Consider the following 461,373-nt stretch of genomic DNA (forward strand, 5'->3'; position numbering starts at 1 on the left):
AGCTGAACCTGATCCACTGCCACCGTTCGATGAACTATATGGTAACAACGATGGAGAAGGAATATGGTATTCCTTGGATGGAGTACAACTTCTTCGGACCTACGAAAACGGCTGAAAGTCTGCGGGCCATTGCTGCCCTGTTTGATGAGCATATTCAGGAAAACTGCGAGAAATTGATCGCTAAATATACGCCGCAAATGGATGCGATTATCTCCAAATTCAAACCGCGTCTGGAAGGCAAGAAGGTCATGCTGCTGGTCGGCGGTCTGCGCGCCCGTCATACTCTCGGTGCTTACGAGGATCTGGGTATGGAAGTTGTGGCTACAGGTTATGAGTTCGCCCATAAGGATGATTATGAGAAGACTTTCCCTGAACTTCCGGAAGGAACGATCATTTACGACGATCCAACGGCCTACGAGCTGGAAGAGCTTGCTCAAAGACTCGACATTGATTTGATGGGCTCGGGCGTAAAAGAAAAGTATGTGTACCATAAGATGGGTATCCCTTTCCGCCAGATGCATTCATGGGATTATAGCGGTCCGTATCATGGGTATGACGGCTTCAAGATTTTTGCCAAGGATATGGATATGACGATTAACAGCCCTGTGTGGAATTTGATTAAGCCGGGCAAAACAGAATCACTCCATAAAGAGGAGGCGGGCGTATGAAAGACAAACTAGAAATCCCTGACCATAATTCGTTATTTAAGTCCGAACCCTATGTTAAGCAACGCGAAGGAAAAAAAGCATTCGAGGCTCCATGCAGCGAGCAGGAAACTGCGGAAGCCCTGGCATATTCGAAATCGTCAGAATACAAGGACAAGAACTTTGCCCGCCAATCATTGGTTGTTAATCCGCATAAGGCCTGTCAGCCGCTAGGAGCACTTATGGCTGCGCTCGGATTTGAGAAAACATTGCCGTTTATTCACGGATCCCAAGGCTGTACCGCCTATTTCCGCAGTCATTTGAGCCGTCACTTCAAGGAGCCGGCACCGGCTGTCTCCTCCTCCATGACTGAGGATGGTGCCGTGTTCGGCGGAATGAGCAACCTCATTGACGGTCTTGAGAATAGTGTTGCTCTCTATAAACCGGAGATGGTTGCTGTATCGACAACCTGTATGGCTGAGGTTATCGGGGATGATCTGCAGGCTTTTATCTCCAATGCCCGCCAGAAAGGCGCCGTCTCGGAAGAGCTGCCTATACCGTATGCGAATACACCAAGCTTTTCGGGCTCCCATATTACAGGTTATGATTCTATGCTGAAGTCAATCATCAGCACACTTTATAACCGTTCCGGCATTCAGGCTGCTCCTGGCAGCGGGGAAACCACTGGAGAAAAGCTGAATGTAATATTAGGCTTTGAGCCTTATACCGGAAATTTTGCGGAGGTTCGCAAAATCCTGGCCGCTTTTGACACGGAGTACACCTTCCTGGGTGACCATAGCGGTAACTTTGATTCACCAGCTACAGGAGAATACTCCTATTATTACGGTGGTACGAAGCTTGAGGATGTACCGAAAGCGGCAAATGCCCTGGGTACACTTTCGTTGCAGAAATATTCAGTCAAGAAGACGATGGAATATATCAAAGGCACGTGGAAGCAGCAGACGGTATCCATGTCGACACCCATTGGGATCACCGCGACCGACCGATTGGTCGAAGCAATTAGCGAGCTTACAGGACTTCCAGTTCCCGCCGAGCTCGTTGATGAGCGTGGCCGTATAGTAGATGCTTTGACAGACAGCCATCCTTACCTGCACGGTAAACGTGTTGCTTTGGTAGGGGACCCGGATTTGTTGATGGGTCTGATTGAGTTCTGTCTGGAAACCGGAATGGAGCCTGTTCATATCATTTGCTCTAACGGAGATAATGGTTTTAAAGAAGAAGCAGAGGCTTTGCTTGCGGCCAGCCCATATGGCGCTGAAGCAACGGTCTATATCGGCAACGATTTGTGGCATATGCGTTCCTTGCTGATTGATAATCCTGTGGATCTCGCTGTCGGAAGCTCCCATCTGAAATACGCCGCCAAAGACGCCGGTGTACCGCTGATTCGAGTAGGCTTCCCAGTTTTTGACCGCCATCATTTGCACCGTTATCCTATCATTGGTTACCAAGGCGCTTTGAATCTGCTAACAACCATAGTTAACACTATCCTGCAAAATTTGGACGAGGACTCTTCCGGCTTCAACCATGATCTTGTGCGTTAGTAAAAAAGCGGTGTGAGCGGCTTAAAACTCTGGTGTACTCATAGGGTTGAGTGAGCCGTAAGGGTTGGTCGTTATGTTGAGAAACGAGTGATTCATTGAGCGAAGCGGGCGGAATTGTCTTGGAGGAGCGGTAGCGTCCGCCTTTGTTCCCGGATTTCAACCGTGTAACGGTTAGATCAGGAAATCTGGGAACAACAGCGGCCGGAAGGACAATCCGCCAGTGAAGCGTGACATGAATCACCTTTATCTAGGTAAGGAGCATTCAGTTACAGCGAGGGAGGTAGTGCCGATGGAGCCCATTCGAAAAGATGAGTTTGAAGCGAAAGATTGCGGGAGCCTGACTCCCAAATCCAAGCCCTGTCCTAGGCCCAAGCCGGGCGAGGCGGCTGGAGGCTGCTCCTTCGACGGAGCCCAGATTACCCTGCTTCCGATTATGGATGCCGCACATCTTGTACACGGCCCCATCGCCTGTGCCGGCAACAGCTGGGAGAGCCGGGGTACCCTTACAAGCGGTCCTTCACTCTCTCAATACGGCTTTGCTACGGACCTGAACGATACCGACATTATTTTTGGCGGAGAAAGAAAATTGAAAGAAAGTATTGACTATATTGCCGGGCGCTTTGCGCCTCCGGCAATATTTGTATATTCGACGTGTGTAACAGCGCTGATCGGTGAGGACATGGATGCGGTATGCAAAGAGGCGTCCGGACGTCTTGGCATTCCGGTTATTCCTGTCAACAGCCCCGGCTTTGTGGGCAGCAAGAATCTGGGCAACCGGCTTGCGGGAGAAGCGTTGCTTCAATATGTAATTGGAACAGGGGAGCCGGAACAGGAAATTCCGCTAGGTGTGAATCTGATCGGAGAGTACAACATCGCCGGTGAGATGTGGGATATCGAGAAGCTGATGAACGGTGCAGGGATTACACTCATGTCACGAATAACAGGTGATGCCAGATACAAGGAGATCACGTGGGCGCATCGGGCCAAGGTGAACATGGTTGTATGCAGCCGCGCACTGCTGGGTTTGGCCAAGGAAATGGAGTCCCGATACAATATCCCCTATTTTGAAGGCTCATTCTATGGGGCTAAGGAAACGACTTATTCCTTGCGCCAAATGGCGTTTCTGCTGAACGACCGGGAGATGGAGCGCAGGGTAGACCGATTGACTGAGCGTGAAGAGAGCCGGCTGCTTCATGATTTGCGGCCTTACCGCAAAATCCTGAAAGGGAAAAAGGCGGTGCTCTATACCGGTGGCGTCAAAAGCTGGTCGATTATATCCGCACTCAAGGAGCTGGGTATCCAGGTAGTGGGTGTCGGAACGAATAAAAGCACAGATGATGATGTAGCGAGAATTGCCGAACGAGTAGGCGACGATACCGAATATATTCCGGAGGGCGGAGCCAGCCGTATTCTCAAAACTGTAAAAGAGCGTAAAGCCGATATTATGATTGCCGGCGGGCGAAACATGTATGTGGCCATGAAAGAACAGATTCCATTCGTGGATATCAATCAGGAACGGCATAGAGCTTATGCAGGATATGAAGGTTTGCTGCGGCTTGCAAAAGAATTAACCTATTCGCTTGCAAACCCGATCTGGAAGCTTGCTTCAAGTCCTGCCCCTTGGGATAAGGAGGTGCCTTATGACCGTTAACAAAAGGATCAAGCCCACCTCTGTCAATCCGCTCAAAATTGGGCAATCACTTGGTGGTGTGCTGGCGCTGCAGGGCTGTTACCGGTCAATGCCGGTTATTCACGGCTCGCAGGGCTGTTCTGCTTTTCCCAAAGCATTATTAACTCGTCATTTCCGGGAACCGATCGCGGTACAGACCTCAGCTCTGCAGGAGATGGATGTCATTTTTGACGCCAATCGCAATTTGGAAGAGGCGCTGAACTCCGTACTGACTAAGCACCGTCCCGACATTATTGGGATTATCGGCACGGAACTGACGGATGTTGCCGGGGTCGATTATCAGTCGATGCTGAAAACCTACAAAAGGGAGCGGAACATGCGCGGCGGTCTCGCCTTTGCGGTGACACTGCCCGATTTCCGCGGGTCCCTGGAATCAGGCTTTAGCGGGACAGTGGAGGCGATGGTGGATGAATTGATTCAGCAGGCTGGAAACCGGGGCTCAAGAAGTGTGAACTCCCGTCAGATTACACTGCTGCCTGGATCATTTCTAACACCTGGCGATGTGATGGAACTGAAGGAAATGATCGCCGCCTTTGGGTTTGAAGTTATAGCTGTACCGGACATTTCAACCTCGCTATCGGGTCATTTGTTGACCGGATTCTCACCGCTGACAAGGGGTGGTGTGCCACTGGATTCCATGCTGCAAAGTCTGCAATCCGGGCTTACCATTGCTATTGGCGGAAGTATGGAGCGTCCGGCAAGAAGGCTGCATAATGCACTGGGCACACCCTATAAAGTGTTTCAGGGAGCCATGGGGCTTAAGGCTTCTGATGAACTGCTGCATTTTCTGCATCAAATTAGTGGTGAACCCGTGCCGCTTCGTTATTGCTGGCATCGTGAGAACCTGCTGGACAGTATGCTGGACGCCCATTTTCAGTTCGCGGGGATGTCCGTATTGGCTGCGCTGGAGCCAGACCATTTGTACTCTGTTTCTCAGTGGCTGGATGAGCTCGGTGTGGAGCAGAAGGCGCTGCTCACTTCCTGTGACACTCCGGTAGTATCGGGAATGGAGCGGGAGGTCTGGATAGGCGACCTCGATGATGCGGAAGTGTTGGGGAAAGGCGCGGATTTATGGATCGGCAGCTCCCATGGTATGGCCGGAGCGGAGCGAATCGAAGCTGCATTTATGCCGGCGGGTTTTCCGGTGTGGAACGAACTTGGAGCCTACATGTCAACCTCGGTGGGTTACCGGGGGGCAATGGAATGGACAAATAAAGCAGGTAATTTGTTAATGCGAAGGGAGGCGGAGCGTCGTGAAAGTAGCGTTCGCAACAGATGATGGAATCAGAGTGAATGCCCATTTCGGGCAAAGTCCGATGTTCGCTGTTTATAATGTCACAAAAAGTGGGGGGGAGCTTCTGGAACTGCGTAAGCTGCCGGAAATTCTAAACCAGGATGAAGCAGGCAGGATTGACAGCCGTCTGGAGGCGGTTAGCGATTGCACACTTATTTTTATCATGCAGATTGGCGCTTCTGCTGCCGCTCGGGTGACTCGTCGCAAGATTATGCCTGTGAAGGTGCAGTTTGGCAGCCCGATAGATGATCAGGTGAAGCGGCTCGTTGAAATGCTCCAGGGTAAGCCGCCGTTATGGCTGGCCAAGGTACTTCGTGCAGAAGAAGACGAAGGGGGAGAGTCGGATGGAACCCATGGCTAAAGAAGATATTGCGCCGGTGGGAAGGATTGTTCCGGAAGGGGCGGCGATTAAACGTCGCACCCGCACGGCGGGCAATGAGCCGGAGCTGGATAAAGAGATGGTAGAGGCCTTTACTCGCCGCTTATGTAATCTTTTGGATACCGAAGATTTCTTTGGGCGATACGCTACTCTTTCCTCGCAGGAGAAGATAGCAACCTTATTTCTGGCTTCTCCGGAAGACAAAAATCAATCCGATTTCAACTGCGCCGTCTCTCCTAAGGTAAGGCTGCAGGTACCGTTGTTATTTCAGGCAGTAGCAGGAGTCATGGAGGAAAAAAGCGGAGCGATTATCCAGAGTGCGGCCGAGATCAATGGTGAAGGGTTTGGCCGGGCGTTGCTGTACACTGGACGGATTATTCTAGTCTTGAAGAGCCTGCGGGCAGGCTTTCCCTTCCCATTCACTTCGGAGGATAAGGCCATTCGGTATGGTGTGGCCTGCGTGGAGGAAGGGCTTGCCTTTTTGGATAAATATAATGCCATGACAGCTCTTCATGGCTCGTTTAGCCTGGAGGGTTAAATTCGGATTCATCATATCAGTCACAGGGGGAAAACGGGATGGAGCAGCAGCTTGCCGGAGGTTTGGAACTGGAACGGTATGCCCGGCAGTTGAAGCTGCTCGGAGAGAGCGGACAGAAGGCACTGAAGGAAGCGACGGTCATGATTGCCGGAATTGGCGGTCTGGGCGGAACGGCTGCATTATATTTGGCAGCTGCAGGAATTGGTAAGCTTATTTTGGCCCATGAGGGTATTATCCTCCCGCCGGATCTGAACCGGCAAATTTTAATGGATAGTGATCATTTAGGCATGGAGCGGATGAGTACGGCGGTTCAGCAGCTTAAACGTCTGAATCCAAATGTTGAAATTGAAGGCTATAACTCTAAAATTGAATATAAAAAAGCAAGACCTTGGATAGAGAAAGCCGATATCGTTATCGACGCACGTTATGATTTTCCGGAGAGATACGAGTTAAACCGTCTTTGTGTAGAAACCGGAACGCCTATGGTAGAGGCGGCGATGTATGGCTTTGAAATCTCTCTTACGACAATGATTCCCGGGTTAACTCCCTGTCTGGAATGCCTTTATCCGGACAATCAGCCCGAGTGGGAGCCGTTTGGATTTCCAGTTTTGGGTGCTACCTCCGGTATTGCGGGTTGTCTGGCAGCTCTGGAAGCCGTAAAATGGATTACAAGGGTAGGGACGACTTATGCGGGCGTAATGCATCGCTTCAACTCACTCGATTTCGCCTGTTATAGCGTCCGAATTACCCGTAATCCGAATTGCGCTTGCTGCGGAGAAGGAGGTAAACCGTGAAAAGTCTCAAGCTATGTGACACGACACTCAGGGATGGTGAACAGGCGGCTGGAGTTTCATTCACGAGGGCAGAAAAGCTGGAAATCGCAAAGTTGCTGTCGGAGAGCGGAGTAGAGCAAGCAGAGGTAGGCATTCCTGCCATGGGCAGGAGGGAACAGGAGGATATCGCGGCGATTGCCGAGCTGGGTCTGCCCATGAAGATGATGACCTGGAATCGTGCTATGGTAAGCGATATCGACAAAGCCTGGAATACCGGGGTGAACTGGAGTCATGTGTCCATTCCGGTCTCGGAAATTCAGCTGCGCGGCAAGCTGGGGCTCTCCCCGGCAGAAGGTCTGACCAAATTGCAGCGTGCGGCCGAATATGCTTTGCGGCTGGGCATGACGGTGTCGGTAGGAATGGAGGATTCGTCCCGTGCAAGCATGGAGTTCCTGGTGGAATTGGTCAACTCGTTGTATAAGGAAGGCATCCGCTGGTTTCGTTATGCGGATACCGTATCTGCCCATCATCCGGGCCAAATGGCTGAGCGGGTCAGTACCCTGCTTGGAGCTGTACCTGCGGACGTAGAACTGGAGGTACACTGCCATAATGATTTTGGGCTGGCTGTTGCCAATACGCTGAGCGGAATTGCCGCCGGGGCGACCTGGGCAAGTACTACGATTGCAGGTATAGGTGAGCGTACCGGTAATGCGGCGATGGAGGAAGTGGCACTGGCCTGGCGTTATCTCTACGGTGGACAATGTGCGGTCCGTCCGGAAATGCTGAAGAGGCTGGCCGATAAGGTCATTGCGGCCTCCGGGCGCAATGTAGGCGACGCCAAGCCTATTGTAGGCCAGCTGGCTTTTACGCATGAGTCGGGCATTCATGTAGATGGGCTGATGAAAGATACGGCGACTTACCAAACCTTCGATCCGTCTGAAGTCGGGAGGGAGCACCGTTTCGTTCTCGGCAAGCATTCCGGAAGCGGTAGTGTAGCCCATGTACTGGGTAAGCTGGGTCTGGAGGCCAACCCCGATACGGTAGCACGACTGCTTGATCGCGTCCGGGAATATGCCGAGGTCTATAAGGATAACGTTCCGGAATCATTGTTAGTAGAATGGTTAATGGAGGAGAATGCGCAGACCCGGGATGTTGTGTAGATCTCGCGGAACGTATACAATGGATATTTGATTGAATATACAGGGACCGGTTGCAGGAGAAGTATGACTCCTGCGAACCGGTCCCTTTTTTAATGGACAGATTGCAGGAATCACAAATAGTGTTTGACAAAATGTTGCATGCGGGTTTACGCGGATTCGAGCCGTTGGGCGGACTGAGTGAATTAGACTAATAAGTGGACACGGTAAATAGAACCCATGGATAATAGAATAAATCCCAGAAGAGGTGGTAACCGTGGCCGAACGTCAACGTTACAATAAAGAATTTATAGAACAAACGGTAAAATACATCCAAGAGCAGCAGAAGTCCATGGCGGACATTGCAGAAGAACTGAACACCGTAAAGGTACAAAAGCGGCACCAGCAAAAAAGCGGGGAATAAAGCAAGCTGCAATGTCACGGTAATGGGTGATTTCAGGCGAGAGCCACAAAGTTTGCAACTCTAAAAACAGAAGTGGGGCAAAGAAAGGCCATTTGTTATCCCTTTGGTTCTGTGTGGTTAAGATATATTTATGTGTCCTATACAGCACACAAGGAGGCAGCGAAAATGAACCCGAAATGGTGGAAAGAAAGCGTCGTGTACCAGATTTACCCGATCAGCTTCAAGGACAGCAACGGAGACGGGATCGGAGATCTGAGAGGGATTATTTCCAAGCTGGACTATCTGCAGGATCTTGGTGTGGATGTAATCTGGGTATGTCCTATATACAAATCGCCGAATCATGATAACGGCTACGATATTAGCGATTACTGCGACATTATGAAGGAATTCGGGACGATGGATGATTTTGACCGGCTGCTGCGCGATATGCACTCACGCGGTATGAAGCTGATGATGGACCTGGTGCTGAATCATACCTCCCACCAGCATCCCTGGTTTATCGAGTCCAGACGTTCCAAGGACAATCCGAAGCGCGACTATTATATTTGGAAAAAAGGCAAAAACGGAGGGCCGCCCAACAATTGGGAATCTTATTTCAGCGGCTCGGTGTGGGAGCTGGATCCGGAAACAGATGAGTACTATCTGCATCTTTATTCCAAATTTCAGCCGGACCTGAACTGGGAGAACCCGGTTGTGATTGATAAGCTGCACGAAATGGTACAGTGGTGGCTGAAAAAAGGCGTGGACGGCTTCCGCTTCGACGCCATTGCCCATATCGTTAAAACCGTGGGATATCCCGATGCGCATAATCCGGGGGGAACACAAACTGTGAGGGCTTATGAAATGTTTTCTAATCTGGAAAACGTTCATACGCTGCTGCAAAATCTGCATGATCAGGTGCTGTACTATTATGACATTATGACGGTCGGGGAAACCTCTGGACTTGGGCCGGAGCAGGCACTCGATTATGTCGGGGATGGACGCCGGGAGCTGAATATGACCTTCCAGTTCGAGCATATGTTTCTGGATGCAGCATCAGCGGGCAGCGGGAAGTGGGATGTCGTACCATGGAGTCTCTTGGACCTGAAAAAAATCATCAGCAACTGGCAGATCGTCCTCCACAATCGAGGCTGGAATGCCAACTATTTATGCAACCATGATCAACCGCGGTCGGTATCCCGGTTCTGCAACGATCTCTTTTACCGGATCCCTTCGGCTAAAATGCTGGCGACCTTTATTCATATGCTGGAAGGCACCCCCTATATTTATCAGGGAGAAGAAATCGGAATGACCAACGTTGCCTTTGAGTCCATAGATGATTACCGGGACGTAGAGACGCTGAATTACTATGAAGAGAAGCGCCGAAACGAAATTCCTGAAGAGGAAATCATGGCGGCGATCCATAAAAAAAGCAGGGACAACGCCCGCACGCCGATGCAGTGGGATAATGGCGACGAAGGCGGGTTCACAAGCGGTGTTCCGTGGATCAAGGTAAACTCTAATTATATGGAAGTCAACGCAGCCCATGCGATAAAAGATCCGGATTCAATTTATCATTATTATAAAAAGCTGATTTCCCTTAGAAAAAAACACAAGGTGATCGTCTATGGCGAATATGGGCTCCTGCTGCCGGAGGATCCGGAAATTTATGCTTTTACCCGGACGCTTGAGGACCAGCGGCTGCTGGTGATCCTGAATTTTTTTGACCGGGAACCTGTGTGCGAATTGCCCCGGGAGATCCTAACGAGCGGTATGGAACTGTTAATTTCCAATTATGAGCCGCAAAAAGAAGAGGATGTAGGCCAATTGAAGCTGCGTCCTTACGAAGCGCGGGTATATTTACAGCAATTGACCTAAAGACTCGGCAAAAGGGTTGTCATAAAGTCTAAAATATGGCGGAATGGCAACTCTTTTTTGAGTTTGTCCGTAAAAGGCGGTACAATTAGCGTTACATTTATATACATAGAGAAGTGTGACAGGGAGCGGCCTGCGGAGGGAGAAAAGAACATGAGTGAATGGTATGAAGAGAGTTTTGGAGAAGATTACCTGGTCGTATACAGACACCGGGATTTCGGGGGAGCCAGACGCGAGGTAGAGCGGATGATCGGCTGGCTGGATTTACCTCCGGGTGCCAAGGTGCTGGATCTATGCTGCGGCATGGGGCGCCATTCGCTGGCGCTCTCGGAATCGGGCTACGAGGTAACCGGTGTGGATTTGTCGGAGGCGCTTCTCCGGGAGGCGCGTGCACAAGAGGGATCGGGACAGGTGACCTGGCTGCGATCCGACATGAGAAAACTGCCGTTAACCGGAGACTTCAACGCAGTGGTGAACCTGTTCACCTCCTTCGGGTATTTCGAGGAAGATGAGGAGCAAATCAAGGTGCTGCGTGAAATCGGGCGCATGCTGAAGCCAGGCGGGAAATTCATCATTGATTTCCTGAATCCTGCACATGTGATCCGGCATTTGGTGCCTCATTCCACCCGCGAAGATGCAGACAATCTGATTGACGAACAACGGCGGATTGAGGATGGGTATGTGAAGAAGGATATCATCCTTACCTCCAAAGCGGACGGAACACCCCGTCATTACCATGAGCGTGTGAAGCTGTATTCCCTAGAGCAATTTCAGGCCATGATTGCAGAAGCGGGTCTTCGCCTGGAAGCGGTGCACGGCAGCTACGATGAGGGTCCCTATATCTCGGAATCATCAACCCGAATGATATTCAGAGGAATCAAGCCCGCATGACCGCAGGTAAAAGAGAGCAGGATGTGGGTGTCCTGAGGATGGCTGATATCACTTCATGGGAGGGGAATATTCTTCAGGTTTCGATTCCTATGATGCCTCCGCTGCGCCGGGTGAACAGCTATGTCCTGCCGGATAAGACCGGCAAGTTGACCATCATTGATCCCGGGCCCCGGACGTTGGAATCGGAGAAGGCATGGGAGGGCGTACTTCAGGAGCTTGGAATATCCTGGAGCAGGGTGCGGAATATCGTCGTGACTCATCACCATCCCGACCATTACGGACTCGCAGGCTGGATGCAGACTCGCTGTGGCTGCACGGTATGGATGTCGGAGCGGTCGCATGTTGAAGCGAGGCTGATGTGGGGTGAGGGAGCAGGGATGGATGAAGCTCTGCCTGTTTTCTTTGCCCGGCACGGGATGCCGGAACGTTGGACAAGCCAAATCAGGGAGCATCTGGACAGCTTTCTCCCTCAAGTGTCTCCCCAACCGGAAGTTAGCTTTATCGATGTTAACGTTCCCTTTCACATGGGGGACCGGGAATGGCTGCCGCTGGAAACCGGCGGTCATGCGCCGGGACACCTGTCCTTTTATCACAAGGATAGCGGGCAAATGTTATGCGGCGATGCCGTATTGCCGCTAATTTCACCGAACGTCAGCCTCCTGCCGGGCAGTGACCCCCAGCCGCTTCTAACCTTTATGGAGGATCTCCGGAAGCTGCTACATTATAGTGTCAGCCTGGCGTTTCCTGGACACCGGGAGCCTTTTAGCGGATTTACTGCCCGTATCGAGGCTCTGCTACGGCATCATGAAGAGCGATTAGAAACAGTGGAGGCCTTGCTGTCCGAAGGACCGCTTACCGGTTATGAGCTATGTGAAGTGCTCTTCCGCGGCCGGGTAGACGGCATTCACCAGCTTCGCTTCGCAATGAGTGAAACACTGGCACATGCGGCGGAGCTGGTGCGTCGGGGTCATGTCAAAGAACTGGAGTCCGGCGGGATAATCCGGTATCATAACCTTGATTAAGATATTAAAATGTCCAGACTGATTCCAAGACTATGACCAAAGAACAATTGATTGAAGCGCCAAGAGCTTGTTATAGGCATTTAGAAAAAGAACGGCTGACTCCATGAATAATGGCGTCAGCCGTTCTATGTTTAGAATTACCAACTTGGCTCCTGGTTGCCGAAAGTATCCATTAACTTGTTTTACAATCTCACTTAAATGCCAAACTTAAATTCTTGGTTAACTGAAGAGGCAATGAATAGTCTTTTCATTAAATTAGGAAAACAAAAAATATTGAACATATGACAAAGAAGTTAGAATTTAAAGCGTTTTCAATTTCTTTTATAATCAAGTTAACATAAAAGAAAGGGGTTACAAACATTGACTAACTTGTTTTACAAGCCGGTTGGGGCTTGGGTGGGAGACCTCATCCCCTTTTACAAAGACGGTACCTTCCGTTTGTTCTATCTTCATGATTGGAGGGAGAACAAGAAAATTCATGGAGAAGGAACCTCTTGGTTCGAGCTCCGCACAAGCGATTTCGTGCACTACGAAGAAAAAGGCGAAATGCTGATGCATGGAAGCGTGAGTGAGCAAGACATGAACTGTTATACCGGCTCCATCATCGAAGCCGAAGGAGAATACCATCTGTTCTACACTGGCCTCAATCCGCACCCGGAATTCGTGGAAGACGGCGTACCGCTCCAATGCATCATGCACGCCGTGAGCACGGATATGGAATCGTGGCGGAAAATTCCCGAAGACACCTTCTATTCGGACGGAATTCAATACGAAAGACATGACTGGCGGGATCCCTTCGTGTTCTGGAACGAAGAGGCGGGAGAGTATTGGATGCTTCTCGCAGCAAGGAACAAAGAGGGTACGTCCCGGCGTCGGGGGAGCATCGGATTGTGCGCTTCCAAGGATCTTAAGAAATGGGAAATCCGTAAACCTTTCTGGGATCCGAAAATGTACGTGACACACGAATGCCCGGACTTGTTCCGGATCGGAGAATGGTGGTATCTGGTTTACTCTACGTTCTCGGACCGGTTCGTCACCCATTACCGCATGAGCAAATCGCTCAGCGGACCTTGGACGGCGCCGAGAAACGACGCGTTTGACGCCAGAGCTTTCTATGCCGCAAAAACATGGAGTGACGGAAACAAGCGGTACGCTTTCGGCTGGGATCCCAGCAAGGAAAACGAGGACGATTACGCAGATTGGGAATGGGCCGGTAATTTGGTCGTACACGAAGTCGTTCAAGAACCGGATGGAACGTTAACGGTTCGCATACCTGAGACCGTTTCCCATCATTTCGCTAAAAAGCAGGCTGCCGAGTGGGGTTCACGGCTTGGGGATTGGAAGGAGTCAGAGGGACGCATAACTACGGCGGCTAACGAAACATTCTCTTGCATATCAGCCGGCTCCATGCCCGAAACTTGCAAAATTTCGGCCCGGCTGTCCTTCTCCGAAGGGACCAGAAGCTGCGGCATCATGCTTCGCGTAAGCGAGGATCTAGATGAAGCCTATTACATTCGCCTTGAACCGATTCATAACCGTCTCGTATTCGACATGTGGCCCCGTCGGGTGAAGGGCGAGGCGCAATGGCACATCGAAGGAGACCGTCCACATGCGGTAGAGTTGGAAGTGCCGATAGAATTACAAGCTGGTACGGCTTACGATATCAAGATCGTTGTGGAGAATTCCGTTTGCGTCGTATACTTGGCCGATCAGGTCGCCATGACGACACGTCTGTATAATTTGAAAACCGGCAACTGGGGTTGCTTTGTCCAGGAAGGCCGAGCGCAATTCGAACAGGCATCCATTTCAATTCCCAACTAACAGGAGGTCTTATAAATGAAACGTTACGTCAAATGGTTGAGTCTCGCGTTATCGCTTGTTGTCCTGATAACACTAACGAGCGCATGCGGGGACGATAACAAATCTAATAACAACGCTGCAGAAACGGCGAACAAGGGTCAAAAGGCGAACAAGAAAACGTATAAATGGTTCGTTGCCCGCGGAGTAGACGGCCCTCAGGCCGTTACCGTAAAGGAAATTGCGGACGAATTTTCCAAAACGCATCCGGAATTCGAACTGGTAATGGAAGGCACGGGCGATCGCCCGTCCTATTTGCAGAAACTGCGGACATTGATCGCAAGCAACGAGATGCCCGCTATGTTTGATACCGATCCAGATGCCTATGCTTCCAAGCTAGTGGAGCAAGGAAAGCTGGTGGACATGAAGAAAGTGCTGCAAGACCTTGGAAAATATGAAGATTTCCGTCCGATTGCTTTGCAATATCAGCAGTTCGCAGACGGTTCCATGTATACGCTCCCGCTCGAATTCGGGATCGAGGTATTCTGGTACAACATCAAGATGTTTAAGGATCTTGGCCTTGAACCGCCGAAGACGTTCGATGAGTTCATGAAAGTTTCCGAGACGCTGAAGCAGAACGGGATTACGCCGATAGCCGTCGACGGTAAGGACAAATGGCCGGTTCTCCGGTACCTGGCTTACAAACCTTTCCGCATGACCGGCAATGATTTTATCGAGAACGTAAAGCAAGGTAAGGCATCGTTCAAGGATCCGGCCGGCATGGCAGGCATTAAGTTTGTTCACGAACTGGGCACCAAAGGGTACTTCCAACAAGGGTTCACTGCTACGGATTACACCGCGGCGCGCGACCTGTTCCTCGCGGGCAAAACCGGTATCTATTACATGGGTTCATGGGAAACGATGAATTTCGCAAATGAAAAAATCAGCTCTGAAATGAAGGACAACATCGGATTTTTCCGGCTTCCCATGACGGAAGGGGCCAAGACGGCGGACAACGATTATTTCATCAACTCGGGAATCGGCGTTGCATTCAACCAAGAGACTTTCGATGATACGATGAAGGAATTCGTCAAATTCCTCCTGGAGAAATATCCGGAAGCCTATACGAAAAAAGGCCAATTCTCCCCTTTCAATTATTCGGTTGATCAAGGACAAGGAATGCCGGAAATTTTCTATAAAATTCAAGACGAAATCGCGAAATCCGGAAGCGTATTCGCGGTGCCGTGGGATACGCGCCTCGACCCGGCAACAAATGAGCTGCTTGGTAACGAGCTCAATGCCTTGGCTCTCGGTGCCCTCTCCCCGGATGAATTTGCGGAATTAATGGATCAAACCATTAAAGAAAACGCTCCGAAATATTTCAAATAACCTTGCTGATCAAACTGGCCAACCGAATTCGATTGGCCAGTTATGTAAGTAAAAAACAATATTAGAATGGGGAATGAGGAAGGTATGGATAAAGTCCTACGCAATCACAAAGCCGTTCTCGTCTTCCTGCTGCCGGCTTTGCTCGTGTATTTATTCACCGTTCTAGCGCCAATCCTTTGGTCGATCTATTTCAGCTTCTTCTCCTGGGACGGGGTTTCCGATATGGTCTATATCGGCTTTGACAATTATGCCAAGATGTTCGGCGGCGATAAGACGTTCTGGAAGGCATTCAGCAACAACCTGATCTATGTGTTCATTATTGTGGTGATGCAAGTGTTTCTCGGTTTATTGGTTGCCATCTTGCTGACCAGCATCACCAAAGGCAGAGAATTGTTTAAAACGTTGTATTTCGCTCCCGCTATTATCACGTCGGTAGCCATAGCACAGTTGTTCCAAAACGTATACTCGTTCGAACCGGCCGGAATATTGAACTTTTGTCTGCAGCAGATCGGTCTCGGAGACTGGAGCAGGCCTTGGCTTTCCGACTTGAAGTGGGCTTTGACTGCGGTATCGATACCCGAAGGTTGGCGTTATATTGGTCTTTATATGATCATTTTATATACTGCGCTCATTTCCATTCCTTCCGATATCGAGGAAGCCGCCAGAATTGACGGAGCTTCTTCCTGGAACCTGTTTCGTTCGATCAAAATGCCGATGATCAAGCCGGTACTGATGGTTTCTATCATTATGGCCACTACGGGAGCTTTAAAAGGGTTCGACATCCCGTATCTCATGACGAACGGGGGACCGGGCCGCGTGACGGAGTTATTGCCGACTTATATGTACAAAACCGCATTCTCCAGTCTGAACTTCGGCTACGGCAGCGCTATGGCCGTATTTATTGTCATTGAAAGCCTCATTGCAGTCGCCTTTATTCGACGGATGATGGACAGTAAGGAGACCTGAAAATGAAACCTTCCAGCTATTCCAAGGCGATTCTTGTGATTATTTCCTTTGCTCTGCTTGTCATTCAAGTTTATCCGCTTATTTGGGTTTTCATCTCCAGTTTTAAGGCGCCCACCGATTTTTCCGGCAACAACCCGCTTAGCCTGCCCAGCACATTCACAGTCGAAAATTATCTCAGGGTTTGGAACAAAGGGAATTTGGGTACTTATTTTTTCAATAGTATCATCGTCGCCGTGACGACCATCGTTTTAGTGATCCTGTTCAGCGCCATGGCCGCTTTCGTTATTGAGAAGATGCGTTTTAAATGGAGCCAAAGCGTGTTGTTCTTATTCCTGTGCGGCATCATGATCCCGATCCAAGTCGTGCTCATACCGCTTTTCATTATTTATAACAAAACGGGACTTATCAATACGCTTACTTCCCTTATTTTGCCCCAAGTTGGTTTTGCACTGCCGATCTCGATTTATCTGTTCGTCAGCTTCTACAAATACATCTCGAACGAGATTATGGAGGCCGCCGTTATGGACGGCTGCGGTGTTTACCAGGTTTTTTGGCGGATGATTTTCCCTCTATCCCGCAATACGATCGTCACGGTTGTCGTCATGAATCTGATTTTTGTCTGGAATGAGTTTATCTTCGCAAATACGTTTATTCACGACCTGAAATCGCGGACCATTCCGGTTGGCTTAATGGATTATATCGGCCAGTACGGATTGACGGATTGGGGAGCGACCTATGCTGCAATCAGCATCACGACAATCCCGACCATGATTGTGTACTTCATTTTCAACAAGAGCGTTATTTCCGGCATGACCGCAGGAGCGACTAAAGGTTGATCTCCCAAATAGCTTTGACAGAAGTTATACTGAAAGTATCAGGCTTTACACTTTTCTCAGCCAGAGGGAGATCATGAAAATTAACCGGCCATTCCTGTCGATCAGCATCCGAAGCAAGATTATCATATTGTCTATCGCCTGTTCCTTACTGCCGCTTGTCCTTATCGCCTCCTTAACCTTTGTCTATTTGAGCAAGGTGGTAGAGAACAAGGTGTCCGATACCACCTCCAATTTGCTGGGCTCCATCAATTGGAACATCCAAACATTCGTGAATGACGTTGAAACGATCTCTAAACTCATGTTGTCTTCACGTGACGTTCAAACCTTCCTATCCTATAACAAGGATGATTTTAAGGAAATTTATGACCTTCAAAATGCCACTCGTAATCTGGTTGTCAATATTACCAACAACAAATCGTATATACGTTACGTCTACGTAGGCAGCGGGAAAAGGGAACTGATTGTCACGAACCAATGGGACAGATTCACTTACGACAATATTTATCAGGCTGTCTCCCGGTCGAAATGGTATCAGCAAGTGGGAGGCATGGGGGGCCGGGGATTGTGGCTGAACAGCGATGAAGTCCGGCTCGTCAAGAACAGTCCGGACTTGCTGCTGTTCGGCAAACGATTAAATAACCTCGAAACGCTTGAACCGATCGGCATGTTGATCATTTCAATCGATAGACGGGTCTTCGATGAAATGTTCAAAGACATTACCAATGCGGAAAACGGGCATTTAATGATCCTGGAGCAAAACAAAGTCATCTATCATAATTCCCGTACCGCCAATTTGAAACAGATTTCTCAAAAGGAATTGAATCTGCTCTATGATTTGCCTGGACAAGGCACCCGCATTGAAACGATGGGCGGAGAACGATATGTCATCACCTTCGATACGAATCCGGGGACCCAGTGGAAAGTGGTCAGCATGATCCCCTATTCGAACATCAATTCGGAAATCGTCTTCATTCGTAATGTAACGTTCTCGTTGACGCTGGTGGCTTTCCTGCTTGCCGCCTATGGTTCGTATTTGATCTCGAACCGGATCACCAAGCAATTGACCTTGCTCTCTTCCGTCGCCCGAAAAGTGGCCAAACGGGATGATATCGAAGGAATCCTCTTTGAGGAGGAAGACGAAATCGGAAAAATCGGCAATCAATTCTTGCGGACCTTCCGCACCAACACCGAATTGTCGGACAAATTGATCGAAGCCAAGCTTAAGGAGAAGGAAGCGGAGCTGCATGCGCTGCAGAGTCAAATCAACCCTCATTTCCTATACAATACGCTGAATTCCATCTATCTGATGGCGGAACGAGTCGGTGCCAAAAACATTTCCAAAATGGTCATGTCTCTTTCCAATATTTTTAAATTAAGCTTGAACAACGGGGACTACATTACGACTGTCGGCAATGAAATCGACCAAGTGAAAAATTATTTGGAGATTCAAAACATCCGCTATATGGGGAAATTCGAGGTGACAATCGAACTCGAACCGGGAATCGAGCCTATCCGCATGCTGAAGCTTCTTATTCAGCCGTTGGTGGAAAATGCGATTTTTCATGGAATCGAGTTGAAAGAGGACAAAGGGAGCATTGCCATTCGGGGCCGAAGAGAAGGGGAAACGCTTGTATTCGAAGTCGAGGATGACGGAGTGGGTTTTGATTCTGCTGTTATGCAGCCGAGGGGATATGCCTTAAGGAACATACAGGAAAGGATCCAACTGCATTACGGCCAAAACCGTGGGATCCGCATAGACAGCGTTCCGGGCGCCGGAACCAAAGTTACCCTTGAGATCGGCATAATGGATTGAGGTCGGGCTATGAAGGTGGGAACACATCATGTATAAACTTTTTATAGCGGATGATGAACAGCTTGTGGTGGAAACGTTATCGGCCATGATCGATTGGAACGCATCAGGGGTACGGATCGTGGGGACGGCAAACAACGGCAAACAAGCGTTGGAACGGATTCTTCAGTCGGATCCGGACGTTGTCCTGACAGATATTCGAATGCCCGGCCTGAACGGGCTCGAGCTGATCCGTGCCCTGAAGGAGAAAGGCCGCAAAGCGGAATGCATCATCGTGAGCGGATATTCCGAGTTTGAATACGCCAAAGAAGCCATTGAGCTGGAGGCAGTGGATTATCTGATCAAGCCGGCAGAGCTCGAGGAAGTGGCCAAGACCGTCTCGAGGGCGATCGAGCGTCTGGAGCGTAAAGCGGATCAAACGGGGAATCGTCCTGAGCTTCGAAATGCAAAAGCATTAGATCGGGCGGTGTTTACGGATCTAATCGTCCATGGGAAACGTCCATCGTTCGATCAGACGCCATACGAACCATATGACCAGTTTGCGGCCATCCTTATCGGAAGCTCGGCGACGCTTTGGCTCGAACGAATGAAGAACAATGGCGTTACGGATGCTCTCCTGAGTTTTTTGGCGAATCGCGGAATCGTCGTGGATCTGCTCTATGAGCAGCAGAAAATCATCTTATTATGCATGGCGACCCTAGAGGAATGCGCACCATTAACGGAAATTCTGATGGCTGCAGCCGCAACATTTTCGAATGACGGCTCATCGGACGATATTTCATTGTCGTTTGGAATCGGTCCGGTTGTAACCGATATCATGCATGCGCATATCTCTTTTTTGGCAGCCGACAAGGCATGTCAAATGGGTTTGTTCTTCGGCGTTCCGGTAATGGATGGGAATAGTTGGCCGGAGATCATCCGCGTTTCCGAGAGATTGCTCTCCGATTGGTCTGACCAAATACAATCCTTCGTCCGTTACGAACAGACAGAGTTCGAAGAGATACTCAATCGTTGGACGGAATGGGGGACGGGGCGATTGATCACTCCCGTTACCCTGAAGAAGGCCGGTACTCAGTGGGTGAACCGGTTGCTCGATTTGATCGAGCAGGACTATGGAATCAAGATCGAGAGCGTGATTGGAGACCGCACGCGGCTGATTGACGGGATACTGGAAGCGCCGGATTGGGCGTCTTTGCAGAAACAGTGCCAGGATTGTGCGCAGGGTGTGCAATTTTATTTGAACGTAACAAAAACCACCCTGAAAGAAAAGGTGGTTCAAGAAATCAAAGCTTATCTGGAATCCCATTACCATGAAAATATTGGGCTCGATCAATTGGCGGAGCGATTCGATCTGAACTCTTCCTATGTAAGCAACTTATATTCCAAATCAACCGGGCAGACGATTCTGGAATATGTCACTTTGCTACGCATTCAGAAAGCGAAACAGATGCTGAGGGAAACCAGCTTCAAAATTTCCAAAATATCACAAAACGTTGGATATGATAACCAACGGTATTTCTGCCAAGTTTTCAAGAAGCATGTGGGCGTAAGTCCCGGACATTACAGAGAAGAGCATATGATAAAAAGCGAAGGAGACCGTTCGTCATGAAGGATTTATTCCTGCGTAAGAAATGTACAAAATAATAGGAACTCAGACAGTACTGGTTACAGGGGAATATGTGCTTCAAATCGCTACTTTGTTCTAATTTCTAAAGGCACCTCATGACGAGGTGCCTATTAACTTGCCGTTACAGACAGCACGGTGAACCGTATCATAAATAGTGGTAAAGCGGAAAGTTGAAATAGCAATAAGTTCAAAAGAAATAACCCGCGCACTATAAACGGGGGTTATTTTGTCCAGACGTATCTAACTTTCAGTTCATTCAGAACAGTTCTAAATGAAACTCGCTCATCATGCTGCAATCTGCCTAAAACTATACCTGGTGATACACCAATCTTTTCAGCGAACTTAACTATATGTGTCTTTGTAATAAAAGGTGTTTGACAAAAATGCACATATTCGTCATAAGGTATAAGTGTATCAGCAGAAAATTTATTTGCTTCTTGTTCTTCTTTATCAAGAGGATTGTGTCCGTACTCCAAAAAGGTTTCTCGTTTTCCATGAAGAACGATATGACCTGCCTCATGAAAGAAATTGAACCATAAATGGTCATCTGAACGATATCTTAAACTTAGCTGAATAACAGCTTTCTCTGGATTCAACCAATAGGTGGCTCCGTTAACGGAACAGCCAGGTAACTCTTTGACAATAACAACAGCGACACCAACACTGGAGCATATTTCCGTGAGTTTAGGCAAGAAAACTTGGGGGTCTTGTATTCTGGTTAAATTTCTTATCTCATTTTGTAAAAGGGACTTAAACTCAGATTTGTTATAGGGATTGCAAGGTATATTAGCTTCTATTTCGCCTTTGTTTAACCATGCAGATAAAGAAAAAGGGTCACTTTTATTTGCTACAGCTTTTCTAAAGGCAACTCGACTTTCTAAATTTCCTCCCCAAATAGCTTCCCAAGCTTCAACTGTTGATATTCTAAAAAAAGACAAGACTTCATGGAGCTGGTCTATTTTATCAGCTTTTTTTTCTATCCAGCCCATTTTTGTCATTGGAAGAAGGGGGATTTTCCGAAGAAAGTCCGTTTGATTTTCAAGGCGAGCTCTTTCTTTAAGAAGAGCTAATTTTTCTCTATAGTTCTTTTCAAGATTATTCCATAATGTTGCTGGAACCCCGGTGGCTCTTTCTAATTCAATGGCTGTAGTCGGTGTAATCTCAGCTTTGCCCTTTATAATTTCGTTGATGGTTTTTATGGGTCTTCCCATTCGCCTAGATAGTTCAGCCTGAGTCATACCGATTTCTTCAAGAGTATCAAGTAGAGTTTGTCCGGGTGGAATGGCGTAATTAGGATTACCTTTCAAATCCTGCTTATTCGCCATGATAATTCACCACCTCAATAATTTTTATGTCAGTAACTTGTGTTTTGTCTATTCCTCCGTTGGATGTAGTTGGAATAGGTTCATGTTCGGGGACAAAAATAATACGGAAGGGCTCTTTTACGGTAACACTGAATTGCCCATTCCTATTGTTACTCAATTCGTGAAGCCGAGCAGGAGGGACATGGGGGATTTCACTTAAATTCGTAGCAGCAAGTAGTTCCGCGTACCTTGTCTGGATTTTTCGAGCATTATCTTTACCGTATACCTTGAAACATTCCCGTTCATCATCAAAAGATTTCTTCAGCTTCTTGTCTTTAAAGTATACATTCATCACTTTCCCCCGTCAATAAGTATTAACCCAAAAGGTTAATAATATTCAATGGGCTTGTCACCCTTTTAGTTGCTCTATAACTGCATAATGAAAGGATAAAAGCTTTTTAGGCGATAGTCAATGGCTTGTGGATAACTATTCCAAGGGAAGCATTGTTCCGATATTAACAAACTCTGTGTAGTCGATAAAAAGAAAAGACCGGAAGAGTATGCCCTCTATCCGGTCTAAATGGCAAACCAAATTTCAATGTAATTATGCTGACGTAAAATTCTAAGGTAATCGAGGGTTAACCAACCTTGCCATTCTATTTTTGCAATTTGCCATGTATCTTCAAACTGTCCCCATGCCCAAGCAGGATTCCAGCAGCCTTCTTCTGTTTGTTTTGCGATAAGGTAGTCAAGATTAGCAGGTAAAACTTTTTCAAACATCTTGTAATACGGAGAATTAGGGGATTGAACAACTTGTATTGGTTGTAGGCAATACTTTTGCCATAACTCCGGTTGAATAGTAACACACTTTTCAACCATCATGGCTAATTTTTCAGACAGATGTTCCGTCAAGCTTGATGGCAATCGTTCCGACATCCTTAAGAAACACAACAACTCATGAAATTCTGGTTCTTGCAGTTTATCTATATAATTCAATAAGTATTGTGTGAGTTCATCTAACAAGTCCTGCGATACAAGACCCTTAAATTCATGAAGGTATCCCAAAATTTCCGCATTTGGGTTGCCCGTAAATGGACTTGATTCTACAGCTTGTTTTACCATATCGGTATTTTCATCTGCATGGATTCTTGAAAGGTATTGGAATGCAACGGTTGTACCTAAAGCAGATGATTCGTTACATCGGAAATCAGGCTCAATGGCTTTTCCAAAGCCACCATCACTATTTTGATACGCTTTAAGTTCAGCCAGTACGCTTTCCGTAGTGCCGTTTTCAAACTCGAATTCGAACATAGCTTGGTCGAGTTTCCTTGATTTTTCCATAATGAAGCTTCTTGCTTTATTAAACTGGTCTCTTGAAAGTTTAGGCATTGATTATCCCTCCCAATAATAATTCGTTATGCTTCAAGATAGGACCTTTACTTGTTAACTACCTTGCATTATGGAAATTGATAAGAGGTGTTAAAAGGATACATCGAAACAGTACTACTCAGTCTTCTAAGAGAAAAACCGGTTTATGGGTATGAATTGGCTAGGACTGCCCTAGATCGGAGTGATGGTACTTTTGAATTAAAAGAAGCAACTCTCTATTTAGGCTTAAAACGATTGGAGAAAAACGGACTATTAACGTCGTTTTGGGGGGATTCGAACAATGGCGGCGGTAGAAGAAAATATTACGAGCTTACAGAAGCCGGTGATGAGCGTTTAAGACAAAAGAAAAGGGAATGGGAATTTGTTAAGAAAATGATGGACCAATTTTTGGGAGGGATTGAAGAATGACGGAACAGCCATTTGATGCCAAAACTATGGAGATCGTACATAAATACATAGACAGACTTTGTAACAGAATGAATGAATCTCCAAAAGAAGTTGAAGAATTTCGGGAAGAGATGTCAACCAATTTACTGAGTAGTGTAAACGACTGGGCAACGAGGGGGTATTCAGAGTCGGACGCATTGGATAAGGCATTGGAGAACTTTGGAGAACCAAGCCAGATTGAAACAGAGCTAAAGGCGCTTTATCGAATTAAAAAAGTATTTTCGGGTAGTATTCTGAAAGCAGCTATCGTCCTATTTTTGTTAGGTGCTCTTATTGTGGGTTGGTTCTTTATGTGGAATGAAATGCTCCATTATGAGGTAGCCAAGAAAACATTTGATATAGTGAAACAGGAAATGGGGACAATGGAACAACCGGTCAGCAATGAAATGGGAGAGAAGTTAGAGAAAAGTATTGCGGGCAGTGACACAAATAAGGCAGTAAGCATTGACTTAGGAATGAAGTTACTTAGTAATGTCACGTTTATGGTTGGAATCACACTGCTGTTTGGTTATTGGGTACTATTCGCAGTATGGGCGAGTATGAATGTATACTATTCAGGTCATGGAAAATCACTTTGGGTAATTTTGTTCCTGTTGTTAAATGTACTAGGATATGGGCTTTACATTTTTGTAGGTAAAATGAACAAGCAACATAGACGGTTACATAGATTTGCTTGAAATACGGTTTAAACAGACAGAGCTGAAATCCCCGTGTTATCTTTAAAACAGCCAGGCAGAGAAGTTCTCTGCCTGGCTGTTTTTGAATTAATCATCGTATAGGCTCTTATGTTCGGCATGTGTGCTTATTCTGGTTCTTCGCCTGCGATAGTCCTTTTCTTTGCGGCCTCTTCTACATCCTCTGGTGCATGCGGAAGGCCGAGTTCCTGCTCCCGTTCCGCCTGCTTGCGGTGTGCAATCCGGCTGCTGGCTGCGGCGGCGACGGCTCCGACAATATCGTCAAGGAAGGTGTGGATTTCCCCTGTATTTTTATTGTTCAACCGCTCCAGCACACCGGGCTTCAGCTTGTCGACGTAGCCGTAGTTGGTAAACCCGATGCTCCCATAGACGTTTACTATGGAAAAGGCTAATATCTCATCCACTCCGTACAGCCCCTCATCATGCTCAATCATATCCTGAAGTTGGGGAAACAGCTTCCGCTCTTCTGCCAGCACATCCAGCTGGATACCTGTCAAAACCGCGTTCTGCACTTCCCGCTTGCTTAATACCATTTCTACATTGTGGACACATTCATCCATGGTTAAATTCGGATAATAACGCTGCTGCAGCAGCATAACAAGCTCCGCAATCTCCAGTATCGTTACTCCCCGTTTGTGCAGCCAGCTTCTTGTCGCCTCAGCGACCGCCTTGCTGTTAAGACTGTAAGGCATTTTTGCGTCAGCCATGTTCAGTCACCCCGTTAGTGAGTCGTTAGTTTTATACCTAGTGAATTTGTAAAGAGATCTAAACTTTAATGAAATTGTACTTTTCCGGATGGCATTTGTCTAGTGTAAGCGTTTCCGGACCCTTAATCCTGCTGCTTGACTTAAACTTTTAGGATAAGCTGTTGTTATTTTTTGAGGAAAGGGCTCGTATACATAGCAGTACAAATGATATTTAATCTCTGAAAGGGGCAATAAACATGACACATATGCAAAAGATTCGCGGGATTTCCGCAGCCTGCCTGCTGGCAGTTCCGCTGGCTCTGTCCGGCTGTAACTGGTTCGGATTGGAGGAGTCCGCCGCTGTTGATCCGCCGCCTACTGAAGTGGAAGCGCAAATGCTGGAGATGAGCGGGGACACGCTGGATTCCGGTGTGTTTGGCCCAGTTACAATCGGTGACACGGACACAGCCAAAGACGGTGCCTCAGCCTCCACAGACGGCAGTTCTTCCTCACCACGGACAACTGTATTTCTGGAGGATGGCAATGGATTGCTTGCTCCGGTTTCTCTCAGCTTACCGTCCGGGGACGGTGCAGCAGTCCTGAAGGATTCGCTTACTGCACTGGTCAGTAAAGGTGCCTATTCGGCATCCCTGCCCTCAGGCTTCCAAGGTATCCTCCCGGCCGGCACTGCCGTGCAAAATGTTACCGTCGATAAAGGCCTCGCTGTCGTCGAATTTAACGCCAAGTTCAACGACTATGATCCTGCAGACGAGCGTAAAATGCTGGAAGCCATCACTTGGACACTTACCGGACAGGAGGGAATTCAGGGTGTACAGCTGTGGGTCGACGGCAAAAAGCTGACGGAGATGCCGTTAAAAGGTACTCCGCTGGATCGTCCGCTGTCACGCACTATGGGTATTAATTTGCCTAAGAGCAGTACCCTTGCCATGAATTCCAGTGCCGTTACCCTTTATTTCTCGGCTTCTTCTTCGGACGGTGTACAATATTATGTCCCGGTTACACGATTTGTACCAGCAGGACAGGAGCCCTTGAAGGCAGCACTGAATGAATTGATATCCGGACCGGAGTCGGGAGACGGACTGGAAATGGTCATGACCGACGGGACAGTACTTGAATCCGTGGAGGAGGGGCAAAACGGTGTGGTAACCGTATCGCTGACAGATGATATGTTCGTTGACGGTGATAAGGTGCCTGCGGAAATGCTGGAGTCTGTGGTGCTGACGGTTGCACAGAACAGCGGGGACTCCCTGGTCCAGATTCGTCTCAACGGCAAGGAAGCTGTTACGGGAACCAATGAAGTGAACTACGGCAAGCCGGTCTCGGCACCGCAGTATTTGAATGAGATGCCGATGTAGAGATAAACGGATTGGCCAAAAAGATGCTTTTGTGCCTGCTCTTTGGTAGAATAAAGGTTGCTTTTAATGAGCTGATGTAGGAGGCAGAAAAGATGAGATCAAACGGGCGGAATGACGACCAGCTGCGGTCATTGACGATAACAACCCAAACGAATAAATATGCTGAGGGCTCCGTGATTATTGAAATGGGAGACACCAAGGTCATTTGCACGGCTACTGTAGAAGAGAAGGTTCCACCTTTCCTTAAAGGACAGGGAAAAGGCTGGGTTACTGCCGAATATTCCATGCTTCCACGGGCAACTGGAACACGCAACCAACGAGAGGCGGCACGGGGCAAGCTAACCGGACGCACCATGGAAATTCAGCGGCTCATCGGCCGGGCGCTGCGCTCGGTAGTGAACTTGCAGGCGCTGGGCGAACGCAGCATCACGCTGGATTGTGATGTCATTCAGGCGGACGGCGGTACGCGGACGGCTTCGATAACCGGTGCTTTTGTAGCTATGGCCTTTGCCATTAACAAAATCGCGCTGCAGCACAAGCTCAGCGTATTTCCAATCACCGACTATCTGGCGGCAATCAGTGTCGGCGTAGTTGGGGACAAGGCGCTGCTTGATTTGAATTATGATGAGGATTCCAAAGCCAAAGTAGACATGAACGTAGTAATGACAGGCGGCGGTGCATTCGTTGAGGTTCAAGGAACCGGCGAGGACAGACCGTTCACTCGTCAAGAGCTGGATCAGCTGCTTGGCCTTGGTGAAAAAGGGATAACCGAGCTAATTGCCGTGCAAAAAGAAGTCCTGGGTGCTATAGCGCTCAAAATCCCTACCGGCCAGCCGGGCCTAGAGGTCTAAGTGAAGTCCACGGGCGGTATTCTTATTGTTGCGACGAAGAATCAAGGCAAGGTACGGGAGTTCCAGCACGCCTTCTCTCCGCTTGGACTGACGGTGAAGAGCATGTTCGACTATCCCGATCTTCCGGACGTAGTAGAGGATGGGGCTACCTTTGCCGAGAACGCGCTGAAAAAAGCAAAGACTGTAGGCGATGCGCTCGGGCTCCCTGTTCTTGCTGATGACTCCGGCCTTTGCGTGGATGTGCTTGACGGCAGACCGGGGGTTTACTCCGCACGTTATGCAGGTGAAGGGGCCGAAGATGGAGATAATAATCTGAAGCTGCTCGGCGAGCTGGAGGAGCTGAAGCAGGGTGAAGATACCGGACAGCCCTTGCTTAGTACCGCAAGATTCGTATGCGCGTTATCGCTCTACGACCCGGCCTCTGGCCGTGAGCTGTCGGCTGAAGGCCATGTGGAAGGCTGGATTACCTCCGAGCCTGCGGGCGGCGGCGGATTCGGGTATGATCCGCTCTTTTACCTGCCGGATTACGGGAAGACCATGGCGGAGCTGACACTCGAAGAAAAGCAGGGCATCAGCCATCGCGGCATTGCGCTGCGGCTGCTGACGGAGAAGCTGTCTGCGGAAGGACGCTGAAAGTTAATGAAGAAGAAGCTTGCAGAGAAGGCGTGTGCCTTGTTCTGCAAGCTTTTTTGGTGACCCGAATAACATCGCACACGATGAAATATAATGAATATACATGCCTGCGTCTGTATTTCTCAAACTTCTGCAACGCTGCGCTGTTTTTTTCGTTATAGTAGTATATAGCGGAAGGTGGTGGGTTCACCGATGATCTGGATGTTTTGGTTAATTGCAGCCGGTGTCCTGTTTGTAGTTGAAATGATGACGCTGACGTTTTACCTGCTGTGGCTCTGTATCGGCGCTTTTGCTGCCGGTCTGCTCTCGCTTGTATGGCCGGATGCCATTTTGCTTCAAGTGGTGCTCGGCTCGCTGGTCGCACTCGGTTTAACCTTGTTCTCGAAGCCGCTGGTGGCGAGGTTCCGCAGCTCCCGCGGGTTCCAGGATACCGGCACGGAAATCGTAGGTCGACAAGGAATTGTGATGGAGCCGATCGAGCAGGGGCGTTACGGGCAGGTTAAGGTTGGCGGAGATACCTGGAGCGCAACATCGGTTCAAAGTCTTGGCAAGGATGAGGTTGTCAGAGTAGTCAAGAGAGGTACCACTATTATTGAAGTAGAACGATGGGGGGAAACGTACTAATGGAATGGGTATTTATTGTAGTAGTACTTGCTGTGGTTGTGGTATTTATTGCATTAACGGTCAAAATCGTACCGCAGCAGCGTGTAGGGGTTGTGGAGCGTCTCGGTAGATTTCACCGGCTGCTTACGCCAGGTCTGAACATTCTGATTCCGGTTATTGATCAGGTGCGCACCTATCATGATCTGCGGATTCAACAGGCCAATGTGCCGCCGCAAACGGTTATTACAAAGGATAACGTGCAGGTGCAGATTGACACGATTATTTTCTATCAGGTTGTTGGACCGGAAGAAGCGACTTACGGCATTTCTGATTATGTATATGGTGTACGGAACATCTCGACGGCAACGATGCGGCAAATTATCGGCAAGCTGGAGCTGGATGAAACACTGTCCGGACGGGAAAAAATATCGACCGAAATCCGTATTGCCCTCGATGAAGCCACGGAGAAGTGGGGCGTGCGGATCGAGCGCGTGGAAGTCATCGACATCAAGCCGCCGCTTGATATTCAGGAAGCGATGGATAAGCAAATGAAAGCCGAGCGGAGCAAGCGGGCAATTGTCCTGGAAGCTGAAGCAGCCAAGCAGGACATGATTCTGCGTGCGGAAGGCGACAAACAAGGTAAGATCCTGAAGGCGGAGGGCGACAAGGAAGCTCGTATCCGCCAGGCGGAAGGCTTGCGGCAGGCGCAGGAGCTGGAGGCACTCGGTCAGGCCAAAGCGATTCAAGCTATCGCTGAAGCAGAGAAAGTCAGAATCCAGCTGCTCAGTACCGCTGGGCTTGATGAGCAGGTGCTCGCTTACCGTTCCTTCGAAGCGCTGAGTGAAATCGCCAAAGGGCCGGCCAACAAAGTCTTCCTGCCAACCAGCGCAGTGGAGACACTCGGAAGTCTGGGCGCGATTGCCGAAGTGTTCAAGGCCGGTAAGGACGGCAAGTAACAGAGCGTAATTTACAATTGCGGCGTATTCCGTTAAAGTAAAAAGCAAAACGAAGGCTAAGCTTACGAAGCCATGCTTCGCAAAACTAAGTCCATGCTTACGAAGCCATGCTTCGCAAAACTAAGCCCATGCTTACGAAGCCAGTTTTGCTACGCAAAACTTTAAAGGAGAGAAAATACGTGACGCAAAAAGAAATTTCGCCGCTTGTTGAAGCGCTGGGACTGCAGCCGCACATTGAAGGCGGCTGGTACAAACGGCTCTGGAACGCCTCATTTGAAATTCCGCAGGAGGTGCTGGGCGGAAGCTATTCCGGCTCGCGCCATTCGGCATCTTCTATTTATTTTCTGCTTCATAGTGACGAAGCCTCCGAATGGCACACGGTGCTCTCGGATGAAATATGGCTATGGCATTCCGGCAGTCCGATCGTGTTAAGTCTGGGAGGCCGTGGAGACAAACCGGAAGATGTGAAGGAGTACATCCTGGGTCTGGATGTCGCTGCCGGTCAGCAGCCGCAGCTGGTTGTTCCTGCTGGAGTATGGCAGGCAGCACGCCCGCTCGGTGACGAACCGGTGCTGGTTTCCTGTATTGTGTCTCCGGAATTTCACTTTGACGACTTCAGAATGATCGAGAAGTAAAAAAGAACGGGGGCAGATACCAGCCTCCGTTCTTTTGATTTTTGGTAACGCAGACATGATCTGATATACTTATTTTTGGTAAGTTAACCAAACTATATTGGGCTTGGAGGGTTATACTATGAGTCAATTGAACGGACCATTTTCAGGGGGACCCACGTTAAATGACGGAGTTACAATGCCGTGGCTGGGGCTGGGTGTATGGCAGACTAAGGACGGAGATGAGGTTATCCATGCCGTCAAGTCGGCGGTGGAGACCGGGTATCGCAGTATTGATACAGCTGCAGGCTATAACAACGAGGATGGTGTTGGACAAGCGATCCGTGAATGCGGCGTTTCCCGGGATGAGTTGTTTATTACGACCAAAGTACGCAATCCGGATCAAGGCTACGAATCCACACTGAAGGCGTTCGAGGTTAGCCGGCGCAAGCTGGGACTGGATGTTATTGATTTATATTTGATTCATTGGCCAGTCGCGGGCAAATATCGTGATACCTGGAAAGCTTTAATTCATCTGCAAAAGGAAGGCCTCATTAAATCCATCGGTGTGAGCAACTTTCAGATTCACCATCTGAAGGATATCATTGAAGATACCGGAGTCGTACCCGTGGTCAATCAGGTGGAATTCCATCCGCTGCTGACACAACGCGAGCTGCTGAAGTACTGCCGCGAGCAAGGCGTTCAACTGGAGGCCTGGAGCCCGCTGATGCAGGGGAATCTCGATCTGCCGCTTCTCCAGGATCTAGCCGGGAAGTACGGCAAAACTCCAGCCCAAATTGTCCTGCGTTGGGATTTGCAGCAGGGTGTGATCACAATTCCGAAATCGGTGCATGCAGAGCGAATTACGGAAAATGCCGGATTCTTTGACTTCACACTCAGCGATGAGGATGTAAAAGCGATTGAAAACCTCAACCAGAATCACCGTTTTGGTCCGGACCCGGATAACTTCAACTTTTAAAAGTAGTTAAAAGCTGATGCCGAAATGTTGTATAAATTGCAGAATTCAGCGTGATTCTGGTCTAGCTGGTGCTGATTTGTTGTAAAAAGTGCAGAATTAGCTTCATCATGGTCTAGCTGATGCCGAAATATTGTATAAAGTGCAGGAATCGGCATGTATTTCGGTAGTACTGGCGATGAGTTAGCCTTAAAAAGGCAGTCCAAGATATCATCCTTGGACTGCCTTTTTATATATGGGCTAGAAAAGCTCGTTAATGAATAGTTACTTTATAGGTACGCAGCCAGAGATTAACTTGGGCCAGATAAGCGAACAGCTGCGGACCGGACATCAGCTGCCCGAACCAGGGCAGATTGCTGGAAGACTCCGGTGATGAGGCAATTTTGCGGATTTTGGCTGCATCGATTAAAGGAAGTATGGGAGAGCTGGAATCATCGAGAATATTCAGCATCTGCTCCCGCACAGCATTTAAATAGGCCGGGTTATGCGTTTTGGGATAGGGACTTTTTTTGCGGTAGAGCACATCATCCGGCAGTACACCTTCAAGCGCCTTGCGCAGGATGCCCTTTTCCCGGTTGCCCACCATCTTGATTTCCCAAGGAATGTTCCATACATATTGGACAAGGCGGTGATCACAATAAGGAACGCGGACCTCAAGCCCTACACCCATGCTCATCCGGTCCTTGCGGTCCAAAAGAGTGGGCATGAAGCGGGTAATATTGAGATAGGACATCACGCGCATTTGAGCCTGTTTTCCGGTCTCCCCTTCAAGCCTTGGTACCTCCGCGACGGCATCGCTGTATCTGTCAGCCAGATACTCCAGCGGCCGAATCCATTCATTAATTTCCGGGGATAGCAGTCCTGCCCGCATTTTGGGAGCAACCGACCATGGAAAAGTGCCTGAGGAGAGCATCTCCTCACGATGGAACCAGGGATATCCGCCAAAGATTTCATCGGCAGCTTCGCCGGAAATGGCGACGGTGGCTTCTTTTTTAATCTCCCGGCAAAATAAATACAGAGAAGAGTCCACATCGGTCATACCCGGCAAATCGCGGGAGTACAAAGCGTTATCCAGCGCTGCTACAAGCTCCGGCGTATCGAATGCAACATAGTGGTGATTCGTATTCAGCTCATCGACCATCCGTTTAATCCATGGGCCGTCTGCGCCAGGCTGAAAGGAATGGCTTTTGAAATGTTTATCGTTGTCGACATAGTCTACGGAAAAGGTATTCACTTGCCCCTGACCGGTCCGGTTGTAGTAATTAACCGCGAGCGCCGTAAGTGCGCTGGAGTCAAGTCCTCCGGACAGCAGGGAGCAGACAGGAACGTCTGATACCAGCTGCCGCTCCAGAGTATCCTGAAGCAGCTCACGTACTTTAGCCGCCGTTTCTGCTACGCTGTCGGTATGGGTAAAGCTATCCAGCTTCCAGTATGCATAGCTCCGCAGTCCTTCGCGGCTGTAGATCATCGCATGGCCCGGGCGCAGCTCCAACATATCCTTATATACCCCGTGTCCCGGTGTCCGTGCCGGACCGACGATGAAGACCTCCGCCAGACCCTCGGGTCCGACAGCCGGTTGAACTTTTGGATGCTGCAGCAGTGCCTTTGGTTCGGAGCCGAATACAAAGACATCATCGACCTGACTGTAAAATAACGGTTTTACCCCCAGCCGGTCACGTGCAAAAAAGACCTGCTCCTGCAAACCGTCCCACACAGCAATGGCAAAGATACCATTCAGCTTCTCCACGCAGTTCGGTCCCCACTCGATGTAGGCATGAAGCAGCACCTCTGTATCACATTCCGTACGGAAGTGATGTCCGCGCTGTATTAATTCTTTTTTAAGTTCCGGGGCATTATATAATTCGCCGTTATATACGATTGCGTACATGTTCTCCTCATGGCGGGCAATCATGGGCTGAGCACCGTGTTCGGGATCGATAACGCTAAGTCTGCGATGTCCAAAGGCGCAAGGTCCTGATATCCAGGTGCCTGCTGCATCCGGTCCGCGGTTGGCCAGGGTTTCGGTCATTCTCACCAGCAGCTGTGAGTGCTGTGTCAGATCCCCGCGCCACTGGATAAATCCGGTTATTCCGCACATGATGGTTCATCCTCTCTTTTTGTGCGATTGTTGTCCTTTCTTTTTTGCCAAGTAATACAGATATATGCCGAAGGAAGGGATAAAATGTATGTCCTTATCCGAACACTAGGGGAGAGGGAAATTTGCCAGGAAGGATGGATGACAGGTGTATTACATAAAAGACGCCAAAATTCGCAGAATGACGGAGTATGACGGTGCACCCTGTGCAGAGGTAGGCGTATTGCCCGGGGCTGTAGAAGATTCTGCGCTTTTGGTGTATATCGTAGAGGATCGGCGTGAAGAGGGCTATGAGATTGTCCGTATCCTTACTAATGATGCTGACCTGTCTGCGGACTGGTTTGACAATAATATGCACGATGCTTTTGAAGATGTGACGGTCAGCGCCTTTGAGGGCAGTGCAGTTATGGAGCCTGAGGAGGAGCGTTCCAAGTTCCAGCGTGAGCTGCTCATCTTCGGGGATTTGAAAAAACAGCTGGAAGAGCATTTCGGGCAGTATCCCTGAATCGTTGGATGTCTGCCGGGACACCCTTCGCTTTGTGGAGTAGGATTGGGCGGACTGTATAGCCCTGATATGAACGAAACTGTCAAGCGCCGCTGTAGCAACTCCGTTTTTGGCGCACTTAAACAAACCTATCAATAGACGTCTTTTAAAGAGAGCCCCCTTTTTCCAAAGGGGTTGACTCTGAGTGTGACTTCTTTCCTTACACATTAGGGAGGGAGCATGTCCTTAGCTTGGAGGCAAAAATCATTCGCTGGTCGGCATCCTGATATTCGTGGGTTTACACATGGTATTAATCCATCTGAAGAGCCTGCCGCTAACTATTTTCGTCCATCGTTCGCAAGCAAACGGGCACAAAGGGCTTCCGCGGCGTTTCTCTTCACCTTGCTCGATTTTGCCTCCAAGGTAAGTCATGCTCCGGCTTCCTGGCATTCATCTCCTTTCCTTTAGGGAGTGATTTTTCAGTGGTATACAGCGTCACATTGCAGTAGACGGACGGAGAGGGTTACCCGGCAAGCTTGGACTCCGGGACGGGGTTTCGGTCGTCCATCTCCAAAGCTCGGGCAATCGCCCATACAAATCCGGCAAGCTCCCGGGCAATGGCGGCTACGATCTTCGATTTGTGCTTCCCTTTTCCCAGCATGTTCATATATTTGCGGTGCAACCGGTTCTGTGCCTCCCAGGCCATCCGCTGCACCTCCGGCGGCAGTCCGGTGATCCGCTCGCGCAGTTTGCGGCGCACTCCCGGCGAGTGCCGGTAATGGTGGGCAGCTTCGACCAGCACCCGTCGCAAATGCGCATTACCGGCCTTGGTCAGCTTCCCCTGACTGCGGCTCACGCCGCTGGAGTGCTCGCTGGGCACCAGACCACAGTAACTCATGAATGAGGGGGCGCTGGCAAACCGCGTCACGCTGACCATCTCCGACACCAGCGTCGTGGCGGTGAGTGTAGCCACCCCTCGCAGCGCCTGAAGCGCTTCAATAAGCGGCGCCTGCGCATGGGTGTGGGAGAGAAGCTCGATCTCTTTTTCGTAACGCCGGAGTCGTTCTGCCGTTTCTCGAATGCTCTCCCGGTATTCCTGAAACACCATACGGTGGCAGGGACTCTCGAAGCGGAGGGTGTCCAGCCACTCTTCGTAGGCGAAGGTCCATGCCTTGACCTTGCTTGGGGGAGCGAGCTGCAAGCGTAGCAGAAACTTGCCCATGCGCTGCTTGTGGCGGTTCATATCTTCTTTTGCGTCCTCCCGGGCTCGAACGAGATCCCGGAGAGCTTCCTCCTCAGGGGATGGGATGTAAACACCGGTCAGCTCGCCGGCACGAAACAGCTGAGCCAAACGCAGCGCATCCCGCTTGTCGGTCTTGATTCGGTCGCCGGCCCGCTGAGGGATGAGGGAGGGAGCGACAACCGTACAGGAAATGCCGGATTCCAGCAGCCAGCGGTGAAGCATGTACCCGGTGGGCCCGGCTTCGTAGCAGACTTCCAGTTCCGCTCTGGATTCTCCGGAACCTTGCAACTGCTGCAAAAGCCTTAGAACACGTTCCCTGGTATGTTCGATAATCCCCCAGAAGCGGGGTTCGCTTCGGCCCTCGTCCGCGATGGCTACAGCAATTTTGGCTTTGGATACGTCTAATCCAATATACTTTTTGGCGATACTCATTAGTAAACCGACTCCTTTTTGTTTGTTAGCTCTGAATTGGAATCTTTGAGCCATTCACTCTTAGGATTTCCATTTCAACCTACGAGATAAACAAATTGCGATGTCGGTTTCGTTCATGATAACTATTATCGTGCTGATGTACTAAAAGAGAACAGAAGCGGACTGAGGTGACGCTAATTGTGGATTCAACGCCTTTTTTAGCCCGCTTTCAGCTAAATAAGGGCTTCTCTGACCGCCAAATACGAAATCGGGGGTATTTCAAGTCGGGTAGCGTCTCCTGGGTCCGCCAAAACGGTCTTGTGGATTTGACTTCCCCCCCACAAAACATAGTCGCTGCTCTATATCTTTACTGATCCAGCCTTGAAAAATCTGCAGCATGCGTTATAATAAATAACGTTGCCTTTAATACATAACTGTGTCCCGGTAGCTCAGCTGGATAGAGCATGCGCCTTCTAAGCGCACGGTCAGGGGTTCGAATCCCTTCCGGGACGTAAACAAAGGGGCTGTCCCATAAGTAGACTTCTCTACGAATGAAAACAACCCTTTAAAACGGTAAAAACTAGCCAGTCTCCGGATTATTGGAGACTGGCTAGTTTTTGTTTTTGAACTGTATGCCACCCGACTCCGAGGGTACGATAGCGTAGAAACGATAACCGCGGAGCGTCCGCCCAAAACGCCAACCTACCTACATCCGGCTCGGCGCGGGCAGCCCAAGCACCTGAAGCACATCCCCTAAAGTGTCTCTGAATCTCGAGGTCAGCCAGAGACGGAATGTTATGGAATCCTTATCACTCTTCAGGATCGGGCAAGCGGAATAGAAGTTGTTGAACAGCGCAGCCAAGGTGTGCGCGTAGTTGCAGATCGAATTCGGCGTCAACTCTTGGCTTGCCGAGTATAAGGTATCCTGCCAAGAGCTGAGATGTCTCAGCAGCGCAGCCTCCGCTTTTTCCAGATCAGCAGGGAATGGGAGAAGGGAAGCATCCGTTACAACCGGTAACGCGGCTTTACTCAAAACACTGCTCGCACGGGCATAGGTGTACATCAAGTACACCCCGGTATTGCCGGATATTTCTGTAGCCTGCCTGTAATCAAAAATAATCTCAGTCCCCAGATTGAAACGCAGCAGGTAATAGCGGATGGCGGCTGTGGCGATGATCCGGCTGGAAAGGCCGCTTTTATCCGAACGTGTATGTTCAATAGAGTTCTCCATGAGTTGAACCAGCTCGGTCACCTTAATGCCGACTCCTTGGCGGCCGGACATGGCGTATGAGGCTCTGCCGTCTGAGGTATCCATTCCCAGCTCGGCAGCAGAAGCCGGACTTAGTGAAACTACGCCATAGCTTACGTGATGAAGCTTATCAGCCTGATCCGCATACCCCAGTGCTTGCAAGGCCTGCTTCACCATCTGCTGCGGATATTCCTGTCTGTAGTCGATCACATTAATGACGATATCCCCATGTCCATAGGGCCGTTGGCTTCCAGTTAAGCCTGTAGTCCATAATCCTGCTGAAAACTCCTTGTACGAGAAGTCTTTTTCGAGCAATCCGAATTTCCAGAGATGATAGGCGATGTCTTTGGCGGTATACGTCAAAATGCCATTGGAGCGCACCAGCACCTTATCCATGCTATATTCTTCCGAATTCGCTTCGGCACCCTCCACAGTGGATTGCTTAAGCACCCAGCAGCCTGCCAGCTTGCCTTCGTTCTCCTGAATAAAAACCGGAGTCTGTGCCAGCAGCTGAAAAGCGGAAGACCAGAAGCCCTCCCTTACGATGCTGCTTTCCCATACAAGCAGGTCATGCTCAATTCCGAAACCTCGCATTTCTTCCACATGCTCTCTCACGATACGCTCAGCAGCCAGATTGCCCAGCCAGCCCTCATTGCTGCTGCCTTTTTCAAGGGCATGGAGTATCTCCGTGCGTTTATGTGTCATCTCCGGGTTCAGTGAATACTCCTTGTTTACCTGGGAATAAATGTCCCAGCAGTAATCGCCAAAGCGGACATGTTCACCTTCAAAAGGTACATTCAATAGTCCAACCACCGTGTCCGCCAGCTGATTCCCCAGGTCATCTATGTAGTTATGGATCTCCACCTGGTATCCCGTTCTTCTCAAGATTCTTACCAGCGCATCTCCGATACAGGAGTTTCTCAGGTGCCCGATATGCATCGATTTATTAGGGTTGACAGAGGTATGCTCAATGACGACCTTTTCCCGGGAGCCTTGCGGCAGCTCGAAGGAGCGTCCGGCCCACTCCTGCCAATGGATGTGCAAATTAATAAACCCGGGGGCGGCTACCTCTATCCGGTAGATAAGCCCATCTATAAGGCCTTGTAGTTGAAGCTCTCCCTTTACAAGCTCTGCAATGGCCATAGGGGGTTTGCGTAGAATCTTGGCAAGCTGCATAGCAATACTGCAGGAATAATCGCCATGCTCCAGGTTGACCGGCTGCTCAATCTGAATATTGATATCTTGGGGGCAAGCCACAAGCAAGCTGTCAAATACACTTCTTACGCTTTGTTCGAGGCTGTTCTTGATCATTTGACTTAACATTGGATAACCTCCCTTTTAAAATACAAAAAGCCCTCGTCTCAAAAGAGACGAGGGCTTCAGTGCGCTCGCGGTACCACTCTCGTTGCTAAACGGCAAAGTTTAGCCACCTTACAGGTTAACGGCCTTCCGCCGGGGCTTCCTACTATCCTTTCAGAAGTCCATCTCACGGGTGCGCTTCATTATGGGATCTGTACCGGCTTTCACTCTCCCGGCTCGCTAATAGACTAGATCCCGATAATTACTCTCCCGATCATCGATTCAATATTGATTTTTATCAGTATAACGAATTTAACGAAGAAAGCAATAGCTGTCATAAGCTAAGCCACTCATCTATTGCCGTCAAAGAGATTCTTAAGGAGTAGTAACGAAATTCCAATCACCAAACGGGAAAGCATGGTCGGGCACCAAGAGTCCGGCAGCATCTCTTCCTGCAGCGTAAATTGAAATGTCATTGATGAAAGTAGCGGCAGCCGGAGAGGAAACGGTAATAATAAAGCTCTGTACCGTTGTTGGGATATTGAAAGTTACTACACCGTCAGCTGCAGCAATAGCAAATGTGGTTGTGAAATACAATACTGCAGGCGAGCCTTCAGGTCCTGCGGCAACATTGCTATAAACATTGACAACGATCGGCTCGAGTCTAGCGGCAGTTGTATTAGAGATGCGCAGCTCGACGGATCGCGAATGGAAAGTAAGATCCGGGTTCAGGTTTACAACAGGTCCTAATGAATAAATAGCCATGTTCAGTCACCTCCTTCGTTCTTGATAATGTCAATTTATGAAATTTGCTACTATTTGATTGGATTAATAGTACGGTGTACGAAAAAGGGCGATTCTATTAAATCATCAAGATCTCCCGGATATCCTGCTCAGTTAAGGTGGACAGAGCTTCCTGCCCCGGCTGAATGACCTCATCGATCAGGTTTTTCTTCTTCTGCTGAAGCTCATACATTTTGTCCTCCACGGTACCCTGAGTGACGAGCCGGATGACCTGCACCACGTTCTTCTGCCCGATCCGGTGGGCCCGGTCTGCAGCCTGCTGCTCCACGGCGGGATTCCACCACAAATCATAAAGGATAACCGTGTCCGCTCCTGTCAGGTTGAGGCCAGTGCCGCCTGCCTTCAAAGAGATGAGGAACAAGTCACGTTCCCCCTCATTAAATTGATTACATAGCTCGACCCGCCGAGAAGCCGGCGTCTGTCCATCCAGGTAGAAATAAGGCACACCCTGAAGTCCCAGCTCCCTTCCAATCAGACCCAGCATCTCTGTAAATTGCGAGAAGACGAGCAGTCTTTTGCCAGAACTGCGGCATTCCTCAATAATCTCCAGCAGCTGCTCGAACTTGGCCGAGCTTCCGGTATACCCTTCGACGAATAAAGAGGGATGACAGCAGAGCTGGCGCAGGCGGGTCAGTCCGGCTAGAATTTTGATCCGGTTGGTGCGGAAATCGTCTCCGTTCAAATGCCTGAGCGCTTCCTTCTGCAGCTTGGCGAGATAAGCGACATATAGTTTCTTTTGCTCCGGCAGCAGCTCGGAGGCATGCAGCGATTCAATTTTATCAGGCAGCTCTTTCAAGACATCGCTCTTAAGCCGACGCAGCAGAAAAGGACGCGCGCGTTTGGCTATCGTCTCGCGGGGCATATCGTGAAAAGTTTTCTTCCCCGGGAACAGCTCAGGAAATACTGTGCCGAAGATAGACCACAAATCCTCCAGTGCATTTTCCACAGGCGTACCGGTAAGAGCAAAACGATAGCGGGCTTGCAGCGATTTTACAGCTTGGGCCGTTTGCGTAGCATGATTCTTAATGACCTGGGCTTCGTCCAGAATGAGTGTGTGGAAAGAGTGTACGGCATATAGCTCAATATCTCTGCGGAGCAGCGGATAAGAGGTAATGATTACATCCGCTCCCGCTGCATTCTTCAGCGCCCGGTTTCTCTCTGTCAAGCTCCCGTCCGCAATGACCGCCTTAATCTCCGGCGCGAATTTCTTGAGTTCATTATGCCAGTTGTAGATGAGAGAAGCGGGGGCGACAATAAGCGCAGGAATCCCGCCGTTCCGGATACCCGGCAGTTCGGAGAGCAGGAACGCAATGCTTTGCAGCGTTTTGCCAAGCCCCATATCATCGGCCAGAATACCGCCGAATCGGTAGTAGGCCAGTGTCTTAAGCCACTGGAATCCATACTGCTGATAATCCCGAAGCACAGGGACCAGACTTTCCGGCACAGGGAAATCCAGATTCTCGGGATTCCGCATGTTAGCCAGAAGCCTGCGGAACCCTTTGCCAAGCTTTACGGCATCCCTCTTCTCATGGGCTGAGGTCAAATGTAATCCGTGGACAACGGGCAGAGAAAATTGTGCTCCTGTGATATCATCCTTCCGGATACCCAGTTCGTTCATAAAAGTGATGATTTCCTGGAATTCTCCGCTCTCAAGCGGCAGCAGCGCCCCGTCCGGCAGCCGGTAGTACCTGCGCTTCTCCTCCAGCGATTTCAGTAACATAACAATCTCCGACTCGGGAATACCTCCCATATCGAACTTGAAATCAAGCCAGTCGGTCTTCTCGTTCCAATTCATAGTGACTTTGGGAGGCATCGTTCCCCTGAACAATCTTACTTTCACTGCAGAGGTAGCATAGATCGTAAGCAACTGTTCCAGCAGAGGAACCCTATGGTACAGGAAATCGTATTCGCCATCCTCATCGCTCATCATATATCCGCTTTCCGTTTTGGCGAAGGATTCATGATCCATCAGCTCCAGAATCCTGCGCTCCCCTTCACCGTCCCGCATAAGAATAATGTCTGTTGCGCGCTTCTGCCCTTTTTCGTCTAGTGGATTTATGACAATATCCCCATATTGAAACTCCAGTCCGGCGAGCAGCCGGTCTCTTAACCGGTCCAGATAGAGCCGGGCCTTAAGCCGGCCGTGAACCATACGATCGGCGATGGCATCAGCGATATGCACATGTCCCAGCTTTTTCAGCCCGGGAATCACCTTGTCCATAAAAGGCTCCATTTGCTCTGGCGCGATGTCGATCCCTTCCTGGCGGGAAGCTTCCAGCATCGTTTTCATCTCCACAAGACGCCTGCATTCCTGGAATGGCAGCTTCAGAAGCTTGCCTTCAGACACGACAAGACCATAGTCCTCTATGACCATAATCTTCTCCAGTCCTTGAACCTCAAAGAGGTAGCCTTCCCCCTCCGCCTGATCGAACTGAAAGCTTAGCGGCGGTGCTTCACTAGACAAGTGAATGCCTTCAAACAGCTGATCCCCCTGCTGAAAATAAACCGAGGGAGCAGCTGCAAGAGAGGGGAGGAGCGTTTCCCAGAAAAAAGGAGGGACAGGCAGCAGCCGGTCCCCGCCCATGCTTCCTCCATAAGTCGAGCTTACGATCATGCTGTCCCGGTACATGATTTCATTTAAAAAGATTTCAATGAGCTTCTGAAGTACCGCGTTGTCTTCCTTCTGAAAGCTGTGCTGAGCTGGATCATAGATGAAATGCTTCGAGAATTCAAAGGTTTCCCCGCGGTGTACACGGCCCAGAAAATCTCTTATTGTGTGAATAACATAAGGGCGTTTCAGGCCCACCTTCATTTCTATTCCCAGCATATGCCTGCCATTTCGGTGGGAGAGCGGCTTGCATATGAATTCCACACAAAGGGGCATCCTTGTATCCACAAAAGCTCCGGTACCGCTCGGCCGCAGCCGGCTGTTTCCGAACATCCCCAGCATGCTTTTGACGAGGTGCTGATTCCGTGCTGCCCCCCCGGTCCGCCCATGGCCATGCTCAAGGTCAACAATATTTATCAGCACAGCGGCAATATGCTTGCAGAAAGGTCCACCGTGATCATAAGCGGTACAGGAACAGTCCGCATGAACATCGCCGTCGCTATCGATTTCAACCCTCATATTATATTTTCTGCCCCTGCTCCCCTGAACAACAGCTGCGTACACAGACGGATTATTGGCGGGATTCACTTCATCTTTTTGCTCCTCATAGATCAAATCCACTTTTCCGGAACGGTAGTATGCTTGTCCCTCTTCAAAAGCGGACTTCCCGCAGAGCAGCTTGATGACCCGTTCAGACACACTAAAGCCCATAGTATGGTCCCTTCTGTGCCTCAACCGCACTTACGCCGTGCATAATAAACTTGATGGTCAGCTCAATTTCTTCCTCGTCATTCCATTCTTGATCAGGCATCAGCAGCAGCCGGGCCAGCAGAAAACCAACGACTGCAGAGACTGAGAACCGTATGATGGCAGGTGTCGGGACCTCAATAAGATCTCCCTTTTGCTTGAAGTGCTCCACAATGGATTCTATACGTTCCAGCACCTTGCTAGTAATATGTTCGATGAATTGTTCCCTGAGCGCAGGCTGGAAGGGGATTTCCTGAATCAGTATTTTGATGATTTTAAAGTTCTTGCGGGCGAACTCCAGCCGGTTTATAATAAATGCCCGCAGAAATTCGTCATAACTGCCGAAAGGCAAATCCAGGACGCCGTTAAAGTTCTTGATCACAAAAGGGGCGATCATCCGGCTCATCGCAGGGTCTACAATAGACAGCAGCAGGTCCTTCTTGGTCTTGTAATACCGGAAAATCGTTCCTTCCGCCACGCCAGCCTTTTGGGCAATTTCACTGGTAGCGGCAGCCGAATATCCCTTATCGGAAAATACCTCAATCGCCGCCTGCAAAATCGAGAGTTGCTTCGGTGTCATTTTTTCTTCTTTGCCGAGGCTGAGCAGCTCCTGAATCCACTGCTCACCCGTATCTTGAACCGTGGAATTCTTCTCCACATCGTTATTCTCTGTCATTGCGGCAGTCCCCCAAACATCATCCTGTCCGTACATATTAGCATAATGCTGGCAAGTTTACATTTTACGGTGCTTGCGGAGAGCGAGCACATTTAACACCATGAACAGCACCGAGAATCCAATCAGCACGTAGACGTCCAGAGCAATCTCGCTCCATCCTTTGCCGCGGATCATAATATTCATCATAGCATCGGCACCGTAGTAGAGGGGGGTAACAAGACCGACCCGCTGCAGCCACAAGGGCAGGGTGTCCAGAGGGAATAACCCGCTGAGGAAAATTTGCGGCACAACAATCAGTGGAATGAATTGGATCATTTGCAGCTCATTGGCCGCAAAAGCCGACAGCAATGTGCCAAGTGTCAGTGCCGTCATCGATAGAAGCAGCGTCATCAGCATGACATAGCCGAAGCTGCCTGTCATCAGGATGCCTAATACCTGAATGGAGAACCAGGAGATAAGCAGGGCCTGAAGCACAGTAAATATTCCGAAGCCGCATACATACCCGATGACGATTTCCCAGCGTTTCAGCGGAGTGGAAAGCAGGCGCTCAAGCGTACCCGTGGTCCGCTCCCGCAGGAAAGAGACACCGGCAATCAGGAAGACGAAGAAGAATACGAATACACCAATCATAATGGGGCCAAAACGGTCAATGGTCTTCATATCGGCCGATCCATACAGATAGCTGACAACCGGCTTCCCTTTGTCTTCCAAAGCGGGCAGTAGATCCCGGGAGGTCTGCTCAAGCACCATCATCACCGCCCGGTTCGCAGTAGGATTGCTTCCTTCCAGAACTACCTGAGTTGAGGCGCCTTCCAGCGTAATCAGGGCATCAAGGGTGCCCTCTTTTAACGCGGCCGTTCCCAGCTCTGCGGTGGAATACTTCTTTACCTCTACATCATGACCTTCAAGTGAAGCAGAGAGGTTAACCGCTTCGCCCGAAACGCCGATAACCGGCTGATAAGCATCCCCGTTAAACACCAGGCTCATCAAGCTCAGCACGATCAGGGGAGCGATGAACATGAGGGCCATCGTTCTTTTATCATGAATAAATTGCTGCAGGATACGCAGAGTTATTGCCCGGATTCTCATGGCCGCACACCTCCGTAGTATAGGAAAGCTTCCTCTATTGAAGCAGACCCTGTGGCGTGGAGGAGTCCATCAGGAGTGTCCACCGCCAGCAGCTTCCCGTCCCGGATCATGGCCAGCCGGCCGCATTTTTCTGCTTCATCCATAACATGCGTAGTCAGCACAATCGTAGTTCCCTTTTGATTCAGCGCTCTTAGCTCGTTCCAGATCGACAGGCGCAGCACCGGATCAATGCCGACGGTCGGTTCGTCCAGAATCAGCACCGGAGGCTCATGCAGCAATGCAATAGCCAGCGACAAGCGGCGCTTCATGCCGCCCGAGTATTGACCGACATTTTTGCGCATATGCTCCTGGAGATTAACCAGTTCCATAACCGCATCCATCCGGCGTTTGCGTTGTTCCCCCTTCAAACCATACAGGGAGGCGAAAAACTCCAGATTCTCTTTGGCGCTAAGCTCGGTGTAAAGTGCATCGGACTGGGCCATATACCCGATCTGCTGCAGCATGGCCAGCTTGGGCATTTTAACTCCCAATACATGGATCTCACCGGAGGTCGTTTCATCGATACCTGTGAGCAGCTTGACCAGTGTTGTTTTGCCGGAGCCGGAAGGACCCAGAATACCGAAGGTTTCCGCTTTTCCCACCTCAAGAGATATGCGGTCCAACACCAGCTTGCTGCCAAAAGCCTTCGCGACGTTGCTTACCTTAATGATTGGAGCATCTTTATCCATCAATGATCTCCTCGATTCCTAATTAATGAGTGAGCACTCACTCATTATTATAAATAAAACTTTACCCGTTGTAAATTAATATTTCCATAACATTCCTCTGCAACGCCATTTACAATTGGAGGCGACAATAACATTAGCAGTTACCTAGAGGAAAAGGGTGAATCGATTTGAAAAACAGTAAATGGGTAAGCGCAGCTTTAGCCTCTGCACTTCTTATCACAGCAGGAGTGGGCAGCGTTTCGGCAGCAAGTGTGAACAGCAGTGGGAAAACTTCAACTAACAAAAAAACTGCTATTCAAGCAACTGTCAAAGTAAAAGAAGGTACGGCTACATGGACAGTAAATGGTACGCCGGTTGCTTTCAAGACCATTGACAGCAACGGTTATAAGCTGTATTCGCTAAGCCAGGTGGCGGGGGAAATGGGCGCCGCATTAACATGGGGAGCAAACGGTATTGAACTGAACGACAGCCAAGGATTACATACGATTCAACTAAAAGCAGGCTCCAAAAGCTATCAGGTTGATGGGTCCCAGCAAACCTTTACCGTGGCACCTGTGGCTTATAAAGGTAAAATTTATGTGCAGCTTACGAAGTTTGTGCTTGGACTTGGCGGAGAATTGCAGACTAACCCCAACATTATTCTGAGCCCAGCACGCCCGGCAGGCGAATTTGAAACCATGCATTGGACCGCGGACGGAAGAATTATAGCCAATCAGGGTGATGCTGAATTTACTCAAATTTTCAAGTTCAGCACGGTTCAAGGAAATTATGAAACTTTCTCTTCCGACGAAAGAGCAACGGATTTCTCCGTTTCCCCGGACCAGACATGGGGTGCTTTTACGGATGATAAAGGCCAGATGAACCTGATCAATCTGTTAAATGGTGTGGTCAAGACACTGGGTACGGACACTTCCGTGAAGACGGATCTTACCTGGTCTCAAGACGGCAAGAAGATTTACTTCATCCAGGGAGACAAGCAAGAGAAGATCTCGCAAATCTCGGTAGAGACCGGTGTCGTTACGGAAGTACTGGCGGATAAAGTGGAGAACAAATCCGAGCTGCGCATTTCCGCAGACGAGAAGACGGCTGTATACATCGTTAACTTAACGGGTGTAGCCAAAAATGATGCCGACAGCACCGAGGATTCCCTTACCGTCGATTTCAGCAAAGCAGGAGAGCAGCTGTACAAGCTGGCGCTTGGAACCAAGGATGCGAAGCCGGTAGCTTTAACAACTACGCCGGATAACAAGCTCTACCCGGAAATTCTGGCTGACGGAAGCATCACCTACCTGAGTGCAGATCCGGATGGCAACACAATCAATACAATCAAAACGATAAAGGCTGATGCGGCGGTCTCCGACCTCACGCTTGATATCGAGGTTACCTGGTCGGCGAAGGTGAGCAGCGGATTGATTGTGGCAGGTACAGCCACAGACGGAAGCACACGCATCTATTCCACAACCCCGGCAGGATCCAAAACGGAGCTGTACCGCACAACCAAAGACGTAGCGGAAATCGCCGTATCGGATGACGGAAGCAAGCTCGCTATCATCATTGATGGCAAAATCCTGGTTATTCAGAATGGCAAAGCCTTGCAACTGACGAAATAATAAATTAACGGCGCAGAGCCGGGAGGAGAAACAACACATGAAGGTTTTCAACAAAATTACAGTAACGGCGCTTACAGCCGTGATCGCAGTATCAGCATCTTTTGCAGGAATAGCGGCAGCGGCAGATTCTTTGAAGGGTAAAATCACAGTGAACGGCTCCACGGCGTTATTGCCGTTGACGCTTCAGGCAGCGAAGGAATTTCAAAAGCTCCATCCAAAGGTGAGAATTGCCGCTTCCGGTAAAGGTTCGGTGACCGGGCCGCAAGCCGTGAAAAAAGGCATCGCCGATATCGGCGCCTGCGATTGGGACGCGAGCATCGACGTACCGGGCTTTAAAGCCTTCGACGGACAGGTAGCGAACAAGGTGGCCGTCATTCCTTTTGCTACGATTGTTAACAAAAATGTGGGTGTGGACAACCTTACAACAGAACAGCTTAAAGGCATTTATTCCGGCAAAATCACGAACTGGAAGGAAGTCGGCGGATCGGATGCGGATATCGTAGTCATTACCCGCGCCTTTGGCTCCGGAACACGTGTTAACTATCAAATGAAGGCTCTTGCCGGCGGCGACATCGTCAAGAAAGCAAAAAACTATAAAGAAACAGGCTCCAGCGGCGATATGAAGACCGCTGTAGGAACAACTCCCAACTCCATCGGGTATATCGATCTTGTCTATGTAAGCGGCGATGTTAAAGCTGTGAAATATAACGGCGTAGCAGCTACTACGGACAATGTAATCAACGGTTCTTACAAGATTTGGGCTTACGGTTACTTTATGACGAAAGGCCAGCCTACCGGTGCAACCAAAGAATTCATTGCTTATATTCAAAGCAAGAAGTTCCAACAAGGCTCACTGAAAAAGCTTAAATTCATTCCGATTTCGGCCATGAAGTAATAATAGTACATCCTAAAAGACTATATTGAACGGTAACAGCGGCCAGTCCCGGACAACATTGGGAGTGGCCGCTTACAGGAGGGAAAGTATGGGGTCACCAGTACACAACCTGGCAACCAAGATAAACGGCTCATTAAAAGAAGATCGCTCAGCCCGCAAACGTCACAGCAGGCATATGATAAGCAACGTGTTTTTCCGGTATTATTTTTTATTCAGCATTTTGGCGCTTTGCTTTGTTCTTGGACTGGTTACTATATTTATCGGAAAAACGGCGCTGCTTCTGTTCGGTCCGGTCTCTCCGGCGGATTTTTTCCTCTCCTTCAATTGGACACCGGAAGAAGAAGCCTTTGGAGCCGCTGCCTTTATTGTAAATACATTGTCGTTAACCGCGCTTACATTGCTGATAGCGGTTCCGGTATCCGTGGGCATGGCGGTGCTCTGCGCCGAAATTGCTCCCCAGTGGATGAAAACCTTTATTCGCCCGGTATTGGATCTGCTCGTAGGCATTCCTTCTATAGTATATGGCTACTTGGGCTTGACTGTACTTCTGCCCTTTCTGCGCAGAGTCAGCGGAGAAAGTCTGGGTGATGGTCTGCTGGCGGCTGCCCTTGTGCTGGCCTTAATGGTGCTCCCAACCATAACCCGGATCAGTGATGATGCAATTGTTGCCGTTCCGCGCAAATACCGCGATGCAGCCTATGCACTTGGCTCTACCAGGCTGCAGGTGATTATGCGTGTAGTGCTGCCTGCGGCAAGCCGGGGAGTTATTTCAGCAGTCATTCTGGGCATGACACGGGCGGTAGGCGAGACGATGGCTGTTGTAATGGTTATTGGGAATACGCCGCAGCTGGCGAAGACGCTGTTTACACCTGCTTCCGTATTGACCAGTAACATCGTGATGCAAATCTCCAATGTGGAGTTTGATTCCACCTGGAACTATGCGCTGCACATGATGGCTTTCCTGCTGCTTATGATCTCGTTTGTACTCATATTGATCATTCGGATATTAGGCAGAAAGAGGAGGGACAGCATATGAGCAGCTTTACACGTACCCGTCATACCGCGCGTGCGCAAAGGCGCGATAAGATCGCGACTATCGGATTCTATTGTCTCGGGGCTTTGGTGATGCTGCTTATTTTATGGCTGCTTTTTACCATCCTGGGCAAAGGCCTGCCAGGACTCAGACCTGATTTCCTGATTAAGCAGCCGGAAGAGATTGATGCAGGCGGGGGTATTGGCCCTGTACTGTTCAACTCCTTTTATATTCTGTTCATTTCGCTCATCATCTCTGTACCTCTTGGAGTCGGAGCGGGAATTTATATGGCGGAATATGCGCCTGACAATGGTTTTACCAGCGCTCTCCGGATGACTGTGGAGGCTTTGTCATCGGTGCCTTCTATTGTGTTCGGGATGCTCGGCTTGGCGATTTTTGCCGAGTATTTCCAGGTAGGACTGACTATTCTCGGCGGTGGAGTCAGCCTGGCGCTGCTTAATTTGCCGATGTTGGCCCGGGTGACGGAGGAAGCGGTGCGTGCAGTTCCGGGTGAACTGCGGGAGGCCGGATACGCACTCGGTACGACCCAATTTTATGTCATCAGCAAGGTTGTGCTGCCGGTGGCGCTGCCCGCAATTATTACAGGGGTATGTCTAGTAGCCGGACGTGCGTTCGGGGAATCGGCGGTTATTATTTTGACGGCCGGTCTCAGTACCTCCGGGGAAATGTGGGACTTCAATCTCTTCTCGCCTGGAGAGACACTCGCTGTGCATTTGTGGTACGTGCAATCGGAAGCAATCGTTGAAGATGCGCGGCAGATCGCCGATAAGTCGGCAGCCGTGCTCGTCATTGTTGTTTTACTCATTAATATGGTCTTCCGTTTGCCTTTGTGGTGGGGAAAACGGAGTCAGGGACGCTAATGTAACAGAAACGCCAAACGGGGGTGTCCCAGCAACCATTTGTATGGCTTTTGGGACACCCCTCTCTTTTGAGTAAAACTTAAGTAAGTGTTTAGATGGACGCTCCGCGAACGGACCGTTGCTCCAATCGCTGTGCTCTCCAGATTTTATTTATTTTTCTTAACGGTAAAAATCCGGAGACAGCATATGCTTTCGAAGAGAGCTTTCCTTCGGAAAGCTTTTGGGCGACCGCTGCCGCTTTTCCGCAATCGTTCCGTCCTCTCCGCTGCTTTTAGCGGAAACCCTTCCTCCCAAATCTTCTTTAAAATCACAAAAAGAAATCGCGCTCCTTTTAAAATGGAAGTGTCGAAGCCACCATTTTAAAAGGAGCGATTTCTTTGTACATCCAATATACCATGGACCACTTTTACCTGCCAATGGATTTAGAAAAAGATATTCCGTCAAATCACCTCGTTCGTGTCGTTAATACGGCCGTGAATCGGCTGGACGATTCTATCTTTGCCGTAGCCTATCCCGGTGGCGGCCGTGACAGCTATCACCCCCGGAAGCCCTGCGGTTTAGAAAACAGGCAAGGGAATTATTGCGGAGCGAAAATGGATATGCCCTAGCGGTTCGAAGAATGACAGAACCGGAGAGTGTGTTCGGGCAACTAAAGAATAACCGGGGATTCCGACGATTTCTGCTTCGAGGCATGGACAAAGTGACGCTCGAAGTCGGGTGGCTTTCCCTTGCCCATAACCTGCTGAAGCAGGCCGCTACAAATCGAAAACAAAAACTAGCCAGTCTCCAATAACCCGGAGACTGGCTAGTTTTTACCTTTTTACAGCTTTAAGTGCGAGATCCTGTCTCATTCGTAAATATATCTACTTTCAAGAAAATTGTATCCAAAATTGAAGGCCATTCAGTCGAACAAGTGAATTCCGTTACAATTTCAGATGCAATCCTAAACCTTGTGGGACAGCCTCGTTTTTATAATCGGTACAACTATAGATTTACATTCTTTATACCACAGCCATAAACTGTTCCATATCCGCATCCACTGTAGTAATGCCGCCGATGCCGAAATTATCAACCAGCACCTTGGCTACGTTAGGGGACAGGAAGGCCGGAAGCGTCGGGCCGAGATGAATATTTTTCACGCCGAGATACAGGAGCGCCAGCAGAACGATGACCGCTTTTTGCTCGTACCAGGCAATATTGTAGGAAATCGGCAGCTCGTTGATATCCTCTAGCCCGAATACTTCCTTCAGCTTCATTGCGATTACAACGAGAGAGTAGGAGTCGTTGCATTGGCCTGCGTCGAGCACGCGGGGAATGCCGCCGATGGCTCCCAGATCCAGCTTATTGTATTTGTATTTCGCACAGCCTGCTGTTAGGATAACCGCATCATTCGGCAGCGCAGAGGCGAAATCGGTATAATAATCCCGGCTCTTCATCCTTCCGTCACAGCCTGCCATTACGAAGAATCGTTTGATAGCTCCCGTCTGAACGGCTTCCACCACTTGATCCGCTACTCCCATAACGGCAGCATGGGCGAACCCGCCGATAATCTCGCCGGTTTCAATCTCTTCAGGGGCAGCGCATGACTTGGCCTGCTCAATAATCGCGGAGAAATCCTTCACTTTGCCGTCCGTTCCGGCCGGAATATGTTTCACACCGGGGAAGCCGGTATTGCCGGTGGTGTACAGTCGGTCTTTATAGCTGTCTTTCGGAGGCACAATGCAGTTCGTAGTCATCAGAATAGGGCCGTTGAAGCTGGCGAATTCCTCTGTCTGCTTCCACCACGCGTTGCCGTAATTGCCTACAAAATGGCTGTATTTCTTGAAGGCCGGATAGTAATGCGCCGGCAGCATTTCGCTATGGGTGTACACATCAACGCCTGTTCCTTCCGTTTGCTTGAGCAGTTCTTCCATATCCTTCAGATCGTGTCCGCTGATCAGAATGCCAGGACGGCTGCCAACACCGATATTCACTTTTGTAATCTCCGGATTGCCGTAAGTGGAAGTATTTGCCCGGTCCAGCAGCGCCATCACATCTACTCCGTATTTACCGCATTCCATGACAAGAGCAACCAGTTCATCCGCACCCAGATCATCGCTCAGAGTGGCTACCAGTCCTTTCTCCATAAAGGCATGTACAGTATCCTCGCGGTAGCCGAGAACGGAGGCATGCTCCATATAAGCCGCCATCCCTTTCAGGCCGTAAGTCAGCAGTTCGCGCAGGGAACGGATATCTTCATTGGCTGTGGAAAGAACGCCGACAGTAGCAGCCTTCTCATCCATTTCTTCATCGGTTCCGGGTACCCACAATGCTGCATCGTGGTTAGCGAAGGGTACCACCGCTCCCGAAGCGTTTAATCTGGCGTTCCATTGATTCCGCAGCACAATTCCTTCTCTTACTCTTGCAAGGAAACCGTCACGGTCAAAGTTGGCGTTAGTTATAGTAGCGAACATACTCTCTACAATGAACTTCTCCGAGGCTGCATCTGTGAGTCCCAGCTCCCGCCCCTTTACGGCAAAGATGGAGATGCCCTTCAGTGTGAACAGCAGAAGATCCTGAAGATTGGCTACATCGCTTGTCTTGCCGCAGACTCCCTGAATCGTACAGCCCGTTCCTTTAGCTGCTTCCTGACATTGAAAACAAAACATGCTGCTCATATAATCTCGCCCCTTTAAGGTTTTAGTGAAGCTTCCGCTTCCTTTACAGTTTAAATTGATTGTAGTAGACTATCTTCTAACAATCGGTAACCAATGTTACCAAATAGTATGAATTTGGAGGATATTTGATGAAAGCGAATCCCGTCGTGCTGCAGTCCTGTCTGTTTTTTCGTGGCAAGAGCGCCGAAGATATAACGGCTTTACTTCAAACCATGATCTATTCGGTCAACCTCTTCCATAAGAAAGAGCTTATTGTTAACGAAGGCGAGACCGCCGACCGGATCGGGATTGTCCTCTCCGGCCGGGTAGAGGTTCAGAAAATCCACCCTAACGGCAATAGCGTAACGATAGCCCGGCTGGAACAAGGCCAAACCTTTGGAGAAGCGGTTTTGTTCCGTAAAGAGAATATTTTCCCGGCTACCGTTGTTGCTCCCGATACCTGTTACGTTATGTTCATCAGCAAGCAGGAGCTACTGCGCCTGTTCGCCGCCGATATCGACATGCTGTCCCGTTATATGGAGAATCTGTCCGAGCGTCTTGTAATGGTGAACCAGAAAATCGAGATTCTATCAGCCGGAACGTTGCGCAACCGGATTGTATTTTATTTGCTGAAGCAGTCCGAAAAGCAGGATACAGGTATTATCAAACTTCCTTTTAGCCGAAAAGTCTGGGCCGAGCTCCTCAATACCACGCGTCCCTCGCTTTCCAGGGAACTCGCTTATCTCCGTGACCATGGATGGATCGACTTCGATGGCAGCGTATTGACCCTGCTCGAGCGGGACCGGATAGAAAGCTTGCTGCAAAGAAATCCAATCCAGAAACGATCATCAAAAAAGGCCAACCAGTAATTTCTGGTTGACCTAATAAAACGAAAGGGCGCCCCAGCCATTTACATGGCTAACAGGACACCTCTTATACAAAACTCCCCGCACTAGCCATGACCTGTAATTTCTCCTCTGGCTCCAATCGAATAGAACGGTCACTAATCGCATCCACATCCTGCTGATCATGCGTGACAAACATACAACTCATCTTTTCCTTCTTCAATATTCGGCACAATTCAGCCCGGATGGCACCTCTCAGATCCGCATCCAGGTTGCTGAAGGGCTCATCCATCAACAGAACGTCCGGCTTCGGCGCCAGCGCCCGGGCCAGCGCAACCCGCTGCTGCTGTCCTCCGCTCAGCTCGTGGGGATAGCGCTCCTGAAATTCGCTGAGCTGAACAAGCTCAAGCATCTCCTTCAGCCGCTTGCCCCGTTCTTTTCCAGGCATGCGGTGCAATGCGAATTCAATATTTTTTCGGACATTCATATGGGGAAACAAGGCGTAATCCTGAAATACCATGCCGACGCCGCGCCGTTCGGGTTGGATGAATGTTTTAGGGTCAACAACCGTGGCCCCTTTAATGCGGATCTCCCCCTCCGAGGGAGCCTCCAAGCCCGCAATCAGGCGAAGCAGCGTACTTTTCCCGTTTCCGCTGGCCCCGAGAACACCGATTATCTCACCTTTTTTCATACTAAAAGAAAACCGGTCGATTACAGGAGCCTGCCGCCGTCCATAAGAGAATGTAAGATTGCGAATTTCAACTATACTCATCTTTATTCACTTCCTGTCCAAATATTGAAGTACATAGACCGAGATAAAGCTGATGCCAATAATCAGAAGCGACGGAATCGATGCCTCATAAATTTGTTCATTGTTGGCATATTGATACGTTTTGGTCGCAAGCGTTTCGAAATTGAAAGGCCTAAGCAGCAAAGCAAGCGGAAGCTCCTTGCATATTTCCACAAAAGTTAGAATGAAGCCGCTGATGACCGCTCCTTTTATTAAAGGAAAGTCGATCCTGAAAAAGGTCCTTGTCATGCCCATCCCGAGCACCCGGGAGGCCTCCGTATATTTCCGTCCTGTTTTTTCAAAGCCGATGTCAACCGCATTATACCCTGTGGCCATAAACCGGACAACATAGCCGGATATGAGCATAACCAACGTTAGACTGAGAACTACAGGCGTACCGCCGAATCCGAATCCATGGTATATAGCAGCCCATTCACGATCGAATTGAATAAACACGGACAACACGCCAATGGCAATAATCGCCCCCGGCATCGAATATCCGGCAGTTACCCCTTTGGATAGTAGAAAAGCAAACAGGGAACGCGACCGGTTGACGGCTCCGACAATAAGGGAAAAGATCATAATAATACTTGTTGCAATTGCAGCCACATATACGGTCCGATAAAAAAAGGAGATAAAATCATCTTTCCAGACACTTTCATAGGTCCATGAAGCCCATACTATCAACTGCAGGAGCGGAATGGCAAAAGAGATACTCCAGACGATAAAACAAACGGCTGATACCAACCATCCCCCAGGCCCTGAAAGGCGTCTTGGCACAAGCGGCCTCGATTTGCTGGTAGTTGAGCTGTAAGCCCTGTGGCTGCGCAAAAGTCTCTCTAGCAGAAACAGGCCCATAACGATAATCATCAGCCAAGCGGCCAGGCGCATCGCGGACTCTACATCGTACATCCCGAACCAGGTTTGAAAAATGGCGGTCGAGATGGTATGCAGTCCGAAATAACTGGTCACGCCATAGTCGCTCAGCACTTCAAACATAACAAGGCTTACACCCCCGGCGATTGCAGGGCGGGACAGGGGCAGTGCGACCCGGAGAAAAATGGATAGAGGATTCCTCCCGAGCAGCCGTGCATTTTCAATATAAGAAGCGCTTTGATTCTCCAGATAAGCTCTTGTGATCAGATAAACATAAGGAAATAGAAATAGTGTAAAAATCATCACCGCGCCGCGCATCGACGAGAGGGTAATCCAGTCCTGGTTGGGGAGTATTCCCCACTGGTTCCGCAGCGTCTTCTGAACGATTCCCGTATAGCTGAACATCGTACTGTACGTATAAGCGGCAATGTACGGAGGAATCGCAAGAGGCAGAACGAGCGCCCACCTGAAAAATCGCTTCCCCGGAAAATCGAACACCGCCACCAGCCAAGCCAGTGTAACGCCCAGCAGGGCCGTAAGCACTCCCGTTAAGACCGTCAGCCACACCGTCTGAACCATATAATCTTTCACCAGATAGCGTTTGATTTGCAGCCAGTTGTCGTTTGGAATGTCGAAGATCGAGAGGAATACTAGCAAAATAGGCAGCAAAATAGCTGCTGCCCCCAGGAGGCTGACGATTCGCCAGCCGTTAAATGTTCTCTTGATTTGAACCCTCGCGTTTTTCAAATGCATGGATTATTTCCAGCCCGTCTTATTCATGATTTCCAGTGCCGCTGCATTATTCACTCCCAGTTTCCCGAGATCGATTTGCTGTGTCTTGAATTCGCCCCACGACTTCAGCAGCTCCGGAATTTCGGCATCTTTATTTACCGGGAACTCGAAGTTTTCCTTGGAAACCATGTTCTGGGCTTCCACACCAGTCAGGAACTCAAGCAACTTGACGGCATTCTCTTTATTTTTACTATACTTCGTTACACCGGCGCCGCTGACATTAATATGAGTGCCTGTAGTTTCCTGGTTCGGGAAAAAGACGCCTATACTCTGTCCTACTTTTACCTCTTCCGGATCTGTGGAATTTATCAGCAATCCCACATAGTAAGTGTTCATCAACGCCACATCTCCTACGCCTGCAACAATAGCCTTCGCTTGATCGCGGTCATTGCCTTCCGGTGTCCGAGCCAGATTGGCAACCAATCCTTTCGACCATTCCTCAGCTTTCTGCTGACCATTCAGTTCAATGAACGAAGAGAGGAGGGACTGGTTATACAAACTGGAGGAAGGGCGAACAAGTACTTTCCCTTTCCATGCTGCGCTTGTCAAATCTTCATATGTAGACAGCTGTTCAGGTTTTACCCGGTCTTTGGAATATACGATCACACGGGCCCGGGTGGAGAGTCCGATCCACTGGTTTTCCGAATCCCGAAGCTGCTTGGGCACATTTTGTTCTATCGTATCAGAGGATACGGGCTGCAAAATCCCCGCTTGCTTGGCATTATTCAGTACGCCGCCGTCCACGGTCATGAAAAGATCCGCCTGCGTGCTTTCCCCTTCACGCTTGAGGCGCTCGATCAATTCCTCCGCTTTACCGTCTACAGTGTTTACTTTAATACCGGTTTCTTTCGTGAACTGTTCGTAGAGGACTTTGTCCACATCATAGCTTCTGGCGGAATAAACATTGACAACCTGTTCTTCTTTCGTTTCTACTTTGGCGGCATTCGTGCTGCTGGTCTCATTTCCTTTGTCTGTTCCACAACCAGCCAATAATCCTGCTGTTAATACGGTAGTAAGCAACGGGGCAAATAATGTACGATAATTCATTTCAACACTCCTCGTAGATAATGATTATTATTCTCAATAACTTATTAATATGCATCATATAGGCTCTTTCAAATCTTGTCAACCCTAAAACTAAGAAAGCAAATTCGACATAATGGAACAAGCGGCCCCCATATACTATTGTACAGAGTTATGGAGCCATAATTCGGTTGATCACAAATTGAATTGGAGGGATATCATTGTCGGATGCTTTTGTCGCCCGTTCGTTAGACGAGATTCGTTTCTGGTCCCGTATTATGAAGGAACATTCCTTTTTCCTTCGGCTGGGATTTAGATGCGAGGACACCCAATTGATCCAGGAGGCTAATCATTTTCATGCCGTTTTTGAAGATATTGAAAGAAGGTCTTATTCTTTTGATATGAATGCAGATCCCCATACGATTAAGGAGTTTAATTCCGAGGTTCATACGGCGACATCTCACATTTGGGTATTTAAACGAAAGATACTTGGCCTCATCTTGCAATGTAAATTGCCGGGACAGACGAATTTCCCGTTACTGGTAGACCATGTGAGCCGGGAAGCCAATTATTTCAGAAACCGGTTGGAGGAGCTTAACTGCGGGAGGCTTGAGCCATTACCGGATGCAATCATAGATGAAAATGTCTTTTTCTTAAAAATCATGGCCGACCATGCGAAATTTATCGGTCATCTGCTGGATCCCTCAGAACAGAAATTAGTAGAACAAGCACGGGAATTTAACCATGATTTTGAACAATTAATGTTTCAGGCGGTCGATTTGAGCTCCATGAGCCCTCAGTCCCATACCGTTCCTTTATTAAGCCAATTTGTCGATGAGAACCTTGTGTCCGTAAAAGCTCTCCGTGACTTCAAGAAGACTGCAAGCGATTTAATCAACGACTGCCGAATTAAAAGTATTATACATCCGTTATTGGCTGATCATGTTTTTCGCGAAGCGGAACGATTTCTGTTCATTCTTGATATGTTTGACCGTTCCCTTTCAGGCCATAAGGTAAATAAGAAGGAGTTAATTCATTGAAACAAAATCCTTTGTATATTATCAGGTCAACCGGCGTTTGCGGGTTGGCCTTTAAACGTTCATTTGGTATAATTTTAGTGTTCGAAATTTAAAATGTGACGATTTTCGAACAAAATGTCTAAGATGACTTACTGGAGGTACGAAGCTATGCCCGAACGAATGTCGGAAAAAGAGTTAAACCAGCTTATTAACATGCTGGAATGGGAACCTTCCAATAATGATATGCAGCTATCCGACGTTTTTTTGACAGATGAACAACCTGCGGATGATGATAAAGGACGTTTGCTTGTCCGTGCCGATAAAATATTTGTACAAGACCCTCTTCCCGGGGGTTCACCAGCCGTTATTTCAGCGGTTCTTCCGGTAGAGATTCATGTAAATGGTGAGAAAATATCCATTCCGACCGCGGTTACCTCCGAGGATATCATTGAGTGGGAAATTTCAGAGCCTCCGTTGTACAGTATAACGGTGTCGGAGGACAAGCTGTGGGCATTCTTTACTTTATATTCCACCAAGCAATATGCCTGGAATCTGAACGACCATACTTCGGCGTCCTACCTGGAAATTGATGCTACCATCAACACGGAAGTAATTGTCGGACAGCTCAGCCTGAACCATGTGATTTCTGACTTTGAGAATAAGTCCATTACACAGAACCTTAATATATCCGGAATTCATGCCGAGCTGCAGAATCCCAGCTATCAGCCGATTCCCGTGGCGAACGGAAGGGCTGCGGTGCCGGGTGAGAACGCTCGACTGGAACTGTTCTTTTCAGAAAAAATAACGGATGGTGAATTCAGTGAAGTGGGGGGTCAGGTCGATTATCGCAGTCATCTTCGAATCCCGTCTGTACTGAGGGGAGAAGTCATTGCCCGCAAGATCCCTCTGGTTGAAGGGATGCCCGGGTACGATGTTCACGGAGAGATTCTGTATCCCCAGCAGCCCAGTGATATTATCGTCATTGCCAAAGATCATACGGTGCTGCTCGTCAACAACGAGATTCGCGCCCTCCGTGAAGGCAGACCGCGTATGACGGGCGATAAGATCAAATATTTTGACATTTGCACTTCATATATTGTTCCAGGGAACGTTAATATTAAGACCGGAAACATTTTGTTTTCCGGAGATATCATTGTCCAGGGTGATGTGGAGGATAACATGATCATAGAATCCCTCGGCAATGTATATGTAGCCGGCAGCGTATACAACTCCACCATTACGGCTACAGGCAGTATCCTTGTCAAAGGGAACGTAGCCAACAGCAAGCTCTACTCCGGTTATTTCGGCGTAATGTACAACCGAATCTATAATGCCTCCCAACTCCTTCTTGAAGAGGTAAAGGGCCTGCAAAAGGCCATCAAAATACTGACGCAAGCCGTGGAGAGCCGCAAGCAGTCGGTTAAATACGGTCAGGCCATTCTGCTTCTGCTGGAGAGCAAGTTTAAGAAAATCCCGCAGGTTATCCGGGAGCTTTTAACCGTTCTCACCCATGTAAAGTCTACATATCACCATGATCTGGAGCAGGTCATGCACTTTTTAAATGTGTTTTTGAACCCGCCACAGCTTGTAGATTTCATGAATGAGGCCTCTCTTGGCGGTTTTCTGAATTCGCTGGTGCAGCTGCATACAGGGGTGGCGCGGATGCAGGAGACCAAGGTTGAGGTTAATATGGGCCAATGCCAGAACACTATAATTAAATCCAACGGCGATATTATCATTCATAGAGACGGAATTGTGCAGAGTGACCTGTTCTCTTCGGGTAATATTTCTTTTCTCAAATCGACTTCTGTGTGCCGGGGCTCCAAACTGGAGGCAGGGGGAATGATTTCAGCCTATCTTGTAGGCGGCGAGAGCGGCGCGCAGTCCTTCCTCAAGGCGAAGAGAAGCGTCACTGTCCGCAAAATGTATTTAGGCAAGGTTACCATTGACCGCTATACGGCTGACATTACAGAGCCCGTGGAGAACATGGTGTTCAACAGCGAAACGGTTCGGATGATTCGATGAACAGCTGAATACAAATAAACCTCTCTACTTGGAATGGTTATGTGGTACATCCATTTTCCAAAGAGAGGTTTCTTTTTGTTCTTATATAAGCTAAAGAATACCGGCTCAAAACCGAAAACAGCGGTTGACCGATCGTTGAATCAAGCCACTCCGGGTTCGGAGGGATCTTCCGATCGCTGTTAAAGGCGAAAACTATCGTTTCTCCAGAATCCCGTAGGGCCCTCCGCTGTGTTGGCGCGTAATGAATTAACGTAGCACCCCCACGCTAGGAATTAACGGGAATTTCCTCCCCTTAATGGAGCCGTAACACTCTCACGATGTGAATTAAGGGGAATTTCTCCGCTTAATGGAGCCGTAACACCCTCACGAGAGGAATTAAGGGGAATTTCTCCGCTTAATGGAGACGTAACACCCCCACGATGTGAATTAAGGGGAATTTCTCCGCTTAATGGAGACGTAACACCCCCACGCTAGGAATTAAGGGGAATTTCTCCGCTTAATGGAGACGTAACACCCCCAAGACAGGAATTAAGGGGAATTTCTCCTCTTAATGGAGACGCAACACCCCCACGTTATGAGTTAAAGGGAATTTCCCCTGCTAATGCTCATACGCCAAGCCAAGGCCATAAACCAAAGAACAAAGCTCGAGATGGACCTGGAGGATTACGCTGAACCTAGCAGGAAGGGCGGAACGATTGCCAAAAGCGGCAACGGCAGCGGTCGCCTCCCTCCGCATTTACTCCACTCTAGGTAATTCAATAAATCTGGAGAGCACAAGCTACTTAAGCAACGTTTCGTTCGTGGAGCGTCCATACAGAGCATCTATGTAAGTCTTCCTTTAAAGCAAAATGTCTTACTGTGGTGCATAGTTTGGGTAAATACTGAATGCCGGGTAAGATGTTCCTTAGTGGGTAAATGTAGATAATAAATAAAAAAAATCCTTCCCGAAGGAAGGATTTACTTCCAAAGGAAGGATTTACTTCCAAAGGAAGGATTTACTGTGACGTCCCGGAAGGGATTCGAACCCCCGACCGTGCGCTTAGAAGGCGCATGCTCTATCCGGCTGAGCTACCGGGACATAGGATAAAGACTGAAAAGCAAGCAAAAATTATGTTATCATACATGGAGAGCTTTTACAACCTGTTTTTTTCAATCCGGTTCAAGGGTATGCTATACTCTACAATGGATCTGCAAAAAGAACCGGATTATTTTTCAAGGAGGTGCCCTCATTAAGGATTCGAATTCCCCCGCCAAAGATAATATCGTGCTGTTTCCGAAAACGTTGGACTATTATCAGATCCAATTGACGGTGATGCTGGAAAGTGAACGTTACGGGGAAGCGATGGAGCTCCTGCGGTTTTTACTGCAATGTCAAGGACAGGAAGAGCGGTGCTATGAGGAATGGCAGTCGCTGCTGGAATGGCTGGAAACGGCTTTTCCTTATGCCGCCCGCAACGGGGACGGGGAAGGAACAGACTCCGGTCATGAACAAGACCTAGGCGAAGAGGATATGGCCCGGATTTTGGCCCAGTCGAAGCATGAGGAAGATCCGGACTATCCCAACAAGCTGTTGCTGAAGATCATGAATGAGCCGCTCTCGGAAGGCACTGTTCTGGCTGTTGAACAGCTAACTTATGTTAACGGTGAAGGTATAGATGAAGCGCTTATCGCTTGGCTGCAGACAGGCGAGGTCCATCCGCTGCTGCAATTCCGGACGCTGCAGACCCTTCGCCGCCGTGGAGTTGAGGGAGTCATTGAGCTGACGCGCGGACTCGAAACCGCTCTTTTCGAGATTGAAGATGTACCGCTGATCATCGAGGATTTTCCGCCCCAGGTGAGTCTGGTTCTCGAGAGAGTAGCCCAGCAGGCTGAGGTGCATGAGCCGACGCTGTATTATTTTGCACAGGAGCTTTGGGGCCAGTTCATTATGTCTATTTACGGCACTGCCGATTACCGCGCTTTATTATCCGGAGAAGATGTGCTGCTTGATATATGGGCAGGGGCGCTCCACCAGATCATTTCGGAAAGTCTGAACGGCTCCCGGAATGAGGAAGAGACCCGGACGATGTATGGAATTACGGGAACCATGCGCTTCCAATTTGAGCAGGCGTACCGTTCCCTTAAGGGATTCGTAAAGACGGAGCTGTAGCGCCAAAGTTGTCGGCTTGATCATGCTAGTATCGCTACTTGAAAAAAAAAGTTCTGTTGTATATAATATAATGGTTATTCTGTGCGTGGATTTTGAAAGAAACATGTTAACCTATCTTGGAGGGGAAAGTAAATTATGAAAGCAACTTGGGAGAAAATAGAGAAGAACCTTGGCGTTCTTGAAGTCGAAGTCGAAGTTGAACGTGTAACTGCAGCACTCGACAAAGCTTTTAATAAAGTGGTTAAGAAAGCAAACGTACCTGGATTCCGTAAAGGCAAAGTGCCGCGGGCGATTTTTGAATCCCGTTTTGGCGTGGAAAGCCTGTATCAAGATGCAATCGACATCCTGCTTCCGGAAGCTTACGGGAAAGCTGTTGAAGAAACAGATATCTTCCCTGTAGACCGTCCTGAAGTTGATGTTGAACAATTCGCTAAAGGCCAGCCTTTTATTTTCAAGGCAAAGATCACTGTAAAGCCTGAAGTAACATTGGGCGAGTACAAGGGCCTAGAAGTTCCTGTACAAAAAGCTGAAGTTACCGAAGAAGAATTGACTGCAGAGCTTACCCGTTTGCAAGAGCGTCATGCTGAACTCGTTGTTATTGAAGACGAAGTAGCGGCTAACGGTGATATCGCAGTGATCGACTTTGACGGATCGGTTGACGGTGAGCAGTTCGAAGGCGGACAAGCTGAGCGTCATTCGCTGGAGCTGGGCAGCAACTCCTTCATCCCTGGCTTTGAGGAGCAGGTTGTAGGCATGGGCACCGGAGATCTTAAAGATGTTGAAGTAACCTTCCCTGAAACTTACCATGCGGAGAACCTTGCAGGTAAAGCAGCGGTATTCAAAGTGAAATTGCATGAAATCAAACGCAAACAGCTTCCGGCTCTTGATGATGAATTTGCTAAAGATGTAAGCGAATTTGACACTTTGGACGAGTACAAAGCAGACCTTAAGCAACAATTGGAATCCCGTAAACAGGATGAGCTGAAAGGCGTTCGTGAGAATGCTGTTGTTGATAAAGCGGCTGCAAACGCAGAAGTTGAAATTCCTGAAGCTATGATCGACAGCGAAGTGCAAAACATGGTTCGCGATTTCGACAGCCGTCTGCGTCAGCAGGGCATGAACATGGATATGTTCCTTAGCTTCTCGGGCCAAACCCGTGAAGATCTGCAGAACCAAATGAAGGGCGATGCCGAGAAACGCGTTCGCAACAACCTGGTTCTTGAAGTTATCGCGAAACAAGAGAACATCGAAGTTTCCGATGAAGAGATTACACAGGAACTCGCTACTATGGCTGAAGCCTACAAACGCACTCCTGATGAAATCCGCAGCATTTTGGCAGCTAACGGTTCCCTGAACAGCCTGAATGAAGAAATTTCCCTTCGCAAGACTATTGATTTCCTTGTAGAGAACAGCAAGGAAGTTGAAGCAGTGGAAGAAGCCGCGGCTGAAAGCACTGAAGAAGTTAGTGCGGAGTAATTTTACACCCTGTAGTAACTAGAGTGACCAGTCAGGTCTCCATATACAGTCGATAAGGCACGTATTTTTGTACGTGCCTTATTTTTTATAGGGAGAGACGTTTTTAACCGGAGTTAAATTTAGGGAATTACATAGTTTACAGTTATGAATGGTTTGTTTTCGGGATATAATCAAGCTGTAAAGTGAAAAAATGACATCGCGCTTTGAACGTGTTAAAATATTTTTGAAACGGAAAGACTAACTTATATATGGAAAAGAGGTTGGTGGCATGAGTCTGGTACCAATGGTTGTGGAATCCACAAGTCGGGGAGAACGCTCATATGATATCTATTCCAGATTGTTGAAGGATCGTATCATCTTCCTGAGCAGTGCGATTGACGATGATGTCGCCAATCTGGTCATAGCCCAATTGTTGTTTCTGGCAGCCGATGATCCCGAAAAGGACATTCACTTGTATATCAACTCACCCGGTGGTTCTGTCACAGCCGGCATGGGTATATATGATACGATGCAATACATTAAACCGGATGTTTCCACGATTTGCGTGGGTATGGCAGCGAGTATGGGCTCTCTCCTGTTGACGGCCGGGGCTCCGGGCAAAAGATTCGCGCTTACGAACAGCGAAGTAATGATTCATCAGCCGCTCGGTGGCGTACAAGGTCAGGCGTCCGATATCTGGATTCATACCGACTGGATCCTCAAGACGAAAGAGAAGCTGAATCAGATTTATGTGGAACGCACAGGTCAGCCCCTTGATAAAATCGAACGGGATACAGACCGTGATAACTTCATGAGCGCGGAAGAAGCGAAGGCTTACGGCCTTATTGACCAGGTTCTCTCTTCACCGATCAAATCTTAAGGGGTGGTTACATGTTTAAATTTAATGATGAAAAAGGGCAACTGAAATGCTCCTTTTGCGGGAAATCACAGGAGCAGGTTCGCAAGCTTGTAGCGGGACCCGGCGTTTATATATGCGACGAATGCATCGAGCTGTGCACGGAAATTGTAGAGGAGGAGCTCGGTCATGAAGAAGAGCTCGATCTGAAGGATATTCCGAAACCCAAGGAAATCCGTGATATTTTGGACCAATATGTAATTGGCCAGGAGCAGGCTAAGAAATCGCTGTCCGTAGCGGTATACAATCACTACAAGCGGGTGAATAGCCAGAGCAAAATCGAAGACGTTGAGCTGACAAAGAGCAATATTCTTCTGCTCGGTCCAACCGGTTCCGGTAAGACTCTCTTGGCGCAGACCATGGCTAAGATCATCAACGTTCCTTTTGCCATTGCAGACGCTACTTCCCTGACGGAAGCCGGCTATGTGGGCGAGGATGTTGAGAATATTCTGCTGAAGCTGATCCAGGCTGCGGATTACGATGTAGAGAAAGCCGAGCGAGGTATTATCTATATTGATGAGATTGATAAAGTAGCACGCAAATCGGAAAATCCGTCCATTACCCGTGACGTATCGGGTGAAGGCGTGCAGCAGGCATTGCTGAAGATTCTGGAAGGAACGGTTGCTTCCGTACCACCGCAAGGCGGACGCAAGCATCCTCATCAGGAATTCATCCAGATCGATACTACGAACATCCTGTTCATCGTAGGTGGAGCATTTGATGGACTGGAGCAAATGATCAAACGCCGTATCGGCAAAAAGGTCATCGGCTTTAACTCCGCTGTAGAAGGTCAAAAGGATTTGAAAGTCGGCGAATATCTGTCTATGGTATTGCCGGAAGATTTGCTCAAATTCGGACTTATTCCTGAGTTTGTCGGCCGTCTGCCGATCATCTCCACCTTGGAGCCGCTTGATGAGAAAACACTGGTGCGCATTCTCTCCGAACCGAAGAACGCGCTCACAAAACAGTATATCAAGCTTCTGGAGATGGACAATGTGGCGCTGAAATTCGAGCCACTGGCACTTGAAGCGATCGCGAAGGAAGCGATCAAACGCAATACCGGAGCCCGTGGATTGCGCGCGATTATCGAGAGCATTATGCTTGATGTCATGTATGAGGTTCCCTCACGCGAAGATATCAAGGATTGTGTCATCACGGAGAAGGTTGTTCAGGAGAAGGCTTTGCCTGAGCTGAACCTTAAGAAAGACAAGAAACAAGAGGAAAGCGCGTAAGCCGGCGGTCCTTAACAATACAGGTCACAGTCTCCACCTTTCTTCCGCTTATCCCGTCTTAACCAGCGGGGGCGAAGGGGTGGAGCTTTGGCGTTATGGGGGAGAAAACCATGTTCTTGAGACACCAGACACGTCCCGTCAACGTTGGCGGGCTCATTATTGGGGGAAACAACGAGGTTGCTATTCAAAGCATGTGTACGACCAAAACCGCAGATGTAGAAGCAACAGTAGCTGAAATACTGCGGCTGGAAGAAGCGGGCTGTCAGCTGGTGCGTGTGACTGTTAATAATGAGGAAGCGGCAGCTGCCATTAAGGAAATTAAAAAGCGGATTCATATTCCACTCGTAGCAGATATTCATTTCAACTACAAACTGGCCCTGCTGGCTATCGAGAACGGTATTGATAAAGTACGTATCAATCCCGGAAACATCGGTCGCCGGGAGAAGGTTGAAGCGGTAGTAAAAGCCTGTAAGGACAAAGGGATACCGATCCGGATCGGTGTCAATGCCGGATCACTGGAGAATCATTTGCTGGAGAAATACGGTTATCCAACGCCGGAAGCGATGGTGGAAAGCGCGCTTTTCCATATTGGCATCCTGGAAGAATTGGATTTCCACGATATTATCGTCTCCTTGAAGGCATCGGATGTGCCGATGGCTATCGAGGCCTACCGTCAAGCGGCGGAAGTCATTCCTTATCCGCTTCATCTCGGCATCACCGAATCTGGCACCCTGTTCGCCGGTACGGTGAAGAGCTCGGCGGGGATCGGAGCCCTGTTGTCTATGGGGATTGGGAACACTGTGCGAATTTCTCTTAGTGCCGATCCTGTCGAAGAGGTTAAAGTGGCGCGTGAGCTGCTGAAAACCTTTGGCCTGATCTCTAATGCTGCCACACTTATATCCTGTCCGACCTGCGGAAGGCTGGATATTGACCTGTTCTCCATCGCTAATGAAGTAGAAGAGTACATTTCAAAGCTGAAGGTGCCGATCAAGGTATCTGTCTTGGGCTGTGCAGTTAACGGACCTGGGGAAGCGCGTGAGGCCGATATCGGTATCGCGGGTGCGCGGGGCGAAGGACTGCTGTTCCGTTACGGCCAAATGATTCGCAAGGTTCCGGAAGCTGACCTGGTCGACGAGCTGAAGAAAGAAATTGACGCCATTGTCGTCGCTTATGAAGCCACCGGTGAAATTCCGGGCCGAAGCCATGCTAATCTTGCACCACCGGTGCAAGTGGGTGTTTCCGGAAACGAAAGTTCCGTGCAATCATAATTGAAATCATGTGACGAAACAAACAGCATAGAAACCATGTGACGAAGAACGTCCCAGTACGCCCCGGATTATCCGGTGGTGAGCCGGGGCGTTTTTTAATTTGAAGAGGGGGAGAACGTATGAACTATGAGCAAGCACATGAGGAATTTATTCGACTGCACCTGGCTGGCAGAACCGGAGAGCGGAGGGGGAGGCTGGAGAGAGGGCATCGGCATGCCGAAGCATTGTTTTTGCGCAATGTGTGGTGGCCGCTCCGGGATGATTTTTGCGATTTGCATCCGGAATATGAAGTGCTTGACTGGCGCGGGCGCTCTTATTTTGCAGACTTTTCGTTTATGCCGGGGTCGGTCAGGCTCCTGTTGGAGATAAAAGGCTATGCTGCCCACGTAAAGGATATGGATAGACAAAAGTACAGTAACGAACTGAACCGTGAAACTTTTCTGTGCGCAATGGGCTACCAGGTCATTTCTTTTGCCTATGATGATGTGGAGCAACGTCCTGAACTGTGTATAACATTGCTGCGTATGGTGCTCAGCAGATGTATGACCGCAGATGTACCTGCAGGCAAAGTGCTGCTCGGCGAGAGAGAAATCATGCGTTTCGTTGTACGTCAGGGCGGATCGGTACGTCCACGGGATATTGCCGAGTATTTTCTGCTGGACCCCAAAACGGTGCGAAATATCCTGCACAAGCTATGCGAAAAAGGCTGGCTGAATCCTGTAAAACGTGGCGAAGGTGTCCGAAAGGTGCGCTATGAGCTGACGCGTAATGTGCTAGACTATTGGGGATGAATTGATGAGGAGTACATGGACAAAGCTAAAGGCGTAGTAGAGGGAAATTGTCCCTCTATAGTGGCAGGTGCCAGCTAGTTTGGGCAAGTAGAGGGAAATTGTCCCTCTATAGTGACAGGTGCCAGCTAGGTTGGACAGATAGAGGGAAATTGTCCCTCTAATTTCCGGGGTGAGCCTGCTTCAAGTGTATGCTAGGTTTTTATAGGGAGAAATTCCCTCTAATCACGCCGGATGGGGTCAGTTTGCTGATTTACAGGGAGAAATTCCCTCTAATCACGCCGGATGGGGTCAGTTTGCTGATTTACAGGGAGAAATTCCCTCTAATCACGCCGGATGAGGTCAGTTTGCTGATTTACAGGGAGAAATTCCCTCTAATCACGCCGGATGGGGTAAATTTGCTGATTTACAAGGAGAAAATCCCTCTAATCACGCCGGATGGGGTGAATTTGCTGATTTACAGGGAGGAATTCCCTCTAATCACGGCGGATGGGGTAAATTTGCTGATTTACAGGGAGAAATTCCCTCTAATCACGGCGGATGGGGTAAATTTGCTGATTTAAAGGGAGAAATTCCCTCTAATCACGCCGGATGGGGTCAGTTTGCTGATTTACAGGGAGAAATTCCCTCTAATCACGCCGGATGGGGTCAGTTTGCTGATTTACAGGGAGAAATTCCCTCTAATCACGCCGGATGAGGTAAATTTGCTGATTTACAAGGAGAAAATCCCTCTAATCACGCCGGATGGGGTGAATTTGCTGATTTACAGGGAGGAATTCCCTCTAATCACGGCGGATGGGGTAAATTTGCTGATTTACAGGGAGAAATTCCCTCTAATCACGGCGGATGGGGTAAATTTGCTGATTTAAAGGGAGAAATTCCCTCTAATCTCGCCGGATGGGGCGAATTTGCTGATTTAAAGGGAGAAATTCCCTCTAATCACGCCGGATGGGGAGTAATCACGCCGGATGAGGAAGAGCATACGATGGGTGTTTACAGTTATTTTTTCGTTGAGTAAACGGATGTTTGCTTAATCTCTCATAAATCCTCCCTCGGGCGTTTATTGATGACTGAAACGGCTATACTACCTAGTAGCAGTTAGTTGTCTTGGTGCAAGGGTCAATAGAAACAACGAAACAGGAGGATGACCTATGGAATTAAGCATAATGCTGATGCTCGTGCAGTTCTTTTTTGCGCTGGTTATCGGCGTTTATTTTTGGAATTTGCTGCGGGGTCAGAAGAGCAATAAAACGGCGGTGGAGCGGGAGTCACGCAAAGAGCTGGAGAAGCTGCGCAAAATGCGGATGATTTCTCTGACCAAGCCGTTATCGGAAAAAACACGCCCCGCTTCCATTGGTGATATTGTCGGGCAGAAGGACGGGCTCCGGGCGTTGAAGGCGGCACTTTGCAGCGCGAACCCGCAACATGTGATCATTTATGGTCCGCCTGGTGTGGGAAAGACTGCTGCTGCCCGCGTGGTCATGGAGGAAGCGAAGAAGAATCCTCTCTCCCCCTTCAAAAATGATGCCAAATTCACCGAAATTGATGCGACTACAGCACGCTTTGACGAGCGAGGGATCGCCGATCCGCTGATTGGTTCTGTTCATGATCCCATTTATCAGGGAGCCGGGGCGATGGGAGTGGCAGGTGTGCCTCAGCCAAAGCCGGGCGCGGTAACGAAGGCTCACGGCGGTATTTTGTTTCTGGATGAAATCGGGGAGCTGCATCCCATACAGATGAATAAGCTGCTTAAGGTGCTGGAGGACCGGAAGGTGCTGCTGGAGAGCGCTTATTATAATTCGGAGGATAGCAATACTCCCGCGTATATTCATGATATTTTTCAGAATGGCCTCCCGGCGGATTTCCGGCTGGTTGGTGCTACTACACGCTCTCCGGACGAGCTCTCGCCGGCACTGCGTTCGCGCTGCATGGAGATCTATTTCCGTCCGCTATTGCCGGATGAGATTGAAATCATCGCCCGTGATGCGATTCAAAAGATAGGCCTAAAGCCAAGTCAGGAAGCTGTTACCGTGGTGAAGCAATATGCCACAAATGGCCGGGAAGCAGTCAATATGATTCAGCTGGCAGCCGGTCTGGCTTTGACAGAACAGCGGGAGACCCTGAATGCAGCGGATGTGGAATGGGTAGCAGGCAGCAGCCAGCTTCCGCTGCGGACCGAGCGCCGAATCCCATCCGCTCCGCAGATAGGGTTGGTCAACGGCCTTGCGGTTTACGGCCCCGGCATGGGCACCCTGCTAGAAATTGAAGTATCGGCAGCGCCTGCCGTTAACGGTCAGGGCAGACTTAATGTGACCGGTGTGGTGGATGAAGAAGAAATTGGCGGCGGCTCACGCACGATCCGGCGCAAGAGCATGGCGAAAGGTTCCGTCGAGAATGTGCTAACGGTGCTGCGCACGATGAATCTGTCGCCGGATCGTTATGACCTTCATGTGAACTTTCCCGGCGGTACGCCGATAGACGGGCCATCCGCAGGAGTGGCAATGGCTGTTGCCATTGTCTCCGCGATCCGGGGGCTGCCTGTGGATAATACCGTCGCCATTACCGGTGAGATCGGTATCCATGGCCGCGTGAAGCCGGTCGGCGGTGTGATCGCCAAGGTGGAGGCGGCTTTTCAGGCAGGTGCAACCACGGTGCTCATTCCAAAAGAGAACTGGCAGTCGCTCTTTGCGGATCTTGCGCCGCTGCGGGTCATCCCGATGGATACCGTGGAGGAAGTTTTCCGCCACTTGTTCGGCGCTGAAACTGCCGATGTGAGAATGCCTGCAGTTTCCGGGGAGACTTATACAGCTTCGCCCTCGCTGCTTAAGGCAGATGCCTCAGGAGAGAGCGCAAATTTATAAGCTAGGGTTTGGTAAGCTAGGGTTTGGTAAGCTAGTTTGGTAGGCCGGTTTGGTAAGCTAGGGTTTGGTAAGCTAGTTTGGTCATCCCCGGCAGAAGCCATGTCAATCGAATCATAAAATCTTACACAACAGGCCGCGGTTAGCGGCCCGTTGGTGTTTTGATGCTGCATTTGTTAGAATGAATGAATATGACACTACTTGAGAGCCATTGGAGGTGCGAAAGCGATGATACAAAGCAAAACCAAAGGTCGTCGTTTTCCTTTATTACCGCTTAGAGGTCTTCTTGTATACCCTAGCATGGTTCTTCATTTGGATGTGGGACGTGAGAAGTCAGTTAGAGCGTTAGAGAAGGCTATGGTCGAAGACAATCTGATCCTCCTCTGTTCTCAGTCGGAAGTAAATATTGAGGAACCGGGACAAGAAGATATATTCAGGGTCGGCACAGTTGCGAATGTGCGGCAGATGCTTAAGCTGCCCAACGGCACGATTCGTGTATTGGTAGAAGGTGTCGAGCGGGCCGAAATCATTCATTATACCGACAATGAGGAGTTTTACGAGGTCGTAGCCCGTGAACTGCCGGAACAAGAGGATGGCGATCAGGAAAGTGACGCGCTGATGCGCACGGTCCTCACTCAGTTCGAGCACTATATTACCTTATCCAAGAAGGTTACCCCGGAGACGCTTGCTGCTGTATCCGATATTGAAGAGCCCGGCCGGCTTGCTGATGTGATTACGAGCCATCTGGCGCTGAAGATCAAGGATAAGCAGGAAATTCTGGAGACTATTGAAGTCCACAAGCGCCTGGAGAAGCTGCTCGACATTCTCAATAATGAGCGCGAGGTTCTGGAGCTGGAGCGCAAGATCAATCAGCGGGTCAAGAAACAGATGGAGAAGACGCAGAAGGAATACTATTTGCGCGAGCAAATGAAGGCGATTCAGAAGGAGCTGGGCGAGAAAGAAGGACGGATGGGAGAAGCTGAAGAGCTGCGTTCCCAATTGGAAGAAAAGGATCTGCCCGAACGGGTCAAAGAAAAGGTTGAGAAGGAGATTGACCGTCTGGAAAAAATGCCGGCGAGCTCGGCGGAAGGCGGCGTTATCCGCAACTATGTAGACTGGCTGCTGGGTCTTCCGTGGGATGAAGCGACGGCGGATGACCTGGATATCCTGAAGGCGGAGCAGGTGCTCGATGAGGATCATTATGGCCTGGAGAAGCCGAAGGAGCGGGTCCTTGAATACCTTGCTGTACAGAAGCTGGTCAAGAAATTAAAGGGACCAATTCTATGTCTTGTAGGACCTCCGGGTGTCGGCAAAACATCGCTCGCGCGTTCCATTGCCCGTTCTCTGAATCGCAAATTCGTCCGCATCTCCCTTGGCGGAGTGCGGGATGAAGCGGAAATCCGCGGTCACCGCCGGACCTATGTCGGCGCGATGCCTGGCCGGATTATACAGGGCATGAAGACCGCAGGGACCAGTAATCCCGTCTTTCTGCTCGACGAGATCGACAAGATGGCTGCGGATTTCCGCGGCGATCCTTCAGCAGCCTTGCTGGAGGTGCTTGATCCGGAGCAGAACAATACGTTCAGCGACCATTTTGTCGAGCTTCCGTATGACCTGTCAAACGTTATGTTCGTGACTACGGCTAACGCTGTCCATACGATTCCGCGTCCTCTGCTGGACCGGATGGAGATGCTCTATATTCCAGGTTACACGGAGCTGGAGAAGCTTCAGATCGCCAGCCGATATCTGCTGCCGAAGCAGAAGAAGAATCACGGACTGGAAGAGGAGCAGCTGAGCATTGGAGAGGGCGTCCTGTTGCGGATTATCCGGGAATATACGCGGGAATCCGGTGTGCGGAATCTGGAGCAGCAGATCGCTGCGCTGTGCCGCAAAGCTGCCAAGCAGATTGTATCGAAAGAAACAAGCAGTGTTAACCTTCAGCCGGATGATATCAAGGATTATCTGGGCACGTCGAAATACCGCTATGGTATGGCCGAACTGGAGGATCAGATCGGAACCGTAACCGGATTAGCCTGGACGGAAGTCGGAGGCGATACGCTGCTGATTGAAGTCACGGTTGTTTCGGGTACCGGAAAGCTGACGCTGACCGGACAGCTGGGCGATGTGATGAAGGAGTCGGCGCAGGCCGCCTTCAGCTATACACGCTCGAAGGCGGAGGAACTGGGATTACAGCCCGATTTTTACGAGAAGATCGATATTCACATTCATATTCCCGAAGGCGCGATTCCGAAGGATGGTCCGTCTGCGGGTATCACCATCGCTACAGCGCTAATCTCTGCGCTCACGAAACGGTATGTTTCCAAGGATGTTGCGATGACTGGCGAGATTACGCTTCGCGGCCGTGTTCTTCCTATCGGGGGCCTGAAGGAGAAGTCACTTGCCGCCCACCGGGCGGGTTACAAAAAAATCCTGCTCCCCAAGGATAATGAGCGGGACTTAAAGGAAATTCCGGAGAGCGTGAGGAACGATGTGGAATTTGTACCGGTATCCCATATGGATCAAGTACTGCTGCATGCCCTGGTGAACCCGAATCTTGAAATTAGCACTGAGCCACCTAGTAGTGTGCATTAGAAAGGAAGACCTATGAAAGTAACCAGTTCCGAATTTATTATCAGTGCCGTCGGCCCTGATCAATACCCTGATGATGCCTTGCCAGAGATTGCTCTGGCAGGGCGCTCCAATGTGGGGAAGTCATCCCTTATTAACCGCATGATTGACCGTAAGAACCTGGCCCGGACGAGTTCGACCCCGGGTAAGACGCAGCATATGAACTATTATCTTATTAATGAGAAGATGTATTTTGTCGATTTCCCGGGATACGGATATGCCAAGGTATCTAAGTCACAGCGGGCGACCTGGGGTAAAATGGTGGAGAAATATTTAGCCGAGAGAGAAACGCTGAAGCTTGTTCTGCTGATTGTGGATCTTCGCCATCCTCCTACAAGTAATGATAAAATGATGTTTGACTGGCTCAAGCATTATGATCTGCCGCTCTGTGTAGTAGCTACCAAAGCGGATAAAATTCCCAAGACCCGTTGGCCAAAGCACATTAAGATCATGAAGCAGGAGCTTGGGGTGCTGCCGGGGGATAACTTTATTCCTTTTTCATCTGAGATCGGATTGGGTAAGGACGAATTGTGGTCCTTGATTGAGGGTTACATATACTCTGCAGAAGCAAACGCCGAGGACTTAACAGAAGGCCAAGCTGAAGATATTGCAACAGATGACGGGGAATCCGAGGAGTCATAATTCTATAAGGCCTGCTTGTAAATGCTTAAGAAATAGTGTGATGTATGCTCGCGCTGGTTAAGCCCTTTATTGTATAATTGTATAATCATACTAAAGGCGTTTGAAGAATTGAGGAGATCTGTATGGCACAGCGGCGGTTAGCCACAGAATATGTGAATGCTACTATGCAGTTGACGGAATTCCAGATGAACCAGTTCCTGCTTTCGGCCGATACCTGTTATATCAGTCACCGTGTCAAAGTGCTTGGAGCCGGTGAACAAGAGGTTGTTCTTGAAGCGGCAGGAGGTGAGGAGGCTCACCTGCCTTTTGCTCTGATTGGTGGTTTTTATATTTGCGAGCTGTCCTGCAGGGTGGTAAATCCTCACTTGAATAATGCAATACGCAAGCTGTTTATCACTTATAAGGGCACCGGAACGGTGAATCGGATTTATAAAGGAATCACAATGGTATATTATTATGAGCAAGGTTCCGTCCGTCAAATCTCCGAGGTGACAGCCAGCGGAAACAAGCTGGTGTATCAGTATAAGTATAGTGCGGCTGAAATGCTGCGCCTGTATCAATCCGATGGGATAGAACGCGAGATTGAAGGCTTGCGCCGGAAGATTGATATCTTGCTTGATATGCGCAATAGGGCTGATAGTGAGAGTGACCTCAGAGAAATTGATTGTGATCTGGAAGCTGTAACTCAGCGGTTATTTCAGTTGGAAGCCTAGGCTGAAAAGGTATTTTAAATTATAGCAATCATTTCCAAGCGAAATGGTTGCATTTTTTTGTCGAAAAACCTAAAAATTTAAGCAGAAGGGACCGATAGAAAATATATGATAGATATTCATAGTCACATCTTACCGTTTATGGATGATGGAGCTGCTGACTGGGAAGCGGCTCTCGGCATGGCGCAGGACGCCATTAGGGATGGGATAACCACCATCATTGCCACACCACATCATGCAAATGGGCAGTATATGAATCCCGCTCCTAGTATAGAACAAGCCGTGAAAGTGATGAATGAGAGACTTCGTCAGCTTGGCAATCCGCTGCTTGTACTACCCGGTCAGGAGATTCGAGTCTATGGGGATCTGCTGAATGATTTGGAGCATGGGCAACTTCTGAGCCTTGCAGGGTCACGTTATATTTTACTGGAAATGCCCTCTTCACGTGTGCCTCGCAACATGGAAGAAGTGTGTCACGAGCTGACCATTCAGGGCTACGTTCCTGTTATCGCCCATCCGGAGCGTAACGCTGAAGTTGCCGCTGATCCTGCCCGATTGGAAAGATTGATTGAACAAGGGGCATTGGGCCAGGTAACCGCGCAAAGTGTTGCAGGGGTCTTCGGCAGTAAGCTTCAGAAGCTATCGCTGGAGTTATGTCGCAAAAAACTTGTGCATGTGGTAGCCTCAGATGCGCATGACAGCGGCCACCGGCCATTTGGCCTTTCTGAAGCCTATCGGGTTTTGGAGAAACAACTTGGAACGGAGGTTTCCGGTTTTTTTCGTGAAAATGCGGAAAAGATTGTCGGGAATAAAGAGATTCTAGTAAGAAATCAGGATGAGCCTAGAAAAAAGAGTCGTAAATTGTTTGATTTTCTCTTCCGGAATCATTGACCGGTTTTAAAAGAAGATGATAGAATGGATTTTATTGGGATAGACCAATATTTTTTCCTATGTGTTTTTGGTAGGATCATAAAACTAAGGTTTCAATGAATTATTTTAAAATACATATAAGAGGTGAATGGACAGTGACATTGAAGAAGAAACTGGCTGTATCAACGCTTGCCGTAAGCATGGCAGCGGCATCCATAGCGGGACTTCCGCTTAGCAGCAAAGGATTGGCCCAGCAATTGGGATTTGTAGGAGTAGCTTCAGCATTAACAGTGAATCAGACTACCGATTTGAAAGGTCGTGCTGCCGACCTTCACGCAGCAATTACAAATGAGACAGATAAAGCAAAACTGCGTGCATTGCGTACGGAAGTAAAAGCTCTTACCGCTGACGAATTGAAAGCTATTTTCACACCGGTTCGCGGCAAGCTCGGCTTAAGCCCAACCGAAGAGAACACATTGTTTACACTGTTTCAGGATGTAGCTTCCCTGTACTATGATCCTGAGTATACTGAGGCAAAGGACATTCGCAATAATCAGGAATACATCAACGTACTTAAAGCCATTGCAGTCAAAGGCGGTGTATCCAGTCTTACCGTTGATGATGTCTATGATGCTGTTTTTGGAACTAACGGTCTGGAAAAACAATTGGTTAGCCTGGTGAGTACTAAAACAACGGCTCAATTAATTGAACTTGCGACCAGTGACGCCGTACAGCAGCAACTGATTGATGATGCTATCGACATCGTTCTCGCTAAGACTGCCGGTTCGGAAGCCCTCAAAGTCAGCACAGTACTGAACAACCTCGGAGTTACCCCTACTGATGTGAAGACGATTTTTAATAATGCACGCACTAAGCTAACAACAGAGAAAGATGCAGTACAAGTACTTGCTGTAGCATACATTAATGCTTTTGACTTGGGAACGAACACTGGTTCTGGTACACCTGGTACTCCTGGTACTCCTGGTACTCCATTAACCCCTACGAAAGATGTACCTTCAATCTTCGACGCTTCCAAGCTGCTTCAAGTAGCTGACGGCAAAGCAACAGTGAAGCTGGTTGATGCCGACACAGTGAAAGCTCTCGAAGCTCTTGCTGCAGCTGCGAAAGCTGCAGGCAAACAAGGAACTGAACTTACTTTGACTGTAAGTCTTGGCACTCTGACTGCAGCAACTGTGGAAGCTCCAATTACCAAAGCAATCATTGAGGCGGCTAAAGCAAATGGTATTGCCAATATCGCGGTTACTTTCAACGGTGTAACCGTATCGATTCCCGTAGCACAGTTCAGTGCGCCGGTCACATTGACTGCAACAACAGCTAACCCTTCAACAGTAACTTCTATTACCAGCCTGAAGCTGGCTTCCGATGTATATGAATTCGGATTGAAAGTGGACGGTGTGGTAACGACTACATTTAAACAGCCGATCAAGATTAAACTTCCGCTCAAGAATGTATCAGGTTTGGACAAAGAGCTTCTTTCCGTAGCCAAGATTGTAAATGGCAGCCTTCAATTCCAGGGCGGCGTTATCGATGGAGATTTCATTGTTGAACCGCGTGACACCTTCTCTTCCTATGCAGTAGTTGAGAACAAGGTTGCCTTCACTGACATTGCCGGTGTACAAGCCTGGGCCGGTCGTCAAATTCAAGTCGTAGCTGCTAAAGGTGCGATTGAAGGTGTAGGAGCCGGTAAGTTTGCTCCGAAGAGCAATGTAACCCGCGCTGAATTCGCGAAGATGCTGATTCGTGCCTTGAACCTGGAGAACAACTCGGCAACACAAAGCTTTACCGATGTAAAGGCTAATGCTTGGTTCGCTCCATACGTAGCTGTTGCTGCCGAGAAGGGCATCATCACTGGACGCAATGCTTCCCAGTTCGATCCGACGGCTACGATCACTCGTGCCGAAATGGCAACAATGATCTCACGTGCACTGAAATCCATTAATCTTTCTGCGACATCGAACACAACAGCACTTAACAAGTTCTCTGATTCAACCAAGATTAGTGCTTCTCTAAGAGATGGCGTTGCATTCGCAGCAAGCAATAACCTGATTATCGGTAACGCTGGTAAGTTCAATCCGAACAATACGGCTACCCGTGCTGAAGCAGCAGTAATTATCTACCGTACGATTAACTTCAAGTAAGTAAATATACCAGTGGAGGGCCTCCTCTCATCATAGTGAGAGGGGGCGCTTTTTTGGGATTAGTATTGAAATATTACAGAAACAGCTTGGAGGGAATTACACGTGTCATCACAAGAATTGGATCTCCGCGACTATTTCCGCATTGTCAGAAAGAGACTGTGGTTGATTGTCAGTATTGTTGTAATAGTATGTCTCATTGCCGGGGTATACAGTCTATACATCAAGAATCCGGTCTATGAAGCCTCCACGAAGATTATCGTTAACCAGACACCTACACAGTCAACGGTCGCTCAGCTTGATTTGAACCAGATCAATACTAATATTCAACTCATTAATACGTACAAGGAAATCATTAAGACTCCCGCCATCCTGGACATCGTAACAAAGGACTATCCTCAATTTAATATTACTACTGAAGAGCTTATGAAGAAGGTAAATGTCAGCTCCGTAAACAATACGCAGGTGATGACACTTGTCGTTCTAGATAATTCGTACCAGCGAGCCGCCGAGATTGTTAACGCAATTTCTGTGGTATTCAAGCAGGAGATCCCTAGCCTGTTTAATGTGCAGAACGTATCCATTCTAAATGAAGCCAAGGTTAATCCTGTCACTGCACCGGGACCGGTAGAACCCAATGTCGTTCTGAATCTGGCTATCGCTTTTGTCGTCTCCTTGATGATTGGACTCGGAATCGCCTTCCTGCTGGAATATATGGACGATACCCTCAAGACGGAAGCGGATATTGAACAGGTTCTTGGTCTGCCGACCTTGGCCATGATCACAAGAGTTGGACAGGAAGAAGCCAAGCAAGCTGAAGACCGGTCACATGCGCCGCAATCGAGAAAGACAGGAGAGCTTGAACATGTCACAGCAGCAAAGTAAACGTCATCTGATCACGGTCACCAACCCGCGCTCCACCGTTTCTGAAGCTTTTCGGGCACTAAGAACCAATATTGATTTCTCATCCGTGGACGAGCAGATTCAAGTGATTATGGTAACTTCATCAGGCCCCGAGGAAGGGAAATCTACGGTTACGGCGAATCTCGCTGCTGCCTATGCTCAGGCTGAGAAGAAAGTTGTACTAATTGATGGGGATATGCGTAAGCCGACCGGACACAAAACATTTTCACTTAGTAACCGTTTCGGTCTTTCATCACTGCTGTCGCAGCAAGCCAGTATGGATGATGTAGTTCAGGATTCGGGAGTTCCGAATCTGTCAATCATCACTTCCGGCCCGATTCCACCTAATCCGGCGGAAATGATGGCCTCCAACCGGATGAACGCTACACTTCAGGAGCTTCGGACGCGTTTTGATATCATTTTAATTGATACCCCGCCTTTATTAGCAGTTACGGATGCCCAGATTGTAGCTTCAAAAAGCGATGGCGTCATCATGGTTGTGAGTTACGGCAAAGTGAAGCGGGACATCGCAGCCAAAGCGAAGGCCGGTCTGGACCGTGTAGGTGCCCGAATCTTGGGTGTTGTACTGAATAATGTCAAACGAAAAGCCAGTGAAGGCTACTACTATTACTACTACGGCAATTAATTTAATTTAGGGTTATCAACAGAAATATGTTATTTTTGGAGGCACCAAAATGACGGCGAAATCTAGAGTGGTATTGTTATTCATCATTGATCTTGCAATCATATGGTTCAGTATTGTTACATCCTATATGTTCCGGTTCTATAATGATATTCCTCCGGATTACTTCATTCAAATGCTTCAGTTTGGTGCCATATCAACCCTAACCTTCGGGGGAAGCCTGATCTATTTTGGTCTTTATCGCCGGATGTGGCAGTATGCGAGCATTGGAGAAATTATATCCGTTGTCAAAGCTATTGTAGTAGGAGCAGTACTCTCTTACAGCATAGCCTTCGTGTTTCTCCCGGAACGTGTCCCCTTTGGAGTAGAAGTCCGGGTGGTAGAAACCATTCTGCTGCTGGTGGGCGGAGTCCGTTTCTTATGGAGATTATTCCGCACCGACCGTATCAATTATAAGGATACTCAGACCCATACTCTCATTGTAGGTGCAGGTGACTGCGGTACGTTGATTGCCAGAGAAATGATGGGGCCGTCTTTTGCCCATACCAAGCTGATTGGCTTTATTGACGACAGTGCGGATAAATATCACTTGTCTATTTTGGGTATCCCAGTCCTAGGTAACCGTTATGCAATTCCCAGCATTGTTAAGGAACGGGATATTCAAGAGATTATTATTGCGATGCCATCTGTCTCCAGAACTGAAATTTCCGAGATTATTAAGCTTTCGAAGACAACAGGAGCCAAGCTGAAGATTATCCCGGCATTGAATGACCTGATCGCAGGCAAAATATCTGTTAAGAAGCTGCGGGATGTCAGTGTTGAGGATTTACTGGGACGTGAGCCGGTTGTAGCTGACTTGAACGGTATTCTTGGTTATGTTCATCATAAGACAGTGCTGGTGACTGGGGCAGGCGGATCTATTGGTTCGGAGCTGTGCCGTCAGATTTCTCCTTTTGCGCCGGATAAGCTGCTGCTGCTCGGACATGGAGAGAACAGCATTTATACCATTGAAATGGAGCTACGCAAGAATTTCCCTGATCTGAATATTGTTACTATTATTGCTGATATACAGGATCGTACCCGTATGATGGATGTATTCCGCAGCAACAAGCCGCAGGTTGTCTTTCATGCAGCAGCGCATAAACACGTTCCCTTGATGGAGCGAAATCCCTCTGAAGCTATCAAGAATAATGTATTCGGTACCCGGAATGTGGCGGATAGTGCGGATAAATTCGGTGCGGAAAGATTTGTGATGATCTCTTCAGACAAAGCGGTTAATCCAACCAGTGTGATGGGAGCAACGAAGCGGATCGCAGAAATGTATGTACAAAGCCTCAACACTTCAAGTCAAACCAAGTTCTCAGCGGTTCGATTCGGCAACGTACTCGGCAGCCGCGGCAGTGTAATTCCGGCCTTCAAGAAGCAAATTGCAGCCGGTGGTCCGGTAACCGTTACTCATCCTGAGATGGTACGTTACTTTATGACCATTCCTGAGGCTGTCCAGCTAGTAATCCAGTCCGGTTCGTTCGCTAATGGCGGTGAAGTCTTCGTGCTGGATATGGGGGAACCCGTAAAGATATTAACTCTGGCCGAGGATTTAATTACATTATCTGGTTATGAGCCTTACACGGACATCGATATTAAATTTTCTGGCATTCGTGAGGGTGAGAAGCTGTATGAAGAGCTGCTGACGGATGAAGAAAATTTAGGATCTACACAGCATAACAGGATCTTTATTGGGAGACCTAATGTGATTAGCCAGAACCAGATGGAGCTAGAGTTCAAACGCTTGGAACGCGTTCTCACTGAGGACGGAGAATCTATACGTGAAGTCATTAATCAGATTGTACCCATGCAGCCCGTCGCTCAAGCAGCAATTAGCTAACTAATTTATAACGGGGGATACATAATGTTCAATAAAAGATGGAAGAGAGTATTACTGTGGATTCTATCAGCCATTGTAGTACTAAGTGTTGGTGGGTTGTTTGCAGCTAACTATGCTGTAGATAAGCTTATGAATTCAATGGCTGGAGGCTTCGAGTTAGAGTCCGATAAAACGGATAACGGTAGCCAAGAAGAAGGTACGGTACCCACAGTTACTGTGGTAGTCCCGACCGCTACATCTTCACCTGCACCTGCACCTACAGAAGGTGGAGAAAATATTCAGGCTGAAGTTAGTCAAGAAAAGGCTGAGACTACTACCGGAGAACAAACAGCTTCTGCAACCAGCGAACCTACAAGTACTCCATCCACATCTTCGAATAAAGGGTATACCGCACAGATATCGACTGATAAAGCGAAAGAAATTCAAGGAAGTGTAACTGTAAAAGAAAAGGCAGATGTAGCCTCTATAGTCTTAGGTCAATTAAGTGTTGCAGACATCAAACGCCTGCAAGAACTAGCCAATGGCGGTTTATCTATTGAAGAGAAGCGAGAAGCACGGAGTATTGTTCTCGGCAAAGTATCCGAGGAGCAGTATAACGAGCTGTCTCAGATTGCCAAGAAATACGGAGTGAGTCGTGGTTTAACACACGAGCAGGTGATAGCAGAAGAAAAAGGGAGTGAGTAGGAATGTCTAGAATAAAGTTTCCAACCGCAGCACTACTGCTCGTAATGTTAATTGGTATAGCTCCACTAACGGCATCAGCGCCATTATCTGCATCAGCAGCGACGGCAGCCAAATCTACAAATACAATCAAAGCACAGAGCGTGGATGTGAGGATGGTATTTGATGGTGTAAGTTTGCAGCCTCCTGCGGGACAGAGTGTTTTCATCTACAATAATACAATTTATGTACCTTTGCGTTTTATGTCATACGCCTTGCAAAAGAGTGTTACATGGGATGCTAAAAATTCTAAAGTTGCAGTAGCTGAACCAAGCGGTACAGAACGGGTTGTAATCAAGGAATATTTAATGAATGCGACAAATGGAAATAACCTTTCAGGTTCAGCAAAAAGCGTAGAATTGAATGCTGTTAAGGCGAGCTATGTGTTTAGCGGTTCGGCTAAAAGTGTACCAAGCGGTCAATCCAGTTATATGTTGAACGGTTCATTATACGTGCCCCTTCGTTTCCTTTCAGAGTCCGTGGGAAATGGAATAATTTGGGATCAGAAATCGAAGACAATTAATGCAGCATCAGCGCCTTATAAAGAGCAAACTGCTGGCAAAACCACAGAAAACAACGGTAAGAAACCATCAGGAGCAGCCACACCTGCACCAACTGGCGGAGCAGCGGGCGGTAGTTCAGCAGGAGCAGGGACGGGAAAGGCTTCGTATGAAACCATTACTAGTGAGACTGAAGCCAAGCTTAGCGCTCTTCAATCTCAGAGTCAGTCAGCCTTAATGAGCATTGCTCTTGAGTATCTTGCAGCTAAAGATGATGCAAGCAAAGCAAGTATTAAAGCTAGAGGGGTGCAACAACTAGCCTCCTTTACTTCCAGCTTCAACAGTATTGTGTCTGATGCGGAATCCAAGCTTCAAGCTGGCAGTTATGACACGACTATTATTAACCAATATAAATCCGAGTTTGAAGCTCAGCTTCAAATGGGTCAGACGTTAGCGGAAGGCATGGCGGGACAATAATAAATTGAAGCGAGGTTATTGTCATGAGATTAAGAGAATTATTGACAGTGGTTGAAGCTAACATAACGCTTGAAATATCAGGTTCAATAGAAGAGTATTTTACGAAAAAGAGCATACCTGAAATCCGTATGAACTCTGAAGTTAAGGGAATTAAGGCGATTGAAAATGGATTGATAGTTAATCTGAGTGAGCCTAGGAAAATTCTTACGCTAGAAGAATTAGGCTATTCTTTTGAAGTTGGAGTGTAAACAAATATAATCGAAGTTTGAAGTTAATGTGAAGATGGCATCTGACGGTCCAGGCAAGATGACCTCTGGGACGGTACGCGTTTAGTTACAACAAATACAACTTACTTTCGTTTTTTTAGACTGTGTCTTATGAGATATAGTAGGGACTATATAAAGCATTATAAATGTAACTTACTACTAAAGAGGATGTCGACAAGTAAAGTATATAGGCTAAAGGAAAAAGCAATTGGCCTCTATTAGTACCAGTTTCAACTGTTTAGTAGCGGAAGCTGAACTGATGATATGGTGGGTTAATATGCAGAGAGGTGGGGAGTATGGAATATTTAAAAATTAAGAGAGTTATAGATATTATTTTTTCATTAGTAGGACTAATAGTATTATCACCTATATTTATTCTATTTATCTTAGCTATTAAGCTAGATTCAAGGGGTCCAGTATTGTTCAAACAAAAGCGTGTAGGGATTTATAAGACTCATTTTAATATATTAAAGTTTAGAACTATGAGAATTGATACACCAAAAGATACACCAACACACCTTTTGGAAAACCCCGACCAATACATTACAAAGATGGGGAAGTTCTTACGGAAGACAAGCCTCGACGAGTTACCACAGATCTGGATAATATTTGTTGGTCATATGAGTATTATTGGGCCAAGGCCTGCGCTGTGGAATCAATATGATTTAATTGAAGAAAGAGACATGTACGGTGCAAATAATGTATTACCTGGTCTGACTGGCTGGGCACAGATTAATGGTAGAGATGAACTTCCTATTGAGGTTAAGGCAAAGCTAGATGGAGAGTATGTTGAGAAGATAAGTTTTTGGATGGATGTTAAGTGCTTCTTCGGGACTATCGTGGCAGTTCTCAGGAGAGATGGGGTTGTTGAAGGTGGAACCGGAACGATAACTAAGAAAGAGGTAGTAAGTACTAAGGAGACTATATCAGGATGAGGAAAATACTTATAACAGGAGCTAACAGTTATATTGGTACAAGCCTTGAGAAATGGTTAGAGCAATATCCAGCTAAATATTTTATAGATACAGTAGATATAAGGGGTTGTTCATGGGAGGAAAAGGATTTCTCTGAGTACGATGTTGTTTTTCATGTGGCTGGGGTAGCGCACATAAAGGAAACAAAAGAAAATGAAGAGCTTTATTATAAGGTGAATCGTGATTTGGCTTATAAAGTTGCGGGAAAAGCAAAAGTTGATGGTGTTAAGCAATTTATATTTTTAAGTTCTATGAGCGTTTATGGAATTGAATGTGGTGTGATTAATAAAAGATCTCCTCTAAATCCTAAGAGTAGTTATGGGAAGTCTAAATTAGAAGCTGAGGAATTAATAAACCATCTTAGTGATGGCGCTTTTAAAGTTGTAATCCTTCGCCCCCCGATGATTTACGGCAAGGCATGTAAGGGCAATTATCCTAAATTAGCAAGACTAGCACTAAAAGCACCAGTATTTCCTGATATAAAAAATAAGCGTAGCATGCTTTATATAGAAAATCTAAGTGAGTTTTTAAGGATATTGATTGATAATTGTAGTAGCGGACTATTCTTTCCGCAAAATAAAGAATACATTTGTTCTTCTGAAATGGTTAAGTTAATTGGAGTAGCACATAGTAAGAGAATCTTTATGACAAAACTATTTAATCCACTATTAAACCTGATTAAGACACGTACAGTAAATAAGGTCTTTGGTGACTTGGTATATGAGAAAAATATGTCTGAGTATAAAGAACATTATTGTCTTTATGATTTTAGAGAATCAATATTTAAGACAGAGGTGTGAGATGACAGTAGAAAAACCACTAGTAAGTTTAATTACAGTTTCATTTAATAGTGAAAAAACGATAAAAGATACTATTGAATCTATACTAAAACAAACATATGAAAACATTGAATATATTATTGTAGATGGATTGTCTAAGGATGATACTGTATCAATAGCGAAAAACTATGAAAATAATTTTAGTGGGAGAGGATATCAATACAGGGTTATCTCTGAAAAAGATAAAGGTCTGTATGATGCTATGAATAAAGGGATAAAAATGGCTGGAGGCAAGATAATTGGGATATTGAATTCCGATGATTTTTATATAAACGAATATGTTATAGAGAAAGTAGTTAATAATATGGTTTCTGAAAGAGCAGATGTTCTATATGGGGATTTATTATATGTTGATGAAATGAATACTAATAAAGTAGTGAGAAAATGGAAATCAAAGAAGGGAGACTTTAGACTAGGGTGGAACCCTCCTCATCCAACTACTTTTATCACAAAATCAACATATGAAAAATTCGGACAATACAAAGTAGATTATAAAATTTCATCTGACTATGACATGCTATATAAAATTATTCATAAGGGGAAATCAAAAGTAGTTTACCTTTCAGAATACATTGTTAAGATGCGTAGTGGCGGTAGATCTACAAGTGGATTGAAGAGTAACATTATTGCAAGTAGAGAGATTTATACAACTCTTAAAGAAAATAACCAAAAGTTTAAATTGTCTATCGTTTTTCTTAGGATATTTTCTAAATTAAGTCAATTTGTATAAGAATAGAATATACGAGGAGAATTTTAAAGATGAGTAAAGTTGCATTAATTACTGGTATTACAGGACAAGATGGTTCTTTTTTAGCAGAGTTTTTGTTAGAAAAGGGTTATGAGGTACATGGGGTAATTAGAAGAAGTTCATCTTTTAATACAGGTCGAATTGAACATTTGTATATTGAGGAACTATTAAAAGACATGCATATAGAAAGAAAAGTTCAGTTGCATTATGGAGATATGACTGATTCAACAAATCTTATTAGATTAATTAGAGAAATTAGACCAGATGAAATTTATAACCTAGCTGCTATGTCTCATGTGAAAGTTTCTTTTGAAATACCAGAATATACTGCAGATACAGATGGTGTTGGTACTTTAAGATTACTTGAAGCAGTCAGATTTTTAGGGTATGAAAATAGAACAAAGATTTATCAAGCCTCTACTTCTGAATTATATGGTAAAGTACTTGAAGTGCCCCAAAGTGAAAAGACACCATTTTATCCAAGAAGTCCTTATGGTGTAGCTAAACTATATGGTTTCTGGATTACAAAAAACTATAGAGAAGCTTACAATATGTTTGCTGTTAATGGAATTTTGTTTAATCATGAGTCTGAAAGACGAGGAGAAACTTTTGTAACAAGAAAAATAACACTTGCTGCAGCAAGAATTAATAAAGGAACACAAGAGAAATTATATCTTGGTAATCTGGATGCGAAGCGTGATTGGGGTTATGCAAAAGATTATGTTGAATGTATGTGGTTAATGTTACAACATGATACCCCTGAAGACTTTGTAATAGCCACAGGTGAAATGCATACCGTAAGAGAATTTACTACCTTAGCTTTTGAAGAAGCTGGAGTTGAATTAGAATGGCAGGGTGAGGGTGTAAATGAGAAAGGCATTGATAAAGCAACAGGGAAGGTCATAGTGATAGTAGATCCGAAATATTTTAGGCCTGCAGAAGTGGAACAGTTATTAGGAGACCCCACTAAGGCGAAGACATTGTTGGGATGGAATCCAACTAATACTAGCTTTGAAGAACTGGTAAAAATCATGGTAAAAAGTGATATAAAGCTTGTAGAGCGGGAAGAAAGAATTAGAAGGGAATTTGATTAATCTAATTTTAGGGAGTTTTGAATATGCTCAAAGTTATTTATGATAATATCATTTTTAATCTACAGCGTTCAGGTGGAATATCTGTATATTGGAAAGAACTGATTGAACGACTTATGAGTGAATGCTCGATTGATGTGGATTTTATTGAATACTCAGGTGCTGAAAAAAACATATTTAGAAAACAAGTGAAAATAAGCAAGAATAATATACGGTTAAAAAGTAATTTTCCGAATATAAATTTCCTGAGATACATTAATTTAAGTAAGAATAACGATGAACAAACTATCTTTCACTCAAGTTATTATAGAACAATGAAGGGCAAGAATATTATAAATGTAGTTACAGTGCATGATTTTACATATGAAAAGAAAATTAATACTAATATTGGAAAAATCCACGTCCATCAAAAGAAAAAAGCGCTTAAAAATGCTGATGGAATAATATGTATTTCAGAAAATACAAAAAAAGATATGATCGAACTATATCCGGAGTTAAAAAATAAGAACATTAAAGTGATTTATAACGGTTTTAATGGGCATGATTATTATCCAATCCCAGAAATTGAATTTGAAAATAGCGTTATTTTTGTTGGGTCTCGAAAAGGATATAAAAATTTTAATGAAGTTGTTGAAATTATTTCAAATTTAGAAAACATATCTTTGAAAATTGTAGGAGCTCAACTAGATCAAGAAGAGGTTAGTTTATTAAAGCAGAAATTGCCTAATCGCTACACATTGTACAAACATATAAATAATGAATACTTAAATGTTCTATACAATAAGTCTATATGTTTAGTCTATCTTTCAGAATATGAAGGTTTTGGAATTCCTGTATTAGAGGCGATGTCAGCAGGTTGTCCAGTGATAGCACTAAATAAGTCTTCTATACCAGAGGTTGCTAGGGAAGCGGGATTACTGTTTGATAAAATTGATTATGAATCTATTAGAAATACTATTTTAGATTTAAGAGAAAATAAAGAATTTAGGGAAACACAGGTAAAAAACGGTCAAAAGAATTCAAAAAGGTTTTCATGGGACAAGTGTTACCACGAAGTCCTGGGTTATTACCAAGAATTGGCGAGATCATAATAGGGGTGCTAATGATGGAAAAAGATTCGAAAATCTATGTAGCTGGACATAGAGGTATGGTAGGGTCAGCAATCGTGAGAAATTTGGAAGAAAAAGGTTATACGAATATTGTTGGAAAAACATCAGAACAGCTTAACCTCATGAGACAAGAAGATGTTGAAAAATTCTTTGAAGAAGAAAATCCTGAATATGTGTTTCTAGCGGCAGCTAAAGTAGGTGGAATTAACGCAAATAATACTTATCCTGCAGAATTTATTTACAATAATTTGATGATAGAAGCAAACATTATTCATAGTGCTTATAAATATGATGTTAGAAAATTGCTTTTTCTAGGCTCCTCATGCATTTATCCTAAAATGGCACCACAGCCTCTTAAAGAGGAATATTTACTTACAGGTCCATTAGAACCCACAAATGAAGCATACGCAATAGCAAAAATTAGTGGAATAGAGTTATGTAAGTTCTATAGAAGACAATATGGATGTGATTTTATATCGGCAATGCCAACCAATCTCTATGGAATTAATGATAACTTTGACCTTGAAACGTCACACGTATTGCCAGCGTTAATTAGAAAATTTCACGAAGCTAAAGTTAATCGGGACAAAGATGTTGTTGTTTGGGGAACAGGTAAACCCAAAAGAGAGTTTCTATATGTAGATGATTTAGCAGATGCTTGTGTCCACCTTATCAATAATTATAGTGATGATATCCATATTAATGTAGGTACAGGAGTAGACATAGAAATTCGTGAACTTGCTGCAATTATTAAATCTGTCGTTGGATATGAGGGTGATATAATAAATGATCTTTCTAAGCCAGATGGCACACCTAAAAAAGTACTAGACGTTGGCCTCTTAGAGAGTACAGGTTGGAATTATAGTGTTGAATTAAAAGAAGGGATTTCTAAAGTTTATGAATGGTATTTAACAAGAAATTATAATGTAATTTAGATTTATCATTAACTTTAATTTGACAAAATTATTAATTGGCATTGTGTAACTTTCCTTCCACCATTGATAAAAGTTGGATTTTGATTTGTTTTTTATTATCTAGTTCAGGACATCTTCAACGCTTAGTTATGTTTATGGCGCTGTTTATGGTTGTTTTCATAGAGAGTAAGTATGATATTAAAAGAGCATTAGTTTTTTCAATATATACCAAACTATTGCGAGTGATGATCATTCTACTGGAATCTTATAACCTTTGCAAAAGAAAAAAGTAGTCAAATTCAAATAGTCATCCATGGACTTGAAACTCAAACGAAGAAAAAAAGATTTTTTTTGAGATTATATCACACTTGTTACCTATAAACTGGTAATTCTGAAATTAGAGCTTACATCAAACAAGTGAATTTTCCATATCGTAGGCGGCTTCTCCGAAAGCAGCAGTCGTGCAAACTGAACAAAGCTTAAAATAGCGTGAGCGAGAACCCTCTTGGCTGACTACTTATAGCTTCTTTTTTGAGTAGGACATACACCAAAATGCTGAAAACAGTTGACACCGCATTTTTCGTGGTTCCAAACAGTGCAGGCACATTCAAGTGCTTCTTGATCCATCGGAAAAAAGGTCGATTTGCCAGTGTTTTATTACAAGTAGGCAATCTGTAAGGCGGTGACATTCAACACATTGGTGATTACCCGGATTTCATGCCATGCCCGTCCTGAAATATCACAAGACGGTTTCCGAATGACACTGCGGCGCACCCAGCTAACAGATCATATCTTTGCAAATGTTGGAATCTTCGTTTTTCAGTCGGCGTAGGTTACATGCGATTACCATATAAACAATTTCTTTCAGTCGAATAACAAAGGCTTGCTCCTCACAGCGTAGCGGTCGAATCGTTCGATTTTGCCGTAGTCCGGTCTTGAACCAGGATATACGCTGAATTGGTAAGACGTTCTCCGACAGGAATGTCATGGCATATCCCAATCGTCATCTGAACTGAACGGGCTTTCCAGAGAAGGGTTTAAAGCCACTTGCAACTTAATACAGGCCCGTTCCCCGTGTGAAGAGGCCCCCAGTGCAACGTGTTTTTCCCAGTGAAATCGTTATGGAATCGATAAGCAATAGTTCTTTGGACCAGGACAAGTATCGCATACAGCGCGGTTGCAACGATCCAGAAGTCTCTGAAGCATTACTTTAAACAAAGCGAACGGCACTTCAGCCGCCATGTGCAAAACGTGGGAAATTGAACGGTGAATAGGCCGTTAAGCGAGGCACGGCCCGCGCCGGGTCATCGTAGCTAGGCTCTTTCGCAGTTTGCTTCACTTCTGTTTCACTTAGAATCGATTGAACTAGCTTCTGAAATGCAGTAGACTTATTTCATGAGGTCGCCTCTTTTCGGATCATTGTGTGGTAACAATTGATTACTCGAAAAGGTGGCTTTTTTATGCTATTTTTTGGTTAATAAACATGCATAGATATTATATTAAGTTACGAAAAACTTCTTTCTAGTGAGAAATTATAGCGAAAGCGAAATAGAGGTGAACACAATTCTAATATATTTCTTATTGATATATATACTGTTGAATATCTATATTTATCTTAAAGTTTCAAAGCTTAATAAAAGCTATGTAAATAGTTATTTAAACAGTACTGGTGTTTTAATATTTATTCAGACCATGCCTTTAGTATTATATATTTTAAGAAACGATATTGGTAGCGAATACTCGGATACAACTTTAATAACATTTATAATTACTCTCTTTGTTAGCTCAATATTTTCTTATATTGGATATAAAGTAGGCTTTTCCAAAAGTCTCAATATTGACGTATTAAAACTAAATCCTAGTAGTTTGGGGATAAGACTTATATTGGTATTTTCTTTTGTTTTTGCTTTAATTTCGTTTGGACTTTTGGGGTATAAAGGTGTAGGGATATATACCTGGATTACTAATAATAGATATGCATATATTATTGGTCGGAGTGGACTAGGAGTCTATTACGTAATATTTCAATTAATGATAATTGCTTTTGTAACAAGTGTTTTATTTATTAAAGCATCGAAGTCTTTTAAAATTATTTGTATTTTAATAATTATATTGTTTTCATATTTTACAGGGTCAAAGGGTTTTTTATTGGCTTTAATAATTTCTCTCTTATTTTTTTATGATATGTTTGTTAAAAAGTTGACATACAAAAAAATCCTTATTATTGCTTTATTATTTATCTTATCTTTTAAATTCTTATTATCTATTCAATCACAAATGAGTATTTTTGATTATGCAGGTAAAGATTTTTATCAAAACTATCTAATGTTATTAAATGCTTTCTTTTATGGGAATTTAGAACATTTTAACGGAAAATTATTATTGGAAGATTTTTTATGGTCGCTAGTTCCTAGGAATATATATAGTGAAAAACCATTCATATATGGACACTCTACTTTAGTTGCCTTTTTTTATGGAGAACAAACGGTAATAAATGGTTCGACTCCTTCATTTACAGCTTTAGGCGTTCCGTTTGCGGATTTCGGAACCATAGGGGTTTTAATAATTTCTATAACTCGTGGTTTTTTTCAAGGGATGGGTGAAAGATCTCTAAGGAACCTTCTTTGGGAAAATGGACCTTTATATATGCCTTATTTTCTATATATTATTTTGTTTGTTTTTTCAATCCCTAGCTTTTCAACTTTGTACTTATTATTTATTTCTATGATATTTATATTGTTTATTAGGTTATTTTATAGGAGAAGAAAATAAATCCTATTTATAAAGGTGGTTTGCAGGATGGAGAAATATCAAGTTGATGTATCTATAATTATTGTTAACTATAACACTAAGATTTTAACAACAAACACAATAGATTCAATACTTAAAAAAACAAAGGGTATAGAATATGAGATTATTGTAGTTGATAATAATTCTTCCGATGGTTCTGTTGAAATGTTTAAGGAACTATATGAGGGAGATATAATTCTTATTGAATCGAATGAAAATTTGGGGTTTGGAAAAGCAAATAATGTCGGAATAGAAACTTCCAAAGGGAAATATATTTTTTTATTAAATTCAGATACCTTATTAGTAAATAATGCAATAAAAATTCTTTTTTGTTTTATGGAGACAGACCAGAATATTGGAGTATCCGGTGCAAATCTCTATGATGAAAATAATAATCCTACCCATTCGTTTAGGTTGTTTCTGCCTTCCTTCAATTTAACCATTTCGCTTAAAGAAATAGTTATAAAACTATTCTTGAAATTTATTAAAAAAAGAAGACCTGATTTTAATTATTCCTTTACACCAAAGGAAGTTGGGTATATAACAGGTGCTGATATGATGATTAGGAAAGATGTATTAATTGTATGTGGGATGTTTGATCCTGATTTTTTTATGTATTATGAGGAAGCAGAGTTAACTCATAGGATTAAATCGAAGGGTTATGCAGTTATATCAGTGCCGAAGGCAAAAATAATTCACATAGAAGGTGCTTCAACAAAAGTCAATAAAGGATACCAAGACTTTAACCCAAAGAAGTATCGCATGGCTATTGAAAGTATGTATAAGTATTTTGAAAAGGTATATGGTAATAGTTCAGTAAATCGTATCTATGTAATAAGAAAGATAATTTTGATATTAGCATCTTTTTTTCGTGATAATAATCACCCTATTAATCATAAAAGAAGAATTAGTAATGAAGAGTTTATTAAATGGTGTAAAAAAATGAATATTCAGTAATATCTCGGAAAGAACTATTCATTCATACGAAGTAACCTCAAAGTAAAGAAGTTAATAATGTAAGTATTTTATAAATTAAAAGTATTTCTATTAGAGAATAAAGGGGAAGATATTTAATGATCTTTATTGCATGCCCGGAAAAATTTGCAACTGGTGGAACTGAATTACTTCATCAATTATATTTCAAGTTAACTAAATTTACAAATAAAGTGAAAATATTTTACTATGACTATTCGGGTAGTGGAAATCCAGTAAATAATAGATTTGAAAAATATAATGTGTCACATGTTACTGAAATAGAAGATAATCAAGCAAATATTCTTATAGTACCTGAAGTGGCCACGAACATACTTGGAAATTATTATAATATTAAAAAATGTGTTTGGTGGCTAAGTGTTGATAACTATTTTGCTGCACTAGGTATTAGGGATAACCCTATTAAGTCTGTAATATTAATCGTAAAGAAGGTTTTATCAGGAGAGTACTTCAAAAGAGTTGTGAATTTTAAAGATGATCAAATAATACACTTATATCAATCATTTTATGCAAAAGATTTTCTGGAAAATAAAGGTGTACAGAAGTTAGAATATCTATCAGATTATATTGGGAGTAATTTTCTGGATATGAAAGTAGATTTTACAGATAATAACAGATTAAATAGAGTATTATATAACCCCAAAAAGGGTTTTGAATTCACCCGAAAAATTATAGCTTTTGATGATAATATAGAATTCATACCATTGGTAAATATGAAGCAGGATCAAATCATTGAATTATGCAAGACGAGCAAAGTTTATATTGATTTCGGAAATCATCCCGGAAAAGATAGGTTTCCTAGAGAAGCAGCACACCTAGGTTGTATAGTAATTACAGGAAAAAAAGGATCTGCACGTTTTGAAAAAGATGTTAAAATTCCTCAAGATTATAAGTTTAATGATGTAAATCACTCTATTCATGAAATTATCAATAAAATTTTGTATATTTTTCATAATTATAACGAAGAAATTGATTTTTTAAATGAATATAGAAGTATGATTGCAAATGAAGAGCTAAGATTTGAAGATGATGTACAAAAAATATGGGATAATTATTTCGAAATTTATTCCTAATTTTTATTATAAAAAAATGAGGGGTGAGAAGGTATTAATTTATGGAAACACTAAAATCGATAAAGAACAATTTCATTTACAATACATTAAATAAAGTTTTCAACATTTTATTTCCTTTGATTACTTTTCCTTATGTAGCTAGAATTCTAACTGTTGACGGTATAGGTAAAATTGATTTTTCAATGTCAGTAATTCAATATTTTATTCTCCTTTCTCAAGTTGGAATTCCTATTTATGGAATAAGAGAATGCGCTAAATATAGAGATGATAAAGAAAAACTCGCAAAAACAGTACAAGAAATATTAGTAGTTAATTTAATAATGATTCTTGTTTCCTACATTTTGTTTATGGTTTCTATCCTTAGTATTGATAAGTTTCAAGATTATAAAAGTCTGCTAATATTAATGAGTTTTCTTATCTTAACCACGAATATTGGGTTTGAGTGGTTTTATCAAGCAATCGAAGAGTATCGCTATATTACTATCATAAACATTTTCGTTAAAATTGTTACTTTGATATTGGTATTTACTATGATAAGAACAGATAGTGATTATTTTATATATAGCTTAATTACTGTTCTTTCAATTTCACTTGGACATATTTATAACTTTTTTTATATAAATAAGCATATAAAATTATTTAAAATTCACAAAAATTACAATTTAAAAAGACATATGAAACCTATTATGTTTTTATTTTTTATGAGTCTTTCGGTAAGTATATATGTTAATCTGGACAGTATAATGTTAGGTTTTATGTCAGGAGATGAGTCCGTAGGATTGTATGTAGCGGCAAATAAAATGATCAAGGTAGTGTTGGCATTAGTCACTTCATTAGGTATGGTCTTATTACCAAGGATGTCATACTATATTGAAAATAATAAAATAAATGAAATTAATTTATTAACAAGAAAAAGTATTGATTTTACTTTAATGGTTTCTATACCTGCTACATTCGGGATAATTATGTTATCTAAAGCAATTATTATGTTATTTGCTGGCGAAGACTTCCTTGAGGCAATTATCACTATTAGGATATTAAGTCCGATTATAGTATTCATAGCGATAAGTAACCTAGTGGGAATACAAATTTTAGTTTCACATGGTAGAGAGAAAATCACTTTAATTTCAACAATTGTTGGGGCAATGGTGAATTTTTCATTAAATATTATTTTAATACCGAAGTTTCATCAGAACGGAGCAGCCTTAGGCTCATTAATTGCAGAAGTATCTGTTACCTTAATTCAGTTGTTTTTTGCGTTTTCATATATTAGAAGTAATATTAACTTCAAAAATATTTTTATTTATTTAATAGGCGGGATATTAATAACTATTACATGTGTTGGTATTGGAACATTTAATTTTGGTTTGATTATTAACACTTTATTATCAGTTTTTTCTTCAGTGATTATTTATTTTGGGTATTTGTATTTATTGAAAAATGATTTGCTTTTTGATTTTATAAGTAAAATGCCTCGGAAAATCAATTAAACAAAATAAAAAAATACATAATTATTATAAAAAGTGAGGTTATGGAATGTTTAAAAAATACGATTATCTTATTGTTGGGGCAGGCTTATTTGGAGCTACTTTTGCGTTTGAAGCAAATAAGAAAGGTAAGAAGTGTTTGGTAATTGATCGAAGAACTCATATTGGTGGTAATGTTTATTGCGAAAGTGTTGAAGGAATTAATGTTCATAAATATGGTGCACATATTTTTCATACAAGTAACAAAAAAATATGGGAATATGTAAATCAATTTACTGAGTTTAATAGATATACTAATTCACCTATTGCTAATTACAATGGAGAGATTTACAATCTACCTTTTAACATGAATACTTTTAATAAACTTTGGGGAGTAACCACCCCCCAAGAAGCAATGGATAAAATCAATGAACAAAAAGCTAGATATGGTATAGAGCAACCTAAAAACTTAGAGGAACAAGCTATTTCGTTAGTCGGTACAGATATTTATGAAAAGCTTATTAAGGGATATACTGAGAAACAATGGGGAAGAAGTGCTACCGAATTACCTTCTTTTATAATCAAAAGATTACCAGTTAGGTTTACATATGATAATAATTACTTTAATGATAAATATCAGGGTATTCCTGAAGGGGGATATAATGTAATCATTGAAAAAATGCTTGAAGGAACAGTAGTGAAATTAAATACGGATTTCTTTAAAAATAGAGATGAATTAGAAGCACAAACTGAAAAAATTGTCTTTACAGGTATGATTGATGAGTTTTATAATTACCAGTTTGGAAAGTTGGAGTACAGAAGTCTAAATTTTGAAAATGAGGTAATCGATTCAGAAAATTATCAAGGAAATGCAGTTGTTAATTTTACGGATCGTGAAACACCTTATACCAGAGTGATAGAGCATAAACACTTCGAGTTCGGTACTCAAGATAAAACAGTGATTACTAGAGAATATCCTGCTGAATGGTCTCCTGGTGATGAGCCTTATTATCCAATTAATAATGATGAAAATAATAAATTGTTTAAGAAATATAAGGAGCTAGCAGATAATGAAGGTAATGTAATTTTCGGGGGTAGACTCGCAGACTATAAATATTATGATATGCATCATGTAATTGCTCACGCATTGCACACAGTAACTAAATACATTTAATTATTTGAGAATTGTTGCTTTATTTCTAGAAGTTAAAGATCATTATAAAATAAGAATACAAGTAGTTAGGAGTTAATACAAATGCAATTAATTTTATTATCTGGCGGATCCGGTAAGCGTCTTTGGCCATTATCTAATGATTCTAGATCAAAGCAATTTTTAAAGGTCTTAGACAATGATTTTAATAATTTAGAATCTATGGTTCAAAGGGTTTGGGGTCAGTTAGCGAAGTTACAGTTAAATGAATCAACGGTAATAGCAACTAGTAAATCACAGGTGGATATGATTCATAGTCAATTAGGAGATCATATTCCATTAATAATTGAACCGGAACGTCGAGATACATTTCCAGCTATTGCTTTAGCAGCTACTTATCTTTACTCTGTAAAAGGTACTAGTTTAAATGAGGTAGTAGGAGTTTTACCTGTTGATCCTTATGTAGATATTAGTTTTTTTGAAAGAATAAAAGATTTAGAGGATGCATTGAACACTTCTGATGCTGACCTTGCATTAATGGGAGTAAGTCCTACTTATCCTTCAGAGAAGTATGGTTATATAGTTCCAGTTCAGAATAATAATAATAATTATTATGTTGAAGTTAGTCATTTTAAAGAAAAACCGTCTGAGGCTGAAGCAAGAGTATTAATGGATCAAAATGCTTTATGGAATTGTGGAGTCTTTGCTTTTAAGCTTGAATATATTATTTCTTTATTACAAGCAAAGGGGTTACCGATTCAATATGAAGTATTGTTAAAGCAGTATCAAAATCTAGAAAAGATTAGCTTTGATTACGCAGTAGTTGAGAAAGCGGAGAAAATTGTAGTTCTTCCATACAGTGGAAGTTGGAAAGACCTTGGTACATGGAATACGTTAACAGAAGAAATGGGTACAAATCAAATTGGAAAAGGTATTATAAGTGAAAATTCGACTAATACGCATTTAGTGAATGAGTTAGATATCCAAATAACCATATTAGGTATTAAAGATGCGGTTATTGCAGCAAGCCCTGATGGAATATTAATTTCTGATAAGGCTGAAAGTCCAAGAATAAAAGAGATACTGAAGGGTTTTGAGCAACGTCCAATGTATGAAGAACGTCGCTGGGGCTGGTATAAGGTTTTAGATCATACAAAATTCGATGAAGAAAATGAAGTCCTAACAAAAAAAATTGGTGTTAAAGCAGGAAGTAACTTAAGTTATCAAATGCATTATGCTAGAAGTGAAGTGTGGACAATCATAAAAGGCGTGGGTGAATTTGCTTTTAATGATGAAATACGCATTGTAAAACCTGGGGATGTTTTAGTTATTCCTATAGAGGCAAAACATGGTATAAAGGCTATTTCAGACATTGAATTTATTGAGGTGCAAACTGGTTCTCAGCTTATTGAAGAAGATATTATACGCATATTTATGTCTTGGGAAGAAGTGGAAGAAAAGTGTAAAGCCAAAGTGAATTAAAATTCTTTTTGAGTTCTTTCGTGTTAATTCCGAGTAACGGCTTTTTATCGCATTCTTTGTTCCGCAGTTCCTTTTGTAGCCTTGATCATCAACCCCTTAGTTGACTTGTATTCATGCGTTACCCCAGCCTTCGACTTATTCTACAACAGCCCTTTCGTTCGATTACTTTGAAAATTCTCGAATACTATTGACGCCGTGCTCGGGAAAACGGCTTTCCATCGGCACGGACTCAGTGGTCATCAATTGGCGGAATTTCGTTCGCGGTCTGCTTATCCTGCAAGACTCCAGCACCACCTTTGTTTTAAACTTTGGGGTGTAGCGGTAAAGTTTCTCCTTCGCATTATTATAGCTGTTTATCACACTCCTGTGTCTCAAGCTATTATTTATTACTTAGGAAGAAGTGATTATGAATGAAAGGCATTATCCTAGCAGGCGGCAGCGGAACGCGCCTTTACCCATTAACAATGGTCACGAGTAAACAGCTTCTACCCGTTTACGACAAGCCAATGATCTACTATCCTTTATCTACTTTAATGCTAGCCGGAATTAACGACATCCTGATTATTTCCACTCCTGAAGACACCCCAAGGTTCGAAAGCCTATTAGGTGACGGATCTCAATTCGGTATCACCCTACAATACGTAGTCCAACCAAGTCCTGACGGTTTAGCTCAGGCATTTATTTTAGGCGAATCATTTATTGGTAATGATTCTGTAGCCATGATTCTCGGTGATAACATTTACTATGGAAACGGCATTCGCAAGTTATTGCAAGCTGCTTCGTCCAAAGAACAAGGAGCAACGGTATTCGGTTATCACGTCCAAGATCCGGAACGCTTCGGTGTAGTTGAATTCAATGAAGACGGAAAAGTATTGAGCGTGGAAGAAAAACCAGCTCAGCCCAAGTCTAACTATGCGATCACAGGACTGTATTTCTACGATAACCGGGTTGTAGATATTGCTAAAGCTGTGAAGCCTTCATCACGCGGTGAGTTGGAGATAACCTCTATTAACGAGGCATATTTAAAGCTTGGTGAGCTGAATGTTGAACTTCTGGGGCGTGGATTCACCTGGTTAGATACAGGCACTCATCAAAGTCTGGCGGATGCATCTAACTTTGTTAGAACCATCGAAGATCATCAAGGTATTAAGATAGCAGCTCCTGAGGAAATTGCTTTTATTAATGGTTGGATTACCAAAGAGCATTTATGGGAATGTGGGAACAAGTTGAGTAAGAACGGGTATGGTCAATATCTGATGAAAGTTGCTACTGGCAAGATACAATATTAAAAACTGAAAGTGTGGAAAAGATGAAAATAACGGAAACCCACCTACATGGTGTATTAATCGTTGAACCTGCTGTCTTTGGTGACCATCGGGGCTGGTTCATGGAAACCTACAGCAAAGCGAAATTCAAGGAGAACGGCATTGAAATGGATTTCTTGCAAGATAATCAATCCTACTCTGCGACAAAAGGGACGCTACGCGGTCTACACTATCAATTACACCCTAAAGCGCAGACGAAGCTTGTTCGCTGCACACGAGGGGCTATTTATGATGTGGCTGTGGATATTCGCAAGGGGAGTCCTACTTACAGTAACTGGTTTGGACTTGAACTCAGTGCCGACAATAGGAAACAGCTGCTTATTCCTAAAGGTTTTGCCCATGGTTTCATGACGCTGACTGAAGATGTAGAAGTTCAATATAAGTGTGATGAGCTGTATGCACCGGAATGTGATGGAGGCATTCTGTGGAACGATCCTACCATTGGGGTTGAATGGCCTATTGATGTTACACCGATCCTGTCAGTCAAAGATGAGAAGGCGCCTTTATTAAAGGATGCCAATCTAAATTTTACTTACGTATAACTGATACTAAGTTAATAGATTTGGGGTGTATTCAATGAGTAAGCAAAAAGTATTGATTACGGGTGGTGCCGGTTTTATCGGGGGGAATTTTGTTCAATATATGGTTGAAAAATATCCGCATTACGATGTGGTTAATCTGGACTTATTAACCTATGCGGGTGATTTAACAAAGCATTCCCATATTGAGAACAAGGCAAATTATCGGTTTGTTCAAGCTGATATTGCGGATCGCGAAACAATCATGTCTCTTTTTGAATTAGAGAACTTTGATTATATTGTCCATTTCGCTGCGGAGAGTCATGTGGATCGCTCCATTACTGATCCTGCTATTTTCGTTCGTACGAATGTTATGGGAACTCAGGTGCTGCTGGACGCTGCTAGAACTTTTGGGATCACAAAATTTGTTCATGTATCCACTGATGAGGTGTATGGGGAGCTGGATTTTGATCCAACTGTATTTTTTACAGAGGATACTCCACTTCAGCCAAACAGTCCATACAGTGCGAGCAAGGCATCATCTGATCTGTTAGTGCGTGCTTATTATGAAACTTTTGGTTTACCCATGAATATTACACGCTGTTCTAATAATTACGGACCGTATCATTTCCCTGAAAAACTGATTCCTCTGACGATTTCAAAGGTATTGAACGAGGAGAAAGTTCCCGTGTACGGAGATGGCAAAAATATTCGTGACTGGCTGCACGTATGGGATCACTGCGCTGCGATAGATCTTGTATTGCATGAAGGTGTAAGTGGTGATGTGTATAATGTAGGCGGGCATAATGAACGGACAAATCTGGAGGTTGTTAAGACGATTATCAACACTCTAGGTAAATCTGAGGATTTAATAGAGTTCGTTACGGATCGTTTAGGACATGATAAACGTTATGCTATAGATCCGACAAAGCTGGAGAAATTGGGTTGGCAGCCTACCTTCACCTTTGAGACTGGCATTGCCCAGACGATCAAGTGGTATATTGACAATACTGAATGGTGGCAACAAATACTTAGTAATGAATTGCATAAATAACTTATGGATAGCAGAACCATTAAGAGAAGACCAGTTAAGTTTACTAAGAGAAGGTTTCTTGTTTGCTTGAGTGTGCTGTTATTGATCACTGTATTCCTCAGTGCAGGCCGTTTCCTCCTTCTATCCCAACTTCCTCGCCAAGCAGATGTTATCATCGTGCTTAGCGGAGGCCCGGGCAGGCTGGAGAAAGCGGCTGAACTATTTAAGGCGGATAACACTCCTTATATGATGTTGTCCAACTCCGAAGAACCAATCAGCGCTTCTGGTGACATGCTTCAAACCGCGATTGCTCTCGGCATCCCGCCCGATGCAATAATAACGGAGAACATAGCGCAAAGCACCTACCAGAACGCCGAGTTTACTCTTCCCATAATGAAAGAGTATGACTTCACCTCTGCAATCGTCGTTTCCTCAGATTTTCACATGCGACGGGTGAAATTTCTTTTTGACCGTGTGTATAAGAAGTCAGGGATTGAGCTTACGTATGTTTCTTCGAAAACGCCCTACAATTCTAAACGGTGGTGGAGTGACCCATACAGCAGAGAGACGACGTTAATTGAATATATTAAGATGATAGGCAATGTCTTCGGTTATAACGGACCAGAATCCAAAAAAGCCCTGGATCAAATCAAGAGCTGGTTCCGCTAACCCACCCCAATCTCATCCGTATTCACAATAGATTTGGATCTTTTTTCGGACGATTTACAGTATCGAAAATAGGGTATTTATGGTATACTTGAGACGCATCAATATTACCCTCGGTAATATTCCCTTTTTGTTTGGACAAAGGGTTAGATGTTTAAATGCTTAGTAGGGATGCTAAAACTTTGGATTCATGGTTATTAAAATTTGAGATGGGCATAACTTGTTCCAAGTGGAATAAATACTTGGAGGTGTATATGCTTGAGTAAAAATGAAGGGAAGATAAAACTTATGGCTAAACCAATTGAGGCCACACCTATTTTAAAGGGGATGGATTTAACTGAATTTGTTAATTCACTTAGCAGAAAAGATTCTCAAGCAAGTAAGCAAAGAAGACAATCTGCCCTATCTTTGTTAAATAAAGTCAAAAAGTAAAGATGAGATATCGTGAAACAGGAGAATACGAAGTTATATCAACTAAAGTCTCATTAGTTGACTATGATGAATCATGTGACCTTGAATCCTTTGATTGCGGTATCCCCGACTATAACTCATTTTTATTAAGCGATGCAAGAAAATACATAGAGATTGGCATCAGTTCTGTTCATTTACTGGTAGAAAACGAAACCAATTTCGTTTTAGGCTATGTCGCACTTTTAACAGACTCATTTTTGTTAGACAAAAGTGAAAAAGTAAAATTAGAGTTGGATATACCTTTTAGTTCGGTTCCTGCACTGAAAATCGGGAAATTAGCAACTGATAAAAGTCGAACAGAACATCATTATGGTTGTTATTTGCTTGAATTAGCATTAGGATTTGCAGATAACCTTCTCAACGAAGGAATTGCTTGTAGATTTCTAACGGTTGATGCCGATGCGGAATATAATCCTAATACTTTTCAATATTATGAGAAAAATGGCTTTATTAAAAATGAACATAGAACTGTAATAAATAGAAAGATAGTATAAGTATGAGATATGACCTTTTTACATAATAAAGCATGAACCACCGTACCTGACCACAAACTCGTCGGGTATTTCTATTTCCGGCAGGAAAAAAGCACCTAATGTAGGTGCCTCTTGTGCTTATGTATTCAGTTTACTTTGATGATATCCAATCTTATTAAATATCTTCAATCTCTTATTCTCACAAATACAACCTTCAAGTATAACTTCATTAAATCCGAGCCAAAATGAATGCCAATACTTTACCATCATCTTTCCTCCTATATTTCACATAAACCCACGGGAGGTACGGTTATTCGGAAGCTGGCTGACATACGGGTTACCCCATTTAGTCCCTTTAGCTTTGCGTCACTGATTTTCATCAGTTTTGCCTTTATCGTATGATTTATGTGACTTCGTATATATGGATATTTTAACATAAAAATGAATTGCTGCAACGGTCTTACGTCCTATCGTCCCCTGTCTCTATGCCTAAGCTGGATGCTCCTCATAAATCACTTCCAATTAGCCGAATCTAGACCATGGCCCCCCCATGGTTATTTATTTTTTACAATTATCATCTCATTTCATAAACCGTTCAAAATATTTGTAAAATGTCATATTTTCGTGTGATATACTTAACACAGTGTTTATGGATATTGTGAAAGTGATACTATTGGATATATGATGTGTTATAACAGTGCCTACAGCAGTGAAAATAGATTAGGATGGTGAACTTGCGATGCATATCATCGTTGTTGGCCTGAATTACCGTACGGCACCCGTAGAGGTGAGGGAACAGTTCGCTTTTGCGGAGAAGGATCTTCCGGCAGCGCTCCATCAGCTCATGCAGACGAAGAGTGTTCTGGAAGGGGTCGTAGTAGCTACCTGTAACCGTACGGAAATTTATGTGGTCGTGGACCGCCTGCATATGTGCGGATATTTCATCCGCAGTTTTATGGAGCAATGGTTCGGGGTGAAGAGTGAACAATTTACGCAACATATGTATATATATGAAGACGAGCAGGCGATTTCGCATTTATTTCGCGTGACCTGCGGTCTGGATTCGATGGTGATTGGCGAGACTCAGATCCTGGGACAGGTCCGCAGTTCTTTTTTGACTGCACAGGCTGAGGGTGTGACGGGAACGTGGTTCAATCAGCTGTTTAAACAGGCGGTGACGCTGGGCAAGCGTGCGCATACGGAGACGTCGATCGGCGAGAGTGCGGTTTCGGTCAGCTATGCGGCTGTGGAGCTGGGCAAGCGGATATTTGGCATGTTCACTGGCAAAAGAGCGCTGATTCTCGGCGCCGGCAAAATGAGCGAGCTTACGGTGAAGCATCTGTACAGCAGCGGTGCGGCAGAGGTGATCGTAGCCAACCGTACGCTGTCGCGTGCCATCGAATTGGCGGAGAAGTTCTCGGGCAAGCCGAGTACGATTGAAGAAGCTTTGAAGCATCTGGATGAGGTGGATATCGTGATCAGCTCCACGGGAGCGGATGGGTATGTGCTTACGGCCCAGCAGGTTGCTGAAGGGATGAAACGCCGCCCGAACCGGCCTCTTTTCATGATCGATATCGCCGTTCCGCGTGACATTGATCCTGCAGCTTCCAGTGTGCCGGATGTGTTCCTGTATGATATTGATGATCTGGAGGGCATTGTGGAGAATAATCTGGAGATGCGCCGGAGTGAGGCTGCGAAGATTGAGGTTATGATTGGTCAAGAATTGGATGAGTTTCAATTATGGCTGAAGACACTTGGGGTGAGACCGGTGATTCGGGCGCTTCAGGACAAGGCGAATGCCATACATGAAGAAACTTTGGAGAGCCTGTTCAATAAGCTGCCTGAGCTGGACGAGCATCAGCGCAAGGTCATTCGCCGCCTGACGAAGAGTATTGCGAACCAGATGATGCATGATCCGATCAATGTGATCAAGGAGATGTCCGGGGGTAAAAAAGGCAACGAAGCTTTGGACTATTTCACCAAAATATTCGCACTGCAGGAACAGCTTGAAGCCGGTTCGAAGGACGGCAGCACGGCTCCGGCTCCAGGCGCTAACGATAAAGTGCCAGCCGGCGGCGACTCGATTGCGCCAAAGACAACGCTTGCTCCGGCAGGCTTGTTAGGCGGGTGAGGATATGGTTTTACTTAACGGAATATATGATGCCGCTTTGCTGCTGTATGCCCTGAGCCTGCTGTTTTATTTCTCGGACTGCCTTCGCCGGAGTCCGGGTGGAAAGCGGCTTGGTACGGGGCTTCTTGTCGTTGTGGGCCTGCTGCAAATGACGGGGATTGGTATCCGCTTTGCTCAGGAGGGGGGTCTGCCGATCTTCACGCCGTATGATTTCTTGTTCTGGTTCGCTTTCAGTATTGTGCTGATATCGCTTTTACTGGCCTTTACGCGCAAGTCTGAGTTTACGATTCTGCTGCTTAGTGTAGCCGGATTCAGCGCGTTTTTGCTTAACCGGGTATGGCTGAAGGCAGCGGATCATTCGCTGGAGAGCTGGAGTGCGGTGCATGGCTGGCTGGCGATGCATATTATTTTGGCTAACCTGAGCTTTGCAGCCTTGACGCTTGGAACGGTGTTTGCGATTATGTACCTTTTCCTGCATAACAGGCTGAAGGGCAAGCTGTGGAATGACCGGGTCCGCCGTCTGCCGAGTCTGGAGACGCTGGATAAATATTCTTACATCTCTGTATTGGCGGGTACACCTCTTCTGTTCGTGTCGCTTGCTGTGGCGGGCCTCTCGATTATCATTGAAGGACGGTTGCCACTTCTGCAGGATTTAAAAGTATTGTCCACGCTTATCGGGCTCGGGATTTACATAAGCTATCTTATATTGAAACGGTCCGGACGGCGCAGTGGAGCTGTGATGGCCCGTTTTGCCGTAGCCGGTTATGCATTCATCATTCTGAATTTTCTGTTAAACTCGTGGTCGGAATTTCACCGCTGGACGGGGGAGTGACCCATATGACTGTGTACTTGCCTATTATGCTGGATTGTCATGGACAACGATGTCTGGTCGTCGGCGGCGGAATCATCGCCCAGCGAAAGGTGGAGGGATTGCTTGAAGCCGGAGCGGCAGTAACCGTTGTTAGTCCTTCACTGACATCTTTGCTAGCTGAGCTGGAAAAGAAGGACTTATTGATTTGGCACAATCGAGAGTTTGCTCCCGGAGATACCCGTGGAGCCTTTCTCGTATATGCAGCCAGCAATGATCACGCGGTGAACCTGGAAGTGGCGGGGGAAGCCCGCAGCCTGGGCATTCCCGTTAATGTGGCAAGTCAGGCGGAAGCGGGAAACTTCATCACGCCCGGGGTGCTTCGCCGTGGACGGCTGACGGTGGCGGTCTCTACGTCCGGTGCCGGTCCGGGAGTGACTGCCGGGATCAGGGACCTTTTGGCAGAAACGCTGGGCGAGGAATATGGTCCTTATTTGGAATTTTTGCACTTCATGCGTACGGAGATCAAGCGGCGGGAGAGTTCGCCGGAGATCCGAAGCAGGCTGCTAAGGAAACTTGGCGGACTGGACGTGTTGAATGAGATGAGAGAGGGTACCTTTATAGAGTGGGATTCGGAGTCTGTCGACTCCTGGATTGCACATCACCGGGAGGAATAAAGATGCGGACGATTATTGTAGGCAGCAGACAAAGCGCGCTGGCCTTAACTCAGACGGGCCAGGTCATTGCAGATTTGGAGGCGCTGAGCTTGAAGCATGGATTTCCGTTCAGGTTCGAGGTGCGCAAGATTATTACGAAAGGCGACCGGATTCTTGACGTTACACTGTCCAAGGTGGGCGGAAAAGGGCTGTTCGTCAAAGAGATTGAACAGGCCATGCTGGATAAGGAGATCGACATGGCTGTACACAGCATGAAGGATATGCCTTCCGAGCTGCCGGACGGTCTGATGAACGGCGCCGTACCTAGACGTGCCGATCCCCGGGACTGTCTTATTTCTGCCGGGGGTGTGACTCTTGCGGAGCTGCCGCTGGGATCGCGTGTCGGCACGAGCAGCCTGCGCCGCGCAAGCCAGCTCGCGGCGCTGCGTCCAGATCTGGTCATTGAGCCGGTGCGCGGCAATATTGACTCCCGGCTGCGGAAGCTGGAGAGCGGCGAGTACGACGCGATTCTGCTCGCGGCGGCGGGGCTTGCCCGCATGGGCTGGGAAGACCGGGTGAGCGACTATCTGACACCGGAGGCCTGTCTGCCTGCGGTAGGTCAGGGTGCGCTCGGCATAGAATGCCGTGAGGATGACAGTGAGCTGCGGAGCCTGCTGGCGTTGTATAATGATGAGGATACGTCGCTGACGGTAACGGCCGAGCGCACTTTTCTCGGTGTGCTGAACGGTGGGTGCCAGGTACCCATTGGGGCTTTTGCCGTATTGGATGAGGCCGGGACAACGTCTGAGGTTGAAGCTGTTGCTGGCAAGGGAACAACGCGGACAATCTCGTTAACCGGGATGGTGGGAACGCCGGACGGCAGAACGATTTTGAAAGAAACCTGTGTGGGTGAAGATCCGGTAGCCCTTGGCGAAGAGGTGGCGAAGAAACTGATCGCCAAGGGCGCGGAGAAGATTTTGGCAGATGTAAGGGGATGACGGAAATGACGGGGAAAGTATATTTGGTGGGTGCAGGTCCGGGAGATGCGAAGCTGATTACGGTGAAGGGTCTGGAATGCATTCAAAAAGGCGATGTGCTGGTATATGACCGGCTGGCGAGTCCGAGGCTTTTGAAATCGATGAAGCCCGGCGGGGAAAAAATATATGTAGGCAAACGGCCAGACCGCCACACGATGAAGCAGGAGGAAATTAACCAGCTGCTCGTGGATCTGGCCTTGCAGGGCAAAACGGTGGTGCGGTTAAAAGGCGGCGATCCGACCATCTTTGGCCGTGTAGGCGAGGAAGCGGAGCTTTTGCGGAGAAATGGGATTCCTTATGAGATTGTGCCGGGAATTACTTCCGCAATCAGTGTGCCGGCTTATGCAGGGATTCCTGTGACGCACCGCGAGTATGCCTCCTCTGTGTCGATTATTACCGGACATGAAAACCCGGAGAAGCTCGACCATTCGATTCACTGGGATAAGGTGACGAATGCAACGGGTACGCTGGTGTTTCTGATGGGCGTAGCCAAGATAGGCTATATCAGCGCCCAACTGATCAAGCACGGGCGGCCGCCGGAAACGCCGGTGGCGCTTGTGCGCTGGGGGACGCGTCCGGAGCAGGAGACGCTTACAGGAACGCTCGCCGACATTGAGGCGAAGGTTACGGCGGCGAACTTCCAGCCGCCTGCGGTCATCGTCGTCGGCGATGTGGTGCTGCAGCGTGAGCAGCTGATGTGGGCGGAGGCGCTGCCGCTGTTCGGCAAGCGCATCGTGGTTACACGGGCGCGGAGCCAGGCGAGCGAGCTTGTGGATGCTATTGACGGACTCGGAGGCGAGGCCTACGAGTTCCCGGTCATTGAGACGGTCATGCCGGAAGGCGAGGAAAAGAAGGCGGAGCTTGCCGCCGCTCTTTCCGTGCTGGAGAGCTATGATTGGGTGTTCTTCACGAGTGTGAACGGAGTGGAGTACTTCTTCCGCCATTTGATGGAGCTGGGCGTGGACATCCGCCAATTGTTCCATGCGCGGATTGCTGCTGTGGGTCCCGCTACCGCTGAAGCACTGGCGATGCGCGGACTGCTCTCGGAAGAGCTGCCGGCCCGCTTCCAGGCGGAAGGCCTTATTGATGCCTTTGGCACAGAGCTGCTGCCGGGGCAAAAGGTTCTGCTCCCGCGCGGTGATCTGGCACGCGACTGGCTGCCGGACAAGCTGAAGGAGCTGGGGCTTCAGGTGACCGAAGCGGACACTTACGAGACGGTAGTGACCGGCGAGGATGATGAGGAGCTGCTGAAGTTGCTGGAGGAGGGACGCATACATGCCGTCACCTTCACCAGCTCTTCGACGGTGCGCAATTTCCTGCAAATCCTCCAACGGATGGGGCTGGAAGATCCGCTCCCGCTGCTGGCAAACGTTAAGATTGCCTGCATCGGTCCGGTGACCGAGCAGACCGCCGTCGAAGCCGGGCTTGCCCCCGGGCTGCTTGCCGCCGAGGCGACTATCGACGGACTGGTGACGGAGCTGTGCCGCTGGAATGCGGAGACGAAGAATAAATAGAGCATGGGGAGATGGGCATAAGCCTAGTGCTGCACTCTCCAAGGCGGTATGCGCCTGGGTATAAAGCATAAGTAACTGGTTAGTTGGATGTATTATGAAGCTTGGTGTCAGCCGAATGTTCACGTTGAGTTTATTTATGCGGTAGATGCCGTTACAGTGGGATTGCGAACTGCCCAATCTTCGGTGATACGTTGGGGCTGGGCTGGGGTGAGGCAAGGATGAGGCAAGGATGAGGCAAGGATGAGGCAAGGATGGACCTTAGTTGTACTCTGTACATTTATTATCCGCCATTTTTGGCTAAGAAGACACTTAGTTGTATTTGGTGCAGCTATATGTTCCAATTTAGGCCCAGAACCCCTTCTTGGCGGTTTTTAGTTGTACAGAGTGCAGCTAGAACCCAACTATGGGGAAGAATGACTCAAATAGATGTACGAAGTACAATTATACTCGGCTCGCAGCTGCAGTCACTTGGGAAACAGCACAAGACCAGCTCGGCATTATAGTTACCTGATAACAGCGCAAGGGCAGCTCGGCATATTTAGATACTTTAATAGCCTCTCGGAATAAGAAACGATTTCAAGAGGTGACTACCGTAAAAACTGAGTAATCGAGCTGTAAAATGTGGAAAGTGAAAACCAGTTTCAAAAAAGGGCAGACTTCGCCCTTGGGATCAGATCATTTTTTAAAAAAAGTTAGGCCAGAAAAGGACGAAAGACGGTTTTCAAAAGATCCCATTCTTCTTTTTGGCTGAGGTACCAGGCGTGCATGTGTTGGCAGATCATAATGCCGTAGATGCGGTTGTACCACATCATCGTGGAAAGGTGCCGACCGGATTCAAGCTTGTAGTCAATCTTCTCGCGCTTGTTGGAACGTTCCACCGAGGTGCGGCGCTTGTAAATGAGCTTCCACTTCTCGGACCCGCGAAGCGTCTTGGGAAACATGCGGAGATTGTCGCGGCTGAACGTGTGGTAGGTTAAGCCATACTTGGCGGACGAACAGCCGCAGGCCGGAGAGCATCTCCACTTCCGACGGTTCTGGGACTTGTCAAAACCGTTGGGTCTCATTTCATTGCCCTTGGGACAAAGGGGAATGCCGGTGGGAGAAATCTTCACTTCGCTGCCCGTTGCCGTATTTTTCGTGCCCCGGGGGTTGAGGTCAATGAACGGCTCGATGTGGTGAGTATCGAGAAGCTTGTAAATCGCTTCGGTGTCGTGAGCGGCATCAAGCAGCATTTTGTCCACCGTGCCCAAGGTGAATCGTTGCTGAAATTCGGTTGTGCTCAGGACCAGGCTAACCCCGTCATGCTGAGAGGCAGATTGGAGTCTGGGATAGAGCGGCAAATCGTGAGGACTATCCGCCGCCGAGATCATGTACAGGTGGTAGCCATTAAAGTATCTTTCGCGTGCGCTGTCCCAGCCGGAGTCGCAGTCGGGCTGGGAATACAGACGAGGATGGTTGCAGACAAGGATACCGCGGGCGCGACAATCGCAAGTCGGTTTGCTGCGGGGATAGACGGAAGTGACGAGCGGTGTGCCATCACCGGCCGTAGTTAGCGCCGAAATGTCCCCGAGCAAACCGAGGCTTGCGGATGTGGAAAGAAACTGAGTTTGGAAAAAGTCAAAGAGACGGTCGGAAGGCAGAACGGGATTCTTCTCGGGATGCGAAAGAATCCACTGAACCAGGCGCTTGATTCTGCCGGGAGTGGCGGTTGGCGCTTTTTCTCCTTTCTTGCCTCTCTTGGTTTTACGCTTGCGTTTGGGTTGGCGCTTAGGTCTCCAGTGGGGAGTAGAGCCGTTCCAAAAGCGGGCTAAAAAGTCGTAAAAAGTACTCACGCCGGGCAGGTCATCTAGAGGAAAGCCACTAAGAATGGCGTAAATGGGCGTACGCTTCATGACGTTAATCCATTCGGTGAGCCCGACCTGGGGGCAGGTCATGAGGAAGAGTAAGTAGGAGCGCAGCATGGAGGCCGGATCGCGAGGCAGAGGTCCCCGTGTAGAATAAGCATCCTGCAAAAAATCCGTAACGGGGGACAAATCGGTCATCCAGAAGATGGCGGCTAGAGGCCAGTCTTTCCGAATGAGAAAGACGTTGCCCTCCTGAAGTTGCCGAAGGACAACATCCTGATACTGGGAATGGGGAACGAGAATCGGTTTCATGAACAACACTCCAATCGCGAGTAGTGAAAAAAAACCCTTACCACGCGATTTTGGAAAAATGGGCTAAAAGTCAAGGCCTTTTTTAAAGGAATTTGTCACAATCTCCAAATTATTTTCCAATTTGGATAGGGACTGAAAAACCCATTCCCCTGTGAAAGTAGGAGGATGGCATATTGGATGAAACAAGGAAACCCTTGTCCCATCTGCCTCGGCGAATGCCGAGAGGCTATTTTACATTAAGGAGGCGGCAGAATGAGTTTTCCAATTACACGCCACCGCCGGTTACGCGGCTCGGCCGGTATTCGCGGAATGGTGCGTGAGACGATGCTGCATGTGCTGGATTTTGTGCAGCCGATATTTGTAACTTATGGAACAGGTGTGAAGAATGAGATCGGCTCGATGCCGGGCGTTTATCATTTCTCGCTGGATACCCTCAAGGAAGAAGTGGACGAGATCTACGCTTTGGGTATCCCCGCTGTATTGCTGTTCGGAATTCCCGAGACTAAGGATGCTGTGGGTTCTTCCGGTTTTGACGAAAATGGTATCGTGCAGGAGGCTACACGCCTTATCAAGCAGTGGTATCCTGAACTCCTGGTCGTTGCCGATACCTGTCTGTGTGAGTTCACGGATCACGGCCATTGCGGCATGATACATACGCATACAGTGGATGGGGTAGTGCATGGGGATGTGCTGAATGATGCTTCTTTGGAGATTTTGGCACGCACAGCGGTATCCCAGGTAAAAGCCGGAGCGGACATCATTGCGCCTTCCAATATGATGGACGGCTTTGTGGCGGCAATACGTGCCGGACTCGATGAGGCGGGTTTCGAGCATGTGCCGATTATGTCGTATTCGGTAAAATACGCTTCCGCGTTCTATGGTCCCTTTCGTGAGGCAGCGGATTCCGCACCTCAGTTCGGTGACCGGAAGACGTATCAGATGGATCCGGCCAACCTGCGGGAGGCGATCCGTGAAGCGGAGTCGGACGTGCTGGAGGGAGCGGACATGCTGATGGTGAAGCCGGCGCTTGCTTATCTGGATGTCATCCGTACGATTCGTGACCAGTTCGATCTTCCGCTGGTTGCCTACAACGTGAGCGGCGAATATTCCATGGTGAAGGCGGCAGCGCAGCAGGGCTGGATCGATGAGCAAAAAATTGTGCTGGAAATGCTGACCGGCATGAAGCGGGCGGGAGCGGATATCATCATTACTTATTTTGCGAAGGATGCGGCCCGCTGGCTGCGTGACTAACTAATGCTAATGCTAATGCTAATGCTTGCGGAAATATGTTATTGAGAACAGGATGGGAGTGGAGAACGATGGGCATTGAACGTGCTGCGCGCCGGGAAGAGGCTTCCCGGAACGCTTTTGAAGAGGCGAAGAAGTATATCCCCGGCGGGGTGAACAGCCCGGTACGGGCGTTCAAATCGGTCGGTCTGACACCGGTTTATGTAGATCATGGTGAAGGCTCGCGGATCTACGATATCGACGGCAATTCCTTTATCGACTATGTCTGCTCATGGGGGCCGCTTATTATGGGGCATGCTCATCCGGAGGTCGTGAAGGCACTGCAGGAAACGGCGGTAAAAGGGACAAGCTTCGGAGCGCCGACCCTGCTGGAGACGGAAATGGCCAAAACGGTCGTAGAACGCGTGCCGTCGGTGGACATTGTACGCATGGTAAATTCCGGTACGGAGGCCACGATGAGTGCCATTCGGCTGGCACGTGGATTCACGGGCCGGAGCAAGATTCTAAAGTTCGAAGGCTCATACCACGGCCATGCGGACAGTCTGCTTATCAAGGCCGGCTCCGGTGTAGCTACGCTGGGGCTGCCGGACAGCCCCGGTGTTCCGGAAGGTGTCGCAATGAACACCATTACCGTACCTTACAACGATCTGGAATCGGTTAAAATCGCATTCGAACGCTACGGCAACGAAATTGCCGCTATTATTGTTGAGCCGATCGCCGGGAACATGGGCGTAGTGCCTCCCCAGCCGGGCTTTCTGGAAGGGCTGCGCAAGGTGACGACGGGTTATGGGGCTCTGCTTATTTTTGACGAGGTCATGACCGGTTTCCGTGTCGGGCTCAATTGTGCCCAGGGCCTGTTCGGGATTACACCGGATCTTACCTGCTTCGGTAAAGTCATTGGCGGAGGCTTGCCAGTCGGTGCCTATGGCGGCCGCCGGGATATTATGGAACAGATCGCCCCCTCGGGGCCGATCTATCAGGCAGGTACGCTTAGCGGCAATCCGCTTGCGATGGCTGCGGGGCTGACGACACTAAAGCTGCTGACACCTGAAGTCTACGACCGTCTGGAAAGTCTGGGAAGCCGTCTGGAGGAAGGACTGAAGCGCAATGCCGCCGAGGTTGGAATCCCGCTGACTATTAACCGTGTTGGCTCCATGGTATGCCCTTTTTTCACAGAGGGTCCGGTGAACAACTATGATACGGCCAAGGGGAGTAATCTGGATACCTTCCGCCGTTATTTTGGCGAAATGCTGGGTCAGGGAATCAGTGTGCCGCCTTCCCAGTTTGAAGGCATGTTCGTATCGGCGGCGCATAGCGAGCAGGATATCGACGATACGATTGAGGGGCATTATAACGCCCTCAAGGCGTTGTGAGGTCATTGGAATCCACTGGCGGCGGCCGCTGGACAAGACGCGGGGAATGGCTTGAGGTTACCCCCGGCAGAGTGATTACCGGTGCGGAAGATACAGAAGCTGCAATCGACAAGTGGCTGCTGGAAACCGTCCGAATGCCCGACAAGCTGCACGAACGGCTGCGGCGGGAGGGGAAGATCCAGTGGAAAGGCGACCGGCTGCGGCTGGCTCTTTTTCCGGATAAGGAAGCAGGAATTGAGCCGGTGTGGCAGGATATTAATGTTTTGTATGAGGATGATTTCTGCCTTGTTGTTCATAAACCCGCAGGAATGGCGGTTCATCCTGATGGCAGCGGAATCGGTGTAACACTGGATCATGTGGTTGCGGCGCATTATGCATCTGCCGGGGAATCCGTGGCTGTACGCCACATTCATCGTCTGGACAAGGATACTACGGGTCCTGTGCTGTATGCCAAGAATGAGTTCGCACAGCTTGTGCTGGATGAAGAAATGCGGGCCAAGATTATTTCACGGCAGTATGTTGCTATTGTAAAAGGACGGGTAGCACCGGGGCTCAAGGTTATTGATCAACCGATTGGCCGTGACCGTCATCATGCCGCGCGGAGAAGGGTGTCCCCGGGAGGGCAGCAGGCAGTTACAAGAATTGTAGGCCGTGAAGTATGGAACGAGGCGAGTCTGCTGCATGTGCAGCTGGAGACCGGACGGACCCACCAGATTCGTGTCCATCTCAGTCATATGGGCCATCCCTTGTTCGGCGATGAGCTGTATGGGGAAGCCGGGGGCAAGAATAGCAAGCCCGATTTCGGCCGTCAGGCACTGCATGGCGAATCCCTTGCTTTCAGACATCCCTGGAGCGGAGAACAACAGGAGGTTATCGATCCGCTGCCGGAAGATCTAAATCAGCTCTGTAGCGAATTGAGCGCAGGCTTAAGACCTTAGGACGATTTCATAGCAAAAGGATCAAAGGATCAGCCGAACGCTGCAGCTTTTGATCCTTTTTTTATAGCTTAGTTGGTTATCATGCGTTTTTTAGCTGGTAATGGCCGACAGCAGAGGAGGCCGGGTTTCTGTGTAGCTGGGAAGACTGTGCTTAATAGAATTTGGCTCTTACTCCTGTAGCTCCGGAACCGTACCGATTCCTGCACAATGTACAACAATTCCACCCCTGTAGCCTCGGAACCGTACCGATTCCTGCAGAAAGTACAACAATTCCACCCCTGTAGCTTCGGAACCGAACCGATTCCTGCACGAAGTACAACAATTCCATCCCTATAGCTCCGAATTCGTACTGATTCCTGCACAATGTACAACAATTCCACCCCTGTAGCTCCGGAACCGAACCGATTCCTGCACAATGTACAACAATTCCACCCCTGTAGCTCCGGAACCGAACCGATTCCTGTACAATGTGCAACAATTCCACCCCTGTAGCTCTGGAACTATACCGATTCCTGCACGAAGTACAACAATTCCACCCCTGTAGCCTCGGACCCGCACCGATTCCTGCACAAAGTACAACATTCCTCCCTCTGTAGCCTCGGAACCGAACCGATTCCTGCAGAAAGTACAACAATTCCACCCCTGTAGCTCCGGAACCGTACCGATTCCTGCAGAAAGTACAACAATTCCACCCCTATAGCTCCGGAACCGTACCGATTCCTGCACGAAGTACAACAATTCCACCCCTGTAGCCTCGGAACAGTACGGATTCCTGCACGAAGTACAATAATTCCACCCCTGTAGCCTCGGAACCGTACCGATTCCTGCACAATCTACAACAATTCCACCCCTATAGCTTCGGAAACGTACCGATTCCTGCACAATGTACAACAATTCCACCCCTGTAGCCTCGGAACCGTACCGATTCCTGCACAAAGTACAACAATTCCACCCCTGTAGCCTCGGAAACGTACCGATTCCTGCACAATGTGCAACAATTCCACCCCTGTAGCCTCAGAACCGTACCGATTCCTGCACGAAATACAACAATTCCACCCCTGTAGCTCCGGAACCGTACCGATTCCTGCAGAAAGTACAACAATTCCACCCCTGTAGCTTCGGAATCATACCGATTCCTGCACAAAGTACAGGCCTGTTGATTAACCAACAATTGGTATCTTTTTGTCGATACAATAACATTACCCATTCCGCTTTCAAGAGCTGTAACAGAAGCAGACAAGCAAAAGCGGCAAAGGACATGTGAATATAACGACCTTGACGGTCTGCAGTGTGCTTACGTTACACACTTAATTGCATTCTGTGCAACTATATGGGAGAAAACGGAGTACATCTTACTTACAATTGCATTTCGTGCAACTAAAATAGAGAAAATATCCGTTTTCCCGCCATTCTCCGCTAAATAGTTGCAGCATGTACAACTAAGTTGCTTTATGTTGACTTACGGCGAGTAATAATTGCACCAAGTGCAACTATAGGCGGATGAGGTCCGCCAGAATCTGGTCTGCCGGAATCAGGTAACCGTAGGCGGCCTTTTGTATCCATTTTTTGTATAATCAACAGACCTGCACAATGTACAACAATTCGGTCGATCCCCCCACCTCACGCGATCCCCCCACCTCAAGTCGATCCCCCTACCTCACAGTGAAGCTTAAATTACCGGCGCTGGTTCCACTGCGGAGTCAATTTTGTCATGTGTCCCTTATTTATGCATATACATGAGTGGAGTAACAGTTTGGGCTCATACTCTGAGCTTGCCCTCAGAGTTAGATTATGCCAAGAAGGAGGACATTTCCCGTGTTTGACCAGTCCCACGGCTTGCGGTTTGATATTTATGAACGCATTCATCTGCCTCAAGAACTCCCGGGAATCGCTGAACTGGAAGAGGTTGAACTGCTCCCGGAAATCCAGGTAATTCAGCGGGAGGACCGGGCAGAGCTATATGGACAGCTGCTGCTGACCGGCCTTTACCGGAGTGAAGATGACAGAACACAGCGGTTGGAACACGCCATTCCAGTTGAAATTACAGTTCCGCTGACCCGGGTCAGCTCGTTTGAAGACATAGGGGTGGAGATTGAGAATTTCGATATTGATTTGCTAACGATGCGCAGTGTGAATATAACAGGTGTATTGTCGCTGCGGGGGATCAGAGGAACGGAAACTGTGCCTGACTGGCAGCAGGAGGAGTATACCGTAGCTTATTCTTCCGCAGAAGAGGACCGGGCTTTGTCGGGGACGGGTACGGGGACGGTTGACATTCATGAACGCGAAGGTGACGCCTTATACGAGAATTCTCAATGGACTTTTGGCGAGGGAGCCTTCGAGGAATCCGCCTTGGAGCTTAAAACAGTTGCAGAAGCAGTGGACGATAATGAAAATTCTGTCTTCTCTGAACAAGAGAAGGACAAGGAACTTTTGGTCCACACGCACAGTATAAGCGATGCCACGGACGGGATACGGACGGAGGCAAGCAACTATTGGAATAAGTCGGAAGCCTGGAATTTCGCGAAGACTGTTAATGAACGCAAGGATTCTGCCCTTACCGGATCGCTCGCAAACACGGGCACTTCTAACAAAGATGAAGCAGAAGAGGCTGCCTTGAATGTCTTTATCAGCGAAGAAGGAAGTACCAGTACCTCTTCCGGGGATGAAGCCTATGGGGAAGCTTACTCCGAGGCCTTCTCCAAGGAAAAGGATGAAGCCGATTCAAGCCTCACCCCTGCTAATGAAGGATATGCCTCATCAGAGATTGCTTCCATTCCGGAAGAGAAACCGGATCTGAAGATTGCACTCGGCAGCAATAAAGAGCCGAAGGCTGAAGAGAAGGAGCATTTCACTTTCTCGTCGCTTTTGAATTCCAGCCGTTCCCGTAAGGAGCAGGAGGATCTGAGTGCCGGGGAAGCGGCCTCTGATGCAGCGGCAGCCTCTGTGGATACCGCCGGCGACCGGGAATGGAAGAACCGATTCATCGGCGGGATTCAAGGCGCGGACTTATTCCGGAAGGTCCGGCTCTGCATTGTACAGCGGGAAGAAACACTGGACACCATTGCCGAAAAGTATCAGCTTAGCGCAAGGGAGCTGGTAATGTACAACCGCTTGTCCGGGCAGAACGTCGAGGAAGGCCAGGTATTGTACATTCCGTAATTGTACATTCCGTAATTGTACATTCCCTAATGCTTTCCGGGCCCAGGTTGACTAAAGCTTGACTCTAAAGGTATTATGGAGTAAGCAATATCTAGTCAAAGACTGGGAACGGGAAGAGTAGGCAGTCAGCCCTTCAGAGAGTGGAAATGTCAACAGCTGTGAATTTCCGCAGGATGCATGTCAGCCGAAGTCGCCCCGGAGTCGCCTGTCTGAATCTGTCTTCATTTCTATGAATGACAAGGTAGGATCTGGCCGGCCGCAGCCGTTAACCTGCATGAGTGTCGCGCTAAGCGCCGGAGCCCTGCGGTCCCGGAGCGGAGTTTTATTGTTCCATTGGCGCGAAACAAAGGTGGTACCGCGAAAGAATGGCCTTTCGTCCTTTGAGACGAGGGCCTTTTTGTTTTTTTCGGAATAAAAAAATAGTTAAGATTCACATCATACGGAGGTATCAGAGAATGGCTGAACAAGACAACCTGATGTCGGCAGAATTGCCGGGCTTGCAGGATACTGCGGAGGATAACGCCGCTGCAAATGATTCGAAAAGTGATATGCCGACTACATATGATCCCAAAGCGGCGGAACAGAAATGGTATGCCTATTGGACAGAGGGCGGATATTTCCGCGCGGGCGAGCGCCCGGATGCACAGCCCTACAGCATTGTAATTCCGCCTCCAAATGTAACCGGGATGCTCCACATCGGCCATGCGCTGGATTTCACGCTGCAGGATATCCTGATCCGCACCAAGCGGATGCAGGGTTTTGATACCCTATGGCTGCCGGGAACGGACCATGCCGGTATCGCAACACAGACAAAGGTGGAGCAAAAGCTGCGCCAGCAGGGTATATCCCGGCATGATCTCGGACGCGAGAAATTCCTGGATCAGGTCTGGGACTGGAAAGAGCAGTATGCGGAAACGATTCACGAGCAATGGGCCAAGATGGGTCTGTCCCTCGACTATTCACGCGAGCGCTTCACCCTGGATGAGGGCTTATCGAAAGCGGTTCGCGAAGTTTTCGTGAAGCTGTATGAGAAGGGCCTGATCTATCGCGGCAAAAGAATCATCAACTGGGACCCTGCGGCCCGTACAGCTTTGTCCGATATCGAGGTTGAATATAAGGAAGTCAACGGTCACCTGTACCACCTCCGTTATCCGCTTAAGGACGGCAGCGGGTCTATTACTGTGGCGACCACGCGTCCGGAGACGATGCTGGGCGATACGGCGGTAGCAGTTCATCCGGAGGATGAGCGCTATAAGGATCTGATCGGCAAAATGCTGATCCTGCCTATTATTGGCCGCGAAATTCCGATTATCGCCGATGAGTATGTGGATAAGGAATTTGGAAGCGGTGCGGTTAAGATCACTCCAGCCCATGATCCGAATGATTTCGAGGTGGGTCTGCGTCATAACCTGCCGCAAATCAATGTGATGGATGAGAGCGGCACCATGAACGCGGAAGCCGGACCTTACCAGGGCCAGGACCGCAGTGAATGCCGTAAAGCCATTACTGCGGATCTTAAGGAGCAGGGTGTATTGATTTCCATCGAGGACCATCTGCACCAGGTTGGACATAGCGAACGCTCAGGAGCTGTTGTTGAGCCTTATCTGTCCACCCAATGGTTCGTCAAAATGCAGCCGCTCGCCGAAGCCGCAATCGCTGCTCAGAAGGACGGCAGCGGTGTTAATTTTGTTCCGGACCGCTTTGAGAAAATCTATCTGAACTGGATCGAGAATGTACGCGACTGGTGTATTTCCCGCCAGCTGTGGTGGGGTCACCGCATTCCTGCCTGGTATTCCGAGTCAACTGGTGAGCTCGTGGTTGCCCGTGACGAAGAGGAAGCGCGCAGAATCAGCGGGCTTGACGACCTGAAGCAGGATGAAGACGTACTTGATACCTGGTTCAGCTCCGGATTATGGCCGTTCTCAACAATGGGTTGGCCGGATGAAAATAGCAAAGATTATGAACGTTATTATCCGAACAATGTACTTGTTACGGGTTACGATATTATTTACTTCTGGGTTGCGCGCATGATCTTCACCGCACTTGAATTCACCGGGGAGAAGCCATTCTCCGATGTGCTGATCCACGGTCTGGTGCGCGATTCCGAAGGACGCAAAATGTCCAAATCGCTCGGCAACGGCATTGACCCGCTGGAGGTTATCGAGAAATACGGCGCCGACGCGATGCGCTACATGATTTCAACGGGAAGCACAGCAGGTCAGGACCTGCGTTTCCGCTGGGAGCGGGTGGAACAGGCGCGTAATTTCGCCAACAAGATCTGGAATGCTTCACGCTTCGCACTCATGAATCTGGAAGGCGTGACCTTCGAGGATATTGACATTACCGGTGAGCTTAGCACGGCGGATCGTTGGATTTTACACCGTCTGAACGAAACTTCTCGTGATATTACGCGTCTAATTGACTCGTATGAGTTCGGTGAGACCGGCCGACTTCTATACAATTTCATCTGGGACGATCTGTGTGACTGGTATATCGAGTTCGCGAAGCTGTCGCTGTATGGTGCGGATGCCGCGGCCAAGGCCAAGACGCAATCCGTGCTTGCTTATGTGCTTGACCGGACGCTGCGCCTGATTCACCCGTTCATGCCGTTCATCTCGGAAGAAATTTGGCAGCATTTGCCGCATCATGGGGAGACTATAACCCTGGCAGCTTGGCCTGAATATGATCCTGCATTGGAGAATGCCGAAGCGGTTGCCGAAATGAACCTGCTGATGGACATTATCCGTGCTGTACGAAATATCCGTGCTGAAGTGAATGTGCCGATGAGCAAGAAGGTGGAGCTGATCATCAAAGCCGGTAACGGAGAAACCTTGAGCATTATCAGCCGCAACGATAATTACATCGGCCGCTTCTGCAACACTTCTTCTTTCGAAGCCGGACTGAATCCGGAAACTCCGGACAAGGTGATGTCGGCTGTGGTTACGGGAGCGGAGCTTCTTTTGCCTCTGTCCGGGTTAATTGATATTGAACAGGAAATTGCCCGTCTGGAAAAAGAAGTGCTAACCCTGAACAGTGAAGTGGAACGGGTGGAAAAGAAGCTGGGCAATCAGGGCTTCGTCGCCAAGGCTCCGGCCAAAGTCATCGAAGAAGAACGGGCCAAGCAGGCGGATTACTCCGCCAAACGGGAAAAGGTGCTCGCCCGCATCGCAGAGCTGAGAGGATAAGAGACATGGAAGATATACTCGGGGGCGGCAGCAACGCCCCTCTAGGGACATATACAGAAGCGGTAGACTGGATAAACAGCCTTATTCCATTCGGCATTCGTCCGGGTCTGGAACGGATCGAGCTGCTTATGGAGCGGCTCGGCAATCCGCAGCGCAGGCTGAAGTTCATTCACGTGGCGGGTACGAACGGAAAAGGCTCAACCTGTGCTTTTTTGACAAGTGTATTGCTGCAAAGCGGTTATTCCGTCGGTACATTCACCTCACCCTATATTACGAAATTCACAAACCGGTTTCAGTATAACGGTGAAGACATTCCTGAAGAAACGTTGACCAAGCTGGCGAATACACTGCATCCGCTGGTGCAAGAAATGGCCGGCAGTGAGCTGGGCTCGCCTACGATGTTCGAAGTGGCTACGGCTCTGGCAATTCTCTTTTATGGACAGGAGTGTTATCCCGATGTTGTCGTATGGGAGACAGGGCTTGGGGGAAGGCTGGATGTAACGAATATTGTATCCCCGATCGTGTCGGTGATTACAAATGTAGGCTATGACCATACGGATGTTCTTGGAGATACACTGGAGCAGATTGCAACGGAGAAAGCCGGGATTATCAAGCCCGGTGTACCTGTTGTCAGCTGCGTAAATCAGCCCGAAGCGGTAGCTGTTCTTAAGCAAAAAGCGTCCGCATGCCGATCCAGCCTGTATCTTGCCGGAGAAGATTTCAGCTATGAACTCACGGGGATCGAGGACGGTGTGCAGTCTTTTGCCTTCAGGGGACCTTTTCGTTCACTGGATATAGAGATCGCTATGAAAGGCGCGCATCAGTGTACAAATGCCGCCGGAGCGATGATGGTGCTGGAGGTTTTACGGCAATACATGGCTTTTATGCTGGATGATGAGGATGTTCTGAAGGGATTCCGCAATACTTTCTGGGCCGGAAGGCTGGAGGAAATCGGCAATTCTCCGCGGATCATACTGGATGGAGCGCATAATCCCGAGGGTGCGGAGAGTCTGGCGAAGAGCCTGCCTCTGTTCTACAAATATGGAAAATTAAATTTGCTTATGGGTATGCTCTCAAACAAGCATCATGAATCCTATTTGGAGCATATACTTCCTATAGTGGATACGCTCATCCTGACCGAACCGGATTTCCGGAAGAAAATGGACGCGGAGAACCTGCATGGAATCGTGGAAAGTCTGCGGGAGAAATATGCCAAGGGGCATTTGGAAATCATAGTAGAACGTGATTGGGGCAAGGCGCTGCAGCTATTGAAATCGATGACGGATGAGAACGATCTTGCGGTCGTGTCCGGTACGCTGTATTTAATCGCAGATGTGCGCAGTGCACTTTTGCAGCAACCCGATTCTGAAAAAGGCTGGTGACAACTTTTGGATATTACTGAACGTGTTCATTTTATAGGGATCGGCGGTTACGGGATGAGCGCTATTGCCCGGGTCATGCTGGAGATGGGATATACCGTTACGGGCTCCGATGTGGCTGCCCAGGAGCTGACGGAGAAATTAATTGCCAAAGGCGCCAAGGTGTATATCGGACATACGGCCGAGCAGGTCAAGGGAGCAGACCTGGTGGTCTACTCTACTGCTTTGTCTAATGATAACGTTGAGCGGGTTGAAGCGGAGCGGCTGAATATTCCGATCATACATCGCTCACAAATGCTGGCACGTCTGCTGAACGAGCGTAAAGGCGTAGCCGTTGCAGGTGCCCATGGAAAGACTACAACCTCTTCAATGATAGCGCTCGTTATGGAAGAGTGCGGCGTTGATCCCACCTACATTATTGGCGGGGAAATCATGAACGTCGGCACGAATGCCAAGGCGGGACAAGGGGAATTTGTAGTTGCCGAAGCCGATGAGAGTGACGGCTCCTTCCTGCAATATCATCCATGGCTCGGCATCGTTACCAATATCGAAGCTGACCATCTCGAGAATTATGGCGGGGATTTCAATCGTCTGAAAGCTGCATACGTGCAGTTTATGAACCATCTTGGTGAAGACGGAACCGCGATTGTATGTGTGGATGACGAGAACGTCGTTTCCCTTTTGCCTGAAGTTAATGGCAAAGTGATTACGTACGGTGTCAAAACACAGACAGCCGATTATCTGGCTACCGACATTGTGCTGGGGGATCGCCAGGTATCGTTTACGATGAGCGGATACGGAGAAGTGCTTGGGCATATTGAACTGTCTGTTCCCGGACAGCATAACTTATATAATGCAATGGCAACCGTTATCGCTTGTCTCAAGGCAGGCATTCCATTCCAGGATATTGCGGGTGCCATTGTGAAATTCAATGGTGCCAAACGCCGTTTTCAGGTGCTTGGAGAAGTGAATGATATCCTGGTTATTGATGATTATGCTCATCATCCGACAGAAATACAGGCAACGATCAGCGCCGCCAAGGCTACCGGCAAACGTATTATCGCCGTGTTCCAGCCCCAGCGCTATACACGTACCTTCTTTCTGCTGGATGCATTCAGCCGTGCCTTTGCGGAAGCAGACGAGGTGATCATCACTGATATCTATTCACCTGCAGGTGAGAAACAGATAGAGGGTGTCACTTCCGCGAAGCTTGTAGAACTGATCGTACAGAACAGCAATGCCGGTGCGCGGTATCTGCCCCGCAAGGAGGATGTGCTCGCTGATCTGCAGGACCGGGTTGTTCCGGGGGACCTTGTAGTGACGATGGGTGCAGGCGATATTTGGAAAGTCGGACACGCGCTGGCTGATTATTTGAAAAAACGTTAGAATGATATAGAATGCACCGCCAAACAAGCGTATTTTCTTCTGGATCAGAGGAGAATACGCTTGTTTTCAAATCCGGGCAGCCTAAATCATTATTTATCTGCGCCTGTTTGCCGATATAGGCATAAGGGTATTGCTATTAAATATTGCTCATACTATGGTGGTGTAATAATGAACTTTGCTTTCGATATCCGGACACTATTAATTTTGCTGATTTTCGGGAACGTGTTCATTGTTATGCTCATTACGGCTTACCGCATAGGCTATCCCAAGGATACAGCCACGACTTTATTCGAAGCCTCTAAATGGCTGCAAAGCGCTTCATGGGTCGTACTGCTGCAGTTTGATCATGCCCCCCGCTGGATATTCCTTCCGCTGAGCAATGCTTTGATGCTGACCGGAGGGTGTCTGGAAGTTATGGCTCTGCTAATGATGATGGGAATGTTAGGCCCCAGGGTCAAGTTCTACTACTTGCTGCTGGCGGGAGGCAGTACTATTAGCTACGGTGTGATTTATCTTTTCTATAATTATGCGAATCTTCGTATTGCATCTGCTTCGTTATGGGCACTTTTATTTATTGTATACCCGGCTTATCATTTGACTTCAAATAAAGAAGGGTCTCCGCTTCAAAAAATAATGGGCGTTATGTACTATGTAATCGCACTTCTTATGCTGGTTCGGGGAGTAACGGCGCTTACGGCAGGACATGCCATGAATGTATTTACGCCGGGAACTGTTCAGTACGCCTATTATATCGGTATGTATATGTTTATGATATTGGGAACGGCAGGTTTTATTTTGCTCTCCAAGGAGCAGTCATACGAGGAATTAAAGAGACTGGCCACCTATGATGAACTGACGGGCATTCTAAACCGCAGATCGTTTATTTTACGGGCACAATTGAAAATAGCTGCTGCTGCAAAAAACATAGAGTTGGTGTCCCTTCTGGTGCTTGATATTGATCATTTCAAAAATGTCAACGATACGTACGGTCATGATATCGGTGATATTGTGCTGGCGGATTTCGCCGCGACAATCGGGCGCAATCTCGGCAGCGATGATTTGTTTGGCAGATTTGGAGGCGAGGAATTCGCCATTCTGCTAACCGGGATTGACGAGGTAACTTGTGACCGGAAGGCGGAGGAGCTGCGCAAAGCCGTCATGGAGACAACCTTTTGTGATATTCCGCTGAGTTATACCGTTAGTATCGGTGTCATAACCGTTGTACCCAATCAGCGAACCCCTCTGGACATGCTCTATAAGATCAGCGATGATGCGCTGTACCGTGCCAAGCGGGAGGGAAGAAACCGTGTAGTCAGAGGCCGGTGGTTATAGCTCATGGGCCAATTGTGTGATTGTTCAGGGTGGTGAATTCGTGATCTATTTTTTTGATATCAAAACGCTGCTGCTTACGCTCATTCTGGGTAATCTGTTCACGGTGCTGCTTATTTTGGCTTACCGCCCCCGGTATCCTAAGGATAAGACCTCATCAATGTTCATAGCTGCCAGATGTCTGCAGACTGTATATTGGATTCTGATGTACATCAAGAGCGGGACAGACGACCAGAGCCTCTTCTCCTTCTCCCTGAGCAATGCTTTCCATTTATACGGGGGGGCCTTGGAAGCACTTGCTCTGCTTAGTCTTCTGGGCTACTACAATAAGAGGGTTATGACTTATTATTTCGTGCTGGCCGGATGCAGCCTTGCCGGGTTAATGTTGATTAGCTTTTTCAGCAGTGATAGATTACTTCTTACAAGTTTTACTTGTCTGCTGGTGGGGCTGTTTATCGCATATCCTGCCTATTGCCTTGGTATGAACCGCACAGGATCATCTCTCCAGAAATTAATGGGCCTGATGTACGGATCCGTTATTCTGATTTTTTGTTTTCGGGTAGCATACATTCTATATTCCGGGCAAAACATTACCAGATATTCTTATGATAGTGTTCAGTTGTTGTACTTTATAGGGATATATATGCTTATGTTCATTGGAACGGCTGGTTTCGTGCTGCTCTTCAGAGAGCAGTCCTACATAGAGCTGGAGAAAGTCGCAACATATGATGAGTTGACCGGAATACTGAACCGCGGATCTTTTGTTATACGTGCCCGCTCACTTCTTGCTGCCGCTGCCACAGAAAGATTGTCCTTCTCATTTCTGCTGCTAGATATTGACCACTTCAAGAATGTGAATGATACCGGCGGACACGATACCGGGGATAAGGTGCTGAAGGACTTTGCCTTTAAAATAGGGCGGGAACTGGGCAGTAAAGATCTCTTCGGCAGATTCGGCGGTGAGGAGTTTGCTATTATCCTTCACGGCGCTGATGAAGAGACCAGTGACCAGACCATTGAGCGTCTGCGCACTGCAATTATAGGTTCAACCATTAACGGAGTACCGTTTGATTATACGGTTAGTATGGGTGTGATTACTGTCGGGCCCGACGAACTGATTCCTCTTAATACACTGTACAAACTGTGCGATAACGCGCTTTATCGGGCCAAACAGAATGGCCGCAATTGTGTAGTGAGGAGCAGTGGAAATAAATAATAATCCTTTTGTCCCATGAATCGACACAACTCTATCGAAAAATGAGTTACTATTGATCTAAAGTTCTAATAAAACTTAGGAGAGAAGACTCATGCCTAATTACTATTTCCGGGAAATTTGGACACCCTTAAAATTGCTGCGTATTTGTTTTTATCGTGATGATGAAAATCGTTTCTGGATTAAAGTCTGGTCGAGGCCTCGCCGACTTTTAACAAAAGGTTAAATCTATCTGTCTGAATGTTGAGAGAATCAAAGAAGCCAAGCCCTTGTCTCCCCTAAAGAGATAAGGGCTTTTTGGAAATATAAGAAAGATTTAAGGAGAGGACAGAGGGGTTCCCCCTTTCTAATTTACTTTTAAATATAAGACGAACATGCCGCTCTCGAAGCACCTCTGATAAATGAAATAACTCGTTATTTCAGAACAGAAAGTAGAAATTCTACGGCTCCACACGATTGCTAATGCTTGATGTTAACCAAACGGAATATATAAAGGGACAGCGATAAATGATGTATCGAATACAGGCCTGTTGATTAACCAACAATTAGTATCTTGTGTCGATACTTACGTTACACACTTAATTGCATTCTATGCAACTATATGGAAAAAAACGGAGTACATCTTACTTCCAATTGCATTTCGTGCAACTAAAATAGAGAAAATATCTGTTTTCCGGCCATTCTCCGCTAAATAGTTGCAGCAAGTGCAACTAAGTTGCTTTTTGTTGGCTTACGGCGAGTAATAATTGTACCAAGTGCAACTATAGGCAGATGAGGTCCACCAGAATCAGGTGTCCGTAGGCGGCCTTTTGTATCCATTTTTTGTATAATCGACAGGCCTGTATCGAATACAACAATACTTGGTCATATCTACTCTGGAGCGCCGAAATGATGTATCGAATACAATAATACTTGGTCATATCCACTCTGGAGCACCGAAATGATGTATCGAATACAACAATACTTGGTCATATCTACTCTGGAGCGCCGAAATGATGTATCGAATACAATAATACTTGGTCATATCCACTCTGGAGCACCGAAATGATGTATCGAATATAACAATACTTGGTCATATCTACTCTGGAGCGCCGAAATGATGTATCGAATACAACAATACTTATCATATCCACTCAGGAGCACCGAAATGATGTATCGAAGGTGAAGAACTACCGCTTAGCGTGGTACGTGATTTTGACATAATGGACGATGGCGATCCAGAGGTAGCGCCGCAGTTTTCCTGCGAAGCTTGCGGAGGGGAAATGTACCCGGAATACTACAAAGGTGTTCATGGTTACGAATACCGGATTGAAACTCGAATCGGGAAAAGAGAAGTAGAAGGCAGCTGAAAGTAGAATAGAAAGGGAATGGGTAAGGGGTGGAAAAGCGATAGCGGCCGCCTTTGAACTTCGTGTTAAAACCACTAAAGACTATTCCAAATCACACGAAGTTCAACAGCGGTTGGAACCCCATACCCAATTCCCTCCCCCTGCTCAGACGTATGGGTTTAGATAAGGACCTGAGGCGTAGCCTCGGGTTTTTCTTAAAATATAAGAAAGTAAAGTTTCACTCTATACTTTATCCTTATATTTCTCCGAGAAACGGATACCGTCTCTTTCAGGACGGCGAAGCCGTTTCTTCTTATTTGATGGAACAGCCCGGGGCATAGGCGGGACTTATACCCGATATAATCAATAACTATTTAACAAGATCTTATGTTCCACCTATAATAACAGCAGGGATTATTCCTAGTTTTCTCATTGGAATATTATTAATATATAGAACGGAGTGAATCTATGACACAAGGTAAGGAAAAGGCCAAAAAGGTGCTCCTGCTCGGTCTGGACGGAGCGGACCCCATTCTTGTACAACGTTATGTAAGGGAGGGCAAACTTCCCAACTTCAAAAAAGCACTGGGACTCGGAGTGACCACGAATGACCTGGGCATGCAGAGTGTGCTTCCCGCCATTACGCCCCCGAACTGGGCATCAATTGCAACCGGAGCTTATCCTGCAACCCACGGGATTACGTGCTTCTGGAACCATACGCTCGGCAATGAGCTGGATGTGCTTGATTACGGCTTTGATTCCGGGCTGCTGAAGGCTGAGACGATCTGGGAGTCTTATGCAAGAGCAGGCAAGAAGAGCATTATTTTCAACTATCCTACCTCTTGGCCGCCTCAGGTGAAGGATTCCATCTACGTAGACGGAACCAGCATCTATACCAATCTTCGCGGGTATATTGATTATGAGAAGATCTATGAAGGCAAGACCGGGGAATTTGAATTAACCGAAGTCCCCCATCTGGTGGACAATACGGGGGCCAATTGCCGCTTTGAAGGCGAGGAAACAACACAGAAGGCTGAAATCAGCAAGGATACGTACGAAGGTTTTGGTTATACACAGCCGGGACTCGTTACAACGACCCAGGACGGGGAACTCTCCGCAGACGTTCCTACCGCCGATCAGATCAAGACACCAATTAAGCCTGCAACTGGATGGACTTATGTACCGCGCAATGCCCGTGAGTTTGTGCTCCCGGTGAACAATGGTGAAGCCTTACGTTGCGGCCTGCTTGTATCAGATAATGGCACCGACTATAACCGCATCCGAATTTATGCATCAAAGAAGGCTGAGGCACCACTGGGCGAGGCGATTTTGGGTGAGTGGAGCGGCTGGATTTACGATCAGTACACTATAAATGGGGAGCAGATACCCGTAGCTTACAAGATCCGTGTCCTGGACCTTGATCCGTCTGGGGACAGCTTTAAATTCTATTCTTCCTATGTGCTTGATTTAAAGACGGGTAAGTATTTTCATCCGCAAAACATCGGAGAGGAGCTCTACAGCAAGGTCGGGCCTATGCTTCAGCCGTCCAATTACAGCCGTTTGAATCCGCAGGCTGATCAGGTGCTGCTGGAATCCATCGACGAAATGTACCGCTGGCATGTGGATGCCATCAACTATCTGCTGGATAACAAAGAATGGGATCTGTTCTATACACATATGCATGGAATTGATATGTTCATGCACTTCTATCTTGACCATACATTGGAGGCTGCTTCACCTGAGTATGAAAGGTATCAGGAAGTTGTATATAACATTTATGAAATTACCGACCGCTTCATCGGAGCGCTGCTGGAGCGCCTCGACGGCGACACAACCATATTCATCGTGTCGGACCATGGCGGAGTGGCCAAAAACCCGGAAACCGATCATCCGCTGATCGGCGACATGTGGGGAATCAATGTTGGGATTCTGGGCCAGCTAGGCTACACTCAGCTTAAGAATACCCCCGAAGGACCGCAAATTGACTGGAGCCGGACGACTGCGGTCGCACAGCGCGCAACCTTCATCTATCTAAATATGAAAGGCCGCGATCCCCAAGGGATTATCGATCCTGCCGATTATGACAAGACCGTGGAGAAAATTATTGACGATCTATACAGCTATCGCGATCCGAAGACGGGAAGAAGGGTCATCAGCTTTGCCCTGAATCGTAAGGATATGGAAGTAGTGGGACTCGGCGGGGAGAACAGTGGTGATATATTCTACATCCTTGAGCCTGATTTTACCCGCTGCCACGGAAATGGCCTTAGCAATCATACTTTGTCCGGTTACTCTATGCGGGCATTGTTCATAGCTCTCGGAGCAGGTGTGAAGTCCGGCGAGGTGATTGACCGCAGAATTAAAGTGGTAGATATTGTGCCGACGATTTGCCATTTGACGGGCGCCCCAGTGCCGAAGAATGCCGAAGGCGGGGTTGTCTATCAGATACTAGAGCAAGTTGAGACGGAATACGGTTTTGCCGGAGATGCTGCGGTGCCGGTGCCGGCGGGAACAGGTGGCGGGTTATAGGATGCGCACGGACAGTCCGCGCAAACCGATTCCCCATATCGGGTCAAGCGAATTTGAAGATTTGACTTTCGGAAGTGAAGAGGCGGTGGCCCATGAATTTAACAACCGGTTGAATGTATATGGAGTCGATGTTGACAAGCACCGCCCGCTGTTTCAAAAGCTCCGTCTCAAAGGCTTGCCGCATCTTGTGCTGTTTCGGAATGGGGAAGTCAAAGCGAAGCTCGGAGGCTTTCATCCCAAGCAGATAATTGTAGACAAACTGGAGCAATGGCTTAAATAAAACCCTTTATCCGGTTTATTTCCTAGTACTCACATTGGATTTATTATATACTGATATGACTAGGATGAAGAGGGAGAAAAACATGCGTCTGGAACAGCTCTATCATATTGTTGCAGTTGCACAGACGGGCTCCATTTCAATGGCTGCGGAGCGCTCATACATTTCCCAACCGGCATTAAGCTCGTCTGTGTCGAAGCTGGAGGTGGAGCTGGGTGTCCCGCTATTCAAGCGGACCAGTCAAGGCGCACATCTCACGGAAACCGGAGAAGCCGTAGTACAAAAAGCCATACTGGCTATCGATTTGCTGGAGGATATCAAAGCCATTGCGGCGGAGAGCACACATGCTCTTTCCGGGAATATTCATCTGGCCGTTGAGCCTTTTATCAGCAATACCATTATGGTCAATACCCTGACCGCCTTTAAATACAGGCATCCCAACGTGAATGTGCTGATGAAGGTCGGGGAGTCCAATAATAACCTGCGTGACATTGCCGCGGGAAAGGCCGATTTCGGAGTGCTGATGAAGACAGGCGAGCTGCCCGAAGAGAAGGATTTATGCATCAAGGAGCTGTTCAATGACCAATTGGTGCTCCTCGTCAGCAGTGAGTCTATGCTTGCAAAATCATCATCCGTTACGCTTGCTGAGGCTATGGCCCAGCCGCTTGCACTGTACAATACGGAATTTGCAACCGACTGCGGCATGTCTGAGCTGTTGAAGAAATACGGTGATTTTAATGTCGCTTACCGGTTGGATAGTTTCCCTATGCTGGAAAAGGTCATTTCTCTCAATTTATGCACCGCCTTTGCGCCCAAGTGCATGAGTGATTATTTTCTGAACCGGGAGAGCATTGTGCCGCTGGAAATCTCGGATGCGCAGCTGGACATTTCCATAGTAATGGCGTGGACGAAGAGGCATCATCTGTCCCTGATCGAAAAAGAAATGATGGAAACGATCAAATCCCATTGCTCCATGTGTGAGTTTATCGGTTGAAGGGGAGAAAGCTATGGGAGCCGGAAAACGCTCCGCAGGCAGCCTGGGTGCCTGGATTTACATCATCCTCGGGGGTCTGCTTGATATCGTTTGGGCCGTCGGGCTAAAAATGGCGGACGGATTTACGTTATTGCTGCCCAGCTTAATTACGCTGTGCTGCATAGGGTTGAGCTACACTTTCTACATCAAGGCAGTGAAGGTGTTGCCGATTGGAACGGCATACACGATCTTTACAGGCATCGCTGCAGCAGGCATCTCCATCGCCGGTATGCTGTTTCTGGGTGAACCTGTCGGGACCCTGCGAATATTGTTTATAGTTATGCTGATTGGCGGCATGGCAGGCCTGAAGCTGGGCGGTCACGATGAGACCGCGAGACACCCCGGCGCGACTTTCCGGGAGGACATATAATGGCATGGGTCTATCTGTTTATTGCCGGACTTGCCGAGGTGGCCAGCGTGCCGTTCCTGAAAGAATCCGCCGGGCTGACCAGAATCCGGCCAGCTGCAGCCGCTGGAATCGCACTGGTTCTAAGCTTTTACTGTCTTTCGAAGTCGATCCGGTCGATTCCGGTTGGCACAGCATATGCCGTCTGGACGGGGATCGGCTCCTGCGGTGCCGTTGTAACGGGGATTTTGCTGTATGGTGAGTCAGTCAAAGCATCCAAGCTGATTTGTGTGGCCTTTATCATTATCGGTATGATCGGACTTAAGCTGACTTCCTGATCACAAATAAACATGAGCCTACCGGACAACTGGAGGCCTCCTCTTAACAGATACGGGATATATCCGTACGTATAGAGGGGGCCTTTCCTCATGTTGGCGCTGGAATGGGGGAGGATAACGGGATTATGGGGATGAACGTCAAAAAAATGGTGTCAAAGAAGCCTTCGCGGAATAGGGGGAAGAGGGCAAACTCGGCAGCGTCCAGTGAATGGTTGTACCGGGGGATATCCGCAGGAACGCTGCTTACAGCATTTCTGCTGTGGTGGCTTGTTAGTGAAAGGGAATGGGTGAACCCTCTGTTTCTTCCATCTCCAAAGGTCGTTTGGTCGGCTTTTCTGGACATTGTGCAAGCAGGATACAAGGGTGAGAGCCTGCTGAACCACATTGGAACAAGCATGAGGAGGCTCTTTCTCGCCTTGGCGTTCGCTTTTGCTACAGCAGTACCGCTGGGCATTTTATGCGGCAGATACCGCTCGCTGCGGGCGATCTTCGATCCTTTTATCGAATTTTACCGACCGCTTCCACCTCTGGCTTACTATACGCTGCTCATACTATGGTTCGGTATTACCGATGTGTCCAAAGTAATTCTATTGTACCTGGGTGCGTTCGCTCCTCTGTTCATTAGCTCCGTCTTCAGCGTTCAGCGTCTAAGCAGGGACAGGATCAATGGGGCTAAATCGCTGGGAGCGAACGGATGGAAATTGTACGTATTTGTCATTTTTCCGTCCGTGCTGCCTGAACTGCTGACGGGACTGCGTACCGCAGTCGGCGTAAGCTATGCGACCCTGGTCGCTGCGGAGATGGTGGCTGCCGTCTCAGGGATCGGTTGGATGGTGCTGGATGCCAGCAAGTTTTTACGAAGCGATATCATGTATCTCGGCATCATTATCATGGCGGTGATCGCGATCACGATCGACCTGGTGATCCGCAGTTTGATCCGGCGGGTGTCACCTTGGGTAGAGCAGTGAAAAGGATAAATATAATATAAGCCTGTGAGCGGCTCTATGCCCGACTTACCGGACTTTCAAAAGGGAGAGAAAAAAATGAAACAACGTCGTTCACGATTCGGATTTGGATTTTTATTGGTAATCATAGCTATGTTGCTGGTAGTAACCGCCTGCGGCAATAGCGGCGGCAGCGCAAGCAACGGTGATAATACAGCGCAGGCTGCTGCCAATGGAGCGGAAGCTGCGGCAGTACCTTCGGCCGAAGCGCCATTGGAAACATCTGAACCGGTGCAGGAAGAGCTGCCGAAAGAAATTCGGATCGGCTACCAGGTATCACCGAACGGCGAGCTGCTGGCCAAAGCACTGGGTCTTTTGGAGAAGAAATATCCGGATATCAAAATTTCATGGCTGAAATTCGACTCGGGCCGGGACGTCAACGTAGCTATTGCCAGCGGCGGGATTGATTTCGGCCTTGTGGGCACGCCTCCGGGAGCTTCGGGTGTGGCTCAAGGGCTGCCTGACCAAATCTATTATATTCACGATGTTATCGGCAAGAGCGAAGCTCTAGTGGTGAAAAGCAATTCAGGCATCAATTCCCTTCAGGATCTTAAGGGTCATAAAATTGCCACTACCTTTGGCTCCACCTCACACTTCAGCCTGTTGTCAGCATTGAAACAGGAGAACATCGATCCCACTACGATTACCATTCTGGATATGCAGGCTCCCGACATCGTAGCCGCTTGGCAAAGAGGGGACATTGAAGGGGCTTATACGTGGCAGCCGAGCCAGTCGAAGCTTGTAGAAGATGGCGGGAAAATCGTTATCAGCTCGGCTGAAGTGGCGGCCAAAGGCGGCATTACAGGAGAGTTTGGGGTTGTTCATAACTCTTTTGTCCAGAAATATTCGAATGTTGTGAAAGGATATATCTCAGTGCTTGATGAGGCTGTGAAGTATTACCGCGACCATCCGCAGGAATCAGCAAAAGCCCTCTCGGCAGAGCTGGGCCTGACCCCTGAAGCAACACTAAAGGCGATGAACGAAATTATTGTACTTGATGCGTCGCAGCAAACCTCGCCCGAATATATGGGTACGACGGACCAGCCGGGTGCATTCGGCCAGCTTTTGAAGGATACCGGAGATTTTCTGGTAGAACAGAAATCTATTACTGAGTCGCCTGATCTATCCACTTATCAAAAAGCGCTTCGCAATGATCTGTACAGTAATTAAACGTTAAACATGGGAGGGGAGAGGCCGAAATGATTACCCGGGAACATCTCGCAGGCCACGGTTTTTCAGACGCAATAGTTAAAGAGGGAAGTAACCGTTCGGTTCTTACAAACACTCAGAATGCTGGGGTAGCCACAACGGGTGACCTGTCGGACCGGGAGCATAGGATTCGGTTGGAGGGAATCGGCCTCTCTTACCGAGGCGTGACTGTACAGGAGCAGGCGTTATATGGCATCAACATGGAGCTGGCGCCGGGGGAATTGGTTGTTGTGCTGGGACCCTCCGGCTGTGGAAAAACGTCCCTGCTTAATATTATTGCCGGTTACCTGCGGCCGACGCAGGGCAGCATTACCATCAGTGGCAAACGACATACCAAGCCTAATTCCGAGGTCGGCGTCGTCTTTCAACAGCCCAATTTGTTCCCATGGTTATCACTAGCCCAAAATATTGAGTTTGGCCTGCGCATGAAGAGTGTCCCAAGGGCAGAACGCAAGGATCTCGTGGCTTATTATCTGGATATGATGGGTCTTAGCTCTTCGGCAGGGCTGCTGCCCCACCAGCTGTCGGGAGGTATGAAGCAGAGGGCCGCTATCGCCAGAACACTCGCAACTGAGCCGGAGATCGTTCTGCTGGATGAGCCCTTTAGCGCGCTTGATGCATTAACCCGGGAGAGCATGCAGGTTCATTTGCGCCAGATATGGCGCAAGACAGGCAAATGCCTGTTTTTTATAACACATGATGTGGATGAGGCACTGCTCTTATCCAGCAGGCTTGTTGTTATGCATCCGGACCCAGGCAGAATCGTAGAGGATTTCAGTAACCCTTTAACCTCCGGAGAAGGAGTGGAGCGATCTTTCCATGAGATCCGCGGCAGCCGTGAATACAGTGAACTGAGGCAGTTTCTTTTCTCAAGAATCGGCTCGTAAATTCGTGGTATCCTCTCAATCTTTAAGCATAGCTCTCTATTGTCTATCATATATTTTCTTATAGATGAGACAAGGTGAGGTGTACGGAGTGAATAACGGAAGAATGACCTTTCGGTTTGATATTGAAGAGGATAAGCGCAAGAAGGAAGAACGCTGGCCGGGCAGCGGGTTAAGAATAGCCAAGGAGTATGGTCCTGAGGTTCAGCCATCTGAGAATCAGTCATCTGATGTTCGGCCCCATCTGTATCCGGAGCTGTGGGGCGATGCTCCCCCGGTTCTCCCACTGGATGAAGAAGAAGACAGCTGGTATAGAAATCGTCAATCCGACCATACAAGGGAACGCTACATGGACGAGGAGTCTTCAGTCCCCAATGAACTCTATAGCGGAACCCACCATTCCCGTCGTCCTTCGTATTGGTGGAAGTTCGCTGCCTCCGTTACTGCAGCAGTCGGTATTGGTATCCTGTTTGGTTATGCGGCATTATCCTTTTTTCGCGGCGGTGACCTGCCTGACACTGCTGTAACAGAAACCTCTAATATAGCAGTTGCGGGAGAGCAGAGTGTTGGGGTCGCCCTGGACCCTGCCGGTTCGGGAACCTCCGGCTTATCGATTAACGGTAATGATACCGGGAACCCGCTGCAAAAAATATCTGTACAGGTAGCGGGACAAAGCTACTTTTTGCTCCAATACGGAGTGTTCAGCACTTCTGATGGAGCATCGCAGGCGCAGCAGGAGCTGCTGACGGCGGGGTTGGCTGCCGGTTTGGACCCTGCTGACGGAAACCGGGTATATGCCGGTATTTCCCCGGACCGGGAGCAGGCCAAGCTGTTAAGCAATGGATTGAAGTCTCAAGGCATTGAGCTGTACGTGCGGCAAGTAGATCTTCCTGCTGCAGAAGAGCTGGCTTTTGGTGGAACTGCAGAGACAGTCAATCATTATTTCGAGGTTAGCGGGAGGTTGCTTGGAGAGTTGAGCAGCTTAACGGCCTCATTGCTAAATAATGGTTCAACAGCCCCGACCTCTGATGTCAGCAATCTTCATCTGGAATGGACTGAGGCTGTGAAGGCTTTACAGAGCGGTTTGCCTCCCGCAGCACTCAGCATCATTGCAGAACAGGAGAAATCCATAAGCCAGGGAATCTCAGCATTGAATGAGTATAACAAGAATAAATCGGACGGCCTGCTCTGGGAAGTTCAGGGCTCCATGATGGCTTATCTCACCGGGCAGAAAAAGCTGCTGGCTGCGTTAACCTGATCGATTGAGCTAATTTATAAAATTATATTAAAAAAGCATGCAAAATCCGGCCCGGAAATGATTGCCATTCCCGGGCCGGATTTTGCGTTTGTATTGAACTCCTTTTCACCGTATAATAATATGGGTGTCAAAAAATGGCGAGGGAAGACTGACATGAAGAAGAAAAATGTAGGAACACTGCTGTTATTTCTGATTCTGGGCTGGCTGGCCGGAGCGTGGATCGCCAAGCTGCTGCAGCCCGTGAAGGCTCTTTCCTTTCTTACCACATCGACCATGCTCAAGTGGTCGCCGCAAGCTGATCTGGATATTATAACCTATGACATCACTATTCAATTGAAATTGTGCCTGCTCAGTCTGGCTGGTATCATTACTGCCGTTTGGCTTTACCGCAGACTGTAACCAGGGAAGGGACGTTAATAACGTGGACGAAGGGAACTCACGCCTCATTATTCTAGCCTCAGGTTCACCGCGCCGCCGGGAGCTTTTGTCTCTGCTGGGCCTGACCTTTGAGGTGGTGACCAGCGAAGCGGATGAGAGTACCCCGCCGGAATGGACTCCGGAGAGAATTGTACGGTCGCTTGCGCTTCGTAAGGCGGAGGCCGTGGCCGCTGACAGCAATCAACGGAATGCCGTTATTGTAGGCAGCGACACGATAGTTGTACTGGACGGTCTTGTGCTCGGCAAGCCGGTGGACAAGCAGGACAGCAGGGCTACGCTCAATGTTCTGCAGGGCAGGAGTCATCAGGTGTATACGGGTGTGGCTTGCATAGGACTGCCTGAAGGCAGGATATTAGTGAATCACCGGGTAACCACCGTTACAATGAGGGCGCTAAGCCCTGAAGAGATTGAGGCCTATGTGGCTACCGGAGAGCCGGCAGACAAAGCAGGTTCTTATGCCATACAAGGGCTGGGTTCTACCCTGGTAGAAAAGATAGACGGCTGCTATTTCAACGTAGTTGGACTGCCTTTGTCGCTGCTAAGCGGCATGCTGTCCGAATTGGGCATACAGGTGTTGGACCGACAGGGAGAGTAAAGGGAAGAGGGATCGGGATGGAGTCGCAAACGTTAATGCTGCGAGACCTCCCCCATGAGGAACGACCACGTGAGCGCATGATGCAAAATGGGGCGGAATCATTAAGTCAAGCGGAGCTTTTGGCTATTTTGCTGAGGACGGGAACACGCCGGGAATCCGCTATCGGCATTGCTCAGCGCATGCTTAGCCAGGCAGGCGGCCTGCGTCAACTGGCAGACCTTAGCATCAAGGAATTGACGGCAATCAAAGGAATCGGTCCGGCAAAGGCTGTTCAGCTGAAAGCGGGTATCGAACTGGGAAGACGCATGTCCAATTCACGGCTGAACCAGCCGGTAACGATCCGCAGCCCTCATGACGCGGCAGAGATTTTGACCGAGCAGCTGCGTTATCTGCAGAAGGAACACTTTGTCTGTTTATTCCTTAATACCAAGAACCATGTTATAGCCCAGGAGACGTTGTCGATGGGCAGCCTTAACGCCTCCATTGTCCATCCGCGGGAGGTCTTCAGGGCCGCCATCAAGTGCAGCAGTGCTTCCATTATATGCGCACACAACCATCCAAGTGGTGATCCTGCGCCAAGCCCGGAGGATATTGCCCTAACCTCAAGATTACTTCAGGCGGGTGAGATTGTAGGAATCGATGTGCTGGATCATTTGATTATCGGAGACAGCAGTTTTGTCAGTATGAAAGAAAAGGGTTTAATGTAATATAAATTGTGCAGATTGATTCAGGAAAGGGAGATTACAGCATGTTTGGTGGTTTTACGAAAGATTTGGGAATTGACTTGGGGACAGCGAATACGCTTGTCTATGTTCGCGGCAAGGGGATTGTTGTAAGAGAACCTTCCGTGGTGGCCATTAATACCGATACGAAATCGATCGAAGCTGTAGGCGAATCCGCCAAAAAAATGATCGGCCGTACTCCGGGCAATATCCGGGCCATCCGACCGATGAAGGATGGCGTAATTGCTGATTTTGATACGACAGCTACCATGATTAAATACTTTATCCGTCAGGCCCAGAAGCAGCGGTCCATATTTCAGCGTCACCCCAATGTAATGGTGTGTGTTCCTTCCGGTATTACGGCTGTTGAGCAGCGTGCCGTGGAGGATGCTACGAAGCAGGCGGGTGCGCGTGAGGCCTACATTATTGAGGAGCCATTCGCGGCTGCCATCGGTGCGGATTTGCCGGTATGGGAGCCGACGGGCAGCATGGTTGTAGATATTGGCGGAGGTACGACGGAAGTTGCCGTTATTTCACTGGGCGGTATTGTGACAAGCCGTTCTGTGCGTGTAGCCGGGGATGAAATGGATGAAGCCATCATCCAATATATCAAACGCCAGTATAATCTGATGATCGGGGAACGTACTTCGGAGCAGCTTAAGCTGGACCTTGGTTCCGCGCTTTCGCTGGAGAAGGCTGAAACGATGGAAATTCGTGGTCGTGATTTAGTAACGGGTCTGCCGAAAACCCTCACCATTACCTCCGATGAAGTCTGTGAAGCCTTGTCGGATACGGTTAATGCAATTATTGAAGCTGTAAAGGTCACGCTGGAGAAATGCCCGCCTGAGCTTGCAGCAGACATTATGGATCGTGGCATCGTACTGACTGGCGGGGGCGCACTTCTCCGGAATTTGGACAAGCTGCTGGCCCGGGAGACCGGAATGCCGGTAATTGTCGCTGAGAACCCACTGGACTGTGTAGCTATCGGCACCGGGAAAGCGCTCGAGAATATTCATCTGTTCAAGAGCCGGGGCAGTTCAACCTTTCGTTCCAAACGTTAAGACCAGGATAATGGCCTGCTTATGAACGTCAACCCCTGATGTGGGAGAAATATGCTTGTTAGAGGGTGCTAAGAGTGTTTAAGCTATTAAGCAATAAACGCCTGTTCATACTGTTGATTACACTGGTTCTTTTTATTGTGGTGATGGGCTTTAGCTTGGGTACGCGAAAGGCGCTGTCCTGGCCTGAGAACTTTCTCCGGGACACAACCGGTTTCTTGCAAAATGTAATCTACAAGCCCGCTGGATATGTAGCGGGCTTGTTTGAAGATATCGGAAATTTGCGAAATCTCGCCGAGGAGAATGAACAGCTCAAAATTACAGTTGCCCAGTATACGCGTGAACAGGCACAGTATAATTTTATCCAGTCGGAGAATGAAAGACTTCAGAAGCTGAATAATTTTACGGTGGAACAAAGAGAGAAATACAAATATGAATATCATATCGCCCAGGTGGTCAGCTTGACCACGGAGCCCAGCAACAGCACGCTAGTCATTGATCTTGGTGCCAGAGAAGGTGTGAAGCCGAATATGTCTGTCATATCCGTAGAGGGTCTGGTGGGGGTGATCAGTCAGGTGAGCAACTTCACCTCAACGGTTAAGCTTATGACAATGATGGATATTAACGATCCCAATTCCCAGCCGGCGATTGCTGCAACGGCCCTGACCAAAGAGAACCAGACCTTCGGCATGATCGAAAGATATGATCCCACAACAAAGATGCTGAGTATGAATAAGATTGCTCCAACGGACCCCATTGCAGAGGAGGATGTTATCGTATCCTCAGGGATCGGCGGCTTGTATCCGCGCGGGTTACAAATCGGGACCGTCGAAAGTGTGGAAGTGGGAGAATTTGGCCTAACCCGTACGGCGATGATTAAGCCAGCCGCAGAATTTCAGGATTGGAAAGAATTAATTGTTGTTTTCACATCGGAGGATATCAAGTAGTGAGTATGCGCAGATCCGTACTAATCCTATTATTATTTCTGGTGTTTATTCTGGAGGGAACCGTACTGCCATGGATTATTCCGGATGCCTGGCAAATGAGGATTATCCCTGATCTCGTTTTTATCAGCATTTTGTTTGTTGCCATTTATCATCACCGGCATACAGCCCTCCTATTGGGCCTTTCATTTGGAATGCTGCATGATATTGTTTTTTACGGAAGAATTCTTGGCGCACATTCTTTTGCCATGGGGTTGTCGGCTTATTTAATAGGTCTATTATTTCAGACTCCGCGTGCACCGCTGCCGCTCATGATGACGGTGGTTCTGCTGGGCAGTCTTTTACAGAATAGTATTCTGTTTGGGATCTACAGTGTATTTAAGCTGAATCAGCAGCCGTATAACTGGGCCTTGCTGGACTATATGCTGCCTACGATGCTCTTTCATTTTGCAATCGCCCTAATCCTGTATATTCCGCTTCGACGCCAGCTAGCCATACTGAAACATGAGACGCGCAAGGAAGAAACTACTTGAACAGTCCTATTTTCTTCCGCAGGAAAGCAGGAACTTGAGGTCCTCGGCACGAATGAATGAGGATAGGGGGACAGGCAGATGACAGTAAAATCCAAACATGTAAGGATCAAGGGCGTCAAGGACGGCCTTGTATTCCTGCTAGACGATAAATGTCCCTTTGAAGAACTTCTGAGCGAGCTTCGATTCAAGCTGGAACACAGCCATCAAAACATTTTGACTGGGCCCATTGTTCATGTAGATGTCAAGCTGGGAAAACGTCCGGTGACGGATGAGGATAAGGAAGCTGTGCTGAACATTCTGAAGAGTCAGGGTAACCTGTTGATTCGTTCAGTTGAAACGTTGGAAGCTCCGAAGAGTGAGACAGGCAGTTCACTTGTTCTGATGAGTGGAATGATCCGTTCCGGCCAAGTGCTGCATCATGAGGGCAACCTGTTGTTCCTTGGTGATGTGAATCCTGGAGGGGCTATAAGCTGCACAGGCGATATTTATATTCTGGGTGCGCTCAGAGGAATGGCCCATGCGGGCATACAGGGTAATGAAGGTGCTATTATTGCAGCATCCCTGATGTCCCCGACTCAACTGCGCATAGCCGAAATTATCAGCCGCCCTCCGGATGAGTGGGGAACCCGGGAGAGCAGCATGGAATTTGCATACCTGTTGAATGGGGCTATGCAGATTGACAAAATTCATAATATAGTCAAGTTTCGTCCGGATTTAAATGTGTTTAAAGGGGTGTAGCCTCCATGGGAGAAGCGATTGTCGTAACCTCGGGCAAAGGCGGAGTTGGCAAAACGACCACAACAGCCAATATTGGGACCGCACTTGCATTGCAGGGCAAAAAAGTATGTCTAGTCGACACGGATATTGGACTGCGTAATTTGGATGTGGTTATGGGGCTTGAGAATCGAATTATTTATGACCTTGTAGATGTAGCAGAAGGCAGATGCCGCTTGAATCAGGCCCTTGTCAAGGATAAGCGGTTTGATGAATTGTACATGCTGCCCGCAGCGCAGACCAAGGATAAAACATCCGTCACTCCTGAACAGGTAAAGGATATTATTCTTGAGCTTAAGAAGGAATTTGAGTATATTCTGATTGATTGTCCGGCGGGGATTGAGCATGGTTTTCGCAATGCGATTGCCGGTGCCGACAAAGCAATCGTCGTTACCACTCCGGAAAATGCCGCCGTCCGGGATGCGGACCGTATAATCGGCCTGCTGGAGCAATCCAGTGTGGAATCTCCTAAACTGGTTGTAAACCGCATCCGCCCCAATCTTATCAAATCAGGAGATATGCTTGATATTGAGGATATATTGCAGGTGCTTAACATTGATCTTATCGGCATTGTTCCTGATGATGAGATGGTGATAAAAGCCGCCAACAGCGGAGAGCCGACGGTCATGAACCCCGACTCTTCTGCTGCGATTGCCTATCGCAATATTGCCCGCCGGATTCTCGGAGATTCAGTGCCGCTTATGCAGCTTAACCGGAAGCCCGGCGCTTTTAAGAAATTCAAGAAATTTTTTGGTATCGGCTGATCTTTTAAATTTACGGTAATTATAATAAAGTCCCACCCATAGAGAAATCTACGGGCGGGACTTTATTTTGTTCCCTAAAGAATTTTTAAGTTTCCGGGGCTGTCTTTCGTGGGAGGAGATTGTCAGCAAGGTAATTCCGCCAAGCAGCAGCAGGATTCCGAGCCAGGCAAATCCGCTGAGAGATTCGCCGATCAGAAAAACGCCAAGCAATGAGGCGACAAGAGGCTCAGCCAGTGAGAAGGTAACGGTAGTGGAGGCAGGGAGCAGGGAAAGGCCAAAGTTGAAGAGAAGATAGGCGATTCCTGTTGCTGCCAGGCCGATATGCAGGCTCACCACTGCTCCTCTTGCGCTCATTAGCCAAGACAGGTCTGTGAATAGCAGAATGGGAGACAACCATAGGGCGCTGAGACAAAAGACGACGGCCGCGGCAGTTTCCGGGTAATGACGTTCCAGCAGTTTTTTGCTGGATAAGGTGTATATGGCAAAGGCTGCGCCAGCACCTGCGGAAAGCAGCAGACCGGCAGGCTGAATGTCCATCGAATGTTGGCCAAGAAACAGCAATCCGCTGCCGATGATCGCGGCTGCTGTAGCAATCCACCATTTAGCTGCAGGTCTTCGGCCGGTCAAACCCCACTCCAGCAGGCCGGCTATGACAGGAGCGCTGCCAAGCGCAACCACTGTGCCAACAGCAATACCAGTCATATGCACACCCGAGAAGAATAGCGGCTGATAAAGGGCCATGCCTAACGAGGATGTTAATAAGGCCCCGGGTGGCAGCCCTTTGAGTTGAAGACGTTTGCGGGACAGGCTGTAACCGAGCAAAAATAATCCCCCTATAGTTAAACGGACAGCACCGAAGGCTAACGGGGAGGTGTTGTCCGGCGCAAAGGATTGCGCAGTCCCCGTAGTTCCCCAGAGGAGTGCTGCCAGCAGGACAGCCAGAGCTGCCATTTTACTATTCATTGAATAAAACCTCCGCTCCAGAATTAGCAATATTGGACGCTAGTGAAAGGGCCTTTGATAATTATAGGGAGCGACCGATTGATTCACTTGTTCTGTTCACAGCTTATTTTTATCCTGGATTAAGCTTTTACGATAGTTTTGTGGAGTTACTCCTTCATAGCGTGTAAATATTTTGGTGAAAGAAGCAGCATATTCGTAACCGACTTCCTGGCTAATGTAGGATATCGAACGGGAGGTATTACGAAGCAGGAGCTTGGCTGCCTTCATTCTCAGATCCAGGATATAGGAAGATGGAGTTACACCAGTCGTCTTTTTGAACCATGCAGCATAATAATTGGGGTGATAATGTTCCAGGCTGGCCAGACTTTCAATTGTCAGCTCCTCCATGTAATGCTGATGGATATATTCAATCGAGGTATAGGAGACTATCGGCAGCTTCCCGCATACATAATGGATAAGATGGATCAGAGCAGTTGAGCTGGACGGAGACGCGGCTTCCTGCAGCAGCAGATCGCTCAAAGCCCGCCATTGATCATCCATTTGCATACAGACCGCAGCTTGAACTCTTCCCTCAGGCCCGGCAGGCATGTAAACCTGCGGAATATCAAGGACCAGAAATTGATTGTCCCCCTGTGAGTGAAAGCTGTGGCTGCAGGTGGGGGGCAAATAAAGACACCGTCCGGTTTGCAGCTGCAGATTCTGGGAAGGGGTCTGCAGGTTCATACTTCCCTGAAGCGGGAATAACAGCTGGCCGTAGCTGTGCGAGTGGGTCTCTACTACGGTTGAATAGGTTCTTTTTTCACAAACGGTTTGCTTCAGATCATTCATCGCTTTTCCCTCCTTGGCTATATTATTGTATAAGAATACCTGAAGGGCAATGGGGGCTTGTTCTAAAGCGACTTCCGTGCTTCATAAAATGGAAGTAAAACAAGCCCGCCGGAGGGATGAATATGGATCAGAAATCAAATATCAAGGACCGCCGCAAGAAGCGTATCCGCAATTTACTGGATGAGACAGCCGGGACGGTGCCCGTATCACCGTTATTCGGAATAACGGATAATAGCAGGAGTATTAAGGAGTGGAATGGCTCCGGGAGGGATCGGTTCCCGTCAGAGCCTGATCCTGAGCTTATGTGGAAGGAACGCCGAAAGGGATGGGAGGAGGATGGAGGCGGCAGAAGGCCTCGTTTCACCAGCGGATTTTTACGGCGAATGGTTGTCAGCGGTCTTTTATTCGGACTGGTATGGGGAGTGTTTACCGTTCAGCAGCCTTGGTCGCTAAGGAGCCAGGATTTTATTGCAAATGCTCTAAATAAAGATATGGACTTTGAAGCGGCAAGAGTATGGTATGAGGAGCATTTCAATGGCGCTCCGGCCTTCATCCCTATCTTTGACACAGAGGAGGAGCCGGCTCAGAAGGTGGCTGCACTTCGTGATTTGAACCCTCCGGTAGCAGGAAACGTTATTCAACCCTTCGCTTCTACGCTGAAAGGTGTGGAAATTATGCCTGAGGTCGATTCAAGCGGAAGTGTGACGGTGAAGAGTGTAGATATGGGGCGTGTGCTTTCCATTTCCAGAGAACCGCAGGGAGGCATCCGGATTATGGTTCGGCATACCGGTAATCTTACTGCCGAATACGGGCACATAAGCGGTACAAAGCTGGAAGTCGACGATTGGGTGCAAAGCGGAGATACGCTCGGCTGGCTGCAGCAGCAGGATTCCTCATCGCAGCCCTTGCTGTTTTTTGCAGTCATGAAAGACAAAACCTATATTGATCCGGCAGAAGTGATAGCGTTTGATTAGGGCCCGCGGCATTGACTTCTCTCTGCATCCGTTATTTGTTATTGTGATGCTCCTCTCCATCGTTACGGGACAATTTCTGGAACTGCTCACTTTATTCGCAATCGTCTTCATTCATGAGTTGGGACATGTCTGCGCAGCGGTGCTTACCGGGGTAACGGTTAAAAGCGTGCAGCTTCTTCCTTTCGGAGGTGTTGCGGTTATTGAAGATCATGGCAAGCTGACTGCCTCCCTTGAGATCGGTATTGCGCTGGCCGGACCGCTCCAGAACGGACTGATGATTGTGTGTGCCTCTGTACTTCAAAGAGCAGGGTATGGAAACGACGTATTTTTAACCTATTTTATTGAGGCCAATGTCATCATTGCTCTTTTTAATCTATTGCCGATTCTGCCGCTTGACGGGGGTAAAATACTACAGGCAGCCATCAGTCTGCTGGTGCCTTATTATTCTGCGCTGTTGTGGTGTGGAAGAATAAGTATAGCCGCTAGTGTTCTGGTTGTGGTCTATGCGCTGTTTCCTTTGGGTACAACTGGTGGAGTGAGGCTTAACGTGCTGATGATCGGCGCTTTCCTCATTTATTCCAACATTGTGGATCACCGCAACCTGCCTTATCGCTTCGTAGCTTTTCTGATGAACCGGGGAGCTGTCTATGATCGTTATATGCGCACGGGGGCTCTGGCCCGTCCGATTGTTGCGTTGTCTGCGAAACCTTTGGATGACATATTGCGTCTATTTAAACGTAACCACTATCATTTTATATATGTTTTGAACGGGAATGGGAATGTAATGGCTGTTGTACCTGAACAGCGACTGGTTTCCTCGTATTTCGGGATCTGGCATTAGTGGTGTCTTAAATTGATAAATGATTTTTTAACCGAGAGGTGAGGCCATGAAACAAATGATCGTTCACTGCACGCAGCATATTACCCGGATGGCTCTCCTGGAGGATGGAAAGCTTGTGGAATACGCAGCGGAACGCAATCAGCAGCAAGGACTCGTCGGCAGCTATTACAAAGGCCGTGTTATAAATGTTTTGCCAGGCATGCAGGCTGCTTTTGTCGATATAGGACAGAAGAAGAATGCCTTTTTATATGTTGATGATGTGCTTCATCCCCATTTGGACAGACAGCCGGACGTGAAGCCCTCCATCGAGGAATTACTGCAGCCTGGCCAGGAAATTATTGTTCAGGTACGCAAAGAACCCGGAGGGGGCAAAGGGGCACGGGTTACTACCCACTACACGCTGCCTGGCCGCTGGATGGTATATATGCCGTATGCAGAATACGTAGGGGTCTCCAAAAAAATCGGCCGTGAATCGGAGCGCAACCGGCTGAAAGGAATCGGAGAACGGCTGCGCCGGAATGAGGAAGGTCTTATTATGCGCACCGTTTCGGAGGACGAGCCTACCGAAGCGGTGGAGGGCGATCTTGCCTTTCTGCGTGCCCAGTGGGATGCCATCACCAGACGAGCGCAAGCGGCCGAAGCCCCTGCTTTGCTCCATAGCGATCTCAGTATTGTGCAGCGGTTTATCCGGGATGCATTCAATCCGCAGCGCGATGAGCTGATGATTGATTCCCAGAAGGCTGCCAGGGAGGCAGAGATCTTTCTGGAGGAGATGGCGCCCGACGGCTATAACCCAGTAGGCGTGTATAACGGGTATGAGCCTATTTTCGCAGCCTATGGGATACAGGAGCAGCTGCACAGAAGCTTTGCCCGCAAGTATACCCTGGAAGGCGGTGCAACGCTGATCTGGGACGAAGCAGAAGCTCTTACCGTAATAGATGTGAACACAGCTCAATATATTGGAGGAGCCTCCCTGGAGGATACGGTCACCCGTACAAATCTGCTTGCAGCGGAACAAATCGGCCGTCTGATCCGCTTGCGGGATACAGGCGGGATTATTATCATTGATTTTATCGACATGGAACAGGAAGGGCACCGGAGGATGGTTACGGACCGTCTGGAGAGTGTGATTTCCCGTGACCGTACCAAGACGCATATCCTTGGCTGGACAAGGCTTGGTCTGCTGGAAATGACCCGCAAGAAAGCCCGGCACGATTCAGCCGGCTTTGCACCCGTTACCTGTCCGTGCTGCGGAGGCACGGGTAAGACAGGAGCATGGCTTGAAGAATAAGCGGAATGAATCCACCTTGCTATAAATGTTGACTAGAGTTAATAAGTATGATAGAATCTTCAAGTATGTGTTCGGTTTATCTATTCCTGCACATGCTGTAACCGCTCCGATCGGGTACATAAGAGCAGTTCCTTGCGGAAATGCCACCTAGACTAGGCGAGTCTGAGACATGAGGAGGTGCAAGTACAATGTATGCAATTATCGAAACTGGTGGTAAACAATACAAAGTCCAAGAGGGCGATGTTTTGTTCATTGAGAAGCTGGAAGCTGAAGACGGCGCAAGCGTAACGTTTGACCGTGTATTGGCTGTTTCCAACGAAGGCGGTCTGACTGCAGGAACTCCGCTTTTGAGCGGCGCAACTGTAACAGCTAAAGTTGAGAAGCATGGTAAAGGCCACAAGGTTGTAGTTTACAAATACAAACCTAAGAAGAACTACCACAAGAAGCAAGGCCATCGTCAACCGTACACGAAAGTAACAATCGAGAAGATTCAAGCGTAAGAAGGTGCGTTAATGATTAGCGTATTGATTACACGGTCTTCGGGGTTGGGTACTATCGTTGGCTTTGAGGTAAAAGGGCATGCGGGTTATGCAAGACGTGGCGAGGATATCGTATGTGCCGGAGTGTCCGCCGTAACGGTTGGAACCGTCAATTCGATTGAAATCTTGACCGGAATATCCATGGATACGTCCATGAAGAACGGATTCTTAAGCGGAACATTAAGTTCTGTGGAAGATACCGAGATCTCCGCAAAAGTGCAACTGCTGCTGGAATCCATGGTCGTAATGCTTGGTGATATCGCAGAATCATACGGGAAGTATATTCAAATACAGCAAGTCATCATTTGAAGAAGGAGGTAGACAACATGTTAAAATTGAATCTTCAATTGTTCGCATCGAAAAAAGGTGTGGGTTCCACAAAGAACGGACGGGATAGCCATTCCAAACGTCTTGGTGTGAAACGTGCTGACGGTCAAACAGTAACCGGCGGCAGCATCCTGGTTCGTCAACGCGGAACAAAAATTCACCCAGGCACAAACGTAGGCATCGGTAAGGACGATACCTTGTTCGCCTTGGTTGAAGGTGTAGTGAAGTTCGAACGTTGGGGCCGCGATCGCAAGAAAGTGAGCGTCTACCCGGTTGATGTTGCTCCGGTAGCAGCGGCATTGGAAGCGTAAGTACGGGACTATAATTGCAATAGAAGCCTCCGGCATGAGTGCCGGAGGCTTTTTTGTAGAAATATTAAAATATGAATTTCATGGGTATACTGGTGAATTGCAGGGAATGCCTGTGTTATACTGGGAAATGTTAAATACGGAGTAGAATCGGTTTATCACTATACATGGTCATGATTTTTCGCGAACTGAGGGCGGGGAGAAAGAATGAAATCCTGGAAAAGTGCAACTTGGGCAGTTATGTTATCCATAGCGCTTCCTTTAGGGCTTGTGTATTGGCACACATCTCTTTTCACATGCCTGATTCTCGTTATATGGGTGGCTGCTGTAATTGGTTTCAGTAATATTTGGAATCGGCGCCATTATGAAAGGGAACTGCGTGTACAGGAACAAAGTCTGCAGCAGGCCGCTATTCGGACACTAAATCATCATCGCCATGACTGGATGAATGATTTGCAAGTTCTTTACGGATATATCCAGCTTGGAAAGCCTGATAAAACCGTGCAGACTGTGGAAAGAATAAAGGAACGTATTGCGCTTGACAGCCGCATTGCCAAGCTCGGAGTTCCTTCGCTTGTGTTCTATATCCAATCTTTTCGTACGCACAGAGGCAGTCTGGAGCTGGAAGTGCAGGTGGAAGAGGGATTGAATCTGGAAGATAAGCTGACTCCAGAAGCAGGAGATGAGCTGACTTCAGTCATCATGCAGACGGTAAGGGCTTACCAATATAGTGGACTTGCTCCTCAGGGCGAAGCCAAGAAGCTTAGTATAGGCTTTAAGCAGGATGAAGGAGACATTCTGATCTCTTTCGAGGGTGAGGGAACGCATGGCAATCCTGAGCTGTTTCAAGGGCAGATTTATAATATCGTGCAAGGAAAAATCATGAGAGCGGAGCCGCTCGGGCATAGTCAGGCCTCTGTCAAATTGCGTCTGCCGCTTGAAATGTGAGGAAGGTGAACGTTTATGTTCGTAGATAAAGCTAAGATTTACGTAAAAGGTGGCGACGGCGGTGATGGACTTGTCGCGTTCCGCCGTGAGAAATATGTGCCGGAAGGCGGACCAGCGGGTGGTGACGGAGGCCGTGGCGGCGACGTTATATTCCGGGTTGATGAAGGACTGCGTACGTTGATGGACTTCCGCTATCAGCGTCATTTCAAAGCAGACAAAGGGGTTAAAGGCCGCAATAAAAGTCAGCATGGAGCTAATGCTGAGCATATGATCGTGCGGATTCCACCGGGTACGGTGCTGATTGACGATGATACCGGAGAGACCATTGCCGATATGACACGTCACGGACAGCAGGTAGTCGTAGCACGCGGAGGCCGTGGAGGACGCGGGAATACCCGTTTTGCAACAGCGGCGAATACGGCGCCCGAGCTGGCTGAGAACGGGGAAGAAGGACAGGAACGCTATGTAGTCATGGAACTGAAGGTTATGGCTGATGTAGGTCTGGTAGGTTTCCCTAGCGTAGGCAAATCAACCTTGTTATCAGTTGTATCCGCCGCCAAGCCGAAGATCGGAGCCTATCATTTTACTACGATTACTCCAAATTTAGGGGTGGTGGATGTTGGTGACGGGCGAAGCTTCGTTATGGCCGATCTCCCGGGACTTATCGAAGGCGCACACGAAGGAATTGGTCTTGGACATGAATTTTTACGCCACGTAGAGCGCACACGTATTATTATTCATGTCGTTGATATGTCCGGTTCTGAAGGGCGTGATCCTTTTGAGGATTGGGTCAAGATTAATGATGAGCTTAAGCAGTACAACGCAGCCCTTGCCGACCGTCCGCAAATTGTGGCGGCGAACAAGATGGATATGCCTGGTTCTGAAGAGAATCTTGCTGCTTTCCGCGAGCGTGCCGCCGAGGTTCGTCCGGACATGGAGATTATGCCGATATCATCACTTACCCGCCAAGGGATTCAAGAATTGCTGTACCGTGCAACGGATATCCTGGATAGCATCCCTGTGGCCCCTGTTATCGAGGAAGTAGCGGAAACCTCCGAGCGTAAGGTTTACAAGCTGGAGGCCGAGGATGACGACTCCTTCACAATTACACGCGAGAACGATACATTTATCGTTAGCAGTCCGCGTATCGAACGGATGCTGAAACGTATGCAGCTGAGCACGCATGATGCTATTTTGAAGCTCGCACGCACACTTCGTCATATGGGTGTGGATGCAGAGCTGCGGAAACGTGGTGCCGAAGAAGGTACGATTGTTCGCATCGGTGACTTTGAATTCGAGTTTGTCGAGAACAGCAGCTACTATTAATAATAGGCTTTTATAATTTAGCGCTGGCTATTGTCTTACCTCATGTTTTGAGGGACAACAGCCAGTGCTTTTTTGAAAATTAAGGATTTTCCAACTGCATTTCCTGCAAAAGTATTGCTTTTCAGGTGCCCGATCCTTTATAATGTCCACTATATAAATACATAAGTCTTTGAGGTGAGGACGTTCGTGAAAGAACGCTATTATTTAGTCCGGGAAGATATACTGCCCGATGCGGTACTCAAGACCATGCAGGTTAAGCAGTTGCTCGAAGCCGGGGATGCGAAGACGGTTAATGATGGTGTGGAGCAGGTGGGCCTCAGCCGAAGTGCTTTTTATAAATATAAGGATGGAATTCACCTCATTCATCAGTTGGAACGTGAACGTATTGTTACGGTTTCCATTGATTTGGAGCATGAGTCCGGAATGTTGTCCAAGGTGCTGGGGTCCGTAGCGGGGCATGGCGCCAATGTGCTAACCATTAATCAGAGTATACCGCTCCAAGGAAGGGCGAATGTGGTGATCTCCGTAGAGATTTCACATCTAAATGAAGAACTGGGTGACATGATGGACAGCCTAAAGGAGATTCCGGGAGTTAAAAGGGCCTTGATCGTAGGGCAGGGCTAGAAATAACGGAATGCCTTTGAAGCCGTTTTGCTTTTTTGAAAATTTAAGGGGGATATAGATACAGATGAAGCCGGTAAAAGTGGGATTGTTGGGACTGGGTACTGTCGGTACGGGCGTGGTTCGTATCGTAGAAGGGAATCAGGAGCACCTCAGCAGCCAGGTGGGTTCTCCGATTGTAATTGAACGCATAGCTGTGAAAAATTCAGAGAAGGCCCGTGACATCGTTGTAGATCCCTCTAAACTAACGACTGACCCTTGGGAGGTCATTAATGACCCTGAAATTGACGTTATTGTCGAAGTTATGGGCGGAATTAATGGAACGAAGGATTATATTCTTCAGGCATTGGACCACGGGAAGCACATCGTAACTGCCAACAAGGATTTGATGGCTTTGTACGGCTCGGAGATCTTGGCCAAGGCGCAGGAGAAGCAATGTGATGTATTCTATGAGGCCAGTGTAGCGGGCGGTATTCCAATTATCCGTACATTAATTGAAGGCTTCTCCTCGGACCGGATTGTTAAAATTATGGGTATTGTAAATGGAACAACCAACTATATATTGACAAAAATGAGTCAGGAAGGCGCATCCTACAACGATGTTCTGAAGGAAGCTCAGGATCTGGGATACGCAGAGTCCGATCCTACTTCTGATGTGGAAGGCCTGGATGCTGCAAGAAAAATGGCGATTCTTGGCACGCTTGGTTTCCGTACAAATGTAGAGCTCCAGGACGTCAGTGTAAAAGGTATATCTGGAGTGAGTAAGGAAGATATTGCGTTTGCGAAACGACTGGGCTACGAAATGAAGCTGCTTGGAATTGCGGAATGCCAGAACGAGGAATTCAATATAAGCGTTCAGCCTACAATGATCCGGGCGGGACATCCGATTGCTTCGGTAAATGGCGTTTTTAACGCAGTGTATGTATATGGGGAAGCGGTAGGAGAGACCATGTTCTACGGAGCCGGTGCAGGGGCCATGCCTACGGCCACCTCTATCGTAGCGGATCTTGTGGCAGTGATCAAAAACCTGAAGCTCGGCGTAAACGGGTTAAAGCAGATTGTTCCTTATAAGACCAAGAAGCTGAAAAGCGATGAGGATATTTATTTTAAAAATTTCCTTCTGCTGCACGTAGATGATAAAGCCGGTGTTCTTGCCAAAATCACTCAGGTGTTTGCGGAATATGATGTCAGTCTGGACTCGGTGGTCCAACAGGCTAATCCCCACAATCCTGATGCAGAGATTATTATTGTTACCCACAATGCCAGTAAAGCCAGCATGAATAAAGTGCTGCGGCATTTTGAGAACCTGAATGTAATCCGCCGTATCAAGAGTCACTACCGTGTCGAGGGTTAACGGAAGTAGCCTTTCATAATAAAATTCCTTAAGGAGAACGCAACGTGAGAAACCCCATACTATTGCTATTGCAAAATTATAGAGAAAATTTAACGGTGGTTGTTCGAATGTATCCTCCCGGCCCAAGGCTGGTGCAGGAATGACACAATACGGAAGGGCAAGGGTCAAAGTACCCGCCAGCACTGCTAATTTGGGACCCGGTTTTGATACACTTGGCATGGCATTATCTTTATATGCGTGGATTGAAATGCAGGAAGCTTCTGAAACAACCTTCCATCTTTATGGTGATGAGATGAAGGGCTTGGCCCAGGATAAGAGTAATTTGATCTATCAGGTTGCGCAGATGGTCTTTGCGGAAGCCGGAGTCTCTATTCCTGAGCTGGAAATATCGATGTATTCGGACATTCCCCTGACGCGAGGCCTTGGCAGCAGCGCTTCGGCTATCATCGGCGGCATGGCTGCTGCCAATGCGATGATAGGAGCCCCCTTGGACAACGCCAAATTGTTCAGCATGGCAACCGGCCTGGAGAAGCATCCGGATAATGTAGGGGCCTCCCTTTTTGGCGGCATCATTACCGCCGTATGGGATGGCGTTCATGCCAATCATGTACGGATCGACCCCCCGGAGGATCTTGAGGTGCTTGTAGTTATCCCTGAATTTGAACTGGCTACCTCCAAAGCCAGGGGTGTCCTGCCGACTCAAATCTCGGTTTCGGATGCAGTATATAATATTAGCCGTACTTCTTTGCTGACGGCCGCGTTGGCCTCCGGGAGGCTTGATTTGATCGGTACAGCTATGCAGGACCGTTTGCACCAGCCATACCGGGCGCCGCTTGTGCCCGGTATGGAAAGGTTGCTTGCCGAGGCTCCGAATCGGGGAGCATTAGGCATTGCCCTCAGCGGCGCTGGTCCAACCTTGCTCGCGATGGTTGATCGCCGGGAGACGCGTAAAGATGAACTTGAGACGTTTTTGCTGGAAACCATGCTTGAGCAGGGCATTAACGCTCGGACCTGCTGGCTCTCACCCTGCGTTACCGGTGTAAGTATAGAGCTGCTTGATACAAACGGGATGCAAAGTGAATCATTTTTAGATATGATAAAAGGAGAAGTACAGTCATGAAATCAATAGCGGTACTGCCGCAGGGCTCGGTATCCCACGAAGCCTTGCTGCATCTATTTGATAGTGAACAGGTGAAAGTCGTGCATCACAAGCTAATTTCGGACGTGTTCTTGTCTACGGTTAAGGGTGAGACCGATTATAGCGTCATTCCCATTGAGAACACGATTGAAGGTTCGGTTAGTCTTCATATCGACTGGCTGGTTAATGAAGTTAACTTACCCATGCAAGCCGAATGGATATACCCCTCCATTCAGAATCTGATTGGCAACCCCGGAGAATTTAAGGATGCAAACGGTCAAAGAGATTACTCGGGAATTGTGAAGATTCTATCTCATCCCGTTGCGACCGCACAGTGTGGGCATTATATCCGTGAGCATGCTTCTTGGGCTGAGCTGGAGTCTGCCGGGAGCACTTCCGAGGCTGTGGAGATTGTCAAAAACAACCCTGGAAGAGGCTGGGCTGCGATTGGTACTGCTCTTGGGGCAGCTACTCATGGTCTGGAGATCATTGATCGGCAAATAACGGATCACGATAATAACTTTACACGGTTTGTGCTTGTTGGACCGGGTAAAATCGAGCTTTCCCGTAAAAGCTCCGGTGACAAAACCAGTGTTCTTGTAACACTTCCGGAGGACTTTCCGGGCGCACTTCATCAGGTGCTTGCTGCTTTTGCCTGGCGGCGGTTGAATCTGTCGCGTATTGAATCGCGGCCTACGAAGAAGAAGCTGGGTACCTATTATTTTTACATTGATGTGCTGGAACCGATGGAATCGGTCCTGCTTCCGGCCGCTATTGAGGAAATCAAGGCGCTTGGCTGTCAGGTACGGATTCTGGGCTCGTATCCCACATACACCTATGAGGAAGAGAAAGCGGAGGTGCAGTAAATTCATGGCTGAACAATGGATCTATCTGGATGGACAATACGTAACAAAGGAAAATGCAAAGGTATCTGTATTCGATCACGGTTTTTTGTATGGTGATGGAATTTTTGAAGGCATACGGATTTATAACGGAAACATCTTTAAATGCAATGAGCACCTGGACAGGCTGTATGATTCAGCAAAGTCTATTCAGCTGGAAATTCCATTAATGTATGATGAAATGCTGGAGGCTATGGCGGAAACCATTCGCCGTAATGATATGCGCAATGGATATATTCGTCTTATTGTTTCCCGGGGCCCCGGGAACCTGGGTCTTGACCCGCGCCGTTGTCCCAAAGCCAGTGTTATCATCATTGTAGAACAGTTGGCTATTTATCCGGAGCAGGCTTATCTAAATGGGCTTCGGGCCGTATCTGTATCTCAGCGCCGCAACCTTCCGGATGCGCTTAACCCGAAGATTAAATCCCTTAACTATCTGAACAATATTCTGGTCAAAATACAATCCAATCTGGCCGAAGCCGACGAAGCGATTATGATGAATGCTCAGGGCTACGTTACGGAGGGGTCGGGCGACAATATTTTCATTGTTAAAAGAGGCGTTGTCTATACACCGCCATGCTACCTGGGAGCATTGGAAGGCATCACTCGTTTAGCCATAATCGAGCTCTGTGAGAAGCTGGGCTACAAGCTGAAAGAAGAGCCGTTTACTATGCACGATATTTATATCGCAGACGAAGTGTTTTTTACCGGTACGGCAGCGGAAGTTATCGCCGCACGGGAAATCGACGGTCGAATTATTGGCGAAGGTCATGCCGGACCGATCACGCTCAAGCTGCTTGAGGAGTTCCGTAATGTTGTAGACAAAGATGGCTATAAGGTTTGGGAATCTTAGGTATTTGATATCTGAATATTACACAGAAATCCTTTCATCAACGCATGAAATGATATCTGAATATCACACAGAAATCCTTTCATGCATGCATGAAAGGATTTTTTTTATTTCGTGGATGTCAATCGCCTATGGGCTGCATAAGATGTAGTAACGAAGGAGGCGGCTGTACCGCATAGAACTATGCAAGAGGGCACCGCTCCATCCAACGGGGTGACTGCTTTCAATGTTTCTTACATCGCGAAGCTGTAGAAGAAGTAATACTCCACAAAACTTTAGGAGGTAAATGCTGAGTGAAAATACACATTGTCAAACAAGGCGATACGCTGTATGCATTATCGCAAAAGTACGGAGTGCCGCTGAAAACCATAATCGAGACTAATCCCCAAATCAGTAATCCGGATGTGCTCGTAATTGGCGACAAAGTAAAAATACCTGCAGTCCCCGTATCTGCTCTGGATAATAACAGTGATGTCTACCATAAGCACACTGTCAAACAAGGGGATACGCTGTGGAAATTATCCAAGGCATGGGGAATCCCTTTGCAGGAAATGATTAAAGCTAATCCCCAATTGAAAAATCCTGATGTTCTGAAGGTAGGGGAAGTAGTCATTATCCCTAAGAAAGGGACTATGCCCTCCATTCAGCCTATGCAAATGCCAAACATTGCTGGCGGCAAAACGCAGCCTGGAGGAAAAGCATATACTGGGCCCATAGAGCAGCCTGGAGGAAAGACATACACAGGTCCTATAGAGCAGCCAGTAGGAAAAACATACACTGCACCCATAGAGCAGCCTCCTAAAGTAGTCCCTCCTCCAGTGGTCGCTGAGCCCGTAAAACCGGTTGAAATAGCTCCAGTTCAGGAAATGGTTCACCAGGAGAAGCAAAGCTTGTATGTGCAGATTTCTGTTCCGGTGCAGGAGGCCGTTTCTTTTTATGAAAATGTGCCTGTTCCAGAAGTAAAGCCTGTTCATATGGTTCAACCTGATCCGTGCAACTGTGATAAATTAGCCGGATATCCGGGCTTGACGGAGAATCCGAATTTCTATGATTGCCCGCCAAGCTATCCGCTGTATGAACCAATGCCTGACATGACCATGAATGCTCAAATGCAACCGGCTATGTACGAACCGGACTGCATGCCCCCTTATTTTTATCCAGGCAATATGTATAATGCGGCTGAATTTCCGGCTCCGTGGTATCCTAATGCTGCACCTCAGTATAACGAACACTTTCAAAACATGCCTTGGCCAACATCCTGCGGTTGTGGAATGGGAGGTCAGGTTCTGCCGAACCAGAATTATCCGCATGAAGTCCCAATGTACAATTCACTTCCTGTGTATGCGAATCAAGCACTGTTTAATCCTTACTGTGCAGGAATGCCTCAGATGTCTCCACATTATGCAGCGCCTGCCTATCCGCAAAATCTCTATAGCTCTCCGATGGTATCGAATATTCCTTCTATTCCTGAATACCCGGGTATGGGTAATGAAAATTACGGGTATCACAATCGCGTAGCTGAGTTTCAACAAACGAATATTATTCAAGAAAACCTGCAATCAACGGATGCTGATTCTTTAGTTTCCAATACTGATGAAGCTACCGTTCGTAAGGGTGTGACAAAGGAAGCCTCTCTTCCGAAAGTTAAAACTTCAAGCAGGGATACTAATCAAACCAAGACAGAAGCTTCAAAGGCACAACGTGCAAAAAAAAGCAAAACGAGTTCAACCTCTAAAAAGCGTCGTAATCCATGGATTTCGAACTAGCTGAATACTGAAAAAGATACTCGCAGCGTGCCAGAAATGTATCGATAGATACACTTCTGGCACGCTTTTTATATGAATACTTGAATCAAGACGTGTAAGTTTATAGGCATAATGACGTTATTAAGCCTAAAAGAAAGTAAATAGTACTATATCAAAAATGGTAAATTTAGAGTGTTGTTTGTTTAAGTCTTATTATGCTATATTATATATCCAGCCACGAACGAGGTAATGATCGTCGGTTGGAAGAGCTTTTTAAGAAGTTAAGTTAAAAATAAGTATTGCAATTGATTGAAGGATATGATATATTATAAAAGTTGCTGGTGAGCATTGATGACCGACAACGAGAATTTGATCTTTGAAAACTGAACAACGAGTGAGTGGGATTTTACGAAAGTAAAATCCAAAAATGAGAATGTGAATTCTCGTCAGATGTTTCAAAATGAGCAATCGCTCTTTCTAAATACCAATTTGGAGAGTTTGATCCTGGCTCAGGACGAACGCTGGCGGCATGCCTAATACATGCAAGTCGAGCGGAGTTTTATTGGAAGCTTGCTTTCAATAGGATTTAGCGGCGGACGGGTGAGTAACACGTAGGCAACCTGCCCCTTAGCCTGGGATAACTACCGGAAACGGTAGCTAATACCGGATAATTTCTTTGTTCTCCTGAAGAGAGAATGAAAGACGGAGTAATCTGTCACTGAGGGATGGGCCTGCGGCGCATTAGCTAGTTGGTGAGGTAACGGCTCACCAAGGCGACGATGCGTAGCCGACCTGAGAGGGTGAACGGCCACACTGGGACTGAGACACGGCCCAGACTCCTACGGGAGGCAGCAGTAGGGAATCTTCCGCAATGGGCGAAAGCCTGACGGAGCAATGCCGCGTGAGTGATGAAGGTTTTCGGATCGTAAAGCTCTGTTGCCAGGGAAGAACGTCTCATAGAGTAACTGCTATGAGAGTGACGGTACCTGAGAAGAAAGCCCCGGCTAACTACGTGCCAGCAGCCGCGGTAATACGTAGGGGGCAAGCGTTGTCCGGAATTATTGGGCGTAAAGCGCGCGCAGGCGGCTATTTAAGTCTGGTGTTTAAACCTTGGGCTCAACCTGAGGTCGCACTGGAAACTGGGTGGCTTGAGTACAGAAGAGGAAAGTGGAATTCCACGTGTAGCGGTGAAATGCGTAGATATGTGGAGGAACACCAGTGGCGAAGGCGACTTTCTGGGCTGTAACTGACGCTGAGGCGCGAAAGCGTGGGGAGCAAACAGGATTAGATACCCTGGTAGTCCACGCCGTAAACGATGAGTGCTAGGTGTTAGGGGTTTCGATACCCTTGGTGCCGAAGTTAACACAGTAAGCACTCCGCCTGGGGAGTACGGTCGCAAGACTGAAACTCAAAGGAATTGACGGGGACCCGCACAAGCAGTGGAGTATGTGGTTTAATTCGAAGCAACGCGAAGAACCTTACCAGGTCTTGACATCTGGGTGAAAACACTAGAGATAGTGTCCCTCTTCGGAGCACCCAAGACAGGTGGTGCATGGTTGTCGTCAGCTCGTGTCGTGAGATGTTGGGTTAAGTCCCGCAACGAGCGCAACCCTTATGCTTAGTTGCCAGCACGTAATGGTGGGCACTCTAAGCAGACTGCCGGTGACAAACCGGAGGAAGGTGGGGATGACGTCAAATCATCATGCCCCTTATGACCTGGGCTACACACGTACTACAATGGCCGGTACAACGGGAAGCGAAACCGCGAGGTGGAGCCAATCCCAGCAAAGCCGGTCTCAGTTCGGATTGCAGGCTGCAACTCGCCTGCATGAAGTCGGAATTGCTAGTAATCGCGGATCAGCATGCCGCGGTGAATACGTTCCCGGGTCTTGTACACACCGCCCGTCACACCACGAGAGTTTACAACACCCGAAGTCGGTGGGGTAACCCGCAAGGGAGCCAGCCGCCGAAGGTGGGGTAGATGATTGGGGTGAAGTCGTAACAAGGTAGCCGTATCGGAAGGTGCGGCTGGATCACCTCCTTTCTATGGAGAATCGTCACCTGCGATGGTGACATTCAAATCTGGAAGCGCAGGCTTCTATAAGAACCTTTAGGTTCGAGCTTAGGCTTTCGAAGCAGCTTTGCTTCGCAAAGCTTTTAACTCACTCGTTGCTCAGTTTTGAGAGTTTAAGCTCTCAAATGCAAGAAACTTGATCCTTGAAAACTGGATACCGAAACGAATTTGCGTTTTAGAACATCTTTTAGCTAAAGCTTGTGTCAAGCAATTGATCAAGTTTAAAACTATTAGTGGTCAACTATTTTCCCTAGCGGGAAAAAGTTTGGTTAAGCTAATAAGAGCACACGGAGGATGCCTAGGCGCCAGGAGCCGACGAAGGACGTGGCGAACAACGAAACTGCCTCGGGGAGCTGTAAGCAAGCTTTGATCCGGGGGTGTCCGAATGGGGAAACCCAGCTGTGGTAATTCGCAGTTACTTCTCTCTGAACACATAGGAGAGATAGAGGCAGACCAGGGGAACTGAAACATCTAAGTACCCTGAGGAAGAGAAAACAATAGTGATTCCGTCAGTAGCGGCGAGCGAACGCGGAACAGCCTAAACTTGGGCGATTTATCGCCTGGGGGTTGTGGGACGTCTCACATGGAGTTACAAAGGAATCTGGTAGGTGAAGAGGTCTGGAAAGGCCCGCGATAGAGGTAATAGCCCTGTAACCTAAACCATGTTCTCTCCGAGACGGATCCCGAGTAGTGCGGGGCACGTGAAACCCCGTATGAATCCAGCAGGACCATCTGCTAAGGCTAAATACTACCTGGCGACCGATAGTGAAACAGTACCGTGAGGGAAAGGTGAAAAGCACCCCGGAAGGGGAGTGAAATAGAACCTGAAACCGTGTGCTTACAAAAAGTCAGAGCCCTGTTTATGGGTGATGGCGTGCCTTTTGTAGAATGAACCGGCGAGTTACGTTTAACATGCAAGGTTAAGGTGAGAAGCCGGAGCCGCAGCGAAAGCGAGTCTGAATAGGGCGACATAGTATGTGGACGTAGACCCGAAACCGTGTGATCTACCCCTGTCCAGGGTGAAGGTGCGGTAACACGCACTGGAGGCCCGAACCCACGCATGTTGAAAAATGCGGGGATGAGGTGGGGGTAGCGGAGAAATTCCAATCGAACTCGGAGATAGCTGGTTCTCCCCGAAATAGCTTTAGGGCTAGCCTCGGCACAAGAGTAATGGAGGTAGAGCACTGATTGGTTGCGGGGCCCGCAAGGGTTACCAAGATCAGTCAAACTCCGAATGCCATCTATTTATTGCCGGGAGTCAGACAGTGAGTGCTAAGATCCATTGTCAAAAGGGAAACAGCCCAGACCATCAGCTAAGGTCCCCAAGTGTGTGTTAAGTGGGAAAGGATGTGGAGTTGCACAGACAACCAGGATGTTGGCTTAGAAGCAGCCACCATTGAAAGAGTGCGTAATAGCTCACTGGTCGAGTGACTCTGCGCCGAAAATGTAACGGGGCTAAACACACCACCGAAGCTATGGCTAGATACGTATGTATCTGGGGTAGGGGAGCGTTGTATGTGGGTTGAAGGTGTACCGTAAGGAGCGCTGGACAGCATACAAGTGAGAATGCCGGTATGAGTAACGAAAAGATCAGTGAGAATCTGATCCGCCGAAAGCCCAAGGTTTCCTGAGGAAGGCTCGTCCGCTCAGGGTAAGTCGGGACCTAAGGCGAGGCCGAAAGGCGTAGTCGAAGGACAACAGTTTGAAATTACTGTACCACCGTAATCCGCTATGAGCGATGGGGTGACGCAGGAGGGTAGTGACGCGGACTGATGGATGTCCGTCTAAGCAGTGAGGCTGATGTGCAGGCAAATCCGCACATCGATAAGGCCAGGCTGTGATGGGGAGCGAAAATTACAGTAGCGAAGGTCATGATCTCACACTGCCAAGAAAAGCCTCTAGCCAGGAGAAGGTGCCCGTACCGCAAACCGACACAGGTAGGCGAGAAGAGAATTCTAAGGCGCGCGGAAGAACTCTCGTTAAGGAACTCGGCAAAATGACCCCGTAACTTCGGGAGAAGGGGTGCCCCGGTAGTGTGAATAGCACGAGGGGGCCGCAGTGAAAAGGCCCAAGCGACTGTTTAGCAAAAACACAGGTCTGTGCGAAGCCGCAAGGCGAAGTATACGGGCTGACGCCTGCCCGGTGCTGGAAGGTTAAGGGGAGCGGTTAGGAGCAATCCGAAGCTGTGAACCGAAGCCCCAGTAAACGGCGGCCGTAACTATAACGGTCCTAAGGTAGCGAAATTCCTTGTCAGGTAAATTCTGACCCGCACGAATGGCGTAACGACTTGGGCGCTGTCTCAACGAGAGATCCGGTGAAATTTTAATACCTGTGAAGATGCAGGTTACCCGCGACAAGACGGAAAGACCCCATGGAGCTTTACTGCAGCTTGATATTGAATTTGGGTACGATCTGTACAGGATAGGTGGGAGCCAGGGAAGTAGGAGCGCAAGCTTCTGCAGAGGCGACGTTGGGATACCACCCTGATCGTATCTAGGTTCTAACCTGGTACCCTAAACGGGTACGGGGACCGTGTCAGGCGGGCAGTTTGACTGGGGCGGTCGCCTCCTAAAGAGTAACGGAGGCGTTCCAAGGTTCCCTCAGAATGGTTGGAAATCATTCGAAGAGTGCAAAGGCATAAGGGAGCTTGACTGCGAGACCAACAAGTCGAGCAGGGACGAAAGTCGGACTTAGTGATCCGGTGGTACCGCATGGAAGGGCCATCGCTCAACGGATAAAAGCTACCCTGGGGATAACAGGCTTATCTCCCCCAAGAGTCCACATCGACGGGGAGGTTTGGCACCTCGATGTCGGCTCATCGCATCCTGGGGCTGAAGTAGGTCCCAAGGGTTGGGCTGTTCGCCCATTAAAGCGGTACGCGAGCTGGGTTCAGAACGTCGTGAGACAGTTCGGTCCCTATCTGTCGTGGGCGCAGGAAATTTGAGAGGAGCTGTCCTTAGTACGAGAGGACCGGGATGGACGTACCGCTGGTGCATCAGTTGTTCCGCCAGGAGCATGGCTGAGTAGCTACGTACGGACGGGATAAGCGCTGAAAGCATCTAAGCGTGAAGCCCCCCTCAAGATGAGATTTCCCAAGTCAGTAAGACCCCTTGAAGACGACGAGGTAGATAGGTTGGAGGTGGAAGTGCAGCAATGCATGGAGCTGACCAATACTAATCGGTCGAGGGCTTATCCAAGATCTAAACATGCAGATTCATTTCGGATTCAGTTTTCAGGCATCAAGCCTGATTTAACGCTTAGAAATTCATTCACACATAACGTGATGAACCGAATTTCACGCGGCAGCGTTTGTTTCACAAACGCATGTTTGGTGGCGATAGCGGAGGGGTTCCACGCGTACCCATCCCGAACACGACCGTTAAGACCTCCAGCGCCGATGGTACTTGGACCGAAGGGTCCTGGGAGAGTAGGACGTTGCCAAGCACATGGAAGCCACTGTTGATTCATTTGACAGTGGTTTTTTTGTTCAATGGCCCCCCGTTTTTTATTATTTATAGAATGCTGGACTTCCGGCCGCTACCCATCTCCAGTTTTCTTGAGGTATACCGCTGTCCGCGGTTGGAATCCGGAGATCATGGGACCGCCGCCGCTTTTCTGCAATTGATCCGTCCTCTCTGCTCGGTTCAGCGTAACCCTTCAGGTCCATCTCAAGCTGTGCTCTTTGGTTTACTGGCCTTGCCTTGGCGTATGAGCATTAGCAGGAAAAACTCCCTTTAATTCAGGCAATAAACCGTTTTTAAGAGAATTAAAGGGAGATTATACCATTAATTCGGCCATAATGAGGCGAAGACTCACATTTGAGGGAGAAATTCCCGTTAATTCATTTCGTGGGGGTGTTACGTCTCCATTAAGAGAAGAAATTCCTGTTATTTAATAAGGCGCCAACACAGCGGAGGGCCCTACGGGATTCTGGGGATACGATAGTTTTCGCCCATAGCAGCGATCGAGGACCGCTCCGAGAACCCTTAGTCGCTTGATTCACGATCGGTCAACCGCTGATTTTGGTTTTGAGCCGGTATTCTATAACACTATTGCTTTTCCATTGGATTTTTGCTATAATATTTTTTGTTGTCATTTGCGGCAAATAATAACAAGGCCCGTTGGTCAAGGGGTTAAGACACCTCCCTTTCACGGAGGTAACAGGGGTTCGAATCCCCTACGGGTCACCATAAAATATTGTTGCTTTAAATATTCGAACATGGTATGATAATTAAGTTGTTTCTTTTATGGAGGCTTAGCTCAGCTGGGAGAGCATCTGCCTTACAAGCAGAGGGTCGGGGGTTCGAACCCCTCAGCCTCCACCATAAAAAATCCCCAAAAAGTGAAGCAAATGCTTCGCAGCGGATTCCGAGTACTTTTCGGGGGCCCCACAGGGATAATATTTTTACTGACGCGGGGTGGAGCAGTCCGGTAGCTCGTCGGGCTCATAACCCGAAGGCCGCAGGTTCAAATCCTGCCCCCGCAACCAATGCATTCATGTAATCATCTTTTGGAACCGTGGTGTAGTTGGCCTAACATGCCTGCCTGTCACGCAGGAGATCGCGGGTTCGAATCCCGTCGGTTCCGCCATTATTATTAATGAGAGCCATTAGCTCAGTTGGTAGAGCACCTGACTTTTAATCAGGGTGTCGAAGGTTCGAGTCCTTCATGGCTCACTTCTTTTGTGAGACATATCATTTTGTACATACCGTGTGCGGACGTGGCTCAGCGGTAGAGCATCGCCTTGCCAAGGCGAGGGTCGCGGGTTCGATTCCCGTCGTCCGCTCCAATATTTATGCGCCCTTAGCTCAGCTGGATAGAGCGTTTGACTACGAATCAAAAGGTCGGGAGTTCGAATCTCTCAGGGCGCGCCATTTTTACAAGCAAATTAAATATGTATTATGCCGGCGTGGCGGAATGGCAGACGCGCTCGACTCAAAATCGAGAGGGAAACCGTGGAGGTTCGAGTCCTCTCGCCGGCATTACTAAAATGGGCTTATAGAATTGCTTCCAGCAATTTTATAACTCCATTTTTATATTTTTAGGCAGTTGCTCATAGCTTTAGCTGAAGAAATTTTTGCGCTGTAGTCCAAGTGTGCGTATATGTTAGCAGTAGTGGAAAAGTCGCTGTGTCCCAACCACCTGAATCTCCTTCATGCTGACTCCGTTGGCCAGCAAAAGACTTGCGCAGCTGTGCCGAAGATCATGATAACGAATCCGCCGCATATCATGTTGATCCAGCACTGCCGGGAAATGTTGGGTAATGTATCCTAGCTTAATTCTTTTTCCTATCTTGTCTAAATAGATGTAGTCCAGGTATTCCGTGCAGTAGGATGTTTTGCTTTGGGTTCGGTCTTGTTTATGGTGATGAGTTTCCGTCGAGCGAAGCTGCAGTCACCGTGTGCCGGATCGTGATGGATTTGTTTTTAAAATCAATGGCATCCCATTTAAGCCCCACCACTTCGCTTCTGCGTAATCAATAGAAGGCAGCCAGTAAAACAGCCAGTTCAATAGGATCGCCTTTCACAACCTCGAACAGCTTGTTCATTTCCTCGCTATCATAGAAGCTGCCAACAAATTTGTTCACTTTGGGCCGTTCTATTTTATCAGCGGGATTCGATGAGATCATATCGGTCTTCACTGCATGTTCGGCCTGTGACCTGCAGTTCTAGTATGGAACATACAGATTTTCTTTTGTATAAATTTGTTTTGATTTGATAAAAATTTGAAAAACTTTCCTTTTTCGATTCCTCTTCTTTATCCGAGAAAATATTTGATTCCTGTATCATTTAATCTCGTTATCGAAAATAAAGCAAAGTCTGCCCTGTATTTCTATGATTTTTATTCAGCCAAAATCGATGGAGTAGATATTTGGGATAAAGCTACGTATGTGAATAAGCACTTTGTTTCCGCAGGAAACAGGTGCTTATTTGCACATTGGAACCGATTCTGGTATTTTGATGGCGCTGTAATTTGCTAAACTTTTAGCAAATTACAGCGGAGGGTTTACGAATGATCTACTACCATGATTTTCTACTGGAACCGTTTCTGTGATGCCGATATTCCTGTTGCCTTATTTTCAGTACACGATGAATTTCATCATCCGCGTCCTGCTTGAATGTTGGATATCTTGCTCCTTTTTATGTACACGCCAATTGCGGCGGTTTTATGAGAAACGCGCGTATGGGAAACAGACGGAAGTTGAACTTTTCTTTCGGGAAGAAGGAGACCGGGAAGTTCTGCCGGATACAATCAAAGAAAAGGCCATAAAAATGCTACAAATGATCCAGGCTTTTGGGAAAGCAACCTTCGTCAGATTCCGCTGATTACCATTGCTGTCTCCTTGTTGTGAGGTGCATGATAATTTAGGACGATTACGGGTGTATAGTCATCTACTGCATTTTAAGCAATGGCTGTATGGTAAATAATAAGGCATAAATAGCCCCCCCTATAATCATTGTGGTTGTAAATCCATAAGTCAAAGAAATGATGGCAGCCAAAAGCGATCCGGCAACAGTCATAATCCCGTTCAATCCCCAACTTATAGCTACCTGATGATGCCGCATTTTACTGAGTCCAAATGGAAAAGGCATTCCCATAAAAAAGCCTAATGGAACCAGGATTAGCCCTAATAGCAGCAATCGATCTGTTTGTGAAAGAACATATGAATTTTCATCAACCCAGCCAATGATAAAATTTACACCCACTGTAATCATTCCGACAAGCAATAAGGGTACATATCTCGGACGTAAAAACCATCTTTTTGAAGAAAATAAACTTCCGATACCTCCAGTTACTAACAATACGCCGAGAACAAGTACAAAAGATAATGTCGGATGACCTAGAGGCAAAATCAATCGTTGTACCAATGTCACCTCAATCAGCATAAATCCAATAGCAAGTCCTGAGAAATAGATCGCATGACCCGATGAGAGCTGACTTCTCCTGATCATAAAAATCGAGATGATAAGAGTGATGAACAGAGCAATCATGAGACTCCACGGTATCCGATTTGTTTTATGATAAAAAAACGGCATGTCATCGCGATTCGCAGCTACATTCACTGGCTCACTCTGCATCATGCCTTGCAGAGACTGAAATTGATCCTTAACATAAGGGATGTGTACGGGAATCTGCTGAATCTGCCTGGATAAGGAGTAGAGGCTCGCCGCCTCTGCTTGAGAAAAAGGTTTGTTTTGAATGATGATCAAAGGCCGGGTAATGCGTGAGTCATTCATACCCGCTACGACATGGCCCAAGTGTTGGTAAGTACCAACGACGGCAATGTGATTTTTCATATCTGCTTCTGAAATCCCTTGTTCTTTCATAATGTTCTTCGCAGAGAACAAAATTTTATTTAATTCCTTCTCGTCATGAAGTAAAAAAGTAAGCCTTCCCTGGTCCGTAAGCTTAAGCATATACTCTTTGATCGCTTCTTGTGTGTAAATGAAATTTTCCGTTAAAGCCAGTCCTACGCCATTTTCTGACTTCTTGGTTACGAGGGATAGATAAATGAGATCGTACTTGTTATTCGTTTGCCGGATATAATTCCGTCCATCAGATACAATGGATGTGACATTGGATTTATTAAAAATATCTCCGGAAAAAGCCGCGGTCTTGTGAACGGCGTGAAAACTTGCCCTATTGATGTCAACCGCCTCAATGTCGGAATATCCGGTCATTTGAGCAGTGAGTACTTCTTGTCCGCCCCCCGCCCCGATAATCAAGACACGTCCATGCGGGGTGCCTTGAAAAGCAAGGAAACTGGTTGTAGAACGTAAATAGTCTACATCCTTCAAATCACCGGTGAATTTTGATATCGGAGAAACGGCTCCTCCATCGATCGTTATGTAAAGCAGTTCCTGATCATCCGCGTCGTAAACATCCGTTCGTGTAAAAGCATTCCATTGTGAAAATACAATTTTTGCTTCCGGTTCTTTGTAAAATGTAGTATTCGGACTCGTGCGATAGGCATTAAACTCTAGATAATCAACTAAAGGGCGGGACAGATTAACCACTAGTAACAAAAGAACGACCGTATTCACAGCCTTCATCCCATAGCCGGCTTTTCGAAAGCTCAGCGAAAAGTATGTGCAAAACAAAAGCAAGGATGACAATCCAATAGTCCGAATAGGGTTTATTGTATTCATTAAAAAAATCGCACCGGCAGCTCCTAATCCAGCCCCGACCAAATCCGAAAAATACAAAAGCCTAATTTCTTTATGATGTTGTTGCATGATCCCCGCTATCACCCATCCGCTCAGAAAAAACGGTATCAGTGCAATTATGGAATAAAATAAAATACCTTTATAAGACAGCAAATAAATAATATAGACAACTGTAACCATGGATATTGCATAGATTCCAACGATCCGATGTTTCAGAACATCAAAACGGTGCATGAAATAGTACGAAAGAAAACCCCCAAGGCCAAGACCGAGCGTTGCCAAAGAAATAACTAAAAATACATAATTATAGTCCAGGATCACGGAAAATAATCGAGGAAGAAATACTTCGTAAACAATCATTGTGAACGAAACGATAAACATAATCATCATATCTTTAACCAACTTTGGTCTAAAATTCATTGCATGAACATCTCCTTTTTTACCTAACACTTTTCAGTCTGTTCAATCCATGTATTTTTAAACTTCGGGTCAAAAGTCATTCTTTGGCGTATTTGTATACCATATGACCACATTGCTGCGATTTGGAATCGGGAAATTTCATCATAACGATTTTGTATAAAAGCGTTAGTATGTGATTGCGCTGACATTTGCGAACTTTGCGCAAAATTACCAAGTTTTGAGAAAGTCGAGTAAAATTTGGGGAGCTGGAACAGACAACCTTTTGTCAATCCGCGCCCCTTTTTATATTTCGTTAAGCAGCCATCTTCCGGCATTCATCCACGCATTGGCGACACTCATCTGCACATTGCTTGCAATGAGTATCTTGAAATTTAGCGCATTCTGCTCCACAAGCATCATAGATTGTTGCACAAAGGCCTCGCTTCGAACATGCACTGTGCGGTGCACATTTGCTTCGCGAATGTCAGGGAATCATCGATTACGATAAACATCGATGGGCAACGGAGATGCAGACCCTGCTGCGAGAAGGCTCGAGAAGAGGGAAGGTGCATAGCCCTAACGATTCTTGCTGATCTAGAGTCTCGCTACGATGTGATTCTAGAGCAGGGTATTCACGAATGGAAGTCTCCCGAACCGGACCCCTCGAAGAAACGGGTCATTTAACGGCATATAGTGGGGGGATCAGCAAATGGTCGTATCGTAGTTTCTGCCTGTATGCAGCGATCTGTGTAGCAATATGATCGTCCCCATTCTTCCGTTATATCTCACTTCCGTCTTGCATGTTCAGGTTGGGTCCATCGGCATTGAAATAAATTAGTTTTTTCTCTGTTCAACACAAAACCATCCATTTTTCGTGTAGAATGATACTTGTTGGTTTAAAATATGTTGTACTTTTTGGGCGGATTTATGCTCAAGTTTTGCGCGGCGATACGCCAATGTATTTATTTGACTGGACAGCAGCGCAATGGACCAGTGAATCCGAAATAAACTTTTCATTACTTCTAAATTATAGGACTGTTTTCATTTGGAAGACGAAGGTGATGCATTCTCAGACCATGAATTTCGAAGACACTCACCTTCTTATTTTTAAAAATTTATTGAGTTACAATAGGATTAAATCTGGATGGGAGGAGCGCCTATACAAAGTATTCACATTCTAGTCGTAGATGATGATTGGAATACACGAAATCTCCTTCACATCTACTTAACGAAAAGCGGTTTTCAAGTCACTCAAGCGGGGAATGACCAAGAAGCGCTCAAATTGATCGAACAAACTGTTTTTGACCTTGTTTTACTGTTTTGATGTTGACGGCGCGAACGGAGACCAAAGACAAGGTTTATTACAATCAAGTGGAAAAGGATATCGGAAAATTGGCTAAAGATATGCCGATACGATCGCATCCAGACAGGATGATTCAAATTGGAGGGGATGACCCATAAAGTTGACCGAATGGTTAATAGCTATATAGTTGGTCGTCATCGGATTATCCCAACTTTGATGAAAGGTTTTCGCAAACTTGTGACTTTTAGTCGTGAGTAAGAAAACTTCGGTTCAGGCGTGTCGATAGACACGTTAATGAACAGACATATGGTGTATTGAATTTGAGTGAGATAACACTTATATAAAGCATTATTCTTTCATTTTTAAGTAACATATGGTATGATTATTTTGGGTGATGAAAATATGGTAAACATCAAACATGGACGGGGATATGTTTACGCCATTGAGTACCACATCGTATGGTGCGTAAAGTACCAACACAAGATTCTTGTAGAAGAATTAGACGTAAGACTAAAAGAAATTCTTCTAAAAATTGCGTCCGACTATGCATTCACAATATCTGAAATGGAAAGCGACAAAGATCATATCCATTTGCTTGTTGAATGTACACCGCAACACGCAATACCCAGTATGATTAAAGTATTAAAAGGGATATCAGCGAGACTTCTTTTTAAAGAGTTCCCACATCTAAAGAAGAAATTGGGGGACGGTCATTTGTGGAATCCGTCTTACTTTATTGCAACTGCAAGTGAACATACGGAAGAACAAATAAGGAAGTACATCCAAGATCAAAAAGTGAAATGAGGTGAAAATCAATGGTAGTGAACAAAGCCTATAAATTTCGCATCTATCCCACACCTGAACAAGCGACTCTCATTCACAAGACGATTGGATGTGCAAGGTTTGTATTCAATCACTTCCTTGGATTGTGGAATGATACATACCTAGAGTCAGGAAAAGGATTGTCCTATGGCTCTTGTTCTGCTGAACTCACTAAATTAAAGCAAGAAATAGAATGGTTGAAAGAGGCCGATAAATTTTCTCTGCAAAATTCGCTTAGAAACTTAGCGGATTCATACCATCGCTATTTCAAAAAACAAAACGATGCACCACGCTTCAAAAGCAAGAAGAATCCTGTACAGTCTTACCAAACAAACTACACCAATGGAAACATTGCAATTATAGATAACCACATCAAGTTACCTAAACTCGGACTCGTGAAGTTTGCTAAAAGTCGTGAAGTCGAAGGACGTATTCTGAACGCTACGGTTAGGCGCAATCCGAGCGGCAAATACTTTGTGTCTGTGCTTGCAGAAGTTGAAATCTACGAGTTGCCCAAGACAGGCAATGAAGTTGGCATAGATGTTGGCTTGAAAGAATTTGCAACGCTATCGAGTGGCGCAGTGTTTGGCAACCCTAAATTCTTTCGCAGACTGGAAGAAAAACTGGCAAAGGCTCAGCGTAAACTTTCACGAATGATTAAAGGCAGCTCCAACTGGAACAAGCAACGCATCAAAGTTGCGCGAATACATGAAAAAATCAGTAATGCCCGTAAAGATTATTTGGATAAGGTCTCCACGCAGATTGTCAAAAACCACGACATCATTGCGATTGAAGATTTACAAGTAGCCAATATGGTCAAGAATCATAAATTAGCCAAATCCATTAGCGAAGTATCTTGGTCGATGTTTCGCTCCATGATAGAGTACAAAGCGAAATGGTATGGTCGTATGGTTGTAGCAGTTGGCAAAACCTTTGCAAGCAGTCAACTATGTTCCTGCTGTGGCTATAAAAACAAAGACGTTAAAGACCTGAACTTACGTGCATGGGACTGTCCGGATTGTAGAACACATCACGACAGAGATTTCAACGCAAGCCTAAACATTCTTGCCGAAGGTAAAAGACTGCTTACCGTGTAAATGGGCCGTATAGCCATGATACAAACTGTCGGAACGACAGGGTTAGCTTGGTAAACTTCTCTTCGTTAGAAGGGACTACCCAAGAATCTCGTGACTTTAGTCATGAGAGGTTCAATTTGAGGAAAAAGAAAGGAGATCGTAAATGAAAAAAAGAATGCAGAAAGTGTATCTGCTCACGTTTGCGGCATTGACATTATTTCCGGCTGAAATTTTTGCGCACGGAACGGAAGAAGAACATCAGAGGGAAAGACTTTTTGGTAATTATTTTTTCTTGGGATCGGCGATATTATTTGCAGTGCTTCTTTTGTCTTTCATCCTCACTAACAAAAAAATCAAACAGTTAAATAATGCCAAAAGTCAGAAAGATCGAGACAAGCGCAAACACCTGTCCAAGACAGCAAAAGGGTTGAAGTCGGGGGTGATCGGTTCATTTGTTGCCATCCTGATCAGCGGCATAGCAATGGTAAGCGGTAATTCCGTAACAAGTATGGAACCCCGAGACGTAAAACAAGTAACCATGCAGCATGGTCATGGGATGAGCTATGCGCCAGATGGAAACAAAATCTTCTTCGCCGTTCACGATGGTCTTCGTGTGTATGAGAAAGGCCAGTGGAAAATTCCCGCAGGCGAAAAACACGACTACATGGGCTTTTCAATGGTGGATGATGGGTTTTACAGCAGCGGACATCCTGCACAAGGTTCAGGCAAAAAGAATCCGTTCGGCATTGTCAAAAGTACGGATGAAGGGAAGAACTTTGAAACGCTGGCACTCTACGGACAAGTCGATTTTCACGGTATGAGCGTAGGTTACAAGTCTCACGCGATTTATGTGTTTAACCCGGAACCGAACGCCAAAATGAAAATGGTCGGTCTTCATTACTCGACGGACGAAGCAAAAAACTGGACAAAAAGTGAAGCGAAAGGTTTGGAGGGCGACCCGGCCGTGCTTGCCGTCCACCCGACCGATGAGGCCGTTGTGGCGGTCGGTACGGAAAAAGGCATTTTTGTTTCCAAAAATTATGGACAGCAATTTGAAAAAATCGGCCCGGAGATGCAAACCACCTCATTGTTCTTCAATGTACAAGGGATACTATTTGCTGGAGGGGTGAACAAACAGGCTGCATTAATCCGGATTAACCTTGAATCGAAACAGGCTGAGAATATTATCGTCCCGTCGTTAAATGAAGACGCGATCGCTTTTATTGCGCAAAATCCGGTTAACGAACAGGAAATGGCGTTAATGACGTTCAACAAGGATGTATTTATATCTTCGGATCGCGGTAAGAGTTGGGCGGAAATTGCCGATCAAGAAAAAGGAACATCCGGGCAATAATGATGGAAGGGAGAGGCGGCATAGGGAATATGATGAATGGCAGCGGGATGTCAGGCATGCAGAATGCCATGAATTCCCCGAAAGGGCAGGAAATGATAAAAGCCTGTGGCAACTTTATGGAATCTTATGGTGATAATGCCAAGAACGAGCCGGATAAAGCGGGATCATCCCAAAACTAATCTAACGGCGGGGAGGTGTAACGAATGGGATGCTGCGGATCTTCCACGAACCACAATAAGAAACACTCCCAGATGGGTCGGGAAGCCTTGCGACGCTTGAAAAAAACGGAAAAACCCGTAAAAAACCTTGATTCTACAAGGCTTTTCGCGGGTTTTAGATTCCTCTTCTTGGACTTGTTTTCCGCTACCGACTGGATAGCAGGTGCGACTCAAAATCGAGAGGGAAACCGTGGAGGTTCGAGTCCTCTCGCCGGTATACACAAATAGGTTTATAAGATCGCTGTACTGGCGGTTTTATAAGCCTATTTTTTTTGACAAGGGTGACATGGATTCTTTATTGTTAGATTTGCAGTGTCAACTAGTACAAATTAGGAATATCTACCTCAGGCTCCACATCAGCATCGTAATCTACACCTTCCGTTTGAAAGCCAAACAGCTGAAAGAAATCCTCCTGATAGCCAGCCAGATCCGCCAGACTTGTTACATTGTCGGTATCCAGGTCAAGCCACCGCTTCATAACTTCGGACTGAACATCCTCCCGCATTTCCCAATCATCAATCCGGATTAGTCCTTTTTCGTCCACCGCAGTCTCGCCCTCACCATATAAACGTTCGGAGAATAAGCGGTACATTTGTTCAATGCAGTTCTCATGCAGTCCTTTTTCCTTCATTACTTTATACAGGGCGGATATGTATAGCGGAACAACAGGGATAGCCGAACTGGATTGTGTTACCAGGGCTTTGTTAACCGATACATATGCACGTCCACCTTGTGAATCAAGCAGTTCGTTCAGCTGGCCAGCCGTCTGTTCCAGATCGTTTTTCGCTTTACCGATCGTTCCTTCGCGATAAATGGGCTGGGTAACTTTTGGACCTACGTAGGAGTAAGCGACTGTTGTGACTCCATGTGCAAGGACACCGGCCTCGGAAAGCTGCTGAATCCACAAACGCCAGTCTTCGCCTCCCATAACCGCTACCGTTTGACGTATTTCTTCCTCGTTAGCTGGTTCAATGCTGGTTAAGGAAACTTCTCCGGTGTGAAAGTTAAGTGTTTTGTTCGTATAAGCAGGGCCTATCGGCTTGATCACTGAAGAAAAGGTTTCTCCTGTTACAGGATGGGTGCGGCGGGGTGATGCCAAACTATACACGACTAAATCTACGGTGCCAAATTCGGCTTTAATAAGTTCAATTGTTTTGGCTTTGATGCCATCCGAGAAAGCATCACCGACAATGCTAAAGGATTTAAGACCGTGCTGCGCGGCTTCTTGTTCAAACGCAGCTGTATTGTACCAACCTGCAGTTGCCGTACGTGTGCTTTCAGCTGGTCTGTCGAAGAAAACTCCGATCGTATTCGCACCTGCGCCAAAAGCAGCAGCAATGCGTGATGCGAGCCCGTACCCTGTCGAAGCGCCGATCACAAGCACATTAGCCGGACCTTCAAATTTCTTTTGAGCTTTTACAAATTCAATTTGTTTCTCTATTTGCTTGGCGCATCCTTCAGGATGGGCTGTTGTACAAATAAAGCTGCGTGTTTTTGGATGAATAATCATTAAGAGAATCCCCTTTGTTTTATAATACGGAGCAGAAATCACTAAATACTTGAGAAGCAGCCCGTCGGAGGCGCAGGTCATTATGGTGAATATTCCGGGCGCTGTCACGACTAAATTATACACGAAACATTTATTGAAGTGAATGAGTAGGGATATTCGGATAAAAGGATGTTAATTTAATAAACAACGCATAAATGCTCCCTTCACAGGTCACAATAGGAAAAAAGTAGAATGAAGGGATTAACGTGAACGCTTTTCGCTTAAAAAAACAACTTTGGCGGCGATGGAGACGTTGGAAAAAGGCGCTTTGGGTGGGAGCCGCTTGTGCAGCCTTGACGGTACTGGCTTTGGGGGGAATGCGGGTGCCGGAAACCATTAGCGGACTGTTGACCCATTCGACTCTTTCTGTGACTGAAACACTTAACAGTTTGCGCATCTCTGCGCAGAATGAAGATCATGCTGCAAATGAAGCGGCCGCAGCCGTTTGGAACGAAGGAGAGTTCGGCAAAGAGGCAGAGTCCCTGGCTATATCGCATGAACAGCTGCTGAAGAAGATCGCGCAAAGCGGGGTTAGCAGAACGGTTCATCTGAAAATAGTTTATGTTAGCGGAGAAGAAGTACAGACTTTATCCGGAGCAAGGAATCCCGTTCAGCTTAAAGAAGTCATCGCTAAGCACCCTGCCTGGCATGGCTGGATTAGTTCTTCAGGTGATCTCTGGCTTGAAAAAAAAGTGGATGATCTGTCACCCGCCTCTAAAAAAGATTCTTACATTGGTGTAGATGAGCAGGGGAATCTAACCTTGTTCAAGGGGCCTCCGGAGCAGGAGGAGGTTATGAAGACTTTTTTTCAAATGGATATGCGCTCCATGAAGTCTTCTTTGCCAGAGAATATCTGGAAGCAGCTTCAGGATGGAATCCGGATTCAGGATATCGAAGAGTACAACAGTGTGTTATCGACTTTCAGTGACTATGCGCGGGATACTGCGGAACAGGTTATGAAGAGTAAGGAATGATACAGGAAGTATAAAAAGGTTTCCGATGCCAATGCACCGGGAATCTTTTTTTTGCGTCCGGGAGGCTGCAGTACCAAAGTACTCTTTTATCCGCAATTGCAAACTTTTTTATCCCGAGGGGGCTATTTTTGCTATAATGATAAGAAGGAATACATATGTTCGCTTTAAATAGAGGAGAGATAGATTTGCGCATTCTTGGGATTGATCCGGGGCTGGCGATTGTTGGTTTCGGCTTTGTGGACAAGGAGGGCAATAAACTGACGCCTGTTCAATATGGCTGTATTCAGACTGAGGCCCATACACCAGAGGAAGAACGTCTGCTTCATGTCTATGAGGGCATGGTTCAGCTGATTGATAAATATAAACCGGATACGGTGGCATTGGAAAAGCTGTTTTTTAGTCGTAACGTTACGACAGCATTGCCGGTTGCGCAAGCGCGCGGGGTGATGATTCTGGCCGCAGTACAGCGCGGTCTTCCGGTAGCGGAATATACGCCGATGCAGGTGAAGCAGGCTGTTGTCGGTTATGGCAAGGCAGAGAAGCGGCAGGTGCAGGAAATGATTAAGATGCTGCTGAAATTGTCTGCGATCCCTAAGCCGGATGATGTAGCGGACGCCTTGGCGATTGCGGTATGTCATGCCCATTCCTATAGTCTTAATTCCAAATTAAACGAGGTATTGCGAAAATGATAGATTTCTTAAGAGGTCCTGTGGTTCATTTAGAGTCGGAATATGTGGTCCTGGATGTGCAGGGCGTAGGTTACCGGGTGTTTTGCCCGAATCCGTATGCTTTTGCCAAGGTAAATGGACCCGTAACGATATACATTCATTACCAGACTAGGGAGGATGCCACGCTGCTGTTTGGGTTCCCTACCCGTGAGGAGCAGAGATTATTCCGTAAGCTGATTGAGGTTTCGGGGATCGGTCCCCGGGTGGCTCTGGGTATCTTGACGGGAGGAACTCCGGATCATGTGATCTCGGCGATTTACCAGGAGAATATAACCTTTCTTATGAAATTGCCGGGTATCGGCAAAAAGACAGCGCAGCGGATGATTCTGGATTTGAAGGACAAGCTGGAGGGCCTCGGCACGGCATCCATGCAAACCGGTCTGTTTGCGGTGAATCAGGAGGCGGATGCCGGCGTTCTGCCTTGGCAGGAGGCCAGAGACGGACTGAAAGCGCTGGGCTACACTGAGAGTGAGCTGGATCGTGTATGGCTCACGCTGAAGCAAGAGGGAGCAGAGACAGGGTCTGTTGACGTGCTGATGAAAAAGGCGCTTAAGCTTCTGTATGTAGCTAAATAAGCCTTCGAGAATGCCTTTAGGAATAGGAGTGTTGAAATTATGGATGACCGGATTATATCCGCAAACTTAATGATGGGTGAGCAGGCGGTAGAGCTTAGTCTGCGTCCCCGTTTTCTAGGGGAGTACATCGGACAGAATCAGGTTAAAGAGAACCTGAAAATATATATAGAAGCAGCAAAAATGAGAAGCGAGGCGCTGGATCATGTGCTGCTGTACGGGCCCCCGGGACTCGGTAAAACAACGCTGGCGAATATTATCGCCAACGAGCTGGGTGTCAATCTTCGGACAACCTCAGGACCTGCCATCGAGCGGCCGGGCGACTTGGCGGCACTCCTGACCAATCTTCAGGAGGGGGATGTGCTGTTCATTGACGAGATTCACCGCCTGCACCGGACGGTTGAAGAGGTTCTGTATCCGGCAATGGAGGATTTCGCACTGGATATTATGATTGGTAAAGGTCCCAGCGCCCGCTCGGTGAGGCTTGATCTGCCGCCGTTCACGCTGATTGGAGCTACGACCCGGGCCGGGCTGCTGTCAGCACCGCTGCGCGACCGTTTCGGTGTTGTCAGCCGTTTGGAATTCTATACAATTGATGAACTTAGCTTCATAGTATCGCGCAATGCTGATCTTCTGGGAATTGAAATCCTGGGTGATGCCGCTGAAGAGGTTGCTTTGCGTTCACGGGGGACTCCGCGGATTGCAAACCGTTTGCTGAAGCGGGTACGTGATTTTGCCCAGGTCCGTGGCGATGGAATTATAACCCCTGAAATTGCCGGTGAAGCCCTCAGGATGCTTCAGGTTGATCCGCGAGGACTTGACAGCATTGACCACAAAATGCTGCATTCCATGATTACAAGCTTTCGTGGCGGCCCAGTAGGACTGGATACCATTGCCGCAACTGTGGGCGAGGAGAGCCAAACCATTGAAGATGTGTATGAGCCTTATTTGCTGCAAATTGGTTTCCTGCAGAGAACTTCGCGCGGACGGATCGTAACCCCGGCAGCCTATCATCACTTAGGCATTCCGATCCCTCCGCAGCAGACCTGAATCAACTACATTTATGAAGGAGGATGCAGGATGAAATCTACAAGGTGGATATGGAAAGGGTTGATCGGGCCAGGCAAAGGGTTGTTGGCAGCTGCGCTGGCTGTGGGAAGCTTTCTGATTCCCTCTGGAAATAGTCATGCCGACTCTAATGCCACGATACGAGTGGCTATTTTTGCTGATATCGGAAGTAAATATAAGTCTACCGTACCAGCGGTATCCCTGCAGTCCACTCAGGACTGGGGTATTCTGTCTCCAAATGGTTCCGGCGCCCCGCTGGTATCCGTTCCAGCCAAAAGCGTTGTGCGCGTCAGTTTTGACAGCTATCGGGTGAAGGTGCTGGAAACTTCTTCCTGGAAAAAGGCAGCAGATGCAGCCAAAAAACTGCAGGCGACCACTGATAAGCCGCTGTTGTTCCTGGCATCCAATAAAGGCGCAAATCTCTATCAGCTTTATACGGGCATGTACGCCAGCGAGAACGCTGCGAAGGATGCCGCGAGCCGGATAAGTAAATCAGGAATCATATTTCCTGAAGGACAAGTTCCTGCTGTAAAAGGAAGCAAACATCTTACAACAGGATCATATCCTACCCAGCAGGAATCAGATTCTGTCCGGGACAGCATTACAGCCTCCGGTTTTGATGCATGGACTGTTATTCTCCCCGCAGATGGCAGTATGAGATATGAGGTTTGGATCGGCGAAGCTGCAAGTGACAGTGAATTGATTACTCTTCAGACGTTAGTGGCGCAAACCCTGCCTCAGCTTACGTTATCGCCAAGCACAGTATCCTCAGGCGGATTAATTCTCCGCACGGATGCGGGAATGGACTTGGAAACCGAAGGACAAGCCCCCCATTACATGGTATCCGGAAACGGGAATACATTTGTTGCTGCCGGCAATGATGCCGGAATTCAGCTTACGGAAAGATCGAAACGGAAGTACCGTGGAGATCTGGAGCTTAGCGGATTGAATGGATCTCTAGCTGTGATCAATGAAGTGCCGCTGGAGAAATATTTGTATTCTGTCGTCGGCGGCGAGGTATCCTCGGGATGGGCCGCTGAAGCGCTTAAGGCCCAGGCAGTAGCTGCCCGAAGCTATGCACGGTCCCAAGGAAATCGCTTTGATGTAGCCAACGTGGTCGATACGACCTTAAGTCAGGTTTATAACGGCATTGGAGCTGAGGCTCCGGTTATAACCAAAGCTGTTGATGCTACTGCGGGTGAAGTTCTGATGAGCGGCGGCAAGATCGTCGAGGCGGTATTTTCCTCCAACAGCGGCGGTTTTACTGCAGATCCCTCTGAAGTGTGGGGGAATGGCGGGAATGCGTTCGGAAGTGTGGCAAGCCCTACGGATATCTCGGCTGCTGCCACCTCGAAATACTGGTATAATATAATGCTGCAGGATGGCACGGTTGGTTATGCGCGGGAAGATAATGTTAAATTAACAGGCGCAAAGACTTCCGGAGGACTTGAGTTGCTAACTGCAACAACCCAGGGTGTGAATGTGCGTCTGCTACCGATTATCCAGAGCGATGTCAATCCGGTCGGTAAGCTGAACCCTGGCGAGAACGCAGTTGTGCTGAATAAGGTGCTGGAATCCGGCAGCTACAGCTGGATTAGGGGGCCTTATACTTCAACAGAGCTTTTAAAAAGTCTTCAAGGAAAAACGAGCGGTACACTTCCTTCCTCTATTATAAGTCTGCAGGTTACACAGCGTGGGCCATCAGGAAGGGCTGTTCAAGTCAAGGCCAACGGCGGAATCCTGAATGTGAAATATCCGGATTTATTCCGTTCGGCTTTTAACGGATTACCCAGCACATTGTTTGATATTGTGCCTTCCGCCAGTTATACTGTACTAGGCGCTGACGGCTCTACCGCAACGGTTTCCAGTTCTCAGAACGCAGGGGTGCTCTCTGCGTCGGGTAAGGTAAACGTTAACGGGAGCGGAACCGTGATTATGGGCGGAGATTCCGCGGCCAGAGTAATTAGCAGCAATCCTGGCTTCCTGTTTATCGGCAGGGGCTTTGGTCATGGACTTGGCATGTCCCAATGGGGTGTGAAAGGCATGGCTGACAGCGGGTATGATTACAGACAAATTTTGCAACACTATTACCGCAACGTTACTATAGTTAAGGAATGAATACTAACAATGAATGTAGATGCCTATGATTTTCATTTGCCGGAGGAACTGATCGCACAGACTCCACTTCAAGATCGAAGCGCCTCCCGGCTGTTGACGGTGAATCGGCAGAACGGCAACCTGGCTCACCGTCATTTTACAGATATTGTAGATGCTTTACAGGCAGGAGACACTCTCGTACTGAATGATACGAGAGTTATTCCTGCGCGACTCTTTGGATTAAAAGAGGATACCGGAGCGAAGGCGGAGGTTCTGCTTCTGAAGAGTCTTGGTGAGGATCGCTGGGAGGCTCTTGTGAAGCCGGGAAAAAAGCTGAAGACAGGCGCTGTTATCGTCTTCAGTGGGGAATTGCGCGCTGTTATTGAAGAAGAAGAGGATATGGGCGGCAGGACCCTGCGTTTTATTTATAAGGGTATTTTCCAGGAAATTTTGGACAGGCTGGGAACAATGCCGCTTCCCCCCTATATTAAAGAGACACTGGATGACCGTGAGCGTTATCAGACAGTGTATGCCCGCCATGACGGTTCGGCAGCGGCCCCTACAGCAGGACTGCATTTTACCAAAGAACTTCTGGAGCAGATTTCTGCTAAAGGTGTAAGTATAGCCTATATTACACTCCATGTTGGGCTGGGTACGTTCCGTCCCATGTCGGTTGAGCGGGTTGAAAAGCATGTGATGCATGCCGAGTACTTCAGTTTGTCCAAGGAAACCGCAGATACGCTGAATGCTGCCAGAGACAGGGGTGGACGGATCATAGCCGTAGGAACGACCTCTTGCCGCACCCTGGAGACTGCCGGTAACTTGTGTGAAGGCGGTCCGCTGAAGGAATGCAGCGGCTGGACGGATATTTTTATATATCCGGGTTATCAATTTAAAGTAGTTAACGCGCTGATTACGAACTTTCACCTGCCTAAATCCACACTGGTTATGCTGGTCAGTGCTCTAGCCGGCCGGGATCATATTCTTAACGCCTACAAAGAAGCAATAGCGGAGGAATACCGCTTCTTCAGCTTTGGCGATGCAATGTTCATTTATTAAGTAAGAGGATGGTATAAACTAATGGCAGCAATTACTTATGAGCACATCAAAACGTGCAAACAATCCGGAGCCAGACTCGGCAGAGTCCATACTCCTCATGGTGTTATTGAGACACCAGCTTTTATGCCTGTCGGCACACTTGCCACAGTCAAAACAATGAGCCCTGAAGAACTGAAGGAAATGGATGCTCATATTATTTTGAGCAATACGTACCATCTGTTTCTGCGTCCGGGGCATGATATTATCCGTGAAGCCGGCGGGCTTCATAAATTCATGAACTGGGACCGTCCCATTCTGACTGACAGCGGCGGGTTTCAAGTCTTCTCGTTAAGCGATATGCGCAAGATTACGGAAGAAGGCGTTCACTTCCGTTCCCATCTGAATGGCGACAAGAAGTTCCTTTCTCCGGAAGTGGCGATGGAAATTCAGAATGCGCTCGGTTCTGATATTATGATGGCCTTTGACGAGTGTCCTCCCTTTCCAGCAGAATATGATTACATTAAAAAGTCTTTGGAACGAACCTCGAGATGGGCTGAGCGTTGCCTGAAGAGTCATGCCCGTCCGGAAGATCAGGGGTTGTTCGCTATTATTCAGGGAGGCATGCATGAGGATTTACGCCGCCAAAGCGCGGCTGATTTGACTTCCATGGATTTCCCGGGGTATGCTATTGGGGGGCTCAGCGTCGGAGAGTCCAAGCAGCTAATGTATGAAGTGCTGGATTATACCGTTCCGCTGCTGCCGCAGAATAAACCGCGCTATTTGATGGGCGTTGGTTCACCTGATGCACTGCTTGAAGGATCGATTCGGGGTGTAGACATGTTCGACTGTGTTCTGCCTACCCGCATTGCCCGCAATGGAACGACGATGACCAGTCAGGGAAGACTCGTTGTACGCAACGCTCAGTACGCCCGTGATTTCGGGCCGCTAGATCCGGAGTGTAATTGCTATACCTGCCGGAATTTTTCCCGCGCTTATTTGCGCCATCTGATCAAAGCAGACGAAACATTCGGATTGCGTTTGACGACATACCATAATTTGCACTTCCTATTGGAGCTAATGCGTAAAGTGCGTGAAGCGATCATGGAAGATCGGCTGCTTGATTTTCGCGATGAGTTTTTTGCACAATACGGATTATATGATAATCTTAAAGGCTTCTAGGTACTGGATCCGTGCTTTAAATGCACTTTGAAAGGGGGGAGAAATATGTTTCAATTTGCAGCAGCTGCCCAGTCTGGGAGCAGCATATTGGGTCTTGTAGGCCCGTTTGTACTAATGTTTGTGGTATTCTACTTCTTGCTGATTCGTCCGCAACAGAAGAAGACCAAAGCCCGTAATGGTATGCTTAGAGCTCTGAAAAAGGGTGACAAGGTGGTCACAATTGGCGGCCTTCACGGCACGATTATGGAAATTTCCGATGATATCGTGGTTCTTCGTGTAAATGATGTTACCAAGCTGACTTTCGATCGCGGTTCTATCAGTCACTCCATTAATCCGGATGTGGAAGAGAAAGAGTAGTGAAGCGTTTAGTCTGCAGGTAAGGAAGAAGCAGCGTCTTTATCTCTTAAGGAGAGAAAGCGCTGCTTTTTTTGATGGATTTTTAGTTTATTATGGCAGGTTATCCATTTGATGCGCGGCTTCGTACGGCGATGGCGTTCTCTCCGCTGCGGAGTGTCAGCCTGGAAAGTTGTACCCCGAGGCTGGAAGCAAGAATAGCCAGCAGCGTGCCGCCTAACATATCGGTCAGCCAATGAATGCCGAGATAGAAAATACCGAATACTATCATGATAGCACTGATGCCGGTAATGATCATCCACCGCCGGTTGCCGGACCGGAAGGCCAAAAGGGCCATCGTGACAGAGATAGAGGTATGCAGACTTGGGAAGCAGTTATTAAGACCGGATAAAGCCCTGTATTCCTGCTCAAATCTGGGGAATACATCCAGCATCACAAATCTGACCCCTGCCGGAGGATAAGACCAGACCTCATTCACCGGGAAGTATAAATAAAAGGGTATGGCAATCGTGTAGTTTAAAATGATGGCATAGCATGTAGCATAGAGCATCAGGCGGTTGTTTTCCAGCAAATATAGGCCAATTGAAGCGGCCAGCACAGATTGAAGCATGAAGATGTAGAAGAAGACGATAATTGGCGTGAGCCAAGGGCTGTAGAACAATTGCTGAAAACTTTGCACAAAATGCCCTTCCAGTCCAAACATAAATGCTGTGAAGTCGGAGGAAAGCTGCATTTTTGTCTCAATCTGGAGTTCGTATTTATTCAGGGCAAGCACACCAAACATTGCCGCAAACAACAGCAGAAACTTATAAGACCGCAATAATTCCCTTACAAGTTCAACCAAAGCTAAGATAGGGCTGCGCCGAGTAGTTATCCAAATAAGCAACACTACGATCACAACCGTGTAAAGAGCAACATAATTCATGGATTGGTAAAGCAAAGGAATCGAAGCCTCCTTGATTACTAATGATAAGATGAACACAGTTTATCATATTTTTCGGGAGACGGTTCGATTTTTGGAAATAAAAACTCTTAAGCTTTTTGTAAATTTACACCGAACATTCCTCCGAGCGCTCCCAAGGCTGCAGCGGCCATAACCCAGAGCAAATCAGCTCCCGAGAGGGCGCTGTCGAGGGCCAGAAAGCCGATAAGGAGGATTATGATTCCGTAGAATCCGCCTGTAAGGCTTCCTTGGTACCAGCCTTTACGTCCTGCTCTTTGGCCTGCGGTAAGGCCTCCGAATATAACAGCCAACCCATGCACAATGTAGGTGTACATCGAAAGATCCTTCTCCTGAAGCCCGCTGCCCCATAACAGCAATGAAAGTATAAAGGCTCCCAGCAGCATCCAAAGGAAAGATCGGCAAATGCCGGATAACACAGGATTGGCTATTCTCCATGAGAACAGGCGCCGGATTATATACATGCTTCAACCTCCTTTTTGATAAACAACAGTTACTATTCATTCTATGGAGTGGCTTGCCCCATTAGTACAAGGCTGGCTTGTAGTTTTACCAGTAATTAATAAGCTCCCTTCCGAATGTTACCTGAACAGGTCGGTCAGAATAGAACTACATTGTTACATCCGCTGATAAATGGCCATGGCGGGTTAGACCGAGGGGGCGAAGCAATATGTTCAAGCATATTAGCACACACATTTTCCTGACTATGCTGATGTATTTCTTCATATTTTTGTGCATGCGGATCATGGGGAAGCGCGAAATCGGGAAGCTGTCGGTGTTTGATCTGACCATTTCCATCATGATCGCAGAGATTGCCGTGTTTGTTATTGAGGATATTGAACGCCCGATTTACGAGGGGATTGTGCCAATGGCGACATTGGTATTTATTCAGGTGATTATTGCCCAGCTTAGTCTGAAGAACAGAAAGCTTAGGTTATTAATTGACGGAAAGCCCGATGTGCTCATCTCTGATGGTAAACTGAACCGTAAAGAAATGGGGAGGCAAAGGTATAATCTCGATGACCTTCTGCTCCAGCTGCGCGGAAAAAATATCAATAGCCCGGCGGATGTAGAGTTTGCGATATTGGAGACCAGCGGCCTACTGACGGTTATTGAAAAGTCAAAGGATGAATCCTGTTCGAATCAGTCGGGGCATAGCTGCCATAATACTGATGATAGCACTGTCAAAAAAGCAAGTGAGAACAGCATGAAAATTTCGTCGCAAAATAGAATCAGGTATGAAGGATTACCGGTACCCTTGATTATGGACGGCAAGGTTCAAAATGCGAATCTGGAGATGATCGGAAAAAACAGGTTCTGGCTGCGAAGTCAAATCCGCCAGAAGGGTGTCCAGGATTTCCGTGATGTATTTCTGTGTTCAATAGATCACAAAGGTGTCGTTTACGTTGATCCCATTCGTCCCGATTAATGTTAGCGCCAGCGCTTAATAAAGGGCAAACGTTCCAGATCACGCAGAGAGATAAGTCCGGCAATTAAAGAAATAACAAGATAGATAATTACACCTAAGAAGGCAGCAAATATAAATTGAACCCACTGGATATCCGAAACAGGAACGGAGTTGTACACAAAGTGCAGCCCTGCAGCCATAATGACCATTGCCGCACCCGTCTTGATCAAATCCGTCAGCTTCAGCGATAAAGACAGCTGTGAAATTACACTATAACCGTGCAGTAAGGTAACAAGAATGCTGTTGGCAATAATTGCGATAATAGCACCGTAGATTCCATACTCAGGTCTTGATGCCAGAATTAGAATGAGCAGGATTTTAATGATTGCACCGATCAGGGTATTGAGTAGTGCCCGCCCAGGCCGGTCCATAGCCTGCAGTGCGGCTTGCAGCGGGGCCTGTACGTACAAAAAGAGTGCGAAAGGCGCCATAAGGCGCAGCATCGGAGCTGTAGCTGCGTTGCCGTACAGCAAGCTGCACAGGGGATCAGCCAGAATGTACATAAGAACAGCAAAAGGTGCTCCCGAGACTAACGCAAGCCGAAGTGCCTGATGCATTCGTTTATGGATCGTCGGCAGATCTTGTCGTGCAGCAGCCTCCGAGAGTGAAGGGACGAGAGAGACGGCAAGGGATGACGTCAGCACTCCCGGAAGAAGAAGCAGTGGAATAACCATTCCTTGCAGTGCTCCGTATTGAGCGGTAGCTGCCGCCGTAGCTATTCCGGCAAAGGCAAGGCTGCGGGCAGTAATGATCGATTCAAGTAAATAGGAGAAGGACCCTACGAGCCTTCCTGCAGTTACCGGAATCGATATCCTGATTAATCGGTGCAGTAAAGAGCTGTTCCGTGACACATCTTGCTGCACCGAAGCGTCTGCAGGTGAGGATTCAGCAGTTGCGGTGAAGGGAGAATCGTTCTTCTTGTCCCTTTTCCCGATAGCATAATGCTGCCACAGCAATGCGAGCATACCGGCAATTTCACCAACGGTCACACCGAGCATAGCTCCCGCAGCCGCAAAAGCTATGCCTTTCGGAAGCAGCAGCCAGGAAAGCCAGAGCATAAAGAAAGTGCGTATGATCGTCTCCAGGACAGAGGACAATGCGGAGGGTATCATATTTTGTTTACCCTGGAAATAACCGCGGTACACCGCTGAAACGGCCACGATACCAATCATCGGAGTCATGCCGACAAATGTATAATAAACACGGCTGTCCGTCAAAAGGACATTAGCAACCCATGAGGCGCCTATCAGTGCGATTGCCGTAAAGAGGATGCCAAGACCGAGGCTCAGGGCAAGTCCTGTTCTCAAAATCTGCTGCGAACGTTCAGGCCGGTGTTCCCCTTCCGCTTCAGCTACCATTTTGGCGATTGCAAGCGGTATGCCTCCGGTAATAATCGTGACCAGCACCAGAAAGAAGGGATATCCGAGCTGATACAGGCCGACACCCTCGGCACCAATGATACGCGGAAGAGCAATCCGGGGGATAAAGCCCAGCATACGGTTCAGTATGCCGGCAGCAAGCAAGATTAAGGTTCCTTGAATAAAGCTCTGTTTCCTCAAAGGGCACTCCTTCTTCCAAAATGGAATGGACTTTATTGAACTTGTCTTTATTATGGATATGCAAGTCCTGTCCTGTATGATGCTTCCCTTATGTCACAACATTTGCTATCTTAAGAAGGTATGAGGGATACATGAGTCGAAATACTTACAGTACGCATACGTAATACGAGGTACTTGGAGGTGTCATCACGTGGAATCGGAGCAATGGAACCATGACAAATTAAGCGGAGAGATCGAAGCCATGTGCCGCAGCAAAGCGGAGGAATTCCGGCTCCTCGGCTATGAGTACGTAACCGGTAAGGACATATGGGACTGCATCAGCCGTAATTACGCCAAAGACGGAACGCCTCCTTTACACAAACTGGTGAATGACATTTATTCGTTGAAGATCAATAGTTACATGAATTATTTAACAATTGCCGCTTATCGGGGATTGAACTGAATAATATGAAAACGGATGGCATGCTTATTCATTGAGCGGTGCCGGCCGTTTATTTTTTTGTCAATGCTCACTCGAATTGACGGTCATTTCGCACGTAGCTATAATAGGAATATTGAGTTATGAAAGGGGAACAAGCAAGAGCATGAAAAGACTTATGAGCTTCATTGTTACCGTAGCCGTCTTGATGGGCGTTATGGTATTCACTACTCCCGGATTGTTGGACAAAGTCCGGCTGGGTCTTGATCTGAAGGGCGGCTTTGAAATTTTGTATGAAGCAGAGCCGATGCAACAGGGACAGGCAGTGACTCCGGCCTCGCTGCTGAAAACGGCGGAAAGCCTGGAGAAACGTGCCAATGCGATGGGAACAAGCGAGCCTGAGGTGACTACGGAAGGCACGGACCGCATCCGGCTGAAAATTGCGGGCGTCACTGACGAGGGTGAGGTACGTAAGAAGATGAAAGAACCTGCGGTTCTGACTTTTCGAAGTGCTGCCGAAGGCGACGCACCCGGAACCTACAGCAAGATCGAACTGGTGGGCAGTGACTTTGTTGAAAATGCTGCGGAAGTCGGACGGGATAACCTTAACCAGCCGGTCATCAGCATCAAAGTAAAAGACAAGGCCAAGTTCGCAGAGCTTACTAAGAGGCTGCTCGGCCAGAACCTTGCGATCTATCTGGATGAAACTAAACTATCAGATCCTGTGGTAAGAGCTGAACTGACCGATGGCAGTGCATCCATCTCCGGCAATTATACGGTTGATGAAGCTCGCGCCCTTGCCGATACAATCAATCTCGGAGCACTTCCTCTGAAGCTTACCGAAAAGTATTCACAAAGTGTAGGTGCAACTCTGGGTAAACAATCTCTGGATCAAACCGTAAAAGCGGGTCTTGCAGGCTCCCTGATCATTCTGATCTTCATGATCGGCATGTACCGCTTGCCCGGTGTGCTTGCCAGTTTTGCGTTACTATTGCATACATGGCTTTTGATACTTGTATTCGTTATAGCCGATTTCACACTGACACTTCCTGGTATTGCCGCGTTTATTCTCGGTATAGGGATGGCGGTGGACGCCAATATTATTACGAATGAACGGATCAGAGAAGAAATGCGCAGCGGAAAAAGCATCCTCTCTTCGGTCAAAGCAGGCAGTAAATCCTCTTTCCGCACCGTTATGGACGCCAATATTACAACCATTATCGTTGCTGCTGTTATGTTCGCATTCGGTACCGGCGCGGTAAAAGGCTTTGCATTGGTTCTGATCGTAGAAATTGTGCTCAGTATCGCTACGAACCTTTACTTCTCCCGTTGGTTGCTGAATCTTCTTGTTAAAGCAGGAACGCTGAACAAGCCGAAGCAATTTGGGGTTAAGGAGAGTGATATCCGTGCGCTTTAAGAAAGAGCTTGATTTTGTACATTTGAGTAAGTTTTTCTATATATTTTCCATCGCGCTAACGGTTATGGGCTTGGTTTTTCTGGCAACATTCGGTTTGAACTATAGCGTTGACTTCAAGGCAGGCTCGAACGTCGACGTAGCATTGTCAAAGAATATTACCGTGGAGCAAATCCGCTCTGCAATCAGTGGGATTGGTATTGACAGTGAACCAACCATCACTCAGGGTAATCAACGGGTTAACATTCGATATGATGAGGTTCTTACTGATATTCCGGATGCGAAGCTGAAAAGCGCAATTCTGAAGCTGGATGACAAGGCTTCGTTCGAAATCAATACCGTTGATACAGAAATGGCCAAGGAATTGGCGAGAAATGCGATCTATGCGGTGCTCATTTCCTGTATCGGGATTATTATTTACGTCAGCATCCGTTTTGAATGGCGTTTTGCCCTGGCGGCTATTGTGGCCTTGATCCATGATTCTTTTGTGGTAGTGGCCGTCTTTTCCATCTTCCGTCTTGAGGTTGATCTGACTTTCATTGTAGCGGTGCTTACTATAATCGGTTATTCCATTAATGACACGATTGTTATATTCGACCGTATCCGCGAGAATTTGCGGTTTGGCAAACAGAAAACTTATGAGGATCTGAAATTACTCGTGAATAAGAGTGTGTCCCAGACCCTTATGCGTTCGCTTTATACGGCATTCACGGTGTTTATCGCTGCATTCTTCCTGCTCATATTAGGAGGAGCCTCCATTAAGATGTTCTCGCTTGCTATGGTAATCGGGCTGCTCTTTGGAGCCTACTCCTCCATATTTATCGCAAGTCCTCTATGGCTGCTTCTTAAGAAGCGTCAAAAGGTTAGTGTTAAAAGCAACCCAGCCAAGATATAAAACATCATTACCTGGAAAGCCGCGTCAAAGGCGACGCGGCTTTCTAAATCTTGAAATGAATGGCCGTATCTATTAATTCATCATGAGATTACTTGTAGTGGTAAGGAGGGGCCCAAAATGAATGACAAACGTTCGCCGCAAAGTGAGACGGCTGCCTGGACAGGTATCGTCAGCGATGTCGCTCTGGCTATAGCTAAGGGGGGGATCGGCTACGTTTCGGGCAGTAAGGCATTAATGGGTGATGCATTATATTCGGGAGCAGATGCCGCAGCAAAGCTGACAGAAGTGCTTCCATGGCGTCCAGGACCCGTTCGGAAAGGTACAACTTATACGCGGTCGGAAGAACAGGAGAGTAGCAAGGAACCGCTTGTAGCTATCTTATTTTCCGTATTAATACTAATGGGTGGATTGCAAATCGCCTTTTCGGCGATCCGTGATTTAACAAAAGGCCATTTGTCCTCACCAGGGCAGTTTGCGTTGGTTACGGTGCTAATCTCGATTTTGCTTAAGGAAGCAGTGTTTCAATATCAATATCGCCATTTCAAAAAGCTTGGTGACGGCAGTCATACCGCTTATGCTGATAACCATAGGTTCAGTCTCTATACTTCCCTTACGGTTTTAATAGGGATTGCGCTGTCTTTAGCAGGGGATTTTCTGGATTGGCATCCTTTATTGTATATGGATCCTATTGCCGGACTCCTAACAGCCTGTCTGGTTCTGCGAAAAGGATATTTTCTCATTACGAGCTCGATTTACGGCAAGGAGATGCAGGAGTTTCCTCATCCGGATGCTGCCAGTTTCATCGAAACCGTTCAGCGGGTACAAGGTGTAATCCGGGTAGAGCATTTAAAGGCACTGGAGAAGGGACGTAATGTAAATCTTCAGGTAAGGATAAGTGTGAATCCGCGCATTACGGTTATGGAAGCCCAGGATATATCAGAATGCGCCAAAAAGCTGCTTATGCATCGCTTTGTTCATGTTGATGTTGTCCAAATGGATGTAGTGCCTTATGATCCGGGATATCCCTATAAAAGTAATCATGAATTAATAGATAACGACGACGTACCAAGGTTGCTCCAATAGTACTGTAAGGTGAGAGAAAGGTGAGTTCTATTGCTTCATTCAAAAAACAAGTGGCACTCTCCGGCAGCCGATTCCAATGCTATAAGGGATTTGGCCCGGAGCCTTTCTATTTCTCCGCTGTTATCCTCTCTGCTTATTACCCGGGGAATAACAACGGTTCAAGAATCTTTGTCTTTCATGGATGGCGGGGCCGATGAGCTTCATGATCCATTTCTGCTGAGAGGGATGTCGGAAGCGGTTCCCCGAATCCGCAGAGCGCTGGAAGAGGGAGAGCATATCCTTGTCTACGGTGACTATGATGCTGATGGTGTATCAAGCACATCGCTGATGATTTTTTTGCTGCGTTATTTGGGTGCCTCCTTCGATATTTATATCCCGCACCGCTCCAACGAAGGGTATGGCCTTCATAATCATGCGCTGGACTGGGCGGTCCAACAAGGGGTTTCGCTTTTAATCACAGTAGATACAGGTATTAGTGCCTTTACTCAAATTACATATGCCAACGAGCTTGGAATAGATGTTATTGTGACCGACCATCATGAACCTCCGGAGATCCTTCCTCCAGCCTTTGCACTGATTAATCCGAAGCTTCCCGATTGTCCATATCCCTTTAAGGGGCTGGCCGGTGTCGGTGTTGCTTATAAGCTGGCTCAGGCGCTGCTTGGCACCGATATCCCTCCGGAGTGGAGTGAAATCGTTGCAATAGGTACGATTGCGGATCTTATGCCGCTTTTGGGTGAGAACAGGGCGCTGGTACGCAGTGGATTGGCCAGTATGAGAGCGTCGGAATTTCCGGGTATTCGTGCATTGCTGGAGGTTAGCAGTGTCACAATGGACACCGTTAGCGCAATGAATATTGCGTTTGGAATGGCGCCGCGCATTAATGCAAGCGGCCGATTGGATCATGCTGGTCGGGCTGTAGCATTGCTTACCACGGAGCAGATGGAAGAAGCTCAGGATTTGGCTGGAGAACTGGATCTGCTGAATAAAGAGCGTCAACTGGTTGTGGAGAGAATAGTGGCTGAAGCGATTGCCAAGCTGGAGCGAAAGAGCGGGAATGGAGAGTTGCCGAATGTAATTGTACTGGCTGGAGAAGGCTGGAATGTGGGGGTTGTCGGTATTGTTGCCTCCAAGCTGCTGGAGCGATATTACCGGCCAGTCATTATTTTAGATATACATCCGGATACGCGCATGTGCAAAGGCTCGGCCCGTTCCATACCCGGTCTGGATATTTATGCGGCGCTCTCTTCCTGCAAGGATCTTCTGGATCACTATGGAGGTCATCCCGCAGCGGCAGGCATGAGTCTGCATAGTGACGCTTTGGAAGCTTTCGCTGCTGGACTGGAGAGCTACGCTTCCGCTGTACTGAAGCCGGAGCATTTTGTACCCGTTATAGCTGCAGATGCGGAAGTTGCCATTTCGGAATTGACACTTCAAGCCGCTGCAGAACTGGATAAGCTTGCACCCTTCGGGATGTCCAACCCCATGCCAAGGTTTATTGTCCGGGGAGCCACCGTGAAAGAGACTCGCACAATGGGCCAGGGAGGCAAGCATCTGAAGCTAGTGCTCCAGCAGGGCCGCCATAGTATTGAAGCCGTTGCTTTCGGAAAAGGAGAACTGGCGGGTCTGCTCCCGTCAGGCACGACTATTGATGTCCTTGCGGAATTGTCAGTCAATGAATGGAACGGCTCCCGCAAAACACAGCTGATGCTGCAGGATTTGGCGGTACAGCATGTCCAAATGTTCGACCTTCGCGGTGCTGCTGACTCCGTGAAGCAAGCGCAGCAAATCAGAGATGTTCTGCTTCCCTACAGCGGCAAGGGTCCCTATCGTGCAGCGGCAGTGCTGCGCAAGGAACAGATGACGCAGAGTCCATTGAAAGGGATATCCCTTTGGGTATATGATAAGGAAGCTGGAATTACTGCCGCTGCTGAGGATAGGGAAGAAGAGACAAGCGGACGTACTTCATTGCTGTGCCTGCTGGACATGCCGGAAACTCCGGAACAACTGGATGCTGTGCTGGCCGCTGTCTCGGAGGCCGATAATGTTGCCTTGCTTCATCCGGTCAAGGAAAGCCGTGAACGGCTGCTGATTCCGACTCGAGATCATTTTAAAGCGTTATATAAATTACTTGCTCCGATTGCTGCGAAACCTGTACCGGAGCATGAGGCGCTGCTGCGTCTATCCCGTCAGTCTCCGCTGAGCATACGAATGCTGACGATGATGCTGGATGTATTCGAGGAGCTTGGCTTTATCGAGCGTGAGCAAGGATTCATATCTTTTGTTACAGAGCCTGAAGCCAAAAGCTTGACGGCTTCACAGCACTTTATACGACTGGGCCAGATCGCAGAGATGGAGCAATATTTTATGGAGAGCAACCCGTCAGAGCTGCAGGACTGGATGAACTCCCGCCGTCTCGGGGTATCGTAGAACTGAAATCTATGCTCACAAACCGACCAGGAGATGATTATGTTGGATTTAAAAGACAGTATTCGGGTAATCCCTGATTTCCCCCAACCGGGTATCAGCTTCAAGGATATTACGACATTGCTTAAAGACGGGGAAATGTACCGCCGGGCCATTAATGAACTCAAAGACCTTGTTGCTCATTTGAAAATTGATGTTATCGCAGGCCCGGAAGCGCGCGGTTTTGTGGTCGGCGCACCTCTGGCCTATGCGCTTGGAGTAGGTTTTGTGCCAATCCGCAAAAGCGGAAAACTTCCTTACGAGACAATTGAGGTTGGTTATGACCTTGAATACGGAAAGGATCGCCTTGCGGTCCACACGGATGCAATCAAGCCGGGACAAAATGTTTTGATTGCCGATGATCTTCTGGCCACAGGCGGAACCATCTCCACCTCCGTCAGTCTTGTGGAACAGCTTGGCGGCAAAGTTGTAGGAGCGGCGTTTCTGATCGAACTGGTGGAGCTCGCCGGCCGCAACAAGCTGCCCGATATTGAAATCGTATCCCTTCTCACTTACGAAGACTAATTTATTGCGGTTTTTCCCGATAACAAAGAGGCTGTCCCATTAGTAGATTATTCTACTGGATGAGACAGCCTTATTCTTTCGTAGTGAGCTTTCCTGCGGAAAGCTTTCGGGCGGTCGCTATCGCTCCTCCAGTTCCAATTTTACCTGATTCTCCTTCGTGACTTCTGCCTTTTTACCTGGAGCGGCAATCGTTCCGTCCTCTCTGCTCAGTTCAGCGTAACCCTTCAGGTCCATCTCAAGCTTTGCTCTTTGATTTACTGGCCTTGCCTTGGCGTATGAGCATTAGCAGGAAAAACTCCCTTTAATTCAGGCAATAAACCGTTTTTAAGAGAATTAAAGGGAAATTATACCACTAATCCGGCCATAATGAGGCGAACACTCACATTAGAGGGAGAAATTCCCGTTAATCCATTTCGTGGGAGTGTTACGTCTCCATTAAGAGGAGAAATTCCCGTTATTTAATAACGCGCCAACACAGCGGAGAGGACGGAACGATTGCGGCGAAGCGGCAGCGGTCGCCCAAAAGCTTTCCGAAGGAAAGCTCTCTTCGAAAGAAAGCTCTCTTCGAAAGCATATGCTGTGTCCGGATTTTTCCGTTAAGCGAAAATTAAATAAAATCCGGAAACAACAGCGATTGTAGCAACGTTCCATTCGCGGAGCGTCCATCAAAACACCCACTTAACTCCTATTCCACAAAGCAAAGGGGCGTCCCTGCAGCCATTTTCCTGGCTTTGAGGACACCCCTTTTTTGCAAATCATTTAAAGATGAATTAATGTGCCGATTTTTCGCCACTGTTGTCTTCGTTGGACAAGCCAAGTACTTCAATAAGCTTGAACAGAAGGGACAGAGCCATACCAACGATGGTAGCAAGAGCCATACCTCTCAGCTGAACCCCGCCGATTGTAAGGGTAGTTCCGCTAATACCTACAACCAGCACCAAAGTAGCTAAAATCATATTTGTGGCTTTGGAGAAATCAACCTTTTGCTCAACGAATATACGCAGACCGGACGCGGCGATTACGCCGAACAGCAGCAACGAAACGCCGCCCATAACCGGTAACGGAATGTTGGCAATCACGGAAGAGAAAGTGCCTGAGAACGAGAGCAGAATCGCAATCACCGCAGCACCGCCAATGACGAACACGGAATATACCTTGGTTAAGGCCATAACGCCTATATTTTCACCGTAAGTTGTGTTGGGAGTGGAACCTACAAAACCGGAAATAATGGTGGAAATACCATTGCCGAACAAGGAACGGTCAAGGCCGGGATCTTTAGCCAGGTCTTTGCCGACGATATTGCTTGTTACAAGCAAATGGCCGATATGCTCAACGATAACAACCAGAGATACAGGGATGATCGTCAGGATAACCTGCCAGTCAAAGGAAGGTGTAGTAAGCGTCGGGGTGGCAAAAAAATGTGCCTTGGCAATCGCAGCAGTATCTACCTTTTGCATAATATAGGCTAAGCCATAACCTGTTACAATACCGATTAGGATGTGAATAATTTTCGGAAAGCCGCGGAACAGAACGGCACCTATGACGGTCACGCCGAGTGTTACCATAGATAAAGTAATTGCGCTTCCGTCCGGGGTCCAGTCCGTTGCACCTTCGGGAGCGATGAGCCCCGCCATGCGGGCTGCAACCGGCACGAGCTCAAGACCGATCGTGGCTACGATGGCACCCATTACCGCTGGTGGAAACACGACGTCGATCCAGCCTGTCCCTGCATAGCGGATAATCAAAGCTACCAGGACAAAAATAACGCCGGTAACGATAAAAGCGCCCAATGCAAGTGAATATCCCTTTTGATGATCGCCTGCATAATTCGCAAGCACGGCCATTACCGGGGAGATAAAGGCGAAGCTGGAACCAAGATACGCTGGAATTTTACCACGGCAGATCAAAATGTAAAGCAGTGTACCAAGACCGTTCATCAGTAGAATCATGCCGGGGTCCACCCCGAACAGGTTAGGAACAAGCACTGTACTTCCGAACATGGCGAACAAATGCTGCAGGCTCAGTAAAAATCCTGGTGCCCAGGGGAGTCTTTCGTTAACTTGAATTTCGCGTTGCAATGGAGTTCACTCCTCTTTCTATTATGTTATGATATATCCTGCGGCAAAAACCGCCTTTACTAGATTAAAGAGAACGCGGCATTTTTACAACAACAATTTCACAAGTGCCACGAATTTGTCCAATGTTGGTGCTTTTGCCTTACATTAATGCCATGGAATGGGAAGTGTTGACGTAATCCGTCGTAAGCGTCATAATTATAGAAAACTTTCTACTGAAGAACAAACGGCATTACGATGATGGAACCTGCAGATTACCAAACCCTTGCGGGTTCATTTTATTATAGAAGGGAAACGGAAACCACGAGAATGGGCATAGAGCGATTAATTGACAAGGCCGGCACCTATATAAAAGAAAAAGATCTTCTCCGCATCCGGGAAGCTTATGAATTTGCTGATCAAGCCCACATTGGGCAGGTGCGCAAATCGGGGGAGCCATACATTCTGCATCCGCTGGCGGTAGCAGATATTGTCGTCAATATGCAAATGGATGTCATATCCATAATTGCAGCTCTTTTGCATGATGTTGTGGAAGATACGACGGTGTCACTGGAGCAAATTCGCGCGAATTTTGGCGATACCTGCGCAATGCTTGTGGATGGCTTAACCAAGCTGGAGCGGATCCGTTTCCGCTCGAAGGAAGAGCAGCAGAATGAGAATTACCGCAAAATGTTTATCGCTATGGCGCAGGATATCCGTGTCATTGTGATTAAACTGGCGGATCGTCTTCATAATATGCGCACGCTGAAATATCAATCCGAGGAAAGCCAGCGCCGCATTTCGTATGAAACACTGGAGATCTTCTGTCCCATCGCTGACCGTCTAGGTATATCGGCGATCAAGTGGGAGATGGAGGATATTGCACTCCGCTATTTGAACCCTCAGCAGTATTACCGTATTGCCAACCTGGTGCATAAGAAGCGGGCGGAACGTGAGCAGTTTATCGATAGCGTTATTGGCCGCATTCGCGCCAAGCTTGATGAAATGGGCATTGAGGGTGATCTCTCCGGCCGTCCCAAGCATATCTACAGTGTCTATAACAAAATGAGCACCAAGAACAAGCAGTTCAATGAGATTTATGACCTGCTGGCCATTCGTATTATCGTGGACAATATTAAAGATTGTTATGCCACACTTGGCATTATTCATACACTTTGGAAGCCGATGCCCGGCCGGTTCAAGGATTATATTGCTATGCCCAAAGCGAATATGTACCAATCGCTGCATACAACGGTGGTCGGGCCCGGTGGAGAGCCAACCGAGGTGCAAATTCGTACTTGGGAAATGCACCGTACAGCCGAATACGGGATTGCCGCCCACTGGGCGTATAAGGAAGGAACCAGCAATAACGCTAATCCGGAGAACCGGATGCCTTTTTTTCGCGAAATCCTGGAGCTGCAGCATGAGGCCAAGGATGCTTCGGAATTCGTAGAATCACTCAAAATGGACTTCTTCTCTGACCTTGTCTTTGTATTTACTCCAAAAGGTGAGGTTATTGAGCTGCCTGTGGGCTCTGTTCCTCTTGATTTTGCTTTCCGGATACATACGGAAGTGGGCAATCGTACAATCGGCGCAAAAGTAAATGGACGGATTGTGCCGCTGGATCATAAGCTGAAGACCGGGGACATCGTGGAGATTCTGACCTCCAAGCATTCTTACGGACCGAGCCGCGACTGGCTCAAGATTGCTCAATCCTCACATGCCCGAAGTAAAATTAAACAATGGTTCAAGAAGGAAAAACGCGAGGAAAATGTCGAAAAAGGCCGTGAATCCATTGAACGTGAGCTGAAGCGTCTTAATGTGGAGGTCTCGGAATGGATTTCTGACGACAAATTGATGGAAGTGGCCAAGAAGTTTGCTTTTAATGATATAGAGGATATGCTCTCGGCAGTGGGCTTCGGCGGGATAACGGCTGCCCAGGTGGCTTCCCGTCTGACGGAGAAGCTCCGCAAGGAGCAGGAGGAAGCAGCCAATCATCTGGAGCTTACTTCGGAGATGAAGGAGATTAAATCCTCCGGAGAGAAGAGAACCCAGCCGACGAATGGCGTTCGTGTGAAGGGCATCGACAACCTGCTGGTCCGTTTTGCACGATGTTGTAATCCCGTACCTGGCGACGATATTATCGGATATGTTACGCGCGGCCGCGGCGTCTCCGTCCATCGTGAGGATTGTCCGAACATACCGGGCGACGGTGACGGCGAGGAAGCGGCTCGGGTCATTGAAGTGGAATGGGAAGGCAGCATCGAGGCGAACTACAGCGTGGATATTGAGGTTACAGGCCATGATCGTAACGGGCTGCTCAATGAGGTGCTGCAGGCGGTATCCGAGAGCAAGACGAATATTTCAGCGGTTACCGGACGCTCCGACAAGAATAAGATGGCGATGATTCATATGACCATTCTTATCCGGAACACGGATCATTTGCAATCGGTAGTGGATCGGCTGAAGCGGGTTAAGGATGTTTATACGGTTCACCGGATTATGCAATAGGTCAAGGAGTTGAAGGGCAGTAATGAGAGTAGTTGTGCAGCGCTGTAAAAGGGCGCAGGTAACTGTCGATGGGGCCATAACCGGCGAAATTGGCGAAGGCCTGATGCTGCTTGTCGGTGTAACCCATGGAGACACGGACAAAGATGCCAAATATTTGGCGGATAAAATAGCAGGTCTGCGAATTTTTGAGGATGATGCAGGCAAAATGAACTTGAGTATTACCGACATAGGCGGAGCTATACTGTCCGTCTCGCAGTTTACTTTATACGGGGACTGCCGCAAGGGCAGAAGACCGAATTTCATGGCAGCTGCCGCTCCGGGCGAAGCGGAACCTTTGTATGAATATTTTAACCAGGAACTTACTGCCGGGGGTATCCGTGTGGAGACCGGAATTTTTGGGGCCATGATGGATGTGTCGCTGGTCAATTGGGGTCCTGTTACGCTAATTCTCGATAGCCGGGGATAGGCTGCTAATTGAATAACAATAAGCTACCCGTAAAACGGATGGTACGCGTTTAATTCCCCACAAGGAAGAGCGTGTGTTATCCGTTTTTTGGTGTGGATAGAGCGCTTTTCGACTGGATAAACTAGGAACAGCGGTAACAAATAACTACAGCATACAAGGGGCCCAGTCATGAGACAATCCTATAAAGCATGGGTATGGCGGAGTATTCCTGCGCTGGCGACAGGAAGTCCGGCGGAAGCTTATGCGGCAGCCAAAGAAAATGAAGTTCCGAAGGAAGTTCCCGTATTGAAAGGAAGGAGCCGCAATCTCCTGCCGCGTACTTGAAAAACTAGTGAATCTCCCTGTTTAAGTTAGAATGCGATCTATAAAGGGTAATAAAAAGACGAGAACATAACGATGTGGTGAATGCTGGCGCTGAGTTCAGGGATGAAGAGGTTGTAATCGATGGCAATAATATTACATCACGAACACTAAGGAGGGAATGACATGACTAAGAGAATCCAGGCGTACTTCAAAACCGAGGATGAAGCGGAAGGCGCAAAAACATCATTGATTTCGTACAATGTGGAAGGTTTAGAGGTATGGCCGCTTACTGACCCTTTAGAACGGCGTGACCGTAATATTCTGATGCCATTGGTTCCGTTGAATAATGGGGGTATGGCAGGCGGAGCGTTTGGAACCCTGGGTACAGGATCTCCAGGAGCGGTGGCTATTGTGCCGGGTATCACTGATTCTGAATCTCTTAATGAAACGGACAGCCGGTCTAACACAAATGAGGCAAGGGACAATATATTGTTCCATGATTCCGATTTGGACGATGTTCATTACGTGATGGATCTTAAGGTGGGAGAACAACATTACAGCGAGGTCATTGATGTTTTACGGGGCAAAAATGGCTATGTCGAGGTTTTTGACTAAGTGAAGACACCTAATGACAGGAGATCCATCATATTAAAACGCTTTCTTTTCTGTAATACAACCGTAATATTACATTCATGATTCCTTAATATACGGTGTCTATAATAAAAGCATGACCCCCTTTTTTATAATATATGAATATGGACCTGCAGCAATCGGCTGCAGGTCACTTTTTTTGTTTTCCTGAATTTTAACTTCCCACCTTGACTTTAGGGCTGTGGTTCAGTAAAATCTAACATAATACAGCAGTTTTCAACATAATGTTTTGATGACGGGAACAAGTAATTCGGCCCCACAACCCCAGAGAGGAATCCCCCGCAGAACCGGATGCGTCCATAAGGATGATTTAGCCGTTTCCGCCTGGCTGTAAGGATTCTGTTGATGAGCGAATGAATGACCTCCCCGAGAACGCACGGTGAAAGCAGGCAGGGTAAACAGCTGCCGCGTCCAGTAACCGAATGCGCGTAGGCGGGCGTTAACCGCTTGAGCGGAGCCAGTGTTGATCATGGTCCGGAATGTGGGTGGTACCACGGGTGTATTATTGGTTATGATAATCCCTCGTCCCTGTTTGTAATGAACAGGACGGGGGATTTTTTGCTGTTTTGGAGCAATATGAAATTTTTAAGGAAGCTTAGAGGGGTTATTTCAGGAGGGATAGGCTGTGGCTAAAGAAAGATTTGAGAAACCGACCGGTACGCAGGATGTGCTTCCGGGTGCAGTCGAGAAATGGCAGTATGTGGAGGGGAAGGCAAGAGAACTGTGCCATCGCTTCAACTATAAGGAAATCCGTACCCCTGTATTCGAGCACACTGGGCTGTTCGAGAGAGGCGTAGGGGAAACCACGGATATTGTCGAAGGTGAGATGTATACGTTCAAGGATAAAGGCGACCGGGATCTGGCTCTGCGTCCCGAAGGAACGGCGGGTGTTGTACGTGCTTACGTACAGAACAAGCTGTTCGGAGAGCCGGATGTAAGCAAGCTGTATTACATCGGCCCCATGTTCCGCTATGAGCGTCCGCAGGCGGGCAGATACCGCCAGTTCCACCAGTTCGGCATAGAGGCCTTTGGAGCGGTTGATCCGGCGATTGATGCGGAAGTCATCTCGCTTGGATATCAGTTCTGTAAAGACCTTGGACTGAGTGGAGTGCGGGTGGAAATGAATTCTGTCGGCAACGCACCCAGCCGTGCGGCTTACCGGGAGAAGCTGCTGGGTTTCCTCAGACCGATGAAGGACAGCCTGTGCGGTGACTGCCAGCGGCGCATGGAACGTAACCCGCTGCGCGTACTGGATTGCAAGGTGGATCAGGATAAATTTGCGGATGCGCCTTCTATTTTGGACAGCCTCGATGAAGAGTGCACGACACATTTTGCGAAAGTCAAAGAGCATCTGTCTGCCATGGGGGTGGAATTTGTCATAAATTCCCGTCTGGTTCGCGGATTGGATTATTACACGCATACAGCGTTTGAATATAAAGCAGCAGGCATCGGCTCGATTGATACCGTCGGCGGCGGCGGACGTTACAACGGTCTGGTTGAAGAAATCGGCGGGCCGGATCAGCCGGGCATCGGACTCGGAATCGGGTTGGAGCGCATTTTGCTCATTTTGGAGAATCAGAAGGTTGAAATGCAGGCTGCAAAGCCGCTGGATGTGTATTTTGTAGCACTGGGAGAAGAGGCTGACCTTGAAATTACGAAACAGCTGTTTCGGCTGCGCAGCCTTGGGTTCTCTGCAGAACGTGACTATTTGGGTCGAAAAATGAAAGCCCAGATGAAGTCAGCCGACCGCATGTCGGCGCGGTATACAGCGATTCTTGGCGAAGACGAGCTGAAGAACGGGGTAATCGCCCTGAAGTCCATGGCAACCGGAGAGCAGCGTACCGTGAAGCTGGAGGATCTGGGCGGAGCCATCGAATAACAGGTACTTAACGTGTATAGACCAACGAGATATTTTAACCTTGAAAGGGTATGATAATTATGCAAAGAAGTCATCATTGTGGACAATTAACATTAGAGAATATCGGCCAAACTGTAACCTTGAACGGTTGGGTTCAAACCCGCCGCGATCTGGGGGGCGTATTGTTCATCGATCTCCGTGACCGGAGTGGAATTGTGCAGGTCGTATTTAATCCGGATTATTCGGGCGAAGCGCTGCAAGCAGCCGATAAGGTGCGCAGTGAATATGTGCTGGCCGTTACCGGCAAGGTGGTTAAGCGTGATGCTGAAACCGTGAACCGCAACCTGCCTACGGGTGAGATTGAAGTACAGATTACAGAAATTGAAGTGCTCAACGCAGCGAAAACTCCTCCTTTCTTCATCGAAGATGGTGTGGAAGTGGATGAGTCCCTGCGCCTTAAATATCGTTACCTGGACCTGCGTCGTCCGGAAATGCAAAAAACGCTGCTGCTGCGCTCGAAAGCCGCCAAGATTTTCCGCGATTTTCTGGACAGCGAAGGCTTCATCGATGTGGAAACTCCGATTCTGACCAAAAGCTCGCCGGAAGGCGCACGTGATTATCTAGTGCCCAGCCGTGTACATGAAGGCGAATTCTTCGCGCTTCCGCAATCTCCGCAAATCTACAAGCAGCTGCTCATGGTGGGCGGCGTAGAACGTTACTACCAAATTGCCCGCTGCTTCCGTGATGAAGATTTGCGCGCTGACCGCCAGCCGGAATTTACCCAGGTCGACATCGAGACATCGTTCCTGTCCCAGGATGAGCTGCTTGGCATGATGGAGAAGCTTATGCAGCGTCTGTTCAAAGAAACCGTGGGAGCGGACCTCGCACTTCCGTTCCAGCGTCTTACTTATGCTGAGGCTATGGGGAAATACGGCTCCGACAAGCCGGACCTGCGGTTTGGCCTGGAGCTTATAGAAATGAATGATATCGTTGCGGGAAGCGGTGTGAAGGTATTTGCTTCCGTGATCGAAAAAGGCGGAGAAGTCAAATGTCTGAACGCTAAAGGCTGCGGCACATGGACCCGTAAAGAAATCGATGACCTTGGACCTTATGCCGCACGCTATGGCGCAAAGGGCCTCGCTTGGATTCAAGTGAAGGACGGCGAATTCAAAGGGCCGATTGTGAAGTTCTTCTCCGAGGAAGAGATCGCTGCTGTGAAGGAACGTACAGGTGCTGAGGAAGGCGACCTTCTGCTCTTCTCAGCTGACACCAAAAAAGTTGTGGCCGATGTGCTCGGTGCGCTTCGTCTCAAGATCGGCCGTCAGCTTGGCCTGATCGACGATAACGTGTTCAAGTTTGCTTGGGTAACTGACTTCCCGCTTCTTGGCTATGACGAAGAGCAGAAGCGTTATGTAGCAGAGCACCATCCGTTCACACGTCCGCGTGAAGAGGATCTGCCTTTATTCGATATAGATCCGGGTGCCATCCGTGCGCAGGCCTATGATATTGTCCTGAACGGTTATGAGGTGGGCGGCGGCTCCATGCGTATCTACAAACGTGATGTACAGGAACAAATGTTCAAAGCGCTGGGCTTCACACCAGAGGTAGCCTACGAGAAATTCGGATTCCTGATGGATGCCTTCGAGTATGGCACGCCTCCGCACGGCGGTATTGCCTTCGGCTTCGACCGTCTCGTGATGCTGTTGTCCGGCCGCACAAACCTTAGGGAGACTATTGCGTTCCCGAAAACAGCGAGTGCAACCGACCTGTTGATGGATGCCCCTTCACCTGTAGAGGGCGCGCAATTGGAGCAGCTGCATATCAAGCTTGCCTTGAAGCCGGAAAAAGACAAGAAATAACTATAAGGCTGCCGGAGCGGATGATGATTCCTCCGCTTCGGGAAGCTTTCTAAGGAGGCAGTACATCCATGCTGCATCAGTTCTCACGTACGGAGCTGGCGATCGGACCGGAAGGTCTGGAAATAATGAAGAACAGCACGGTGGCAGTTCTCGGTATCGGCGGTGTAGGCGGGATAGCGGTAGAAGCCCTTGCCCGCTCCGGTATCGGACGGATTATTCTGATTGATAAGGATTCGGTGGATATTACCAATGTCAACCGCCAGATTCATGCGCTTACCACAACGGTTGGGATGAAGAAGGCCGATCTGATGGTGGACCGCGTCAAGCTGATCAATCCCGAGTGTGAAGCCATTGCTATGAATATGTTCTATACGGAAGAAACCTATGAAGAATTGTTCAAGCATAAGCTGGATTATGTAATTGATGCATCGGACACGATCATTTATAAAGTTCATTTAATCAAGGAATGTCTGGCACGCCAGATTCCGATGATTTCGAGCATGGGCGCCGCTAACAAAATGGACCCGACACGCTTCCAGGTGGCCGATATTTCCAAGACGACCTATGACCCTATCGCCAGAATTATTCGCCAGAAGCTGCGTAAGGAAGGCATTAAAAAAGGCGTTAAAGTAGTATTCTCGACCGAGGTGCCGATGAAGCCCCGTCAGGATGTTACGGATAAAATTGTTCCCGAGAACGCACCCGATAGACGCAAAGCTAAGCAGCCGCCTGCCAGCAACTCGTTCGTGCCCCCGGTAGCCGGACTGATTATGGTCAGTGTTGCCGTGCGCGATCTGCTGGAGGCCGGAGGCGTCAGTGTATGAACGAAGCGCTGATCAAGAAGCTGCGTTTGCCGCAGGGTGGCAGTGTACTTGTGATTCAGCCTCCTGAAGGCTATTTGCAGGAACAACTGGAGAACAATGAAGATGCCAAAGCGGTATTCGAGAGGCTTGCTCCCTCTCACCGCAAAGCGTATATCAATTGGATTGAAGAGGCCAAACGGGAGGAGACACGTACTTCCCGTTTGGAGAATACCGTGGAGAAGCTCCGGTTGGGCCGGAAGAACCCCTCGGACAAAGGTTAGTGTTTTATAGCAGCGAGATGAACTAAGAAAAGGACAAAAGGGCGTGCAGCCGGAATCCGGATGCTATCGCTCTTTTGTTGTTGTAGAGCGTAACTTAATCGTAGTGGAGGTTCATTTACATGAAATCGAATTTTTGGCGAAATACGCTCGGATTAGAGCCGGAGGATGACTGGAAACGGGAATGGGCCGCCGGGATTTTGAGCTATTTTGCTTCCGTATATATAGTGATGGTAAATGCTGCGATTCTGCATGATGCAGGTATGCCGCTGCGGGCAGGTATGGTTGCCACCCTGTTGACCGCTATTACAGGCTGTCTGCTGATGGCTTTTGGAGGAAAAACACCGATTATCGTAGTGCCGGGTATGGGCATTAACGCTTTTTTCACCTATACGCTTGTGCATTCCATGAATCTTGACTGGAGAGAGGCGCTGGCAGTAGTTGTTGTAACGGGTGTCCTGTTCGCCATTGTGGCGTTTACATCGCTTTACCGTATTCTCAGTGATGCGATTCCGCATAATTTGCAGCATGCCATTACGGTCGGGATTGGGTTGTTTCTAACGTTTATCGGGCTGCAAAAAAGCGGGATTGTGATCGCACACCGGACAACCTTTGTGGCTATCGGGCATTTCAGTGATCCGGCGGTAATCACCTCCTGTGTCACTCTGCTGCTGGCCCTGGTTCTGTTCGTGCGCGGAACCCGCGGCGGTCTGCTCATCAGCATGATGGCGGGAACGGGACTCGCCTATTTACTTGGAGCCAGCCATGCCCCGGAGAAGCAGCAGTCAGGTCATGTGTTTACCGGATATGGGGATGTGTTTCTTGGTATGAGCTGGAGCAGCGTGGTCAGCCTGGTGTTCTGGATTGCCGTATTCCTGCTGCTGCTGATTGTTGTGTTTGAAAATATCGGGCTGATCGCTTCACAGACACTGCTTGCAAACCGCCCAGAGCGTTTCAAGAGCAGCCTTCGTGCGTTGTCTATAGCCAATATCGCAGCCGGTTTGTTCGGCAGCAGTCCGGTTGTGGCCGCTGCGGAATCCAATGCCGGCATTGCAGCCGGGGGTCGTTCAGGATTGACCTCGCTCGTCACGGGCCTGTTGTTTGCAGCTACCTTTTTCTTCATTCCGCTGCTCGCCTATGTGCCCGACAGTGCCATTGCGCCCATTCTGATTGTGATCGGCGGACTGATGGTGCAGAGCGTGCGGGAGATGGATTTTAACGATATGACTGAGGTGTTTCCTTCATTTCTCGTCATGGTTATGATTCCTTTTACGTACAGTATCGTTGACGGCATGGCCTTTGGATTCATTACTTATCCGATTGTGAAGCTTGCCATGAAACGGGGAAAAGAGGTTCCGGCCGCGTTATATGTCATTGCTGGTCTGTTTTTGGCGAATTTTATATTGCATGCCCTGCTGTAAGTTTTAATTCGCTTTTGGCATCCCCTTGTGCTACAATGAGTATCCTTTTTGTGGCGAACAAAACTTTTAGGAGGTAACTGAAATTGGAGGACAACTTTCAAAGTGCCTATCAAGAGGAAGAAGACAGGCTGAACAGAGCGCTCACGGAGATTGACAGTATGCTGGAGAGACTGCGTACGATGCCGGTGTACACCGGAAATGAGTATACAGAACAGGTACTGGAAGCATCCCGGGAACAGCGGCGCAAGGATCTGGCGAAGCTTAGGCAGGAGCCCTATTTCGGACGGCTTGATTTTCAAGGCAGTGATGAGAATGAGCGTAAACCGCTTTATATCGGCAAAATCGGCGTGGATCGTGAACAGGTAAGCGACCGTCCGCTAGTGATTGACTGGCGAGCTCCGGTAGCTAGCCTGTTCTATTCATTTACGGGAGGGACAGAGCCCGCCTCCTATGATGCCCCTGAGGGGCTTATTGAAGGGTTGGTCTACCTGAAACGCAACGTTGTAATCCGTAAAGAGATTCTGGAGCGGGTAGCGGACACCTTCAACCGGGAAAGTGACGCTCCGGCTGTGTCGGATGAATTCCTGGTCTACCGGTTGGGAGAGAACAAAGACAACCGCCTGCGGGATATCGTATCAACGATTCAGGAGGAGCAGGACAAGATCATCCGTGCCGCCAAGAACACGGCGCTGATTATTCAGGGCGTAGCGGGAAGCGGGAAAACAACAGTCGCGCTGCACCGGCTTGCTTTTTTATTGTATCAATACAAGGAACAGGTCTCGGCAGAGAGAATGGTCATTTTCGCTCCGAACCGGATGTTTCTCGATTATATTTCGGATGTGCTGCCGGAGCTGGGAGTCGGCAATATTGCGCAAAGCACCTTTCCTGAATGGGCGGCCCAGGTGCTGGGTGTTACGCTGCAGCAGCAGGATGCCACTGAAACTCTGAACCGCTGGTTCGAGGCATCAGGTGCCCTGCCGGAGATTACTGCGGAAACCCCCGGGCGGTTCAAAGGCTCAACCGTACTGATGGAGATTATTGAATCCAGTGTACAGCTACTGGAAGCAGGCGCGGTTCCTGAAGGAGATTTCTCGCCTTGGGAAGGTGCGGTTCTGCGCCGGGCCACCATTGAGCGCTGGCATAACGAGGAGTATAAGCCTTACCCGCCTGCGAAGCGCAAGGAGCGTGTAATGGCCCGGATTCACCGCTGGATCGAGATGGAGCTGAAGAAATGTCCTTCGGCCGTGCTGCTGAAAGAGCGGAAGAAAAAAGGCGCACAGCGCGAAAAGGCATACAGCGGGAAATGGCCGAAATATGATCCGCTGACGATCTACAAGCAGATTTTCCGGGCGGTCAAAACACCGGAGAATTGGCCCTCGGAGCCCCTGGCAATTATTCCGGCGAGTGTCCTGAAGGAAAGTCAAAGCGGGCTGAAAAAAGGGGTTCTGCGGGAAGAGGATTTGCCGCCGCTGTTGTACATTCATTATTTGTTGAACGGGAATGAGGGTGTAAACCTGTTTGACCACATTGTGATTGATGAGGCCCAGGATTTCTCTCCATTCCAGATCGCAGTGCTTGATTTGTTTGTACGGGGGCATTCTTTTACCATACTGGGTGATTTATCCCAAGGGATACATGCTTATAAGGGTGTACACGGCTGGGAGGAAATGCAGTCCTTGTTTGCTCCGGAGCACACGGCTTACCATTCATTGACACGAAGCTACCGTTCTACGATGGAAATCATTGATTTTGCCAACGGAATATTATCTTCGGGTGTAGGCAGCACTTTATTGGCGGTGCCTGTGTTCCGCAGTGGAAACCCGGTACGGTTGATTCCATACCGCGGAGGGAAGGGAGAAGCGGATCGGGTAAAAGATTTAACCTCGGCATTAAAGTCTCTCTCCAGCAGGGAATACCGCACGGTGGCTGTCCTGACACGGAGTCTTCATGATGCGAAGGCGCTGCATCTCATCCTTGCGGAGCATTTTAACGAGATTAATCTGATCGATGGCAGTATGACGGAGTACAAGGGAGGCCTGTCGATCTTGCCCCTGTATCTGTCCAAAGGTCTGGAGTTCGACGCAGTCATCGTAGCCGATGCTGATCTGGATCATTATGGGGAAACCGCGTGGGATGCCAAGCTTATGTATGTGGGATGCACACGTGCGCTCCACGAGCTGTGGCTGCTGCATGGCGGTGAGCTGCCTTCTTACCTGCAGGCGACTGCAGAGGCGGTGGAGACTGCTGACGGCTGTCCGGAAGGAGAAGTGGGTTAAAGTAAATTTGGTTGGTTATAGCGATAGGGTGATCCAGGATGGGTCAGTTTTCTTTTTACTGCAAAAGGTACAATTAAATTCGCGGGTTTGCTGCCAAAGGACAGTTTAGTTGTATTCCGTACAGTTATTTTTAAGTAAATCCGGCCTACAGCCGCTTCTGGCTGATTCTAATTGCGTAAAGTGCAATTAAAAGTATTTAAAGGAGTTTTTGATCACAAATAGCTGTACGAAGTGCAGTTAAGTTGTTTGTAACTTCTCTTTGACAGTCATTACCTGAAAAAAGAGCATGGTACCCGTCGCGTTGACGAAGCCATGCTCTTTTTTATCATATGGCGTGGTATGTTATGATATTAAAAAGTGTTAGTTTTATCTTAACATTCCGAATACAGCAAGGAAGTGGACTTATGGATTTGTTCTCAATCGGGGAAGACACAGGCGGCGGCCGGCTGCTGGCTGATCGGATGCGCCCGGTAAATCTCGATGAATATATCGGCCAGGAGCATATTATAGGCCGCGGAAAGCTGCTGCGCAGAGCGATAGAAGCCGATCAGGTCTCATCCATCCTGCTCTATGGTCCTCCGGGCTGCGGCAAAACAACACTGGCTCATATTATCTCACATCATACCCAGGCAGAGTTCGTGCGTCTCAATGCGGTAGAGGCTTCCGTCAAGGATGTAAGAGAAGTAATAGAGCGTGCCCAGAACAATAAAGCGCTCTACGGCTCCAAAACGATTCTTTTCCTGGATGAGGTGCATCGTTTCAACAGCTCCCGGCAGGATGCGCTGCTGCCCGCAGTAGAGAAAGGTACAATCATATTTATAGGTGCGACGACGGAGAATCCGTTCCACTATGTGAATGGTGCCCTTATGAGCCGTTCGACGCTGTTTCAGCTGGAGTCGCTGACGAGTGAACACAGCCTGATCGCCATGAGAAGGGCGCTGGCCGACAAGGACAAGGGGCTCGGCTTTATGGAGCTTCAGGCGGATGAAGAGGCGCTGCAGCACATCGCCACGATGGCGAACGGCGACATCCGGCGCGCGCTGAACGCGCTGGAGCTGGCCGCGCTCACGACAGCGCCGGAGAGTGACGGCAGTGTGCATATTACACTTGAGGTGGCGGAGGAGTCAATTCGCCGACCGATTGTCAAAGCGGATGAATCGACGCAGTATGATGTCCTATCGGCTTTCCACAAAAGCATCCGCGGCTCCAGCGACGCCGCCCTGTTCTGGTTCCTGTATGCGGTGGAGAAGCTGGGGATGGACCCGATGACGTTCATCCGGCGGCTGATAGCCGCCAGCAGCGAGGATATCGGCTTGGCCAACCCGCAGGCAATGGTGCAGGCGGTGAGTGCGCTTGAGGCGTACCGGAACAACGGCTGGCCGGAAGCGAAGCTGAACATTGCCCAGGCCATCCTGTTCGCGGTGGAGAGTCCGAAATCCGATGCGGTATATACGGCCATCTCCAAGGCAATGTCCAGCATTGAGGAATTGAAATCGGCGGAGGTGCCGCTGCACTTGCGCGATACGCATTACAAAGGCGCGTCTGCGCTGGGGCATGCCGGATACCAGTATCCGCATGATTTTCCCGGTCATTATGTGAAACAGGATTATTTGCCGAAGGCGATCGCGCGCAGAGTCTTCTACCAGGCCACCGAGCAGGGTAACGAAGCCAAAATCCGCCACAATCAGGGACTGAGACGCGAGCAATAGGCCTTACTTAAGGAGAAGAGAAATGAAAAAGACAAGGCCCGTATCCCTTAAGATACAGGCCTGCCTTGTATATAAGCTTAGGACTGGATATGCATAGGGGATTTGGGCTGAATGCCCCCCTCCGTTGCCGCATCAAGTAGGCTTTTTGGATTATTCCAGATTTCAAACCATTTCTTGACGGCGGTCACCATGATTACGAGGCCCAGTATCAGCATGGTAATGGACAATACGGCATTCAGAACGCTGTAACCTTTAGCGGCTTCGTTCAGGTAAACATTCCGCACCATCCAATAGCCGGCATAGTTTACGGTAACGTACAGATAGGCCAGCGGGATGAGACAGGTCAGCATGTATCTACGTTTATCAGCAATTTTCAGAATAACGGTTGCCCCGATAATCAGGCCGATGGAGGCCATAAGCTGGTTGGATACGCCGAACAGCGCCCAGACCGAACCGATATCGCCCGAGAAGAGCAGATATCCCCACAGCAAGCAGGCCAGGGCGCTGGCAAAAATGGAGCCCGGAAGCCAATCCACCCGTTTGAGCGGCTTGTAAAACTCGCCGAAGAAATCCTGGATGAGGTAACGGGAGACACGAGTGCCTGCGTCGATTGCGGTCAGGATGAATACGGCTTCAAACAGAATAACGAACTGGAAGAAGAACGAAGCCAGATTTCTAAACCAGGGAAGTTCGGTGAAAATATAAGTCATCCCCACGGCCAGCGTCACCGCTCCGCCTGTTCGGCCTTCCAGGTTCAGCCCGATTTCATCGCTGAGCTCCGCAAGATGGACCGGTTCCATTCCCAGTGTGCTGAACACCGCAGGTGCGGAGTTAATGGCGAAATAATCGGCGGGCTGCAGGGAAATTGCCGCGATTAGCGCCATGATGGACACGAGACACTCGACGAGCATGGAGCCGAAGCCGACGGGCTTAATATCGCTCCAGCGGTTCAGCATCTTGGGCGTTGTGCCGGAGCCGACAAAGGCATGGAAGCCGGATATGGCACCGCAGGCAATCGTAATGGAAATAAACGGCCAGACAGGACCAGGCAAAATAGGCCCGCCGCCATTAACGAATTCAGTTACAGCAGGGAACGCAACTCCCGGGTTAACAATGAATACGCCGATAATAAGGGCGATGAACACCCCGATTTTCATAAAGCTGCTTAAATAGTCGCGCGGGGCGAGCAGGAGCCACACGGGTAACGCCGCAGCAAAGAAAGCGTACACAGGCAAAACAATGGCAAGTGTGGACATCTCCAGCGTCAGCCAATCGCCTAGCACGGTGTTTTGAATATAGGGGCCGACGAATACCCCGGCCATAATCAGTATAAAGCCGACAATGGATGGCACTTTGAGATTGCCGGTTTTTTTGTAGTACAGCCCTACGCCCATGGCGATAGGAATTGTAATCCCTACGGCAAAGGTACCCCAAGGATTCTTCTCCAGCGCGTGAAGGACAACCATGGAAAGGCCGGCCATCGTTATCGTAATGATGAACAACATCGCAAGCCCGGTACAGAATCCGGCAACCGGCCCCAGTTCGTCCTTGGCAACCTCTGACAATGATTTGCCTTCCTTGCGCATGGAGGCGAAGAGAACAACGGCATCATGCACGGCCCCCCCAATTACAGCGCCGATCAAAAGCCACAGCAGACCGGGTAAATACCCGAACTGGGCGGCCAGTATCGGTCCGACCAGTGGGCCTGCGGCAGCAATGGCTGCAAAGTGGTGGCCGAAGGAAACCCATTTGTTCGTCGGTACGTAATCCTTGCCGTCCTCCAGTTTATGGGCGGGCGTGGGATGCAATTCATCCATTCGGTGCAGCTTGAGAACCTTGTTTGCCATAAAAGTGCCATACAGCCGGTAAGCGATCATCAGAATACAGATGGAACCAATCATAATCGTTATTGCGCTCATGATAGATAGTATCCCCCTTATAAAACAATATCAGATGCCCCTATGATAACAAATGAAAGCGCAATCATAGAGGTTTCATCATGAGATGCAGGATAAGGGCTGCGGGATGCAGCAGCGGGGTGCCAAAATACAAAACAACGCCATTCAAGAAAACCGATTAAAAGCCGAGCAGCACCTTCAGCTCTTTTACATAGCTGCGGCTGACCGGAACTTTGGAGCCATCCTGCATGACAAGGAGGTATGTGGAGTTAAACCACGGCTGAATTTCGGCAATATGTGATACATTGACCATATAACTGCGATGAACCCGTACAAAGTGGCTGTTCTGCAGCTTTCGCTCCAGATGGGTGAGCGGTTCGCCGGACTTGTATTCCTTCTGCTCCGTTTTAATCAGCGTTTTGCCTTCCTCTGAGCTGATGAAGAGGATTTCCTGAAGGTCAACCATCAGAATCCGTTCATCCAGCGGGATAGCAATCTTCTGCGTTAGCGGCGAGCGGCGCGGCTGCGGAAGCGCAATAGTGGCCTCGTTCTTTTTCAACCTTCGGATTTTCTCTAGCGTGTGCAAAATGCGTCTGTCGTCAAAAGGCTTCAATACATAATCCAAAGCGTTCAGGTCAAAGGCTTGCAAGGCATATTCGTCAAAAGCGGTGGCGAACACTACGGCAGGGACATAATCAAGCTCCATTAATTGTTCCGCCAAGTGCAGACCGCTGTCCTCGGCCAGTTTGATGTCGAGAAACACCACATCCGGCCGCAGCTCCTCAATATGCTTCATGGCATCATTGATGCAATCGGCCTCTCCGACTATTTCTACCTGCCTGCTTCTGCGCAAGATATACGCCAGTTCGTCCCTGGCAAGAGGTTCATCATCTACTATAAATGCTTTCAGTATGGTCATCGCTGGCCTCCTTTCTCTGTAAGGGTAGAATGATATACAAGGTCGTTCCCTTTCCCTCGATGCTTTCAACGGCGAAATGCGCGGCATGGCGGTAAATGCCCTGGAGCCGTTCCCGGATATTGTACAGCGCCGTGCCTGTGCCCTCGCTCGAAGCTACCGTCTCCTTACCCAAGGCATCCAGCGTCTCACGGGCAATTCCCTTTCCGTTATCTTCCACGACAAGATGCAGGCCGTCATCCCCGCTGTAAGCGGAAATGCGAATTTGCCCACGGCTGCGAACATGGGAGAAGCCGTGGCGGATAGCGTTTTCTACCAGCGGCTGCAGAATGAACGGAGGGATGGGGAGCTTTTCAAGCCCCTGCTCAATGTCAAACTCCACCTGGTATTTATCCGGAAACCTTGCCTGCTCCAGGTGAAGATACGCCTGCACGTATTCCAGCTCCTTCTCCAGGGTGATGAGCAGTTGCTGGGCACCTTGCAAGTTGCTGCGGAAAAAAATGCCCAGCTCCAGCAGCAGCTTTCTCGCCTTTTCAGAATCGGTGCGGCACAGTGCGGAAATCGTATTGATGGCGTTAAAAAGGAAATGGGGATGTACCTGTGCCTGCAGCGCTTTAATTCGCGCATCCTTCAGCAGCGTGCTTTGCAGCTCGGCCTCCGCCAGCTCCAGCTGTGTGGAGAACAGCTTCGCCAGCCCCTCCGCCAGCTCCTCCTCCACCCGGCTTAATCGGCCCGAATTTTGAAAATACAGCTTGAGCGTACCCACCGTTTTGTCGCGAACCTGCAAGGGCAACACCACCGCCGCGCGCAGGACGCAGCTCTCCCGGAAGCATTGGATGTCCTCGGCCGATTTGGCAACCATGATTTCCCCCTTTTCCAGAACGGATTTAGTCAGCGCCGTAGCGAGGGCCTGGCCGGGAATATGATGATCCGAAGCGACGCCGACATGGGCAAGCACCTGTTGTTTATCCGTTATGGCCACCGCATCGGCCTCGGTCAGCTTCAGCAGAATATGCGCTGCTTCCCTGCATGATTCCGGATTTAGGCCCTGTCTGAAAAACGGAAGTGTCTGATCCGCGATATGGAACGCTTTATGCGTCTGCAGCGCGCTGAGCCGCTCCTTCTCGCGCAGGATGGACCGGATAATGAACATAAACATCAGCGTACCAAAGCCGTTTATGAGAATCATGGGCAGGCCGATGGTCTGGACAAGCTCCCTGGCAGCCTCGTGAGGCTTGGCGGCAATTAGAAGAATGGCCATTTGAACCGCTTCCATAATCATGCCGACCACGGCGGCGAACCACGGAGGAATAAGTCCGCGTTTCCGGTACCAGTTGCCCATGTATCCGGCGGCAAGCCCGGCCAGGACGGAAGAGAGGGCGCAGGCAGCCGCCGTAAAGCCGCCCAGCGAATACCGATGAATCCCGGCCAAAAGCCCGACTCCAAGGCCGACCAGGGGGCCGCCGAGCAGACCGCCGATGCCCACTCCCATAATTCTAGTGTTGGCGATAGCATTATCGGGGGATACTTCCATAAGCCAGCTCTGGGATACCACATTGCTGTGGTGAATCTCAATCCCCGTATAATTGCTTATGACGCCGAACAGTCCAAAAACTGCAATCAGCAGCAGCTTTCCTACGGTGCGGTGCTCATTATGAACAATTTGCCGGAATGATTTCATCTGAGAGAGCAAAAAGGCAATGATGACAAGAATTCCGACCCTTTCCAGCATCAACGGCAATAGATCAATCATGGGAAGCCTCCTTTTCCTCTTCACATTATCATACTACAGAATCCGTAAAGCCCACTATTACAGAATCTAGCTGAGAAAGCCCTTGCTTTTGAATCTCTTTTTCTGTACCCGCACAACAAGTTTATCGCGTACACAGCAGTTTAATATGAAGTCCAATTTGTGAAACGATAAAGAGGGCAATCCGGCACCGGATACGGTGTCAGATTGCCCTTTTTTATGAAATGCGGTATTTGTTCAATCGCTTTAGGATGATTGCGGCAAAGGCACAACCTTTTCCGCATATTCAATGGTTCCGCCGCCAAGGCAAAGCTCGCCAAGGTAGAAGACGACGGCTTGTCCCGGCGTAATCGCCTTTTGCGGCACGTCGAAAGCGACATGCACCGTTCCGTCTTCACGGGCCGTCAACGTTACGCCTTGGTCAGGCTGGCGGTAACGGAACTTCGCTGTACATTGCAGCGGCCCGGCGCCAAGCTGCCGGCCGTCAATCCAGTTCACACCGGAAGCGACAAGGCTGGTGGAGTACAGGCTATGATGCTTATCTCCTTGCACGACATACAGTATATTGCGGCTTAGGTCTTTATCTGCAACGAACCATGGCTCGCCTGAACCTGAACCGCCGATGCCCAGACCCTGACGTTGTCCCAATGTGTAGTACATCAGTCCTTCGTGACGGCCCTTTGTTTCTCCGGTAGCGATATCAACCATATCGCCGGACTGGGCAGGCAAATACTGGCTGAGGAATTCACGGAAATTGCGTTCTCCGATAAAGCAGACGCCTGTGCTGTCTTTTTTCTTGGCGGTGTACAACCCGGCTTCTTCGGCAATTCGCCGTACCTCCGGCTTAGGCAGATGACCGATAGGGAACATGGCCTTGGAGAGCTGATATTGATTCAGGGCATTCAGGAAGTAGGTCTGATCCTTATTGCTGTCCACGCCGCGCAGAAGCTTGAATACGCCATCTTCTTCTATAACACGCGCATAGTGCCCTGTAGCTACATAATCAGCGCCCAGCTGCAGCGCACGGTTCAGGAACTCCCCGAACTTGATCTCACGGTTGCACATTACATCCGGATTCGGTGTCCGGCCTGCCTTATATTCATCGAGGAAATAAGAAAATACTTTATCGAAGTATTCCTTCTCGAAATTAACGGTATAGTAAGGAATATCAATCTGCTCACAAACGCGGCGCACATCTTCCGCATCGCTTTCGGCCGTACATACGCCGAATTCGTCGGTGTCGTCCCAGTTTTTCATGAAGATCCCGATGACGTCATAGCCCTGCTGCTTGAGCAAAAGCGCTGTGACAGAGGAATCGACACCTCCGGACATACCGACGACGACACGCGTATTTTCTATTGCTTTTGTCATCGTAATCACCATTTTCAAATAAAATATGATACAAAAAGTATTATAGCATACCCGTGTGCTGCAAACCGCCTGTAAGAAGGCGAAAGTGACCTGAAAAAAAGTCAAAATTTCAAATTTGTCCACCCCTGAAGAACATTATTGCGAAAACTTGACTTTTGTTCTCCAAATGTAAGCGCAGATATGATAACATAAACTAAGAGTGAACATCGGAATACGGAGATATCCACCTGAAGCTATCCGGACTAATTATTATACTATGAATTGCAATTTAACCGAAAGAGGTGCCCCTTTGAAAATATCAACAAAAGGACGTTACGGATTGACCATCATGATGGAGCTTGCCATCAAATACGGTGAAGGCCCCACATCGCTTAAAAGCATCGCCGAGAAAAACGGATTGTCCGAGCATTATCTGGAGCAGCTCATCGCTCCCTTGCGTAATGCCGGGCTTGTAAAAAGTATTCGCGGAGCCTATGGCGGTTACATTCTGTCACGTGAAGCTGGGACAATTACCGCTGGTGATATTATCCGCGTACTGGAAGGTCCCATTTCTCCTGTAGACTTTACGGAGGAGGACGACCCGGCCAAACGTGATCTATGGCTGCGTATCCGCGACAGTATTGCAGAGGTGCTCGATTCGACCACACTGTCTGACCTGATTTCTTATAAAGAAGAAAGTCAGGCGGATAATTATATGTTTTATATTTAAATTTTAAATTATAAACTCGCGGAAATATCATATTCAACCGGTTATCCTGTTAGCTCTTCTAGGGCGGGATAGCCGGTTTTTTTTAGCGGTTTCGGGTTCTGTTGGATCTCCCCGGGCGGCTTTTTTTGCTGTTTGATGGGCTTGGGCTTCTTTTGTTGTACAACAACCAAAGGAGAATGTTGTACAACGTTATCGGATGATTGTTATACAACATTCCAGTTTTCTCGAATGTGCTGATCAGTCATGCTCATATCATCTTATCCCCCTTATAAGTTCAGCGGTTTGCCGAAAATACGTGATCTACATGCAATCCCTAGCTTAAGTGCTGGGGTAGACCCATACAGCCTTGTGAATTGATTACTCCGCTTTTGTTTAGCACATTAAAATCTACTGTGCATTTTATATAGAGAAACTTAATAGAAAGGGGTAGATCAGAATGGCTACTCGTCAGCCTGATTTAGTATTGATCAGTTGGAGCAGAAATCCGTTGGTTCCTGGATCTGCACGTAGGATTCTTTCAGCTCGTGTTATTGGGAATGCTCAACCCTGTAAGAGCGATTTGAAACACAATGCATTGCTTAGAACTGCATTAGCCTGTCTGCTGGATAATGATGTAGGTTTTAAAATTGTTTTTAGAAAAAAAACCTCGGCTATTAGCGGATATTTGTTGTTACAACGCCATTGATATTTTTTCAGGGGGTTGCGAAATTGCTGCTCCCTTTTACTATGTATCTCCTTCCTTGGGATACCGGGAGAGGATGGTTAATCCTCAGCCTCGTAAATTTCTTCGTTCAGGTATTCCTCTGGCACTTCATATGTGGTAGGTTCTTTGTCCCACTCTTCCATTTTCAAGCCTTCCCCGTAAAAATCAGAAAGGAAGAGACGCCGTTGCTTATCTTCGAATACTGACTTCACTATGATTTTCTCTCCGTTTATTTCAGAAACAACTCCACGAAATTCATTTACATAACCTTCACCGTACATCTTCGCATGATGTACAGCCCCTGGCAGTGCATAATTCCCTTTGCTGTCCCAATGGTTCGGTCCGCCCTTCTCTCCGTCGCTGGCTTTCGGAGTTGGCCACATTTTCACCTGATCTATTTATTCCTGAAGGTGATGTTTATGCCTCATTCGCTTACACGAACAACAGCCCATGCCCCTGCATAGCATATACCACTAACTTTAGGGGAGAGGGGCGGGTTTCATAATGGGCATTCAGCTAACCGCAATTCATTGGGTGTACCTGGCGTTTATTGTGTTTATTATGGCGCTGCTGATTCGGCGGCGTGATACGACGATGATCTGTGTGGTCGGTATTTTTGCCTTGGGGCTCCTTGCAACGGATACGCTCAGCGGTTCGGTGTCGGGAATATTTAACTCTTTCTTATATGCCACCAAAGAGCTGCTCGGCACCATTATGATTATCTCTATTATTGTGGCGATGAGCCGGATTCTGATTATAACAGGCATTAATGAGACCATGGTTGCTCCGCTTACCCGATTCCTGCGCACGCCGGCAATGGCCTTCTGGGGAATCGGACTGATCATGATGGTGACTTCATTCTTCTTCTGGCCTTCGCCTGCGGTAGCTCTGGTCGGTGCCGTTCTGCTTCCGGTGGCCGTACGTGTTGGTCTGCCCGCGCTGGGCGCGGCAATGGCGATGAATCTGTTCGGTCACGGGATCGCGCTGTCCGGCGATTATATTATCCAGGGCGCACCGAAGCTGACCGCGGACGCTGCAGGGCTGCCGGTCTCCAGTGTAATGGAAGCGAGTATTCCGCTGGTCATAGTAATGGGTCTAGTCACTACGGTCACGGCGTTTTGGATGATGCGCAGAGACCAGAAGAATGGAACTTGGCGAGATGGACTGGTCTCTGTCAAAGGCGGGGCGGGTCCGTTGTCTGCTGCCGGAGCGGAGGATACAGGGCCGATATTTATGGACCCCTTTCTCAAAAAAGGGCTGGCTATCGCCATCCCGCTGCTGTTCCTGCTTGATGTCGCGTCGATGTTCGTGTTTGACTTGCAGGGCGGCGACGCCACGGCCTTGGTCGGCGGAACCGCCGTGCTCATTCTGGTTTCCATTACCCTGCTTGCCCATCGCAACCAGGGGCTGGAGAAGATTACCTCCTATTTAATTGAAGGATTCGTCTTTGGCTTCAAAGTATTCGGTCCGGTCATCCCGATTGCCGCATTTTTCTATCTCGGCGATTCGGCTTTTACGGAGCTCTTCGGCAAGGTGCTGCCGGATGGTTCGCATGGCATCGTGAATGATCTTGGTGTTGCCCTTGCGGATCACGTTCCGCTGAACGGGGCTGTTGGCGCTGTTACGATGACCGTCATCGGAGCGATCACCGGCCTTGATGGCTCCGGCTTCTCCGGCATCTCGCTCGCCGGCTCGATTGCCCAGTTGTTCGCTGCCGCCATCCACTCCGGCGCGGCGACTTTGACCGCCCTAGGCCAGGTGGCCGCCATCTGGGTCGGCGGCGGCACACTGATCCCGTGGGCCCTCATTCCGGCAGCGGCCATCTGCGGCGTCAGCCCGTTTGAGCTGGCCAGGCGCAACCTGAAGCCGGTACTGCTGGGGCTTGCGGCGATGACGATTGTTGCTATTTTTCTAATCTGACCGCCTATTCTGATTTCAATTGCATAAAGAACGGATGTTCGGTTATAATAGAAACAAGTGTTCTTGTATTAGGAGGTGATTGGTATGAAGATGGGTGTTGGTCAAATCATCGAAATTGTGTATCTGGATAAGGCCGGGAAAATATCGCAGCGGAAAATCAAGATAAAGGACATCCGAGACGGGATGATCCGGGCGACCTGTCTCACAACCGATGCACCTCGCGTTTTCCGTATTCATAACATTCTTGCCTGGCAGCCTGCCAAGAACCAGCGTGCCGGTTGATCTTCCGCGCAGATAAACGTTATATTTTGTTGATACTCATTAAAGGGTATGATATAAAGAAGACCGAACGTTTATTTTAAATATAAAGAATTAAATGTACCATTTAATGAATCAAAGAAGCGGAGACCTTAACTATGAAACCCATCTATTTGGACCATGCCGCCTCAACCCCGGTTCATCCCGAGGTGGCTAGTGTGATGTTGAAGATATTGACGGAACAATTCGGCAATGCATCCAGCGTGCATACTTTTGGCCGTTCAGCCAAAAAAATCATAAACGGGGCGCGCGATACCATCGCCGCCTCTTTGGGCTGTTCCCCGGAGGAATGGGTGTTTACCGGCGGAGGTACAGAGAGCGATAATCTGGCTTTATTTGGAGCCGCTGCAGCTGCAGCATCCTCTGGTAAAGGAAAGCATATAATCACCACGATGATTGAACATCATGCCGTACTGCATACCTGTGATGCACTGGAGAAGGAAGGCTTCAGCATCACTTACCTTCCTGTTGATTCCACGGGATTAGTGAGTGTAGATGAAGTAAAGGCAGCACTAAGAGAGGATACTGTTCTTATTAGTGTAATGTATGCCAATAATGAAATTGGAACCGTTCAGCCCATTGAAGAAATTGGTGAACTTGCGGCTGGCAAGGGGATTTTGTTCCATGTAGATGCCGTTCAGGCTTTAGGTATGATACCCATAACGCTCCGGGAAATTCCGGTAGATTATATGAGCTTCAGCGCTCACAAAATCAACGGACCTCAAGGAATGGGCGGCCTGTATGTTCGCCGGGGAGCGCCGCTGCACGCAAGACTGCACGGAGGGCTCCAGGAACGCGGACGCCGCGCAGGAACCGAGAATCTTGCCGGTGCAGCGGGCTTTGCCAAGGCGGTGGAGCTGGCAGTGCAAGGATTGTCGCAAAAACAAGCGGATGCGCTTATGCTGCGGCACAAGCTGCTGGAGGAGCTCGACCGTCTAATCGGACGGGAGAACTATACGATCAACGGGAATGCCGGTCATTTCTTGCCGAACATTGTAAATTTGAGCTTTCCGGGAGTAAGGACAGATGTAATGCTCATGAATCTGGATATGGAGAGCATTTCTGCTGCCAGTGGCTCAGCCTGCACTTCTGGATCTTTGGAAATATCCCATGTTTTGAAAGCAATGGGACTCTCCGCAAATCTTTTGGAATCGGCGATTCGATTTAGCATGGGTTTGGGTAATACTAGTGAAGAAATGGAATACGTTGCCCAGAAAGTTGAAACTATTCTGAAGCGGCTACGTAACAGGGATTAGGTAGTTAGCTTGCGAGGAGACTAAACCATCATGAAACTTCAGGATATGATCGGACTGGCTGTATTCGAAGTAGAAGAAGGTCAAGAAATCGGCAAAATTGTCGACTTTGTAGTCGATTCAAGCTTGACCATTACGGGTATTGAACTGGAAAGCAAATCTTTTTTCACCAATCATGTGAAAGTAGTGGCGTGGAAAGATATTGTCGCCTACGGTGAAGATGCTGTCATGATTGCCAGTAAAGAGTCGATCCAGAAGGAAGATACCGACCAGATACCCCATACTTACCTATTGGGGAAGAATAAATTAAAGGATTTACAGGTAGTAACTACTACTGGGACGATCATTGGACGAATATCCGATGTTTATTTTGACCAAAAGATGGGAAACACAATAGTAGCGCTGGAAATCAGTGACGGGCTTGTGACTGATTTAATCGAAGGCCGCAAATGGCTGCCTTGTTCTGAAGAGATCTCCATTAGCGAGGATGCTGTACTGGTTCCGGCAATGAGCGAAGAACGGCTTCAAAAAGCCATTAATATTGTTAACGGATAGGTGGAATGTATTATATGAAGTGTCCAAACTGCAACTCCAAAGATATCGGCAAGATCGGTTCCCACCAGTTTTATTGCTGGGGCTGTTTCATCGAATTGACGGTAAACGGCGAGAAAATGTCGGTTTATCAAGTTGAAGAAGACGGCACACTTAGCTCACTCGACGATCTGTTCTTCGGGGAGGAATTCAATCAGGAATTCCCTCATATTCATGCCTCGTCCTGACCGTTGTTCCCGCTGAATAAGTGTGGGTACATACAATTAGCGTCCAATCTCCTTGCTGTGAATGATTCAGCGAGGGGCTGGGGCGTTTTTTTGCATTTTTGAGGTGATTATTATACGATAACGGTTATTTTACTGCGGCCTTACATATACTTATTTACAAAGCCAGTCCAGTTTCAGCCGCAGGAGGTAACGGAATGGAGCAATGGTCCCAAAGTAAATGGTATCGCTGGATGATCGGAGTGCTCTTAATTCTGATAATCCTGTACTTTGTTTGGCTGCTGCGTCCGATGCTGCAGCAGGTTTTTTTATTCCTGAAAGCTATTCTGGCGCCATTCTTGGTTGCGATGATTATTTCTTATGTGCTTAATCCTGTTGTAAGTATGCTGGCCGCCCGCAAAATGCCGCGCAGTATCGCCGTACTTCTCATATACGCTGTTTTCCTGACTACGATCGCTGTGATTACCATCAATCTGTTTCCGATGTTTATTGAGCAGCTTGAGGAATTGAATGAACATTTGCCGGAGATGACGCTGCGGGCACAAGGCCTGATGCGCAATATGGACTCGCGATTGATCCCGCCCGGCGTTGAAATGGGCATGAATAACTGGTTTTTTCAGCTGGAAAACCGTCTTGCTACCGGCATATCTCATTTTCTTGACAATATCGGGTCTACGATCAACCTGTTGTTTAACGCGTTCATCATACCTTTTCTGGTATTTTACATTTTGAAGGATTTTGAGGTGTTTGAACGGACGGTTGTGTCCTGTCTGCCCCGCTCCCGGCGTAAATCCATTGTTACTATGTTAAAAGACATCGACGACGCGCTCGGTAATTACATTCGCGGACAGTTTTTGGTCTGTATTATTATCGGGGTCCTTGCTTATATTGGATATGCATTAATCGGTATGCCATATGCCTTGCTGTTTGCCAGTGTTGTAGCCATGTTCAATATTGTGCCCTACATGGGTCCTTTTCTGGGCGCGGCCCCGGCGATAGTGATGGCCTCGACGATCTCTCTTCGTCTGGTACTACTGGTCGCGGTTGTGAATACGCTGTGCCAAATGCTGGAGAGTAATGTTATATCTCCTCAGGTAGTGGGGCGTAAGCTTCATCTGCATCCCCTGCTTATTATTTTTGCGCTGCTCGTGGGTGGCGAGGTTGCCGGAATGATCGGGCTTATTCTGGCCGTGCCTTTTTTTGCGGCGGGAAAAGTGGTCCTTCAGCACTTTGTGGCCTATTATATGAAAAGAAAGCCCGTATAGTGTAGTGAGCGAATAACACATTGACTGGAGCAGCAGCTTTTGTATATAATGTTGTGGAATATTACGATTCGAATCGTGAACATATTTGTCGTTGATGAGGAGCATTAATTTCGGGCATCGTCAGTACAGAGAGCCGGCGCAAGGTGCGAGCCGGTTGGCGGAACGGAATGAACTCACCTCGGAGTCATGGCGCAAATTCCAGCAGAGCCGTTTCTGATTTAACGGATTTCTGCGAGAATGAACCGCCGTCGCCTCACCCCCGTTAAAGGGTGCAAAGTGAGTGGCAGAATAAAGCATATTCAGCCGCTAACTAGGGTGGTACCACGGGAATTCAAACCTCTCGTCCCTAGCGTTTACGCTAGGGATGGGAGGTTTTTTTATTAAGAAGCAGCATCGCGGTTTGAACTTAATAGCAACACTCCAAGGAGGAGCTTATGATGAGCGACAACAAAGCCAATAAAACGGCCGTTCCAGGCTACCGGGCACAGACCCTTGAGCCGAAATGGCAGCAGTACTGGGAAGAGAACAAAACCTTCAAAACGGGCGAAGATCCGGGAAAACCGAAATTTTATGCGCTGGATATGTTTCCATATCCTTCGGGCGCAGGGCTGCATGTAGGCCATCCGGAAGGTTACACGGCTACCGACATTGTCTCCCGCTACAAGCGGATGAGAGGGTATAATGTGCTGCATCCGATGGGATGGGACGCGTTCGGATTGCCGGCAGAGCAGCATGCGCTGGACACAGGCCAACACCCGCGTGAAATTACTTTTAAGAATATTGATAATTTCCGCCGTCAGATTAAATCGCTGGGCTTCTCTTACGATTGGGACCGCGAGATTAGCACAACAGACCCTGCTTATTATAAATGGACCCAGTGGATTTTTATTCAGCTCTACAATCGTGGTCTGGCTTATGTAGCGGAAGTGCCGGTCAACTGGTGTCCGGCGCTGGGCACCGTGCTTGCCAATGAAGAGGTTATTGACGGGAAAAGCGAGCGCGGGGGACATCCCGTGGTCCGCAAGCCGATGCGCCAGTGGATTCTGAGAATTACGGAGTATGCCGAGCGGCTGCTTGAGGATTTGGAGGAGCTGGATTGGTCCGAGAGCATCAAGGATATGCAGCGCAACTGGATCGGCAAGTCCAAGGGAGCGGAAGTAACCTTTACGATTGATGGGCACGAAGAGAGCCTGACCGTATTTACGACACGTCCGGATACATTATTCGGAGCGAGCTATTGCGTACTGGCGCCGGAGCATGAGCTGGTTGAAATGATTACAACGGAAAGTCAGCGTACAGCCGTAGTGGAGTATCGGGAGAAGGCTTCACATAAGAGTGATCTGGAGCGCACGGACCTTGCAAAAGACAAAACAGGCGTGTTCACAGGCGCTTATGCAATCAATCCGGTAAATGGAGCCCAAGTGCCGATCTGGATCGCGGATTATGTGCTGGCCGGATACGGAACGGGAGCTATTATGGCTGTTCCGGGTCACGACACACGCGACTGGGAATTTGCAAAGCAGTTCGGCCTGGAGATTCTGGAAGTCGTACAGGGCGGAAATATTGAGGAAGAGGCCTATGCAGGGGATGGCCCGCACGTAAATTCCGGGTTCCTTGATGGACTGGAGAATGCTGAAGCGATAGCGAAAATGATCTCCTGGCTGGAAGAGAAGGGAAGCGGTAAAGGCAAGATTACCTACCGTTTGCGTGATTGGTTGTTCAGCCGTCAGCGCTACTGGGGTGAACCGATCCCAATCCTGCACCTCGAAGACGGTTCTATGAAAACAGTGCCGGAGGATCAGCTTCCACTGCTGCTGCCTGACGTTGATCAGATCAAACCTTCAGGAACAGGGGAATCACCGCTGGCGAATGTAACGGAATGGGTGGAAACCATCGATCCGGAAACCGGTATGAAAGCCCGCCGCGAGACAAATACCATGCCGCAATGGGCAGGCAGCTGCTGGTACTACCTGCGATTCATTGATCCGCTCAATGACCGCGAGCTGTGTGCTCCTGACAAGCAAAAGGAATGGCTGCCGGTAGATCTGTACATCGGCGGAGCAGAGCATGCTGTGCTTCACCTGCTGTATGCCCGTTTCTGGCACAAGGTGCTGTACGATCTCGGAGTGGTCGATACCAAGGAGCCGTTCTATAAATTGATCAATCAAGGCATGATTCTCGGTACCAACAATGAGAAAATGAGTAAATCCCGCGGGAATGTCATCAATCCTGATGAAATCGTCGGTGAGTATGGTGCGGATACCCTGCGTGTTTATGAAATGTTCATGGGGCCTTTGGAAGCCACCAAGCCATGGAGTGCTAACGGAACCGAAGGGGTTCACCGTTTCTTGTCCCGTGTATGGCGTCTGTTCGTGAATGAGGACGGCAGTCTGAATGCCAAGATCACAGAGACTGGCGGCAGCGACGAATTCAAACGCACCTGGCATAAAACACTCAAAAAAGTAACGGAGGACTTCGAGAATCTGCGCTTCAATACAGCGATCAGCCAATTGATGATCTTCACGAATGATGCTTACAAACAAGATGTGCTTCCACGGGAGGCAATGGAGAATTTCGTACAGATGCTGTCTCCACTGGCACCGCATATTTCGGAAGAGCTCTGGCAGCTGCTTGGACATGAAGGGGGCATCAGCTATGTGGCTTGGCCTTCTTATGATGAGTCCTGGACAGTGGATGCGGAGGTTGAAATCGTTGTGCAGGTTAATGGTAAAATTGTACAGCGTGCGCTGATCCCGCAGGATATGGGGCAGGAAGAAATGCAGGCCCACGCTCTTTCGCTTCCGAACGTGAAGTCGGCCGTAGAAGGTAAAACGGTACGCAAAATTATTGCGGTTCCTGGAAAGCTTGTAAATATCGTAGTGGGTTAAGCGAAGAACGCATGATTGCCCGCAGCAACGGAACATTCCGTGCTGCGGGTTTTTATGTTTCATAGGCACTCAGGAGTTGTACGATTAGCGGTCCAGCAAATTCTGGGTAATTCCGTCTCTTCCGAACAGAAGATCCAGCTTGGAGACATCCTCGTCGTACTTATTATGTGTAGTCGTGATTAAGCGTTCGAACACACCTTCCAGACTACAGCGCAGATGGTTCAGCGCTTCAGCCGTGATCCCGCCGGGAACGGCAACACGTTCTTGAAGTTCCTGCGGGGTAAAGTTGCCTTCCGTCAGCAGTTTGCCTGTACCAAGGAGCATTTCACCCGCCAGCGTGCTGATTAGTGCCTCATCTATCCCGGTCGCCTCTATCGCTGCTCCTATCCACACTTCAATGAAATAGCTTAGAAATGCCGGTCCGCAGCTTGAGAAATCCGAAGCGATCCGGGTGTGGTTTTCACGGATTTCCACCGGCATACCGATGAAGGACAGCAGGTTTAGGAGTGAACGCCTATCTTCATTATTAAGCCGGTCTCCAAATACACAGAGCGAAGCGCCGCCCTTGATGCGATGGGTAATGCTCGGGATGACTTTGGCAATCTTGGCTGGCAGAGAGGATTCAAGATGATATAGCTGAACAGGGCTTGTTATGGAAACGACAATCTGGTCACTGTGGAGACAGGGACCGATTTCATCTGTTAATGCTTTGAATTCCAGGGGTTTTACGCACAGAAAAACAATATCGCTCCGGGACGCGGTGTCTCGATTGCTTCCGCACACCTGGATTCCAGGATGGCGCTGCTCAAGTTGAACCAATCTTAGCGTGCTGCGGTTGCTGGCAAGGACGTCTTGAGGCTGAAGCGCCCCGGAAGAGAGAAAGGCCTCGATCAGCAGGCTGCCCATACTTCCCGTTCCGATAAATCCCACCTTCATCCTGTGGTTCCCTCCTTTCCTGTTTTTCGTTTTTGACATGATTTCTCTTCGTTAAATGTATGCAGTATAGTCTTGGACGCATGCCTGGTTTCCGGTTAAAGTGTAGAAATTTAGAAAGAGGAGGCGTATTTGTTGAAAAAAGGAAATGTAATTGGCGGAATCGCCACAGCATTGATCGGCAGTGGTCTATTATGGTATGGAGGCAGTGGGCATGACAATAGCATTGCGGGCTGGGAAACGCTCAACACCAGAATGGAGCAGGCCATTGGTACGGATGAGCATAACAGGCTTAAAGATGATAGTAGTGTCGAAAAAGCCGCAACAGCCGCAACAGCAACAGCAGCCACAGCAGAAACAGCCCATGCTCAAGCCGCTATTTCCCCAAGCCAAGCCAGTCCAGAACTCGAAATAAAGGCTGGTCCTGTGGAGAGCAATGCTTCACCGGCACCGGTGGCTGTAGCGGACGGAATGGTTAATGTGAATACAGCTGCGGCTGCGGGGTTAATGGACTTGCCCGGTATAGGTGCCAAGAAGGCTCAGGAGATTATAGATTATCGCGACAGCCACGGACCCTTTAAGAATTTATTCGAATTGGGGAATGTAAAAGGGATCGGGCCGAAAATGCTGGAAAAGTTAAAACCTAAGGTTTTGTTTTGAAGGGGATGTGTTACAATAGTTTACAACTTATTTTTGAGAAAATGGTGATTACAAATGACCTTGGCCACCCGTAAAAATTGGGATACGTATTTCATGGATATCGCCTGCATGGTCTCTACCCGCTCGCGCTGTCCCCGCCGCCATGTCGGAGCAGTCCTTGTTCAGGGCAAAAAACTGCTCGGCACCGCATACAACGGAGCACCCATGGGTGTGCCGGATTGTTCGGAGGCCGGTTGTATGGTGTCCGAGCAGTTTGAGATGGAGCTTGTCGACGGTGAGCAGACCATGGTGAAGAAGCAGCGATGTATCCGCACGATTCATGCCGAGCAGAATCTCCTGCTGTTTACGGACCGCAGCGACCGGGAAGGCAGTACTGTATATGTAACGGACGAGCCCTGCTGGACCTGCGCCAATATGCTGGCTAACAGCGGGATTGTAGAGATCGTATATTATCGCCCTTATCGCAAGGATATGGAGAAGGTCCGGTCCATGATGGCCTCCAAGGGGATTGTTTTTCGCCAGTTGGAGAGCTATGAACCGCCGAGTGAGACCATGGTGACCATTAAGGATTGAGATTACAGGTGTGTATTAATTATCAATCAAATCAGGAACGTTCCGAGGAAGAACCTCTGTTCACGCAGTCCGCTGCGAAGACAGGGGTTCTTTTTGGGTTGTGGGAGGAATGAAGCTTGGGAAGAAGACCGCTATTGAGTTTTACGGTATGCTGGGTGGCCGGAAGCGCCGCTGCCTGCAGGTTATCCGGAGGTCCTTTATTAATCACGTGGGCCGGTATATTACTACTATTAGCTGCTTTTGCGTTTTGGGGGAGATTAAGCTGGAAAACCTTAGCCGTATTAGGATTATCGTTCACGTTGGCAGCTTTGTACTGGGAGTGGAACGAGGGGCGGAACGTCAGCGCACTCCCGGAGGCCTTTGTAATGGAATCTTCGGAAATGGAGGGCATTCCTGTCCAGGCGGAAGGTACTATAATATCAACGGTGGAGCGGGACGGAGACCGGGTGGATTTTACGATAAAGCTTAAAGATATGGTCTGGAATGAAAAGAATAAGCAGCAGGCGGACAGCGAGACAAGGGCCAAGGTGCAGGGCGAAAAAATAAAAGTTCAGCTAAAGCTTGAGGCCGAACAGGAAATTGCCGCTGCCGCGCGCTGGCACAGAGGAGATAAGGTGAACCTGAGCGGTGTGCTTGAGCAGCCCTCTGGAGCGCGGAACTTCGGAGGCTTTGATTATCGTGCGTATTTACTCACAAAGCAGGTGCATTGGCTCCTGAAAGTCACAGGCACGGATAACGTGAAGGCGGCAGCGCCTTCCTCGTGGAATGGTGCAACGATTTTACGCTGGAACGATGGAGTGAGGGCTGCTTTGGGCGCAGAAATGGACCGCTTATTCGGGAAAAGCCAAGCAGGTTATATGAAGGGTCTGGTGCTTGGGATACAGGATGATCTGGACCCGGATACATTCAGGCAATTCTCGCAGCTCGGCTTGACACATATTCTGGCGATTTCCGGTATGCATGTGGCCGTCTATGTCGGTGTCCTTTTATTTATCTTGCTGCGCTTGCGGTTAACCAGAGAAACGGCTCTAACCCTGGTCCTATTTCTTGTTCCTATATACGTGCTCCTGGCCGGGGCGGGACCTTCGGTTGTTCGTGCGGGAATTATGGTCATGATCGCTTTGTTTGCCGCACGTATGGGAGTGCTGAAGGACGGTCTTAATATTTTAAGCGCGTCTGCACTGCTGATGCTGGTCTGGAATCCGTATTTTTTACTCAGTGTAAGTTTTCAGCTTTCCTTTCTGGTGACGGCAGGATTAATGGTGTATGTGCCGCTTGCCAATCATTTATTGAACAACCTGCCCCGCTGGCTGGGAAGTGCGCTTTCCGTTACATGGGTCGCACAAATGGTATCGTTTCCGCTGACCCTCTATTACTTCAATCAATTCTCGCTGCTGTCCTTTGCCGCCAATTTTATTCTTGTTCCTTTCATTACCTTTGTTATTCTGCCGCTCGGAACGGCGGTGCTGCTGCTAGGGCAGCTGTGGGAAGGCGCAGCGAAAATGCTGGTATCTTTGACAGAAGGGCTTAACAACGCTACTTTTGACGTGGTGGAGTGGATGAACGGCTGGTCTGCCGGAGTGACGATTTGGCGCTCGCCTTCCCTGTTTTGGATAGGTGCTTATTACTTGTTATTTTACGGCTTGCTCTACACATTTAAAAAAATACAGGAGACCCGCTGCACGCCGCCATATATGGAGGACGAAACCAGACCGCTGGAAGGGCTGCATCCCTACTCACGGGCAAACGTTGGGGGCGGCAAGGGGCAGACTAAGGTATCAGCCTTTCGGAGTCCGCTTTCGTTCCTTTGGAGCCGATTTACAGTTTCACTACTGTCCTTGTGCCTGGTAATTCTCCTCTACATAGGCTATCAGCCGGAGAATCACTCCGGTGCGGGTACCCTGAGTTACTTTGACGTAGGGCAGGGTGACAGCATCCTCATTACAACCCCGGCAGGCTCCAACATCCTTGTGGACGGAGGAGGAACAGTCAGCTTTGGTCAAAAGGAGGAATGGCGTATCCGCCGCAGCCCTTTTGAGGTTGGTGCCAAGGTGCTGGTCCCGCTGCTCAAAAAACGCGGCATTCACCGGCTGGATGCGGTAATTTTGACACATGGGGATCAGGATCATGCGGGAGGTCTTCAGGCTGTGCTGGAGGGAATGCCTGTTTCTGCCCTGCTGTTCAATGGCACGATTGCCGACCGAGAGCCTTACCTTAAGCTGATGCGGACAGCGCTGGAGCGTAATGTACAGCTCTACGGCGTTCATCAGGGAATGTCGGTTTCACCGGATAAGGAAACAGAGCTTGCCTTTCTGTGGCCGGAGCTGGGGGATCAGGACAACAAGCCAGAAGTCCCTGTTCTGGAGGAGCAGAATCATGACTCTGTAGTGTTCCGGCTGAACATGAAGGGCCACAGCTTTTTGTTCACCGGGGATATGGATCTGGCGGCGGAAGAGGAGATCATGGAGATGGGCAGGAGTAGGGGATTGCCCCCGGAATCTCATATTGACGTCTTAAAAGCTGCCCATCACGGAAGTAAAACCTCTACAGGCGATAGCTGGCTGGACTATTGGAAACCATCCGCTGCGGTCATATCCGCTGGAGTAAATAACCTTTATGGACACCCGAGCGGAGAGGTTTTGGACCGTTTGGCCGCAGATGATATACAAATATTTCGTACAGATCTTCAGGGTGAGATTCAAATGAAGGTTCAAGAAGGGGCAATTCTAATGCGGCATAAGCTGGAATAGCGAACCAAATTAAGGAATGATGGGATAAACAGCAGTAGATAATTTACTAAAAAAAAGCTATACTTTTTGCTAAAGTGTTTCCTTTAGGGAAGAGTGGGGCGGAAAAAATGAAAAAGCTGACGATTGAAGATGTGGCTCAAAGGGCGGGAGTGTCAAAAAGTACGGTCTCGCAGTTTTTGAACAAACGCTTTAAATATATGAGCGAGGCAACGAAGAATAGGATAGCGGCAGTGATTGAGGAGCTGAACTATCAGCCCAACGGTCTGGCCCGCAGTCTTAAACAGAATAGGACGCATATGGTCGGCATTATTGTCGCCAATATCGATTATACGTTATCCATACAGTGCATTCGGGCGATAGAAAATGAACTGCAGAGTCACGGAATACAGGTTATTATCTGCAACGCGGACGAGAATGCCGAGAAGGAAAGCAAGTATGTGGAAACGCTGATTGCCCGTCAGGTGGACGGCCTGATTGTGTTCCCGACAGGAAATAACCCTGAAGCTTACAACCGGCTGATTGAGGCGCAATATCCCCTTGTTTTCATGGACCGTCTTGTCGATGGTGTAACTACGCAAAGCTTGCTGCTGGATAACGAGATGGCCGTTAAAATGGGCATAGGAGAGCTGGTGCGCAGCGGTCACGAACGAATTGCACTGCTGTCGCTCCCGCTTGGCGAAGTTGCCATAACTCCCCGCAAGGAGCGAATGAGCGGATACAAAAAATCCATGGAAGAGGCGGGACTTAGGCTGAACGAGGAGTATATTTGCAGTGTGTCAAGAGAGGACATTGAGGCTGAATTAACTCGTCTGTTAGCGTTGCCGGAGCCGCCTACCGCGCTGCTGGCCTCGAACGATATCGTCCTTGCCGAGATCTTGAAATATGTCAACCTGAGGTCTGTGTCCATTCCGGAGCAGCTGTCTGTAATCGGTATAGATGATGCCGAGTTTGCCCATATTTATAATCCCGTTATCACGACGATTCGTCAGCCTGCTTACGAAATGGGCATGCAGGCCGCCAAAATCATGCTTTCCTGCATAGAGGACAAGGGTTCCAGCGTACCTATTACTTATCGGTTCCCTCCTTCTTTACAGCAGGGGCAGTCTGTTAGATTAATTAAGTAAAATAGGTAATACAGTGGTAGAATAATCATCTTCTTCAAATAAGAAGGAGAGACCCTCTGCTGCTGGAATAAGTGAATCAAGAAGCAAACCTGTTCCAAATACTTTTCACTGATGACATGTCGGTAAATTCCATTCATTTTTTAGATTTAGTTTATTTATACAGAAATCCGATATCGATTTCTGTTTCTTTTTTTCATGATATCCAAAATGAGTAAATTGATTTATTTACAAGAAGAATCTTGAAATTAAATTATCGACATGTTCTCGAGACAACTACATTCTGAGCCATCATAGGAATTTTTAATATTCGATAATACTTGTAGTAATTTGATCCAATCATCAGAATCTCCACTATTTATAAGGTTTTTATTATTTTCACGTTTTAGTACTAAGAACCATGATAAAAGTTATAGCGTAACTTGAATAAATTCCCTATAAAGGTATTATATAATAATCTAAAAAGAAAAGAAAAGAAAAGAAATTTAGGGGACAAGATTGTTTGTTTGAATATGATGTTGATATATTCCTAGAAAGGGCAGAAGGGGAATTCTAAAAATTATGAAAAATGTATTGAAAAATTTGTTTATTTCGTAATATTGAATATTGCTGTATTGATTATTTCTTTCATGTTCCTTATAGTAAGGTTTTTGAAGAAGGTATTGAAGTTATTCCAAGTGAATTCTTTGAGTTAGACCATTTATTGGAACTAATTACATTCATGATGGCTTTGACGCTATCGGTAGAACATTAACTCGTGAAGAGTATACTACACATGAACAAGTTATAGGAAAGCTAATGAAGGACAATATTGCATGGCTCTAGCATTAAGTTAATAGTTATCCGAATTATGTCGGTGACCTCGTTCAAGGAAGGCAATCAACAATAAATGTTAATCCGTGAAGTGATTACAAGTGATAGGCAGATTATTCATGAGAACGATCATCCTCTTTTATGTCAAGGGAAGACTTTGAAGCGCTTACTTGTTACATGCAAGGAAAAAGCAACAAAAAGCAAAGCCTAAAGCAAAAAAACTATTTTCCAAATATTGATATTATGCCAATTGCGGCAAAAGTCTATGGTATGTCTGTGGGAACTACTATAAGCATGGAAAAAAGCGTGTACTCAGCACAATGTTAAGGGAAAGGAGATTATCGAGAAATCCCTGGCGATGTTCGTAGCTTTGCAAGATACCCTTAATGGAAAAGATGTCATGGGGCGTCTAGGGTAATGCAAAAGCAGTCGATGAAACAGGTAATATTGTTACAAAAACAAATTAACAAGCCAAGAGACGTGGAAAAAGGCTAATTAAGCTTGTAACAAATGAAGCCATTTCTTCTATTACAAAATGAAGAAAAAACAACTCCTTTATAGCATGTTAATAGTTATATTTTTTTTATTAATTCTACGTGAAAGATGGTGCCTATTAGTGAAGTCTAGAAAAGTAATATATTTGATCATGTTCCTACTTCTTATTAACACAAATTTAGCCAACGCTGAGTCCTATGATGGGGTTACATACTACCAAATCGGGCCAGAAAACAACCGGTTGAAGTATATAATTACTCCTTCCAATAATGTGATTTATTATCTGTATGATTCTAATGGAAACATTATTAAAAAAATAACTTCAAAAAATTTCCCTGCATTTACTTCCTCTAGCTTAGTTGGTTGGGAAGCATACAGACTGGGCGACAGTTCGGGAACCGCTTGGTCAAGTGAGGCACATGGAACAGAAAATACGGTAGAATGGGCTGCTTTGGATGTTGGAGGTCACCATATCATAGGTGAAATTAGCTTAACTCCCCGAGCAACTTTAGCATTTCCAAAAGATTTTAAAATACAATCCAGCAATGACGGGATAACCTGGACAGATATTCCTGGGCAGAAGTATAGCAATTATGTTAATAATGGATCGGTTCAGACATTCAAATTTGGAAGCTCGGTCATGGCAAGGTATGTCCGTGTCTACGCAACTAAACTTTCAAAGGATGATATGGGCAACTACTACTTTCAGCTAGCTGAGTTCAACGCTAAACTCACTATTGTTGCGACGTCGTCAAATATAAAAGGTTGGGAAGCCGTTAAGTTATCTGATAACAACTCTACAACCGTTTGGTCAAGTGAGTGGCACGCGAGTGAAGCAAGTACAGAGTGGATTACGTTATATTTGGATAGTATCGAGTTTGTTAGTGGAATCAGCCTAACTCCCCGAGGAACTTTGAGTTTTCCAAAAGAATTTAATATTCAATCTAGTGTAGATGGAATTATTTGGACAGACATCCCTGGACAGGCATATACCAATTATATCAATGACGGTTCAGTGAAAACATTTAGTTTTGGAAACCCAGTAATAACAAGATACCTTCGAGTCTATGCCACAAAGCTTGGTAAGGATGATATGGGTGGATATTACTTTCAACTAGCTGATTTTCAAGCTAATCTCGTCAATGCCGCAGCCTCGTCAGCGTTAAACGGATGGGGAGTAGTCAAATTAACAGACAACAATCCATCAACTGTTTGGTCGAGTGAGCCGCGTGCTAATGAAGCAACTACTGAGTGGATTGCCTTAAATTTAGAGAGTATTAAGTCGATTAGCGGGATCAATTTAACTCCCCGAGCAACTTTAAGTTTCCCAAAAGACTTTAAAATTCAATCGAGTAAGGATGGTTTAACTTGGACGGATATTCCTGAACAAGCATATAGCAGTTATGTGAATAACGGTTCGGTGCAGACATTTAATTTTGGGACGCCTGTAATGGCTAGATACGTTCGGGTATATGCCACAAAGCTTGGTAAGGATGATATGGGTGGATACTATTTTCAGTTAGCTGAGTTCAAGGCGAATCTCTCAAATGTTGCGGTCTTGCCATACTTAAAGGTAGATGAAGGAAAAAACCAGAAAGTAGCCCCTTAGTGCAGCAACATTATAAATAGAAAAAGTTTTTAATTCTCAAAAATTCAGATAACAACGATAATTTAAGCGAAAATTAAAGTATCCGGAGGATCGCTAAGAGCGCACCCTCGCTATGAATTTGAGATAAAAGGTGGGAGGAAATAAGGTGGATAGAATTAAGCTTTTTTCACGACTATTTATATGCTCTTTATTTGGATTTATATTTCTTGGTGCTTCTTCAGCTCAGGCTGAACAATTAAATAGTAATTACATAGTTATAAATTGGCAGGAAACTCAAAAAAAGCAGACGATAAATATATACAACCAAGGAAGAATAGAATCTACAATTTTAGCAGACAACTCAATCATCAAGTATACATACGATCAGAACGGGAACTTGCTTAAAAAGCAAAAGAATCCTACTGCGGCTGAGCCATATATTGTTAGTTATTCTTCGCTTTCTTATGACATTTATGTGAAAGGTGTTCCAAGTAGCGCGAATCAGGTTCAGTTCCCAACCTGGACCTTACAAAATGATCAAGATGATATTGAGTGGATAGCTGGAGAGAAAATATCGGAAGGACTTTGGAAGGGTACAGTTAATTTTTCTAAACATAGAAATGAATTGGGTACTTATATCACTCATATTTATGTTGATAATGCATCAAAGGGGATATCAGTTCAAGTCAAATCTACTACCACTCTTGTAGGACCACAGAATGCAAATTTAAGTGCCAGTTTCTATGAAATTATTGCTGAAGGTGTTGGGGCAAATATCGAACAAGTTAAATTTCCAACATGGACAGAAAATAACGGGCAGGACGATCTGGAGAACCCGTGGATTATCGGTGAGAGAATTAATGAAACTACCTGGAGAATTAGAGTCCCATTTAGTAAACATAATTTTGAAACGGGATGGTATACCACTCATGCCTATGCATTTGACAAGTATGGAAATGTTGGAGGATTAGCTGGAACCTCGGTTAATGTATCAGGAGGTCCCGGGGGTTCTTCCGAGATGGACATATCAGGGATTTCCTACGATGTCTTTATTTACGGGGTTGATAGTAAAGCAACTAAAGTTCAATTCCCGACTTGGACCTTAAAGGGTGATCAGGATGACCTCGAGTGGATTGAAGGGGTGAAAGTAGCGAATGGTGTTTGGAAAGGAACCGTGGTGTATTCCAAACATAATAAAGAGATAGGGACTTATATTACCCATATCTATACAGATGGAAAATATAGTGGAGCCTGGGTATTCGATGTGAAAAATGAAGCGAAGATAACAGCCCCAGCGGAAGTAGCTTTAAGCCGTGGTTATTACGACATCGTTGTAGAAGGCGTGCCTTCAAGTGTTGCAGAGGTTAGATTCCCTACATGGACAGAAAACAACGGGCAAGACGATCTTGAAAATCCATGGATCCAAGGGGAGCGAATCAGTAGCACGTCATGGAGAATTCGTATACCTTTCTCCAAGCATAACAATGAAACAGGTAGATATGTTACTCATATTTATAGCTTCGATTCTTACGGAAATCACGATGCGTTCGGAGCTGTGGAAGTGAATGTTAAGAACTAATTATTGGAGAATATAAATCTTGTTCGGAGACCTGAACAGAACAGACAATAATAGCTAGAATGGAGTAGTCATAGATGCTAAAGAAAATTTTCATAAAAAGAAGACACCTTAAAAAAACACTCTTTTATATAGGGTTATGCTGTGCTTTCTTTGCGATTCTAGTTGAATCGTCGTTAGTTTATAGCTATTCGGATAATACTCTGACTTATAATTATGACGCATCAGGTCGTCTGAATTACTTAGAATCTAGATCGGATAGAGTTTATTATGAGTATGATTTACAAGGAAACTTAATTTCAAAAACCCGTGATGGCAGTCTCAACGGAACTTATAAAGTTACTGAGACGAGTTCTGCTTACGATGCATACGGCAGCATACAAGGTAATCGAAATTGGTACTACCAGGAATGGAACGGAACAACGTATGCAAACTTACAATACAAGAATGGACAGTGGCAGGGAACCAGTCCTTATACGCTGATCATAAATGATATACAGCATCCGGATGAAACGGATTCAGTTAGAATATGGGTTGCTCCCAAATCCGGACTAATTCGAATAGCGGGAAACGTAGCTAAGTACGACCCTAGTGGAGGAGATGGTGTAATCGTAAAGATATTAAAAAATAACATTCAATTATGGTCTAAAACGCTATCCTATAACGATATAACGGGTTATGAAGTAGGCTTGACCGTCGCCGTAAATACGGGAGACTCCATTTTCTTTGTCGTAAATAAGAACGACACTAACTTTAATGATTCGACCAGTTGGAAACCGGTTGTTTCATACATGGAAGCAAACTCTGCTTATGATGCATACAGCAGTATCCAAGGCTATCAAAATTGGTACTATCAGGAATGGAATGGAACAACGTATACGAATTTACAGTACAAGAATGGGCAATGGCAGGGAATCAGTCCCTATACGCTGATAAATAAAGATTTTCAGCATCCGGATGAAGCGGATGTAGTCAGAAAATGGGTTGCTCCCAAATCCGGAATGATTCGAATAACAGGAAACGCAGCTAAGGGCGACCCCAGGGGAGGAGATGGAGTAATAGTAAAAATATTAAAAGATAACATTCAATTGTGGTCAAAGACGATATCCTATGACGATACTACAGGTTATGAAGTAGGTCTGACTGTCGCAGTAAATACAGGGGATGCGATTTATTTTGTAGTCAATAAAAATGGAACCAATACTTGTGACACTACCAGTTGGAAGCCGGTTGTTGCATACATGGAAGCAAACTCTGCCTACGATGCCTACGGTAGCATCCAAGGAAATCAAGGTTGGTACTACCAGGAGTGGAATGGAACAACGTATACAAATTTACTGTACAAGAATGGGCAATGGCAAGGAAGTAAACCTTATACTCTGATTATAAATGACATACAGCATCCGGATGAAACGGATGCTGTGAGAAAATGGGTTGCACCTAAATCCGGAATGATTCGAATAGCGGGAAATGTAGCCAAGTACGATTCTAGTGGAGGAGACGGAGTAAGCGTAAAGATATTTAAAAATAACTTTAAGTTATGGTCCAAGTCCCTGTCTTATAACGATACAACGGGTTATGAAGTAGGTCTGAATATCGCTGTAAACACAGGAGACGCCATTTACTTTGTCGTAAATAAGAACGGCACCATTTTTAATGATGCAACTAGTTGGAAACCGGTCGTTTCATATATAAATAGCAACTGAATTTTATAAAGACATTTAACTCAACGGTAATTGATTTAGTAAATTCAAGTTAATCCAAGGAAGTCAATCTGCAAATTTAATTGAGTTCCAACTCTTCGGGGTTTAAGAAGTTTTTAATTTCAAGTCAACGTGATATCTTCAGCTGTTGAAGAAGATAATGTCGGTAGATAACTATAATACGAGAATATTTAAGAAAAATTACTGGGGGGAAATCAATTGAAACACAATAATTCATTAATGAAAAAGTTTTTGTTATTATTTTTATGCATTACTATTCTGTCACCAAATTTTCAAACAAATGCTGCAGCTAAAGCTTATAAGGATGAAATTATTGAAGAATTTAGTGAGCAAGATATTTCGAACAGTTCTTTAAAAGATAATTTAAAAGATTCTTCTATAATAAGGCCTGAAGAAAACGTTGTCGTTGCGAATGCAGTTTATGATACAGAAAGCATACAAAGAATAGCTAAAGTCAAAGCTTTAACAAGTCTAAGGGCTTCTCAGAAAGAGAAGAAGGGAAGTGTCAGTTCAACATCAAACAGAGCAGATTTAACCAAGAAAGAAATCGAAAATCTTATTCTATCGGGAGCAAGTAAAGAGGATATTTATTGGGTAAATATGCTGGTTAAAGAGACAAACTTGGCTCCTGACAAGATATTTAACAAAAAGAAAGCTGGAAATCAATCTTGGGAAGTACTTGAGAAACAAATAGAGGATGAGACTGGTGGTATACCGTCTTCGGTGGAAGATGCAGTTTATCAGGAAGTTCTTAAGACCGAGTTCAATACTGAGATTCTAACAGTTAAGGAATCTGTATATCAGGAGGGCAAACTGGAAGATCTCCTGGAAATAAACTCCTTGGAAAAATTAATGACTACTTTTGATTATACAGTAAATAGCGCTTTTGACGCTCTAATTACTCAGCAACAAATTAATCAAACAAATAAGCAACAATATTCCGATCGTAGCGGCACCAATGAATTAATAGACCCCGCTTCGGGTTCGTTAACTTGGAAAGAGACAGAGATTAGTTTGCCTGGGCGGGATGGTTTAGATCTTAACGTAGGAGTAATGTATAATTCTAACCAATCTTTCGCCTATATGAGAGATTATTCGAGCTATGGGCAAATAAAAAAATATAATTATTTGATATCTCGCTATGATTTGGGAATGGGTTGGTCATTTCAGTTTCCATCTGTTCAACTAGCCGATGGGTACTTGTTTTATCACGATGGGCAGGGTGCCGTATACCGTGTAGATTTTAGTGCTGGGGATGCTTTGGGAAGCTATACTCATTTGGTGGGTTATCAGGGGAAAGACTTGCAATTTTTACAGGATAATGGAACGTTTAATAATGGTCAAGCTGGCTCCGCTTATTACTTGCAATATGGAGATAAAAAAAGAGAATATTTTGCAAGTGACGGAAGATTATTGGGTATCGTAGACCGATTTGGAAATACGATAAAGTTCGAGCACATGGATCGTGTCACCTATGATGGACAGACGAATAAAGTAATCTCTATGATTACGGACAGCTTGGGAAGAAACATTAACTTTAGTTATGAAAGTAATTTGAACACAACGGATTCATTTTATGGAGAAACTATCACGGTTAGTGTTACGACCAGCGGAACGGAAACTGAAAAAGTAACTTTCAAAAAATGGAGAAGTTCGCTTACATTCAACAACAATCCTGACGGATATGCACCATCCTTATGGTCAATTACAAACCAGATTGGTGAAAACACATATTTTAGTTACGATAGTTCGGTTTCTGCAAAATTTCATTACTCTCAAAAAGTTCTGGATTCATATGCAGGATATAACAGTTATCATAGATTAACAAGTGTGAGTTACCCTTTCTCTACTTCTAATTATCAATATGAACTTGTCACCCGAAATTTGGGCCCGTCAGGGCTTGGGGAAGAATACAGAATAAAGTACAGGAATGATTTGATAAAGAGCACCTATAATCAGGTGAACTACTCGTACCTAGGAGATTACACGGGATATCCTACTTACTGGGATCCCAACAATCTCCCTGAATCCTATGGCTTTTCATCGAAGGCTATTTTTCAAAGCAGTTCGGCTACAAACGGACTGGCAACAACAACCTATTTTAATGGGTTACAGCAAAAGATTTCAACAGTAGTCGAGGCCCCAAATGGAGAACGTAAAGAAGAGCGAAACATTGCATTTCATCCTACATTTAAATATTTACCAACACGAACTTTTTATGCTGACTTCGGAGTGGGTGATTCAGATAGTACTGCCAATATACTCTACTCCGATTTCAGCTATACCGATTGGGGAGCCATACAAAGCCAAACATTACCGCTCACACTGACTCAACTGAATGATTCATCGATAAAAGCTAAGTATACAACAACGACTACTTACGAACCGAATTTCTATCTTCCCGACACATTATCTTGGTATCAAAATGAATCTACTTACGCCACTGAGAGCTATAAATACAATGAATATGGAAGGATATTAAGGTACACTAACCCCAAGAACGAAGAAACTATCTATACCTATGAGCCTATACCAGGTGACGTGAGAAAAATAAGTAAGGTCACCGAAGAGAAACCTTTGCAAAATGGAAAGGTATCCAGAACAGTAACCACCTACGGATCCGAAACCAATTATGGATATCCTACAGAACAAATAAGCTATTTCACCAATGTTTCAGCCAGCGGGCAACAGAGCTCGTCGTCTGTAAAAAAACAGATGGCTTACAATATGGGTTCAGGAAACTTGCAGGACCAAACCGATGGAAACGGAAAGAAAACAAATTATACGTATGATTCACTGGGAAGGGTCTTAACCATTACCTATCCAACGGTTACAAACCTGAACGGCGAGCAATATGATGTACAAGATCAGTATACCTATACAAAGGTTTATGCCAGCACAACTTATTTTGATATTACAAACCAAGGCATATATTATCTTAAGGTGAATTCCAAGCGTAAATATACGCAAAAATCGAACGGAACGATAACGTACTTATCCAATCAAAATGAGTATTACGATGGGTTAGGTCTCTTGAGGTTGGAAGAAGCAGTGGATACAGGGGCGAAAACCCAATACCATGTGGACGATTTGTCCAGAGCAGTTTATGTAATAGATCCTGTAGGAAATACAACTACCGTTAAATACGATGTTTGGGGAAAGCAGAATGAGGCTGAAGATATTTATGGTAATTTGTACATTAGTGAGCATAATTTGAAGCTCCGTAAAGTGATAAATTATACTGTGGCTTCTTCAGGGGTTGCAGCTTATCGCTACAATATGAATGATGCAACAGTGAAGAGCAGTTATATAGAACAAAATTATGATCAATGGGGTCAATTACTCTCTAACGTAACTTATAAAGACTTGTCAATTCAAAGTGAGTCAACTAAGGTTTCTGAGTCGTATAGTTATGATATTGCAGGCAATGTATTGACATACACAGACCCCAACAAAAACTTAAACAACGAGGGAGTGACAACAAAGTATACGTATGATGTGTTAAATCGCTTGAATTCCCTAAAAGATTCGATGGATCAGATTACTAGTTACCAATATGATCGCAGCGGACAGATCATAGATACGACCATGCAAAATAGTATAAATGGGACATCGGTTAGCTTAAAGAGTAAAGCTTATAACGAATTGGGCTTACTCTATAATAAGAAAGATGCAGCATCGCTCAGTGAGAATCAAACCTATAATCAACTAGGGTTGCTTGTACAAAAGACAGATCGCAATGGTACGGTCTTTAATTATCAGTATGATGAAAGAAATCAGGCAGTTAGTAGTTTGCTCACAGGAACTGGAGGGAATACACAGCAAAATAAGAGCATCTTCGGGAGTAGTGAAATCAAAAACGATACGTATGAGCTTTATCTAGATGGAATAAAAGCAGCTTCGCAAACGTCAACAATAGATACTCTAAAGCGAGTAACAACACTGTCTTCTCAAGCAACAGGCTACTCTGCTTCAACAGCATATGTCTATGATAAAGCGAATCGAACTACTAGATTAACGGGTACACAAAGTGGGATAGGTAGCTTTTATATCAATTATCAATACAGCATGCAGCGCCTGGATAAAGTCCAAACAAACGGAAGCCCTACTCTTAATACTACGGCAACGGTGAATGCTACCTATGAGTATTTTTCAACAGGACAGGTAAAAAGTATCACCTATCCTACGTTAGCAGATGGAAGTGTATTAAAAACAGAGTATACGTACGATAGTTTAAATCGCTTGGGGACATTGCAAAATAAAAAAGGCACAGAAGTTCTTTCCTCATACACGTATCTATACGACAATAATGGAAATATAACTACAGTGACAGAAGCACTAAATAATGGAGCGGGAAAGACGACAACTTATGCTTATGATAAATTAAATCGTCTTTACAGTATTGTACGTCCAGATGGAGGTGGAACTACAACCTATGCCTACGATCTGCAAGGAAATCGACAGATCGTCTCGGATACATCTTCTATTCCATCAGAGTATGCAAATACAAGCTATACCTATGACTTGCAAAATACACTAACTGGAGTTACAAAAGATAATAGCTCAACCTCAATAAGCTATTTACCTAGTGGATTAAGATATCAGAAAACGAGCGGTACCATAAAAACACAATATAACTATAATGGGAATGGAGAAGTGATCTCTGAGGCCAAGAGTAACGGACAGATAGCAAACTATGTAAGGGGAGATCGATTGTTGGTGAAGAAGGATGTCACCACAGCGAAAGACTATTATTATTTATACAACGGTCATGGTGATGTGGTTCAAATCATAGATACAAACGGGATTGTTGTCAATTCATATTCATATGATGCATGGGGTAATATTACGAATCAGACGGAAGGAATATCCAACTCCTTTAAGTATGCTGGGGAGATCTATGACGAGGATACGGGGCTTTACTACCTGCGAGCCAGATATTATGATCCTAGTATCGGAAGGTTTTTAAATGAGGATACGTATGAGGGGCAGATTACAAATCCGCTGAGTTTGAATTTGTATACGTATGGTCATAATAATCCCTTAATGTTCATTGATCCATCAGGAAACAAAGTTGTTTTCAGCCAAAATCAATATGATTATCTAAAAAGTCTTGAATATAAGGGTAACGCTGGGCAGAAAAAATGGGCTAGGCAACAATTAGACGCTGGGATGGCTTTTTATGATACGAAAACGAAAAAAATTGTTTCAGGATCATTTGATAGTGTTACCGAAGATAATAGTATTGTTTATGATTTAATTGGAGGCATAGGTTCTGTTTTAGTAAAGGGTACAGCAAAAATTATAGGTAAGAAGATTGCAAAAGAACTTACAGAGGCTGCTGTTAAGAAAACGGAAAAAAAGATTTTTTGGGGAAGTTGGGATGAGTACAACAAAGTGAATTCAAACGGGAAAACCTACGCTAAAGTTGGAGATAGGCTCTACTCAAAACATGCAGTAGATAGGATGCAACCGAGTGGTAACCGTTATGGAAGCCAGATTGTACAAGCAGGGGGCGATTATGGTAGAAGTGTTTCACCGACTTATGTAGAAGAGGTATTAAATTCTGTTAAACCTGTTATTCAGCAAAATGGCAACCGCTCCTATGTTTCGGGCACTCTTAATATAATAACTAATGAGTGGGGCAACGTTGTTACCATTATTACAAAATAACAAGGAGTGAACAATTATATGGATAAACAATTAATAAAAATTCAGTCTATATTTGAAATGTTTATACTGAAGAAGATTGGAATTGAGGAACTGCAAAGTAGATTGGAGACAGCAATCATACCAGAAAATTTTGAAGATACTATAAAGGAATTAATTAACATTATTGAAGAAGTACGCTTTACAATATTAGAAGAAAATCAATATCTGCATGTTTATGATATTATTAATGATGTCCAAGTCAAACACATTAATAAACCTACATTTTAGTATATTTATTAACAACGGAAGAGAAGATTGATCGGTTGATGAGTCTTACGAAAGTTTGGGGATTTTGGCTAAATAGATTAGAACCAAGGCACCCCTTTGAATAGACATTGGAAAACCCTTGGTTGTCCGATGAATTTCTAGGGGTGCGTTTTTATGGCGATTAAAGGTCAGAAATTCAAACATACTCAGATAGGAAATATATAACAAGAAAACTCAGCTGAGAGATTACAGCAGAATCCCATGTGTTTAGCTGGAAGATTTCCTGAAAAAACTGGTATTCGGATCAACAAAATGAATATTTCGATGAAATAGAGCCATCATTCCGGTGATAAGTGAGCCAGTCCTCTGGGAAAAGTGAGCCACCTCTCCGGTGGTGGGAGCCACCAGTAATCGGTAGCTCCCGTAAAAGTAGGAATGGTTAGTTGATAAGTCCTTTGCGCTTACGCATGGAGTCCATGCCTTCGATTGTGATCGTGTAGGATGAATGTACGATTCGGTCGAGAATAGCATCTGCCAATGTGCTTTCACCAATTTTTCCATGCCAGCCGGCAGGAGCGAACTGTGAGCAGAATAGGGTGGACCCGTTTTGATGGCGTGCCTCTACAATTTCAAGTAGATCCCTGGCCTCGCTTTCTTTTAGCGAAACAAGCAGCCATTCATCCAGGATCAACAAAGGAACCTTCTTATAACTTTTCATCACCCTTTGGAAGATCCCCTCCCCTCGTGCGACTGCCAGCTCATTTAACAGTTCGGGCAAGCGTATATATTTGACCGGGTAGAAGTTCCTACAGGCGGCAATGCCGAAGGCACAAGCCAGATAGGTTTTACCTGCACCTGACGCACCCATAATGATGATATTGAGTTTGTCATGGATGTACGTGCCGGTTGCCAAGCGAAGGATCTGTGTCCGGTCCAGTTTGCGATCGGCGTGATATTCAACGTCTTCAATGTACGCGTTGCTTTGTTGAAAGTCTGCCTTGCGGATTAACGTGGTCAGCCGATTGTTCTTTCTTCTAGACCATTCCGTGTCAACCAGGAGTCCAAAACGCTCTTCAAACGAAAGGGCTTGAAAGTTTGGATCCAACAATTGATTTTGATAGGCGTCCGCCATAGTGGAAAGGCGCATTTCGTGTAGTTTGCGTAGGGTCGGTTCATGCACCATGGGTTAACCCCTCCCGTAATAATCTGCGCCGCGGATGAAGCCATGGCTTTCAGAAGGGGATGAGGGTTCTTGTGTTTCTGGCTGCGCTTCAAGCCGATCCTGTCCGGTGGTTAGAATCGTTTAAGCTAGGCCTTGGCGTGTAGGACAATGCCCTGGCGCAGGCTGCTTCAAGGCGAATAACGCCATGTTTGTCGGCAAGCTTGAGAAGGGCCATACAGCTTCTGTAGCCCTGCTGCTCTACCTTATGGGAGTTGAGGATCGCTTGGACCGCAACAGCAGTATGCGTGCCAACACTTTGTGCCCAAGAGATAAAGCGGTTCGCATTCCATTGGATGAATTTTTTATGGCTCTCCGGCATGTGATCTTCCACCGTGCTGTACTGCCCCGGCTTTCCATGAAGGCGCGGGTGGGAGCATACTCAGTTATTCTGGTAGAAGACTTCAATCACGCCCCTCGTCATTCGTACATCTACGCGATGCTTAATATATTCATAGGGGATAGAGTAGTGCATTTTCTCAACGCTTATATGATAATTGAATTGGACAGTGGCGGTCTTCCAGGTCGCCAACTCATAGGGGGTAGCAGGCAAGGAGAGTAAGAACGGTTTTTCTTCCGTCATAAAGACACTGTGCCTGCTCCCTTCTTTTTTCTGAAAGGGCTTTGCATTTAAGGCATCGAGTTTCTCCCGGATGGCTAGATTTAGTTCAGCAACACTGAAACACTGTTGTTTACGTAGCGCCGCTAGAATCCATGTGGAGGCTACACCAACGGCTCCCTCCACATTCGGCTTGTCCTTTGGTTTACGGACACGTGCAGGAATGACGGCGGTGTTGTAGTGCTCAGCCATCTCATGATAGATCTTATTGATCACTGGGGAGTGCCCGGATGCTTTTTCTACTCCCGTCTTCAGATTGTCCGGAATGAGTACACGAGTGGATCCACCAAAGAATTGATACATATGGATATGGGCGGTAATCCAGCTCTCCTGATCTTGCGAAGCAAAGGCTTCCACATAAGCATACTGGCTGTAGGCCAGCACGCCAACAAAAACATACATGGTCATGATCTCGCCTGTCTCACGGTCGATGATGGACGCGGTTTGCCCTGCCCAATCCACTTCAAGCTGTTCGCCTGGCTTACGCTGGATACGCATGGTTGCGTTCGATTTCATGGTGTACTGCTGATAGTGGTGGCAGAATTGCGAATACATGAGCGGAATCTCTTGGCTCGCTCGGCAGTTCTCGCAATACTCATTCCAAAGCAAACTAAGCGTTACCCCGCTTTTAGCCATCTCCTTGTGGATGTACGCGTAATCCGGATGCTTGCGGGTCGGAGCCTGGGTCGCCTCAGCAAACAGCCGCTGGCGAAACTCACCATCCGTTAGATCTTTCTTTAACGGCCAGACAATCCCAAGTTCTCCTGCTCGTTGAATGATTTTGGAGACGGTGTTGCGCGAGCAGGCGCAACTGAGGGCGATGTTACGTTGGCTAATCCCTTGGCTATGAAGCCGAAAGATTTCACGATATGGGGTCATGGTATGACCTCCTCACGAATGATTTGCGCTATCTTTCAACAACGCATAAAAATCATTCTAGCAGGAGTTCCATGCAATGGCTCTCTCTTCCGGAAGGGTGGCTCAAAAACGCCGGAGAGGTGGCTCTCACTCACCGGAACGATGGCTCAATTTGCTCCGGAGTATTCAACAAAAAAACATGCCGACCAACATTACGGTTTGGTCGGCATGTTTTATTTGTCTGAAGATAGGCTATACTGTCTGATTCATAAATGACGCCAGACCTGCACGGGTCGGCAGACCATCCATATCACCCGGCGACATTACTGCCAAAGCGCCAATGGCATTCCCGCGTTTGACGGCCTCCGCTACCGGGAGCTTCTCCAGCATAGCGCTGATTACACCGACGGCAAAACCGTCCCCGGCGCCAACGGTATCCACAACTTCCTCTACTTTAAAGCCTTGTACATATCCTTCCTGTTCGGAAGTCTTATAATAAGCGCCTTCAGGTCCAAGCTTAATCACCACAAGGGAAACGCCGCGCTCCAGATAATAGGCTGCGATTTCCTCCGGTGTATCAAGTCCCGTGAGGGTTTTGCCTTCGCTGAGTCCCGGCAGGAACCAGTCGCAGCGTGTAGCAAGATCATTAATGGTGCTTACCATGGTCTCGGTATCCGGCCACAGGGTTGGGCGCAGGTTAGGGTCCAATGACACCGTCTTGCCTTTACTCTTCATAAATTCCATGGCATGGATGGAAAATTCATGGCAGTTCTTGGACAGAGCAGACGAAATGCTGGTTACATGCAGATGTCCTGCGGAAGCGAAGTAGGCTTCATCGAAATCAGCCAGGCTGAGCTTCGAGGCAGCGGAATTTTTACGGAAATATTCGACTTTGGGATCGCCGGTAACGACCTTGGATTTGATCAGCATTCCGGTGGAATGTTCTTTGGTAAAAGTGACACTATTTGTATCGATACGCTCTTTGTTCAGAGCCTGAACGATAAATTGGCCGAAATTGTCTTCGCCGAGCTTAGTCACATAGCCGGTTGGGTGTTCCAAACGGGATAAGCCGGCAGCAACATTGCTCTCCGCACCCGCCAGGGCTTTGGAGAATGAAAATACCTCCGCCAGCGGTCCTGTCTCATTCGCATAAAACATAGCCATCGGCTCGCCGAAAGTGACTACATCCAGTTGTTTACTCATTACTTGTTCCTCCTCAGGGAATCTACTCCCTGTAAAATAAATTGTAATTTGAAATCATCACATAAATCGGTTTTGTACAATAACACATTGCTCATCAATAACATAAATTCTAAAAAGAAACCCGAGTAATAATAATATATTTCTTTATATACAAAGGATTTTCGCGCATGAAAAAGAAATATTCATCATATTCACACAAAAATAGATTGACTGTATGCGACATTGTTATTACTATTTTCTTAGCGGTTATCGTACTGTTGTTAGTAAATTAGATAAAAATTTTTATCTAAAGTAGAGGTTTATTGTTTATCCTATGTTTGATTAGAGAGGGAGTTAATGATGAAGAAAATAAAAGTATTGCAAAACGTGGCATCTGTCGGTGTAGTTGCTGTCATCCGTGCTGATAATTCCGAGGATGCCTTCAAAATGTCCGTAGCCTGCGTCGAAGGCGGTCTTAACAATATTGAAGTAACCTTTACAACACCGGACGCGGATGTGGCGATCAAGAAACTGGTCGCTGAATACGGAGACAGAGCCGTAATCGGTGCCGGTACTGTACTGGACCCGTTGACTGCAAGAATTGCCATTCTGGCTGGTGCGGAATTTGTGGTAAGTCCTTCTTTTGAAGAAGACACAGCAAAAATGTGCAATCTTTACGGTATTCCTTACATGCCCGGCTGCATGACGCTGAGTGAAATGAAGGAAGCCCTGAAGCTGGGTGTGGATGTGCTGAAGCTGTTCCCGGGCAGCGCCTTCGGACCGGATTATGTCAAAGCGGTTAAAGGGCCTATGCCTCATGTGAACATTATGCCTACGGGCGGCGTCGATCTGAACAACATGGACAAATGGATTGCTAACGGCTGTATCGCTGTGGGTATCGGCGGCAACTTGACTGCTCCGGCCAAAGAGGGGCGTTACGATCTGATCACCGAGCTGGCTGCGAAGTATGTTGCGAAGTTTAAAGAGATTAAGGGCGTTTAATCTATAGTAATACAAGAGATAAGCCAAGCTAAATGCAGGCTATAGTGATTGTGAAAGGTGAAAAGCTGTATGACTAATTATTTAGTCTGCGGCTTTTTTCTAATTCAGTTTTTCAAAGTTTGTGTGAATTCCGGATATCGGGTATAGTTTTTTTATACTAGATTTGAAAGAGGGAGTTATGGTTACAATTCATGATGTCGCTTTAAAAGCAGGTGTGTCCGTTACCACGGTTTCTAGGGTGCTAAACAACCGTGGCTATCTGAGTGAAGGCACGCGCAGCAAGGTGTTCCAGACGATTGAGGAACTCAATTATCATCCGAATGAGATTGCGCGTTCTCTCCTGCGCAAGCGTTCAAATATTATAGGGCTCATTATTCCCGATGTGTCTCACCCCTTTTTCGCGGAGTTGGCAAATCATGTGGAGTATTATGCTTACCAGGACGGTTGCAAAGTATTGCTGTGTAACTCTCGCCTGGACCCGGTGAAGGAAAAGGAATATATAGAGATGCTGAAGCGGAATATGGTGGATGGCATTGTGATGGGTAGCCATACCCTGCAGGTGGACGAATACCGCAATCTGCATTCTCCCATTGTGACGATTGATCGTCAGATTGATGCAGATATTCCTTATATATCTTCAGATAATTATCGTGGAGGGGAGCTTGCTGCTGAGCTGCTTATTTCCAAGGGCTGCCGAAAAATTGCGCATATCTGCGGTAATCTGGAGCTGCAACTTCTGGCCAATTACCGCAGCACAGCTTTTCGGGATGTCATGTTCAGACATGGTGTGGAACACGTTATTATACAGACGGACATGAACGTATTTGACCATGCTCAATACGGTCAGATTATAGAGAAGCTGTTGAATGAGCACCCTGATGTAGACGGTATCTTCGCAACGAGCGATATTATTGCTGCCTTCGCCTTAAAAGGCTGTACTAAAGCAGGGAAAAGAGTCCCTGGGGACATTCGTATTATTGGATACGATGATATAGGAGCGGTCTCCTGGTTTGCGCCAGAGTTAAGCTCGATCAAGCAGCCTATTAGTGAAATTGGTCGGTTAGCAGTAGAATTAATCCGTAAACAACGTGACGGCGAGCCCTTTGAGCGGGAGAATATTCTTGCAGTAGAGCTGATGGAAAGGTCCACTACTTAATCCACTTATACATTTTTGAGAATTCAAGAGTTCCTTTGCCTTGTGCGAAGGAGCTCTTTTTTAGCCGAAAAAATATAAATTGTTTTACTGTGTTAAACGTTTGACATATATTAACCGTTTGACATATAATCCGTTTGTAAGCGATTTTATGAAGCTTGAATTTAAAATTAGGGGGAAATAAAATGAAGCTTTTCAAAGGGACAAGTTTAATGATTTTGTTACTGGCATTTGTCGTGATTCTGTCCGCATGTGGGAGTTCTGCCGGGGACAACAAGGAATCTGCCGGGGACAGCAAGCAATCTTCCGATTCCGGAACGGCCAATGTGAAGATTTCACTACTCAATTCCAAAGGCGAAATACAGACACAGCTTGAGGATGCGGCTAAGGCTTTTCACGAGGATAATCCCGATATCACCCTTGAGATTCAGGCAGTTCCTACTGGCGGTTCACCCTTTGAACGTGCCTCCACTTTATACGCTTCCGGCAACCCGCCGACCATGATCATGCTGGATACGGGCGACGTTGAGAAATTCAAGGATCGCATTTTGGATCTCAGCGGAGAGAAGTGGAATGGGGATGCGGTGGCAAATGCTACCGACCTGACTACGTTTGACGGCAAGAACTACGCCTTCCCGCTGGCTGTTGAAGGCTACGGATTCATTTATAATAAAGCGGTTGTTGACAAGGCGGTCGGAGGAAGCTTTGATCCGTCCACGATTAACACGACTGAAGCGCTTGAAAATTTGTTCAAACAGATTGAGGCCTCTGGCAAGAAGGCGCTTGTCGTCTCGCCAATGGACTGGTCGCTTGGAGCGCATTACTTACCGCTTGCTTATGCAGGACAGAACAAGGACATGGCAGAGGTTAACAAATTTGTGGATACGCTGCGTGCGGGTACTGTTAATCTTGCGGAGAACAAAGTGTTTAACGGATTGATGGATACCTTTGATGTGATGATGAAATACAATATTGATCAGGCTTCTCCTTTGTCAGGCACTTATGAACGTGGACCGGAACTCCTCGGTAAAGGGGAGGTTGGCATTTGGTTCATGGGAAACTGGGCGTGGCCGCAAATTAGTGGTTTTGACACAGCTAAAGGGGAATATGGCTTCCTGCCTGTACCGATTAGCAACAATTCCGCAGATTATGGCAATCAGGAAATTTCCTCCGCGGTCTCCAAACGTCTTATAATAGACAAGGAAAAGGCTACACCTGAGCAGCAGGCAGCAGCCAAAAAGTTTTTGGATTGGATCGTATATCAGGATAAAGGCCAAGACTTTTTGGTGAACAAGGCTAACATTATTCCGGCCTTTAAAAATATAACACTTCCTGCCGCAGATCCGCTCGGTAAGTCCATTCAGGAGTATATTGCTAGTGGCAAGTCCGAGCAATCCATGAGTGCTTTACCTGCCGATCACTGGTCTATTCTGGGAGCTTCGATGCAAAAGTATCTGTCCAAATCGGGTGATCGCGCGATGCTGGTCAAAGAAATTGAAGAGTACTGGAAGACTGCGAAGTAACGAAAATACAAGACAGGGGCAATGGATAAGGGCTCAGGACGTCCTTATTCATTGCTTTCTTCTAAATAAAACACAGAGAGAAGGATCTCCATGATTACGGAAAAAGGAGTGTGGAACCGGCTGCGTCTGCGGCTGCTCTTTACCGGGCCTATCTTGTTTGCGTTCATTACCGTGATGATCATACCGTTTCTTTATGGTATCTACTTGACGTTTACGAGTTGGGATGGTATCTCAACGACCCAGTCGCTGGTCGGCTTTCAGAACTATGGGGCGGTCTTTAAGGATGCGGAATTCTGGAAATCGTTCGGTCTGACGCTGAAATATGTACTGTTTACTGTTGTATTCATTAATGTGTTGGCTTTCCTGCTCGCGTATGTGCTCACCAAAGGAATTAAAGGACAAAGCTTTTTTCGGGCAGGGTTCTTTCTCCCCAATCTGGTTGGCGGCATTGTACTCGGCTTCATCTGGCAGTTTATTTTCAATAATATTCTTGTGTATCTGGGGCAAAAGGTGGGAATCGGACTCTTCAGCGCGTCCTGGCTGGCAGAACCGGACAAGGCCTTTTGGACGCTTGTTATAGTTACGGTCTGGCAATACGCAGGTTATATGATGGTAATTTACGTGGCAGGTCTGACCGGAGTTCCGAATGATATATTGGAGGCAGCCAGCATTGATGGGGCAAGTGGTTGGCTAAAAATGGTTAAAATGACGATTCCGCTCATGATTCCTTCTTTTATTGTTTGTATCTTTCTGTCTCTGCAGCGCGGATTTATGGTATACGATGTCAACCTCACCTTAACGAAGGGCGGGCCGTTTAAAAGCACTGAATTTGTTTCCATGCATGTCTATCAGAAGGCTTTTTTATCCCGCGACTACGGCGTGGGCCAGGCGGAAGCGCTGGTTTTGTTCTTGCTGGTAGCCGCCATTACACTGCTTCAGGTTTATTTTAGCAAGAAATTGGAGGTTGAGGCATAATGGCAGATTCCAAAAAGGCTTCTTCCTTACTTAAGCTGTTAGGACTCTCGTTGGCTCTGATTCTGTTCGTCTTTCCTTTTGCGGTTCTTCTGCTCAATTCCTTCAAAGAGAATAAGGAGATTACCTCCAATCCACTTTCTTTACCTAGTACCTTGGACTTTGCCAATTATACGAATGCATTTAATAAAATGGGTTACATCTACGCATTTTCCAATTCGTTAATTATCACGACACTTAGCGTACTGTTCATATCGCTGTTTGCGGCAATGACGGCACATTATTTCGTGCGAAACAATACCAAAGTCAACCAGTATACCTTTCTTCTGATGGTCGCTTCGATGATTATTCCGTTTCAGGCCCTCATGATTCCATTGGTCAAAATTTATGGATCGCTCAATATGCTGAATAACAAGTGGTCGCTGATCTATATGTATATCGGTTTTGGCAGCTCGCTCGCAGTATTCATTTATCATGGTTTTGTTAAAAGCATTCCCAAGGAACTGGAGGAAGCTGCGCTGATCGATGGATGTACGCGGACACAGACTTTTTTCAGGATTGTCTTTCCTGTGCTGATGCCGACAACAGCGACCATCGCCATTCTGAACGTGCTATGGATATGGAATGATTTTTTGCTGCCTTCTCTTATTCTTGTCGATTCACAGCAACGGACCCTTCCGTTATCCACATATAATTTCTACGGAACCTATACAGTAGATTATGGTCCGCTTATGGCGAGCCTGGTGCTCACCATACTGCCGATTATTGTCGTGTATCTGTTTGCGCAGAAATACATCATTCAAGGGGTCATGCAGGGTTCTGTCAAATAAAACATGTTTGTGACCTCTATGAAAGGCTGACAGCTATGAGCTGGAGGCGCTGTTTCAGGCTGAAACGGCTGTTACATGGACTAAATGTCTATGAACAGCCGTTTCTTTTCATGTCATTTTTGTGACAAAGTTATGTAAAAGATAGTTTGAATGATAGAAGTTTCCCTTGTATGATTAGTAGGGCTTCATAGGCCAAAATCAGGGTTGATATTGTGCGAAATCTCTCTTGCCAGAATGACGTATAAAGTAAAGTTTGGTATTCTAAAAATAATGCAACAATTCGGCAGTCTTGCGCGTCAGTAAGATTGCATAGAGAGGGGGAACCTTCGTGGTGGAGCAGGGACTCATCAGAGCCGCTCAAGCGGGCGATCGCGACGCTCTAATCACCCTATTGCGAGAAATTGAAGGGCATGTATACAAGACGGCCTTCTACATTTTGCATAATGAACAGGATGCGCTGGATGCGTCCCAGGAGGCATTGATTCGGGTATATACGAAAATTGGTTCCTACGAAGAGAAAGCCCAGTTCAAAACATGGGTTGGACGGATCGTGACCAATATTTGTATTGATAAGTTTAGAAGAGCTAAACCAACAATTTCTATGGATGAACACGATATGGTTTTCAAGGATAAGCAGGATGTTGAACGGGAAGTCATGTCCGGTTATTTGGCGGAGGATATACGCGAAGCTATTGACCTGCTTCCTGAGCATCATCGCACGGTGATTGTACTTCGATATATACAGGATCTTTCCTACAACGAGATTGCGGACTGTCTGGATTTACCGCTGAATACAGTGAAATCTTATCTGTTCCGGGCGAGGCAGCAGCTGCAAAATAGACTTCAGGAGTATCAGAAAGGTGGTGTATCGGGATGAAATGCGCGGAGGTGATTGAATGGATGCACCGTTATTTGGATCATGATTTAAGCCGTGAAGAGATAACCGAGATGTTCCGTCATATTGATCATTGCCTTCCCTGCGCGGAAATCTTTGACCGACTCACCATGCTCTCCCGGCAATTGGAGCAGCTTCCGGACGTGAAAGCCCCTTTCAGTCTGGTGGACTCTATTTTGCCTCGGCTTGATGAATTGGACCGCGGTCTGATTGAATCGGAAAAAAGCGGGTCAGGGGAAGAGGTGGCAGTTCCTTTCTCCCGAACAATTTCGCAAGGTAAGCGGCAAAAGGGATCATCCATGGCTAGACGGACAGGCATAGGTGCGGTTGCGGCTGCCATTATACTCGGAATAGCTATCTTTAATATGCCGGAGCAAATTCCGGGCGCTCAAGTGGAAGAAATGGTGATGAAAAGCACTTCAAATAATGCGGCAACCGAAAGTGGAGCAGCCGGTATGATGAACTCGAATACTGCGGACACGGCTGCAAATAGCGGATTGGAACAGAACAGCCCGGCTAGCGATAGCGGTCTGACTGAGTCCCGTATTGAAGAAAGTGCGGTTCCTGAAATAAGTGCTGCAGAATCCCCCAAAGGGGGAACAGAAACCCCGGAACCCACAACCGGAAATGCTTCCGGAGGAGACTCTGCCAAGAGTATAGCTCCACAAACTACAAACAATAAATCTCCTAAGCATCAGGCTACGGCAACTCCTTCCCGCCAAGACTTCGGGATTAGCAGTACTCAGCCGGACGGAAGCGGACAGAATTCAACGGAGAACAGCAACAGCACGGAAGCCGGCCCTGCTGCGAAGGAGTCTTTTCAGCCAAAGGTTGGCAATGAACAGGGTATTATGGGCATATTCCCAGCTGCTCCCGCTTCGGGCGAGTTATCCTGGACTTCCCCGGACGGTCAGTATGAGGCAGCCGTTGAAGATCAGCAGCTTGTTATTTACAGCCTTCCGGCCAGCGGCCTGGGAGTCGACAAGATGCCTGTGGCTTCCCTCCCTCTGGAAGGAAACTGGATGAGCGGGGAGTGGTCGCCGGATAGTCTGCAGTTTATCTATGTGACCGATAACAACGGTATAGCTGTTCAAAAAGTGTATAGCACCCCGGAGGCAGGCACATCCAGTGCAGTACCCAGCTCCACCCCTGTTCCAGCACGGGAAAACTCGGCGAGTAATACCTCCGCTGCAACATCTTCCACAAAATAATAGGATGGTGGAACTTTTTACGGGACTTCGGAATATACTATAGTAAGAGACCGGAGTAAGAGACCGGAAATCAGGAATAAAAAAGGTTTGTAGAACATCGGTATGACCGTCGGCTGGGAAGTTTCTAGGGCTTCTCAAACCGTCGTTTATATAGATGCGCCGCTGGAACGGAGGGACTTTGGCCATGGTGCCGGAGTTTCTCTGTTTTTGCATTTTAATATGTTACAATAAACTCTCAAGTAAGAACTTAAAAAAGTGGAACAGATGAATGGGAAAAGGAAGTGGCGGGATGGATGTCAAAACGGCGGTTAAAGACATCAGGCAAGGGAAGATTTCACCGCTGTATGTCCTGTACGGAAGTGAGAAATTTCGCATGAATGAGTTCGCAGCGGCTCTGGAGAATCAGCTTATCGCCAAGGAGGACCGTGATTTCGCGGTAATTCCGTTCGATTTGTCGGAGACCCCGGTACAAGCCGTGATCGAGGAAGCGGAGACGGTCCCGTTCATGGTGCCGCGTAAGCTGCTGCTGGTGCGTGACGCCTCGCTGTTTACAGCAGGCAAAGAAAATGCCAAGCTGGAGCACCGGATCGAGGCCTTAAATGATTATTTGCAGCGGCCTGCCGATTTCAGTGTCATTGTGTTTATGGTTAATAACGACAAGCTGGATGAACGAAAAAAAATCGTCAAGGCCGTCAAGGCAGCCGGTACGGTATTGGCTTTTAATCCGCTGGGAGCGGAGGAACTGCTGCGCTGGGTAGAGAAGGCCATCCGCGATCAGGGCTGTGTAATGGCGCCCGGTACGGCTGAGGCTCTTATTGCCAGTGCAGGTACGGGTTTGCAGGGATTGTCAGGAGAGATCGATAAGCTGTGTCTGTTCGCGGGCAGAGGCGGTACGGTGGATACAGCTGCCGTAGACAGCCTGGTTCACCGCGGGACCGAGCAAACGGTGTTTACGCTGGTGGAGGATATCGCTAACCTTCGCCTCGATAAAGCTCTTGACGCGTTAAATGAGCTGCTTAAGCAGCGTGAAGAGCCGATTAAAATTGCCGCGCTGATCGCCCGGCAGTTCCGGATTATTTTACAGGTCAAGGATTTATCAGCATTGAGCTATTCGCAGGGACAGATCGCCTCCCAGCTGGGACTGCATCCTTATGCCGTCAAGCTGGCCGGTGAACAGGCACGCAAGTTCGAGAGCCGGCGGCTGCGTCAGATATTAAGCACAATGGCCGATCTTGATTATCAGATGAAAACAGGTGCCATAGATAAGGTGCTGGGGCTGGAGCTGTTCATGCTGCGGCTGGGTGCCTAATGACATAAAGAGCCTTTCAAGCCACTGGAGACAGAGGACTGAAAGGCTCTTTTTTCGTTTGGCTCTGTATTTAAAAAGAACGCAAAAAAACCTAACCGTATGCAGCATAGCGGTCAGGTTCTTCAATTGCTCATTATGAATACGTCTTACGCTTGCGCGCTAAGAGCGTTCAATTTCTTCGCTAAGCGGGATTTTTTGCGGGAAGCCGCATTTTTATGAACCAGACCTTTAGAAACGGCCTTGTCCAGCTTTTTGGAAGCAGCTAGGAAAGCAGCTTGAGCAGTTTCAACTTCCGTACCTGCCAGCGCGGTGTCAGCGGCTTTAACTGCTGTACGAAGCGCGGATTTCTGGGAAATATTTAGTGCACGGCGTTTTTCGTTCGTTTTTACGCGTTTAACGGCGGATTTAATATTTGGCATTGCATTCACCTCCTGTAAGACATTCGAAATCATCAAATGATTCACAACTTAAAATAGTTTAGCATGTGTGATAGCAAAATGCAACAACAAAACTCTTCAAATTAAACCCTTCCACTTCTGTATAATCAGCAGCTTTCTCTCGCACACTATCGACAAAAGAGCATAGGAGGCTGATATAACGATGGAACCGGATCTTCAGCTGTACTCGGTGCGTACCGATTTGGCAGTAGAGGCAAAGGAACTGGCCGCAGGACCTCAAAACAGACCGATTTCCGGTGTGAATGAAGAGGTGGAGGAAGCGGATGGCATCAAGATCACCCGGCTTGAAGTAAGCAATGCAGCAGGCTCCCAGGCCATCGGGCGAACCATTGGCAATTATGTGACGCTGGAGGTGCCTGGGCTGCGTGGTGGAGATACCGGCTTGCAGGTGAAGGTAACCGAGGCTTTTGCCCGGGAGTTCGAGCATTTTATGACCCGTATTGGCATTAGCAAGAATTCCTCGGTATTAATTGTCGGTCTTGGGAACTGGAATGTTACGCCTGATTCACTTGGCCCGTTAGTAGTGGAGAATTCACTCATTACCCGGCAGTTTTATGAACTGGTTCCGGATCAGGTGTCTCCCGGCTATCGTAATGTGAGTGCTATTGCACCTGGCGTATTGGGGCTGACGGGCATTGAATCGAGCGAGGTGGTTCAGGGGATACTTGACCGCACAAAGCCGGATGTAATTATTGCAATTGATGCGCTGGCTTCACGTTCCCTCGAACGTATCAATACAACCATACAGATTGCGGATATCGGCATTCATCCAGGGTCGGGCATCGGTAATAAAAGACGGGGGCTGACCAAGGAGATTCTGGGCATCCCGTGCATTGCTATTGGTGTGCCTACCGTATGCTATGCTTCAACCATTGTGAACAATGTACTGGAAATGATGAAGAATCATTTCGGGCAGGGAACGCCCCACGCCAAAGAAATCATGGGCTTGCTGGATGATATTTCCGAGAATGAGCGGCTGGCGTTAGTCAAGGAAGTGCTGGAGCCACTCGGACATGATCTGATTGTAACGCCGAAAGAGATCGACGAGTTCATCGAAGAAATTGCGAATATCGTTGCCAGTGGACTGAATGCGGCACTGCATGATGCAGTCGATCCGGGTAATGTGGGCGGTTATACTCATTAAGTGAAATAAAGCGCAATCCGGGTAACCCGCTTACGGGTTTGTGCGGATATGCGCTTTTTTTTTTTTGCAATACAAGCGGGAAAGGTTCATCTATATGGAACGAACAAAAGAATTATATGATAAAAAGGTGAGAGTAACGAAGGGGAAGTTTGGAACTGTAGGAGCGATAGCGACCGCCTTTGTCCCCGGATGTTCACCGCTGTTAGCGGTCTAATCCAAAACATCTGGGGATGGGCAGCGGCCGGAAGTCCAAACATTCTCCGTAGTTACGGGTAACACCCCATAGCATAGGTCAAAATCTTTAGTTCAACTTATATATTAATATAGAATGAACTCTATTTTTTTGTTCTCCCATTACGGTTCTAGTACTGCTCTTGTGCTCATAGATTTGAAGTATAAGAGATTACAGAGGCCTGGAGGAGGACACATAATAATGAACAAAAGATGGTTTCAGCTATGGAACATCGGCCGATTGCGGGCAAGACTGCTGGATGCGCTGTCGCTGGGAAGAACGATGCTGCTGCTTGCCGGAGGCTCCCTCGTATTCTTCATATTGTTAGGAGCCGGAGGATTGGCCGGACAGAAGCTGAACTCTTCACCCATTCCTTCAATGAAGGGACTTGCCACCTCGCTTTCGAGCGGGTTTTTCATGGAACTACTCGGGATGGAGGTGCCGCATTTGCCCCAGGGAAAGGAAGTTAGTGCTCTTTCGGGTGAAAAAGTGACTTCATTTGTATTCCAATTGCTGACCAGTGTGAATCCCAATGATCCGAAAAGCCTGCTATCCCGGGAGGTTCCAGGCATGGATGCGGATGATCCCGTTCTGCTTAGAACGGCTTCGGGAGGCAGCGAGAATGCACCGGCCGATTACCACCCCGGAACAAATGAACTCGCCATAGAGGATAATATTACAACTCCGGATCCAGCTCCTGATGAAGGGGTGGACAAGCCTGATGATACAACTCCCGCTCCGCAAGCCACGGCGGGTCCTGAAGCTGCTGGGGAAAAGGGGCCGGGTACGAGTAGTGGTGAGAGCGATAACACTAATGGAGATTCTGAAGCTCTTTTGGAGAAACGCATCCTTATTTACCACTCCCATCCCCGTGAGGCTTACAATTCTCTGCTTGGGGCAGAGAGCGATAATCCCAACTCCGCGCAGCCTTCCAAGAATGTAATGCTTGTTGGTTCCTATGTGACGAAAAGACTGGAGAAGCGCGGGGTTGGGACGATACACTCCCTGATCGACTATGCGACAACAATAGAAGACTACAGCTGGAACTTTTCCTATAAATATTCCCGGATGATGATCAAGTCGGCATTTGCCCAAAATGAGGGGCTCGACGGATTAATCGACATTCACCGCGACTCTCAGCGGTATTCCAAAACAACTACTATTATTGATGGAAAAAGTTATGCCCAGGTGTATTTTATCCTCGGCCATGCGAATAAGGATTGGAAGAAGAATGAGGCGTTTGCGAACAAAATCCACCAGCTGCTGGAGAAAGACTATCCTGGAATATCGCGCGGAATCTGGGGTAAGGCGGCCAACAAGGGCAATAACGGAGAATACAACCAGTCCTTGTCTCCTAACAGTGTGCTGATAGAGGTTGGAGGAATCGATAATACGGAGGAAGAGCTGAAGCGTACTTCGGAAATATTGGGCGACGCGATTGCGGATGTGTACTGGAGCAGCCATGAGGCTGAGAAAGTGAATGCAGCCAGTAAGTCGAAGGACTCTGGAGCAACTGAGGGAAAGAGCACAGACAAGGCGGCAGCCGGGGCTTCCTAGAGCGAGGGTGAAAAGTACAGGAGAAGGGGTGGCGAAATGTCGCGTTTTGGCAAAAAACTGGTTGTAGTCGGCATTTGGGCAGGCATCGGAATTTTAATTGGTATGCAGTTCGGGGGAAGCGGCGGGACGAAGGTCTCGCAGGTGCCTGGGTGGAATGGGATAGCCGGTGCGGCCCAGACCGACACTAATCCAAACACGAATCCCAATCCAAACACTAATCCAAACACTAATACCAATACTCAAGCCGGTCCAACCTATGTTTACGTTCCTGTTGCTATTGATGCGAAGACTGGGGCTTATACGGCTCTGCCAGCACAAATACAGAAGGATGGAACAGGCCTGCCGGTTGCAAGCCTGCCTCAGCAGGAGGTGCCGGATTCCAGTTCGCTGACTCCAGGACAAATTCTGGTTCCCGAGGAGCAGAAGCCTACGGTAGATGCACTGGCCGACAAGACAGCCGGGCTGCTTCAGCAGGCTTCACAGAAAAGCATCCGCTGGGTTGTCTCCTTGTTCGATTCATCCGGGGAGTGAGAAGAAAGAATATAACAGCTGTCTTGCTGAATTGGCGGGATAGCTGTTTTTGTATGCACAAGGTTCTTCTTATTTGCTCGGCGCGGGATTGATGGGCAGACCTTGTACTGTTATAATAGATGGATTAACAACAGGCTGTTTGTGGGGGTAAGGAATGACTGACGTACAGAAAAGACAAGAACAAATTCGCAATTTCTCGATTATTGCACATATAGACCATGGCAAATCGACACTGGCTGACCGAATACTGGAATATACCGGCGCACTTAGCTCGCGTGAAATGCAGGAACAGGTGCTGGATCAGATGGATCTGGAACGTGAGCGCGGGATTACCATTAAGCTGCAGGCTGTTCGCCTCACTTACCGTGCCGATGATGGTGAAGAGTATTTTCTTAATCTCATTGATACACCGGGACACGTCGATTTTACGTATGAGGTATCCCGCAGTCTTGCAGCTTGCGAAGGCGCACTGCTCGTAGTAGATGCGGCCCAGGGGATTGAAGCCCAGACGCTTGCCAATGTATATCTCGCGCTGGACAACAATCTGGAAATCCTGCCGGTAATCAACAAGATTGATTTGCCGAGCGCCGACCCGGAGCGGGTGAAGCAGGAGATCGAGGACGTTATAGGGCTGGATACAAGTGAAGCGGTTCTGGCCTCGGCCAAGGCAGGCATTGGGATCAAGGAAATCCTTGAGCAGGTGGTGAAGCAGGTTCCGGCACCGACCGGCAACTCGGAGTCCTCGCTGAAGGCGCTTATCTTTGACTCCCATTACGATCCTTATAAAGGTGTAATCGTATATGTCCGCGTTATTGACGGCAGTATCCGTGCAGGTTCCAAGATCAAAATGATGGCTACTGACAAGACGTTTGAGGTTATTGAGGTCGGCGCGTTTATGCCCCGGATGACTATTGTGAATGAATTGAATGTGGGCGATGTCGGATTTATCGTAGCCGGCATTAAGCATGTAGGGGATACCCGTGTCGGTGATACTGTAACGGATGCGAAGAACCCGACGCTTGAACCGCTCCCTGGTTACCGCAAAATTAACCCTATGGTATACTGCGGTCTTTATCCGATTGAGACCTCGGATTACAATGATTTGCGGGAAGCGCTGGAGAAGCTGCAATTGAACGATGCTTCCCTTAGCTTTGAACCGGAAAGCTCGAGTGCGCTCGGATTCGGATTTCGCTGCGGATTTCTGGGACTGCTGCATATGGAGATTATACAGGAACGGATCGAACGCGAGTTCAATCTGCCGCTGATTACAACGGCTCCAAGCGTAATTTACCGCATCATGCTGACCAACGGCGAAATCATACAAATCGATAACCCTTCCCACTATCCGGAGATTGGCACGATTGATTATGTTGAAGAGCCTTACGTCAAAGCTGGAATCATTGTACCGAATGACTACGTGGGTACCGTTATGGAGCTTTGCCAGAACAAACGCGGAGAGTTCGTTAACATGGAGTACCTGGACACGAATCGGGTTACGATCACCTATGAGGTTCCGCTGTCTGAGATCGTTTATGATTTCTTTGACCAATTGAAATCAGGAACCAAGGGTTATGCTTCCTTTGACTACGAAATATCCGGTTACCGCAGGTCGAACCTGGTCAAGATGGATATTTTGCTCAACAACGAGCAGGTGGATGCCTTGTCCTTTATCGTTCACCGCGACCGCGCCTACAACCGCGGACGCATAATTTGCGAGAAGCTGCGGGGCATTATTCCGCGGCAGATGTTCGAGGTGCCGATTCAGGCATCCGTCGGCACAAAGGTTGTCGCGCGCGAGACCGTTAAGGCGATGCGCAAGAACGTACTTGCCAAGTGCTACGGCGGCGATATCTCGCGTAAGCGGAAGCTGCTGGAGAAGCAGAAGGAAGGCAAGAAGCGCATGAAGCAGGTCGGCAGCGTAGAGGTGCCGCAGGAAGCGTTCATGGCTGTGCTCAAGATCGACGAGTAATAGTTAACGCCTTAGTAGGTCTGCTATTAGTGAATTTTCACTTCAGATCGCACAGTGGCGAGAAGATACGGTAGAAAATACGGTAGAAGACACTGTAGAAGTTACTATAGAAACACTGTAGAAGTTACTATGGAGACGCTGAGAAGTTACTATAGAAGACGCTGTAGAAGATAACTGTACTTTGTACACTTATAAGTCCGCTTTTCAGGGATTCTATCCATTTAGTTGCACTTCGTGCAGCTAAAAAGCGGAGAAAGTGCCCCTAGGCCTTGAAACTCGAAAAATAAGTGTACCGAGTGCAGCTAAATGTGAATTTCGGTGGTTATCGCGGCGAATAGTTGTACAAAGTGCAATTGCATAATGAGCGCTTATAAGTTAGGAGTAATTAAGCGCCTATAGGTGAGGAGTACATGAGCGACTATAGGAGCATGCCACCATCACTTTTAATGAGAAGCTTCAAATGTAGCTTATTCTCTGCCAGGGAAGCCGTAAGGCTTCCCTTTGCTTTTTAACAAAATTACAACAAAGGAGACAGCTAATGAGTAACCTCGCTAACAACAGCCGTCCCCCTGAGGCGGTATACATTCATATTCCTTTTTGCACGAACAAATGCTTTTACTGTGATTTCAATTCCTATGTCCTGAAGGACCAGCCGGTCATGGATTACCTCCATGCACTGGACCGGGAGATGGAGCTGACAGTTAGGGATAATCCTCCGGGCGTCATTAACAGTATTTTTGTAGGCGGGGGAACGCCGACCGTGCTGAAGCCGGATGAAATGGAGTTTTTCCTGAAGTCCATACGCACACACTTTCCGAATTGGAATACTGATATAGAGTTCTCGATGGAGGCCAATCCCGGAACTACGGACCTTGATAAGCTGGAGGTCATGAAAGCAGGCGGTGTGAACAGGGTCAGCTTCGGTGTGCAGGCATTCCAGAATGAGCTGTTGTCAGGCATCGGCCGCATTCATAATGTGGATGACGTTTATCGCAGCCTGGAAAATGCCCGTGCAGTTGGACTGAACAATCTTTCAGTCGATCTTATGTTCGGCTTGCCCAATCAGACGGTTGATATGCTGGCTGACAGCATTCAAAAAGCGCTGGAGCTTGATCTGCCCCACTATTCCATATACAGCCTGAAGGTGGAGGAGAATACTCTTTTTCATACCTTGTATAATAAGAACAAGCTTCCGCTGCCAAATGAAGAAGATGAACTGCAGATGTATCTACTGCTGATGTCCTCCATGGAGAAAGCGGGCTACCAGCAATATGAGATCAGTAACTTTGCCAAACCGGGCAAGGAGAGCTTTCACAACATCACCTACTGGCGCAACGAAGATTATTATGGCCTGGGTGCGGGAGCGCATGGATATGCACGCCGTCAGCGGCATGTGAATATTAAAGGCGTTAATCCTTACATTGAGGCTTCCCGAAAAGGGCTGCCGCGTCTGGACACCTATAACATCACACCGGAAGAGGCGATGGAGGACTTCATGATGGTAGGTCTTCGCATGCGGGCAGGCATTTCGGACACGGCTTTCCAGGCACAGTTCGGCAAATCCATGGAGGATGTATTCCGCAAATCATTGCATAAAATGCTGGCTGCGGGATTGCTTGAGCAGGAGGGGGACATCTATCGCCTGAGCAAGCAGGGAGTGCTGTTCGGCAATGATGTTTTCGGGGAATTTGTCGGTGCATTGACAGAGGTTTAATTTTAAAATAACTCTTGAATTCAAATTCACCCTGTTGTATATTTATTCAATAATAGCAATGTAGGGAGTGAAGCAGGTGCTTGCCAAGCCGGAGTTGCCCCGTCATGAATTTCACAATGGAAACAGTAAGGCGACATGTAGAAAAGCCACTGCCCAGGATATCGAGCCACTGTATCTGATGATTGAAGAGTATGCGCAGAAAGGTATCATGCTTCCTCGTTCCAGAGTGGCACTACAGCGTCAGATTGATCTGTTTGTTGTTGCTGAAATCGGTGGCAAGTTTGTTGGCTGTGGATCGCTCTGCAGACTCGGGGCTGATCTCGTCGAGATCCGTTCACTTGGCCTCAGTGATGAACATAAAGGTCAAGGAATAGGTGCCCTGATTGTGAATGAGCTGACCGAAGAAGCCAGACGCCAGAAAATCCCGAAGATTATGGCGCTCACCTATGCGGTTAATTTTTTCCTCAGAAACGGATTCGAAGTTGTAAATAAAGAGATCTTCCCCGAGAAAGTCTGGACAGACTGTGTGAACTGCTCCAAGCAGCATGCCTGCGATGAAATAGCTGTTTTGAAGATGCTGAACTGACTTGACAATGTCAATGTCAGTTTGGTATTTTTGTATTAGTGATTAGCACTCATCTCTATAGAGTGCTAACGAATCGAAGCCACAGCCGTTAGGAGGGAATAACATGTTAACTGAACGCCAGAGAATGATACTGAATGCCATAGTAGATGATTATATATCTTCGGCTGAGCCCGTAGGCTCGCGCAGTATATCTAAACGGGGAGATGTAGGATACAGTCCTGCTACAATCCGTAATGAAATGGCTGATCTGGAGGACCTTGGGTATCTGGAACAGCCTCACACTTCGGCAGGACGGATACCTTCAAACAAGGGATACCGTTATTATGTGGATCATCTGGTACCGTGGAATTCCGCCGAATCGGCAGAGGTAGGGACGATCCGTGCTTTTTTTGCCGAGAAGCTGAATGTGATGGAGCAGGTCAACCAGCATGCGGCCATGATTCTTTCCAATATGACGAATTATACTTCCATCCTGCTGGGACCGGAGGTTTTCCATACATCATTGCGTCATTTTCAGTTGCTGCCCCTTGATGATCGAACAGCCGTGGCCATCATTGTCACCAGCACGGGACAGGTAGAGAACCGGACGGTTAATATTCCGCCGGAGATTTCTGTTTCGGAAATAGAGAAAGTGGTCAATCTGCTGAATAGCAAGCTGGTCAATGTACCGCTTTACAAGCTGAAGAGCCGGCTCTATTCCGAGCTTGGTGAAGAGATGCAGCGTCACATCTCCCATTATGAAGAATTGATGCAGGTGCTCGACACGGCGCTTGAGAGTGAGCAGGAGCAACGCATTTATCTGAGCGGGGCTACGAATATGCTGACTCAGCCGGAGTTCAAGGATGTTGATAAGGTAAAGAATATCCTTGATCTTCTTGAAGAGACGCCTACTCTGCTGAAGATGCTGTCGCCGGTCTCCGGTGGAACCGGCATACAGGTACGTATAGGCACGGAGAACAACCATGAGGCTTTTGCGAACTGTTCGCTTATAACCGCCACTTATTCACTCGATGGGCAAGCGCTGGGAAGCATAGGTCTCCTAGGACCTACCCGTATGGAATATGCAAGGGTAATGGGCATTCTGGGCATTCTGTCCCGGGATTTGACAGCGATGCTGGCACACTGGTATAAGTGAGTGAGCTGTGATCATTTTAAGGAGGTGAAGACAACTTGAAAGAGGAACAAGTTCAAGATTCCAACGAAGTGCAAGACCAAGCCATAAATGACAACAATGCAGCCGATGCGGCTGAAGCGGTCTCTGAGACCGAAGCCTTCACGACGGAGGAAGCCGGCGAGGTGACTGCTGAAAGTGGCGATGAATTCAAGCGCCTGCAGGGTCTGGCTGATGAATTCCAAGGCCGGGCACTACGGGTACAGGCTGATTTTGACAACTTCCGCCGCCGTACTTTGAAAGAGAAAGAAGAATTGGCGCAATATGCTACCTCCAAGCTCGTAACGGAATTGCTTCCGGTAATGGATAATTTCGAACGTGCTTTGGCTACGGCTCCCGCTACTCCCGACTTTGAAGCTTTTACCAAGGGCGTAAATATGATTTTCCGCCAACTGGAAGGGGTATTAAAGAACGAGGGACTTACGGCTATGGAAACGGTAGGACAGCCTTTTAATCCTGAATATCATCAGGCCATCATGCAGGTGGAGAGTGAGGAACACGAAGAGGGTATCGTAACGGAGGAAGTCCAAAAGGGCTATCTCCTGAAGGATAAGGTCCTTCGTCCCGCCATGGTCAAAGTCAGCATGTAGTCTGTCTATATAGGCTGGCAGTTTCTGTCCGCCAGGAAGCGGCAGTAATTATTCAAGGAATAGATATCATGCTCTAAATTGTAATCGTACGATTATAAGGTTACAACCACATAGCCATTCCCGGGGAGAACAACTCCCATAAAATTTCAAGGAGGCAATTACAGTGAGTAAAGTTATCGGTATTGACTTAGGAACCACTAACTCTTGCGTTGCGGTTATGGAAGGCGGCGAAGCTGTTGTTATCCCTAACCCGGAAGGCGCGCGTACAACCCCTTCGGTTGTAGGCTTCAAGAAAGACGGCGAGCGTGTTGTCGGCGAAACGGCAAAACGTCAGGCCATCACCAACCCGGATCGTACCATTAGTTCGATCAAACGCCACATGGGTACCAGCCACAAAGAAAACATTGACGGTAAAGACTACTCCGCACAAGAAATTTCAGCGATGATCCTGCAAAAGCTGAAATCCGATGCCGAGGCTTATCTTGGCCAGCCCGTAACCCAAGCCGTTATCACGGTTCCTGCTTATTTCAACGACAGCCAGCGTCAAGCTACAAAGGATGCAGGCAAAATTGCCGGTCTGGAAGTGCTCCGTATTGTTAACGAGCCGACAGCGGCTGCATTGGCATACGGTCTGGAGAAATCCGAAGACCACACTATTCTAGTCTATGACCTGGGCGGCGGTACATTCGATGTATCCATCCTGGAACTGGGCGACGGCTTCTTCGAAGTAAAAGCTACGAGCGGGGACAACCGTCTCGGCGGGGATGATTTTGACCAAGTGGTTATGGACTATCTGGTGTCTGAGTTCAAAAAAGAACAAGGCATCGACCTCAGTAAAGATAAAGCGGCTGTTCAGCGCTTGAAAGACGCGGCCGAGAAAGCCAAGAAAGAGCTGTCCGGTGTGCTGACAACTACAGTATCCCTGCCGTTCATTACTGTCGTTGACGGAGTGCCACAGCACTTGGAGATCAATCTCACCCGTGCCAAATTTGATGAATTGACTGCAAGCCTGGTAGAACGTACCTTAGGCCCAACACGTCAAGCGCTCAACGATGCGGGTATGACTCCTGCAGATCTGAACAGAATCGTGCTGGTGGGCGGTTCCACCCGTATTCCTGCCGTACAGGATGCGATCAAGAAGCTGACGGGTAAAGAGCCACATAAAGGCGTTAATCCGGATGAAGTTGTAGCTTTGGGTGCAGCGGTGCAAGCGGGTGTATTGACGGGCGATGTAAAAGACGTTGTATTGCTCGACGTAACTCCGCTCTCCCTGGGTATCGAAACTGCAGGCGGCGTATTCACCAAAATGATTGAGCGCAACACAACCATTCCTACAAGCAAATCGCAGGTGTTCTCCACTTTTGCTGACAACCAGCCGAGCGTGGAAATTCACGTGCTGCAAGGTGAGCGCCAAATGGCGAACGGCAACAAAACGCTGGGACGCTTTATGCTGAATGATATTCCTCCGGCACAACGCGGTGTTCCGCAAATCGAGGTTACCTTCGATATTGATGCCAACGGTATTGTTAATGTATCTGCAACGGATAAAGGTACAAATAAAAGCCAGAAGATCACCATCACTTCTTCCAGCGGCCTGAGCGATGCTGAAGTAGAGCAAATGATGAAGGATGCTGAGCTTCATGCCGAGGAAGACCGCAAACGCAAGGAATTGGTTGAAGCGAAGAACGGTGCTGACCAGCTTGTATATTCTACCGAGAAGCTCATTAAAGATCTTGGGGACAAAGCAGAGGCTTCCGATGTGGAAAAAGCAAACGAAGCTAAGGAAAAAGTGAAATCGGCCCTCGCATCCGATAACTTGGAAGAAATTAACGCAGCTACAGAAGGTTTGACTGAGATTGTTCAGCAGCTGTCCGCTAAGCTATATGAGCAGGCTGCAGGAGCAGGGGAGGGTGCTGCGGATGGCCAAGGCGCCCAGGATGGCAACTTCAAGAAGGACAATGTTGTTGATGCCGATTATGAGGTTGTTGACGACGAGAAGAATCAAGGGTAACCTTAAACGATACCAGTGCTAGAAGGGGAAGGTCAAAACCGGAGCATCCCGTGTTTTGGCTTTCCTTTTGACTGTAATAGAACAGAGTTAGAAGTGCGGAGGTGAAAGCAGTGGCAGATAAACGCGATTATTATGAAATACTCGGCTTAGGCAAAGACGCTTCGGAGGATGAGGTCAAGAAAGCGTACCGCAAGCTGGCACGCCAGTATCATCCGGACGTGAATAAAGCTAGTGACGCAGAGGCCAAATTCAAGGAAGTCAAAGAGGCTTATGATGTGCTGAGTGACGGACAGCAGCGTGCCAGATATGACCAATATGGACATATCGATCCTAACCAGGGTATGGGCGGCGGCTTTGGCGGCGGCGGAGACTTCGGAGGACTGGGCGATATCTTTGATATGTTCTTCGGCGGCGGCGGACGCCGTGATCCTAACGCGCCTCAGCGCGGCGGGGATTTGCAGTATACGATGACCATTGAATTCAAGGAAGCGGTATTCGGCAAGGAAACCGATATTACGATCCCGCGCACGGAAACATGCGACACCTGCTTTGGCTCAGGAGCCAAACCGGGTACCAAGCCGGAGACCTGTTCCGTATGCCGAGGCAGCGGACAGCAGGAATTTGTACAGAATACACCGCTTGGACAGATGCGTAACAGACGTCCATGCTCTCATTGTAGTGGTACAGGCAAAATCATCAAGGAAAAATGCACCACCTGCAGCGGCAACGGCAAGGTCAAGAAACAGCGCAAGATCCATGTGCGTATTCCTGGCGGCGTGGATGATGGCGCACAGCTGCGTATGACCGGTGAAGGTGAAGGCGGCCATCGCGGCGGCCCTGCCGGAGACCTGTATATTATTATTCGTGTAAAGCCGCATGATTTCTTCGTTCGTGAGAATGATGATATTTTATGCGAGGTTCCGCTTACATTCGCACAGGCCGCTCTGGGTGACGAGATCGAGATCCCGACCCTGACGGAGAAAGTGAAGCTTAAGATTCCTGCCGGCACCCAGACGGGCACCTTCTTCCGCCTCAAGGGCAAAGGGGTTCCGCGTCTGCGCGGCACAGGCCAGGGAGATCAGCATGTCAGAGTGATCGTTGTGACGCCAAGCAAGCTTAGCGATGAGCAGAAGGATCTGCTGCGCCAGTTCTCCTCTCATGATGGAGAACATACGCATGAGCAGGAACAGTCCTTCTTCGACCGTATGAAGCGCGCGTTTCGCGGAGATTAAGGTATAAACCTATTATTTTACCGGAATATGAAGCAGGCTAGGGATCAAATCCTGGCCTGCTTTTTGTTGTGAAAATGGATTTCTGATTCAATGCCGCCCCTGTGCATAATTGTAAAATGAGATAGCCACACTAACTGCAGGTACGCTCCAAAGGCGCTACTCATCTCATCAGAGAGTGGGGATATACATGCCTGAACGAAATATACTTGCATACTTTAAAAGTCCGGAGGAGGCCGAGGCGGTCTCCCGCAAGCTGCAGTCGCTGAGAGTGATCGATATGTCGATCGACCGTTTCGGCAAGTATCCCGGACACGAGAGATACTCGGGAAACAATCCGCTTACAGGAGATATTCCCAGTCTGGCAACCATGACGCTCAACTCATCCATCGACAGCCGGTCCGCCGGCATTCTGGCCTCTGCGGATACAAGCGCCAGCGGGATGAGTGACGGCGGGGATGGGGGTCCGACGGGACGGGATATTTTGCTGACCGTTGTTGTGGACTCCGAATCCTTTGATCAAGCGTTGAGGATCGTTGAGGAAGCCGGAGGAATGATCTGATCCATACATGGCTAGTAGAAAGGGGAATGCGAAGTGGATAAACATTCGAAAATACCTTCTAAGACTGAAAAAATGAAAATGCTGTATGAAGCTAAAGCGGAGGATGTAGAGTTCTCTGCAGCAGAGGCAGATATGGATGATCTAGAGGCACAGGTACGGTCACAGCAAGCGGACAAACGGCAATTGCACGAAATATTGCAAGATGAACAAAAAGAAGTAGACTGATTTGAAAATGTCTAGAGACATGTTCTTTATTTGAGGAAAGTCCCTTAACCCTGAGCTTCACATGGTTATCCAAGGGTGAGGGGCTTTTTTAAATTTAAGGAGAGGACAGAGGGGTTTCCCCTTTCTAATTTAATTATTAGACGAACATGCCGCTCTCGCAACACCCCTGATGAATGAAATAACTCGTTATTTTAGAACAGAAAGTATTCTACGGCTCAACACCATTGCTAATGCTTGATGTTAATCAAGCGGAATATATAAAGGGACATCGATACATGATGTATCGAATACAACAATACTTGACATATCCACTCTGGAGCGCCGAAATGATGTATCGAATACAACAATACTTGACATATCCATTTTGGAGCGTCGAAATGATGTATCGAGTACAACTTTTATTCGCTAAAGCGTCATTACCCGCATTATTTATTGCATTTCATACAACAATTTAGATTTAGGGGGCTTTTTCCGGATCAGCCCCAGAAATAAAACGATACGCTATTATGGATTCTACTCCCGGTGGATAAAAGGGTTGTGTAAAAAACTTGTAACCGCATGGCAGAAGGAAGCGCGGAGATGTATCGTGAAAGCCAAGCGAGTGATGAAATGCAGAACGTGGAGCGAGAAGGTCAAGGCGTATACGGGAAAAGACCCTATGGTCTGTCCAGTAAGGATTCAAGAGCAAGCTTAGAGAGGATGATCCAAGATCTCACCGGATCGTAAACGAAGGAGGACGTCAACTATCTAGGTTTGACGTGCTCGCAGAGCGAAGAACTACCGCTTAGCGTGGTACGGTGATTTTGACAGGATGGATGGACGATGGTGATCCAGAGGTGCCGCCGCAGTTTTCCTGCGAAGCATGCGGAGGGGAAATGTACCCGGAATACTACAAAGGTGTTCATGGTTACGAATACCGGATTAAAACCCCATACCCAATTCCCTTCCCCTGCTCAGACGTATGGGCTTAGACAAGGACCTGAGGCGTAGCCTCGGGTTTATTAAAAAAATATTGCTGTATATTATAAGCCCATATAGTGGGCATTTTTGTGATTCAGCATGTATAATTAAAGGGATAAGCTCGGGGGTGACATGGACACAATGATATTATGGATCGGTCTAGCGGTCGTGGTGATAGCACTAACCTTTTTAAATCAAAAGCAATTATATTCATCTAAGGTAAAGCGGGCTTATCGGGAGCTTCGGATACTTTCGAAAAAAGTCAGGAATGGTCAGTCTGCGCCGGAGGATCTTTCGATGTGGGAGGTTAGTCTGGCTGAGATGGAGAAGCATCCGAACGAATATAACAAGCTGGAATATGAAATTGGGCTTCGCCGCGCATTTGTGATGTATTTAGAACGACACTATCCGCAGGATGTTAGAGTACCTAATTTACAGGAAGCTGCAGCATACCAGAAAGATTCAGTCTGGGGAATTAAAATGGGCGATTACGGCCCCAAAAAATAGGTTCTAATTATTTTAAAAGAGTCTACTCGCCGAACATTCGAATTCGTGAGCGGACTCTTTTGCTATACATAAAATTAACATGTACATACAAGTATCATATGTTATAATAACTTGTATTATTCTATTTCAGTAGCCCGAGGTGTAGCATGACCGATAAACAGAAACCTAAATATATGCAATTGAAGCTGGAGATGCTGTCCTGGATTCAGACGGGTGTGTTGAAGCCGGATGATCAGACTCCCTCAGAGAACGAAATTGCCGCGCAGTTCGGCATGAGCAGACAAACGGTGCGCCAGGCGCTGGGTGAATTAGAGAAGGAAGGCTGGCTGTACAGACTGCAGGGCAAGGGGACTTTCGTAGCCAGACAGGATACACGCCCATTGCAGCAGAGCAGTATGATCGGGATGATGACCACCCATATTTCGGATTATATTTTTCCCCACATTGTGCGGGGAGCGGAGGCGCAGCTGCGCAGCGGAGGCTACAGCATGATGCTGTCCAGTACGGACAATGACAAGAATAAGGAACGCGAGAATCTGGAGCTCATGCTGAGCCAGCCGTTCAAGGGCCTTATTATCGAACCCACCAAAAGCGCGGAAGGGAACCCGAACCTCGGCCTGTTCCTGTCCCTTGAAATTCACAGAATTCCTTTCATAATGATTAACGAGCGATATCCGGAGCTGCATTGCCCCTGCTTGAAGCTGGATGACGAAGCCGGTGGCTTTATGGCGGCAGAACATCTGATCGAGCTCGGTCACCGGGAGATTGCCGGATTCTTTAAAACGGATGATTTGCAGGGAGCGAACCGGCTGAAGGGTTTTACAAGGGCATTCCATAAGCATCGTCTGCCTATAGGTAATGATACTGTAACGCACTATACGACAGAGGAAAAGCAGACAGTTCCTTATAAGGCAGCCTTAAATATGCTGCAGCGTCAGCAGCGGCCTACGGCCTTCGTCTGCTATAATGACGAGCTGGCGGTGCTGCTGCTGGAAGCGGCACGTCAGACCGGACTGAGCGTTCCGGATGATCTGTCCATTATTGGTTTTGATGATTCGTCGCTGGCGACGGCGACCGAGGTGAAGCTGACCACGCTCAGCCATCCGAAAATGGACATGGGGGTGCAGGCAGCGAATATGCTCATCGATATGATGGAGCAGCGCACCGCCGACGCACCCAAGGATGTTATTTATAAGCCGGAGCTTATTGTGCGAGGCTCGACGAAGGCGCTGGGATCGGTATAAAGAAGGCTGGAAAAAGGCAAGCCGGGAAAGTCCGCAGAGAAAGGGTGCGGGCTTTTTTTATGCGTGAAAAAGTTTGTATGTACCAATTTGACTAATTTCTAAATAACTATAGATTAAATGTACGTACAAGTGTATAATGGGGGAGAAAAGCAAGGGATGATCATACCTAAACCCATAGGGAGGATTACGATGTTAGAGTCATTGAAACAAGAGGTATTGGAAGCAAATCTGGATCTGCCCCGCTACAATTTGGTAACGTTTACATGGGGGAATGTCAGCGGCATTGACCGGGAAAAGGGACTGGTTGTGATTAAACCGAGCGGTGTCGAGTACGATCGGCTGACCCGTGATGATATGGTTGTGCTGGATCTGGAAGGCAATATCGTTGAGGGCCGCTACAAACCTTCTTCCGATACCGCTACCCATCTGGTGCTATACAAGGCATTTCCCAATATCGGGGGAATTGTCCATACCCATTCGCCTTGGGCGACGGGCTGGGCACAGGCGGGCAGGGGCATTCCTGCTCTCGGTACCACGCATGCAGATTATTACTTTGGCGAAGTTCCTTGCACACGCGCAATGACAGAAGAAGAAATTAAAGGCGCTTACGAGCTTGAGACGGGGAATGTGATCGTCGAGACGTTTGCGAACCTTGATCCGGATCGAATTCCAGGCGTGCTTGTGCACTGCCATGCTCCTTTTAACTGGGGCAAGGATGCCCATAACGCCGTTCATAACGCAGTTGTACTTGAAGAAGTGGCGAAGATGGCTACGCAGAGCTACCAATTAAATCCGGACCTGCAGCCGATGAGCCAGCACCTTCTGGACCGTCATTTTCTGCGCAAGCACGGAATCAACGCTTATTACGGACAAAGCTAACAACTATATAAAAGGAGAATTCGCACATGAGTAAAAAATATGCAATCGGCGTCGATTATGGAACCCAATCCGGGCGCGCCGTACTGGTTGATTTGGCAGATGGAACAGAAGTTGCTGACCATGTAACCCCATACCCGCATCACGTGATAGATGAGACTTTGCCCGGTACCGGTAAAAAATTGGAATATGACTGGGCGCTTCAGCATCCGGCAGACTACATCGAGGTATTGAAACGCTCCGTGCCTGAGGTAATCCGTGAATCCGGCATCGATCCTGCGGATGTAGTGGGATTGGGTATTGATTTTACCGCGTGTACTATGCTTCCGGTGAATGAGAATGGAGAACCTCTCTGCCTGCTTCCGGAATACCAGGAGAATTCGCATAGCTGGACCAAGCTGTGGAAGCACCACGCCGCTCAAGATGAAGCCAATGAAATCAATCGCATCGCTGCTGAGCGTGGTGAGAGATGGCTGCCGCGTTACGGAGGCAAAATTTCCTCCGAGTGGATGATGGCCAAAGTATGGCAAATCCTGAATGAAGCTCCCGAAATTTACGAGGCTGCCGATCAGTTTCTCGAAGCTACGGACTGGGTCATTTCGCAACTCACAGGCAACATAGTCCGCAACAGCTGCACAGCAGGTTATAAAGCGATTTGGCACAAGGCAGACGGATACCCGGACAAGGAGTTTTTCAAAGCCCTTGATCCCAGGTTAGAGAATTTGACGGATACGAAGCTGCGCGGGGAAATTGCTCCACTTGGAACAAAGGCCGGGGAGCTTACAGCGGAAATGGCTGAATTGATTGGCCTTGCTGCCGGAACAGCGGTAGCCGTTGGTAATGTGGATGCGCATGCGGCCGTACCGGCTGTGGGTGTGGTTACACCGGGCAAGCTCGTTATGGCGATGGGCACCTCGATCTGCCATATGCTGCTTGGCGAGACCGAACGTGAAGTTGAAGGCATGTGCGGCGTTGTGGAGGACGGCATCATCCCGGGCTATTTCGGATATGAGGCGGGCCAATCGGCGGTTGGCGATATTTTTGAATGGTATGTAGAGGAAGCTGTTCCGTCCTATGTGACTAAGGCTGCTGCTGAGGAAGGTGTAAACGTTCACGAATGGCTGGAAAAACGGGCGGCGGCATATAAGCCGGGTCAAACCGGTCTGCTGGCCCTCGACTGGTGGAACGGCAACCGCTCCGTACTGGTGGATACGAACCTGACCGGCTTATTGCTGGGCTGTACGCTTTTGACGAAACCGGAAGAAATCTACCGCACACTGCTTGAAGCGACCGCCTTCGGTACCCGTAAAATCGTGGATGCTTTCCATTCGAACGGCGTAGCTGTTGATGTATTGTACGCCTGCGGCGGACTTCCGCAAAAGAACCGTCTGCTTATGCAAGTCTATGCAGATGTTACAAATCGCGAAATCAAGGTGGCCGCTTCGAAACAGACTCCGGCTCTGGGTGCAGCGATGTTCGGCGCAGTTGCAGCGGGCGCAGACAAAGGCGGATATGATTCCATTGTGGATGCGGCAGAGAAAATGGCCCGTGTACGTGAAGAATCCTACCTGCCCATACCGGAAAATGTAGCTGTCTACGAGAAGTTGTTCCAGGAATACTCCAGACTGCATGATTATTTCGGCCGCGGCGAGAACGATGTCATGAAGCATCTTAAAGCCATTAAGGAAGAAGCGACACTGTAGTATTTTCATATACACATCTAAATAAAACGAACAAAAGAATTATATGATAAAAAGGTGAGAGTATCGGAGGGGAAGTTTGGAACTGTAGGAGCGATAGCGACCGCCTTTGTCCCCGGATGTTTACCGCAGCAAGCGGTCTGATCCAAAACATCTGGGGATGGGCAGCGGCCGGAAGTCCAAACATTCCCCGTAGTTACGGGTAACACCCCATAGCATAGGTCAATATCTTTAGTTCATCTTATCTATCATCCATTCATATATTTAGGAGGAGATTATATGTTAACTATTAAACCTTATCAATTTTGGTTCGTAACAGGCAGTCAGCATTTGTATGGCCCGGAAACCATTCAAGAGGTAAACGATCATTCCCGCCAAATTACGGAAGGTCTGAATACGGATGAGTCCGTTCCTTTTGAAATTGTGTTCAAGCCGGTTCTGACCACAGCGGATGAAATCCGTAAGATGGCTATTGCTGCTAACAGTGATGAAGCTTGTGCCGGTATCATTACCTGGATGCATACCTTCTCCCCGGCCAAAATGTGGATTTCAGGCCTGTCTCAGCTGCGTAAGCCGCTTTTGCATCTGGCTACCCAGTTCAACCGCGATATTCCTTGGGATTCCATTGATATGGATTTCATGAATACGAACCAATCCGCTCATGGTGACCGTGAATACGGCTTTATCGGTGCCCGGATGGGTATTGCCCGCAAGGTTGTAGTTGGATATTGGGAAGATGCCAAGGTCAGATCACGGATCAGCGGGTGGATGAATACTTCGGTTGCTTTTAATGAAAGCCAAACGCTGAAAGTAGCAAGATTCGGTGACAACATGCGTTCCGTAGCTGTAACTGAAGGAGATAAGGTTGAAGCTCAGATTAAGCTGGGCTGGACTGTTGACGGATATGGGGTCGGGGATTTGGTGGCACGTGTGGATGCGGTTACTGAAGCTCAGGTAGACGATTTGATGGCAGAATACGCGGAGGCTTATGATTTTGCCCAAGGCGGTGAAGGGGATGGCCCAGTTCGGGAATCTATCCGCTATCAGGCCCGGATCGAGATCGGACTGAGAACCTTCCTAGAAGAAGGCGGTTATACAGCATTCATTACTACTTTCGAAGATTTGCACGGACTCAAGCAGCTTCCGGGTCTTGCAGTACAGCGCCTAATGGAGCAGGGTTATGGGTTTGCGGGTGAAGGCGACTGGAAGACAGCAGCTCTTGTTCGACTAATGAAGATTATTGCCGGCAACAAAGGAACCTCCTTCATGGAAGATTACACCTACCATCTGGACCCGGCTAATGAGCTGGTGCTGGGCTCGCACATGCTGGAAGTTTGTCCGACGATTGCCGTGGATAAGCCAAGACTGGAAGTGCATCCGCTCGGTATCGGGGGCAAGGAAGATCCGGCCCGTATGGTATTCAATGGACGTTCCGGCGCAGCACTTAATGCATCCATTATCGACCTGGGCAACCGATTCCGCCTGCTTGTAAATGAAGTGGAAGCTGTGGAACCGACGGAAGCTATGCCGAACCTGCCGGTAGCGCGTGTGCTCTGGAAAGTGGAGCCAAGTCTTAAAGCGGGTGTGGAAGCATGGATTCTTGCCGGCGGTGCGCATCACACAGGGTTCTCTTATGTAGTAAGCATTGAACAGCTACTCGACTTTGCCGAAATGGTTGGCATCGAATGTGTGGTTATCGATAAGGATACGAACACACGTGCATTCCGCAACGAGCTGCGTCTGAACGATATCGCCTGGAAGCTTGCCTAATCGTATAAATATTTCAGAAGAAACGGGTACCGTCCTCGATCAGGTGCGGTACAGCCGTTTCTTCCTATATGGGGAGGAAGGAATTTTATATGTCCAACATACTGGAGAGAATTCGGGCCGCAGCAGCGGAGATGGATGGGGGGTCAGCCTCTGCCCTTCCGCAAGTGATTGTTGTCGAGTCAGGTGCAGTGAAACTGGTTGTACCGTTTATCTCGGAGAAAGGTTGGCAGGCACCCCTGCTTGTTGCGGATGAACATACGTACAAGGCTGCGGGTGAGAGGGTGAAGCTGGTAAGCGAGAGTTCAGGCATCCCGCTCCAACTAACTCTGATTCTGCCAAATGCGCAGGGTGATGTGATTGCGGACGAAGCCTCGGTGGTGCAGGTTCTTTTGGCCATACAGCATCATAAAAGTGATTCTGTCATTGTGGCAGGTTCAGGGACACTGCATGATATTGCCCGCTATGCAGCATACAGCGCAGGAATCCCGTTCGTATCCGTTCCGACTGCGCCTTCAGTGGACGGTTTTACCTCGAATGGATCGCCGCTTATTATCCGCGGTAACAAGATTACAATTCCTGCAGCCGGTCCGGTGGCTATTTATGCCGATACGGATATTTTGCGGGAAGCACCCGCGGCGATGATTGCTGCCGGGTTCGGAGATATGCTGGGCAAATACACCTCATTGTTCGATTGGAAGTACGGGCGACTGACGGCGGAAGAGCCATACTCAGCTGTGGTAGCAAGCATTACGGAACAAGCGCTGCTCGCTTGTGTAAACCATGCAGAAGAAATCGGCGAGCGGTCCGAACGCGGGATTTCCGTGCTGACAGAGGCCTTGATAGAGTCCGGCCTGGCCATTCTGCTGTTCGGACAATCCCATTCTGCATCGGGGGCGGAGCATCATCTGTCCCACTATTGGGAGATGGAGTACATTCGTACAGGCAGAAGACAGCTGCTTCATGGAGCCAAGGTCGGCGTTGCCTGTGCGGAAATATCAGCCCTGTATCATGAGCTGGCGAATAGTGTGGAGTTGGAGGGCGTCGGGCAAGGGGAGGCCGTGCGCAAAATGATCGGGGAACTTCCGCAGCGTGAGCGGATTCGGGAGCTGCTGCGAACCGTTCACGGGCCGTCAACCATAGTTGAACTCGGGGTAGATCAAGAGCTGCTGCGCAGAAGTCTCGCGGAGGCTCATCTGATCCGCATGAACCGGCATACCTTGCTGCGGGCGCGTAACGAGGGGAAACTGGGCGCTGGAACTAGGGAATCATAAACAATTATTATCAAACAAAAAGACAAACCGCCTCATTTCTACAGGTTTCTACCGTAGGGAGGGGCGGTTTTTAGTTGTGAGAACTACTTATTACCACAAGGGGAGGGGCTTTGTCGTTATTTTATGAAAATACTATGGTAATAATATGTAGAACTGTGTATAATTTTGGAAGCAGCAAGACTTATTGACTATACATAAAGCACTATTAATGGGAAACCAAGTGCTTGAACAAAGGCAAACCCGTACGAAAGTCGGGGACGCAAAGCCACGGGCCTACCGTCATGATCAATCATGACCAGGCAGCCGGGTTACTCAAGAGGCTTGGTTTTTTTGTTGTTATTTTTAAGGGGGAGAAACATGATGAGCGTATCGAGAAAATGGATGGTTGGGTTACTAGTCGCAGGATTAATGGTAGGAGTAATCCCTGTAGTACAGAAGGTATCAGCGGAAACGGTCTATACCTACAAAGACGAATTATCTACGTTTACTGTCGAGGGAAGTAATGTTCAGATGTTCGGGCCTCACGTAGTTTGGCGGTCCAAAGCCGCAAATTATGCGGGGCAAATCTATTACGGGAATAAGGATACTAATACAACAGTTGCAATAACTAAGCACGGTAAACTCACGGATACGCCAGCCGTAGGTGTTAATGGAAATGGAGATCCAATAGTCGTATGGGCGGATAAAAGAGACCTAAGCGGCGGTGCCAGTAATTTTAACTGGGACATTTATAGCTACAATGTCAAAACGCGGACCGAAAAAAAGCTGAATGTAGATGTAGGGGAGCATGTTACCCCTTCCATAGAAGGTGATTATGTGGTCTGGCAGACAAACCCTAAATACGAGATGCATTTATATAACTTGGCAACCGGTATAGTGAAAGACCTGGGATTAGGACGAAACCCGGTGATCCGAAACGGACGTATTGTCTACAAAGGTGGGATGGACGACGATCTATATGAATACGTCATATCATCCGAATCTAGCCATAAAATTCTTGATCTACCTTATACCTCTTACGTGGAGCGCTTTGTATTCAATGGAAAAGAAGTCCTATGGAAGCAGCGTGATCTTGATGGGTACGGAAAGTACACGTACCTAGATCTGGAAGTAAACAATCCCCTGCCGATTGACTTGACGCCACCGGTGGCGCAGAGCAGGAACGAGTATATAGAAATGAGCATTTCGAACGGATCGGCTGTCTGGTTGGAAGCTACCGGGGACAAGGCGACCGTGCGGGGTGCGGATCTACAGACCGGTAATACATATAGTTTGGGTGTTATTAAGTCGTCTCAGTTCATCGGCTTTAATGGAGAAGAGTTTGAGCTAGTTAACGATAACCGTCTGGTTAGCCGGGAAATCGTGAGAAGTGAAGTCAATGCTCCGACAACAGCTGCACCTTTGGCGGAAGGGGAACTTATAGGCCCTAACGGAGGAGTGATGGCAGGTGGAAAATCCATACAGCTCGTGTTCGAACCGGGGACGTTCGGTAAGGATGCAAGAATTGAATTAAACAAAAGCACAACGATTCCAACCATCCAAACTAAAGGTATGACTTGGCTCGGTACCGCATGGAAATGGACTTCTGATATAAAGCTTGTTAAACCTGCTTCGCTCACCTATGAATTAGAGCAATCTCTTGCAACAGCCAATCGTGCCAATCGGACGGGTATTTACCGATATAACGAGGAAACAGGTCAATGGATCTATACCGGCGGAACATTCGATACCTCCTGGCGTACGATCCGAACTCAGGTTCAAGATCCGGGTGTGTACGGAGTGTTTGTTTATGAGCCTTCATTTACTGATATAAAAAGCCACTGGGCGAAGACAGAGGTGGAGGTATTGGCATCCAAATGGATCGTAAACGGTATGAGTATGAATCGATATGAGCCCGGCCAATCCGTTTCGCGTGCCCAATTCGCCAAGATGCTCGTTGAAGCAGCAGGTTTCAATGGACAAACGACGGGAACCGTATCTTTCAAGGATGTACCCGCTGGTCACTGGGCATCGGATGCAATAGAGTACGCAGCTGCGGCGGGTTGGATCAAAGGTTATGAAGGAAGTTTATTTAAGCCGAACGCCTCCATTACTCGTGAGGAGATGATGGTTATGTTGACAAACGCCGCCTCTCTGCGCAAGGAAGAGCAAAGTGAAGTTTTGACCTCTTACTCCGATGCTGGAAAGGTCCATTCATGGTCTAAGTTGTCCGTGCAGGCTGCCCTTAAGAGTGGTCTTGTACAGGGGAATGGTGATCAGTTAAATCTTGGGGCTACATGTACACGAGCTGAAGCCGCAGTTGTTATTTACAGATGGTTAGTGAAGAAAGGGGTGATTTTCAATGGATAATGATAGGCCACAGAAAAGCGTATGGAGAAGGGGGAATCGTCTTGGACTGATAGGGAAATGCATACTAGCATTTCTGATTGTCCTGACCGGATTGCCATTATTGCCGAATCAAGAGCTCCCGAGGGCTTATGCGGAGACCTCGCTTCAGATCAGTCCAATTACCCTCAGTTCAGTATACGGTGGACAGACGCGGGTGAATTTTAGATTCGACGATCCGGATCCAACAGATAACACGCAGGAATCGCATGATACAGTCATCAGTTTAAAACGTAGCGGTTCCACTGTGGCAACGCTGAATTCTAATAGTTATCCTACCGAAACGAGTAACTACTATTATTGGAACGGACTGATAGGCAGCAACCCAGCACCGGAAGGCGACTATCAAATTCAAGTCACGCCAACCCGTTTTCCCAATAACGGCAATTCCGGGAGTGTACAGATTCTCAATCCTAATCCACCGCAGCCCAAAGGCTTGGAGATAATCCGAGACCCGGAAAGCGGCAAGTATATTATCCGCGGCATTGCGGAGATCGGCACCAAGGTAGAGCTTAAGATGAAACTGATTCAGAGGGTTCGCGACAATACGACCTTCGATGACGAAAAAGTGGAGACCCTCGTTACGGGAGTTCCCGTGAAGCCGCGAACCTCATCTTGGGCACTTAACATACCTGCGGATGCTTCCTATTTCACGAATTTTCCGGAACGATCCGATAATCCACCGGCTAAATATATCGGAGAGTGGGAAAAGCAAATAGAGCTTCCGGCTTATAAAATTGCGGAGATTCAAGCCTTTTCTATAAGGGATTTTGATAGTAAACGTTCGACAGGCTCCGAGAAGTTGAATGTGCTTAAATACACTGCTCCTGCATGGGGTATTAACTGGGCCGTCGTAGCCAGCTATTATTATGGTGTAGATGAGAAAGATGCAATCGTACAGATGATCAGTGAAATTGCCAAATTCAACGGCTTCCCGGTCGAGGACTGCAACGATCAGGTCTGTTATGGTCCAATTGATGAGGGAGTTAACCTATGGATTATGAACCCGAAGCATGCAGGTGAAATCGGTCACGAGGATGACGACCGGATTCAAGAGGAGTATGCGAACCGGAACGGACATCCGTTGCCGGCAGCGTTCGATCCAGTCAACTTGGCTACGGGAGATTTTGTTTTCAAGCAGACAAACATCAGCTTACAAGCAGTCATGCCGCTTGACATGTCCCTTACCTATCACAGCCGAGACAAGTATGACGGGGATTTTGGGGTTGGCTGGCATCACTCCTATGAGCGGAAGCTGGAATTCAGAGAAAACGGAGTGCTGTATGTTACATCGCCGGAGGGTGCAAGTTACCGTTTTGACCCGATTGCCGGTGGTAAATATGAAGGGCCGGATGGTTTATACGATACCCTCGTCCGTAATACCGATGGTTCCTATACGCAGCAAACACCGGATAGAATTTCGTATACCTATCGTAAAGATGGTAAGCTGTACCGGATTGAGGATGCGAACGGGAACAGAATTCAGCTGTCCTATCATGGCAGCTTGCTAACTGAGATTGCCACAGATGGTGCGAAGCTTACCCTTACGTACGGATCGGGAGGCAAGATCACCCGGGTAACCGATCACACGGGCCGATTCGCAAGCTATGAATACGATGCTGTAAATCATGACTTAACGGCTATGATTTTGCCGGATAGCGGCAGAATTACCTATACCTACGATGAGAAGCATCGCATGACAGGCATCAAAAACCCGAATGAAACTTCGGAGCTGATTAATGAATACGACGAACAGGACCGGGTTGTGCGGCAGCAGGATTTTGCCGGAGTTTGGGGCGATATGGAGTACATCCCGGATTCCAAGAGGACGGTAACAACTGACGCGCTTGACCGTAAAACGGTATACGAGTTTGATGAGCGATACCGCAAAACATCGGTTACCTATGATGATGGTACGGTTGAAAGGTTCTTATACGACAAGAACGACAACATGATCCGGATGACTGACCGCAATGGTTCAGAATGGGAATACCAGTATGATGGAAGCGGCAATCTGATCCGCGCACAGGATCCGGAAGGCTATCAGACGGAAATCCGGTACAACGTCTTCAATCTTCCGGTAGAGTTCATTGATCCGCTCGGACGCAAAACGGCACTGACCTATGATGGGAAAGGGAATCTGACCTCCATCACCGATGCGCTCGGAGGCGTGTCCAAAGTCACGGTGAACGGCAAGGGAGTTCCGGAGTCAATCATTAACGCCAATGGCGAGCAGACATCGATAGAGAACGACTCGTACGGATTTGCCAGCCTGATTACGGACCCGCTCGGCAATCGGCAGGAACTGGTGCGTGACCCGCTTCACAGGGTTAGCGAGATTGTCGATGCGCTTGGGTACCGTACGAAGCTTCAATACGACCCGAGGGACCGGGTGACGGCACGCATTGATGCGTTAGGACACACGGAGCGGTATGAGTACGATAAGGACAGCAATCTTATCAGTTACACCGATGCTTCCGGTTCCCGAACCTCATATAGTTATTCAAGCTTTGGCATGCTCGCGTCCGAAACCGATGCACTGGGCAACACCACCCGTTACACCTATGATGCGGTGGGGAATAGGATCAAGCAGACGGATGCGGCAGGCTCGGAGACGGTTTATGAGTATGACTCCAGCAATCGGATGGATTCTATTACCGATCCGGAGGGGAGTGTCAGCACTTATGAATACGATGGCAACGGAAATGTAATTCTCGTAAAACAGCCCAATGACGGCAGTGTCCGGATCGAATATGACCGCCGAAATCTGCCGGTGAAGATGACCGATGCGGCAGGCGGCGTATCCACCTTCAGTTATGATGCGGCAGGCCAACTGACCCAAGAGACAGATCAGCTTGGGCACAACGTGCAATACGCCTATGATGCACTGGGACGATTGACTGAGGAAACGGACGCACTAGGCCAAATTACATCGTATGGCTACGACGAAGCTGGCCGATTGACCCGGACGGTGAAGCCGAACGGTGCGGAATGGAAGCTCGATTATGATGCCCGGGGCATGTTGGTCAAAGTAACCGATCCACTGGGGCAAACGTCGACAATGAATCGCGACGAGCTGGGCCAGGTAACCGGATTGACCGATGAAGCCGGCAAAATCACGTCTTATCAATATGACGCGCTTGGCCGGGTAACGAGACTCGTGGACCCGCTGGGACATGCGACGGAGCTAACCTATGATGCCCGTGGACAACTCACGGGTCTGAAGGATGCCAAGGGACAGTCGACCCAATATGGTTACGATACCCTGGGCCGCCTGCTGGAGGTCACGAATGCGCTGGGTCATACGACAGCCTACAGGTATGACGCGCTGGGCAATATTACATCCAAGACGGATGCTTTGGGACGCGTCACCACTTATGATTATAATCGACGCAGTGAACTGGTCCGTGAGGCTGGTCCCTTGGGGCGTATAACGGCTTTTGCCTACGACAGTATGGGCAACATGACGGATCTTACATCGCCCGACGGCGCGCTGACCCGTTACGCTTACGACAAGTTGAACCGATTGACGGGCATTGCGTATCCGGATGGAAAACAGGTCGGTTACGACTATGACGCTGCCGGCCGTAGAACGCGGATGACGGACGAACTGGGAACGACAACGTATGCATACGATGCTCTGAACCGTCTTACGCAGGTCACCGATTCCAACCGGAAAACGATTAAGTATGAATGGACGGCAACCGGTCAGCGGAGCCGAATCGAATATCCGGAAGGCACTTCCGTTACCTATCAGTATGACCTGCTGGACAGAATGACTGGGGTGACGGATATTGAGGGCAGGACCACGACTTATACCTATGATGCTCGCGGGTTGCTTACCTCCAAGAAGCTGCCAACCTTAGGAGAAAGCACATATTCTTACGACGACGCAGGTCAACTGCTGGAGCTGAGACATAGTAATCAATTCCAGAAGACTCTGGAGCAGTTAACGTATTCATACGATCCTGTCGGCAACCGTATAGGGATTGAACGTAAATCAGACGGCAACGATGAAGAGGATACCGACGGCAATGACAGTGAGGATCGAATCGTAACGGATTATGCTTACGATGCACTGAACCAACTGGTAGAGGTGCAGACACAAAATTCAATATCCACCGATCTTCCTGCAATCACCCGCTACCAGTATGACGCGGTAGGGAACCGGATGCAGAGAACAAGCCAGTGGGGCGAACTGTCGGAAACCGAGTCCTACGCCTATGATGAAGCTGACCGTCTTACACAGCTGACAACCGGAAGTGAAATTAATGACTATCGGTATGACCCTCGCGGAAATTTGCTGGAGGTTCTGCAGAAGCACCTGGATCTGCCGGAAGTTACAGCACTGACAGGTGATAAGGAAAGTTCTACAGTTGTAAGTGATGTCTATGAGGCGCCGTCCGGGACGACCGCTGCGGATACGGGCGCTGACCCTCTGCTCCACGCCGACGAGACGGATCCGCTGCTTGCTGCCCGGGAAGCAGAAGATTGGTCGGAAGCGGAAGTTATCGAGCAATATGTGTGGAACGGGGCCAACCGGTTAACAGGGCAAACCAATGCCAAAGGCGACATTACCCGCTATGCCTACGACGGCGATGGGAACCGGATGAAGATGACCATTGATTACGCCCATGGCGGTTCAGGTAAAGGGAATGGCAAAGGGAACGGAAATGGTAATAGCGGTAAAGGAAACAGCAACGGTAATGGCAATGGAAACGAAAACAGCAACGGCAATGGCAATGGTTCGAATACCTGCAAAGTGGTACCGCCGGGCTTCATTCCACCGGGCCTAGCCAAGAAATGCGGCAATGCGGATGAGGAGTATCCGGACCTGCACCCGGGTGGACCGCGCGACGGGTGGGAGAAGCAGTTCAAGAAAGAGCATTGGGAATTGAACTTTACCAATGACGTAAGCCTGGCATTGCCCGAACTGATTGAGGTTGCGGAAGCGGACAGCAGTAAATGGAAGCAGACCTACGTGTACGGGGCCGGCGGAGAACGTCTCAGCATGACCTATGTTCCAGCCTACGATTCCAACAACGGCTGGGAGCCGACTCCTGGTGCAGGAGGAGCTGAACCGGGTGTGCAGCCGAAGACCCTGTGGTACATGCAGGATGCGCTCGGCAGCACCCTAGGACTCGTAGAAAAGGACGGGCGCGTATCCTCACGCTACCATTACGACGAATTCGGCGTGCCGCTGGACGCGAAGAAGTTTGATCTCAACTGGCCGGGGCCGGATAACCTGTTCGGTTACACGGGACTGGGTTATGATTTTACCAGCAGCAATACGTATGCCAGAGCGCGGTATTATAAGCCGGAGATTGGTAGGTTTATAAGTGAGGATACGTATAAGGGGGACTTGTGGAATCCGCAGAGTCAAAATGAATTTACGTACGTTCATAATAATCCATTATTGTATGTAGATCCGAGCGGACATTTTTTGGATGTAATTGCTGATATAGGATTTATTCTGTATGATGCATACCAGTATGTTAATGATCCTTCTTGGGAAAATGCGGGTTACCTTGCTCTTGATATGGGGGCGGCTTTCGTTCCCTTTGCAACAGGGGCTGGTGCTGCGGCAAAAGCTACGGTACATGCAACAAGTGATGCTATCAACCTAGCAGAAAAAGTTGCAGTGATTGGAATAAAAGCGATAGACGATCTTTGGGCGTTGGCTCCTTTTGAGAGAGGTAAAGCTATAGATAAATTGTTAGGGAATAATCTAGGTATGACTTTCCCAACATTTGATAGAGCAGTTGGAGATACACTAATCAGTATTAAAAGTGTTGACCCAAGATTAGCTTCTTATAATAAAGGGAATTATTTTTATAATTCTATTAAGTCAAATATAAATGACATCGTAAAATCTGATGGGAAATTTTTTGGTAAACAGCGGTTCTATGATGGTAGTACTGAACTTTTGGATTTTGATGGCACTGAGTGGAAGAAAAAAGCTTTGAATCTAGCCCTTCCAAATGTTAATCTTACTAAGTCTCAGCAAAAACAACTTGAAAAAGCAATTGAGTATGCTAATTCTAAAGGAGTAGAGTTTATGATAACTATTGTAGATTAAGGAGGCCCTAAATGACTTTGAAAAAGTATTATACAGTGGGAATATACCAGCAGCGATCAGCAGATATTATCATAATGAAACCTTCAGTTTGGTCTCCAGTAGGTTATAGAACCGAATTAAATCTTCAATATAAGCTCGAAGGAGAAGATATTAATGCAGAGGCGCTGGGAACAATGCTTATTCAGTGTCTTGCACGCTCAATGGAGAATACAAGCACATTAGAGGAAAGAGCAGTACCAAAGAGCGGAATATTTAGTACAAATGGAAAAATGACAAAAAATTTAAGAAGACAAATTGGTTATATTTATCCAGGTAAACACTATAAGTTTGTTCCTTTAAGAGCTGAGAAAAAAGGATATTTTGATTTTGAAAATGATGCTCTCGATATGATAGTTCCACTAGAATGTAGTAATACCCAATTAGGAAATGCAATATTAGAAACATTTAAAAATTGTACGTAAATTGTTATTAACTATCGACTAACCACATGGGGCTATAGCTCGCATGTGGTTTTCTTTTTTTGCATTTGACATTCTGAGTATGGCAATATTAAATCAGTCATGTAAGGCATACAAAGTATGGCGGAGATGAACATGATAGGGATTCAGTTTATAGCCAACACTTTTCACATGGATTACTGCTTGCCAAGTGCCTCTTAATTCATTGAAGAACTGATGGATGAATGCCAAAGGAACAGCTTTTAAATCGGTATGGCCCAGCTTTTCAATGGAGATAAGGAATTTACAGGAAATATTCCGGTACGAATCCAAGGTGTTTTTGCTTTTTTCCTCTGTTTGAAGATGCACTAGAAAATGAGTATGAAGGTCTTGGAATTCAGCAGTTACAGGCTCATCCACTTTGTTTTCCACAGTGGCTTTCCAGCCAACGTAGCCTTTTTCTTCGTATTCTCTCAGCTTTCTTATGCAGGAACTGTGTAGGCATTTACGTGAATGGCAGTACTGTCCAGTCCTTGTATTTGCGGAGTCATTGACGAAATGAGCAACCAAAGCCTGACTAAAGTATCTGTCCGCAAAATAGCTGCAGACTTTAACAGTCTGGCATATACTTTCTTGTAATTACGAATCGTAGATTGACAATAACCAGATCTGGTTAATTCCTTCAAAACGTCTTCTACCATACTTTCTAGTGTGGTTTTTTCTTTCATAATGGAACCTCCCATGTATTGTTCGGGCATTTTTCCCAATTTCAGTTTACAGGGAGAAGAGATGCAAAATACTATGCCGAAAAATTCACCGTAAATAGTTCATTTACATGGGAACCAGACGGTTTTTCGGCATAGTATTTTTTTCGGTATAGTCGAAGTAGACCGATTCGAGCACGCCGTATTTCTGAATCGCTTGACGAAACGCCGATTCCACCAGGCTTTGGTCCATCACGGGATAAAACTCCCCGTGCAGGACAAAGCGGGTCGAGTCGTCCAGAAAAACCACCAGGTAAACCTGCTTCATCGCCCCGTCCGGTCCAATCGGCAAATAGGGTAATATTTCAGGTCCGAGTGCCACAACCGGTTGCGGTGGCGTTGCTGAAATCGCCTTGCCGCTACGCCGGATTCGGCGTACATCCGCAGGTGGCGTGAGCTATAGCCATGGGCAGTCAGTCGTTCCTGGAGCGTGCTGCGCTTGATTTGTCCAGACGTAACACGGCCTTCCCATTCCAGAATCTGAATGAGCTGGGCGACACTGCGGCCGGGTACCTCCCGGCGTAGGAGAATGGCTTGCTCCAGAACGGCGGCTGGAATCGTATTTTCCGAGGGCTGTCATACTTTGCTACAATGATCATGTCAAGATGAGGGGATATTTCCGGTGCGGCCTGTTCCAGCAGGCATACACGCTACGGAAGTATCCCTTTTCCTTTGCTAAGATACGGTCATTATATCCGGCAATCTTTGGACAGGCAATACCGCCAGCTTTCGGGCATTATCTTTCAGCGGAAACAGCATATTACGTCTGGAAGTTAGACCGAGCGACAATGATATGAAAAAGTTTTCGCCAACGAGGAACGCTGTTGAACTACTCCGAAAACCGTTTTTTGACTATATGATGGAAAAGGCGCTTGCGCAAATTGAGTATCCAGGGCGCGTATCCTCACGCTACCATTATGACGAATTCGGCGTGCCGCTGGACGCGAAGAAGTTTGATCTCAACTGGCCGGGTCCGGATAACCTGTTCGGTTACACGGGACTGGGTTATGATTTTACCAGCGGCAATACGTATGCGAGAGCGCGGTATTATAAGCCGGAGATTGGCAGGTTTGTAAGTGAGGATACGTATAAGGGTGATATCAAGAACACTCAATCTCTAAATCTTTACACTTATGTAGCCAACAATCCTGTTAATTATACTGACCCGAGTGGACATACATACACGTGGGCATTAAATTTAATTTCAAAAGGATACAATAATGGCTACTATAACGATTCTGACGCATCTCTTGCAATATTTATGGCAAATACTATATCATTTCTTGCTCCTGATTTTAGTGACAAGCAGGATAAAGGGGAACCTAACTTTAGAGAATTATTCGTTCCTTTTCATGAGATTGCCCAAATAAACGTTGCAAAGAAACTAAATCAAAATTATGGGAAACATCCAGAACTAGAAAAACGGTTAAAGAAGCCTAACAGTAAGAAGGGTTACTTTGAAGCTGATATTGTTTTGGGCAATAAAGTTTGGGAAGTAAAACCGTTATTTGGACAAGACCCAAAAGCACAGCTAGAATTATATAAAGAAGCAGGAAATTTAACAGAGGGTGAAATGTTGCCAACTTTGTCTGGCATTACTGTTTTTGATGATATTAAGATGGAAATTACATTCTCAGAACTAGGTGAAGCAAGGTATCAATTGTATCAGCAGGGAGATGGTAATACACGAAAGAACTTATCTACTATTGGGGCGGCAATCATTGTCGCTAGGGCATTGGTTAAAATGTTTCCTGCTGGAAAAAAATTAGCGCCTGGATGGTGAGTGAATTGAGTTGGGATGATATCAATACCGTATATACCTCAATTGATTTTGTTATTACAAAGAATACCGTTGTTACAGTTGAAGTAACCACAGATGGTAGTGTAGCTGTGTATGATAGTGGAGGGATATCTACAAAAACAATACTTAATAACTGGACTTATCCTACTGGAAGCAAAGACATTAAGCCATTCAAATTATTGGATTACAGTTTGCAAGAAACAGGATTCAAAGCAACTTTGCAGTTTGTAAAAAAAAGTAAGGAAATAGATGAAATAAAATTGCTGTGTCAAGACATTATTGATGTATATAATTATGAAAAATTACATGTTATCAAATGGGAGACTAAGCTAGCATCAAACTAATAGGAAAACCACAATCGACTAATCCTCGTATTGTGGTTTCTTTTTGTCCCCCGCTGTATCGCTAACAATACAAATAACAGCTTGGAAATTGTATAAATTTTTTGCAACTAATTAATTTTGGATATAGGGTAATCGTCCACTGTATGACCAACGCAAACCTGGTGCGATAACGTATTTAACGGCAGACAGTACAAACTAACCGATCAGCAACTGAAAAGACACAGAACGAAAGATCTGAAGCACGTGAAGCGTCTCGGACCCCGTCGAACGTTTACTATCAAAGTCCCTTGTAACGAAGGCTTGAATTTCCGCAATTTCATAGGCAGGAAGCTCCACCTTCACTTCCCACTCCCCGATATATTTAGCTTGGCGGATTGTCTGGCCGTTTCGGAAAATCTGGGAAATAGGAAGCGTCAGCAGATATGTCGAGCGCCCAGGATGAGGTTCGAGGCTTCACGGCAACTCACGTAACGAGGGTCTCCACTTTACCGTCATCGAAGGTCGTATTGTCGCCTACCCTCCGAATCCGTTTCATCTTAAGCTCTACCTTGGTGCCGATCTCCGCAATGCCGCGGATCGTATGCTTCTCGCTTGCCTGGTCTGGAATAATCTTCAAGCCTTTGGGCTGCGGCGGATTCGGATTGAGAACCTCTACACAAGTCAATCATTAACGCCAAGGGCGAGCAGACATCGATAGAGAACGACTCGTACGGATTCGCCAGCCTGATTGCGGACCCGCTCGGCAACCGGCAGGAGTTTGTCCGCGACCCGCTGCACCGGGTTACGGAGATTGCAGATGCGCTTGGGCACCGTACGAAGCTTGAATACGACCCGAGGGACCGGGTGACGGCACGCATTGATGCGTTAGGACACACGGAACGTTATGAGTACGATAAGGAAAGCAATCTTATCGGTTACACCGATGCTTCCGGTTCCCGAACCTCATATAGTTATTCAAGCTTTGGCATGCTCGCGTCCGAAACCGATGCACTGGGCAACACCACCCGTTACACCTATGATGCGGTGGGGAATAGGATCAAGCAGACGGATGCGGCAGGCTCGGAGACGATTTATGAGTATGACTCCAGCAATCGGATGGATTCAATTACCGATCCGGAGGGGAGTGTCAGCACTTATGAATACGATGGCAACGGAAATGTAATTCTCGTAAAACAGCCCAATGACGGCAGTGTCCGGATCGAATATGACCGCCGAAATCTGCCGGTGAAGATGACCGATGCGGCAGGCGGCGTATCCACCTTCAGTTATGATGCGGCAGGCCAACTGACCCAAGAGACAGATCAGCTTGGGCACAACGTGCAATACGCCTATGATGCACTGGGACGATTGATTGAGGAAACGGACGCACTAGGCCAAATTACATCGTATGGCTACGACGAAGCTGGCCGATTGACCCGGACGGTGAAGCCGAACGGTGCGGAATGACAACTCACGGGTCTGAAGGATGCCAAGGGACAGTCGACCCAATATGGTTACGATACCCTGGGCCGCCTGCTGGAGGTCACGAATGCGCAGGGTCATACGACAGCTTACAGGTATGACGCGCTGGGCAATATTACATCCAAGACGGATGCTTTGGGACGCGTCACCACTTATGATTATAATCGACGCAGTGAGCTGGTCCGTGAGGCTGGTCCCTTGGGGCGTATAACGGCTTTTGCCTACGACAGTATGGGCAACATGACGGATCTTACATCGCCCGACGGCGCGTTGACCCGTTACGCTTACGACAAGTTGAACCGATTGACGGGCATTGCGTATCCGGATGGAAAACAGGTCGGTTACGACTATGACGCTGCCAGCCGTAGAACGCGGATGACGGACGAGCTGGGAACGACAGCGTATGTTTACGATGCGCTAAACCGACTGACTCAGACCACCGATTCGAACTCGAAAACCGTTCGGTTTGAATGGACGGCAACCGGTCAGCGGAGCCGAGTGGAATATCCGGAAGGTACTTCCGTCACCTATCAGTATGACCTGATGGACAGGATGACTGGGGTGACGGATGCTGAGGGCAGGAATACCACTTATACCTATGATGCCCGGGGGCTGCTTGCTTCCAAGAAGCTTCCGACGCTGGGAGAAAGCACCTATACTTATGACGATGCCGGTCAATTGCTGCAACTCACACACAGCAATCAATTCCAAAAAGTTCTGGAACAGCTGACCTACTCGTATGATCCTGTCGGCAACCGTATAGGGAGTGAACGCACGTCAGACGGCAACGATGAGGAGGATTCCGGCGAAGACGACAGCGAGGAACGAATCAGTAACCGATTATGCGTACGATGCGTTGAACCAACTGGTAGAGGTGCAGACACAAAATTCAATATCCACCGATCTTCCTGCAATCACCCGCTACCAGTATGACGCGGTAGGGAACCGGATGCAGAGAACAAGCTCGTGGGGCGAACTCTCAGAAACCGAGTCCTACACCTATGATGAGGCCGATCGTCTTACACAGCTGACAACCGGAAGTGAGATTAATGACTATCGGTATGACCCTCGCGGAAATTTGCTGGAGGTTCTGCAGAAGCACCTGGATCTGCCGGAAGTTACAGCACTGACAGGTGATAAGGAAAGTTCTACAGTTGCAAGTGATGTCTATGGGGCATCGTCCGGGACGACCGCTCTAGAAACGGGCGCTGACCCTCTGCTTCACGCCGACGAGACGGATCCGCTGCTTGCTGCCCGGGAAGCAGAAGATTGGTCGGAAACGGAAGTTATCGAGCAATATGTGTGGACGGGGCCAACCGGTTAACAGGGCAAACCAATGCTAAAGGCGACATTACCCGCTATGCCTACGACGGCGATGGGAACCGGATGAAGATGACCATTGATTACGCCCATGGCGGTTCAGGTAAAGGGAATGGCAAAGGGAACGGGAATGGTAATAGCGGCAAAGGAAACAGCAACGGTAATGGAAACGGAAACGGCAATGGAAACGGCAATGGTTCGAATAATTGCCAAGTCGTGCCGCCGGGTTTCATTCCACCGGGCCTAGCCAAGAAATGCGGCAATGCGGATGAGGAGTATCCGGACCTGCACCCGGGTGGACCGCGCGACGGGTGGGAGAAGCAGTTCAAGAAAGAGCATTGGGAATTGAACTTTACCAATGACGTAAGCCTGGCATTGCCCGAACCGATTGAGGTTGCGGAAGCGGACAGCAGTAAATGGAAGCAGACCTACGTGTACGGGGCCGGCGGCGAGCGCCTCAGCATGACCTACCTGCCAGCCTACGATTCCAATAACGGCTGGGAACCTACTCCTGGTGCAGGAGGAGCTGAACCGGGTGTGCAGCCGAAGACGCTGTGGTACATGCAGGATGCGCTCGGCAGTACACTGGGGCTTGTGGAGAAAGACGGGCGCGTATCCTCACGCTACCATTACGACGAATTCGGCGTGCCGCTGGACGCGAAGAAGTTTGATTTCAACTGGCCGGGTCCGGACAACCTGTTCGGTTACACGGGATTGGGTTATGATTTTACCAGCAGCAATACGTATGCCAGAGCGCGGTACTACGAGCCTGAGATCGGCAGGTTTGTAAGTGAGGATACGTATAAGGGGACATTAGGTAACCCGCTGAGTCAAAACCTGTATGCGTATGTGGGGAATAATCCGCTTCTTTATGTAGATCCAAGTGGGCATAGGGCTGAAGCAGGTACAGGTGGAGGTGGAGGAACTACTCAAGATATAACTAAGCTTACATTAGCCCAGGTCTTACAAAAATATCCTGGACGGTGGAAGTTTGATAGTACTGCCAAAGGCCTTTATTTTGCACAGCAATATTATGCGGTTTGGAATTACGGCACTAAGGCATACGAGAGATTGGATGCCGGAGCACTACGCAATAATTCCTACCTCGTTTTCAAGTTGAATTCCCTAAGGAAACAGGGTGTTGATCTATCTAAATTAACCGTAGCCGAAGTCGATCAGATGTCTTTTGAAAATGCAAGTTTTTGGTTTAAAGTTGATACAACCGCCATTGCTGCATATAGCGCATATGGCATGTATAGTTTAAGTTCTTCTAAACCTGCTAAGGGGACGGGTAATGGTGTCAGTGTCAGTCGTGATACCATTATTGATTCAGCAACACAAGCTAAGAAAGGCGGAGAGACGGTTGTAGGTCATGCTCTACAAAAACATGCAGGAAGAAATCCTGATATTTGGGGTAAAGTTAAGGGTGGCCCAGACCAAATAAATCAGACGGCACAGAGACATTTGGAAGAAATTATTGATGCTCCTGGAGATTTTGTTAAAGTTACAAACGACAGAGGTATCACATTCCTAGAAAAGAAACTGCCTGATGGTAGAGGAGTAAGACTCAACCTAGACGGAACATTTAAGGGCTTTATTGACCAATAAAAAGGAGTGGATAATTTGGAAAATCTTGAAATTATACTGGAAGATTTCCGAAAAGATGAGTTAGACAAGTTAGTTTTTGATGAACTTAAAATTAAATCGTCAGAAGTTAAATCCTCTCATTTTTTTGATAACAGCAGTGAAGAAGATATTGAATTTCATCAAATCAAAAGTTTCCAGGAGGTACTTTCACCAGTTGGAACGGGAAATGTGTTTCTGAACCAAATAGATATAGGATGTAGCTTAAAAGATGTGATGATAATATTTTCATTTAATAAAGATTCTGGGGATATTACATTTAATTTTTCAGAGAGTGAATTATTCGAGGGTAAGAGTTCTGAAGTAAGGTTGAAAGCCATGAAAATAGTAGAATCTCTTGTAGGTCTAAAAGGCAAATACGATATTCCGAAAATTAGAATCGGTTTTGAACCTGCAACAGATGATGATAGTTGCCTAGTGGAGATTGGTCAGGATGAAGTTGATTTAGAGAGAGCCGTAGAACAAATTTTGAGATAGTATCCAAAACCTTAAGGGACACAAGACTCCCTTAAGGTTCTTTTTTGGGTGCAGGCTACCCAGTGACGAATGAACCCATCATTCAACCAATAACACATATAACTCAAGTATATCCGTATAAAAATTTCGTCATTTGTTTGTACGCACATCAATGCTTGAATTTTAACCCTAAATAACGCTATTCCGTTACATCGAACAGGACGATTATGGTCAGATACCACCATGATTGACCTGTTTTTTGTTATCTTCGTTTTCTCACAGGTTTTTCAAAACAGACGCAACTTCTTGAATAGTTGCCCCGATGCATATAGTGTCGGGAACATCACAACTAATTCGCAGGACAGTCCGACCACTATATTGTCAGGACATAACTGAACATCTAACAACGGGAAGGTCATGTGTTAAAGGCTAGCCACCTGCCCTCTAATTAAGCCCGAAATTCATGAAAAAATTCGGGAGGGGGCGGCACATGAAAGGGGTCACTGTATCCATTGACCGTATGGTCATTGACTTTACAGACGTGTACTGGGATTTCTTCAATGAGTTCCATAAACGAATCTGTCATTACTACGGGGTCAAGATGACGGTTGGGGAAAGAGGATTTCAATACCGCATCAAAATCAACACAGGAGAACACTTCCTGAATATCTCTATAAGTTGCTCTACGCTCCGAAAATTCGTAAGAACACGTTGAGAATTGAGGCCTATCCGAAGTCCCTTTTTGGCTTCCGTCATTGGCTCGAACAAATCCGAGAATACGCTAATCAAATCTTGTTTGTGCGGTGTGATGTGGCTTTCGACATCTCCGTTCCAATAAATGAACTGTTCACGATGTCTACGAAAGGTCGCAAGCTACGGCTATTCAAAGGCACTCGCTATTACAACGGCAAATACCAACGTCAGGAGGATGGCTATTGTCGGGTGTATGACAAGAAACGTCAGCTGTTGGAGACGAGGCGGCAGAAAATCAAAGGGAGCAAACGAGGATGGAAATTGTATATGCACCAAAGGGGATGATACCGCTTGCTTCACTGGTTCAGTTTCCGCCGCAGTTTAACAGTAAGTATCTATGTGCTGTACTGAAGGACTTATCCAAGTTCGCCCCGAAGGTGGGCGGCGATACTGTTTTTTGCTATGTTCGTTATCTTGCGGTTTTTGAAAAATTATCGTAACTGTACGCAAGGAGCGGTAGGGAACCGGATGCAGAGAACAAGCCAGTGGGGCGAACTGTCGGAAACCGAGTCCTACGCCTATGATGAAGCTGACCGTCTTACACAGCTGACAACCGGAAGTGAGATTAATGACTACCTGTATGACCCTCGCGGAAATTTGCTGGAAGTTTTGCAGAAACGTTTGCAGTTGCCGGAGGAGGTAATATGAGAAGACTACTGACATTATGATCGGTAGTCTTCTCTGATAACGGGCAGGGAAAATGCATCAAAACTTGGTGTGTTATCCCTCTTGGGATACAAATCGTGTTATATCTTGTATAACAAAGAAGGAGCTACTTCTCATATGAATCTTGATGAAGTATTAAGTTTATTGAGTGAAAAAAACTTTCCATTCAGAGAATCCCGTAGGCCGAGTCCCAACTCAGTGAATAGTACATTAGCAATTGATCAAACAGCTTTAGTTACTCCGAGGTTTACCATTGTATTTATTTATGAATATGAAAATCAAGAAGCATTGAACAAGGATAGAATGACATTATATAAAAAATTCAAAAAAAATTATTTTGATGGGGAAGTCGTTGAGATTATTACAGGTAATATTTATATGGTTACTTCTAAAGATAAAGGGGAGGGGGAAGGGGAGGGGGAATCTAAGCTTGAAAAGCAACTAAACGAAATATTCTTGTCAGAAAAATAAAACAAAATGCCACATGTATCATCTGCCAACAGAAAGGAAAGTCAACCTAATGAATGTAACTAGATGCTCCTGGGTCAACGAAGACCCGCTTTATATTTCGTACCATGATGAAGAGTGGGGCAAGCCCCTGTACGATGACCGCAAATTGTTCGAGCTGCTGATGCTGGAGGGGATGCAGGCCGGACTGAGCTGGTATACGATTTTGAAGAAAAGGGAGCATTATGGAGCAGTTTTTGACGGATTTGATCCGGAGAAGATTGTCCATTATGATGAAGCGAAGATTGCTGAACTCATGAATGATCCGGGGATTATTAGAAACCGTTTAAAAATAAACTCCATTATCCGTAATGCGCAGGTATACCGGCAGATTTGCGAGGAAGAAGGCAGCTTTGCGAATTATGTGTGGAGTTTTACAGGCGGTGTTCCGGTCATCAACTACTGGAAGAATAAAGCCGAAGTCCCGGTGACAACCCCGCAGTCCGACGCAATGAGCAAGGCTTTGAAAAAGAAAGGCATGAAGTTCGTCGGTTCCACGATCTGTTATGCGTACATGCAAGCTTCGGGGATGGTTGACGACCATACGCTGGACTGCTTTTGCCGGAACAAAATGTTATAATAGCTAATGGTCAAAATTTTAAGGAGGATTTCATAAAAGATGTTATGGCATGAACTGACGATACATACAACGGAGGAAGCGCAAGAAATGATATCCAATCTGCTCTACGAGGCAGGTGCGGGCGGTGTTTCCATTGAGGAATCCGGCACGCTGAATAAAGTAAGAGATACACGCTACGGTGAATTATACGACCAGCCGCTCAATGATATTCCTGAGGGGGAGGCCGTTATAAAAGGTTATTATTCCGAGACCATCTCTATGGATGAGGTCATTGCGGAGGTTGCACCTCGTGTCGAGGAGCTTCGGGGATTCGGAATCAATCCCGGCAAAGCGCTGATTTCCTGGAAAACAGTCGATGAGGACGAATGGGCTCATGCGTGGAAACAGTATTTTAAACCGCTGCGCGTGTCAGAGCGTTTGACGATCAAGCCTACGTGGGAGGAATATACGCCAGCCAGCCCGGATGAAGCCATTATTGAGCTGGACCCGGGGATGGCGTTCGGAACAGGCACGCATCCTACGACAGCATTGTGTTTGCGGGCATTGGAGAAAAATATTGCCGGCGGCGAGGAAGTGATTGATGTCGGCACTGGCTCGGGTATTTTGGCTGTCGGGGCTATGCTGCTGGGAGCGAAGTCCGTACTCGCCTTGGATCTTGATCCGGTTGCGGTAGAAAGTGCCCGGGAGAATGTGCAGCTGAACTGTCTTCAGGACCGGATTACCGTCAAGGAAAGCGATCTGCTGTCACTGCTTGGCGGGGAAAGCGCTGCGGATTCGGCGGCAGGAGAAATGTGGCCTTCGGCCAGACCCGGCCATGTAATAACCGGCTCTGCTGCGGATACTGAACCAGTGTCACAGGACAGCCTGGGTGTTACTTTGCCGGTCAAGATTGTGGTGGCTAATATTCTGGCGGAGATTATCGTCCTGTTTACGGATGATGTATACCGTGCGCTGCAACCGGGGGGAATCTATATCACCTCAGGAATTTATAAGGACAAAGAAGGACTTGTGGAACAGGCATTGACCAAATCGGGCTTCGATATTATTGAAGTTTCCCGTGAAGAAGATTGGGTGGCGTTTACAGCCGGAAAGAGGTAGAAATGGATTCCTTGCAAAATTTTATTAGTGTTCCGCTTGACCAGCTTCCGTTCCTGCTGCTTAGCATTCTTATTGCTTTTACTGTCCATGAATTCAGCCATGCTTATTTCGCCAACAAGTTCGGTGATCCGACAGCGCGGCTGCTGGGACGCATGACGCTTAATCCTGCGGTGCATTTCGATTTCTTCGGTATTGTGCTGCTCATTCTTGCCGGTTTCGGTTGGGCGCGGCCCGTTCCGGTCAATCGGGAGAACTTCAGCCGTCCGCGACTGATGGGTGTGATTGTCTCTGCGGTAGGTCCGATCAGCAATCTCCTGCTTGGGATTGCAGGGGCATTGATTTATGCGGTGCTGCTCGCTACCGGAGTCTTAAATCCGATTCCCGTGAGCCGAGTTCAGGAAGCGGGAGAACTGTTTTTTTACACCTTTATTTCATTGAATTTTTTCCTCTTCTTCTTTAATTTGATTCCGCTGCCTCCGCTGGATGGTTACCGGATCGTTGAGGATTTGGCCCCGCGCCCGATCAGAGGCAAGCTGCAGCAGTTCGAGCAGTGGTCCATTTTCATTTTTTTGCTGATCCTGTTCATTCCGGTCCTGCGGGCGAATACCATTGGCCCCTTGTATAATTGGTCCTATTTCATGTATATAGATTCCGTGAATTTCTTCTATCAGCTTTTTACCTGAGAAGATACACAGGACTACCCAGGCCTGTTTTATCGTTGTATGATGGGTTTTGGTTAATAATATGCGCGAAGGACGGCGGCAATGTACCTGCTATACAGGGATGTCGCCTTTTCGCCTGAATAAATGAACAAGGTGTTGATAAATATGCAGCGGTATTTCGTTACACCGGAGCAGTTCAGCGGTGATAGAGTGAGAATCGACGGCGAGGACGCCCGTCATATAACCAAGGTAATGCGCGGAAAGACAGGGGACAAACTGATTGTTAGTGACGGCGTTTCCCGTGAGGCTTTGGTGGAGATTGCGAACATTGAAATAGGCGAGGTTACAGCTACTGTGCTGGAAAGCCTCAACATGACCCGGGAAGCGTCGCTGAAGATTACAGTGGCCCAAAGTCTGCCCAAAGGCGACAAGATGGAAACGGTCATTCAAAAGTGTACGGAAATCGGCGCGGTAGCCTTTACACCCTTTCTGTCGGAGCGTACCATTGTACAATACGATGAACGCAAGGAGAGCAAACGTCTGGAACGCTGGCGCAAGATCTCCAAGGAGGCAGCGGAGCAGGCTCACCGGAACATCGTTCCGGCAGTGCATTCCCCGTTATCATGGAAGAAGCTGCTGCAATCGTTCGGGGAATATGGTGCCGTGTATTTCTGTTATGAGAAGGAAGAAGGACTGCAGCTCAGAAGCGCGGTAGCGCCTTGGGTGTCATCGCTTACTGCAGAATCGTCCCGTTCGGTGCTGGTCATTGTAGGCCCGGAGGGCGGCTTCAGTACTGAAGAATGCCGCGAAGCGGAAGCTGCCGGTGCGGTTTCCGTCGGTTTGGGCAGGCGCATCCTGCGCTGTGAGACGGCGGGCATGGTTGCCGCTGCCTGTATTTTATATGAATCCGGAGAAATGGGGGGAGCCTAAAGAAATGTCATCCGTAGCATTTTATACTTTAGGTTGTAAAGTTAACTTTTACGATACTGAAGCCATCTGGCAGCTGTTCAAAAATGAAGGTTACGAGCAGGTTGATTTCGAAGGAGCCGCCGATGTCTATTTGATTAACACTTGTACTGTAACGAACACCGGTGATAAAAAAAGCCGGCAAATGATCCGCCGCGCCGTACGGCGCAATCCGGAGGCCATCGTGGCGGTGACCGGCTGCTATGCTCAGACGTCTCCGGGCGAAATTCTGGATATCCCCGGTGTGGATCTGGTGATCGGCAATCAGGATCGCGATCAGATTATGACGCATGTGAAGAACATTCAGGAATCGCGTCGACCAGTTAACGCCGTCCGTAACATTATGAAGACCCGTGAATTCGAGGAGCTGGATGTGCCGGGTTTTGCGGACCGGACGCGGGCCTTCCTGAAGATCCAGGATGGCTGCAACAACTTCTGTACGTTCTGCATTATTCCGTGGTCACGCGGGTTGTCCCGCAGCCGGGACCCCAAGAGCATCGTGGCTCAAGCGCATCAATTGGTCGAGGCCGGTTATAAAGAATTCGTCCTGACCGGTATTCATACCGGCGGCTACGGTGATGATCTGGAGAATTACCGTCTCTCGGATTTGCTGTGGGAGCTGGATAAAGTAGATGGCTTGGAGCGGGTTCGCATCAGTTCCATTGAGGCCAGCCAAATTGACGAGAAGCTGCTTGAGGTGCTGAACCGTTCCTCCAAAATGTGCCGCCATCTGCATATCCCGCTGCAAGCCGGACATAACGAGGTGCTGAAGCGGATGCGCCGGAAGTATACAACGGAAGAATACTTCGCCAAAATGCAGCTGATCCGCCAGGCGATGCCGGATGTCGGCATAACGACTGACGTCATTGTGGGCTTCCCGGGCGAGACCGATGAAATGTTCCGTGCAGGGTACGATTTCATGAAGGCTGTCAATTTCTCGGAAATGCATGTGTTCCCGTATTCGAAGCGGACCGGTACACCGGCGGCGCGGATGGAGGATCAGGTGGATGAAGAGATCAAGAATGTCCGTGTGCAGGAGCTGATTGATCTGTCCGAGGACATGCAACTGGCTTACGCGCGTAAATTTATAGGCAAGACTCTGACCGTTATTCCGGAAAGATCCGCCAAGGACGCTCCGGTCCGGGATATCCAGCATGGCTTCAGTGATAACTATTTGCAGGTGTTCTTTGCAGGTGACGATCAGTTGCAGGGCCAACTGTGCCATGTGAAAATTACCGAAGCCGACGTGAACGAATGCAGGGGCGAGCTGGTTAGTATAGAGAATTCTGGGCAGCAGCAGGCACAAATCATAAGCTAAAGCAGTTCAGCCGCAAATCGGCGACCAAGGGTTTCATTCTTTTCCGGGAATGGAATCCTTGTTGCTTTTGTTGAGGGACTTTTTTTGAAAGGAGTATCTTTTATGGCATACAAGGAGATCTCGGCAGGCGGCGTGGTGTATCGTTCCGGAACCCAGGGACTGGAAATTCAGTTGATTATAGACCGGTACGGCAAAATAACGCTTCCCAAAGGTAAGATGGAGGCCGGGGAAACGATAGAGGAAACGGCGCTGCGCGAGATTCGGGAAGAGACAGGCACCATTGGCAGGATTACAGCGCCGCTGGATGTCATTAAATATACGTATCAGCATCCGGTTCATGGCAAGGTGGATAAGGAAGTCCACTACTATTTAGTGGAAGCTGCAGGCGGTGTTACAAAGGCGCAGGAAGAGGAGATCAACGCGGTGGAATGGCATGATCCGGCGGCAGCCTGGTCCAGAGGAAGCGGAAAAGCCTACGCTAATAATATAAATATTTTACGCAAAGCGCTGGCTCTGCTGGGCATTGAGGTTTATTAATCTGCTGCATAGGGTAAATGGAAAAAGATCTGCAGACCGCCGACGAGGTGGTTTACAGATCTTTTTTAGTGATAGCGGTGCATCCCAACACTGGACTAAATATTGAGCGCAGTCTGTATGTTCTGCAGGTCGAGCTGAACTTGTTCATGGGTAAAGATCGCCTCATCCAGCTGTTTGGTGAGTATTGCTTTGATCTTCTTTGCATTAGAACTGTAAGCGCAATTGAAGTATAATAGGGGCTACGGCTCGAGACGTTTCTCCAGTCTGGACCATATAGGCAGATAGCATAGCGGCAGTGCCACAATCGAGCAGACTACATTGAAAATCGTCTGCGCATGGGCGATTTGTGCCGCGGGACCCCCGCCGATCCAGGCCGCCAGGCTCTGCAGCGGTCCGATAAAGGGGAGGAACAGCAGCGCACCGCCGACATTGAGCGCAACATGCGACCAGGCGACAAAGACGCCGGAAGGGGAACCGCCGATGGAGGCGATCACCGCCGTAACGCAGGTGCCGATATTGGCGCCGAGCACAATGGCGATGCCCAGTTCAGGCGGTAAGGCGCCCGATGCGGCAACGCCCATGGCCATGGCGATGACCGCTGCGCTGCTGTGCAGGAGGGCGGTCAGACACGCGCCGGCGGCAAGTCCCCACAGCGCACTTGTGGCGGCATGCTGCAGGAACCAGCTGAACAAGCCGCTTTTCTGCAGTACGGGACCAATCGACTGCATGACGGCGATGCCCCACAGGACAAGCGCGAACCCGGCCACAGCCAGGCTTATGAACTGGAGCGGCTGGGCCATTCTTGGGATTAAGCCTGTCCCCCGGGAGGAAGGCGTAAATTCTGCGGCTACTACGGCTGCTCCCCACAGGCTGAGCGAGAAAGCCAGGAGCGGAGCGGCAAAAGCGCTGATTTGCAGCCCGATCAGCTCGGTGGTGAGGCAGGTACCGATATTGCTGCCGAGGATGATCCCGAGGGTACGAGCATAGCTAAGCAGCCCGGCGTTGACCATGCCGATCGTCAGCACCGTTACGGCCGTGCTGCTCTGAAGCAGGGCCGATAGCAGGCTGCTGGCAATCATGCCTTTTAACGGCGTTGAGGTAGCTTTATTCAGACCTTTTGTCAGCAGCGGCCCCGCAAGTCTCGACATTGCGGTCTCCATCAGCTTCATGCCGGCCAGAAAAATAACAAGACCATATATGACAGGGAACAGCAAATCACGGATCATTGGGCATGCTCCTTTGGACGGGGGTTGTACACCAATATATGAATGCCGCGTGTAGGACATGAGTAAAACCATTTTTTTAAAAACAGGGAGTTGAAATGATTGGCATCAGTTCGTTTGGATCGTAATCGTAAAAAAAGACTGGAGCTGGCCCATCCATGGGTTTATGCAGGGGAAGTGGCCTCGGTAGACGGGAACCCGGAAGACGGTGGATTGGTAGATGTTCTCAATCATCAGGGCCGTTTTCTGGCTGTCGGTTACTATAATCCGGCCTCACAGATCAGAGTAAGGATTGTCTCGCAGACTTCGCTTGCCGAGATGGATACTGCATTTTTCGCTGAGAGGTTCTCCAACTGTCTGCAGCACAGGAACCGGTTTCTGCCGGGGGCAGATGCTTATCGTCTGGTTTATGGAGAAGCCGACTATTTGCCGGGGCTGATCGTCGACCGGTTCGGGGATATCCTTGTGGTGCAGTTGCTGACGCTCGGAATGGACAAACGCCGAACCGAGATCGTGGAAGCGCTGGTAGAAGTTATGGCTCCGCGCGGAATTTATGAGCGCAGTGATGTTAGCGTGCGTGAACTGGAAGGGCTCGAGCAGACAACAGGCGTACTGTACGGAGAATGCCCCCGTCATGTTACCGTGACTGAGAATGATCTGAAGCTGATTGTCGATATCGAAGAGGGTCAGAAGACCGGCTATTTCTTTGATCAGCGTGAGAATAGAGCCTCTATCGCTCCACTTATGCGGGGCTGGGGCGAGCGCAGCGGCATCGTACTTAAGGATATCGAAGCTGAGGACGGTACACTGGAGAAGCTGCCGGTTAATAAAAGCGGCAAGCCTGTTACCTTCCCTTACTGGGACGGTGCGACCGTGCTGGAATGCTTTTCCCATACTGGCAGCTTTACGCTCCATGCGTGCAAGTACGGAGCCAAGAAGGTAACCTGCCTGGACGTTTCCGCTCATGCCATTGAGAGTGCTAAGACAAATGTGGAATTGAACGGTTTCAGCGATCGTGTGGAGTTCGTCGTAGACGATGCTTTTCAATATCTGCGCAATCAGGTAAAAGGGCTGGAGGAGCGGACAGAGCGTGCAGCTGTTGCAGGTGCCGAAGCTGGGATCAAAGCCGCAGCCCAAGGCACAGCCCAAGGCACAGCTAAAGCCAAAGCCGATACCTCCATACCGATGACAGCTGGCGGTGGCCGGACTTGGGATGTTGTTATTCTTGATCCTCCTGCTTTCGCCAAGACTAAAAGCGCTGTAGCAGGAGCCTGCCGGGGCTACAAGGACATAAACCTGCATGGCATGAAGCTGGTGAACGAGGGCGGTTATCTGGTGACCGCAAGCTGCTCGTACCACATGCAGCCGGAGCTGTTCCTGGAGACTATCGGCGAGGCAGCCAGAGATGCCGGCAAAGTGCTGAGATTGGTAGAATGGCGCGCCGCAGGCAAAGACCATCCGCAAATTCTCGGCGTAAACGAAGGGCATTACCTGAAGTTCGCTATTTTTGAAGTGCGGAGCAAGAATAAGAAATAGTAAAAGAAGATGAAGCAGGGGGCTTTCTCAAGGGTGGATTGTTATTCTGCCTGTGAGGAGGCCTCTTTTTTAATGCAAAAATGGGCAGATCAAGGTGCCTTGGGGGCTTTTTAGAAATGTTGCACAACTTGCAGGAATGTGGGCGGAAAGGTGACTCGGGAGCTGAAATGTTGCGCAACGTGCAGGAATGTGGGCGGGAAAGGTGACTCAGGAGCTGGAATGTTGCACAACGTGCAGGAATGTGGGCGGGAAAGGTGGTTCGGGAGCTGAAATGTTGCATAACGTGCAGGAATCCGGGCGGGGAAGGTGACTCAGGAGCTGGAATGTTGCACAACGTGCAGGAATGTGGGCGGGAAAGGTGGTTCGGGAGCTGAAATGTTGCATAACGTGCAGGAATCCGGGCGGGGAAGGTGGCTGGGGTGCTGAAATGTTGCACAACGTGCAGGAATCCGGGGGTCAAGGTGGCTGGGGCGCTGGAATGTTGCACAACGTGCAGGAATGTGGGCGGGGAAGGTGGCTCGGGCGCTGAAATGTTGCATAACGTGCAGGAATCCGGGCGGGGAAGGTGGCTCGGGTGCTGAAATGTTGTACAACGTGCAGGAACCGAGTGGCTATTTAGCTTTTTAGCAACTTCTTGCTTTGACGGATATTGTAGGCCCAAGACAGCAGACAGCAGTAATTTTTTAAGTAAATAATGGATGGGATAATACCAATAATTCGGAACGTGTGTTCTGGTTTGTTTGGATGGGATATGCTATAATGTTGGGACGAGATAAGAGTTGATAGATTACAAGTGAAATTACTGTTTCTATTTACGCTATGGAAGGAGTCTATCATAATGTCGGTAACCTTTTTAATAGGCCGTTCGGGCAGCGGCAAGACCGTGAAGATCTGGGAGTCGGTAGCCTCTGCTATGGAGCAGGAGCCTCTGGGTGTGCCGATTATTGTGCTTGTTCCGGAACAAGGGTCTTTTGGCGCGGAACGCGGGCTTCTGACTACCGGGAGTTCAAAGGGGAGCATACGGGCTCAGACGCTGAGCTTTTCACGTCTTGCTTACCGGGTCAAACAGGAGACTGGCGGCAATCCCAACATTCCCATCAGTGATGAGGGCAAAAAAATGCTGATCTACAAAATCATCAGCCGCCGTAAAGAGGAGCTGAAACTGTTCGGCACCTCTTCCGACAGGCCCGGCTTTGTGGACCGGCTTAACAGTCTGCACACCGAAATGAAGCGCTGCTGTTTTGGAGCCGCTGATTTGGAGCAGCAGCTGTCGGGACTGCATGAATCAGTCGGGGGCAATCCTATTTTGCTAAGTAAGCTGCATGATCTGCAGCTGGTGTTCGGCGAATTGGACAAGGAGATGTCACAGCTGTATTTCGATCAGGAGGATCGCCTGATGGAGCTGGCGGAGCATATTCCGGACTCTACATACGTACGAGGGGCCGAGATATGGGTAGACGGTTTTCATGGCTTTACACCCCAGGAATTTATTGTGCTGCGTCAATTGATGCTGTGTGCCTCCAAAGTAACGATTTCTCTTACCCTGGACAGACCGTATCCGCCCGGCCTGCAGCCGCATGAGCTGGAAATGTTCCATCCCACTGCTTCAACCTACATCAAGCTGCGCGGGATTGCCGAAGAAATAGGGGCGGAGGTGAGGGATGATATTCTGGCACCGCCCATCCTGCCGCGCTTCGCAGAGAGTCCGGTTCTTGCCCATCTGGAGCGGGGTTTTGACCGGCGCATCCGCTGGAACGGAAACGGACCGGTAGAACAGGAAATTTCGATTCAGGCCGCTGTCTCGCGCAGAGCCGAGGTTGAGGGTGTCCTGCGCGAGATTCTGAGACTGGCGCGGGAAGAGGGGGCGCAATACGGTGAGATGGCTGTGTTTATGCGTAATCTGGGAGATTACGAGCATCTGGTAACCCCTCTTTTTCGAGATTACGGAATTCCGTTCTTTCTTGACCAGAAAGTTAATGAGCTGCATCATCCGCTGGTGGAATTTCTTCGCGCTTCGCTGGATGTCGTCCGCCGCCGGTGGCGTTATGAGGATGTGTTCCGCTGCGTGAAGACGGATCTTCTGCTGCCTGCGGATCGAAGCCTTTCGAGATCCGACATGGACAATCTGGAAAATTACGTGCTTGCCTGTGGCATTCAGGGCTACCGCTGGACGGATGGGCGTTCCTGGAGAGGGATACCGAGCCTGTCTCTGGAAGGGGACAGAAAGGTAGACGAAGAGCATCTGGCCGTGATGGAGAACTGCCGGACAGCGATAACGGGTCCCTTGCTCGGTTTCGAAAAAAGGGTCAAAAAGAGCCGCAGTGCCCGTGAATTATGTACAGCTGTATATCAGCTTCTGCTGGATACGGAAGCCGCGGGCAAGCTGGAGGGCATGAGTGCCAAGTCGCTTGAAATGGGGCAGCCGGAGTACGCCCGTGAGCACCGCCAGCTATGGGATGCCGTACTTGATTTACTGGATCAGATCGTGGAAATGATGGGCGAGGAGAACATAGATTTTGCTGTATTTGCCGGTGTGTTTGAGACCGGGCTTGCCGAGCTTAGAATGGGTCTTGTTCCCCCGGCGCTGGATCAGGTGCTGGTAGGAAGTATGGACCGGACCCGTTCCTCAGGCGTGAAGTATGCTTTTTTACTCGGGTTCAATGAAGGGATCGTACCTGCGCAATTTCAGGAGGACGGTATCCTTTCAGAAGGGGAGCGTTTCTTTCTGGAGGGGGCGGGCATGGAACTGTCTCCAGGCTCCTCCCGAAAGCTGCTGGATGAACGGTTTCTGATCTATAATGCGCTAACGACAGCCAGCAGGAAGCTGTGGGTTAGTTACGCTTGTGCGGACGAGGAGGGCAAAGCGCTTTTGCCATCCGAGGTTATCCGTCATCTCCAGCTTATGTTCCATATTGGAGAACAGCCGCTGCCGGGTCTACCTTTATCGGGACAAACTTTGCCGGAACATTTAAATTTCGTCGGATCTCCGGAAGCCACGCTCCGCGTGTTAATCATGCAGCTGCGGCAGTGGCGGCAGGGCGTGGAAATTCCTGCGCTCTGGTGGGATGTGTACAACTGGTTTGCGGAGAGTGAGGAATGGAGCCCGCGGCTGAACAAGCTGCTGAAATCATTATTTTACCGCAATGAAGGCGTTAAGTTGAAACGCGGGACCAGTCTGAAGCTGTACGGCGGCTCCACACTGCGGGGCAGTGTCTCCCGTATGGAGAAATTCGTGTCCTGTCCGTTCTCCCATTTCGCTTCATACGGACTCAAGCTGAAGGACCGCCAGCTGTACAAGCTGCAGGCTCCGGATATCGGCCAGCTGTTCCATGCGGCACTTAGTGAAATGGCGCAGAGACTGCAAAATGAAGGCCGCGGCTGGGGCAGTTTGACAGCAGAGGAGTGCCGGCGTGAGGCCGGTGAGACGGTGGACCGTCTGTCACCGATGCTGCAGGGTGAGATTCTGATGAGCTCCAAGCGTTACGGATACATTTCCCGGAAGCTGAAGAATATTGTCGGCCGCGCATCGGTCATACTCGGTGAACATGCCCGCAGAGGCAGCTTCGAGCCGGTAGGGCTGGAGCTTGATTTTGGACCGGGCAAGCCTCTGCCCCCGCTCCGGATCACCCTGCCAAACGGATGTGTTATGGAGATCGTAGGCCGCATAGACCGTGTAGACATGGCTGAAGGCAAGAACGGGCTGCTGCTGCGGGTTATCGACTATAAATCGAGTCAAAAGGATCTGAAGCTGCACGAGGTGTACTATGGATTGTCGCTGCAGATGCTGACTTATCTGGATGTGCTGCTTACCTATGCGGAACAGTGGCTGGGTCGTCCGGCGCTTCCGGCAGGAACGCTCTATTTTCATGTTCATGACCCCTTATTATCGTCACCAAACGGGATGAACCGGGAACAGGCGGAGCAGGAATTGCTGAAGCGTTTCAAATTGAAGGGTCTGCTGACCGCGGACCGAGAGGTTGTATCGTTAATGGACACCAGTCTGGATAAGGGCCATTCCTCCATCGTTCCGGTGGCGCTAAAGAGCGACGGCAGTTTTTACAGCAGCGCCTCTGTCGCTACACCGGAGCAGTGGGGCCAGCTGTTGTCCTCTGTACGCGGAACCATTTCGGAGATCGGAACACGAATTACGGAAGGTGATGTGGCTATAGAGCCCTATCGCATTCAGCAGGAAACGGCCTGTACCTTCTGTTCGTTCAAACCAGTATGCCAATTTGACGAGGCTGTAGAGGGCAATCATTATCACCATCTGGCCAAGCCGGGAAAAGATATTATCTGGGATCTGCTGTCCCGTAAAGAAGGGGGTACAACGCTGTGAGTATGGCGGCTAAACCGGAAGGAAGCATGTGGAGCGACGATCAGTGGCGAGCGATTGCCGAGAGCGGCGATGATATTCTGGTAGCGGCGGCAGCGGGTTCCGGAAAGACCGCGGTGCTGGTAGAGCGTATTATCCGCAAAATCAGTTCGGAAGAGAGCGGCTTCAGTGTGGACAGGCTGCTGGTAGCTACATTTACCAAAGCTGCTGCGGCCGAAATGCGGCAGCGTATCCGTGAAGCGCTGGACCGGGAATTGGAGAACAACCCGGATCATGTCCATTTACGCCGCCAGCTTGCCCTGCTGGGCAAAGCCTCCATTACAACGCTGCACTCTTTTTGCCTGGAGGTAATCCGGCGTTACTACCAGATGATTCCGATTGATCCCGGCTTCCGTATACTGAATGAGCATGAAGCGGAAATGATGCGCCAGGAGCTGCTGGAAGAATTATTTGAAGAAAAATATGGCGAAGCCGGTGATGACGGCATTTTTGTGAAGCTGGTCGACTGGTTCAGCGGAGAGCGCAGTGACGATCCCATGCATGCACTTGTGCAGAGGCTCCATGATTTCGCCCGCAGTCATCCCTGGCCCGCACAATGGCTGAAAGAAACGGCTGCCGGGTTCTCGGTGCCGGATACGGACAGTCTTGGCCGTTCCCCGTGGGTACAAAGTATTCTGGAAGAGGCCAAGCTGACGCTGGACGGAGTAATCAGCCAGCTTGAGCAGGGACGCGAGGTTGCTCTTCAGCCGGGTGGGCCGGCCCCTTATGCCGAGAATATGACCGCTGATCTTAACATGGCGCTCGGGCTGCGGGAGGCCTTGAGACAACAGCCTTGGGCCGAGCTCTATGAGGTCTTCCGGGGGGTGTCCTTTGGCAAATTGAAGCCCTGCAAGAAGGATTCCACCGATCCGGGGCTTCAGGAGAACGTTAAAGAACTGCGCGAAAGCGTCAAAAAAAGCATAGCTGAGCTGCAAAATGCATTATTCGGACGCCCTGCCGAGGTCTTTCTGGCAGAATTGCATGAAGCTGCTCCGCTTATGGAAGAGCTGGCTGAAACGGTAATCGAGTTCGGCGAGCGCTATAGAATTGAAAAGGCTGGCAAAGGTCTGGTTGATTTCAGTGATTTGGAGCACTATTGCCTGCAAATACTGCGTCATCCTGACTCACTCCCCGGTAACCCCCAGCCCTCCGATGCGGCCATGGAATACCGCGATCAGTTCGATGAGGTGCTGCTGGATGAATATCAGGATACGAACAGTGTTCAGGAGGAAATCGTGCGTCTGATCTCCCGTGAATCACCGGGCAACCGGTTCATGGTCGGAGACATGAAGCAGAGCATCTACCGGTTCCGTCTGGCGGAGCCGGGGTTATTCCTGGACAAATACCGCAGCTTTGGCAAGACCAGCGAGGGACTGAACGGCACTAGCGATCAGACCGGCCCATCCGGCGGACAGGTCATTGACTTGGCGCGGAATTTCCGCAGCCGGCTCGAGGTCGTGAATGCCGTCAACATGCTGTTCCGGCAGATCATGAACGAAACGGTGGCGGAAATAAACTATGATGAGCGAGCGGAGCTGGTATATGGCGCGAACTTTCCGGGAGCGGCTGAGAAGGGGCCGGATGTTTTTTTTGCGCCGGAGCTTCTGCTAATTGACCGGGGAGCAACAACGGGCGGCCGTGCAGAGGAAGCTGCTGAAGATAGTGACACAGCTATACAGGAAAGCGAAGTGCTTGAGAGTGAAACCGCCCAGTTGGAAGCGCGGGCTATTGCCCGGCGTATCTCGCAGATGACAGGCATGACCGGCGGAGCTCCGCTGCTCATTTACGATAAAGGCATCAAGATGATGCGTCCGGTTATCTACGGCGACATTGTCATTCTGCTCCGTTCTGCCCGAATGTGGACTCCACTGATGATTGAAGAGCTTCGGCTGGAAGGAATTCCTGCCTACGGTGATCAGAATAAAGGATATTTCCAAGCTACTGAAGTAGAAATTGCCCTTTCTTTATTAAAAGTTGTGGACAACCCGCAGCAGGATATTCCGCTGGCCGGAGTTCTCCGTTCACCGGTTGTCGGTCTGAGTGAGGAAGAGCTGGCGAAGGTGCGTTTATACAGCGCAGGCTCCTTCTATGAAGCGGTGCTGGCAGCGGCGCGTGAACAGCCATTATTAGCACCAGCTATCCAGGAAGGTACAGAGATACCGCCTATTTCAGAGCAGCTTCGTTCGAAGCTGCAATATTTCCTGAACCAGCTGCAGAACTGGAGAGATGAAGCGCGTCAAGGCAGTCTCGGCGGGCTCATCTGGCGAATTTACAGGGAGAGCGGGTATCTGGAATGGGTCGGAGGACTGCCCGGAGGTCCGCAGCGCCAGAATAATCTGAAGGTTTTATATGAGCGGGCTATTCAATTTGAGAAGGATACTTCCTCGCGCGGCCTGTTCCGCTTTCTGGTTTTTATCAACCGGCTCAGAGAGAACGGCGGTGACCTTGGAGTCGCCGGGAGCGGCGGTGAAGAGGGCAGCGGTGTAAGAATTATGACGATTCACAAAAGCAAAGGGCTGGAGTTCCCCGTTGTTTTTCTGGCGGGCATGTCCAAGGCTTTTAATAGACAGGATCTGCACGCATCGTTCCTGATGCATAAGGAGCTGGGCTTCGGGCCGCGTTTTGTTGAGCGGGATACCCGGGTCAGCTATCCTACCTTGCCTTATTTGGCGATCACCCGCCGGGCGCGGCTGGAGCTGCTGGCGGAAGAGATGCGGGTGCTTTATGTCGGGTTGACGCGTCCGCGGGATAAGATGATTCTCGTTGGAACCGTCCGTGACCTGCCCCGCAAAATTTCCGGCTGGGCCGCCATGCAGGGCCGGGATGAGCTGCTGCTGGCGGATCATTTGCTGGCCCGGGGCCGCAGCTATCTGGACTGGGTAGGTCCGGCGTTGATCAGGCATCCAGGAGCGGCAATTCTGCGAAAGCTGGCCGGAAGGGAAGGGACCACGTCCACAGTTCTGCATAGCGATGTCTCCAACTGGAGCATTAGCGTGCTTGATTCCTCTGCCTTAACCTCCGGTTCCCTGGTTGGCCAGGACGGCGGAGGGACAGGAAATGATGACCGCAGGGAAGTACTTCAAGCCTTGCATAAGGGAGACGCAATTCCCGCACTTGCGACAGAGGCTGCCTCTGTGGCTGCGGGGAAGCTGAGCTGGGTGTATCCTCACGCTGCCGCCTCGGCAATTCCGGCCAAGACGTCTGTAACAGAATTAAAGGCACTGCTATCCATGCAGGAGCAGCCTTCCTTTGACCGGCTGGAAGCGGAGGAGAACCACAGCGCAACAACGGATACGTTCCGCCGCAGCCCCGGTGCCGACAATCTTCGATTGAGACGTCCGAAGTTTATGGAGAAGCGGGGCATGACATCTGCGGAGCGGGGAACCGTGTATCATACCGTAATGCAGCATATTCCTCTTGATGGCCCTGTGGATGGGGGAATCGTGGAAGAGACGCTGGCCCGTCTTGTCCAGGTCGGTATTTTGTCGGATGAGCAAGCGGAGGCGGTGACACCGTCAGAGGTGAAGGCTTTTTATGACAGCGAGCTTGGAGCAAGACTGTTGTCTTCCGGCTGGAAGAGACGGGAAATGCCCTTCAGCTATATGGTTCCGGCCTCGGATGCCTATCGGGGCCTTGATTTTCTGGATGAAGCTGTAGCAGAGGTCTCTTCGGAAACCACTGGCAGCGCCCAGCCGCAAGCCGTGCTGATCCAAGGTGTTATTGACTGTTTATTCCGTGAGGGAGAACGGCTTATTTTGCTGGATTATAAGACGGATACTGTTTTGGAGCATGAGGGCGGTTTAGAAGCTCTTAAGGAGAAATACCTTTTTCAGCTGGAGCTGTACGGACGGGCATTGAAAGATATTTTAAGCGAAGAGATCAGTGAGACCTGGCTGTATTTTTTTGACGGCGGGCATGCTGTACGGTTATAGCAAGAAAGAAATATATCAATTGCCACATAGAGGGCGGGGAAGAGGCGGGAAATGCGGATACTGCATACGGGGGACTGGCATTTGGGCCGTACGTTGGAAGGAAGAAGCCGGAATAGAGAACAGGAGCAGTTCATAGACGAGCTTGTTGAAATTGCCGATGAGCAGCGAGTCGATCTTATCCTCATGGCTGGAGATGTCTATGATTCTGTCAATCCTCCGGCGGCTGCGGAGCAACTATTCTATGAGGCTGCTGCCAGATTGACTGCTGGCGGCAGGCCGATGGTTGTTATTGCCGGCAATCATGACCAGCCGGAGCGTGTCTCCTCCGTGTCCCCGCTCGTATTGAGACAAGGGATTACATTGGTAGGTTTGCCTGCCTCGAAGCCGGTAACAGTTCACGCTGCCCGAACGGGTGAGATCGCCAAAATCGCTGCGCTGCCTTATCCTTCCGAGGCCCGTCTTGGTGAATTGCTGGCCGGTGAAGGTGACGAGTCGGAGCTCCGGCTCGCTTACAGTGCCCGTGTAGGCAGGCTTATGCAGCTGCTCGGGCGTGAATTTACCCCGCAGACCGTTAATTTGGCCATGAGCCATATCTATGTGCTTGGCGGTGTGGAATGCGACTCCGAACGTCCGATTCAGGTAGGGGGAGCGTATACGGTTGATCCTTCCGCACTATCATCAGGAGCGCAATATACGGCGCTTGGCCATCTTCACCGTGCTCAAAAGGTCAAGGGAGAGGGAATGATCCGCTACAGCGGCTCGCCGCTGGCTTACAGTTTCTCGGAAGCCGGACAGGCCAAGTCTGTGACTCTCGTGGATGTGGCACCCGGAGAAGAGCCAGTGTTCGAGGAGATCTATCTCCGCTGCGGTCGTCCGCTGGTAAGGTGGAGTTCTTCCGGCGGACTTCAGGAGGTTTACGGCTGGCTGGATGAGGGCAGAGATCAGACAGCTTTTATAGATCTGGAAATCCGGCTAAGTGAAGCGATGTCCATGAGTGACATTCAGCGACTGCGCAAATCCCGGGAAGGGATTATTCATATCCGTCCGATCTATCCCCAAATGGAGGCGGAAATGGAAGCTTCCCCGCGCTCACGCATGCCGGTTCAGGAGTTGTTCCGTAAATTTTATCAGCGTCAGACCGGCGGAGCGGAGCCGGATGACAGCCTGGTAGAATTGTTTCTTGAGCTTACGGAAGAAGAGCCGCGTGAGCATAGTGAAGGGGAGGAGAACCAGTGAAGCCGATTCTATTAAAAGTAGCAGGCTTGCAGAGCTACCGGGAGCAGCAGGAAATTCATTTTGACAGTCTGTGCGAGACGGGTCTGTTCGGAATTTTCGGGCCAACGGGAAGCGGAAAGTCAAGTCTGCTGGATGCTATTACCCTGGCAATGTACGGCAAGGTAGAACGCGCTGTTAACGGGACCCAGGGCATTATGAATCATTCCGAGGATTCTCTGAGCGTGGCTTTTACGTTCGAGCTGTCTTCTCCCGGGGGAAGTCAGCGTTACCGTGTCGAGCGGAGATTCAAGCGGACGGGTGAACAATCCGTAAGCAATACAATAAGCCGGTTTATTGAGATTACCTCTGACGGGGACAGCGTGATGGCGGATAAGCTGGCGGATGTCACACGATGTGTGGAGGATAAAATCGGCCTTAAAATGGATGATTTTACCCGCGCGGTGGTTTTGCCGCAGGGGAAATTCGCCGAATTTCTCTCGCTTCGGGGCGCAGACCGCAGACAGATGCTGCAGCGGCTCTTTCATTTGGAACAGTACGGCGATCATTTGGCTCTGAAGCTCAGCAAGCGGGTCAAAGACAACGAGGCTGCACTGCGTGCGGTTGAAGCGGAGCAGCAGGGACTCGGCAGCGCAGGCGAGAAAGATGTGGAGGCGGCAGCGGAACGTCTGCAAGAGGCTGTGCAGCATGCAGCGGAATGCCGCCGCAAATTGGAGCTGGCTGTGAAGGCATGGGAGAAGCATGCCAAAATTCGTGAGCTGCAGGAGGAGCGGTCACGCCGCGAACAGCAGCGGCAAGGGCTGCTGGAACAGGAGGCAGAAATCCGCCTGCTGGAGAATCGGCTCCGCCAAGGTGACGAGGCGGAGAAAATGGTTCCCGCGCTGAAGAGCTGGAGAGACGCGGAAGCAGCCTGGAACAGCCGCCGGACCCTCGCCGAGGGGCTGGAGGTGCAGTCGGCGGCCGCCGGGGAAGAGGCGGCGCTTGCAGCGGCGGCCGAAGCTGCGGCGCAGGCCGCTCTTGCGGCGGAAGAGCCGGCCCTCCGCGAGGGGGCCGGCAAGTACCGCCGTGCGCTCGAGCTGGAAGCCGAGCGCGATGGGCTGCGGCGCGAGCTGGCTTCGCTCGGGGAGCGCCGCGCAGGGGCCGCCCGCAGGCTGGAAGCCCTGCGGGAAGGCCTGGCCCGGGAGCGGGAGCTTTTGGCCAAGGGCCAAAAGCGGCAGCAGGAGCTGCAGGCGCAGCTGCAGCCCCTGGGCGTCCGCTCCCAGGACCGGCAGTCTCTGCAGGAAGCCATGCAGAGACTGCAAGGTCTGCGCTCCGCTGAATCCCAGCGGGATTCGGCGGAGCGTGAGCGCCGCGAGCGTGCGGCCACGCTCGCGGCGGCGCAGCAGCGGCTCGGCGCAGCCGCCGCGCAGTGCTCGCAGCAGGAGGCACGCCGCGCCGCCATGATTGGCGGGGCAGCGCGGCATCTGGAGAAGCTGCTCGCAGCGGAAAGAGCTTCGGGGGTCGTCGCGGAGAAGCTGGAGATCCACAACAGCGCACTGGAAGCCGCGCTGAAGAGCCACGAGGTTCACCGGCTGTCGCTGGCGCTGGCCCGTGAACTCGAAGACGGGCAGCCCTGCCCGGTGTGCGGCAGCGGGCATCATCCCGTTCCCGCGTCCCTTCAGGGTACCGGAGAACAGGAGGTGCAAGAGGGCGAACTGCAGGCCGCGCGAATGCTGTCCAAGCGGGCGCTTGAGTTGCGCCACTCCCTCCGCAGCCTGCGGGAGCAGGATCATGCCTGGCTGGAGCAAATCTATGGGGACGGTTCAATAGCCTCCCTTAATATTCCGGCAGCGGCGGGTGCGGAGGAGGAACACGGTGACGCTTTGCTAATGGATACATACTCCTCCATCGTTAAGGAGATCCCGGACGAAAGCACACTTTCTCAGCTGGAAGACATGATTTCTGGACTGAAGCAGTATTCTGCTGATCTGCGGCGCGATGCGGCAGAATGGCAGCGGTCCATGCATGAAGCCCAGCAGAGCCTCCTTAAAGAATCTGCCGGTGCCGAAGCGGAGCTGGGCTGGGAAGCCGGCATCGCCGCCAAAGCGGAGGAGCTGGCAAGCCAGCTGTCTTCTTTGCGGCAGAGCTGGGCAGAGCAGTTCCCCCTGCTGGCCCCGGAGGAAGCGGAGAATGCCTATCGAGAATTGCAGCTGAAGGACGAACAGGCCGAGGAGATCCGCGGCCGCCTTGAGATCAGCGTCAAATTCCTGGACGACAAGAATACAGCCTTGCAAAGTCTGGGCGAGCAAATAACCGGTCTGGACATTGAACTCGCCCAATGGAATGCCCAGCTTGAAGGCAAGGATGAGCTGCTGCGTGAGAAGGAGCAGCGGCTGCTCCAATACACCGGAGGGCAGGAGGCCGGGCCTCTGCTGGCCGAATGTGAGCGGCAATTGCAGCAGCTTATAGCCGCCGTCGAAGAAAGCGGCCGGCAGCAGCGTGCAACGGCTGCGAAAGCCCAGCATGATATCAAGGAGGCTGCCATCGCCCGTCAGGCGGCAGAGTCAGCCCGGGAACATTATGAAGTGTCAGCCCGCCATTGGGAGGAACGGTTATCGGCCTCTTCGTTCACTTCCCCTTTTGAAGTGGAGGGAGCCTCTCTGACTTTGGAGGAGCGAAACACGGCCGATTCCCGCGTACGTACCCACCGTGAGCTTGAAGCGGAAGTGAACCTGCAGCTGCGCCACATTGAGGAGAAGCTGGATGGAGCCAGTCTGACCCCGGAGGAATGGCTGGAAAGCGAGGCGGCCTTGCGGCAGTGCAGAGAAGAAGATGAACTATCCTTGCAGAATCGGGCGAGGGGAGAACGCGATCTGGAGGATCTGCGAGACAGGCATGTTCGTTGGAAGGTGCTGGAGAAGCAGAGATTGGAGCACGGGCTTACCCGGGACCGGCTGTCCAAGCTGCAGTCCTGTCTGCGCGGCAATGCTTTTGTAGAATATATAGCCGAGGAGCAGTTAATGCAGGTGTGTCAGGCGGCATCCCAGCGTCTGCGTTTTCTGAGCAAGCAGCGTTACGCGCTGGAGGTGGATTCCGGAGGCGGATTTGTGATACGCGATGATGGGAACGGCGGGGTTAGACGCCCGGTTTCGACGTTGTCCGGAGGCGAGACCTTTTTAACCTCTCTTTCGCTGGCGTTGGCGCTATCGGCCCAGATTCAGCTTCGCGGTCAATACCCGCTGCAATTTTTCTTTTTGGATGAAGGCTTTGGAACCTTGGACCCTGAATTATTGGATACCGTAATTACCTCCCTAGAGAAACTCCATAATGATCAGCTCTCCGTTGGCATTATCAGCCATGTTCCGGAGCTGCGGGCACGGCTTCCCCGTAAGCTTGTGGTAATCCCGGCCGAGCAAGGCGGAGGAGGCTCGCGTATTATTTTGGAAAAAATGTGAGAAAGGCATTTTTTGTGACAACGATCACAGAGACAGTACCAACCCCCTGTTATAATACAGCTAAGCCGACATTATTTGAAACACCTCGGCGGACGTATGATTGGGAGAAATCCTCTTTTTCATACGTCCGCCGCCGACTTAGCTTTATGAGCTGAGAAGGGTGTTTCTTTTTTTTTGCCCTTTTTAGGTTATGTTCGCAATCTGTAGCAGATACAGCCTGGCCTTTTTTATATTATTAGCTGAAGGGTACATTTTCCCCGCATTCTCCCCGCTTTCGTTCTCCATTCATTCCATGTTATGATGGGACAAAGTTCTGGCAAGCCAATACTCCCCAAATTTTAGGAGGAAGCTGTTGTATGGAGACCGTATTCAGTAAAATTATTGAGGGGAGTATTCCCTGCAAAAAAGTATTTGAGAATGAGCGGATTCTTGCATTCTATGATATTGAGCCTGCCGCGCCGGTGCATGTGCTGATTATCCCGAAAAAGGATATCGGATCTATGAACGATGTTACCCCGGAGGATCTGCCGCTTATTGCCGAAATCCACAGTGTAGCGCAGCAGATTGCAATCGAGCTTGGGGTGGCTGAATCGGGTTACCGTTTGATTAACAATTGCGGACCTGACAGCGGGCAAGCCGTGCACCACCTTCATTATCATTTGCTTGGCGGAGCGAAGCTGGGGGCGTTAACCGGGAATTCAGCGTCACACGCATAGGACAGCCCGAGTCTTTAAATGTCTCGTGAAAAAAAGAATGACGTGAAGGTTGACACGTTATTTCAGTTTGACCTATAATGGAATTTGATGAACCGTGTTATGCTCTTGGACGGTCTGGTCGGAGGGAGGGGAAACTGGTGTCTGAAACGAAAGTTCGCAAAAACGAGACAATTGATGCTGCACTTCGTCGCTTTAAGCGTTCCATCGCAAAAGATGGTGTCTTGGCTGAGGTGAAGAAACGCAAACATTATGAAAAGCCAAGCGTTAAGAAAAAGCTGAAGTCTGAGGCTGCTCGTAAGAGAAAGTTTTAGGAGGATTACCCACGCATGAATCTTAGCGAACGATTGAACGAAGATATGAAGCAAGCGATGAGGGATAAGGATAAGTTCACACTTTCCACAATCCGCATGATTCGTTCGACAATAAAGTATCTTGAAATAGATGTAAAAAGAACATTAGACGACAACGAAGTGCTTGATATCCTAAGTCGTGAAATCAAACAGCGCAAAGATGCCCTCCAAGAATTTGAAAAAGCGGGTCGCGATGAGCTTGCCGCGACGACGAAGGCAGAAATCGAGATTATCCATAAGTATCTTCCCGAGCAGCTTACCGAAGAAGAAATTAAAGTCATTGTACAGCAGACCATCCAGGAAACCGGTGCTTCTTCGAAAAGTGAGATGGGCAAAGTTATGAGTGCGCTGATGCCAAAAGTTAAAGGCCGCGCCGATGGTAAGCTTGTGAACCAGGCGGTTCAGCAATTTCTGCAATAATATAACGCTAGCACCCCTTGAAAAAGGGGTGTTTTTCTTTTTTCTGGAACGATATCCAGGTAAGAATCGTAGTAGGGCATAGAAGGTACCCTATAGGAGTGTGAACCATGAGTGAAGGAGGGAATCACTTGGCAGGATTTCGGAAATTAGCTTTGGCCAGTATGACGGCGCTGTTGATTCTGCTGTTCTTCATCCCGCTTGCCGCAGCAGGGAGCTCATCCGGAGCGGTTCAAGGTAAGCCGAAGAACGGGCCTGTATTTATTATACCGGTGGATCAGGAGATCGAAAGAGGACTGCAGCGCTTTTTGGAACGGGGCTTTGAAGAGGCAGTGAACTATGGGGCCGTACTAATTGTGCTGGAAATCGATACGCCAGGAGGACTGGTTGGTACAGCGGAAGAGATTGGGGGCATGGTTAGAGAGAGTACGATTCCAACGGTTGCCTACATAAAAGGGGATGCAGCTTCTGCCGGCAGCTACATAGCATTAAATGCGAATACAATTATCATGAAGCCAGGCAGTATGATCGGCTCCGCATCCCTGGTGGATATGACCGGCAAGGCGGTGAATGACCCCAAGCTGGTCTCGTTCTGGAAATCCAAGATGATGGGCGCAGCTGCTCTGAATGGCCGTGATCCCGAGATTGCCGCGGGGATGACGGACAGCAATATGGTGATAGATAAACCGGAACTAGGCGTCACCAAAGCCAAGGGGCAGATCATTGCTCTTACCAGTGATCAGGCTCTAAAAGCAGGCTATGCCGATGATATCGCTGATACGCCGGAAGAGGCGATTTTATCGATAGGGTATTCAACAGATGACATTTTCCGCGTAGGGCATACAGGAGCGGAGAAAATGTCGCAATTTCTGACCAACCCGATTATTATGACCATTCTGCTTTTCATCGGGATTGCCGGGGTCGTGATTGAACTGCTTGTGCCAGGCTTTGGTGCGCCGGGAATTATGGGGGTATTGGCGTTCGTCCTATATTTCTTCGGTAATTATATAGCGGGCTTCGCGGGGGCAGAGACATGGCTGTTATTTATCCTCGGTCTCGTAATGCTCGTGCTGGAGCTGTTTGTACCCAGCTTTGGCATTCTTGGGCTGCTTGGTTCTGTGAGTCTTGTTGCAGGCGTTGTGAGGGCTGCCTATAGCTTCACCCATGCGTTGTTCAGTCTTGGAATTGCTTTTGCTGCTGCGACCGTTGTAATCATAATTGTGGCGGTTCTTTTCAAAGAGCGCGGGATCTGGAATCGTTTCATACTGACCGACAGTCTAACCAAGGAACATGGCTTTGTACCGGTAGAGGAGAAGATAACTCTGATCGGAGGCAAAGGCATCAGCATTACTCCGCTGCGTCCCTCAGGTACCGCAATAGTTGACGGGGAGCGTATTGATGTGGTGACGGAAGGCGGGTTTATCGGCGTCAACCTCCCGATTGTTGTAGTGAAGGTGGAGGGCGGACGGATTGTTGTGAAAGAAGTCAAGGAATAAGGTAGACTATGGTAAATGGTGATCAACCACCAAAATATAAAAACGGAGGTATTTGTAAATTATGGGTCAAGCATCTCTTATTACAGTTTTATTGATCGCGGTTGCCGTGATCATCGTACTGAGCGTCTTTTTCAGCTTCTTCCCGGTTATGCTGTGGGTTTCTGCATGGGCGTCCGGTGTAAGAATCAGCATTATCACATTGGTAGCCATGAGATTGCGGCGTGTCACACCCAGCCGGATTGTCAATCCGCTGATTAAAGCCACCAAGGCAGGACTGGGCATTAATATTAACCAGCTCGAAAGCCATTATCTGGCCGGGGGTAACGTAGACCGGGTCGTTAACGCGCTGATTGCGGCGCAGCGTGCCGATATTCCTCTGGAGTTCACACGTGCCGCAGCTATTGATCTTGCAGGACGCGACGTGCTGCTGGCCGTACAGATGAGCGTTAATCCGCGCGTGATTGAGACGCCGGTTGTTGCTGCTGTCGCAAAGAACGGAATTGAGGTAAAGGTTAAAGCCCGGGTTACGGTTCGTGCCAATATCGACCGTCTGGTCGGGGGAGCGGGGGAAGAGACGATTATTGCCCGTGTCGGCGAGGGAATTGTAACCACGGTCGGCTCCAGTAATTCTCACAAGGATGTACTGGAAAATCCGGATTCCATCTCCCGGACTGTTCTTGCCAAAGGATTGGATTCCGGTACAGCCTTTGAAATTCTGTCTATCGACATTGCCGATATCGATGTCGGCAAGAATATCGGTGCCTATCTGCAGACGGAGCAAGCGGAAGCGGACAAACGGATTGCGCAGGCGAAGGCGGAAGAGCGCAGAGCTATGGCAGTAGCGCATGAGCAGGAAATGAAGGCGCGTGTAGTGGAGATGAAGGCTCTGGTCGTGGAGTCCGAGTCCCAGGTTCCTTTGGCGATGGCAGAAGCGCTTCGCGGGGGTCAAATAGGTGTGATGGATTATATGAATTTGAAAAATATCGAAGCTGACACGCAAATGCGGGGTTCTCTGGGCAAATTAAATGATACGGATACAAATCCTGGCGATTCCAAAAACAATAAATAAGGGATGTGAACTCCCGTGAGCAGCTGGGTATATATCATTGCTGTGATCCTATTCGCAATTGTCTCCAATGTGAATAAGGCCAACAAGGGAAAAAGGAAGCAAAAGCCCGCTCCCCGGGGAGCGATGCCGACGTTTGGAGGCGGCGGGTTTAAAGGTGAGCGGAAGGAGAAAGGGCAAGGAAGCGGCTTCCCTGCACAAGGCAGGCTCTACCCGCAAACGGCAGAGAAATCCTTTTCTCCCCGCCGGGAGACGGAATATGATGCATCCCCGGCTTTTCCAGAGCCCGCCCGTTTTCCTACACCTGATTACGAGACGGGTGAAGGATTATCACTGGAGCATCCTGAGGATGAGGGAGTGCTGGCCAGGACAGAAAAAATGCAGCGGGAATTCGAACAACTGCACGCAGCCTTTGATAAGTTAAGCGCAGTGGATGGAAGTCAGCAGAGCAGTGCGTCTGCCGGTGTATCGGCGGAAGCATCTTCAAGCGGCTATAGTGGCATTAATGCCAAACAACTGCAGAACGGTTTGATCTGGGCGGAAATACTGGGCCCTCCCCGTTCAAGGCGTCCGCATAGTCCCCGCAGAGAGAGCTAAACTCGCTGCTGACTGTAACCTTGTTATGCTCCATTTTCTCACACGAATTGATTCGTTAAAGCTTGTGATCCCGTGTCCGGGGTCGCAGGCTTTTTTACGTTCTGTAGGAGCGATAGCGACCGCCTTTGTCCCCGGATGTTCACCGCAGTAAGCGGTTTAATCCAAAACATCTGGGGATGGGCAGCGGCCGGAAGTCCAAACATTCTCCGTAGTTACGAACGACCCCTAAGTAGTACAATCTTTAGCTCATCTTATATGAATCACTTCTTCTCATAAAAAATGCTGCTCCCGCATAAGGTGTAAAGTAAAGGAAGGGGGAGCGTCTACATATGACCCGGATCGGCCGTAGGCTGCGGGGTTGGACAAACGGGATGCTGGATCTGCCGCAGGATCTGCTGCATGATATGCCCCGGATCACCCTGATCGGCAATAAGGAACTGTATATTGAGAACCATCGCGGCGTATTGCATTTTTCTTCCGGATTGCTGAAGCTTGCCCTATCCAAAGGCTCACTTGAGATATCAGGAGCAGGACTGGAAATCAAGACCATTCTGGGTCAGGAGATGGCAGTAGAAGGAACAATCGGAGAGATCAAATATAAGGAAAGCGAGGAGAGCTCATGAAGGAAGCGCCTTTGTCATGGGTGCGGGGGGTCGTTACCATTCTCGTGACTGGTCCGCAGACAGAAATGTTCATTAACGCCCTTGCCGGAGCCGGCATAGTAATCTGGGATGTGAAGCCTGTACAGGGCGGCCTAAGGCTGAAGCTGCTGCTGAATGATTTCTATGCTCTCCGGCCGCTTTTGAAAAAGACAGGCTGCCGCCTGCATATAACTGGCCGGAAGGGTCTGCCTTTTGTAACGGCAAGATTGTTGAAGCGGAAGTTTTTTGCTGCGGGGCTATTGCTTTTCGGCATTGGGCTTGTATTGCTGTCATCCATGGTCTGGAGTGTAGATGTGGAAGGGAATAAGCGCCTTGCAGCGGAGGATGTGCTGGATGCCGCCCGCCAGGAGGGGGTTTTTCCGTTTCAGTGGATTTGGCGCATGGATAGTCCGGACAAGCTCTCCAGAGAGCTGACCGCACGGCTGCCGGGAGTCTCCTGGATAGGAATTCAGCGGACCGGAACGGCAGTCAAGATTCAGATCGTTGAAGCTGTACAGCCGGAGAAGCGGGCTTTGTACAGTCAGCGCCATTTGGTCAGCAGGACCGATGCTGTAGTGACAGATATCTATGCAGAGCAGGGAAGACCGGTTGTGGGACGCAATTCCCGGGTAAAAAAAGGGGACATCCTTATTTCCGGCATTTTGGGGGATGAAGAGAATACACAAAAAGTGGTAGCCAAAGGTGAGGTCAAAGGCCTTGTGTGGCATGAGTATAATATTAATGTTCCTCTGAAGACAAAGGTAAATGCCTATACGGGTGAACGTAAGGATCACGCCTATCTGGTGCTTGGCAAATGGGCGATCCAACTGTGGGGATATGGGAAATCCCCTTTTAAAAAGTCCAGTATGCTGATAGAGAATAATCCGTTATCCTGGCACTCTATCGAGCTGCCGATCGGTTGGATGACGGAAAAGGAACTGGAGTTCAATGAGCTTACTGCCACATTGACGTCGAAGGCCGCGCGGGATAAAGGGCTGGAGACGGCAAAAAATGATATTTTAGCCCGATATGGCAGTGATTGCGTGATCAAGAGTCAAAAAATTTTGCATGAGAAGAAAGAGAATGGTAAAGTTTATATGAAAGTGCTCTTTGAGGTAGAAGAGAGAATTGCGGAAGAACTTCCCATAGTATACAACCAAGGAGAATGAGGCTATTTGTCAGAACAGACTGCAAGCATACGGATATCTTTGCAAAATGCGGGAGAAGCACTGTCGCTTTTCGGCCCGCAGGATGGTTTTTTGAAAATAATGGAGAGTGAAATTCCTGCAGTCATCGACTCACGTGAAGCAGAGCTGACAGTGCGGGGTGCAGAACGGGAAGTAGAGATGCTGGGGCAGCTCTTTAATGTGCTGCTGTCGCTGATACGGAGCGGATATATCCTCAGTGAGCGGGATATTCAGTATGCTGTGGAATTGGCGAAGGATTTCCGTGCCGATCAGCTGCTTGATTTGTTCAAAGGCGAAATTACCACTACTTTTCGCGGGAAGCCCATTCGTGTTAAAACGATCGGCCAGAAGCATTATGTGACCACGATCAAGAAGCGTGACATCGTGTTTGGGATCGGACCTGCGGGAACCGGCAAGACGTATCTTGCGGTGGTTCTGGCGGTTACGGCGCTGAAGGAAGGCTCTGTCAAGCGCATTGTACTGACACGTCCGGCGGTTGAGGCTGGAGAGAGCCTGGGCTTCCTCCCGGGCGATTTGCAGGAAAAGGTAGATCCTTATCTAAGGCCGCTCTATGACGCCTTATACGACGTTATGGGGCCAGATCAGGTTGCCAAAGCGCTTGAACGCGGATTGATTGAAATTGCGCCGCTTGCCTATATGCGTGGACGGACGCTCGATGATTCTTTTATTATTCTGGATGAAGCACAGAACACGACACCGGAGCAAATGAAAATGTTCCTGACACGACTCGGTTTCGGGTCCAAGATGGTCATTACGGGCGACGTTACTCAGATCGACCTGCCTCGCGGCAAGAAATCCGGTCTGATTGAAGCCAAGGCGATTTTATCCGGGATAGAAGAGCTGGGTTTTGTCTTCTTTGGAGAACAGGATGTAGTACGGCATTCCCTGGTTCAAAAAATAATCGTTGCCTATGACCGCTCTGCCGAAAACCTCGACTAAAAAGGGGATTGTCTTCATGGCCTCAAAGCAACCATCCAAACGCAGTGGATTCGTATACAGCAACAGCGGCTGGAAGTATAGCGCGGTCACGCGCTATACTCTCTTTGTGCTGCTCGGTATTTTGTTTTACTTCAGTCTGGCGCCCGATCTGCTGCCGAAGCGGTATGATATTAAAGAAGGTACGCATAGTGCAAAGGAAATAACCGCGCCCATGCAAATACCTGATAACAAGGCCACATTGAAGGCTCAGGAGGAAGCAGCGGAACAGGTTCAACTGAAGTATAAGATCATTCCGATCCGCAGCGAGAATCTCGTCACATCACTGCTGGACCGCATTGACCGTCTCAATCAGGATGACTCCATTTCCCAAAGCGAGAAGACCGGAATTTACCGGGAGGAAATCCCGCAGCGGGCCAGGGACTTTATATTAAACTTTGTAGCTTCAAGCCGCAGCAGCGGTACTTATTCCGAGAATTTGCTGGGCGAGATGCAGTCCGCGATTGAAGAGCAGGCCTATGTGATTCCGGAAGAGACTTTTATCAAAATACCGCGGCTGACCTCCCAGGATATTATTGAAATGAAGCCGGTTGCCCGCGAGATCGTGATCCGGCTCATGAACGATCAGATTTCCGATGCCCAGACCGCCAGGGCCAAAGTGGCTGAGCTTGTCAGTGTGAGTTCCCTTACAAAGCGTACTGCCCGTGAGGTTGTACAGGAACTGGCGAGGCTGGTTATTACCGTCAACAAGTTCTACGATGAAGATGCTACCAAGGAAGCAGAAGTTCAGGCCCGCGAGAACACCCCTACTGTCTTTATTGAGCGGGGTGATGTGCTGGTTGCCAAAGGCCAGCTGATTACGCCGGAGCTGTACAAGCTTCTGGATGAGAATGATCTGCTGCGAAATGAAGTGAATTTCTGGCCGCAGCTCGGATTGCTGCTGCTGGTGTCCATGCTGTCCTTTGGACTGCTGATGTTCATCAGATACTCCGGAACCTCGGGATTCAAATACAATAACTCCCAGCTTTTGATGCTGGTTCTTGTCTTTGCAATTACGATTATCTCCATGCGGCTGGCCACGTTTTTGCAGAGTGATGCCAGATCCTATGTAGGTTTTCTGGTGCCTGTATCCATAGGGGCTATGCTGGTGTCCATGCTGCTGGATATGACATTGGCTTATTTCTGCTCCATTCTGTTTGCGATTCTGTCCAGTATTATTTTAAACGTACAGCAGAATACGGTATTCGATTTCACCTTCGGTTTCTTTGCCCTTGTTGTTTCCTATGTGGCCATCTTTGCTACCCACCGCGCGGGACAGCGCTCCACCCTGCTCAAGGGCGGGATCATGGTCTCGCTCTTTGGTTCGCTGACGGTCTTTATCCTGACCCTGCTAAGCGGCGGGGCATGGAGGGAGACAGATACACTCTACGCGCTCGGATTCGCCTTTACCGGCGGCTTGCTAACGGCAGTGCTGGTAATCGGCCTTATGCCGTTCTTCGAAGCCACCTTTGGTATTCTCTCCGCGTTGAAGCTGGTGGAGCTTTCTAATCCGAACCACCCGCTGCTGCGCAAGCTGTTAACCGAAACACCTGGAACTTACCATCACAGTGTAATGGTCGGGAATTTGTCCGAAGCGGCTGCGGAGGCCATCGGAGCAGATGGGCTGCTGTGCCGGGTGGGATCGTATTATCACGACATTGGCAAGACCAAGCGGCCGTTTTATTTTATCGAGAATCAGAACAATATGGAGAACCCGCATGATTCCATTGAGCCCAAGCTTAGTAAATCGATTATTGTTGCCCATGCTCGCGATGGTGTGGAAATGCTGAAGGAGTATAAGCTGCCCAAGCCGATCCGCGACATTGCGGAGCAGCATCATGGAACAACATTCCTGCATTATTTTTATCATAAAGCATTGCGTCTTGCGGAAGAAAAGGGTTGTGAGCCTGACTTCACGGAAGAGGATTTCCGTTATTCGGGTCCGAAGGCCCAGTCGAAAGAAGCGGCGGTTGTAGGTATCGCTGACAGTGTGGAGGCTGCTGTCCGTTCTCTGCGTAAGCCTACAGTGGTCCAGGTGGAAACGATGATTGAGAAAATCATCAAGAGCCGGCTCGATGATCACCAGTTCGATGAGTGTGATTTAACAATTAAGGAACTGGAGATCATATCGCGTACGCTGAAAGAAACGGTAATGGGCATTTTTCATTCACGGATTGAATATCCGGAGGATGTGCGTAAACCGAAAAAAGATGAAGGGGCTGTAAATGCATGAGCCTGCAGATGATATGGAGCAATGAGCAAGAAGAACTGGAAATTAGTGATACGCTGATCACACTGCTGGAGACCCTTTTGCAAAAATCCGGTGAGCTTGAAGGGGTGGATGAAGGAGAGATTGATCTTACCTTTGTGGATAATGAGCGCATTCATGAGTTGAACCGGGATTTCCGCGGTATCGACCGACCAACCGATGTGCTTTCGTTCGCTATGAACGAGACCGGGGAGGACGAACTTGAAATTATATATGAGGTGGAAGAGGGCGAAGAGTCGGAAGAAATCCCTAATGTCCTTGGAGATATTATTATTTCAGTAACTCGTGCCCAGGAGCAGGCACTGGAATATGGACATTCCTTGGAGCGCGAGCTGGGATTCCTGTTCGTTCACGGATTTCTGCATTTACTGGGCTACGACCATCAGGATGAAGCCTCCGAGGCAGAGATGATGTCCAAGCAGGAGAAAGTGCTGACCCAAGTCGGGCTGACGCGCTAATGGTCAAGAACACGGCGGCCCGGCATAAAAAGTTCTGGCACTCTTTTCGGTATGCGGCGCAGGGCATCGCGAGTGCGTTCAAAAGTGAGCTGAATATGAAGGTGCATAGCGGACTTGCTGTTGTAGTCCTTATTGCCGCCGCCATGTTCAAGCTTTCTCCGGCTAGCTGGATGCTCCTGCTGCTTGCGATAACTCTCGTACTGACTGCCGAGCTGCTTAATACAGCGATAGAGTCGGTAGTAGACCTCGTCTCGCCGGATGACCATCCCTTGGCCAAAACAGCCAAAGATACCGCCGCAGGCGCCGTCCTGCTTACGGCGGTGTTTGCTGTTATTGCAGGGATATATGTTTTTTACGGTCCTGTGATGGACTGGATTGCAGAACTTGTGTCATAATCACATATTACATTTGGGGGGACAACTATGAATTCCGCTTTACTACTTCAGGAAGCGATAAAAGCACGTTCCAAAGCATATATCCCTTATTCCCGTTTCGGAGTCGGAGCTGCGTTGCTGGACCAGGACGGACATGTGCATCACGGCTGCAATGTGGAAAATGCTGCTTACGGCCCAACCAATTGTGCCGAACGGACCGCATTATTCCGTGCCATTGCGGACGGCCACAAAGCCGGAACCTTCAAAGCGATCGCCGTTATCGCTGACACCGATGAGCCTGTGTCGCCCTGCGGCATATGCCGTCAAGTTATGATTGAATTATGTCACCCCGACATGAAGGTTATCCTCGGCAATTTGAAGGGTGACATCCGGGAGACTACCGTACGCGACCTGCTTCCCGGCGCCTTCGGCCCCGCAGAACTGGAACAAGGACAAGCCCCGGACTAAGCAAGGCCCTGGGAGTAAGCAAGAGCAGGATTTGTGGAGTGCGGAGTTGAGTTGAGTAGAGTGGAGTGGTCTCTTAATTGCACAATGTGCAGCTATAATCCTCCCATATCATCAAAAGTCACTTTTAATTGCAAAAAGCGCAATTATATTTTCGATATAGTCTATAAACGGCTCTTGGTGAGCAATATAATTGCACAGAATGCAGTTTAGTTCTTATAATTGGTGATTCGGGATCATTTTATTGTACAAAATACAATTAAGTCGGAAAAACAATCAACGGGAGCCATCTGTTGTTTTAGCGCAAACGTAAGCGATGCGGCACAGCCGCCAGCGCCTCTCTATCCACTGTAGTTTGCACTGACGCAAGCGATGCGGCACAGCCGCCAGCGCCTGCCAGCACGACTCAACATCCCGTTGCGTTGCTTAGGGTGCCAGCAGCACCCAGCTCCGTCTTTAGCAGCACCGAAGTAAAGCGTGTTCCCGCAGGGAACGTAAGCGCTCCTGGCACAAAACCACCCTTCAACGCACCGTCCGTCGCAGGTACGCCCCTTTCCGGGTGTCCAGAGGGCCGGGGCCCTTGGGGTCCCCCTTGGCTAAGGGGGATTTAGGGGGATCGAAAACATCTTTGGAAGGAAGATCATATGAAATTCAAATCAGGGTTTGTGGCTATCGTCGGCAGACCGAACGTAGGTAAATCGACATTGATGAACCAGGTTATCGGACAGAAGATCGCCATCATGTCGGATAAACCGCAAACAACAAGGAACAAAATTCATGGCGTATACACGAACAATCAATCACAGATTGTTTTTCTGGATACACCGGGGATTCATAAACGGCAGTCCAAGTTGGGTGACTACATGAACAACACAGCACTCAGCACATTGGGTGAAGTAGAGGCTGTTTTGTTCCTTGTCGACGCAGCGGAAGGACTCGGCGGCGGAGACCGTTATATTGCAGAACAGATGGCTGGTCTCAAAACACCGGTCATCCTCGTGTTGAACAAAATAGACAAGCTGGAGCCTGAAGCTCTGCTGCCGTTGATGGCGGAGTATCGCAAGCTGCATGATTTTGCCGAAATCATCCCGGTTTCCGCCAAGTTCGGCAGCAATGTAAATACGCTGCTGGATCAGCTCCAGAAATACTTGCCGGAAGGACCGCAATATTATCCTGAGGATCAGATTACCGATCATCCGGAGCAATTTGTCATCGCGGAACTGATTCGTGAGAAAATATTGCATATGACCCGGGAAGAAGTGCCCCATTCCATTGCTGTTGCCATCGAAGATATGCGCCTCGAGCCAAATGGCGTAGTCCATGTTTCTGCAGTTATTTTCGTTGAGCGTGATTCCCAGAAGGGAATTATTATCGGCAAGCAGGGGTCGCTGCTTAAGGAAGTGGGAAGACGGGCGCGTACGGATATCGAGAATTTGCTCGGGTCCAAAATTTTTTTGGAATTATGGGTCAAAGTGAAAAAAGATTGGCGCAATCAGGATCGCGTACTGCGTGATTTGGGCTTCCATAAAGATCTTTAATCCTTACCGGTGGCACTGGCAGGAATTGCAAGGATAGAACCTGGATCATCGCACATCCTAATTTCGAGAGACATCGTGTTTCCGAAGAAAGGATGAATACGAATGCGAGACTTTTCGTGGAAGTATTTTGCAATGACTGGAGATGTCGATGCGTATCTGCTGTACAAGCAAGCCGGCGAGCCGTTCTCAGAAGTCGTGGGACCGCTGGTGGAGGATGAGAAGGATTATGATGAAGAAGCGCAGTAAGGACTGGTTGCTTGCCCAATGGTTGGGGGATGAGGCATGCTACACAGGGTGGAAGGGATCGTCATCCGCAGCATGGACTACGGCGAGGGGAACGCAATCATTACGCTTTGCACCGAGAACGCCGGTAAGGTAGGGGTTCTGGTGCGAGGTGCCAAGAAGGCGAAAAGCCGCCATGCTGCGCTGATTCAGCCGTTTACCGTCGGACAATTTGTTTTTTTCAGAAATAACGGCGGACTGGGGACGCTGAATTCCGGTGAGATTAGTCAGTCTCATCATTCGCTGCGTGAGGACTTGGTGAAAGCCGCCTATTCCTCCTATGCTTGTGAGCTGCTGGACCGGGTGCTCCATGACGAAGAAACCGGCAGCTTCTGGTTCCGTCAGCTTGCTGCATGTCTGAATGCATTGGAGGAAGGAAAAGAGCCCGGGGTCATTATTAATGTATTCGAGATGAAGATCCTTCAGGCAGCTGGCTACGCGCCACAGCTGGATAACTGTGTGGTGTGCGGCCGTGACAAGCCGGACGATCAACTGCTGCTCAGTCCCCGCCTTGGCGGGGTGCTCTGCCGGAGTTGCAAGCATAATGATCCTCCGGCCATGGATATTTCTCCGCGTGCGCTCAAGCTGTTGCGACTGTTCGCAAGGCTTGATCTGACAAGGCTCGGGAATGTGGACGTGAAAGAGGATACCCGTTTGGAATTGAAAAAGGTTATGAGAGCAATCATGGATATGCAGCTCGGACTGCGTCTGAAATCGCTGAATTTTTTAGACCAGCTGGACAGGTATAATATTTGACGAATCGACAAAATTCCGTTACTATAGGAACAGTTTCTTAAAGTGAAATAAGTCAGCCGTTGTTGCTCCAGCTTATGGAGAGACGTGCAGTGATCGGGAAAGTAGTGAACTTTCGTTCGGATTCAGCGAGCCGGGGGCAGTGGAAGCCTGGTAGGACAACGTTCATGAACAGGGCACCCGGGAGCGCGTATACGGCAGTGAAAAGTGGATTTTCGCAATTTTGATGATCGGCAGAAGCTTCCGCCGGCGCAAGGGCGAAATCAAGTAGGGTGGAACCGCGGGAGAATGTTAAGCTCTCGTCCCTATGTCTGTTTATCAGGCATGGGGGCGGGAGCTTTTTGATCTGTGGCAAAGTCTGTTTTTACAGAATTCTGCTCCGGAAATAGAGAGACGCCGCCGTGCAAAAAACTTGTGAAAAGCGAAGGAGCCGGTACTATGAATTTTCAGCAGATGATTTTGACGCTGCAGCAGTTTTGGGCAGAACACAACTGCATTATCGTCCAGCCGTACGATACCGAAAAAGGGGCGGGCACGATGAACCCCATGACTTTCTTGCGGTCGCTTGGACCCGAGCCTTGGAAGGTCGCATATGTGGAGCCTTCACGCCGTCCATCGGACGGACGCTACGGAGAAAACCCTAACCGTTTGTACCAGCATCATCAGTTTCAGGTGATTATCAAGCCGTCGCCGGATAACATTCAGGAAATCTATCTGGATAGTCTGAAAGCGCTCGGTGTGGATCCGCTTCTGCACGACATTCGTTTTGTAGAGGACAACTGGGAGAATCCGTCCCTGGGCTGTGCAGGTCTGGGATGGGAAGTATGGCTGGATGGTATGGAAATTACGCAGTTTACGTACTTCCAACAAGTCGGCGGTATAGAGGCTAATCCGGTTGCCGTAGAGATTACATACGGTATGGAACGGCTTGCCTCTTATATTCAGGAAAAAGAAAATGTGTTCGATCTGGAATGGGTTAACGGAATTACGTACGGAGACGTTTTCCATCAGCCGGAATTCGAGCATTCCACCTATACATTTGAAGTATCCGATGTCAAAATGCTTTTCACATTGTTCAATACCTATGAAGAAGAAGCGCGCAGAGCCATGGAGAATCACCTTGTATTCCCTGCTTATGATTATGTACTGAAATGTTCGCACACATTCAACCTGCTGGATGCCCGTGGGGCAATCAGTGTAACCGAACGCACCGGTTTTATTACAAGAGTTCGCAATCTTGCCCGGACGGTAGCGGCGACATATATGGAGGAACGCGAGAAGCTGGGCTTCCCGCTGCTGAAGAAAGAAGGTGCAGAACATGTCTAAAGACCTGCTGTTTGAAATCGGGCTGGAGGAAATCCCTGCGCGCTTTATCCGGGCGGCGATGGAGCAGCTTCAGGACAGAACAACCAAGTGGCTTGAAGCCTCACGTATTGCGAATAGCGGAGTTACCGCTTATGCGACACCTCGCCGTCTTGCGGTACTCGTAAAGGATGTTGCTGAGAAGCAGGAGGATGTAAGTGAAGAGGTTAAAGGCCCTGCACGGAAGATTGCGCTGGACGCAGCGGGAGAATGGAGCAAAGCGGCACTTGGTTTTGCCCGCAGTCAGGGTGTAACACCCGAGCAGTTCACATTCAAGGAGCTTGCCGGAGTGGAATATATTTATGCCACCAGAAACAGTGCTGGTGTGGAGACGGCTTCCCTTCTTGCTGAAGGACTTCACGGCATTGTCAGCTCCATGACCTTTCCGAAAAATATGCGTTGGGGCACCCATGACTTCAAATTTGTTCGTCCTATCCGCTGGATGGTAGCTCTTTACGGCATGGATGTGGTGGATCTTGAGATTACTGGCGTCAAAGCCGGAAATATCAGCCGTGGCCATCGTTTCCTGGGAGCCGAGACCCTCATCGCGCAGCCATCGGAGTATATTGAGAGCTTGCGTGCCCAGCATGTGCTTGCAGATGTGAAGGAACGGGAACAGCTAGTTCTCGAACAGATCAAGAAGCTGGCGGAAGAGAAGGACTGGACCATCGCTGTAAAAGAAGATTTGCTGGAAGAGGTGCTGTTTCTGGTGGAAACGCCGACCGTACTCTTCGGCACCTTCGATCCTTCTTTCTTGAACATTCCGCAGGATGTGCTCATTACCTCGATGCGCGAGCATCAGCGCTATTTCCCGGTACTGGATGCTGCAGGCAAGCTGCTGCCTTACTTCGTAACGGTGCGAAACGGAAATGCTGTATCCCTGGATGTTATTGCCAAAGGCAACGAAAAGGTGCTGCGTGCCCGTCTGTCGGACGCCAAGTTCTTCTATCAGGAAGATCAGAAGCTTAAGATTTCGGATGCACTGGCTAAGCTGGAAAATATCGTGTATCACGAAGAGTTGGGCAGTATCGGGGACAAGGTACGGCGTATCGGGAAGATTGCCGATGCTTTGGCAGCCAAGCTTGCACTCCCGGAAACCACAGTTTCCGAGGTTAACCGTACCGCTGAAATCTGCAAATTCGACCTTGTTACACAAATGGTTTATGAATTCCCTGAGCTTCAAGGAACAATGGGTGAGGATTATGCCCGTAAAGCCGGAGAGACGGATACTGTTGCAAAAGCCATATTCGAGCACTATCAGCCGCGTTTTGCCGGAGATGATATGCCTTCCACTGAAGCTGGCTATGTAGTCAGTATTGCCGACAAAATCGACACCATCGTTGGCTGCTTCTCGATCGGGATCATTCCTACGGGTTCGCAGGACCCTTATGCACTGCGCCGACAGGCTGCGGGGATTGTGCAAATCGTATTGGAGCATAAACTTTCGATTGGCCTGCAGGAAATTTTCGAAGCTGCCCTCGAGGTTCATGAAAATTCACGTAATATGAAACATTCTGCTGGTGAATTGCGTATTAACCTGTACGAATTCTTTGGACTTCGTGTAAAACGTCTGTTGTCGGATAATGTAAGCTACGATGTTGTGGATGCAGTTATTGGCGCGGGCTATGATGATGTAGTGGCTGTGGTGGCCAGAAGCCGCGCCCTGAGTGATGCTGTCCAGACCCGAGAAGACTTCAAAATCACGGTAGATTCCTTTAACCGGGTCAGTAATTTAGCCGCCAAAGCGTCGAATGACGGAGCTATCGATCCATCCTTGTTTACAGATGAGGCCGAAGTGAAGCTGTACGAAACCTGGCAGTCCCTTCACGCCCCGTATCATGAAGCATTATCTGCAAGAAATGGCGATGAGGCGCTTCGTTTACTTTCCGGATTACAGGATGCAGTTACCGGATTCTTCGATAAGGTCATGGTTATGGCGGAGGATGAAAAGGTTCGTACTAACCGGCTTGCCCTGCTGGCCGGCATTAATGGCGATACTAAAGCCTTCGCAGATTTTGGCAAGCTGGTCTGGTAAGAGGGGTTTTGCACGAATTTTTTACGAAATTTGGACCTGACATGGTATAGATTGATGGTTTAGGGTATAAATATACGGAACGGTGCCAATGCGTCTCTTTGACATCCGTTCCGTATTATGCTTTTCAAAGAAGGATTTCATATCAGCAGCGCGTATATATATTACACGGGAAATCGGTGATACTCATGGAAAGGGCTCAGGGAAGAACCATAGTAGTGGATGGGGACGCCTGTCCGGTCAAAAAAGAGATTGCAGCCGCCGCCCGCAGCTTTGGCATTCCGGTTTTAATGGTTTCATCTTACGATCATGCTCTAAAAGCTGAAGAAGGTGTTACCGTAGTCCAGGTGGACCGTGGGGATCAGAGTGCTGATCTTTATATCGCAAATCATATTACGCCTGGAGATATTGTACTGACACAGGATTATGGTTTGGCGGCGCTGGCGCTGGGTAAACGCTGCAGTGTACTCTCCTTTCGGGGCCAGACGTATGAGGATTCTACAATGGATTTTATGCTGGAAGGCAGGCATGCAAGGGCAGTCGAGCGAAGGCGCGGCCACTATTCCAAAGGCCCGAAATCGATAACTGTGGCGGAAAAGAATTTTTTTCAACATAAACTGACAAAACTTTTAACGGTTTTGCAGGAGAATGTGCAGCAATAGCGAATTATATTTATTTGTTAAGAGATGAAGGTGGTTGAAGTGGCTAGCGGACACGGTAATATTCCGGAAGAGGTTATCGAGAGCGTGCTGGCTCGGCATGAGATTGCCGAAACCGTCGGCAAGGTTGTCCATTTGACCAAGCGGGGGAAATATTTATGGGGCCTCTGCCCGTTCCATTCGGAAAAAACCCCTTCCTTCACTGTTACTCCGGACCGAGGAGTGTTTCATTGTTTCAGCTGCGGTATGGGTGGAAATGCCATCAAATTCAGGATGGAAATCGAAGGATTAACCTTCCCCGAAGCAGTGAAAATAATGGCCGAGGAAAGTGACATTCCCATTCCCGAGGGAAAAGGAGGAGGCATGCTGTCTCCGCCCGACCCTGAACGTGACCGGCTGCTTCAAGCTTACGAATGGTCTGCAAAGTTCTATCATTACCTGCTGAAGAATACGGAGCACGGCACAGCCGCAATGGATTATTTAAGATCCCGGAACTTCAGCGACAAAATGATTGAAAAGTTCCAGATCGGATATGCTCCGGACCGTTGGGATACACTGCTTCAGTTTCTGGAGAAACGAAATTTTGATCTTGCTGAGATGGAGAAGGGCGGTCTACTGTCTGCGAGGGGTGAAGGGAAAGGGTTTATTGACCGTTTTCGCGGCAGGGTTATCTTTCCGATTCATAACCGTACAGGCAAGGTAATCGCTTTTGCCGGAAGAATTCTTGGGGAAGGTCAGCCTAAATATTTGAATTCCCCGGAGAGCAAGCTTTTTAACAAAAGCCGTATTTTGTACAATCTGCACCAATCCAAAGCATCCATCCGCAAAACGCGGCAAATCGTTTTATTCGAAGGATTCGGGGATGTCATTTCGGCTTGGGAGTCAGGGGTGCATAACGGCGTAGCAACCATGGGAACCTCACTGACAGAGAACCATATAGCGCTTATGAAGAGTATGGCTGATGAAATTCTTTTGTCTTATGATGGTGACCGGGCGGGACAAGCCGCAGCCATGAAGGCTATACCACTGCTTGAGGGAAACGGCCTGCGCGTCAAGATCGCGGTGCTGCCAAGCGGGCTTGACCCCGACGAATTCGTATCCCGCTACGGCGGGGACAGATTCAGGGAACAAGTTATTGAGTCCGCGGTTTCAACGGTGAAATTTAAGCTTATATATCTGAAAAAAAACCATATACTCCTAGAGGAAGACGGCAAAATCGCCTATGCAAAAGAAGCGTTAGAGATTATTGCCTCCTTGCATTCTTCAACAGAGAGAGAGGTTTATCTAAGGGAAATTGCTTCTGAGCTGAACTTGTCTTACGACAGTTTGAAGCAGGACTGCAACCTGCTTAGGGCATCGATGCAAAAAAACATTCCCGAAGGGGATAATAACGATAAAAGGTGGAATAATGGTAGGCATAAAAAAGGGCATGTGCAGACTCCGACTTTGCTGCCTGCTTATCATGTCGCAGAACGGCGTTTATTGTCCTTTATGCTGCAGGACCCGGAAGCCGCCAGCTATGTGGGCGAACGCCTCGGGGAAGATTTTAACATCGATGATCATGCGGCAATTGCTGCTTATCTATACGCCTATTACGCGCAAGGCAAACCACCGGATATTAGCCGGTTTCTATCATCACTTCAGGATGATCGCTTAGAGAAGACCGCAACTTCGATTTCCATGATGGATACACCACCGGGTTGGAATGTACAGGTTCTGGACGATTGTATTCGAGAAGTGCGGAGATTTCCTCTGCAGCGCAGGATGGAACAGAAGCGGGAAGAGATGATCGGAGCTGAAAAAAACGGAGATTTTTTGCGTGCGGCACAAATAGCAAGTGAGATTATAGCCCTAGAAAGACAATGAAACGTTGACAGGATTTACCTAGGGAGGAGGGAGTCGAATTATGGCGAACGATCAGCATACTGAACTGGAAGCCGAATTTACACTGGACCAGGTCAAAGATCAGCTTATTGAGCATGGCAAGAAAAGATCATCATTGAATTACAAAGATATTATGGAGAAATTGTCGCCGTTTGATCAAGACCCTGAGCAAATGGAGGAATTCTACGAGCAATTGAGCGACCTCGGAATTGAGGTTGTTAATGAGAATGACGAGGAAGTAACGACTCTCCGCCAGAGCGAGGATAATGAAGGAAACGACAACGAAGAATTTAGCTTTGACGACGATTTGTCATTGCCGCCAGGCATTAAGATTAACGACCCCGTTCGCATGTATTTGAAGGAAATTGGCCGTGTACCGCTATTGTCGGCTGATGATGAAGTTGAGCTGGCCATGCGGATCAAGAATGGCGACGAAGAAGCAAAGCGCCGGTTGGCAGAAGCGAATCTGCGGCTCGTGGTCAGTATCGCCAAGCGTTATGTCGGGCGCGGCATGCTCTTCCTTGATCTCATTCAGGAAGGAAATATGGGCCTGATCAAAGCGGTTGAGAAATTTGACCACAACAAAGGCTTTAAATTCAGTACCTATGCCACATGGTGGATCCGTCAGGCCATTACCCGCGCTATTGCGGATCAGGCACGGACAATCCGAATTCCGGTGCACATGGTAGAGACGATTAACAAGCTGATCCGTGTCTCCCGTCAGCTGCTCCAAGAGCTCGGTCGTGAACCCTCGCCGGAAGAAATTGCGGCTGAGATGGAATTGACCGTAGAAAAAGTCAGAGAAATCATGAAAATTGCTCAAGAGCCGGTATCGCTGGAAACGCCGATTGGCGAAGAAGATGATTCACATTTGGGAGATTTCATTGAGGACCAGGAAGCATTGGCTCCGGCGGATGCCGCTGCTTATGAATTGCTGAAGGAACAGCTGGAGGATGTGCTGGACACGCTTACCGAGCGGGAAGAGAACGTGCTTCGCCTGCGCTTTGGACTTGATGACGGACGTACGAGAACACTCGAAGAGGTCGGTAAAGTATTCGGCGTTACCCGGGAACGGATTCGCCAGATCGAAGCCAAAGCGCTGCGGAAGCTGCGCCACCCAAGCCGCAGTAAACGGCTTAAGGATTTCCTCGAATAGTAATTATTAACTGAACCTTCTGCTGCACAGTGGCAGGAGGTTCTTTTCGTTTACAATGTTTATCTTAGACTTTGTAGGCCTGAAAAGAGGGATAAGCCGTTGAATTTGGAGAAACGCGACATCATATTAAGAGAGATTCAATATTGGAGAAAGAATAGGCTGCTGCCGGAGCAGTACTGCGATTTCTTAACCAACCTCTATGACGACGAAGCTGCGACGAAAGATAACAATCCGATTTCTCTGCACAATCTACAACAGGGAAGCATTAAAATATGGCTGTTTGGTTTTGGAATTATTTCCTTGATTTTCTTGATTAGTTTTTATTTTAGCGTTTTTCCCTGGGGTTTGCAACTTGCTACAGCGTTATCCGTGCTGCTCGTTTGTTATGGCTATTCCGGGGTATTGCGGGAACGGCAAAGGGTGATCAGCCTTATGCTGGCCGGGATCGGCAGTATTCTGACGCTTGGATTCGGGATGTGGATGATTTCGCTTCATGATCTGGACCCCGAGTTTTGGAAGCCGATTTTGGTTGGGGCGTGCGGAGTATTGTGGGTTATTCTTGGATATGTGCTTCGAATCGGTCTGCTGCAGTATTGCGGTTTTGGCTTTTGGGCGCTGCTGTATGCAGGGTTCTTCGGGGAGGTCCGGCCTGAGGCATCTGTAATGGAGCTGGAGCTCCTCTGGCTTCCTCTATGTGTGCTGATGATATGGCTAAGCTGGCTTCTGCACCACCGGGTTAAAGGGATTTCCGGGGTTTATTTCGCCGTGGGGGCAACCATTTGGATGATGCCGGAGCTCGACAGTCTTTTGCTGAGACAAGATTATCCGCAGTGGGTTTCGTTAATGCTAATATTAAAAATCGCGGCAGGCTTGGCGCTGCTGTTCTTATTTCGAAAAAAATGGATTGCGTGGGTGGCTTCATGAACAATACTAAATTATCGAACAGATTACAGCTTTTACTGGAGAAGATTCCTGCTGGTTGCAGATTCGCGGATATAGGCTCAGATCATGCTTTGCTGCCAATTGCAGCGGTTGAAAGCGGAAGAGCCGTATTTGCCGTTGCGGGTGAAGTAAACCCGGGGCCTTATGACGCTGCCAGCAAGGCAGTGGCGGCAGCCGGTCAAGGAAACGTAATATCCGTGAGACGCGGCGATGGACTGGAAGTGCTGGAGCCGGGAGAGGTGGACTGCATCACGATTGCCGGGATGGGCGGATCGCTGATCGCTTCGATTTTGAAACGTGGACTGGCCATGGGGAAGCTGCAGGGTGTGGCAGTCTTGGCGCTGCAGCCGAATGTCGGAGAGGACATCCTGCGGCGCTGGCTGCTGGACAATGGCTGGGTGCTGATCTCGGAGAATATTGTGGAGGAAGACGGCAAGATTTATGAGGTGCTTACAGCCGTACCTGAGGTTGGAGGCACTGACCTGTCGAATGAAAGTTTATACGAACCGCTGATGCTTGATGCGGGTACCGGTACCGTAAAATGCGGACGTGATCTCCTGCTTCAGATGGGACCGTGGCTGCTTAAATCTCCCAATGCTGCTTTTGTCAACAAATGGGAAGGTGAAATATCGAAGCTGGAAAGTATTTTGACCTCTCTTTCCCGCTCGGAGCTGGAATCGGCCGAAGACAAACGGATGGCTATCCGGGCCCGGATTCAGGAAATTACGGAGGTGCTGCAATGCTTGCCAAAGGACAAACTGTAATTCAATATATGGAGCAGCTGGCTCCAAAGCATGTGGCCGAGGAAGGAGACAAAATCGGGCTTCAGCTGGGAACCCTTCAGAAGGAGATTACAGGCGTGCTGGTTGCGCTCGATGTAAACGATGAAGTGGCGGAAGAGGCGATTGCGCTCGGCTGCAATCTCATTATTGCGCATCATGCGATTATTTTTCGGCCGCTGCAGGGCATTCAGACCGATACACCGGCAGGCAAACTCTACGAGAAGCTGATTAAGAATGATATTGCCGTATACATCAGCCATACCAACCTGGATGTCACCGAGGACGGGATGAATGACTGGATGGCAGAGGCTCTGGGAATTGAGAACGGGGCTCCGATCAAGGATATTCATACGGAGCAGCTGTCCAAGCTGGTTGTCTTTGTGCCCAAGGATCATCATCAAAAGGTACTGGATGCCATCCTGAATGCCGGAGCGGGCCGGATCGGCAATTACAGCCATTGCAGCTTCAATATTGAGGGTTACGGCACTTTTATTCCCCAGGAGGGGACAAACCCTTTCATTGGGGAACAGGGTAAAATGGAACGGGCGGAAGAAATCCGCATTGAAACCATTGTCCCGCTGGGTATCCGGAACAAGGTCGTTCAGGCTATGCTTAAAGCCCATCCTTATGAAGAGGTTGCCTACGATTTGTATTCAATGGATCTTAAGGGTAGAAGCTTCGGCCTTGGTCGGGTAGGAAAACTTGCGGAGCCGGTGACACTGGGGCAGTTTGTGGACAGGGTCAAATCAGGGCTCGATGTAGATAAGGTGCGCGTCGTTGGCGACTTGGACCGCCCAATCCGCAAAGCGGCTGTGCTCGGGGGTTCAGGCGGAAAGTTCTATAACAGCGCAATCTTTCGCGGCGCGGATGTGCTGGTTACCGGGGATATAGATTACCATACCGCGCAGGACGCTTTACTGGCCGGCATCGCTCTGATTGATCCTGGACATAACGCAGAGAAGATCATGAAGGAAAAAGTGCGGGAATGGATGGCAGGCAAGCTGGCCGAGCATAAGTACGGAACTTCTGTACATGCCTCTAAGGTTAATACAGAGCCTTTCCGGTTTCTGTAAACAGGAGAAAGAGGCTGATTTCCCTCCATTTTACTCTTGTTTCCCCCCTCGAATCCCTGTATAATATACAATGTTGTTCGGAAAGTTTGACAGACAATCGCCGGTGACGTTCAAGCGTCACGGGAGGAAAGTCCGGGCTCCATAAGGCAGGGTGCTGGATAACGTCCAGTCGGCGCGAGCCGAAGGATAGTGCCACAGAAATGGACCGCCGATGGCTGCTCTTTAGGGAGCGGCACAGGCAAGGATGGAACCGAGGTGTAAGAGACCCCGAGGAACGCTGGTGACTTCGTTCCTGGTAAACCCCATCTGGAGCAAGACCTAATGAGACGCCGCTGATCCTTTACGGGAAGAAGCAGCCTTTGCCTGAGGCGCGTCTAGGTTGGTCGCTGGAGCTGTGCAGTAATGTATGGCCTAGATAGATGATTGTCGCTTATGGTGGGAGGGTAGTTCCCGTATGAACCACGACGAGCACAGAACCCGGCTTACGACAAACTTTCCTAACTGACAACTTTAACTTATATGCAGATTATTACAACAACGACGTCATTTCCGGTAATACCGGTGACGTCGTTTTTTTGTTTTTCAGAGAATGATTTTTCATACTGTAAAGAGGGATCTATTTTAAACTATATAAGATGAACTTATGAATTTTCTAAAATGGATTTACTCGCTAACTACAGTGAATGTTGGACTTCCGGCCGCTGCCCATCTCCAGATTTCTTGATGTGTACCGCTGTCCGCGGTTGAAATCCGGAGACCCATGCGACCGCTGCCGCTTTTCGGCAATCGTTCCGTCCTCTCTGCTCGGTTCAGCGTAACCCTTCAGGTCCATCTCAAGCTTTGCTCTTTGGTTTACTGGCCTTGCCTTGGCGTATGAGCATTAGCAGGAAAAACTCCCTTTAATTCAGGCAATAAACCGTTTTTTAGAGAATTAAAGGGAATTTATACCACTAATCCGGCCATAATGAGGCGAACACTCACATTAGAGGGAGAAATTCCCGTTAATTCATTTCGTGGGAGAGTTACGTCTCCATTAAGAGGAGAAATTCCCGTTATTTAATAACACGCCAACACAGCGGAGGGCCCTACGGGATTCTGGAGTTACGATAGTTTTCACCTAGCGATCGGAGGGCCGCTCCGAACCCTTAGTCGCTTGATTCACGATCGGTCAACCGCTGATTTTGGTTTTGAGCCGGTATTCTTTAGTTCAACTTATATAAGAAGACGTTGTTGATACATAATCAGAGCTTCCTCCAAGCGCTGTACGGCAAGCGGAACCAGCTGCGGAGGCGTATGGGTGAAGTTCAGCCGCATGGTGTTCCTCATCGGCTGTGCGGGATAGAACACCTCTCCCGGTACAAATGCGACTCCTTTGTCTACGGCAAGCGGAAGGAGTTCGGCAGCGTTAATATCCTGGGACAGCGTTAGCCACAGAAACATGCCGCCCTGCGGCTCCCGGAAATGGGCCCCCTCCCAGCCGCGTGAGGAGAGCTCAGTGGACAGCAGCTTCATCCGCGTATGATATTCGCGGGATATCAGGCGGATATGATTCCCGATATCAAATCCCTGCAGTAGCTCATCCAAGGCACGTTGATCGATGGTGCTGGAATGCAGGTCAGCAGCCTGCTTGGCCTTGGCGAGGGTCCTGATCAGCTCAGGGTCGCCGACGATCCAACCTGTGCGCAGGGCGGGGGCGACGATTTTGGAGAAAGTGCCCGTGTATACGACACAATAACCGCCATTGTAACTTCTGTCGATTGCCGCCAGTGAAAGCGGATAGGCCCCTTCGGATTCATCGAATGTAATTTCCCCGTATGGATTGTCTTCCAGAATCAGAACGCCATAACGCCGGCACAGCTCTACTGTTTTAATGCGCCGTTCCTCGCTCCAGGTTGCACCCGTAGGATTGCTGAAAGTAGGGACGGCATATAACAGCTTCGGCCGATATCGGCGCAGCTTGTCTTCCAGGTCGTCCGGAAGCATTCCGTCTTCATCGCTTGTGACGGTATGAACATCGGCACGGTAGGAGCTCAGTACCTGCAGGGCAGCGAGGTAAGTCGGGGCTTCCACGAGGACGGCGTCACCGGGGTCGAGTATTATTTTGCATAGCAGATCTATCGCCTGCTGGGAGCCTGTAGTTAATACGATCTCCGAGGAGGACACCGGAATGCCCTGCGCAGAGAGTCGTCCCGCAATTTTATCGCGTAATGGGTCATAGCCTTCTGTTAATCCATATTGAAGAACGGTGTTATCGGAAGAGAGCACACGGGTATAAGCTTCACGAACCGCTTCCAGGGGAAAAAGATCCTCACCCGGAAGCCCGCCTGCGAGCGAAATAATATCTTTGCCCTGGGTCAGCTTCAGAATTTCGCGTACAGCAGATGAACCCAGATGCTTGGCCGCTGTTGAATAATTGATGTTCATAAAAGTACACTCCACCTTTCGAATTGATGGTATCATAGCGGCAGAGCTGTATAACAGTAAAGCGCCCAATATAACAGTGAAGGATGAATAAGAGTGCATATTGAATTAATCCGCAACGGCAGGAAGTCCCTGCCGCTGCAAATCTGCGAAGCGTTAGGATACCGCATATCTTCAGGGTTGCTGGAACGCGGAGTCCGTTTGCCTTCTGTGCGGAGTCTGGCGGTTACCCTTAAAGTCAGCCAGGTTACTGTGAGCAAGGCTTACGCGGAGCTGGAGAGGCGGGGGCTGATCAACTGTGAACAGGGGTTAGGCTGTTTTGTAACGGAATCCGAAGAGAAAAAAGGGCATGAAGGAGACGGCTGGTCCAGGCAATATTCTGATTATTTGCCACGGGCGCAGCTTTGGCGTAATTTTGATTATTCAGAGGTGGCTTATCCTTTTCATCTGGCCGCTATTCATGCTGATCTGCTGCCGATCGGGCATATTGGGGGCCAAATGGCAGCGCTGGTTACTGAACAGCCTGAGTTGATGGCCACGTATGGTAACTTTCAGGGAGATTTAGAGCTCCGGGATATTATGAGGGCACATCTGCAGGAGCGAGGAATTAGGCTGTCCAGCTCCAATGTGATGATCACCAGCGGGGCGCAGCAGGGTATTGATCTTGTAGCCCGTACATTTGTAGGTCCCGGTGATACCGTTTATTTGGAGGCTCCAAGTTATACAGGGGCTATTGATGTATTTGCAGGTCGTGGGGCCGAAATGATATTTGTACCGATGGACGAGGAAGGGATGCGGGTTGATATTCTCACCAAGCTATGCGACCAAAGACCACCGAAACTGATCTACACCAATCCTTCCTTTCAGAATCCAAGCGGTATTACCATGAGCATGGCAAGAAGACAGCGGCTGCTGGAGCTGGCCCGCAGCTATCGCTGTCTGATTGTGGAGGATGATCCTTTCAGCGATCTTTATTTCCGGATGCCGCCGCCGCCCTCCATCAAGTCCATGGATTCCGAGGGGCATGTCGTCTATATCAAAAGCTTCAGCAAAGTGCTGGCTCCGGGGTGCAGGATTGCCTGTGTGGCCGCTGAGGGCAATATTCTCTCCCGTCTGATCGCAGCCAAATCAGCAAGCGATCTCGGCAGTCCCTTGCTCACGCAGCGGGCGGTGCTTCCCTTCATCTCCAAGAAATACAAGGCCTATGCCGGGCAGCTTCGAACTTCATTACGAAACCGCATGGAGAAGGCAGCCAAGCTGCTGAAGCAGTATGCGCCCTCCGGCGTGAATTGTGTTCTTCCGGAGGGGGGACTGAGTCTCTGGCTGGAGCTGCCCGCCGGTTCTGATATTATGGAGCTGCATGCACTGGCCAAACAGAACAGCATCTCTTTTTTGCCTGGGGATGTCTGTTACTCCGGTGAAGAGCAGTCAACACATATCCGGCTGTGCTACTCCCAAATGTCTGAAGCGGATATGGAACAGGGATTGATGCTGTTTCTAAGGTTGCTCTCGGGTTTTCTTGAACAAAAGGACTAGGGGGTGTTGCTCAGCCGCTGCTTTAAGCTGTTCATCTGCTGACGGACACGCTGGGGCCAAAGCTGCAAAGGAACTTCGTTGCCGCTGGCGGCTTGAAGAGTTTTGTAGATATCCACCTGGCCCCAGCCGTAATATTTGTCTTGACCGGGCGTTCCGAGATCGATGGCATTGTCTGTCATCAGCTTCATAACCTCCGTATTAGACAATTCCGGATTTATGGAACGTACCAGACCCGCCAATGCAGCTACATGGGGACTGGACATTGAAGTACCGGACAGGGCGGCGTACTGGTTGTCAGTATAAGTACTGGCTATGCTCTCTCCGGGTGCAGAAACATCAATATAATCGCCGAAATTGGAGAAGGAGGCTTTTTTCGCTGAGGCATTTGTGGCTGCAACCGCAAGCACCTCGGGATAAGCTGCCGGGTAACCTGGACGCTCTGTGTTGTCATTACCGGCGGCGGAGACGATGACGATATCGCGGTCATATGCATATTTGATGGCATCATGTAAAAATTGGGAGTCGGCATAATTGCCGAGACTAAGGTTGATTACCTTGGCACCGTTGTCTGCCGCCCATATAATGCCCTCTGCTACGGAATAAGTGGTTCCTGCACCGGAGTTGTCGAGCGCTTTTACCGGAAGTATCTTGTTATACCAGCTTATCCCTGCCACACCCTCTGAATTGTTCACCAGGGCACCGATTATTCCGGCCACGTGAGTGCCATGGCCTACGTCGTCGTCAGGCGTGGAGCTGCTGGTTATGGCGTTGAATCCGGTAAGCAGCTTACCCTTCAAGTCGGGATGATTGGCCTGCACCCCCGTATCCACAACCGCAACGATGACATCCTCGGCTCCCTTGGACAATTGCCAGCCCTGCTCCGTTTGAATCGCCGGAAGATTCCACTGATACGTGGAGAACAGAAGATCATTGGGAGGTAGATTTCCTTTCGTATTTTCGTTGACCGCATCATTGGTTAAATACATATAGTGAGGCTCAGAGTACAAAGGATTCCACTTCTTGGAGAAGTATGTTTTGAGCTCCGGATAATTCATTTCTGATGATCGGAAAATGTAGGCGTATCCCAGCTTGCGCGGGGCTTTGCAATGAATATCGGCAGAAATAGCCGCCAGCTGTGCCTTTGTGGGATGGTCGTTCGGGAATCGGACAACGATTTCATTCTCGTAATAATGGCTTGCATTTTCATTATCATGACCGGTCTTAACGGTCATATTGCGAAGCGTATCTGCGTGAACGGATTCTACGCGGTATTTGCCTTCCTTAGGGTAAGGGATAAGCCGCAGATTTTTCAGCTGGTGGTCGGCGACACGGCCCAATACCTTTTGGCTGATAAGTGCAATTACACCGGTTTGTCCATCCTGATCACGCTGAGCTATGAAATAGTAATTCTCCCGGTCAACAGTAAAGACAGGAGATTCATACGATTGATGGCTCTTTACAGCGGATTTGGCGCTTTTCAGATACTTTTGCAGAACCTTTTGTTCCTCTTCGGTCCCCACGGGGAGTGCGGATTTGAAGGTCATGGTCTTGCTGTTCCGAAAATCTATCCACATCAGCATGGTGATATGCCCGTGCCCCTGCAGTAGCCTGCGAGCATACACTGAAATAGGTTGCGGCGCAGCTCCCCGGGTATCGGAGAGAAGGGTTCGCAGATGATTGCTGACATCCATCCGGTTTAGGCGGTCTGTGGCGTTTACATCCTGACTCAGGGCGTTTTTTTTCATTGTTTTTTCCACTTGGGGTATGGGCGGGACAGGGGCTTGTACCGTTTCCTTTGTTGCCGGTCGTGGAGCAAATATAAGGACAGCAGCGGTAAATGCGGCAGTAACCAGGCTGGCGACCGTTAGATTTTTTCGGGACATATTTTCCGCTCCTCCATGGCATTGTAATATCCATAGGTTGAGAAGAGAGGACAAATTTTATGCATTGCAGAAAAGGATACCTTCGTCCTGTTTTTTATGGTAGGATAATACATGAAATCGTTTCATATGCAAGGAATTATGTAACAGCAGTCGATCAACAAAACACAAAAGCAAGGAACAATTAAGGGGGATCAACCGCCATGTCAGCAGCCAATGTGCAAAAGTTGTGCGAAACGACGAGAGAAAAGCTAAAGTATGCAATTGAAAAAATGGAATTATTCCTGAATCAACATGCATTGCCGCAGTTAGGACCCGAGCAGGATGAAGAAATGACTCATTTCTATCAAGGCTTTTTGTCCGATCTTCGCCATTTGCTGGTTTTCTCGGAAATGTCTTATGAGAAATTGGGAGTAGCCCTGCGCCGCGCCACATTTGATGAATCCTTTGCGCAAAAAGCGCTTTATAACGTATATCACTACGGCGTCAACAACTTCTTCTATCCGAAGAACGAGAGCTATTCCGAAGATGGACGTTATGCTTACACAGGACAAGACGCCATCCGTTTCCGCAAAAAACCGGTGCGCCCGGCGCGCGACATTATTTTGGAGATTACCAAGGTGTATGAAGAGCTCCGTGATGATCTGACTTATTATGAGAGCGATTATCTGACTGAGCGCCGGATGCAGAATCAGGTTTAATCTAACCCAAATACATTTAAGAACAAAGGATTGGCCCTGTCGCGAATAACGATGGGGGCCAGTCCTTTTTTAAAATATAAGGATAAAGTATAAGTTTCACTCTATACTTTATCCTTATATTTCTCCGAGAAACGGGTGCCGTCCCTATAAGGACGGTGAAGCCGTTTCTTCTTGGTTTCGGCGGTTTTATTAACTGGAAGCTGTTTTACCGCATAAAGGGGGAATCCTGCGGACATAATGTAGGCGAGGTGATATTCTATGTCCAATAAAACATTAGTCAACTGCAGTGTAAGCAATTGTAGTTATTGGGGAGAGCGCAATGTATGCCGAGCCGATGAAATTATTATCGAGATCGACAAGCATGTTGGAAGCCGTTTTAAGGAAGAATACGCCGAAGAGATGACTGTGGGCAACAATCATCAAGACAAAGCGGCAAGTTCCTCAGCTACCTGTTGTTTGACCTTTAAGCCGAAGTCTTAGGAGGCCGTCAATGGATACGGAGAATAAGAACCATTCAACCGGATCTTCTGAACCGAGGACAATAATCCTGAAACCCCGGAGAGTCGATTATCCGCGCAGAGATCGTGAACACCGAGAGGAATATGCTGCGGAAGTAACTCCTTATAAGGCACCGGCAAGCATGCTTGCCCCTGCCGAAGACGCAGGTGAAACAATTGCAGACGGAAAAACAATGGGTTATGTGGGGCTGGGTTTTGGCATTGCTTCGTTGTTCCTTTGGTCCATCGTACTCGGTCCAGTAGCTGCTGTTATTGGCTACTTTGCCTATAACCGCGGCCAAAAAACAACCGGTGCTTGGGCGATGGGCCTTGGTATTGTGGCTACGCTCAGTTATTTTGTAATGATCCCGTTTGCACGTTAACACTTAAACAGGCTTCAGGACCTAATGTTAGGGGTCTGAAGTCTGTTTTTTTGCTTGATGATATAGCAATTATTCTCAATTAAATATAATATATAGACATATTTAAATTCTAAAATGGCTCTATCTAAAAATCAGTTCTTGCTTTCCAGCCGAAAACTGCGCACGGTTATCTCCCTTTCTATGCCCGCTTTTACATGCGTTTGGTTTCCGGTAAACACCTTGCCGTGCAAGGGAAAGAGCCTGTGAGATGGAGATATGACAGAATAAAAGAGGAAATTCCTCTAATTTTGTCCAATTCCTTGATATTTTAAAAATAGAGGGAATTCCGCCCTCTATTATCAGCCAAAGACCCTTGGAGCCTAACCAGCAAAATTTAAGGGAGTAATTCCCTCTAAATTAATGAAACATCCTGCTGCGAGCAAAATTTAAGGGAGTAATTCCCTCTAATTAATGAAACATCCTGCTGCGAGCAAAATTAGAGGGAGTAATTCCCTCTAATTAATGAAATATCCTGCTGCGAGCAAAATTAGAGGGAGTTTTCCCCTTTGTTTGCTCGCAGAACATTTCAAGTACTGATTTTGGTGTTGAGCCCTAAAAATTATATGATAACACCCCAAATATGGCGATTTGTTAATATATAAACTATATAAACACACCAGGGAAGAGGGAATACAGAAGAATGGGAATTAATTCGGCCGTGGCAGGCGGACTAGGTCAGTTGAAGTGGGTGAATCTGAAGAGCGCAACTGCGAAGAACAGTACCGCAAATGATAGGGAAGTGTCAGGGAAAGGTGCTTCCGAGTTTGCGGGAATGCTTCAGGAGATGTCAGCTAAATCTGCTGCGGAACAGAATGCATCCTCAACCGTGTTGCCGACAGGGGTTTCTTATAAGGATGGCTTGCTGTGGCAGCAGCTTCCCGCATCGGGCGAGGGCTCTTACAGAAACATTTCCGGGGAAATATCAGGAGCTGCGGAAATTTGGACAGGTATCCAGGGCTCAGAAGAAACGAAGCCTACGGATTATGAGAACCTGATTCAGGCGGCGAGTATCAAGTACGGCATACCGGTGGATCTGATCAAGGCGGTGATTGACACGGAATCATCCTTTAAACCCGATGTTGTTTCTTCTGCCGGGGCCAAAGGGCTGATGCAGCTGATGGATGGAACGGCCAGAGGGCTGGGAGTATCCGATCCGTTTGATCCTGCCCAAAGCATTGACGGCGGTGTCCGTTACTTATCTTATCAACTGAAACGCTTCGACGGTCAGGAGAAAATGGCTCTGGCGGCTTATAATGCCGGTCCGGGACGGGTTACCAAGCTGGGCGTAAGCAATGATGAAGAGCTGATGGCCCAGCTCGAACAGCTTCCTAAAGAGACGCAGGCCTACATTTCCAAAATTGAACGCGCTCGCGCTAAATACGCGGTATAATAAAAAGGATCAAACGGGACAAACTCCAAAGGCCCTGCTGTGGCCATCGGATCCCTGTTTGGTCCTCTTTTTGAAAAAATAAGAAAGTATGCGGCAAAGGAGATATCAAGATATGCTTTATTGGGATTATGCCGCCGCTGCGCCGCCTTATGAGGAGGTACTGCAGACGATGGAACAAATCATGAAGCTGCACTACGCCAATCCCTCCTCCCTGCACCGTGCAGGAACAGAGGCCGGCAGACTGATCGGACGGGCACGCGAGGTGTGTGCCGGAGTTCTTTCCGTTCGGCCCGACGAGATATATTTTACCTCCGGAGCGACGGAGAGCAACAACTTGGCCATCAAAGGCGCTGCCCTGCAATATGCAGGGAGAGGCCGCCATATTATAACTACCGAGCTCGAACACCCCTCCGTGTATGAAAGCTGCCAGCAGCTGCAAAAGATGGGCTGGGAGGTTACCTTTATCCCCCCGGATCATACAGGCGTTATGGATCCTGCCCGGATCGGTGCTGCGGTTCGCCGGGATACGGTTCTGGTCAGCGTTATGCATGTTAATAACGAGATTGGTACGGTGCAGCCTTTGCAGGAGATTGGCCGTATCATCAGGAAGAAGAATCCTCGTACGTTATTTCATGTGGATGGGGTGCAGGGCTTTGGAACGCTGGGGGGTATTCCCCGGGAATTTGGAGCCGATCTTTACAGTCTGTCACCCCATAAGCTGCGCGGCCCCCGTGGTGTAGGCATTCTGTATGTCAGGAAAGGAGTTTCCCTGTTCCCTTTGCTGACTGGAGGATCTCATGAGAACGGCCTCCGTGCAGGGACGGAAAATGTAGCAGCAATTGTAGCTTCCGCCAAAGCATTGCGCATGAGCAGTGAGGGGCGAAAGGAATTTGTTGACCGGATACTTCCGCTAAGGAACAGGCTGCTGCGGTTTTTAGAGGGTATCCCGGAATTTACGGTTAACAGCTCAGAGAATGGAGCTCCGCATATTGTGCATTTCTCTTATCCGGGAATGAAAGGCGAGGTCATGGCTCGCAAGCTGGAGGAATTGGGCATGCTTGTATCCACCCGTTCGGCCTGCTCCTCCAAGCTGTCAGAGCCGAGCCGAATCTTGCTGGCTATGGGTAAGGATGCGGCAACAGCCTCAGGGGGAATACGGATCAGTTTCGGAGACACCCATACGCCGGAGGATGTTGCCGCCTTGGAACAGACGCTGATACAGGCGGTTAGAGCTTTAAAGACAGCTGAAGGAGGCATGAAGTAACAATGAAACCAATGGAGCCCGCTGCTTTTGCGGCTGCAGGAAATAGTATAAATTACGCCGATATGCTGCTTTTGCGTTTCGGAGAATTTACGTTAAAGGGTAAAAACCGCACCCGGTTTGAGAAAACGGTACTGCGTCATGTTAAAGAAATACTTGTCCCTTACCCCAAGGTTCAGCTGACGAAGGAATTCGGGCGGATTTATGTAAAACTGAATGATGAACCCGCGCAGGAATTGCTGTACGCTTTGAAAAATGTATTCGGCATCGCGTCGATCAGCCCGGTCAAGGTTTCGAGGTCGGAATTGGAAGATATCCTCGATGTTAGTGCCCGCTTTCTGAATATTATTGCTCCAGCACCGGGTACGACCTTCAAAGTAAATGCCCGCCGGGTGTGGAAGGAGTTCCCTTATGGCTCCATAGAAATGAACAAGCTCGTCTCCACGCCTCTCTTGAAAGGCTATCCCGGTCTGATTGTTGATGTGAACTCCCCCCAACTGGAGCTAAGGGTGGAGATCCGTCAGGAGCAAACTTATATTTTCTGCGAAAATATTGCGGCGGTAGGAGGGTTCCCGCTCGGAACCAACGGTAAAGCGATGCTGCTGCTGTCCGGGGGAATTGACAGTCCTGTTGCCGGATGGTCTTCCATGCGACGGGGTTTGGCAGTAGAATGCGTTCATTTCTACAGTTATCCTTATACAAGCGAGCTTGCCCGCCAAAAGGTTATAGATCTGACACGGGTGCTGTCCCGGTATGCAGGAGTAATAAAGCTGCACCTGGTACCTTTTACGGAAGTCCAGACAGCCTTTACAGGAATCGGTCAGGATAATCTGATCATAACGCTTATGCGCCGTGCGATGCTCAAAATTGCAACGTCACTGGCAGAGAGAGAAGGGGCTCTCGCGCTTGTAACAGGGGAAAGTCTGGGACAAGTAGCTAGTCAGACATTGCCGAGTATGAATGTTATTGGGCGGGCCACACCGCTTCCGCTCTTGCGCCCGTTAGTCATGATGGATAAAAGTGATATCGTAGAGCTCTCCAAGGACATTGGCACCTACGATTTATCCATTCTCCCTTACGAGGATTGCTGCACCTTATTCGTGCCCAAGTCGCCGACAACGAATCCAAATCTGCGCATTGTAGACAAAATAGAAGCCACACTCCCTAATTATTCCGCACTTCTGGATGCAGCTGTTGCATTAACCGAAACGATGGAAATTACACCCTACGGTAATGAGCGTCCGGAGTCCAAAGCCGGTACTGATGAAAGAATGAAAGAAGAATGGTTTTAAGATGTCTCACTGAAAAGATCAAAAAGGCCCGCCTCCGCTGTTTCAGCGGCTGGCAGGCCTTTTGCATACGATATGGACAGCTAAAGAACCGCTCCGCCCTTCGCCTCTTTTCGTTGTCCCATGCTCCGCTTCCAATGACCTGCAGCCAGAATACCTGCGATTACAATGGCTATGAAGGCATAGCGCAGAAACGGGTGGAACTGAAAAAGGAACTCCACGTTCTTCTCCTCGGCAATCATGCTGGCGGCCGTGAAGCCCAACACAGCTGAGCCCAAATAAATGATCCATGGATATTTGTTGATCAGTTTAATGAAAATCGTACTGCCCCAGACCACAATAGGCACACTGATCAGCAGACCTAGCACGACTAAAGTGATATTATGCTTGGCTGCCCCGGCTACGGCGATTACATTGTCAAGCCCCATCGCGGCATCCGCGATAATGATCGTTCGTACGGCAGGCCAGAGACTTCCGCCAGCCTTGATATCATCATGGCTGCCCTCATCCGTCAGCAGCTTATAAGCAATGACAATGAGCAGCAATCCTCCGAGCAGCAGCAGCCAGGGGATTTGAAGCAGCCATACGACAAGAATGGTGGCGATAATCCGCAGAATGACAGCACCGGCTGTACCGGCAAGTACGGCTTTTTTCTGCAAGTCAGCCTGCAAATTTCGGGCAGCAAGGCCGATGACAATAGCGTTGTCTCCCGCCAGAATCAAATCCAGAAAAACAATGTTCAACAGCGATAATATAAACTCCCAAGCGGCTGTACTCAAATTAGGTCACTCCTAAAGTTTCGTGGCAATCCTGAATATCAATCATCTTCAAAAGAATAGCTTAGTTTTGTATACGCAAAAACAGGCGGGGACATTCATCCCTCCGGAAAATAGTTGGACAGCAGTCATAGCTTGTCGCTCTTGGACATACATGTAGGTACATGTAGTTGGGGGAGGTTATGGAAATGGATTCGATATGGCTGCTTGTAGAAATATTGATGGTCAATCTTGTGCTAAGCGGCGATAACGCTATGGTAATCGCCCTTGCCAGTAAAAACCTTCCAGAGAAGCACCGGAAGACCGCGGTATGGTGGGGAGCAGCCGGAGCGGTTATTTTGCGCTGCCTGCTTACTTTTGCCGCAGTTTTGCTGCTGCAGATTCCTTACATTCAAGCAGGTGGAGGCTTATTGCTGCTGTGGATATCCTTTAAGCTGCTGCTGGAGGAAGAAGAAGACCTCAGAGTGGAAGAGGGCTATACAGTCGGGAGGGCAATACGCACCATTCTGGTAGCTGATTTCATTATGAGTCTGGACAATGTTCTGGCTATTGCGGGGCTGGCGAAGGGTAATCTGGCTCTGATCGTGGTCGGGATCGCAATGAGTATTCCGATTGTGGTCTGGGGGAGCAGCATTATCGTAAGCTGGCTGCACCGTTTTCCGTTTCTCGTATTTATCGGGGCCTATATCCTGGCCTTTACTGCCGGCGAGATGCTGCTTCATGATGCCAAGCTGGGCGCGGCTCTGTCCTTCTTACTGCCGACGCTGCATTCCATCCTTCCAATCGTATTCGGTGTAACTGTAGTTGTGGCAGGGGGCATTAAACAGCGTCTGCGATCAGCCAAATAGCGATTATTCATGGATTAGGGGCGGATGCTCTCCATCATTGGGGGAGTGTCCGTTTTTTTGTTACGAAGCACACAGGACGCTGGCAGAGAATGATGGTGTTTTGTTATATTTTCAGATAAAATAAAAAGAGAATCCTGTCGCATTAAAAGTTGAATCTTGAAGGGATGGGTGAAAGATGTCTTCCAAAAACGATCTGAAGCTCGGTTTGTTCATCGCCGCTGCCGGCATCGTAATTTTATTCGGTAAATTGGGAGTATTCGGCTTCTTAGGCCGCAATCTATGGCCGCTTGTGCTGCTGCTTCCAGGCCTATTCCTGCATGTGCTGTTCTTTAACCGCCGTGCTTCTGCATCGGTGCTCATACCTGCCGGTATTTTGACGGTATATGGCTTGCTGTTTGGCTTCTGCAATACCTGGGGCTGGGGATTGATGAAATACTTATGGCCTGTATTACTGCTCGGTTTGGCGGTGGGCTTGTACGAATATTCGCTGTATACTTCGCCGCGTACGGCAGGGTTATCCGGCACTGCTGTAATCTTGGGATTGCTAAGTATCGTGCTGCTGATTTTCAGTTGGCTTGGGACAGGAGCGCTGTATTTGCTGGGTGCGATTCTGATTGCTGCGGGTGTCTGGCTCATTACTGGAACAGGCAAATCGCGGAACCGGAATAAATGGAACCGAGGCTGGTAAAAATAAATATCAAGCCGGAAACTGTTTTTTCATAAAAAGACTTGCTTTTCATGGTGCTTTCACTTTAATATTAAGGATATGTTGAAGCGTCGGCTTTCTGCCAGGCGCTTCTTTTGTGAGACTGCCCAGACTTGCTATAAATTTAAACATTTTTAATTTGATAAATGAGAGGATTTGGATACAAATCATGCATTCAAGAAAAGATATCCGCAACATTGCGATCATTGCCCACGTTGACCACGGCAAAACGACACTCGTCGATCAGCTTCTGCAGCAGTCGGGGATTTTCCGAGAGCACGAAACCATGCAGGAACGTGCTATGGACTCCAACGATCTGGAGCGGGAACGCGGTATTACGATCCTAGCTAAAAATACAGCCATTACCTATAAAGAATTCCTGATTAACATTGTAGATACCCCGGGACACGCTGACTTTGGCGGCGAAGTAGAACGGATTATGAAGATGGTTGACGGCGTACTTCTGGTCGTCGATGCTTATGAAGGCTGCATGCCGCAAACGAAATTCGTTTTGCGCAAGGCACTCGAACAGCACCTGACACCTATCGTTGTCGTGAACAAAATTGACCGTCCGGCTGCACGTCCGAAGGAAGTCATTGATGAAGTTCTGGATCTGTTCATTGAGCTTGAAGCAAGTGACGATCAGCTGGAATTCCCGGTTGTTTATGCATCCGCCCTTAACGGCACATCCAGCATGGACCCTGAGAAGCAGGATGACAACATGCTTGCGCTCTATGAGACCATTACCGAGCATATCCCGGCTCCGACGGAAAATGTCGAAGAACCGCTTCAGTTCCTCGTGACATTGATGGATTATAACGAGTACCTGGGACGTATCGCTATCGGCCGTGTAAACCGTGGCGTGATCCGTCAAGGTCAATCTGTAACAGTAATTATGCGTGACGGAAAGCACAAGACGGCGCGGATCGAGAAGCTGTTCGGGTTCCAAGGCCTGAAACGTGTAGAAACCGAAGAAGCGGGCGCAGGCGACATCGTTGCTATCGCCGGTATCAAGGATATCAACATTGGTGAGACCATTGCTGATCCTCAGCATCCTGAAGCGCTGCCTGTCCTGAAGATTGACGAGCCAACCATGCAAATGACGTTCCTTGTAAATAACAGCCCTTTCGCAGGTAAAGAAGGCAAATGGGTTACTTCGCGCAAACTGCGCGAACGTCTGTTCAAAGAGCTGGAGACCGACGTCAGCTTGCGTGTAGATGAAACAGACAGCCCGGATGCATTTATCGTTTCCGGACGCGGTGAGCTTCACCTGGGTATTCTGATCGAGAACATGCGCCGTGAAGGTTATGAAATGCAGGTGTCCAAACCTGAAGTTATCGTCAAAGAAATTGATGGTGCCAAAATGGAGCCGCTGGAGCGCCTCTTGATTGATGTTCCGGATGAAAGCATGGGCGCCGTTATGGAGAGCCTGGGCAGCCGTAAAGCGGAAATGGTCAATATGGTGAATACAGGTACGGGTCAAGTTCGTCTGGAGTTCCTGATTCCTGCACGCGGTTTGATCGGTTACAATACGCACTTCCTGACTCTGACACGCGGTTACGGTGTTATGAACCATGCCTTTGACAGCTATGCTCCACTGATCGGCGGTCAAGTAGGCGGACGTCATCAAGGCGTTCTTGTATCGAGTGAAACGGGATCTTCCACATTCTACGGAATGATGGGTGTAGAGGATCGCGGTATTCTCTTCCTGGAGCCGGGCACAGATATTTACGAAGGCATGATCGTGGGCGAGCATACGCGTGACAACGATATCGTTGTTAACATTTGTAAGGAAAAGGCACTTACAAACGTTCGTTCCGCAACCAAGGATGAAACTGTAAAAATGAAAACGCCACGGATGTTCTCTCTGGAACAGGCGCTTGAATATTTGAATGACGATGAATATTGCGAAATCACCCCTAAATCCGTCCGCCTGCGCAAAAAGGTCCTGAATAAGGGCGAACGCGAGCGTGTGGAAAAACAGCGTAAAGCGGCGCAAGCCAGCATGTAAGTTCGTAATCAATAACTTGAATCAGCCGCCGGATGCATTCCGGCGGCTGATTTTTTTAGACGTTAAGGTGAAAAAAGATGACTGATGGTATAATGTAAGCAATAATATATACAGAAGGAGTGACTGAGCTATGCAGGTCTGGTTTGCTGAGCATCCCGTTATCGCCTACATTGTTATATTTATTTTGCTTACTTATGTGTATAACCGGGTATTCCGTGTCAATCAAAAGCTGCCCATCGGCAAAGAGATTGTACTCTACATCATGATGGCCATCGGCTCCGGTATGCTCCTTATATTCCAACATGACAAGCTGCCGATTATACAGTGTTTACTCGTTGCAGTAGGCCTCATGCTGCTTGTGCGGGTCCGTTATATCGTGGAAGCAAGACAGAAGAGGAAGGCAGCCGCATTAGCGAAAAGGCAGTAATACACATGTTCTAAAATTCTAATTGAAATGAAGAGGACTTATTCCATTATGAGTATACGTAACAGCAGTTTACCTCCCAGATCCCTTCCCAAGAAGCCGAAAAGGAATAACAAGAAGGGCTTTTTTGCCCGGTTGGGAAAGGCTATATTCATTATCTTTATCATTGCGGTGCTCGTAGTGGGCGGCTATCTTACCTACCTGTATGTGAAGCTTGATCAGGGTGTGCTGGATACCGGTGTTGACAAGCCGGTGGCTCCGGAGCAATCCGCTAAGGTCAAACCGCTGACGATGCTGCTTTTGGGTACAGACAACAGGCCGAAGCACGTGTCTTATTTAACAGATGTCATTATGGTCGTGTCGCTTAACCCGGTTACTAACTCGGCTACCATTGTTTCACTTCCGCGTGATTCTTATCTTGAGTTGGACGGGTATAAGAAAGATAAGATTAACGCCTACTATTCGCGATTTAAGAAAAAGGAAAAAACCTCCGGTATTTCGGCCGAGGATGAAATGAAAACGATGATGGGTAAATATTTGGACGTTGATGTGGATTATGTAACCATTCTGGATTTCCAGGCCTTCCGTGATGTCGTGGATGCGCTGAACGGAGTAAACGTAAATATCAGCGCCGATATGTGTTATACGGACAGCGTTGACGGGACGGATATCAACCTGAAGGAGGGTCCGGCGAAGCTGGGTGGCGATGAAGCACTCGATTATGTCCGGTACCGCAAATCCAACTGCGTGCCGAAGACAAAAGGTTCAGACGATTTTGACCGCAACAAGCGCCAGAGCGAGGTTCTGCACTCCATGATTGATAAAATGCAGTCCCTTGGGGGCGTAGCCAAGCTCGGCAGCATCCTGGATGCTGTGAACAATAACATGAAGACGGATATCGAACGCGACCAGCTCAAAAATATGATGACCGAGTACTATAAAATTTCCAAGGAGGATGTTGAATTTAAACCGGTGACAGGAACATGGCGCAGCCCCTATGTATATATTAACGAGGAAGAGCTTGATGCTGCCAAGCAGAGTCTTCAGGACCGGCTTGCTGAAGTATCCCCGGCTCCCTCGGACAGCCCTTGATGTAATTGAGGGCTCTTCTTTAAAATTGAATGCAAGTTTCAACCTATGTTATAATACAATTAATTAATTGAATGCATTCATGTCGCAAGGGGGTCTGCTCTTATGTCTGAATCCTTTTCTCTGCTTAACGAATCGCTGCTAACGATGCTGCAATCGGAAACCTTTGTTCTCCTGAATACCGTTGACGCGGAAACTGGCGGGCCAACATCCACTGCTATCTCTTGGATTTATGCGGTGAGTCCTTCCATTGTTCGTCTTGCTGTCGATCATCGCTCCAGACTTGTAAATAATATGAAGGTTAATCCGCTTGTTACTGTGACTGTCTTTGGAGAAGGGACGGTTCATGCTATCAACGGGCATGCTGTTGTACAGCAGGATCCGCTCCTGGATGTGCCCTTTAAAATGTGTTGTTTTGATATTGAAATTGAAGCGGTGCGTAATGCACTTTTTTACGGAGCGCAGCTTGACTCCGCCCCTCGATATGCGAAAGTCTACGACCAGCGTGCGGCAGACAAGCTGGATGGACAAGTGTTTGCTGCCATGAGAAAAGCCTAGTGAGATGATCACTGGGCTTTTTTTGACCAAAAAGCATTGCAGATTGTTGATTCCGAGGAGAGGGTGATGTCTCTTTATTAACGATACCGCAGCTTGTCGGCAGCAGCAGTACCAGCAATAGACACATTGGTTTCGTATCAATCAAACCAGGCGCTGTGGAGGGGATAACATGAAAAAGATATTTGTACTAGACACCAACGTGCTATTGCACGACCCCAATTCGATTTTTGCTTTCAAGGAGAATGAGGTCATTATTCCTGCGATTGTACTGGAAGAAATAGACTCCAAGAAGCGCAATGCCGATGAAATTGGCCGCAACGCCCGTACTGTGTCCCGTCTGCTGGATGGACTCCGTGAGCTGGGCCACCTCCATAGCGGGGTGGAGCTTGAGCATGGAGGGATGCTTAAGGTAGAGCTCAACCATCGCAGTTTCTTGAAGATGCAGGAAATGTTCGGCGAGGTGTCTAACGACAACCGGATATTAGCTGTAGCTCTCAATTATCTGAATGAGGAGAAGGAAAAAGCCGAGCCGCGTCCAGTGGTACTCGTAAGTAAAGATGTGCTTGTCCGGATCAAGGCAGATGTGCTGGGCATTACCCCGGAGGATTTTCTATCTGACCGTACCGGAGATCTTAATGAGCTGTATGCAGGTTATCAGTCGTTAATGGTGCATCCATCCTTAATTGATGAATACTACAGCAACCGTTCCCTATCTGTTAAACAGCTGGCATTGTCATACTCTTTGTATCCGCATGAGTTTATTATTCTAAAGGACGAGATAGGCAGCACTAAATCAGCGCTGCTCAAAGTGAATAGTGATGCCACACGCTTGGAGCCTTTATACCTGGGCAACGACGCTGTATGGGGGATCAGCGCCCGCAACGCGCAACAACGAATGGCGCTGGAGCTCCTGCTCAATGACGATATTCCTTTGGTGACCATTACCGGTAAAGCCGGAACAGGAAAGACACTGCTCGCCCTGGCGGCCGGACTGTTCAAGGTGGAGGATGAACACAAATATAAAAAGCTGCTTATTGCCCGGCCTGTAGTCCCGATGGGCAAGGATATCGGATATTTGCCGGGGGAAAAGGATGAAAAACTCCGGCCGTGGATGCAGCCGATTTACGATAACCTGGAATATTTATTTGATACTAAAAAAGCCGGTGATATCGACAAAATATTGATGGGCCTGGGCAGTATCCAGGTTGAAGCGCTGACCTACATCCGCGGGCGTTCCATTCCAGGCCAGTTCATTATTATTGATGAGGCGCAGAACTTGTCACGCCATGAGGTGAAGACCATTGTCTCCCGGGCCGGTGAAGGAAGTAAAGTCATTCTTATGGGTGATCCGGAGCAAATTGACCATCCTTATCTCGATGCTGCCAGCAACGGACTGAGCTATATCGTTGAAAAGTTCAAACAGCAGGGCATCAGCGGACATATTACACTGGAGAAAGGCGAACGTTCCCGTCTGGCTCAATTGGCTGCTGATTTGTTGTAAATGAAAGAACCTGTCTTATATGAATTTCGGATGAGGGTGTCCCAAAAGCCATGTAAATGGCTAGGGACACCCTCGTTGTTTTTGGAGTAGGATTACGGTCGTGGTTTATAGTTTCTACAATCCTTCTAAAATCACAAAAAAAGAAACCGTCCTTTGGTAAAATGGAAGTACCACCAACCATCCTAAAAGGAGCAATTCCTTTGTACATTCAATATACCATGGACCAACTTTACCTAACGTGTACGGCCGGAACAAAGCTTCATTTTTGCTATGAGAGTAAGAAAACATTAGATATTGGATATGAACTCCGGCAACGCCATTACCGCAGTACCGGCTGCCAGGACTGTCCGCTGAAGGCCAGTTGTACAAAGGCTGCTGGAGATCGAGAAGTCCCCGTGAGCCTAAAAGGGTTGGGGTATAAACATCAGGTTCGGGAGCTTCTCTAAAGTGAAGAGGGTTATCGGTTGGCGGTTCGCCGGATGATCGAGCCGGAGAGTGTATTTGGACAACTGAAGAACAACCAGGGATTCCGGCGATTTCTGCTTCGCGGCATGTAGAAAGTGACGCTTGAGGTCGGGTGGCTTTCACTTGCCCATTAATTTATTGAAGCAAGCCGCCAATGATCAAAAACACAAAGCAGCGATTCTCCAGTAACGGGAGAATCGCCGCTCTGTCTCTTTCAAGAAAAAAACCACTTTCAAGACGGCTCTATCTAAAAATCAGAGGTTGACTTTACGCGCGAACACAGCGAAGGGCCCTACGGGATTCTGGAGAAACGATAGTGTTCGCCTTTAAAGCCCGATTTCAACCTATGATCACCTTACAATCAAGAAATCGGGCTTTAACAGCGATCGGAAGAACCCTCCGAACCCGTAGCGGCTTGATTTACGAACGGTCAACCTCTGATTTTGGTTTTGAGCCTTCAAGACATCCCCTTTTTTATATATTAGGGAAAGAGAGCGTTTTCATCAGGGCTGACAAATGGGTAAAAGGTTGGTAGAATGATGGAGGATAAGTTCCGGCCTAGAGGGGGAGAATCGTGCTGAAACGTAAAAATTATTGGCTACTGTTCGCAATTTTACTGCTATCGCTGACAAGTCTCTCACCCAGTCTGGAGCTAAAAACAAGTGACGGTCCTCGCCTCAGGAGTAATCCCGAGAATCAGTCCGCCCTGCCTTCCTCCGGAGAAAAGGGCAATGTGGGCCCGTTGCGCATTACAGTTTCACTTAGTGATGCAGAGTTTCGGGAGCTGCAGTTCATCAGTGGACGGTACACCTTATCCAGCGGGGTTAGGGTGGAGTTGATTAATAGGGATAGTGACAGTTCGCATGCGACGCTTCTTAACGATTTAACGGTTGGTGACAGCCCTGATATTATCATGACGGATGGAAGGAACATCCTGGATTTGGCTACCCGGGGATACTTGCTTCCGGTTGACGTATATCAAAGAACTCCGGGCAGCACACCGCTTACCGGACTGATCCCTCTGCTGCAATGGAATGGATACGACTGGGGAGTACCGCTTGATATAGATCCCTATGTTTTTGTATATTCTCCGGAAAGACTCGCTGAATTGGGGATTGAAAAACTTCCGAGAAGCCTGGAGGAATGGAGCAGTCTGCTGCAAAATGTCCGTAAAACAAAAGGGAAATCTTTACTGGCGCTGGATACGCGCAATCCATACGGATATTCAGCATTCCTGAAAAGTGTCGGGAGTCATTTGCTGTCAGAGGATAGTGCACCGCTCGAATGGACACAGGAAGCCCGCAGTGATTTCTATTTGACGAGCAGGTACAACGAGGATGTCTGGGACATGCTTCAGGAAGGCACACTCACCGTTGCTGCTCTTCCGCTCTCGGAGTGGCAGACCCATGGTAGTGCTAATCTGGCTGTCGAAGCACCGCTCATTGAAAGCAATGATAATGGACTTGATTCATTGGAGAGTCGCTGCTTTGCGGTTTCGGCACAATCCCTTTACCCGGAGGAAGCAGTCAATTGGTTATCTTATATCACTTCCCGACCAGCCCAGCTGGAATGGCTGGAGCTTACGGGACGGTTACCGGCACTGGATGAGCTGTACAGATCAGGGCTGCCAGGAATGGACCCGCTGCCCTTCAGGGCGGATATACTGTTAACAGACGATACCGCCCCGGTTGAACAAACCAAAGGCGGCTGGAGTAAAGTTTCTGCTGCGGTAGCTTCACTGCTTACAAGCAAGATGGACGCTGCCGGCTATAAGAAGGCATTGCAATAAGATCCGATACTGTGAAGGTCGATGAACCGGGGGCTTCATCTGCTAAAACGAAATGGAAAGCGTAACATGAAGCACGCCATCCTTGCTTTCCACCTCCGTAGCGTGAAGAAAGGAAACGATTTTCTCCGGGTAGAACCCGAGATCAAATTCTTCCTTCAGTGCTTCCCGAGTCGTATCCGGAAGTTCCAGGCCATTAAAAATAACGTTATCAACATTGAACATTAGGCCGTTGTCAGGTTCCTTCTGAATCGAATAATGCCCTTTTAATATAAGTGATAAATTTCCGCTCTTTCCGGATGCGGTCACGCCATTCTCATTGAATTGAAAGGCAAAATCTTTGAAGAGCTGGTTTTTGGAGCGCAGAAATTCATTTATATCCTCTTCTTTCAGCCTGAGGTGATAGGTCATCCCGCGCCGTTCCAGCACTCCCTCCCGGTTTTGGACAAACGCCGGCAAATCCTTCATCGCTGCTGAAAGTGCTTTAAAGTAGATTTTAACCTCGTGAAGACCGATATTCTCCCAATATTGCGTAAATTCCTCCAGCAGTGCTCCCATGCGGCCGGGATCGGTGCTTTCTCCTATCCCGCTCTTAATTTCCTTGTTGAGAGCAGCTACCCGAATCTTCTGCTCCTCCATAGTCCTTTTTAACTCCGCTAATTCCCTGGAACTGCGTTCTGCTGATTGAATCGTTGCTTCTAAATCCTTATATTCAGCTTCGTACTGGGACAGAATCTCATGATCCCGGCCGATAGTCATCTCATAATAATCGAATAGAATAAACAACCTGCTTATGCTTTTTGCAGAAAGGAAGGCTGTCAGCAATCCATCTCTGTCTCCCATATAATAAGAACGCACGATAGCGCCGGCACGTTCCTGTTTGTCCGCAATGGCGGTTTTCTTCTCGGCAGCCTGTATATTCAGAAGCGCAACCTTTTTTTCAAGAGTTACCTGATCTGCTTGAATACGGGTGATTTCCCGGTCGATCTCAGACACGGACAACGTTTTTTGCAGCAGCTCCCGGGTTTCTTCATTATCCGGCATATCAAGAGAAAGTGAAGGGGGAGGGACTTCGCCGGGTTCGGCAGCCAAGGTCGGTGCTCGAAGCGGCAGGAGCAATGTACAGTATAATACGAGAAGCATGGCCGCAATCATGCGACATAGAGAACGGCGGGCAAGCACCACACCACCACCTTATTAAGATATGGAATGCAGATTGGGTATGTACTTATGATATGATAATCCCCGCGAAAATATCATAACCTGTTTCTTGCTCCCCACCTACAAAAATCGCACAAAAAAACGGAAGAACTCCTTAAGTTAAGGAATAGCCTCCGTTCCACGGGTAAAATACGTTTATAATGGAAGACCCATCTGAAAGATCGTCCAGTAGCTGAAGCCTGTGAAGGTTACGATCATGTATCCCCAGAACAAAAGGATATAGATCCTTTCTGTAAATTTCATATAACCAAGAATTACGAAAAATGCAGTTTGTAAAAAGAACAGCAAAGCCATTTCGGTCAAATCTCCGGCGAAGGCCATTAAACCGATAGCAAGTGTGAAAAAGCCCAGTACCCGAAACATGCGGTCCACGTGAGAGTCCCCCCTTTCAGTATGTATCTGACGGATTTTCCTATACTTAATTATACCCCCTGCACAAAAGAGTGTAAACGAATTCAATCAAAAAAAGAGCGGAATTATAAAATAATGTGATTTATGCAATTGACACGGTTGTCTTTGGCTGAAAAAGAGAAATTATCAGCACCTGTGTATGATCGTTACACAAAATGGAAATACAATTTAGTATCAAATAGATTCTATGAACTCTATGAGAGGCATAGGAATGGAGTAAGCAGCTTTTATCTCTATTCACTACCCGGCGGAGCTGCCGGTTATGAAGATGGTAATTTCAAGATGTTGTTAGGAGGTTTGGTTGGATGACAGCCGTTAGACAGGATGCTTGGAGTGCGGAAGATGATCTGATATTGGCAGAAGTTACCCTTCGCCATATTCGGGAAGGAAGCACACAGCTTGCCGCTTTTGAAGAGGTAGGCGAAAAAATCGGCAGAACCTCGGCAGCCTGCGGGTTCCGCTGGAACAGCTGTGTTCGAAAAAGCTATGAAGAAGCCATTGGTATTGCAAAGGGTCAGCGCCAGAAACGAAGTTATTTGAAAAAACAGCCGAATGCCAGAGGAGCGCAAGTAGCTTCTTTGATGATCGGGGACGTTGAAGAAGGATATGGCCGAAGTGAAGGTTTAACTGAAAATACGCTTTCTATTGATGCTGTTATTCGGTTCCTTAGACAATGGAAAGGTACTTTTCATGAGGCGGGACGGCAACTGAAAATGCTGGAAAGAGATTTACGGGACAAGGAAGAAGAGCTGACAGAATTACGGGTGCAGAACGAGCGCTTGTCCAAGGAAATCAATCTCGCCCAGACGGATTACCGTGTTGTCAATGACGATTATAAAGCCTTAATACAAATTATGGACCGTGCACGAAGATTGGCTTTCTTGAATGAGGAAGAAGAGGAATTAAAGACACGCTTTAAGATGGACGCTAATGGAAATCTGGAGCGTATCGAGTGAACCTTTGGCTTTTGTGAAATCCCGCAGGCGGCAGCTTCTGTGCCGTTTCAGCGGGATTTTTATTTTGCTTTTGCATGATAGGAAGGGATATACTGTAAACAAAATTGTTGAGTAACGGCAGGTGGAACACATGAAGATAGATATAATAGGTGCGGGCTCCCTGGGTATGCTTCTGGCCGGAAAACTCCTGCTTGCGGGGAACGAAATCAGGCTATGGTGCAGAGGAACAGAGCAGTGCCGGGAACTGAACCGGAAGGGACTCACGATAAGTTATGAGGATCACCGGGAGGCGCTTCAGGTCGCGGGAGATCAATTTGAAGCGTCAACGGTAACGGAATTTCCTGAGAGATACTTGCAGGAGCCGGCGGACTGGATTGTGATTATGGTCAAACAAAAAGTACTCCATACCGAGCTAAAGAGACTGCTTGCAAAGCTGCATAACCGAAGGGTACATATTATATGTTTTCAAAATGGAAGCGGTCACATGGAAATGCTGCAGGAGCTGCTGCCGGATGCGCATTTGTATGCTGCCGTAACGACGGATGCTGCAAAGGTCGTATCCCCCAGTGAAGTCATCCATGCCGGAGCAGGGAGTACGTCTATTGGAATGTGGCAAACAAGTAACGAAAACGCTGAACCGGAGGCAATCCGTTTGCTTGAAAATCTAAGATTAGCAGGATTCTCCGCCTTTCTGTCGAATGAAGTGGAAAACATGATTTACCGTAAGCTATTAATCAATGCTGTGATTAATCCGCTTACTGCGATATGGCGTACTCCTAACGGCGGACTGTTGCACTCACCGGCCCGGATGCGTTTAATGAGGGAACTCTTTGAAGAAGCTGTTGCTGTCTATACAGCTTGCGGCATCGTGTACGAAGTCAGTGCCTGGGAGGATATTCTTGACGTTTGCAGGGCTACTTCTGGAAATATTTCATCAATGCTTGCAGATGTTATTGCAGCTAGAACAACAGAAATCGGTTGGATAAATGGCAGTATTGTAGAAATGGCAGAAAGGTCCGGCGTAGCGGTACCGGGTCATCGCTGGGTTTGCAGGCTGGTAGAAGGCATGATCGCGGAGGAGGGGTGAGGCTATTGGAATTACTTCGCAATTCATTTATAGCATTAAGCGTTATTCCGGTTTTTCCTTTTTTACTCGTATATTTCATTAGTATTGCTTTAAAAAGAGACAAGAAGAAATCATTCTTGCTCGCCATGGATGTGACTACACTTTTTTTACTGCTTTCGGTATCCGCTCTATTTAATAATATATTTCAGTCAGGGTTCGGCTTTTATCTGATTTTACTTATAGTATTAATTGCAGCCGGTTTGATCGGGGGCGCACAGAACCGCCTGAAGGGAAAGGTTGACGGCAAGCGTCTGCTGCGTGCGGTGTGGAGACTCAGCTTTTTGTTCATGAGCGTAGGTTATGTACTGTTTATGTTAGTTGGACTATTCAAATACATATCACAGGTGATGTAACGTTCCATTGCTCCGGTAAAGCGTCACTGTCACAAAATTTTTAAGTTTTAAAAAAATATCGTTTTCAGAAAACATTAGTCTGGATTTTTTTGACCACTGGTTGTATAATCATAAACCATATACCACATTCTATTTAGGGGGAACTGCTAGATGAAGAAGAGTAAAAGTCTATTGCTTTTATTTGCACTAGTTCTTGTGATCGGCACAGTGCTTGCAGGCTGCGGCGGAAACAAAGCAACCAACGGCAACACAGCTAACACTGGCAACACAGCTAACACTGGCAACAATGCTAACACCGCTGGGGAAGAAAAACTGGCAGCTGACCAAACACTTAGAATTAACTTGATGTCTGAACCACCGACATTTGATCCTGCTCAGGCACAGGATAGCCAAGCTAACACTGTTCTGAAAACGATGTATGAAGGCTTGACCCGCATGAATGACGAAACGGGTAAAGAAGAGCCAGGTATTGCTGAGAAGTGGGAAATTTCCGCTGACGGTCTGGTATATACCTTCCACTTGCGTGATGCGCTTTGGAGCAATGGTGATCCTGTAACATCGGAAGATTTCGTACGCGGATGGAAAAAGGTGCTTGATCCTAACACCGATCCGACTGCTCCGTATGCTTACCAATTGTTTTACCTGAAGAATGGTGAGGAATACTACACTAAGAAAGTAACTGATTTCAGTCAAGTGGGCGTAAAAGCTGTTGACCCAAAAACCCTTGAAGTTACACTTAAAGCACCAACACCTTATTTCCTTGGATTGCTTTCCTTCTATACTTATTACCCTGTGCACAAATCCACTGAGGACAATGATAAATGGGCAACTAACAAAGATACTATGATTGTTAACGGTGCATTCACTCTAACGGAGTGGACTACCGGTCAATCCCTGCAAGTATCTAAGAATGATAAATACTGGAACAAAGATGCAATCAAATTGAGCAAAATCGATTTCTCCCTTGTAAACAGCAGTGCAACCGAACTGCTCAGCTACAAGAACGGTGAATTGGATTATGCAGGTGCACCTACTGGTGAACTTCCAACAGAACAAATCCCTATCGTAAGCAAAGAGCTTCCGAATGAATTTAACAGAAAAGGGATTGCAGCTGTATACTACTATGAATTTAACGTAACTGAGAAACCTTTCAGCAACGCTAAGATCCGTAAAGCACTGGCTATGTCCATCAACCGTCAATCGTTGATCGACAATGTAACCTTGGGCGGACAATTCCCGGCATTCGGCTTCGTGCCACAAGGTATCGCAGGCGCTGACGGTGAATATCGCACAGCAGTGAAAGACAACTACTTCACAGAGGACCTGGAGCAAGCTAAAACATTGCTTGCAGAAGGTCTGAAAGAAGAAGGTCTTGACAAGCTGCCTACTTTTGAGCTGAGCTATAACACAAGTGAAGGCCACAAGAAAATTGCTCTGGCGATTGCCGATATGTGGAAAAAAGCACTTGGAGTCGAAGTTAATACCGTTAACCAGGAATGGGCTGTATTTATCGACAACCGTCAAAACCAAAACTTCCAAGTTGCACGTGCAGGCTGGACGGCGGACTATAATGATCCAATGACATTCCTCGACATGTGGGTAACTGACGGGGGTAATAACGATACTGGTTATGCCAACCCTGAATACGACAAATTGATCAATGAGGCGAAAGCAAGCTCCGATATGGCATTGCGTCAAGAGAAGTTTGCAGCGGCTGAGAAACTGATGATTGAACAAGATATGATTCTTATTCCGCTTTACTACTACACTAACAACTCCCTGACTAAAGAGTACCTGAAAGGTGTTACTCTGGACTTCAGCGGTGCGATTGACTTGACTCGTGGTTACTTGCTCGAGCACTAGAATGAATTAACTTCAGATTTACGAACTGAATAGGTGGAAATCTGGAGTTATGATCTTACTTCGGGATATATATGTGGAATTCCATATATATCCCTTTTTTTTGTATTTCCGGATTTCACATAAAATTGCAATTGGGATGTAAAAATTTGTCGAAGGAGGTGTTGACGGGCATGGTGCGTTATGTTGCCAATAAATTTTTCTATACGCTGGTATCTTTATTTGTGTTGATTTCAGCTACGTTTTTTCTAATGAAAGCCATTCCGGGCGATCCGTTTACTGCGGAGAAGAAAGTTCCGCCGGAAATCTTACAACGTCTATATGAGCAGTACGGTTTGGACAAGCCCGTCTATGTGCAGTATTTTAAATATTTGGGGGAGATTGTCCAGGGTGATCTCGGCGTTTCGATGAAACGACTGAATCAGGATGTAACCCATTTGATCGGACAAACGTTTTCAGCGTCATTGAAGCTGGGGATCGTAGCGATTATTGTGTCAGTTATTGTCGGGGTAATACTCGGTATGCTGGCGGCCCTTTACCACCGGAAATTTATTGACAGCGCTGCAATGGTGCTGGCGGTGCTCGGGATCGCGGTTCCAAGCTTTGTTGTCGCGTCATTACTGCAGTATGTCTTTTCGTATAAGCTGGGAATATTTCACGTTATGGGCTTCAAAGGCCCGCTTGATTATGTTCTCCCGGTCGCGGCGTTATCAGCCCAGCCTATTGCATTTATTGCGCGTTTGACCCGTTCCAGTATGCTGGAAGTACTCCATGCGGACTATATCAAGACAGCCAAGGCTAAAGGTCTCAACTGGTTTACGATACTGACCCGTCACGTTCTTCGCAACGGAATTTTGCCTGTCGTAACCTATATGGGGCCTATGACGGCTAATGTTGTTACGGGATCAGTAGTTATTGAGCAGATTTTCGGTATCGGCGGGATCGGCAAGCAGTTTGTTGAAGCCATCGGTGTCCGTGATTACACCGTAATTATGGGGATTACTATTTTTTATGGTGTGCTGCTTATGACAGCTCGTTTTATTACCGATATTGCGTACGTGTTCATAGATCCGCGTATCAAACTATCCGGAGGAAAGGAGGGCTAAAGATTGGCTTCTGAACATAAATTGATTCCTTCAGGCGTGAACCTGAAACCGGAAGATTTCCGCAAAATCGGTGTAGATGAGAAAGAAGCGGAGATTATCCAGCGCGAGAGTTTGTCCGCTTGGCGCGACTCCTGGCAGCGTCTGCGCAAGAACAAGATGGCGATGACGGCACTGGGTGTTCTTTTTCTAATCGTACTGGCAGCTCTTGTTGGCCCGTATCTATCGAAATTCAATTACTATTCTAATGACCTGCTTAATACGAATAAGCCCCCTTCATCGGAACACTGGTTTGGTACGGATGATTTGGGACGCGATATGTTTGTTCGCACATGGTTCGGAGCCCGGATTTCACTCACTGTAGGTCTGGCAGCGGCGGCAATTGATTTACTCATTGGTGTTATATACGGCGGTATTATGGGTTACTTTGGCGGCCGTGTCGATAATATAATGAATAAGTTTTCTGAAATCTTGTACGCTATTCCTTACCTGCTGGTAGTTATTTTGCTCCTGGTAGTAATGGAGCCGAGCCTTGGGACGATCATTTTAGCGCTTACGATAACGGGTTGGATTAATATGTCCTGGATTGTGCGCGGTGAAATTATGCAGCTTAAGAATCGTGAGTTTGTTTTGGCCTCCCGCTCCATGGGTGCAGGCTCTGGACGTCTTTTATTCCGTCATCTATTGCCTAATGCGGTTGGTCCGATTATTGTAACGATTACTCTTTCTGTTCCGAATGCCATTTTTGCGGAAGCATTTCTGAGTTTCCTTGGGCTTGGTGTGCAGGCTCCTATAGCATCCCTCGGTTCGATGATCAGTGACGCTCTTACAGGCTGGATGTACTATCCGTGGCGTTTTCTGTTCCCGGCTATTCTTATCAGTTTAACAATGCTATCCTTTAACATTTTCGGCGATGGTCTTCGTGATGCGCTGGATCCTAAATTGAAGAAATAGGAGGTGAAAAATTGATGGAGCCAATTTTACAGGTAAAAGATTTGCATGTTTCGTTTTTTGTAAAAGGCGGAGAGGTACAGGCTGTCCGCGGTATGAATTTTGAAATAGGCAAGGGCGAAACGGTAGCGATCGTCGGTGAGTCCGGCAGTGGCAAGAGCGTTACCGCACAATCTATTATGCGGCTGATTCCTTCGCCGCCGTCCAAAGTGAAGAAAGGCGAAATTATTTTCCAGGGGCAGGACCTGCTTAAGAAAAGTATGAAGCAAATGGAAGCCATTCGCGGCAAAGATATTGGCATGATATTTCAGGACCCGATGACATCTCTTAACCCCACAATTAAGGTGGGCAAGCAAATTACAGAAGTGTTAATCAAACATCAGAAAATGTCAGCGGCCGAAGCGAAAAAGCAAGGTGTCGAGATGCTGCAGCTTGTAGGCATTAAAAATGCGGAGGCTCGCTTTAACCAATATCCCCACGAATTCTCAGGCGGTATGCGTCAACGTGTTATGATCGCGATTGCGCTGGCTTGCCGTCCGTCGCTGCTCATTGCGGATGAGCCGACAACTGCGCTTGATGTAACCATTCAGGCGCAAATCATGGAAGTCATGAAAGAAATGCAGCAAAGACTGGGTACCTCTATTATTTTGATTACCCATGACCTTGGTGTGGTTGCCGGGATGTGTGACCGTGTAATCGTAATGTACGCCGGTGAAGTCGTGGAAACCGGAACAAGATGGGAAATCTTCAAAAACCCGCAGCATCCTTATACCAAAGGCCTGCTGCGTTCCATGCCGCGCCTGGATCAAAAGAAAGGTGAGCCGCTGATTCCTATCGTCGGTACACCGCCGGATCTGATCAAGCCGCCGATTGGCTGTCCGTTCACTGCCCGTTGCAGTGAAGCAATGAGTATATGTGAGAGAATTGATCCGGACGCTACGGAATTCAGTGAGACTCACATGGCGCGTTGCTGGAATCTCCATTCAATGGCTAAGGAGGTGCAATACTCTTGACACAGAACCTGATTGAGGTTGAAGGCCTTAAAAAGTATTTCCATGTAGGCAAAGGCAAGGTATTGAGAGCAGTAGATAATATTAACTTCGCTATCCGTGAGGGCGAGACACTTGGTATGGTAGGGGAGTCCGGCTGTGGTAAAACCACCGCTGGCCGTACTGTTCTCCGTTTGTATGAGCCAACAGCGGGCAGTGTTAAATATAATGGTACTGACATTTATAAACTGTCTTCAGGTAAAATGAAGGCGATGCGCCGGGATATGCAGATGATCTTCCAGGATCCCTATGCTTCACTAAATCCGCGCTTTACGGTTCAGGATATTATTGGCGAAGCTTTGGATATCCACAACATGGCCGGAAGCCGCGCTGAACGCAAAAAACGGATTGAAGAGCTTTTGGACATGGTAGGTCTTAATCATGACCATGCAACACGTTATCCGCATGAATTCTCCGGTGGACAGCGCCAGCGGATCGGGATCGCCCGTGCGCTTGCCGTCAACCCGAAATTCATTGTATGTGATGAGCCGATCTCCGCACTGGATGTATCGATTCAAGCACAGGTCGTTAACCTGCTTAAAGAACTCCAGGGTCGCCTGGGATTGACTTATCTCTTCATCGCACATGATTTGTCCATGGTTAAGCATATCAGTGATCGTGTGGCGGTTATGTATTTGGGCAAAATGGTTGAGCTGGCTGAAAGTGAAGAGCTTTATGCAAACCCTATTCATCCTTATACCAAATCGTTGCTGTCGGCAATTCCAATTCCTGACCCGGAAATTGAAGTCAACAAGAAGCGTATTCATCTGCATGATGAGCTAGGCAGTCCGATTTATTCGGAAGGCGAGAAGACGAATGAAGAAGAGACACAGCTGGTTGAGGTTTCCAAAGGCCACTTTGTAGCTAAGGCATTTGCATAATATGAATTTTGATTAACCGCCGGAGCTTCTCCGGCGGTTTTAATTGTATGTATAAAGAGATTACTTTGACGCAGGGTTATACATTGGATACAATCATAAAGGGTTTACCCGACAGATTATACATATGACTGGTACAGGAGAATAGGAGGAAAAGCAATGAATGTGACTCCGGTTACGCTCCCGGGGGGGCAAGCGCTCGTCCGTGACTATATACAATCTTTTGAAAAGGTAGGGCATCTGTACGGAGGGGATTTCCGCAATGCAGAGAGCAGAAGCCGTCGGATGGAATGGCTGGACCGTACGGAGCATTCACGCGCTGACCGCAGGAAGGTGGCTGAGACCCTTCGAGCCTATAATGCCAAACATAATGCTCACGAAGCAGTCACTGAATCGATAGCATTGCTGGAGCAGCCGGGGACGCTTGTGATAGCCGGAGGACAGCAAAGCGGTCTTTTCACGGGGCCGCTTCTGGTTGCATACAAGGCGATGACGGCTATTTTAGCAGCAAAGGAAGCCGGGGAACGCCTCGGCCGGCCGGTTGTACCTGTTTTCTGGATCGCGGGTGAGGATCATGACTGGGATGAAGTCAATCACACCTATGTGCTTAGCCGCACAACGGAAATTACGAAGATCAAGATGGATGATCCGGAAGGTCCGCGTTCATCGGTCAGTGAAATTGCAGTGGCTGAAGAAAGCTGGATGCAGGCCGTGGACAAGCTGGATGCTCTGCTGCAGGACAGTGAATTTAAACCGCAGATCATGGAGCTGGTTCGGAACTCTTCCGATAAGTCGGCTAGCTTGAGTGATGCTTTTGCAGGGCTTATGGGCTCCCTTTTTGGCAGATTTGGTCTAATTCTGCTGGACTCAGCCGACCCCGGATTGCGCAAGGTGGAGCAGCCTTTCTTCCGCTCGTTGATCACGGAGAATGATGCTTTGGAAAAGGCCTATCTCCATTCGGCGGCCGACATTGTCTCTGGAGGCTACGAGCTGCAGGCTGATGTCACGACAGGCGCGGCTAACCTCTTTTATATTCATGAGGGTGCGCGGCTGCTGCTGATCAAGAAGGACGGAGTATTTACCGATCGCAAGGGGAAGGTATCCTTTTCCCGGGAACAATTGCTGGAGATGCTGGATGCCTATCCGGAGCGGTTTAGCAACAATGTGCTCACTCGGCCGCTTATGCAGGATTACCTTCTGCCGGTTCTGGCCACTGTACTGGGTCAAGGCGAAATGTCGTACTGGGCCATTACCCGCCAAGCCTTCGAAACGCTGGGAGGCCAGATGCCGCTAATCCTGCCGCGGATGTCTTTTACCATTGTAGAGGGTACTCTGCATAAGCATATGGACAAGTACGGGCTTGCTTTTACCGATGTAGTAAATGGACTGCGGGACAAGAAGCAGCAATGGCTGACCGCACAGGATGAACTGGAGCTAGGACAGCGTTTCGAGGACACCAAGGCGGCGTTTGCAGCATTGTACGAGCCTTTGGTGGAACAGCTCGGTTCTATCCAGGCTGGACTGCTTAAGCTGGGCAACAGCAACAAGGATAAAATATTGGAGCAAATTTCTTTCCTCCAGGGCAAAGCCCAGGATGCGATGGCCAAACAAAACGAAGCCGGTCTTCGCCACTGGGAGCGGATCGAGCTGTCGCTTATGCCGCTGGGCAAACATCAGGAGAGAGTATACAATATAGTGTATTATTTGAACCGTTATGGACAGGCCTGGCTGGATGAATTAATGGCCTTGCCTCCGGACTTCAGCGGAACGCACCGCTTGATATATATGTAATGAGTAACGCTGATCGATAAAACTTTAGGAGGTTTCATTTATGAGTTCTTTATCCAAGCAAAATAGCATCGTAGCTGATATGGCATTAGCTCCAGAAGGTCATTTGAAAATTGACTGGGTCCAGCAGCACATGCCTGTACTGAACCGGATCCGGGAGCAGTTCGAAGCCGAACAGCCGTTCAAGGGACTGAAGGTATCCATTACGCTCCACCTGGAGGCCAAGACTGCTTATTTGGCAAAGGTAGTACAAGCTGGCGGTGCGGAAGTTACAATTACAGGTTCGAACCCGCTTTCTACACAGGACGATGTATGTGCGGCGCTTGTAGAGGACGGAATCACAGTATTTGCGAAGCATAATCCTTCTCCGGAAGAGTTCAAAGCCCTCAACATTATGGCGCTGGAAAGTAAACCGGATCTGATAATTGATGACGGCGGCGATTTCGCGACACTGCTGCACTCCGAACGTCCTGATCTTATGGAGAATATCCGTGGGGGCGCCGAAGAGACAACTACCGGGATTATCCGGCTAAAGGCACTGGAAAAACAAGGGCTTCTCAAGTTTCCTATGGTTGCCGTCAACGATGCGTATTGCAAGCACCTGTTCGACAACCGATATGGAACTGGCCAATCTGCATGGGATGGTATTATTCGTACGACGAATCTTATGGTAGCAGGGAAAACGGTTGTTGTTGTCGGGTACGGGTGGTGCGGCAAAGGCGTGGCAATGCGTGCAAAAGGTCTGGGAGCAAACGTAATCGTCACCGAGGTTAATGCGATCAAGGCTGTTGAAGCGCATATGGACGGCTTCCACGTGATGCCGATGCTGGAGGCGGCCAAGCTGGGTGATTTCTTTGTTACGGTCACAGGTAACCGTTACGTGATCCGCGGTGAGCATTATGATGTCATGAAGGACGGAGCGATTCTTTGCAACGCCGGTCATTTCGATGTTGAGGTGAATAAGCCGGAATTATCGGAAAGATCCGTATCCCAGCGGACTGTCCGTAAAAATATCGAGGAGTACCAGCTGCGTGACGGACGTAAGCTCTACCTGCTGGCTGAAGGCAGACTCGTAAATTTGGGTGCGGCAGACGGGCATCCGGCTGAAATTATGGATATGACCTTTGCCCTGCAGGCTGTGTCGTTAAAATATGTGAATGACAATTACAAGAGCATTGGCGTCAAGGTGGAGAATGTTCCTTATGAACTGGATGAACAGGTTGCACGTTATAAGCTGGAGAGTATGGGGCTCGGCATTGATTCCCTGACTCCGGAACAAGTGTCTTACTTGGACAGCTGGGATTTGAACGCATAAGGATTGGCAAGTACATTAGCCCTAAACGTTATACTTACTTATATTTTAAAAAAGCCGTCCAGCCGGATGAGTTTTACTCCGGCTGAGCGGCTTTTAGTCTTCTTAACGGCTCAAAGGGTAATTTTACCTTTAAACGGAAAAAAGGTTTTTGATTTTTAATGGCGAATCTATTATGCTTAAGTGGTGAAAAGTGGGGCAAAGTGGGGAATCTGTGGTAAGGAGTGGGAAGCCGATGTTTATGGGGGAGTATCAGCATAGCATTGACGACAAGGGCCGTATTATTATACCGGCCAAGTTCCGCGATTTACTGGGAACCTCCTTCGTAGCGACTCGCGGCCTGGACTCCTGCCTTTTTGTTTATCCGATGGATGAATGGGGAATCATGGAGCAAAAGCTAAAGAGCCTGTCACTGATGAAATCTGACGCCCGCGCGTTCAGCCGCTTTTTTTTCTCAGGAGCGACAGAATGTGTTTGGGACAAGCAGGGCAGGGTAAATCTGCCGGGTAATTTGCGGCAGTATGCGAAGCTGGACAAAGACTGTGTAATTCTAGGCGTTTCGAACCGGGTGGAGATCTGGAACAAGGAGCTTTGGGATCAGTACTTCGGTCAGTCAGAAGAATCGTTCAACGAGATTGCCGAGAAATTGGTTGATTTCAATTTTGATCTATAACCATATACTTAACACTTACGAAATACTTGTCTGGAGGGCTGCGGCTTGTTTCATCACATCACGGTACTTATGGAAGAAGCGACAGAAGGGCTGCATATCAAAGAAGATGGCATTTATGTCGATTGTACGTTGGGTGGAGCGGGGCATAGTTCCTTGATTGCTTCACGGCTCAGCGGCAATGGACGGCTTATCTGTTTTGATCAGGATGACTGGGCCCTGGATAATGCAAAAGAAAAATTGGCTCCCTATGGGGAGAAGGTTGTTTTAGTTAGAACTAACTTTCGTGATCTGGAAAACGTCCTAAAGGGACTGTCCTTTGTCCCACAGCTTGACGGAATCCCACAGGTTGATGGAGTACTGTTCGATCTTGGGGTATCTTCACCTCAGTTTGACCAGGGGGACAGGGGATTCAGCTACAATCATGATGCTCCGCTGGATATGCGGATGGACCAGACTGCACTGCTTACTGCTGCAGATATTGTTAATACATGGTCGGAGCAGGAAATCGCACGGGTTCTTTTCCAGTATGGAGAAGAGAAATTTTCACGGCGGATCGCCAGTCGTATAATGGATAAAAGGGCAGTAAGTCCTATTAAAACTACAGGAGAACTTGCCGAAATTATTAAGGAAGCTATTCCGGCAGCTACACGAAGAACGGGAGGACATCCCGCTAAACGCAGCTTTCAAGGACTCCGCATTGCTGTGAATGATGAGCTTGGAGCTTTTGAAGAAGGATTGCATGGAGCTGTGCGTTGTCTGGCACCTGGGGGAAGAGTATCGGTTATTACTTTTCACTCGCTGGAGGACCGGATTTGCAAGCAGATATTGAACAGCTATGTCAGCAAATGTACTTGTCCGCCTGACTTTCCGTTATGCGTATGCGGCGGTGAAGGCACTGTTAAACTAGTCAACCGTAAACCGCTTATGCCTGGCGAAGAAGAGCTTGAAGTTAATCCACGTGCCCGTTCAGCCAAGCTGCGTATCGCAGAGAAATTGTAAATGAAGATAAAGGAGAGTCAAAAATGGCCTATACCCGCGGAAATTTAGCAGTTCAACCCAAAAGAAAAGAAGAAGTAAACCCGCTTTACCGCGAGAAGACAAAGGTAGTGACGAGACGGATGGGACTCCCGCTGCAAGAGAAGCTTCTGTATATGCTGACTCTTACAGTATTTGTCCTAGTGGCTTCAGGGCTTATTTGGCGTTATCTCCACATTTACGATTTGAACAAGCAGGGACAACAGCTGGATGTGGTCATTGCAAAAACAAATAAGCAGATTGCTACCTATCAAATGGAGAAGCAGAAGCTTGAACAACTGGTCGCCCAAAAAGCAAAAGAACTGGGTTATGTGCCAGCGGATGAGGAAAATTCAATTTATGTACCGATAAGCAGCACATCTGCTGATAACGGAGACAATAATTAATAAGGAATGCTATTGCAAAAAACTGAGGTTGTGAGGTCGCGTATGGTAAAGAGAATAAAACTTCGCACGCTTTTTATAGGGGGTTGTATTACCCTTTTTTTTCTTGTTCTGATCGTGCGGGTGTTCTTGATTCAGGTGCTTCAGGGTGATTTCTGGCAGGCAGAGGCAGCCACGCAAAGGGCGCATACTTCGACCATCAAAGCGGTGCGCGGAGCCATCTCAGACCGCAATGGCAGCATTTTGGCTAGTGACGTGCCTGCATATACCGTTGTCGTCTCGCCGCAGGTAATCCATGAGCAAGGGCTTCGGGAAGAGGTTGTGGCGCGTCTGAATGAATTATTGGGCAAGCCCGTTAATGAGCTGCAGAAATTAGTAGATGCCAAAGACGACAAGGGAGAATACCTCGAAAACCGCGAGGTTCGCAACGAGGGCTGGAAGATTGACCAGGAGCTTGCCGACAAAGTTCTGGCTTTCAGGGACGAGCTGAAAAAGAAGCATAGTATCCAGGAAACCGGGATTGGCCTTGTTAGAGAGCAGAAGCGCTACTATCCGAAGGATACTCTCGCTGCTCATATTCTGGGCTATACCGACCGGGACGGCAAAGCGATATCGGGACTTGAGGCTCTTTTTGATAATCAGCTGAAAGGCACTAACGGCGAGCTCAATTACCAGAGTGACGGTAAAGGCTACAAGCTGCCGGATGCGAAAGAGACCTATAAGCCTGTGGTGAACGGGGATAATCTCAAGCTGACGATTGACAGTACCATTCAGTACTACATCGAAGAGGCAATGAAGAAGGCTTTTGACCAATATAAGCCCAAAAGCTTGACCGTTATTGCAGCCGATCCGAACACGATGGAAATCCTGGGAATGGCCAACCTGCCGACCTTCAACCCCAATGAATATTGGGACGAGGATCAGGCTGGATTCTACAACCATGCTATTAAATCCACCTATGAGCCAGGCTCTACCTTCAAAATTGTAACACTCGCCGGTACGGTGCAGGAGAAGTTGTTCAATCCGGATGCCAAGTTTAAGTCAGGCTCCATCAAAATTAAAAATGTCAGAAATCCGCTTCATGATATCAATCGTGCCGGATGGGGCGAGATCAGCTTCCTGGAGGGAGTTAAGCGCTCCAGTAACGTAGCTTTTGTCAAGCTGGGGTACGAGATGCTGGGCAAGGAAAAGCTGGTTCAGTATATTACTGATTTTGGTTTTGGACAGAAGACGGGCATTGATATGCCTGGGGAAAGCAAGGGGATTGTAAGCCCGAAGTATGATGCGGAGTACGCTACACTGGCCTACGGGCATGGCAAGGTGCTTGTCACTCCACTCCAGCAGCTTGTTGCTGTGTCCGCTATAGCCAACGGCGGCAAGCTGATGAAACCGCAAGTCGTCAAAGAAATTACCAATCCGAATACCGGAGAGAAGACGGTTACTCAGCCTGAGGTTGTGCGTCAGGTCATTTCTGAGGAGAGCGCCAAGGAAACGGGCGAGTATCTGGAGCAGGTTGTTGCGGACCGAGTCATAGGTACCGGACGCAATGCCTACATTGAGGGTTACCGGGTGGCAGGCAAGACGGGAACAGCCATTAAAGTTGATGGCAAGGAATATGTTGAGTCCAAGGTGCTGGTCTCCTTTATCGGCTATGCACCTGTCAATGATCCGAAGATTGCCGTCATTGTGATTATTGACGAACCGAATGAAGAGGTCGGCGGCGGTAAAGCTGCAGCTCCTGTATTTAAAGAAGTTGTATCGCAGTCCCTGCAATATATGGGTGTCCCGAAACTGGCTGCCAAGAAAAGCGATACAACCAAAGAAGCTGCCGAGACCGCAGCACCGGTCCTGCGTACCACTCCTGACCTTGCCGGGAAAACGATGAAGGAAGCCAGGGAACAGCTTTTGGATGAAGGCTTTGACTTCGAGGGCGTCGGCGAGGGCGCCTCGGTGATAAGCCAATATCCCAAGGCGGGAACGGTACTCTCTTCCGGGCAGAGGATTTATCTTATCAGCCAGCAGGGCGCTGGGAAGGCCGTTCCGGATTTGCGCGGGGAATCGCTGCGTGATGCGCTGGAAATTCTAAGTTTACTGAAGGTTGATATCGGGGTAGAGGGCGAGGGGTATGTATCAGAGCAGACTGAGAGCACGGAGAACGGCAAGACTCTGGTAGCCTTGAAGCTCAAACCGCTGAATGAATACGGGGAGGAAATTCCTGTTGCACTACCGGAGGAAACTGGATTAGAGAATGACGGAGGAACGTAGGCTTGTTCTAACCCCTGTTTGTCCCGAATAGTCATGAAGGTAAGAGTTCATGTCTATTGCGGTGAAAGCGGGGGATAACGGAATGAAGGTCTCGAAGGTCGTGACTAGGCGGCGGATGCTTTGGACTCTGCTGAGCCTTGCGGTTTTGTTCGCGGCACTGGTTGTGCGTCTTGCTTATGTTCAACTGTCTAAAGGTGAGGAGCTCTCTGCCAAAGCAGAGGATTCCTGGCGTCGAAATATTCCGTTTACAGCTAAACGGGGTGAGATTGTGGACCGTCAGGGCGTTGCGCTGGCCTATAACATCAGCTCTCCTACGATTTATGCCATTCCCGTGCAAGTGAAGGAAAAGGAAAAGACTGCACAGCAGTTGGCGCCGCTGCTCGGTATGACCGAGGAAAAGCTTGTGAAGCTGATGTCCCAAAAGAATGCCTCGGTCAGATTGCAGCCCGGCGGCCGCAAAATTACGATGGAGCTTGCCGCCGGCATTCGTGATTTGCAGCTGCCGGGCATCGTTGTGGCTGAGGATAACAAGCGGTATTATCCATATGGGGATCTTGCAGCACATATACTTGGCTTCACTGGTATTGATAATCAAGGAATAACTGGAGTGGAGACCGTTTACGATAAGCTGCTGCAAGGGATACGCGGGAATATATCCTACTTGTCCGATGCGGCCGGAAGGCTGATGCCAGGCTCTTCTGAGCAGTATTCCGAACCCGAGGATGGCCTTAGTCTGCAGTTGACTATTGATAAGCAGATCCAGTCGATCATGGAACGCGAGCTGGATCAAGCAATGGTTAAATATCAGGCCCAGGGCAGTTGGGCAATCGCCATGAATCCTAAGAATGGCGAGATTCTGGCCATGGCCAGCAGGCCGGGGTATGAACCTGGACAATATAAGGAATATGATGCTGGAATCTATAACCGGAATTTACCGATCTGGATGACTTATGAACCAGGTTCTACGTTCAAAATCATCACCTTGGCCGCTGCGCTGCAGGAGGGTAAGGTGGACCTGGAGCATGACCATTTCTTTGACCCAGGGTTTATTGAGGTCGGCGGAGCGAGACTGCGCTGCTGGAAAAAAGGCGGCCACGGCAGCGAGACCTTCATGCAGGTGGTTGAGAATTCCTGTAATCCGGGCTTTGTTGCTCTGGGACAACGGTTGGGCAAAGAAACACTGTTCAAATATATCCGGAATTTCGGTTTCGGAAGCAAGACGGGAATCGATTTGAATGGCGAATCGAACGGTATCCTGTTCAAACCGTCGCAGGTTGGTCCGGTAGAACTGGCGACTACGGCCTTCGGGCAAGGGGTATCTGTTACCCCAATCCAGCAGATAGCTGCTGTTTCAGCGGCAATCAACGGGGGTAACCTGTATAAGCCCCATGTGGCTAAGGCCTGGATTCATCCGGATACCGGGAAGACTGTATCAGAGATGAAGCCGGAGCTTATCAAACAGGTTATTTCGGAAGAAACCTCCAAGAAGGTTCGGGAAGCCCTGGAAAGTGTCGTGGCCAAGGGAACGGGCCGTCCGGCCTTTATCGATGGCTACCGAGTCGGCGGGAAGACGGGAACCGCTCAGAAGGTCATAAACGGACGCTATTCTCCGACCGAGCATATCGTTTCTTTTATCGGCTTCGCGCCTGCGGATGATCCGCAAATCGTTGTCTACACTGCGGTCGACAACCCCAAGGGTCTCCAGTTTGGCGGCGTAGTGGCCGCTCCGATCGTACAAAACATTTTGGAAGATTCCCTGCATTATATGAAGGTCCCGGAACGCAGTAATCAGCTTCCCAAAACTTATAAGCTTGGTGAGGTTCCAATTGTTACAGTACCGGATCTTACGGGAGCAACGGTGCAGGATATTTATGAGGATTTGAACATGAATTTTAATCTGGCCCGATCAGGTTCTGGCAATACTGTTATTAATCAGGCGCCAAAAGCCGGGACGAGAGTCGAGCAGGGATCAACGATCAGGATTTATTTGGGCTCTTCCAGTGAATAACTATATTTATATAGCAGGTTATCACCTAACTGAAAATGTAGAGTGAGGGATTAATATGAAAGTTAATGAACTGTCTTCTTGTCTGGCAACTTCGCGTCTTTATGGTGATGGCGATGTAGAGATAAGCGATGTCCAGACCGACTCGCGGCGTGTGAAGCCTGGCGATCTGTTCATTTGTCTGCCCGGTCATACTGTGGACGGACATGAGTATGCTCCGCAGGCTGCGGCAAAGGGTGCAACAGCCATCGTGTGTGAGCGGAAGCTGGATATTGACTTGCCGCAGGTCATTGTCGATGACAGCCGGTTCGCGATGTCGGTAATTTCGAATGCGTTCTTTGGCTCACCCAGCAGCAGAATGAGAATGATCGGTGTAACAGGCACAAACGGCAAGACTACGACTACCTATTTGATCGAGCGGATCATGCAGGACCAGGACATTAAGACTGGACTCATCGGCACGATACAAATGCGTTATGACGGTCAAAGCTATCCGATGTCCGGAACAACGCCGGAATCCCTGGAACTGCAGCGCTCCCTTCAGGATATGGCCTCAAAGGGAGTCCAATGTTGTGTGATGGAGGTGTCTTCCCACGCTTTGGAGCAGGGCCGGGTCAAAGGTACCGATTTCCGTACAGCCATATTTACAAATCTGTCCCAGGATCATCTGGATTATCATCATACAATGGAGGAATATCGTGCTGTAAAAGGGCTGTTCTTCTCCCGGCTTGGAAACGTCATTTCTCCCTGGAAGGAAGAACGCAAATATGCTGTACTGAACGCGGATGATGCTGCCAGCATCTATTTTGCGGCCCAGACTGCGGCGGAAGTAGTTACATATGGCATTGATAGCGAGGCTAATGTACGGGCTTCACAAATATCGATAACAGCCAAAGGAACCTTTTTCCATGTAGATACGTTTAAGGGAGAGGCAGATATTTCGCTGCGAATGGTTGGGAAATTTAATGTTTATAATGCGCTCGCAGCTATCGCCGCCGCTCTCCTTGAGGATATTCCATTAGCGGAGATCAAGGCCAGCCTTGAGGCTGTAGCCGGGGTGGATGGCCGCGTGGAGTCTGTAGACGAGGGCCAGAACTTTGCAGTGATTGTGGATTACGCCCATACTCCGGACGGTCTGGAAAATGTTCTGCGTACGGTTCGCGAATTTGCCGCAGGGAAGGTGTTCACGGTGTTTGGCTGCGGAGGAGACAGAGACCGCACCAAACGGCCGCTAATGGGTAAAATTGCCGCCAGGTACAGCGATTTTGTACTTGTGACCTCCGATAATCCGCGAACCGAAGACCCGCTGTTGATCTTAAAGGATATAGAGGCGGGACTGACTGAGGACGGAATATCACCTGAAAGATATGAGCTGATTGCCGACCGTCGTGAAGCGATTAGAAAAGCTATTGAAATGGCAAGCCCCGGCGATGTAGTATTGATTGCGGGGAAAGGTCATGAGACCTATCAAATCATAGGCGGGGTAGTACATGATTTCGATGATCGAATCGTCGCCAAAGAAGTCATAAGGGGTCGAAGCAATTGATTATAAGAACGCTGGAAAATATCGCGGTGATGTGCGGGGGAGAATTGCTTGCTCCCGGGGCAGCCGCTACAGAAATAGCGGGAGTTGTAACAGATTCCCGCAAGATTACACCTGCCTGTCTATTTGTTCCGCTTACTGGGGAACACTTTGAGGGTCATGATTTCGGCGCTGCAGCACTTGCCGCCGGGGCTGCAGGTATATTATGGCAGCGCAACAAGGGACCTGCTCCGGACGGGGCTGTTATTGTAGTTGAAGATACACTTATGGCCCTGCAAATGCTGGGCACCGCTTATTTGACTCAAATTGCCCCTCAAGTGGTCGCCATTACAGGCAGTAACGGTAAAACTACGACGAAAGATATAGTTACTGCTCTCTTGGAAAGCCAGTACAAGGTTCACAAAACGCAAGGTAACTTCAATAATCATATCGGGCTGCCGTTGACCCTCCTTTCGATGAAGGAGGATACGGAAATCGCCGTTCTGGAAATGGGCATGAGCTCTCGCGGGGAAATAGCACTGCTGGCATCCCTGGCCGCTCCGGATGTGGCCGTGATCACCAATATTGGAGAATCGCATTTGCTGCAGCTTGGCTCCCGCATGGAAATTGCCCGCGCGAAGCTGGAAATTACCGAAGGATTGAAGCCGGAAGGGCTGCTGATTTATAACGGCGATGAGCCGCTTCTTGCAGAGGTTCTGACAGAGGGAAGCCTGTCTTTGCCAGCAGGGATGAAGACCTTCCGATTTGGAATAACCGCTGATAACGACGATTATCCTACCGGGATCATGGCGCATGCCGGCGGCATGACATTTACATCGAACTGTCATGGTGACCGTGCCTTCACGCTGCCTCTTCCCGGCAAACATAATGTTATTAACAGTTTGGCTGCCTTAGCGGTAGCGCGTCATTATGGGATTAGCGAAGATCATATTGAAGCCGGACTCCATAATCTGAAGCTGACCGGGATGAGAATTGAGGTAATGACTACTCCCTCAGGGATTACCCTGTTAAATGATGCCTACAATGCCAGTCCGACGTCGATGAAGGCGGCGATTGATGTGCTGCAGTCCATGAAGGGCAGTGGCCAGAAAATCGCAGTTCTCGGGGACATGCTGGAACTTGGTCCCGAAGAGGCGCAGTTTCATGCGGAAATCGGCTCCTATCTGGACCCGGAAAAGACGGATCTGCTGTTTACGTTCGGCCGTTTGTCAGAGCATCTGGCCAGTGCAGCAGGGAAGAAGTTCGGAAATGACCGTATATTTTCTTTTACAGATAAAGAAGAACTGACCGCGCTTCTCCGCACCAAATGCAGTCCAAGGGATATTGTGCTGTTCAAGGCTTCCCGGGGCATGCGTCTGGAGGAAGTCCTGCATAGCCTGATTGCTCATGTGTAACATAACAAAACTATTGGAGGGGGTGAACCCATGGATTATCAACTGTTGCTGCTGACTATTGCTGTGTCCTTTATCCTTGCGGTCATTGCCGCTCCGCTCTTCATTCCTCTGCTCCGCAGGATGAAATTCGGACAGCAGGTACGCGATGACGGACCTCAAAGCCATTTGAAAAAGGCGGGTACGCCAACGATGGGCGGTATTGTGATCATCGTGGCCTTCACGCTGTCGTATTTGAAATTTTCTGTCGTAAATACGGATTTTTATGTATTGCTGGTTGCTACGCTGGGCTATGGCCTCATCGGTTTTTTGGATGATTATATTAAAATAGTGTTCAAACGCTCGCTCGGCCTCACGCCGCGCCAGAAGCTGTTCGGTCAGCTGCTGGTAGGAGCCGTACTTTGCGCACTGCTGATTTCTGCGGGACATAGTACAAGTATCAGCATTCCGGGTACGTCTTTCAGCTTTGACTGGTCTGGCTGGTTCTATTATCCGTTTATCGTTATCATGATGATGGCGATTACGAATGCGGTCAATTTTACCGACGGATTGGACGGTCTGTTATCAGGGGTGAGTGCTATTGCCTTGGCGGCTTATGCAGTAGTGGCGATGCAGGCGACCTCTATTGCAGCGGGAGTATGCGCCGCAGCGATGATTGGGGCAGTGCTGGGTTTTCTTGTTTTCAACGCGTATCCTGCCAAAGTATTTATGGGTGATACCGGATCGTTCGGTATTGGCGGTGCCATCGGCGCAATTGCTATTGTGACGAAGAGCGAGCTGCTTTTCCTGGTGATAGGCGGTGTCTTTGTCATTGAAATGCTGTCCGTTGTTTTGCAGGTGGCCTCATTCAAGACCCGTGGTAAACGTATTTTCAAAATGAGCCCGATCCACCACCACTTTGAGCTTAGCGGCTGGTCGGAATGGCGGGTCGTTATTACATTCTGGGCCGTAAGCCTGGTTCTGGCCGGCTTGGGACTTTATATCAGCAAGGGGTTGTAAAGAATGAAACATCCGGATATGTACCGCGGCCAGGAAGTTGTTGTCCTGGGCCTTGCCAAGAGCGGTGTGCAGGTAGCCAAGGTGCTGCATGAACGCGGCGCGAACGTTACGGTTAATGATAAAAAGGAAAGAGATCAAAGTCCCGAAGCTTCCGAATTGGAATCTTTGGGAATTTGTGTTATATGCGGCGGACATCCGGAAGGGCTGATTCATGAGGGTGTAGCCCTTGTTGTTAAGAATCCGGGTATTCCTTACACCGTTACGCCCGTTCAAAAGGCAATACAACTGGGCATTGAGATTGTGACGGAGGTAGAGGTGGCTTACCGTCTTTGTGCGGCTCCAATGATCGGGATCACCGGCTCTAACGGCAAGACGACAACGACAACCTGGGTAGGACATATGCTTGAAGCTGCGGGAATGAACCCGATCGTCGCCGGGAACATCGGCACACCGCTTTGTCAGGCTGCGCAGGAAGCCACTGAGGACAACTGGATGGTTGTTGAGCTCAGCAGCTTTCAGCTCAAGGGAACGGAGACGTTCCGGCCTAAGGTGGGCTGTCTGCTGAATGTCGCCGAAACGCATTTGGATTATCATGGCGATATGAAGGATTATGTCGAATCCAAGGCGAAGCTGTTCGCCAATCAGGTAGAGAGCGACATCGCTGTATTGAACTGGGATGATTCTTACTGCCGGGAGCTTGTGCCTTATTTGAAAGGGACACTGCTGCCATTTTCGATGAATGAGGAACTGGTTCAGGGCGTTTATGTCAGCCCATCCTTCGTTCCTGACACCGAGGATGATTTGAAACGCACCATTATCTATCGTGATGTCGCAGGACAGGAAGTTGAAATTGCTGAAGTTGATTCCATAGGTCTTCCCGGCCGCTTCAATGTTGAGAATGCGCTCGCTGCCTGTGCCATTGCTATTGCGGCGGGTGCAGATCCGGCTTTACTCGGTGAGGTGCTGGCCTCATTCCGCGGTGTGGAACACCGGCTGGAATATGTGGCGCAGAAGGGCGGCGCCGCTTATTACAACAATTCCAAAGCAACCAACTCCAAAGCAACCTCAATGGCCCTGACCTCCTTCCGGCAGCCTGTTGTATTGATTGCCGGGGGGCTGGACCGCGGTTCCGACTATATGGAGCTGCTGCCTGTTCTGAGCGGCCGGGTCAAGGCAATGGTAGCTTTGGGAGAAACAAGGGACAAGCTGGCGCGTATAGCCGAAATGGCAGGACTAAAGCATATCGTTACCGTCGATAATGGGGATAGCGCCGCCGACGTGCTGCAGGTTGCCGTGCGGGAGGCTTCCGCTTTGGCGGAAGAAGGGGATATCGTTCTCCTGTCTCCCGCCTGCGCCAGCTGGGACATGTTTACATCCTATGAAGAGCGCGGGCGTATTTTTAAAGAGGCGGTGCATAACCTTTAAGTAGGGGGGCGGATAAGCCCCTACTACGGATGCAAGAGGTGTGCTCCTTATGAATAAGTCTCGTCCTGCGCCGGATATTTGGCTGCTGATCCCTATTCTATCTTTGCTGGCTATCGGCATGGTGATGGTATACAGCGCCGGATCCGTTCTGGGCTTTCGCAATTATGGAGATTCGTTTTATTTTGTCAAAAGACAGCTATTGTTTGCCGGATTCGGGCTGGTCGCGATGTATATCACAGCCAATACTGAATATCGGGTGTGGAAGGGCTTTGCCAAGGCAGGGTTGATTGTATGTTTTATCCTGCTCGTTATGGTCCTCATTCCAGGTATCGGGGTCGTACGCGGTGGAGCACGCAGCTGGCTGGGCATCAGTTCCTTCGGAATCCAGCCGTCCGAGTTCATGAAAATGGGGATGATCCTTTTCCTGGCTAACTGGCTGGGGCGCGAGGATTATGATATTTCCTCCTTCACTCGCGGACTGCTCCCGCCGCTCGCGCTGATCGGTTCGGCTTTTGCTTTGATCATGCTTCAGCCTGATCTTGGAACAGGTACAGTTATGGTGGGGGCCACTTTGATGATGGTCTACACAGCCGGGGCCCAAATAAAGCATCTGGTGTCACTAGGTATAGCGGGAGCAGTCGGCTTTGCAGGCTTGATTGCCACAGCGCCTTACCGCTTGCAGCGGATTACGGCTTTTCTTGATCCCTGGTCGGACCCGCTCGGCGCAGGTTACCAGATCATCCAGTCGCTGTATGCCATAGGCCCCGGGGGACTCGGCGGACTCGGGCTTGGGATGAGCCGCCAGAAATACAGTTACGTTCCCGAACCGCAGACCGACTTTATCTTTTCTATTTTGGCTGAGGAGCTGGGCTTTATCGGCGGATTGGCAGTGCTGACACTGTTTCTGATCCTGATTTGGCGTGGGATGAAGGTAGCCATGAGTCTGCCTGACCGCTTCGGCAGCTATTTGGCCGTAGGCATCGTTTGTATGGTGGCTGTTCAAGTCATTATCAACATCGGTGTGGTTATCGGTCTTATGCCCGTTACGGGCATTACGCTCCCGCTGATCAGCTACGGTGGCTCTTCACTGACCCTGATGCTTACAGCCCTCGGCATTTTATTGAACTTATCCCGTTATGTGAGGTGAAAGACATGCGTATCGTATTAAGCGGCGGAGGCACGGGAGGACATATTTATCCCGCGGTCGCGGTAGCCAGGCAGTTGGAAGCCGAGGAGGAGGAGGAGCGAACGGAAATTCTGTACATAGGCGGAACGAGGGGCCTTGAAAGCAAGCTTGTTCCCCAGGAGAAAATTCCGTTCAAGGCAATAGATATCACCGGTTTTCGGCGGAAGCTCTCTCTGGACAATGTGAAAACGGTTATGCGTTTCCTTAAAGGTGTGAAGTCTTCCAAGGAAATGCTGAAGCAGTTTAAACCGGACGTCGTTATAGGAACCGGAGGATATGTTTGCGGTCCGGTCGTTTATGCGGCTTCCAAGCTGGGCATTCCAACCTTGATTCATGAACAGAATGCAATTCCGGGCTTGACCAACAAGTTTCTCAGCAGATATGCCGATACGGTAGCCGTAAGCTTTGCAGGTACGGAGTCTTCCTTCCCTGGAAGCAAACGGGTGATTTATACAGGCAATCCCCGTGCGACTACTGTGACCACGGCAAGCCCTCAGCGAGGGTATGCTTCCCTTGGTATTTCCGAAGGCAGTACCGTTGTTCTGGTCGTAGGCGGCAGCCAGGGAGCCAAGGCAATTAATAAGGCTATGATTGAAATGGCTCCATTTGTGGGTAAGGGTAATGGAGTTCATTATGTGTATGTTACCGGTGAGCCGTATTTCGAAGAGACCCGCAAGGAATTGCGCGAAAAGCTGGGGGGACTGCCCAATGGGCTGCATGTCCTTCCCTACATTCACAATATGCCGGAGGTGCTGGCCTGCACTTCTCTTATAGTGAATCGTGCAGGTGCTTCTTTTCTCGCCGAGATTACAGCACTGGGTATTCCCTCCGTTCTTATTCCTTCACCTAACGTAACAAATAACCACCAGGAAGCGAATGCGAGACAACTGGAAGGCGAGGGTGCGGCAGTGGTCATATTGGAGAAAGATCTGACAGGGCCGGCCTTGCTCAGCGCCATTCATAACATTATCGGAGATGAACAATTACGTCAAAAGATGTCCCTGAACGCACAGCGGCTCGGCAAAAGGGACTCTGCGGCTGTGATTACGAAGGAGCTGCGCAGACTGGTCGCCCAGAAGAGTTAGACCTGTTATGTATATGCACAGCCAAGCGCAATTTGCGTGAAGTTCTTAATAGGCTGCGGCTGTCACACACCCGAGGGATTTGACATAGGATAATCCTATAATCGTGACAATCACCCAGGGCACTTCCGGTATATATGGAGAATAAGCAGAGGCGAACTATCTTGATCGGCTATCTTCCTACTCCTGGTACCGAGTGTTTGTGGTGGGTGAGCGGTAAACTCGGGGGTGATACATTGGACAAATTGGTGATTGAGGGAGGGAATCCCTTGTCAGGCACCATTCGCATCCATGGAGCAAAAAATGCAGCATTGCCGATATTGGCGGCAAGCCTGCTGGCCGAAGGAGTTCACTCACTGCATAATGTGCCGAAGCTGCTTGACATCGAAACTATGCTGGATATATTGGGCCGGCTGGGCTGCGCAAGTGTGCATGAAGAGGAAACGGTGACGATAAATACGTCATCCGTGAGTACATCCCATGTTCCTGAGGATCTAATGCGGCAGATGAGATCCTCAATCTTTCTTATGGGACCTTTGTTATCGAGATTTGGCGAAGTGACGATTTACCAGCCGGGCGGCTGTGCGATCGGAGAACGCAAAATCGACCTTCACCTGCAGGGTTTACAGGCACTGGGGGCGGAGATTGAGGAAAGCAACGGCCGGGTTTCCTGCCGGGCAGCAAAGCTTACGGGAAGTGATATTCATCTCGACTATCCGAGTGTAGGGGCGACGGAGAATATTATGATGGCTGCGGCCAAAGCAGAAGGCACTACAACGATATCGGGTGCGGCCAGAGAGCCCGAGATTCAAGATCTGCAGAATTTTTTGAATAAGATGGGTGCTCATATTATAGGGGCGGGAACGGACACGATTACTATTCAAGGTGTGGAAAAGCTCTACCCCTGTTCATATGAGGTTATTCCTGACAGGATTGTGGCCGGGACCGTAATGATTGCAGCAGCAGCAACACGGGGCGCTGTAACATTGACCCGGACCAATGCCGGGCATCTGTCCTCACTGATTCATGTTCTGAAGCGTGCAGGTGTTCAAATCACAGTATGCAATGATATAATTAATATCAGCTGTATGGGACGGCCTCGGGCAGTAGAAAGAATTATAACTTCTCCTTACCCTTCTTTTCCTACCGATTTACAGTCACAGGTTATGGTCCTTCTAGCACTGGCCGATGGTTTTAGTATCATCAAGGAGACGGTATTCGAAGGACGATTCAAGCATGTGGATGAGATGGCCCGAATGGGCGCGGATATTTCCATTGATTTGAATCGTGCGTTTATCCGCGGCGTACAAAGGCTGTATGGTGCCACCGTGGAGGCTACGGATTTACGCGCCGGGGCAGCACTTGTCATCGCCGGGCTTGCCGCCCAAGGCACCACGATTGTGGAGCAAGCGCATCATATCGATCGGGGCTATGACGGCATCGAGAAGCTGTTTCAGAAGTTGGGCGCCCGCATTACCCGTAAAGTATCTGTACCGGGTCCCTTTGATTTAAACTACAAGGATGTATAGGCTGCACGGATTCCGTCCCGAAAAGTACGGTAATGCTGTTTTCTTCCTGGCCAATTAAAGATCCTGTCTTCTACCTGTCCAAGGAGGAGACAGGGCCTTCTTACGGAGATATGAGAATGTCAAAAACGCGTTTACCTCTTCTTAAAGAGGACAAGCCCAAGAAAAAAATGAGCCGGAGGCTTACGGCTATACTGCTGCTGCTTTTCATTGCGCTTCTTGCCGTGATTTTTTTCCGCTCGTCTGTCAGCCGGATAACGCAGATTACGTTTGAAGGCAGCAAATATTCCACACAACAGGAATTGCTTGCCCAAAGCGGTCTGAGAATCGGAGGGCAATTCTTTGCGGTTTCCAAGGAATCGGTGCAAAAATCCATGCTGAAATTGAATACCATTCAAACAGCAACTGTGGAAAAATCCTTTCCGGGCATTATTAAAGTTCATATCGAGGAATTTCCGGCTGTAGCTTACGAGCTGGACGGTGAGGGGACCCTGAAGGCGATTTTATCCAGCAGCGCGGCGGTATCCATTAATGAAACCGGCATTGCGGTAGAGAAGCCTATACTGACAAACTGGAAGGACTCTGACCCCTTCAAAACCAAGCTGTGCAAAGTGCTGGGGAGCATTCCCAACGAACTTACAAGTGATATTTCAGAAATTGTCCCTTCACCGACACTCTCTTTTCCAGACCGGATCAAGATGTATACCCGGTCCCGCTTTGAGGTTATTACAGCGATTTCATTGCTGAGTGATAAGATTGAATATTTAAATCAGGTTATCGAAACAGAACAGCCTGGACTGATCAAGATGCTAGAAGCGGATTCATATGTTCCCTTTTTTACAGAAAACGGTGATGGTGAGGACTTACAAGAGTAAAAAGTCCCTACTAATACTAGTAAAAAAATGCTACAATCGATTTTATGGGCAAGAAGTTACATCCCCCTTTTTTCTCCGTTAACCATTGGAGATTATCAACAATCTTCCAGTCAAAAAAATTGTTGAAAAAAGAGGGAAAGCATTGCGTATGTGGAATATGTACAGAGACGTTTCCCGGGACCGGGAACAAATTTATCACTTATTTCATTATAACAGGAGGTGCCATAGGGCTTGAGCAACAATGACATCATTGTTAGTTTGGACATCGGTACATCCAAAGTTCGTGCAATTATTGGGGAAGTTACCAATGGAACCTTTAATATTATTGGCGTTGGATCTGCTAATTCCGAAGGAATACGTAAAGGCGCGATTGTAGATATCGATCAGACCGTTCAGTCCATCAAGAGTGCTGTCGAGCATGCAGAACAAATGGTCGGTATTCAAATATCCGAGGTATATGTCGGCATTTCGGGAAATCACATCGGACTTCAATCCAGTCATGGCGTTGTAGCGGTTCAGAATGAGGACCGCGAAATTGGCCAGGAGGATATCGAGCGCGTAATCAAGGCGGCGGAAGTGATCGCATTGCCTCCAGAGCGTGAAGTTATCGATGTTGTCGCGAAGCAATATATTGTCGATGGTCTTGAAGGAATTCAGGATCCCCGGGGGATGATCGGCGTTCGCCTTGAAGTGGAAGCTACGATCATTACCGGTGCAAAGACGCCAATACATAACCTGTTACGCTGTGTTGAGAAATCAGGCTTGAAGGTTAAGGATCTTGTACTGATGTCTCTCGGAGCAGGAGGATTGGCGCTATCCAAAGATGAGAAATCAATGGGTGCCGTCCTGGTGGATATAGGTGCGGGTTCAACAACGATAGCTGTATATGAAGAAGGCTCTCTTAGTGCAACTTCTACGATTCCGATTGGCGGAGAATTTGTAACCAATGATATTGCCTACGGACTTCGGACACTAACCGATCAGGCTGAGAAGGTTAAGCTGAAGTATGGTTGTGCCTGGATTGATGATGCTGCCTCGGACGTTACCTTCAAGGTGCTCCGGATTGGCAGCAATGTGGAGAAGGAGTTCAACCAGGAGGATTTGGCGGCAATTATTGAACCGCGTGTCCAGGAGATTTTCCATCTTATCTCTCAGGAAGTGAAACGGCTTGGTTACATTGACCTTCCCGGAGGTTATATATTAACGGGTGGCACTGTATCGATGCCGGGTGTATTGAAGGCTGCTCAGTCAGAGCTGTCCTCATCCGTACGCATTGCCGTTCCGGATTATATTGGTGTTCGGGACCCTGGCTTCACTGGCGGTGTCGGCATTCTGCATAACGTAGTCCGCAGTTTCCGCGGACGTAGCAGCAGTGGAAATAGCAATAGCAACAAGAAGACGGTTAACCGCAGTACTAAGCAGAATTCTGCACCAAGTCAGAGTTCTGCCCGGAAATCCGGATTGGTGGAGCGTATAAAGGATATTTTTAGTGATTTCATATAAGCGAAAGTCCAGATATACTTGGACCGGCCATCCAAGCACTATTCTAGGGGGAGATGGAATAATATGTTAGAATTTGATTTTGAAATGGAGAGCTTGGCGCAAATAAAAGTCATCGGCGTCGGCGGCGGCGGTAGCAACGCTGTTAACCGGATGATTGAGAACGGCGTTCAGGGTGTTGAGTTCATCACGGTAAATACAGATGCCCAAGCGCTGCATATGGCCAAATCGGAGCACAAGCTGCAAATCGGGGACAAATTAACCCGTGGATTGGGTGCAGGAGCGAATCCTGAGGTCGGCAAGAAAGCGGCTGAAGAATCCCGCGACCTGATTTCTAATACACTTAAAGGCGCAGATATGGTTTTTGTTACCGCAGGTATGGGAGGCGGAACAGGAACAGGCGCAGCTCCGGTAATTGCTGAAATTGCCAGAGAGTGCGGAGCATTGACGGTAGGCGTTGTAACACGTCCTTTTACTTTTGAAGGCAGAAAACGTTCCAATCAGGCAGAGCTTGGTATCGAAGCGTTGAAAGAGAAAGTGGATACGCTAATCGTAATACCGAACGACCGTTTGCTGGAGATTGTCGATAAAAAAACACCGATGCTGGAAGCATTCCGTGAAGCGGACAATGTGCTGCGCCAGGCGGTACAGGGTATCTCGGATCTGATCGCCGTTCCGGGTCTGATCAACCTTGACTTTGCCGATGTAAAAACCATAATGACAGAGCGTGGCTCAGCACTTATGGGAATCGGCATTGCAACAGGAGAAAACCGTGCTTCGGAAGCGGCGCGTAAAGCCATTATGAGCCCGCTATTGGAAACATCCATTGAGGGAGCACGCGGAGTAATTATGAACATTACAGGCGGTTCCAATCTCTCGCTGTATGAAGTGAATGAAGCGGCTGAAATTGTAACCTCTGCTTCCGACCCTGAAGTGAACATGATCTTCGGCGCGATTATCGAGGAAACGATGAAGGACGAGATCAAGGTGACGGTTATAGCAACCGGCTTTGAGCATAAACCCTCACCGTCCGCTGCCCAGGTACGACGCCCTGCAGCCTCTCCGAGCGAGCCAGCCGCTGATAAGAACGCCAACCTGCGTCCTTTTGGCAATCAGACAAGTTCTGACCAGCTGGATATTCCGACGTTCCTGCGCAACCGTACACGCGGTAATAACGACTAATCTAAATCTATAATTAAGTTAAATAGACTATGACTATAAAAGCACCGTGAATCCCCTAGCATTTGCTGGAGGATTCACGGTGCTTTTTGCTGAAACCGAAAACTCGACAAAAAAACCTCAGGAATGCCCCCAGGTTTAGACAGACTTTGAATACGAGACTTTCTATACTAATCATATCGTCCAAAAAAGAATGACTTAGCCGCAAGGCTCAAGGCTAGATTTCCGTTTTAGGCAGGTGAATGTCCTGGTAGTATATATTGACTTGATATTTGCCGCCAATCTTTTGATCGACGGAATACTGCTGTGGCTTACCGGCTGGATGCTGAGGCTCAGGACACCCTGGTGGCGTATGAGTCTATCCGCCTTTGTCGGTGCGTTATATGTGGTGATGATGTTTGTGCCGGAATTGTCCTTTCTTTACACCTTCATCATCAAATTCGGATTGTCGGTGCTTATGCTATGGATAGCATTTGGCTTCGTTAGCCTGCAAAGCTACCTCCGGACTATGGGAGCGTTTTATATGATTAACTTTGCGGCAGCAGGCGGTATTCTTGGTATTCATTATTTGCTGCAAAGCTCCGGTGATATTTGGAATGGCATTATGTTTACTGCTGCAGGAGGTTATGCGTACCGGATAAAAATCGGCTTTTGGTTCATTCTCGCGATATTGCCTCTTGTACTGGTCTGCTTCAAAATGGTTCATTCCTCCCGTGTCAGGAGGGAAAAGCTAGAGACCTATATCGGTGAGGTGGAAGTAGAAATTGGCGGAGTATCTGTTGTCTGCAGCGGTTTGATGGATACCGGAAACAGGCTGTATGATCCTCTGACCCGTATTCCTGTAATGGTCATGGAGGCGGCACTTTGGGAAGGGTATCTCCCGGCCTCATGGAAAGGCAGACTGACTCAGGATGGAGCGGACAGACTTTTGCTGGAAACGGACGGGCAGTCCTTTGCCTGGCAGGACAGAATGCGGCTTGTGCCTTACCGGGGCGTCAACCGCGGGGCCTCCTTCATGCTCGCCTTGAAGCCGGACCTTGTAACGATAAGGCTCGGTGAAGATACTTTTCACAGTAAAAGAGTACTGATTGGGCTGGATGGCGGGACACTGTCGGGAGACGGCGCGTACCGGGCCATCATACACCCGGATTTGACCCAGACAGAGAGCATTGTTAACGCGGCGATCCCGTCCTGATGACCAGCCGCAGGAAGCGGACACTAGAAACTTTACACCGAACCATGCACTTCTAGAAGGAGGAACAATGATGGTTAAATGGAAAATCGCTATGCAGCTGCAATATTACCGCATGCTATTTCTGCTGGGGCTGAAAAGCCAGGAAATTTATTATATCGGCGGAAGCGAGGCACTGCCTCCTCCGCTGACGCGTGAGGAGGAGGAGTACTTGCTTCAGCGGCTATCCAGCGGCGACGCAGCTGTTCGTGCGATGCTGATTGAGCGCAATCTGCGGCTTGTTGTGTACATTGCCCGCAAATTTGAGAATACAGGCATTAACATTGAGGATCTGGTCTCCATAGGTGCCATAGGTCTGATAAAAGCGGTTAATACATTCGATCCCGAGAAAAAGATCAAGCTGGCAACCTATGCCTCCCGCTGCATAGAGAATGAAATTTTGATGTATTTGCGGCGTAACAGCAAGACGCGCAGTGAGGTTTCTTTTGATGAACCGTTAAATATTGATTGGGATGGCAATGAGCTGCTTCTGTCGGACGTGCTGGGTACGGAGAATGATACGATATACCGGAATATTGAGGAGCAGGTGGACCGGAAGCTGCTGCAGAAAGCGCTGGAAAAGCTGAGCGAACGGGAACGGCTGATTATGGAGCTCCGGTTCGGACTGCGCGGAGGCGAGGAAAAAACGCAAAAAGATGTCGCTGATCTGCTTGGCATATCCCAATCCTACATTTCACGGCTGGAGAAAAGAATTATCAAGCGGCTTCGCAAGGAGTTCAACAAGATGGTTTAAATAGACACGGCCAAGGAATAAAATGGCCACCCCGGGAGATAATGTACAGTAATGTTTCTCCTTGGGAGGTAAATCATCATGACCCGAAATAAAGTCGAGATTTGCGGTGTGGATACTTCCAAATTACCCGTTCTGACGAACGTGGAAATGCGGCTGCTGTTCACTTCGCTGCAGCAGCAGGGCGAACGTTCCGCCCGAGAGAAATTGGTAAACGGCAATCTGAGACTTGTATTAAGCGTCATCCAGCGATTCAATAATCGGGGAGAGTTCGTTGACGATCTGTTTCAGGTTGGTTGCATCGGGCTGATGAAAGCCATCGATAATTTTGATCTAGGGCAAAATGTTAAATTCTCCACATATGCAGTACCGATGATTATTGGAGAAATCCGCCGTTATCTGCGTGATAATAACCCGATCCGGGTGTCAAGATCACTGAGGGATATCGCCTATAAAGCGCTACAGGTACGGGATAGCCTTACTAATCAGAATTCGCGGGAACCTACCCTGTTGGAAATATCCGAGGCACTGGGCGTGCCCAAGGAAGACGTCGTTTTTGCGCTGGATGCGATCCAGGACCCGGTTTCCCTGTTTGAGCCGATCTATCATGACGGAGGAGATCCGATTTATGTAATGGACCAGATCAGCGATGACAAGAACAAGGATGTCTCCTGGATCGAAGAAATTGCATTACGCGAAGCTATGCGCAAGCTCGGGCAGCGGGAGAAGAGAATACTTTCGATGCGCTTTTTCGAAGGCAAGACCCAGATGGAGGTGGCGGATGAGATCGGCATTTCCCAGGCACAGGTTTCCCGTCTTGAAAAATCGGCCATTCAGCAGATGCAAAAGTATGTGAAATCTTAAGACCACTAAAAAAGTGAGGCCATGGGCGATCCGTAAAGGATCGCCTTTCTTAATAAAAAGATATTTCAGTTCTGCATGAAAATGACATGTAGCCAAGCTTATGTATCATATATTTATTAATACGTCTGATGGTACGGAGGTGGCGCAATGAATCAGGAGTCTTTAGCGGCAGGTAAAAAAATGAAAATATCAGATTTTCAGACCAAGGATGTCATCAACATTGTAGACGGTAAACGATTGGGGCAGATCAGTGATCTGGAGCTGGATTTGAGAAAAGGTGTAATCGACGCTATTGTAGTGCCCGGTTATACCCGTTTTATGGGATTGTTCGGCGGGGGCTCTGATCTAATCATTCCGTGGCGGAATATCGTCAAAATCGGCTCGGATGTAGTGCTTGTAAAAATGGAAGAGTTGCGGACACCCTTTCAGGAGGAGCAGCGGGAGACGGTTTATCTGGAGCGGGGGGATCGCAGCGAACGGCGCACATATTAGCCGGTGCGTCTTTTTTTACATATATAATTTAAAATTACTTGGCTCTACCGGCAGGCGTCTTGCCTCATGGGGTGTTTAGACAGGGTTGTTCTTGTGGTACACTGGAGCGGAGGTGAGAATATGGAGCCGTTTGTGCTTAAGGGTGAAACACCGCCGCTGTTCCGTCTGGAGCCGTGGAATGTGAATCATACAGGGATTACCGCTGGTTTTACAAGCAGACAGGGAGGCGCCGGCAAGGCGCCCTATGAAAGTCTTAACTGTGCTTTTCACGTGGGTGACAATCCCAAGGACGTGATAAGCAATCGGAGAATTCTTGCCCGGAAACTTGGCTTTCAGCTTGAAGACTGGACATGCGGGGAACAGACTCATGGGGTGAATATAGCCGTAGTGGATTACAAGGACCGCGGCCTTGGAAGCGAGGACAGAACCTCCGCCTTTGCGGAAACCGATGGATTGATTACCAATGTTCCGGGTGTGCTGCTGACTTCCTTTTATGCGGATTGTGTTCCGTTATATTTCTATGACCCGGTGCGGTCAGCAGTGGGTCTGGCGCATGCCGGCTGGAAAGGGACTGTAGCTGAGATTGCTGCCGCTATGGTAATCAAAATGAGTGATGAGTACGGAAGCCGTCCGCATGATATTCTTGCGGCCATAGGTCCTTCTATCGGTGAGTGTTGTTATGAGGTGAATGACCATGTGATGAATCAGGTTCATCCACTGGAGGAGCACTTTGTTACAGAAACGGGTTTATCCCAGAGCTTGTATCGAAAGTCAGAAGCAAATGGCGACAAAAGCATGCTTAACTTGAAAGAATTGAATCGACGCATTATGATAAAAGCAGGAATATTGCCGACTCATATCGAATGTACAACTTGGTGTACAAGCTGTAATCCGGATTTATTTTTTTCCTACCGCAAGGAAAACGGTGTTACGGGGAGAATGACGAGCTGGATCGGAATAAAGGAGAGTTGAAAGTTGGCCTTGACACTGCAGGAGAGAATAGCCGAAGTAAGTGATCGCATACAGCGTGCCTGTGCGGCAAGCGGCCGGGATCCAGGGGATGTCCATGTGATTGCTGTGACCAAATATGTTACATTGGATAAGGTAGCCTCAGTACTGTCTGCCCCTATGGAGCATATCGGTGAAAGTCGCTGGCAGGATGCCGAAAGTAAATGGATTGCTCTCGGGGATAAAGGGACATGGCATTTCATCGGGCATTTGCAGACCAATAAGGTAAAGGACGTTATCGGCAAATTCCAATATATTCACTCTTTGGACCGGCTGTCTCTGGCACAGGAACTGCAAAGGAAGGCCAAGACGGCAGGGATTGACGTCAAGGTGTTCCTACAGGTAAACATTTCAGGTGAAGAGAGCAAATATGGCCTTGCACCAGAGGAAGTACCGGATTTTTTACGGAGTATCGCAAGTCTGGACCGTGTAAAAGTTATAGGACTTATGACGATGGCTCCGTTTGAAGAAGATCCGGAGCATACTCGTCCTGTATTTCGAGGTTTACGTGAGTTACGCGATCAATTGAATCATCAAGCACTTACACCTGAGCCGATCCGTGAACTGTCGATGGGAATGTCGAATGATTTTGATGTGGCTGTTGAAGAAGGGTCCACCTGGGTTCGCCTGGGCACGGTATTAGTAGGCCATGAGGAGGGATCGTGATGGGTGTGATGAACCGGTTTATGAATTTTTTGGGCTTGCAGGAGGAAGAGGAAGTTGTAGAGCGGGAGCAAATCTCTTCGCGCGATGAGGAAGATTATGAACCTGTACCTGTAGAGACCCGCAAAAACCAACGGGGAGGTAATGTCGTCAGTATTCATTCGCAAAAAAATGTGAAGGTTGTACTGTATGAGCCCCGTTCGTATGATGAAGCCCAGGAAATTGCGGATCATCTTCGTTCACACCGGACAGTAGTAATCAATCTGCAGCGTGTCCGCAATGATCAGGCGATGCGGATTATTGATTTTATTAGCGGGACTGTATATGCCCTTGGCGGAGGAATCTCCAAAATTGGGGGCAATATATTTATGTGCACACCGGATACGGTTGAAATTCAGGGTTCCATTACGGAAATCCTGGGTGATGAGCAAGATTATAACAGAATGAGGTGAACGGGTTTTGACCCAAATTTATTCGATTATTGATATACTGTTCAACATTTATTTCTACATGATTATTTTCTATGTGCTGATGTCCTGGCTGCCTAATGTTCGCGATAACTTTATCGGAGAGCTCCTTAGCAAGCTGGTAGAACCCTATCTCACACCGTTTCGGAGAATGATTCCGCCACTTTTCGGGACGCTTGATATTTCTCCGTTTATCGCCTTGATCGTGCTGGAATTTGCCGCAGGCGGGTTAAAATCAGTACTCAGATATTTTATAGGCTGATCTCATGAAGAATGAAATTTATGGTCATTTTCACCCCGATGAACGCCAATTTGTTGACAGGGCCTGGGAATGGGTTAACCATGCAGGAGAGTATCATGAGGTCAAGCTTACCGATTTTCTTGATCCTCGCCAGGGTTATATTTTGCATAGCCTTGTTAACCGTCATCCTGATGTTATTCTGAGAATGGAAGGCGGGCATGAAGGGGCGGAACGGCGGCGGGCATTGATCGCTCCGGATTATCGTGATCTGGATCATGAGGACATGGAGATGAAGGTGCTTGCCATCACTCCTGCTGAACAGAAGTTTCAAGCTTTGGAGCATAGCGATTATATGGGCTCTATTCTGGGTCTTGGTATCAAAAGAAGTAAAATCGGTGATATCCGCGTGCTTGAGAACGGCTGTCATGCCGTAGTAACATCGGATATCGCCGATTATTTGGCTATACACTTGAATGGAGTACACCGGGTTTCGGTAAGCACGGAGATTTTACCGCTGTCCGCGCTGCGGGGTACGGAAACCAAACTGGAGATTATGGAGCTTTCCGTAGCCTCTCTCCGCCTGGACGGGATTGCCTCGGATGTATGCCGCCTGAGCCGGAGCAAAATGCTTGTTCCGATCAAGGGGGGCCGGGTCAGGGTGAACTGGAAGGTGGAGGAAGACCCCTCCTTCGGACTTAAGGAAGGCGATATAGTATCTGTACAGGGCTTCGGGCGATTCAAGGTTACGGAGATCGGCGGCTTGACCCAAAAAGGCCGTTACCATGTTCAGGTTGGTAAATTTGTATAGATACTTTGCAGGAATCTGAAGTTAATTGTCGAAATTCATTAACTTTGGGAATCATATAGTCTTTTCTGTTGGGGCGATAGAGGGTTGAAATTTCTAGGAGGTGCACAGCATGCCATTAACACCGCTCGATATACATAACAAGGAATTCGCCCGGCGGTTCCGAGGTTATGATGAAGATGAGGTCAACGAATTTTTGGACCAGGTTATCAAGGATTACGAGATTGTTATTCGTGAGAACAAGGAGCTGCATAACCAGCTTTTGTCCATTCAGGAACGCTTGGATCATTTTGTTAATATTGAAGAAACACTTTCAAAGACCATCATCGTTGCCCAGGAAGCGGCGGATGAAGTGAAGAGCAACGCGAAGAAGGAATCGCAGCTTATTATCAAGGAATCGGAGAAAAATGCTGACCGGATCGTAAACGAAGCACTTTCCAAATCACGTAGAGTTGCTATAGAGACTGAAGAATTGCGCAAGCAGGCCTCCATTTACCGTACCCGCTTCCGGACGCTTCTTGAAGCGCAGCTGGAGCTGCTCTCCCAGGATGATTGGGACGCTCTGGAGAGTCGTGAGGTCCGCGAAGGCGTAATCTAGCTCTCATCAACAACGCATAAGAGTATTCGATGAATGTAATTTTAATTGATGTTCTGCAAGGGGGGCCCAAAAGCTATGGTTGGCTGTTGAGGCTCCCTTTTTCTGTGGTGCAAGATTAAAGGGAGTTGGTGTGGACGCTCCTTGGGAACTTCCCTGTTTGCATTCAACCCTGGATGTTGACATTTGAGGCTAAAGAGGCTATAACTAGAACATATCTTTACCATGTTCATATGTATTCGATGAAGGGACCAGTACGACAGGTTGCGTTCTCCAGAGAGTCGGCGATTGCTGAGAGCCGATGTTCAGACCCTGAAGGAAGATCTTCCCCTAGAAGCCAAGCTGAAGCGTTAATCGTGCGTAAGCTGAGCCGTCTGCCGGACGTTACACCGGACCCGTGCCAATCTTTACGCACGGGACTGAGATCGTGCTGTTTGACGTTCCAATTATGGAAGTCATCATGCACTGAATTAGGGTGGTATCGCGAGCATTGTCTCGCCCCTTGGGGGGTGAGACAATGCTCTTTTTTCTGCTCTTGCTCTTGCAGTTCATCCCGAGCCGCGATCCCGAAGGGCAGCCCTAGCGAGGGTATAAAGGGCCGGCAAGTGAGCCGCCGGCCATCCCGTCGCAGTATAGGCCCCGAAGGCGTCCCCGTTAGGGGAGCCTGAGAGGGGCCGCTCACCGCGCCGAACAATCACTCCCTTCCACCACACCCCCTCTTTCCGCCGAGCTTGCGGGTGTCCAGAGGGCAGCAGCCCTTGGGGTCCCCCTTGGCTAAGGGGGATTTAGGGGGATCGAAAATTTTGAAAAGGAATGATGACCACATGCAAAAAGTAGACATCAAAGAAAAAGCGCGGGCAAGAGACGTCCGTATTTTGAAGAAGTGGAGCGATGAAAATACGTTCCGCAAATCCATGGAAAACCGCGAGGGACGCCCAAACTATGTGTTCTATGAAGGACCTCCGACTGCGAATGGAGCGCCGCATATCGGCCACGTGCTGGGACGGGTAATCAAGGATTTCATCGGACGCTACCAGACGATGAAAGGCTACCGCGTAGTGCGCAAAGCCGGCTGGGATACACACGGTCTCCCTGTCGAGCTGGGTGTTGAGAAGCAGCTTGGCATCTCCGGAAAGCAGGAGATCGAAGCTTACGGCGTTGAAAAATTTATTACGAAATGCAAGGCCAGCGTATTTGGTTATGAGAAGCAATGGCGCGAGTTCACGGAAGCCATCGGTTACTGGACCGATCTGGATAATCCTTACATCACGCTGAATAATACCTATATCGAGAGCGTATGGAACATACTGGCTACAGTGCATGAGAAAGGGCTGCTGTACCGCGGTCATCGCGTAAGTCCTTATTGCCCGAGCTGCCAGACTACCCTGAGCTCGCATGAAGTGGCGCAGGGCTACAAGACGGTTAAAGACCTCAGTGCAACGGCAAAGTTCAAGCTTGATGACAGCGGAGACTTTGTTCTGGCCTGGACGACAACCCCTTGGACGCTCCCGGCGCATATGGCTTTGGCGATGAACCCGGATATGGATTATGTGCGGGTGCAGCAGGAAGACGGCGTGTATATCCTGGCCAAGAATTTGGTGGAAGAGGTTGTGAAAGGCGAGCATACAATCCTTTCCACCCATAAAGGCTCTGAATTTATCGGAAAAACCTATGCCCCTCCTTTCGGTTATATCCAGGCTGAGAAAAGCAATATCATCGTGGGGGCTTCCTTCGTTACGGATGCCAGCGGTACAGGTATCGTGCACATGGCTCCGGCTCATGGCGAGGATGACTATAAATCCTGCCGTGAGAACGGCATCAGCTTCGTTAACGTGGTGGATACATCGGGTAAATATACGGATGTCGTGACTGATTTTGCAGGGCGTTTTGTGAAGGATTGCGATCTGGACATCGTCAAGACGCTTTCGGAAAAAGGATTGCTGTACAGTAAAGAGAAATACGAGCATAGCTACCCATTCTGCTGGCGCTGCGATACACCGCTTCTGTACTATGCAACAGACAGCTGGTTCATCAACACAACGGCGATCAAAGATCAGCTTATCGCTAATAACAACAGTGTCAATTGGTACCCGGGTCACGTGCGCGAAGGACGTTTCGGAAAGTTCCTGGATGAACTGGTAGACTGGAATATCAGCCGGAACCGCTACTGGGGAACACCGCTGAATGTATGGGTATGCCAGGATACAGGCAAGGAGTTTGCTCCGCACAGTATTGCGGAGCTGAGAGAAATGGCTACCACTGACGTTCCTGAAGATATTGAGCTTCACAAGCCGTATGTAGATAACATCCAGCTGCGCAGTCCTTTTAGTGAGGGCGGCGTGATGGTGCGTACATCGGAGGTTATCGACGTTTGGTTCGACAGCGGTTCGATGCCCTTTGCGCAAAGCCACTATCCGTTTGAAAACGCAGATAAGCTGGAGGAGCAGTATCCGGCGGATATGATCTGTGAAGGCATTGACCAGACCCGCGGCTGGTTCTACAGCTTGCTTGCCGTATCCACTTTGTTCAAGGGCGTAGCTCCTTACAAAGCGGTAATTGCGACCGGACACATTCTGGATGAGAACGGGCAAAAAATGTCCAAATCCAAGGGCAATGTTATTGACCCGTGGGAAATCATGAATGAATACGGCACGGACGCGTTCCGTTGGGCAATTTTGTCGGACAGCGCTCCATGGAATAATAAACGCTTCTCACGCAGCCTGGTGGGTGAGACGAAATCCAAGGTTGTAGATACCCTGGTGAACACTCATGCCTTCCTCACGTTGTATGCGGGCATCGACGGCTATGACCCGGCTGAGCATCCTTTTAAGGTTTCGGATCATAAGCTGGACCGCTGGATTCTATCCCGTCTGAACAGCTTGATTCTCTTTGTGGAAAAAGGGCTGGCAGTCAATGATTTTGTCAACTCGTCCAAAGCGATTGAGAACTTTGTGGATGAACTGAGCAACTGGTATATCCGCCGTTCGCGTGACCGCTTCTGGGGAAGCGGACTGGGTGAGGATAAGCTGGACGCTTACCGCACATTGACCCGCGTATTGCTGACGACGGCTGCATTAATGGCACCTTTCACTCCGATGCTTTCCGAGGATATTTTCACGAACCTGGGCGGCGGAGAAAGCGTGCATTTAGCGGATTATCCGGTGGCGGACGAAAGTCTGATCGACAAGGAACTGGAGCAGGACATGGAGAGTGCGAGAGCAATTGTTGAATTGGCGCGCAATGTCCGTAACGAAACGGGGATCAAGACACGCCAACCGTTATCCGAGCTTATCGTTTCCATGGACCGCAGCTTCGATGCTACAGGCTACGCCGATATTGTAAAGGATGAGATCAACATCAAGAAGCTCGTTCTGGAGACCAGTGACAGCGGATTTGTTGATTTCACCCTGAAGCTGAACCTGAAGGTAGCCGGCAAAAAATATGGCAAAAACGTTGGATTCCTTCAAGGCTTCCTGAAAGGCCTGGACAGCGAAGCTACCCGTAAGGTGGTACAGGATGGCACACTTGCTGTTGTCTCTCCTGAAGGTGAAGAGCTGCAAATTACGTCCGAGGAGCTGCTGGTAGAGAAGCAGGCCAAGCCGGGATTCGCGTCAGCCTCCGGCTACGGAATTACGGTAGCGCTGAACACCGAAATTACGCCTGCTCTTGAACAAGAGGGCTGGGTACGTGAAATCGTCCGGGCTGTTCAGGATTACCGCAAGCGTCTGGATCTGCCGATTGAGAAGCGGATTGCCTTGACACTGAATGTGGATGAGGAGCTGAAGGCTGCAGTTATCGCTTTTGAAGACGTGCTGCGTGATAATGTGCTTGTTACAACCGTTGATTTTGGCGGAGAGTATTCCTTTGAAACTGTAGATGCCGGCGGCAAATCGATTGGCATCCATATCAATGCTTAATCTGCATTACTTGTCTGGAAACAGCATATACTAGCGGCACAAGTGTAAACAGAAGCTTTCTGTTTATGCGGGAAATATAGCCTCTTTATATTTCGGCGCAAAATAACGAGCTCCGTGCTTCAGGAGAGATGGTAATCTCCTAGGCCGGGCTCGTTTAGTTTGTGGCGGCTGAAGAGGCGGGGAAGGGGCCGTATGCCGTGGAAGACCAGAAAGAAGATAGCAGAAGCTCAGGCCGTACAGGAAGAATTTCCGTCAAAACATCCGGAGAATCCGGCAGTCCGGAAAATAAAGTTCAGGTGAACAAAACTACTGAAAAAAGGGTATCCGGCAATCCCGAACCGGAAAACATAACGGCCGAGGAGAAATTAAATACGGTGTACCGTCTGACAACCGGGCTGGCGCAGCAGATGGAGAAGTCCCGCATCGCCCAATATACGGAGCTGCTTCATTCTCCATGGCGTCTGATATGGCTGAATGTATTGTCGGGAACGGCCCGTGGTTTGGGTATCGCGCTTGGCTTCACCTTTTTTGCGGCAACCATTATATATGTGCTTCAGGTCTTAGGGGCGCTCAATCTGCCGATTATCGGGGATTATATTGCGGATATCGTGAGAATTGTACAGCACCAGCTTGAACTTAAAACCTTTTAAAGGGAAGAAGGAGCAGCATAGGCTACTCCTGTTCTTCTTTTTCATTAGGACCCAGTAAAAAACTGCCTTCGCCGCTGTCCAAATAATGCTTATAGCTGTTTCCCTGGATTATGGTTACATTGTTCCCTGTAATATCAGTGGCGACAAAGTTCTCCCATGGCTCAACCCAGCCGTCAGGCTCACCTGCTTCAATTTCCATTTCATTATAAGAATCCACATTGTTTCCCTCGGCCATGGCAGGAGAGTCCGAATTACCCCAGCTTTCGACAATTTGCCAGGCGTCTTCACCGTCAAAACCATTTTGGTCCTCCCGTTCGTCAAGACTGGTGCGGCCAAATGGAGGCGACAGTACTTCCTCTTCCACGGGCCGCGTATGCGGCTGCTCTTGCCGGGGATTGAACTCCTTGGAGTAGCGTGTAGAGGGAACTGCAACCAGTCGTTCATAAGGAATTGGTTGACCGCTGGCTGCACATATTCCATAGGTGCCCTCATCCATGGAGGCCAGAGCCGCTTTTATATTGACTAACTCATGCTCGTCCCGCTCCAACAGTGAAATATCCATGGAACGATGATATAGGTCTGTTGCGGCGTCCCCGGGATGGTTGTCGATTTCAGTAAGCTCGCCCGATGAATAACGCATGGAGTTATCAAGGTCATAATGATCGTTTTCCTGAATTCTGTTTTCAATCTCTTTCTGCTGCTTCTCCAGGCTCGCCCGCAGCTCTGAGAGCTGCTCTGGTGTAAGATGGTTCATAAAGGGACAGGCTCCTCTCTGTATGTTATATAAGAGTGATAAATGTAAGGGTTGTGTTCCGACAATGTTCCTAGATAGGTTGACCTGGCAGAGGGGATTTTAGCGCTGGAAAATAGTATCGGATTTACCCTTTGATGGAGTGACCTGCAATAGACGGGTTCTTGAGGGCTGTGCTACAATATACGAGTCTTTATACAGTATTTGACCGCAAAAAGCGGGAAAAATAAGAACGGAGTGACAACATCTGTGGTGTACTATCTGATTGCTCTTATCGTATTTTTGGTTGATCAGGGAACGAAGTATTTAATTGCTACCCGCCTGGAGCTTCAGCAACAAATTCCGGTCATCGGCAACTTCTTTTTAATTACCTCACACCGTAATCGCGGCGCGGCTTTTGGGATTCTGGAAGGCAAACAGTGGTTTTTCTTCATCGTTACGGTTGTAGTGGTTATTGGTATCGTCTGGTACTTGAATAAGGCAAAAGCAACGCGGAAATTGCTGCCTACGGCGCTTGGATTGGTGCTCGGCGGTGCGCTGGGCAACTTTCTGGACCGGATGCTGGCGGGTGAGGTTGTAGATTTCCTGCAATTTAATTTCGGAAGCTATACCTTCCCGATTTTTAATGTGGCTGACTCCTGCATTGTTATAGGTGTGGCCCTCATTATTCTGGATTCCCTGCGTGATTTAAAGGGCGGCGGTGAAGAGGTTCTCGAGGTCAAGGAAATAGAGGAAGTAAAGGAAGGGAATGAATAAATTGAACAAAGACGTCAATCAGCCCGAGGCAGCTGGCTACGAAGAAGAGAAGGACGTCACGGAGTGGACCGTTACCGGAGAGAATGCGCGCGAGCGGATCGATAAATATATTACTGAAGCATGGGAAGAGAATATTTCCCGTTCCCAGGTACAGCTATGGATCAGTGGTGGACATGTTACAGTCAATGGGGAGCAAGTGAAGGCCAATTATAAGCTGTTCGAAGGTGATATTGTTACAGTCACCGTTCCGGAGACGGAAGTTACAGATTTGGTGGCAGAGAATATTCCGCTCGAAATTGTATATGAAGACAGCGATGTTATCGTTGTGAATAAAAAGCGCGGTATGGTCGTTCATCCGGCGGTAGGCCATCCTTCTGGCACGCTTGTCAATGCATTGATGTATCATTGCAAGGATCTGTCAGGCATTAACGGAGAGATCCGTCCGGGAATTGTTCACAGGATTGATAAGGATACCTCCGGGCTTATAATGGCTGCCAAAAATGACGCAAGCCACGCATCCCTGGCCGCCCAGCTTAAGGAGCACAGTGTGACACGCCGCTACATTGCAATAGTCCAAGGCAATTTGTCCCATGACAAGGGTACGGTGGATGCTCCTATCGGAAGAGATCCGCAGGACCGCAAGCTTTATGTGGTTACTCAGAAGAACAGCAAGAAATCCGTGACCCATTTTACAGTGCTGGAACGCTTTGGGGACTGTACTCTGGTCGAGCTGCAATTGGAGACGGGCCGCACCCATCAAATCCGTGTACATATGAAGTTTATCGGGCACCCGCTTGTGGGAGATCCTATCTATGGACGCAGCAAGGGAACAACCATGGAGGGCCAGGCGCTGCATGCAGCCGTGCTTGGATTTGTTCATCCTTCTTCGGGTGAATATCTGGAATTTAGTGCGCCGATACCGGCCGATATGGAAGATGTACTGTTTACCCTGCGCAGCAGATAAGTACAAATGAAGTGATAATTAATCCATGGTTTTGAAGGCAGCTTTACGTCATATTTAACCATAGCAGAGTATAGGTGGAACTTATACTTTCTATAATAAATCCGGGAGATGAGACGAAAATTATGAGTATTGAACAATATCAAGATACGTTTATTCAGACCCATTTTGCGGACCGCATCGGTGGCGCGAACTATGGCAAAGATACAGCAATCTACAAATTTGAGAAAATCAAACGTGCCAAAGCATCCGCGAAAAAAGATTTTCCGGATATCGAACTGATCGACCTCGGAGTAGGCGAGCCTGATGAGATGGCGGACGAGGGAATCGTAGCCAAGCTTGCCGAAGAAGCGGCTAAGGAAGAGAACCGCGGATATGCGGATAACGGAATTGCCGAATTCAAGACAGCCGCTGCTGAATATCTGAGAGAAGTATTCCGTGTGGAAGGCATCGACCCTGAAACTGAGGTTGTGCATTCCATCGGCTCGAAGCCGGCTCTGGCGATGCTGCCATCCTGCTTCATTAATCCGGGCGACATTACGATCATGACTGTTCCGGGTTACCCGGTGCTGGGCACGCACACCAAATATTTGGGTGGACAAGTGTTTACGGTGGAACTGAAGAAGGAGAATAACTTCCTTCCTGACCTGAATTCCATTCCGGAAGACGTTGCCCGTAAGGCAAAGCTTATTTATTTGAACTATCCGAACAATCCTACGGGCGCAAGCGCGACTCCTGAATTTTTTGCCGAAGTAGTAGCTTGGGCCAAAAAATATGATGTGGTCGTAATCCATGATGCTCCGTATGCAGCTCTGACATATGACGGTTTGAAGCCGCTCAGTTTCTTGTCTGTTCCAGGCGCGAAGGATGTCGGTGTAGAGCTTCACTCCCTCTCCAAATCCTATAATATGACTGGCTGGAGAATCGGCTTTGTAGCCGGAAATCCGCTGGTTGTTAAAGCGTTCAGCGATGTTAAGGATAACAATGATTCCGGCCAGTTTATCGCGATCCAGAAAGCCGCTGCTTATGGCCTTGCTCATCCGGAGATTACGGAAGCCATTGCAGCCAAGTATTCCCGCCGCCACAACATGCTGGTGGATGCCTTGAACAGTCTTGGCTTTAAGGCCGAGAAACCGAAAGGCTCTTTCTTCTTGTATGTAGAAGCGCCAAAAGGAATCAAGGGCGGACGCCGTTTCGAATCCGGCGAAGACTTCTCGCAATTCCTTATTCGCGAGAAATTAATCTCCAGTGTGCCTTGGGATGATGCCGGCTCTTTCGTTCGTTTCTCCGTTACCTTTATCGCCAAGGGTGAAGAGGAAGAGAAACGCGTAATTTCGGAAATCCAAAGACGTCTTAGTGATGTTGAATTTGAATTTTAATCTTAATGAACAAAAGGGGGTGTCCCAAAAGCCATACAAATGGCTGTTGGGATACCCCCTCTCTTTTGAGTAAGACTTAAGTAGGTGTTCTGAGTGGACGCTCCGCGAACGGACCGTTGCTCCATCGCTGTGGTCTCCAGATTTTTTTTATTAACCTTAGCGGTAAAAATCCGGAGACCAAGGCGACCGCTGCGCTTTTCCGCAATCGTTCCGTCCTCTCCGCTGCTTTCAGAGGTAACCCTTACGAGGAGCAAGATACTTGGACATCTTGATTCACAGGAAGGGTTACAATCATCATTGTGGCTGCAATTAATGATATGACCGCCGCCGCAAACGATCCATAATAACTTCCTGTAAAATCATAGATCACCCCTGGTATATAAGCGCCAAAAGCAGCCCCAAGCTGATGACTCAAAGCTAGTAATCCAAACACATATCCCATAGAATGATTTTTAAAATGCTCTGCGGCAATTAATTGTACAGGTACGAATGTTGCATAATCCACGACCCCAAATAAAATGGCAAATAAAAAGAATAGTGAAGTTTGATTCGTAGCAAGCAATAAGACGATTGAGACTGCTCTGGTCATGAACAATAACCCTAAGAACATTTTTTTGTTCCAGCGGTCGGCGATTTGACCGGATAATATCGTCCCGACCAGGTTACATGCGGCTAGTACACTTATGGCTGCTCCTGTCACTTGTGTAGAATATCCATGATCATTTGCGTAGGGAATAAGATGAGTGTCCATTAATCCCGTTGTTGTAAACCCGCAAATAAAATAGGGAACGGATAAAAACCAGAATGCTTTTGATTGAAATAATTGTAAAGTTGTTTTTTTCTCAATTACATTTTGTTGATCTGTTACTTCCTCCTTGCCTTCTTCTTCCCCGTATGCAGTCAGTCCCTTATCTGAAGGCGTGTCTCTTAGAAATATGTAGAGTAATGGGAAAATTACAAGCAGTACTCCTCCCAGCAATATTACCGTTAACCTCCATCCAACCATTTGTATTAATAAAAGACTGGCAGGAACCACAAAAAATTGTCCGGCACTAGCTCCTCCATTTATGATTCCTAGTGCCAAGCCTTTCTTTTTTTTAAACCAGAGGGTTGCAGCTACTGAAGCAACAATTCCAGAAGCCCCTCCAAATCCAATGGAAGTCACACTATATAAGACAATTAGTTGCCATTGAGATGTAGTAAAGGAACTTAGTATCGTAGCAATTCCAACAAATAATGTGCTAAAGGAAAGTATATTTTTAATACCCCATTTATCAATTAACTTTCCGATAATAGGTTGGGAAAATCCGTAAACGATAAAACTGAAGGACCCCATAAGAGAGATCGTTCCTCTTAAAGCTGAAAATTCATTTTCCCATGGTTGTACAAAAGCCCCAAATGAGGATCTTACTCCTTGTACTGAAAGTAAGGCACTGCAAGATAGTATTAATATAATCCATCCGTAATGCATTTTTTTAACCATAGAATTCCCTCTTAGATAGAATTTTGAGATCCCCTTGGAAAGGGCGCGTCCAAGGAATCCAACGTCTTGGAGATCCGGGCACGAACCAGTTTACAGGGTTGGTTTGTGTTTTGGTCATTGTTTCTCTTCCTGTGCTGTTCGGCTGAGCTGCGACAGCGGCCCGTTGAAGATGCGAGCACAGAGCTCCTGATACGGTGCAAGTTCGGTACCCAAGACCTCACGGGCCTCACGCAGCATGTCAATGAATGCGGACTCATCCTTCGCCGCTGCGTTCAGCCGCTCGATGGCACCGGCAAGCGCGGCCCGCGCTGCCGGTGCTCGATGATTCGCAGATTGGACATCCCAATAGACCTCTGGCGTACCGGAGCTGATTCTCGCCAGCAGCGCGAGCAGAGTTGCGTGTGGAGGCGGGGCAAGGGAGCTCAGTTTGGCAATGTCGACATTGAGACCAGCGAGGGCCAATCCGAAGGAGAGCACCGCCGCATGAGTGAGCGCCTGCATCGCTGCGACCAGTTGGTCGTGCTCTTCAGCACCTAGCCGCACCACACGTCCGCCCCAATCCGAAAGCAGTCGGAGCAGCTCGCCCGTACGCGGCCCATCATTCTGGATGATGACGGCGACCGGACGGCCCACGATGCTTAGGCTAGGTGCAAACATTGGGTTCAGGCCGATTACCTCGAGGGGCAGTCCTAAGGCTCTGACATCAGCGGCTATGGGAGACTGCACCGAGAGGGTGTGCGCGAGAAGAGCCTCCGGCTTCATTGCCGTGCCTACAAAGGCTACCGCTCGGAGCGCCACGCTCTCCGGCAAAGCGAGTACCACCATGTCCGCCGTCTTGATGGCAGCAGACGCCTTCTTGGTCGGTGCGGTGATATCACATTGCTCGAATTGCAGTTCCACAGCCGGAGGGGTCATGTCGATGACGCATACTTCTACGCCGGATCTTGCCAGCAGGGTTGCGAACATACCACCGACACCACCAGCCCCACCCACGATTACGCACCGCCGAAGCTTCTGACTCATCGTGAACCCCCCACCGCAACGATTCCAGCCGCTGCGATGGCCGAGATCATAGCCCGTGCCTTGATCTGTGTCTCTTCAAACTCCTCTGCCGGGTCTGACAATGACGTGATTGCTCCCCCGACACCGAAGGTCGCCTTGTCCTCGGTGAAGACGATCGTTCGTATAACAATGCTGAGATCCGCAGCGCCGCTCAGTGCGAACCATCCGAGGCCGCCAGAGTAGACGCCGCGAGGTCCTCTTTCAAGCCGATCGATGATCTCCATTGTGCGAATCTTCGGAGCACCCGTCATTGAGCCGCCGGGGAAGGCGGCACGCACGCAGTCAACCGTCGATTTGTCCGGGCGTATGGTGCCGCGAATCGTCGAGATCAACTGGTGTACCGGCGTGTATGTCTCCACGTAGAACAGCCGGGGTACATGAACCGATCCAACCGTGCAAATCATGTTGAAGTCATTGCGAACCAGGTCTACGATCATCAGGTTCTCTGCGCGATCCTTTTCCTGGCTGAGCAGCTCGTTGCGCAGTTGCTCATCTTCGGCAGGAGTCGCTCCACGCATTCGGGTACCCTTGATTGGTTTGGACTCGATGACGCGATCGGTACCGATGGAGAGAAAGCGTTCCGGGGAGGCACTCAGCACCGCCCCGTCAGGAAAGTTCAAAAACGCCCCATAGGGAACCGGACTGATGCGTCGCAGATGGGTATAGGTGACCCAAGGATCGATCGAAGTGTGCACCGTTGCGGTGTTTGTTAGGCAGATCTCATAGGATTCACCGTTGCGAATTTCTTCTATGCACTCATCGATTAGTTGAAGATAGGCTTCCCGGTCATGCCGCAACTCGATGGCGACATCGTGATCAGGTACGTCCGTGAGCACCGTGGACTCGTGCGAATCATGCGATGCGGCGGGCAGCTTGCCTATGCGCTGTTCTGTTGCATCAATCCAGGCGATCGCTTCTTGATCGTCATCAATCGAGAGGCACAGCAAGTAGGCTTCTCGTTCAAAATGATCGAGGACGAGCATGCGGTCCGCGAACAGCAGGGCAGCATCGGGAACTTCAGATTGGTACTGGCTGCTCCCGCAGGTCTCGACTTTCAGCTCGTAGCCTATGTAACCCACATAACCCAGATTAAAGTCAAACGGCAGATCTTCCGGCGTAGGGGTTGCGCGACGGCGCATTTGCTCATCAAGATAATCGTAAAATGGCTGTCGAATGGACTTGGGCTCTTGACCTGCGCGGTGTATGTTAACCTCACCTTCGGCAATCCGATAGGTGATATATTCTGCGTTCGCCCCAGTGCCGTCACCGAGATAGGAGAAACGTGATAATCCGTCGATGACTGCACTGCTGTCCAGCCAAAATCCATGCGGGGCATCGGCAAACAGTTCCTGATAGCTCGTCTGAGCGTCAGGGAAGGTCGCCAGTTGGCGGACATGAATCTGGTAGAGGCCGGGTTCGTTGCAAGAGGGCTGCTCTGATGACGGCTGTTTCTCAGCTTGTCGAGTGCGAAGCGGAGTCAGGTCGCGGAAGTTGGCAAGCAACTCGCGCCCGTACTCGCTGCAGATTGACTCTGGGTGGAATTGCACTCCCCAAATCGGTAAGGTGCGATGCCGCAGACCCATCATCAGTCCATCCTGGGTCCACGCGATCGCTTCTACCTCATTACTAAGCCCGGTCACAACAAGGGAGTGATAGCGCACAATGGAGAACGGTGACGGCAGCCCTGCGAAGATGTCGATTCCAGAGTGCCGGACGTCTGAGACGCGTCCATGCATAGGCTCAGGAGCGTGGTTAAACTGACCACCAAACAGGTGGGCAATACCCTGGTGGCCGAGGCAGACCCCGAGTACCGGCAACCCGGAGTCGAGAATTGCAGCAGCGCTAACGCCGAAGTCCCGCGCCCGGTCCGGTCGGCCCGGGCCCGGAGAGATTACGATGTTGTCGATCTTATCAAGCGGCACCTGTGACCAGTCGAGGTCATTATGGACAACCAGCGGCGGCCGCCCATTCACCTCACTGATCAACTGATAGAGGTTATAAGTGAACGAGTCGTAGTTATCGATTAGAAGTGTTTGTATCCCTGAAGACATTCTAACAATTCCTCCTTTCCGTGATGTTCGGCTCGATATGAAGCCGAACTGTTAGTGAGGGTCTGGCTTACTCCTTTGCTGTTTTGCCGATCACTAAATCCTCAACCCTGCAGGTTTCGGAAATGATGAGTTCATAGAATTGGCGCAAGAAATCTGCGCTGATATCATTCGCAGCAGCGTAGCGAGCTGCGCGTTCCTGAACAAAGTTGATCCGATGCGGCTGCATCATCGGGATATCATGCTCACGCTTATAGAGCGCGATTCGAACGCAGCACTCTATACGTGATTTTACCGTATCAAGCAATTGCTCATCGATCTTGTCGAGTTCGGCGCGCAGGTCTTCAAGCCCTTTCTCGGATGACATATGGATTCCTCCTTTTCTACATTCTGTTGGTAAACGAGAGGGCCCTTGCCTCGTGAGGATTGAGTAAAAAGGTCCAGTTTTACCAGTTAATTCTGATTAAGTTGTAAAACATTTAGTAGCGCTACATTATGTATTGAATAGCAAAAAAACTCACCCTTTAAATCCGTTCACCCGTTTTAGGGTCTGATGGCTATACTCCGAAGCTTGCTGCTGTTTATCATCCCGCACGAAGATGATTTCAAGTAGCTGCTTTTTTTTGCAAATTCCAGTTCATTAAATCACAGTGCGTTTGTTTTGTAAATATATTGAATTACAGCCTAATGACTAGGGGAGTGATCTTGTTTTTGGAAAATCAAATATTTTACTTGATGTTGAATAGAGAAAATATCATCTCCGATTTGACACTCGTCGCGAGTTCTGTCATAATTTCAGTTAAATGAATAGCGCCTTTAATTCAGTCCCGTGAGGCTGGCAAGGTAACGTGAATCGAGGTTCGCGACTCTTAGAAGGGTATCCGTATGTATACGGATGATCTTTTTATGCGCGCGGACAATCCATCTTTCTTAATCTGCGGATTTCACTCCTTGCCTGCTTTGGGCAAGGAGTTTTTTGATTTCCGGGAACTTGGACAGGCAAACAAGCTGGAGGATGACGCGATTATGGTTACTGAGAAAAATGTCATTATGGATGAAACGGCAATTCGCCGGGCGCTGTCGCGCATTGCGCATGAGATTTTGGAGAAGAACAAGGGTATTGAGAATTGTCTGCTGGTCGGCATTCGTACCCGCGGGGTGTACCTGGCACAGAGGATCGCGGAACGGATCAAGGAGATTGAAGGTGTCGACATTCCTTACGGGGAGCTGGATATCACGCATTACCGGGATGACCGCGAAGAGGGCGGCAGTGAAACTGGTGAAGCGAACGATCAGACGGTGGTTAAGAGCAATCTGACCATCACCTCTGGCAGTGCGGGTATCCACGATAAAAAAGTGATTTTGTTCGACGATGTGCTGTATACGGGCCGCACGATCCGGGCGGCAATGGACGCTCTGATGGATTGCGGACGGCCGCGGATGATTCAACTGGCTGTACTGGCGGATCGCGGACATCGGGAATTGCCGATCCGTCCGGATTATATCGGTAAAAATGTCCCCACCTCGAAGCACGAGCAAATTGAAGTGGCACTGACAGAATTCGACGGCAAGGATGAAGTATATATTATTTCAAACCGGGAGGAACGATAACAATGATGACAGCAACCAAGGTGAAAGAACGCAGTTTGCTGGGGATCAAGGATTTGGACCGGTCGGAAATAAGCCAACTGCTGAATAGAACAGCCTACTGGGACAGCCAAAGCGAGAAATTAACACCCGTGCTGGAATCTCGGTTTGTGTCGAATATGTTCTTCGAGAACAGCACGCGCACCCGGTTTTCATTCGAAATGGCCGAAAAGCGCCTCGGCGCCCAGGTTCTGAATTTCACGGCTGCGGCTTCCAGTGTAGAAAAAGGCGAGTCGATTTACGATACAGTTCGTACTCTGGAATCCATGGGCATCGATGCCGGAGTTGTGCGATTGAAGCCAGCAGGGGTACTGCAGCAGTTGGCAGAGAAGGTCTCCATTCCGCTCATCAACGCCGGTGATGGAAACAATGAGCACCCGACACAGGCGCTGCTCGATATGTATACAATGACTAAAACATTCGGTGAATTAAAAGGTCTGAAGGTCTCGATTATCGGAGATATTATGCATAGCCGTGTAGCACGCTCCAATCTATGGGGGCTGACCAAGATGGGGGCACAAGTGCAGTTCTGTGCACCGGAAAATATGAAGGCTCCCGAGCTCGCGGCCTATGCCCCATATGTATCCATTGATGAGGCAATGAAGGCGGATGTAGTAATGATGCTCCGCGTGCAGCTGGAGCGGCATGCAATGGGCATGCTTCAATCGGCGGAGGAATACCGGCGGCAGTTCGGACTTACGGAAGAACGTGCAGCCAAGCTTGGTACAGGTACAATCATTATGCATCCGGCTCCGGTTAACCGGAACGTGGAAATTGACGACGCTGTAGTAGAAAGCAGTAAATCAAGAATTTTTCCGCAGATGGCCAATGGTGTGCCTGTTCGTATGGCAGTTATCGAAAGAGCGATGCTGTAAAAATGTATTAATAAATATACACAAAGATGAATTTTTATTATATAATGACGAGAGGCCTGCAAGAGCTGTGCGCGGGCAAAAAGGAGAATTATAACAGTGATTATTAAGAACGCCAGCGTTATTAATAAGCAAGGCACTTTAGAACTTAAACATATTGTACTTGAAGACGGAATGATCTCTGCTGTTATTGAAGGTCAAGAAGAGGTAGGCGGGTCTGGGGAAATCGTGGATGCGGAAGGCAAGCTGCTGATTCCAGGATTGATTGATATGCATGTGCATCTTCGTGAGCCGGGCTTCGAGCACAAGGAAACGGTGGAAACCGGAAGCCGTTCGGCGGCTAAAGGCGGATTCACTACGATCGCTTGCATGCCTAATACACGGCCCGTAACCGATACACCGGAGGTCGTGCAATTTGTGAAAGACAAAGCGCGTGAAGCTGGTCTGGTGAAGGTGCTGCCGTATGCGGCAATCACGAAGAATGAGCTTGGCCGCGAGCTGACCGATTTTGCCGCGTTGAAGGAAGCTGGAGCGATAGGCTTTACCGATGACGGGGTGGGCGTGCAGAGTGCGCAAATGATGAAGGACGCCATGAATATTGCAGCGTCTCTGGATATGCCGGTTATCGCTCACTGTGAGGACAACTCACTGGTTGAGGGTGCTTGTGTAAACGAAGGAAAGTTTGCGACACGGCATGGATTAAAGGGAATACCTAATGAATCTGAAGCAATCCACGTAGGCCGGGATATTTTGCTGGCTGAAGCTACGGGGGTTCATTATCATGTGTGCCATGTCAGTACAGAGCAATCTGTACGGCTGATCCGGCAAGCGAAGGAGATTGGCATTAAAGTAACTGCCGAGGTTTGTCCGCATCATCTGCTGCTGTCAGAAGAAGACATTCCGGGCATGGATTCCAATTGGAAAATGAACCCGCCCCTGCGTTCCCGGCGTGATGTAGAGGCATGTATCGAGGCTCTGCTGGACGGCACGCTCGACATGATCGTTACGGATCATGCACCGCATAGCGAGGAAGAGAAAGCCAAGGGCATGCAGCTTGCACCTTTTGGCATCGTTGGCTTCGAGACGGCCTTCCCGCTGCTGTATACAGCCTTCGTAGAAACGGGTAAATGGGATCTATCCCTGCTGGTACAGAGAATGACTGCTGATCCGGCCCGGGTATTCCGGTTGAACACAGGTATTCTTGACATCGGGGCTCCCGCAGATTTGACACTGATTGATCTGGAGCAGGAAAAGGAAGTGGATCCTGGATCCTTCGCAAGCAAAGGGCGCAATACTCCTTTTGGAGGCTGGAAGCTTAAAGGCTGGCCAGTAATGACTTGGGTAGACGGCAGAGAAGTATGGAATGAAAATAACTAACGAAACTTTACTATAGAAACAAACAGAAGGAGTGAAGGGAATGCAGGCGAGATTGCTGCTACAGGACGGAACACTGTTCACAGGTACCGCTTTTGGGGCTGAGGGCGAGAAGACGGGCGAGGTTGTTTTTAACACAGGGATTACGGGATATCAGGAGGTGCTGTCGGATCCTTCGTACTGTGGGCAAATCGTTACTATGACATACCCGCTGATCGGAAATTACGGCATTACCAGGGATGATTTCGAATCTGTTCGCCCTTTTGTGCACGGTTTTGTCGTGCGTCGCCATGAGACCGTACCGAGCAACTGGCGGGCCGAATACAGTGTGGACGACTTGTTGAAGGAATACGGTATTCCCGGCATCAGCGAAATTGATACACGGATGCTGACGCGCATCATCCGTCACTACGGAACCATGAAAGCCATCCTGACCACTTCGGGCAAGCGTGTGGAGGAGTTGATGGAAATGATGGGTGACACGACGATTGAGGAGCTTCGCAATCAGGTAGCCCGCACATCAACGACTACCATGTACAGCAGCCCGGGAAGTAAAGAACGGATTGTTCTGGTGGATTATGGTGCCAAAACCGGTATCCTGCGCGAGCTGAACAGCCGCGGCTGTGATGTGGTAGTAGTGCCTCATGATGTAACAGCGGACGAAATCCGCCGGTTGAACCCGGATGGCATTCAGCTGTCCAATGGCCCCGGGGACCCTAAAGATGTACCTCATGCTGTCCAAACCATTTCGGAGCTGCTTGGTGAATATCCGATTTTCGGGATCTGCCTGGGTCATCAGCTGTTTGCTCTGGCTTGCGGAGCGGATACAGAAAAGCTTAAATTCGGTCACCGCGGCGGGAACCATCCTGTCAAGGAACTGGAAAGCGGACGCTGCTTCATCACCTCCCAGAACCATGGCTACACGGTGAATGAGGACTCTGTCAACAACACTGAGCTGGAAGTTACGCATATTAACAATAATGATAAGACTGTCGAAGGACTTAAACATACCCGCTACCCCGCTTTTTCGGTGCAGTATCATCCGGAAGCGGCGCCGGGACCGCATGACAGCAGCTATTTGTTCGACCGTTTTCTGCAAATGATTGCAGATCACAAAGCCAATACTCCTGTAAGCTCGCGCCAGGCGCAGCTTGCAGCGAACGCCAGAATCACGGCGCCGAAACCAACAGCACAGCTTGAAGCCGTGAAAGGAGCTCTATAACATGCCAAAGAACGATAAGCTGAAAAAAATACTCGTGATTGGCTCCGGGCCAATCGTCATTGGCCAGGCTGCCGAGTTTGACTACGCAGGAACTCAGGCCTGCCAGGCGCTTAAAGAAGAAGGCGTGGAGGTCGTGCTGATCAACAGCAATCCCGCCACCATCATGACCGATACGAACATGGCTGACAAAGTTTATATCGAGCCAATTACTCTTGAATTCGTAACCGGTATTATCCGCCAGGAGCGTCCGGACGGATTGCTGCCAACGCTGGGCGGGCAGACCGGCCTGAATATGGCTGTAGAACTTGCCCGCGCAGGGGTACTCGAGAAAGAGAACGTAAAACTGCTGGGCACACAGCTTGAATCCATCGAGAAGGCAGAGGATCGGGATTTGTTCAGAGATCTGATGCGTGAGCTGGATCAGCCTGTACCTGAAAGCTCCATTATCACTACCTTGGAGGAAGCTCTTGAATTCGCGTCAGGAATCGGATATCCGCTGATTGTACGTCCGGCCTACACCTTAGGCGGAACAGGCGGCGGGATTTGTGACAATGAAGAAGAACTTCGTGAGACGGTCAAAGCGGGTATTCGTTACAGCCCGATCGGACAATGCCTGGTAGAGAAGAGCATTGCGGGTATGAAAGAAGTTGAATACGAGGTTATGCGTGATGCGAACGACAACTGTATCGTTGTCTGCAACATGGAGAACTTTGATCCGGTCGGAGTGCACACCGGGGACAGTATTGTTGTAGCTCCGAGTCAGACGCTTTCAGACCGCGAATATCAAATGCTGCGCAGTGCTTCACTCAAAATCATCCGTGCGCTTAATATCGAAGGCGGCTGCAACGTGCAGTTCGCGCTTGATCCGCAGAGCTACCAATATTATGTAATTGAAGTAAATCCGCGTGTCAGCCGTTCCTCGGCGTTGGCTTCGAAAGCTACAGGCTATCCGATCGCCAAAATGGCCGCAAAAATCGCGCTGGGCTATACGCTTGATGAAATTGTCAATCCGGTTACCGGCCAGACGTATGCCTGCTTTGAACCTACACTTGACTATATTGTAAGCAAAATTCCACGCTGGCCTTTTGATAAATTCATCTATGCGAACCGGAAGCTTGGCACTCAAATGAAAGCTACTGGCGAGGTTATGGCGATCGGCCGTACCTTTGAAGAGTCGATTCATAAAGCCATCCGTTCCCTGGAAATTGGGGTGCACCGTTTCTACCTTCCGGGTACAGATGCTCTGGAAGAGAATGTGCTGCGTGAACGTCTGGCCAAAGCCGACGATGAACGTCTTTTCCTAATCGCAGAGGCCTTCCGCCGCAGGTATACATTACAAGAAGTTCAGGACATCACGAACATCGATTGGTGGTTCCTCTCCAAGATTGAAGGATTAATTCAATTTGAAGATGTTATTCGTGGAGAAGAAAGCCTGACTGAGGAAACATTGTATCAAGCCAAGCGTAAGGGATTTACGGATCGTGCCATTGCAGAAATACGGGCACAAGCATATCCTGACGGCGAACAAACCAAAGAATCCGAGGTTCGGGTATTCCGTCTGAAGCAAGGACTGACACCTGTTTTCAAAATGGTAGACACCTGCGCGGCTGAATTTGAAGCTTCCACACCGTATTACTATTCGACCTATGAGACGGAGAATGAGGTCATTCATTCCGACAAACAAAAGGTCATAGTACTTGGCTCCGGACCGATCCGGATTGGTCAAGGGATTGAATTCGATTATTCCACTGTGCACGCGGTATGGGCTATTCAAAAAGCAGGCTATGAAGCAGTAATTATCAATAATAATCCTGAGACGGTATCTACGGACTTCAACACTTCGGACCGGTTGTATTTTGAACCGTTGTTCTTTGAAGATGTAATGAACGTAATTGCTCAGGAGAATCCAATCGGAGTTATCGTACAGTTCGGCGGGCAGACGGCTATCAACCTTGCAGCACCTTTGAGTGCAGCTGGGGTTAATATCCTCGGCACAAGCCTGGAAAGTATTGATGAAGCAGAGAACCGTAAAAAATTTGAAGCGCTTCTCACTCGTCTAGATGTGGCACAGCCAAAAGGCAAGACAGTCAATTCGATAGATGATGCAGTAGAGACTGCACAAGAGCTTGGTTATCCTGTGCTTGTACGTCCTTCCTATGTACTGGGCGGACGCGCAATGGAAATTGTCTACAATGACACGGAACTGCTCAGCTACATGGTAGAAGCGGTTAAGGTCAACCCGGAGCATCCGGTATTGATTGACCGTTATATGCTGGGTAAAGAGGTGGAGGTTGACGCGATTTGCGATGGGGAAACGGTTGTTATTCCGGGTATCATGGAGCATGTGGAACGCGCAGGTGTTCACTCCGGTGACTCTATAGCTGTATATCCTCCGCAATATCTGGATGAAGGCCTGAAGCAGAAGATCGCAGACATTACGATCAAGATTGCCAAAGAGCTGAAAACCATTGGACTGGTCAACATTCAATTTGTCATTTATCAAAATGAAGTGTATGTAATCGAAGTGAATCCACGTTCCTCGCGTACGGTTCCTTTCCTGAGTAAGGTCACAGGGATTCCTATGGCTCACTTGGCTACAAAGATCATTCTCGGCAGCAAGCTGAAGGACGATGGTTATGTGGAAGGTCTGTGGCCGGAAAGCGATTATGTATCGGTTAAAGTGCCTGTGTTCTCTTTTGCTAAACTGCGCAGAGTAGAGCCCACACTGGGACCTGAAATGAAGTCGACCGGTGAAGTAATGGGCCGTGATAAACTGTACGCCAAAGCATTGTATAAGGGCCTGATCGGAGCTGGGATGAAGATTCCGGCTACGGGAGCTATCATCGTTACAGTAGCGGATAAAGACAAGGCGGAAGCGGTTGAGCTTATGAAAGGCTTCCATGCCATGGGCTACAAAATCATTGCTACAGGCGGTACGGCGATTGCGCTGGAAGATGCCGGCCTCAATGTAATGAACGTAAATAAGCTTGGTGAAGGAGAGCCGACCATCGTCGATTTGATCCGCGGTGGTAAAGCCAACTTCGTCTTTAATACACTGACCAAGGGCAAAACACCGGAACGTGACGGGTTCCGTATCCGCCGTGAAGCGGTAGAGAACGGTGTCGTATGTATGACCTCGCTCGATACGGTGAAGGCGCTCCTGATCATGCTGCAGACCATTAACTTCTCTTCGGAGTCCATGCCTGCTTTTGTCGGACAATAAAGATACCTCTTAGGGCAGCATTCGAACGGTTTGCGTTTATTCGCAGACCGTTCCGCTGTGCCCGGGTCTAATAAATCTATAGTGCGTCACAGCCGCACTGGATAGGAGCGATGATATGGCACAAGGAGAAGGGCAGCAGACGGAAGAGAATATACGGCTTACGGCGAAGCGGGAGGAAATGGCGCAGCGCCTGATGATCGCCCTGGATTATCCTGACGTTACACAGGCGAAGCTGTTCATTCAGAAGCTGGAAGGAATTCCTTGCTACATGAAGGTCGGGATGCAGCTTTTCTACGCGGCGGGACCGGAATTCATCAAAGAACTGAAGACACGCGGATATTCTGTATTTTTGGATGTCAAAATGCATGATATCCCCAATACCGTAAAAGGGGGCGCAGAGAGCCTGACACAGCTGGGCGTGGATATGTTCAACGTCCATGCATCAGGCGGTTCGGTCATGATGGCAGCGGCCCGTGCTGGAGCAGCCTCTGCGGTGAGTGGAAATCCGGCATTAAGCATGCCGCTGATTATTGCAGTCACGCAGCTGACCAGCACGAGCCAGGAGGTCATGAACGGCGAGATTGGAATTCCCGGCAACGTAACGGACACCGTGGTGAGATACGCTAAACTGGCGGCTGAGGCCGGTCTGGACGGCGTTGTGGCCTCGCCGCAGGAGTCGGCAGCGATTGCTGAGGCCTGCGGCCCTGCTTTCCGCACAGTAACACCAGGCATCCGTCCGTCCGGTTCGTCCCTGGACGACCAGTCCCGGGTAATGACGCCTGGACAAGCCATCCGGCAGGGCAGCCACTACCTCGTAGTAGGCCGGCCTGTAACGTCTGCAGCGGACCCGCGTCAAGCTGCACTAAATATCATTGAGGAGATGATTCAGGCATGAGCTCATTATTGAATAAGAGTGAACAAATAGCAGCCTATTTATTGAACATTGGAGCGGTGGCGCTACGTCCGCAGGAGCCTTTTACCTGGACTTCCGGAATCAAGTCCCCGATCTATTGCGATAATCGCCTGACCTTGTCTTACCCTGAAGTCCGCAGCTATATTGCCGATGCTTTTGCTGAGCTGATATCCAGTCAGTATCCGGAGACTGAAGTGATTGCGGGTACGGCTACAGCAGGTATACCGCATGCGGCATGGGTAGCCCAGAAGCTGAATCTGCCGATGGCTTATATTCGTGACAAAGCGAAAGGCCATGGCAAGCAGAACCAGATCGAGGGCCTGATTGCTCCCGGACAAAAGGTTATTGTCATCGAAGATTTGATCTCCACCGGCGGCAGCTCCATCAAGGCAGCACAGGCTGTTCAGGAAGCAGGCGGTGAGCCGCTGGCTGTGCTGGCTATTTTCAGCTATGAGCTGGATCGTGCTACAGAAGCGTTCTCTGCTTCTGGAATTCCTCTTCAAAGCTTATCCAACTATAGCACCTTGATTGATGTGGCGCTTAACCAGGGTAAGATTGCCCCTGGTGACGTGGAGCTGCTCCAGTCCTGGAGAAAAGACCCGGCAGCTTTTGGCGTGTAGGGCATAATCTCAACAATAGCAGTACCTTAAGCTCCCCTCGCCCCGCAGGCGAAGGGGAGTTTTTCGTACTGAGCTACGGAGGCTTGTTTGTTACGCCTAATCCTCTAGACTTCACCTTTGCCGGGTTATTTTATGAAAAATGGGCATGCTAAGTTCGGAGCAGGGTATAATCAATTTGCGAAAAAGGAGAAGAGGGCATCATGAATTGGATATACTTCGCGAAACTGTTCAGAACCCGATTTCAAGCAGGATGTCTCGCAAAACGCCTGGAGCAGGATGGCTGGATTTACGGCTATCATGACCCGCGGTTTGTGGAAATTTACCGCTCCCGTAAAGGTCGTTACGGTGTGCGTTTCCTTCCTTGAGAACTTTTGCTAATCCCTTCTTGACTTATTACCCTCATGTAATGTATATTATTTATTGTCGCTGTTTGAATATGATTACTGACGCGGGGTGGAGCAGCCCGGTAGCTCGTCGGGCTCATAACCCGAAGGCCGCAGGTTCAAATCCTGCCCCCGCAACCAATTTATTTACAAGCAGCAATTATATATGACGGATATTTTTCATCCGGGCCCTTAGCTCAGTTGGTTAGAGCGGTCGGCTCATAACCGATTGGTCGGGGGTTCGAGTCCCTCAGGGCCCACTTATCAAGAACCCTTACTTTGTAAGGGTTTTTTGCTTTGAAAAACTGTAGAATAGGAAATAACAAATTTCTCGAAAAAAGGATGATATTATGAATTTTCTCTTGGGTAAAATATGGGTTGTATGTTTCATCTGTTTGTTCATATTTCCGGGAGCAAATAATGTACAGGCTAAAGGGCAAGAGGAGATACCGATTCACTTGAAAATAGATAAATTTTATATTTTATATACCCAGCCCTCTTCTCCGTTTGTTGATGCTAATCACCGCCTGCTTATGCCGCTACGGGCGAATCAGGATTTAATGGGGGGGACTGTTACATTTGATAGCTCGTCAAAAACGGCTAACCTATTATTGTTAAACCATACGTTTGAAGTTACTATCGATTCTAAAATTGCAAAAGTGGATGGTAATACAATTATAATGGATACCTCTCCGGTACTAAAAGGTGGCTCTATGTTTCTGCCAGTCCGCTTGTTTCTGGATTATACGGATGTGAAATATACATGGGATCAAAAGAAACAGTTGCTTCATATTACCGATGAACGAATGGCGGCAGGGCAGCCCTTTGAAGATTTTGCGGGAAATGATTTCACTTCTGGCAGCATCGATGGTGCTCTTAACCTAACTTCCTTTACGATGTTTCCTCATTCTTTATCCATTAAAGCCCTTAATATTTCGGGAGAAGATATACCAAAAGGCAAATCTGACATTCATCCATTGGTCGTGTTTAAGAACAAAGGCGGATTCGCAACGGATTCCTACACCAAGCCGAGTTATCCGGATTTGCCCGAGGTTAAAAAAGGGGCATCCATAACGGTCACACAACGCTTTGATACAATAAATGCCGCATATATTATCGCTGCAGCAAGAAGAGAGCCTTAAGCAAACGATCATAGCATTACCGTAAAATCGCCTCATTCCGGCTATTTTCTGGAGAGCCTCTCCCCACGAGTCTCCATGACAGCCAATAGCTGTCCTTGAAAAATCCGTCTTTGGATTTGATCTATACGCTGCATCGCCAGCTCTGCCGGCACTTGAAACTCGGTTGTGATCATGCTGATAGCTTCGCTTCTAAGCTCCGGCAACGTACTTCTCGAGATCATGGAGTACGGCATTGCTGCATAGAGGATAAAACGATCCGCCTCATCCTCTTGGGGCTGTGTAAAATGCTCGGGCATCAGCGTCTGCTTACCGGCATGGCGGAGCAAATGACAGAGCTCATGCAGAAACTCCAGACGCTGTATACCGGCCGGCAGGCGGCTGTCAATGAACATACTGTACATACCGGCAGAGGCTTCAATTCCCTTGCTCCTCACAGCTAAATAATGAATCCAAATATGAAGGCGTTCAGAAATATACTCTATCGAGATTTGCGAAGGATCCTTGATGTCCAATCTTTCATAGAAGTCCTCCGTCCATTTCTCCAAAGCAGTCATTTGATAATAGTTTTTCATTGATAGGTCACCTCTTAGGGATAAATAGGAACAAATGTTCTGTATTGCTAAGCATAAAGCAATTGCAGGCGAATATCAAGCGGCCCAACTATTCTTTGCCATTTTGCCCAAACGGTATAGTCTTTTGCCACATATTCTGGACTGTAGTTAATATTAAGAGGAGGTTATTAACATGGGAAATGAATGTTGTTACGGAGGAAATGTTGGAGGAGCGAATGTAGGCCCAGGTCATGTAATGCCGGTAGTTTGTCCTTGGACTTCCACAGGCGCAATTCTGGTTCTGTACATTCTGTTGGTTATTATTTTAAAAGCCTGTATATTCTAAACAAGCAAATAACCGTTCCAGTCCTGCCAGGTAGCTACCTGCGGGCCTGGAACGGTTATAAGTTACCGGATAAGTGATCCCGTTTGTATTCTTATTTGAACATAAATTCTACGCGCGTACCGTCAGCAAAATCCTCCAATTGATTGCCGACCCAGCTTCCGGCACCACGATTATCGCTTGGCGCTATGTATTCGATGTCAGCGCCTTCTCCGCCTTCCCGGCACATGGCCATGGGCCACTCGTCCCGGTCATAGCCCTTTTTGGTAGGCACCCCTTTCAAGGATAGACTGCGGTTCTCATCAGCACCCTCCCGGTCAATGGTGCAGACCGGCTGCTCTCCGCTTGCGATAGCGTCCTGAATATGTCTGGCAGTCTCCGGATAGCGGTCCGAAGGAAAGACAAGCTTTATAGCCTCTTCATTTGATGGAACTGAGGGCTCGTTGCTCAGTCTATCTTCTCCGTACTTATAAACGATAATGGAAAATAACAGGAGAATAATGAGACTTATTAATTTTTTTCGTGCTTTCACTGCGGCTCCTCCATTATGAAAATATTAATATCATTAATTAGTATATCTTAAATCAATAAGGTGAATAAAGAACTCCTTGTCCTTATTGGGCGACAGACAGCATTGTTGACATCAAAGACGCATGTTTTGTGCTGGATGCGTGCAAACTTTGGAAGAAATAATCTGGGGGGCTCCGCTGGAAAAAATGCGCGTACCGCAGGCTGCAACAAATAGCTGGGAGGAGCTTCTGCACCGGGACGGAGCGGAGGATAAGCTGCTCTTTTTCGACACGGAGGAGCCCGTTTTGGATGAGACCGTCATCGGTCACCGGGCGATTGGCGTCGTATACCACCCGGAATGGGAGCGGGGCAATTACGTTTCTACTGTTATATCCAAACGTTATGATGCTTTTATTTACATCGATAAAACGAATGCAGTGTCTCCGCTTGCGGTAGAAACCGTCCAAGTTTAGGGGCATCCCCCGTTGTGGCTGCCGGATAGAAACCGGCGGTTTTATTTTATATTTCAATAACTTGAGTCTTGCAAAAACACAGATCGTCTAGCCCCAAAGGGCATACTGGTAGCGTGAAGCCAAAAATGGTGTTTAGGCGGTGAGCTTCAACCGTTTCAAAACATCGAAAAGTGGTGTTTTCGCCAATGCCTGCTCGTACACATACACGACCAGTTGTCCAAAGTAATCTTGGCGAATCCGTCTTACGACATCTCCAAACGTTAATTGGGCGTTCGTTTTTGACCATTCATAGCGCTGCAGTTCGACGAAATTTTGTGTCAAAAATTGAATCACCCAAAACCGCTCGATCGCTTGAAACGACCACAATTGGTAGTGGTCAAAGCCCATTAAATCCTTGAAGTAACGATAGCCGGTCTCGATGTGCCAGCGTACATCGTAATAGCGCAGGATGGTCACGACATCCAGACTCTTATCCGTACACAGAATAAAGAAAGGGTTCTTACCGGACTCATACGTGTTCTCCCAAGACATCAGGACGTTGACATTCTCGATATCAGCCACAGGACCTTCGTATTGGTAAATCCAGTACGTCTCTCGATTCTCCGTGGTAACGGAACGAAGATCAGACTTTCGGACGTACTGGGAGGTAAAATCTGCTAACGATATCCGAATACCCGCAGGAGCGATCAAACGGTTGCTTTTGAGAGCCGCGATAATGTGAAATCCCTTGGCATTACAGGCGTTGACGATTTTCTCGCTCGTATACCAGCTGTCCATCAGTACGTAAACGAGCTCATCATCAGAGGCTGGATAATCCTCGATCATTTGGATGGCCAAGTCATTTTTGCTTTTGAACGGAAGATTATGCTTCTCGCAGTATTCCTTCCGAAAGTAGGGACGGAAATCCCAGGACAGGGAGAAGCCATCGGTCACCAGATGAGACGTGACGAGGCAATGCGACCATTGGCTTTTGCCATCGTCGTGAGCAAAATGAAAGTCCAAGCCTTCCATTCGTTTGGTGCTCTTGTCTTTCTTGCAACTGGTATCATCAATGATGAAGAAAACCAGGGTTCGCGAGTCTCCTTTGTTCCGGCGTGATCGACGAATCCGCTCGATTAGAAATTGTATACGCCGCCGCTGAACACGGTTCTTGCACCAGGTGGATTCTTTCAGAAAGCGAGTGATACAACTAAGATCCCGATATTGTCCGGTCTGCTTTCGGATCGAAGTGATCGTTTTGCGTCCTTCACATAACAGGATGCCGTGCATCAATGAAATCATATGATTACGCTGCGGACGAGACAGCATCAATTGAAGAGATAAAATGAACTTGACGAGGGGCATGTACGAGGTTACCATATTCCTAGACATCTCCTTTTGGGAATTTGTGGGCGTGGTAACCAACAATTTCTCCAAATCCGGTAGATGTCCTTTTTATTTTTGCACCTTCGACAAAGGTTCTGATTTATCGTCAATTGATCTCATAGATTTACAACAAGTTTTTTGCATGACTCAAGTCAATAATTTTTAATTTGCACTTTACAATAATCGACATTATGCTTTAGTAGGAGGGATAGAAATGAAAAGAATGTTAGTATTGGGCCTGATTATGATATTTTCCCTGCTGAGCGCCTGCAGCAATAATGAGGCGACGGCAATTGTTACAAAGGAAGATATACAGGAAAATGTGCAGAATTTCTATAATGAATTGTCTGCGATTGAACAGGAAGGCAAGTCTTCCTTGGAGGATTTCAATGAATTAATTGCTTCTTATTCGGCGGGTAATGCTACGGACAAGCAGTTGAAGAAAGCGATTGATGGATTTCAGAACACTGCTGCTGAGTTATCGAAACGGGCCGAAGATGTGAAAATTTCTTCAGGACTTCCCAAAGATATCAAAGCGCTGCTGGAAGACTCCAAAATAGCCTTTCAAAGTGCTTATTCCTTAAAAGAACAAGCTTCCAAGAGCGCCGATTCCGCTGATGTGACGGCAGACGAATTCAAAGAACTGAATCAGAATGCAGATCTTGCCATGCTGTATGGTATCTCCAAACTGAATGAGGCAAGGGCAGCTTCAGGACTTATAGATTCTGAATCAACGGTTGACTCCACGTCGATGGAATCCACTGTGGAGCCAAAGTAGGTAGCTTGAAGTATGGATCTTGATTCCCGCTGAAAGCAGCGGAGAGGACGGAACGATTGCGGAAAAGCTGCAGCGGTCGCCTCCAGATTTTTACCGCTTTAAGATTGAACTGAAAAAATAAGTTATGGATGAAGTAACGGGAGGGGAATTTTGGAACTGTAGGAGCGATAGCGACCGCCCGAAAGCTTTCCGCAGGAAAGCTCGCTCCGAAAGCATAGGCTGTCTCCGGATTTCATCCGCGAACAGCGGTAAAATTCAAGAAATTCTTACGACAACAGCGGCCGGAAGTCCAAACATTCTCCGTAGTTACGGCCTCACCATCCACTTAAATCCTGCTAGCCCGAATGGCTCTCCAGTAAAGCTCCAAATACTCATCGGTCATCTTTTCTTTCGTATACCGGAGGGAGACATACTCGCGCAGCTCTTGAGGAGAGAAAGGAGACAACCCCTCAATCAAGCGTTTCATATCATCGAAATTATCGCAAATAAACTGGGGCAGCCCTTGAAGTACTTCAGGAACTGCCCCTCTTCCGTAAGCGGCTACCGATGTCCCGCAAGCCAGGGCCTCAACCAACACTAACCCGAACTGTTCCTCGCATGCTGTCGGAAACAGGAGCCATTTCGCATTCATCAGCAGGTTTTGCTTTTCCATGCCATGGACTTCGCCAACATAGGATATGTTAGGTGCCTTCTCCATCCGCGGGTAAATTTCGCCGTATAATTCCTGGTCCCAGACCGGACCTGCAATGATGGTTCTCATGCCGGTCTGCTCGGCCAATCTTACAGCATCCCTCACTCCTTTTTCTCGATCAATCCTTCCCAAAAATAATAAATAGTCATCTTTATTCTTTTCTAAAGCATACCCGTTCAAATCAATCCCATTATGCACGTAAGCCCCATGGGAATTATTCGTTGACATCATTAGTTTGGTTTTGGTCACATATACCGGGAACTTCAGAGGGATGCTTAATCCCCATTCCGTGTGGATCGTTGAGACAGTAGGCACATTTAAATTTTCACGTCCGATGACCAAATCATGCGTATGATCATGGATCACATCCACATCATCCGGCAGCGTATGAATGACAAAATCTTTTATATTATGTTTGAAAAATCCTCTATGTCCGTAGGGAATAATAACCGCATTGCTGCTGCTTCCCGCCAAGGCGTATACATAAACCTCGTGGCCTCTTTTTACCAGTTCATTGGATAAGAGAAAAGCCACTCTCTCAATCCCGCCGCTGCCGGGAATCGGGATAATATTCGGGACCACTTGCACGATTCTCATGGAGTTTCACCTTCTTAGCTGGATGATAAAGGGGGGATTCATCATACGGCACAATACGTTCGTATAAAATATACGGCATCAACTGCTCGATAACGAACATTTGGCTGTGATAGACCGACAACAGGATTAATTTGTCCCGCAGCAGATGAAATGGCAGTACTTCGTCCGATTTATCGAATACATACAAGTTGTCGATCCCCATGCCATGCAATATTTTTGAAAGCGATTTATGCTGGCTGTGTCCATACTCTCCGCCAAGATTATGCGTAACAATACGCCCAAACCGGTGTTTGTGGATAACCTTTTCCAAATCCTTGCCCAATTGTCCTGGATCAAAGCTTCCGTCATATAGATCGGGATAGTTCCATATTTCATATGCAGCTCCTACCCTTTTCATGGCCCTGTGAAATTCTTCAGACCGGGTTTCATCCTCACGATTAGTTAAGCAAATAACCTTCCAGCCTCGTTCACTTAATAACGCCGCTCCTCCGAAAATAGATTCGTCGTCGGGATGAGCGACCACCATCAGTTTATCAGGCATCACGCACCACCTTCTTCTTTATTTGTTTTTAGATTGCGTCCTGCTTCACCATATGTCCACGCTATCGACGATGACAGGTACGGAAGCATATCCTTCGCTATTTTCTACCCGTATGATTACTAGTCTAATCGGCTCAATGAACTTCACATATGATAAAGCACCAGGTTAATAACGAGGAGTGTTCTACTATGGAGGAGAAAACAAACCGCTCGAAAAAAATATGTTTTGCCTTGCTGGTCCACAACAAGCGGAGTGTCGTCTTGGACCTTTTGGATAATATCAGAGGTTATTGCCCGAATAGTTCTGTCATTTTATATAACGGAGGCAATGATTCAAGCTTATGCGATCATCTGGGCGTTCCCGTCTGTCCAACCAGCCGAAAATTGTATTATGGCATAACAGGCATCTATTTGCTGGAAACGATGAGATGGCTGGAAGACATGAATTACGATTACGACTATTTGATTAATATGGACTCGGACGCTCTATTTGTAAGGGAGGGCTACGAAAGCTTCATAACTCAGCAAATGAATGACAAGGATTATATGGGAGTAGACACCAAACTCTCGCACGAAGATTCTTTCATAGGCAACCAGGTGCGCGAAGAATATGATTTATGGAAGCCGTTATTTGGCGAGAAACCTCTCTACGAATCCTTTAATGTGGGCCAAGTGTTCAGCAGACGGCTGGTCCGCCGTTTTTTAAAAAGCAAGCAATACGACGAGCTGAAAACGAGATTGAAGAAGACGGGAGCCTTTGGAATAGATGAAGTCGCCTACGTTACGATGACCGAGCGCTATGGTTTCGAACTTAACGCCTATCCGGCATCCACCGGGAGTTCCATACGTTACAGACCCTATTTCGCGTTGGATGAAACCATAGGTCTGCTGAACGGAAACGAAAAGGGTTATCTTCTGCATCCAGTACCGAGAGACATGAAAGATGAAACGCGCGTTTTTGTGCAAAACAACCTTAAACAGTTAATCCAATCCAATGCGGAAGCACAAGAACGCTTTCTCGACACGTATTTGGGGGATATGCCGTTTTTTATCCGCAGGCAGAAGAGCACCGGAAATACAGTGGAATGGCTGACCGCTTCTCTTGGGCAAGGAATATCGTACTGGAAATCCGTGAAAAGCAGAGGCAAAATAAATATGTACGGTCCCCATACGTTCGGAAGCGAAAGAGTAGAAGCGTTCACCGCGCTGGAGACCCGTATCGGTAATATCGAAATGATCTGCAGAATCGGAAAAGAACTTATCCATTACTGGAGGGATGAAGACAGCAGCGAGTGGTTCGAGTCACCGGCTTTTGCAGAAGGGGTAAGGGGAACACCTGCATTTATTGAGAGTTCATACGGAAATTTCGAGGTGGTAGCGCCCTTAAAGGATGGAGGATTGGGTCATTGGTGGAGAAATAATGATCAGGGTTTGACCTGGTCCGGGCCTGATACCTTCGGTAATGACGTTTATGAAGAAGTGATGCTTATCGAAAATAACTTGAAGCAATTGACGGTAGTTGTCAAAACGGATGATGAATACCGATTTTTTGTCAGAGATGACGGGCATAGCTGGGAATGGCTCGGACCCTATTAATAAAAGGCGGGATGTTTATGAAAGTTCATGCTATGCGGCATGTCAAGCCTATGGGTCAAGGGCGGACACTTCCCCATCTGTTTTATTGTGATGATGGTTACCCATATGTAGTTAAGCTAATGAACAACGAGCAAGGTTCCGGAGTGCTGGCCAACGAGTTTATTGCTTTCAGGCTGGCTACATTGTTGAATCTACCTGCAGCCGAATACAAAATTGTGAATATTTCAAGTGAACTGGTGGATGTATTCCCGGCCCTTAAAAGGCTAAACGTTCCCGCAGGTCCTCATATAGGCTGTCTGTTTGCCGAACAGGCCATTACTTTAGAGAATAAAGTTGATTTTTCCATCTGTCAAAATATAAAGGACATGGCCGGAATGATTGTCTTTGACCATTGGATCATGAACTGGGACCGGTATGTCACAGGGGCGAATCTTCTGTTTTTGCAAGATACGACACAGCTGCTTCTGATTGATCATTCCAATGCCTTTTGCGGGCCGGATTGGGACAGCAGGGAATTGGAAGAAAACTCAGAGGATATGGAAGTGTACTGGGGACCTTTTTATGAAATGTTCACACCGTATATCGATGGTTCCGACCCATTTGAACCTTACCTGACGGTGCTGGAAGCTCTTGACCGCCGGCAATTGACTCGGGCAGTTAACGGAATGCCTGGAAAGTGGAAAATTTCCCGCTCGATGCAGGAATCCCTTGTTGAATTTCTGTATGCAAGGAAAAATCTGGTTCGGGGTGCTATGCTGCAGTTGCAGGATAAATTTCCCATCTGGAGTGAATGTTCATCTTAAACGGGGAAACTAATTAGAAGGGGAGACTAACAAGTTTACATTTTTTCCTTGTTGATTAAGGATAGGCGTTGTGGATATAATACAAACACACGTTCCTATTACGTGAGATGATGCATTTGACCGGAGGGAGATATCCATGGGTAAGAAGCTGGAGGGAAACGGACTATGGGAGAGCAGCCGGATGATGCTGCCGGAGCATAAAAGCCGGATCCGGAGCGATGAGCGGGAGACGCAGCGCCGTGGTAAGCCAGTTCTTGATGACCAGAAGTGGGAGGAGATGGAGCGTACGCTCCTGTTATCGCTGCGGAATCATGTCCGGGTGAATATAGTACTGTTTGACCCCTTTGAAGATGTTTTGCTTAGCGGTTTTATAACCTCCATCCACGCCCACACGCGTGAAATAAAGCTGCAGTGGGCGGAGGACTGGAAGTGGATTGGCCTGGACAGTATTGTTGAGGTGGATACCTGCTGATTCACGGCGGTTACTGCTCTTTAGAGCCGTTTCCGCTGTTCTTCTCGTAAGCGATTAAGGTAACGGAGCTAATCCCTGTCAGTTGGGCAATGGCTGCTTCTGCATTACGGATGACCTCTACCGCGTCCTCTTCGCCGCTAAGCGCTGCGATTTTATAGCTATCACTGTGGATGTCCATGAATGTTCCCACCTTTCCCCGATATTGTTCCCTGCGAATGAGGCCGATATCCAAGTTTGCAGCAAACATGCAGCTACCGTACAAGCAAGCCGGGGTGAAGGGACATTAAATAGATCAGGGGGTGATTACATGCTGACATTGGATCAGGTCAAAAGCAAATCGGCGGCGCGCCTTGACGGACTCCATCCTGTCCTGCTGGCAGTTACCAACGAGTTGATACAGCGAAGCTACGCCAAAGGCGTGCCAATCCTTATTACTCAGGGTATGCGGACGATTGCTGAACAAAATGCATTGTACGCGCAGGGAAGAAGCAAGCCGGGACCGATTGTCACCAATGCCCGGGGAGGTACCAGCTATCACAATTACGGCCTGGCTGTCGATTTTGCGCTGCTGCTGCCGGATGGAAACGCGGTTTCCTGGGATATAAACAGGGACGGGGAGAAGGACAAGACAGCGGACTGGAGCGAAGTGGTGGAAGAGGCCAAGAAGCTGGGCTTCGAGTGGGGCGGCGACTGGACGTCTTTCAAAGACTACCCCCATTTACAGATGACATTCGGTCTGTCAATTGATGAGCTCCGGGCAGGCAAACATCCTTCTGCCCAGCAGATCAATGAAGTCTTAAGCCGCTTGAGCGGAGGCGACGACAAAGGGAATAAAGATCTTAAAGTTACGATAACATTGAACGGCCAAAAATTGACCGAAGGTGTTGTTGATGAAGGTATCACTTATGTACCTGTGAGGATTCTGGCGGAAGCGCTTGGAGCAACGGTAACCTATGATCCCGGAAGTAAGACGGTAGATATTGTTTTCTTGAATAAATGAGGATGCATATGGGGAAATTATCAGCGATAACAACAAAAGGAGGCATAACATCTTGAACAAGCTGATAACAAGCCTTGTATGCGGTACTGTTTTATCAATGAGTCTGGTTGGGGCCAGCTATGCGTCAACTGCATCCGGGACGACTGACCTGGACGGTACCACACCGGGAAGAAACGGTACCACCACCAATGGTGGCTTGGGAACTATGGGTACGGGTAACCGTATGACCAATCCGATTCGTAACATGGACAGAAATAATAATAACACGGTGTCCCCTTTGTCCAATAACAACCGTAACGGGAACTACCGGGCAACAGCTACCACAAATGCTGACAGGGATAATGATGTTGACTGGGGCTGGCTTGGTTTGCTCGGTCTTCTCGGTCTGGCCGGCATGAGAAGCAGAACCAAAGAGCACCGTTAATTCAGGCGTAAATGACCCGTAGCGGCTTCGGCTAAAGCGGGTTATTTGCTATGTCTTCCGATAAAAAATAATATTCTGGATTAAAAGAGGATTGCGTCTTTCCGGAATACGTGATATTATATTTCTTGTCGCGTTACAACGCGCACTTCATGCCGGGGTGGCGGAACAGGCAGACGCACAGGACTTAAAATCCTGCGGTACGTGAGTACCGTACGGGTTCGACCCCCGTCCTCGGCATACCAGAAGAAACCTTGAGAAATCAAGGTTTTTTATTTATGGTTTTTAAAAATGGGAATCCTGTGTGCTTCAAAAGGGTGCTGCAGACGCACAGGATTTCTGCGAAATATCCTCTTTTGTGCTATCTGTTTTCTAAAAACAGGTAGAGGCAAAGGAGGTTTTTTTATGGCGTTACACAAGAGATTCCTACAACGAAGTTTTGTCGGGAAAGGCACCCAGCTTGTGGGCAAGCTCATCTTTTCCAGTTAACGCCTCGACCATGATGCCTGCCCAAGGCGAAAACCATATGTAAAGGATGAGGCAACTCCATTCCATGCGTTTGAGCATATAAGTCCAGCAGTGTTTCAAGCTCATTAAACTCCTTTTCGGAATGCTGTTTCTTCCAAGCCTCTATTGTTTCAGATGTTTTTCGACTTAGCTCACGGTATTGCGGATCACTGGATATAACTTTTTCATCGGGACAAAGATTGCTAAGATATAGCTGTTCTAAAAGGCTCCTCATTTCTCTCCATCCTTTCTGCAGTTTTTTGTGATATTTATTATGCTTATCTAAGAGATTGCAAGTATCCAAATATAAATGAGAAAAGATTCCTGATGTCTATGTATATTGCCTTAAGGTGGTACTTGGGAGAGTAACATATTTTCTTAAATGAATCGTATCATAAAATAATGACGTTTTGTAGAGTATACTACGTGGATATGATGTTGAATGCAACTAGATAATGAATTTAAAAAGAGGTATATCTTGAAATCAGAAGAAGTATTCGGGCAGGTTTTAAGAACAATTCGCAGAAAACAAAAGATGAGTCAAGAAAATTTGGCATTCCAAAGTAATCTTGACCGAACGTACATATCTATGCTGGAACGTGGCATTCATCAACCTACATTAAATTCTTTGCTCTCTCTTGCCAGCGCTTTGAATATGAAGGCTTCAGAATTAGTGGGACTTGTTGAAATTGAGATTGGGAAAAATTAATTGAATAAACTATTTAAATCTAAGAAGAATGACTATGCATAACATTTAGGCATAATCATTCTTCTTATTACTGAACAATGAAATATACTCAATTTGCTGAATTCGAGTAGGGACAAAAAATTATTCGTGAAGAAAAAATTTGAATAGCATATTGATCATAAACATTGGAACAAACTATAAGAGTATTGGTAATTGATCTTAGTAGAGGAGTGTAAACTTGGAAAAAAGCTATACTGTAAGTAATATATCTCAATACTTAAATATTATCAGAGACAGATGGTGGTTTAACAGCGCCATCAGATGCTAGTCTCTTTAATAAGACTATTTCATCATCCTTTAACTTTGTACCATTAATTTCCTTGTGAGTTTCAATGATATGCAGAGGTACTCCCTGAAACCCTTCAATTAATTTAAGGAGTCTTTGGATACTCGTTGCACCAGATTTAGCAACCAAGTCAGCGTATATATCAGCGTTTTCAGAGAAAAAGACAGGACTTAGTACAACATCTTTGCCTCGAACTCGTTTTGTAATTAAATAATTCCCTTGACCGCCTTCATTCGGAATGATCTGTTCACTTAGCTTTGACAGTTCCATAAAGGATTTCGATATCGTCTGTCATCTAATTGTATATTTTAAGCAAGCTACGGAGAAGGTTACCCTAAAGGGAGCATAATGATCGTTTCAAATTGTTTTGCTCTTGTTTCTATTTTCAGATGTCCCCCGTATTTTTTAGCTACTCTTTGAATATTGGTTAAGCCGATCCCGTGAAAATCAGGATTTTTTTTATTTGTACGCTGTACATGATCTATAGAATCTCGCCGCGAATTGATGACATGAATAAAAAGAGTATTATTGGTGGAGAAAATGCGTAAATCGATTAATTTGTCTTCAATTTTAGGGATAAGTTGTGTTGCTTCGATAGCATTATCTAGAATATTTCCAATTAGGATACATAAATCATACCGATCAATTTTGATTTCCTCGGCAATTACATTGATCGTGTGCTTCATAGTGATACGATTGTCATTCGCTACATTAAGTGCATTACTGACCAGAGCATCAATTACTAAATTTCCAGTAGCCACACTTTGGTAAGAAGTATTAATTACATCAAGCATTTTATTGATATGCTGATTAGCTTCCTGCAAGCGATTTTCTTGGATGCATTTTCCAATATATAGCACTTGTTTATTTGTATCATGAATAATCCGCTTAATACTTTTAAAAGAATTTACGGTTTTTTCATAGTTGTTATCCTGATAATCCATTTGCTTTTGTAATAGATTATTTTCATCCGCCAATCTGAATTTTTCAATTACCCTGTCAAAAAGGTAAACAATTAAGATGTTGATGAATAAAACACTGATGACAGAAAGAATGTAGAAGAGGTTTTTTTCGGAATAAAAAAATAGTGTATTCAAAACCAATAAACTAGCTAAAATTATACAGACCATGATGTAATAGTAAGCAGTGCCGATTTTATAGTCGCTTCCGCGTTTAATGTATTTAATGGCCAGAATAAAAAGCCCCATGATAAAGGTGGAGAAAAGTAGGATCATTAATCGGACTTCCAATTGAGACAAGCCACTTGTTTCTTTTGCGAACTGAAATCCTGAGATGAAATAAAAGGAAACGGATTCAGCGATAAATCCCAGAATCAGATACAAGATTGAAAAAATTAAACGTGAAGCAAATCCAGCTTGGCTAAGAGAGGCAATAACAAAGGTGCTTCCGATTGAAATGAGGCCGGTAATGAACACAGGGAAAAAAGATATGGTAGATACATAAATGATCCCCCCTGTAAGAATATAGCTCAGCAAAATGGTGTGCCTGCTTTTATCGGAAGCAGGAAATAAAACGGAAAAATACCGATTAAGTAGCAGTAACTGCAGCAAGGTCGTTCCGACAAATAATTTGTTATACAATGGGTTATCCTCTTCCTCTGAATTGGGTTATCCTCTTCCTCTGAATTGGGTGATCATGTAACGTGCGAAGGTATCCTTGACATATTTGGCTTGAGAACGCCCAATTGGGAACTCGGCTTGGTTGGACATAATAACCGAGGAGGACGTAAACTTTCGGATATGCTCCATATTAATAATAACTGAGCGGTGGATGAGTAAAAGCGGATAGTTGGGCTTATTTGAATACTCGGACAGCGTTCCAATGCTCGTGTATCGCTGTTGTGACGTAATCACTTCCAACTGCTTTTGTGCTACGGAATGCTTTGCTTTCACAATGGCAATGATGTCGGAGCTTCTTAGAACAATCTGTCCATCTTTCGTTTTAATAGATACATGCCACTTAGAAGAAAGAATATAACTACAAAGCTTCAACATCTTGTTTTCAAACAGTTCGTAAGAGACGGGTTTGATCAGATAATGGAACGTTTGAACATCAAAGCTTTCTATCATATATTCTGGATAGCTAGTAAGGAATATAATTTGTACCTCCCGATCTGGAAGGCTGCGGATCGCTTTAGCTGTTTCAATTCCGTTCACTCTTCCCATTTCAATATCTAAAATAAGAATATGAAAAGAATGCGCACCATGCTCTTCGTAATGCTGAAGCAATTCTTCTCCAGAAAGGAAGTATGTTACATCGAAGATATAAGGCGTACAGGCTGACAACTGCTGGAATGATCGTTTTAATAGAATATGATTTTCTGGTTCATCATCGCAAACTGCCACGTAGAACAAGGAATTCCCTCCTGCTTCATATCATTTTTCTCCAATTAATAACAATAATATAACATAAATTGTTGTTCATAGCTGTTTTTTTGCTATTAACATACAGTATATTACATTATTTCGATTTTGTGCTACGATGCTTCTACGGGAGGTAAACATGATAGAAAAAATTGTGAATAAAATTACATCTGAGATTGTCCGTCAAGGCGTTGTAAGTGAGGAAAATATCCCAGTCTTTCGTTATGGGTTATTATCCATGATTGAGATTTCTATCATAGTTTTAACGATGCTGCTAATTTCCGTCAGTTTAGGTCGAATTTTTGAAGCGGGAGCATTGATTGGAACTATCATCGTTTTCAGGAGTTTGGAAGGGGGATACCACGCTAGAACATTTAAAAGTTGTTATCTTATTTCGGTGATCGTTTTTATATTGACGCTGCTAGCCGTAGACTTGATGTCTCAAAAGTTGTTTCCTGCGGCTGTTATCACATGTTCGATCATTTCTATTCTTATATTGGTCTATTTGAGAACTGGTCCGACGCGTAGTAGAGAAGCAGAGAATGTTAATCGTCATCGATTTTACAAGGCTGCAATATTGGCTCATCTTCTTTACTACAGTTTTATAATTACGATGTTTATCTCAGGCACAACCAACATAATACTGTTAACTTGTTCTTTTGGCTACGCTATTTCTCAAGTAACTGTTTTTATCGAATATAGGAGGTAAGTGGATTGAAAATTTCGAAAATGCCATGGAAGGCGCTGTGGATGATTGCCGGTGTTTTTTCATTCGTAGGAGCCAATATCCAGTGCTGGTGGATTGCTCATCAACCGGAAATGCCAGAAGAAGTGAAAAAATTGCGGAAAGTGTGAGTTCCATTATTTATTATTTATAAGATAAATACAGAAAATGAAACAATAATTATAAAAATAAAATTGATAATTTAATAAGAGAAAATGAATTATTAAACAATCGTCGCATATATAGAGAAGGAGATGTTACTGTGAAAACTCAAGTAAATAATATTAATGATTTGCTTGGTAATCCTGAAAAACGTTTCTTTAGTTCAGGGTTCAAAAAAGTAAGGCATAGCCTAAAAAGGCTACACATAGATCCTATAGAACAAAAAATTAGCGCAGTGGGAGCAGTACTTTATCCTGCTGACTGGTCCATAAAAGATGAGCCTGAATTAAAGCCGCATTTAAGTACATTAGATGGAGCACTATTATCATTGCATCTGTGCTGTGCTTACTTAAAGTCGATTTTTGATCTAACTGAATATCAACTGAGCCATATCTGGATAAGGAAAGTCGCACTGAAATCCGGGTCCTTTGCACAATTTGATTTAGATAATTTAATTATTGTATCTAATTGGAAAGGAGTAGAGGAAACAGAGGATTCTCTTTGCGGTAATGTTTCTAGATTCTCATGTGAAGTTGGCAATATGAAAATAGATATTTATATAGATCATTTTGTTAATTCTATGAATCACATCATAAAAAAATATGATACCATTCAGGACTTAATAGGAAATATGGACTCCTCTTTTTATGGCGAAGTTTATCGTTCCATAGCATATGAACTTACAAATGTAAATGTAGATAAGGATAACCTATCTTTGTCTTCTCAAATTACAATAAAATATCCATATTCGGAGAGTAAATTTTGCGGAATTGGCTCGGTGTACCTTCCACATTATACATGGTTAGATACGTTTGTCTGTGCTTCACAACAAGTTCAAGCTTTATTTTACGCTATCGATAAAATTAGCCGTGATAATTCTAATAACCTTTGGATGAGAGAAATTATATACGAGTACAAGGAACCAATTTATAAGCCGCTGGGTTTTGTTCAAACTGCAGCTGTACAACAAGCAAAAATATTAAAAATGGGAAATCAACTTTGGAGAACAGCATTAATTGAGTGCAGCAACAATAGTTCTGCTTCATTTCGCTTAGTTGTAAATATCGCGCACGAACTTCCCTCCAGTTTTATGGAATGTGCGTGTAACTTAGAAAATTATAAAAGGAGTTAAATACATAATGAATCAGGTCGTTAGAATAGCTATCTCTGGTACATATTCAACGGGAAAGACAACTACTACTGAGGCACTCTCATTATTATCTGGAATACCCAGAACACACGCCAAAACCATGAGGGAGATCCTTCCTGATGCAATACCCGGAAAAACTCTTGAACAGTGTAAACCCGCGGAACTTCTACAACTTGGCATCCGAAGATTTACAGAAAGAGCCATTAAAGAAAGCCAACTGGATTCATTTATTTCTGATGGCTCTTCATTACACGAATGGATTTATGGAAAATCAAGATTAACAGTAGGTATTAATCCTAATGATGGTCCATATGTGCAAAAATTTAAAATGCTAATGATGATGCCTTTCAAAAAAGCTTTTGAAGAAATTATAGATAATTTTGGTTCAGTTGTTAAAAGTCACGCGAAAAATAATTACGTTGAATTCATTCATCTGCCTGTAGAGTTTCCATTAGTTGAGGATGGGCACCGTCCAGTTTCTGAAAGCTTTCGAGGACTTTCAGATCGTTTACTTTTAGATACTTTGGATGAGTTGCTGATACCCTATCATGTAGTCTCAGGATCCATCCAAGAACGTTTAGATAAAATAATGAAGATTTATAACTGGAAGCCAATTATTCCTATAGAAGAAGCCATCGAAGAAGCAAAGAGAAGAACAAATTTACATATGTCAGAAAAAGAAAAATAATATTATGCGAAATAGTGGATGTATTCATAATAAATAACGCCAGTTGGAGAAAGGATAAAATATGAATAGTTTTCTTAAAACCTTGGGGCAATTCGTGTATAAATTTCGTCACACGATCGTAATTCTATGGATATTTATCGTTGTTTTAGGAGGTGTATTTGGTAGTAAACTGCCTGATCTCCTTACAGGTGGTGGATGGGAAGGTAAAGCTACAGATTCTTATGAGGCAAGTCAGGTACTGACAGGAAGTTTTAACGGAAGAACGCCAACTTCTTTAACCTTACTTCATCGCGATCCTAATCATACAGTTGGTTCTGAAGAATACGCCTCTAATTTGAAGCAAACAATTGGATTTCTTCAAGAGCAGGATGGTATAGAATCTGTTTATTCATTATTAGATGCGCCTAAGGATTCAAGCCGATCATTTATTGGTAAAGACGAACATACAACTATAGCCTTTGTAGAAATGAACATGAATGAAGGATTTGCCCTTAAGGTTCTTCCAGATATCCAGAAGCAACTTACGGACCAAGCAAGCAACAATAAAACAGAAGCAACTTTACTTGGAGCGCCGGCTTTATGGGGTGAAGTAAATACGATCAGTCAGGATGGTTTAAATAAATCACATTTGTATACTTTACCAATAATAATTATCATACTACTTCTTGTTTTTAGAACTGTGGTTTCAGCGATCACACCATTAATTATTGCTGTTTCTTCAATTTTAGTAGCTTTTGGATCACTTTACTTTATTGCAAATCATTTGGAATTATCCGTTTTCGTTAAAGATGCCGCTACAATGATCGGTCTAGGCGTCGGAATCGATTTCTCGCTCATATTTGTTATGCGATTTAAGCAGGAACTCAATACACAAAACGACATGCGTTCTGCCTTAATTAAAACCATGCAAACTGCAGGTCATGCTATTCTTTTCTCGGGTATAACTATAATTGGGTCCATGATGTCATTATTTATTGTGGATATTGCAGCAATTCGTTCTATTGCTTTAGGAGTTATCGTTGTTGTTATGGTATTAGTGATTTCTGGCTTGACACTTATGCCGGCGTCCTTGGCGATTATTGGAACGAAGATCAATTCTGTTAAGCTTCCCTTTATCTCTAACCAAAAGAGTTCACGTCTATGGTACAATTGGTCACATCGCATTATGAAACGTCCTATTCTATCTTTGTTTATCGGATTGATTGTTTTACTTACCCTGTCAGTACCCATATTAGACTTTAAAACTTCAACGCCTGACGTACGAATGCTTCCAGAAACCTCAACAATGGCAAAAGCCATTCATAGTTTGGAGGAAAACTACGGCTCCGGTTTCTCGTCTCCAGTACAAATTGTTGTCAAATCAAAGAATGGTAACATATTAACGAAAGAGAATTTGACTAAAATTGAGGAATTAACAAATGAACTGCGTGGATTAAATAATGTAGAAACAGTAAGTTCTATAACCACATTACTTCCGTTGCCACCTGAGCAGATTATAGCTTTAATTGATGGCGGGAGCGACCAGTTGAATCCAGAAACATGGTCATTGCTTGATCGTTATATTAGCAAAGATAAAGATGCCATGGTAATTGATGTGTTCTCTAAAGAATTCGCTTCCCATTCAACAACAAGAGAGTTAGTTAGCGATATCCGTGAAAGTTATACTTCAAAAATTTCCTCTAATAATGTGTCAGTATATGTAGGTGGAGAGACTGCGAGAGGTATGGATAGTGATAAGATTTTGGAAGATAGCTTGCTTCCTATAATTGGAGTGACATTGTTATTAACTTATATCATTCTTCTAATAACATTTCGTAGTGTACTGCTTCCACTAAAAGCCATATTAATGAATGTGTTTTCTTTAGGAGCGACATATGGTGTTCTTTTAATGATTTTTCAGCATGGATGGGGAGCTTCATTACTGGGCTTCGAAAAAGTTGGCTTTCTCCAAAACTTTATTCCGATTCTCTTATTAGGTTTATTATTTAGCTTGAGTACAGATTACGAAGTGTTCTTGCTGAGCCGAGTAAGGGAAGAGTATGAGCTTACCAATGACAATACGGAAAGCGTAGCTTCCGGGTTGGAAAAAACAGCTCCTATGATCTCCGGTGCCGCCATTTTAATGATCTCTGTCTTTGCATCTTTTGCTTTCGCCGGGGTACTTCCAATGCAGCAGCTTGGATTTGGAATGGCAGTAGCTATTGCAATAGATGCAACTATTGTTAGGCTTCTTATTGTTCCCGCTGCAATGGAACTAATGGGCAAATGGAATTGGTGGATGCCAATAAGAAATACAAAAACCAAGCTTCATCTGTCCAAACGAGAATTGAGTCTAAAAAAGAAAGTATAAAGTGGGGCTGCAAACCATTGTCCTCACTCTCAGCGTCTTTACGACGCGTTAGTAAGCTTTAGTCTCCTAAGTGACCCTTCCAAGCCTTTTCGGCTATTGGAGGGGTCACTTTTGTGGTTATCCACATGATAATCATTCGATATGTATGGTGTGACATAACGATTTCGTTCCTGGATATTATACATTTCATTGAAGGAACAGCCTCTTTGTTTGATTGTGGCTTGCATCATGGATCGGAATGCTTAATTCAGCAGGTGATGCTTATGGCTTCGTGAAATAACGAATCCCGGGCATCCTACTCATCAGTTGTTAAACCAACTTTGTTCGAGGAGTTCTTCGGCGTTTTTACCATCATCCGTACAATTAAGTCTTTCACAGAAAAAAAGGGCAGTAACGCAAAGCTTCTGCCCTTCATTTTGCTAACAATTTTGCTAACATAAATCTGTCCGTAATTTCCCGAGCATAGAAGATGAGGAACACAAAAAAATGCCTTTAACCCGCATCGTTAGAGGATTTTTGTTCGAGCTTTCCGTGGTGTAGAAAAGAGGCTACAGGAACTGCTTCAAGACTTAAAATCCTGCGGTACGTGAGTACCGTACGGGTTCGACCCCCGTCCTCGGCATACCAGAAGAAACCTTGAGAAATTTAGGTTTTTTATTTATGGTTTTTAAAAATGGGAATCCTGTGTGCTTCAAAAGGGTGCTGCAGACGCACAGGATTTCTGCGAAATATCCTCTTTTGTGCTATCTGTTTTCTAAAAACAGGTAGAGGCAAAGGAGGTTTTTTTATGGCGTTACACAAGAGATTCCTACAACGAAGTTTTGTCGGGAAAGGCACCCAGCTTGTGGGCAAGCTCATCTTTTCCAGTTAACGCCTCGACCATGATGCCTGCCCCAAGGCGAAAACCATATGTAAAGGATGAGGCCAACTCCATTCCATGCGTTTGAGCATATAAGTCCAGCAGCGTTTCAAGCTCATTAAACTCCTTTTCGGAATGCTGTTTCTTCCATGCCTCTATTGTTTCAGATGTTTTTCGACTTAGCTCACGGTATTGCGGATCACTGGATATAACTTTTTCATCGGGATAAAGATTGCTATGATATAGCTGTTCTAAAAGGCTCCTCATTTCTCTCCATCCTTTCTGCAGTTTTTTGTGATATTTATTATGCTTATCTAAGAGATTGCAAGTATCCAAATATAAATGAGAAAAGATTCCTGATGTCTATGTATATTGCCTTAAGGTGGTACTTGGGAGAGTAACATATTTTCTTAAATGAATCGTATCATAAAATAATGACGTTTTGTAGAGTATACTACGTGGATATGATGTTGAATGCAACTAGATAATGAATTTAAAAAGAGGTATTATCTTGAAATCAGAAGAAGTATTCGGGCAGGTTTTAAGAACAATTCGCAGAAAACAAAAGATGAGTCAAGAAAATTTGGCATTCCAAAGTAATCTTGACCGAACGTACATATCTATGCTGGAACGTGGCATTCATCAACCTACATTAAATTCTTTGCTCTCTCTTGCCAGCGCTTTGAATATGAAGGCTTCAGAATTAGTGGGACTTGTTGAAATTGAGATTGGGAAAAATTAATTGAATAAACTATTTAAATCTAAGAAGAATGACTATGCATAACATTTAGGCATAATCATTCTTCTTATTACTGAACAATGAAATATACTCAATTTGCTGAATTCGAGTAGGGACAAAAAATTATTCGTGAAGAAAAAATTTGAATAGCATATTGATCATAAACAGAGATAACAATTTGTATGGTTATATATATATCGAGGACAAAATGAAGCCTATAGAGGTATAGAGGCCAGTGGTTTTAGGCCCTATCAGGGAGGCTTCTATTCGGACTCATTTTATGATATTGATCCTGGCGCAGTTCCCATTCTACCTATGCCCAATACGCCATGCCGATGTCTGGTTTGAGGAAATGAAACTATGTAGTCTGCCGGAACTTTACAATAACCTTCATCCCCAGAGGGATTAACTGTCGGAAGAGCGTATGCGATGACCCGCACGTACGGATCTGTGAGAGGCCCATGTCAGCGACATGGGCCTCTCTATTATTGTATAATGCTCATAAAATTCGGCTTTTCTTTTCATTGAAGGTATGTCCGTTGGAATATATATTAAGATCATCAGGCCTTTGGAAAGGTAGGAGGCTATTCGAAGAGGGTGGGGCCGTAGGCCACAATGCCTTAAAGCCATGGAGGGAGTGTATTTACGTTGCTGGACAGGTGGCGCAATTTCATAATGGCCTGGCGCGATTATCCGGCGCAGACCGGGACAATGATTGGAGAACGGTATCGTGTAGTTCAGGTACTTGGCATCGGAAGCTATGGCATCGCATATCTGTGCCGGGATGAGCTGGAGGGCTGTGAAGTGGCAGTGAAATTCGCCAAACCCAGCAAGAAAAGCACCGCGAAGCTTCTGCTGGAGCGGGAGAAAGAGGTGCTATCCCGGCTGGACCACCCTTATATTCAAAGGCTGAGGAATTACGGGGAGAGCAAAGAGGGAAGCTGGATCGTAACCGACTTTATTGCGGGCAAGACACTGGAGGATCTAATCTTTGAGGAGAACCGCGTTATCGGCGAGCGTGAATGCCTGCGCTGGACGCTAGTGCTCATGGATCGGATAACCCATGTTCATGAACAGGGATTTGTACATTTGGACCTGCGTATCCCGAATGTTATTGTGCGGGAGCAAGAAGTCGTGGTTATAGACTTTGGTCTGGCACGGCCCATCGGAGGCGGACAGGGCCTGCTCTGGGAGGATACTGCGCTCAAATCCGTACCTCCACCGCGCATGCTGCCTTACATCCAGTCGGATCTGTTCGATATAGGCCATCTGATGTTATACATGCTCTACTCCGGTTACAGTCCGGATCCGGGCATACCGGAACGTTCCTGGGGGGAGGAACTCAGCCTTACCGCTCCGGTACGGCAGATTCTGAGGCGTCTTCTGGAGGATGATGACCCTTATCCTAACACTGCCGTTTTTGTCGCTGATCTGCACACGGCGCTTGGTGGACTGCCGGGGTGATGCCGTAGAGGGTAATTATCAGTTCTTTCCGGATGCCTGATGCCAGGCAGAAGACAGCAAGAGCCGCCCCATATCAACGGGACGGCTCTTAATTATTTTCCCAAACTTAAAATGAAGAATCAACTGGAGCTGCCGCGGCGGTTCTTATAATACCCGTGTCCGTAACGTCCGCCGCCATGTCCGTGTCCGGATGAGGAATTCCGGTGACTGTGGTGCCCTGCACTGCTTGAGTAACGAACATGGCGTCCCCTGTGGCTGCTGCTGGAATATTTACGGTGTCCTCCTTGTTTGGAATGCTCCAATGAATGCAGGACTTTGCCAAGTAATTTTTTCAACATCCTTAACGCCTCCTTAAGAGAATGTACTATTAATCCGCATTTTTAAGTTTAAGTTTAAATTTAAAAGATCTTAACAGTACATACGATTCAACTTCCGCCGGGTTTCATTATAATTCCTGACTATTTAACATTTTGGTTGTTCATTAGGATTTATGTACATCAATGCTTGGTAATCCGTCACCCTGTTGCGGCCATTCGCTTTGGAATAGTAGAGCGCTTGGTCCGCATCTGCAATTAGCTGTTCCGGGAGGCCGCCTGCATTGGGATTGCATGTAGAAAACCCGACGCTGATGGTAACGACATCGCTAATCTTCGATCCTAGATGGGGAATGCGTTCATTCTCAATAGCAAATCGAAGCCTCTCGGCTAATTCCGACGCTCCCTTGGCATTGGTATCCGGCAGGATAATGGCGAATTCTTCTCCGCCGTAGCGCGCGATCGTATCTGATGAACGCTCGACGGTTCTTTTTCCAATTGCTGTTACTTTGCGCAAGCAATCATCTCCAGCCTGGTGTCCGTAGGAATCGTTGTAGGCTTTGAAATAATCGATGTCAAGCATGATAAGAGACAACCCGTTCAAGCTGCCGTTACGCTCCGCTCTCTTCCATTCTTTCTTAAGCGTTTCATCGAAATTGCGGCGATTGGCTATTTCCGTAAGTCCATCCATTAAAGAAAGCTGCTGCAGCGTATTCTCCATCTTTTTCCTTTCGGTAATGTCTGTAGCCGTTCCTATAAACCCGGTTATTTCTCCATCCAGCCAAAGCGGTGAAACGATAAGCGATATCGTTAAGCGGTAGCCGTCTTTTCGAATATATGACCATTCGCGTCCCTCCGAAGGTCCTTTCATCGAGCAATATACGAGTACGTCTATTCCGCTGAACGGTTTGCCCATCATTCTGGACAATTCTCCAGAATAGGCAGCTATTTCTTCGGGGTCATGGAAGATCAAGGGAGTTTCCCGGCCGATCAACTCATCTGCTTGGTATCCAAGCATTGTATTCGCAGCCCTATTAATATGAGTAATCCGTCCTTCAGGATCAAAAACGGTGATCATCGTGCCTACCGACGACTGGAAAATCGCCTCTTGAAGCATATGCAGGGAGCGATACCTTCTCTCACTGTTCTCCAGTTCCTGTGCCAGTTGGTTGGAGTAGGAGAAAAACGCGATCATCGCAGCCGAAAACAGCCCTCCGGACAAAATGAGGACTAAATAAATAAATGTATCCATCGTGGCTCCAAACAGTAGCGACATGGTGAGAATTAGAGTCACACTCAGCAGCAAGGAGAAGATCCAGCGCCGCCAGTATTGTTCGATAGACTGCATAATCAAACCGCTGCCGATGCCCAGTAAAGTTATCGTGACACTCGCAGCCATCGCTGTAGAGGTAAGAGGTCCAAAAAAAGATAGTCTGCCAATGACGACAAAGAGAGCCGTCACCAAAGAAGCCGGCAAGCCGCCGAAGAAAGCGGAACAGATCACAATGATATGCCTAAAGTCGATAAAGGTAGTTTGGTTAACCCTGAAACTAAACAGCAAGAGCAGGAGGGCGCAGACTCCGTGCAGAATTCCAACCAGCAGCTTAAATTGCAGGGAATGAGAACGTTTTGTTAAAAAATGGCGGAATAGCTGGTTGAAGAGAAAGAGGAACGCAGTTAATAACGCGAAGTTTGCAATCATATACCGAAACATGGGGCACCACTTCCATAGAGGATAAATATAAAGATTATTATACTATGTTCATAGGACTTAAGGAATAGGCACCTAGATTAAGATGTTTTTTGCGATGAATGGCAAGTGGATGGGGGCGACGGACTGCTGCTGGCAAACAATCTTGAATTTCAAGCCTGCCCCAGTAAGGGTATTTGCCGAGTGGTTGACAAGCCTTGCGGTACATTCGACTTTTAAGTTATAATCTAGAAAAATTTCTTGAAGGTGGAACATTGTGAGAATTGGGAAAATGAGATTACGCCTTCAGACCACGATCACGGTAATGATTTGCCTGATCGTCGTCCTCGTCCTGCTGATTGTGTATGTAATGTTTGGCATGAAGTTCTCCGTGCAAGCCAAAGAATCTCTGGAGAACAAGGCCATAACCATTGCCCGTACTGTTTCGCGCGCGCCGGTTGTCATTGGCGGTCTGCTTGGGAATGCTCATTCCGGCGGCCTTCAGAATTACGCTAGCGAAATCAGCACCATTAATAAGGTCCAGTTTGTTGTCGTTATGGACATGCAGGGGATTCGCCGTTCACATCCCGATCCAGCTATGATCGGCAAGCATTTCATGGGAGGGGATGAGACGGATGCATTACACGGCAAGGAGAAGATATCCGTTGCCAAAGGTTCATTGGGCTATTCCGTGAGAGCGTTTTCACCTATATTTGGACCGGAAGGGAAGCAGATCGGTGCGGTAGCCGTTGGAATATCTCTTGGGAGCGTCCAGTCAGCCGTGAAGCAGAATCAGTGGATTATCTACTCGGGTATACTGATTGGCGGACTCATGGGTATCACTGGGGCAGTGCTGCTGGCACGAAAAATCAAGCGGATGATGTTCGGTATGGAGCCAGGGGAGATCGCAAAATTACTGGAGGAGCGAAGCGCCATGCTTCAATCCACCAAAGAAGGGATTTTGGCGGTAGACAAAGAATCCCGTATCACCTTAGTCAATGCGGAGGCGCGAAGGCTGATGGGCAGCGTCGGCATGAGCCAGGATCCGGTCAACAGGCAGGTGGAGCAATTCTGGCCACTCCTGCGGATGGAGAGGGTGCTGGACAATGGTGAGCCTTTGCAGGATATGGAAGTGGAGCAGAGCGGCATCACGCTGCTGGTGAATGTGGTTCCGGTCAGGGTCAACGGAATCATCGAAGGAGCAATCGCCACCTTTCGGGATAAGACCGAAATCAGTCTGCTGATGGAGAGGCTTTCGGGGATATCTCTGTATGCGGAGGCGCTGCGGGCCCAGACTCATGAATTTATGAACAAGCTTCACGTGATCATGGGGCTGACCAATATGCGCAGCTACGACCGGCTGGAAGAATATCTGACGGACATTGTGCTTAATATTCAGACGGAGGCGGACTCCGTGGTCAGGCTGGTAAAGGACCCGGTTATGGTCGGATTTCTGCTTGGAAAGCTCAGCCGGATCAGGGAGGCGGATGTGCGATTGGTCATTCTGGAGGACGGAGTGCTGCCCGAGTCCGCGGATCACGAAGTATCACGGGAATTGGTCACGATTGTCGGCAACCTGCTGGATAATGCCCTGGAGGCTGTTCATGGTGCCGGCAGCAAGCTTATTGAGATTGGCTTCCGGCATGAAGACAACCTGCTTACGCTCAAGGTTCGCGACAATGGAACAGGGATTTCCGGGGAAAGTGGAGATCATATGTATGAACAGGGCTATTCCACCAAAGGCAAGGACAGGGGCATCGGGTTGTATCTGGTGGACCGGAGCGTGGCCATGCTGGGCGGAACGATTGGCTGGAAAAGCCGGGCAGGTGAAGGAACCGAGTTTACTGTGCAGTTACCCTATATTGCGAAGAGTGATGATAATTGAACATGATAAAGGTACTTATTATTGAGGACGATCCAATGGTTTCGGAGATGAATAAATTTTACTTGCAGCAGGTTGAAGGCTTCCGATTCGAAGGCTGGGCCAGTTCTATGGAGGAGGCGCTGGGCCTGCTGACGGAGAACGCCTATGATCTGATTCTACTGGATATTTACATGAAGGAGAGCAACGGGCTGGAGCTGCTGTCCGAGATTCGCCGGAGAGGCTTAAGGGTGGATGTCATCGTCATTTCGGCGGCCAGTGACAAGGGAAGCATCCAGGAGGCTCTGCAAAACGGGGCTGTAGATTATCTGATTAAACCGTTTGAGTTCTCCAGATTCCGTGCAGCGCTGAATGGATACAAGGAGCAGCACCGGTTGTTCCGCAGCCAGGAACGGCTGAACCAATCTGAACTGGACAAGCTGTCCAGATTCAAGCAGGAGAGGGCAGCTTCGCAGGAGCTGGCCAAGGGATTCACGCGTCAGACACTGCAGACCGTCTGGAGAGCGATTGAGGCCTGTGCCTGTGAGCTTTTTTCCGCAGAGGACATTTCGGTTCTATCCGGGATCTCCCGTGTTTCCGTCGGTAAGTATTTGGTCGGGATGACGGAGATGGGTGTGCTGGAAATGGATCTGGTCTATGGTAGTGTGGGCAGGCCGGTGCAGAAATACAGGATCGCCCCAAATGGCAAAACACTGATAACCCAATACATTTAGAGAAACAGGTAGCTCCTACTGCGAAATCGCAGAGGGAGCTTTTTCTTTTGTAAAGATAGAAACATATAGTTTCACAAGACATTTTGGTAGCGCTTACTTAAATAATTTACAAAACCTCTTCATTATTTACACAAAAACAAAAGCGCTTTCAAAGCAGCTATGATGAATTTGTAAAAGATTTAAGGAGGTAAGGATAATATGCAAAAAGCAATTCAAGCATCGATTGCAGTACCAGATGAGCAGCATGTACCGCAACAAGGAAAACAAGGTTTTGCACAGCGATTCATGCAATTAAAGGTAGGTGTCATTCCGCTTCCGCTGTATGTGGTATTTGCCATCATCATATTTGCGGCGTCTGTGCTCGGCGAACTGCCAAACGATATGATCGGCGGATTTGCGGTGATCATCGTCTTGGGTGTGCTGCTCAGCGATCTTGGTTTCAAGCTTCCCATTCTGAAAAATATCGGCGGCCCCGCAATCCTCTCGCTGATGGTTCCTTCGTTCCTGGTGTTCTGGAATGTGCTTGACCCTTCAGTTACTGAATCGGTCCACACGCTGATGAAGACGTCGAACTTTCTCTATCTGTATATTTCAATTCTGGTGGCGGGAAGCATTACCGGGATGAACCGCACTACATTAATCAGCGGCTTCATCCGCATCTTTATCCCGATGATGGCCGGAACCATTGTGGCGGTAGGCGCGGGTCTCGGGGTCGGCATGCTGCTCGGCTACAGCGCACACCGCACCTTGTTCTACATTATCGTGCCCATTATAGGCGGCGGTGTCGGTGAAGGAATACTCCCGTTGTCCATCGCATTCTCGCAGATTCTCGGGGGCGAATCGGGTTCCTATGTGGCCCAGATGATTCCGGCGGCGGTAATCGGCAATGTGTTCGCAATTATCGGTGCGGGACTGCTCAAGAAAATGGCTGATAAAAATCCGTCGATTACCGGCAATGGCGTTCTGGTGAAATCGAAAGATGGCCAGAAGATGGGCGGAAGCACCTATGACAGTTTAAAACCAGACTTTCTGCTGATGGGCGCCGGGCTGCTGTTCGCCTGCGGACTATTTATTACCGGGCACTTGCTGTCGCCATTCATCGGTATCCCCGGTCCGATCCTGATGATCTTTGCTGCGGCTCTGCTTAAAATATTCAAACTATTGCCGGCCAAAATCGAGCAGGGTGCCTATCAGCTCTACAAATTTATCTCCGGCACACTGACCTGGCCTTTGATGGTGGGACTTGGCATGCTCTACATCCCACTGGAGGATGTGGCAGCCCTGATCTCGATTCCTTATATTATCGTCTGCGCTACCGTTATCGCCGCGATGATTCTCACCGGCTATTTTATCGGAAAATGGGTCAATATGTACCCCGTGGAAGCAGCGATAGTAACCGGCTGCCGCGGCGGTCTCGGCGGAACGGGCGATGTGGCTATTCTGTCGGCATCCGGGCGCATGGAGCTGATGCCGTTCGCTCAAATCTCTACGCGGATCGGCGGAGCGATCACAGTGGTTGCAGCAACGCTGCTCATCTCGGTATGGGGCGGCTGATTACGAAGACATGGCAAATCATCATGCAGGAGGCGATTAGTATGAATCAACTGAGCGGGAAACCCCATGTGTTTACGCTTCGTGTCCAGTACCGCAGCAACAGCGATTATCTTGCGAATCTGGTGAGCATTGCCGAGAACTATAAAGGCACTGTTCTGAATGCAGAGCTGAAGGAGCTGCGTACGGACCTGACCGGTGCGAATGTCGTGATTTCCGTGGAGCATCCGGAGGATCAGAAATGGATTGAGAAAGCGGTAAACCAGTTGAGCGGAGGAGATATTGTGGAATTATTGGAAGAAATCATGCTTTTGCACAAAGGCGGAAAGCTTGAGACAACTTTGAAAAATCCGATCCGGACCAAAGAAGACTTGTCCAAAGTATACACTCCGGGTGTGGCGAAGGTTTGTCAGGCGATTGCACAGGATCAGGCGCAGGCCTATGAATTGACGACGAAGAAAAATACCGTGGCTGTCGTATCCGATGGAACCGCTGTGCTGGGACTGGGCGACATTGGCCCGAGAGCGGCCATGCCGGTAATGGAAGGCAAGGCGGCGCTGTTCAAGCAGTTCGCGAACGTCGATGCCGTGCCAATCTGTCTTGACACTAAAGATACGGAAGAAATTATTGCGATTGTGAAAGCGCTCGCTCCTACATTCGGAGGCATTAATCTCGAAGATATTTCCTCTCCCCGGTGTTTTGAGATCGAAGCTAGATTGAGAAATGAGCTGGATATCCCGGTATTCCATGATGACCAGCACGGTACAGCCATCGTTGTGCTTGCCGGACTGCTGAACGCGCTTAAGGTATGCGGCAAAAACATTAAGGATGTCAAAATTGTGGTGAACGGCGTCGGTGCGGCAGGCATCTCTGTTTCCAAAATGCTGCTGCACGCAGGGGCTGTGAACCTGATCGGAGTGGACCGGGAGGGTGCCATTAACCGGCTTGTCTCCTATAACCGGACACATTGGAGCGAATTTGCCCAAATTACGAATCCCAATCTTGAAACCGGTGAGTTATCGGATGTAATCAAAGGCGCGGATGTTTTTATCGGGGTTTCCGCACCAAATGTGTTGAAACTCGATGACGTGCTGAATATGGCCCAGGATCCAATCGTGTTCGCCATGGCGAATCCGACTCCGGAAATCGATCCCGCCATCGCTGCTCCGCATGTAAGAGTAATGGCGACGGGACGATCTGACTACCCGAATCAGATCAATAATGTACTGTGCTTCCCCGGCATTTTCAGAGGGGCGCTGGATTGTGAAGCCAGGGATATCAATGATGAAATGAAGCTGGCGGCGGCGGAGGCGATTTCCTCGGTTATTGATCCATCCGAGCTTCATGAGAAATATATCATTCCGGATGCCTTTGATCCACGGGTGGTTGAAAGAATCCGCATTGCCGTTGCCAAGGCGGCGTTCAAAAGCGGTGTAGCCAGAAAAGATCTGCTTGTTAGCGTGAAATAATCACTTAACAACCGCATTCCGACGAAAAATAAAAGCTGCTATGGAGGGGGAAACACAAAGATGTCGGCTGAACTAATTAAAGAGAAGCAAGTCTATCTGTTTGAAGAAGGAAACGCCTCTATGGTCAAGCTGCTGGGAGGCAAAGGCGGGAATTTGGCCGAGATGACAGCACTGGGGCTTCCAATTCCTCCGGGATTTACGATTACTACAGATGCTTGTAAAAATTATTACAAGCAGGGGGGCAGTTTGTCCGGTGAACTGCAGTCCGAGATGAGAAGAGCAGTTTCCGCCATAGAAAAAGTCAAGGACTGTCGATTCGGTGACGGTGAACGGCCGTTATTGGTGTCCGTCCGTTCGGGTTCGGTCACGTCCATGCCGGGTATGATGGATACGATATTAAATCTGGGATTGAACGATGAAACCGTTAAGGGGCTGGCACAGCAGACTAATAATGATAGCTTTGCTTACGACTGTTACCGCCGGTTTATCGGGATGTTCGGCGAGATTGTCCTGGGCATCCCATCCATTCTGTTCAGCCGGCAATTGGAGGAGCTGAAGTCCCATGCAAGCCGTGACAGCGACCAGGAAGTAACCGCCGGGGAATGGAAGCAATTAACCGGCTTATACAAGATGCTGGTTAAGGAACATAGCGGCAAGGAATTCCCGCAGGACGTCTATCAGCAGTTGAACATGGCAGTCGGGGCCGTGTTCCGCAGTTGGAATAACGCGCGGGCCAAAGTGTACCGCAAACTTTACTCGATCCCTCATGATCAGGGAACCGCGGTTAATGTGCAGTCGATGGTCTTTGGAAACAGGGGGGAGGATTGCGGGACTGGCGTCCTGTTCACGCGCAATCCATCCAACGGAGCCAAAGAACTGTATGGCGAGTACCTGATTAATGCTCAGGGTGAAGATGTGGTGGCTGGTCTCCGGACACCCCGTAAGCTGGGGGAGCTGAAAGACGAAATGCCGGAAGTCTACGGACAGCTTGCCGCAGCAGCTGCCGGGCTGGAAGCTCACTACCGGGATATGCAGGATATTGAGTTTACGATTGAAAATCGTACGCTGTACCTGCTTCAGACCCGCAGCGGCAAACGAACAGCCCAGGCCGCAGTGAAGATTGCGGTTGATCTGTACGAGGAAGGAGCCATCACAAAGGAGGAAGCGGTGAACCGGATTGATGTCAGCCATCTGGACCAGTTGCTTCATCGTTCCATCGCTCCGCTTGAGGAGCTGAAGCCTTTGGCCATCGGACTACCTGCTTCGCCTGGCGGAGCGTCCGGGATGATCGCGCTGGATGCAGAAATTGCAGAGACATGGAAACATAATGGCAAAAATGTGATGCTCGTCAGCGCGGAAACATCACCTGAAGATATTCACGGCATTCTCGCCGCCGAAGGCGTGCTTACCGGCCGAGGGGGAATGACCAGCCACGCGGCCGTTGTGGCAAGAGGCATGGGCAAACCTTGTGTCTGCGGATGCGACCAGTTGTCTATAGATGCTGAGCAGCGGACCATTCATTTGGGTGATTATGTCCTGAAAGAAGGAGATGTAATCTCCATCGATGGCACTTCCGGCCGGGTATATGCCGGGAGCGTGCCGCTAAGCGATCCTGAGATGACCCCCGAGCTGTTGAAGCTGCTCGGTCTGGCTGATGAGATCAGGGAACTGAACATTTATGCAAATGCCGATACTCCGCATGATGCACGCATATCACGGCAATTCGGCGCCGAGGGTATAGGTCTGTGCCGGACGGAGCATATGTTCTTCTCAGACACCCGTTTGCCGATTGTACAGTCCATGATTCTTGCCGATAGCCGAGAGGAGCGGATCAGCCTGCTTGAACGCATTCTTCCCATGCAGCAGTCCGATTTCGAGGATATGTTTGAGGCGATGGATGGGCTGCAGGTGACCATCCGGTTGCTTGATCCGCCGCTGCATGAATTTTTGCCCAATCTGGAACAGCTGGAAGAGCAACTCCGCAGACTCAAATTAAGGGGCGGCGATATCGAAGAGGAGAAGCGCCTGAAGCACATGATAGCCAAAATACGTAGCCTGCAGGAAAGAAATCCAATGCTGGGGCTGCGCGGCTGCCGGCTTGGCATCCAATTCCCGGAAATCTATGATATGCAGATCGAGGCGGTTTTCCGTGCCGCCAAATCTGTAGCTCATAGAAGAATTGAAGTGCGGCCGGAAATTATGATTCCGCTGGTAGGAGATCCGCGTGAGCTTAAACAGCTTCGTGCGCTTGTGGACAAAGTGGCTTCACAAGTGCTGGGAGAAGAGTTCAAGACGATTTCCTACAGGGTCGGCACAATGATTGAAGTGCCGCGGGCGGCTGTTATGGCTGATAAGATTGCCGAGCATGCGGATTTCTTCTCCTTCGGCACTAACGATTTAACACAGATGACATTCGGCTACAGCCGGGACGATGCAGAAGGCAAATTCCTGAGCAGCTATCTGGACAGAAATATTCTATCCGAGAATCCTTTTCAGATGCTGGATCAGGAAGGCGTGGGGAAACTTATTGAATGGGCCGTTACCAAAGGAAAAGGGAAGAAATCCTTCCTCAAAACAGGTCTGTGTGGTGAACATGGCGGAGATCAAAGCTCAATTTTTTTCTGTCAACAGGTGGGGCTTGATTATGTGAGCTGTTCACCTTATCGCATTCCTTATGCCCGAATGGCGGCGGCGCAGGCAGTGATTGCCTCACGGGGTGAGGCGGCGAGTACGAAAGCTGAAGCAGTAGCCCTTCCAAGTGAGTGAGCAAGTACCGGAAGGAAGAGACATGTTCAAGCCGAGGCAGATCATTCTTTGCTCTGACTCGGCCTGTGAAACTGCGGATAGGGTGGTCCGGGCCGCGATGCAGCAGTTTGATCTAAACAATACTGCCGTACGCCGCTTCAAGCGGATAAACTCTGAGCAGGAAATTTCCGAACTGGTGCTGCTGGCACATACAGCGCAATCATTCATAGCCTATACGCTGGTTCAACCCGATCTGCGAGAGGCCATGCAAAGGGAGAGCGCGAAATGGAGCGTTGATATAGTAGACATCATGGGCCCTATGATGGAAACCATAAAAAGCATCTTTAAGCTTGAACCCTTGATGAAGCCGGGATTGCTGTATGACATGAACGCAGATTATTACCGCCGGATTGAAGCTATTGAGTTTGCGGTGAAGTATGATGACGGACGCGACGCGCGCGGGCTGCTGCTGGCGGACATTGTGTTAATCGGGGTGTCCCGCACCTCGAAGACCCCTCTAAGTATGTATATGGCCTACAAGGGATACAAGGTTGCCAACTGGCCGTTGGTCCCGGGAATCAAACCTCCCGAGGAGCTGTGGCAAGTCCGCAGAAACAGGCTGTTTGCACTAACGATGGATATGGAAGCCCTGATCAAAATACGCACGGAACGCCTGCGTATGCTGGGACTCGGGGCGGGTGCCAGCTATGTCTCGGAGCTTCAAGTGTTGGAGGAATTTAACGAGGCCGAGACATTGATGAAAAGTCTGCGCTGTCCGGTCATTGATGTAACCAGCACATCCATTGAAGAATCGGCTGATCTTATAATGGAGTGTGTGATACAAGAGAAATAGACTGATATCAGGAGCGATTGACGGCGTTACGTTCAACAACATTAACTATATGCCGGTGCTCAAAGGTTCAAGTCCGTCGGGTCATAATGCAGCGCATAAGATCAATAATTTCTTTTGTTGATACTGCCTGAAGTAGTCAACGAAGCAATTTGATAAGATTTTTTTACCGAAAAGATCGCTTAACTCTCATGAAGTAGTGAGGGCCATGCGATCTTTTTTTATTCAAAAGTTCAGAACATCAGCATGGTTAACGCTGAAAGTCCTCTGATTGATGCTGTTTATATCGCTAGTCCGAGTTCCTGCCATGCTTCCCAGGCGGTCATGTTTCTGAGGCAGGGTAAGCATGTGCTTTGCGAGAAACCCCTGGCTACGAATGCCCGCGAAGCCCGGGCCATGATGGAGACTGCGGTGGCGCATCGGATGGTGTTTATGGAGGCAATGAAGACGACGCTGACGCCCCTTTCCCTAAAAGCCAATCTCTTCATGCTATCGTCGGGCGTCGATGGGGAAGGAAGCCTTATTCTGAAGTATGACGACATGGAAGGCGTGGTGCAGTTCTCCAAGATTACGGACTCATCGCTGCCCTCGGAAATTCAAGGAGAGAATGGCTGCCTTATCATCGACAGAATTGCAGATCCCAAGGAGGCGGTGTACACACCGTATTCGGCAAAGTGGTTAAAGGCATGAGTATATGGATGCGTTCCAAGGACGCGACAAAATGACCTCCGTGGAAATTATCGAAGCGTAAGCCAGGTGTCCAGCTAATTCCCCTGGCCCTCGGCTTTCTTTTTAAATTGCAGCGGTGTCAGCTGTTCATATTTAAAGAATACACGGGAGAAATAAGCCGCATCGGAGAAGCCCAGATCAATGGCAATCCGGTAGATGGGCATATTGGTGGCCAGGAGCATATCTTTGGCACGGCTGATTTTTTGGACGGATACATATTCGGTAAAAGTAGCGCCGGTACGGCTTTTGAACAGGCGGCTGAAATATTGCGGGTTCAGATGAACATGGCCTGCCACATCGGCGAGCGTAATATCGGTTTTGATATGATGATGAATGTAATTCAGTGCGGCATCAATTAGATTCTCTTCCAATTCCGGGGGCTTTATAGCAGTGCTCCGGGAATCTCTGATCTCATCCTGGTGCAAGGAACTGATGGCTTTATCCAGTGCGGTTTTTAGGACCTGGGGCGGCACGGGCTTCAGCAAATAATCGACTACCCCATACTGGATGGCTTCGCGGGCGTAGTTGAAGTCGCTGTAGGCTGTCAGAATGATCGTTTTTGTGTTAGGAAATGCGCGTATAATCTCCTCTTGTGCCTCCAAACCGTTCTTCTCCGGCATCCGGATGTCCATCAGCAATATATGCGGTCGCAGCAGCTTGACCTTGTCAATGGCTTCTTCACCATCGCGGGCATCCTCCACAACCTCCATATCATAGGATAACCGATGGATCATTTTGCGCAGGGCGAGGCGTTCCAGCGGTTCATCCTCTACAATCATTAGCTTAATCACAATAACTCACTCTCTCTTTCCACTTACAAATGCTCTCTGAGGCATGGAATGGTCAGATGAATTTTGGTGCTGATATTAGCCTGGCTTTTGATCTTCAGTCCGTAGGCCTTTCCAAAAAGAGAGCGAAGCCGTTCGTGCGTGTTGAAAAGTCCAATGCCTGTATGGGTTTCAACAGTGTTTTCTGAATGGGCGAATGACCTCAATATATCCGGATCAAAGCCTTTGCCATCATCCTCGACGGTAATAATGATCTTCTGATTTGCGGTTTTGCGTCCAGTGATACGCACGGTTCCACCTTCCCGTTTACCTTCCAGCCCGTGCACAAAGGAATTCTCAACAAGCGGCTGCAGCACCATGGAAGGAATGCGGTAATCAAGTATATCAGGATCCACGTCAATCTCGTACCGGATACGGTCATTATACCGCAGCGTCTGGATATATAGGTATCTTCTGATCGCATCCATTTCGGAGCGTATTCTGGGGAATTCCTCGATATTTTTAAGATTATATCTCAGCAGATCGCTCAGGGTATAGATCAGTTCCTCCGTTTCGGGCGCATCCTCCAATAAAGCCATCCGGGCGACTGTATTCAGTGTGTTGAACAAAAAATGGGGATTGATCTGCGCCTGAAGTTGTTTGAACTCCATCGCTTTGGCTTTGCGCTCCAAATTCAGGTTCTCGCGACTTTCCTTCAGAAACTTCTCCTGAACGATTTTCTTCATGCTGATTTCGGCAATATAGTTGGCAATGAAGGTATAGAAGCTGATGCAGTCCTCCAAATACTGAAGACTTACCACCGGAATCTGCTCAATGGCTTGCAGCACCTTGTCGAGCGGAAGGTCGAAATTCTCGGAAATGCACTGGGCATCCATCTTCTCGCGGTCTTGTTCGTCAATGAGCACCTGACCTCCAAGCACAGCTCCCAGAAAGTACCCTTCCGCAAAAATAGGCGCGGCACAGTCCTGCAGGCCAAGATGGCAGCGGTAGAGTTGCGGCTTGCGTTCTTTCATCGCTACCATTCCCGCTTCGTAGTCGCAGGAGATACAGCGTTTTGCTCCTTCGGGAGAAGAACGGATCAGCTTGCAGAACGGGGAGAAATTGCTCCATGTTCCCATGGGGATGCCATCTGTATCTGTTGTTATCACGGGAAAGGTGACGATTTTGGCCAGCCTTTCCTGAATGCTTTTAAAGGCTTCCACCTCAATAATTTCTGCAAGCTCAAACTCTCCGGACATTTCGCTTGTCCCCCCTCAATATTTCGGTACACAGCATTGTATCCAGTGTAAAGGATACGATTATTATGTTGCGGTTTTGATGTAAGCGCAGTCAGAAAAATCATACTTTCTTGACTTTGTAATGATTAATATCATTAAAATCCTAGAAACAAAAGTCGCGAATGTCCTGTTTCCTATCCGTAAAGTGTAAGTTTTCACCCGGCCTAACCTATAAAATGAGGTTGCAAGACGAGTTAACACTTATGGAGGTGCGCAAATTTATGCGTCAGGAAGCATTGGGACTTATTGAAACAAAAGGGTTGGTCAGCGCTATTGAAGCGGCTGATTCCATGGTGAAGGCGGCTAATGTCACTTTGATCGGTTATGAGAAAATCGGTTCCGGTCTGGTCACC

At 48.0% G+C, this 461,373-nt stretch carries 408 protein-coding genes, 13 tRNA genes, 3 rRNA genes, 1 other RNA gene, 2 pseudogenes, 2 riboswitches and 4 other annotated features (2 of these 433 running past the window's edge); of the genes and pseudogenes, 355 read left to right on the forward strand and 72 right to left on the reverse strand.

Annotation, left to right across the window (positions count from 1 at the left end):
- The 18 genes from nifD to PaeBR_RS07475 all read left to right on the forward strand — a co-directional run.
- Positions 1 to 668: the final stretch of a nitrogenase molybdenum-iron protein alpha chain gene (gene nifD / locus PaeBR_RS07390; protein ID WP_410514205.1), read on the forward strand. The gene continues 796 nt to the left of window position 1, outside the view; 668 of the gene's 1,464 nt are visible here — the last part of the coding sequence; its start codon lies beyond the left edge, outside the window; the stop codon is at positions 666 to 668.
- The gene (gene nifK, locus PaeBR_RS07395) at positions 665 to 2,206 is read left to right on the forward strand and encodes a nitrogenase molybdenum-iron protein subunit beta (protein WP_410514206.1); all 1,542 of its coding nucleotides are present in this window, start codon (positions 665 to 667) and stop codon (positions 2,204 to 2,206) included. The genes nifD and nifK overlap by 4 nt, the downstream gene beginning before the upstream one ends.
- A 289-nt stretch (positions 2,207 to 2,495) precedes the next feature.
- Positions 2,496 to 3,857, forward strand: a complete 1,362-nt coding sequence (nifE, locus tag PaeBR_RS07400; RefSeq protein WP_410514207.1) for a nitrogenase iron-molybdenum cofactor biosynthesis protein NifE — start codon at positions 2,496 to 2,498, stop codon at positions 3,855 to 3,857.
- A complete protein-coding gene (gene nifN / locus PaeBR_RS07405; RefSeq protein WP_410514208.1) occupies positions 3,847 to 5,175 on the forward strand; it encodes a nitrogenase iron-molybdenum cofactor biosynthesis protein NifN in 1,329 nt (442 codons plus the stop codon). Before nifE ends, nifN begins: the two co-directional genes overlap by 11 nt.
- Positions 5,150 to 5,551, forward strand: coding sequence for a nitrogen fixation protein NifX (nifX, locus tag PaeBR_RS07410; RefSeq protein WP_410514209.1), 402 nt, complete (start codon positions 5,150 to 5,152; stop codon positions 5,549 to 5,551). The genes nifN and nifX overlap by 26 nt, the downstream gene beginning before the upstream one ends.
- A complete protein-coding gene (locus PaeBR_RS07415) occupies positions 5,535 to 6,107 on the forward strand; it encodes a DUF269 domain-containing protein (protein ID WP_410514210.1) in 573 nt (190 codons plus the stop codon). The genes nifX and PaeBR_RS07415 overlap by 17 nt, the downstream gene beginning before the upstream one ends.
- A gap of 38 nt (positions 6,108 to 6,145) precedes the next feature.
- On the forward strand, positions 6,146 to 6,901 hold the full coding sequence (locus PaeBR_RS07420; protein WP_410514211.1) for a HesA/MoeB/ThiF family protein: 756 nt from the start codon (positions 6,146 to 6,148) through the stop codon (positions 6,899 to 6,901).
- Positions 6,898 to 8,040 carry a homocysteine methyltransferase gene (locus PaeBR_RS07425; RefSeq protein WP_410514212.1) on the forward strand — a complete coding sequence of 381 codons (1,143 nt, stop codon included), beginning with the start codon at positions 6,898 to 6,900 and terminating at the stop codon, positions 8,038 to 8,040. The genes PaeBR_RS07420 and PaeBR_RS07425 overlap by 4 nt, the downstream gene beginning before the upstream one ends.
- Before the next feature lie 253 nt (positions 8,041 to 8,293).
- Positions 8,294 to 8,440, forward strand: coding sequence for a hypothetical protein (locus tag PaeBR_RS07430; protein WP_410514213.1), 147 nt, complete (start codon positions 8,294 to 8,296; stop codon positions 8,438 to 8,440).
- Positions 8,441 to 8,605: 165 nt separating this feature from the next.
- A complete protein-coding gene (locus PaeBR_RS07435; RefSeq protein WP_410514214.1) occupies positions 8,606 to 10,297 on the forward strand; it encodes a glycoside hydrolase family 13 protein in 1,692 nt (563 codons plus the stop codon).
- 150 nt (positions 10,298 to 10,447) lie between these two features.
- Entirely contained in the window at positions 10,448 to 11,185 is a 738-nt protein-coding gene (locus PaeBR_RS07440) for a class I SAM-dependent methyltransferase (RefSeq protein WP_410514215.1), read from the forward strand.
- On the forward strand, positions 11,182 to 12,207 hold the full coding sequence (locus PaeBR_RS07445) for an MBL fold metallo-hydrolase (protein ID WP_410514216.1): 1,026 nt from the start codon (positions 11,182 to 11,184) through the stop codon (positions 12,205 to 12,207). Before PaeBR_RS07440 ends, PaeBR_RS07445 begins: the two co-directional genes overlap by 4 nt.
- Positions 12,208 to 12,567: 360 nt before the next feature.
- Complete coding sequence (locus PaeBR_RS07450; RefSeq protein WP_410514217.1) at positions 12,568 to 14,028, forward strand: family 43 glycosylhydrolase; 1,461 nt, start codon at positions 12,568 to 12,570, stop codon at positions 14,026 to 14,028.
- Between the two features lie 15 nt (positions 14,029 to 14,043).
- Positions 14,044 to 15,393: an ABC transporter substrate-binding protein gene (locus tag PaeBR_RS07455; RefSeq protein WP_410514218.1), complete on the forward strand. Its 1,350-nt coding sequence runs from the start codon at positions 14,044 to 14,046 to the stop codon at positions 15,391 to 15,393.
- Positions 15,394 to 15,477: 84 nt separating this feature from the next.
- Entirely contained in the window at positions 15,478 to 16,359 is an 882-nt protein-coding gene (locus tag PaeBR_RS07460) for a carbohydrate ABC transporter permease (RefSeq protein WP_410514219.1), read from the forward strand.
- 2 nt (positions 16,360 to 16,361) lie between these two features.
- Positions 16,362 to 17,195 (forward strand): carbohydrate ABC transporter permease, encoded by an 834-nt coding sequence (locus PaeBR_RS07465; RefSeq protein WP_410514220.1) that lies wholly within the window; start codon positions 16,362 to 16,364, stop codon positions 17,193 to 17,195.
- A gap of 73 nt (positions 17,196 to 17,268) precedes the next feature.
- Positions 17,269 to 19,008, forward strand: a complete 1,740-nt coding sequence (locus tag PaeBR_RS07470; protein WP_410514221.1) for a sensor histidine kinase — start codon at positions 17,269 to 17,271, stop codon at positions 19,006 to 19,008.
- Positions 19,009 to 19,036: 28 nt separating this feature from the next.
- Entirely contained in the window at positions 19,037 to 20,614 is a 1,578-nt protein-coding gene (locus PaeBR_RS07475) for a response regulator (protein WP_410514222.1), read from the forward strand.
- A 239-nt stretch (positions 20,615 to 20,853) separates the two neighbouring features.
- Here PaeBR_RS07475 and PaeBR_RS07480 read toward each other — a convergent pair whose 3' ends face one another.
- The 3 genes from PaeBR_RS07480 to PaeBR_RS07490 form a co-directional block, all read right to left on the reverse strand.
- Positions 20,854 to 21,957, reverse strand: a complete 1,104-nt coding sequence (locus tag PaeBR_RS07480; protein ID WP_410514223.1) for a helix-turn-helix domain-containing protein — start codon at positions 21,955 to 21,957, stop codon at positions 20,854 to 20,856.
- Positions 21,947 to 22,288 carry a type II toxin-antitoxin system RelE/ParE family toxin gene (locus PaeBR_RS07485; protein ID WP_410514224.1) on the reverse strand — a complete coding sequence of 114 codons (342 nt, stop codon included), beginning with the start codon at positions 22,286 to 22,288 and terminating at the stop codon, positions 21,947 to 21,949. The genes PaeBR_RS07480 and PaeBR_RS07485 overlap by 11 nt, the downstream gene beginning before the upstream one ends.
- Before the next feature lie 224 nt (positions 22,289 to 22,512).
- Entirely contained in the window at positions 22,513 to 23,325 is an 813-nt protein-coding gene (locus PaeBR_RS07490; RefSeq protein WP_410514225.1) for a hypothetical protein, read from the reverse strand.
- Positions 23,326 to 23,412: 87 nt separating this feature from the next.
- On the opposite strand from PaeBR_RS07490, the gene PaeBR_RS07495 reads away from it, so the two are divergent.
- Positions 23,413 to 23,733 (forward strand): PadR family transcriptional regulator, encoded by a 321-nt coding sequence (locus tag PaeBR_RS07495; RefSeq protein ID WP_410514226.1) that lies wholly within the window; start codon positions 23,413 to 23,415, stop codon positions 23,731 to 23,733.
- The gene (locus PaeBR_RS07500; protein ID WP_410514227.1) at positions 23,730 to 24,449 is read left to right on the forward strand and encodes a permease prefix domain 1-containing protein; all 720 of its coding nucleotides are present in this window, start codon (positions 23,730 to 23,732) and stop codon (positions 24,447 to 24,449) included. The genes PaeBR_RS07495 and PaeBR_RS07500 overlap by 4 nt, the downstream gene beginning before the upstream one ends.
- Before the next feature lie 125 nt (positions 24,450 to 24,574).
- Here PaeBR_RS07500 and PaeBR_RS07505 read toward each other — a convergent pair whose 3' ends face one another.
- Entirely contained in the window at positions 24,575 to 25,174 is a 600-nt protein-coding gene (locus PaeBR_RS07505) for a phosphatidylglycerophosphatase A (protein ID WP_410514228.1), read from the reverse strand.
- Between the two features lie 236 nt (positions 25,175 to 25,410).
- Here PaeBR_RS07505 and PaeBR_RS07510 point away from each other — a divergent pair, with 236 nt between their 5' ends.
- From PaeBR_RS07510 to PaeBR_RS07540, 7 genes are all read left to right on the forward strand, one after another.
- A complete protein-coding gene (locus tag PaeBR_RS07510; protein ID WP_410514229.1) occupies positions 25,411 to 26,529 on the forward strand; it encodes a GerMN domain-containing protein in 1,119 nt (372 codons plus the stop codon).
- 92 nt (positions 26,530 to 26,621) lie between these two features.
- A complete protein-coding gene (gene rph / locus PaeBR_RS07515) occupies positions 26,622 to 27,380 on the forward strand; it encodes a ribonuclease PH (RefSeq protein WP_410514230.1) in 759 nt (252 codons plus the stop codon).
- Positions 27,381 to 28,013, forward strand: a complete 633-nt coding sequence (locus PaeBR_RS07520) for an XTP/dITP diphosphatase (protein ID WP_410514231.1) — start codon at positions 27,381 to 27,383, stop codon at positions 28,011 to 28,013. It begins immediately after the preceding gene.
- 192 nt (positions 28,014 to 28,205) lie between these two features.
- Complete coding sequence (locus PaeBR_RS07525; protein WP_410514232.1) at positions 28,206 to 28,637, forward strand: NfeD family protein; 432 nt, start codon at positions 28,206 to 28,208, stop codon at positions 28,635 to 28,637.
- A complete protein-coding gene (locus tag PaeBR_RS07530; protein ID WP_410514233.1) occupies positions 28,637 to 29,572 on the forward strand; it encodes an SPFH domain-containing protein in 936 nt (311 codons plus the stop codon). Before PaeBR_RS07525 ends, PaeBR_RS07530 begins: the two co-directional genes overlap by 1 nt.
- 128 nt (positions 29,573 to 29,700) lie before the next feature.
- Positions 29,701 to 30,207 carry a cupin domain-containing protein gene (locus PaeBR_RS07535; protein ID WP_410514234.1) on the forward strand — a complete coding sequence of 169 codons (507 nt, stop codon included), beginning with the start codon at positions 29,701 to 29,703 and terminating at the stop codon, positions 30,205 to 30,207.
- 118 nt (positions 30,208 to 30,325) lie between these two features.
- A complete protein-coding gene (locus PaeBR_RS07540) occupies positions 30,326 to 31,162 on the forward strand; it encodes an aldo/keto reductase (protein ID WP_410514235.1) in 837 nt (278 codons plus the stop codon).
- A 250-nt stretch (positions 31,163 to 31,412) separates the two neighbouring features.
- Here the strand turns inward: PaeBR_RS07540 and asnB are convergent, their stop codons facing one another.
- Positions 31,413 to 33,257: an asparagine synthase (glutamine-hydrolyzing) gene (gene asnB, locus PaeBR_RS07545; RefSeq protein ID WP_410514236.1), complete on the reverse strand. Its 1,845-nt coding sequence runs from the start codon at positions 33,255 to 33,257 to the stop codon at positions 31,413 to 31,415.
- Positions 33,258 to 33,402: 145 nt separating this feature from the next.
- Here asnB and PaeBR_RS07550 point away from each other — a divergent pair, with 145 nt between their 5' ends.
- Positions 33,403 to 33,759, forward strand: coding sequence for a hypothetical protein (locus PaeBR_RS07550; protein ID WP_410514237.1), 357 nt, complete (start codon positions 33,403 to 33,405; stop codon positions 33,757 to 33,759).
- Positions 33,760 to 34,261: 502 nt separating this feature from the next.
- Here the strand turns inward: PaeBR_RS07550 and PaeBR_RS07555 are convergent.
- Positions 34,262 to 35,413 (reverse strand): IS110 family transposase, encoded by a 1,152-nt coding sequence (locus tag PaeBR_RS07555; RefSeq protein WP_410512566.1) that lies wholly within the window; start codon positions 35,411 to 35,413, stop codon positions 34,262 to 34,264.
- A 417-nt stretch (positions 35,414 to 35,830) separates the two neighbouring features.
- Here PaeBR_RS07555 and PaeBR_RS07560 point away from each other — a divergent pair.
- Positions 35,831 to 35,904: transfer RNA gene (locus tag PaeBR_RS07560), tRNA-Arg, on the forward strand.
- Positions 35,905 to 36,098: 194 nt separating this feature from the next.
- Here the strand turns inward: PaeBR_RS07560 and PaeBR_RS07565 are convergent.
- The 6 genes from PaeBR_RS07565 to PaeBR_RS07590 all read right to left on the reverse strand — a co-directional run bounded on the left by PaeBR_RS07565 (position 36,099) and on the right by PaeBR_RS07590 (position 44,592).
- Positions 36,099 to 37,964 (reverse strand): arginine--tRNA ligase, encoded by a 1,866-nt coding sequence (locus tag PaeBR_RS07565; protein WP_410514238.1) that lies wholly within the window; start codon positions 37,962 to 37,964, stop codon positions 36,099 to 36,101.
- Positions 37,965 to 38,004: 40 nt separating this feature from the next.
- Positions 38,005 to 38,227 (reverse strand) — a binding site (T-box leader).
- Positions 38,228 to 38,315: 88 nt separating this feature from the next.
- A complete protein-coding gene (locus tag PaeBR_RS07570) occupies positions 38,316 to 38,705 on the reverse strand; it encodes a hypothetical protein (protein WP_410514239.1) in 390 nt (129 codons plus the stop codon).
- A 97-nt stretch (positions 38,706 to 38,802) separates the two neighbouring features.
- Positions 38,803 to 42,063, reverse strand: coding sequence for an SNF2 helicase associated domain-containing protein (locus tag PaeBR_RS07575; RefSeq protein WP_410514240.1), 3,261 nt, complete (start codon positions 42,061 to 42,063; stop codon positions 38,803 to 38,805).
- Positions 42,053 to 42,775 carry a TetR/AcrR family transcriptional regulator gene (locus tag PaeBR_RS07580; protein WP_410514241.1) on the reverse strand — a complete coding sequence of 241 codons (723 nt, stop codon included), beginning with the start codon at positions 42,773 to 42,775 and terminating at the stop codon, positions 42,053 to 42,055. Before PaeBR_RS07580 ends, PaeBR_RS07575 begins: the two co-directional genes overlap by 11 nt.
- 57 nt (positions 42,776 to 42,832) lie before the next feature.
- Positions 42,833 to 43,864 (reverse strand): ABC transporter permease, encoded by a 1,032-nt coding sequence (locus PaeBR_RS07585; protein WP_410514242.1) that lies wholly within the window; start codon positions 43,862 to 43,864, stop codon positions 42,833 to 42,835.
- Entirely contained in the window at positions 43,861 to 44,592 is a 732-nt protein-coding gene (locus tag PaeBR_RS07590; RefSeq protein WP_410514243.1) for an ABC transporter ATP-binding protein, read from the reverse strand. The genes PaeBR_RS07585 and PaeBR_RS07590 overlap by 4 nt, the downstream gene beginning before the upstream one ends.
- A gap of 167 nt (positions 44,593 to 44,759) precedes the next feature.
- On the opposite strand from PaeBR_RS07590, the gene PaeBR_RS07595 reads away from it, so the two are divergent.
- The 6 genes from PaeBR_RS07595 (at position 44,760) to PaeBR_RS07620 (ending at position 49,804) form a co-directional block, all read left to right on the forward strand.
- Positions 44,760 to 46,202, forward strand: a complete 1,443-nt coding sequence (locus PaeBR_RS07595; protein WP_410514244.1) for a stalk domain-containing protein — start codon at positions 44,760 to 44,762, stop codon at positions 46,200 to 46,202.
- 37 nt (positions 46,203 to 46,239) lie between these two features.
- Entirely contained in the window at positions 46,240 to 47,097 is an 858-nt protein-coding gene (locus PaeBR_RS07600; RefSeq protein ID WP_410514245.1) for a phosphate ABC transporter substrate-binding protein, read from the forward strand.
- Between the two features lie 88 nt (positions 47,098 to 47,185).
- On the forward strand, positions 47,186 to 48,133 hold the full coding sequence (gene pstC, locus PaeBR_RS07605) for a phosphate ABC transporter permease subunit PstC (RefSeq protein ID WP_410514246.1): 948 nt from the start codon (positions 47,186 to 47,188) through the stop codon (positions 48,131 to 48,133).
- The gene (pstA, locus tag PaeBR_RS07610) at positions 48,130 to 49,011 is read left to right on the forward strand and encodes a phosphate ABC transporter permease PstA (protein WP_410514247.1); all 882 of its coding nucleotides are present in this window, start codon (positions 48,130 to 48,132) and stop codon (positions 49,009 to 49,011) included. The genes pstC and pstA overlap by 4 nt, the downstream gene beginning before the upstream one ends.
- Positions 49,012 to 49,388: 377 nt before the next feature.
- A complete protein-coding gene (locus tag PaeBR_RS07615; RefSeq protein WP_410515306.1) occupies positions 49,389 to 49,619 on the forward strand; it encodes a hypothetical protein in 231 nt (76 codons plus the stop codon).
- A complete protein-coding gene (locus tag PaeBR_RS07620; RefSeq protein ID WP_410514248.1) occupies positions 49,592 to 49,804 on the forward strand; it encodes a transposase in 213 nt (70 codons plus the stop codon). Before PaeBR_RS07615 ends, PaeBR_RS07620 begins: the two co-directional genes overlap by 28 nt.
- 208 nt (positions 49,805 to 50,012) lie before the next feature.
- Here PaeBR_RS07620 and hcp read toward each other — a convergent pair whose 3' ends face one another.
- Entirely contained in the window at positions 50,013 to 51,668 is a 1,656-nt protein-coding gene (hcp, locus tag PaeBR_RS07625; RefSeq protein WP_410514249.1) for a hydroxylamine reductase, read from the reverse strand.
- 128 nt (positions 51,669 to 51,796) lie between these two features.
- On the opposite strand from hcp, the gene PaeBR_RS07630 reads away from it, so the two are divergent.
- Positions 51,797 to 52,516 carry a Crp/Fnr family transcriptional regulator gene (locus PaeBR_RS07630; protein WP_410514250.1) on the forward strand — a complete coding sequence of 240 codons (720 nt, stop codon included), beginning with the start codon at positions 51,797 to 51,799 and terminating at the stop codon, positions 52,514 to 52,516.
- A 64-nt stretch (positions 52,517 to 52,580) separates the two neighbouring features.
- Here the strand turns inward: PaeBR_RS07630 and PaeBR_RS07635 are convergent, their stop codons facing one another.
- From PaeBR_RS07635 to PaeBR_RS07645, 3 genes are read right to left on the reverse strand one after another with little or no spacing between them, the layout of a single operon-like run.
- Positions 52,581 to 53,264 (reverse strand): ABC transporter ATP-binding protein, encoded by a 684-nt coding sequence (locus tag PaeBR_RS07635; protein WP_410514251.1) that lies wholly within the window; start codon positions 53,262 to 53,264, stop codon positions 52,581 to 52,583.
- 6 nt (positions 53,265 to 53,270) lie between these two features.
- Entirely contained in the window at positions 53,271 to 54,905 is a 1,635-nt protein-coding gene (locus PaeBR_RS07640) for an ABC transporter permease (RefSeq protein ID WP_410514252.1), read from the reverse strand.
- Positions 54,906 to 54,914: 9 nt separating this feature from the next.
- Entirely contained in the window at positions 54,915 to 55,997 is a 1,083-nt protein-coding gene (locus tag PaeBR_RS07645; protein WP_410514253.1) for a Fe(3+) ABC transporter substrate-binding protein, read from the reverse strand.
- A 197-nt stretch (positions 55,998 to 56,194) separates the two neighbouring features.
- On the opposite strand from PaeBR_RS07645, the gene PaeBR_RS07650 reads away from it, so the two are divergent.
- On the forward strand, positions 56,195 to 57,013 hold the full coding sequence (locus PaeBR_RS07650; RefSeq protein ID WP_410514254.1) for a DUF2935 domain-containing protein: 819 nt from the start codon (positions 56,195 to 56,197) through the stop codon (positions 57,011 to 57,013).
- A 147-nt stretch (positions 57,014 to 57,160) separates the two neighbouring features.
- Positions 57,161 to 59,017, forward strand: coding sequence for a flagellar assembly protein A (locus PaeBR_RS07655; RefSeq protein ID WP_410514255.1), 1,857 nt, complete (start codon positions 57,161 to 57,163; stop codon positions 59,015 to 59,017).
- A gap of 1,004 nt (positions 59,018 to 60,021) precedes the next feature.
- Here the strand turns inward: PaeBR_RS07655 and PaeBR_RS07660 are convergent.
- A tRNA-Arg gene (locus PaeBR_RS07660) sits at positions 60,022 to 60,095 on the reverse strand.
- 186 nt (positions 60,096 to 60,281) lie between these two features.
- On the opposite strand from PaeBR_RS07660, the gene PaeBR_RS07665 reads away from it, so the two are divergent.
- The 43 genes from PaeBR_RS07665 to cobA all read left to right on the forward strand — a co-directional run bounded on the left by PaeBR_RS07665 (position 60,282) and on the right by cobA (position 107,344).
- A complete protein-coding gene (locus PaeBR_RS07665) occupies positions 60,282 to 61,166 on the forward strand; it encodes a hypothetical protein (RefSeq protein WP_410514256.1) in 885 nt (294 codons plus the stop codon).
- Between the two features lie 135 nt (positions 61,167 to 61,301).
- Positions 61,302 to 62,642 (forward strand): trigger factor, encoded by a 1,341-nt coding sequence (gene tig / locus PaeBR_RS07670; protein ID WP_410514257.1) that lies wholly within the window; start codon positions 61,302 to 61,304, stop codon positions 62,640 to 62,642.
- A gap of 268 nt (positions 62,643 to 62,910) precedes the next feature.
- Positions 62,911 to 63,501 (forward strand): ATP-dependent Clp endopeptidase proteolytic subunit ClpP, encoded by a 591-nt coding sequence (clpP, locus tag PaeBR_RS07675; RefSeq protein WP_410514258.1) that lies wholly within the window; start codon positions 62,911 to 62,913, stop codon positions 63,499 to 63,501.
- Between the two features lie 11 nt (positions 63,502 to 63,512).
- Entirely contained in the window at positions 63,513 to 64,769 is a 1,257-nt protein-coding gene (gene clpX, locus PaeBR_RS07680) for an ATP-dependent Clp protease ATP-binding subunit ClpX (protein WP_410514259.1), read from the forward strand.
- Between the two features lie 110 nt (positions 64,770 to 64,879).
- Positions 64,880 to 66,037: a flavodoxin-dependent (E)-4-hydroxy-3-methylbut-2-enyl-diphosphate synthase gene (ispG, locus tag PaeBR_RS07685; RefSeq protein ID WP_410514260.1), complete on the forward strand. Its 1,158-nt coding sequence runs from the start codon at positions 64,880 to 64,882 to the stop codon at positions 66,035 to 66,037.
- 119 nt (positions 66,038 to 66,156) lie between these two features.
- Entirely contained in the window at positions 66,157 to 66,828 is a 672-nt protein-coding gene (locus tag PaeBR_RS07690) for a BlaI/MecI/CopY family transcriptional regulator (RefSeq protein ID WP_410514261.1), read from the forward strand.
- A 188-nt stretch (positions 66,829 to 67,016) separates the two neighbouring features.
- A complete protein-coding gene (locus PaeBR_RS07695; protein ID WP_410514262.1) occupies positions 67,017 to 67,388 on the forward strand; it encodes a hypothetical protein in 372 nt (123 codons plus the stop codon).
- A 39-nt stretch (positions 67,389 to 67,427) separates the two neighbouring features.
- Positions 67,428 to 67,694, forward strand: a complete 267-nt coding sequence (locus PaeBR_RS07700) for a hypothetical protein (RefSeq protein ID WP_410514263.1) — start codon at positions 67,428 to 67,430, stop codon at positions 67,692 to 67,694.
- Positions 67,695 to 67,976: 282 nt separating this feature from the next.
- A complete protein-coding gene (gene lonB / locus PaeBR_RS07705; RefSeq protein WP_410514264.1) occupies positions 67,977 to 69,686 on the forward strand; it encodes an ATP-dependent protease LonB in 1,710 nt (569 codons plus the stop codon).
- A gap of 225 nt (positions 69,687 to 69,911) precedes the next feature.
- Positions 69,912 to 72,275, forward strand: a complete 2,364-nt coding sequence (gene lon / locus PaeBR_RS07710) for an endopeptidase La (protein WP_410514265.1) — start codon at positions 69,912 to 69,914, stop codon at positions 72,273 to 72,275.
- A 12-nt stretch (positions 72,276 to 72,287) separates the two neighbouring features.
- Positions 72,288 to 72,953, forward strand: a complete 666-nt coding sequence (yihA, locus tag PaeBR_RS07715) for a ribosome biogenesis GTP-binding protein YihA/YsxC (RefSeq protein WP_410514266.1) — start codon at positions 72,288 to 72,290, stop codon at positions 72,951 to 72,953.
- A gap of 122 nt (positions 72,954 to 73,075) precedes the next feature.
- Positions 73,076 to 73,666 (forward strand): non-ribosomal peptide synthetase module, encoded by a 591-nt coding sequence (locus PaeBR_RS07720; protein ID WP_410514267.1) that lies wholly within the window; start codon positions 73,076 to 73,078, stop codon positions 73,664 to 73,666.
- A 105-nt stretch (positions 73,667 to 73,771) separates the two neighbouring features.
- The gene (locus PaeBR_RS07725; RefSeq protein ID WP_410514268.1) at positions 73,772 to 74,554 is read left to right on the forward strand and encodes a tyrosine-protein phosphatase; all 783 of its coding nucleotides are present in this window, start codon (positions 73,772 to 73,774) and stop codon (positions 74,552 to 74,554) included.
- A gap of 134 nt (positions 74,555 to 74,688) precedes the next feature.
- On the forward strand, positions 74,689 to 76,692 hold the full coding sequence (locus PaeBR_RS07730; RefSeq protein ID WP_410514269.1) for an S-layer homology domain-containing protein: 2,004 nt from the start codon (positions 74,689 to 74,691) through the stop codon (positions 76,690 to 76,692).
- A gap of 102 nt (positions 76,693 to 76,794) precedes the next feature.
- A complete protein-coding gene (locus PaeBR_RS07735) occupies positions 76,795 to 77,574 on the forward strand; it encodes a YveK family protein (protein WP_410514270.1) in 780 nt (259 codons plus the stop codon).
- Positions 77,555 to 78,238: a CpsD/CapB family tyrosine-protein kinase gene (locus PaeBR_RS07740; protein WP_410514271.1), complete on the forward strand. Its 684-nt coding sequence runs from the start codon at positions 77,555 to 77,557 to the stop codon at positions 78,236 to 78,238. The genes PaeBR_RS07735 and PaeBR_RS07740 overlap by 20 nt, the downstream gene beginning before the upstream one ends.
- Positions 78,239 to 78,287: 49 nt before the next feature.
- Positions 78,288 to 80,120, forward strand: coding sequence for a polysaccharide biosynthesis protein (locus PaeBR_RS07745; RefSeq protein ID WP_410514272.1), 1,833 nt, complete (start codon positions 78,288 to 78,290; stop codon positions 80,118 to 80,120).
- 24 nt (positions 80,121 to 80,144) lie between these two features.
- Complete coding sequence (locus PaeBR_RS07750; RefSeq protein ID WP_410514273.1) at positions 80,145 to 80,804, forward strand: hypothetical protein; 660 nt, start codon at positions 80,145 to 80,147, stop codon at positions 80,802 to 80,804.
- A 2-nt stretch (positions 80,805 to 80,806) separates the two neighbouring features.
- The gene (locus PaeBR_RS07755) at positions 80,807 to 81,817 is read left to right on the forward strand and encodes a copper amine oxidase N-terminal domain-containing protein (RefSeq protein WP_410514274.1); all 1,011 of its coding nucleotides are present in this window, start codon (positions 80,807 to 80,809) and stop codon (positions 81,815 to 81,817) included.
- Between the two features lie 23 nt (positions 81,818 to 81,840).
- Positions 81,841 to 82,065, forward strand: coding sequence for a hypothetical protein (locus PaeBR_RS07760; RefSeq protein WP_410514275.1), 225 nt, complete (start codon positions 81,841 to 81,843; stop codon positions 82,063 to 82,065).
- A gap of 314 nt (positions 82,066 to 82,379) precedes the next feature.
- Positions 82,380 to 83,018: a sugar transferase gene (locus tag PaeBR_RS07765; RefSeq protein ID WP_410514276.1), complete on the forward strand. Its 639-nt coding sequence runs from the start codon at positions 82,380 to 82,382 to the stop codon at positions 83,016 to 83,018.
- The gene (locus PaeBR_RS07770) at positions 83,015 to 83,857 is read left to right on the forward strand and encodes an NAD-dependent epimerase/dehydratase family protein (RefSeq protein WP_410514277.1); all 843 of its coding nucleotides are present in this window, start codon (positions 83,015 to 83,017) and stop codon (positions 83,855 to 83,857) included. Before PaeBR_RS07765 ends, PaeBR_RS07770 begins: the two co-directional genes overlap by 4 nt.
- Before the next feature lies 1 nt (position 83,858).
- Complete coding sequence (locus tag PaeBR_RS07775; protein WP_410514278.1) at positions 83,859 to 84,626, forward strand: glycosyltransferase family 2 protein; 768 nt, start codon at positions 83,859 to 83,861, stop codon at positions 84,624 to 84,626.
- 29 nt (positions 84,627 to 84,655) lie between these two features.
- Positions 84,656 to 85,738 carry a GDP-mannose 4,6-dehydratase gene (gmd, locus tag PaeBR_RS07780; RefSeq protein ID WP_410514279.1) on the forward strand — a complete coding sequence of 361 codons (1,083 nt, stop codon included), beginning with the start codon at positions 84,656 to 84,658 and terminating at the stop codon, positions 85,736 to 85,738.
- 23 nt (positions 85,739 to 85,761) lie between these two features.
- A complete protein-coding gene (locus PaeBR_RS07785) occupies positions 85,762 to 86,826 on the forward strand; it encodes a glycosyltransferase family 4 protein (RefSeq protein WP_410514280.1) in 1,065 nt (354 codons plus the stop codon).
- A gap of 14 nt (positions 86,827 to 86,840) precedes the next feature.
- On the forward strand, positions 86,841 to 87,779 hold the full coding sequence (locus tag PaeBR_RS07790) for a GDP-L-fucose synthase family protein (RefSeq protein WP_410514281.1): 939 nt from the start codon (positions 86,841 to 86,843) through the stop codon (positions 87,777 to 87,779).
- Between the two features lie 1,575 nt (positions 87,780 to 89,354).
- Positions 89,355 to 90,530: an O-antigen polymerase gene (locus PaeBR_RS07795; RefSeq protein WP_410514282.1), complete on the forward strand. Its 1,176-nt coding sequence runs from the start codon at positions 89,355 to 89,357 to the stop codon at positions 90,528 to 90,530.
- Between the two features lie 27 nt (positions 90,531 to 90,557).
- Complete coding sequence (locus PaeBR_RS07800) at positions 90,558 to 91,505, forward strand: glycosyltransferase family 2 protein (protein WP_410514283.1); 948 nt, start codon at positions 90,558 to 90,560, stop codon at positions 91,503 to 91,505.
- Positions 91,506 to 91,621: 116 nt separating this feature from the next.
- Positions 91,622 to 92,614 carry a hypothetical protein gene (locus PaeBR_RS07805; RefSeq protein WP_410514284.1) on the forward strand — a complete coding sequence of 331 codons (993 nt, stop codon included), beginning with the start codon at positions 91,622 to 91,624 and terminating at the stop codon, positions 92,612 to 92,614.
- Between the two features lie 41 nt (positions 92,615 to 92,655).
- A complete protein-coding gene (locus PaeBR_RS07810) occupies positions 92,656 to 94,104 on the forward strand; it encodes a flippase (RefSeq protein WP_410514285.1) in 1,449 nt (482 codons plus the stop codon).
- 46 nt (positions 94,105 to 94,150) lie between these two features.
- Positions 94,151 to 95,254, forward strand: coding sequence for a UDP-galactopyranose mutase (gene glf, locus PaeBR_RS07815; protein WP_410514286.1), 1,104 nt, complete (start codon positions 94,151 to 94,153; stop codon positions 95,252 to 95,254).
- Between the two features lie 81 nt (positions 95,255 to 95,335).
- A complete protein-coding gene (locus tag PaeBR_RS07820) occupies positions 95,336 to 96,712 on the forward strand; it encodes a sugar phosphate nucleotidyltransferase (protein ID WP_410514287.1) in 1,377 nt (458 codons plus the stop codon).
- A 410-nt stretch (positions 96,713 to 97,122) separates the two neighbouring features.
- Complete coding sequence (rfbA, locus tag PaeBR_RS07825) at positions 97,123 to 98,001, forward strand: glucose-1-phosphate thymidylyltransferase RfbA (protein WP_410514288.1); 879 nt, start codon at positions 97,123 to 97,125, stop codon at positions 97,999 to 98,001.
- A 20-nt stretch (positions 98,002 to 98,021) separates the two neighbouring features.
- Positions 98,022 to 98,579, forward strand: a complete 558-nt coding sequence (gene rfbC / locus PaeBR_RS07830) for a dTDP-4-dehydrorhamnose 3,5-epimerase (RefSeq protein WP_410514289.1) — start codon at positions 98,022 to 98,024, stop codon at positions 98,577 to 98,579.
- A 34-nt stretch (positions 98,580 to 98,613) separates the two neighbouring features.
- Positions 98,614 to 99,609 (forward strand): dTDP-glucose 4,6-dehydratase, encoded by a 996-nt coding sequence (gene rfbB, locus PaeBR_RS07835; protein WP_410514290.1) that lies wholly within the window; start codon positions 98,614 to 98,616, stop codon positions 99,607 to 99,609.
- Between the two features lie 72 nt (positions 99,610 to 99,681).
- On the forward strand, positions 99,682 to 100,257 hold the full coding sequence (locus PaeBR_RS07840) for a YdcF family protein (protein WP_410515114.1): 576 nt from the start codon (positions 99,682 to 99,684) through the stop codon (positions 100,255 to 100,257).
- Positions 100,258 to 100,512: 255 nt separating this feature from the next.
- Complete coding sequence (locus PaeBR_RS07845; RefSeq protein ID WP_410514291.1) at positions 100,513 to 100,686, forward strand: hypothetical protein; 174 nt, start codon at positions 100,513 to 100,515, stop codon at positions 100,684 to 100,686.
- 2 nt (positions 100,687 to 100,688) lie between these two features.
- Entirely contained in the window at positions 100,689 to 101,219 is a 531-nt protein-coding gene (locus PaeBR_RS07850) for a hypothetical protein (protein ID WP_410514292.1), read from the forward strand.
- Between the two features lie 292 nt (positions 101,220 to 101,511).
- Positions 101,512 to 101,598, reverse strand: a riboswitch (cyclic di-GMP riboswitch).
- Positions 101,599 to 101,937: 339 nt separating this feature from the next.
- A complete protein-coding gene (gene hemA / locus PaeBR_RS07855; protein ID WP_410514293.1) occupies positions 101,938 to 103,329 on the forward strand; it encodes a glutamyl-tRNA reductase in 1,392 nt (463 codons plus the stop codon).
- A gap of 4 nt (positions 103,330 to 103,333) precedes the next feature.
- On the forward strand, positions 103,334 to 104,161 hold the full coding sequence (gene ccsA / locus PaeBR_RS07860; RefSeq protein ID WP_410514294.1) for a cytochrome c biogenesis protein CcsA: 828 nt from the start codon (positions 103,334 to 103,336) through the stop codon (positions 104,159 to 104,161).
- 5 nt (positions 104,162 to 104,166) lie between these two features.
- Positions 104,167 to 104,814, forward strand: a complete 648-nt coding sequence (locus PaeBR_RS07865) for a bifunctional precorrin-2 dehydrogenase/sirohydrochlorin ferrochelatase (protein WP_410514295.1) — start codon at positions 104,167 to 104,169, stop codon at positions 104,812 to 104,814.
- A 2-nt stretch (positions 104,815 to 104,816) separates the two neighbouring features.
- The gene (gene hemC / locus PaeBR_RS07870; protein ID WP_410514296.1) at positions 104,817 to 105,791 is read left to right on the forward strand and encodes a hydroxymethylbilane synthase; all 975 of its coding nucleotides are present in this window, start codon (positions 104,817 to 104,819) and stop codon (positions 105,789 to 105,791) included.
- A gap of 5 nt (positions 105,792 to 105,796) precedes the next feature.
- Positions 105,797 to 107,344 (forward strand): uroporphyrinogen-III C-methyltransferase, encoded by a 1,548-nt coding sequence (gene cobA, locus PaeBR_RS07875; protein ID WP_410514297.1) that lies wholly within the window; start codon positions 105,797 to 105,799, stop codon positions 107,342 to 107,344.
- Positions 107,345 to 108,036: 692 nt separating this feature from the next.
- Here cobA and PaeBR_RS07880 read toward each other — a convergent pair.
- Positions 108,037 to 109,500 (reverse strand): transposase, encoded by a 1,464-nt coding sequence (locus PaeBR_RS07880; RefSeq protein WP_410514298.1) that lies wholly within the window; start codon positions 109,498 to 109,500, stop codon positions 108,037 to 108,039.
- A gap of 252 nt (positions 109,501 to 109,752) precedes the next feature.
- Between PaeBR_RS07880 and hemB the strand changes: the two genes are divergently transcribed.
- The 27 genes from hemB to minD all read left to right on the forward strand — a co-directional run bounded on the left by hemB (position 109,753) and on the right by minD (position 140,747).
- The gene (gene hemB / locus PaeBR_RS07885; RefSeq protein ID WP_410514299.1) at positions 109,753 to 110,751 is read left to right on the forward strand and encodes a porphobilinogen synthase; all 999 of its coding nucleotides are present in this window, start codon (positions 109,753 to 109,755) and stop codon (positions 110,749 to 110,751) included.
- Between the two features lie 68 nt (positions 110,752 to 110,819).
- Positions 110,820 to 112,121, forward strand: a complete 1,302-nt coding sequence (gene hemL / locus PaeBR_RS07890) for a glutamate-1-semialdehyde 2,1-aminomutase (protein WP_410514300.1) — start codon at positions 110,820 to 110,822, stop codon at positions 112,119 to 112,121.
- On the forward strand, positions 112,118 to 113,059 hold the full coding sequence (locus tag PaeBR_RS07895) for an RluA family pseudouridine synthase (protein WP_410514301.1): 942 nt from the start codon (positions 112,118 to 112,120) through the stop codon (positions 113,057 to 113,059). The genes hemL and PaeBR_RS07895 overlap by 4 nt, the downstream gene beginning before the upstream one ends.
- 1,815 nt (positions 113,060 to 114,874) lie before the next feature.
- The gene (locus tag PaeBR_RS07900) at positions 114,875 to 116,221 is read left to right on the forward strand and encodes a LysM peptidoglycan-binding domain-containing protein (protein ID WP_410514302.1); all 1,347 of its coding nucleotides are present in this window, start codon (positions 114,875 to 114,877) and stop codon (positions 116,219 to 116,221) included.
- A gap of 95 nt (positions 116,222 to 116,316) precedes the next feature.
- Positions 116,317 to 116,605, forward strand: a binding site (T-box leader).
- Positions 116,606 to 116,769: 164 nt separating this feature from the next.
- A complete protein-coding gene (locus PaeBR_RS07905) occupies positions 116,770 to 119,406 on the forward strand; it encodes a valine--tRNA ligase (RefSeq protein ID WP_410515115.1) in 2,637 nt (878 codons plus the stop codon).
- A 5-nt stretch (positions 119,407 to 119,411) separates the two neighbouring features.
- Entirely contained in the window at positions 119,412 to 120,788 is a 1,377-nt protein-coding gene (locus tag PaeBR_RS07910) for a bifunctional folylpolyglutamate synthase/dihydrofolate synthase (RefSeq protein ID WP_410514303.1), read from the forward strand.
- 6 nt (positions 120,789 to 120,794) lie between these two features.
- Positions 120,795 to 122,171 (forward strand): UDP-N-acetylmuramate--L-alanine ligase, encoded by a 1,377-nt coding sequence (murC, locus tag PaeBR_RS07915; protein WP_410514304.1) that lies wholly within the window; start codon positions 120,795 to 120,797, stop codon positions 122,169 to 122,171.
- Between the two features lie 168 nt (positions 122,172 to 122,339).
- Positions 122,340 to 123,503, forward strand: coding sequence for a GGDEF domain-containing protein (locus PaeBR_RS07920; protein ID WP_410514305.1), 1,164 nt, complete (start codon positions 122,340 to 122,342; stop codon positions 123,501 to 123,503).
- Positions 123,504 to 123,519: 16 nt separating this feature from the next.
- A complete protein-coding gene (locus PaeBR_RS07925) occupies positions 123,520 to 124,716 on the forward strand; it encodes a GGDEF domain-containing protein (RefSeq protein WP_410514306.1) in 1,197 nt (398 codons plus the stop codon).
- A 1,178-nt stretch (positions 124,717 to 125,894) separates the two neighbouring features.
- Positions 125,895 to 126,062: a hypothetical protein gene (locus tag PaeBR_RS07930; protein ID WP_410514307.1), complete on the forward strand. Its 168-nt coding sequence runs from the start codon at positions 125,895 to 125,897 to the stop codon at positions 126,060 to 126,062.
- Positions 126,063 to 126,509: 447 nt separating this feature from the next.
- Positions 126,510 to 128,570 carry an alkaline phosphatase family protein gene (locus PaeBR_RS07935; RefSeq protein ID WP_410514308.1) on the forward strand — a complete coding sequence of 687 codons (2,061 nt, stop codon included), beginning with the start codon at positions 126,510 to 126,512 and terminating at the stop codon, positions 128,568 to 128,570.
- 1 nt (position 128,571) lies between these two features.
- Positions 128,572 to 128,850, forward strand: coding sequence for a thioredoxin family protein (locus PaeBR_RS07940; RefSeq protein WP_410514309.1), 279 nt, complete (start codon positions 128,572 to 128,574; stop codon positions 128,848 to 128,850).
- Between the two features lie 82 nt (positions 128,851 to 128,932).
- The gene (locus tag PaeBR_RS07945) at positions 128,933 to 129,841 is read left to right on the forward strand and encodes a LysR family transcriptional regulator (protein ID WP_410514310.1); all 909 of its coding nucleotides are present in this window, start codon (positions 128,933 to 128,935) and stop codon (positions 129,839 to 129,841) included.
- A gap of 13 nt (positions 129,842 to 129,854) precedes the next feature.
- The gene (locus PaeBR_RS07950; protein ID WP_410514311.1) at positions 129,855 to 130,250 is read left to right on the forward strand and encodes a DMT family transporter; all 396 of its coding nucleotides are present in this window, start codon (positions 129,855 to 129,857) and stop codon (positions 130,248 to 130,250) included.
- On the forward strand, positions 130,250 to 130,564 hold the full coding sequence (locus tag PaeBR_RS07955) for a DMT family transporter (RefSeq protein WP_410514312.1): 315 nt from the start codon (positions 130,250 to 130,252) through the stop codon (positions 130,562 to 130,564). Before PaeBR_RS07950 ends, PaeBR_RS07955 begins: the two co-directional genes overlap by 1 nt.
- A 104-nt stretch (positions 130,565 to 130,668) precedes the next feature.
- Positions 130,669 to 131,532 carry an ABC transporter permease subunit gene (locus PaeBR_RS07960; RefSeq protein WP_410514313.1) on the forward strand — a complete coding sequence of 288 codons (864 nt, stop codon included), beginning with the start codon at positions 130,669 to 130,671 and terminating at the stop codon, positions 131,530 to 131,532.
- A gap of 75 nt (positions 131,533 to 131,607) precedes the next feature.
- Complete coding sequence (locus PaeBR_RS07965) at positions 131,608 to 132,738, forward strand: aliphatic sulfonate ABC transporter substrate-binding protein (protein WP_410514314.1); 1,131 nt, start codon at positions 131,608 to 131,610, stop codon at positions 132,736 to 132,738.
- Between the two features lie 29 nt (positions 132,739 to 132,767).
- Positions 132,768 to 133,664 carry an ABC transporter ATP-binding protein gene (locus tag PaeBR_RS07970; protein WP_410514315.1) on the forward strand — a complete coding sequence of 299 codons (897 nt, stop codon included), beginning with the start codon at positions 132,768 to 132,770 and terminating at the stop codon, positions 133,662 to 133,664.
- 64 nt (positions 133,665 to 133,728) lie between these two features.
- Positions 133,729 to 134,919, forward strand: a complete 1,191-nt coding sequence (locus PaeBR_RS07975) for an SPOR domain-containing protein (protein ID WP_410514316.1) — start codon at positions 133,729 to 133,731, stop codon at positions 134,917 to 134,919.
- A gap of 153 nt (positions 134,920 to 135,072) precedes the next feature.
- Positions 135,073 to 135,318, forward strand: coding sequence for a DUF4321 domain-containing protein (locus PaeBR_RS07980; protein ID WP_410514317.1), 246 nt, complete (start codon positions 135,073 to 135,075; stop codon positions 135,316 to 135,318).
- A 22-nt stretch (positions 135,319 to 135,340) separates the two neighbouring features.
- Entirely contained in the window at positions 135,341 to 135,952 is a 612-nt protein-coding gene (locus tag PaeBR_RS07985; protein ID WP_410514318.1) for a Maf family protein, read from the forward strand.
- A 17-nt stretch (positions 135,953 to 135,969) separates the two neighbouring features.
- Positions 135,970 to 136,659, forward strand: coding sequence for a RadC family protein (gene radC, locus PaeBR_RS07990; protein WP_410514319.1), 690 nt, complete (start codon positions 135,970 to 135,972; stop codon positions 136,657 to 136,659).
- A gap of 41 nt (positions 136,660 to 136,700) precedes the next feature.
- Positions 136,701 to 137,735, forward strand: coding sequence for a rod shape-determining protein (locus tag PaeBR_RS07995; RefSeq protein ID WP_410514320.1), 1,035 nt, complete (start codon positions 136,701 to 136,703; stop codon positions 137,733 to 137,735).
- A gap of 65 nt (positions 137,736 to 137,800) precedes the next feature.
- Positions 137,801 to 138,679, forward strand: coding sequence for a rod shape-determining protein MreC (gene mreC, locus PaeBR_RS08000; protein WP_410514321.1), 879 nt, complete (start codon positions 137,801 to 137,803; stop codon positions 138,677 to 138,679).
- Positions 138,679 to 139,209 (forward strand): rod shape-determining protein MreD, encoded by a 531-nt coding sequence (gene mreD / locus PaeBR_RS08005; RefSeq protein WP_410514322.1) that lies wholly within the window; start codon positions 138,679 to 138,681, stop codon positions 139,207 to 139,209. The genes mreC and mreD overlap by 1 nt, the downstream gene beginning before the upstream one ends.
- A 78-nt stretch (positions 139,210 to 139,287) precedes the next feature.
- The gene (locus PaeBR_RS08010) at positions 139,288 to 139,947 is read left to right on the forward strand and encodes a septum site-determining protein MinC (RefSeq protein ID WP_410514323.1); all 660 of its coding nucleotides are present in this window, start codon (positions 139,288 to 139,290) and stop codon (positions 139,945 to 139,947) included.
- A gap of 5 nt (positions 139,948 to 139,952) precedes the next feature.
- On the forward strand, positions 139,953 to 140,747 hold the full coding sequence (gene minD, locus PaeBR_RS08015) for a septum site-determining protein MinD (RefSeq protein ID WP_410514324.1): 795 nt from the start codon (positions 139,953 to 139,955) through the stop codon (positions 140,745 to 140,747).
- Between the two features lie 48 nt (positions 140,748 to 140,795).
- Here the strand turns inward: minD and PaeBR_RS08020 are convergent, their stop codons facing one another.
- Both PaeBR_RS08020 and PaeBR_RS08025 read right to left on the reverse strand, forming a co-directional pair.
- Positions 140,796 to 141,710 (reverse strand): EamA family transporter, encoded by a 915-nt coding sequence (locus PaeBR_RS08020; protein WP_410514325.1) that lies wholly within the window; start codon positions 141,708 to 141,710, stop codon positions 140,796 to 140,798.
- Positions 141,711 to 141,806: 96 nt separating this feature from the next.
- Positions 141,807 to 142,538 (reverse strand): AraC family transcriptional regulator, encoded by a 732-nt coding sequence (locus tag PaeBR_RS08025; RefSeq protein ID WP_410514326.1) that lies wholly within the window; start codon positions 142,536 to 142,538, stop codon positions 141,807 to 141,809.
- 122 nt (positions 142,539 to 142,660) lie between these two features.
- Here PaeBR_RS08025 and PaeBR_RS08030 point away from each other — a divergent pair, with 122 nt between their 5' ends.
- The 25 genes from PaeBR_RS08030 (at position 142,661) to PaeBR_RS08150 (ending at position 162,758) form a co-directional block, all read left to right on the forward strand.
- Positions 142,661 to 143,512: a peptidoglycan DD-metalloendopeptidase family protein gene (locus PaeBR_RS08030; protein ID WP_410514327.1), complete on the forward strand. Its 852-nt coding sequence runs from the start codon at positions 142,661 to 142,663 to the stop codon at positions 143,510 to 143,512.
- Entirely contained in the window at positions 143,505 to 144,353 is an 849-nt protein-coding gene (locus PaeBR_RS08035) for a M50 family metallopeptidase (protein ID WP_410514328.1), read from the forward strand. The genes PaeBR_RS08030 and PaeBR_RS08035 overlap by 8 nt, the downstream gene beginning before the upstream one ends.
- Before the next feature lie 46 nt (positions 144,354 to 144,399).
- On the forward strand, positions 144,400 to 145,644 hold the full coding sequence (locus PaeBR_RS08040) for an Rne/Rng family ribonuclease (protein WP_410514329.1): 1,245 nt from the start codon (positions 144,400 to 144,402) through the stop codon (positions 145,642 to 145,644).
- 89 nt (positions 145,645 to 145,733) lie between these two features.
- Positions 145,734 to 145,818 (forward strand) — a sequence feature (ribosomal protein L21 leader region).
- 14 nt (positions 145,819 to 145,832) lie between these two features.
- A complete protein-coding gene (gene rplU, locus PaeBR_RS08045; protein WP_410514330.1) occupies positions 145,833 to 146,144 on the forward strand; it encodes a 50S ribosomal protein L21 in 312 nt (103 codons plus the stop codon).
- Positions 146,145 to 146,156: 12 nt separating this feature from the next.
- A complete protein-coding gene (locus PaeBR_RS08050; RefSeq protein WP_410514331.1) occupies positions 146,157 to 146,492 on the forward strand; it encodes a ribosomal-processing cysteine protease Prp in 336 nt (111 codons plus the stop codon).
- Between the two features lie 17 nt (positions 146,493 to 146,509).
- Positions 146,510 to 146,821 (forward strand): 50S ribosomal protein L27, encoded by a 312-nt coding sequence (gene rpmA / locus PaeBR_RS08055; protein ID WP_410514332.1) that lies wholly within the window; start codon positions 146,510 to 146,512, stop codon positions 146,819 to 146,821.
- 204 nt (positions 146,822 to 147,025) lie between these two features.
- Positions 147,026 to 147,766 carry a Spo0B domain-containing protein gene (locus PaeBR_RS08060; RefSeq protein WP_410514333.1) on the forward strand — a complete coding sequence of 247 codons (741 nt, stop codon included), beginning with the start codon at positions 147,026 to 147,028 and terminating at the stop codon, positions 147,764 to 147,766.
- Positions 147,767 to 147,781: 15 nt separating this feature from the next.
- Entirely contained in the window at positions 147,782 to 149,092 is a 1,311-nt protein-coding gene (gene obgE / locus PaeBR_RS08065) for a GTPase ObgE (protein ID WP_410514334.1), read from the forward strand.
- A gap of 186 nt (positions 149,093 to 149,278) precedes the next feature.
- Complete coding sequence (locus PaeBR_RS08070) at positions 149,279 to 149,716, forward strand: ACT domain-containing protein (protein ID WP_410514335.1); 438 nt, start codon at positions 149,279 to 149,281, stop codon at positions 149,714 to 149,716.
- 64 nt (positions 149,717 to 149,780) lie between these two features.
- On the forward strand, positions 149,781 to 151,067 hold the full coding sequence (locus PaeBR_RS08075; protein ID WP_410514336.1) for a homoserine dehydrogenase: 1,287 nt from the start codon (positions 149,781 to 149,783) through the stop codon (positions 151,065 to 151,067).
- A 139-nt stretch (positions 151,068 to 151,206) separates the two neighbouring features.
- Positions 151,207 to 152,187 carry a homoserine kinase gene (thrB, locus tag PaeBR_RS08080; RefSeq protein WP_410514337.1) on the forward strand — a complete coding sequence of 327 codons (981 nt, stop codon included), beginning with the start codon at positions 151,207 to 151,209 and terminating at the stop codon, positions 152,185 to 152,187.
- A complete protein-coding gene (pheA, locus tag PaeBR_RS08085; RefSeq protein ID WP_410514338.1) occupies positions 152,184 to 153,071 on the forward strand; it encodes a prephenate dehydratase in 888 nt (295 codons plus the stop codon). Before thrB ends, pheA begins: the two co-directional genes overlap by 4 nt.
- 4 nt (positions 153,072 to 153,075) lie before the next feature.
- Positions 153,076 to 153,960 carry a branched-chain-amino-acid transaminase gene (ilvE, locus tag PaeBR_RS08090; RefSeq protein WP_410514339.1) on the forward strand — a complete coding sequence of 295 codons (885 nt, stop codon included), beginning with the start codon at positions 153,076 to 153,078 and terminating at the stop codon, positions 153,958 to 153,960.
- A 290-nt stretch (positions 153,961 to 154,250) separates the two neighbouring features.
- Positions 154,251 to 155,723, forward strand: coding sequence for a LysM peptidoglycan-binding domain-containing protein (locus PaeBR_RS08095; RefSeq protein ID WP_410514340.1), 1,473 nt, complete (start codon positions 154,251 to 154,253; stop codon positions 155,721 to 155,723).
- A gap of 465 nt (positions 155,724 to 156,188) precedes the next feature.
- A 16S ribosomal RNA gene (locus tag PaeBR_RS08100) occupies positions 156,189 to 157,746 on the forward strand.
- 297 nt (positions 157,747 to 158,043) lie between these two features.
- Positions 158,044 to 160,973: ribosomal RNA gene (locus tag PaeBR_RS08105) — 23S ribosomal RNA — on the forward strand.
- A 130-nt stretch (positions 160,974 to 161,103) separates the two neighbouring features.
- A 5S ribosomal RNA gene (gene rrf / locus PaeBR_RS08110) occupies positions 161,104 to 161,220 on the forward strand.
- The 16S, 23S and 5S rRNA genes sit together here, the layout of an rRNA operon.
- A 671-nt stretch (positions 161,221 to 161,891) precedes the next feature.
- Positions 161,892 to 161,966 (forward strand) — tRNA-Glu (locus PaeBR_RS08115).
- 59 nt (positions 161,967 to 162,025) lie between these two features.
- Positions 162,026 to 162,101: transfer RNA gene (locus PaeBR_RS08120), tRNA-Val, on the forward strand.
- Positions 162,102 to 162,188: 87 nt separating this feature from the next.
- Positions 162,189 to 162,265: transfer RNA gene (locus tag PaeBR_RS08125), tRNA-Met, on the forward strand.
- Between the two features lie 23 nt (positions 162,266 to 162,288).
- A tRNA-Asp gene (locus tag PaeBR_RS08130) sits at positions 162,289 to 162,366 on the forward strand.
- 13 nt (positions 162,367 to 162,379) lie between these two features.
- Positions 162,380 to 162,452, forward strand: a tRNA-Lys gene (locus PaeBR_RS08135).
- Between the two features lie 38 nt (positions 162,453 to 162,490).
- Positions 162,491 to 162,565, forward strand: a tRNA-Gly gene (locus PaeBR_RS08140).
- 8 nt (positions 162,566 to 162,573) lie between these two features.
- Positions 162,574 to 162,650 (forward strand) — tRNA-Arg (locus PaeBR_RS08145).
- Positions 162,651 to 162,679: 29 nt separating this feature from the next.
- Positions 162,680 to 162,758 (forward strand) — tRNA-Leu (locus tag PaeBR_RS08150).
- A gap of 124 nt (positions 162,759 to 162,882) precedes the next feature.
- Here the strand turns inward: PaeBR_RS08150 and PaeBR_RS08155 are convergent.
- The 4 genes from PaeBR_RS08155 to PaeBR_RS08170 form a co-directional block, all read right to left on the reverse strand.
- Positions 162,883 to 163,170 carry a tyrosine-type recombinase/integrase gene (locus tag PaeBR_RS08155; protein ID WP_410515116.1) on the reverse strand — a complete coding sequence of 96 codons (288 nt, stop codon included), beginning with the start codon at positions 163,168 to 163,170 and terminating at the stop codon, positions 162,883 to 162,885.
- A 998-nt stretch (positions 163,171 to 164,168) separates the two neighbouring features.
- Positions 164,169 to 166,364, reverse strand: a complete 2,196-nt coding sequence (locus PaeBR_RS08160; protein ID WP_410514341.1) for a spermine synthase — start codon at positions 166,362 to 166,364, stop codon at positions 164,169 to 164,171.
- A 23-nt stretch (positions 166,365 to 166,387) separates the two neighbouring features.
- Entirely contained in the window at positions 166,388 to 166,678 is a 291-nt protein-coding gene (locus PaeBR_RS08165; RefSeq protein ID WP_410514342.1) for a hypothetical protein, read from the reverse strand.
- Positions 166,647 to 166,775, reverse strand: a complete 129-nt coding sequence (locus PaeBR_RS08170) for a hypothetical protein (RefSeq protein ID WP_410514343.1) — start codon at positions 166,773 to 166,775, stop codon at positions 166,647 to 166,649. The genes PaeBR_RS08165 and PaeBR_RS08170 overlap by 32 nt, the downstream gene beginning before the upstream one ends.
- Positions 166,776 to 167,487: 712 nt before the next feature.
- Here PaeBR_RS08170 and PaeBR_RS08175 point away from each other — a divergent pair.
- From PaeBR_RS08175 to PaeBR_RS08195, 5 genes are all read left to right on the forward strand, one after another.
- Positions 167,488 to 167,667, forward strand: a complete 180-nt coding sequence (locus PaeBR_RS08175) for a response regulator (protein ID WP_410514344.1) — start codon at positions 167,488 to 167,490, stop codon at positions 167,665 to 167,667.
- Between the two features lie 381 nt (positions 167,668 to 168,048).
- On the forward strand, positions 168,049 to 168,450 hold the full coding sequence (tnpA, locus tag PaeBR_RS08180; RefSeq protein WP_410515117.1) for an IS200/IS605 family transposase: 402 nt from the start codon (positions 168,049 to 168,051) through the stop codon (positions 168,448 to 168,450).
- Between the two features lie 11 nt (positions 168,451 to 168,461).
- A complete protein-coding gene (gene tnpB / locus PaeBR_RS08185) occupies positions 168,462 to 169,565 on the forward strand; it encodes an IS200/IS605 family element RNA-guided endonuclease TnpB (protein ID WP_410514345.1) in 1,104 nt (367 codons plus the stop codon).
- Between the two features lie 142 nt (positions 169,566 to 169,707).
- On the forward strand, positions 169,708 to 170,898 hold the full coding sequence (locus PaeBR_RS08190) for a F510_1955 family glycosylhydrolase (RefSeq protein ID WP_410514346.1): 1,191 nt from the start codon (positions 169,708 to 169,710) through the stop codon (positions 170,896 to 170,898).
- On the forward strand, positions 170,898 to 171,077 hold the full coding sequence (locus PaeBR_RS08195) for a hypothetical protein (RefSeq protein ID WP_410514347.1): 180 nt from the start codon (positions 170,898 to 170,900) through the stop codon (positions 171,075 to 171,077). The genes PaeBR_RS08190 and PaeBR_RS08195 overlap by 1 nt, the downstream gene beginning before the upstream one ends.
- Before the next feature lie 358 nt (positions 171,078 to 171,435).
- Here the strand turns inward: PaeBR_RS08195 and fabV are convergent, their stop codons facing one another.
- Positions 171,436 to 172,626, reverse strand: a complete 1,191-nt coding sequence (fabV, locus tag PaeBR_RS08200; RefSeq protein ID WP_410514348.1) for an enoyl-ACP reductase FabV — start codon at positions 172,624 to 172,626, stop codon at positions 171,436 to 171,438.
- Between the two features lie 245 nt (positions 172,627 to 172,871).
- Between fabV and PaeBR_RS08205 the strand changes: the two genes are divergently transcribed.
- The 8 genes from PaeBR_RS08205 to yajC all read left to right on the forward strand — a co-directional run bounded on the left by PaeBR_RS08205 (position 172,872) and on the right by yajC (position 180,678).
- Positions 172,872 to 173,639 carry a BofC C-terminal domain-containing protein gene (locus PaeBR_RS08205; RefSeq protein ID WP_410514349.1) on the forward strand — a complete coding sequence of 256 codons (768 nt, stop codon included), beginning with the start codon at positions 172,872 to 172,874 and terminating at the stop codon, positions 173,637 to 173,639.
- A 185-nt stretch (positions 173,640 to 173,824) separates the two neighbouring features.
- Positions 173,825 to 174,328 carry a crossover junction endodeoxyribonuclease RuvC gene (gene ruvC, locus PaeBR_RS08210; RefSeq protein ID WP_410515118.1) on the forward strand — a complete coding sequence of 168 codons (504 nt, stop codon included), beginning with the start codon at positions 173,825 to 173,827 and terminating at the stop codon, positions 174,326 to 174,328.
- On the forward strand, positions 174,325 to 174,942 hold the full coding sequence (gene ruvA, locus PaeBR_RS08215; RefSeq protein ID WP_410514350.1) for a Holliday junction branch migration protein RuvA: 618 nt from the start codon (positions 174,325 to 174,327) through the stop codon (positions 174,940 to 174,942). The genes ruvC and ruvA overlap by 4 nt, the downstream gene beginning before the upstream one ends.
- Positions 174,943 to 174,981: 39 nt before the next feature.
- A complete protein-coding gene (ruvB, locus tag PaeBR_RS08220) occupies positions 174,982 to 175,989 on the forward strand; it encodes a Holliday junction branch migration DNA helicase RuvB (RefSeq protein ID WP_410514351.1) in 1,008 nt (335 codons plus the stop codon).
- Between the two features lie 30 nt (positions 175,990 to 176,019).
- Positions 176,020 to 178,125, forward strand: coding sequence for a SpoIID/LytB domain-containing protein (locus PaeBR_RS08225; protein WP_410514352.1), 2,106 nt, complete (start codon positions 176,020 to 176,022; stop codon positions 178,123 to 178,125).
- A gap of 9 nt (positions 178,126 to 178,134) precedes the next feature.
- The gene (queA, locus tag PaeBR_RS08230; RefSeq protein ID WP_410514353.1) at positions 178,135 to 179,163 is read left to right on the forward strand and encodes a tRNA preQ1(34) S-adenosylmethionine ribosyltransferase-isomerase QueA; all 1,029 of its coding nucleotides are present in this window, start codon (positions 178,135 to 178,137) and stop codon (positions 179,161 to 179,163) included.
- Between the two features lie 21 nt (positions 179,164 to 179,184).
- Positions 179,185 to 180,321: a tRNA guanosine(34) transglycosylase Tgt gene (tgt, locus tag PaeBR_RS08235; RefSeq protein WP_410514354.1), complete on the forward strand. Its 1,137-nt coding sequence runs from the start codon at positions 179,185 to 179,187 to the stop codon at positions 180,319 to 180,321.
- A gap of 45 nt (positions 180,322 to 180,366) precedes the next feature.
- Complete coding sequence (gene yajC, locus PaeBR_RS08240) at positions 180,367 to 180,678, forward strand: preprotein translocase subunit YajC (protein ID WP_410514355.1); 312 nt, start codon at positions 180,367 to 180,369, stop codon at positions 180,676 to 180,678.
- Between the two features lie 100 nt (positions 180,679 to 180,778).
- On the opposite strand, the gene PaeBR_RS08245 is transcribed toward yajC, so the two are convergent.
- The gene (locus PaeBR_RS08245; RefSeq protein ID WP_410514356.1) at positions 180,779 to 181,615 is read right to left on the reverse strand and encodes a phosphatase PAP2 family protein; all 837 of its coding nucleotides are present in this window, start codon (positions 181,613 to 181,615) and stop codon (positions 180,779 to 180,781) included.
- Between the two features lie 92 nt (positions 181,616 to 181,707).
- A complete protein-coding gene (locus tag PaeBR_RS08250) occupies positions 181,708 to 182,100 on the reverse strand; it encodes a TIGR04086 family membrane protein (RefSeq protein ID WP_410514357.1) in 393 nt (130 codons plus the stop codon).
- Between the two features lie 206 nt (positions 182,101 to 182,306).
- Between PaeBR_RS08250 and PaeBR_RS08255 the strand changes: the two genes are divergently transcribed.
- Positions 182,307 to 183,065, forward strand: a complete 759-nt coding sequence (locus tag PaeBR_RS08255) for a YetF domain-containing protein (RefSeq protein WP_410514358.1) — start codon at positions 182,307 to 182,309, stop codon at positions 183,063 to 183,065.
- A gap of 2 nt (positions 183,066 to 183,067) precedes the next feature.
- Here PaeBR_RS08255 and spoVB read toward each other — a convergent pair whose 3' ends face one another.
- Positions 183,068 to 184,663: a stage V sporulation protein B gene (gene spoVB / locus PaeBR_RS08260; RefSeq protein WP_410514359.1), complete on the reverse strand. Its 1,596-nt coding sequence runs from the start codon at positions 184,661 to 184,663 to the stop codon at positions 183,068 to 183,070.
- A 190-nt stretch (positions 184,664 to 184,853) separates the two neighbouring features.
- Here spoVB and PaeBR_RS08265 point away from each other — a divergent pair, with 190 nt between their 5' ends.
- The 6 genes from PaeBR_RS08265 to PaeBR_RS08290 all read left to right on the forward strand — a co-directional run bounded on the left by PaeBR_RS08265 (position 184,854) and on the right by PaeBR_RS08290 (position 191,464).
- Complete coding sequence (locus tag PaeBR_RS08265) at positions 184,854 to 185,105, forward strand: post-transcriptional regulator (protein ID WP_410514360.1); 252 nt, start codon at positions 184,854 to 184,856, stop codon at positions 185,103 to 185,105.
- Between the two features lie 142 nt (positions 185,106 to 185,247).
- Positions 185,248 to 186,498: a protein translocase subunit SecD gene (gene secD, locus PaeBR_RS08270; RefSeq protein WP_410514361.1), complete on the forward strand. Its 1,251-nt coding sequence runs from the start codon at positions 185,248 to 185,250 to the stop codon at positions 186,496 to 186,498.
- Positions 186,488 to 187,390: a protein translocase subunit SecF gene (secF, locus tag PaeBR_RS08275; RefSeq protein ID WP_410514362.1), complete on the forward strand. Its 903-nt coding sequence runs from the start codon at positions 186,488 to 186,490 to the stop codon at positions 187,388 to 187,390. Before secD ends, secF begins: the two co-directional genes overlap by 11 nt.
- A gap of 117 nt (positions 187,391 to 187,507) precedes the next feature.
- Positions 187,508 to 188,473 (forward strand): cation diffusion facilitator family transporter, encoded by a 966-nt coding sequence (locus tag PaeBR_RS08280; RefSeq protein ID WP_410514363.1) that lies wholly within the window; start codon positions 187,508 to 187,510, stop codon positions 188,471 to 188,473.
- Positions 188,474 to 188,503: 30 nt separating this feature from the next.
- Positions 188,504 to 190,903, forward strand: a complete 2,400-nt coding sequence (gene recJ / locus PaeBR_RS08285) for a single-stranded-DNA-specific exonuclease RecJ (protein ID WP_410514364.1) — start codon at positions 188,504 to 188,506, stop codon at positions 190,901 to 190,903.
- A gap of 42 nt (positions 190,904 to 190,945) precedes the next feature.
- Positions 190,946 to 191,464: an adenine phosphoribosyltransferase gene (locus tag PaeBR_RS08290; protein WP_410515119.1), complete on the forward strand. Its 519-nt coding sequence runs from the start codon at positions 190,946 to 190,948 to the stop codon at positions 191,462 to 191,464.
- 770 nt (positions 191,465 to 192,234) lie between these two features.
- On the opposite strand, the gene uraA is transcribed toward PaeBR_RS08290, so the two are convergent.
- Entirely contained in the window at positions 192,235 to 193,542 is a 1,308-nt protein-coding gene (gene uraA / locus PaeBR_RS08295; RefSeq protein WP_410514365.1) for a uracil permease, read from the reverse strand.
- A 306-nt stretch (positions 193,543 to 193,848) separates the two neighbouring features.
- On the opposite strand from uraA, the gene PaeBR_RS08300 reads away from it, so the two are divergent.
- The 11 genes from PaeBR_RS08300 (at position 193,849) to PaeBR_RS08350 (ending at position 207,653) form a co-directional block, all read left to right on the forward strand.
- Complete coding sequence (locus PaeBR_RS08300; RefSeq protein WP_410514366.1) at positions 193,849 to 196,029, forward strand: RelA/SpoT family protein; 2,181 nt, start codon at positions 193,849 to 193,851, stop codon at positions 196,027 to 196,029.
- Positions 196,030 to 196,051: 22 nt separating this feature from the next.
- Entirely contained in the window at positions 196,052 to 196,495 is a 444-nt protein-coding gene (gene dtd, locus PaeBR_RS08305) for a D-aminoacyl-tRNA deacylase (RefSeq protein WP_410514367.1), read from the forward strand.
- A 168-nt stretch (positions 196,496 to 196,663) separates the two neighbouring features.
- Entirely contained in the window at positions 196,664 to 196,819 is a 156-nt protein-coding gene (locus PaeBR_RS08310) for a hypothetical protein (protein ID WP_410514368.1), read from the forward strand.
- A 162-nt stretch (positions 196,820 to 196,981) separates the two neighbouring features.
- A complete protein-coding gene (locus tag PaeBR_RS08315; protein ID WP_410514369.1) occupies positions 196,982 to 197,413 on the forward strand; it encodes a hypothetical protein in 432 nt (143 codons plus the stop codon).
- A gap of 661 nt (positions 197,414 to 198,074) precedes the next feature.
- On the forward strand, positions 198,075 to 199,328 hold the full coding sequence (gene hisS, locus PaeBR_RS08320) for a histidine--tRNA ligase (RefSeq protein ID WP_410514370.1): 1,254 nt from the start codon (positions 198,075 to 198,077) through the stop codon (positions 199,326 to 199,328).
- 59 nt (positions 199,329 to 199,387) lie between these two features.
- The gene (gene aspS / locus PaeBR_RS08325; protein WP_410514371.1) at positions 199,388 to 201,166 is read left to right on the forward strand and encodes an aspartate--tRNA ligase; all 1,779 of its coding nucleotides are present in this window, start codon (positions 199,388 to 199,390) and stop codon (positions 201,164 to 201,166) included.
- Between the two features lie 68 nt (positions 201,167 to 201,234).
- Positions 201,235 to 201,990: a ThiF family adenylyltransferase gene (locus PaeBR_RS08330; protein ID WP_410514372.1), complete on the forward strand. Its 756-nt coding sequence runs from the start codon at positions 201,235 to 201,237 to the stop codon at positions 201,988 to 201,990.
- Positions 201,987 to 202,250 (forward strand): YdeI/OmpD-associated family protein, encoded by a 264-nt coding sequence (locus PaeBR_RS08335; protein ID WP_410514373.1) that lies wholly within the window; start codon positions 201,987 to 201,989, stop codon positions 202,248 to 202,250. The genes PaeBR_RS08330 and PaeBR_RS08335 overlap by 4 nt, the downstream gene beginning before the upstream one ends.
- A gap of 119 nt (positions 202,251 to 202,369) precedes the next feature.
- Positions 202,370 to 203,668, forward strand: coding sequence for an NCS2 family permease (locus tag PaeBR_RS08340; RefSeq protein ID WP_410514374.1), 1,299 nt, complete (start codon positions 202,370 to 202,372; stop codon positions 203,666 to 203,668).
- A gap of 83 nt (positions 203,669 to 203,751) precedes the next feature.
- Entirely contained in the window at positions 203,752 to 205,944 is a 2,193-nt protein-coding gene (locus tag PaeBR_RS08345) for a HelD family protein (protein ID WP_410514375.1), read from the forward strand.
- Between the two features lie 404 nt (positions 205,945 to 206,348).
- Positions 206,349 to 207,653 (forward strand): replication-associated recombination protein A, encoded by a 1,305-nt coding sequence (locus tag PaeBR_RS08350; protein ID WP_410514376.1) that lies wholly within the window; start codon positions 206,349 to 206,351, stop codon positions 207,651 to 207,653.
- Positions 207,654 to 207,730: 77 nt separating this feature from the next.
- Here PaeBR_RS08350 and cstA read toward each other — a convergent pair whose 3' ends face one another.
- From cstA to mnmA, 4 genes are all read right to left on the reverse strand, one after another.
- Positions 207,731 to 209,572, reverse strand: a complete 1,842-nt coding sequence (gene cstA, locus PaeBR_RS08355; RefSeq protein WP_410514377.1) for a carbon starvation protein CstA — start codon at positions 209,570 to 209,572, stop codon at positions 207,731 to 207,733.
- A 157-nt stretch (positions 209,573 to 209,729) separates the two neighbouring features.
- On the reverse strand, positions 209,730 to 210,470 hold the full coding sequence (locus PaeBR_RS08360) for a LytR/AlgR family response regulator transcription factor (RefSeq protein WP_410514378.1): 741 nt from the start codon (positions 210,468 to 210,470) through the stop codon (positions 209,730 to 209,732).
- Complete coding sequence (locus tag PaeBR_RS08365) at positions 210,439 to 212,220, reverse strand: LytS/YhcK type 5TM receptor domain-containing protein (RefSeq protein ID WP_410514379.1); 1,782 nt, start codon at positions 212,218 to 212,220, stop codon at positions 210,439 to 210,441. Before PaeBR_RS08365 ends, PaeBR_RS08360 begins: the two co-directional genes overlap by 32 nt.
- Positions 212,221 to 212,463: 243 nt before the next feature.
- A complete protein-coding gene (gene mnmA / locus PaeBR_RS08370; RefSeq protein ID WP_410514380.1) occupies positions 212,464 to 213,588 on the reverse strand; it encodes a tRNA 2-thiouridine(34) synthase MnmA in 1,125 nt (374 codons plus the stop codon).
- A gap of 289 nt (positions 213,589 to 213,877) precedes the next feature.
- On the opposite strand from mnmA, the gene cymR reads away from it, so the two are divergent.
- Positions 213,878 to 214,297 carry a cysteine metabolism transcriptional regulator CymR gene (gene cymR / locus PaeBR_RS08375; protein ID WP_410514381.1) on the forward strand — a complete coding sequence of 140 codons (420 nt, stop codon included), beginning with the start codon at positions 213,878 to 213,880 and terminating at the stop codon, positions 214,295 to 214,297.
- A gap of 436 nt (positions 214,298 to 214,733) precedes the next feature.
- Positions 214,734 to 214,982 carry a hypothetical protein gene (locus tag PaeBR_RS08380; RefSeq protein WP_410514382.1) on the forward strand — a complete coding sequence of 83 codons (249 nt, stop codon included), beginning with the start codon at positions 214,734 to 214,736 and terminating at the stop codon, positions 214,980 to 214,982.
- Between the two features lie 77 nt (positions 214,983 to 215,059).
- On the opposite strand, the gene PaeBR_RS08385 is transcribed toward PaeBR_RS08380, so the two are convergent.
- Positions 215,060 to 215,383 (reverse strand): hypothetical protein, encoded by a 324-nt coding sequence (locus tag PaeBR_RS08385; protein ID WP_410514383.1) that lies wholly within the window; start codon positions 215,381 to 215,383, stop codon positions 215,060 to 215,062.
- A gap of 121 nt (positions 215,384 to 215,504) precedes the next feature.
- Between PaeBR_RS08385 and PaeBR_RS08390 the strand changes: the two genes are divergently transcribed.
- The 7 genes from PaeBR_RS08390 to leuS all read left to right on the forward strand — a co-directional run bounded on the left by PaeBR_RS08390 (position 215,505) and on the right by leuS (position 223,420).
- Entirely contained in the window at positions 215,505 to 216,920 is a 1,416-nt protein-coding gene (locus PaeBR_RS08390) for a hypothetical protein (RefSeq protein WP_410514384.1), read from the forward strand.
- An 84-nt stretch (positions 216,921 to 217,004) separates the two neighbouring features.
- A complete protein-coding gene (locus tag PaeBR_RS08395; RefSeq protein ID WP_410514385.1) occupies positions 217,005 to 217,202 on the forward strand; it encodes a hypothetical protein in 198 nt (65 codons plus the stop codon).
- Between the two features lie 134 nt (positions 217,203 to 217,336).
- The gene (locus PaeBR_RS08400) at positions 217,337 to 218,494 is read left to right on the forward strand and encodes a cysteine desulfurase family protein (protein ID WP_410514386.1); all 1,158 of its coding nucleotides are present in this window, start codon (positions 217,337 to 217,339) and stop codon (positions 218,492 to 218,494) included.
- 30 nt (positions 218,495 to 218,524) lie between these two features.
- A complete protein-coding gene (locus PaeBR_RS08405; protein ID WP_410514387.1) occupies positions 218,525 to 219,046 on the forward strand; it encodes a PRC-barrel domain-containing protein in 522 nt (173 codons plus the stop codon).
- Between the two features lie 14 nt (positions 219,047 to 219,060).
- Positions 219,061 to 219,270: a hypothetical protein gene (locus PaeBR_RS08410; protein WP_410514388.1), complete on the forward strand. Its 210-nt coding sequence runs from the start codon at positions 219,061 to 219,063 to the stop codon at positions 219,268 to 219,270.
- 194 nt (positions 219,271 to 219,464) lie between these two features.
- Positions 219,465 to 220,532 carry an AI-2E family transporter gene (locus PaeBR_RS08415; protein ID WP_410514389.1) on the forward strand — a complete coding sequence of 356 codons (1,068 nt, stop codon included), beginning with the start codon at positions 219,465 to 219,467 and terminating at the stop codon, positions 220,530 to 220,532.
- A gap of 82 nt (positions 220,533 to 220,614) precedes the next feature.
- Positions 220,615 to 220,883, forward strand: a binding site (T-box leader).
- Positions 220,884 to 220,969: 86 nt separating this feature from the next.
- A complete protein-coding gene (gene leuS / locus PaeBR_RS08420; RefSeq protein WP_410514390.1) occupies positions 220,970 to 223,420 on the forward strand; it encodes a leucine--tRNA ligase in 2,451 nt (816 codons plus the stop codon).
- A gap of 84 nt (positions 223,421 to 223,504) precedes the next feature.
- Here leuS and comER read toward each other — a convergent pair whose 3' ends face one another.
- Positions 223,505 to 224,356, reverse strand: a complete 852-nt coding sequence (comER, locus tag PaeBR_RS08425) for a late competence protein ComER (protein ID WP_410514391.1) — start codon at positions 224,354 to 224,356, stop codon at positions 223,505 to 223,507.
- A gap of 132 nt (positions 224,357 to 224,488) precedes the next feature.
- Between comER and PaeBR_RS08430 the strand changes: the two genes are divergently transcribed.
- The 10 genes from PaeBR_RS08430 (at position 224,489) to PaeBR_RS08475 (ending at position 241,593) form a co-directional block, all read left to right on the forward strand.
- Positions 224,489 to 225,013 (forward strand): ComEA family DNA-binding protein, encoded by a 525-nt coding sequence (locus PaeBR_RS08430; RefSeq protein WP_410514392.1) that lies wholly within the window; start codon positions 224,489 to 224,491, stop codon positions 225,011 to 225,013.
- 54 nt (positions 225,014 to 225,067) lie between these two features.
- Positions 225,068 to 225,586, forward strand: a complete 519-nt coding sequence (locus tag PaeBR_RS08435; RefSeq protein ID WP_410514393.1) for a deoxycytidylate deaminase — start codon at positions 225,068 to 225,070, stop codon at positions 225,584 to 225,586.
- 116 nt (positions 225,587 to 225,702) lie between these two features.
- Positions 225,703 to 228,336, forward strand: a complete 2,634-nt coding sequence (locus tag PaeBR_RS08440; RefSeq protein ID WP_410514394.1) for a ComEC/Rec2 family competence protein — start codon at positions 225,703 to 225,705, stop codon at positions 228,334 to 228,336.
- A 107-nt stretch (positions 228,337 to 228,443) separates the two neighbouring features.
- A complete protein-coding gene (locus PaeBR_RS08445; protein ID WP_410514395.1) occupies positions 228,444 to 229,460 on the forward strand; it encodes a LacI family DNA-binding transcriptional regulator in 1,017 nt (338 codons plus the stop codon).
- Positions 229,461 to 230,447: 987 nt separating this feature from the next.
- The gene (locus tag PaeBR_RS08450; RefSeq protein ID WP_410514396.1) at positions 230,448 to 230,597 is read left to right on the forward strand and encodes a hypothetical protein; all 150 of its coding nucleotides are present in this window, start codon (positions 230,448 to 230,450) and stop codon (positions 230,595 to 230,597) included.
- A 208-nt stretch (positions 230,598 to 230,805) separates the two neighbouring features.
- Complete coding sequence (locus PaeBR_RS08455) at positions 230,806 to 232,374, forward strand: discoidin domain-containing protein (protein ID WP_410514397.1); 1,569 nt, start codon at positions 230,806 to 230,808, stop codon at positions 232,372 to 232,374.
- A 145-nt stretch (positions 232,375 to 232,519) separates the two neighbouring features.
- Positions 232,520 to 233,932 (forward strand): GBS Bsp-like repeat-containing protein, encoded by a 1,413-nt coding sequence (locus PaeBR_RS08460; RefSeq protein ID WP_410514398.1) that lies wholly within the window; start codon positions 232,520 to 232,522, stop codon positions 233,930 to 233,932.
- A 74-nt stretch (positions 233,933 to 234,006) separates the two neighbouring features.
- Positions 234,007 to 235,635 (forward strand): hypothetical protein, encoded by a 1,629-nt coding sequence (locus tag PaeBR_RS08465; protein ID WP_410514399.1) that lies wholly within the window; start codon positions 234,007 to 234,009, stop codon positions 235,633 to 235,635.
- A gap of 216 nt (positions 235,636 to 235,851) precedes the next feature.
- Complete coding sequence (locus PaeBR_RS08470) at positions 235,852 to 241,326, forward strand: RHS repeat domain-containing protein (protein WP_410514400.1); 5,475 nt, start codon at positions 235,852 to 235,854, stop codon at positions 241,324 to 241,326.
- A gap of 18 nt (positions 241,327 to 241,344) precedes the next feature.
- Positions 241,345 to 241,593 (forward strand): hypothetical protein, encoded by a 249-nt coding sequence (locus tag PaeBR_RS08475; protein WP_410514401.1) that lies wholly within the window; start codon positions 241,345 to 241,347, stop codon positions 241,591 to 241,593.
- A gap of 418 nt (positions 241,594 to 242,011) precedes the next feature.
- Here the strand turns inward: PaeBR_RS08475 and istB are convergent, their stop codons facing one another.
- The 4 genes from istB to PaeBR_RS08495 all read right to left on the reverse strand — a co-directional run bounded on the left by istB (position 242,012) and on the right by PaeBR_RS08495 (position 245,471).
- Complete coding sequence (gene istB / locus PaeBR_RS08480; RefSeq protein WP_410514037.1) at positions 242,012 to 242,755, reverse strand: IS21-like element helper ATPase IstB; 744 nt, start codon at positions 242,753 to 242,755, stop codon at positions 242,012 to 242,014.
- Between the two features lie 88 nt (positions 242,756 to 242,843).
- Positions 242,844 to 243,125 (reverse strand): hypothetical protein, encoded by a 282-nt coding sequence (locus tag PaeBR_RS08485; protein ID WP_410514036.1) that lies wholly within the window; start codon positions 243,123 to 243,125, stop codon positions 242,844 to 242,846.
- A 48-nt stretch (positions 243,126 to 243,173) separates the two neighbouring features.
- On the reverse strand, positions 243,174 to 244,289 hold the full coding sequence (istA, locus tag PaeBR_RS08490; protein WP_410514035.1) for an IS21 family transposase: 1,116 nt from the start codon (positions 244,287 to 244,289) through the stop codon (positions 243,174 to 243,176).
- A gap of 231 nt (positions 244,290 to 244,520) precedes the next feature.
- Complete coding sequence (locus PaeBR_RS08495; protein ID WP_410514402.1) at positions 244,521 to 245,471, reverse strand: sugar kinase; 951 nt, start codon at positions 245,469 to 245,471, stop codon at positions 244,521 to 244,523.
- A 339-nt stretch (positions 245,472 to 245,810) separates the two neighbouring features.
- Between PaeBR_RS08495 and PaeBR_RS08500 the strand changes: the two genes are divergently transcribed.
- The 8 genes from PaeBR_RS08500 (at position 245,811) to holA (ending at position 254,345) form a co-directional block, all read left to right on the forward strand.
- Positions 245,811 to 246,452, forward strand: coding sequence for a bifunctional 2-keto-4-hydroxyglutarate aldolase/2-keto-3-deoxy-6-phosphogluconate aldolase (locus PaeBR_RS08500; RefSeq protein WP_410514403.1), 642 nt, complete (start codon positions 245,811 to 245,813; stop codon positions 246,450 to 246,452).
- A gap of 178 nt (positions 246,453 to 246,630) precedes the next feature.
- Complete coding sequence (locus PaeBR_RS08505) at positions 246,631 to 247,608, forward strand: LacI family DNA-binding transcriptional regulator (protein WP_410514404.1); 978 nt, start codon at positions 246,631 to 246,633, stop codon at positions 247,606 to 247,608.
- A 182-nt stretch (positions 247,609 to 247,790) separates the two neighbouring features.
- Complete coding sequence (locus PaeBR_RS08510) at positions 247,791 to 249,128, forward strand: ABC transporter substrate-binding protein (RefSeq protein ID WP_410514405.1); 1,338 nt, start codon at positions 247,791 to 247,793, stop codon at positions 249,126 to 249,128.
- Positions 249,129 to 249,218: 90 nt separating this feature from the next.
- Complete coding sequence (locus tag PaeBR_RS08515) at positions 249,219 to 250,103, forward strand: carbohydrate ABC transporter permease (protein WP_410514406.1); 885 nt, start codon at positions 249,219 to 249,221, stop codon at positions 250,101 to 250,103.
- On the forward strand, positions 250,103 to 250,930 hold the full coding sequence (locus PaeBR_RS08520; RefSeq protein ID WP_410514407.1) for a carbohydrate ABC transporter permease: 828 nt from the start codon (positions 250,103 to 250,105) through the stop codon (positions 250,928 to 250,930). Before PaeBR_RS08515 ends, PaeBR_RS08520 begins: the two co-directional genes overlap by 1 nt.
- A gap of 328 nt (positions 250,931 to 251,258) precedes the next feature.
- Positions 251,259 to 251,807 (forward strand): RNA polymerase sigma factor, encoded by a 549-nt coding sequence (locus tag PaeBR_RS08525; RefSeq protein WP_410514408.1) that lies wholly within the window; start codon positions 251,259 to 251,261, stop codon positions 251,805 to 251,807.
- The gene (locus tag PaeBR_RS08530; RefSeq protein ID WP_410514409.1) at positions 251,804 to 253,036 is read left to right on the forward strand and encodes an anti-sigma factor family protein; all 1,233 of its coding nucleotides are present in this window, start codon (positions 251,804 to 251,806) and stop codon (positions 253,034 to 253,036) included. The genes PaeBR_RS08525 and PaeBR_RS08530 overlap by 4 nt, the downstream gene beginning before the upstream one ends.
- Positions 253,037 to 253,325: 289 nt before the next feature.
- A complete protein-coding gene (gene holA / locus PaeBR_RS08535; RefSeq protein ID WP_410515120.1) occupies positions 253,326 to 254,345 on the forward strand; it encodes a DNA polymerase III subunit delta in 1,020 nt (339 codons plus the stop codon).
- Positions 254,346 to 254,491: 146 nt separating this feature from the next.
- On the opposite strand, the gene rpsT is transcribed toward holA, so the two are convergent.
- Positions 254,492 to 254,764, reverse strand: coding sequence for a 30S ribosomal protein S20 (rpsT, locus tag PaeBR_RS08540; RefSeq protein WP_410514410.1), 273 nt, complete (start codon positions 254,762 to 254,764; stop codon positions 254,492 to 254,494).
- A gap of 181 nt (positions 254,765 to 254,945) precedes the next feature.
- Here rpsT and gpr point away from each other — a divergent pair, with 181 nt between their 5' ends.
- The 22 genes from gpr (at position 254,946) to PaeBR_RS08650 (ending at position 285,577) form a co-directional block, all read left to right on the forward strand.
- The gene (gene gpr / locus PaeBR_RS08545) at positions 254,946 to 255,947 is read left to right on the forward strand and encodes a GPR endopeptidase (RefSeq protein WP_410514411.1); all 1,002 of its coding nucleotides are present in this window, start codon (positions 254,946 to 254,948) and stop codon (positions 255,945 to 255,947) included.
- 433 nt (positions 255,948 to 256,380) lie between these two features.
- Entirely contained in the window at positions 256,381 to 257,736 is a 1,356-nt protein-coding gene (locus tag PaeBR_RS08550) for a stage II sporulation protein P (RefSeq protein ID WP_410514412.1), read from the forward strand.
- Between the two features lie 36 nt (positions 257,737 to 257,772).
- Entirely contained in the window at positions 257,773 to 258,267 is a 495-nt protein-coding gene (locus tag PaeBR_RS08555; protein WP_410514413.1) for a hypothetical protein, read from the forward strand.
- 154 nt (positions 258,268 to 258,421) lie between these two features.
- On the forward strand, positions 258,422 to 260,236 hold the full coding sequence (lepA, locus tag PaeBR_RS08560; protein ID WP_410514414.1) for a translation elongation factor 4: 1,815 nt from the start codon (positions 258,422 to 258,424) through the stop codon (positions 260,234 to 260,236).
- 538 nt (positions 260,237 to 260,774) lie between these two features.
- Positions 260,775 to 261,950, forward strand: a complete 1,176-nt coding sequence (hemW, locus tag PaeBR_RS08565) for a radical SAM family heme chaperone HemW (protein ID WP_410514415.1) — start codon at positions 260,775 to 260,777, stop codon at positions 261,948 to 261,950.
- Between the two features lie 76 nt (positions 261,951 to 262,026).
- On the forward strand, positions 262,027 to 262,536 hold the full coding sequence (locus tag PaeBR_RS08570; protein ID WP_410514416.1) for an N-acetyltransferase: 510 nt from the start codon (positions 262,027 to 262,029) through the stop codon (positions 262,534 to 262,536).
- Positions 262,537 to 262,639: 103 nt separating this feature from the next.
- A complete protein-coding gene (gene hrcA / locus PaeBR_RS08575) occupies positions 262,640 to 263,671 on the forward strand; it encodes a heat-inducible transcriptional repressor HrcA (protein ID WP_410514417.1) in 1,032 nt (343 codons plus the stop codon).
- Between the two features lie 35 nt (positions 263,672 to 263,706).
- On the forward strand, positions 263,707 to 264,297 hold the full coding sequence (gene grpE / locus PaeBR_RS08580) for a nucleotide exchange factor GrpE (RefSeq protein WP_410514418.1): 591 nt from the start codon (positions 263,707 to 263,709) through the stop codon (positions 264,295 to 264,297).
- 163 nt (positions 264,298 to 264,460) lie between these two features.
- Positions 264,461 to 266,308 carry a molecular chaperone DnaK gene (gene dnaK / locus PaeBR_RS08585; protein WP_410514419.1) on the forward strand — a complete coding sequence of 616 codons (1,848 nt, stop codon included), beginning with the start codon at positions 264,461 to 264,463 and terminating at the stop codon, positions 266,306 to 266,308.
- A gap of 110 nt (positions 266,309 to 266,418) precedes the next feature.
- The gene (gene dnaJ / locus PaeBR_RS08590) at positions 266,419 to 267,540 is read left to right on the forward strand and encodes a molecular chaperone DnaJ (RefSeq protein ID WP_410514420.1); all 1,122 of its coding nucleotides are present in this window, start codon (positions 266,419 to 266,421) and stop codon (positions 267,538 to 267,540) included.
- A gap of 187 nt (positions 267,541 to 267,727) precedes the next feature.
- Positions 267,728 to 268,099: a hypothetical protein gene (locus tag PaeBR_RS08595; RefSeq protein ID WP_410514421.1), complete on the forward strand. Its 372-nt coding sequence runs from the start codon at positions 267,728 to 267,730 to the stop codon at positions 268,097 to 268,099.
- A 33-nt stretch (positions 268,100 to 268,132) separates the two neighbouring features.
- On the forward strand, positions 268,133 to 268,324 hold the full coding sequence (locus PaeBR_RS08600; protein WP_410514422.1) for a YfhD family protein: 192 nt from the start codon (positions 268,133 to 268,135) through the stop codon (positions 268,322 to 268,324).
- 558 nt (positions 268,325 to 268,882) lie between these two features.
- Positions 268,883 to 269,050, forward strand: a complete 168-nt coding sequence (locus PaeBR_RS08605) for a hypothetical protein (RefSeq protein ID WP_410514423.1) — start codon at positions 268,883 to 268,885, stop codon at positions 269,048 to 269,050.
- Positions 269,051 to 269,416: 366 nt separating this feature from the next.
- Positions 269,417 to 269,791, forward strand: a complete 375-nt coding sequence (locus PaeBR_RS08610) for a hypothetical protein (protein WP_410514424.1) — start codon at positions 269,417 to 269,419, stop codon at positions 269,789 to 269,791.
- Between the two features lie 146 nt (positions 269,792 to 269,937).
- A complete protein-coding gene (locus PaeBR_RS08615) occupies positions 269,938 to 271,035 on the forward strand; it encodes a GntR family transcriptional regulator (protein ID WP_410514425.1) in 1,098 nt (365 codons plus the stop codon).
- A 189-nt stretch (positions 271,036 to 271,224) separates the two neighbouring features.
- On the forward strand, positions 271,225 to 271,914 hold the full coding sequence (araD, locus tag PaeBR_RS08620; protein WP_410514426.1) for an L-ribulose-5-phosphate 4-epimerase: 690 nt from the start codon (positions 271,225 to 271,227) through the stop codon (positions 271,912 to 271,914).
- A gap of 26 nt (positions 271,915 to 271,940) precedes the next feature.
- On the forward strand, positions 271,941 to 273,614 hold the full coding sequence (locus PaeBR_RS08625; RefSeq protein WP_410514427.1) for a ribulokinase: 1,674 nt from the start codon (positions 271,941 to 271,943) through the stop codon (positions 273,612 to 273,614).
- 276 nt (positions 273,615 to 273,890) lie between these two features.
- Positions 273,891 to 275,381, forward strand: coding sequence for an L-arabinose isomerase (gene araA, locus PaeBR_RS08630; RefSeq protein WP_410514428.1), 1,491 nt, complete (start codon positions 273,891 to 273,893; stop codon positions 275,379 to 275,381).
- A gap of 89 nt (positions 275,382 to 275,470) precedes the next feature.
- A complete protein-coding gene (locus PaeBR_RS08635) occupies positions 275,471 to 276,652 on the forward strand; it encodes a sn-glycerol-1-phosphate dehydrogenase (RefSeq protein WP_410514429.1) in 1,182 nt (393 codons plus the stop codon).
- 223 nt (positions 276,653 to 276,875) lie between these two features.
- A riboswitch (cyclic di-GMP riboswitch) is annotated at positions 276,876 to 276,968 on the forward strand.
- Between the two features lie 44 nt (positions 276,969 to 277,012).
- The gene (locus PaeBR_RS08640) at positions 277,013 to 279,001 is read left to right on the forward strand and encodes an S-layer homology domain-containing protein (RefSeq protein ID WP_410514430.1); all 1,989 of its coding nucleotides are present in this window, start codon (positions 277,013 to 277,015) and stop codon (positions 278,999 to 279,001) included.
- Positions 278,994 to 285,116: a DUF6531 domain-containing protein gene (locus PaeBR_RS08645; protein WP_410514431.1), complete on the forward strand. Its 6,123-nt coding sequence runs from the start codon at positions 278,994 to 278,996 to the stop codon at positions 285,114 to 285,116. The genes PaeBR_RS08640 and PaeBR_RS08645 overlap by 8 nt, the downstream gene beginning before the upstream one ends.
- Before the next feature lie 11 nt (positions 285,117 to 285,127).
- Positions 285,128 to 285,577, forward strand: coding sequence for a hypothetical protein (locus PaeBR_RS08650; RefSeq protein ID WP_410514432.1), 450 nt, complete (start codon positions 285,128 to 285,130; stop codon positions 285,575 to 285,577).
- 93 nt (positions 285,578 to 285,670) lie between these two features.
- Here the strand turns inward: PaeBR_RS08650 and PaeBR_RS08655 are convergent, their stop codons facing one another.
- The 3 genes from PaeBR_RS08655 to PaeBR_RS08665 all read right to left on the reverse strand — a co-directional run bounded on the left by PaeBR_RS08655 (position 285,671) and on the right by PaeBR_RS08665 (position 286,639).
- A complete protein-coding gene (locus tag PaeBR_RS08655; protein WP_410514433.1) occupies positions 285,671 to 285,985 on the reverse strand; it encodes a hypothetical protein in 315 nt (104 codons plus the stop codon).
- 50 nt (positions 285,986 to 286,035) lie between these two features.
- A complete protein-coding gene (locus PaeBR_RS08660) occupies positions 286,036 to 286,281 on the reverse strand; it encodes a hypothetical protein (RefSeq protein ID WP_410514434.1) in 246 nt (81 codons plus the stop codon).
- A 103-nt stretch (positions 286,282 to 286,384) separates the two neighbouring features.
- Entirely contained in the window at positions 286,385 to 286,639 is a 255-nt protein-coding gene (locus PaeBR_RS08665) for a hypothetical protein (RefSeq protein ID WP_410514435.1), read from the reverse strand.
- A gap of 534 nt (positions 286,640 to 287,173) precedes the next feature.
- Between PaeBR_RS08665 and PaeBR_RS08670 the strand changes: the two genes are divergently transcribed.
- Together PaeBR_RS08670 and PaeBR_RS08675 are read left to right on the forward strand one after the other, a co-directional pair.
- A complete protein-coding gene (locus PaeBR_RS08670) occupies positions 287,174 to 288,100 on the forward strand; it encodes an RHS repeat-associated core domain-containing protein (RefSeq protein WP_410514436.1) in 927 nt (308 codons plus the stop codon).
- A gap of 5 nt (positions 288,101 to 288,105) precedes the next feature.
- The gene (locus PaeBR_RS08675; RefSeq protein WP_410514437.1) at positions 288,106 to 288,462 is read left to right on the forward strand and encodes a hypothetical protein; all 357 of its coding nucleotides are present in this window, start codon (positions 288,106 to 288,108) and stop codon (positions 288,460 to 288,462) included.
- 195 nt (positions 288,463 to 288,657) lie between these two features.
- On the opposite strand, the gene PaeBR_RS08680 is transcribed toward PaeBR_RS08675, so the two are convergent.
- Positions 288,658 to 288,804: a hypothetical protein gene (locus PaeBR_RS08680; protein WP_410514438.1), complete on the reverse strand. Its 147-nt coding sequence runs from the start codon at positions 288,802 to 288,804 to the stop codon at positions 288,658 to 288,660.
- Between the two features lie 121 nt (positions 288,805 to 288,925).
- Positions 288,926 to 289,126 carry a hypothetical protein gene (locus PaeBR_RS08685; RefSeq protein ID WP_410514439.1) on the reverse strand — a complete coding sequence of 67 codons (201 nt, stop codon included), beginning with the start codon at positions 289,124 to 289,126 and terminating at the stop codon, positions 288,926 to 288,928.
- 179 nt (positions 289,127 to 289,305) lie between these two features.
- Between PaeBR_RS08685 and PaeBR_RS08690 the strand changes: the two genes are divergently transcribed.
- The 16 genes from PaeBR_RS08690 to PaeBR_RS08765 all read left to right on the forward strand — a co-directional run bounded on the left by PaeBR_RS08690 (position 289,306) and on the right by PaeBR_RS08765 (position 300,663).
- Positions 289,306 to 289,908, forward strand: a complete 603-nt coding sequence (locus tag PaeBR_RS08690; RefSeq protein WP_410514440.1) for a hypothetical protein — start codon at positions 289,306 to 289,308, stop codon at positions 289,906 to 289,908.
- Between the two features lie 150 nt (positions 289,909 to 290,058).
- Positions 290,059 to 290,856, forward strand: coding sequence for a hypothetical protein (locus PaeBR_RS08695; RefSeq protein WP_410514441.1), 798 nt, complete (start codon positions 290,059 to 290,061; stop codon positions 290,854 to 290,856).
- 16 nt (positions 290,857 to 290,872) lie between these two features.
- Positions 290,873 to 291,247 carry a hypothetical protein gene (locus PaeBR_RS08700; RefSeq protein ID WP_410514442.1) on the forward strand — a complete coding sequence of 125 codons (375 nt, stop codon included), beginning with the start codon at positions 290,873 to 290,875 and terminating at the stop codon, positions 291,245 to 291,247.
- Positions 291,226 to 292,851: an RHS repeat domain-containing protein gene (locus tag PaeBR_RS08705; RefSeq protein WP_410514443.1), complete on the forward strand. Its 1,626-nt coding sequence runs from the start codon at positions 291,226 to 291,228 to the stop codon at positions 292,849 to 292,851. The genes PaeBR_RS08700 and PaeBR_RS08705 overlap by 22 nt, the downstream gene beginning before the upstream one ends.
- Positions 292,852 to 292,857: 6 nt before the next feature.
- Positions 292,858 to 293,364 (forward strand): hypothetical protein, encoded by a 507-nt coding sequence (locus PaeBR_RS08710; RefSeq protein WP_410514444.1) that lies wholly within the window; start codon positions 292,858 to 292,860, stop codon positions 293,362 to 293,364.
- A 469-nt stretch (positions 293,365 to 293,833) separates the two neighbouring features.
- Positions 293,834 to 294,058, forward strand: a complete 225-nt coding sequence (locus PaeBR_RS08715; protein WP_410514445.1) for a hypothetical protein — start codon at positions 293,834 to 293,836, stop codon at positions 294,056 to 294,058.
- A gap of 292 nt (positions 294,059 to 294,350) precedes the next feature.
- Complete coding sequence (locus PaeBR_RS08720) at positions 294,351 to 294,536, forward strand: hypothetical protein (RefSeq protein WP_410514446.1); 186 nt, start codon at positions 294,351 to 294,353, stop codon at positions 294,534 to 294,536.
- 28 nt (positions 294,537 to 294,564) lie between these two features.
- The gene (locus PaeBR_RS08725) at positions 294,565 to 294,744 is read left to right on the forward strand and encodes a hypothetical protein (RefSeq protein WP_410514447.1); all 180 of its coding nucleotides are present in this window, start codon (positions 294,565 to 294,567) and stop codon (positions 294,742 to 294,744) included.
- Between the two features lie 135 nt (positions 294,745 to 294,879).
- The gene (locus PaeBR_RS08730) at positions 294,880 to 295,233 is read left to right on the forward strand and encodes a hypothetical protein (RefSeq protein WP_410514448.1); all 354 of its coding nucleotides are present in this window, start codon (positions 294,880 to 294,882) and stop codon (positions 295,231 to 295,233) included.
- Positions 295,234 to 295,282: 49 nt separating this feature from the next.
- Entirely contained in the window at positions 295,283 to 295,849 is a 567-nt protein-coding gene (locus tag PaeBR_RS08735; RefSeq protein WP_410514449.1) for a DNA-3-methyladenine glycosylase I, read from the forward strand.
- Between the two features lie 39 nt (positions 295,850 to 295,888).
- A complete protein-coding gene (gene prmA, locus PaeBR_RS08740; RefSeq protein WP_410514450.1) occupies positions 295,889 to 296,947 on the forward strand; it encodes a 50S ribosomal protein L11 methyltransferase in 1,059 nt (352 codons plus the stop codon).
- A 2-nt stretch (positions 296,948 to 296,949) separates the two neighbouring features.
- Positions 296,950 to 297,630: a site-2 protease family protein gene (locus PaeBR_RS08745; RefSeq protein ID WP_410514451.1), complete on the forward strand. Its 681-nt coding sequence runs from the start codon at positions 296,950 to 296,952 to the stop codon at positions 297,628 to 297,630.
- A 144-nt stretch (positions 297,631 to 297,774) separates the two neighbouring features.
- The gene (locus tag PaeBR_RS08750) at positions 297,775 to 298,539 is read left to right on the forward strand and encodes an RsmE family RNA methyltransferase (RefSeq protein WP_410515121.1); all 765 of its coding nucleotides are present in this window, start codon (positions 297,775 to 297,777) and stop codon (positions 298,537 to 298,539) included.
- A 4-nt stretch (positions 298,540 to 298,543) separates the two neighbouring features.
- Positions 298,544 to 299,893 (forward strand): tRNA (N(6)-L-threonylcarbamoyladenosine(37)-C(2))-methylthiotransferase MtaB, encoded by a 1,350-nt coding sequence (mtaB, locus tag PaeBR_RS08755; RefSeq protein WP_410514452.1) that lies wholly within the window; start codon positions 298,544 to 298,546, stop codon positions 299,891 to 299,893.
- Positions 299,894 to 299,995: 102 nt separating this feature from the next.
- The gene (locus PaeBR_RS08760) at positions 299,996 to 300,430 is read left to right on the forward strand and encodes an NUDIX hydrolase (RefSeq protein WP_410514453.1); all 435 of its coding nucleotides are present in this window, start codon (positions 299,996 to 299,998) and stop codon (positions 300,428 to 300,430) included.
- A gap of 17 nt (positions 300,431 to 300,447) precedes the next feature.
- Positions 300,448 to 300,663, forward strand: coding sequence for a hypothetical protein (locus PaeBR_RS08765; protein WP_410514454.1), 216 nt, complete (start codon positions 300,448 to 300,450; stop codon positions 300,661 to 300,663).
- Positions 300,664 to 300,669: 6 nt separating this feature from the next.
- Here the strand turns inward: PaeBR_RS08765 and PaeBR_RS08770 are convergent, their stop codons facing one another.
- Positions 300,670 to 301,656 (reverse strand): Na/Pi cotransporter family protein, encoded by a 987-nt coding sequence (locus PaeBR_RS08770; protein WP_410514455.1) that lies wholly within the window; start codon positions 301,654 to 301,656, stop codon positions 300,670 to 300,672.
- 99 nt (positions 301,657 to 301,755) lie between these two features.
- On the opposite strand from PaeBR_RS08770, the gene PaeBR_RS08775 reads away from it, so the two are divergent.
- The 30 genes from PaeBR_RS08775 to rnpB all read left to right on the forward strand — a co-directional run bounded on the left by PaeBR_RS08775 (position 301,756) and on the right by rnpB (position 340,155).
- Complete coding sequence (locus PaeBR_RS08775; protein ID WP_410514456.1) at positions 301,756 to 303,189, forward strand: class I SAM-dependent rRNA methyltransferase; 1,434 nt, start codon at positions 301,756 to 301,758, stop codon at positions 303,187 to 303,189.
- Positions 303,190 to 304,027: 838 nt separating this feature from the next.
- Positions 304,028 to 307,525, forward strand: a complete 3,498-nt coding sequence (gene addB / locus PaeBR_RS08780) for a helicase-exonuclease AddAB subunit AddB (RefSeq protein ID WP_410514457.1) — start codon at positions 304,028 to 304,030, stop codon at positions 307,523 to 307,525.
- 2 nt (positions 307,526 to 307,527) lie between these two features.
- The gene (addA, locus tag PaeBR_RS08785) at positions 307,528 to 311,493 is read left to right on the forward strand and encodes a helicase-exonuclease AddAB subunit AddA (protein ID WP_410515122.1); all 3,966 of its coding nucleotides are present in this window, start codon (positions 307,528 to 307,530) and stop codon (positions 311,491 to 311,493) included.
- A gap of 51 nt (positions 311,494 to 311,544) precedes the next feature.
- A complete protein-coding gene (locus PaeBR_RS08790; RefSeq protein WP_410514458.1) occupies positions 311,545 to 312,729 on the forward strand; it encodes an exonuclease SbcCD subunit D in 1,185 nt (394 codons plus the stop codon).
- Entirely contained in the window at positions 312,726 to 316,160 is a 3,435-nt protein-coding gene (locus PaeBR_RS08795) for an AAA family ATPase (protein WP_410514459.1), read from the forward strand. The genes PaeBR_RS08790 and PaeBR_RS08795 overlap by 4 nt, the downstream gene beginning before the upstream one ends.
- Positions 316,161 to 316,516: 356 nt before the next feature.
- Positions 316,517 to 316,876: a histidine triad nucleotide-binding protein gene (locus tag PaeBR_RS08800; RefSeq protein WP_410514460.1), complete on the forward strand. Its 360-nt coding sequence runs from the start codon at positions 316,517 to 316,519 to the stop codon at positions 316,874 to 316,876.
- Between the two features lie 137 nt (positions 316,877 to 317,013).
- Positions 317,014 to 317,187, forward strand: a complete 174-nt coding sequence (rpsU, locus tag PaeBR_RS08805) for a 30S ribosomal protein S21 (RefSeq protein WP_036657994.1) — start codon at positions 317,014 to 317,016, stop codon at positions 317,185 to 317,187.
- Positions 317,188 to 317,202: 15 nt separating this feature from the next.
- Positions 317,203 to 317,646, forward strand: a complete 444-nt coding sequence (locus PaeBR_RS08810) for a GatB/YqeY domain-containing protein (RefSeq protein ID WP_410514461.1) — start codon at positions 317,203 to 317,205, stop codon at positions 317,644 to 317,646.
- A gap of 107 nt (positions 317,647 to 317,753) precedes the next feature.
- On the forward strand, positions 317,754 to 319,139 hold the full coding sequence (locus tag PaeBR_RS08815; protein WP_410514462.1) for an NfeD family protein: 1,386 nt from the start codon (positions 317,754 to 317,756) through the stop codon (positions 319,137 to 319,139).
- A gap of 61 nt (positions 319,140 to 319,200) precedes the next feature.
- On the forward strand, positions 319,201 to 320,208 hold the full coding sequence (gene floA / locus PaeBR_RS08820) for a flotillin-like protein FloA (protein ID WP_410514463.1): 1,008 nt from the start codon (positions 319,201 to 319,203) through the stop codon (positions 320,206 to 320,208).
- A gap of 15 nt (positions 320,209 to 320,223) precedes the next feature.
- Positions 320,224 to 320,802 carry a hypothetical protein gene (locus PaeBR_RS08825; protein ID WP_410514464.1) on the forward strand — a complete coding sequence of 193 codons (579 nt, stop codon included), beginning with the start codon at positions 320,224 to 320,226 and terminating at the stop codon, positions 320,800 to 320,802.
- A 329-nt stretch (positions 320,803 to 321,131) separates the two neighbouring features.
- Complete coding sequence (gene yqfC / locus PaeBR_RS08830; protein WP_410514465.1) at positions 321,132 to 321,425, forward strand: sporulation protein YqfC; 294 nt, start codon at positions 321,132 to 321,134, stop codon at positions 321,423 to 321,425.
- A complete protein-coding gene (gene yqfD / locus PaeBR_RS08835; RefSeq protein ID WP_410514466.1) occupies positions 321,422 to 322,612 on the forward strand; it encodes a sporulation protein YqfD in 1,191 nt (396 codons plus the stop codon). Before yqfC ends, yqfD begins: the two co-directional genes overlap by 4 nt.
- 6 nt (positions 322,613 to 322,618) lie before the next feature.
- Positions 322,619 to 323,590 carry a PhoH family protein gene (locus tag PaeBR_RS08840; protein WP_410514467.1) on the forward strand — a complete coding sequence of 324 codons (972 nt, stop codon included), beginning with the start codon at positions 322,619 to 322,621 and terminating at the stop codon, positions 323,588 to 323,590.
- A 16-nt stretch (positions 323,591 to 323,606) separates the two neighbouring features.
- Positions 323,607 to 325,859 carry an HD family phosphohydrolase gene (locus PaeBR_RS08845; RefSeq protein WP_410514468.1) on the forward strand — a complete coding sequence of 751 codons (2,253 nt, stop codon included), beginning with the start codon at positions 323,607 to 323,609 and terminating at the stop codon, positions 325,857 to 325,859.
- Positions 325,856 to 326,353, forward strand: coding sequence for an rRNA maturation RNase YbeY (ybeY, locus tag PaeBR_RS08850; protein WP_410514469.1), 498 nt, complete (start codon positions 325,856 to 325,858; stop codon positions 326,351 to 326,353). Before PaeBR_RS08845 ends, ybeY begins: the two co-directional genes overlap by 4 nt.
- A complete protein-coding gene (locus PaeBR_RS08855; RefSeq protein WP_410514470.1) occupies positions 326,353 to 326,748 on the forward strand; it encodes a diacylglycerol kinase family protein in 396 nt (131 codons plus the stop codon). The genes ybeY and PaeBR_RS08855 overlap by 1 nt, the downstream gene beginning before the upstream one ends.
- Before the next feature lie 27 nt (positions 326,749 to 326,775).
- The gene (gene cdd, locus PaeBR_RS08860; protein WP_410514471.1) at positions 326,776 to 327,195 is read left to right on the forward strand and encodes a cytidine deaminase; all 420 of its coding nucleotides are present in this window, start codon (positions 326,776 to 326,778) and stop codon (positions 327,193 to 327,195) included.
- Positions 327,196 to 327,836: 641 nt separating this feature from the next.
- The gene (era, locus tag PaeBR_RS08865) at positions 327,837 to 328,730 is read left to right on the forward strand and encodes a GTPase Era (RefSeq protein ID WP_410514472.1); all 894 of its coding nucleotides are present in this window, start codon (positions 327,837 to 327,839) and stop codon (positions 328,728 to 328,730) included.
- Positions 328,731 to 328,832: 102 nt separating this feature from the next.
- On the forward strand, positions 328,833 to 328,976 hold the full coding sequence (locus PaeBR_RS08870) for a YqzL family protein (protein ID WP_410514473.1): 144 nt from the start codon (positions 328,833 to 328,835) through the stop codon (positions 328,974 to 328,976).
- A 36-nt stretch (positions 328,977 to 329,012) separates the two neighbouring features.
- Positions 329,013 to 329,768: a DNA repair protein RecO gene (gene recO / locus PaeBR_RS08875; protein ID WP_410514474.1), complete on the forward strand. Its 756-nt coding sequence runs from the start codon at positions 329,013 to 329,015 to the stop codon at positions 329,766 to 329,768.
- 435 nt (positions 329,769 to 330,203) lie between these two features.
- Positions 330,204 to 331,091, forward strand: a complete 888-nt coding sequence (gene glyQ / locus PaeBR_RS08880) for a glycine--tRNA ligase subunit alpha (RefSeq protein ID WP_410514475.1) — start codon at positions 330,204 to 330,206, stop codon at positions 331,089 to 331,091.
- On the forward strand, positions 331,084 to 333,162 hold the full coding sequence (glyS, locus tag PaeBR_RS08885; protein ID WP_410514476.1) for a glycine--tRNA ligase subunit beta: 2,079 nt from the start codon (positions 331,084 to 331,086) through the stop codon (positions 333,160 to 333,162). Before glyQ ends, glyS begins: the two co-directional genes overlap by 8 nt.
- 185 nt (positions 333,163 to 333,347) lie before the next feature.
- On the forward strand, positions 333,348 to 333,821 hold the full coding sequence (locus PaeBR_RS08890; protein ID WP_410514477.1) for a DUF188 domain-containing protein: 474 nt from the start codon (positions 333,348 to 333,350) through the stop codon (positions 333,819 to 333,821).
- A gap of 24 nt (positions 333,822 to 333,845) precedes the next feature.
- Positions 333,846 to 335,684, forward strand: coding sequence for a DNA primase (dnaG, locus tag PaeBR_RS08895; protein ID WP_410514478.1), 1,839 nt, complete (start codon positions 333,846 to 333,848; stop codon positions 335,682 to 335,684).
- A 40-nt stretch (positions 335,685 to 335,724) separates the two neighbouring features.
- Complete coding sequence (gene rpoD / locus PaeBR_RS08900) at positions 335,725 to 336,858, forward strand: RNA polymerase sigma factor RpoD (protein WP_410514479.1); 1,134 nt, start codon at positions 335,725 to 335,727, stop codon at positions 336,856 to 336,858.
- 99 nt (positions 336,859 to 336,957) lie between these two features.
- The gene (locus PaeBR_RS08905) at positions 336,958 to 337,782 is read left to right on the forward strand and encodes a hypothetical protein (protein ID WP_410514480.1); all 825 of its coding nucleotides are present in this window, start codon (positions 336,958 to 336,960) and stop codon (positions 337,780 to 337,782) included.
- The gene (locus tag PaeBR_RS08910) at positions 337,779 to 338,564 is read left to right on the forward strand and encodes a tRNA (adenine(22)-N(1))-methyltransferase (protein WP_410514481.1); all 786 of its coding nucleotides are present in this window, start codon (positions 337,779 to 337,781) and stop codon (positions 338,562 to 338,564) included. The genes PaeBR_RS08905 and PaeBR_RS08910 overlap by 4 nt, the downstream gene beginning before the upstream one ends.
- Positions 338,540 to 339,655: a Nif3-like dinuclear metal center hexameric protein gene (locus tag PaeBR_RS08915; RefSeq protein ID WP_410514482.1), complete on the forward strand. Its 1,116-nt coding sequence runs from the start codon at positions 338,540 to 338,542 to the stop codon at positions 339,653 to 339,655. Before PaeBR_RS08910 ends, PaeBR_RS08915 begins: the two co-directional genes overlap by 25 nt.
- An 81-nt stretch (positions 339,656 to 339,736) precedes the next feature.
- Positions 339,737 to 340,155: RNase P RNA component class A (gene rnpB / locus PaeBR_RS08920), an RNA gene on the forward strand.
- Between the two features lie 170 nt (positions 340,156 to 340,325).
- Here rnpB and PaeBR_RS08925 read toward each other — a convergent pair.
- Together PaeBR_RS08925 and PaeBR_RS08930 are read right to left on the reverse strand one after the other, a co-directional pair.
- Positions 340,326 to 340,487 (reverse strand): hypothetical protein, encoded by a 162-nt coding sequence (locus PaeBR_RS08925; protein WP_410513504.1) that lies wholly within the window; start codon positions 340,485 to 340,487, stop codon positions 340,326 to 340,328.
- A gap of 380 nt (positions 340,488 to 340,867) precedes the next feature.
- Positions 340,868 to 342,079 carry a PLP-dependent aminotransferase family protein gene (locus PaeBR_RS08930; protein ID WP_410514483.1) on the reverse strand — a complete coding sequence of 404 codons (1,212 nt, stop codon included), beginning with the start codon at positions 342,077 to 342,079 and terminating at the stop codon, positions 340,868 to 340,870.
- A gap of 93 nt (positions 342,080 to 342,172) precedes the next feature.
- On the opposite strand from PaeBR_RS08930, the gene PaeBR_RS08935 reads away from it, so the two are divergent.
- Positions 342,173 to 343,612, forward strand: coding sequence for a PLP-dependent aminotransferase family protein (locus PaeBR_RS08935; RefSeq protein WP_410514484.1), 1,440 nt, complete (start codon positions 342,173 to 342,175; stop codon positions 343,610 to 343,612).
- On the opposite strand, the gene PaeBR_RS08940 is transcribed toward PaeBR_RS08935, so the two are convergent.
- Positions 343,609 to 345,495 (reverse strand): S8 family peptidase, encoded by a 1,887-nt coding sequence (locus tag PaeBR_RS08940; RefSeq protein WP_410514485.1) that lies wholly within the window; start codon positions 345,493 to 345,495, stop codon positions 343,609 to 343,611. The genes PaeBR_RS08935 and PaeBR_RS08940 overlap by 4 nt on opposite strands.
- A 200-nt stretch (positions 345,496 to 345,695) precedes the next feature.
- On the opposite strand from PaeBR_RS08940, the gene PaeBR_RS08945 reads away from it, so the two are divergent.
- The 6 genes from PaeBR_RS08945 to thiI all read left to right on the forward strand — a co-directional run bounded on the left by PaeBR_RS08945 (position 345,696) and on the right by thiI (position 351,055).
- Complete coding sequence (locus tag PaeBR_RS08945; RefSeq protein ID WP_410514486.1) at positions 345,696 to 346,193, forward strand: YpuI family protein; 498 nt, start codon at positions 345,696 to 345,698, stop codon at positions 346,191 to 346,193.
- A gap of 258 nt (positions 346,194 to 346,451) precedes the next feature.
- The gene (locus PaeBR_RS08950; protein WP_410514487.1) at positions 346,452 to 346,673 is read left to right on the forward strand and encodes a DUF1540 domain-containing protein; all 222 of its coding nucleotides are present in this window, start codon (positions 346,452 to 346,454) and stop codon (positions 346,671 to 346,673) included.
- Between the two features lie 10 nt (positions 346,674 to 346,683).
- Complete coding sequence (locus PaeBR_RS08955; protein WP_410514488.1) at positions 346,684 to 347,073, forward strand: hypothetical protein; 390 nt, start codon at positions 346,684 to 346,686, stop codon at positions 347,071 to 347,073.
- Between the two features lie 679 nt (positions 347,074 to 347,752).
- Positions 347,753 to 348,502 carry a lytic transglycosylase domain-containing protein gene (locus PaeBR_RS08960; protein ID WP_410514489.1) on the forward strand — a complete coding sequence of 250 codons (750 nt, stop codon included), beginning with the start codon at positions 347,753 to 347,755 and terminating at the stop codon, positions 348,500 to 348,502.
- Positions 348,503 to 348,614: 112 nt separating this feature from the next.
- On the forward strand, positions 348,615 to 349,766 hold the full coding sequence (locus PaeBR_RS08965; protein ID WP_410514490.1) for a cysteine desulfurase family protein: 1,152 nt from the start codon (positions 348,615 to 348,617) through the stop codon (positions 349,764 to 349,766).
- A 2-nt stretch (positions 349,767 to 349,768) separates the two neighbouring features.
- Complete coding sequence (gene thiI, locus PaeBR_RS08970; RefSeq protein ID WP_410514491.1) at positions 349,769 to 351,055, forward strand: tRNA uracil 4-sulfurtransferase ThiI; 1,287 nt, start codon at positions 349,769 to 349,771, stop codon at positions 351,053 to 351,055.
- 80 nt (positions 351,056 to 351,135) lie between these two features.
- Here the strand turns inward: thiI and PaeBR_RS08975 are convergent, their stop codons facing one another.
- Positions 351,136 to 351,831 (reverse strand): TerC family protein, encoded by a 696-nt coding sequence (locus PaeBR_RS08975; RefSeq protein WP_410514492.1) that lies wholly within the window; start codon positions 351,829 to 351,831, stop codon positions 351,136 to 351,138.
- A gap of 185 nt (positions 351,832 to 352,016) precedes the next feature.
- On the opposite strand from PaeBR_RS08975, the gene PaeBR_RS08980 reads away from it, so the two are divergent.
- The 9 genes and pseudogenes from PaeBR_RS08980 (at position 352,017) to PaeBR_RS09020 (ending at position 361,219) form a co-directional block, all read left to right on the forward strand.
- Entirely contained in the window at positions 352,017 to 352,676 is a 660-nt protein-coding gene (locus PaeBR_RS08980; protein WP_410514493.1) for a TerC family protein, read from the forward strand.
- A gap of 175 nt (positions 352,677 to 352,851) precedes the next feature.
- Positions 352,852 to 353,364 carry a hypothetical protein gene (locus PaeBR_RS08985; RefSeq protein ID WP_410514494.1) on the forward strand — a complete coding sequence of 171 codons (513 nt, stop codon included), beginning with the start codon at positions 352,852 to 352,854 and terminating at the stop codon, positions 353,362 to 353,364.
- A 187-nt stretch (positions 353,365 to 353,551) separates the two neighbouring features.
- Positions 353,552 to 355,393, forward strand: coding sequence for a translational GTPase TypA (typA, locus tag PaeBR_RS08990; protein ID WP_410514495.1), 1,842 nt, complete (start codon positions 353,552 to 353,554; stop codon positions 355,391 to 355,393).
- A 130-nt stretch (positions 355,394 to 355,523) separates the two neighbouring features.
- Positions 355,524 to 355,820, forward strand: a complete 297-nt coding sequence (locus PaeBR_RS08995) for a YlaH-like family protein (protein ID WP_410514496.1) — start codon at positions 355,524 to 355,526, stop codon at positions 355,818 to 355,820.
- Between the two features lie 48 nt (positions 355,821 to 355,868).
- Positions 355,869 to 356,909, forward strand: coding sequence for an LCP family protein (locus tag PaeBR_RS09000; RefSeq protein WP_410514497.1), 1,041 nt, complete (start codon positions 355,869 to 355,871; stop codon positions 356,907 to 356,909).
- A gap of 102 nt (positions 356,910 to 357,011) precedes the next feature.
- On the forward strand, positions 357,012 to 357,464 hold the full coding sequence (locus tag PaeBR_RS09005) for a pyridoxamine 5'-phosphate oxidase family protein (protein ID WP_410514498.1): 453 nt from the start codon (positions 357,012 to 357,014) through the stop codon (positions 357,462 to 357,464).
- Positions 357,465 to 357,633: 169 nt separating this feature from the next.
- A complete protein-coding gene (locus tag PaeBR_RS09010) occupies positions 357,634 to 358,965 on the forward strand; it encodes a PhoH family protein (RefSeq protein ID WP_410514499.1) in 1,332 nt (443 codons plus the stop codon).
- A 218-nt stretch (positions 358,966 to 359,183) separates the two neighbouring features.
- Positions 359,184 to 359,522 (forward strand): annotated as a pseudogene (locus tag PaeBR_RS09015) (transposase).
- A gap of 482 nt (positions 359,523 to 360,004) precedes the next feature.
- A complete protein-coding gene (locus tag PaeBR_RS09020) occupies positions 360,005 to 361,219 on the forward strand; it encodes an ABC transporter substrate-binding protein (RefSeq protein WP_410514500.1) in 1,215 nt (404 codons plus the stop codon).
- A gap of 42 nt (positions 361,220 to 361,261) precedes the next feature.
- Here the strand turns inward: PaeBR_RS09020 and PaeBR_RS09025 are convergent, their stop codons facing one another.
- Positions 361,262 to 362,398: a coiled-coil domain-containing protein gene (locus PaeBR_RS09025; RefSeq protein ID WP_410514501.1), complete on the reverse strand. Its 1,137-nt coding sequence runs from the start codon at positions 362,396 to 362,398 to the stop codon at positions 361,262 to 361,264.
- Between the two features lie 174 nt (positions 362,399 to 362,572).
- A complete protein-coding gene (locus PaeBR_RS09030) occupies positions 362,573 to 362,809 on the reverse strand; it encodes a DUF2626 domain-containing protein (protein ID WP_307586003.1) in 237 nt (78 codons plus the stop codon).
- Between the two features lie 129 nt (positions 362,810 to 362,938).
- On the opposite strand from PaeBR_RS09030, the gene PaeBR_RS09035 reads away from it, so the two are divergent.
- The 38 genes from PaeBR_RS09035 (at position 362,939) to PaeBR_RS09220 (ending at position 404,975) form a co-directional block, all read left to right on the forward strand.
- Positions 362,939 to 363,157 carry a hypothetical protein gene (locus PaeBR_RS09035; RefSeq protein ID WP_410514502.1) on the forward strand — a complete coding sequence of 73 codons (219 nt, stop codon included), beginning with the start codon at positions 362,939 to 362,941 and terminating at the stop codon, positions 363,155 to 363,157.
- Positions 363,154 to 363,804, forward strand: a complete 651-nt coding sequence (locus PaeBR_RS09040) for an RsfA family transcriptional regulator (RefSeq protein ID WP_410514503.1) — start codon at positions 363,154 to 363,156, stop codon at positions 363,802 to 363,804. The genes PaeBR_RS09035 and PaeBR_RS09040 overlap by 4 nt, the downstream gene beginning before the upstream one ends.
- Positions 363,805 to 363,934: 130 nt before the next feature.
- Positions 363,935 to 364,891: a ketopantoate reductase family protein gene (locus tag PaeBR_RS09045; RefSeq protein ID WP_410514504.1), complete on the forward strand. Its 957-nt coding sequence runs from the start codon at positions 363,935 to 363,937 to the stop codon at positions 364,889 to 364,891.
- A gap of 5 nt (positions 364,892 to 364,896) precedes the next feature.
- Positions 364,897 to 365,283, forward strand: a complete 387-nt coding sequence (locus PaeBR_RS09050) for a DUF3397 domain-containing protein (RefSeq protein WP_410514505.1) — start codon at positions 364,897 to 364,899, stop codon at positions 365,281 to 365,283.
- A gap of 150 nt (positions 365,284 to 365,433) precedes the next feature.
- The gene (locus tag PaeBR_RS09055; RefSeq protein WP_410514506.1) at positions 365,434 to 367,146 is read left to right on the forward strand and encodes a peptide ABC transporter substrate-binding protein; all 1,713 of its coding nucleotides are present in this window, start codon (positions 365,434 to 365,436) and stop codon (positions 367,144 to 367,146) included.
- Positions 367,147 to 367,316: 170 nt separating this feature from the next.
- Positions 367,317 to 368,249, forward strand: coding sequence for an ABC transporter permease (locus tag PaeBR_RS09060; protein ID WP_410514507.1), 933 nt, complete (start codon positions 367,317 to 367,319; stop codon positions 368,247 to 368,249).
- Positions 368,250 to 368,252: 3 nt separating this feature from the next.
- Positions 368,253 to 369,200 (forward strand): ABC transporter permease, encoded by a 948-nt coding sequence (locus tag PaeBR_RS09065; protein ID WP_410514508.1) that lies wholly within the window; start codon positions 368,253 to 368,255, stop codon positions 369,198 to 369,200.
- 14 nt (positions 369,201 to 369,214) lie between these two features.
- Positions 369,215 to 370,210 carry an ABC transporter ATP-binding protein gene (locus PaeBR_RS09070; protein WP_410514509.1) on the forward strand — a complete coding sequence of 332 codons (996 nt, stop codon included), beginning with the start codon at positions 369,215 to 369,217 and terminating at the stop codon, positions 370,208 to 370,210.
- Positions 370,207 to 371,127: an ABC transporter ATP-binding protein gene (locus PaeBR_RS09075; RefSeq protein WP_410514510.1), complete on the forward strand. Its 921-nt coding sequence runs from the start codon at positions 370,207 to 370,209 to the stop codon at positions 371,125 to 371,127. Before PaeBR_RS09070 ends, PaeBR_RS09075 begins: the two co-directional genes overlap by 4 nt.
- A gap of 156 nt (positions 371,128 to 371,283) precedes the next feature.
- Positions 371,284 to 372,915: a bacillithiol biosynthesis cysteine-adding enzyme BshC gene (bshC, locus tag PaeBR_RS09080; protein WP_410514511.1), complete on the forward strand. Its 1,632-nt coding sequence runs from the start codon at positions 371,284 to 371,286 to the stop codon at positions 372,913 to 372,915.
- Positions 372,916 to 372,955: 40 nt separating this feature from the next.
- Entirely contained in the window at positions 372,956 to 374,227 is a 1,272-nt protein-coding gene (locus PaeBR_RS09085; RefSeq protein ID WP_410514512.1) for an adenosylhomocysteinase, read from the forward strand.
- A 232-nt stretch (positions 374,228 to 374,459) separates the two neighbouring features.
- Positions 374,460 to 374,897: a division/cell wall cluster transcriptional repressor MraZ gene (gene mraZ, locus PaeBR_RS09090; protein WP_410514513.1), complete on the forward strand. Its 438-nt coding sequence runs from the start codon at positions 374,460 to 374,462 to the stop codon at positions 374,895 to 374,897.
- Between the two features lie 45 nt (positions 374,898 to 374,942).
- Positions 374,943 to 375,896, forward strand: a complete 954-nt coding sequence (rsmH, locus tag PaeBR_RS09095; RefSeq protein WP_410514514.1) for a 16S rRNA (cytosine(1402)-N(4))-methyltransferase RsmH — start codon at positions 374,943 to 374,945, stop codon at positions 375,894 to 375,896.
- A 23-nt stretch (positions 375,897 to 375,919) separates the two neighbouring features.
- Positions 375,920 to 376,318, forward strand: coding sequence for a hypothetical protein (locus PaeBR_RS09100; RefSeq protein WP_410514515.1), 399 nt, complete (start codon positions 375,920 to 375,922; stop codon positions 376,316 to 376,318).
- A gap of 42 nt (positions 376,319 to 376,360) precedes the next feature.
- Positions 376,361 to 378,580 carry a penicillin-binding transpeptidase domain-containing protein gene (locus tag PaeBR_RS09105; protein ID WP_410514516.1) on the forward strand — a complete coding sequence of 740 codons (2,220 nt, stop codon included), beginning with the start codon at positions 376,361 to 376,363 and terminating at the stop codon, positions 378,578 to 378,580.
- A gap of 82 nt (positions 378,581 to 378,662) precedes the next feature.
- Complete coding sequence (locus PaeBR_RS09110; RefSeq protein WP_410515123.1) at positions 378,663 to 380,588, forward strand: stage V sporulation protein D; 1,926 nt, start codon at positions 378,663 to 378,665, stop codon at positions 380,586 to 380,588.
- Positions 380,589 to 380,643: 55 nt separating this feature from the next.
- On the forward strand, positions 380,644 to 382,131 hold the full coding sequence (locus PaeBR_RS09115; RefSeq protein WP_410514517.1) for a UDP-N-acetylmuramoyl-L-alanyl-D-glutamate--2,6-diaminopimelate ligase: 1,488 nt from the start codon (positions 380,644 to 380,646) through the stop codon (positions 382,129 to 382,131).
- On the forward strand, positions 382,128 to 383,522 hold the full coding sequence (locus PaeBR_RS09120; RefSeq protein ID WP_410514518.1) for a UDP-N-acetylmuramoyl-tripeptide--D-alanyl-D-alanine ligase: 1,395 nt from the start codon (positions 382,128 to 382,130) through the stop codon (positions 383,520 to 383,522). Before PaeBR_RS09115 ends, PaeBR_RS09120 begins: the two co-directional genes overlap by 4 nt.
- A gap of 30 nt (positions 383,523 to 383,552) precedes the next feature.
- Positions 383,553 to 384,518 (forward strand): phospho-N-acetylmuramoyl-pentapeptide-transferase, encoded by a 966-nt coding sequence (mraY, locus tag PaeBR_RS09125; RefSeq protein WP_410514519.1) that lies wholly within the window; start codon positions 383,553 to 383,555, stop codon positions 384,516 to 384,518.
- A gap of 3 nt (positions 384,519 to 384,521) precedes the next feature.
- On the forward strand, positions 384,522 to 385,943 hold the full coding sequence (murD, locus tag PaeBR_RS09130) for a UDP-N-acetylmuramoyl-L-alanine--D-glutamate ligase (RefSeq protein WP_410514520.1): 1,422 nt from the start codon (positions 384,522 to 384,524) through the stop codon (positions 385,941 to 385,943).
- 49 nt (positions 385,944 to 385,992) lie between these two features.
- A complete protein-coding gene (spoVE, locus tag PaeBR_RS09135) occupies positions 385,993 to 387,090 on the forward strand; it encodes a stage V sporulation protein E (RefSeq protein ID WP_410514521.1) in 1,098 nt (365 codons plus the stop codon).
- 5 nt (positions 387,091 to 387,095) lie between these two features.
- On the forward strand, positions 387,096 to 388,214 hold the full coding sequence (gene murG, locus PaeBR_RS09140; RefSeq protein WP_410514522.1) for an undecaprenyldiphospho-muramoylpentapeptide beta-N-acetylglucosaminyltransferase: 1,119 nt from the start codon (positions 387,096 to 387,098) through the stop codon (positions 388,212 to 388,214).
- Positions 388,215 to 388,447: 233 nt separating this feature from the next.
- Entirely contained in the window at positions 388,448 to 389,740 is a 1,293-nt protein-coding gene (murA, locus tag PaeBR_RS09145) for a UDP-N-acetylglucosamine 1-carboxyvinyltransferase (protein ID WP_410514523.1), read from the forward strand.
- Between the two features lie 116 nt (positions 389,741 to 389,856).
- On the forward strand, positions 389,857 to 390,612 hold the full coding sequence (locus PaeBR_RS09150; protein ID WP_410514524.1) for a cell division protein FtsQ/DivIB: 756 nt from the start codon (positions 389,857 to 389,859) through the stop codon (positions 390,610 to 390,612).
- Between the two features lie 231 nt (positions 390,613 to 390,843).
- On the forward strand, positions 390,844 to 392,115 hold the full coding sequence (gene ftsA / locus PaeBR_RS09155; protein ID WP_410514525.1) for a cell division protein FtsA: 1,272 nt from the start codon (positions 390,844 to 390,846) through the stop codon (positions 392,113 to 392,115).
- 63 nt (positions 392,116 to 392,178) lie between these two features.
- Positions 392,179 to 393,294, forward strand: coding sequence for a cell division protein FtsZ (gene ftsZ / locus PaeBR_RS09160; RefSeq protein WP_410514526.1), 1,116 nt, complete (start codon positions 392,179 to 392,181; stop codon positions 393,292 to 393,294).
- Positions 393,295 to 393,538: 244 nt separating this feature from the next.
- A complete protein-coding gene (gene spoIIGA / locus PaeBR_RS09165; protein ID WP_410515124.1) occupies positions 393,539 to 394,486 on the forward strand; it encodes a sigma-E processing peptidase SpoIIGA in 948 nt (315 codons plus the stop codon).
- 67 nt (positions 394,487 to 394,553) lie between these two features.
- On the forward strand, positions 394,554 to 395,276 hold the full coding sequence (gene sigE / locus PaeBR_RS09170; RefSeq protein ID WP_307585956.1) for an RNA polymerase sporulation sigma factor SigE: 723 nt from the start codon (positions 394,554 to 394,556) through the stop codon (positions 395,274 to 395,276).
- 78 nt (positions 395,277 to 395,354) lie between these two features.
- The gene (sigG, locus tag PaeBR_RS09175; RefSeq protein ID WP_307585955.1) at positions 395,355 to 396,137 is read left to right on the forward strand and encodes an RNA polymerase sporulation sigma factor SigG; all 783 of its coding nucleotides are present in this window, start codon (positions 395,355 to 395,357) and stop codon (positions 396,135 to 396,137) included.
- Positions 396,138 to 396,284: 147 nt separating this feature from the next.
- A complete protein-coding gene (locus PaeBR_RS09180; RefSeq protein ID WP_410514527.1) occupies positions 396,285 to 396,629 on the forward strand; it encodes a YlmC/YmxH family sporulation protein in 345 nt (114 codons plus the stop codon).
- A gap of 120 nt (positions 396,630 to 396,749) precedes the next feature.
- The gene (gene pgeF, locus PaeBR_RS09185) at positions 396,750 to 397,601 is read left to right on the forward strand and encodes a peptidoglycan editing factor PgeF (RefSeq protein WP_410514528.1); all 852 of its coding nucleotides are present in this window, start codon (positions 396,750 to 396,752) and stop codon (positions 397,599 to 397,601) included.
- A gap of 9 nt (positions 397,602 to 397,610) precedes the next feature.
- A complete protein-coding gene (locus tag PaeBR_RS09190; RefSeq protein WP_410515125.1) occupies positions 397,611 to 398,303 on the forward strand; it encodes a YggS family pyridoxal phosphate-dependent enzyme in 693 nt (230 codons plus the stop codon).
- Entirely contained in the window at positions 398,303 to 398,752 is a 450-nt protein-coding gene (locus PaeBR_RS09195; protein WP_410514529.1) for a cell division protein SepF, read from the forward strand. Before PaeBR_RS09190 ends, PaeBR_RS09195 begins: the two co-directional genes overlap by 1 nt.
- A gap of 7 nt (positions 398,753 to 398,759) precedes the next feature.
- Positions 398,760 to 399,029, forward strand: a complete 270-nt coding sequence (locus PaeBR_RS09200) for a YggT family protein (protein ID WP_410514530.1) — start codon at positions 398,760 to 398,762, stop codon at positions 399,027 to 399,029.
- A 4-nt stretch (positions 399,030 to 399,033) separates the two neighbouring features.
- Positions 399,034 to 399,816 (forward strand): RNA-binding protein, encoded by a 783-nt coding sequence (locus PaeBR_RS09205; RefSeq protein ID WP_410514531.1) that lies wholly within the window; start codon positions 399,034 to 399,036, stop codon positions 399,814 to 399,816.
- 109 nt (positions 399,817 to 399,925) lie between these two features.
- Positions 399,926 to 400,411 (forward strand): DivIVA domain-containing protein, encoded by a 486-nt coding sequence (locus tag PaeBR_RS09210; protein WP_410514532.1) that lies wholly within the window; start codon positions 399,926 to 399,928, stop codon positions 400,409 to 400,411.
- 821 nt (positions 400,412 to 401,232) lie between these two features.
- Positions 401,233 to 404,325, forward strand: coding sequence for an isoleucine--tRNA ligase (ileS, locus tag PaeBR_RS09215; RefSeq protein ID WP_410515126.1), 3,093 nt, complete (start codon positions 401,233 to 401,235; stop codon positions 404,323 to 404,325).
- A gap of 347 nt (positions 404,326 to 404,672) precedes the next feature.
- A complete protein-coding gene (locus PaeBR_RS09220; protein ID WP_410515127.1) occupies positions 404,673 to 404,975 on the forward strand; it encodes a DUF5665 domain-containing protein in 303 nt (100 codons plus the stop codon).
- Positions 404,976 to 404,997: 22 nt separating this feature from the next.
- On the opposite strand, the gene PaeBR_RS09225 is transcribed toward PaeBR_RS09220, so the two are convergent.
- Entirely contained in the window at positions 404,998 to 405,729 is a 732-nt protein-coding gene (locus tag PaeBR_RS09225) for a TraR/DksA C4-type zinc finger protein (protein ID WP_410514533.1), read from the reverse strand.
- Positions 405,730 to 405,975: 246 nt separating this feature from the next.
- Here PaeBR_RS09225 and lspA point away from each other — a divergent pair, with 246 nt between their 5' ends.
- From lspA to PaeBR_RS09240, 3 genes are all read left to right on the forward strand, one after another.
- Positions 405,976 to 406,482, forward strand: a complete 507-nt coding sequence (lspA, locus tag PaeBR_RS09230; RefSeq protein WP_410515128.1) for a signal peptidase II — start codon at positions 405,976 to 405,978, stop codon at positions 406,480 to 406,482.
- Positions 406,475 to 407,446: an RluA family pseudouridine synthase gene (locus PaeBR_RS09235; protein WP_410514534.1), complete on the forward strand. Its 972-nt coding sequence runs from the start codon at positions 406,475 to 406,477 to the stop codon at positions 407,444 to 407,446. The genes lspA and PaeBR_RS09235 overlap by 8 nt, the downstream gene beginning before the upstream one ends.
- A gap of 122 nt (positions 407,447 to 407,568) precedes the next feature.
- Positions 407,569 to 408,822, forward strand: coding sequence for an LL-diaminopimelate aminotransferase (locus PaeBR_RS09240; RefSeq protein WP_410514535.1), 1,254 nt, complete (start codon positions 407,569 to 407,571; stop codon positions 408,820 to 408,822).
- A gap of 241 nt (positions 408,823 to 409,063) precedes the next feature.
- Here the strand turns inward: PaeBR_RS09240 and PaeBR_RS09245 are convergent, their stop codons facing one another.
- The 4 genes from PaeBR_RS09245 to PaeBR_RS09260 all read right to left on the reverse strand — a co-directional run bounded on the left by PaeBR_RS09245 (position 409,064) and on the right by PaeBR_RS09260 (position 413,782).
- Positions 409,064 to 410,305 (reverse strand): MFS transporter, encoded by a 1,242-nt coding sequence (locus PaeBR_RS09245; protein ID WP_410514536.1) that lies wholly within the window; start codon positions 410,303 to 410,305, stop codon positions 409,064 to 409,066.
- A gap of 114 nt (positions 410,306 to 410,419) precedes the next feature.
- Entirely contained in the window at positions 410,420 to 411,328 is a 909-nt protein-coding gene (locus PaeBR_RS09250) for a prephenate dehydrogenase dimerization domain-containing protein (RefSeq protein ID WP_410514537.1), read from the reverse strand.
- Positions 411,325 to 413,418 carry an aminodeoxychorismate synthase component I gene (gene pabB / locus PaeBR_RS09255; protein ID WP_410514538.1) on the reverse strand — a complete coding sequence of 698 codons (2,094 nt, stop codon included), beginning with the start codon at positions 413,416 to 413,418 and terminating at the stop codon, positions 411,325 to 411,327. Before pabB ends, PaeBR_RS09250 begins: the two co-directional genes overlap by 4 nt.
- 67 nt (positions 413,419 to 413,485) lie before the next feature.
- The gene (locus tag PaeBR_RS09260; protein ID WP_410514539.1) at positions 413,486 to 413,782 is read right to left on the reverse strand and encodes a chorismate mutase family protein; all 297 of its coding nucleotides are present in this window, start codon (positions 413,780 to 413,782) and stop codon (positions 413,486 to 413,488) included.
- 659 nt (positions 413,783 to 414,441) lie between these two features.
- On the opposite strand from PaeBR_RS09260, the gene pyrR reads away from it, so the two are divergent.
- From pyrR to PaeBR_RS09315, 11 genes are all read left to right on the forward strand, one after another.
- Positions 414,442 to 415,026 (forward strand): bifunctional pyr operon transcriptional regulator/uracil phosphoribosyltransferase PyrR, encoded by a 585-nt coding sequence (pyrR, locus tag PaeBR_RS09265; RefSeq protein ID WP_410515129.1) that lies wholly within the window; start codon positions 414,442 to 414,444, stop codon positions 415,024 to 415,026.
- A 2-nt stretch (positions 415,027 to 415,028) separates the two neighbouring features.
- A complete protein-coding gene (locus tag PaeBR_RS09270; protein ID WP_410514540.1) occupies positions 415,029 to 415,937 on the forward strand; it encodes an aspartate carbamoyltransferase catalytic subunit in 909 nt (302 codons plus the stop codon).
- Positions 415,938 to 416,027: 90 nt separating this feature from the next.
- Positions 416,028 to 417,311, forward strand: a complete 1,284-nt coding sequence (locus PaeBR_RS09275; protein ID WP_410515130.1) for a dihydroorotase — start codon at positions 416,028 to 416,030, stop codon at positions 417,309 to 417,311.
- Between the two features lie 40 nt (positions 417,312 to 417,351).
- Entirely contained in the window at positions 417,352 to 418,530 is a 1,179-nt protein-coding gene (carA, locus tag PaeBR_RS09280; protein ID WP_410514541.1) for a glutamine-hydrolyzing carbamoyl-phosphate synthase small subunit, read from the forward strand.
- A 1-nt stretch (position 418,531) separates the two neighbouring features.
- Entirely contained in the window at positions 418,532 to 421,753 is a 3,222-nt protein-coding gene (gene carB, locus PaeBR_RS09285; protein WP_410514542.1) for a carbamoyl-phosphate synthase large subunit, read from the forward strand.
- Between the two features lie 115 nt (positions 421,754 to 421,868).
- Positions 421,869 to 422,648, forward strand: coding sequence for an orotidine-5'-phosphate decarboxylase (gene pyrF, locus PaeBR_RS09290; protein WP_410514543.1), 780 nt, complete (start codon positions 421,869 to 421,871; stop codon positions 422,646 to 422,648).
- The gene (gene pyrE, locus PaeBR_RS09295; protein WP_410514544.1) at positions 422,645 to 423,286 is read left to right on the forward strand and encodes an orotate phosphoribosyltransferase; all 642 of its coding nucleotides are present in this window, start codon (positions 422,645 to 422,647) and stop codon (positions 423,284 to 423,286) included. Before pyrF ends, pyrE begins: the two co-directional genes overlap by 4 nt.
- Positions 423,287 to 423,486: 200 nt before the next feature.
- The gene (locus PaeBR_RS09300; RefSeq protein WP_019909365.1) at positions 423,487 to 423,651 is read left to right on the forward strand and encodes a hypothetical protein; all 165 of its coding nucleotides are present in this window, start codon (positions 423,487 to 423,489) and stop codon (positions 423,649 to 423,651) included.
- An 82-nt stretch (positions 423,652 to 423,733) separates the two neighbouring features.
- Positions 423,734 to 423,810, forward strand: a tRNA-Met gene (locus tag PaeBR_RS09305).
- Between the two features lie 45 nt (positions 423,811 to 423,855).
- A tRNA-Ile gene (locus tag PaeBR_RS09310) sits at positions 423,856 to 423,929 on the forward strand.
- A 198-nt stretch (positions 423,930 to 424,127) separates the two neighbouring features.
- Positions 424,128 to 424,811 (forward strand): copper amine oxidase N-terminal domain-containing protein, encoded by a 684-nt coding sequence (locus PaeBR_RS09315; protein WP_410514545.1) that lies wholly within the window; start codon positions 424,128 to 424,130, stop codon positions 424,809 to 424,811.
- Between the two features lie 41 nt (positions 424,812 to 424,852).
- Here PaeBR_RS09315 and PaeBR_RS09320 read toward each other — a convergent pair whose 3' ends face one another.
- The gene (locus tag PaeBR_RS09320; protein WP_410514546.1) at positions 424,853 to 425,383 is read right to left on the reverse strand and encodes an ImmA/IrrE family metallo-endopeptidase; all 531 of its coding nucleotides are present in this window, start codon (positions 425,381 to 425,383) and stop codon (positions 424,853 to 424,855) included.
- A 172-nt stretch (positions 425,384 to 425,555) separates the two neighbouring features.
- On the opposite strand from PaeBR_RS09320, the gene PaeBR_RS09325 reads away from it, so the two are divergent.
- Complete coding sequence (locus PaeBR_RS09325) at positions 425,556 to 425,708, forward strand: hypothetical protein (RefSeq protein ID WP_410514547.1); 153 nt, start codon at positions 425,556 to 425,558, stop codon at positions 425,706 to 425,708.
- A 91-nt stretch (positions 425,709 to 425,799) separates the two neighbouring features.
- Here PaeBR_RS09325 and PaeBR_RS09330 read toward each other — a convergent pair whose 3' ends face one another.
- Positions 425,800 to 426,237, reverse strand: coding sequence for a DNA-entry nuclease (locus tag PaeBR_RS09330; RefSeq protein ID WP_410514548.1), 438 nt, complete (start codon positions 426,235 to 426,237; stop codon positions 425,800 to 425,802).
- Positions 426,238 to 426,385: 148 nt separating this feature from the next.
- Here PaeBR_RS09330 and PaeBR_RS09335 point away from each other — a divergent pair, with 148 nt between their 5' ends.
- On the forward strand, positions 426,386 to 426,688 hold the full coding sequence (locus PaeBR_RS09335) for an erythromycin esterase family protein (RefSeq protein ID WP_410514549.1): 303 nt from the start codon (positions 426,386 to 426,388) through the stop codon (positions 426,686 to 426,688).
- A 132-nt stretch (positions 426,689 to 426,820) separates the two neighbouring features.
- Here PaeBR_RS09335 and PaeBR_RS09340 read toward each other — a convergent pair whose 3' ends face one another.
- On the reverse strand, positions 426,821 to 428,047 hold the full coding sequence (locus PaeBR_RS09340) for an IS701 family transposase (RefSeq protein ID WP_410514550.1): 1,227 nt from the start codon (positions 428,045 to 428,047) through the stop codon (positions 426,821 to 426,823).
- A 220-nt stretch (positions 428,048 to 428,267) separates the two neighbouring features.
- Here PaeBR_RS09340 and PaeBR_RS09345 point away from each other — a divergent pair, with 220 nt between their 5' ends.
- On the forward strand, positions 428,268 to 428,831 hold the full coding sequence (locus PaeBR_RS09345; RefSeq protein ID WP_410514551.1) for a hypothetical protein: 564 nt from the start codon (positions 428,268 to 428,270) through the stop codon (positions 428,829 to 428,831).
- 325 nt (positions 428,832 to 429,156) lie between these two features.
- On the opposite strand, the gene PaeBR_RS09350 is transcribed toward PaeBR_RS09345, so the two are convergent.
- Together PaeBR_RS09350 and PaeBR_RS09355 are read right to left on the reverse strand one after the other, a co-directional pair.
- Complete coding sequence (locus PaeBR_RS09350; protein WP_410514552.1) at positions 429,157 to 430,119, reverse strand: glycosyltransferase; 963 nt, start codon at positions 430,117 to 430,119, stop codon at positions 429,157 to 429,159.
- Complete coding sequence (locus PaeBR_RS09355; RefSeq protein ID WP_410514553.1) at positions 430,061 to 430,660, reverse strand: PIG-L family deacetylase; 600 nt, start codon at positions 430,658 to 430,660, stop codon at positions 430,061 to 430,063. Before PaeBR_RS09355 ends, PaeBR_RS09350 begins: the two co-directional genes overlap by 59 nt.
- Before the next feature lie 188 nt (positions 430,661 to 430,848).
- Here PaeBR_RS09355 and PaeBR_RS09360 point away from each other — a divergent pair, with 188 nt between their 5' ends.
- From PaeBR_RS09360 to PaeBR_RS09370, 3 genes are all read left to right on the forward strand, one after another.
- Positions 430,849 to 432,255, forward strand: coding sequence for a hypothetical protein (locus PaeBR_RS09360; RefSeq protein WP_410514554.1), 1,407 nt, complete (start codon positions 430,849 to 430,851; stop codon positions 432,253 to 432,255).
- A 17-nt stretch (positions 432,256 to 432,272) separates the two neighbouring features.
- On the forward strand, positions 432,273 to 433,058 hold the full coding sequence (locus PaeBR_RS09365) for a HipA family kinase (RefSeq protein WP_410514555.1): 786 nt from the start codon (positions 432,273 to 432,275) through the stop codon (positions 433,056 to 433,058).
- A 136-nt stretch (positions 433,059 to 433,194) separates the two neighbouring features.
- A complete protein-coding gene (locus PaeBR_RS09370; RefSeq protein ID WP_410514556.1) occupies positions 433,195 to 433,530 on the forward strand; it encodes a YolD-like family protein in 336 nt (111 codons plus the stop codon).
- Positions 433,531 to 433,540: 10 nt separating this feature from the next.
- Here the strand turns inward: PaeBR_RS09370 and PaeBR_RS09375 are convergent, their stop codons facing one another.
- Positions 433,541 to 433,708 carry a hypothetical protein gene (locus PaeBR_RS09375; protein WP_410514557.1) on the reverse strand — a complete coding sequence of 56 codons (168 nt, stop codon included), beginning with the start codon at positions 433,706 to 433,708 and terminating at the stop codon, positions 433,541 to 433,543.
- Positions 433,709 to 433,837: 129 nt separating this feature from the next.
- On the opposite strand from PaeBR_RS09375, the gene PaeBR_RS09380 reads away from it, so the two are divergent.
- From PaeBR_RS09380 to PaeBR_RS09390, 3 genes are all read left to right on the forward strand, one after another.
- On the forward strand, positions 433,838 to 434,530 hold the full coding sequence (locus PaeBR_RS09380) for a M15 family metallopeptidase (RefSeq protein ID WP_410514558.1): 693 nt from the start codon (positions 433,838 to 433,840) through the stop codon (positions 434,528 to 434,530).
- A 52-nt stretch (positions 434,531 to 434,582) separates the two neighbouring features.
- A complete protein-coding gene (locus PaeBR_RS09385) occupies positions 434,583 to 434,954 on the forward strand; it encodes a WGxxGxxG family protein (RefSeq protein ID WP_410514559.1) in 372 nt (123 codons plus the stop codon).
- Between the two features lie 151 nt (positions 434,955 to 435,105).
- A tRNA-Leu gene (locus tag PaeBR_RS09390) sits at positions 435,106 to 435,191 on the forward strand.
- Between the two features lie 232 nt (positions 435,192 to 435,423).
- On the opposite strand, the gene PaeBR_RS09395 is transcribed toward PaeBR_RS09390, so the two are convergent.
- A complete protein-coding gene (locus PaeBR_RS09395) occupies positions 435,424 to 435,693 on the reverse strand; it encodes a DUF6809 family protein (RefSeq protein WP_410514560.1) in 270 nt (89 codons plus the stop codon).
- Positions 435,694 to 435,936: 243 nt separating this feature from the next.
- On the opposite strand from PaeBR_RS09395, the gene PaeBR_RS09400 reads away from it, so the two are divergent.
- Positions 435,937 to 436,167, forward strand: coding sequence for a helix-turn-helix domain-containing protein (locus PaeBR_RS09400; protein WP_410514561.1), 231 nt, complete (start codon positions 435,937 to 435,939; stop codon positions 436,165 to 436,167).
- Between the two features lie 256 nt (positions 436,168 to 436,423).
- Here the strand turns inward: PaeBR_RS09400 and PaeBR_RS09405 are convergent, their stop codons facing one another.
- Genes PaeBR_RS09405 through PaeBR_RS09415 form a run of 3 tightly spaced genes read right to left on the reverse strand, consistent with a single transcriptional unit; the run spans position 436,424 to position 438,858 of the window.
- On the reverse strand, positions 436,424 to 436,762 hold the full coding sequence (locus tag PaeBR_RS09405; RefSeq protein ID WP_410514562.1) for a hypothetical protein: 339 nt from the start codon (positions 436,760 to 436,762) through the stop codon (positions 436,424 to 436,426).
- 59 nt (positions 436,763 to 436,821) lie between these two features.
- Positions 436,822 to 438,093 (reverse strand): sensor histidine kinase, encoded by a 1,272-nt coding sequence (locus tag PaeBR_RS09410; RefSeq protein ID WP_410514563.1) that lies wholly within the window; start codon positions 438,091 to 438,093, stop codon positions 436,822 to 436,824.
- A gap of 27 nt (positions 438,094 to 438,120) precedes the next feature.
- Positions 438,121 to 438,858, reverse strand: coding sequence for a LytR/AlgR family response regulator transcription factor (locus tag PaeBR_RS09415; protein ID WP_410515131.1), 738 nt, complete (start codon positions 438,856 to 438,858; stop codon positions 438,121 to 438,123).
- Positions 438,859 to 439,015: 157 nt separating this feature from the next.
- Here PaeBR_RS09415 and PaeBR_RS09420 point away from each other — a divergent pair, with 157 nt between their 5' ends.
- From PaeBR_RS09420 to PaeBR_RS09445, 6 genes and pseudogenes are all read left to right on the forward strand, one after another.
- Complete coding sequence (locus PaeBR_RS09420) at positions 439,016 to 439,585, forward strand: accessory gene regulator B family protein (protein ID WP_410514564.1); 570 nt, start codon at positions 439,016 to 439,018, stop codon at positions 439,583 to 439,585.
- 5 nt (positions 439,586 to 439,590) lie between these two features.
- Positions 439,591 to 439,731, forward strand: coding sequence for a cyclic lactone autoinducer peptide (locus PaeBR_RS09425; protein ID WP_410514565.1), 141 nt, complete (start codon positions 439,591 to 439,593; stop codon positions 439,729 to 439,731).
- Positions 439,732 to 439,862: 131 nt separating this feature from the next.
- Entirely contained in the window at positions 439,863 to 440,894 is a 1,032-nt protein-coding gene (locus tag PaeBR_RS09430) for an AvrD family protein (protein ID WP_410514566.1), read from the forward strand.
- A 7-nt stretch (positions 440,895 to 440,901) separates the two neighbouring features.
- The gene (locus tag PaeBR_RS09435) at positions 440,902 to 441,600 is read left to right on the forward strand and encodes an AAA family ATPase (RefSeq protein ID WP_410514567.1); all 699 of its coding nucleotides are present in this window, start codon (positions 440,902 to 440,904) and stop codon (positions 441,598 to 441,600) included.
- Positions 441,601 to 441,661: 61 nt separating this feature from the next.
- Entirely contained in the window at positions 441,662 to 443,950 is a 2,289-nt protein-coding gene (locus PaeBR_RS09440; protein WP_410514568.1) for an MMPL family transporter, read from the forward strand.
- 161 nt (positions 443,951 to 444,111) lie between these two features.
- Positions 444,112 to 444,219: pseudogene (locus PaeBR_RS09445) on the forward strand (transcriptional regulator); the annotation flags it as partial.
- A 539-nt stretch (positions 444,220 to 444,758) separates the two neighbouring features.
- Here the strand turns inward: PaeBR_RS09445 and PaeBR_RS09450 are convergent.
- Complete coding sequence (locus PaeBR_RS09450; protein WP_410514569.1) at positions 444,759 to 445,076, reverse strand: DUF6809 family protein; 318 nt, start codon at positions 445,074 to 445,076, stop codon at positions 444,759 to 444,761.
- A 244-nt stretch (positions 445,077 to 445,320) separates the two neighbouring features.
- On the opposite strand from PaeBR_RS09450, the gene PaeBR_RS09455 reads away from it, so the two are divergent.
- Together PaeBR_RS09455 and PaeBR_RS09460 are read left to right on the forward strand one after the other, a co-directional pair.
- Positions 445,321 to 445,551, forward strand: coding sequence for a helix-turn-helix domain-containing protein (locus PaeBR_RS09455; protein WP_410514561.1), 231 nt, complete (start codon positions 445,321 to 445,323; stop codon positions 445,549 to 445,551).
- 645 nt (positions 445,552 to 446,196) lie between these two features.
- Positions 446,197 to 447,012, forward strand: a complete 816-nt coding sequence (locus tag PaeBR_RS09460) for a serine/threonine protein kinase (RefSeq protein WP_410514570.1) — start codon at positions 446,197 to 446,199, stop codon at positions 447,010 to 447,012.
- A 119-nt stretch (positions 447,013 to 447,131) separates the two neighbouring features.
- On the opposite strand, the gene PaeBR_RS09465 is transcribed toward PaeBR_RS09460, so the two are convergent.
- Positions 447,132 to 447,350 (reverse strand): hypothetical protein, encoded by a 219-nt coding sequence (locus tag PaeBR_RS09465; RefSeq protein WP_410514571.1) that lies wholly within the window; start codon positions 447,348 to 447,350, stop codon positions 447,132 to 447,134.
- A 124-nt stretch (positions 447,351 to 447,474) separates the two neighbouring features.
- A complete protein-coding gene (locus PaeBR_RS09470; protein WP_410514572.1) occupies positions 447,475 to 449,028 on the reverse strand; it encodes a diguanylate cyclase in 1,554 nt (517 codons plus the stop codon).
- Positions 449,029 to 449,293: 265 nt separating this feature from the next.
- On the opposite strand from PaeBR_RS09470, the gene dcuS reads away from it, so the two are divergent.
- The 7 genes from dcuS (at position 449,294) to PaeBR_RS09505 (ending at position 458,916) form a co-directional block, all read left to right on the forward strand.
- On the forward strand, positions 449,294 to 450,901 hold the full coding sequence (gene dcuS / locus PaeBR_RS09475; protein WP_410514573.1) for a DcuS/MalK family sensor histidine kinase: 1,608 nt from the start codon (positions 449,294 to 449,296) through the stop codon (positions 450,899 to 450,901).
- A 2-nt stretch (positions 450,902 to 450,903) separates the two neighbouring features.
- The gene (locus tag PaeBR_RS09480; protein ID WP_410514574.1) at positions 450,904 to 451,611 is read left to right on the forward strand and encodes a response regulator; all 708 of its coding nucleotides are present in this window, start codon (positions 450,904 to 450,906) and stop codon (positions 451,609 to 451,611) included.
- Positions 451,612 to 451,809: 198 nt separating this feature from the next.
- Positions 451,810 to 453,165 carry a 2-hydroxycarboxylate transporter family protein gene (locus PaeBR_RS09485; RefSeq protein WP_410514575.1) on the forward strand — a complete coding sequence of 452 codons (1,356 nt, stop codon included), beginning with the start codon at positions 451,810 to 451,812 and terminating at the stop codon, positions 453,163 to 453,165.
- Positions 453,166 to 453,467: 302 nt separating this feature from the next.
- Positions 453,468 to 454,631, forward strand: coding sequence for an NADP-dependent malic enzyme (locus tag PaeBR_RS09490; RefSeq protein ID WP_410515132.1), 1,164 nt, complete (start codon positions 453,468 to 453,470; stop codon positions 454,629 to 454,631).
- 60 nt (positions 454,632 to 454,691) lie between these two features.
- On the forward strand, positions 454,692 to 457,397 hold the full coding sequence (ppdK, locus tag PaeBR_RS09495; protein ID WP_410514576.1) for a pyruvate, phosphate dikinase: 2,706 nt from the start codon (positions 454,692 to 454,694) through the stop codon (positions 457,395 to 457,397).
- Positions 457,398 to 457,419: 22 nt separating this feature from the next.
- Positions 457,420 to 458,229 carry a pyruvate, water dikinase regulatory protein gene (locus tag PaeBR_RS09500; RefSeq protein WP_410515133.1) on the forward strand — a complete coding sequence of 270 codons (810 nt, stop codon included), beginning with the start codon at positions 457,420 to 457,422 and terminating at the stop codon, positions 458,227 to 458,229.
- 243 nt (positions 458,230 to 458,472) lie between these two features.
- Entirely contained in the window at positions 458,473 to 458,916 is a 444-nt protein-coding gene (locus PaeBR_RS09505) for a Gfo/Idh/MocA family protein (protein ID WP_410514577.1), read from the forward strand.
- A gap of 74 nt (positions 458,917 to 458,990) precedes the next feature.
- On the opposite strand, the gene PaeBR_RS09510 is transcribed toward PaeBR_RS09505, so the two are convergent.
- Both PaeBR_RS09510 and PaeBR_RS09515 read right to left on the reverse strand, forming a co-directional pair.
- Complete coding sequence (locus PaeBR_RS09510; RefSeq protein WP_410514578.1) at positions 458,991 to 459,746, reverse strand: response regulator; 756 nt, start codon at positions 459,744 to 459,746, stop codon at positions 458,991 to 458,993.
- Between the two features lie 23 nt (positions 459,747 to 459,769).
- Entirely contained in the window at positions 459,770 to 460,981 is a 1,212-nt protein-coding gene (locus PaeBR_RS09515) for a PocR ligand-binding domain-containing protein (protein ID WP_410514579.1), read from the reverse strand.
- Between the two features lie 260 nt (positions 460,982 to 461,241).
- On the opposite strand from PaeBR_RS09515, the gene pduA reads away from it, so the two are divergent.
- Positions 461,242 to 461,373, forward strand: partial view of a propanediol utilization microcompartment protein PduA gene (gene pduA, locus PaeBR_RS09520; RefSeq protein ID WP_410515134.1) — the beginning only. The gene runs 150 nt beyond the window's last position; 132 of the gene's 282 nt are visible here — the first part of the coding sequence; its start codon is at positions 461,242 to 461,244; its stop codon lies off the right edge, out of view.

Origin of the sequence: Paenibacillus sp. BR2-3, assembly GCF_046529485.1 — a bacterium.
GTDB lineage: Bacteria > Bacillota > Bacilli > Paenibacillales > Paenibacillaceae > Paenibacillus_AQ.

What these genes read in the sequence shown, in the direction of transcription:
- addB (WP_410514457.1), top strand. Translation starts at nt 304,028, where the DNA reads ATGTCGGTAACCTTTTTAATAGGCCGTTCGGGCAGCGGCAAGACCGTG.
- PaeBR_RS08730 (WP_410514448.1), top strand. Translation starts at nt 294,880, where the DNA reads ATGAATCTTGATGAAGTATTAAGTTTATTGAGTGAAAAAAACTTTCCA.
- dtd (WP_410514367.1), top strand. Translation starts at nt 196,052, where the DNA reads ATGAGAGTAGTTGTGCAGCGCTGTAAAAGGGCGCAGGTAACTGTCGAT.
- PaeBR_RS07965 (WP_410514314.1), top strand. Translation starts at nt 131,608, where the DNA reads ATGAAACAACGTCGTTCACGATTCGGATTTGGATTTTTATTGGTAATC.
- PaeBR_RS08190 (WP_410514346.1), top strand. Translation starts at nt 169,708, where the DNA reads ATGAAAAAAAGAATGCAGAAAGTGTATCTGCTCACGTTTGCGGCATTG.
- PaeBR_RS09355 (WP_410514553.1), bottom strand. Translation starts at nt 430,660, where the DNA reads ATGCCTGATAAACTGATGGTGGTCGCTCATCCCGACGACGAATCTATT.
- thiI (WP_410514491.1), top strand. Translation starts at nt 349,769, where the DNA reads ATGAAACCAATGGAGCCCGCTGCTTTTGCGGCTGCAGGAAATAGTATA.
- PaeBR_RS08660 (WP_410514434.1), bottom strand. Translation starts at nt 286,281, where the DNA reads ATGAAAGAAAAAACCACACTAGAAAGTATGGTAGAAGACGTTTTGAAG.
- PaeBR_RS07750 (WP_410514273.1), top strand. Translation starts at nt 80,145, where the DNA reads ATGTTCAATAAAAGATGGAAGAGAGTATTACTGTGGATTCTATCAGCC.
- PaeBR_RS08040 (WP_410514329.1), top strand. Translation starts at nt 144,400, where the DNA reads ATGAAACAAATGATCGTTCACTGCACGCAGCATATTACCCGGATGGCT.
- PaeBR_RS08250 (WP_410514357.1), bottom strand. Translation starts at nt 182,100, where the DNA reads ATGTATATAATCCGGCGCCTGTTCTCATGGAGAATAGCCAATCCTGTG.
- PaeBR_RS08500 (WP_410514403.1), top strand. Translation starts at nt 245,811, where the DNA reads ATGAAGAAAATAAAAGTATTGCAAAACGTGGCATCTGTCGGTGTAGTT.
- PaeBR_RS07820 (WP_410514287.1), top strand. Translation starts at nt 95,336, where the DNA reads ATGCAATTAATTTTATTATCTGGCGGATCCGGTAAGCGTCTTTGGCCA.
- PaeBR_RS09150 (WP_410514524.1), top strand. Translation starts at nt 389,857, where the DNA reads ATGTCAAAAACGCGTTTACCTCTTCTTAAAGAGGACAAGCCCAAGAAA.
- PaeBR_RS08195 (WP_410514347.1), top strand. Translation starts at nt 170,898, where the DNA reads ATGATGGAAGGGAGAGGCGGCATAGGGAATATGATGAATGGCAGCGGG.
- PaeBR_RS08950 (WP_410514487.1), top strand. Translation starts at nt 346,452, where the DNA reads ATGTCCAATAAAACATTAGTCAACTGCAGTGTAAGCAATTGTAGTTAT.
- secD (WP_410514361.1), top strand. Translation starts at nt 185,248, where the DNA reads ATGAAAAGACTTATGAGCTTCATTGTTACCGTAGCCGTCTTGATGGGC.
- PaeBR_RS09380 (WP_410514558.1), top strand. Translation starts at nt 433,838, where the DNA reads ATGCTGACATTGGATCAGGTCAAAAGCAAATCGGCGGCGCGCCTTGAC.
- PaeBR_RS07775 (WP_410514278.1), top strand. Translation starts at nt 83,859, where the DNA reads ATGACAGTAGAAAAACCACTAGTAAGTTTAATTACAGTTTCATTTAAT.
- PaeBR_RS09110 (WP_410515123.1), top strand. Translation starts at nt 378,663, where the DNA reads ATGAAGGTCTCGAAGGTCGTGACTAGGCGGCGGATGCTTTGGACTCTG.
- PaeBR_RS08350 (WP_410514376.1), top strand. Translation starts at nt 206,349, where the DNA reads ATGGATTTGTTCTCAATCGGGGAAGACACAGGCGGCGGCCGGCTGCTG.
- PaeBR_RS08640 (WP_410514430.1), top strand. Translation starts at nt 277,013, where the DNA reads ATGAGCGTATCGAGAAAATGGATGGTTGGGTTACTAGTCGCAGGATTA.
- PaeBR_RS08410 (WP_410514388.1), top strand. Translation starts at nt 219,061, where the DNA reads ATGAAGTGTCCAAACTGCAACTCCAAAGATATCGGCAAGATCGGTTCC.
- araD (WP_410514426.1), top strand. Translation starts at nt 271,225, where the DNA reads ATGTTAGAGTCATTGAAACAAGAGGTATTGGAAGCAAATCTGGATCTG.
- PaeBR_RS09060 (WP_410514507.1), top strand. Translation starts at nt 367,317, where the DNA reads ATGGTGCGTTATGTTGCCAATAAATTTTTCTATACGCTGGTATCTTTA.
- PaeBR_RS07960 (WP_410514313.1), top strand. Translation starts at nt 130,669, where the DNA reads ATGGGGGAGGATAACGGGATTATGGGGATGAACGTCAAAAAAATGGTG.
- PaeBR_RS08390 (WP_410514384.1), top strand. Translation starts at nt 215,505, where the DNA reads ATGGGCATTCAGCTAACCGCAATTCATTGGGTGTACCTGGCGTTTATT.
- PaeBR_RS08855 (WP_410514470.1), top strand. Translation starts at nt 326,353, where the DNA reads ATGGTCAAGAACACGGCGGCCCGGCATAAAAAGTTCTGGCACTCTTTT.
- PaeBR_RS08955 (WP_410514488.1), top strand. Translation starts at nt 346,684, where the DNA reads ATGGATACGGAGAATAAGAACCATTCAACCGGATCTTCTGAACCGAGG.
- PaeBR_RS07505 (WP_410514228.1), bottom strand. Translation starts at nt 25,174, where the DNA reads ATGGCTGACGCAAAAATGCCTTACAGTCTTAACAGCAAGGCGGTCGCT.
- PaeBR_RS08255 (WP_410514358.1), top strand. Translation starts at nt 182,307, where the DNA reads ATGTTCAAGCATATTAGCACACACATTTTCCTGACTATGCTGATGTAT.
- PaeBR_RS07500 (WP_410514227.1), top strand. Translation starts at nt 23,730, where the DNA reads ATGACGGAACAGCCATTTGATGCCAAAACTATGGAGATCGTACATAAA.
- rfbA (WP_410514288.1), top strand. Translation starts at nt 97,123, where the DNA reads ATGAAAGGCATTATCCTAGCAGGCGGCAGCGGAACGCGCCTTTACCCA.
- PaeBR_RS08280 (WP_410514363.1), top strand. Translation starts at nt 187,508, where the DNA reads ATGAATGACAAACGTTCGCCGCAAAGTGAGACGGCTGCCTGGACAGGT.
- PaeBR_RS08915 (WP_410514482.1), top strand. Translation starts at nt 338,540, where the DNA reads ATGCTTGCCAAAGGACAAACTGTAATTCAATATATGGAGCAGCTGGCT.
- PaeBR_RS08520 (WP_410514407.1), top strand. Translation starts at nt 250,103, where the DNA reads ATGGCAGATTCCAAAAAGGCTTCTTCCTTACTTAAGCTGTTAGGACTC.
- PaeBR_RS08050 (WP_410514331.1), top strand. Translation starts at nt 146,157, where the DNA reads ATGATTAGCGTATTGATTACACGGTCTTCGGGGTTGGGTACTATCGTT.
- minD (WP_410514324.1), top strand. Translation starts at nt 139,953, where the DNA reads ATGGGAGAAGCGATTGTCGTAACCTCGGGCAAAGGCGGAGTTGGCAAA.
- PaeBR_RS09505 (WP_410514577.1), top strand. Translation starts at nt 458,473, where the DNA reads ATGGTTAACGCTGAAAGTCCTCTGATTGATGCTGTTTATATCGCTAGT.
- tnpA (WP_410515117.1), top strand. Translation starts at nt 168,049, where the DNA reads ATGGTAAACATCAAACATGGACGGGGATATGTTTACGCCATTGAGTAC.
- PaeBR_RS08650 (WP_410514432.1), top strand. Translation starts at nt 285,128, where the DNA reads ATGACTTTGAAAAAGTATTATACAGTGGGAATATACCAGCAGCGATCA.
- lepA (WP_410514414.1), top strand. Translation starts at nt 258,422, where the DNA reads ATGACTGACGTACAGAAAAGACAAGAACAAATTCGCAATTTCTCGATT.
- recO (WP_410514474.1), top strand. Translation starts at nt 329,013, where the DNA reads ATGCTACACAGGGTGGAAGGGATCGTCATCCGCAGCATGGACTACGGC.
- PaeBR_RS08745 (WP_410514451.1), top strand. Translation starts at nt 296,950, where the DNA reads ATGGATTCCTTGCAAAATTTTATTAGTGTTCCGCTTGACCAGCTTCCG.
- PaeBR_RS07760 (WP_410514275.1), top strand. Translation starts at nt 81,841, where the DNA reads ATGAGATTAAGAGAATTATTGACAGTGGTTGAAGCTAACATAACGCTT.
- PaeBR_RS07590 (WP_410514243.1), bottom strand. Translation starts at nt 44,592, where the DNA reads ATGGATAAAGATGCTCCAATCATTAAGGTAAGCAACGTCGCGAAGGCT.
- PaeBR_RS07920 (WP_410514305.1), top strand. Translation starts at nt 122,340, where the DNA reads ATGAACTTTGCTTTCGATATCCGGACACTATTAATTTTGCTGATTTTC.
- mraZ (WP_410514513.1), top strand. Translation starts at nt 374,460, where the DNA reads ATGTTTATGGGGGAGTATCAGCATAGCATTGACGACAAGGGCCGTATT.
- PaeBR_RS08800 (WP_410514460.1), top strand. Translation starts at nt 316,517, where the DNA reads ATGGAGACCGTATTCAGTAAAATTATTGAGGGGAGTATTCCCTGCAAA.
- PaeBR_RS07480 (WP_410514223.1), bottom strand. Translation starts at nt 21,957, where the DNA reads ATGGCGAATAAGCAGGATTTGAAAGGTAATCCTAATTACGCCATTCCA.
- pyrF (WP_410514543.1), top strand. Translation starts at nt 421,869, where the DNA reads ATGGCACAAGGAGAAGGGCAGCAGACGGAAGAGAATATACGGCTTACG.
- yihA (WP_410514266.1), top strand. Translation starts at nt 72,288, where the DNA reads ATGAAAGTAACCAGTTCCGAATTTATTATCAGTGCCGTCGGCCCTGAT.
- PaeBR_RS09480 (WP_410514574.1), top strand. Translation starts at nt 450,904, where the DNA reads ATGATAAAGGTACTTATTATTGAGGACGATCCAATGGTTTCGGAGATG.
- PaeBR_RS07535 (WP_410514234.1), top strand. Translation starts at nt 29,701, where the DNA reads ATGCTTACGAAGCCAGTTTTGCTACGCAAAACTTTAAAGGAGAGAAAA.
- PaeBR_RS07695 (WP_410514262.1), top strand. Translation starts at nt 67,017, where the DNA reads ATGCTAGGTTTTTATAGGGAGAAATTCCCTCTAATCACGCCGGATGGG.
- fabV (WP_410514348.1), bottom strand. Translation starts at nt 172,626, where the DNA reads ATGATTATTCATCCAAAAACACGCAGCTTTATTTGTACAACAGCCCAT.
- PaeBR_RS08555 (WP_410514413.1), top strand. Translation starts at nt 257,773, where the DNA reads ATGTCGCGTTTTGGCAAAAAACTGGTTGTAGTCGGCATTTGGGCAGGC.
- rfbB (WP_410514290.1), top strand. Translation starts at nt 98,614, where the DNA reads ATGAGTAAGCAAAAAGTATTGATTACGGGTGGTGCCGGTTTTATCGGG.
- PaeBR_RS08010 (WP_410514323.1), top strand. Translation starts at nt 139,288, where the DNA reads ATGACAGTAAAATCCAAACATGTAAGGATCAAGGGCGTCAAGGACGGC.
- PaeBR_RS08605 (WP_410514423.1), top strand. Translation starts at nt 268,883, where the DNA reads ATGGCAGAAGGAAGCGCGGAGATGTATCGTGAAAGCCAAGCGAGTGAT.
- radC (WP_410514319.1), top strand. Translation starts at nt 135,970, where the DNA reads ATGGAGTCGCAAACGTTAATGCTGCGAGACCTCCCCCATGAGGAACGA.
- PaeBR_RS08725 (WP_410514447.1), top strand. Translation starts at nt 294,565, where the DNA reads ATGCAGAGAACAAGCCAGTGGGGCGAACTGTCGGAAACCGAGTCCTAC.
- PaeBR_RS08890 (WP_410514477.1), top strand. Translation starts at nt 333,348, where the DNA reads ATGGAAAGGGCTCAGGGAAGAACCATAGTAGTGGATGGGGACGCCTGT.
- PaeBR_RS09360 (WP_410514554.1), top strand. Translation starts at nt 430,849, where the DNA reads ATGGAGGAGAAAACAAACCGCTCGAAAAAAATATGTTTTGCCTTGCTG.
- PaeBR_RS08510 (WP_410514405.1), top strand. Translation starts at nt 247,791, where the DNA reads ATGAAGCTTTTCAAAGGGACAAGTTTAATGATTTTGTTACTGGCATTT.
- PaeBR_RS08760 (WP_410514453.1), top strand. Translation starts at nt 299,996, where the DNA reads ATGGCATACAAGGAGATCTCGGCAGGCGGCGTGGTGTATCGTTCCGGA.
- PaeBR_RS08455 (WP_410514397.1), top strand. Translation starts at nt 230,806, where the DNA reads ATGAAGAAAAAACAACTCCTTTATAGCATGTTAATAGTTATATTTTTT.
- PaeBR_RS08465 (WP_410514399.1), top strand. Translation starts at nt 234,007, where the DNA reads ATGCTAAAGAAAATTTTCATAAAAAGAAGACACCTTAAAAAAACACTC.
- cstA (WP_410514377.1), bottom strand. Translation starts at nt 209,572, where the DNA reads ATGAGCGCAATAACGATTATGATTGGTTCCATCTGTATTCTGATGATC.
- glyQ (WP_410514475.1), top strand. Translation starts at nt 330,204, where the DNA reads ATGAATTTTCAGCAGATGATTTTGACGCTGCAGCAGTTTTGGGCAGAA.
- PaeBR_RS07945 (WP_410514310.1), top strand. Translation starts at nt 128,933, where the DNA reads ATGCGTCTGGAACAGCTCTATCATATTGTTGCAGTTGCACAGACGGGC.
- ispG (WP_410514260.1), top strand. Translation starts at nt 64,880, where the DNA reads ATGTTCTTGAGACACCAGACACGTCCCGTCAACGTTGGCGGGCTCATT.
- PaeBR_RS08995 (WP_410514496.1), top strand. Translation starts at nt 355,524, where the DNA reads ATGCAGGTCTGGTTTGCTGAGCATCCCGTTATCGCCTACATTGTTATA.
- PaeBR_RS09040 (WP_410514503.1), top strand. Translation starts at nt 363,154, where the DNA reads ATGACAGCCGTTAGACAGGATGCTTGGAGTGCGGAAGATGATCTGATA.
- spoVE (WP_410514521.1), top strand. Translation starts at nt 385,993, where the DNA reads ATGAATAAGTCTCGTCCTGCGCCGGATATTTGGCTGCTGATCCCTATT.
- aspS (WP_410514371.1), top strand. Translation starts at nt 199,388, where the DNA reads ATGCAAAGAAGTCATCATTGTGGACAATTAACATTAGAGAATATCGGC.
- PaeBR_RS09260 (WP_410514539.1), bottom strand. Translation starts at nt 413,782, where the DNA reads ATGTCATCCGAGAAAGGGCTTGAAGACCTGCGCGCCGAACTCGACAAG.
- PaeBR_RS08815 (WP_410514462.1), top strand. Translation starts at nt 317,754, where the DNA reads ATGAGTGAAGGAGGGAATCACTTGGCAGGATTTCGGAAATTAGCTTTG.
- yqfC (WP_410514465.1), top strand. Translation starts at nt 321,132, where the DNA reads ATGACCCGGATCGGCCGTAGGCTGCGGGGTTGGACAAACGGGATGCTG.
- pyrR (WP_410515129.1), top strand. Translation starts at nt 414,442, where the DNA reads ATGGTTACTGAGAAAAATGTCATTATGGATGAAACGGCAATTCGCCGG.
- PaeBR_RS09435 (WP_410514567.1), top strand. Translation starts at nt 440,902, where the DNA reads ATGAATCAGGTCGTTAGAATAGCTATCTCTGGTACATATTCAACGGGA.
- PaeBR_RS07540 (WP_410514235.1), top strand. Translation starts at nt 30,326, where the DNA reads ATGAGTCAATTGAACGGACCATTTTCAGGGGGACCCACGTTAAATGAC.
- PaeBR_RS07745 (WP_410514272.1), top strand. Translation starts at nt 78,288, where the DNA reads ATGACGGCGAAATCTAGAGTGGTATTGTTATTCATCATTGATCTTGCA.
- PaeBR_RS07575 (WP_410514240.1), bottom strand. Translation starts at nt 42,063, where the DNA reads ATGGGCTTTAGTGTGTCTGAACGGGTCATCAAGCTGCTCTGCGGGAAG.
- PaeBR_RS09010 (WP_410514499.1), top strand. Translation starts at nt 357,634, where the DNA reads ATGAAAAAGATATTTGTACTAGACACCAACGTGCTATTGCACGACCCC.
- PaeBR_RS08445 (WP_410514395.1), top strand. Translation starts at nt 228,444, where the DNA reads ATGAAAAAGCTGACGATTGAAGATGTGGCTCAAAGGGCGGGAGTGTCA.
- PaeBR_RS07810 (WP_410514285.1), top strand. Translation starts at nt 92,656, where the DNA reads ATGGAAACACTAAAATCGATAAAGAACAATTTCATTTACAATACATTA.
- PaeBR_RS08225 (WP_410514352.1), top strand. Translation starts at nt 176,020, where the DNA reads ATGAAATCTACAAGGTGGATATGGAAAGGGTTGATCGGGCCAGGCAAA.
- pstC (WP_410514246.1), top strand. Translation starts at nt 47,186, where the DNA reads ATGGGGTCACCAGTACACAACCTGGCAACCAAGATAAACGGCTCATTA.
- hemA (WP_410514293.1), top strand. Translation starts at nt 101,938, where the DNA reads ATGCATATCATCGTTGTTGGCCTGAATTACCGTACGGCACCCGTAGAG.
- nifN (WP_410514208.1), top strand. Translation starts at nt 3,847, where the DNA reads ATGACCGTTAACAAAAGGATCAAGCCCACCTCTGTCAATCCGCTCAAA.
- PaeBR_RS07805 (WP_410514284.1), top strand. Translation starts at nt 91,622, where the DNA reads ATGATCTTTATTGCATGCCCGGAAAAATTTGCAACTGGTGGAACTGAA.
- PaeBR_RS08965 (WP_410514490.1), top strand. Translation starts at nt 348,615, where the DNA reads ATGCTTTATTGGGATTATGCCGCCGCTGCGCCGCCTTATGAGGAGGTA.
- PaeBR_RS07465 (WP_410514220.1), top strand. Translation starts at nt 16,362, where the DNA reads ATGAAACCTTCCAGCTATTCCAAGGCGATTCTTGTGATTATTTCCTTT.
- rpmA (WP_410514332.1), top strand. Translation starts at nt 146,510, where the DNA reads ATGTTAAAATTGAATCTTCAATTGTTCGCATCGAAAAAAGGTGTGGGT.
- murG (WP_410514522.1), top strand. Translation starts at nt 387,096, where the DNA reads ATGCGTATCGTATTAAGCGGCGGAGGCACGGGAGGACATATTTATCCC.
- ftsZ (WP_410514526.1), top strand. Translation starts at nt 392,179, where the DNA reads ATGTTAGAATTTGATTTTGAAATGGAGAGCTTGGCGCAAATAAAAGTC.
- PaeBR_RS07690 (WP_410514261.1), top strand. Translation starts at nt 66,157, where the DNA reads ATGAACTATGAGCAAGCACATGAGGAATTTATTCGACTGCACCTGGCT.
- PaeBR_RS09180 (WP_410514527.1), top strand. Translation starts at nt 396,285, where the DNA reads ATGAATCAGGAGTCTTTAGCGGCAGGTAAAAAAATGAAAATATCAGAT.
- carA (WP_410514541.1), top strand. Translation starts at nt 417,352, where the DNA reads ATGCAGGCGAGATTGCTGCTACAGGACGGAACACTGTTCACAGGTACC.
- PaeBR_RS07585 (WP_410514242.1), bottom strand. Translation starts at nt 43,864, where the DNA reads ATGAGAATCCGGGCAATAACTCTGCGTATCCTGCAGCAATTTATTCAT.
- PaeBR_RS07470 (WP_410514221.1), top strand. Translation starts at nt 17,269, where the DNA reads ATGAAAATTAACCGGCCATTCCTGTCGATCAGCATCCGAAGCAAGATT.
- yajC (WP_410514355.1), top strand. Translation starts at nt 180,367, where the DNA reads ATGTTTCAATTTGCAGCAGCTGCCCAGTCTGGGAGCAGCATATTGGGT.
- PaeBR_RS09375 (WP_410514557.1), bottom strand. Translation starts at nt 433,708, where the DNA reads ATGGACATCCACAGTGATAGCTATAAAATCGCAGCGCTTAGCGGCGAA.
- PaeBR_RS09085 (WP_410514512.1), top strand. Translation starts at nt 372,956, where the DNA reads ATGAGTTCTTTATCCAAGCAAAATAGCATCGTAGCTGATATGGCATTA.
- PaeBR_RS07765 (WP_410514276.1), top strand. Translation starts at nt 82,380, where the DNA reads ATGGAATATTTAAAAATTAAGAGAGTTATAGATATTATTTTTTCATTA.
- PaeBR_RS07850 (WP_410514292.1), top strand. Translation starts at nt 100,689, where the DNA reads ATGAGATATCGTGAAACAGGAGAATACGAAGTTATATCAACTAAAGTC.
- PaeBR_RS08930 (WP_410514483.1), bottom strand. Translation starts at nt 342,079, where the DNA reads ATGAACATCAATTATTCAACAGCGGCCAAGCATCTGGGTTCATCTGCT.
- PaeBR_RS08635 (WP_410514429.1), top strand. Translation starts at nt 275,471, where the DNA reads ATGTCCAACATACTGGAGAGAATTCGGGCCGCAGCAGCGGAGATGGAT.
- holA (WP_410515120.1), top strand. Translation starts at nt 253,326, where the DNA reads ATGGATGTCAAAACGGCGGTTAAAGACATCAGGCAAGGGAAGATTTCA.
- PaeBR_RS08450 (WP_410514396.1), top strand. Translation starts at nt 230,448, where the DNA reads ATGCAAGGAAAAAGCAACAAAAAGCAAAGCCTAAAGCAAAAAAACTAT.
- PaeBR_RS07935 (WP_410514308.1), top strand. Translation starts at nt 126,510, where the DNA reads ATGACACAAGGTAAGGAAAAGGCCAAAAAGGTGCTCCTGCTCGGTCTG.
- floA (WP_410514463.1), top strand. Translation starts at nt 319,201, where the DNA reads ATGGGTCAAGCATCTCTTATTACAGTTTTATTGATCGCGGTTGCCGTG.
- PaeBR_RS07555 (WP_410512566.1), bottom strand. Translation starts at nt 35,413, where the DNA reads ATGAGTATCGCCAAAAAGTATATTGGATTAGACGTATCCAAAGCCAAA.
- queA (WP_410514353.1), top strand. Translation starts at nt 178,135, where the DNA reads ATGAATGTAGATGCCTATGATTTTCATTTGCCGGAGGAACTGATCGCA.
- PaeBR_RS07485 (WP_410514224.1), bottom strand. Translation starts at nt 22,288, where the DNA reads ATGAATGTATACTTTAAAGACAAGAAGCTGAAGAAATCTTTTGATGAT.
- ileS (WP_410515126.1), top strand. Translation starts at nt 401,233, where the DNA reads ATGCAAAAAGTAGACATCAAAGAAAAAGCGCGGGCAAGAGACGTCCGT.
- PaeBR_RS08340 (WP_410514374.1), top strand. Translation starts at nt 202,370, where the DNA reads ATGAAATCGAATTTTTGGCGAAATACGCTCGGATTAGAGCCGGAGGAT.
- araA (WP_410514428.1), top strand. Translation starts at nt 273,891, where the DNA reads ATGTTAACTATTAAACCTTATCAATTTTGGTTCGTAACAGGCAGTCAG.
- pheA (WP_410514338.1), top strand. Translation starts at nt 152,184, where the DNA reads ATGAAATCAATAGCGGTACTGCCGCAGGGCTCGGTATCCCACGAAGCC.
- PaeBR_RS08025 (WP_410514326.1), bottom strand. Translation starts at nt 142,538, where the DNA reads ATGAATGATCTGAAGCAAACCGTTTGTGAAAAAAGAACCTATTCAACC.
- PaeBR_RS08475 (WP_410514401.1), top strand. Translation starts at nt 241,345, where the DNA reads ATGGATAAACAATTAATAAAAATTCAGTCTATATTTGAAATGTTTATA.
- hemB (WP_410514299.1), top strand. Translation starts at nt 109,753, where the DNA reads ATGAGTTTTCCAATTACACGCCACCGCCGGTTACGCGGCTCGGCCGGT.
- PaeBR_RS09440 (WP_410514568.1), top strand. Translation starts at nt 441,662, where the DNA reads ATGAATAGTTTTCTTAAAACCTTGGGGCAATTCGTGTATAAATTTCGT.
- PaeBR_RS09370 (WP_410514556.1), top strand. Translation starts at nt 433,195, where the DNA reads ATGGGTAAGAAGCTGGAGGGAAACGGACTATGGGAGAGCAGCCGGATG.
- PaeBR_RS08165 (WP_410514342.1), bottom strand. Translation starts at nt 166,678, where the DNA reads ATGCCGGAAGATGGCTGCTTAACGAAATATAAAAAGGGGCGCGGATTG.
- era (WP_410514472.1), top strand. Translation starts at nt 327,837, where the DNA reads ATGAAATTCAAATCAGGGTTTGTGGCTATCGTCGGCAGACCGAACGTA.
- PaeBR_RS07790 (WP_410514281.1), top strand. Translation starts at nt 86,841, where the DNA reads ATGGAAAAAGATTCGAAAATCTATGTAGCTGGACATAGAGGTATGGTA.
- PaeBR_RS09365 (WP_410514555.1), top strand. Translation starts at nt 432,273, where the DNA reads ATGAAAGTTCATGCTATGCGGCATGTCAAGCCTATGGGTCAAGGGCGG.
- PaeBR_RS08845 (WP_410514468.1), top strand. Translation starts at nt 323,607, where the DNA reads ATGGCCTCAAAGCAACCATCCAAACGCAGTGGATTCGTATACAGCAAC.
- PaeBR_RS09205 (WP_410514531.1), top strand. Translation starts at nt 399,034, where the DNA reads ATGAAGAATGAAATTTATGGTCATTTTCACCCCGATGAACGCCAATTT.
- PaeBR_RS09485 (WP_410514575.1), top strand. Translation starts at nt 451,810, where the DNA reads ATGCAAAAAGCAATTCAAGCATCGATTGCAGTACCAGATGAGCAGCAT.
- PaeBR_RS07720 (WP_410514267.1), top strand. Translation starts at nt 73,076, where the DNA reads ATGGCACAGCGGCGGTTAGCCACAGAATATGTGAATGCTACTATGCAG.
- ccsA (WP_410514294.1), top strand. Translation starts at nt 103,334, where the DNA reads ATGGTTTTACTTAACGGAATATATGATGCCGCTTTGCTGCTGTATGCC.
- PaeBR_RS08175 (WP_410514344.1), top strand. Translation starts at nt 167,488, where the DNA reads ATGGGAGGAGCGCCTATACAAAGTATTCACATTCTAGTCGTAGATGAT.
- PaeBR_RS08550 (WP_410514412.1), top strand. Translation starts at nt 256,381, where the DNA reads ATGAACAAAAGATGGTTTCAGCTATGGAACATCGGCCGATTGCGGGCA.
- PaeBR_RS07455 (WP_410514218.1), top strand. Translation starts at nt 14,044, where the DNA reads ATGAAACGTTACGTCAAATGGTTGAGTCTCGCGTTATCGCTTGTTGTC.
- lonB (WP_410514264.1), top strand. Translation starts at nt 67,977, where the DNA reads ATGGAATTAAGCATAATGCTGATGCTCGTGCAGTTCTTTTTTGCGCTG.
- mraY (WP_410514519.1), top strand. Translation starts at nt 383,553, where the DNA reads ATGGATTATCAACTGTTGCTGCTGACTATTGCTGTGTCCTTTATCCTT.
- PaeBR_RS09450 (WP_410514569.1), bottom strand. Translation starts at nt 445,076, where the DNA reads ATGAGGAGCCTTTTAGAACAGCTATATCATAGCAATCTTTATCCCGAT.
- PaeBR_RS07475 (WP_410514222.1), top strand. Translation starts at nt 19,037, where the DNA reads ATGTATAAACTTTTTATAGCGGATGATGAACAGCTTGTGGTGGAAACG.
- PaeBR_RS07980 (WP_410514317.1), top strand. Translation starts at nt 135,073, where the DNA reads ATGAAGAAGAAAAATGTAGGAACACTGCTGTTATTTCTGATTCTGGGC.
- PaeBR_RS09245 (WP_410514536.1), bottom strand. Translation starts at nt 410,305, where the DNA reads ATGGTTAAAAAAATGCATTACGGATGGATTATATTAATACTATCTTGC.
- PaeBR_RS07525 (WP_410514232.1), top strand. Translation starts at nt 28,206, where the DNA reads ATGATCTGGATGTTTTGGTTAATTGCAGCCGGTGTCCTGTTTGTAGTT.
- asnB (WP_410514236.1), bottom strand. Translation starts at nt 33,257, where the DNA reads ATGTGCGGAATAACCGGATTTATCCAGTGGCGCGGGGATCTGACACAG.
- PaeBR_RS07865 (WP_410514295.1), top strand. Translation starts at nt 104,167, where the DNA reads ATGACTGTGTACTTGCCTATTATGCTGGATTGTCATGGACAACGATGT.
- PaeBR_RS08645 (WP_410514431.1), top strand. Translation starts at nt 278,994, where the DNA reads ATGGATAATGATAGGCCACAGAAAAGCGTATGGAGAAGGGGGAATCGT.
- rfbC (WP_410514289.1), top strand. Translation starts at nt 98,022, where the DNA reads ATGAAAATAACGGAAACCCACCTACATGGTGTATTAATCGTTGAACCT.
- PaeBR_RS09270 (WP_410514540.1), top strand. Translation starts at nt 415,029, where the DNA reads ATGATGACAGCAACCAAGGTGAAAGAACGCAGTTTGCTGGGGATCAAG.
- PaeBR_RS08405 (WP_410514387.1), top strand. Translation starts at nt 218,525, where the DNA reads ATGAAACTTCAGGATATGATCGGACTGGCTGTATTCGAAGTAGAAGAA.
- PaeBR_RS08505 (WP_410514404.1), top strand. Translation starts at nt 246,631, where the DNA reads ATGGTTACAATTCATGATGTCGCTTTAAAAGCAGGTGTGTCCGTTACC.
- PaeBR_RS07940 (WP_410514309.1), top strand. Translation starts at nt 128,572, where the DNA reads ATGCGCACGGACAGTCCGCGCAAACCGATTCCCCATATCGGGTCAAGC.
- PaeBR_RS07460 (WP_410514219.1), top strand. Translation starts at nt 15,478, where the DNA reads ATGGATAAAGTCCTACGCAATCACAAAGCCGTTCTCGTCTTCCTGCTG.
- PaeBR_RS08670 (WP_410514436.1), top strand. Translation starts at nt 287,174, where the DNA reads ATGATGGAAAAGGCGCTTGCGCAAATTGAGTATCCAGGGCGCGTATCC.
- PaeBR_RS08750 (WP_410515121.1), top strand. Translation starts at nt 297,775, where the DNA reads ATGCAGCGGTATTTCGTTACACCGGAGCAGTTCAGCGGTGATAGAGTG.
- PaeBR_RS07800 (WP_410514283.1), top strand. Translation starts at nt 90,558, where the DNA reads ATGGAGAAATATCAAGTTGATGTATCTATAATTATTGTTAACTATAAC.
- PaeBR_RS07755 (WP_410514274.1), top strand. Translation starts at nt 80,807, where the DNA reads ATGTCTAGAATAAAGTTTCCAACCGCAGCACTACTGCTCGTAATGTTA.
- PaeBR_RS09465 (WP_410514571.1), bottom strand. Translation starts at nt 447,350, where the DNA reads ATGTTGAAAAAATTACTTGGCAAAGTCCTGCATTCATTGGAGCATTCC.
- PaeBR_RS09100 (WP_410514515.1), top strand. Translation starts at nt 375,920, where the DNA reads ATGGCCTATACCCGCGGAAATTTAGCAGTTCAACCCAAAAGAAAAGAA.
- PaeBR_RS07910 (WP_410514303.1), top strand. Translation starts at nt 119,412, where the DNA reads ATGGAAGATATACTCGGGGGCGGCAGCAACGCCCCTCTAGGGACATAT.
- PaeBR_RS08770 (WP_410514455.1), bottom strand. Translation starts at nt 301,656, where the DNA reads ATGATCCGTGATTTGCTGTTCCCTGTCATATATGGTCTTGTTATTTTT.
- PaeBR_RS09195 (WP_410514529.1), top strand. Translation starts at nt 398,303, where the DNA reads ATGGGTGTGATGAACCGGTTTATGAATTTTTTGGGCTTGCAGGAGGAA.
- PaeBR_RS09350 (WP_410514552.1), bottom strand. Translation starts at nt 430,119, where the DNA reads ATGAGAATCGTGCAAGTGGTCCCGAATATTATCCCGATTCCCGGCAGC.
- PaeBR_RS08020 (WP_410514325.1), bottom strand. Translation starts at nt 141,710, where the DNA reads ATGAATAGTAAAATGGCAGCTCTGGCTGTCCTGCTGGCAGCACTCCTC.
- PaeBR_RS08945 (WP_410514486.1), top strand. Translation starts at nt 345,696, where the DNA reads ATGTCAGCAGCCAATGTGCAAAAGTTGTGCGAAACGACGAGAGAAAAG.
- PaeBR_RS08300 (WP_410514366.1), top strand. Translation starts at nt 193,849, where the DNA reads ATGGGCATAGAGCGATTAATTGACAAGGCCGGCACCTATATAAAAGAA.
- comER (WP_410514391.1), bottom strand. Translation starts at nt 224,356, where the DNA reads ATGAAGGTGGGATTTATCGGAACGGGAAGTATGGGCAGCCTGCTGATC.
- PaeBR_RS09395 (WP_410514560.1), bottom strand. Translation starts at nt 435,693, where the DNA reads ATGAGGAGCCTTTTAGAACAGCTATATCTTAGCAATCTTTGTCCCGAT.
- rph (WP_410514230.1), top strand. Translation starts at nt 26,622, where the DNA reads ATGAGATCAAACGGGCGGAATGACGACCAGCTGCGGTCATTGACGATA.
- hemW (WP_410514415.1), top strand. Translation starts at nt 260,775, where the DNA reads ATGAGTAACCTCGCTAACAACAGCCGTCCCCCTGAGGCGGTATACATT.
- PaeBR_RS07445 (WP_410514216.1), top strand. Translation starts at nt 11,182, where the DNA reads ATGACCGCAGGTAAAAGAGAGCAGGATGTGGGTGTCCTGAGGATGGCT.
- hemL (WP_410514300.1), top strand. Translation starts at nt 110,820, where the DNA reads ATGGGCATTGAACGTGCTGCGCGCCGGGAAGAGGCTTCCCGGAACGCT.
- pgeF (WP_410514528.1), top strand. Translation starts at nt 396,750, where the DNA reads ATGGAGCCGTTTGTGCTTAAGGGTGAAACACCGCCGCTGTTCCGTCTG.
- PaeBR_RS09515 (WP_410514579.1), bottom strand. Translation starts at nt 460,981, where the DNA reads ATGTCCGGAGAGTTTGAGCTTGCAGAAATTATTGAGGTGGAAGCCTTT.
- PaeBR_RS08335 (WP_410514373.1), top strand. Translation starts at nt 201,987, where the DNA reads ATGAACGAAGCGCTGATCAAGAAGCTGCGTTTGCCGCAGGGTGGCAGT.
- cobA (WP_410514297.1), top strand. Translation starts at nt 105,797, where the DNA reads ATGACGGGGAAAGTATATTTGGTGGGTGCAGGTCCGGGAGATGCGAAG.
- PaeBR_RS09105 (WP_410514516.1), top strand. Translation starts at nt 376,361, where the DNA reads ATGGTAAAGAGAATAAAACTTCGCACGCTTTTTATAGGGGGTTGTATT.
- yqfD (WP_410514466.1), top strand. Translation starts at nt 321,422, where the DNA reads ATGAAGGAAGCGCCTTTGTCATGGGTGCGGGGGGTCGTTACCATTCTC.
- thrB (WP_410514337.1), top strand. Translation starts at nt 151,207, where the DNA reads ATGACACAATACGGAAGGGCAAGGGTCAAAGTACCCGCCAGCACTGCT.
- PaeBR_RS08380 (WP_410514382.1), top strand. Translation starts at nt 214,734, where the DNA reads ATGGCTACTCGTCAGCCTGATTTAGTATTGATCAGTTGGAGCAGAAAT.
- PaeBR_RS09250 (WP_410514537.1), bottom strand. Translation starts at nt 411,328, where the DNA reads ATGAGTCAGAAGCTTCGGCGGTGCGTAATCGTGGGTGGGGCTGGTGGT.
- ybeY (WP_410514469.1), top strand. Translation starts at nt 325,856, where the DNA reads ATGAGCCTGCAGATGATATGGAGCAATGAGCAAGAAGAACTGGAAATT.
- PaeBR_RS08395 (WP_410514385.1), top strand. Translation starts at nt 217,005, where the DNA reads ATGAAGATGGGTGTTGGTCAAATCATCGAAATTGTGTATCTGGATAAG.
- ruvA (WP_410514350.1), top strand. Translation starts at nt 174,325, where the DNA reads ATGATAGATTTCTTAAGAGGTCCTGTGGTTCATTTAGAGTCGGAATAT.
- PaeBR_RS07770 (WP_410514277.1), top strand. Translation starts at nt 83,015, where the DNA reads ATGAGGAAAATACTTATAACAGGAGCTAACAGTTATATTGGTACAAGC.
- PaeBR_RS08735 (WP_410514449.1), top strand. Translation starts at nt 295,283, where the DNA reads ATGAATGTAACTAGATGCTCCTGGGTCAACGAAGACCCGCTTTATATT.
- typA (WP_410514495.1), top strand. Translation starts at nt 353,552, where the DNA reads ATGCATTCAAGAAAAGATATCCGCAACATTGCGATCATTGCCCACGTT.
- PaeBR_RS07420 (WP_410514211.1), top strand. Translation starts at nt 6,146, where the DNA reads ATGGAGCAGCAGCTTGCCGGAGGTTTGGAACTGGAACGGTATGCCCGG.
- PaeBR_RS08360 (WP_410514378.1), bottom strand. Translation starts at nt 210,470, where the DNA reads ATGACCATACTGAAAGCATTTATAGTAGATGATGAACCTCTTGCCAGG.
- PaeBR_RS08365 (WP_410514379.1), bottom strand. Translation starts at nt 212,220, where the DNA reads ATGATTGATCTATTGCCGTTGATGCTGGAAAGGGTCGGAATTCTTGTC.
- PaeBR_RS08075 (WP_410514336.1), top strand. Translation starts at nt 149,781, where the DNA reads ATGAAGCCGGTAAAAGTGGGATTGTTGGGACTGGGTACTGTCGGTACG.
- PaeBR_RS09300 (WP_019909365.1), top strand. Translation starts at nt 423,487, where the DNA reads ATGAATTGGATATACTTCGCGAAACTGTTCAGAACCCGATTTCAAGCA.
- murD (WP_410514520.1), top strand. Translation starts at nt 384,522, where the DNA reads ATGAAACATCCGGATATGTACCGCGGCCAGGAAGTTGTTGTCCTGGGC.
- ppdK (WP_410514576.1), top strand. Translation starts at nt 454,692, where the DNA reads ATGTCGGCTGAACTAATTAAAGAGAAGCAAGTCTATCTGTTTGAAGAA.
- PaeBR_RS07725 (WP_410514268.1), top strand. Translation starts at nt 73,772, where the DNA reads ATGATAGATATTCATAGTCACATCTTACCGTTTATGGATGATGGAGCT.
- istB (WP_410514037.1), bottom strand. Translation starts at nt 242,755, where the DNA reads ATGGTGCATGAACCGACCCTACGCAAACTACACGAAATGCGCCTTTCC.
- obgE (WP_410514334.1), top strand. Translation starts at nt 147,782, where the DNA reads ATGTTCGTAGATAAAGCTAAGATTTACGTAAAAGGTGGCGACGGCGGT.
- PaeBR_RS07490 (WP_410514225.1), bottom strand. Translation starts at nt 23,325, where the DNA reads ATGCCTAAACTTTCAAGAGACCAGTTTAATAAAGCAAGAAGCTTCATT.
- PaeBR_RS07905 (WP_410515115.1), top strand. Translation starts at nt 116,770, where the DNA reads ATGCCGACTACATATGATCCCAAAGCGGCGGAACAGAAATGGTATGCC.
- prmA (WP_410514450.1), top strand. Translation starts at nt 295,889, where the DNA reads ATGTTATGGCATGAACTGACGATACATACAACGGAGGAAGCGCAAGAA.
- PaeBR_RS09115 (WP_410514517.1), top strand. Translation starts at nt 380,644, where the DNA reads ATGAAAGTTAATGAACTGTCTTCTTGTCTGGCAACTTCGCGTCTTTAT.
- clpP (WP_410514258.1), top strand. Translation starts at nt 62,911, where the DNA reads ATGAGTCTGGTACCAATGGTTGTGGAATCCACAAGTCGGGGAGAACGC.
- PaeBR_RS09000 (WP_410514497.1), top strand. Translation starts at nt 355,869, where the DNA reads ATGAGTATACGTAACAGCAGTTTACCTCCCAGATCCCTTCCCAAGAAG.
- PaeBR_RS08385 (WP_410514383.1), bottom strand. Translation starts at nt 215,383, where the DNA reads ATGTGGCCAACTCCGAAAGCCAGCGACGGAGAGAAGGGCGGACCGAAC.
- PaeBR_RS09235 (WP_410514534.1), top strand. Translation starts at nt 406,475, where the DNA reads ATGAATAAATTGAACAAAGACGTCAATCAGCCCGAGGCAGCTGGCTAC.
- rplU (WP_410514330.1), top strand. Translation starts at nt 145,833, where the DNA reads ATGTATGCAATTATCGAAACTGGTGGTAAACAATACAAAGTCCAAGAG.
- PaeBR_RS08030 (WP_410514327.1), top strand. Translation starts at nt 142,661, where the DNA reads ATGGATCAGAAATCAAATATCAAGGACCGCCGCAAGAAGCGTATCCGC.
- leuS (WP_410514390.1), top strand. Translation starts at nt 220,970, where the DNA reads ATGAGCGACAACAAAGCCAATAAAACGGCCGTTCCAGGCTACCGGGCA.
- dnaG (WP_410514478.1), top strand. Translation starts at nt 333,846, where the DNA reads ATGAAGGTGGTTGAAGTGGCTAGCGGACACGGTAATATTCCGGAAGAG.
- PaeBR_RS07740 (WP_410514271.1), top strand. Translation starts at nt 77,555, where the DNA reads ATGTCACAGCAGCAAAGTAAACGTCATCTGATCACGGTCACCAACCCG.
- PaeBR_RS08400 (WP_410514386.1), top strand. Translation starts at nt 217,337, where the DNA reads ATGAAACCCATCTATTTGGACCATGCCGCCTCAACCCCGGTTCATCCC.
- mtaB (WP_410514452.1), top strand. Translation starts at nt 298,544, where the DNA reads ATGTCATCCGTAGCATTTTATACTTTAGGTTGTAAAGTTAACTTTTAC.
- PaeBR_RS07600 (WP_410514245.1), top strand. Translation starts at nt 46,240, where the DNA reads ATGAAGGTTTTCAACAAAATTACAGTAACGGCGCTTACAGCCGTGATC.
- PaeBR_RS07580 (WP_410514241.1), bottom strand. Translation starts at nt 42,775, where the DNA reads ATGACAGAGAATAACGATGTGGAGAAGAATTCCACGGTTCAAGATACG.
- PaeBR_RS09420 (WP_410514564.1), top strand. Translation starts at nt 439,016, where the DNA reads ATGATAGAAAAAATTGTGAATAAAATTACATCTGAGATTGTCCGTCAA.
- PaeBR_RS09225 (WP_410514533.1), bottom strand. Translation starts at nt 405,729, where the DNA reads ATGAACCATCTTACACCAGAGCAGCTCTCAGAGCTGCGGGCGAGCCTG.
- PaeBR_RS07785 (WP_410514280.1), top strand. Translation starts at nt 85,762, where the DNA reads ATGCTCAAAGTTATTTATGATAATATCATTTTTAATCTACAGCGTTCA.
- PaeBR_RS09340 (WP_410514550.1), bottom strand. Translation starts at nt 428,047, where the DNA reads ATGGTAACCTCGTACATGCCCCTCGTCAAGTTCATTTTATCTCTTCAA.
- PaeBR_RS08870 (WP_410514473.1), top strand. Translation starts at nt 328,833, where the DNA reads ATGCGAGACTTTTCGTGGAAGTATTTTGCAATGACTGGAGATGTCGAT.
- PaeBR_RS08790 (WP_410514458.1), top strand. Translation starts at nt 311,545, where the DNA reads ATGCGGATACTGCATACGGGGGACTGGCATTTGGGCCGTACGTTGGAA.
- PaeBR_RS08940 (WP_410514485.1), bottom strand. Translation starts at nt 345,495, where the DNA reads ATGTCCCGAAAAAATCTAACGGTCGCCAGCCTGGTTACTGCCGCATTT.
- PaeBR_RS09470 (WP_410514572.1), bottom strand. Translation starts at nt 449,028, where the DNA reads ATGATTGCAAACTTCGCGTTATTAACTGCGTTCCTCTTTCTCTTCAAC.
- PaeBR_RS07970 (WP_410514315.1), top strand. Translation starts at nt 132,768, where the DNA reads ATGATTACCCGGGAACATCTCGCAGGCCACGGTTTTTCAGACGCAATA.
- lon (WP_410514265.1), top strand. Translation starts at nt 69,912, where the DNA reads ATGATACAAAGCAAAACCAAAGGTCGTCGTTTTCCTTTATTACCGCTT.
- PaeBR_RS09490 (WP_410515132.1), top strand. Translation starts at nt 453,468, where the DNA reads ATGCTTTTGCACAAAGGCGGAAAGCTTGAGACAACTTTGAAAAATCCG.
- PaeBR_RS08910 (WP_410514481.1), top strand. Translation starts at nt 337,779, where the DNA reads ATGAACAATACTAAATTATCGAACAGATTACAGCTTTTACTGGAGAAG.
- istA (WP_410514035.1), bottom strand. Translation starts at nt 244,289, where the DNA reads ATGACCCCATATCGTGAAATCTTTCGGCTTCATAGCCAAGGGATTAGC.
- PaeBR_RS08315 (WP_410514369.1), top strand. Translation starts at nt 196,982, where the DNA reads ATGACTAAGAGAATCCAGGCGTACTTCAAAACCGAGGATGAAGCGGAA.
- PaeBR_RS08515 (WP_410514406.1), top strand. Translation starts at nt 249,219, where the DNA reads ATGATTACGGAAAAAGGAGTGTGGAACCGGCTGCGTCTGCGGCTGCTC.
- pabB (WP_410514538.1), bottom strand. Translation starts at nt 413,418, where the DNA reads ATGTCTTCAGGGATACAAACACTTCTAATCGATAACTACGACTCGTTC.
- rpsT (WP_410514410.1), bottom strand. Translation starts at nt 254,764, where the DNA reads ATGCCAAATATTAAATCCGCCGTTAAACGCGTAAAAACGAACGAAAAA.
- PaeBR_RS08530 (WP_410514409.1), top strand. Translation starts at nt 251,804, where the DNA reads ATGAAATGCGCGGAGGTGATTGAATGGATGCACCGTTATTTGGATCAT.
- PaeBR_RS08985 (WP_410514494.1), top strand. Translation starts at nt 352,852, where the DNA reads ATGTCTTCCAAAAACGATCTGAAGCTCGGTTTGTTCATCGCCGCTGCC.
- PaeBR_RS07950 (WP_410514311.1), top strand. Translation starts at nt 129,855, where the DNA reads ATGGGAGCCGGAAAACGCTCCGCAGGCAGCCTGGGTGCCTGGATTTAC.
- PaeBR_RS09070 (WP_410514509.1), top strand. Translation starts at nt 369,215, where the DNA reads ATGGAGCCAATTTTACAGGTAAAAGATTTGCATGTTTCGTTTTTTGTA.
- PaeBR_RS08310 (WP_410514368.1), top strand. Translation starts at nt 196,664, where the DNA reads ATGAGACAATCCTATAAAGCATGGGTATGGCGGAGTATTCCTGCGCTG.
- PaeBR_RS09240 (WP_410514535.1), top strand. Translation starts at nt 407,569, where the DNA reads ATGAGTATTGAACAATATCAAGATACGTTTATTCAGACCCATTTTGCG.
- rpoD (WP_410514479.1), top strand. Translation starts at nt 335,725, where the DNA reads ATGGCGAACGATCAGCATACTGAACTGGAAGCCGAATTTACACTGGAC.
- PaeBR_RS07570 (WP_410514239.1), bottom strand. Translation starts at nt 38,705, where the DNA reads ATGGCTATTTATTCATTAGGACCTGTTGTAAACCTGAACCCGGATCTT.
- glf (WP_410514286.1), top strand. Translation starts at nt 94,151, where the DNA reads ATGTTTAAAAAATACGATTATCTTATTGTTGGGGCAGGCTTATTTGGA.
- addA (WP_410515122.1), top strand. Translation starts at nt 307,528, where the DNA reads ATGGCGGCTAAACCGGAAGGAAGCATGTGGAGCGACGATCAGTGGCGA.
- PaeBR_RS08765 (WP_410514454.1), top strand. Translation starts at nt 300,448, where the DNA reads ATGGAAAAAGATCTGCAGACCGCCGACGAGGTGGTTTACAGATCTTTT.
- PaeBR_RS09405 (WP_410514562.1), bottom strand. Translation starts at nt 436,762, where the DNA reads ATGGAACTGTCAAAGCTAAGTGAACAGATCATTCCGAATGAAGGCGGT.
- nifK (WP_410514206.1), top strand. Translation starts at nt 665, where the DNA reads ATGAAAGACAAACTAGAAATCCCTGACCATAATTCGTTATTTAAGTCC.
- PaeBR_RS08625 (WP_410514427.1), top strand. Translation starts at nt 271,941, where the DNA reads ATGAGTAAAAAATATGCAATCGGCGTCGATTATGGAACCCAATCCGGG.
- cdd (WP_410514471.1), top strand. Translation starts at nt 326,776, where the DNA reads ATGAATTCCGCTTTACTACTTCAGGAAGCGATAAAAGCACGTTCCAAA.
- PaeBR_RS08700 (WP_410514442.1), top strand. Translation starts at nt 290,873, where the DNA reads ATGCAGAGAACAAGCTCGTGGGGCGAACTCTCAGAAACCGAGTCCTAC.
- PaeBR_RS09325 (WP_410514547.1), top strand. Translation starts at nt 425,556, where the DNA reads ATGGGAAATGAATGTTGTTACGGAGGAAATGTTGGAGGAGCGAATGTA.
- PaeBR_RS07510 (WP_410514229.1), top strand. Translation starts at nt 25,411, where the DNA reads ATGACACATATGCAAAAGATTCGCGGGATTTCCGCAGCCTGCCTGCTG.
- PaeBR_RS08615 (WP_410514425.1), top strand. Translation starts at nt 269,938, where the DNA reads ATGACCGATAAACAGAAACCTAAATATATGCAATTGAAGCTGGAGATG.
- PaeBR_RS08610 (WP_410514424.1), top strand. Translation starts at nt 269,417, where the DNA reads ATGGACACAATGATATTATGGATCGGTCTAGCGGTCGTGGTGATAGCA.
- PaeBR_RS07530 (WP_410514233.1), top strand. Translation starts at nt 28,637, where the DNA reads ATGGAATGGGTATTTATTGTAGTAGTACTTGCTGTGGTTGTGGTATTT.
- hcp (WP_410514249.1), bottom strand. Translation starts at nt 51,668, where the DNA reads ATGAGCAGCATGTTTTGTTTTCAATGTCAGGAAGCAGCTAAAGGAACG.
- pyrE (WP_410514544.1), top strand. Translation starts at nt 422,645, where the DNA reads ATGAGCTCATTATTGAATAAGAGTGAACAAATAGCAGCCTATTTATTG.
- PaeBR_RS09045 (WP_410514504.1), top strand. Translation starts at nt 363,935, where the DNA reads ATGAAGATAGATATAATAGGTGCGGGCTCCCTGGGTATGCTTCTGGCC.
- PaeBR_RS08330 (WP_410514372.1), top strand. Translation starts at nt 201,235, where the DNA reads ATGCTGCATCAGTTCTCACGTACGGAGCTGGCGATCGGACCGGAAGGT.
- clpX (WP_410514259.1), top strand. Translation starts at nt 63,513, where the DNA reads ATGTTTAAATTTAATGATGAAAAAGGGCAACTGAAATGCTCCTTTTGC.
- PaeBR_RS07880 (WP_410514298.1), bottom strand. Translation starts at nt 109,500, where the DNA reads ATGAAACCGATTCTCGTTCCCCATTCCCAGTATCAGGATGTTGTCCTT.
- PaeBR_RS08435 (WP_410514393.1), top strand. Translation starts at nt 225,068, where the DNA reads ATGACCTTGGCCACCCGTAAAAATTGGGATACGTATTTCATGGATATC.
- PaeBR_RS07635 (WP_410514251.1), bottom strand. Translation starts at nt 53,264, where the DNA reads ATGAGTATAGTTGAAATTCGCAATCTTACATTCTCTTATGGACGGCGG.
- pstA (WP_410514247.1), top strand. Translation starts at nt 48,130, where the DNA reads ATGAGCAGCTTTACACGTACCCGTCATACCGCGCGTGCGCAAAGGCGC.
- hemC (WP_410514296.1), top strand. Translation starts at nt 104,817, where the DNA reads ATGCGGACGATTATTGTAGGCAGCAGACAAAGCGCGCTGGCCTTAACT.
- PaeBR_RS08160 (WP_410514341.1), bottom strand. Translation starts at nt 166,364, where the DNA reads ATGAATTTTAGACCAAAGTTGGTTAAAGATATGATGATTATGTTTATC.
- PaeBR_RS07655 (WP_410514255.1), top strand. Translation starts at nt 57,161, where the DNA reads ATGCCCGAACGAATGTCGGAAAAAGAGTTAAACCAGCTTATTAACATG.
- bshC (WP_410514511.1), top strand. Translation starts at nt 371,284, where the DNA reads ATGAATGTGACTCCGGTTACGCTCCCGGGGGGGCAAGCGCTCGTCCGT.
- tig (WP_410514257.1), top strand. Translation starts at nt 61,302, where the DNA reads ATGAAAGCAACTTGGGAGAAAATAGAGAAGAACCTTGGCGTTCTTGAA.
- hrcA (WP_410514417.1), top strand. Translation starts at nt 262,640, where the DNA reads ATGTTAACTGAACGCCAGAGAATGATACTGAATGCCATAGTAGATGAT.
- PaeBR_RS09345 (WP_410514551.1), top strand. Translation starts at nt 428,268, where the DNA reads ATGAAAAGAATGTTAGTATTGGGCCTGATTATGATATTTTCCCTGCTG.
- tgt (WP_410514354.1), top strand. Translation starts at nt 179,185, where the DNA reads ATGGCAGCAATTACTTATGAGCACATCAAAACGTGCAAACAATCCGGA.
- PaeBR_RS07440 (WP_410514215.1), top strand. Translation starts at nt 10,448, where the DNA reads ATGAGTGAATGGTATGAAGAGAGTTTTGGAGAAGATTACCTGGTCGTA.
- mnmA (WP_410514380.1), bottom strand. Translation starts at nt 213,588, where the DNA reads ATGACAAAAGCAATAGAAAATACGCGTGTCGTCGTCGGTATGTCCGGA.
- PaeBR_RS09320 (WP_410514546.1), bottom strand. Translation starts at nt 425,383, where the DNA reads ATGAAAAACTATTATCAAATGACTGCTTTGGAGAAATGGACGGAGGAC.
- PaeBR_RS09500 (WP_410515133.1), top strand. Translation starts at nt 457,420, where the DNA reads ATGTTCAAGCCGAGGCAGATCATTCTTTGCTCTGACTCGGCCTGTGAA.
- PaeBR_RS07995 (WP_410514320.1), top strand. Translation starts at nt 136,701, where the DNA reads ATGTTTGGTGGTTTTACGAAAGATTTGGGAATTGACTTGGGGACAGCG.
- gpr (WP_410514411.1), top strand. Translation starts at nt 254,946, where the DNA reads ATGGAACCGGATCTTCAGCTGTACTCGGTGCGTACCGATTTGGCAGTA.
- sigG (WP_307585955.1), top strand. Translation starts at nt 395,355, where the DNA reads ATGACCCGAAATAAAGTCGAGATTTGCGGTGTGGATACTTCCAAATTA.
- PaeBR_RS08415 (WP_410514389.1), top strand. Translation starts at nt 219,465, where the DNA reads ATGGAGCAATGGTCCCAAAGTAAATGGTATCGCTGGATGATCGGAGTG.
- PaeBR_RS08715 (WP_410514445.1), top strand. Translation starts at nt 293,834, where the DNA reads ATGAAAGGGGTCACTGTATCCATTGACCGTATGGTCATTGACTTTACA.
- PaeBR_RS07630 (WP_410514250.1), top strand. Translation starts at nt 51,797, where the DNA reads ATGAAAGCGAATCCCGTCGTGCTGCAGTCCTGTCTGTTTTTTCGTGGC.
- PaeBR_RS09210 (WP_410514532.1), top strand. Translation starts at nt 399,926, where the DNA reads ATGCCATTAACACCGCTCGATATACATAACAAGGAATTCGCCCGGCGG.
- PaeBR_RS07955 (WP_410514312.1), top strand. Translation starts at nt 130,250, where the DNA reads ATGGCATGGGTCTATCTGTTTATTGCCGGACTTGCCGAGGTGGCCAGC.
- PaeBR_RS08720 (WP_410514446.1), top strand. Translation starts at nt 294,351, where the DNA reads ATGGAAATTGTATATGCACCAAAGGGGATGATACCGCTTGCTTCACTG.
- PaeBR_RS07645 (WP_410514253.1), bottom strand. Translation starts at nt 55,997, where the DNA reads ATGAATTATCGTACATTATTTGCCCCGTTGCTTACTACCGTATTAACA.
- tnpB (WP_410514345.1), top strand. Translation starts at nt 168,462, where the DNA reads ATGGTAGTGAACAAAGCCTATAAATTTCGCATCTATCCCACACCTGAA.
- nifE (WP_410514207.1), top strand. Translation starts at nt 2,496, where the DNA reads ATGGAGCCCATTCGAAAAGATGAGTTTGAAGCGAAAGATTGCGGGAGC.
- PaeBR_RS08595 (WP_410514421.1), top strand. Translation starts at nt 267,728, where the DNA reads ATGCCTGAACGAAATATACTTGCATACTTTAAAAGTCCGGAGGAGGCC.
- PaeBR_RS09055 (WP_410514506.1), top strand. Translation starts at nt 365,434, where the DNA reads ATGAAGAAGAGTAAAAGTCTATTGCTTTTATTTGCACTAGTTCTTGTG.
- PaeBR_RS08960 (WP_410514489.1), top strand. Translation starts at nt 347,753, where the DNA reads ATGGGAATTAATTCGGCCGTGGCAGGCGGACTAGGTCAGTTGAAGTGG.
- PaeBR_RS08495 (WP_410514402.1), bottom strand. Translation starts at nt 245,471, where the DNA reads ATGAGTAAACAACTGGATGTAGTCACTTTCGGCGAGCCGATGGCTATG.
- ilvE (WP_410514339.1), top strand. Translation starts at nt 153,076, where the DNA reads ATGGCTGAACAATGGATCTATCTGGATGGACAATACGTAACAAAGGAA.
- carB (WP_410514542.1), top strand. Translation starts at nt 418,532, where the DNA reads ATGCCAAAGAACGATAAGCTGAAAAAAATACTCGTGATTGGCTCCGGG.
- PaeBR_RS08925 (WP_410513504.1), bottom strand. Translation starts at nt 340,487, where the DNA reads ATGGACCTGAAGGGTTACGCTGAACCGAGCAGAGAGGACGGAACGATT.
- PaeBR_RS07565 (WP_410514238.1), bottom strand. Translation starts at nt 37,964, where the DNA reads ATGTTAAGTCAAATGATCAAGAACAGCCTCGAACAAAGCGTAAGAAGT.
- sigE (WP_307585956.1), top strand. Translation starts at nt 394,554, where the DNA reads ATGATGGTTAAATGGAAAATCGCTATGCAGCTGCAATATTACCGCATG.
- gmd (WP_410514279.1), top strand. Translation starts at nt 84,656, where the DNA reads ATGAGTAAAGTTGCATTAATTACTGGTATTACAGGACAAGATGGTTCT.
- PaeBR_RS07415 (WP_410514210.1), top strand. Translation starts at nt 5,535, where the DNA reads ATGGAACCCATGGCTAAAGAAGATATTGCGCCGGTGGGAAGGATTGTT.
- glyS (WP_410514476.1), top strand. Translation starts at nt 331,084, where the DNA reads ATGTCTAAAGACCTGCTGTTTGAAATCGGGCTGGAGGAAATCCCTGCG.
- PaeBR_RS07435 (WP_410514214.1), top strand. Translation starts at nt 8,606, where the DNA reads ATGAACCCGAAATGGTGGAAAGAAAGCGTCGTGTACCAGATTTACCCG.
- PaeBR_RS07975 (WP_410514316.1), top strand. Translation starts at nt 133,729, where the DNA reads ATGAGACAAGGTGAGGTGTACGGAGTGAATAACGGAAGAATGACCTTT.
- ruvB (WP_410514351.1), top strand. Translation starts at nt 174,982, where the DNA reads ATGGATGACCGGATTATATCCGCAAACTTAATGATGGGTGAGCAGGCG.
- PaeBR_RS08980 (WP_410514493.1), top strand. Translation starts at nt 352,017, where the DNA reads ATGGATTCGATATGGCTGCTTGTAGAAATATTGATGGTCAATCTTGTG.
- PaeBR_RS08810 (WP_410514461.1), top strand. Translation starts at nt 317,203, where the DNA reads ATGAATCTTAGCGAACGATTGAACGAAGATATGAAGCAAGCGATGAGG.
- PaeBR_RS09005 (WP_410514498.1), top strand. Translation starts at nt 357,012, where the DNA reads ATGTCTGAATCCTTTTCTCTGCTTAACGAATCGCTGCTAACGATGCTG.
- PaeBR_RS08060 (WP_410514333.1), top strand. Translation starts at nt 147,026, where the DNA reads ATGAAATCCTGGAAAAGTGCAACTTGGGCAGTTATGTTATCCATAGCG.